Source organism: Carnobacterium maltaromaticum DSM 20342, assembly GCF_000744945.1.
Classification (GTDB): Bacteria; Bacillota; Bacilli; order Lactobacillales; family Carnobacteriaceae; genus Carnobacterium; species Carnobacterium maltaromaticum.
This window is the reverse complement of the sequence record NZ_JQMX01000001.1, coordinates 1,845,486-2,306,858: the sequence shown is the minus strand read 5'-3', so window position 1 is coordinate 2,306,858 and position 461,373 is coordinate 1,845,486. Positions and strand designations below refer to the sequence as shown.

Below are 461,373 nucleotides of genomic sequence, written 5' to 3'. Positions count from 1 at the left end.
CCGGATGCTTTGTGCGGAAGGCAATATTGATGCGAGTCATTTACGAACTGGGAATTTGAACGAAGAAGAATGGCAAAATCTAATTGTGGCAATGGGGAGCTTATCTAAAGCTAGTATCTATATTGATGATACAGCTGGGATTCGAATTGCTGAAATTCGAGCAAAATGTCGACGTTTAGCGCAAGAAAAAGGCGGAATTGGCCTAATTTTAATTGATTATTTACAATTAATTGAAGGTAGCGGAAAAGAAAGTCGTCAACAAGAAGTATCAGAAATATCGCGCCAATTAAAGAAATTAGCTAAGGAATTAAAAGTACCTGTGATTGCACTGTCTCAGTTATCACGGGGTGTTGAGCAACGCCAAGATAAACGTCCTGTAATGAGTGATATTCGTGAATCAGGTTCGATTGAGCAAGATGCGGATATAGTTGCTTTTCTTTATCGTGATGATTATTATGATCGTGGAGAAGACGGGGATGATGATGACCGCGATAGTGACCGTGATGAAGCTGGGGAAGATAACATTATAGAAGTTATTATCGAAAAAAACCGGAGTGGTGCTCGTGGGACAGTTAAATTGTTATTTGTGAAAGAATACAATAAATTTACTTCGATTTCGTACCGACCAGAACCGATGTAAAAGGATATCAAAAGCTTTTCTTCTGAAATTAAGAAGAAAGGCTTTTTTTGAGAAACAGATTTCAATGTTCGTGTTTTTACCTTTAAAAAAATGATAAATAAAATAATGTTCGTGAATTTATGAAAAAATTATGATAAAAAAAAGAAATATTCGTTTTTAAGTTGAAACCCATTAGATAAACTGCTAAAATTAGATGGTATTTGTTATTGATACTAAAAAAAATTAATGAGGTGTTCATATGTCTTCAGTAGTAGTTGTGGGTACACAATGGGGCGATGAAGGAAAAGGCAAGATTACAGATTTTTTAAGTGAAAACGCAGAAGTGATTGCGCGTTATCAAGGTGGCGACAATGCCGGTCACACAATCAAATTTGATGGCGTAACGTACAAATTGCATTTAATTCCATCTGGTATTTTCTATAAAGAAAAAATCAGTGTTATCGGAAATGGTGTAGTTGTAAATCCAAAATCATTAATTACTGAATTGGCTTATTTGAAAGATAAAGAAATCAATACGGATAATTTACGAATTTCTGATCGTGCACATGTGATTTTACCATATCATATTAAATTAGATCAATTACAAGAGGATTCCAAAGGTGATCAAAAAATTGGAACAACTATTAAAGGGATTGGTCCAGCTTATATGGACAAAGCCGCTCGTGTAGGAATTCGAATCGCTGATCTATTAGATAAAGAAATTTTCGAAGAACGTTTACGCATTAACTTAGAAGAAAAAAATCGCCAATTTGTTAAAATGTTTGATTCTACAGAACTTAAATTTGACGATATTTTCGAAGAATATTATCAATATGGCCAAGAATTAAAACAATATGTCTGCGATACTTCAGTTATCTTAAATGATGCATTAGATGCTGGTAAACGTGTTTTATTTGAAGGCGCTCAAGGCGTGATGTTAGATATCGATCAAGGTACGTATCCATTTGTAACGTCATCAAACCCTGTCGCTGGTGGAGTGACTATCGGTAGTGGTGTTGGCCCATCTAAAATCGATAAAGTTGTTGGTGTGTGTAAGGCTTATACTAGTCGTGTTGGAGATGGTCCTTTCCCAACTGAATTATTTGATGAAGTTGGAAATCAAATTCGCGAAGTTGGTAAAGAATACGGTACAACAACAGGTCGCCCACGTCGTGTTGGTTGGTTTGATACTGTAGTTATGCGCCATGCAAAACGTGTATCTGGAATTACAAACTTATCTCTAAACTCAATTGATGTCCTAAGCGGTTTAGAAACTGTTAAAATTTGTACATCTTATGAGCGAAATGGTGAGAAAATTTTCCATTATCCAGCAAGCTTGAAAGAATTGGCAGAATGTACACCAATTTACGAAGAATTGCCAGGTTGGAGTGAAGATATCACTGGTTGCCGTACGTTAGAAGACTTGCCGCAAAATGCTCGTAACTATGTGCACCGTGTTTCTGAACTAGTTGGCGTTCGTATCTCAACATTCTCTGTTGGTCCTGATCGTAATCAAACCAACGTTTTAGAAAGTGTTTGGGCACAAATTTAACTTAAAAAAGTATGACTAAATTTTTACATTTAGTCATACTTTTTTTATTTATCAAAATTTTCTATTAAATAGTAGACACTCGTTGGTCGCCCTACAGTTCCATATTCTAAACGCATTTCTATTTGCTGCGTACTTTCCAAATAATGTAAGTATTTTCGAACAGAAACATGGGAAAGTTCCGTGGCTTGGGTAATATCTGAAACAGTAAATCCAGCTTTTTGTTGCTGAATCAAGCTGACAATTAAGTCTAAAGTTGTTTGAGTTAAGCCTTTTTCTAATTTATTTTCCATCTCTATTTCAGAAATACTTAAAGGGTCAGAATGATGAAGAGAATCAATTTCTTTTTGTGTCAGCACGGAATTTGACGACAGAAGTAGCTGATTTTGCTGAAATAATTCGATACTCTGCTTAAAGCGCTTAAATTGAAACGGTTTTAAGATATAATCCGTTACCCCATAATGCTTACTAATACGAAGCGCTTCTTGCTGACTCGCAGCCGTAATCATAATAATTTCAGCCGGATACTCACGCTTACGCCAAGTCTTTAATAAGTCCAATCCATTTCCACTTTTTAAATGAATATCAACTAAAATTAGATCATAGAAATATTGACTCGTTAACTGAATAGCGTGTTCGTAACTATCCGCCGTACCCGCGACCATAAAATTCGGTATTTTTTGTAGGTAGCGTTGATTAATAGATAGCACCATTGGATCATCCTCCACAATTAAAACACGAAACATAATTATAACAACTCCTCCGAATAGGCAATACTAAATGTGATTTTCAGCCAATTTTTATTTTTCTCAATGTTCATCTGACCATTAGCCCTCAACAATATTTTTTTGAAATAAGCCCCTTCAATTTCATTTAGAAGGTTGGATTGAAGCAGCGTATCTAACTCTAGTTCATAAGTTGTTTGCAAGTGTTGATTCCAAAAACCGAAGCGAATTTGTAATTTTTCAGCCAATTCATGTTCTAAGATAAACTGGTTCAAGACTCTAATTAAACTCATCCAGTAGTGAGCTGCATTTTGTTGGTCGGTAACTGGGATATCCGGGTAGACTTCAATCATAAATGGGCTGTTTTTTTCAGAAAACTTACTGCGCTCCCCAATTAAAAAACCAGCAATGACAGGATTATGCACGAGATAAACCATACGCTGAGCAAATTCTTGCTCTGGCTCAAGAATTTTTTCTAAATATTCCATCAGTTGCTCATAGTCTTCCAAATCGGTTAGTCCATAAATGACATGTAGCTTATTTAAAAAATTATGAGATTGTGCTTGTAAGGTTGTGGCGTAAGCTGTTGTATTAAATAGACGATCTGTTAATAAATGTAATTCAGTGGCATCACGGATGATGAAAATCTGACCGATAATTTTTTTTCGAACAATAATAGGAGCACTTGAAACTAGATAATCAAGTCCATTTGTATGATAGAGTTTATCAATAGATTCATCAGAGATTGCTGTAGTGTTGGGTAAAAAATCTTGAATTGAGCTACCAACGATGATTTCTTTTTCAGAAATTAAGCTAAATATTCTCTGAGCTTCAAAGTTAGCTAAACTAATTGTATTTTCTTTATCTGTCACGACAATGGCATCTTTCGTATAATCTAGCATAGCGTTTCGTTCTTCTAATAAACGGGCAATTTCTTTTGGTTCTAAATCATACATTTGTTTCTTTAAGGTATAAGCTGTGAAAATCGCTGCACCTAATCCAAAGCTAAAGGCGATAATTAAGCTAAGGGTGAGAGGTTTCATTGTTTCTTGTGAAATCAATTTAATTGTTGCTGTTTTTACACCTAAAGCAATGACCCCAATTTCAGTATTGTCAGTAGAAAAAACAGGTACAAAAGCTCTTAGAGATGGGCCTAAAGTTCCTTCTGCAATTGAGGTAGATTCTACACCTTTTAAAGCTGATTCTTCATCGCCACCTTGGAAAGCTTGATTAATTTTAGTTGGATCAGGGTGTGTCAGCCGAATATGATCCATTGTCATAACGACAACAAAATCTAAATCATAATTTGTTTTCATTTGATTGGCGTATTCTTGTAACTCAGAAGAAGTCTTTTTTTGCTCTAAGGATTGATGAACAAGAGGATATTCTGAGATAGTTCGGGCCACTTTAAGTAAATGGATTTCTTCATTTTTTTTAACAGATTTAGTAATTTGTTGATTGAGTAAGATATATGACGTAATTAAGGTGACGATAACTGTCATTAAAACCATTAGAGTTAATTTCATCCAAAGTCGCTGACCTTTTCGCGGTGTCTTCATTATTTGTGAAACTCCTTCGAATTAATATAGAGAAAAGTGCCGTTTTTATAAGGAATAAATGCAAATATAAGTTCTGATTTTATTATAACATAGCTTGGTTTAACGCTTTCAATTTAAAGTAATTAAACAACACTTAAATTAGTTAAATAATCTATTTATCTTTCTTCACAAACTTTATACTAAAAGCAGTTAAAGAAAGCGCTTTATATAAAAGGAGGAAGATGATGAGAGTTGCAAACGAAGAGGTAAAAAAAGTTAGTGAAGTTCCAAAAACATGGATAGAAAAAATCAAGACAGCAAAGGTGGGAGCCATACCTCTACCCGCCTACTTGGGAATGGCATTTGTCATTTTATTATCTGCCTATTTTGAGGAGTTACCCGTTAATATGCTTGGTGGTTTTGCTATTATTTTAAGTTTAGGTTGGTTATTAGGTGGAATTGGTGGCAGTATTCCTGGATTAAAAAACTTTGGAGGAGCAGCCATTTTTTCATTGATGATTCCATCTATACTCGTTTTTTTCAATTTTTTTAATACGAATACATTGGAAGCAACGGATATGTTAATGAAACAGGCTAATTTTCTTTACTTTTATATTGCCTGCTTAGTTTGTGGGAGTATTCTAGGAATGCATCGCAAAATCTTAGTTCAGGGGTTAATGCGCATGATAATTCCGATGGCTTGTGGTATGATTTTAGCATTAGTAGTAGGTACTGCAATTGGAACGTTACTAGGTTTAGGTTTTGAGCATACATTATTTTACATTGTGACCCCAGTTATCTCAGGAGGGATTGGTGAAGGTATTTTACCTCTTTCTTTAGGATATAGCGCTATTACGGGGATTCCCAGTGAACAACTTGTGGGTCAATTGATTCCAGCGACAATTATTGGAAATTTCTTTGCGATTATTAGTTCAGGTTTTTTAAACCGTTTGGGTGAAAAGAAACCAGATAAATGTGGGCAAGGGCAATTAGTAAAATTAAATGCGGATGATGATGATATGGCTGACGCGATGAAGGAAGATAAGAGTCCATTAGATGTTAAATTAATGGGTGCAGGTGTTTTAGTAGCGTGTACTTTATTTATAGCTGGTGGTTTATTGCAAAAATTCACAGGTTTCCCAGGCCCAGTTTTAATGATTTTGGTGGCAGCTTTGCTTAAATATTTAAGTATATTACCAGGAGATATTGAAAAAGGTTCAAAACAATTATACAAATTTGTTTCTGCTAACTTTACATTCCCACTAATGGTTGGTTTAGGAATGTTATATATCCCTTTGAAGGATGTTGTGGGTATGTTATCTTGGCAATATTTTGTTGTTGTGATTTCAGTTGTTTTAACGGTAGTCTTAACAGGTTACTTTGTTGGTGGTAAAATGAACATGTATCCAATTGAAGCAGCAATTATAACTGCTTGTCAAAGTGGAATGGGTGGAACTGGGGATGTAGCTATTTTATCAGCCTCTAATCGCATGAACTTAATGCCTTTTGCCCAAGTTGCGACACGTTTAGGCGGAGCGATAACCGTTATTTCAATGACAGCTTTGATGCGATTTTTCTTTTAGAAATTAGAAATAATCATAAAAAATGATAAATGGAGAGCGAGAGTGTAGAAGATGACAGATGTAAAAGCAAAAGCATTAGCGATTAGTAAAGAAAAAGGCGGAAAATTAGAAGTGGTTCCAACAGTTCCGATTGAAACAATGGAAGATTTGAGTATCGCGTATACTCCAGGTGTGGCAGCTGTTTGTACAGCTATTGCTGAAAATCCAGAAAAAGTATTTGATTATACGACTAAACGCAATATGGTTGCGGTTGTGACAGATGGCTCAGCTGTTTTAGGTTTAGGAAATATCGGACCTGAAGCTGCTATTCCGGTAATGGAAGGGAAAGCAGCCTTGTTCAAACGGTTTGGAAATGTAAATGCCGTTCCTATTTCTTTAGCAACTCAAGATGTAGAAGAAATTATTTCTCATATTGTAGCCATTTCGCCTTCTTTTGGTGGGATTAATTTAGAAGATATTAGCGCACCACGCTGTTTTGAAATTGAGCGTCGTTTAAAAGAGCAATTAGATATTCCCGTTTTCCATGATGATCAGCATGGAACAGCGATTATTGTTTTAGCTGCACTTTATAATGGTTTACGTTTGACAGGGAAGAAAATCGATGAGATTCATGCAGTTATTAATGGTGGTGGAGCAGCAGGAATTGCGATTAGTAAGATGTTTTTGGCTGCTGGAGTAAAAAATTTAATGATTGTTGATAAGACTGGAATTATCTCGGCAACGGATGAAAATTTACCGACGCATCATGCTGAGATGGCAAAAATCACCAATTTAGAACACCGGACAGGGAGTTTAGAAGAAGCCTTAAAAGGAGCAGATGTTTTCGTTGGTGTATCAGCTCCGGGGGCCTTAAAACAAGAATGGGTTCGTCATATGAATGACAAAGCAATGGTTTTTGCAATGGCAAATCCAACTCCTGAGATTTTCCCAGATGAAGCGAAAGCTGGAGGCGCCTATATCGTTGGGACAGGCCGGAGCGATTTTCCTAATCAAATTAATAATGTATTGGCTTTTCCTGGGATTTTCCGTGGAGCATTGGATGCTCGCGCGAGTGATATCACAATTGAGATGCAGATTGCGGCGGCTCAAGGGATTGCAAGTGTCGTAACGGATGAACAATTAGCGCCAGATTACATTATGCCAGATGTATTTACACCGGGTGTAGCAGATATTGTAGCGAATAGTGTGCGTAAGGCTGTAAAATAGCAGTAACTTTTTGATAAGAGGCTAGTAGAATAGTTTGTTCTGCTAGTTTTTTTAATTGGAAAATTTATTTTACCATTCGTTAGAAATAATGATAGCGTTCAATATTTTATTGCATAATCAACCCATAAGTGGTAAACTAATTCCTGTAATGAGTTTTTATTCATGCATGGGTTGTTAGCTCAGTTGGTAGAGCAGCAGACTCTTAATCTGCGGGTCGTGGGTTCGATCCCCCCACAACCCATTAACTAAATTGTAGGCATATCAAGGACTTAGAGGTTTATTGATATGCTTATTTTTTTTGGAAAAAATTTGAGATTGCAGAAAACCTAAAAATCGGTATCAAATTTATCACTCGTTTCTTGTTGTTTATTTGTGTATACATGCCCATATGTGTCTATTGTGGTAGTTATTGAAGCATGTCCTAGTCGGTTCTTTTATAAGAACGGGTTCTTCTCCCTTATCAATAATATAAGCGACATGAGAATGTCTAAAATCATGGAGTCTAGTATCATCCATAGGTTTAGCACCTCTGTTACATATCTTCTCAAGACATATAACGAAATCTATAGTAGTAGAAATTAATCTTGAAGAAGAGATTAAAAAAAATACTGAATTGTTTTGAAAATGTAGGGAGTATTTACCAATTAATTATGTACTTGCTAAATGGTTGCCTGTATATACCTGTATAAAGAGTTTGTGATTGATGTAGATAGTAAATTATGATAACATAAATGCAGATGCATGCATATTGATCATAACGAACTACTAATTGTGGTTTCATTTTTGGAGGAATTAAGATGTCTAATTTAACACAAGAATGGCTAAATCGTACAAGAGAACAAAAAAAAAATTTAGAACTATTAGAAACTAGGTTAATAGAAGAAAGTAATATCACCTTAAATGAATATTATGTATTGTACTTTCTTAACATATCTGAAGAAAAAGAAATGCGGCTAAATGATTTACAATTGGAAATTGGACTTAGCCAAAGTGCAATGTCTCGTATGATTTCTCGCATGGAAAATAAAAATTGTAGTCTGATTGAACGCCATTGTTGTATGACGGATAGACGTGGAATATATATCGGTATAACAAAAAGTGGATTTCTAAAACTTAAAAGTAGTCAGAAGATAGTAGATTCTATCGTAAGAAAATTTCTCAATTAACTTTCTTACAGTTATATACATGCATGCGCAAGCATTTTAAAGAAGGAGGAAGATTAATTATGAAAATTTTTATTGTAGGTGCAAGTGGACGTGTTGGAACTAAATTAGCTTCTATTCTTGCAAAAATGGGTCATCAAGTTTATGCAGGTACAAGGCATATTGAAAAAGATTCTGGGCATGAAAATATTATTCCAACTTATATTGATTTACATTCAAGCCAAGAGGAATTAATTGAACCCTTAAAAGGTATGGATGTGATCTATTTTGTAGCGGGTTCTAAAGGAAAAGATTTACTTCAATCTGACTTATTTGGTGCCGTTAAAGTTATGCAAGCAGCTGAGTCAAATGGTACTAAAAGATTTATACACTTAAGCTCCATTTTTGCTTTAGAACCTAATCGTTGGAATGAATCATTGTTAAAAAATCTGGAAGACTATAATATTGCAAAATTCTTTTCAGATCATTGGCTCGTTCACAATACTAATTTAGATTACACTATTCTACAACCAGGAGCATTAACAGAAGATTTAGGAACTGGTAAAATAGATGTGAATGTAACAGATCTTGGAAGCAACTCTATAGAAGATGTAGTAGATGTTTTAGTCACTATATTGGACTATCCCAATACAATTAAAAAAGTTATAAAAATGCATGAGGGAACATCCCCAATTAAGGAAGCAATTAAAACTATATAACACTATCAAGGGAGAAAATTAATGACTACTTTAACAGAAACATTCAAATTTAAACGAGGATTAGAAATAAAAAATCGAATCGTAATGGCACCTATGACAACTAAAATGAGTTTTTTTGATGGGGTTATTACAACAGATGAACTTAATTACTATGGATTAAGAACGGGTGAAGTAGGAGCAATTATTACTGCTGCGGCTAATGTACAAGCTAATGGTAAAGGCTGGGAAGGAGAATTGGGCGTATATGATGACAAATTCATTCCTGGTTTGAGTAAGTTAGCTGCAACGATTAAACAAAACGGTACAAAAGCAATTTTACAAATTTTTCATGGTGGTAGAATGACGGATTCCAAGGTTCTCAGAGGAGAACAAGTTGTTTCAGCTAGTGCTATTGCTGCTGAGCGTGAGGGTGCTGAGGTACCTAAAGAATTAACTGAAATAGAAATTTTGGAAATAATAGAATCTTTTAAAAATGCTACTAAGCGTGCTATTCAAGCAGGATTTGATGGAGTTGAAATACATGGTGCAAATACGTATTTGATTCAACAATTCTTTTCGCCACATTCAAACCGTAGAGAAGACAAATGGGGAGGAACACTTGAAAAAAGGTTTAATTTTATTAATGAACTTGTAAATGGGGTGACAGATGTCGTTGATCAATCTGGCATTCAAGGGTTCATTGTTGGGTATCGATTCTCTCCTGAAGAATACGAAGTACCTGGTATTTCATTTTCTGATACGCTCTATCTAGTAGATAAACTTTCTGAGAAATCACTTGATTATTTGCATATTTCTCTTAATCAATATGATCGCATTTCGTTAAACCATTCGTTTGTAGAAAAAACAATACTCGCTCATGTTCATGAAAAAATTAATAATAGAGTACCTTTAATAGGTGTTGGAAATATTCAAACTTTAGCGGATGTAAATGAAACTTTATTGTATTCAGAATTTGTTGCTGTAGGTCGTGCTCTTTTAATAGATCCTCATTGGACGAACAAAATTATAAATGGTCAAGAACATTTAATCAGAAGAACACTTTCACACTATGATCAAGAAGAATTAATCATTGGAAATGGTGTCTGGGGATTTTTAGAGCAAATGATGCCTGAACGACTAATTAAGTAATTTATGTTTATTTATGTACCATCATTAAAGTGCGCAATAATAAAAGTGAATGAATAAATTTAATGTAGACCTATCAAAGACCTTAAGGTTAATTGATAGGTCTATTTTTGGGGGATTTGAGTTATAGAAGGTCCGCGTTTTTATTTGGGTATAGAGATGCCCGTGGATATCGATATTATTATTTAATTGTAGAACCGTACTAAAAACGAATTAAGCTAGCATAGAATATAAGTTTCTATACATAAACTCCCCCATTAAATAAAAGAATTAAGAGTTAAAAATTAGAAGCTATAAATTTTTATAGCTTCTAATTTTTTTAGTTAAACTTGAAGTTTTCATTTATTTTTTATTGACCACGCAGTATCATAAAAATCAATTGATTCAACAACAACGGAATGATTAAAAGTTTCTGTAAAAAAATTTTCTATTACACTTTTATCCCAATCATCAGTCAATGAAATCAAGCGTTGGTGCCTGTACTGAGTATCTAGAGATATAAATACAATGGAGTAAATATATCGATCGTTGAAGCAGTTGTCAATAATTCCCATAACTTACCTTGTATATTCATGTTAATATACATTTTCCTTTCCTAAAATAGTTTTTAAAAATGGTAATAAGCTGAAACAGAAGTTAAAAATATTTTTATTGGGGATAGTTTTTGTGAATAGATTTTTTAAGAAAAAAGTCTTTTTATGGCAAGAAAGTTTACGCCATATATCTTTCTGAAAGAAGTCTGTTTTGGACTGATTTCTTATTTTTAAGTAACCGTTTGAAAAAATGTTAGATACACTAAAGAGTAAATTATTTAGTTAAAAAGAAAAGGAGCTCATACTTTAAACATCATCTAAGCTTGAAATTTTAAATAAGGAGTTATTTATTGTATTGAATCGAGTGCTTTTTTCAGATATAGTTAAGTCGGATATAGTTGAATTCTCACTCTGTAATTATATTATAGTCTTTATCAGGACCGTATATATATATTCTTTAATATATTACAAAGTGAGGTTAAGTTATGAGTACAAAATTGCAAAATGATGGGCATGAAGTATACGGTGAGTTAATCAGAAAAATTAGATTAGACAAAAGACAGAGTCTAGAGGAAATTTCTGAGGGAATTATGTCTTATTCGTTGTTATCTAAGTTTGAGCGCGGTGAAACGATGTTAACAATTGATAAATTTTTCAAGATTTTAGATAAACTTAATATAGGCTTTGATGAATTTGAATTAATGTTAAATGGTTATCAAGACAACCCTGTAAAAATGTTCTTTAGTATTATTAAATATTATTACAAAAATAAAGATGTTTGTAAATTGAAAGAAAAAATGACAGATGAAATGAAAGAATTTAAATTGAGTGGAGACAAAAAAAATAAACTGAACTATATCGTTATTTATATATTATTAGATAGCTTAGAGGAAGAGGAAGAAGTTCCTCAAGCTTATTTGACTGAATTGAGCGATTACTTATTTTCTATTGAAGATTGGACTCAATATGAACTTTTGTTGTATAGTCATGCAATTGAAAAACTAAATATACAGATTGTATTGTTATTTTCTAAAGAATTATTGGGTAAATTAGAAATATATACAGAAAATATTGAGTTGAAGAAAATTGTGATTAAGGCCATTTTAAATACAATTTTAAAGTGTTTGAAATATGGTTTTTTAGAAGATGCTCACTTTTTTATGGAGGCGATTGAAAAAGTTTTGACAGATGATTTTTTGTGGGAAAAGAGTATTTTATATTATATCAAAGGACGTTATTATATGTTGATTGGGGACGAATCAACAGGAAAATTCATGATGGATGAAGCTTTAAATATAATGAAGCATTTTGATGATACACAAATTGAAGACTATGTGAAAGGTTTTTTTATCATATAATACAAAGATCATGATTCGAGGACAATTATTATAAAATTAAAGTTATTAATCCTCGATAAGGTGGTTTTTTGTGAACTATAGAGCTAATTATCCAGCTCAAGAAAAATTGTCAGGAGTTATATTGATTAACGAGGCCAGTTACAAAATTATATAAGTGAAAGATTTCTTTAATTCTATGTTAAAGTAAAAATTAAAAACTCAATTCAGACAAAGTAGGGTAAACATACTTAACTTGAATTGAGTTTTTTTAATTAGAATAAGAATGAATTCGTGATACAAGTAAACTAGATTATAAATTAGTTAACGATTAATTGATCGTGAAATTCGGTTCATTGTGTGACGCATACCACGAATAGCGAGCGACATAGCATAGATATTTTCAGCAGGTGCTAAACCACCGTAACCAGCATCGCCAATATGTTGAATATCAACACCAGCAACTTTATTGCGAATCGCAATTTGTTTAATGGTTTCTTTATCTGCACTTTCTTGGCTAGTTCCAATTGCAGACATGGTTAAAGCGCCTTTAGATTTAGCGTATTTAACAGCTTCAATCAATTCGCTATCGGTGAATCCAGGAACAGTTCCAACTGCAGGTAGCAAAATAATATCTGCTCCAGCTTCAATAAATTCGTGAATCGCTTCTGTCGATGCTACAGGCTCAGCAACTCCCGCGCCATGCATTTTCCCAGCAATAACCAAACCAGAGAAGTGTTTTTTAGCTAGTATCACAGCTTTGGCAATTTGACGATTTGTTACACCGGTACCAGGGTTTCCTGTTAGGCAAATAAAATCAAAGCCCAGTTCATCAGCGCGTTTTAAAGTTGCTTCTGAACAAATTCGGCCTTCAGAAATGATTAACAAATCTTCGGCCATATCAGCTTCTAGATCAACAGGTTCTAAATTTACGCCAACGGGTCTACCAACTAATTTTTTGACTTCTGCAACGGGATTCCGCGTGTTTTTACTGGTATCTTGCATTGCAGCAACAATCTCGTTGAAATTAGAAAAGCCTGGTAGTCCTAAAATAATCGGATTTAAGCAATCAAATGCATTTAGCAAAATTAAATCGGCTCCATAAGCGCTAGCCACTTCAGCGTTGGTAATATCCCCTGCAACTGGCGGTGCCATTACAACGTTTTCGGAACAAATTGTACGTCCTTCAGAAGCTAGAATCGCTTGCTTTAATTCAGATGAACTCATTTTAGCAACATCACTTGCACTACTACTTAGTAATCGTTTGACCATTTAAATCACCCATTTCTATTTTATTAACGCATCTCTATAGAAAGCGTTTGTTTTTCTTTTTGATGAAGATTTCGGAAAAATTTGTAAAAACAATCTAGTTATAGCGTAGCATTTTAAAAAATAACTGTAAACCCTTTCTTTCTATTTAGACTATTTTATTTATAAAAACGGCCTCTAGAAAAGGAACGATACTTGTACCACAATCAACAATTGAAAAAAATTCGTTTTTATAGTGGAAATTTAGGGTTTTAGCTCCAAATCTTTGGGTTAAGGTAACTTTTTCTATTTCAGCAATTGGCAACTCTCGCTGGATTTTTTTGATTTTAGAGTGTGTATTTTTGATTTCCAATTTATCATGATTGAGTGTTAAGGTTACAAAATAATAATCTAGACCAATCTTATCTGTAATCTCGATAATTGTATTCATTTCCATCATCCTCTCTTGTTTTTACTAGTGTAACTTGTGAAACGCGTATCAGGTCAAGAGTTTCTGTTTACTTGTTTTTGTGCTTAAAAGGTTGCTAAATAAGGTTTTATTGGGTATATTGAAGAAAGAAAATAAAAGGGGACTCCTATAAATATGAAAACTAAAATAAAAAAAGGGCTAGTAAATGTCCCAAAGCGAAAAAAATTATCTTTGCAGTCCACTATTATTGTGGTTGTAACGGCGGCAACATTAGTGTCCTTAGTGGTTTCAGCTGTTTTAATTCGAAATTATGTTATTGCTAAGGAATTTGAAAATACAAAAGAAAAGATTGCCAATATAGCTAATTTAGCAGCGGAAAGTAGTATTGTTAAAGATGGCTTGCTAGGTTTGGTCGAGCAAGATGAGGTCCAAAATTATGCACAAATGGTTGTTGATACGACAAATGTAGATTTTGTTGTAGTGTTAGACACGAATATGATTCGTTTATCCCATCCCGATGAAACAGTGATTGGTGAAACATTCTCAAATGTTAAAGATGCTAAAAAAGCGCTCTCTGGTAAAAGTCATTATTCCGAGCAAATAGGTGTTCTAGGCGATGGCTATCGTTATTTTACTCCGGTATTTAATAGTAGTGGAGAGGTGATTGGTGTTGTTTGTGTGGGATTAACGATGGATACCATTAATCGTGATGTCAGTGATGCACAGTGGAAGATTTTAGTAGGATTAGGTTTGGGTCTAATTGTTGGTGTTATTGGAGCTATTTTCTTAGCACAAAAAATTAAATCAATTTTATTTGGTTTAGAGCCTAGTGAAATTGCTACTCGATTAAGTGAAAAAGAAATTATTGAGAATGAAGTCAGTGAAGGTATTTTAGCAATTTCTAGCAATCAAGAAATTGTTTTGGTGAATCGTGAAGCGATTAAAATGTTTGCTCAATCTGATATTCAACAAGAAATTAAATTAGGTGTCCATTTAGACGAAGTTTTATATTCAGTTTTGTTTGAGCAAGTTTTTGAAACAAAAGAAAAACTGAAAGACCAAGCCTTATATTTGAGTGGGATAGAAGTTATTGCTAGTGTAGCCCCGATTTTTATCGAGGGAGATTTTGCGGGTGCAGTAGCGACTTTTAGGGATCAATCTGAAATGCAAAATTTAATTCATGAGTTGAGTGGAACGGAACAATACATTGATTCAATGCGGGCTCAGACCCATGAATTTATGAATAAAATGCATGTCATTTTAGGGTTGATAGAGTTAGAAAAATATTCGGAAGTAACAAGCTTTATTAGACAGTTGAATAATGATTATCAAGAAGAAGTTGGTTATATTACGGAGAAAATAAAAGTTCCGGCGATTGCAGGTTTCTTGTTAGGCAAAATTAATGAAGCGAAAGAACAAGGGGTTGAAATCATTTTAGAGGAGCAGTCCTTTTTACCAGAATTAAAAACAGGAGAGAGCATCCACTTGTTATTGCAAATTATGGGTAATTTATTAGATAATGCAAAAGAGGCAGTTGCTCATACTCTTGATAAGCGCGTAACTTTGTTAGTCAGTTATGATCTTGAGGGTCAGATTTTGATCATCAAAGTTACAGATTCTGGTCAGGGAATAGCTGCAGATATTCAGGCGAAAATGTTTGAGCGAGGCTTCTCAACTAAAGGAGAGCATCGTGGTTATGGATTGAATTTGATTCAAACGATTGTCACGAATCATCAAGGTTTTATTGAGGTTAAAAGTCAACAAAACCAAGGGACAACCTTTTATATTGAACTCCCATATGAAATGGAGGAAGCAACATGACAAACGTTTTAATTATTGAAGATGACCCAATGGTTGCCATGCTGAATCAACAGTTTATAGAAAAAATTGCGGATGTTCATATTGTTGGAAATGTACGGAATATACCAGATGCACGTGAATTACTTGCTGAAGAATCAGTCGATTTGCTACTACTGGATGTCTATTTACCAGGTATGACAGGGATCGAATTTTTGGCAGAGCTACATGATAAAAAAATAAACGTTGCTGTTATTCTAATTACTGCGGCGAATGATGTTTCGACAGTCAAGGAAGCTATTTATTATGGTGTGGTAGATTACTTAATCAAGCCATTTACCTTTGAGCGTTTTAAACTAGCTTTTGAGAAATTTGAAAAATTAACTGATGTAATGCAAGAGTTACAGTCAACTGATCAGAGCCAACTGGATAAATACTTTAATAGCGGAACGATACCAACAGCTCCTGTTAGTTCGGGAAAAGTCGAGGATTTACCTAAGGGTTTGTCTAAGTTAACTTTAAAGAAGGTTTATCGTCAGATTCAGAAAATAAAAGGTAGTTTTTCAACGGAGCAATTAGCCGGAGAGATTGGTTTGTCACGCATTTCAACTAAGAAGTATTTATTATTTCTGGTAGATATTCAGATTTTGCATGAGGAAATGGAATATTTAGAAATTGGACGACCTTTGACACTGTATTCGTTAAGAGACACCCATCAAAATGAGATTGAAAAGTATTTGAAAAATTAATAGGGCTAATGGAGGTCAGATTGTGGGATTGGATTATCAGGAAATTGAAAAAATAATTAATAATGAAACGAATGCAGGTGGATTTGCAGAATTAATTAAAAATTTTAAAGAAATTGGAGTCTCTCATTATGAGTACAGGGTCGCTGCGGGCATGTATCGCTACTATGATGAAGATAGTTCAATTGACATTCAATTTAACGGTATTCCCAAACCAGTAGTACCCATTGAATCTGCTGAAAAAATCAAGCAGGCTGTCAAGCGTGCACAAGCTGGTGAAATCACTTTTGAACAGTTTACTGAATTAGCTGGAGAAGCTGGTATTGCATACTGGGCAACAGATATTTCTAAAATGGTTGTCAATTATTATGGAATTCAGGGTAGTCTGTTATTATCAGAACCAATTTCAGAAGTTTAATAAGCAGAAAAAAAGTGCTCTACACATGATGGTAGGAGCACTTTTTTTCTGTTTATTTAATTTAAGCTAAGACTGGTAATTCAACAGCATTAGCAGTTTTTCCGGTAGTTAGAATTTCATTGAAATTCTCGAAGCTGGTTTCGACCATATTCGCTAAGGCTTCATCCGTATTTGAACCAATATGAGGTGTTACTAAAACTCTTGGGTATAGATCAACTAATTTTTGGACAGTTGGATCTGGTAATGCTTGCCAAGGTGAAAATTTCTTGAAGAATAAATCTTTTTCGTTTGCAAAAACATCTGTCCCAAAGGCACCAATTTGATTGGTTTCTAAAGCTTCAAGGATGGCTTCGTTGTCTTGTAATTCACCACGAGCAGTATTGATTAAAATAGCGTCTTCTTTCATTTTAGATAAGAATTCTGCATTAATCATTTTGTCATTTTTTCCAGGGAAGTAAGGAACATGGATACTAACAATGTCACTTTCTGCTAAAAGAGCATCTAAGCTTTTAAATTCAAGTACTTCTTTGGCTGCGTCAGATTCGAAAACGTCATAGCCAATAACTTTAGCGCCTAAGCCTTTAAATAATTTAGCTTCAGTTAAACCAATTTTACCTGTTCCAATTACTCCAACGGTACAGTTACGGATTTCACGACTGAACATTTGGCTATCAACGATGAAATTTTTAAAAGAAGTTCTGTTTGTTGTGTAAGCAGTATTGCGTAACAACATCATTGCTAGTGTTAAAGAAAGCTCTGCAATTGCATTTGGTGAGTATGAAGGAACGCGAGCAACTTCCATTTTGTATTCAGCAGCAGCTTCTAAGTCAATATGATTAAAGCCGACAGTTCTTGTGAAGACATATTTTATGCCATATTCGGCCATTTTACTTAAATTTTGACGGTCCGCAATACAATTTCCTCTTAATAAAACAGCATCATGATGTTGAGCCGTTTGAATATTTTGGTGAGTTAGTAATTCTTCTACTAAAGTTAATTCATAGTTGTATTTATTTAGTGATTGAAAGAAAGGTACTTCATTTGGTCGAACTCCGTAACAAGCGATTTTAAACATAATTGTTTCCTCCTAAGATTTAATAGATAGAGTGAGTATGAATTTTTAGAATAATCCTGTTTTGCTAATGACTTCTAGAATGATAATCCAGACAGGAGTCATGATGACGGCCATAACAGTTGATAAGAGTGAGGCGTTGGAAGCCAGTAAAGCATCTTTATCAAAACTAATGGCATAAGCTGCAGCAACGGTTGCGGTTGGTGTAGCCATCATAATTACGATGGTAGCAAGTGCTACAAAGCTAACTGGTAAAATGTTTGTAACTGTTAGAATAGCTAGGAAAACAATGTTGATAGCTGGAACTAAGATAACTTTAACAACACTGTAGTACCAAGAAGTTTTGTCTGAAGCAGCTTTTTTGAAACTGATTTCGCCTAAAGTTGAACCGATAGATAACCAAGCAAGTGGTGAAGCAAGTCCAGCAAGGTAAGTCATTGGTTTGAATAACCAGAGAGCTGTTTGATCGATACGTAAGAAAGCTACTTGATGAGCCGCAGCACCATCAATTCCAGCAACAGTAACTTGTGGCATTGAACCTTGGAAAATCCAAATGAATAATCCTGCAAAGGTTGCGATAACGATAGGGTTTAAAAACATTGTTTTGATATTTTTAAGTTCCATTTTTAAACCACTCATTTTGATGTAACCATATGAGTAAAGGAAGATACGGTATCCAATGTTAAAGATAGAGCTGAACATAACTCCGACAGGTCCATAGATAGCACTAACAATTGGTGTTCCGAAGAATGTTGTTGATCCAAAAATAGTTAAGACACGTAATGTATCTTGCTTGTCTCCTTTATAACTAAGGAAGAAAGGTTTTGAAATGAAGATCAAAATGATGTAAATAGCGATTCCCCAAATTAAAACGTTCATCCCTTGTTTCAATGTGTCAGGATCAATATCTTGCATAAACGCGTTGAAAGCTAAGGCTGGTAATGCAACTGTTAAGACTACTTTTGATAATATTTTTCCAACTTCAGCTGAAAAGATTCCTTTTTTTCGGCAAAAGAAGCCAAGCATAATAATGAAAACCGTTGATGTAATTGCACTAATAATTGTCATATCTGTTACGGTCGTTTGAATAATTTCTAAGATGTCCATGAGTGTTCCTCCAGTAATGTGTTTTTAATCACAAATAATAAGTAGCTTTTTTATATATTTGATACGGCCATATCTTGTTTACATACCTATCATAATGCTTATTTGTGAAAAAGTTAACAATATGTAATTAAACTAAACTTATGTAACTAATGTAAGTGAAAATATTCACTAACAAAGTCTTGTTTTATTTGTGTACTTGTTAAAGGAGAGTGAAACATGAGTCGGATACACAAAAAAACATTTATATTTTTCAGAAGGTACAAGAATAAGTTTGTGAATTTAAATTCATTTTATTTAGTGTAGCCCACTCAGCTAGAATTTTAGATTGAAGGAGGCCAACTGAGTATGATATACTAAAATTGAAAAAGGAACCATGCGTCAACATGATCCCTTTTAAAGTAGAACCGTTCAAAAGACGGTAGCTAGTAAATAAATTGATGAATAACTATCTATTCACTCTCTTAAGTGTATATAGTAGATGGTTATTTTTTGTTTTTATGATCGTAAATTTTTAAAGCGAACATCAGGGCTTCAAAAACAGACATGTTTAATCCTTTCTAGGAGTAAAACTATCATTTAACATAGATATACACCCCTTTTTACTGAGATTTAGCCAACCATCTATTGCGCTTCCCGCATCTAAATTATAGTATAATAAATTTATAGATATTGGTTAAACGACGATAGTTCTTCTGTTGTTAGAATCATTTTAAAGAGTTACAACAAAGCTGTAAAAAAATGATTGTATTTGTAAATATTCTTAGATTGATAAGTATAATTTTATTAAGGCTAGCTCTTGTGGGCCGGCTTCTCGAGAAAAAGCTAAAGATTCGAGATGGCAAAAAACACCATATCAATTTTCCCTATTTTCTTACCGGAGCTAACCGTCTCAACGAGCTTTTTATTAAGGAGGAACTTAAATGATTCGTTTGGCAACAGTAATAGACATACCAGCAATTTTAGCAATATATAATCAAGCTATTTTAAAAACAACTGCAACTTATGATGAAGAAATTCATACGATTGAGGAACAGTTAGCCTGGTTTAATGAAAAGCGACAAAAGGAGATTCCGCTGATTGTTTTTGAAGAAGATGGAATTGTTGCAGGATATGGGACTTATGGTCCGTTTAGAGAGAAAAGTGCTTTTCGTTATACAATTGAACATTCTATCTATGTTGGCGAAGCACATCAAGGTAAGGGCATCGGTGAAAAACTGTTAATCGAACTCATTAAATTAGCTAAAGTAGCTGATTATTGGGTGATGATTGGTGGAATCGATCATGGGAATCCTGGTAGTATTCATTTGCATAAAAAATTAGGTTTTACTTATTGTGGTACGTTGAAAGCAGTCGGCTATAAGTTCAATCAATTTTTGGATTTAGATTACTATCAATTGGATTTACGTGCGGATGCTTAAAGAGTAATGAGTTTATAATCAAAATTGTGTATCTTAAGCAAAACTGCTAAAATATAAGTGAACGTTTTTTAACGAAGAAAGCTTGAAATTCAAAGGAGATTTAACTAAATGATACAAAATGATATTCTAAAGGTTCTTTATTCAAAGGAAGAACTAGCTCAAAGAACGACTGAACTTGGTAAAGAATTAACTGAGGATTATCGCAATAAAAAACCTTTATTGGTTGGCATTTTAAAAGGAGCTATCTTTTTTACGACGGATTTAGCTAAAGCAATGGATATTAATGTAGAAATTGACTTTATGGATGTGTCGAGTTATGGCAATTCAACTATTTCATCAGGAGAAGTCAAAATTATTAAAGATTTAAGTGCAAGTGCAGCCGATCGTGATATTATTATTGTTGAAGATATCATTGATAGTGGTCGAACTTTAGAGTACCTAGTGAGTTTATTTAAGCGACGTGGAGCCAATACGGTTAAACTTGTTACGTTGTTAGATAAACCAGAAGGACGAGTTGTCGACATCAAAGCTGATTATGTAGGTTTTTTAGTTCCCAATGAATTTGTTGTTGGGTACGGAATTGATTTTGCGGAACGCTACCGTAATTTACCTTATGTAGCTGTTTTAAAACCAGAAATGTATCAATAGTACGAAGTCATATTTCAATAACATAAAGGCATCTCTACTATAAGAGATGCCTTTTTTAACCATTTTTTTATAAGAATAAAATAAATTAAGTAGGTAATGATTGACCAAAATAAATCATTCTGCTATGTTTCAAGTAGAGTGTGAAGGAGGAGTTTTATGAAAATCGTTATTGTCGGTGGTTCTTTTGCTGGAGTGACAGCAGCTGTAACAGCGCGAAAAAAATTCCCAAAAGCAGAAATTGTGTTACTTGAAAAGAAAAATACTATTGGATTCATCCCTAGTGCGCTCCATTTGATTTTAAATGGCGAGATTGAAAGTCTTCAACAGGCCTACTTTATTTCTGAGGCAGAAATCGAGGAACATAATATTCACTTGATTCTAGCTGCAGAAGTTAAAAAAATGGATATAGAAAATCAAATAATTAGTTATGAGAACCAAAATATACTTAAAAATATAGCCTATGATAAATTGATTTTAGCAACAGGCTCTACTCAAAATTCTTATCGAATTAAAGGAATTGATTCCGAAAGAATTTTGAAATATAAATCAATAGAAAAAGCCCAAGAAGCACTAGCTTTAGTTAACGAAAATCAGACATTTACAATTGTTGGTGGTGGACAAGTCGGTGTTGAAATGGCAGATTGCCTAGTCAGACAAAATAAGAAAGTTCAGTTAATTGAAAGTATGAGCGGAATTTTAGTGAAATATTTTGATCAAGAAATGTTAGCTCCCTTACTGCTGGAAATGAAAAATAAAGGGGTTATTTCTTACTTTAATGAAACCGTCCAAGAGATTAAAGAAATAGAAAATCGTGTTATATTGACTACGAATAATCAGGAAATAGAAAGCGAGTGTGCGGTTTTTGCACTAAGTGTGAAACCTAATCTTCCTTATTTAGATCCAACAATCCGATGTCATGAAGATGGCAGCATTTTTGTGGATGAGTATTTGAAAACTTCGGTGGAAAATATTTTTGCTATTGGGGATTGCATCCAAATTCCTTCAAGTTTATCAAGTGAAACTTTTTATGTATCGTTGACGAATAATGCTGTGCGAGCGGGGGTTGTGGTAGTTGATAATTTAGTAGAGCCTCAAACTGTTTTTATTGGCAGTGCTCGAACAATTGGGACTAAAGTTTTTGATTATTTTATAGCTAGTACTGGAATGACCGAGGCGGAAAGTATTTTCTTTGATGAAGAAATTTCAACAACATATGTGACTCAATCAAGTTCTCTATTTAATCAAGAGCCCATCAAAGGGAAATTACTTTATAATAAAGCGACTCGAAAAATATTAGGTGCACAATTCATTTCTAAATCAAATATTTTAGAAAAAATTAACACGCTATCCTTGGGAATTCAGATGGGGATTACTGTCGAAGAACTTGCTCAAAAAGATTATTATTTTCATCCGGCTTGGAGTCCGGTGTATGATGTAACGAATCAGCTAGGCTTAATGAAAGATTAGGTGAAAGTAGATGAGGATTGAGGATTTTTTAGAGAAAAAAGAAGGATTACAAATTGCTATTTTGAAAAAATTAGTTCTGGAGAATGGCAAGATTTCTTATGAGGATCTACGTAACTATTTAGGAATTTCGAAAGCATCATTAGAGAGTTATTTGGAAGAATTAGAGTCGTATTTGTCTGAATATCAAGGCGATTGTCGTGTGAAATCAGATGGTTCTAAAATTGAACTATTTGTGAGCAATCATTTTTCTATCGTGACGGTCTATACTGATTATGTAAAACGATCACTTAAATTCCAATTAATAGATTATGCTTTTAAACATCAAAAATTTACGGCTGTTAAAATTACCAATGATTTATCGATTAGTGAATCTTCTTTGTTTCGAAAAATAAAAGAGAGCAATGACCTACTTAAAGAATTCAATATTCAAATCAAGAATGGAAGCCTTCATGGAGAGGAATTGCAAATACGTTATTTTTATTTCCAGCTGTATTGGCTCGTGACACCTAATGAAAAATTTCAAGAAACGGTATTACCTGCCCAAATCCATAATTTAATCAATGGCTTTGAAAAAGAATTAGACATAAAAATTAGTGATTTTAGCCGAATTAGAGTTCATTTGTGGTTTGCAATTAGTAAAAAACGAGCGAATATATCTGAAAAAATCTATAAAAATAGTCAGAAAAAATTAAAGCTTTATGAAAATGATCGGCTTTATAAGCAAGTAAGACAGTTGATTTTACTTTACTTTAGTCGTTATTCTATTGAAGTGGGAGAAGAAGAGAGCATGCTCCATTTTATCTTTTTAACAACCCAATCAATTTTATCTGAGAAGGATTTTATTAATTATGATTTAATTCGGAGTCGTCGAACTCCGACGGCTTTAGTCGATACACTTTTGAGAGAGACGGTGCTCCACTACTATTTACCCGTTAAGCCTAGTCTCGCATTGGAAAGAAAAATTAGTTATTATCTCTCGCAAATTAATGGTACTTTGTATTTTTTTGAGGGAGCACTTGAAATTTATGACCGAGAAGATTTTTTGGCGCAAGAAAGTAAAGTTTGGAGAAAAAATTTAAAAAACCTGTCGGAAGAGTTATTAACGACAGCTTTGGCTAATTTCAATCAGAAAGCCACCAGTTTGAATACACTACAGGGATTGACGTTACTAGAATACTCCAGTGTGCTATCAATTGTGGATTTTAAGATCTCAAAAGAATTGCATATTGGCATTGATTTAAATTTAATGGAGATGCACACGGAGATTTTAACACAGATGCTAGAATTGAATTTAAAAAATGTAACGGGGATTACGGTAGAAGAATATAAAAAACAACGTAATTATGATTTAGTAATTACAAATAATTTAGCTTTTTCGGAGTATCCGAAAGGGACAGAAATTTATGTCACCTCGGACTTCTTTTCTAGTTATGATTTGAAGCAAATCAAGTCTCGAATTAATGAGTTGAAAATCTGAAAAAGTGAGAATGATTAAATAAATACTGTTAAATCAAGAATTTAACTCTTGATTCTAATAGTATTTTTTTAGTCCCAGTTGTATGTATAATAGGATTTCTAGCGAAAACTTTCAAAAAATGATTCTCTTTTAAAAAAAATTGGGAGTTTTGTTGGGGAAAAATTGATTATGATAGTCATGTAAAGAAAACGGTTTCAAATAATGGGAGGTAATTTAAAATGACAGAAGCTAAGTACATTATGTCGATTGACCAAGGGACTACAAGTTCGAGAGCGATTATATTTGATAAGCACGGTAAAAATGTGGGAAATTCCCAAAAAGAATTTACTCAATATTTTCCAAATGATGGTTGGGTAGAGCACAATGCCAATGAAATCTGGAATTCTGTACAGTCAGTAATTGCTGGAGCATTTATCGAGTCAGGTATTCGACCAGAACAAATTGCAGGTATCGGGATTACAAATCAACGTGAAACTACTGTCATTTGGGATAAAAAAACCGGCCTACCGATTCATAACGCTGTGGTTTGGCAATCTCGTCAATCTTCTCCGATTGCAGATCAACTAAAAGCAGATGGATATGCAGATTTCTTCCACAAAAAAACAGGATTAATTATAGATGCTTATTTTTCAGCTACGAAGATTCGCTGGATTTTGGACCATGTTGAAGGCGCACAAGAACGTGCTGAAAAAGGCGAATTACTTTTTGGAACAATAGATACATGGCTGGTTTGGAAACTAACAGATGGAGGATCACATGTAACAGATTACTCGAATGCTAGTAGAACCATGATGTTTAACATTCATGATTTAGAGTGGGATCAAGAGATACTAGACTTATTAAATATTCCAAAAGTCATGTTACCAAAAGCTTGTTCAAATTCTGAGATATACGGGTATACGAAAAACTTTCATTTTTATGGAAGTGAAGTTCCAATTTCAGGTATGGCAGGAGATCAACAAGCTGCATTATTTGGTCAAATGGCTTTTGAACCTGGAATGGTTAAAAATACGTATGGCACAGGTTCATTTATTGTTATGAATACTGGTGAAGTACCAACCCTTTCTAAAAATAATTTATTAACTACAATTGGGTATGGAATTAATGGAAAAGTGTATTACGCAATTGAAGGAAGTATATTTGTAACTGGTTCGGCAATTCAATGGTTGCGAGATGGATTGAAGATGATTCAAAGTGCAGCTGATACTGAGAAAATTGCAATGGAATCAACAAGTGCAGATGATATTTTCGTGGTACCTGCTTTCACTGGTTTAGGTGCTCCATATTGGGATTCTGCTGCTCGTGGAGCAATCTTTGGTATCACTCGTGGTACAACTCGAGAAGATTTTGTTAAAGCGACATTACAGTCGATTGCCTATCAAGCTAGAGATGTTATTTCTACGATGCAACATGATACAGGCATTGATATTCCACTATTAAAAGTGGATGGGGGTGCAGCGAATAATAATTATTTAATGCAATTCCAAGCAGATATTTTAGATACAGCTGTACAAAGAGCAAGCAATCTAGAAACAACAGCTTTAGGTGCAGCATTCTTAGCTGGTTTAGCCGTTGGTTTTTGGAAAGATTTAGATGAACTAAAAGAATTTTATGAAGAAGGCGAAATCTTTGAACCAACAATGCCAGCTGAAAAACGTGAAAATTTATATGAAGGTTGGCAACAAGCAGTCGCAGCTACTCAAATGTTTAAGCATACCTCAAAATAGACGTATGCTGATGAAAGGGTGAACTCATCATTATGGCTTTTTCTAATGAAACACGACAAAAGATAGTTAAAGATTTAAAAACGAAACAGTTAGATGTATTGATTATCGGAGGAGGAATCACTGGCGCGGGTGTCGCAGTCCAAGCCAGTGCATCCGGTATGCAGACAGGTTTAATTGAAATGCAAGATTTTGCGGAAGGAACTTCTTCTAGATCAACTAAGTTGGTGCATGGAGGCATTCGCTATTTGAAGAACTTTGATGTTGAAGTTGTTTCAGATACAGTGACGGAGCGGGCAGTTGTCCAAGGCATTGCACCACACATTCCTAAACCAGCACCGATGTTATTGCCTATCTATAATGAAGCAAGCTCAACCTTCAATATGTTTTCAGTCAAGATTGCCATGGATCTATATGATCAACTAGCTAACGTTACGGGTAGTAAATATGCGAACTATACCCTAACGGCAGATGAAGTTTTGGAAAGAGAACCTTATTTGAAAAAAGAAGGTTTACTCGGTGGTGGTGTCTATTTAGATTTTAAAAATAATGATGCTCGATTGGTTATTGAAAATATTAAGCAAGCTGCTGCAGATGGCGGTGCAATGCTTAGTCGAGTTAAAGCTATTGGATTTCTATATAATGAATCAGGTAATGTTAATGGGGTTAAAGCACAAGATTTATTAACGGATGAGATTTTTGATATACATGCTAACTTGGTGATTAATACCAGTGGTCCTTGGGTGGATAAAGTCCGTGAATTAGATCAATCGAAAAAAATCACTCCACAAATTCGACCAACAAAAGGGGTTCATTTAGTTATTGATAGCAGTAGATTAACTGTACCTCAACCAACTTATCTAGATACTGGAAAAAATGATGGTCGGATGTTCTTTGTTGTTCCAAGAGAAAATAAAACTTATTTTGGAACAACAGATACAGATTACCAAGGAGATTATGCACAACCAACTGTTGAGCAAGCGGATGTGGATTATTTACTGGAATGTATAAATTATCGTTATCCATCTGCAAAAATAACATTAGCTGATATTGAATCAAGCTGGGTTGGTTTGCGCCCGTTAATTTCAACAAATGGCGGATCGGATTATAATGGTGGGGACAATGGCAAGCTTTCAGATAACAGTTTTTCTCAAGTGATTGATGTAGTCACAAAATATCAAAATAAAGAAGTTGACCGTTTTGCTGTGGAAGATGTTTTAAATAACTTAGAAAGTAGCTTGGCAGAAAGTGCTACAACGCCTTCAACCGTTTCTCGTGGTAGTGATTTAACAAGGGAAGAAGATGGTTTGATTACACTTTCAGGTGGGAAAATTACAGATTATCGAAAAATGGCAGAAGGTGCGATGCAGCTCATTCAAAAAACATTAGAAGCAGAATTCCACAAAGTATTTACACTGATTGATTCTAAAACCTATCAAATTTCAGGAGGAAAAATGGATCCTGGGAAGGTTGAAGAGACGTTAGAGACTTTAGCTAAAGAAGGAATAGAAAAAGGTTTATCGAAAGAAGAGGCAATTTATTTAGCTGACTTGTATGGCAGCAATGTAACGGCATTATTTGCAAATATCGATAAATTGAAAGCCTTTCCAGGTATGGGCTTAGGTGAAAGCTTGAGTCTGGACTATGCTCTCAACGAAGAAATGACCTTGACACCAGCTGATTTCTTAGTGCGTCGGACGAATCATATGCTCTTTATGCGTGATAGTTTGGATGAAATTAAACAACCAGTTGTTGATGTAATGGCAGAAAGACTAAATTGGTCTGAAGAAGAAAAATCAAACTATATCAATGAATTGGCTCAAGTCATCAATGAATCAGATTTAATTGAATTGAAAAAAGGCTAGTTCTTATGAGCCAACTCTTCGAGAAAAAGATAAAAATTCGAGAGGACAAAAAGCGTCCTATCAATTTTTCCTATTTTCTTGCCAGAGCTAACCGGCTCAACAAACTTTTTATCAAGGCTAGTTCTTGTGAGCCAGTCCTTCGGAAAAAAGATAAATTCCCAAAAAAGTAAAGAGCCACTTTTCTTGGAATTTTCTATTTTTCTGCCAGGCCTAACCGGTTCAACAAACTTTTTATATAAGGAGCGATAGAGATGAGTGGAGATACATTACAGATTTTTAGTGAGTTTTTAGGTACGTTGATCTTGGTTTTATTAGGTGATGGTGTTTGCGCGGCGGTTAACTTGAAGAAAAGTAAAGCGGAAGCTTCAGGTTGGATTGTTATTGCATTAGGTTGGGGTGCGGCAGTTACGATTGCTGTTTATGTTGCAGGTTTTATGGGACCAGCTCATTTAAATCCAGCTGTTACAATTGCGATGGCGATTGCTGGTAACTTTAGTTGGAGTTTGGTCGTACCGTTTATTCTAGCTCAGGTAGCTGGTGGGGTTATAGGCGCTACGTTAGTTTGGTTAACGTACTTGGATCATTGGCAAGCGACAGAAGATAAAGGTGCTATTTTAGGAACTTTTGCAACGGGTCCAGCGATTAGAAATTATCCTGCAAATGTTCTTACAGAAATGATCGGCACAATTGTCCTGGTTTTAGGCTTGTTGTCATTCTCTCAACATACATTTGCCGATGGAATGAATCCTTTAGTAGTCGGTGTCTTAATTATTTCCATTGGTTTATCTTTAGGTGGCGCAACAGGGTATGCTATCAATCCTGCTCGTGACTTAGGACCAAGAATTGCACATCAAATTCTACCAATTGCTAATAAAGGCGATTCTGATTGGAGCTATTCATGGGTACCCGTTGTTGGCCCAGTGTTAGGTGCGATCATAGCAGCAGGAATCTTTTTAGTTATTATGTAAAAATGATTGATAAATAAAAAAGCGAGCCTAGAACTAAGTAGATAAATGTATCTACTTGATATCCTAGGCTCTTTTTTATTTTTTAAAAGACTTCTGACCATTCATCGCGTTTAGCTAAAAATTCAGTTGCTAATTGCTGAGCACCTTCGAGAGTATGACTAGCAGCCCAACCGCATTGAACCTCATTACTTGCAGGAACTTCAGTTGCTACTAAAACATCTTTCATAGTCGCTTCTAAAACAGATAAGATATCATCATAGTTATCATGATTAATCACTGTTAAATAAAAACCAGTTTGGCAACCCATTGGACTCCAATCCACTACATAATCTGCATGGTTACGAATCAGTTCAGCTGTTAAATGCTCTAAAGAATGGAGACTTTTCATTTCCATATGCTCTTTATTCGGTTGTTTAAAACGAACATCATATTTTAAAATGACATCGCCATTTTCACCATCTTTACGACCAGCTAAGCGAACATAAGGTGCTTTTACTTTCGTGTGATCTAAATTAAAACTTTCAACGTTCATTTTTTCCACGTTTCGAACCTCCAATAATTAAATTTTAGTTGCTTCAACGATCCAGACATAATCATTCATTTGGATAAAGTTTGCTGTGAATCCAGCAGTACGAAAAGCCTCTTCCATGGTCGGAATTAGCGGGTAATATTCACGAACTAAATCAGCGGCTAAATCAGCATAATTTTTTTCAAGAGCATATTGAACTTTTTCGTCTAAAGCTTTTTTCGTCTGGAACATGGTATCTGCAAATACAAGTTTACCATTTTTTGGCAAGAGTGTGGCATAATCTTTTAAAGCCTCGGCCTTTTCAACATCTGTTAAATGATGAAAGACATATGAGCTGACAATCGTATCGATCGGCATGGCTGGACGAGGATAGGTTTCAAGATCCCCATCGTAAACAACAATTTCTGCTGGCAGTTTAGCTTTGGCTAATTGGCGCATCTCAGGAGAGGGTTCAATTGGAAAAACCGACTTACCAGCTGCTAGCAAACGCAAAGTTAAGTTAGCTGTCCCAATACCAAATTCTAAAACAGAAGAGCCACTTTTAGTGACAATAGTATCTAAAATAAGTGAATAGTCTTTGAAAACAGGTTGATAGGCGGGGTCTTGCCCTTCGACAAATGTATCGTAGTCATTCGCCCATTCTGAAAACACATCTAAAAATTCTCTACCCATAGTCTTGACCTACTTACTAGCAAGCAAAAGAGCTTGCTCTAAATCAGCAATTAGATCTTCACTATCTTCTAAACCAACAGATAAACGAATCAGTTCGTCTTTAATTCCAGCTTTTAGACGAAGATCGGCTGGGATAGAAGCATGGGTCATTAAAGCTGGAATCTCAGCTAAACTTTCAACAGCACCTAGGCTTTCGGCAAGAGTGAAAAGTTGGAGACTTTCAACAAAGGTCTCAGCTGAAAGTCCAGGATTTAATTCAAAGGAAACAATTCCGCTGTACCCAGTCATTTGTTTCTTGGCAATTTCATACCCTTTATGAGTAGGCAAACCATGATAATAAACCCTTGCTACACTAGGATGTTTTTCTAAGAGTTGCGCAACTAATAAGGCATTTGCAGCTAATTCTTCCATCCGAATACCAAGTGTTTTAATACCACGTTGGAGCAACCAGCTATCTTGAGGTCCTAGGACACCGCCAATTGCATTTTGCAAGAAACCAATCTCATCTGCTATAGCCTCATTATTTGTTGTCACTAATCCAGCCACAACATCGCTATGACCACCTAAATATTTTGTTCCACTGTGAACGACGATATCGGCACCTAGAACTAAAGGTTGTTGGAAGTACGGAGTAGCAAAAGTATTGTCTACAATTGTTAATAGGTTATTTTCTTTAGCTAGACGGGCAATCAAGGCGATATCTGAAATCTTTAATAGCGGATTACTAGGTGATTCCAAATAAACGGCTTTTGTAGTAGGTTTAATAGCAGCAATAATTTCTTCTGGATTGCTGGTATCAACAATTGTGAATGTTAGGCCTTGTTTTTTCATAACGGAATTTAATAAGCGGTATGTTCCACCATAAACATCATCACCTAAAATCACATGGTCTCCTTGTCCAAATAAAGAAAACACTGTATGAATGGCAGCTAATCCAGAGCCAAAAGCAAAGCCGCGTGTTCCTTCCTCTAAGTCAGCAATTAGTTCCTCCAAAGCAAAACGGGTTGGATTGCCTGAGCGAGAATACTCATAGCCTTTATGCTTACCTACCTTTTCTTGTGCGTAGGTTGAGACTTGGTAAATTGGAACACTTAACGCTCCTGTATGACTGTCACGGCTAATTCCACCGTGGATTAACTTGGTTTTCATTTTCATGAGAAACCCTCCTATCGATATATTTTTTGACTCATATAACGCTCGCTGCTATCTGGAAAAATGGTCACAATGTGACTTCCGGCAGGCAATAAAGCCGCCTCTTTCAGACAGGCTGCGAACGCAGCTCCACTGGAGCTACCGATAAAAAGCCCTGTACGTTTGGCAAGTTCTTTTACATAATAAAAAGCATCATCATCAGAGATGGTATAAATTTCATCAAATAGAGTTGTATCAAGAAATTTTGGTATAAATTCCATTCCAATCCCCTCCGTATCATGTCCATGAGCAGGTCCACCATTTAAAATAGAGCCCTCAGGTTCCACAATACACGTTCGGATTGTGGGTTGTTGTTCTTTCAAATAACGAGCTGTTCCAGCAAATGTTCCACCACTACCTGCCCCAGCCACAAATGAAGTGAAGGGTTCTGGGTGATCTTGCAGCAACTCTGGCCCCAATGTTTCATAATAAGTTAAGGGGTTATTTGGATTTTCAAATTGCATTGGCACAAAACTGTTGGGTATTGTCTGAGCTAATTCCCGAGCTTTTTCAATCGCACCAGTAATCCCAGCTTCAGTGGGTGTGTGAACTAGTGTCGCACCTAAAGCCTGCATTAAAACTTGTTTTTCTAAACTAAATTTTTCAGGAACAACAAAAATGACTTTTAGGCCATATTGTTGAGCCGCTAGAGCTAAACCAATCCCAGTATTGCCAGCAGTTGGTTCAATGATAGTTGAATCTCCATTGATAGCTCCTTCTGCAAAGGCCGTTTCTAGTAATTTTACTCCGAGTCGATCTTTAACGCTACCACCTGGATTGCACAATTCAAGCTTGGCAAAAATTTTTGTTCCCTGAGGAAAAGTAAAGCCTTGGATTTCAAGCAATGGTGTTTGTCCAATTAGTTCGTGGATAGTGTGAAAAAGCATTCGGTCTCGCTCCTTTAAATTAAAATAGTCACTATTCTGTGAAAATAGTTAAAATGATTATAGTTTACTTTCTTTAAATAAGCAATGGTTAATTTGTTATTTTTAGATAATGGTATAGGTAACTTGTTTTATTTTAGGTAAATACAGCTCCGATTGATAGATGTCTTGTTTATGTTATTTATAAATAAACAATATTGTTTTAAAGCATCGTATTTTTTAAATTTATGCTATGATAGATAGACAAAATAGTGAATAAAAGGAGAATGTAAAATGGTGCTAGATAATTGGAAAGTTTATATGGCAAAAATTGATGGTTTTTCAACATTGGTGCGCATAAATATGACTGCAAAAGAGCAAGGATGGGCAAATGAATTTCCTTTGTGTGTTGTATTAACGTTGCAAGTTTTAGCTAAAGAGGAGAATGGGTTTCCAACAGAAGCTGAGTTAGCACGTCTAGAAACAATTGAACAAGCAATTTTACCAGTAATTGACAAGCATGGTAAATTAGCCGTAAGTTTACTTAGCCAAGAAGGCACACAAGACTTAATTATGTTTACAGATAAACCAACTGAATTATCTTCTGCAGTGGATAAAAAATTAATTTCTTTAGATATTCCAGAAGCAGAATTTCAGTTAGGGTCACCAGATGGCGATGATCAATGGGCTTGGTATGATTTTGTTTATCCTAAAGACTAAATTTTAGGAGGAATTGATAGATATTTTGATAACAGGGCTTCCGCCATTTAGATTATATCTAGTGTTAACTATTTAGAGAGTGTACTAATTATAAGTTTTTTGCTTAATTAGTTCTAGACAATACAAAAAGCGAAAAGAATACTAGTTTCTTTTCGCTTTTTACATACATTAGGTTCGATTTTATTCTTTAATGGCTTCAATTTCCTTTGTTAAGAAGTAGGAAATGGCTGTTCGAATCACTACAATAGAAGCAAGCACTATCAAATCTTGGAAAGATGGGTTTAAAATAGATTCAATAATATCAGCGGCTATCAAGATTTCAAGTCCAAATAGAATATAAGACCCAAGGTGATTTTTGATAATATTGTTATTTCGAATGATATCTTGGCGTGATTTATGGCTAAATTCAGACTTAATCAGATCTTTTGAAGCTAGTAAAACACCCCAAACAATAATTAAAATAGAGGCAGCATCAAGCGCGAAAATTAGAATTTCTAATAGATGTTTATATGACATTTTTTCACATCCTGTCTAAGTAAAATAGTAGTTATCTTCATTCTACTATGGAACTACTTGAAAGTACAAAGTTTACGTAAAGTTGAGACTGAATTTCCAAATTTGGGCTAGACAGATGAGTGTACTCGTTTATACTAAAAGTATCAGATTGGCAAGGGAGATGATGAAAAATGGAGATTACTGAATTTCAAGACTGGGTTCGTGACTATTATTTAGCTAGAGGGTGGAGTGATTTAAATATATTTATTCGGATAGGTTTTTTATCTGAAGAGACTGGTGAAGTAGCCAGAGCCATTCGTGCGATTGAAATTGGTCGAGATCGTCCAGATGAAGCTGACCAAAATGATGTTGAACTGAAAGAAAATTTGAAAGAAGAGTTAGGCGATGTGTTAGGAAATTTATTAGTTATAGCGAATAAATATGAGATATCTTTAGAAGATATTTTAATTTCACATAAAGAAAAATTAAGTAAACGTTTTGCTGATGAATAAAGAGACTATCTGTATTCAGTAAATTAATGATTGAGCTAAACACCACATCTCATGCTATAGAAGCAAGATGTGGTTTCTGTTTTTTTTAGTGATGGTAAGGTATGAAATTTTCAGAATAATAAGCCAAACAAATGGAATATTTTTATGATAAAAATGGAATTGCTTCACATGAAACATTTTTCAAAGTGCTAAAAAACCAATGAAATCAGTTGTTTTCAACAGATAAAATAATTTTTCCGGCTTGTTTTTTTGTTTCAATCGCTTGATGAGCTTTAGAGGCTCCAACTGCAGTTAAAGGAAATTCAAGAGCTGTTTCCATAATAATTTCTTTGCGTTGGTAAAGGTCACTCAAATACGTTAATGCTTTTCCAGTGGTCATGTCTTTCGTTCTTTGGATGCTGACAATAGTAACATTTTTATCTGGTTGAGCCCCGGGAACTGCAGTTAATGAAAGGTAGTAGCCGCCATCTTTTACTAAATCTAAACCAGAAGGGGCACCTTTCCCACCAAAAGAAGCATCTAATACAATATCTGCCCTATTTGCTAACGAACTAGTACTGTGTTCTTCATTATAAGCCACGAACTCATCTGCACCTAAACTCAGTACATACTCTTTATTTCGGCTATTGCCGATGCCGATGACATACAAGCCATTATCTTTAGCAATTTGGACAGCGACACCTCCTACAGCACCAGAGGCACCTTGAATGATAATAGTTGCCCCTTTTTTTACTGGAGCAAATCCCATAATTGCCCAATAAGCTGTTACGCTAACAGAAGCAAATCCTGCCGCAATTGACAGGCTCATTTTTTCTGGTTTTTTCATGATTCTCTTATGGGAAATAGCAATATACTGACTGTATCCTCCAATCGACGGATTAGCAATAACGATATCTCCAATTGAAAAATCAGTGACGTCATTACCAACAGCGATAATTTCTCCCACGACATCTGTACCGGGGATGATAGGAAACGCTAAAGGTCTAAATTTAGCCATTTCTCCACTTCTGAGAAGGGCATCATAGGGATTCACGCCAGCTTTTAGAGTTTTAATTAGAACTTGATTTTCTTTGTACGTAGGCAATTCTTTCGTCGTGATTTCTTCAAAAACTTCTGGACCACCGAAATGTGTAAAACCAATTGATTTCATATAAATTTCCTCCTTGTCTAAGATTGTATCGGAAAAGTACCTATTTTATGACCTCATCATAGCAAAAGTAAGAGAAAAAAACGAATAAAAGCAATTCGAGCTATTTTAAATAGAAAAAGGACAAATTAGAAGGAACTTTTAGTGAACCATGCTATACTACTTTTAGTTAAAATAACGTGTTAATTGGTTTAAAGTTTATGACGTTTTATTAAGAAATCTAAAAATAGATTGATTTTTCCTCTCCCAAAGCATAAAATAAAGCCATAAATCAGAATTAAGCAGGATAACTGCTTAATGAGTTTCATGTGACTAAGTAAATTAGGCATGATAAGAGCGTTCCCTATGGTGAGTGGAAAATCATTCAAAATAGTGAATCCTTTTGTCATGTTTTTTTAGGGTCAAAAATTTGAGGGGAGTTTTTAGAATGGGTTTATTTTTTAATAAGAAGAAAAAAGAAGAAGCAGTGGCAAGTCTTTATGAGGAATTAGTAGCAGTTGCGGATGGTAAAGTTTTACCAATTTCAGAAGTACCAGATCCTGTGTTTGCAGAAAAAATGATGGGCGAAGGTTTTGCCATCGATCCGACTTCAGATGTGATTGTTTCACCAATTAGTGGGACATTAGTTCAAGTAGCAGATACGTTACACGCATACGGGATTCAATCGGATTCAGGTGTTGAGGTTTTAGTCCATGTAGGGTTGGATACAGTTAATTTACAAGGCAAAGGCTTTGAAGCTAAAGTTAAAATTGGTGATGCAGTGAAAAAAGGCGATCCATTAGTGAAAATTGATCGTGAGTATTTAATCGCTAATGCACCAAGCATTGTTATCCCAGTGATCGTTACAAATGGAAATATGGAAGCATACAACTATGATTTTAAGGGTAGTAGAAATGCTGTAGCTGGTGAAACAGTGGCAATGGTTGTTTCAAAAGCTTAATCAATTTGTCCCCCTTGAATGGTAAGGAGCAGATGAAAAATTGAAAATAAAAAAAGTATTTAATCAGAATGCTGTTCTCGTTGTCGATGGAACTACTGAAAAAGTAGCCATCGGCAAAGGGATTGGTTTTAATAAGAAGAAAAATGATTTGGTATTTGATTATGATATTGAGCAACTATTTATTATGGAAAATGAGCAAGAAAATTTTCAACAGTTATTGTCACAAATTGATGAGTCGTATTTCTTTGCTTCAGAGCGCATTATTGAGCATGCAGAACACGCGTTGAAGGAAAAATTAAATGAACATATTCATATCGCTTTAGCGGATCATATTGCCTTTGCGATGGACCGTTTAAAAAATGGTATTGTTGTACGTAATAAACTCAGAAAAGAAATTGAAGTTTTATATGCTGAAGAATTTTTAATTGCTGAATGGGCCATTGAATATCTATCGACTCAGTTTGGTAGTGTTTTTACATTGGATGAAGCAGCTTATATTGCAATCCATATTCATAGCGCTCGAACAGGAGAGTATGGCAATTCAAAAAGTATTCGTGAGATCACAATGGTCTCTGAAATGGCACGAGTAGTTGGTGAAGAACTAGTTTTGGATTTTAACCAAGCTGACTTGAGTTTGTCTTATTCACGTTTAGTCACTCATTTGCGCTTTGTGCTGGAACGTTTTTATACGAAAAAATACCACACAATGGATTTAGAAGTTTTGGCCATTATAAAAAAGAATTACCATGCTAGTTATCAAATTGCTCTAAAAGTAGCAGAAATGATGAAACAAGATTTCAATGTAGTCCTACCAGATGATGAGTTAGGCTATATCACGATTCATATCGAGCGTCTAAGCGGATTAAAAAATATATGACTAAAAGCCGTGCAACTTGTGCGGTTTTTTTATTTAGATTATAACCTGGGAAATACTTTTTCCATCTATTAGGATTTCTTTTTAAACAGAGTTGAGAAAATGAGTTCTTTTGAATCTTTATATTTTTGTGACCGATGATAAACTGAAATTGCCAAGAGATTAGGGATAATTAGACACATGAGAGCTAAACATAAAAAGGCACTAAATGGGGCTAAAGACCAAGAATAAATGAACTGTTTCGTTAGGAAGATTAAGAGTCCACTGACTAGTATAACGGATCCATATCCAAAAAACTCTTGGTAAAAGACTCGAGCACTTTTTTTGAAAATTCCGCGATATACAATTATCGGCAAAACAATTAGATCCTTGATTAGATAACAAATTGTTGTTGCTAAAAAAATCCCAATTAAACCCAAATACTGATTAAGTAGTAAAGAGAAGGCAATCTTTAACAATGCATAGAAGATGTGAAGATACTTATCAGGTTTGAATAGTCCAGCAGCTCCTCGAATTGAGCCGTTAATTGTCGTTAAACTAGCAATTGTGAAATTTAAAACCAAAATGAAAACAATTGAGTTATCAAAGAGGAATTTATCGCCTAACCAGAGTTGCATAAAGGGGTTAAACAGAGCCAATAATGTAACGGCTGAAAAATTAACAATCATAAAGTTGATAAAGTTTGCCATCCGATACGTTTCAAAAAGCCGTTTCAGTTTTCCTTCAGCAAGCAACAGACCAAAACTGGCACTAATTCCAGTCGAAAACTGCGTAACTAAATTGAGTAAAGTTGAACTAATGAGCGTGTAGTTTGAGAAAATACTGACCGTTCCTAAGTTATAAAAAGCATTAATCAAAATACTATCCAAACCAGTCATGATAAAGGTTCCGATTCGATGGAAAGCTAAAGATTTAGTATTATCAATAATAGTTTCTTTTAAGGCCGGTTCTAAGCGACTATTTTTGAGCGTTTTTAAATAGGCATACTTTTTTTGGATAAAGAGTGATAATACATAATTCTCAATTAAGCGTAAAAAGATATCAACGACTAAAAATAAAATGAAGTTTTGTGTTTTCATAATAATGAAAATTTGCAAGAGAGCTCTGATAATGGAGTAAATAATATCTGCGAGTGTGGCATAATAACCATCTTGATTGGCAGTCAGTAATAACCGTTTGTATGTAAATAAATAAGTAGTCATAGTACTCAAAATAAAAAGACTAAAAACGGCGATAATGTAAGAGTTGCTAAAGCCAGAGTCAGAACCAATTAATGTCGGCATAAAACTAGCTAAAATAATGCCTAAAAAACCAATAATGGCGATAATCCAATAATAGATTTTTTTGTAGACGCTTAACAGCCGATTAATCAAGTCATGATTTTTTTCGGCTAGTGGTTTGTAGAGACTAAACAATAAACTATTTCCGAGTCCTAGTTCAACTAAACTAAGCATGGCTACAATATTGGTGAAATAGTTATTTAACCCGTTTGCATCGTTGCCTAAATAATCAATAAAGACTTTTCTCGTCACAAATCCGAGTAATACAATGATAATTTGTGCCAGAATGCCTACTGTAATATTTATAGCTGATTTTTGTGATTTCATTTATTCTACGCTCCTAAAAAGTTTATTGTTTAGCGTACCAAAAAGACTTAAAGAAAGCATTAAATTATTAGAAGCTTATGCGATTCTTTAGAAGTGTTTAGTGCATTGGGCTTGTAACGAGCCACCAATATAAAGAGCTATGTTAAAAGTTTTGCACTTATGCCACTCGTTAGGTATAATGGAGGTTAGCATGGAGTTAGTATATCCATCAAAAGGAAGAAATGTTTTATTGAATCCAAGGAGGGTTACAATATGAAAAAAATATTAGTCGTAGACGATGAAAAACCAATCTCAGACATTGTGAAATTTAACTTAACTAAAGAAGGTTACGAAGTAAGTACAGCATATGATGGCGAAGAAGCCTTAAAAATGGTTCCAGAAGTAGAACCGGATTTAATTATATTAGATTTAATGTTACCGAAAATTGATGGCTTAGAAGTTTGCCGCGAGGTTCGTAAAAATTATGACATGCCGATTATTATGGTGACTGCTAAAGATTCTGAAATCGATAAGGTTTTAGGCTTAGAATTAGGAGCTGATGATTATGTCACGAAACCTTTTTCAAATCGTGAATTAGTAGCCCGTGTAAAAGCTAATTTAAGACGTCATGGAAATGCTGCAACACCAGTTGTTGAAGAAGATGACAATAATGAAATTGAAGTTGGAGCTTTGACAGTCCATCCAGATGCTTATATTGTCTCAAAACGAGGCGAAAAGATTGAATTAACGCATCGTGAATTTGAATTGCTACATTATTTGGCGAGACACTTAGGTCAAGTTATGACCCGTGAGCATTTGCTACAAACAGTTTGGGGTTATGATTATTTTGGAGATGTTAGAACAGTTGATGTAACCGTTCGTCGTTTAAGAGAAAAAATAGAAGACAACCCAAGTCATCCTGGTTGGTTAGTGACTAGACGTGGTGTTGGGTATTATTTGAGAAATCCTGAACAGGAGTAAGCTTTTATGAATAAGCGAATCAAAATTTTTCAATCCATTCATTTCAAGATTGTGATTGTATTTGTGTTCTTGTTAATAGTTGTTTTAGAAATTATTGGGGCTTATTTTGTTGGGCAGTTAGAGACAAAAATGGTCAATGTTTTTAAAGATGATATTTCAGAGCGTGTTAATTTTCTAGGAACAAATCTGCAGCCTATCTTAAAAAATCCTGATTCTAAAACGTATCATGAGGATATCAATCGTTTAGTTAGTGATTTCTCTCGTAGAAATATCTCGAAAACCGAGATTATTGATGTTGATCATTATATAGTTGGGACAAATTCAAATCCAAACACAATTGGACGTATTTCTAAAGACAATGACGTGAAGCAAGCCTTAGTCATTGGTAAACAAAGCGAAAGACCATACCCTGACGAAAACAACGATCGGGTATGGAAAGTCGTTATGCCCATTATTTCAGATGATAACAAAATTTTAGGGGTAATCAGTGTTGAAAGTAATATTGAATCGGTCTATAAACAAATCAGCAGTATTACTGAAATCTTTTTTAAAGCATCTATGATTGCTGCAGGAGTTACAGTAGTTTTAGCCCTATTTATTTCCCGGGCAATAACGAAGCCAATCTCGGAAATGAAAAAGCAAGCAACACAGATGGCTGAAGGGGATTATTCTGGACAAGTAAAGATTTATGGACAAGATGAACTTGGACAGCTTTCTTTAGCGATTAATGATTTATCAACAAAAGTCGAAGAGGCTCAAGAATCAACGGAAGCTGAACGGCGCCGTTTGGATAGTGTCTTGGAGCATATGGCGGATGGAGTTATTGCGACAGATCGGCGAGGTAAAGTTGTGATTATTAACGAGACGGCTTTAGAGTTGTTGAATTTAACGCAAGATAAGGCGGTCGGCTATTCGATTCTAGAAATCCTTAAAATACAAGAACATTTCACGTTACGCCATCTTTTAGAGACACAAGAAGAATTGATTTTAGATTTTTCTACAGAAGATAATGAAGTGACTTTGCGTGGTGAGTTTTCTTTAATTCAAAGAGAAACTGGCTTTATTAGTGGTTTAGTTTGCGTATTACACGATATCACTGAACAAGAAAAAATCGAGCGAGAACGTCGTGACTTTGTTTCGAATGTATCTCATGAGTTAAGAACGCCTTTAACGAGTATGAGAAGCTACTTAGAGGCGCTGAATGACGGGGCTTGGAAAGATCCAGATATTGCCCCACGCTTTTTAGCTGTCACTCAAGAAGAAACAGACCGTATGATTCGTATGATTACAGATTTATTAAATCTGTCTCGAATGGATGCTGGAAAAGATACGTTTGAATTAGAATATGTCAATATCAACGAATTATTCAGCCATGTGTTGAATCGATTTGATATGATGCTACAATCTGCTGATAAACCAGTGAAGCCATTTGTTATTAAGCGTGATTTTACTAAGCGTGATCTGTGGGTTGAAGTGGATGCAGATAAAATGATTCAAGTACTAGATAATATTATGAATAATGCAATTAAGTATTCGCCTTCTGGTGGTACAATTACTTGTCGTTTAATGGAAACCCACAATAATATCGTTATCAGTATCGCTGATGAAGGACTTGGTGTACCTAAAAAAGACATTCCGCATGTTTTTGATCGATTCTTTCGAGTTGATAAAGCTCGTGCACGCTCAATGGGAGGTACTGGTTTAGGCTTGGCTATTTCTAAGGAAGTTGTGCAAAAGCATGGCGGCAAGATCTGGCTAGAGAGTATCGAGAACAAAGGCTCAACCTTCTTTATTTCATTGCCTTATGTTCCTTATGAGGAGGACGAGTGGATATGAAAATAAGATATTTTGTTCGAATTGCCTTGGTTTTTCTAGTCGCACTAAGTCTAGTTTTAACGTGGGCGATATGGACAATGCCAAATAAAATAGAGAATAGTAGTGACTCTAACAGTAAGAAAACAGGTATTAATTCTACACTGCAAGAAAATGAAATTTTTTCGGCGAACCGTGTTGTTTTCCATACGGATAATAATCCAAAATTGGCTTCAAATCCTGATTTAATGGCTCGTTTAGATAAGGAATTTTATGAGTGGAAGTTTTCTAACATTAAAGATGCCAAAACATATAATGATGAAGATTATACAAGTAAGCTAGGCGAGGGAAACTCGTTAGAATTTATTTATCCAACAGCAAGACCTTTTAGTACATTAACCAAATCTTTTTCAAAATTAGCTAGTAATTATCGGAATCAAACCTTTCAAAGAATCGTGATTCCTTTAAATGAATCAGGTGAAATTCACTTTTTTGACGACAACTCAAGAACCGTTTATAGTGCTGAAATTGAAGGTTTCAATAAATCAACGCTATCAGATGTATTAACAAGCAATGAAAAATATTTTGTTGACGTTTCTATACAAAAACTAGCAACGCGATTTGTTTATCTACCAAAAGAGGAAGTCGAGTTGTCGAGTCCTTCCTATATTGCTGAACTTAAACCTAGCTTAGAGATTAGAAATCGTTTGTTTGAAGATTTATCTGAAATTACGAACTCTACTACTGCTGATAAACGTTTTGAACAGTATTATGATAATGTTAGTAAAGTAACCGTTGATAAAGAAACCAATATTTTGACGTATAACCGGAGTAGCACCAGCGTTAAATTGGATTTACAAGATGTATTAAAATATAGCATCAGTGAATTAAAAGATTTTGAAGTTTGGCCTGGGAAAATTCGTTTCTTCCAATATAATAATACGAAACAACAAGTTGTTTATCGTCGATATATTGAAGGTTTTCCTGTATTTGGTCGCGGTGGAATGGAAAATGATTTTGGCGGCACTTATCTAACGATTGCTAAAGATGGTGTATTATCAAGAATGCAAATGTCATTGGTCATTGCTCAAACACCAGTATTTGATGAAATGGCAGAAAAACGACTATTAAATGGATCTGAATTGATTGCACATTTAGATTCAATTGGGTATCCAATTAATACGATTGACAACATTGAACTTGGTTACTGTTGGACAAAAAATCTAGAATCCGATGGTTTAGAGTCGGAAGAATCTGGCGCTAATACAATTGTAGATTTTGAACCAAGTTGGTATATTTTTACAAATGGTATTTGGTACAATATTGACGAACTATCAGATAACCAAGATGGGGAGGCAAAGTGAAATGGATTTTAAAAGAATTGAGCTAATCTTCCTACTAACTTTCCTCTCGCTAAATATTTTTCTCTTATATTCTTATTTTGGTAAAGCTACAACATTAACTTATGAATCTGCTGAGACGTCGACAGTTGTTCCTTTTGATGAAATGAAAAAAGACGGAATTAAATTTGATGCGAAGCAGTTTTCAGATGAGAAATTGCTAGTGCCATATGTAAAGGCAAAAAATGATAATTTATTGAAACAAAAAGTGGATCAATTGCCAAAAGATACAACAATCTCAATGGAAGACAAGCATACAATTTATCGACCGCTAACGGAACCATTAGAATTATTTCCTGTTGGGGAAAAGTTTAACAGCAAAGATATAAAAAAATATGCTGAGAAAATTGATGCTTTTATTGCTAAGGAACATATATTTTTTGGTGAAAGTTATAATTTCTTTAAATATTCAGCTACCCAAAATGCGATTATCTATACGCAAAAAGCAGAAGGTTTTCGAATATTAGATGGTACCGGACGAATTACCTTTCATATGGATGGTGGGAAAATTATTTCCTACATTCAAACATATGCTGGGAAAATAGAAGTGACTGGAAAAAGTCGCCCATTAATTTCAGAAAAAAATGCCATTGAATCTCTGTATCAAAACAATGAGATTCCAGCAGATAGTGTGATTAATGGACGCCCTAAACTAGGTTATTATCGGACTTTATGGTTACCTAAAGATAATTTAAGTATTTATGGACCGGTTTGGTATGTTTCACTTAAAATTGGAAATGAAGAAAAAATTAAACTAGTGAGTGGAGTAGATGGGACAATTATTAAACATACATCCTCTACAACAAATGATTCTGATTCTAGCTCAGATGGGGCCGCAACGGAAGAAGAGTTAGCACCACTAGAATAATCGGAATATGATTGGGGTTGGGAGCAGAGATGCTCTCAACCCTTTTATTTGTAGTTAGAAAGCTTAAATTCAAAGTAGTTGGGCTTTTATTCCACTAGGATTTGTTGTAAAATAAGTAGGATGATAGAGGAGGCACTACTATTTATGATTACTGAAGAAACAGATGCGTTAAAAGTTAGTATTCTTGCTAGCGGTAGTTCTGGGAACGTGACGTATATTGAATCAGGCAAAAAGAAACTGTTAGTAGACAGTGGTTTAAGTGGGAAAAAAGTAACGGAATTATTAAAACAAATTAACCGTGATATTGCGGATATAGATGGTATCTTAGTCACTCACGAGCATCGCGATCACATCCATGGTGTGGGAGTCTTAGCTCGTAAATATAAAATGGATGTCTATGCCAATGAAAAAACATGGCAAGCGATGTCGCCAATTATAGGCGAAGTCAAAACGGAGCAAAAGCATATTTTTGAAATGGGCACAACTTTATCTATTGGAGATATCGATATTGAAAGCTTTGGCGTTTCTCATGATGCTGTTGCTCCACAATTTTATTGCTTCCACAAAAATAATAAGCGCTTCGCAATGATTACAGATACAGGTTATGTAAATGATCGAATGCGCGGTGTTGTTGAAAATGCAAATGCGTACCTATTTGAAAGCAATCATGATTTAGAAATGTTACGCATGGGCGCATATCCTTGGTCGTTAAAACAAAGAATTCTTGGAGATAAAGGTCATTTATCTAATGAAGATGGCGCAATTGCTATGGCTGAAGTTCTAGGAGATGCGACGAAACGGATTTACCTTGGACATTTAAGCCGCGAAAATAATTTAAAAGAATTAGCTCATATGACAGCAGTCAGTGTTTTACGTGAAAAAGGAACAGGCGTCGAAGAACAATTTAAAATCTACGATACTGACCCAGATAAAGCTGCACCACTATTTATTGTCTAGTTTGGTGATATAAAATAGAGACCTAGGAATTTTTCCAGTCTCTATTTTTTTACTTCTGAGTATAAAAAAGTAGCTATTTGCTAAAAATAAATACGAGATACTGCATAATCATTCATTCATAGAATTCATAAAAATTTCAAAATAGTGATTTAATAAGGCTATTGCTAACATAAATAATTCAAATTATGTTAGACTAATAAAGAAAAGATAAGAATTTAGTCCTATTATTTTCATATAAAATTCAAATTTAAATTGTAAACTAAGAGTATAGAAAAATACTTAAACTAAATAACGAGGTGAATTGGAAAATGAGATACGATGAAAATGGAAATTTAATTTCAAGTGAAGAAAATCATGCTGTCGACCAAGAACTTTCTTCTGAAGATGTAATGGGAACTGGTATGACCAATGAAACTTTTGATGAATATACAAATGAAAACCAAGAACGCTTTCCAGAAGAAGAAATTTTGGCAGATAGAAAAGCTTTAGATGATGCAATCGCTGCAGATAAGAGGGAAGAAAAACCACAACCAACGGTAGCGCCAACACCAAGTGAGCCGATTGTTGAAAAAACAGTTGAGCCGCGTAGAAAAACACAAAAGCAGCCAGTTGAAGCAAGCGCTGGAAATGGTGGAAGCGGCGGCGTAAGACCACCCAAAAATGAAAAGAAAGACCCACAACCACCAACACCTAAAAAAGGCGGTTTTAAAAGTGGTCTAGTTGGTGGTTTAGTCGGTGGATTAGTTATGGTTGTTTTAGGCGGTGGTGCTTTGTATGGGTACACGCAATCCCAAGACACAAACGTTGGGTCAACGAACAACAATACAGCCAAAAATGTGCAAACATCAAATATTTCAGCAAATGTAACGACGGATACAACTGAAGCTGTAGCTAAAGTTGAAGATGCTGTAGTTTCTGTTGTGAATATGGCGAACTCTCAAGGAAACTTCTTGCAAGGTGGCGGAAATTCAAGCCAAAGTAGTGATAGCTCTGACCTACAAACCCAAAGTGAAGGTAGTGGGGTTATCTACAAAAAAGATGGCAAGACAGCTTACATCGTAACAAATAATCATGTTATTGATGGATCTGATGCTATTGAAGTTATTCTAAAAGATGGCACAAAAGTAGAAGCCAAACTAATTGGAGCAGATCAATGGACAGATTTAGCAGTACTTTCTATTCCTGCTGATAAAGTGAAAACAGTTGCTACATTTGGAAACTCTGATGATATTAAAGTTGGAGAACCAGCAATTGCGATTGGTTCACCACTAGGAACAAACTTTGCAACTTCTGTCACACAAGGAATTGTCTCAGCAAAAGATAGATCCGTAGCAATGGATATTGATGGCGATGGCGTTGAAGATTGGGATATGACAGCAATCCAAACAGATGCTGCAATTAACCCAGGAAATTCAGGTGGAGCCTTAATCAATTTAGCCGGTCAAGTTATCGGAATCAACTCCATGAAAATTTCACAAGATACTGTTGAAGGAATGGGTTTTGCGATTCCAAGTAACGATGTTGTGAAAATTATCAATGAATTACAACAAAATGGTAAAATTGTTCGTCCAGTGTTAGGTGTAGTCTTAAGAGACCTATCACAAATTTCTGAACAACAACAACAAAGTGTGCTTAAATTACCAGAAGATGTTACTGAAGGTGTTGTGATTACAAATGTACAAAAAGATTCCGCAGCAGCTAAAGGCGGTCTAGAACAATATGATACAATTACTGAGATTGATGGCCAAAAAATTACGGATAGTGTCTCACTTCGTAAAGTTATCTACAACTTAAAAGTTGGGGATACAGTCGAAGTTAAGTTCTATCGTGATGGAAAATTAGAAACAGCCAAAGTAACAATGGAAGCAGCAAATAGCATATAAACACAAAAGACTGTTGGGATTTTAATCCCAGCAGTCTTTTTTATCATGGTTCTTGTTGCTTAAGCAACTTAGAAACATGATACACATCCATCAAAGATGGACTGTGATCCTTAAAGGTAGGTTTACTATTATAAATGTTTACTTAGCCAGTCTAAAATATCAGAATAAACCAATAAATGATTCGTTTCCATCAAAATTTCATGGCGCATAGTCGGATAACTGCAGAACGTGACATCCACAAAATCCAACTCCTCAAGCTCGCGGAAAACTTTACGAATCCCCACTCCCATTTGTCCTACTGGATCGTCCTCACCCGAAATAATTAATAGAGGCAATTCCCGGGGAATCGGATTAGCCCACCCAGGTTTTGTAGCATCTTGCAACAACGTAAAGAGCGTTAAAAAACCATTATTTGTAAAAATAAAACCAGTTTGCGGATGATCCATATAACGTTGAACATTTTCTTGATTTTCACTGAGCCAAGCAAATTCGGCGACATCCTCAGGAAAGTAATTGTTAAAACTACCGAAAGCCAATTGATCAACCCACTTATTTTGCTTACGAGGTTGTAACTTATTTAAAACCTCTAGAATTGGTAAAATCAGTGCTGTTTCTAACTTAGGTCCACTAGTCCCCATGATAATTGCGCCATCTACTGAAGCTCCATATTTCTGCAAATAATTACGAACAATAAAAGAGCCCATACTGTGACCCATTAAAAAATAAGGCAATGTTGGATAATCTTGCTTTACTAATTGATACAAAGTATAGATGTCTTCAATCACATAATCTTTACTGTTTTTCTTAGAAAAATACCCAAAATCAGAGCTAGCAGCGACAGAGCGGCCATGACCTAAATGATCATTGCCAACAACTAAAAAGCCATGACCAGTTAAAAATTCAGCAAAATCAGTATAGCGATCAATAAATTCTGCCATTCCGTGACTGATTTGTAGGACTGCAATGGGCTCAATTTCTGGTTTCCAACAACTAGCAAAAATTTGATTGACCCCATTACTTGATGGGAACTGTAATTCTACTTTAATAATAAGAAAAACCTCCTTAATAATGATAAAATCTATGAGTAAAGTGTACCATAGTTAGTGTAGAAAAGATAAAAATAGTTAGGATTTAACTTTTCCACAGAGGCTGACTAGTACACAAAATCAATCTGTTTTTTACTAAGATGTGGATAATAATTAAAAAAAAAGATGAAGATTGGGGATAAGTACTGTAAAATGATAAATAGGTGGATTATTAGTGGGATAACTTATCCACAAAATGAGAAAGGTGTTGTGGATGAAACCAATATACGCGTGTTTAGAACATATAGAAGAAGCGCTTGATGACGCTGTTTACGGCGGTTTTGAGTTGCCTGTTATGGAACAGTTTAAAGCTGTGGATAACAAAATAATAAAATGCGATTACTGCGAATGTCAACCCATATATATGGTGGTGAACAAGTGTACGCCTACCAAATCATGATTTTAAATTGTGGACATGTGGATAACTTTTGTGGATAACTTGTGATTAACGGAGGAAAACTGTGAATATCAAAATTATAACTGTGGGAAAACTAAAAGAGAAGTATTTAAAAATGGGTATCGATGAGTACACAAAACGACTTGGAGCTTATTGCAAAATCGAACTTATTGAAGTGCCCGATGAGAAAGCGCCTGAAAAATTAAGTGAAGCAGAGATGCTGCAAGTGAAAGAAAAAGAAGGCGAGCGAATTTTAGCCAAAATTCCTGAAAATGCCTATGTTTTTGCCTTAGCAATTGAGGGAAAGCAACGAACATCTGAAGAATTCTCAAAAGAAATTGAACAATTGGGGATTCAAGGAAAAAGTAATTTGGTATTTGTTATTGGTGGATCATTAGGATTGAGTCAAGCAGTGATGAAACGCAGCAACACACCAATTTCCTTTGGCAAGATGACATTGCCCCATCAACTGATGCGTCTGGTATTGGTGGAGCAAGTTTATCGAGGTTTTCGGATTATGAAAGGCGAACCATATCACAAGTAGTGAGGTTTTTTAGTGGGGAATGCTTTTATATAGGGGTTAAGGAAGGAAATGGAAAGTACGTGATGTGCTTTCTATTGTTTAGAAATAAAGTTATTTTTGATAGTAATTAACTTTTAAAGTCTTGATGAAATTTAGATATAAAGAGGTATCGGCTGCTTGAACTCCTGAACTTAAAATTGATGTGCTTACTAGACTTAATTTTACTATTTCCCTTATTGTTTATCTATATCCTTCGTTTAATTAGTGTACAGAGACTTGAATGATATCTTCATAGAGACCATTTGCTAAAAATAGACTAAAAAAATTGACACAAAAAATATGCTTTTCTGTGTCAATTTTCCTTGATTAATTTAAAAGGGTATATTTTTTTAGTATGTTTAGAATGAACATCTTATTTTTAGGAGTTATCATTTTCAGATGAATTTTGTCTTATCTTTAAATTTTGCAACAGAACTATTTAATTTAAAGGTTCTGGTGCGTCAGGTAAAACAGGTCTAGGTGGTGCTGGAACATCACTTAATGTCCATGTTAGGGTCGTTTTGTATTGACCAGCATCTTTGGGTGTTTGTCCTGGAATAGATAGTCGTACAGCTGTACTAGGAGTCTGACCTCCTCCGTAATTATCACCAAAGCTCCTCAACCAAGTCATGCTCCCGGCTCCTTCTGAAGCAAGGAAAACATTAACGTTACCTCCTCCAGGAACTAAAGGACCATTTCTACTATATGGAACATTACTAGCATAATCTATATTTGATTGTGTTCCTGAAACATCCCCCCCTGATCCAAAATGAAGTTCTGCACCTGTTAATTCTGAATTCGTTAGTTCCTCATTTTCAAACTGTTCCTCTTGTCTGACAAAAAGAGACCACCCACTATTTGTTCCTCGTAAATCACTCACTTGTACATAAGGGGCAACACTTCGTCCATCTTTTAATGGAATTAATTTAGCATAATAAACTTCATCTTTTGTGCTAATTTTTTGTTTTCCAAAATCCCAAATAGAAGCATAATCTAAACTCAATGGCCCTGCAGTCCCTGGATTTGGAGGGGTTGGCTCAATAGGTTCCACAGGGTTATTCGCATCTGGATCAACCGGATATAAAGGAGGTGTTCCTCCTGTTCCAGGAATCATATCTAGTATCCCGTTACTTACATAAGGTGTGTCCGCTGCGTGAGCTACTAAACTTTCTACCCCTAAACTTAAAATAAACGCGCTCACTAGACTTATCTTTACTAATGTTTTCATTTTTTCCATCTCCTTTTTTAATTAGTTTACAGTAACCTGAAGGGTATCTTCATATAAACCATCTGCGGTGAATACTGTAATTGTAGCGACTCCTTTTTTTAAAGCAACCAATTCCCCACTATCTCTATTAAGAACCTTAACAATTGTGGGATCATCTGAACGGTAGCGTCTATACGTATTGCTTGCATTTGTAGGTGAAACAGTTGAAGTGAGAGACCACGTTGACCCCTCGATTCCTGTTAAATTAGATTGATTGAACTGAACCCCGGATACCGGAATGGGTGTGAGTGGTGTACCACCTAAATAAACAGGAAAGCCCGTAGCTGTCATCCAGTGTCCAGAACCGACTGAAATGCTCACATTTTTTTCTCTTGCGCCTCCGTCAGCTGACATAATTTCAAGGTAGTACATACCGGTTTTTATTCCAGTGACCAACCCTGTTTCAGAAACAGTTATTTTCCCTTCGTCTTTTGGTTGAATTTTGTATATGACTTCTTTATTAGAAACATTGTAGGGTGCTTCAACATATCCATTGATTTGAAGTGTACCTCCGACAGGGATATTGCCATAGTTACTTAATAAATAGCCTATTCTTTCTGCTTTAATAGGAGCAATCGTTAAAATTAAACTTTGAGTGGCATTTCCAGATAAAGATTGACTGCTAATAGTAACAGAACCTTCGGAAATGGCTGTAACCTTTCCTTCTTGATCGACTGTTGCAATAGACTCATCTGAAGTAGACCATCTCAGACTTTTATCCGTAGCTTCTTCGGGTAAAATAGTCGCATTTATTGAAGCTGTTTCTCCTATTTTTAAATCGATTTTATCTGTGGAAAGAGCGATTGAATCAATCTCGATATCAGGTAACTTCTCCATAATATCAAACAAGCGAACATCATAGGTATAAGAAGTTGCTGCACCTGTAATCCCTTCAATTTGAACAGAAAAAATATCTCCTACATCATACGTAAAAGGTTTAGCTTCTGTTCCTGGTTGGAACATGATATTTGTATGTCCTCCTGCTTTGTTGGGGCTGATTAAAAACGCTCCCTCTGAACTATTTTTGGAGAAAGACCACGTTTCTTTCGTCTCTTTATGGGTTATTTTTACGGTCGTCTCATCCGACACTTGGTAGCCACGCGTGTCTAGATGAGCTGACCAACGAAGGGATTCCTCAGGACGATCTTCATTTTTCATTAAATCAATGGGAAATACTCCCTCTGAAGGCCAAGTCGTTATAGTCTCTTTTGGGATAGTTTTATTTGTTGTATCATAAATATACATAGCATTGTAATAGTTTGCCTGCTTAGTAGACGTTGGATTTTCAGCAGGTGCATATCCAAATCCGATTTCTCCAATCTCATGACTTAACAGCCATGAACGATGACCTACTTGCTTATTTCCACTGCCGTAATCTGCTAAATAAGCTTCTGTATGGTCATTTAAACTACGTTCTTGATAAGATGAATGTAATAAACTTTTATTACTATAATTAACTGCTTTTTCCCAGAATTTTTTCTCCATGTATTCCGGTTTAGTAGAATTAATAAGTCCATGACTTTGATCTCGGGTAGCCGCCATTCCTACAGCCGCATACTGACTCCATTCTAAAGGGTCAGATGTAGTTACTACATCTGATAACCGAGCAATTTGGCGATAATAATTCAGATTTTTTGTTGCATTTTCTATCGTTTCTGAATTTAATACTCCCAGTTTATACCCTGAACTTCCAACAAGAGGTTGTTCCAAATATTTTGTTTGAGGCAATTGCTCACTTTGTAATGAGTTATATGTTTGTTGTAAAGCTATTATTTCTTTTTTTTCTCCTGCAGTATATAAATGTCCATTACTCTCTTTTACTTTTTTTACACCATTTTCTATACGTTGAGTATTCTCAAATGGTGGTAATACCCCTTCTTGATCCATTGCATTCACTGTCATTATATTGATACCACTTACTACAAAACAAGTAATCATTAATGTAATGGCTCTTTTTTTTAAGCTCATTTTTTTTCCTCCTCCATTTTAGTTATTTCAACTACTATCTTGATTATAATTTAAAAGTAACATTGGTATTATTTTTTTTTGTTTTTTAAAGACAAAAAAAAAATAATGTTGTATTTAGTAACATTGGACCAATTGATAATCCAATTATTTTAGAAAGTAGAGAAGATTTTGAGTGGCTAATGAAAAACAATAAATAAGGTTACTTTGATGAGGCGGTATTAACAGATTCTGCAATTGAACTTATGGAACAAAGAGAGGATAATGACTTTATTAATGAGTTGGTATGGGGTATATCCAAAGATGAATTACCTGAAGTTATACAACACCGTCTAAATCTGATGAAACAGATGAAATATCTTATTTTATTTCGGATGAATATGAACAAGTTGAATTTGTAATAGGGTACGGCGGAGTCCACCTTAATAGTCATCGCCTCATAAATTAATCAAAAAAAGCCACCTGATGGAGAGTCAGGTGGCAAAAAGGAGTTATCATGGCTGTAGATTTTATAAATCGTACAGACATGATACAAATCAGTTCAAAGAACTGACTTTGATCAATTGGTCCATTACACTTTGGAGGAGTTGTAATGAAAAAATGAAAATAAAAAGTTAGTTTGGTTGTTGTTTAGCTTTAGGTAAGAATGTCTGTCATCCTTACTACTCTTTTAGTATACTCATAAAATGTGAAGAAAGTATGTTAAAAAGAATAAAGAAGTTTGATGAATATAAGAAGTAAATAGATAAAAATACAATAAATATATCGAATTTAATACATAGTTACTTATCTACATATCACTATATAATGATTTTTTTGAATTTTAATTTATATATTTAATTGATTTTTATAGCCAGTTCAATGTATACTAATTTTATAGGAGATTTTTTTAGAAATAAATAGTTTTGGAGGGAGAAGTTTATGTTGAAAAAAGTGTTGTTAGTTATACTTGTATTAAGTGGAATGATATTCGGCGGTTTGAAAGCGCTTGCTGTTTCGGGGGGAGAAATTGTTCCCCCATCTGAAGAGGTTGATTTGGTTAAGAAACCAGAAATAGGGCCTAACTACTATGATCAAAGGGCAAGTCTAGCTAGCCCAGATAACCAAAATGATTTGACTCGGTCTCCAGCAACTTTATTGCCAAGAATTAAATCAGGTGCAATTGAAGGATGGAAGAAATATAAAATATTGCCTTCCATTTCTGCTGCTCAAGCAGCACTAGAGAGTACATGGGGAGAATCTGGACTAGCTATTCAAGGTAATAATTTATTTGGAATTAAAGGTTCTTATAATGGGCAATCAATTAAATTTCCAACACAAGAATATGTTAATGGAAAATGGATAACTATAATGGCTGATTTTAGAAAATATCCTAGTTGGAACGAAAGCATAGAAGACCACGGTAAATTTTTAACTGAGAATTCTAGATATGCTAACTTAGTTGGCATCACAGATTATAGAACTGTGGCCCAGTTGCTTCAGCAAGATGGGTATGCTACAGATCCACAGTATGCTAATAAATTAATTTCAATAATTCAGGGTAATAATTTACAAACATGGGATCAAGAAGCTTTGAATGTAACTCAAAAAGCAGTAGTAATCAGTCCCTTTAATGAAGGAGAAGCACTTGGTAAACTGGCAGAGTTTAGACAGAAAGCGCCAAACTATCAAGCCTTTTTACGCCGCTTACCAAATGAAACGCAATACGAACTAGTTATTCAACCTTTTAATGTAAAGGAAGTAGATAGTAAACTTGCAGAATTAAATAGTAAATTTCCAAATTGGAGTAAAAAAGTTGATGACTTAAGAAATGTATCACAACGCAAAGGTGTATTAATAACGCCTTTTAATGGAATGGAAGTAGCAGAGAGATACTTGGAAATCAAAGAAAAAACTGGATATAGTATGCAAATTACTGGAGAATCATCTGGTCAAGTCAATCAAACAAAAAAAGCAGTAGTTATTAGTCCTTTTAATGAGAAAGAAGCTTTAGAACGCTTGAAAGAATTTAGAGCAGCTTTTCCAAGTTACCAATCATTCTTAATGAAATTGCCAAATAAAACACACTATCAACTAGTTGTTCAACCATTTACCCCAGCCGAAGCTAATTTGAAATTAAATGAAATGAAAGCTAAGTTTCCTAACTGGTCAATGAAAGTGGATAATTTACAAGATGTGATTAATAGGAAGAATATTTTAATTGCGCCATTTAATGGAATGGAAGCGTGGGAACGTTATTTAGAGATTAAGGTGAAAACTGGATATTCTATGCAATTAGTAGATGTTTAAATACTAGTTTATCAGAATGAAAATTTTGAATTTATGAGTAAAGTACAAAAAGTAATGTATTTATAGGATGGAGAGATAATATAATGAAAAAGATTAGTATATATTTGTTAGCTTTACTTGTTATTTTTTGCGGTGGAACAGCAGCATCTGCAGAAAATTCTGAAGAATTTATTCAGCAAAAAATAGAAGAAATGCCTGTTTTTCCAGATGATGAACCAGTAATCGGTATTGACAATAATTTGATTACTTCATTTTCAATTACACAACAACAATCAATTGTAAATTTAGCGTTGAGCTTTAGAGGAGTTCCATATGTTTATGGTGGGAATACTCCTAGTGGTTTTGACTGTTCTGGTCTAGTACAGTATGTATATAAAAATGCTGTCGGAATTAGTTTGCCAAGAGTAACTACACAACAAGAAAATATGGGAAGTGAAGTAAGTTTAAACTCATTACAGATTGGCGATATCTTATTCTGGGGTTCAAAAGGTAATTCCTATCATAATGCTATTTATATTGGTAATAATCAATTTGTTCATGCCCCAACAACCGGAGATGTTGTTAAAGTAACGAATATGGCTTATTATTATCCTAGTTTTGCAAGAAGAATTGTAAATGGAAACCCGGTAGAAGCAACTCAAAAAGCAGTAGTAATCAGTCCCTTTAATGAAGGAGAAGCGCTTGGTAAACTAGCGGAGTTTAGACAGAAAGCGCCAAACTATCAAGCCTTTTTACGCCGCTTACCAAATGAAACGCAATACGAACTAGTTATTCAACCTTTTAATGTAAAGGAAGTAGATAGTAAACTTGCAGAATTAAATAGTAAATTTCCAAATTGGAGTAAAAAAGTTGATGACTTAAGAAATGTATCACAACGCAAAGGTGTATTAATAACGCCTTTTAATGGAATGGAAGTAGCAGAGAGATACTTGGAAATCAAAGAAAAAACTGGATATAGTATGCAAATTACTGGAGAATCATCTGGTCAAGTCAATCAAACAAAAAAAGCAGTAGTTATTAGTCCTTTTAATGAGAAAGAAGCTTTAGAACGCTTGAAAGAATTTAGAGCAGCTTTTCCAAGTTACCAATCATTCTTAATGCAATTGCCAAATAAAACACACTATCAACTAGTTGTTCAACCATTTACCCCAGCCGAAGCTAATTTGAAATTAAATGAAATGAAAGCTAAGTTTCCTAACTGGTCAATGAAAGTGGATAATTTACAAGATGTGATTAATAGGAAGAATATTCTAATTGCGCCATTTAATGGAATGGAAGCATGGGAACGTTATTTAGAGATTAAGGTGAAAACCGGATATTCTATGCACTTAGTAGATATTTAAACTATTAAAAAAAGCCACCTGATGGAGAGTCAGGTGACAAAAAGGAGTTGTAACGAAAAATAAAAAGTTAGTTTGCTTGTTGTTTAGCTGTAGGTAAGAATGTGCATCATCCTCACTACTCTTTTAGTATACTCACAAAATGTGAAGAAAGTATGTTAAAAAGGATAAAGAAGTTTGATGAATAGAAGAAGTAAATAGGGAAATAGCTCTTAAAGCGGCTCTATGTCAAATGATGTTTATGGGTCTTTTTCAAGAGAATAGAAGCCAGGTTTAATCAGGCAGTTTGAGGGAAATACTCAAGCTGCTTTTTGTGTTGTACGACAGGCCAATAAAATTCTTCTTTTAAAGCTAGAAAAGCTTCTGTAACCAAAAGCAATCCGATTCAATACTTTAATTTTAGTGATGGTTCCTTCAATTGGTCCGTTTAAATGGGGAGACTGAAAGGTATTGGCAATGTGGTTTTTGTGTTTTTTTAGGGTATTCACGCTTTTCTTCATTTCGTTAGAAATCTTTGGTGGAACAGTATTTAATACATTTTCAAAGGACGCATAATCCGCTGTTTTAAAGGCATAAAACAAGTCTTGGTAGTACAAGTAGGTTGCTTTTAATTCCTCATCTAGTGCTAGAAGATAGTCCACGACATCTGTCGTTGCCAGATAACTTTTAAACAGAGACTGACAGGAATAATGTTTAAAATCTAACGTATTAGAATTCTGTAAAATCAAGCGCTAGTAACGTTTCAACTTCGTATAATCTTTTTGGTCATAAGTAGCGAAGTGATTGAATTTCTTCATGATTCGAATCCGAATTTGATTTAACAAACGCGTCATTAATTGGACACTATGAAATCGGTCAATAATCATTTTGGCATCCATAAAAATAAAAATCATTTTCCCTTGAACTTTCTTAACTGATTTGAACTCGTCAAAACAAAGGTGTTTAGATAAGTGAAGTCGATTGATCTGTAAAGAAGTGTCTAGTTTTTTCAAGATACGATTCACGGTTGTTGGTGAGACAAAATGGCGTTAGGCTAGGTCGTTCACTGAGATTTTATCCCCTATTCTAAAGAAGAAAGCTTTGAAACAATACTAATCACAAATATATATTATCCTTATGAACCAATCCTGAGATCGTTTAGGATTGGTTCTTTTTAATCATACAAAAATAAATTTTCCGTATTTCAAAGAAACATATATAACTATCTTTGAAATACAAATACAGTAAATCTTTGATAAATTTTAGTAATAGAGATATAGTAGATAAGACTGAAGAATTTTTGATGTGGAGGAAATTACAATGATAAAGGCAATCAGAAAATTTAACATAAGGCTCCCTTTTTTTACGAGCATTCTTATAAAGAGTTTTCATCCTTTTGTTATACTTATGTTGACTCATCTTTTTATTAACCATCGATCAAAATCTTTTTTACTACCTCTTATATTTTATTATAGTATTAAATCTTCTGTACTGTTTATTTTTCGTTCAAATCCAGTACAGGTAACTAAACTATTCAAATATAGTGTGTTTATAGGGATAATAGGCTGTTTGATGGCTTTCATAAGTAACGAATCAATTTTTATTTACAGTATAGCAGGAATTCTTATGGGAATATGTAGTGGTATATTGATACCAAGTTATGCAACATTAAAAAGAACTAGTCTAACACAATCAATTAATTCCCCTTCTTTGAAATGGAAAATAGGAGGGATTTTATGCTCTATACTGTATTTAATTTCTTTAGCTAAATTGATTCAATTAAATTCAGCTATTGTATTTATTGTATTAGGTATTGCGTTAATTTGGTTGTATCAGCATCAATCAGAAAATTTAGTTTTTGATGTTAAAAATAAAAATGACTATCCTGAATATGCTATTTTTGAATCTTTGTTTTTATTCATTGTTATATTTGCCTCTGTTTTTGTGCTAAAAGAAGACAAAAAGGAAGGAATAACTAATCTATTACCAGGATTAATTTGTACCATTTTTATAATTATGATTTTTTATAGTATATATCGCTATAAAAAGCATCCTGAAAGAAGGATATCTTTCAAGTTATCGTCTGTTATAATTTACAAAGGAATGCTAACTAATTTTATTTTGGCTTTTTTAACATTTTACCAAGTTATCAAAAACGGTGAGAGTGAACTAATGGTAATCTATTATATTTATCTAGTGGGTATGTTAGTCAAAGGTGCTTTTATTTCGTTCTTAAAAAAAATCTTTTATGGTATTTCAGAACAACAGTTGATTATGACAGGTTTGTTAGTTAGTTTTATTTTCTTATTGTTTCAGCCTACTTTTTATGTGGGGATTTTATGTCTTTCATTATTTGTAAGCGAGCTGAATAGTGAGTTGGATCAATATGTATACAATCATGTAGATTTACCAAAAGATTTTAGATTAATTGCAAAAGCACGGTTAACCAATATTGGTAGTGTGATAAATCAACTAATCATGTTCACTACGTTATATATAGCGGCTCTATATACCAATACAACAGTACTAAATGTGTTGAAGGCATACCATAGTCAAAAAGAATCCCTTGATTTTTTATCAGTTTTAAATGTCACTAAAAATAGTATGTTGGTTGTTTTTGTTATTTATCTATATGGATTACAGAAGATATTGAGAAAGGTGACGACTATTAATAATGAATAGTTGGTGAAATATTTGTACGTGATATATTTTCGTATTTAAATACAAAAATAGATGAATGAAAAAAATTTATATATAATTCAAGAAGAAAATATCATGCGTCATGCGTCATGTGGATTTTTTATATAGTTCGTGTTGTTTAGGGATTTATCATAAGTAATATGGTTTTAAATTGGTAAATACTTTTATACAGGGGTTTATAAGCTGATAGAAGATTATAAAAATAAACATTCGACACTACTTTTGAAAGGAGATGAATAGCTATGGCAATATATAAGACTCATTTAGGCGTATATGGAGTTTGTATAAGAGAGAAAAAGCTCTTGTGCATAGATAAAAATAGTGGTCCTTATAAAAATAGATATGATTTACCAGGAGGCAGTCAAAAAGAATTTGAAAGTCTCATAGATATATTGAAAAGAGAAGTAGCGGAAGAAACTATTTTTTCTGTAACCCAATATTCTAACGTTAGATGTTATGATTCTTTTGTACAATGTGAAGATACAATCGTACATCATATTTTTGTGTTATATAATATTGATATAAAATTAGAAGAAAATAACCATTTAGAGTTAGCAGATGAGAAAAATGATTCATTAGGTAGTTCGTGGATAGAGATAAAAAGCTTGAATTTAGATAATTCATCTCCAATAATATTGAAGTTGTTAGAAGAAATTGAAAATAAATTCTCACAAACTTTGTTGGATGTTACTAGTTATAAAAACTGGAACGTAAGAGAGCACTAGTTTAAATATTTTTAAGAGGAACAATACAGACGTGTTATTTATTGATGGCATAATCTTGAAAAATAAAGAAATAAAAAAAACCACCTGATGGAGAGTCAGGTGGCAAAAAGGAGTTGTCATGGCTGTAGATTTTACAAATCGTACAGACATGAATTTGACCCGAAGGCCTCATTACACTTTGGAGGAGTTGTAATGAAAAAATGAAAATAAAAAGTTAGTTTGGTTATTGTTTAGCTTTAGGTAAGAATGCTTGTCATCCTTACTACTCTTTTAGTATACTCAGAAAATGTGAAGAAAGTATGCTGAAATGGGTAAAGAAGTTTGATGATTTTAAGAAGTAAATACGAAAAAGTTCTTAAAGCCGATATGGTTTTTAAGAGCTTTTTTTAGTCTGTTTTAATCAAGCATCAACGGGAAGCGGAAGGATTTTTGGAATTTTTCTTTTAGAATTAGAAGCATCAAATTTTGCCACATTTCTGGTCGGGAAATTTCAGCAATTAAAAATAGGATTTGACCTTGGTTCTCATTTTCAAAACAATCAGAAATAATAATTTTAGCCTCGTTAATATCATCCACAATAATAATATTTTCTTTGCCAAACATAGTATATAGTTTACTTTTTATAATGTTCTTTCCAGCGATGTGTTTTGAATACTGAATGTATATTTTTAAAAACATTGGATCAACATAATCAATGATGGAGGCAATTAAAAAATAATAGCCATTTAGATACTTTTCATCGACTTTAATATTGTGCTCAGTCGTTATTGAGTCAAAGAAATGGACAATGTTTTTTTCAATTAATTTAAATTGTTCAGACTTAGTTGAGAAACGTTTTAGGCTGACTGGATTCGTAAATAATACAGACAAGTCTATGCCAAAATAATGAATGTAGATATGGAAAATAAAAATATAGTAAAAAGTAACAGCACGGTCTTCAATTGAAATAAAAATATCCGGGAAAAAATGAGTGAAAATAGATTCTGTTATTTTAATAGAATGTGTGACGATTGGAGAGTCTGAGGAAAGAACTCGTTGATAAATAACGACTTTTTCTTCTTCGTTATCTAAATCAGCCATAGAAATTCTAGACAGTAAATTTATAAATAAGCGCTCATCTTCATGTGTTACATAGTTATGAGAATAAGTAGAGACATCATTGATATCTTTGAAAATAATTGCTATTTCTTTGATATCTTCTGATAACTCAAAAGGCGGATTCACTTTATCTAAATAAGATAATAAAAATAAAACTTCCAATTTTTTTGTCTTAGAGGGGATGTGAGAGGGATCTGTAAATGCGAGTTGAAATGTTTCGTTGAATTTTTTTAATGGAAAAAATTCTTCGAAAGGCCATGCGATACCTTGTGAAATTCCCCAGTAAAAAAAGTAATAAAATGTTTTTAAATGTTTTGGAGAACCAACAAAATTTGTTTTCTTTTTCGCTTCTGTGAAAATAATATCGATTTTAAAACCAGCTAAGAAACGTTTTATTTCGGGCATTTGTCTATATAAATGAGGAGTACTGATGTATAAATATTCAGATAATTGTGTCATTGAATCAAAGTACTTCGTTAAGAGTGAGTAAATAATATTAAATTGGATTGAATTTTTTAAATAAAACAGCTGTAAACTAACTATAAAATATTCGTTATTCATAAGAGAATTATTCATTATTGAATATGAATATTTATTTTTTTTGATTTCCATATCTTCAAAATCTTTTTCTAAATCATGGGCTAATTCTTCAACTGTCCTCAGTGTTGAGCGTTTAGAGATGTTAAGCAATTCTGAAAAGTAGTCAAGTGATAATTCTTTTGGTTGGTTGTATACAAGTTCTCGAAATAATGTTAGTTTAGCTAAATCTTTTTTCATAAGTAATGTGTCCACAATGAAATCTCCTTTTTATGGTTAGCAAGTGATATGTAGGTTTAGTTATCTAGATTTAATATTATATAGAAAATTAGATTATAGTCAAATGTGTCAGATAAAGTCATTTTAAATTCATTTCCAGAAAACGGCTACAATTAGCATTAAATCACGCGGTTATCATGAAATGTCCGATTCCATACTAAATTAAGATAACATGAGAAAATATAAATGTTCTACACTGAATAGTATAAGTAAGTAATTTTTACTCTTACTAAAAAAGCAATGGAGTGACAAATATGATCATTGATGACAATTGGACCGACGTTTTTATTTATAATGTAGAGTTTTAGGTTTTAGTTAAAAGAGGAACTCATGAATTCGAAAAAAGTATTTCGAAGAGCTTAGTTTTTAATAGCGAGTTAGGTGAAAGTAAAGTAGCGACTATCATCAAGGAAAAATTTAAAAATGTCGTGAAAGTAAGCTATGTTGATTATTTTGGAGAATCTTTAGAATTAAAAAATAAAAATTAATTGGAAAGGAGGTGAGCAGATGCCTGTGCAAAAGCAAGTTCTGCTTTTGTTTCCCCTAATATTGCTGTTTTTTTGTTTCCCAGTAGTGTCTTTAGCAAGTACAACAACAAGTCAGGCCGGGATAGTTTTTACTGAAAGTGATGAATCAGCAAAGAAAAAAGAATTAGATGAAAAAAAAATTCCCAGTACAGGGAGTGAGGAAGTTAAAAAAGATAGATATTTGCCTCAAACTGGTGAAAAGCATCAAACAAGTGTACTTATAGTGGGGAGTTTGTTGTTAGTTGGTTCAGTAGTAAAAATAAATAGAGTAAAACGGAGGTAGTAAAAAATGAATTCAAAAAAATTGCTCGTTACAGGGTTAATCAGTACAAGTTTTTTATTTAATATAGGAACTGTAGCTTTTGCAGCACCAGGAGATACGATCAAGGGGAGTGAAAATGGGAAAAGTGGAACTTCTCATGGATATATCAAGCTAACGCCGGGAGACAATACAGGAGGTCCAACCGTGCCAACCAAACCAACAGTACCACCAGGGGGAACGGACAATACAGGCTCTTTGACAGTTGATAACGTAGCACCATTATTATTTGATACACATAAATTAGAGGGTAAAGAACAAATTTACACATCAGTAGTAACAGATTCTAACGTGCAAGTAACAGACAATCGTGGAGAAGAAGCAGGGTGGAATCTACAAGTTTCACAAACAGCATTTACGGACAGTACGGATGCAACGAAAATATTGAAGGGTGCAAAATTGATATTACCAGTGGGAGTAATTGAAACGGCTGGTACGAACGTTTCTCTTTCACCAATAGTATCAGAAGTGGAATTAAATGAAAAACCAACTGTTTTAATGCATGCTCTTGCGGGTTCTGGAGCAGGAACTTGGACGAGTGTATTTGATAAAGATGAAATCAAGTTAATTGTACCAGCAGGAAATAAAAATGGAGAGTACCTCTCTACAGTAACTTGGTCGTTGCTGGATGCACCAAAATAAAAAGTCAGAGAAAAGGAGTAATAAAAATGAAAATGAAAAATAAATTAATAGGTCTATCACTAAATACAGGGATTTTAGTCAGCGTTGTATTACTAGGAACCACCCAAGTAAATGCTGCAGAAGTCAGTAAAGGTTCCTCAACAGCAAATTTTGAACTGCAAGCCGGGGACTCAACAACAGTTCCAGAGATTATTGATCCAGGAATTGAACCAGGATTAGATAATAAAGGACCGTTAAGTTTAGATGCTGTTTCAAGTTTTAATTTTCCAACGAAAAAATTAGGTGCTGAATCAAAATTGCCTCTTGAAGCGTCACCTGTTTTAGGCACTAAGTTAGGTCTTCAAGTGACAGATGAGCGTGGGGAAGATTTAGGTTGGAATTTAAAAGTAAGTGCAACTAATTTTAAAACAGCGGATGATAAATTAGAGCTAAAAGGCGCTGTAATGACTATACCAGAAGGCACATTGACTACAAAAGAAGGTGTGGATCCACTTTTAACACCGACAGCCTTTAAAGTAAATCTATCAACAACTCCAACAAGTATTATGAAGGCTAGTACAACACAAGGACGTTCAACGTGGGTAAACTCCTTTGAGGGAAAAGGTGAAAAAGTAACGTTAGCTGTTCCATCAGGGAATAAAGTCGCTACTTACTCATCGACGATTACTTGGTCGTTAGAAGATGCGCCGTAATCATTAATAAAGGGGAATAAAAATGAAAAAAAGAATTATTCTTATAGCACTGACAATTGTAATACCATTAACTGGAGGATTCAAAGTAAAGGCTACGTCGAATGGAATATCGGAAAGCAAAATTGATTTTATTGCGGGAGATGGTGTGGTCACGCCACCTGTTAATCCAAAAGATCCAGACAATCCTATAATCCCAACGCCGATAGATAGTTCAGATCCAGAAAATAAAGGCACGGGTCAAATTGGGCCTCTATCGGTCGACTATGTTTCAAATTTAAAATTTGGACAACAGAAAATATCAGGGAGAACGATTGCATATAAAGCCTTGAATGCAGATCCATTTGTGCAAGTAACTGATTTACGTGGGTCAGGAGATGGCTGGAGTTTATCAGCGAAAATGAGCCCTTTTACTAATAAAAACAAGCAAGAGCTAAAAGGTGCTACTTTGTCTATGAAGAATAGTGTGGTAAAGGCTGGAAGCACTAGTAATATTTCATTAGCTCCAGTTAAATCAGATCTTTTATTTGATAATCAAGAAAGCAAACTGGTTATGAATGCCAGCAATAAAGGCGGTCGGGGTACTTGGCTCAATGTTTGGTCTGGTACGGAGGAAGCAAATGAATCTATTCAGTTAAATGTCTTAGCAGGAACACCTGAAGCGAATACTGAATATACTTCTTCAATTACATGGGAGCTGGAAGATGCACCTAAATAAGTAAAAATTGCAGACAAGGATCACTTTGATAAAGGAGGTCCTTGTTGTTTCATTCAGAAAAGGGGAATCAATCAAGATGAGAAAACTATATTCATTAATCGTTATATTACTAATAGGGGGCTTAATTTCACCAATTATAGGGCGAGCAGAAGGAAGCATGGCCTATTCTGCCAAAGCCAACATACCAGAAAACCAAATCAACAAAACTCTTACTTATTTTGACCTGAAAATGGAGCCAGGACAAGAACAAGAAATTACCCTAACTGTTAGCAATTCTAGCGATAAGCAGACTACTATCATCCTGTCTCCTAACATTGCTACAACCAATCAAAATGGCGTAATTGACTATAGCCAAACGAAAGGAAAGCTAGATTCAACATTAAAAACTCCGTTAAGCTCAGTTATTTCAAAGGAACAAGAAGTGACTTTGGCTCCTAACGAAACTAAGCAAGTTCCATTCACACTTAAAATGCCAGATAAATCTTTTAACGGTCTTTTACTCGGTGGATTTTATGTGACAAAAAAAGAGGAAGCCGAGGATTCAAAAGAAGCCGAAAAAAATGTGCAAATTAAAAATAATTATTCTTATGTAATTGGCATTCAGCTGCGAGAATCATTGGAGGAAGTTAAGCCACAGTTGAAAATGAATCAAATCAAACCAGCCTTATTAAATTATCGAACGGCTGTAACTGTGAACTTACAAAATACAGAAGCAACTATAATAAAAGAATTTGATGTTCATGCAAAAGTAAGGAAAAAAGGGAACGGTACTGTTCTACATGAAGCTACAAAAACAGATATGTCAATGGCCCCCAACTCTAACTTTGATTTTCCTATTAGTTGGGACAATCAAAGCTTAGAGCCAGGAACCTATACACTAGATATGACGGCTAAATCGGGTGAAAATCAATGGACCTTTGAAGAAGATTTTACAATTTCAGCAAAGGAATCTAAGACGTTAAACACAGATGCTGTAGAATTAGAAAAAAAAGCCCCAAATTGGACTCTGATTATTTTGTCAGTAATAGCAGCAGCCATGACACTACTGATTGGTGGAATGCTTTATTTAATTTACAAACATAAAAAGAAAAAAGAAGCAGCACGAAAAGCACGAATAAGAATGCAAAAAAGACGGAAAAAGCTTAATAAAAAGAAGCCAGAAGTGGGGAAATAAAAAATCCGACTAAACTAAATCGTTTTTGGAAAGGAGGAAATTCAAGTGAAAAAAAGTATTGGTTGGTTAGTTGTCACAATTTTTGGATTTGGAGCACCAGTTTTTGCTGATTCAACAGGAGTTATTACTTTCGAAGACGATACGAATGTAGTCAGACCGGTTAACCCGATGGACCCATCAAAACTAGGCGTCGAAGACCCTAATAATCCGGCTACTAACAATCCAGGTCCTCTATCACTAAATGTAGCACCACTTCAATTTGATTTTGGAAAACAAACTACGAAAGATGCTATTTTAAGCTATTCAGCTAAGGATATCGGAACTCAATTTATTCAAGTAACTGATAATCGAACGGATGCAGATGGCTGGGCGCTGACCATTCAACGAAATGAACTAGTTTCAAAAGGAAATGCTGAAATAAGAGGAGCTAAATTAACAATACCGAAAGGAGTTATTCGAAATTCTTTACATGTTCCAGCGACAGATAGTGCTGAAAATAAGCATTTGAAAACTCAAGCTGTAGACGTATATGGCGACAACACACCTGTCACAATTTTGTCTGCAGATCAACTGAATAATAACGGAAAAGCTACGACAATTAGCGTTTGGGAAAGCTCTAAGGTTCGCTTAACATTTAAAACGCTAGTTACTAAAAAAGGTGCTTATATTTCCACTGTTAACTGGAGTTTAGTAACAGGACCTACTAGCTGAGCCAAGAACTCAATTTTCTTATAGATTGATACAGTAAAGGAATTTTATAATGAAAAAAATAATTAGTATAATGATTTTAGCTTTGTTATTGCTTGGAAGCAATGTTTATGCTGAAAATTCTGAAGCAACTATACAACAAAAAGCTGAGGTGAGCTATAGCGTAAAAAAAATAAAAGCTGCTAATGAAATCAATGAGACAAGCTCTTTCTATGATTTAGGGGTAACTAAGGGTGAAAATAAAGAAATTCAAGCAATAATAGCAAATTCATCCAATCAACCCATTTATGTAAAGTCTCAAATTTTTACGGCTTTTACAAATGAAAATGGGACAATTACTTATAATGCCAAACCAAAATCTATATCTAAGAGCTTAAAATTTAAGCTAAGTGATTTCGCAACGATTGAGGCTTCGGATAAACGTATTGAAGTGCCACCACATTCAGAAAAAACTGTCACGGCATTTATTGATGTGCCAAAGGATGTACCAGATGGTGTGATGCTAGGTGCTTGGTATTTTGAAAAAGAAAATCAAGTCGTAGAAAATAAAGAAGAACAGGGGATCGGAATTGCGAATAAATATAGTTATTCCTTGGCAATAAAAGTCACGGTAAATCAAGAAATTGAAAAACCTGAATTAAAATTAAAGGGTGTTACAACAGGACTAAGTAACTATCGAAAAGCGGTTCAAGCTACTATCGAAAATGAATCCCCAGGTATTATTTCAAAGCTAACTGTGAATGCCCAAATTTTAAATGAAAAAAATGGTGAGCTTCTATACGAACGAAAGCAAGAAGACATGATTATGGCTCCTAATTCCAACTTTTCTTATCCGATTTTTTTAAAGGATCAGGAAATGAAATCAGGAGACTATGTATTAAATGTAGAAGCGTCAACTAATGATCCAAAATGGCCGAGCCAAAACTGGAATTGGAGTCAAAAGTTTAGTATTACCAAAGAAAAAGCGCAACAAATCAATCAAGATGCATTGAATGACAACGTTTCTTCTGAAAATAATAATAATTTAGTTCTTATTGGTGTTCTTTTTCTTATTGTAAGTGGTCTAGTGACTCTTTTCGTACTAATAAGGAATAATCAAAAAAAGAAAAGAAAAAAATTAAAGATGATGGCTAAAAGAAAAAAAAGAGAAGAAACTAAACTGAAACAAAAACGATTAAGCAAAAGACAAGATAAGTGAGAGTCAAATATGAAGGTAGGTGGAAAATATGAAATCCTTTTTTAAAAGATTAAGTTTATTTGCCAGTCTTTCTTTAATTTTATGTATCTGGAATCCGTTGCATGCCTCTGCTGAAATTGAGCAAGTATCTTTGATTGGTCGGCCTTATCCAACTGCGAGCAAAGTAACAGATACAACTACGTTAACTAAGTATAATCTATTGCAAGGAAAACAAGCTCAACCATATACTGGCTATACTAGTTGGTCATTAGCAACGTTAAATCAATATGGAGATATATTATATAATAATAATAGAATAGGTACTACTAGGTTTTCTGACATGTCATTTTATCAATCCTTGAATGGAAGTGTGAGCAATCTATTAACGCAACGTGCTTTTGAAGTTGTTAAAGGTCATCAATACCAAGTCAGTTATCAACTGAAGAATTCATCATACGGAACAGCTGTTCCGCAATTCAAAATGAGTATCAGACAAGGAAGCGGATTTGATGGGGAAATTATTAAACAGTTGTCAGTACCTTTGGATAGTATGACTTATCAAAATTTTAAGACAGTGGATTTTTCTGGTGCGGTCTCATTTCAAACGCGACTTTATTCAGAGCAAGTGTTTGTAGTGATGAGTGGAAGTAATCTTTCGATCATTGATTTAGATCAAAATATCATTGAAGCTAGAAGAGATGTTGAACAATTATTTACTGATACAAGCTATACGAAACTCAATGAATTTGTGACTCAGAAGGAACTGGATAACGTGAAAAAAACAGTTGATTTGGTGGTGAATTCAACTGAAAGAGCATTTTTACTGCAATACACAAATTTAGCACAAGAATTTTTAGATGCGATTCAAATGAGCTTAATAACAACGGAGTTAGGCGATAATAGAGAAAATCTAAACAGTATGATGATTAAAGGAACCACCTATCCACGTGCTTATGTCAGGGTTACAGGGAATTCCAATTTACCTGCAACTAGCTTAGTTTCTCCTTTTAAAGATGAACCTGAAAATTTTACTTTACAGGCAGATGAAAATGGAGATTATACAGTGAATTTAGAAAATGCTGGGCATTTTATTGCGGGTGAAAAAGTTGTTGTTGTCGCCAACAGACATGGAAAACGATTGAGTGAAACTGTAACAGTTAAAGATCAGACGATTCCAACAGGAAAAGCTAAAACAGTTCATAGTATTTTAAAGGATGCGATTCCAATACCAGATAAATTTGTCAATGACTTAAATGATTCTAACCCTACTAATAAAAAGATTACAGTTGAGTATTCCATGAAAAATAATAGTGAGAAAATAATAGAAATGTTACAAAAAAGTGGAAAGTATCTTGTTTATGTGACGATTAAAGATGATGCCTTTAACAGTACTGAAATACAGTCAGAGTTAATCGTTTATGATTCAAATTCCCTATTAGAAAGTACCAATTTTCAAATAGACCAAGAAGAATTGATAAGTTTGTCTAATGCGGAAATGTTAGACCGGTTTTTAAAAGATAGTCAAACGCAAGCGTATTTAATCTCGGATACTAACAAGATTGACTTAGTCAATAAATTACAGATTCGTGGTTTAGACTCTCTTAAAAAAGAGGTAGGAACGTATTCCTTATCTTATTTTCTCGCTAAAGAGGATAGCGGTTTAACCAAAGATTTAACAAGTGAATTTACAGTAACAGTTACTCAGCCAGGTGCAAGTAAACCAATAGATCCAACGAACCCTCAACCAGGAAATGAGACGGATGCAGAGAATGAAGGAACAGGAAATATAGGCTATCTTCGAGTGGATTATGCACCTTCGAATTTTGATTTTGGAAAAGTGACGACATCTTTTTTAAACAAGACTTATCAAGCGAACCAGCCTTTATCGGTTTCTGGGAAAACCCTAACGCAACAATGGATACAAGTATCAGATACAAGGTTAAGTGATAATGGCTGGACTTTAAGTGTGAGTCAAAGTACTCCGTTTATAGGATCAGACGGGTCAACTCTTGAAGGCGCACAATTGAAAATTCCGAAGGGAAAGATTTACAATACAGCCTCTAATTCAGAACCAATCATTGATAACAGCATAATAAGCCGAGGAGTTAGTCTTAGTGAAACTCCAACAGCTATTTTAACAACGCCAAAAGTGAATGCTAGTGGTAAAAATATCACAACCAATGTTTGGGATCCTACGCAAGTATCCTTATATGTACCAGGTGGTAGTGCCAAAAACAAAGTTCGTTATCAAACTACAATTAACTGGTCACTGGTTACAGAAGTCCCTAATTAAACTGAATATACGATTAAATTCCGATTAGGTTGGTGTAAGCTTTCAAGATTCAGTTCTCTATAGAGATGAGAATGTCTTGATGGCTTGCGCTTTTTTAGTGATTTTGAAGAATAACAAAAGAAAAATGCACGATTGAATGGATTTCCATAACATGGAAAGTCAAGATGAGTTAAATGAATGGATGCTATTTTTGATATCAAAATAATGTATAAAACATCATAAATAAAAAAGCCACCTGATGGAGAGTCAGGTAGCAAAAAGGAGTTGTCATGGCTGTAGATTTTTTAAATCGTACAGCCATGATCAAAGTCAGTTCAAAGAACTGACTTTGATCAATTGGTCCATTACACTTTGGAGGAGTTGTAATGAAAAATGAAAATAAAAAGTTAGTTTGGTTGTTGTTTAGCTTAGGTAAGAATGTTGTCATCCTTACTACTCTTTTAGTATACCCATAAAATGTGAAGAAAGTATGCCGAAAAGGGTAAATAAGTTTGACGAATATAAGAATTAAATCTGTAAAATGACATTAAATTGTATGAACTAGATGTCAGTAGTGTAGGAGCAAAATGTAAAAATGAATATATATTATCCATACGAACCAATCCTGAGATCGCTTAGGATTGGTTCTTTTTATCTGTCACAAAGAGGAAAACAGTATGAAAGAATCCGTTGATAAACTGCTTCAAGAGGAATTTTTTTCTAAGATACCACCCGATTTCTATCATTATATTAGATGCGCCCTTTTTCATACAAAAAAGTGTTGATGATTTTACTCATCAACACCATAATTTATACAGCTTAGATTGTTAATCTAATTTTTTTACGTTACGTTTTTTTACTAAAACCAGTCCACCTAATGAAACTGACACAATCAACAAACCAATAAATCCTAAAGATGGATTTGCTTGTTCCCCTGTTTGAGGGAAATCTTTCGATTGATTTTGAACAGGTTTTTCGTTTACCCCTTGATTTGGTTTAGAAGTATGAACCTGAGTATCCTCATTTTTTGATTGATCGCCAGGAGTGGGTTCTTCCGGTGTAACTGGACTTTCTTTTTCAAGAACGTTAATTGTAGCGGTATTTGTTAAAGTCTTCTGGTTTTCTTGAAGAACTTTTGCAATGAATAAACTAGGTTCATTTTCAGTTTCGATGGAATATGAAACTTTATATTCCCCTTTTATTTTTGTATCAACTAGACCTGCAACTTTGACTTTATCAAAGGGAATGGAGTTTCCATCTCGATCAGTAGCAGAAATAAAGTTATCTTTTGCTGCCCAATTGTCTCCAATATATAGTGTGGAATCTTTTACTACAACTGTAGATTGGTCCGCTTTTACTGTGATTGTCGCAACTTCATTTTGGCTACCATGACTGTAAGTTACTTGGTAAATACCGGCTTTATTTGTGTCTACAACCCCTGTAACTGTTACTTTATCAAGGGGAAGAGGCTTGCCATCTTGGTCAGTTGCTGAAATGAAATTATCAGCTGCTTGCCAATCATCACCTACATATAATGTAGAGTCTTTAACTATCAGCGAGTCTTGTTTTTCTACGACCGTAATAATCGCTTTTTTTTCTATAGCATTATTTTCATAAGAAACCTCATATATGCCAGGTTTTGTCGTATCAACTATGCCACTAACAGTTAGTTGACTAAGATCAAGCGATTTTCCATTCTTATCCGTTGCTGAAATGAAATTATCAGAATCTTGCCAGCTATCTCCGACATAAATGGTAGAATCTTTAACGTTGACACTTGTTAAATCTAAGTTAAATGGAACTTCAATGAGATTACTACCTTTAGTTAAACGAATCAATTTTCCAACTAGATAATCATCATTAATGACATAGCCCTTAGGGGCCTCCGTTACACGTAACGTATACTCGCCAGACATAATGGCATCAATAGTATATTCGCCTGTACTATCAGTTACAAATTCACTAGTCGTTCCGCTAAGATTATCGACCAATTCAAAATGAACACCAGGTATAGTTAGTGTTTTATCTGTTCCATCAAAGGTGCGGAATTGTGCTTTTCCTAGATAAACAATTCCTTCAGCTTCACCATCTGAAAACTTCAATATAACGACATTGCTAGCTACTGTTTTTCGGTCTGCGTTCATTAATTCTAAACTATCAGAACTAATCGTTGTTTCAGTAAAAATACGTCCAGGATTTTCTGAAACCGTATTGTAACGAATGGTGATATTTTTGGTCAGTGTGTAGTTATTAAAAGTAATTTTTACACCTGTGGGAGTTTGCTTAACGGTATAAGCATCTTTTGGAACCCCATCAATAATAAGTGAATTTAAATCAATTCCCCCATTGGATACTCCTTTTATAGCAATATCAACTACTGGATTGATTACTTTGTGCGTTTTATCATCAATATTTTTGGTTGTCACACTGTTGCTTGTAACATTTTTAAGTGTTTCATGTTCTGTTTGGTTAGCAGATAAAATATCTACTGGGGTATTGCTGACAGTAACAGTAGCAGACATTTCTTGGTTATTATACAGTGGTTCTGCTGTTGTTCCAGTCACTTTAATTGGATTTATATCTACCCAACCATTTGCTAATTTATATTCAATAATGTAACGTTTCGATGTTTTTCCAAAATCAAACTTGTAGCTGTTTGTCGCTTCATCAAATGTAATAGTAGGATAGCCCGGAGTATCTTTTTTCATTGGATTATCAAAGTAATAGCCACGGTCCCAATATTGAGGATAAATTGATTCTACGTTATCATTAGAGACATCATAAATATCAAAAATGACATCCGATCCTACAGGCACTTTAGTTGAAACTACTAGCGAGTCAAAGGAATCGTTTCGAGCGTTCACTAAAAACTGATTTCCGCTGGCTTGCAATGTACGTTCAGATCCTTGTTTGCTTCCAGTTTTGACGGTAGAATCTATTGTTTCATAGCTATCTGCACTCATTGTAATCGGAATTGTATCAACGGGAATGCTTTTATTTTGTGCCAAGCTATCTGGTACATAATTAAATCCAATTGGAATTGTGATTGAATTTGTGATAGGTGTTGTAAACTTAATCACAGCCCCTGTCGGCGTATTGGTAACGGTATAATCTTTATTCAAACTATAAGACGAAACTTTTTTGACCTCTCGCAAGGTTAAATAATTAGGATTACTCACCTTGATGACTAAATTTTTAATTGGAGCTTCACGACTGCCTTCTACATTAACCGATGTTCGGTTAAAATAAGCCCCATTTTGATCGTAATTTCCCCAAGCTGTTTCAGCATTGTTAGGATTAATCACTGAAATGGGTTGAATATATTGATCTGAAATCAAAATGAATTCTTTATCCATCCCAATAACGGGTGTAGCTATTGATAAAATAATATCTTTCTCATTAAGCTTCATTTTTAAATTGTTCATAGAAATTCGCAAGTCACTATCTTTTGTTGCGGTTAAAACGAGCGTATTTCCCTCTGCACGAACATCAAAATAATCTGTTAATTGAACAACTTGATTTTCTGAATTATACGTATTAAATGTGTAACTATCAAAGGTTTGATCGTTTTTACTTGTAAGAACAATCTTTTCTCCTTGCTTAGTATGTGTTGTATTGCCATAAATTGTTAAATAATAGTCCCCTTTATTTTGAAAACTTCCTCCGTGAATTGTCGAAATCCCTTTTTTACTAATAATTGATTGATTTTCCTTAGTTTTGGCAGTAAATTCCAATGCTCGATTAGAAGCTAGAGTGTCATCTAAAGTGACACTACCTAATTTTGTGGTAGGAAAATTTTGTTGAAGGGAATAGCTATATTTTGAAGTATTTTCCATAACAAGGGCGCGATTAAGCGATACTACATAAGCTTTTTGTTGGTTCATTTCTGAAATAGAAATGGCTGTTCTAGTAACAGTATCTTCAGCGATAGTATAATCACTATCTTTTACCAATAATTGTTTTGTTGCTGGAAGAATTGTTCCATTAATATCGACATCGTAGGAATTTACTTCGAAAGTTTGATCAATCTTATTGAATGTTGTGTTTGGTGTTTCAGTCATCAGTAATTCTAATAGTTGATTTCCTGATAGTGTTCGGTTTAAGTTGTAGTAAATATCTCCATTTACCCCAAAATTAAATTTTGTTTCTATATATTTAATGGGTTCGATGTCTTCATACAAATCAAACTTATATTGATTTGTTGTTTGTCCAGGTGTATTAATGGTTAAGAGAGGGTCTTTATCTGTAGCAATGTAGCTTTTCAAATTTAATGTAAATGCTGTATCCCTTACTCTTTGGTTAAATGTAATCGTCACAGTTTTACTAGCGGCATCCACTGACCATGATGCGTCAACACCACTTACTTCTCCACTTGCATCGGAATAACCCAGTTGTTCTGGCAGACTCATTGTGTACACAGAGCCCGGTAAGTAATCTTTATCTTCCACTAAAAAGTTTAATTTTGCAGTTACAGGTGATGAATTTAATAATCGATTAACTGCTGATTGATCGTACTCAACACCATTCATATCCGTAACAGTCATTGTCGATAGAATTTCGTCTGTGATGGTCGAAGCTGTCTGTGGAATCTCTGCTTGAATGGCTGGAACAGATTCTTCTTTAGCTGGAATATCTACAGCTTTGTCTGCACTAAAAGGAGCTGCTTCTTGTGTGGGTTCACTTGCTGGTAAAGTTGATTCTGGTTGGTTCATTTTTGTTTCTAGGTTATTTGTGTCTTCACTACTTATAGCTTCTTCTGTTGGCTTCTCGCCTGTTGTTACAGCGAATGCATTGACCGAAAAACTCATATTTTGTGCGATTAATAATGCCAACATTAGCAATCCAATTTTTTTCTTTTTCATTTAGAGCACTCCTCTTCTTATATCCTCAATTTGATAACGTAGTGTTTTAAAATTCTGAAAAATAAATAACGATGTATAATATTTTTGTATACACCATAGTACACTGGGGAATTTTTATAGTGTGTCATTTAAAAATAAGTTTACCATTTAAAGAAGAAAAATCAAGGTTCTTACAGCGTTGAAAGTGGATTTCACCTTATAAAATAAAATAACAACTAATTATTTGTTCACATTTGCATATTATTCATTTTTAAAACTAATAAATAACTTTTTTGTTTATTTGTGGAGGTTTATTATGTTTTGGACTAGTCTTTCAATTTGTTTATATTTTTAAAATAACTAAAAAAATATTTTCGCAGTATGGTTTGAAACGAAGCAGGCCATTTGAAGTAGGGTTAGGTGTCTAAAAGGAGTTATAGAGAAAAACTAAAAACAAAAAATTAGTTTGGTTGTTTCTAAAATTAAGATAACGAAGTATACCGTATTCTATAACGTATGAATAACTTATAAAATGGATTTAAGGTAGTTTTTGCCCTTTTTTTAGTCGTTAATCCAACTTAATAATGTTATTATTATATGTTATAATTTTAACGTATAAAATTTGCATCTTGAGGAGGCGTTTTTTTGGAGAAACATAAAGTCAGTTGGCTGGAATTATTTTATGATTTAGTTTTTGTTGTTGCAATTTCATCAACTAGTCATTTGTTGACCACAGTTAATCAACAACCACGTCATTTTTTTGCTATTACTGGTGAATATTTATTAATGATTGTTCCTATGTGGTGGGCTTGGGCAGGTCAAACAATGTTTTTAAACCGTTATAGATTAATTTTAAAAAACCCTCATTACTATACATTTATTCAAATGTTTTTTGTGATGTTGATGACAGCCAGCTTCAATCTAAATTTTAATGAAACTTATTTTACTTTTTTGCTTGGATTTGTCGGAATCCGCGTGCTAACTATTGTCCAGTACCATTCTGTAAAACGTTGCATTGATAATCCAGCAGATAAAAAAATCATTCAACTACTTACAAATTATTTTACATTTTCATTGGTTTTATCTAGCACTTCTTTGTTTTTTACTGGATTTCCGCGTTATTTTATTTTATTTTTTGGAATCTTTTTGGATATTGTGATGCCATTGATTAACCGAAAAACATTACGGGATTCACCTGTTGACGTTAGTCATTTAGCTGAACGTTTAGGTTTATTCACTTTAATTTGTTTTGGAGAGACAGTGGTAGCGTTAATCGCAATTTTAAATGGTCAAACAATGGACGTCTCGACACTTTTATATGTCATTGTTGCTTTTGTGGCAATTAGTTTAATGTGGAGTTCGTACTATGCTCATTTAGATTGGATAATTGATAAAAAACAACTAACGAATGGGCAATTATTGTTGTACAGTAATTTATTTATGTTAATTTCGATTACACTTTTTGCGGCAGCTTTGCATTTAGGTCATCATCCAGTCCTGCCTTTTCGCTTAATAAATCTCTTATTTATCTTTTCTTTTTTATTGTTTTATAGTACGAAACATTTTATTTTTATCTATCATCCTAGAAAAAAAGTTGCTAAAAAAACAGTGAGGAAAATTATCGGATTAGGTGTTTTCGTTATTTTGTTTGGTAGCACTGCCTTTGTAATAAGTGTTACACCTATTTGGATCTTAGCTGTTCTCGTTGTTATATCTTCTTTAGATAATCTCATTTCATATGAATTTGAATTAGAAAAGTAGTGTTCTTAAGACGATTGAGATTATGTGAAAATTTAGTTTATATGTTAGAGTATTTTTATCGTAGCGTGTAATTTGAGGGAGGTCGAAAAATGAAAATAACACAGGAGGAAGTAGTAAGAGAGCTTTATAATCTTATATTAAACTCAGGTACGCGTGAGTGGGAAAGAACATTATTAATGACTACAAGGAATGCATTGGAAAACCAGGCTAATTTTGAGGATCAGTTAGCGAAGCTTGAAAGTGAATTACGTCCACTTGCTAGTAGAAATAATTTGACTCCAGATGTTACTGATTTTTATTTGAAACTGACAGGTGACCCAGTAGGTGAAATGAAATTTGATATGTCTCATCATCGTGGTAAAGATTTAGCGTATCAGGAGCGTGCTATCTTTGGCGGTGGTTGTTTTTGGTGCATGGTTGAGCCTTTTGAAACAAAACCTGGAATTATTTCGGTACTGTCTGGTTATACAGGTGGTCATGTTGAACATCCAACTTATGATCAAGTTAGTGGAGGATATACAGGCCATGTAGAAGGTGTGGAAATTATCTTTGATACCCGAATTGTGAGCTATGAAGAGTTGGTTGAACTATACTGGCAACTTACAGATCCAACAGATGCACTTGGTCAATTTCAAGACCGCGGTACACAATATCGACCAATTATTTTTGTACAAAATACTAAACAAAAAAAGATTGCAGAAACTTCGAAGCAACAGTTAATTGAGTCTGGGAAGTATAAACGACCAATCGTAACTGAAATTCAACAGGCTAGTATTTTTTGGCCAGCAGAAAATTATCACCAACAATTTTATAAAAAACAACCTAAAAGATATAAAAGTATTAAACGTGCTCGACATCAATTATTGAATTATTTACGTTTGAAGGATAAAATTCGCTCGCCTTTCAATAAAGATACTAAATAAAAAAGCCACCTGATGGAGAGTCAGGTGGCAAAAAGGAGTTGTCGTGGCTGTAGATTCTACAAATCGTACAGTCACGAATTTGACCCGAAGGTCTCATTACACTTTGGAGGAGTTGTAATGAAAAATGAAAATAAAAAGTTAGTTTGGTTGTTGTTTAGCTTAGATAAGAATGCTTGTCATCCTTACTACTCTTTTAGTATACCCACAAAATGTGAAGAAAGTATGCCGAAAAGGGTAAAGAAGTTTGACGAATTTAAGAAGTAATTCGTATTTTTAAGGTTATTTCCTATATAAAGTGAACTATTTTAAGCTTAGAAGATTTGAAACTAAATCTAGTGTCGTTTAAACTTGCTCTTCTGAGCTACAATATTTTCGATTTTTTCAAGTAAAAATAAGATCCAGTGATTATGGCAAGTAAAACACCAAGTAACACAAAATAGCCATATTCAAATTTCAATTCAGGAATATTGACGAAATTCATGCCATAAATTCCAGAAAAAATAGCTATTGGTGTTGTGAAAACGGTTATAATAGTTAGTTTATTTAAAAATCCATTGGATTTTTCACTAACCGAAGTGTTGTAGAGCTCTAATAAGTGATCAGCTTTTTCATGTAAACTTGAACCAAACTCATATAGACGACTCATTTTTGTGGAAATATTTTTAAAATATTTTAAATTTTCTTCGCTAATCAAATTATTGTCGTTACTCAAAATTTGATCTCCAATATAAGTCAGTAATCTTAAGTGGCGTTTTGCTTCAAAGGACATTGATTTTAACTGCATAATCGTTTCAAAGTTACCTTCCTCCATTTGTTCTAATAAACGCATTTCTAAATCAGCAATGGTTTGTTCGCTATTTTCTAGAGAAACAAACATTTTCGCTAAAATATGGTCCAAACTTTTATAGTAAGAGTAGGTCAAAGTATCAATGCCATTGGGTTGAATTTCTTTGTCAATTTCGATGTCTGCTACGATTTCATTAAATAAGGTCTCGTTTTGGTTACAGACAAAAATCAAATAATCTTTACTAAAATAGAGATAAACTTTCTCAAATTCTAATTTATTTTCTTGCCATTCAAAAAATGAAAAAGAGGTCACATCATAATCAAAATGACTCTCGAAGTGAATGGTATCTAAATTTTTTTCATTGGCTTCTTCTTTACGTTTCATGATATTAAAACTTTCATAAATATGTTTAAATTTTTCTTGGTCACATAAAATAAAACTACGCTCATTTTGATCAAGGTTGAGCAAATCCTGATCGGTTTTTACATGATAAAATTTCATTTCCTCGCCCCCTATCCTTACTACTATGGTAGCCAATAATTGAACTTTAGTCAATGAAAGCCATCAAATAAAATTAAGAAGTTAATAGCTAACAATATCTTGTTTATGTAAAGCAATACAAGAAAAAAATTGCAATGAATGGTTGCGCTTAGCTCAATTTATTTCCTATAAAAAAACAATTACTAATGATCTTTTCCTACCAAACACCAATTAGTAGGGGAATTTGTATCAAATCATTTCAAAAGAGCCCGAAATTGTGATAGGATAGGGGTTATAATAATCAAGTTGATGGAGATAAACAGAAGCACCCATAACTGAAGGCGGGGTAGAGATGAAGCGAATAGAGAAAATCTATTTATTTGTGAGTAAGCAATCAAAAGCATTAAGTAGAGAAGAAGTGGCTTCTGGAGCGGGAATTACCACAAAAGAAGTAGCAGAAGCTTTTGGGATACAACGTACTAATGCTAGCAAAGATTTAAATGAACTCGTGAAAGATGGTCTATTAGCTAAAATCGATGGTAGACCGGTTCGTTATTTAGAGTGCGGTTTAGTTTCTCAAACCAAACAGAGTCAATTAAAAAAGACTCCTATCCCTACTCGTAGCAAAAAAGAATATGTAGATATTTTTCAAAAAGTGATTGGTGGAAATGGTAGTATGAAAGTGCCGATTGAACAGGCAAAAGCTGCCATTTTATATCCTCCTCGCGGTTTAAATTGCTTGATAACGGGTGCGACGGGTTCTGGTAAAACCCATTTTGCGCATATTATGTTTGAATTTGCTAAGGATAGAGGACTAATTAATGGACATGAAGAATTAGTCGTCTTTAATTGTGCAGATTACGCTCATAACTCTGAATTGTTAATGAGCCATCTTTTTGGTTATGCGGCAGGGGCTTTCACAGGTGCGAACAAAGAGAAAGAAGGATTGATTGCTAAAGCGGATGGCGGGATGCTTTTCCTTGATGAGATTCACAGATTGCCGCCAGAAGGTCAAGAAATGATTTTCTATTTTATGGACAATGGAAAGTACAATAGATTGGGTGAAACAGCCAAGGAACGGCAAGCAGATGTACGGATTATTTGTGCAACGACAGAAGATGCAACTTCCTATTTATTAAGCACATTTATTCGTCGGATTCCAATTAGCATCCAACTTCCTAGTTTTAACCAACGCCAAACGAAAGAGAAAATCGATTTAGTAAAATTAATGGTTGGGATTGAAGCTGAACGCATTCAACGTAAAATATCATTGACTGAAGATGTAGTTAAAGCCCTAATTGGAAGTGTAACGTATGGCAATGTTGGACAACTAAAATCAAATATTCAGCTGATTTGTGCACGCAGTTTTTTAAGCCATATGGACAAAGAAGAAATTGTGATTACATTGGAAGATTTAACCGAAGAAGTTAAAATCGGACTCAGTTTATTAGCCAATAATCGCCAATTTTTAGCAGAATTAGCCCAAGATTTGGAGCCTATTATGGAAGTCTCACCAGATCAAAATCTAATGTTGCCGCTAGTTGATTCTTACGAGCTACCTTACAATTTATATGAAATTATTGATGAAAAAGCAGCATTGCTAAAAGATGATGGTGTGGATCAAGATTCGATTAACCAATTTATTATGACAGATATTAATGTTCATTTAAAATCGTTTTACAAGGATCATCGCCTAACGTTCGATATTGAAAAAAAATTAGCCGAAATTGTCGAGCAAAAAGTCATTGATTTAACGAAGAAAATCTATGATGTGGCTAAGGCTAAACTTAATGATAGTTTTCAGGTCAATTTCATCTATGCTATGAGCCTGCATATCAGCTCTTTCTTAAAACGTCATCAATTAGACAATCAAGGTGAAATGAATAGCAATGACAGTATTCGGAAAATGGTGAAGGAATATCCGGCTGAGTATGAAGTCGCATTAGACATCAAAGCCTTAATTTTAGACGCTTATCAGATTGAAATTCCCCTTGAAGAAGTCGAATACTTGACCGTTTTATTAGTTTCCCTTAAGAAAGAAAAGCCAACGGGACGGATTGGAATTGTGGTGGCGGCTCATGGGAACAGCACCGCAACAAGTATGGTCCAAGTTGTAAAGCAGTTATTTGGTAGCGATAATCTAGTTGCCGTTGATATGCCCGTTGAAATGAAACCTCGAGTTGCTTTAGAAGAAATTATTAATGCTGTAGAGCAGGTTAACAATGGTAGCGGAGTGATTTTACTAGTGGACATGGGTTCATTAGGAACCTTTAGCGAAGAAATTCATCGTCGCACGGGAATTCTAGTACGTACGGTGGATATGGTTACGACGGCATTAGTTTTAGAGGTAGCTAGAAAAACGGAGTTACTAGACACAGATTTAGATCGACTATTTCATTCATTGAAAAACTTCAGTGGGTACGGAAATAATTTAAATCAAGAACCCGAACAAGAAGTCCCACAAGCAAATCAAAGCTTGAAGAAAGCAATTGTCGCAATCTGTGCTTCTGGCCAAGGAACTGCCCAAAGAATGAAAGATATTATTGAAAAGTACCTGGCAGAAGTTGGGGAAAAAGAGCTAGAGGTTTTACCGATATCCATCGTTGAAATGGCTGCTGTATTAAAGAAACTGCAAACAAACTATCAATTAATTGCGGTGACTGGAATTGTGGATCCAAAAATCGGGGTCCGTTATATTCCAATGGAACTCTTATTTTCAGGAGAAGCCAAGAGTATTCTGCAAGAATTAGTGCTAGATGCAGAAGATATTTTTGAACCGGTTGTTTTAGATGATCAACAATCGTGGGAAATTTGTCAAGATTACCTGCGAACAAACTTCACCTTTATCAATGCAGAAAAAGTAATGGAACCTTTTTGGGCATTTACACAAAAATTAACAGAAGTCTTCCTAGGCGGACTAACCAATCAGGCCTTTACAATTAATATGATTATGCACTTAGGTGGAATGGTTGAACGGATAGTCAGACAAGACTGTTTGACAGTACCAGAAGACCAACGCTCTGATTATAACTTGGAACGTTTTCAACAAGTAAAAGAAATTGCAAAAATAGTAGAAGAAGCTTTATTAATTAAAATTCCGCCAGAAGAACTGTATTATCTTGTGCAGATTTTAAACAATACACTAGAAACAGAAGTGAAATAGAGTATCATTAGAAAACAATACACTGTGTAGTGTATTGTTTTTTTGTATTGATGCTTTTTTATTGTTATTTTAACAACGTTTAGCAACGATACACTAAAGTTGGCACGGAACTTGCTTATATATTTAGTGGATAGTAAATAAGAAAGAGGGGATTGTTTTGGCGATTGATATCCGCTTAGTAAGAATTGATGATCGACTAATCCATGGGCAAGTTGCCACGGTTTGGGCTAAACGGCTAGATATCCAGCGTATGATCGTGGTTAGTGACGCTGTTACCAAAGATAATCTGCGAAAAACATTGCTTCAACAAGCAGCTCCGCCTGGCATTAAAGTTAATGTCATTACGGTAGCTAAAATGATTGAAGTGTATTCAAATAAATTATTTGATAATGTTCGAGTGATCTTATTGTTTACCAATCCAGTTGAAGTAGCAAAAATGGTTCAAGCAGGTATTTATTTTCCAACAGTAAATATTGGAGCAATGGGCTATACTACAGGAAAGAAAATGATTTCGAATACAATTGCGATTGATGATGATGATTTGAAGGCTTTTACGTATTTAGATAGCCGGGGAATTGAATTAGAGATTCGCAAAGTTATTACCGATAGTCAACAAAACTTGATGGATGTTTTAAAAAAAGCTAAACTTTAGTAGCTTTGAATTAATGACAGAACTTGAGAGGGTGTGGTGGTGTTAACTATATTCAAGTCACAGGTCAAAAATAAAGATAAATTATTTAGGAGGTAGAGAGATGGTAGGAATTATCCTAGCAAGTCATGGCGAATTCGCTGAAGGTATCTTGCAATCTGGCGCAATGATTTTTGGCGAACAAGAAAACGTTAAGGCCGTTACGTTGATGCCTAGCGAAGGTCCTGATGACGTCAAAGCAAAAATGCAAGAAGCAATTGCATCTTTTGACAATCAAGACGAAGTTTTATTCTTAGTTGATTTATGGGGCGGTACTCCATTTAATCAAGCGAGCAGCTTGTTTGAAGAACATAAAGATAAGTGGGCAATTGTTGCTGGTATGAGTTTACCAATGGTAATTGAAGCTTACGCGTCTCGTTTTTCAATGACTTCTGCACAAGAAATTGCAACCCATATCATTGGAACTGCAAAAGAAGGTGTTCGAGTGAAACCTGAAGAATTGGAGCCAGAAGAAGCAACTTCTGCTGCAGTTACTGAAGATGCACTTCCAAAAGGAGCACTTGCTCCAGGAACTGTTGTTGGCGATGGCAAATTAAAAATGGTTTTAGTACGTGTCGATTCTCGTTTATTGCATGGTCAAGTAGCTACTGCATGGACAAAATCAACTCAACCAAACCGTATTATTGTTGTTTCAGATGCAGTATCTAAAGATGATTTACGTAAAAAATTAATTGAACAAGCAGCTCCACCTGGAGTAAAAGCAAATGTTATTCCAGTTGAGAAAATGATTGAAATTGCAAAAGATCCTCGTTTTGGGAATACAAAAGCATTATTGTTATTTGAAAACCCACAAGATGTTCTTAGAGCAGTTGAAGGCGGAGTAGATATCGAAGAAGTTAACGTTGGTTCTATGGCTCATTCAGTTGGAAAAGTCGTTGTTAGTAAAGTACTTTCTATGGGACAAGCAGATGTTGATGCTTTCGAAAATCTAAAAGCAAAAGGTGTTAAATTTGATGTACGTAAAGTACCAAATGATTCTAGCGCAAACATGGAAGATATCTTGAAAAAAGCAAAATCTGAATTAGCAAACGCATAGTCACACAATAAATTAAAAATAGGAGGCGTATTATGTCTATTATATCAATGGTTTTAGTAATTCTTATCGCTTTTCTAGCTGGTATGGAAGGAATTTTAGATGAATTTCAATTTCACCAACCACTAGTAGCATGTACCTTAATCGGTTTGGTAACAGGTAATTTAACGGCCGGTATTATTCTTGGTGGTACACTTCAAATGATCGCGCTTGGATGGGCAAATATCGGAGCAGCGGTAGCACCAGATGCAGCCTTGGCATCAGTAGCATCAGCAATTATTTTAGTATTAGGTGGTCAAGGTGAAAAAGGTATTCCTTCAGCAATCGCGATTGCAGTACCTCTTGCAGTAGCAGGTCTTTTCTTAACAATGGTTGTTCGTACAGCCGCTGTACCGATTGTTCACATGATGGACACGGCTGCAGAAGAAGGAAACTTCAAAAAAATCGAAGCATTACACATTTTTGCCGTATGTTTACAAGGGATTCGTATTGCGATTCCTGCAGCAGCACTTTTATTTATCCCAGCAGAAACAGTTCAATCTTTCTTAGAATCAATGCCTGCATGGTTAACTGAAGGTATGGCAATTGGTGGTGGTATGGTCGTTGCTGTTGGTTACGCATTAGTTATCAACATGATGGCAACAAAAGAAGTATGGCCATTCTTCATTATTGGTTTCGTTGTAGCAGCAATTTCTCAATTAACATTAATCGCACTTGGTGCATTAGGTCTTGCTTTAGCCTTCATCTACTTGAACCTTTCTAAAATGGGTGGTTCTTCAAATGGCGGCGGTGGCGGTAACTCCGGTGATCCGTTAGGCGATATCTTGAACGACTATTAATTTAAAAAGAAAGCGAGGGAAAGAGAAATGGCAGAAAAAATGGCAGAGAAAATTGTATTAACTAAAAAAGATCGTTTAGCCGTTGCATGGCGTTCAACATTTATTCAAGGTTCTTGGAACTATGAACGTATGCAAAATGGTGGTTGGGCATTTTCAATGATCCCAGCAATTAAAAAATTATATTCAACAAAAGAAGATCGTGCAGCAGCACTGAAACGTCACTTAGAGTTCTTTAATACTCACCCGTATATTGCTTCACCAATTCTAGGAGTTACTTTAGCACTTGAGGAAGAACGTGCAAATGGAGCACCAGTTGATGATGTAGCGATTCAAGGGGTTAAAGTCGGTATGATGGGTCCTTTAGCTGGTGTTGGTGATCCAGTCTTCTGGTTTACTGTTCGTCCAATGTTAGGTGCTCTAGGAGCATCATTAGCAATGGGTGGAAATATCTTAGGTCCAATCATTTTCTTCGTAGCTTGGAACTTAATTCGTTGGGGATTCATGTGGTATACACAAGAATTTGGTTATAAAGCCGGTTCTAAAATCACAGATGATCTTTCAGGTGGATTATTACAAGATATTACTAAAGGAGCATCAATCCTCGGTATGTTTGTTCTGGCAGCTTTAGTACAGCGGTGGGTATCGATTAAATTCTTGCCAACTGTTTCTGAAGTTAAGTTAGACAAAGGTGCATATATTGAATGGGGTAACCTACCTGGTGGCGGCGAAGGCATGCAAAAAGCCTTTGAACAAGTTAACTCTGGTATGGCACTTTCACCTATAAAAGTTACAACATTACAAGATAACTTAGATCAATTAATTCCTGGTCTAGCTGCTTTAATGTTAACATTCTTCTGTATGTGGTTGCTTAAGAAAAAAGTTAGCCCAATCGTTATTATCCTTGGTTTATTCGTAGTCGGTGTACTTGGCCACGTAATCGGACTTTTATAATATGATTAGATCGCTCGGGCTTTGCCCGAGCTTTTTTATTTCAATTGGTTAGAGTGAATTTTGGAAGTAGTGTTATTTTTGTAACGCTAAGTACTTAAAAAATGGTATACTAAATAAAATAAGTTAGATGAAATGGAGCAGAGATTATGGTTGAGTCAATTAATACAAAAGTCGATTTGGTAATAGACGCTACTGCTTTTACAGGATTAACTGATTATGGGAAAATTATGATTGGCGATAAAGGCTTTGAATTTTACAATGCCAGAGATGCTCGCAAGTTTATTCAAATTCCTTGGGAAGAAGTAAATCATGTTATTGCCTCGGTTATGTTTAAAGGCAAATGGATTCCGCGTTATGCGATTGAAACGAAAAAAAATGGTACGTACACATTTTCTTCTAAGAAACCGAAAACAGTTTTACGGGCCATGCGAGAGTATGTTGATCCCGCTGATATGATCCAATCTTTAAGTTTCTTTGATGTCATGAAGCGTGCTGTGAAATCGATTAGTTGGAAGAAGAAGAAATAGTGGTTTAATTTTTAAGTATTTGGATTAAAATTAGGCAGAGTATGGAGGGAGTTACAAATTCCTACGTACTCTTATTTTTTTAGCAAATTGAAAAAATAAATTTTAAATAGTCGGAAAAGTTGTTTTCCTTAAATTAAAGAAAGAGATCAATTAATCAATGAATGATTAGTTGACCTCTTATTTTTTTAGTTTAGGAATGTTTATTCTTGCCTTGACCAAGCTTGTAGTTGACGTACTAAAAAAAGACAAAAAAAATAACCGTCTACTTTAGCGAGTGATTCGGTTATTTTTTAACTAATTAAACTAAGCTACCGTCTTAAACGGTTCTACATCAAAGGGACGTGTTACTAGCACGTTTTCTTTTTTATTATAGCATGTTTGTATTTATCCAGTCAATTTCAGCTTAAATCGGCCCCATTGGTGGCAATGACTTTTTGATACCAATAGAAAGAATCTTTCTTACTACGACTTAATGTACCGTTGCCGTCGTCATCTTGATCGACATAAATAAAGCCGTAACGTTTAGACATTTCGGAAGTACCTGACGAGACAATGTCTAGAGAAGACCACATGGTATAGCCAATTAACTCAACGCCATCAACAATTGCTTCGCGCATTTGTTCAATATGTTTTTGTAAATAATCAATCCGATACGTGTCGTGGATTTTTCCGTCTGTAGTTACATAATCTTCGGCACCAATTCCATTTTCAACGATAAAGAGTGGAACTTGGTAACGGTCATATAAATTATTCAATGTATAACGTAGGCCTTTTGGATCGATTTGCCAGCCCCATGCAGAGCTTTCCAAGTAAGGATTTTTTAATCCTTTTTTCAAATTAGCATCGGTTTGGTCCAGCTCATTAGGATTGGCGCTAGAGATGTTCGACATATAATAACTAAAGGCTAGATAATCGGCTGTGTGGGTCGCCAACAATTCTTTGTCACCATCTGCCCATTGAATCGCTACATCATTGTCCTTAAAGAAGCGGTTCATATAACCAGGATATGCCCCACGGATCATGACATCTGTGTAAAAGAAATTATCATATTGGTCGTCGTGCATCATTTGCAAAACGTCATCTGGATTACAGGTTGCCGGATAGGTAGTAAAGCGTGCAATCATGCAGCCCATCTGCGCTTTTGGATTAATTTCGTGGAGTCGTTTCGTAATTAAAGCTGCCGCTACAAATTGATGATGCACGGCTTGGTAACAATCTTGGACATACTGATCGGTTTTATCTGCCACTACACCGGTTGATTTAAAGGTCGAGAACCTGCCTGCGTTGATTTCGTTAAAGGAGATCCAGTAAGTTACTCGTTGACCAAAATGAGTAAATAAAGTTTCTGCGAAACGTGTGAATAATTGAATCACTTTACGGTCAGTCCACCCACAGTAGTTCGTAACTAAGGCTACAGGCATTTCGAAATGAGAGATTGTCACAAGTGGTTCCATCCCGTATTTTTCAATTTCAGTTAGAACAGCATCGTAAAAAGCTAAGCCTTCTTGGTTGGGAGTTAACTCGTCACCAGTTGGGAAAATTCGACTCCAAGCCATGGAAAAGCGAAAGACTTTAAAGCCCATTTCGGCACATAAAGCAATATCTTCTTTGTAATGATGATAAAAATCAATGCCATGACGTTTTGGATAGCGCTTTGTATCGGGATCTGTTATCGCTGCCTCAATTTTTTCGGTTGTTATATTTCGGTGTTTAGCCAAATCTTGACGATCAATCTGGCTATCATAAAAAGAAATATCGGAAACAGCCATGCCACGACCGTTTTTACCGTATCCTCCTTCAGTTTGGCAGGCGGCTATGGCACCGCCCCATAAGAAATTCTTTGGAAAAATGGATGTTGAATTTGTCATAATAAATGGCTCCTTTTTATAGTAAAGTAATCAGACGATCGCCCATTTGGGTTTCTTGTTTTTCAGTTGGGATCACGTCTTCGTAATTGGTTGAGTTGGTAATAATGATGGGTGTTGTCACATCAAAACCTGCTGTGACAATGGCATCTAAATCAAAGGCAACTAATAGATCCCCTTTTTTGACATGCTGGTTTTGTTCTACTTTTAAATCAAAGTATTGGCCATCTAATTGTACAGTATCTAATCCAATATGGATGAGGATTTCTGCACCTTCATCAGATAGAAGTCCAATGGCGTGTCCAGTTTTGAAGGCAACTGTTACGAAGCCATCTACTGGTGAAACGATTTCGCCAGTAGATGGAACGACGGCAATCCCGTTACCTAAAATGCCAGAAGCAAATGCTTTATCTTTTACATCAGACAAAGGTAGAAGTACACCATTTACTGGGCTAGCAATCGTTTCGGATTGAACACTTGTTGTTGGCTGAATGGTGTCCTTGTTGTTTGTTTCTGTTGTTGTTTCACTAGGAATATCTTCAAAGCCAATCAGGTAAGTTAAAACTGCGGCTAAAGTAAAAGATACAGCAATAGCGATTAAAAATCCTACAAAACCCTCTCCATTTGGCCCATAAAAGGCTGGTATCATTAATATACTAGAAGGACCAGATGCGTATCCAGCACTACCTGCATATCCGGCAATCCCCCCACCGACAGCGGCAGAAAGAATACCAATCAGAAATGGACGTTTTAAGCGTAAAGTAACTCCATAAACAGCTGGCTCAGTAATTCCGAATAGAGCTGTCAAAGCAGCAGAAGCAGAAAGAGCCTTAAATTCTTTGTTTTTTGTTTTAAGCATGACACCAAGTGAGGCACCAGCTTGAGCAAAAACAGAAATGGCAGTACTAGGTTTTAATGGATCTTTTCCCATCGTTGCAATGTTATTAATCATCACAGGAACGATGCCCCAATGTAAACCGAATATTACTAAAATTTGCCAAGAAGCTGCAATGACAGCACCAGCAATAATTGGATTAAAAGCAATGATTGCTGTTAAAATTGAAGCAATCCCATTCCCAACATAAACACCAAAAGGTCCAAAAAACATCAGTGTTAAAGGTACAATTGTGACAAGTAAAATAGCTGGAGTGATAAAGTTTTTAATACTTTGATGCAATCGTTTATTTAAGAATTTTTCTACGATACTCATTACATAAATCGCTAAAATGATTGGAATCACTGTTGATGTGTATTTCACCATGACAATTGGAATTCCGAAAAAATGAACAGCCTTAGGGCTAGCCGCTAATTCGATAATTGTAGGATAAATTAACGCACCAGCAATGGCTACGGCGACATAAATATTGGCTTTAAATTTGCGAGCAGCTGTAATAGCTAGCAGCATTGGTAAGAAATAAAACAGACTATCGGCAATTGCATTTAAGATAATATGCGTTGAAGAATCCGGCATAACCAGTTTAAAATTTAGTGCTAGCGACAACAAACCTTTTAAAATACCTGCGCCAGCCATAACCCCTAAGAGTGGAGTGAAAATAGTGGAAATTAAATCGATAAATTTACCGAAAATCGTTTCATCTTTATTTGTCGTTGTTTCAGTAGAATCATCATTTGTTAAATTAGAAATTGCTCCAATCGCCTCATAGACTTCAGGGACCATATTTCCGATGACAACTTGAAATTGTCCGCCGCTTTCCATCACTGTTACAACACCAGGGATAGCTTCAACTTGAGTTTTATCAACGAGGTCTCTATTTTTTAATTTAAAGCGTAGACGAGTAGCACAATGAACCAGTGAAGTTACATTTTTTTCACCGCCAACGTTTTCTAAGATTGTTTGAGCTAATTGATTTGTATCCATTTTAAAATCCTCCTATGATAAAAAGTTTGTTGATCCGTTTATTTTCAAGTTAAGGGACAGACATGTTTCAACAGTCAAATAAGTTCCGGACCCTATTTTTGGCAAAAGAAAAACCTAAACCCTTACTAAAAAAGTATACAGTTTGCCTGTAAATCTTCTTTAGTAAAAGTTTAGGTGTCGCCTGCCGAACAGTCACAATCCTCTAACCTGTTACATTCGTATATGAACTTATCCAAATGATAGCACTTCCAAAAAGGGTTGTCAATCTTTATTTGTAAGTGCTTTATCTCTTATTTTTAAACGTTTTAAGTGAATGAGCAAATACAACATCTCTTCAGAGGTCAAATCAATGTGAAAAGTTGCATAGATATATTCTGCAATTTTTGTGGTACAAGTATATGCTTGCGGATATTTTTTTTTCATCATTAAATAGAGTTCTGGATCTTCATTTTCGAGTAAATGATTTTTACTAACACGTTGAACAAAAAATCTAAGATGCGTTAAAAAGCGGTAGAAATTTAAGGATTCCTCATCAAATTCTGCGCCTAAATGGTACTTAACAATCTTTAAAATTGCTGCGACTTCCTTTGTACTGGCAACAGTAGCGTTCATCTCTTCATTCATTTCGGCATTGATCAAGTGCATAGCGATAAAACCAGCTTCATCAATAGGGAGTTCGATTGCAATTTCAGTTTGAATCATAGTCAAAAATTCTTTGGCTAGTCCAAACTCGGCAGGATAAAGCCGGTTGATTTCCCATACTAATGAGTTGCTAATAGTTTGTTCATTTTCGTGTCGCTTTAGGGCATGATAAATATGGTCAACTAAAGAAACATGTAAACTTTCGTTGAGTTTTTGCTTTAGTCGCTGTTTGGAAATATCAATAAATTCTTCAGTAACCTTTAAAATTGGATAAGGTACTTCATCAATTAGCGAATTAAAATGTTGTTTTAATCCGTTATTTTCTAAATGGAAAATCTTATCAGCTCGTGTAATGTCTACAGGGTCACCAGCATTTTGTTTGAATCCAATGCCTTTTCCCATCATAACTTGTTCGATTCCGTTATCGTCAATAGCGATTAAAACGTTGTTATTCAAAATTTTATGTATGTTCATTTTTATCCTCCTAAATTTCAGTGACCTATTTGAGTTGATTCTACTCTATACAAGTCAAAAAGAAAAGGGTTTCTTTTTTAGCTGGAATTTAAAAAGAAGTTCTCTTAGATAACTTTTTTTGTTACGTAAGTGATATAGTAAAAAAGAGAAGTTTATTTGCAAAGTACTATTAGAAAATTAATTGCTTGTTTTTATGATAGGGATGCTGATGAGGATGGATAGCCAATAAGGCGGAGGCGCTTGTAAGAGGGCAGTCTCAAAAAAGAGAAATCAATTATTGGTTTCCCTTTTTTAGTTTTCCATCTTCTCAATAATACTAAAACAAAAATAACAAACAAATGCCCCAACTAAAATTAGAATTGCCATATCAAGACCTCCATTCTTTATAAATTCATATGTATTTCTGATGACTTTAGTTTATCAAGACAATCTGGAGTATGTATGGAGTTTATCTAGAAATTACCTGTTTTTTTGCATATTAAAAAAATATTGTAGAACTGTTTAAATAACTCAGTTCTACGCTATAAGGTTACACTAAAACTATTTATTAAACATCTTAAAAGAGAAGGAGAAAGTGAATAAAAAAAATTTTCATTTTTTAACTAGAATTTTCTCATAATTTAAAATAAATAGTGAAAAAAGTGGTATAATAGTAATACAAGTAAATACAAAAAAACTAGGTTGGGCGCAAGCTTTCAAGACATAGTTCTCCAAGGGTGAGGAGAACATCTTGATTGCTTGCGCTCTTTTTTGTGTTTAATTTGAAAGAAACATAAATGGAGGGAATGTTTGGATGAAGTATTATACAAAGGAAAAACACGAGGTGTTGAAAGAATTTGATGTCACGATTGAGTCAGGTTTAACTGATGCATCAAGTGCAGCAAATAGAGAAAAATTTGGCGAGAATAAACTTAAAGAAGAAAAAGCAGATCCGTATTGGAGAATTTTTCTTCGTAGTTTTAAGGAGCCAATCGTCATTGTATTAATGGGTGCGATTGTCTTATCTTTTTTTAGTGCTTACTATGATTTGCAAATTAAGGGCGATATCAAACATGGAACTGAAGCTATCTATGAAGGTACAGCGATTCTAATTTTGATTTTAATTAATGCAACACTCTCTTTTTGGCAAGAAATCAGTGCTAAAAAAAGTTTAGATGCTCTAAAACAACTATCTAATCGAAAAGTGTCTGTTATGCGCAATGGAAATTGGGGACATTATGATTCGGTGGATCTAGTTCCAGGAGACATTGTGAAAGTCAATGTCGGCGATTTTATTGAAGCAGATATCCGTTGGTTAGAGACGTCAGAACTGCAAATCATTGAATCGCATTTAACTGGCGAAGCAGATGCTATCCAAAAACAAATTGACGCTTTAGAAGGTGACGTTGGAGTTGGAGATCAAACCAATATGGGCTTTTCAGGTTCAACTGTCTCAAATGGTAGTGGAATTGGGATTGTTGTGGCAACAGGACAACAAACAGAGTTAGGTAAAATTGCGGAGTTGCTTCAAAATGTTGAGTCAAAACCTTCGCCTTTGCAAATGACGGTTGGAAAATTAACCAGATCATTGATGCTTATTTCAGGTGTAGTGGTTGTCTTTACGTTAGTGGTTGGTTTGTTCCAATCCTACCAAGCAACCGGAGTCTTAACTTTTTCGGCTGTCGGTAGTGTCTTATCAACGGCAATTGCTTTAGCGGTAGCTTCAATACCAGATGCTTTGCCAGCTGTTTTATCTATTGTATTAACAATTGGAGCTAGCAAAATGGCTAAAAATAAAGGCTTAATCAAATCCCTAAGCAGTGTTGAAACATTAGGTGCAACATCATATGTATGTTCAGATAAAACAGGAACATTAACAAAAAATGAAATGACAGTCATCAAATTTTTCGCAAATGGTACAATTTATTCTGTTTCTGGTAAAGGCTATGGACCAGAGGGCGAAATTACAAGTACAGATTCAAATGCACCAAGTTATCATGATTTTGTTAAAGGTGCGGTATTGTGTAATGAAGCTGAAGTGAAGTTTATTGATGGGAAATATAAACCGTTTGGTAATCCAACAGAAGTAGCATTGACTATTTTAGGTGAAAAAGCCCAACTTAAGAAAGAATCTTTACTTGAGCAAGGAATTGAAATCTACCGTGTATTGCCTTTTACAAGTAGTCGTAAGATGATGAGTGTCATTGTAAAAGAAAATAATGAGTATAAATTATATACAAAAGGTGCTCCAGATATTTTAATTGAAAAAAGTCGCTTTACGTTACAAAATGGCAATCTTGTTGACACGAGTGATGTAAAAGAACTTTTAGATACAACAACATTATCTTTTGCTAACGAAGCATTGCGTACGTTGGCAGTAGCAGAAAAAGTGATTTCAAAAGAAGAAGCTGAAACAGGTTCTGTAGAAGAACTTGAAACTGGATTTACCATGACGGGAATTGCAGGGATCATTGATCCGCCAAGAGACGAAGTTAGAGCTTCAGTTGAATTGTTGAAAGAAGCCTCTGTCAAAGTTGTGATGATTACTGGAGATCATGAAGCAACAGCGAAGGCAATTGCTTATGATTTAAAGATTATTGATTCAGTGGATGCACCATCAATCAAAGGTGCGGAAATCGAAAAAATGTCTGATGAAGAGTTGTTCCAACGTGTGAAAGATACACAAGTTTATGCGCGTGTTTCACCAGAGCACAAACAAAGAATTGTTGAACAATTACAAAAGCATGGTGAAATTGTTGCTATGACTGGTGATGGTGTCAACGATGCTCCGGCTTTAAGAGCAGCAGATATCGGGATAGCAATGGGAATTGCTGGAACTGAAGTGACAAAAGATTCAGCTGATTTAATTTTATTAGATGATAAGTTTACGACTATTGAAAAAACTGTTGAGAGCGGTCGAACGATTTATGCGAATATAAAAAACTTTATTCGTCATGAGTTAACAACCAATGTTGCTGAAGTTCTTTCTTTATTAATTGGTTTACTATTCTTTACAACTGGTATCGGACAAGTTTCAGCTTCAACACCAACGTTGACAGCCTTAATGATTCTTTGGGTCAATATGGTAAGTGATGCCATCCCATCATTTTCATTAGGATATGATGTAGCTGAGTCGGATATTATGAATGAGAAACCACGCGATCCAAAGGAATCTGTTTTGGCAAATTATACGTGGTCACGTGTATTAATTCGTGGAACGGTCATGGGTTTAACAGTCTTTTTAGCCTTTGTTTGGGCAGCGAAAAGTGGCTTATCAGGTAACCAAGCACAAACAGTGGCTTTCTTAACACTGGTATATGGCCAATTATGGCATGTATTTGATGCACGTAGTTCAAAAACACTATTTAGAAGAAATCCGTTTCAAAATAAGCATTTGATAGCTGCAGTCTTATTTGCGGGGATTAGTTCTTATTTAGTGACGATTATCCCATTCTTTAATACAGTGATGGGAACAGCACCTTTATCGTTAAACATTTATTTACTCGTATTATTTGTTCCTGCGATTCCAACCTTAGTTTTATCAGGCTTAAAAGAAATTTTTGGCATAAAAATCTGGTAGAAATAGATAGGATTGCTATTCTTTTTCCTTAGAGATATACTAGTTTAAACTAGTAGAGCATGTTTAGGGGAGTGGAGAAGAATGAAAAAGTTTTGGTTTTTAGGAGGATTATTGGTTGCACCATTTATTGTTGGATGGATAGCAAACCAAGTATGGCAGTTTCCGACATTATTGGTTTCAGGATTTGTATACATTTTTTTGTTTCTTTGCTTAACCCCATCTGGTGATTTTCTATCGGCCAGTGCTAATTATGAGACGAAAAAAATAAATCCTAACCATTCAGTTGAGACCGTGTCAAAAAGAAGCATGGATCGTTTGGAGATTTTGAGATTAATCTTACTTTTCTTGTTGGGAGCCGCCTGTTTTTACTATTCTTTTAATTGAAAAAGAGTTTTATAACCCTCAATCTGAGTTGAATGAAGATTGAGGGTTATTTTTTAATAGATTTTTCTAGCTAATCTAGCTACAATTAGGGTATAAAGGAAAGTAAAAACTAGAATTTAGGAGGAGAATAGACATGATAAAAGAATTAATTGAAGGATGGAGTATTCAAATGAATGCGAACACAATTTGTTATGAAGATCATGAGGCTAATTATGTAGTACTACCTAAAATGGAGGAAGCTCCTTTTGGTGATTTAATTCCTGTTATTTTTAAAATTAGTCAAGGTGAATTAGTCATTCAGCAAATGAGTCATTTGGTAAAATCGTTGACCATCAACCAGCAGAAACAGTTAGTGATTTGTTGGCGTGATGAATTTATTGGGCAACACGATGAGGTGCTTGCAACAACTGTTCCTTTTGTAATAGAAGATACTGAGTAACGTAACAAATCTACCTGTACTATATGGGTAGTTTTTTTGCTATCTGCTAAGTTTAAAATTGCTTTGAGGGAGAAAATAAAAATGAGTATTGACAAATTAAATTCTATAAGTTATTATTATATTCGAATTATAATTCAATTAAATTTTAAAAAATAATACTTTTTTAGAAGGTGAATCTATTTCAAAGAAAAAGAGGAAAATTGTGAAAAAAAGAATTTTAATAATTTTTTGTTTCTTCTTAACTTGTTTTATTACGATTTCAAACTATAGTCAACCTAAAACAAGTTTGAGTAAGTTAGAAAAAAATGAGATTAATTTGAATGATTTAGATAGAAAAGAATATTTTATTGCTGATGTCATTGAAGATGAAAATTCATATTTTTTATTGCTGTCGAAGGATATGCCTAAAAGTAAACTAGAGATGACTATTGACTCAAGCTATGCCTTGAAAAAAAATCAATTAAAAAATCAAATTCCTAATAAAGGTGAAGTTATTTATCTTTATTTTAAAAAAGGAACATTTATTGAGCAAAAAACTGATCCGACAACTATATTTGGAGATATAGTTAAAGTTGATTTATTTTATGATACAAAAAAAAGAGAATAATATGAATAAATTAAAAGTAAATTTAATAGGAATTTTTATTTTAGCAACATTTATGATAGTTCCTACTGTTGTTTTTGCTAATTCGGTTGAAATAATGGAACCCGAAGTAATACCTGTATCGAATAACATGTTGCGTGGAAGCAATAGTATTGATATTCAGAATGAACCTTTGGAGTTGATAGGAGACGACTTAACGGATTATTATGTTCCTATGTATGCATCTTATATGGACTTTTTTAGGAATTAATGAAATGTTTAAAATAAGTAAATATGTAAAAGAGAGGTCGGATAATAACGACCTCTCTTTTTTGAAATGAATTTTAAGTACTTTTTTTCAGGTGTTAGTGTTAGTAAGTTTTTAATTTTCAACAAAAACAGCTTCAAATTCAAAGTCGTTATAAAGATGTCGGGTAATAGAATGTTCAAAAGGCATACCAGAATCTAGATAAACAATCTTTTCAACTTCAATAATAAATTGCTCAGGTTTAATTTCAAGTACAAGAGCATCGAATTCATTAGCTTTGTCGCCGCGAATACGGATATGCGATGTTTTAATGGTTAACTTTAATTCGTTTTCGATGTATTTATAAATAGAAGCTTTCAAATGCTTGGGCTGTAAATGTGGAATCAAATCTAAAGGCATAATAATTTCCTCAATGGAATAAGGATTGGAATCAATGTAGCGACTTCTCACAATGTGATACACATAGTCAGAGGTTGAAATTTTCAAAGTCTCTGCTATTTTTTTCGAAGGTTGTTCAATGGCAAAACTATGAATTTTAGAATCAACATGCTCTTCCCCTAAAACATTTAGTAAGCCAATATTGGGTCCAGAAACTAACGAACGCTCAATCGGTTTTCTTAAAACTTCTGTACCAAATCCACTTCGTCTACGTAAAACGCCTTCTTTAACTAACATATCTAGCCCTTTTTTTACAGTTAAATTACTGCAACCATAGCGAATAGCAAGCTCACTCCCAGAGGGGATTTTTTGACCAATTACATATTCATTACAAGCAATTTTAGTTTTGATGTCTTGATACACTTCGATATATTTATATGTTTTGTCCATAAGGAGGCCTCCTGTTTAAATGTATAGCTATAAGTATATGTTTTTTGCGATTATATAACGGATTCTTACTACTAGTATAGCATAAACAGTTGTCCTGAAAACAAAGATATATCCTTTTGGAAGAGATTTTAGCTAAATTAGAAATAAGGATAGATTCAATTTGAAAGCGGTGTTATGATGACGGTGATTAGGATTTCTTTAATTTAATTTTTTAACTTAATTTTGTAACTATAGGAGGACGAGTAAATGGAAAATAAAAGAATACAATTTCCCGATGGTTTTTGGTGGGGATCCGCTTGGTCTGCAGAACAAGCTGAAGGTCGTGGGGAAACAGGTAAAGCTGAGACAATTTGGGAGCGCTGGTTCAAAGAAGAACCCAATCGTTTTTATAATCGCGTGAGTTCAGAAATTGCAACAGATCATATTCACCGTTATAAAGAGGATGTTCAATTAATGAAAGAAACGGGTCACAACTCATTTAGAGTTTCAATATCTTGGGCTAGAATGTTTCCAGATGACGGTGTAGGTCTGGTTAATCCGTTAGCAATTGAATTTTATCGGTCGCTATTTACTGAGATGAATCAAAACGGTATCGCTGTCTTTGCGAATTTGTATCATTTCGATATGCCCGCAGCTTTACAAGATCAAGGGGGCTGGGAATCGCGAGAAGTAGTGGAAGCCTATGTTCGATTTGCCAAGACTTGTTTTGAAGAATTTGGTGATTTAGTTAGTCAGTGGTTTACCTTTAATGAACCTTTGGGACCAATTCTAGGCACCTATTTAGAATGTTTTCATTATCCAAATATTGTTGACTTTAAAAGAGGCGCTCAAGCGGCCTTTAATACAATTTTTGCTCATGCACGGGCGATAGAAGAGTTTAAAAAGCTAGGCTTATCAAGTAAAATTGGAGTCATTTTAAATTTGAGTCCAACTTATCCTAGAAGTCAGCACCCCGCTGATGTTGAAGCTGCTGAGATTGCGGATCAATTTTATACGCGAAGTTTTCTAGATCCAATGGTATTAGGTCATTTTCCAAAAAAATTAGTTGCTTTGTTGAAGGAGCACGATCAGCTTCCAGTTTATTCAGCATCTGATTTGGAAATTATTCAAAATAATACTGCGCAATTATTAGGGCTAAATTATTACGAGCCAAGAAGGGTGAAGGCACGTTTAACAAGTATTAATCCAGCAGGACCATTTTTACCTGATTGGTTTTTTGAACCCTACATTATGCCAGGTAGAAAGATGAATCATTATCGAGGATGGGAAATCTATGAGCGTGGTATCTATGAATTATGTATGGATATCAAAGATAATTATGGCAACATCGAATCATTTATTTCTGAAAATGGTATGGGAGTCGCAGATGAGGAACGCTTTATGGATGAAAATGGCTATGTTGAGGATGACTATAGAATTGAGTATATTCAAAATCATTTGGCTTTTGTTTGGAAAGCGATAGAAGAGGGTGCGAATATTAAAGGCTATCACCTTTGGACGTTTATCGATTGTTGGTCTTGGATTAATGCTTATAAAAATCGATATGGTTTAGTTTCTTTGAACCTAGCCACACAAGAAAGAACTATTAAGAAAAGCGGTGAAATGTATAAAAAAATGAGTGATGAAAATGGCTTTGAATTTGATTTATCACAACTTTACTAGGGGGATGATTGAAAATGGAAAATAAAATGAGCTTTTTTGATCGATTTGGCATGGTGGCTCAAAAAATGGGCAACCAGATTCATTTACGGACATTACGAGATGCGTTTGCTACTTTTATGCCTTTTATGATGTTGGCAGGTTTTGTAACACTCTTTAACTATGTAATTTTTGACCCAGCAGGATTTTTAAGTTCCGTTATTTCTTCCGGTATTTTGGAGAAGATTCAGTCAATCGGAACACCGATTGCTTCGGCAACTTTGAGCATCACAAGTCTTTTAATTGTTGCGGCAATTTCCTATCATATGTGTCAAAATCGGAATTACGAGAATACAATTGCAGCGATTCTAGTTTCAATCTCATCTTTGATGGTATTAACTCCAATGATGACTACTTTTACTCCAGAAGGTGCTAAAAATGCTCTAGAAATACCTAATGTAATTCCATTGGATTACATTGGAGCATCGGGTATGTTTGTTGGGATTTTTGTTGGGTTAATAGCAACGGAATTATTTATTAAATTATCTAAAAATAAAAAATTGCAAATTAATTTATCAGGAAATATTCCACCGGCAGTCATGAAATCATTTAACGTAATGATTCCAATTATGATTACAATCGTGTCAATCTCGATTGTTGGCTTCTTAGTCAAAGAACTTTTCCATAGCGATGTAAATACGCTGATTACTACGCTCGTTACAGCACCTTTAAGTAAAGTGACGACAGGCTTACCAGGCTTCTTATTGATTACTTCGGTTGCCAATCTATTCTTTGGATTTGGTATCCATCAAGCTGTGATTTCAGGTTCATTATTAGATCCATTTTTGATTCAAAATATGCAAGAAAACATGGCGGCTTATGCCAATCATGAAGAAATTCCTCATATTATTAATATGGCTTTTAAGGATACCTTTGCCGTAATGGGTGGTTCAGGAAATACAATTGCGTTATTGATTGCAATTTTTATTTTTAGTAGACGGCAAGACTATAAAGATTTTGCCAAATTGTCTGTCACACCAGCTGTCTTTAATATCAGTGAGCCGATTATTTTTGGCTTACCGATTGTCTTTAATATTAGTTTAATCATTCCCTTTATTTTAGCTCCAATTTTTTCTTTAACAATTGCTTACTTTGCAACGGCAATGGGTTTCATTAACCATGTTGTAGTACAGATTCCTTGGACAACGCCACCTGTTATATCAGGATTTTTAGCGACAGCCGGTGATTGGCGTGCTGCATTTTTACAAATTATCATTATTGCAGTTTCGGTTTTCATCTACCTGCCATTTTTACGAATTGACGAAAAAGTTACGGCTACTAAACAATAGTCGAATATCATGAAGTGTTTAAATCTTTTGCATACAGAAAATCCCTCCTAGTATAGTTGGAGGGATTTTTTAATCTGTTAGAAATTAGTCAATTGTTGCCTACATCGTCGCCAATTTTTTAGCCTTGGTTCCAATCAGGGCATAGATAACGGCACCACTCATAAAGATGAGCATTGGCAATAATTGAATCAAAACAAAAAAGGTTTGCATAACAATCATTCCAACCAACTGTAAACCACTGTATTCCCAAATAGTTGGAGCTAAATACCAAGAGGATATATTTTCAAAGGATGGTTGAAGAAGAATAAAATAAACAATCATCAAAGCTACCCAGAGTGTTGCTTGATTGTACAATCGTTTGTAGCGCGCCCGACTCGACTGACTATCTGAAAATATATCTAAATCTTGATTATTGTCATTCTCAGGTAAAAAGAAATGAAACCCGCTACTTTGACTGCCGCTGATATGTTTCCAACCGCTATCCTCAAATAAAGTCAGATAATCAGTGTAATCGCCTTTTTTCTTAAACATTTGATAATCAATTCTATAACTCAAAGATTCTGGATGTATTTTTTCAAAGGTATATCGGTTATACGCGCTATACTTAACTAATCCCCAACCTTTTTCTGCCATTTCTTTTAAATACTGTTCTTCTTTTTTCATATCAATGAATAGTTTGAATTTTTTCATATGGACCTCCTATAATAACTCATCAGCAATTAGTAGCAGTTGTTTCAGTCGCTCGACTTCAAGTTTTAGGACCTCTTTCCCAGCATCAGTTAATAGGTAGACTCGGCGACGTTTATCTTCGTTAGGGCTAGGTACTTCATGAATTAACTTCTGTTTTAATAAATTTTCTGTTGCGCCATACATTGTGCCAGCAGCAATCCGGACTCGCCCATTGCTTAACTCTTCGACTCTCTGCATAATTGCATATCCATGAGAGGGTTCAAGCAGTGAAATCATAATATAGAATGTCGTTTCAGTCAGTGGTAGAATCTTATTAACGTTCATATAATGCACATCTTTTCTATGTCTTTATTTTTTTATATCGCGTAACTGTATAGATAGATTGTATATCGTTCGACTGTATATGTCAATTGTTTAATTTAGGCTTATTAAGCTGCTCCTATAGTATGGGGTGAAAATAAAAATTAATTTTAGCGCTTTAAGGGGAGTATTTAAGGTATACTTGATAGAAGCTACTGAACTAAATAGTCAGCTTTATTTTTAATTAAGAATGAATAGATTCAACAATAGATAGAGGATTCATAAATTGATGTGAAGGAAAGTGAAAAATATGGCTAAGATTATTTTAACAACTGAAAGTTGCTCAGATTTATCAAAAGAGTTACTGGAGGAAAAACAGATTTTATCTGTTCCATTTAGTGTGAATTTTCCTGATCGAACGGTTTATGATGGAGAAATTCCGATTCAAGAAATTTATGATTATTATCAAGAAACAAAAAAAATTCCTAAAACAAATGCGGTTAGTCCTCATCAGTATACTGAGTTTTTTGAAGAAGCTGCCGGTGAAAATCCAACGAGTGAAATTATTCATATCGGTTATTCATCAGCGTGTTCGTGTTCATTTCAAAATGCCATGATTGGTGTGGAAGAATGTGAAAAAGCTAAGGTTCATTTAATTGATTCAAAAAATGTTTCAGGTGGGCTAGGTAATTTAACACTAAAAGCTGCTGAGATTATCGCAAATAATCCGCAAGATTCAGTAGCAGAATTAGTTCTGAAAATAGAAAATTTTGTTCAAAAAACTCACACTTCTTTTGTGGCGGATACGTTAGATTTTTTATTAGCAGGTGGTAGAGTTTCAAATGCTGCGGCCATTGGAGCGGCTATTTTACGGTTGAAACCTAGAATTGATATTGTGGAGGGCAAACTAATAGCCTCTAAAAAATATCGTGGACGGATGAAAAAAATAGCGCCACAATTTGTGAAGGATTTTGTCGAAAGCCAGGATTTCAACCGTGATAATGTCTATCTTTTTTATGCTTTAGGCACTGATACTGAAGTTATTGAACTTTTGAAAACTTCTTTGGAAAAACAGGGTTTTAGGCAGATTCATGTTGATATGATTGGTTCTGTAATGACGGTTCATGGAGGTAAAGGTGCGATTGGGCTTTCAGCTACAACGTACTGAATTAGATTTTAGATGGAGTTACCTATTTTAAAATAGGTAATTTTTTTTATTTATAAAGGGGTTTGGGTCAGTCTTTCACAAATAGGTAGTATCGAAATTTCGAGAGTTATAAATATTGTCTTATTAATTTTATTTATTTCATATGTTTATTAGTATCTGTCGTGAAGTTAACTGAAATATTTTTTTGATAGTAAGAGGTAAATTTAAATATAGATTTAACAGTTTTTTTCTTGCGTTATTTTAATTGAAAACCAATCGAGGAATTCGATCGTTTTTGAGGGAGTGTGTAAAGGTAGGCAGATAATATTTATGTATTGTTGTTAGTTAAAAAATAAAGGGTATTTAGATTGAAAATTAAAAGATAAATAAGTAAACCAATTTCTAAATTCAATAATAAATAGTGAATATACCAATTTGTTCTAATGTTATTTTAATCATTTTTTTCCTGACATTTCTTATTTTATAAGGCATGCGTGAACGTATTAAAATTATGATACTGAAAGAATATGTGAAACTGAAAAAGTCAGTTGACTATTCGTTCATTTTTTGCGAAAATTAATAGTCCGATCAAATAAAAGACAGCATTAATGTGAATGGATAGTAAAACTTACATAGCCAGCAAAATATTTAGTAATTGACTAATTGAGGGTTTCTCAAATAGTCAGTTCTTTTTTTGTGTATGAACAGTCTGTAAGTTTAGATTAAAAAATAAACGTGGAAAAGGAAGTGTTTGTGTGTTCAAGGTAACAAATAAAATTGTTTCATTTTTTCTTATTTTTTCGATGGTATTTCCTACACTTATAGGGGGGCTTTTTTCAACAGGTACCCAAGTTTTTGCTGCTGAATTAGGCGGTGGTGCAATTATTGATTCAGTAAAAATGGATAAAACTGATTTATATAATGGTGAAAGAGTTGGAATTTCGGTTACATTTTCTGAAAAAGAAGGAATAGGAATTAAGAATGGTGACACTATTACCATGTCCCTTCCCCCGGAACTAATTGGGATTGTTTCTTCTGCTGAATTGAAAGATCCGGCAACAGGGAAAGTCTTAGGTGAAGCGAAAATAGTAAATGACCAAGTTATTTGTACCTTTAATAGCACAGCTGAAGAATTAATCAATGTTAAGGGTTATTTCTACTTTAAAGTTAGAGTCGACAGTCAAACAGAAGGCACAATTTCTAAGACAACTGATTTTGGCGTAAATATTCCAGATATTGACTATACAGTTACTTATGAAAAAGGCGAAGCGGGAAATGATGATGATTATCCATTTTTCAGCAAGTATGGCCATATGTCTGAAGATGGTAGTAATAAAATTACTTGGCAGGTGATTATCAATCAACCAAAGAAAGAATTGGTTCACAATGGAACTAATCAAAAATTAATTGAAGTTGATGATACTTCGGCAGCCGACCAAACCTTGTTAGCAAATAGCTTTAGATATTTTATTGAAGATAAAGATAAGAACTTTACTTGGCTTAGTCAAGCAGAATTCAGTCAATATGGAACACTTGAAATTGACCCCGCTAACGGCAATCATTTTAATGTAAAGTTGTTTGCTAAGGAAATTTCTAATCACAAGTTTGGCCTTGTTTATGATACGCATATAAATGATTTAAGTAAAAAAGAATTTGCCAATGATTATACAGCGAATTATCAAATTACTGGTGAAGAGCAAACGATTGAAAAAAATACATCGTACACTGAAAATAATAGTGCTGGTGGTGGCGGAAGTGGTGATTTACCAGAAAAAGGCAGCGCCCGCTTAGTTAAATCACTAGAAAATAAAGCAGATGTCTTGCTTCCAGGCATTACATTTGAATTGTTTAATGCCGCTAATCAGTCTTTAGGCAGTTATCAAACAGATGACCAAGGTCAAATTAATGTGAAAAATATGGAGCTAGGACAGTATTATTTTAAAGAAGTAAGTGCACCAGAACAGTTTGATGTTGATCAAACTAAGCAATATCCTTTTGAAATTAAAGAAAATAGTACAACAGGAGAACTCATCCCAGTCACGAATAAAATCAAGAAAACCAGTTTGAATTTAACCAAAGTTTGGGTTGGGCCTGAAACAACCAGTATTGATGTGCGTATTTATGCAGATGGCCAAGATATTAATCGCCAAGTTACCATTGAAAAAGCTTCAAATTGGCAATTGTTAGTTACCAATTTGGATAAATACAATGTAGATGGTTCGTTGATTAACTACACGGTGCAAGAAGTTAATGTCCCAGCGGGTTATGAATCTGTCGTGACGGGAAATAATGATACAGGTTTAACTATCACAAATACGAATATTGAAAAACTAAGTATTCCAGTTATCAAAAAATGGCAAGGTAAGGCGACAGACTCTGTTGAAGTTTCCTTAAAAAGAAATAATAAAATTACAGATAAAACGATTCAATTATCACCGGCTAATAATTGGCGTGCTGAATTTACCGATTTAGCTAAATATGATAGTAAGGGAAAAGAGGTTAGTTATTCAGTTGTTGAGGCAGAATTAGCCGGTTACGTCGCAACTTATACCGGAAATGCCCAAGATGGATTTACGATTACAAATACCAGAAGCACGTCAATTACGATTCCAGTCACTAAAAAATGGGTTGGACCAGTTGGCAAACCAGTTACTGTTGAACTGTTTTCTAATGGTGTAACAACTGGACGTTCAGTAAAATTAACCGCTAATCAAAACTGGACAAGTGCCTTTACAAATTTACCAGAGTACGATGAAAATGGACAAGAAATTAATTATACACTTAAAGAAATCCAGCAAGATAATTATGATGCGATAATTACAGGAAGTGCTAAAGAGGGCTTTACTGTTACGAATACAAATAATGAAAAAGTGACGATTCCAGTTAAGAAAGAATGGTTTGGACCTGTCGGTGAAAAAGTAATCATTCGTTTACTTGCAGAAGGAGTCGATACATCAAAATCTTTAGAGCTGACAAGTCAGAAAAATTGGCAAGGTGCTTTTACCGATTTGCCTAAATACACTGAAACTGGAGAAGAAATTAGTTATACGATTAAAGAAGATAAACTTGAGAATTATTTTTCTTTGATAGATGGCAATGCTAAAGAAGGTTTCCTAGTAACGAATATAACTAGCGAGCAAGTGGATTTGCCAGTTAAGAAAAAATGGCAAGGTGAGAAGAAAGATTCAGTTAAAATTTACGCTCAAGTAAACGGACTTTTGTTACCCGATGTATTCATTGTTCTGTCTGAAGAAAACAATTGGGAAGGAACGATAGACTATTTACCTAAGTATGATTCAGCAGGGGAGCTCTTTCGCTATACTGTGGTAGAAGAAGAGTTATCGGGCTACGTCACAACCTATGCAGGTGATCAGGATACGGGTTATACGGTTACCAACACGCGAGCGGACTCAACAAGTATCCCAGTGACGAAAAAGTGGGTAGGTCCAGTTGGTGGAGATGTAGTTGTTAAGTTGTTTGCTAATGGAAAAGATACAGCTATTTCACTGACTTTGCAAGCGAATCAAAACTGGGAAGGTAAATTTACAAACTTGCCTACTTATGATGATAAAGGTATTGAAATCAAGTATACCGTAGAAGAAATTGCTCAAGAAAATTATGAATCAAGTATCAAAGGGAATTCCACAGAAGGTTTTGTTATTACCAATACAAACAAGGAAGAAATCAGTATCCCTGTGAAAAAAGTATGGAATGGACCTGAAAAAGACGCCATTACCGTTTTTCTGTATAATGATAAAAACGTAAAAATAAAAGAAATGACGATAAATGAAGCGATGAATTGGCAAGCTTCTTTTGATCACTTACCTAAGTATAATAGCGATGGTAAGGCCATTAATTATTTCATTCGCGAAGAAAACATGGAGAACTATCGCCCGTTAATCCAAGGCAGTAAAGAAGCGGGCTACACGATTAACAATATTAACACTGAAAAAGTAGCCGTTTCTGTGACTAAAAAATGGGTTGGTCCAATTGCTGGACGGGTTCAAGTCAACTTAGTTAAAAATGGTCAAATGTTAAGCAATTACCTGACACTCGATCAGACGACAAACTGGCAAGGGACTTTTTCTGAATTAGAAAAATATCAGGCAGATGGTACTGAAAATAAGTATACGATTGTTGAAATAGTCGGCTATAAAAACTATGATGCATCAATTAGTGGTACTGCTGAAACAGGTTATACGGTTACGAATACGAATAGCGAAACAATTACGATTCCTGTGGCTAAAGAATGGGTTGGGCCAATCGGTGAATCAGCGACAATTGAGCTGTTTCGTGATTCTGAAACAACACCGCTTAAATTAGTTTTAAATGCAGATAATGACTGGAAAGGTGAATTCGCAGATTTACCTAAATATGATGACGCTGGAAATGAATACACCTATCAAATCAAAGAAGTGACTGTCGCAAATTACGAAGGTGAAGTAACTGGAGACAGTGAGACTGGTTTTGTTGTCACTAATACCAATATTGAAAAAATTCAAATTCCAGTCACTAAAAAATGGGTTGGACCTGCAGCTGAAAATGTCACGATTCAATTGAAACAAAATAATGTCTTGATGAATTCAGAATTGTTATTGAATGCTGAAAATAATTGGCAAGGGACCTTTGTTGATTTACCAAAATATGATGAATTTGGTGAAGAGTATCAATACACGTTAACAGAAAAAGACTTGGAAAATTATCGCTCAGAAATTACAGGAACACCTGAAACAGGTTTTGTTGTCACGAACACGAACTGTGAAAAAATCCAATTACCAGTTAAGAAAAAATGGATTGGAAAAAGGCGGATGAAGTGCAAATTAAGCTAATGAAAAATGGCGTTCCTATTGAAGAGATGTTATCTTTAAATGAAGAGAATCAGTGGCAAGGTAAATTTACAGACTTGCCAAAATACGATGATGCAGGAGTAGAGAATCAGTACACAGTTATTGAAGAAGAGCTGCCAGGCTATCAATCGGAGATAACTGGGGATGTTTCTACTGGTTTTATCGTAACGAATCGTTATTTAGGAACAGAGGAGAATCCGCTGAATCCTTCACGACCAGAATTGCCTAATACTGGCGATTTAAGTGGGAAACCAGAGTTGGTACGTGAACTGGGTAATCAAATGTCTGTTGGGAATCAAGATCACCAACTTCCAAAAACGAATAGTAAACAAGAAAATTATCTATGGCTAGGAGTCTTGAGTGTTTCACTTGGAATGCTTAGCTACGGTATGTGTTATAGAAAAATGGGTAGTAAAACAAAGTAGTTACCAACTTATAATTTAAAAGGCTGATAAATCTAATTTTTCGGCGTTTTTTATTTAATCAAGAATATGAATTATAAATAATCAACTAATAGGGCATAATCCGTTGGTTGATTTAGCTTAAGTGATTTATGTAGGTTTGTGTGCCACCACTAAAGAGCGCCATAATAAAATTGCTAGCAACAGTAAAAAAGAGTAGTAACCAACTTATAAATTGGTTACTACTCTTTCTTTTTACTACTTTACAAATTATAAAAATTTCAGATGTGATATAATTTATATAAGTTAGAAATAAATAAATTGTATAGTATATTATATAGGGGGAGTATGATGGAAGACTACTTATTAAACTTACGTAAAGAAGTTGGCAACAGGCCTTTAGTTGTGGCTGGTGTTTCTATAATTGTACTAAAAAAAAGAGAAATTCTACTTATTAAACGCAGTGATAACGGACTTTGGGGATTATCAGCTGGATCAATCGAACTTAATGAAGATCCTAAAAATGCTATTTGTAGAGAATTAGTAGAAGAAACAGGTCTAATTACTAAAAAAATAGACTTAAGGTTGCTTAATGTTTTTGGAGGGAAAGATTTTCTCTACACGTACCCTAATGGAGATGTTTGCTCATTTGTTATTTCAAGTTTCTTAACTGAATGTTTCACTGGAACAATATTAAAACAAACAGACGAAAGTACAGATTGTCGTTTTTTTTCTTTAACTAGTTTACCTACAAATATTTTAAAACATGAAAAATTAATAATAGATGACTTTAAAAAAATACTACTTGTTAAATGAAGGTTAATTATGAAGAATAAAATAATAATAATGAGTTTTACAATTATTGTAGCTGTCTTTATTTCTGTTCTCATGACAAATTTTTTAATGTATCTATATTTTTAATTATAGGCATTTGCTATTCGATACTTTGCTTCCTTTTAATTCCATCTGAAGATTTTATCGCAACAAGTTCAAATTACGAAACAAAAAAATCAATCCACATTAGTAATGATTTTATTGTTTGTCGGTTGGGATCGACTAGCTTTGTCTTTACACCAAAAGAGCTAGAAGAAATTCTTTTTTGTAGTATACTAGATATGTAAAGAGAGACATGCAATAACATACCCCTCGATCGTTGAGTGTAGATTGACTAGGCTCAACGATTCTAAATGTTAATTATATAACTTTAAGACCACATCTTGCCTGCACAGCAAAGGATGTGGTCGTTTTTTATTCTGTTGGTTTATTTAATTCAGTTACTAATTTGGGAAAGGCCTCTTTTTCACTTGTATTTAACAAAAGCAAAACCAGTTATTTTATTAAGTTTAAGAAATAAGAAGAATTATTAAATCATAAGGCTTCTAAAATAGAGCTGGTTTGATTACCAACTCCTTTTTGTTTTAATGATTTTTGTGCTGAAAATTAAAGTAAGAATAACGAATGTAGTGAATATAGTCATTATTAAACCACCTTCCAGACCAAAATCACCTCCACTAAGCAAACTTTTGTATGGAGTAGAACTTGTTCGGAATAAACTATTTTCTATGACCTGACCACTAATCTCTGTTCCAAGAATCACACCAAGGGTTATGTTCCAAGCAGCATGAGCGAATCCAGTTAGCCACATATCGTTTGTTATGTAGTAGATCAAGGAAAACATTATACCGAATAAAAATAAATTAAAGAACGATAAGGCTGTTACACCAGGAGCTGAGAGGTGTAAAAGAGAAAATAATAACGAGTTAGTTAATATGGCAATTGCAGCGTTACTCTTGTTGCAAATTTCGTTCATAATGATTGATCTCATCAAGATCTCTTCTACCATTCCTTGAATGAAAAATCCTATGACGAATAGAAACATGATTAGGAAATTGAATTTTTTATTTGTAATACTATACAATGCTAAAAAAATCAAAGACAATAGATACAATCCTACAACTAATCCTATCCCTAATCCAATACCTTTTAAAATGCGTACATATTTTCTTTTTGAGGAAAAACCAAACTTACTCAGGTCTCCGTCGTACAATTTACTATTTATGATAATCAGCAAATACAATATTATTGGATAACCCAACATGCTGATAATCATATTGTAGGGGGTGGTAGTGATTAATTCATTCAGTCCCAATTTCATGTTTAGGATAGTTGTAATCCCGAAAACCAGAAAGAGTGAAATGACTGGTCCGAAAATGAAAGCGACTAAAGAAAAGTCGATGGCAGAAATGGATCGATTAGAATTATTGCCTTTTTTATTTCGAAATATATTTCGTTGTCGGTTCATTTGTTACACTCCTTTTTTGATAATAGGTAAACTATACCCTAATAACTCTCTTTAATTCAACATGTTATTGACAATTTGTAGAAATATAAATTTAAGCTACCGATTGTTACGTCTAGGATGTTAATTGTTACCAATCAAAATTATTTATGATTATTAAAGGTATTATAAGTACATCGAAAGAGAATCTAAATTTCTTTTTCGCAGAAAAGACTTTATAAAAGGATTAGGAATGGAGGGGAAATGTGATGGAAAAAGTTAATGTACGTAAAGCAGACACTGTTGATGCAACAGCATGGTGGATTGTTATCTAATTTGATAGTTAAATAATTATTAGGCGAGATGGAGATATCTCGCCACTTTTTTAATAAGGAGAGAAAAAATGAAGTATAAACACCCAAGAATAAAACCGATTTATCCGTTATACCAATTAAACAAAAAGCAATTTAGAGTAGGTGCACAACTTGGGATTACTACTGAATTTGATGATGAAGAAGGTCAGTTCTGGACACTAGCAAATCTGCTTGATGGCGTTAGATCTTTCAGTGAAGTTGTAGTTGAAATGAAATTAAAATATCCAGAGCTTACATTTAAAGATATAGAAAAAGGAATTGATTTTTTAAACGAAGAAGGATTGATTGAAGAGACTTTTCCAAGAAAATCGGTTGAAGATAGATATATTGCAAACGTAAACTATTTTAGTAGATATTGTAAAGCGGAAGATGATAGGTTTGAAATACAAGACAAAATCAATAATTTAAACATTTTATTACTTGGTCTTGGTGGCGGTGGTTCTAACATCGTAACATTACTCGCAGGTCTTGGACCTAAGATGATTCGAATGGTAGATTATGATCGAGTAGAGTCAAGTAACCTTGGTCGTCAACTACTGTATAGAGAAGCAGATGTAGGAGAGAAAAAAACAGCAGTGGCTAAAAGAGCGATTAATGAGATGAACTCAGGTATAAAGGTTGAGATAGTTGACAAGAAAATAGTTGACGTTAACGACGTTGTAGAGTTGACAGAAGGAATTGATATTGTAATTTGTGCGATAGATGAGCCACCTTTCATAATTCATAGAATTGTAAATGAAGCCATTGTAAAAGTAGGGTTGCCTTGTGTTTTTGGTGCTTCCCAAGTTAGTAGGGGAAGAGTGTATACAGTTATTCCTCAGAAAACCGGATGTTTTGATTGTATGAATTTGAATTTTAGCAAGAATGATCCAAAATTCATCGAACAATTTGTAGGTTTTAGAAATATTCAGTTTAATCCTCCATCAATAGCATATGGTCCTGGTATTTTTCAACTAACAGCATCCATTGTAGACGAGTTGATAAGAGTAGTGACTGGCTATACTGAACCGAAAAGTCTGGGAACTCAATATGAAATCAACTATGAAGATGGAAATTCATTTACTCATAAAACTTGGCCAAGATTTGAGGATGATTGTCCAACTTGTGGTAAAGGAGATGTCTCCCAATGGGAAATATTCCAATACTATCAAGAAAAGAAATAGAACGTGGATATGTAGTAGCTCGTTCATTAAGACGTAAACTAAATGGTGGTAATTGGGTGTATGTTTCAGAAGGAAATCAACTTTTGATGTTAAGTAATGAAATTGTAAGCCAACTTGACTCACCTCAACTAATGACCAAAGAGTCTCTCAAAGAATTAATCGATAGTGGCATTATGGTGGAAAAATCTTATCAGAGAAGTGAAAGGGTTTCGCTCGTTGAAGAACCTGATAATAATCTGTTTAAATTTTTTTCTGTGTTGATAGATATTTGCGGAATTACAGCGTTTACGATTTGCATCATTATATTGTTTACCACGGAACTTCCTTTTGAAAATGCAGTAAATGTTCTCTTTACAAATCCTTTAATCTTCTTTCTAATCGCGATTCCTGTTTCCATTATTTCAACAGCTCTTCATGAGCTTATGCATATAATATTTTCAGGGAATTCAAAGAAGGTTAGTTTAAACATAGCTAAAGCTGTTGCCACGGTTCCAATGACTCATGTATGGACATGGAGTAAGTTGGGAAGAGTTACATCTATTATTTCTGGAATGTCATTGGATGCTATTTTATTGTTAGTAACACTAGAAATGTTGAACAATAGAATCGAATTTACGTCGATTGCTGCTTCAATACTTATAACAAGGATTTTTTGGCAATTTCTCATCATTAAAAAAACTGATATTAACATCTTAGTTTCATTTATTGCAGACAATCCATTTTACTTTGAAGATGCAAATTTGGAAATTTCGATCATTTTTAAAATAATAAGTTTTAGCATATTGCTAATGATGATTTGGCTATGGTTACAGCCTATTATAAATCAGTTTATTTAAGTCTAAATACAGGAGGTCTGTTTTGAATAAACAATTGGAGCTACATTCATTAAGTAAAAAATACAAAAAATCAAATAATTATGCGAACGAGAATATAAATATAATCTTTAATCAAGGTGAAATTTCAGCAATTACAGGTCATAACGGTGCTGGAAAAACCACGATGTTAAACCAGATTATTGGCACTACGAAACCTTCAAAGGGTTCAATTACATATGATGGATTTTCTTTTGCGACGGACAGTAAATCTGCAAGAGAACATGTATCTATGATGCCACAATTACATGCTCCTTTATCTGGAGTAACGATGTCCCAGTCGGTAGAATCTATTTTAAGAATTAGAGGTCTTAGCCAGAAAGTTGCTAAAGAAGAGTGTATTAAAATATTGAAAGAATTAAAAATAGAGGAATGGAAAGACACACCAGGACAAAAACTTTCTGGTGGACTTAAAAGACTTACATCATTTGCAATGGCTGTTGCCTATCCATCTCCAATTATTGTACTTGATGAACCAACTAATGATGTAGACCCAATTAGACGACAAATAGTATGGAAGCATTTAAAAAAACTATCTAACGAAGGACACATAATAATTGTGGTAACACACAATATATTGGAAGTTGAGAAATATGCTGATAGATATATATTGATGAATAAAGGTAAGGTTCTGGAAGATAAGAACTTAAAAGAACAATATATAGAAATCAAAGAGCTCAACTACATGACTGTTAACTTTATTAATCTAAATGACTTGAAAGATATACTTCCCCCAAATGCAGCGATGCTAAATGTTAATGATGAAGAACTCATGATTGAGATGGAGCTAACAAACAGTCAAGTTCCTGAAGCGGTTAGTTGGGTTATGGATTTAGTAATAGAAAGAAAGGTTCAAAACTATAAGGTTTCACCAAAATCCTTAAATGAAACGTATGGAGAGATGATAGATGGAGACGATAAAAACTCACGAAAAAAATTCAATGCTTAAAGAATTACTTGCTTTAATAAAATGGAGTTTGTTAAGACATAAATCTTTACTACCAGTTTTCACCTTAACTCAGGCATTTTTGTCAGTGGCAATCGTTTACGGGTTGGCACTTTTAATACCCAATGTAGATGAAAAAACAGCCATCTACTTGTCATCTGGAGCGACTGCCCTTGGAATTATCGCTGTAGGATGTGTTCTTGCTGCTCAAATAGTAAGTACTGCGAAGCAAGACGGAATTGTGAGTTATCAAAGGACACTTCCAGTCTTGAGATTAAACATTTTAGTGGCCGATTTTATAATTTGGGGAATGGCTTCGCTGCCAGGAGTATTTATGTCATTCTTGGCTGCATATTTGAGGTTTGGGGTAAAGATTAATTTCTCTTTTAAAGGAATAATTATTCTTATCTTAATTCAGTTATGTATGATATCTATAGGATTTACATTGGCTTACTGGCTGTCACCAAACGTAGTAGGCCTGTCTACTCAAGTCATTATGATAGGAGGGCTTTTGTTTTCCCCTATCACATATCCTACAGACAGATTGCCTTCATTGTTAGTGAGATTCTTCGAAATTCTACCTTTTGTTCCATCCAGTAATTTAATAAGGTCAATGTTTTATGATCAAGGTATTGTTAATATATATAACATTATCGTAATATGTTTTTGGTTGGTGTTAAATATGTTGTTATCGCTTGTTTCATTGTCAAGAAGGGATTGAGTGACAAATTGCAAAAAATTAAAATTAATAATTTATATAAAAATATAAACAACTCGTTTAATTTGAATGTGGGGAGTTTAGCCTTGGAGGCAGGTAAAATTTACGGATTGGTTGGCCCTAATGGGGCTGGTAAAACGACTTTGATGAAATGTCTTTGTGGATTACTTAGACCTGATGGTGGTGTGCTGGAAATAGATAACCAACAAGTAGAAGTAGCAAATTCTGAAATATTGTCACAAGTAGGGACTAACTTCATTAACTCGGATAGTTTAAAAGGATTTAGCTTGGAGTATATATATAATGATCACGTTTTTTACCATAGGTTAAAAAAATCATTTAGCTTAGAAAATTTGTTGGATGAAGTGGGTTTGGACGTTAACAAAAAGATGAAATTTGATGCTATGTCTTTAGGAATGAAGCAAAGGTTCTTATTAGGACTTTCAACAATACACAAACCTTCTTTAGTTCTCTTAGATGAACCTTTTAATGGATTGGACCCAGACGGTGTTGACTTGTTTATAGAGAATGTAAAAAGTTTATCTAAGGATAGAGCTCTGATTATTAGTAGTCACGTCTTGAGAGATATGGAAACATTTCTTGATTATGTGATATTTATCGAAGGCGGGAGTATATTAAAGATGAAATCTATGTTTGAAATTAGAAAAGAATATAAAGAGGGGTTAAAAGATTATTATGATGAACAAAAACAGAAATGTAATTGATGCTAATGAAATAAATATTTTTAAATATGAATTATCCAAGATTAAAAATGCTTGGTTAAAAGTTTTTTTAATCACAATGGTGATTCAATTATTATCTTTTATGTTTTTCTCGGTAGTAGGCAAGTTAGAAGGTAGTGCGGATACTATTTCGTCCTTCCAAGGAATAATTGCATTGTCGACTACAGTATCGATGTGTGGTATATCAATTTATGGCGCAGTATTAATGAGGAAGGAACTTGTAATGTTTTATGTTGGCGATCAGAGAAACAGAACTTTTCTATTTCCTGTTGATAGAAAAGTTCTACTTGTAAAAAAAACCAGCTCCTTTTTCACTATTATTCTAACAGGTTTTGGAAGCGCCTTGTTTGTATCATTTTTCTCCGAGATAGTATTGAATTTATTTTTGAAATTTGAGAGTTCAAATTGGTTTTTTGAAATGTATATTGGATTTTTCATGATAGCCATAAACTGTAGTTTAGTTTATCTAATTTTAATACTATCTGAGATAATATCTATTTGGAAGCAATCAGAAATCTCTACCATAATAACCGCAGTAGTGCTCATGTTGATGTTTTCTAATTTCTCTGCCATGGGGCTGATGAATTTCCCTGAACTAACACTTGTTTCGTCTGTAATTATGGGGTTGATAGTTACTTGGTTATTTTTAGAATTTTCAAAGAACTTAAAAAGAATGGAAGTATACTAAAAAAATTCAAGAAAATCTATTTAATTAGATTTTTTTGAATTTTTTTAATAAACATTAAATATAACTACGGTTACAAAGTGTTTGCTTTCCTCCGTCCAGTGGCGATAGATGCCGCCAATTTGCTGTAAGAGACCGTCAATATTTTTCATACCAAAACCTTCATTTTTTCTATGGTGCCTTGTTGAAAGTTCTTCGGGATTGAAGTTGTTTGATACTTCAACAAGTAGATCGTTATTGAACTGCTTAATCACAATGTTGATATGTCTATCTTCAGGACATATTCTGATGGACGCTTGAATAGCGTTATCAATAACATTCCCAATGACAATAGCCAGTATATCATTGTTTATTTTAACATTTTTTGAGATGAATATTTGATGATCTACCTTAATCTGATTCTTATCGGCCTCAGCAAGTTTTTGGTTTAATAAATAGTTTAAAACTCCATCTGATGCATAAGTCTTAGTCGGTGGCTCCAAAATTTCAAAGGTACTTTTGATATAATCAACTGCTTCATTTAACTCATCATTTTCAATAAGTCCAAGTATTGTAAGGTACTGATTTTTCAAGTCATGCTTCAGTTTTAATACAGTTGTTCTATTTTTTTTAATTTCGTTTAGAATTCTATATTCTGCTTCAATATTTTTTTTGTTGAGAGAAATATCGTATTGCTCTTTTTGATGCTCTATAGTTATTTTGTAAAGAAATATGACACAAACATTTAGTATTATAACACTACTGGTTATAGCAGCCTCAGATATTTGATTGCTTCCTGACTGGTCATTCCTCATTAGAAGTCCAAAAAGAATGATGATAGAGAGGACTGGGATAGAGATTAAGAACAATGTAGAGGTTAAACTTGTAGATAGCTTCGATTCATTTCCTTTAACGATTGAAAATTTTATTATGATGATTCCAATCAACTCAATTAGGGTTGTAAATGTGATAGAGACTATGGCAAATTTAGGGTTGTCATAAGACGTTGAACTTGTATTAATGATTAGTCTCGTAATGTTTAATGACAAGACTTCGCAAATTAAATTCATTGAAATTAGTGTTATAGTCCATACTATAGAATCTAAGTAGGGGACAGAATGTAAAATTGCTACTGAGTAGATTAGTATAACGCTTAATAATAAGTTAACGTAAGGCAGATTAGTATTTGGTATGTAAACACTTGATATAGTGCTTGCCAAAACGACTAATAAAATTGTGCTAATCCAAGTAGCTTTGTAAAATCTACTCTTTTTTATATTTATGGTTGACCAATTAGAAAAAAAATAGGAGACAAGAAACAGGTAGGTCAGCAAACTTAAATTTCGTAATGCTATACTTAACATTAAATCTTTCCTCTCATGGACATCACAATATTTTCATGTGACGAGGCTTTGAATCGTCTACTGATAGGGATTTCAACAAACTCATCTTTAAAATTTAGTATGAGAAAATTATTTCCTAACTCTTTTATAAAGGAGCAGTTTATTATGAATGAGGAATGGATTTGAACGAAATCAACATTCAGCTGTTCCTTCATTTGATTTGTAGACATGTAAGGCTTATACGTCTCTTCGATGGTATGTATCAAGACTTGCCTTTTTTCTTTTTCGAAATACACGATATCTTTAGTTGGGATTTTATGAGTCACTTTATTTATTGAAAATATGAAGTGATTTTCGGACATACCAATATGTTGATTTAGCTTATCCAAGACTTGTTTCATTCTATCTTTTGTAGGTGGCTTTAATAAATAGTCGAATGTTTGCACCTGGAAAACTTCTTCCATATACTCTTTATAACTTGTTAAGAAAACGATAGGAGATAAAATACCTCGTTCTCGTATGTTTTTTGCCAAATCGATTCCGCTCATTTCGTCCATTTCAATGTCCAAGATAAAAAAATCGAATTTCTCGATATCGAGTTGATTAATAAGATTGTGAGGATTATAGAACGTAAATGTTTCAAACATATTTGGGTCATAGTCAGTCAACATGGTATTTATTACCTCGGTTAATGATGGGTTATCATCACATATAGCAACTTTCAATAATCAAACCTCCATTTTTTTAGAATCTATATATACATTATGAATTAATCTATCTTCAAATACAATCCCTTGTAAGATATTGCTTAAATAGATATCAAAATCACCCGTGAGAATGGGTGGTCAGATTGTAGACAAAATCCATTTAATCAATAATGTGAATCGTCATTTAGTATCAGCCAATCCAGGTGAAGGTACTGACAAGTGGTCCAACGACTCCTCCGATTGTGCCAGAAAATCCAGCGACTAACGAAATAGATATAGCCCAAGTTCAGGGCAATTTACCAACAACTGGCGAACAAAAAATGAATGGATTAGTTATGCTGGGATTACTTTTAATGGTGGTCAATTTTACCCTTTTCATGAAGATGAAAGAAAGGCAACCATACAATGAAAACTAAATAGAGGTAGTCAACAACGGATTTTCTGCGTTGTTGACTACCTCTATTTTAGTTTCTAGCTGGAAAGAGAAATAGTTTCCAAAAATGTCGTTAAACGAGAAAGATTATCCACTAAATTTCCATCATTCCATAGAAAATAAGGTGTAAGAGTGAGATTTTTTTCAAAATAGCTATAACTATGTTCTTATTAAGTTAATACGAGTAAATTAGTAAGTAAAATCAGAATCACTTAAACTAATAAATGTTGGTTTTTCTATTTTTAGTGATAAAATTAGTTTAGCTATAACTACATGACTGGAGGATGAGTATGAATACACTTTATGAAGTATCGAGTTTTACTGTAGCAGGAGAAGGAGGGAATCTTGCTGGAGTTAAGTTACTAAAAGAAGATGAAAACCTTTCTACTAATGAAATGCAGGTGATTGCCAAAGCTTTGAATTATTCTGAGACTGCATTTGTTAAACCACTAAACAAAGGTGAATTCCAATTAAGATATTTTACACCGCTAGCAGAGGTGCCTTTATGTGGACATGCTACAATTGCAGCTTTTAGTTTGATGAGTCAATTAAATCAATTGGCTATGGGAAACTATATCATGCATACTAAAGCAGGCCGATTATCAATTTCTGTATTAGCAGAGGCTACAATTTTTATGGAACAATCTTTACCAATTTTTTATGATGAAAAGCCTGACAGAGGGTTGATTGCTCATTCTTTAGGGATAGAAACGAGCGACATCCCTAGTGATTATCCAATTGAAATTGTCTCAACTGGCTTAAAAGATTTAATTATTCCGGTGAAAAATACAACTATATTGCAAAATCTTAAGCCTAATATGAACAAAATTCGTGAAATTTCAGATCAACTCGATATAATCGGCTATCATGTCTTTGCTTTAGATGATGAGAATCAGCATTTAATCCATTGCCGTAATTTTGCCCCGCTTGTAGGGATTGACGAAGAATATGCTACGGGGACTTCTAATGGAGCTTTGGCTTGTTATCTATTTAAACATGATACTCTCCAAGGCAATGTTGAATATACATTTTCACAAGGTCGACAATCTATCCAGCAAAAGGGGAAAGTTTTAGTTGAGTTAAAAGCAACAGGAGCAAAAATTGAACAGGTTTTTGTGGGTGGACAGGCAGTCGTGAAACGAGCACTAGATAATCTTTAGTGACGATACCTAATTTTAGTAGGGGAATATAAGAGGAGGAGAAAAGATGCAGAAAGAGTTTAGAAAAATGGTCTATAATGATCTTCCGGCAATCAAAAAATACAAAGAAGAATTTATAAAAAGCGAAGAAAATATGGATGGAACTGGCGGACTTTCCGCAGCAGTAAACATTGAAGAATGGTTTTGCCGTTCAGTCGAAAATGAGAATGAAAACAGCATCTCTGATAAACTAGTGCCAGCAATTCAGTACATTTATATAGATCATTCAACAAATAAAATAATAGGGATGCTACAACTGCGTTTAAAATTAAATCAGTACTTAACTAGTATCGGTGGGCATATTGGTTATTCTATTAATCCCACAGAACGAAAAAAAGGCTACGGAAAACAAATGTTGAAACAAGCTTTGATTGAGGCAAAGAAGCAAGGTTTAGAAAAAGTTTTGCTCACTTGCGATAGTGACAATCAGGGGAGCCGTAAGATTATTGAAAGCAACCGTGGAATATTAGAAGAGACTATTTTTAATGAAGAAAGAGCGAAAACTATAAATCGATATTGGATTTATTTAGAATAAGATTTCGCCAAAGTAGTTAAAGGTGCTAAATCGCAAAACAGCCAGGTCACATAAAAAAGTAGCTAAAATGTTGATTGCTGGATAAATCCGTAGCCTGTTCGATGGAAAATGATATTGTTAGTTTATATAATTAATTATTTTTTCTTTAATTAAAGGGGACAAACAACTATTCTTACGTATTGATTGATATAATAAAGTTGAAATTATTTTTAAGAATCATAACTTGGGAAGAGGAGCGATTGTGATGAAAAAATTTGGAGTAGGCATTCTATTAATGGCAAGTTTGTTCTTGGTAACAGCATGTGGTAATGGAGGAAATACGAAAGAAACCAAAAAAGAGGACACTAGCACTTCGGCAAAGAGCGCTAAAGATAAAAAAGCAAAAACATCAGATAAAACGAGTTCAGAGGCAAGCACTTCAAAAGAAAGCGAAGTTGTAACACCGACAAAAAATGAACTGTCTATTGCTGGGTTTTGGTTGGCCACTGGAAAAGAGGATCAAAAAGGCAGCTCCTGGAAATTTGAAAATAATGTATTAACAGTAAATGGGCAAGAAAATTGGACTTACAGTGTTGCAGACAATCTGGATAAAAACGGGTATACGGTTATTACGATTACCAACGATCAGTCTGAAAATCATGCTTTACTAGTCAAAAAAACAGCAAACGGCTTTGAAGGAATCACGGTAGAAGGGGATGCGTATCAAAGTTATTTAAATGATGAAAATGCTCCCGTTGGAAATCAAGTCATTACTTTTGTGCCTCAAGCAGAGATAGATAATTTAACTTGGAGCGGTATCGATAATGCAATTGATTTTTATGAAGGCGTTTATAAAAATACAGCGAATGAAGAGAGTAAAGATATAAACTGGGACAATTATCGTAGAGATTTATGGACCATCGTTCCAGATGGAACTCAAGGGAATACTATTACACTTCACTGGACAAATATTGGCGGCGCAGGCGGAAGTTACGTCCAACTAATCAAAGGGCAAGACACAACTGAAATGATTCAATATGATGGAAATGCAGCCTATCCAGATAGCCCTAGCAAGAAAATGACAATTAGAAATTCTGATTTCAAAGTCCTATAATTTAAGCTGAGAATGCAAAATAACCAGAAAACTATCCTTTATAAGATAGTTTTCTGGTTATTTTTAGTTATTTCTTTAACGTAATGGTAAAGCTACTGCCATTTCCTAGGCTGCTCTTCAAACCAATCTCTCCGTCACAAATCCGAAGAATATTTTTTACTAAAGACATACCTAACCCGTTTCCTTCTTTGGAGTGGGAGGCATCGCCTTGATAAAATTTATCAAAGAGACGTTGCTGTGTTTCGCTGGACATTCCGCTACCTTGATCCGTAATTTTAACTATTACTGTATCCGTTAGGTTCATTAGTTTAACCTTAACAACGCCATTTTCAGGCGAAAATTTAATGGCATTATCTAATAAGTTAATCCACATTTGTTGCAACAAGTCTTCGTCTGAATTGAGAATGGAGTCATCTAACTCTAACTCCCATATAATTCTTTTTTTCTGCCATTTTGGTTCTAATAAAAGGATAGTCTGGCGAAGTTGCTCATCTAACTGAATAGCGCGTTTTTCAGAAATAATTTCATGATTTTCTACTTTTGATAAATGTAAAATAGTACTGGATAAAGTCGTTAAGCGACCCGATTCCTGAATAATAATAGCAACGTATTTTTGGCGCTCTTCTTCACTTAAATTAGGATTTTCTAGAAGCTTAGCAAACCCTTGTATTGACACAATCGGCGTCTTAAATTCATGTGAAAAATGATTAATAAAATCACTACGAAGCGTTTCAATTCCGCTTAATTCTTTTGTCATCCGATTAAAACTCTTGGTTAGTTCTTCAAGCTCATAAGGGACATGTTTAAATTTTAATTCGACTGTAAAATCTCCAGATGCCACACGGTTAAATGCTTCAATCGCCATTTTGTATGGACGTGTTGCTCGTTTGCTGGAGATACCAGTTAACATTGTTCCAGTTAAAATACTAATAAAAAGCAAAAGAAGAATTGGACCAAAAAGACGGTATTTTTCAGGAAAACGTGGGAAATATTGCAGCATCCCAGTTTTAAATAGTAGTAAAATAATCAAAGCTACAATAACAGTTGAGCAGAGCATCATTAAAAAAACAAATAGAACAAGGCTCATCGTTAAACTAAACCGACTAAATAGTTTTTTCATATATTTTTCACCGCTTTGTATCCTAATCCTCGGACAGTGACAATTGTAAACTCTGGATACTCAACAAATCGCTCACGCAATCGATTGATGTGAACGTTGACTGTTCGCTCATCAGTTTCCGTTTCATAGCCCCAAATTTCATCCATTAACTGCAAACGCGTAAAGATTTTATCGGGATAGGCTAATAATTTAAAAAGGAGATAAAATTCTTTTTTGGGTAAAGTTTGTTGTAGAGTTCCTCTAGAAACAGTCAGTGAGTCTGAATCCAACGTAACTTCTCCAAGAACAATTTTATGTTCAATCGCAATTTTTGAGCGGCGCAGTAATGCGAGAATGCGTAGAATCATCTCTTCTTCATCAACAGGTTTGGTCATATAATCATCAGTTCCAACTAAAAAGCCTTTTTTCTTTTCGCTAGGGGTTTCTTTAGCTGTGACCATTAAAATCGGCAATTGAAAATCAGCTTCTCTTAAGTTTTGTGTCAACTGGTACCCATCCATTTCAGGTATCATAATATCTAAGATAATTAGGCTAATCATTCTTTTATCAAGCACATCTAAGGCTTCAATGCCATTAGTAGCAGTAACGGTTTGAAAGCCATTATTTTTTAGAATAATCTCCATTAAATTTCGAGTATGTGGATCATCTTCAACGATTAAAATTGTTTCCATTATGCGAATCCCTCCCTTGATAGTCATTGGTATGTTCATTTTACCAAATAAGTTTGAAAATAACAGCACACTTCTTTATTTTGAAGTTGTTAATCTTCAGTTTACATTAGTCAGATAAACTAAAGGTGAACAAGAAGGGGAGAGTGAATCAAATGCTACAACTAAAAAATATTTTTAAAAAATATACAACTGGAGAATTTACGCAAATTGCCTTAGACGGAGTTAGTTTGAATTTTAGAAAAAATGAATTTGCTGCGATCTTAGGACCAAGTGGTTCAGGTAAAACGACTTTATTAAATATTATTGGTGGTTTGGATCAGTACGATGAAGGGGATTTGCTGATTAATGGACAATCAACGAAGAAGTATAAAGATGGAGATTGGGATGCGTATCGTAATAATAGCGTAGGTTTTATTTTTCAAAGCTATAATCTAATTGGTCATCTAACCGTTCTTGATAATGTTAAAATGGGAATGACATTAAGTGGTGTACCAAAAGCAGAACAAAATCAGCGTGCTCTGGATGTTCTTGAAAGAGTGGGCTTGAAAGAGCACACGCATAAGAAACCTAATCAACTTTCTGGCGGACAAATGCAGCGAGTGGCCATTGCCAGATCGTTAGTGAATGATCCTGATATTATTTTAGCAGATGAACCAACTGGAGCTTTAGACACACAAACGAGTCAACAAATTATGGACTTAATCGCTGAAATTGCAAAAGATAAATTAGTTATTATGGTGACGCATAATCCAGACTTAGCAGAAGAATTTGCAGATCGTATTATTGAGTTTCGTGATGGGGAAGTTATGTCTGATTCAAATCCCATGACAGCCTCAGAGCCCTCTAAAAATTATCAATTAAAGAAAACGAGTATGAGTTTTTGGAATGCCTTGACTCTTTCTGGGAAAAATATCTGGACTAAAAAATGGCGAACGGCTTTAATTGCCTTTGCATCTAGTATCGGTATTATTGGTATTGCCTTAGTTTTGTCACTATCTAACGGTTTTAGTAAGCAAATAGATTCAATCGAAAATGATACATTGTCAGGTTTTCCGATTACGATTACCGAAACAGCTAATGACATGACATTTGGTCCAAGCAATCGACTAGCCACAGAAGAAGACGACAAGGCCAATGAAAAACAACGTAAAACGGAAGCTGTGTTTCCGGAACAGCCAGCAGAAGAAGAAACAGTCCATGAAAATAGCTTGTCAAAGGAGTATATTGCCTATTTAGCGGATATGGATTCGAACTTAATTTCAGGGATGTCCTTTACGCGTAATGTGAATATGAATTTAATCCATCAAAACGATGGTGAAGTAGCCGCGGTTCAGACAGATAGTTTAAATTTAACTAGCTATCCAACAAATGGCGAGGCCAAAGGTTCTTCTTTCTTAGAACAAAATTATGATTTATTAGCAGGTAGCTACCCGACAGGTAAAAATGATTTAATCTTAGTTGTAGGGGAAAATAATCAACTAGCAAGTGGTATGGTGGATGCCTTAGGTTTAGACAGCAGTCAAAAAGAAATTAATTTTGATCAGTTTATAGGACAAGAAATGACCTCTATTTTCAATGATGATTTCTACACTGAAACGAATGGATTTTTTAAGCTTAATCCTGATTTGACTAGTTTATATGAAGGTGAATCTGGTACGGACTTAAAAATTGTCGGCGTCATTCGCGGCAAAGAAGACCTTTCTATTGCTGGATTGAGTGAAGGTGTTAAATACTCAGATACATTAGCGCAGGAATTTATTGGAAATGCACAAAAATCAGCTATTGTACTCGCACAAGAAGCTGCAGATTTCAATGTTATGACTGGAGAAGTTTTCAGTACAAACACAGGTGGCGCAGTAGATCCACGGAGCTTTAGCCCAGAAAACAATCCATTAACTGCGACAGTTAGTACCGTCACAAAAGATCAGTTATTAACTCGCTTTGGTGCAATTGAAAAACCAAGTGGAATAACGATTTATCCAGCTGATTTTGAGAAAAAAGAGCAAGTTTTGGAGCATTTAGATCAATGGAATAAAGACCAATCTGAAGAAAAACAAGTAGTTTATACAGATATGGCAGCTACAGTGACGTCCTTAATGGGGAATACATTAGATGCGATTACAGTAGTCTTGGTCGCATTTGCAGCAATTTCATTAGTCGTTTCTTTAATCATGATTGGAATTATCACTTATATTTCAGTTATGGAAAGAACGAAAGAAATCGGTGTTTTACGTGCATTAGGAGCGCGTAAAAAAGATATTACTCGTGTCTTTAATGCTGAAACCTTTATTATTGGTACTTTTTCGGGATTATTAGGAATCGGAATTGCCTATCTAGTCACAATTCCAGCGAATATTGTGATGGAAAACGTGACAGGATTAGCCGATGTTGCACAATTAAACCCACTTCATGCCCTTGCTTTAATTATAGTCAGTGTTTTATTAACGATGTTAGGCGGTTTAATTCCAGCAAGATTAGCAGCGAAAAAAGATCCAGTCGAAGCGTTGAGAAGTGAGTAAATGGGGAGCAGGGGAACTCAGTTTTTAGCTGAGATAAAACAGATGCTACATTTGATAGATGAAAAATATCCAACTCATATATTAGATGATCCGGAACACTTTATCGCATGTTTTAAAAAACAAGAGCAGGCTATCGAAGAAATTAGTTTAATGCTTACAAACTTTAGAAATAGCCATGAACTGATGGATATAAAAGAGCAAAAGTTAGTAGGGGAATTAAAAAAAATCATGAAAGAGCAGGAAGAAATGCGCCTGGTTTTTCATGACTGGGGGAATCCCTTAGCTATTTTTTCTCAACAACAAGCTGTTCTCAAAGAGATAAAAACGACTTTAAGTTTTGAAACGTGAAACAAACAATCAAAGCTCGGAAAACGGTGTTAAGGCTAATAGTTATCAGCCTTAACACCGTTTTATGAGTTTTTTTATTCTTCAATAATATGTTGGACACGCCCAACTTGGTCAGATTCAACCAGCATGACTTTAATACCATGAGGATGACTGCTACTATTCGTTAGGATACGTTTAATATGCCCTCTAGTTAACGTTCCAGTTCGTTGATCTTTTTTTAAAACGATATCAACAAGCTGCCCAACTTTTAAATTACTGCGATTTTTCCCGTTCATTTTTTCACCTACTATTCTTAGCTGCTATCCGTTTATTTACTTGTTTAGTATAGCAGAATTTGGTTATAAATAGGCAAGGATGAATAAATTAATGCAATAGCGAGCATAAAGTATTATACTGATACTAGATGGATAATAGATAAATGTTGGAGGATCAAAATGACGAATAATGATATATTAATTAGATTGAGATATGCTTTAAATATTAAAGATGCTGATATGGTTGAAATTTTTCGAATGGGTGGCATTGAATTAACTAAGGCGGAAGTTCAAAAAATGTTGATTAACCCTAAAAAAAATACGACAACAGAAGTTGAAAAAAGTGAACCGATTGTTAATGAAGAGCTTAAAGTATGTGATAATTTTATGTTGGAATCCTTTTTAAATGGTTTAATCATTTCACAAAGAGGTCGCAAAGAGACAACTGGCGATGATACTCAAAAACCTGAATTAATGATTAAAAATGATCGAAGCGTCAATAATGTTTTGTTGAAAAAAGTCAAAATTGCTCTTTCTTTAACGAGTGACGATATTCTTGATATGCTAGATGAAGCCGGAGTTCGTATTTCCAATAGCGAATTGAGTGCCGTTCTTCGTAAAGAGGGACATCGGAATTATAAAGAATGTGGGGATCGTTACGCTCGCAACTTCTTAAAAGGACTTGCATTAAGGTACCGTGGATAACAAGCAAATAAAACGAAAAGATGGCTATCTGACTCCAATCAATGGGCGCAGATAGCCATCTTCTTTCATTTTAGGATCAATCGGAAGAAGATGAGTAGCAAAAAAGCTAGGAAATTCCTTTCTTGACATGAGAAGCATTACATACTGTATGCTAAAGTTAGATAAAAGAATGATACAGGGAGGCATAAAAATGAAAATCGTTTTTTCAGATATAGATGGTACATTTCATCAAATGGGTGCGGAGATTCCACAAATAAATTTAGATGCAATTGATGCAATGCATCAACAAGGGGATCGATTTGTATTTGTCAGTGGTCGTAGTTGTACGCAAATTGAAAAGATGCAAGAGGAACTTGGCAAAGAAGGAGATATTATTTTTGGAAATGGGGCTGGTTTTAAATTAGTGGGACAGCCAGCTCAATATGAAAACTGTCTTTCTTTAGAAACATGCGTAAATATCATGAAATTTTTGGATCAAGAAAATATTTTTTACCATATTCATACGAGTGAAGAGGTCTATTTAAAACCTGTTCAATACTTTACTAAACATTTCAAAGAGTTGCGTAAAACCTTTCTGCCGATGGGTGAGCAAGGCCAACAGATTATGGATTTTAAAGAAAATTATTTTACAAATGACTGTGTGCATCATGAAGATTTAGGAACTTTTTTCAAAGAAAATCCCCAAATTAAATTATTGAAAATAGAAGTCATGGAAAGTGATGAAGCTAAAACAATTAAAATTGTGGAAATGTTAGCCAACGAAAATGTGTATGCTTTTTCGTCATTTTTCACAGGGCTAGAAATTGTCAATCCGAGTAGCAATAAAGGTTCTGCTATCAACCAATATATGAAGCTTTTTCCTGACGCAACTTCTTATGGAATTGGAGATGCCGAGAATGATTTACCGATGTTAGAAGTTGTTGATATCGCTGTTGCAGTAGACAATGCAACCGAAATAGTGAAAGAAGCTTGCCAAGAATTTACATTAGACTGCCTTAATGGTGGCGTAGGACACTACATCTATGAGAAAATAATCGTATAAAGAAAATTTTGATTGGAGGAAATGATGGATATTACAGTTGATTTAGCCAAAAAATTGATTTTTAAACAATTTCCTCAGTGGTCACATTTAGAAATAAAGCCAGTTAAAAATAGCGGACATGATAATCGAACCTTCCATTTCGGTGATGATTTGACGATTCGCTTGCCTAGTGGAAAAGAATACGAACCACAAATTCAAAAAGAAGCTAAATGGCTACCTGTTTTAGCCCAGCACCTTTCTTTGCCAATCACTGCTCCAGTCGCTAAAGGAAAACCAACACCAGAATATCCTTTAGCTTGGTCAATTAACCGCTGGTTAGTAGGAGAAACAGTTACACATACAAACGTTGATTTACAAAAATTTGCAATTGAATTAGCTCGTTTTTTAAAAGAATTAGAAGCAATAAATGCTGAAAATGGACCTCAAGCTGGCGCGCATAACTTCTACCGTGGAGGGGATTTAGCAGTATACACAGCAGAATTTGAACAAGCATTAACTCAATTACCAGCAGGACCTCAGCGCAACCACTACCAAGATATTTGGACAACGGCTCTTGCAACAAAGTGGGAGAAAAAACCAGTGTGGGTTCATGGTGATATTGCTGTAGGCAACCTTTTAGTAAATGACGGGCATTTATCAGGTGTAATAGATTTTGGTATCCTTGGAACGGGAGATCCTGCCTGTGATTTAGTGATGGCTTGGACCTTTTTTGATTCAAAGAGTCGCAAAGCTTTTAAGGAAGAGATGGGACTTGATGACACTACATGGCAGCGAGGAAAAGCCTGGGCTTTATGGAAAGCGCTCATTACCCCTGATGATGCCGTATCGAAAAAAGTTTTGGTGGATATGCTAGCAGTAGACTAAAGGCAACTAATAAGGATTAGGTGAGCAGATGGATAACCAAGAAATAAGGACGTTAAGACTGGCTAACCAGCAGATTTCAAGTACCAATTTTAAGAAGCCAGAAGAGCTTGTTCAGTATCTAGGCGCGATGCAGGCGCAGGAATACGCAATGGCAAAATGGGCGATTGGATTGCGCATCCCAAATTTAACAGTGCAAGATGTTGATGCCGCAATTGATGCCGGGAAAATTATTCGGATGCATTTATTACGTCCAACCTGGCATTTTATTGTACCAGAGGATAGTCGGTGGATGTTGGCATTAACGGCACCGCAGATTCATAAAAAAATCAAAAGCTTCTATAGTAAATTCGATTTAACGCCAAAAAAAATGCATCAAGCTTGTAGTATTATTGAAGAGGCATTAGTAGAGAAGGAGTTAACTCGGAAAGAATTAGCTACAATAGTCGCTGAAAAAGGCATTCAAACAACGAGCCAAAGTTTTTCCTTTATTATTCTTTTTGGAGAATTAGAGGGGCTACTTTGTAGTGGCAAGATGAGGGGAAATCAAGCTGTTTACACATTGCTCAGTAAATTTATTGCACCCTTAACTTCGTTTATTCGAGAAGAAGCATTGACCAAATTAGCCCTTCGTTACTTTACTAGCCGTGGACCTGCAACAGTACAAGATTTTGCTTATTGGTCAGGTTTATCAATTAAAGATGCACGATTAGGAACACAATTCTTATCGAATGATTTTAGTTCGTTTCTTAATGATGGAAAAGAGTATTGGTATTTGCCAAAGAATAATGCTTATGTTCCAAATGACTGCGGAACTTTTTTATTTCCTGATTTTGATGAATATGGTATTAGTTATAAAAATCGAAATATTTTTTTAAACAAAGAATATCCAATCAGCCCCTTTATGGAGCACAAGCATTGGTTGATGGTGGAAGGTATGATTGAAGGAACTTGGCAATCGGATAAAAGTGATTTATCAGAGGTGAGAATTGACTTATTTAATCCGAAAAAAAGAGTAAATCAACATGCTATCCATAAGGCGGTAGCTAACTATCAGCAGTTTCATTTAAAATAAAAAAATAACCTACCTAGAGAAATAATCAAAATGATTAGGTTCTAGTAAGGTTATTTTTTTACCGATCAATAATAGTATCGTGAACAAGTCCGCTAGCTTTCATAAACATGTAGGTCACAATTGGACCTACAAATTTGAAGCCTTTTTTCTTCAGCTCTTTAGCAACTTTTTCAGACAAAGGGGATGAAGTTGGGACTTCCGAAGCCTCTGTATACTCATATTCAATCGTTTGATTGTCGACGAATTGCCAAAGGTAAGCAGCAAAACTGCCATACTCTTTTTGAATTCCAATAATTGCACGAGCATTTGTGATGGTTGCATTTATTTTCCTAGGATTACGAATCATGGCTGGGTCTTCCATAATTCGTTCGACATCATCAGGCATCATCGCCGCAACTTTTAAAATATCCATTTGCTGAAAATTACGTAAAAAAACATCGCGTTTATTGACAACCATTTTCCACCCAAGTCCAACTTGAAAGGTTCCAACTGTCAATAATTCAAATAGTAATTGGTCGTCGTGGGTTGGCGTTCCCCATTGATTTTGATAAAACTGAATCCCAGTACTAGCAGTTGAATTTTTTTTCATGATAAAACCTCCCAATCTAAAAGTTAAACTTGTCCGCTAGTTTAATTGACTAATTAGCCTTTTAATTGTTGTTCTAATGCCAGTCTTTGAATTTTCATAGTAGCTGTTCTTGGCAATTCATCAAAGGTCATCATAATCGGTTCATTTAAATGAGGTAGATCAGAAACACTTGCCCACCAACGATTCCAGTCCATTTCGTGTGTTGGATAAACGGCTAAAACAGGCTGAGGGCTCCCGTTTTTACCACGAATAATGACAACTTCTTCTAAGAATGTTAACTCATCTAATAATTTGTCTTCAATTGCCAAAGTGCTAGCAATTGTATCAACTAAATCAACTTGTCGATCTTGCAAGTGTAATTTTCCATGAGTATCTTTAAATCCGTAATCCCCACTGTCCCACCAATTGCCATAAAGATTATCTTCAAAGCGCGTTTCTTCTTTATAATACGTTAATGCGCGGCCTTTTGAAAGCATTTGGATGTTTCCACTAATGTTAGCTGCAACAGGATTCCCTGCTTGATCGACAATCCGAACTTCAGTTAAACCAGGCATCCCAACACCCATATCACGAGCATTAATTTTTTTAATGGAAGATAAATTATGAACACGCATAATCATTGGACCGCATTCACTTTGACCATATACTTGTAAGAAAACGGGTTTCTTAAACGTTGAACAACGTAAAAATGTAGCTAATGTTTCTTTATTAATGGCATCAAAAGTTGAATGGTAATATTTAATGCTACTGAAGACTTCAGGTTTTTCTCTAGCTAGAGAAGCCCATTGCACAAAATGATTCGGATGGGTTTCTAAGACACCCGGTTGGTAGTCGCCTAAGACTTTAGTTACATTTTCCGCTGACGAATCAGCAATAGCTAATAATGGAAAGCCTTTTGCCATTAGAGATGAAATTCCAATATTAAAACGTGAATGAACTGGTGAAATATGGAATGCAACCAATTCTTTTTCTTTAATAAAATCAAAAATATTTTTTTGCCATTTTGTTCTCCAGCCCATCGAATTTGCAGAATGAGCAATCAATTTAGGAATTCCAGTTGTTCCAGATGTATGGGTCATGTATGAAATAACGTCTTTTTCCAACTCCTCTTGCTGACAAATTTCGTCAATTTCAACAGCTAGTAATTCATCTACTGCAATTAATTTGTTCTTTGGTAAATTTTGTAATTGGGCGCACTTGCTCGAAGTTTCACTATCGAAAAGTACCCAAGGTTGATCTAAGCGATTTACAAAGACATCGATCGTTTCAGCTGGTAAATGTGCTGAGACCATGATAGGAACAGCGCCCAAATAAGAAATTGCCACTGCAGCAAGATAGGTATCAAATTTAGCTGATTTATAAACAATTACTTTGTCGGCTTTTTTTACACCGATTTTTTTAAGTTGGGTAGCTTTTTTTAAAATAGCAGCAGTACATTCTGAATAGGTAGTTTGTAGATTTAATTCTGGGAAAGCCAATAAAGGTTCGTCAAAATAGATTGGGGTTTCTGGAAATTCTTTCGCCGCATTTGCAAAATTTGTATACAAATTAAGGGGTTCATATTTATTATACATAGATTATTCACACGCTCCTTTTTATTTAGTTCAAATAATTATAGCATTTGACCAAATAAAGTCTAGCAGTTCTTTGTGTTATTTTAAGCGGATTTATTTTTCTTAATTGATTCATTTAAAAGAGAGTGAAATAAGAAATTAAAATTAAGTGTAAATTAGGTCCTATTGAAAGGCAAAAAGTGGTAAGATAGGAAAAGGAATTATTTCAAAGGAAGTTTTAAAAATATAAATAGTCGAGGTTAGCAAATGAAAAAAATCGGGTTTGATCCACAACAGTATATTGAAGAGCAGTCAAAATATATTCTTGAGCGAGTTCATGATTACGACAAATTGTATCTTGAATTTGGTGGGAAATTAATTGGGGACAAGCATGCTAAACGTGTTTTGCCAGGTTTTGATGAAGATTCAAAGATTAAATTGTTACAAAAGCTAAAAGATCAAGCAGAAATCTTAATTTGTGTGTACGCAGGCGATATTGAACGCAATAAGATTCGTGGCGACTATGGTATTACTTATGATATGGATATTTTACGCTTGATTGATGAATTAAGAGGCTATGGTTTAGAAATTAATAGCGTAGTGATCACTCGTTATAATGGACAACCAGCAACGAAACTTTTTATTAACAAGTTAGAAAGACGAAATATCAAGGTCTATAAACATACAGCAATTGAAGATTACCCAACCAATATCGATAAGATTGTGAGTGAAGAGGGATTTGGTAAAAACAGTTATATTCCAACAACCAAACCAATTGTAGTCGTGACTGCACCAGGTCCAGGCAGTGGGAAATTAGCTACTTGTTTAAGCCAACTTTATCATGAAAGTCGTCATGGCAAAGCTGCAGGATATTCTAAATTTGAAACATTCCCAGTTTGGAATGTGCCTTTAAAACATCCATTGAACATTGCTTATGAAGCGGCAACGGTGGATCTTAAAGACGTTAATATGATTGATTCGTTCCACTTTGATAAGTATCAAACTGTTGCAGTCAACTACAATCGCGATGTTGAGACATTCCCTGTTATTAAGCGTATTATTGAGCGGATTACAGGAAAAGAGTCCGTTTATCAATCTCCAACAGACATGGGAGTTAACCGCGTTGGTTTTGGTATTACAGACGATGATGTTGTCCAAGAAGCAGCAAAACAGGAAATTATTCGTCGCTGTTTTGCAACAGAATGTGACTTTAAAAAAGGGCTAGTTGATGAAGAAACAGTTAATCGAATTAAGTTAATTATGGAAGAAGTAGAACTGAAAAAAGAAGATCGTGGACCTGTTAAACGAGCGCGCCATTATTCTGAAAAGCTTAAAGAGCAGAATGAAACCAACGAAACTCCGGGAGTCATTGCTTTTGAGTTACAAGATGGCCGAATTGTTACTGGTAAAACCACTTCATTGATGGATTCTTGTTCAGCAGCAATCTTAAATTCACTTAAAATACTTGCTAATATTTCAGATGAAATTTTCTTGCTATCGCCATTAGTCTTAGAAACGATTCAAAATATGAAGACAAACGATTTACACAGTAAAATCACTTCTCTAAATGCTAATGAAATTCTGATTGCTTTAGCCATTAGTGCGGTTACGAATCCGACTGCCCAATTAGCTTATGATAAGCTAGCTGAGTTAGCGGATGTCCAAGCCCACTCAACAGTTATGTTAAGTAAAAATGATGAGCAAATTTTACGAGAATTAGGCATAGATATTACGTGTGATCCCATTTATTCTTCTGAGAATTTGTATTACATCTAAAAAATATAAGGGCTAAGACTAAACTAAAAGTCTTAGTCTCTTTTTATTTACTTAAGAATCAACAAGTTGTACTATGTAAAGTAAGAATGAGGGTATTTAGTGAAAGGAAGTTTCAAATGAAAATAAGTGTTCGTCACCGATTTATCAAGAAAATACCAGTCTTAGAAGTGGTCATGGATGAGTTGAAATTAGCTCCATTACCTCTAGTTATTTATTACCATGGCTGGCAATCTTCGAAAGAATTAGTTTTAACTCAAGCTAGAAAATTAGCAAAGAAAGGCATCCGCGTTTTATTACCTGATGCGATGAACCATGGAGAACGTCGCGTGGGAGCCATTTCTACAATTCCAGCGATGACTTTTTGGTCAAGTGTTCAATTTAATCTCGCTGAATTTTCTCAGTTAACCCATTTTTATCAAAAACAAGGCTTAATTCAAAATGAAAAAATTGGTGTAGGTGGTGTTTCTATGGGTGGGATTACTACTTGTGCGCTTTTAACGCAACATCCAGAAATTCAAGTAGCTGCATGTATCATGGGAACGCCGGCTCCAACTAGCTATTTACAACTAGTCTTACGTACTGTAGCTGAACGAGATATCTTTGTACCACAGGATCTACCACTCTTATTAAATTGGCTAGATAATTATGATTTAGCTCTTAATCCTAGTAAATTAGCCAAGCGTCCATTATTATTTTGGCATGGTAAAGAAGACGAAAAAATCCCATTTGAATCCGCTTATGATTTTTATGAAGAAATCAAGGAACATGAATATGCAGAAAATGTTCTTTTTCTAGTTGATGAAAAAGAGCGCCATTTGGTGCGCAGTGAAGTAATGGATCAAGTTACAGAATTTTTTACAGAGGAATTAATTGGAATAAATGAATGAGTTTTCTGAACTAGTCAGTTTAGGAAAGAGGCTATACATTAGTTATAGAGTATGCGAAAATAAAGAGGCGTTATTTTAATTATATAGGGTGAACTTATTAAGCTTTTATGGAGCTAAGCGGCTCAACAAACATACTATTAGGCTAGTTCTTATGAGCCAACTCCTCGAGAAAAAGATAAAAATTCGAGAGGACAAAAAGCGTCCTATCAATTTTTCCTATTTTCTTGCCGGAGCTAAACGCCTCAACAAACTTTTTATATAAGGAGAGATAAAATGACTTTTGAAGAAATTCTACCGCATTTAAAAAATGGGAAAAAAATAATTAGATCGGGCTGGGGTGGTTTTGAGTTATACGTATTTTTAGAACCAACTTCAACTCACAAGGGCTCAACGCTAAATCCTTATTTTCTAATTAAAACTGCAGATGAAGGTTACACGATGTTTTCACCAACAGTCTGTGATATTTTAGCAGAAGACTGGGAAATAGTTCAATAATTTAACTAAAAAGTTCATGTGGAAGCGTGAACTTTTTTGGTGTTTTAAAGCAACTGGAAATGAGGGGAATCGATGATCATTGATGAATTTAAGGAAAAAGTAGTGTTTATAACAGGGATTTCTTCTGGTATTGGATTGGCTCAGGCTGAGGCCTTTTTAAAGCAAGGTGCGACTGTTTTTGGAATGGATATTGTCGAACCGGATGTCTTAACTAATGCTGTATTCCAAAATAGTATAGGCCAGAATTTTGCCTATTTAACTGGAGACGTCGCTCAACAAAAAGATGTTAAAGAAGCTGTGAAAACGGCACTATCTACTTTTGGGAAAATTGATATTCTATTAAATACAGCTGGGATATTAGATAACTATACTCCAACTTTAGAAACGGATGAAGCTCTGTGGGATCGTGTCCTAAATACAAACTTAAAAGGAATGTATTTTGTCGCTAATGCAATTTTACCGGGGATGTTAGAGCAAAAGTATGGCGTAATTGTGAATATGGCTTCCATTGCGGGATTAGTTGCAGGAGGCGGCGGAGCGGCATACACCACAGCGAAACATGGTATTATTGGCTACACGAAACAGCTAGACTATGACTATGCTAAACATGGGATTCGCTGTAATGCAATTGCTCCAGGTGCAATCGAAACCCCCATGAACAAAGCTGATTTTGCAGGAACAGGTGAAATGGCAAAATGGGTGGCGAAGGAAACACCAGCTGGAAGATGGGCTCAACCTAAAGAAGTAGCAGATCTAACGCTGTTTTTAGCTAGCAGTTTGGCAGATTATATCCATGGTACAGTGCTACCTATTGATGGTGGCTGGTTAGAAAAATAAAATTTTTAAAAATCGAGAGAAATAAGGTATACTAAATAAAGTTAGATACTTTCTAATTAGCACGACACTACGACACTTTGTTGGCGCACAATCTGAACTCAGACTCGTGTTTCACTTCCTTTGGTCGTAGTTAACACTAAATTCCAAGGCGGGTTCTTAGAATACTGCAGGAATTTACAAAGGAGAAATAAAATGAATAAATTTGAGAAAAACCAATCTGCAAAATGGTCTGCAGCATCCTTAACGAAGATGGCTTTAGTAACAGCTTTGTATGTAACCGTCACTTTAGTTTTTTCGGTGATTAGCTTTGGCGCTATTCAATTTAGATTAGCTGAAATGTTTAATTATTTAGCTGTATTTAATAAGCGTTATATTATCGCTGTCACATTAGGTGTTATGTTAGCCAATTTAGCGTCACCACTGGGGATGATTGATGTCATTGTGGGGGGCCTATCGACTTTTTGTGTCTTAGTATTGGTTTATTTTGTGACCCGAAAAATAAAAAATCAGTTCGTTAAGTTAGCTGTGACAGCATTGATTTGTAGCTTTTCAATGTTTACAATTGCAGCTCAATTGACTCTATTATTAGGTATTCCATTTTGGTTCAGTTGGTTAACAATCGGATTAGGCGAATTCGTCTCAATGACGATTGGCGGAGTGTTGATTCATTGGATCAGTAAAAAAATAGATTTAACTAAATAATTTAACTAAACAGCTTGTTATCACCATTTAGCGAGAGGAAATAAACAGAAATGGCTGTTTATTTCCTCTTTTTATGGTACAGTAACAAGAGAATAAAAAATACAGTTGGAGGGTATCATGACAACATCTTATAAAGATCCATCATTGAAAATTTTTAGTTTAAACGCTAATCAACCATTGGCAGAAAAAATAGCCGAGGTGGTGGGAATTGAGCTAGGTAAAAGTAGTGTGCGTCACTTTAGCGATGGAGAAATTCAAATTAATATTGAAGAAAGTATTCGTGGGGACCATGTTTATATTATTCAATCAACGAATAACCCTGTGAATGACCATTTGCTAGAATTATTAATTATGATTGATGCATTGAAACGAGCTAGTGCTAAGACAATTAATGTAGTCATGCCTTATTTTGGTTATGCAAGACAAGACCGGACAGCGAAACCTAGAGAACCAATTACAGCAAAATTAGTTGCAAATATGATTCAAAAAGCTGGTGCAACTAGAATATTGACGTTAGATTTACACACAGTTCAGTTACAAGGATTTTTTGACATTCCAGTGGACAATTTATTTACTTTGCCATTATTAGCTCGTTATTATCATGAATGTGGCTTAAATAATGAAGAAGTAGTGGTGGTGTCACCTAAAAATAGTGGTGTTGGTAGAGCTAGAACGCTATCTGAATATCTAGATACTACTTTAGCAATCGTTGATCAACATGTTGATGAAAACGGAGAAGAGTCCGGTTATGTAATTGGAAATATCACTGGGAAAACGTGTATCATGATCGATGATATGATTAATACTGGCGAAACATTAGCTAAGGCGGCCAATGTTTTAATGGACAGTGGTGCCAAAGAAGTTTATGCTTGCGCTTCACACGGTTTGTTTTCAGCTAATGCGACAGAAATATTAGAGAATGCTCCGATTAAAAAAATCTGCGTCACGGATTCAATTGATTTAACGGAAAAGAGAACGCCAGAAAACTTAGAAATTATTACGTGTTCTCAGTTAATGGGTGAGGGTATTAAACGGATTCATGAAAATGTACCTATGAGTTCCTTGTTCAAATTTTAATTGAAATTCAAATTATTTTCTTGACTTTTATTTTACCGCTGTGCTAAACTAATGATTATTAAAAAGAGATTAAAAAATAATGTGAAAAAACGATGAAAAGAAGAGTAAACTTGAAATGAAGCGCAAAGAGAGCCTGGCTAGGTGGGAACAGGTGGTGGATAGTAGAGTTGAACATGGTCTTGGAGTTGAATGGCTAAACTGGAGAGAACTCCTTTAGGTCATTCCGGATGCAGCCGTTATATTGCCACAGTTTGACAAGCTTTTTTCAGCTTAAGTACTGGTAGAGACAGATGTAGTGATGCACCTGTAAAAAAAGGTGGTAACGCGAAAATTTCGCCCTTTTATTAAGAATACTCAAAGAGAGTTTCTTGGTAAAAGGGTTTTTTTGTTGTCCTTTTGACTACCTAATTCTTCAGAAAGGGAAGGCAAGACTTGATGAATAGATATGCAATGAAATGAGAATAGATAGAAAAGGGGAGATTGAGTATGAAAAAGAGAATTGGATTAATAACATTGGCAGCAGCATTTATTTTTATTTTAGGGGCATGTGGCGCTAAAGGGACCGGAGATAAAGCAGATAAAGTTGAAAAAGTAAAAATCGGGGTAGTTAGTGAGTCTGCAATCGAAATTTGGAAAGATGTTGCTAAACGCTTAAAAGATCAAAACATTGACTTGGAAGTTGTCGAATTTACGGATTATAATCAGCCCAATATTGCATTGAAAAACGGGGATATTGACTTAAATGCCTTTCAGCATGTGGCCTTTTTAGAAGATTTTAATAAAAATAATGATGCAGATTTAACGCCGATTGGCTTTACTTTTGTTTCGCCATTAGGTATTTACTCTGAAAAAATCAAAGATATAAAAGAGCTTAAAGATGGCGATTCTATCGCGATTCCAAATGACGTTACAAACGGTGGACGTGCTTTACTACTCTTGCAAGCGTTAGATTTGATTAAGTTGGATACAAAGGCTGCTTCTCCAACTGTTAATGATATTACAGAAAATACAAAAAATATTCAGATTAAAGAATTAGATGCTGCCCAAACAGCGCGCTCTTTACAAGATGTAGCAGCAGCAGTTGTCAATACAAACTATGCAGTAGATGCAGGTTTTAGTCCTAAGAAAGATGCACTGTATTTAGACACAGATAATATTTCGGAAGTAAAAGATATATACAAAAATGTAATCGCAGCACGCAAAGCGGACAAAGACAATAAAGTCTATAAAAAGGTAGTTGCAGAATATCAAACAGAAGCAACAAAAAAATTAATTGATTCAACAACAAATGGTACGGATATTCCAATTTGGGATGCAAAATAAGGAAATTTTTTATAAATAGAAAGCTTCTAGTGAAATTCGGTTAATCAAATTTCGCTAGAAGTTTTTTTGTCTATTTATAGTGTTTATTTTGAAAATAGTGTCAGACAAGCGAAGTACATAGGAGTCAATAAAATTTTAAGGGATTCTAAATGCTTAATTCCTAAAAATTGGTTAGATAAGTTTATTTTTTCCTTGAGTTAGGAAAAAATAAACTTATTTTAAATATAACATAATTAAATAAATAGAAGCTATATTTTAAAATTTTAAGATAATAATGTTTGTACGAATTTTCGTAGTAAACATTAATGATACGAGCGTTTTTTGTTAATCTATTTAATAACGTTAAACAAATATAAACAATAAAAATTATTTTTTTTCGCTTAAATAGGGAGAAAAAAACAAAATAATCAATGGATATGGTGCTATAATAACTAGGTGTATTATTTGTTTGTTTATATTAATTATAAAATATGGAGGAGGATAAAACAAAATGAAAAGAAATGATATTTTAAAGACTCTAGCAGTCTGTTCGGTGACCTTAAGTATGTTAACTACAGAAATAGGATCGACTGCGTTGGCTGTAGAACCAATCGTCAATACAGAAGACACTACTGAAAAAAATGAAAAAGTAAAAATAAGTGAAGAAAACAGTATTGCAGAAGAAGAGACGGTTATAGAAGAAGACCAGGTTGTTGAAGAAAATACTACTGAAGAATTCACTGAACCAGTACAAGTAAAACAACAAGAAAGTGCAGTAATTTCTAATTTAGCAGAAACAATTATTCCACCTATTTCCAGAGCTGGAGAGACTGATTGGGAAATTGAGATGGACGGCTTCTATGTTGGCTTTGACGGTGACGAAGAGGCTTTTACATTTGATTTATTAACCAATATAGCAGTTAAATACATTGGTTCTCGTGTTGTTACAGGCCAAGTGATGTTTAATATTGAAGATGAAAATGGCCAAATAGTTGTACCAGATACAAATTATGAACCCGGTACCGTTGTAAAATTTGCAGATTACGGTTTAACAACAGGTGAGTATTACGTTCGTTTTATTTTTCCGACAGGGAAAAATAGTATTAGTGCTGGAGCATATATAAATATGCAAAAATTAGAAGTTCAGAGTATTGTTGATAAGCCAATTAATCCTGAATCTATTCTAAATACTAGCAACAGTGACACCTCAAATGAAACTTGGGTTATTCGTCACACAGATGGACGAGAATGGACGGGTTCTGGAAATCCAACAAAAGACTTTTTAGAAAGCCTGCCAAATGGGGACTATACAAATACAGTAAGTTCTACAAGTCAAACTAAATACGGCAATCCTTTAGCGGATGAGACAACAAATACCTTTAGCATCCGCCGTCCAGATCCTGTAGTAGCTGTTGAAAAACCATTTAATCCTAAAGAAATTACAGCAGGATTGGAACTACCAAACTCGACTGGTAGCTGGGAAATTTTTGATGAATCAGGCACAGTAGTTGCATCAGGAACGGATATAACAACGATTCCAGTCCCTACTTTAGAAGGGAAATATACAGTTAAAGTCAGAGAAACAAGTGTTGAAGGATTGTTTAAAGATGCAGAAACTAATTTTGAGATTCGCTATCCAAAAGCAACTGTAACAGTAGACAAGCCTTTTAATCCTGAGAAGATTACGGCAACAAATAAAATCCCAGATTCAACAGTAACATGGGAGATCAAAGATGAAAATGGAAAAGTCATTAACAGTGGAACGGGATTAGACATTCCAGTACCAGTTGAAGAAGGAAAATATACAGTAACGGTAACTGAAACAAGTCCAGAAGGCGAAATCAGTATTGCTAAGACTAACTTTCAAATTCGTCATCCAGAAGCAACGGTGACAGTTGATAAGCCTTTTAATCCAGAAAAAATTACGGCAACAAATAAAATCCCAGATTCAACAGTAACGTGGGAAATGAAAGATGAAACTGGAAAAGTCATTAATAGTGGAACAGGCTTAGATATTCCCGTACCAGACGAAGAAGGAAAATATACAGTAGCAGTAACTGAAACAAGTCCAGAAGGCGAGACTAGTATTGCAGTGGCTAAATTTGAGATTCGCCACCCAGAAGCAACAGTAGCTGTCGACAAGCACTTTAACCCAGAGAAGATTACGGCAACAAATAAAATTCCAGATTCAACAGTAACATGGGAGATCAAAGATGAAAATGGAAAAGTCGTTAACAGTGGAACGGGCTTAGATATTCCCGTACCAACCGAAGAAGGAAAATATAAAGTAATTGTAGTCGAAACAAGTCCAGAAGGGGAACGTAGCAATGCTGAGACTAACTTTGAAATTCGTCATCCAGAAGCAACAGTGACAGTTGATAAGTCTTTTAATCCAGAAAAAATAACAGCAACAAATAAAATCTCAGACTCAACGGTGACATGGGAAATGAAAGATGAAACTGGAACGGTTATTAGTAGTGGCACAGGTTTAGATATTCCTGTACCAGACGAAGAAGGAAAATATCAAGTAGCAGTAACTGAAATCAGCCCAGAAGGAGAAAGCAGCATTGCAAATGTTGACTTTGAAATCCGTCATCCAAAAGCGGAAGTTATAGTAGATAAAGCAATCAATCCTGAAAAAATTACTGGAACCCATAAAATTCCAGATTCAGAAGTTTATTGGGTAATTACAGATGAGGACGGAAAAGCTATTGCAAGTGGAGTAGGCACTGAAATTCCTGTTCCAGAAGATGAGGGGAAATACCAAGTTACACTTGTAGAAAAAAGCCCAGAAGGCGAAATTAGTTCAGATAGGAAGAAATTTGAAGTTCGTCATCCAGAAGCAACAGTAGCTGTGGACCAACCTTTTAATCCAGAAAAAATTACAGCAACAAATAAGATTTCAGATTCAACAGTAACATGGGAAATTGTTGACGAAAATGGAGTAGTGATCAGTAATGGCACAGGTTTAGATATTCCAGTACCAATTGAAGAAGGAAAATATAAAGTTTTAGTGACCGAAACCAGTCCCGAAAACGAAATTAGTGTTGCAGAGACTAGTTTTGAAATCCGCCATCCACAAGCGGAAGTTGAAGTAGATAAAGCAGTCAATCCAGAAAAAATTACTGGAAGCCAAAAAATTCTGGATTCAACATTGACATGGGAAATTACAGATCAAGATGGAACGGTAATTAGTAGTGGTACAGGTTCAGATATTCCAGTTCCTACAGACAATGGTCACTATACTGTAACAGTAACAGAAACGAGTCCTGAAAATGAAACTAGTGTCAGTTCATCGGACTTTGAGATTCGTCATCCCAAGGCTACAGCAGAAGTAGATAAACCTGTGAATCCAGGTAAACTTACAGCAGGTCAAGAATTACCAGATTCGACTTTAACTTGGGAAGTGAGAGATTTAGCAGGAAATCTTATTAGCACAGGCAGTGGTACTGATGCGGAGGTACCAAAATTAGAAGGGCACTATCAGTTAATAACTACAGAAACAAGTCTAGAAGGTGAAGCTCATACAGCTTCAGTTAACTTTGAAGTCCGTTATCCAAAAGCGGAAGTTGAAGTTTCTAAACCAATCAATCCAGAGACAATTACAGGAGGTCAAAAAATCCCTGATTCTGAGTTAACCTGGGAAATTACAGATGAATCCGGGACTGTAATTAGCAGTGGTTCTGGTAAGGATATTCCTGTTCCAACAGAGAATGGTACGTATACAGTTAAAATTACAGAAACGAGCCCAGAAGGTGAAATAAGTATCGTAAATGATACATTTGTTATTCGCCATCCAGATGCTACTATTGAAATTGAAAAGCCGCTCAACCCAGATAAAATTACAGCAGGTCAAAAATTACCAGATTCAACATTAACGTGGGTAATTAAGGATAAGGATGGAAATATTATCAGTACTGGAACAGGACCAGATATTCCTGTTCCAACAGAAGATGGTTCGTATACGGTGACAGTTACAGAAACTTCAACTGAGGGTGAGATTTCTATAACGACAGATACTTTTGAAATCAAAAAGAATCCAGTTATACCACCAGTAACACCTGAAAAACCAGGAAATAATCAGTTGCCAAATACTGGTGGACCAACAACAACATTAACAAAAGAATCAAACCCAACAAAAGTAATAAAAGAGAAATTGCCGCAAACCTCAGAAACAGCAAATCAAAGTTTAATGATGGGAAGCCTGTTAAGTTTAGCAGGTATTGCATTCCTATTAAATAAACGAAATAAAGATCGTCAAAAAGAATAAAAAATAGAAGGATTGAGTTGTTATTTTTAACAGCTCAATCCTTTTTACACGAATAAATAAGCAAATAACGAAATTTTTTAAGTTGTATTTGGGGAAAAACGACTCTATTTAATATAGTTAAGGTTATAAAAATAATAATTTTGCTTTGGTAAGCATTTAACGAAAGTTGTTATTTATAGATGAGTGGGACGAAAATAGACCAATAAATCGCTTTTTTGATTAAATTTACCAATAATTTACTGATTTTATGACCTAATCGGGACAAAAATGTGATTTTTTTAAAATTATTTGCCATCTTTATGGAAATTTTCCCATTATATTGATACAATATGATAGTAGATTCCTGAATTCTTCGATGGCTGAAATTAATTGCAAAATTAATGGACTTCAAGGTTGAATTTAAGTAATACGGAATAAAAAATTTCATTAGGAGGAATTAATTTATGGCATTAGTATCAGCAGCAGAAATGACAAAAAAAGCGCGTGAAGGTAAATACGCGATTGGCGCATTTAACACAAACAACTTAGAGTGGACAAAAGCGATTTTAGAGGGAGCACAAGCTTCTAACGCACCTGTCATGATTCAAACATCAATGGGCGCAGCAAAATATATGGGTGGCTATGAAGTTTGTTACAATCTAGTTAAAAACTTGATTGACTCTATGGGGATTACTGTTCCTGTTGCTCTTCATTTAGATCATGGTGACTATGAAGATGCTCTAGAATGTATCCGTGTTGGTTATACTTCAGTTATGTTTGATGGTTCTCATTTACCATTCGAAGAAAACCTTGAAAAAGCGAAAGAGGTTGTTAAACAAGCTCATGCTAAAGGCGTTTCTGTTGAATGTGAAGTTGGAAGCATCGGCGGAGAAGAAGACGGAATTATCGGTACTGGTGAATTAGCTTCTCCAGAAGAATGTAAAATTATTGCTGATTTAGGAATTGATTTCTTAGCAGCAGGTATTGGTAACATTCATGGTTCTTACCCATCTAACTGGACTGGTTTAAGCTTTGAAACATTATCAGCAATCGCTGATATTACTGATGGTATGCCATTAGTATTACACGGTGGATCTGGAATTCCAGTTGAACAAGTTAAAAAAGCTATTTCATTAGGCGTTTCAAAAATTAACGTTAACACTGAGTGTCAAGAAGTATTTGCAGCAGCAACACGCAAATATATCGAAGAAGGTAAAGATTTAGAAGGTAAAGGTTTTGACCCTCGTAAATTATTAGCTCCTGGTACAACAGCTGTTAAAGAGTTAGTTGAACAAAGAATTGAATGGTTTGGTTCAAACGGAAAAGCTTAATTAAACCTAAGTTTTCTGTAATGCTCCATGTTCCATACGAATAGAAGAGGCTAGGATGAAAATTCCTAGCCTCTTCGTTTTTATTTTCCAATACATAGTTCAATGTTAAGGCTAATGAATAACAAGTTAGAAGGAGAGTTTTTATGCGATTAGATAAATTATTATCAGAAACTGGTTATGGATCAAGACGGCAAGTCAAAAAGCTAATCAAGGGAAAACAAGTTCGCATTGATGGTGAGCTTATTTTAACAGATAATTATAATGCAGACTCACAGTTACAAGAAATTTTAGTTGCAGGAAAAAAGGTCACACATAATACTCATGTATATTATATGTTGAATAAGCCAAATGGTGTGGTAAGTGCTGTTAGAGACGAAGAAAATCAAACGGTACTTGATTTATTAGCACCTGAGGATATTCGAGCGGGATTATTTCCTGTTGGTCGCTTAGATAAAGATACAGAAGGATTATTGCTGATTACCGATAATGGTCAGCTAGCGCATCAATTATTAGTGCCTCACAAAGAAATTTTTAAAACCTATGAAGTTAAGGTTAATGGCCTAGCAACTACTGAGGATCAAGAAGCATTTGATAAAGGCATTATTTTTCATGGTGATATCCAGTGTAAACCGGCTAAACTAACTATCTTAGCTCAAAGTCCAATCGAAAGTCATGTTCTCCTTTCAATTAGTGAAGGTAAATTTCATCAAGTTAAAAAAATGTTTTTATCAGTTGGAAAAAAAGTAACTTACTTGAAGCGGCTAACCATGGGACCTTTAACTTTGGATGAAGATTTAGCAGTAGGAACGTATCGTCCATTAAATCAGAGAGAATTGGATTTATTGAAACCTTATTTTAAATAAAGCTTTACAAGTTTGATAGTTAATGGTAATATAATGAAAAAATAATGAGAATACAGTGAAGAGAAAAGTACAGTAATAAAAAGCTTTTAGAGAGTCTCGGTTGGTGAAAAGAGACAGTGGCTTATTAGTGGAAAATGGTCTTGGAGTATTAATGATTGAACTAGAAAATTTCTTTTAAATCATTACGGGAGCACCTGTTATAGTGCTAAGATATGCGAATCAATAAAGATTCAAGTATTGGAGAGATAGCGTTTATTTAGCGCTATAAAAAAGGTGGTACCGCGGAAACTTCCGTCCTTTGTATGTTTATTCATGCATTGGATGGGAGTTTTTTTATTTTACAAAAATAAATTAGTTTTTTAGGCTAGCTTTTATATTATACGAGGGGGAAAAAATATGACAACGACAAATCAAAAGACCTTAAAGAATTTTATTGAAACAAGAAAGGACACGTATCAAGCCTTAGCTTTAGACATTCATGATCATCCAGAAGTGAGTAACTATGAGTATTACTCTTCAAATGCGTTGGTTCAACAACTTAAAGCGGAAGGCTTTGATGTTAAAGTAGATGTCGCTGGACATCGGACTGGTTTTGATGCTCGTTACCAAGCCAAAAAAAGTGGGCCGACGATTGTTTTTTTAGCTGAGTATGATGCTTTACCAGGAATTGGCCATGCATGTGGACATAATTTATTTGGAACAACTTCAGTTTTAGCTGCCAGTGCACTAAAACAAATAATTGATGAAGTTGGTGGAGAAATTAGAGTCTATGGAACACCAGGTGAAGAAGGTGGAGAAAACGGCTCAGCTAAAGGTAGCTTTGTCAGAGAAGGTTTCTTTAAAGATGTTGATGTAGCTTTATGTGTTCACCCTAGCTATGAAAATGGCTTAACAGCTCATTCGTTAGCGAATGATCCTGTTGATATTGAGTTCTTCGGTAAGGCTTCTCATGCAGCCGCAGCTCCAGAAAAGGGCATCAATGCGCTAGATGCTGTTTTGCAAGTCTACAATTCCATCAATGCATTACGTCAACATTTATCAGATGACGTACGCATCCATGGTATTATTACCCACGGTGGTGATGTAGCAAACGTTGTGCCAGAATATGCTTCGGCTCGCTTTTATCTGCGTGCAGCAGCTAGAAGTACCTTAAATGATGTGTATCAAAAAGTTGAGAATATTGTCAAAGGTGCTGCTTTAGCAACAGGGACAACGTATAAATTTGGTCTATTTCAAAATTCCGTGGATGATACGGTTCCGACGTATCGTTTTGATGAAATTTATCTAAAACATTTAAACGAAGCAGGATTTGATGTAGCTGAAAAATTTTCACCAGCTGGAGGAGGTTCAACGGATGTTGGGAACGTCAGTCAAGTGATTCCAACAATTCAACCAACAATCTCAATTTCTGATGAGTATATTGCTGGCCATAGTATTGAATTTAAAGCTGCTGCTCGTAGCCAAAAAGGGCTAGACTCTATTTTATTGGGAGCAGATCTTTTAGCTAACACAGCTCTAGACTTGATTTTAGATGATGCACTATTGGCCGAAGTAAAAGCGAAGCATCAAGAAAGCTTGGCGCAACAACCAAAATAAATTTTGATCGTTTTATTGCTTAAATTTTAATAAAATCCTGAGAAAGTAAGGGCTAACATTTGCTAAAAGATTCCGACTCATTTATGATTAATCTAGGGAAAAATTAATTGTTTTTAAGAGCGGATTTCTCTTGAGAACTACCCGTCTCAACAAGCTTTTTATCAAGGCCAGCTCTTATGAGCCAACTCTTCGGAAAAAAGATAAAATCCCCGCAAAGTAAAAAGATACTTTGAGTGTATTTTCCTATTTTTCTACAGAGTTACCCGTCTCAACAAGCTTTTTATCAAGGCCAGCTCTTATGAGCCAACTCTTCGAAAAGAAGATAAAATCCCTACAAAGTAAAAAGATACTTTGCATGTATTTTCCTATCTTTCTGCCAGAGTTACCCGTCTCAACAAGCTTTTTATTTTAAAGGAGGAACGATATGGACTACTCAGAATTAAAGAAAATTAGCGATTTTACCCATGATCCAGCGGTGACGATTTCTTTACGAACCCATAGAACATCACCTAAGAATCAGAAAGATGCGATTGTTTTAAAAAATTTAATCAATGAAACGGAAGAAAGATTGTTAGAGTTGTATGATAAGCGCAAAGTTTGGGGAGTGATGGATAATTTAAGGGCTTTAGAGACTGAATTAAATCATCAGCAATACCTAGATACCTTAATTTTATTTGCTTCTGAAGATTTTAAAGAAGCGATTAAGTTGCCAATTGAAATTGAAAAAGATACTGTTAAAATAGATAAAAAATTCTCGACACGTAATTTGATTCGAGCAGTGAAACAAACAGAGCATTATTACGTGCTCACTCTTAGTCAACAGGAAGTTAGAGTTCTTGAGTTCTTTAATGATACGTTTGTTCAAGAATTTGAAACAGATGATTTTCCTTTTAAAAATACGGAATTTTATGAAACTGATCCAACTCAAAATTCAATTGGGGCAGTTCAAAATAATTTGATTAAAGAGTTCTTCAACCGAGCTGATAATGCTTTCTACAAAATTTATCGTGAAAATCCACTTCCAGTAATATTGGCAGGTGTCCAACGTAATATTGAATATTACCATGAAATTGCTAACCAAGATGAGTGGTTTATTGGGAGTATTCATGGAAGCTTTGATCGAACAAAAATTACCAATCATGAAATTGTAGAGTTGGCTTATCCTGTTATTGAAGCCTATGTTTCAGATCAATTAGATCAATCTTTAGCAGATTTAGAAACTGCAGAGAATGAAAATAAGCTTGTTAATGAATTGAGCAATATTTATAAAGCGGTGACGGAAGGTCGCGGGAAGAAACTGTATGTCGAAAAAGACTTTTTCCAATCAGCTGTGATTGAAGAAGGAACATTGATTGTCACAGAGGATACGTCACAGGCAGAAGTAGTCGATGATATTGTGAATGAGATTATCCATACAGTTACTGAATTTGGTGGAGAAGTTGTTTTTGTCCCAAATGATTATTTAGCTAAGTATCATCATATTGCGTTGATTTTACGTTATTAATATAAAGTAAACTAATGTTTTGAAAAGAGAATAAAATGACTCTATTATTTGAAAAAATAGTAGAGTTATTTTTTTTGAGAACCGCTTTCTGTTTACCCACCAAAGGGTAGGGCTACTTGATAATTCCCAGAACCCTCACAGAGCATTGAAATATATTTTGAATCGTATATAATGAATAAGTATGGATAGAAATAATAAAAAGCGAATGGAGGAATGTGAGAATGGAAAATTTACCAAATTGCCCCGAATGTAATTCAGAATATACTTATGAAGATGGCAATCTTTTAGTTTGTCCAGAATGTGCCCACGAATGGTCAGCGGATGCTGCTGAAAAAGCAGAAGAGGCTAACGCTATAAGAGATTCAAATGGAAATATTTTAACTGACGGGGATACTGTCACAGTGATTAAAGACTTGAAAGTCAAAGGCTACTTAACAGCAATTAAATTAGGTACAAAGGTAAAAAATATACGTTTAATCGATGGTGATTTAAACGCAGGTCATGATATTGATTGTAAAATTGATGGATTTGGCGCTATGAAATTGAAATCAGAGTTTGTTAAAAAGATTTAAGTGTAAAGTGAGAGGCTAATTTTTTAGCAACTCACTTTTTTATCATGGTTCTTGTTGCTTTAGCAACTTAGAAACATGATACACATCCATCGAAGATGGACTGTGATCCTTTTATAGAACTCTTTTATAGAACTATACATCAATCAGAAGAAGCCGATGTAATCCAGAAACATTGATTTGCATTATGAGAAAAGGCTTACATTTTATCGGTAAATTAGTATTTTTTATGGACTTTTTCATCCAATCTGCTAAAATAAATAAAGACACTTATTTTTTAAAATTAACTCATTTGCTACGGGAGAGGTAGCTGCTAATTTTTATAAAAGAGTGTGAATAAAAAATTGGAGGAAGAAAAATGAAGCAAAAGAAACACATTCAGCGTCATCTTTTTAAATCGATTAATGTTGTTGCGGTTTTATTTTTGTTGTTTGGAGGAGTAGCTCCAGCTGCTTTGGCCGTGGAGAGTCTCAATCAAACTGATGCGAATCAAGAGCAAGTCGTGTTAGAAGAGAACATCGAACAAACAGAAATGAAAGCGGATACCGAAACTCCGGTTGTCGAATCACCTGTGATTGAAGAACCACCCGAAAAAGCCTCAGATGTTACTAAAATAGAAGAAACAAGTGTACCAGAAGAAGTGGCGCCCGTTGAAAAAGAGCAAGCTCCTCTAACTTCAGAAGCAGATCCAGTACCAACAGCGCCAGAACCCGAAGAGCGTAAATTGACGATTTTAGGTACAACAGATGTACATGGCAGTTTGTGGGATTGGTCTTATGAAGATTCTGCGCCTAAAGATGGCGGTTTGGCTAAAATTAGCACGATTGTGAACGAAACACGTGCCATAGATCCAGATACGATTTTAGTGGATGCTGGTGACAATATTCAAGGGACATTATTGACAGACGATTTATATAATGTGAAGCCTGAATTGTTAGCTCAGACTCATCCGATGATTAAAGCGATGAACTATATGCAGTATGATTCAATGTCATTAGGAAATCACGAATTTAATTTTGGCTTAGGTTTAATTGAAAAAATTAGAAATGATGCCAATTTCCCATTACTATCAGCGAATACTTATAAAAAAGCCGATGGAACAAACCTAGTAGATGCCTATAAAATTAAAGAAGTAAAGGGCGTAAAAGTTGGTGTTTTAGGCTTAACAATTCCCCATGTTCCCATGTGGGATGGCGCTAAAGTTGAAAGTTTAGAATTTCGTTCCTTACGTGAGGAAGCTAAAAAGCAAGTACGCATCTTAAAAGATGTTGAACAAGTCGATGTAATTGTTGCAGCCATTCATGCAGGCTTGAAAAATAGTGATCCAGAAGCTGCCGCAGAAAATGTAATTAAAGAAGTTCCTGAAATTGATGCCTTTGTGATTGGTCACGATCATAAAGAAGTTGCTCAAAAAATGGCGGATTATACAGGTAAAGAAAAACCAGTTGGAGCGGCTAAAGATACAGGTACTGGTGTCGTTAAAATTGAGCTTGAGCTGAACAAACCTGATACGAAATGGGAAGTGACTGGGAGCAGTGTTGAAGTTCTACAAACAGCTAATAAAATCGCTGATCCAGCTGTCAAAGAGTTGACTCAAGATGCTCATGAAACTGTAGTCGAATTTATCCAAGATCCTATTGGAACAGCTAAAGCAGACTTCTTACCAGAAGCTGAAATTCCTGGGATTCCAGAGGCACAATTGCAACCAACAGCTATGATTTCTTTAATTAATAATGTGCAAATGAAAGTGACTGGAGCAGATATCGCAGCGGGTGCTTTATTTAAAGCAAATAGCCATCTAGATGCTGGCCCAATTACCTTTGCGGATGTCTTTGATATTTACAAATACCCAAATACTTTGATTGGTGTTGAAATTAAAGGCGATCAGCTGAAACGTTACATGGAAAGCCAAGCGAATTATTACAATCAATATAAAAAAGGCGATGTCACAATTGGTTTTAATGAAAAAATTCGCGTATATAACTATGATATGTTTACAGGTGTGAATTACAAAATTGATATTTCGAAGCCAACAGGCTCAAGAATTGTTGATTTGACTTATCAAGGTAAGCCAGTTGCAGATTCAGATACCTTTAAATTAGCCATTAACAATTATCGTTATGAAGGTTTGGTTTTAGATGGAATTATTACAGCAGAGCCTTACTACGTATCTGATCCAATCACCTTGAGAAGCTCGATTGTGGACTATATTGCTGAAAAAGGCGAAATTGATCCCGAAGTAGAGAATGGAAAAAATTGGGAGATTATTGGTGCTGATTTAGAGCATCCACTCCGTTCTTATATCATTGAACAAATTAAATTAGGTACAAATGATCAAATTAAAATTGTGGATTCAGATACAGGCAGAACACCAAATGTTAAAACGTTAAATGCAGATGAACTAATTGCAGCCGGAGCAATTCCAGATGACGTATTAGCAAGTCTAGAAAAATTAACCATTATGCATACAAATGATATGCATGGGCGCATGTTGCCAGATAGTAAAAATAATGCACTTGGTTTGGCAAAACTTAAAACCTATAAAAAACAAGTCAATCCAACCTTAATGGTTGATTCTGGTGATGCCTTCCAAGGCTTGCCGATTTCAAACTATAGTAAAGGGTTTGATATGGCAAAAGCCATGAATGAAGTTGGCTACGATGCTATGACCGTTGGGAATCATGAATTTGATTTTGGCTATGATGTTGCGATGCAATATAAAGAAAAGTTGAATTTCCCAATTGTTTCAGCGAATATTTATAAAGATGGGGTTCGTTCTTTTGATCCATATACAATTGTTGAAAAAAATGGCAAAAAATATGCGATTATTGGCTTAACAACGCCAGAGACAGCGACAAAAACTCATCCGAATAATGTCAAAGGTGTAACCTTTAAAGACCCGATACCAGAAGCTAAAGCTGTTTTAGCTGAGCTTAAAGGTCAAGCTGATGCCTATGTTTTCTTAACACATTTAGGGATTGATGAAACAACACCAACCCAATGGCGTGGCGATACCTTGGCAAAAACGTTATCAGAAGACCCTGATTTTGCTGATGCTAATATCGTTGTCCTTGATGGTCATTCCCATTCAGAATTACCAGCAGGTAAACAATTTGGTAAAGTTATGTTGGCTCAAACGGGAAATCATTTGAATAATGTTGGGTTAATTGAAGCGAAATTTAGTGATCCAGTTGCTATTAAAGCTTCCCTTGCTTCTGCAAGTAGTTTAGCAGACTTAGAAGAAGATGCTGCTGTGAAAGCTATCGTTGATCAAGCTGAAGCCAATTTTAAAGAAGGTACTTCCGAAGTCATCATGGAGAATAATCCTTATTTATTAAATGGTGAGCGAGACAATGTGCGAGCGCGTGAAACCAACTTAGGTAATTTAATCAGTGATGCTTTATCTGATTATGGACAAACTGGCTTTGCAAATAAATCTGACTTTGCTGTGATTAACGGAGGCGGGATTCGCGCCAATATTCCAGCTGGAAAAGTGACGAAAGGCGACGTTATTTCTGTGTTACCATTTGGGAATATTATTTCTCAAGTTGCGGCAACAGGTGACCAAGTCTATGCCATGTTTGAACATTCATTACGTTCATTACCAAAAATGGATGAAGCCGGTCAGGTGATTTTAGATGAGAATGGCTTACCAGCATTAGGTGCAAATGGTGGCTTCTTACAAACTTCAGAGTCCATTAAAGTCTACTACGATTCCAATAAAAAAGGAGCTAATCCAGAAGCAAGTACAGCTGGAGAACGTATTTTACGTGTGAAAATATTAAATGAAACTACTGGAAAATATGAAGACTTAAAACGCGATAAAACGTATTATGTAACAACCAATGATTTCTTGGCGGCAGGTGGAGATGGTTTCACAATGCTTGGTGGCAGCCGTGAAGAAGGTCCATCAATGGATGAAATTGTGATTGACTACTTGCGTGAGGCTAGTCAACTAAGACTTGTTCGTGCAGCTGAAAAAGTCGTTGATCTATCGAAGTATGCGAAAGAATTACCAGGAGAACGAATTATTTCAATGACTGAAGCTGATTTCAATAAAATGGAAAAACCTGTTGAACCTGGTAAACCTGTCGAACCAGGTAAGCCTGGCGAAGGCAATGGCGGAGTTGGCGAAGAAGGTCAAGGTAGCGGAAATGGGTCAGGTGGAACTGGAACGGGTTCAGGAAATGTTGGGACCAATACAGGAACAAATACTGGAACAGGCGGTAGTCAGGCTACTAATGGCAAGAAACCTACGACGAATTTCCCAGCAACTGGTGAATCAGAGTTTTCATGGTTCTTTAGTGGATTTGTGCTGATTGTTGTTGGTGGTGCAGCTAGCTATGTTACACGAAGAAAAAAAGTAAGCTGAAAAAGTCTTGAAGATTAGTTTTGCAAGGTATGTATAGAGATTAAACCAGTTCTGTATGGAGCTGGTTTTTTTCTTCCACTAATACGTTGGATTAAGCACATCATAATAAAAAAAGAATAGTTGCTAGCTTATAAAGTTGGTGACGATTATTTTATATATAAGCTATAGTAGATAGATGGTTTTAAGGCTATAATAACAAAGTAAGGATGTTTCAATCAAAAGGAACACCTTTTTTTGGAGGAATGTAATGATGATTAAAGAAATTATAGCAAATTTAGCAATTATAATTAGTGCCATTTATTTATCTTCTAAAGGCTATGGCCTACCAAATGAAAAAAATCCATCAGTCCTCATAAGACTGTTGTATGGTTTATTTGCTGCAAGTATTGGGGTTATTTTAATGAATTTTTCAATTCGGCTTTTAGGAGATGTGATTATTGATCTTAGAACCGTTCCTATTATTATAGTAACGACTTTCTTGGGAGGGCTTCCAGGTCTTGTAGCCTCAGTATTGATTGGAGTTGCAAGGCTCTTTATCTCTGTTTCACAAGTAGCCCAAAATACTGCAGCTACGTATTTTATTTTAGGAATAGTGTTATATTTTGTTGATTTAACAATAAAAAATAAGTCAATTCAAAATAGATTATGGGTTATTTATGGGATAGTAATGAGTCTAATATCTGTTAATTTTTATATAAATGTGATTGAAAAAAACCGAGTATTTATTTTGTTATTAGTTTGGGTATATACGGCACTTGGAACCATTATAGCCTACGGTTTTGCGAAAGAGATTCAAAAAAATAAAAATAACGCTCAAATGTTAGAAGAATTATCAAAAATTGATCATTTAACGAACATATCGAATCGGTACTCTTTCGATAAAATAATCATGGACTATCATGAAAAAAAAGAAGAATATATTTTACTACTTTTAGACATTGATAAATTTAAGAATGTGAATGATACATTTGGACACGATGTTGGCGACCGAGTTTTGAGGCAAGTAGCAACTACATTATCGAATACTACAATTCAACATGCTATTCCATACCGAATAGGCGGTGATGAGTTTGCTATTCTAATTAAAGGGAGCTATGCAAGGCAAGAAATAGCTGATTTAATTAAAATAGTTAAGCAAGATATTCTATTTAATGAGGTGAAAGTAAACGAAACTGAGTCAACTAAAATAAGAGTTTCTATTGGATCCAGTCATACGATGAAAAATAAAAAATTTCTTTCAATTGAGGAAATGTATAAAGAAGCAGATGTGAATTTATACGAAGACAAGCATAGTAAGATTTCAGGCTAAAATAGTAGATATTTTAATTTCATTCTATACTGAAAAGTCGAAGGATTAATTTTTTTCGGCTTTTTTTAATCTGTTTTAAAGCAGTTTCATGTTATCTTAAATTCTAGTATACTAGAAAAGAATCAGGGGGTATAAAGAATAATCAATTTTACTGGGGGACTGAGAATATGTTTAACTATGAGCAAATTAAAAAATTAAGTGGGTTAGAACTGACTGTCTATCACTACATTATTGAAAATGTTAAAGCTGTCCAAAAAATGACTATCCGTGAATTATCTGAAAAAAGCCATGTCTCAACATCAACTATTTTACGTTTTTGTTCCAAAATGAATTGTGAGGGTTTTTCAGAGTTGAAGTATAAATTAAAAGAAGAAACAGGCGATTCAGTGATTGAGCAACTGTATGATCCGAGTTTTCAAGTAGCTTCTTTTTTTAAGAAAATTACAGAAGCTAGCTTTGAAGAAGCCTTAAAACAAGCAACAAAATTAATTTGTGATGCTGAAAGAGTTGTATTTCTAGGGATTGGTACGAGTGGTATTTTAGGGGCTTATGGGCAACGTTATTTTTCGAATGTTGCGATTAATTCTTATTCTATTAATGATCCTTTTTTGCCAGCTCCGAGTAAAGGCGTTGAAAATAGTTTAATTATTGCACTTTCTGTATCAGGAGAGACAACAGAAGTAGTGGGGCAAGTCATTGATCTGAAAAAATCAGGTGCAAAAATACTCAGTATTACAAATGCAGAATCCTCTACTTTGGCTAAAATCGCAGACTTGAATATTTCTTATTATATGCCAGATGAGCACGCTCGTCAGTATGATTCAGCAGTGAATTTAACCACACAAATTCCTGTAGTCAGCTTAATTGAAATTTTAGCACATAGAGCTGAGCAAGAACTATTAGTGCGCTAAAAATTTAATTTTTGTTATTTTAACAAGTTTTTTCTGGGGATTTTATCCAAAAAGAAGAAACTTGTTTTTTTTGATGAAACATTTCTCTTTAAGCGTTGAAAGGGTTTTCTTTAAGCTTGTTTTAAGTTATATTTTACTTGTAAGAAGGAACTTATTACGATCATGAGCGTAATAGGTTAGCATAAAAAAACTTAGTTTACATGAAAATGGAAACGTTTTACTAAAAGTGGTTATTGAAACCACAAAATAGCACTTATTAAGAATCAATCGGATCTCAAGAAGGGAAGTTTTATTAATGGGAAATTGGGTCAATACGAAATTAATACCTCAAATTTTAAAATTTGTAAATGTTAAACCAATTGTGGCTTTGAAAAACGGGATGCTTTACACAATGCCCTTTACAATTGTCGGATCAGTCTTTCTTTTGCTAGCTAACTTACCAGTGGAATCATGGGCAAAATGGGTGACAGATTCAGGGTATGGAGCTTATTTTAACCAAGCTTATGGAGCATCATTTGCGATTATGGCTATTTTTGCAGTAATAGGCATTGCCTATTCTTATGTAAAAAGTGAAGGATATGAAGGCATGGCCGCCGGAATGATTGCCTTAGTAATCTTTATTTTAACGATGTCTTCAAGTATTACCGATCCAGAAACTAGCGTAACAATCGGCAATATTATTAATAAAGATTGGACTGGCGGTAAAGGTATGATCAGTGCCATTCTTATTGGATTAGTTGTTGGTTCTGTATATTCTTGGTTTATGAAACGTGATATTCGAATTAAATTACCAGAAAGTGTCCCTGAAAACGTAGCGAACTCATTCACAGCCTTAATTCCAGCAGCTGTTTTAATTACAGGCTCATTACTTGTTTATATCTTCTTTGATAAAGTCTTTAGCTTAACGATGATTGAATGGATTTATCAAGTCATTCAAACACCATTACAAGGAATTACCGATTCATTTGGTGGAGCTTTAATGATTGCCTTCTTAGTGCCTTTCTTATGGTTCTTTGGGATTCATGGTTCAACAATTGTCAGTGGAATTATGGGTTCATTATTATTAACAAACTCTTTAGAAAATCAAGAAATTATTGATTCTGGTAAAGAGTTGACTTTAGCAAATGGTGGACATATTGTGACACAACAATTTATGGATCAATTTTTAACTGTAACAGGTGCAGGAATGACAATTGGAATTGTTGTCTTCATGGTGTTTTTTGCCAAATCAGCTCAATTTAAAGAACTCGGTAAAATGTCATTAGCACCAGCTATTTTTAATATCAACGAACCGATTATCTTTGCAACACCAATTGTGATGAATCCTTTAATGGTTATTCCTTTTATCGCCACACCGGTAGTTTCAGCAACAATAACTTATTTTGCTCTGTATAGTGGTTTAGTTCCATTGTTTACTGCAGTTCAAGTTCCTTGGACTACTCCACCAATTATTTCAGGTTTATTAATTGGCGGTTGGCGTGCAGCTGTTTTACAATTAGTTGTTTTAGTCATCGGATTCTTCATCTATCTACCATTCATTCGTAAAGTTGATTCAATGAATATCGATGTAGAAGAAGGAAAACCAATTGTCTAGTTTAACTTCATTAGTTTCTCAAAAAAAGTAAAGGATTTGATAGCATGAGTAGTTTACGCAAAGATTTTTTATGGGGTGGTGCAGTTGCTGCTCATCAATTAGAAGGTGGCTGGAATAAAGGTGGGAAAGGTGTTAGTGTCGCTGATGTAATGACAGTTGGCGCTAATGGAGTTCCTCGTGAAATTACAAATGGTGTTCTGCAGGGGAAAAACTATCCAAATCATGAAGGTATCGATTTTTATACGCACTATAAAGAAGACATTAAGTTATTTGCTGAAATGGGATTTAAATGTTTTCGTACTTCAATCGCCTGGACACGAATTTTTCCTCAGGGCGATGAAAGTGAACCTAATGAATTAGGATTGAAATTTTATGATGAGTTATTTGACGAATGTTTAAAATATGGGATTGAACCAGTTATTACATTGTCGCATTTTGAAATGCCCTATCATCTAGTAACAGAATATGGTGGTTGGCGCAATCGGGAAATGATTGACTTCTTCGTTCGGTTTGCTGAAGTTTGTTTTACTCGCTACAAAGATAAAGTAAAATATTGGATGACATTTAATGAAATCAATAATCAAGCCAATTATAACGAAGATTTTGCCCCTTTTACAAATTCAGGAATCGCCTATCAACCCGGTGAAAACCGTGAAAAAATTATGTATCAAGCAGCGCATTATGAATTAGTGGCCAGTGCACTAGCGGTGAAAATTGGACATGAGATCAACCCAGATTTTCAAATAGGTTGTATGATTGCCATGTGTCCGATTTATCCGTTATCTTGCAAACCAGAAGATATGATGATGTCTGTTAGTGCCATGCATAAACGTTATTGGTTTACGGATGTTCACGTTCGAGGCTATTATCCAGGGTATTTGGAAAAGTATTTTCAACGTAAAGGATTTAACTTAGACATTACCGTTGAAGACAAATTGCTTCTATTAGAAGGCTGTGTTGATTATATAGGTTTTAGTTACTACATGTCCTTTACGACGGAGTCAAAATCTGATAATCCGCAATATGACTACGATGAGTCAAAAGATTTAGTTCGAAATCCCTATGTAAAAGCTTCAGATTGGGGTTGGCAAATTGACCCAGTTGGTTTGCGTTATGCGATGAACTGGTTCTATGACCGCTATCAGTTACCGTTATTCATTGTCGAAAATGGTTTTGGAGCAATTGATCAATTAAATTCTGATGGAACAATTGATGATGACTATCGGATTGATTATTTAAAAGCGCATATAGAAGCGATGAAAACTGCCGTGGAAGAAGATGGCATTGACTTATTAGGCTATACTCCATGGGGTTGTATAGATTTAGTTTCAGCTGGAACAGGCGAAATGAAAAAACGTTATGGATTTATTTATGTCGATAAAGATAACGAAGGTCAAGGGACCTTAAAGCGTAGTAAAAAGAAATCTTTTGACTGGTACAAACAAGTCATTGCAACAAACGGAGAACAATTGTAGTCTCTATTAAATGAATTGGAGTGAACGATATGGAAAAGAAAACCATTATGTTAGCCTGTGCGGCAGGAATGAGTACAAGTTTACTAGTTAAAAAAATGCTAGAAGCTGCTAAAAACCAAGGCATTGATGCAGATATATTTGCCGTATCTGCAACAGAAGTTGATGATAATATCAGTAAGAAGCCCATTGATGTTGTGATGCTAGGACCCCAAGTTCGTTTTTTGAAAGATGATATGACGAAAAAATTAGAGCCCAAAGGCATTCCTGTGGCAGTCATTGATATGGCAGATTATGGCATGATGAAAGGTGATAAAGTTTTAGCAACGGCATTGGCAATGTTAGGATAAAAAAATAAGACTAAGTAGAATAATTTCTCTACTTAGTCTTACTTTTTATTTTAGAATGAACTCTCCTGGATGCGCTTCTGTCACACCAGTTTCTTGACTATAAATAGAAATACCTCGTAAAATTGTTTGAGCTACTTGAGCCCCAATTTCACGACCGATGTAAGGACTAATTTTATTTTTGTATTCTAAATCTTCAGCTTTTAACGTGTAAGGTGCATTGGGTTTGATTAACACGAAATCAGCATCTTTCCCAATTGAAATACTACCTTTAGCATCTAAATCATAGCGTTTAGCGGGAGCTGTAGCAATGATATCAGCGAATTGAGTTAAGGACATCCCACGTTTTTGAACGCCTTCATCAAATAAAACATCCACATTGTTTTGGACACCAGAGATACCTCCCCAAGCTTCAAAAGCATTATCTGTCGCTTTTAAATCAGGTGTACAAGGAGAATGATCAGAAGTTACAAATGCAATTTCACCTGCTAAAACTTTTTCCCACATGCCATTTTGATTTTCTTTGTCACGAATTGGCGGAGAACATTTTACAACTGGTCCAATGGCATCTAACTCGGAAGTATCAAAGTATAAATAATGGGTACAAGTTTCGCAGGTCACATCTACACCTTCATTCCGTGCTTTGGTAATTTCATCCACGCCTTCTGGACAAGCCACATGACAAATATGAATACGGCAACCCGTTTCTTTAGCAAATAAAATCGCTCGTTTAATTGGTTCAACTTCTGTAAAGACGGGACGAGTAGCAACGTATGCTGCCAAAGTCGTTTCCCCATTTTTATAGGCTAATTCCCCTAATTTATCTGTAATCGCAGCATTCTCTGCATGGATTGCAAGAACTTTTCCAGTTTTAGCTATATGTTTCATGCCTTCATAGAGAGAGTAATCGTCGACATTCATAAAGTCACCATCAATGCTACGATCTCCACAAGTTGCCATAAAGCATTTATAGGCTGCGACGCCTCCATCATTTAGCTCTTCAATGCCATACTCTAAATTAAAAGGAACAAGACCACCAAATGAGCCAACATCTGAAGTTAATTTATTCTTACCAGCATCGTATTTAATTTGTAAAGATTTCCCATCAACTGTTGCAGGGACTTGATTCAAAGGCATTTCCATAAATGAAGTTACGCCACCTTTGGCACAAGCTTTTGTACCTGTTAAATACCCTTCCCATTGGTCGCGATAGCCGCCACCAGGATCTGTAATATGCACATGAGCATCGACCATTCCGGGACTAACAATTAATCCTGTCGCATCAATTGTTTCCGAAGCTGCACTTAAATCATTTCCAATTGCTGCAATCTTCCCATCTTTGATAGCTACATCCGTTTCAATAGCCTCATTTTCTAAAATTACTAGGCCATTCTTGATTAATAAATCATAACTCATTTGTTTTCCTCCTAAAAATTTTTATTTTAGCAAAGCTAATTTATACTTTTTCGGGTATGAATTTTTTAAGCACTAAATAAAGAATAAAGGCTAAACCAAAGCCAATCAGCCAAGATAAACTTGAGATAACTTGTAGTGCTGGAATAAATTGACCGCTAATCGAAACAAGTAATGCGACAATAGTTGCCACATAGGCTCCTTTATTGATACCACGGTAAGGATTTTGACTATTGTCAGCTTTTGTATCCATATATAACGCATTTAAATCAATTTTTTGCTTTTTAACAAAATAGAAATGAGCTAACATGACACCCGCAACTGGCCCTAAAACAGCTCCAATGATATTTAAGAAAGCGAAAATGCTATTCGCATTTTCCATTAATTTCCAAGGCATAATCAAATAACTAATGACAGAAGCAATAATGACGCCTTTCTTGTAATTAATCGTTTTAGGGAAGAGTGCTGATAATTGGTAAGCTGCTGGAATAATATTTCCTGTCGCATTTGTTGAAATAGTCGTTAATAAGAAGACTAACATAGCTAAGCAAATAGCTGGTAAACTATCCCATTTTTCAACTATTTCCAAGACGTTCCACTCTTGGACACCGTAATGAATCGAACCACCAATTAAAATCGCTACACTAGAGAAAGCAAAAATGATATAGGCGACTAGAAAACTAGCTGTTTGTCCAATTGTTTGAGCTCGTGTTGATGTCGCATTTTGCGTAAAGTCAGAGACACTAGCACCAGGAGCTGCCCATACGGATAAAACTGACGTGATAATAATTAAATAAACGAAGAGTGGGGCATTATTCTGAACATCAGCGCCACTTGGTGTAAAGGCAAGAATCGGTCCAATACCACCACCAACCTTGATTGCCCAAATCGCCATACCACCAAAAACAACATAAATTAAAGGATTTAAAATAGCTGTAAACTTATTTAACGCTCCGCCGCCACCAATTCCAATTAATAAATTTGCTGCCCAGAAAATGGTAAAAGCAATCAAACCAGGTAAGCTTAAACCGAAAAAGTTGAAATCTCCACCTAATGTTAGAAAACTAGGCCAAATTTTTCCAATAAGAATTAATAATGCCAATGAACCTGCATAATTTTGTAAGCCAAACCAAGCAATAGCGGCGACACATCCTCTTAGGAAACCAGGTAGTTTAGCCCCTAAATCACCATATGTTGAACGTAAATGCATGGCAAAGGGAATTCCGTACTTAGAACCAGCGCGACCGTTATAAACCATAAAAGCCGCAACCGCCATTGAGCTAATAATCAAAGCTAGGATCACGTTGATGGGTGATAATCCAAGAAATAGAAAGCCTCCAACAGCTGTGTAGTTAGGAATATTATGCACCGAACCCATCCACAAAGTAAAATAATTTTTTGCATTCATATTACGCCGGTCTTTTGTTTTAGGTAAAAGATCGTCGTTATAGCCTCTCTCTTTGTACTTTTCGATATCTGCCTCGTGGGCAAAAACATCTTTTTCTGCCATTTTTGACTGTACCTCCTAATAGTAAGATTTTAGTTATCTTTATAAAGTCTGTGAAAATCAAAGGGTTTAAACAAGATGTGTTAAGAATCAGTAATTTCAATTACGCGCTCAAGATATTCACGAACAAAAGCGCTTACAATATTTAATAAAACCATAATTTTTTTATTATAATTAGAAAATGGGAGAAGCTTTTTTAAAGAAGCAATTGAAAAACTCACTATTCTCAAATGTTAATTTAATTTTATCGGGTCTAGCACGAGAATTCTTTATACAATGTGGCTAAAGTAAGTTTTCTTTTTTAGTTATAATAGATAAAAACCAAGCTGTTTATCCTTTTTTAGGATGATAAGGACAATTTTTTAATGATGAAAAAAATCAGCTAATAGAGTTAAGAAGTAATCCTTTAAAAAACTAGCAAGGTAACCACCATTTTTGTTCCATAAATTTGTAAAGGATTAGTTCCTATTTTCCATGTAAAAAATAGAAGTCAGAAATTTATCAACCAAAGAAAATTTCTTTAAACTAATAAAATTAAGAAGCTAAAAATTAACCTGGCCAGTATTTTTAATACTATAGTAGAAATAGTTTTTTCTCATTGTTTTTTCATAAAAAAGACATAAATTAGCCTTCTTTTCAGTTTTTTTCAATTGTAAGAGAATTCATAAGCGTATAGGCTTGACGGATGGCTAATTCTCTGTTAATTTTGTAATTAAAATCTTATTCAAATTAATGAAAAAAACTGAAGGAGTGGTTGTGAGAAATGTCTAACTGGGAAACGAAATTTGCTAAAGAGGGCTACACTTTTGATGATGTTTTATTGGTCCCTGCTGAAAGTCATGTGCTACCAAACGATGTTGACATGAGTGTCAAATTGGCTAAAAATATTACACTAAATATTCCCTTGATGAGTGCGAGTATGGATACAGTCACAGATTCAAAAATGGCGATTGCAATGGCGCGTCAAGGTGGTTTAGGTGTTATTCATAAAAATATGAGTACAAAACAACAAGCTGACGAAGTTAGAAAAGTAAAACGTTCTGAAAGTGGCGTTATTATTGATCCATTCTTTTTAACTCCTGATCATTTAGTTTCAGATGCAGAAGAATTGATGGGCCGTTACCGTATTAGTGGAGTTCCAATTGTCAATAATATGGAAGATCGAATTCTAGTAGGTATTTTAACCAACCGCGATTTACGCTTTGTAACAGATTACAGTATTAAAATTGATGAAGTTATGACTAAAGATCAACTTGTGACAGCTCCAGTTGGAACATCTTTAAAAGATGCTGAAAAAACATTACAAAAACATAAAATTGAAAAATTACCAATTGTTGACGCTGAAGGACGTTTAAGTGGTCTGATTACAATTAAAGATATTGAAAAAGTTATCGAGTTCCCTAATGCCGCTAAAGATGAGCATGGTCGCTTGTTAGTTGCTGCAGCTGTTGGAGTAACAACAGATACCTTTGAACGCGCAGAAGCGCTATTAGACGCTGGTGCAGATGCAATTATCATTGATACTGCTCATGGACATAGTGCAGGTGTGATTCGTAAAATCAAAGAAATTCGTGAACATTTCCCAGAAGCAACATTAATCGCTGGAAACGTAGCAACAGGCGAAGCAACTCGTGCTCTTTATGATGTTGGTGTAGATGTGGTTAAAGTTGGAATTGGGCCTGGTTCAATTTGTACGACTCGGGTTGTTGCCGGAGTTGGGGTTCCTCAACTAACAGCTATTTATGATGCTGCTGAAGTGGCTCGTGAATATGGACGTACGATTATTGCAGATGGTGGAATTAAATATTCTGGTGATATCGTTAAGGCAATTGCTGCCGGTGGACATGCTGTTATGTTAGGTAGTATGTTGGCTGGAACAGACGAATCACCAGGCGAATTTGAAATTTTCCAAGGCCGTCGTTTCAAAACATACCGTGGTATGGGTAGTTTAGGCGCAATGGAAAAAGGCTCAAGCGATCGTTATTTCCAAGGTGGCACAAATGAAGCTAACAAATTAGTCCCAGAAGGAATTGAAGGTCGAGTTGCCTATAAAGGTGGCGTTAGTGACATTATTTTCCAAATGATCGGTGGTCTAAAAGCCGGAATGGGCTATGTTGGAGCAGCTGATTTGAAATATCTACGTGATGATGCACAATTTATCCGTATGAGTGGTGCAGGTTTACGTGAATCTCACCCACATGATGTACAAATTACTAAAGAAGCACCAAACTATTCATTACAATAAAATAGTAAAAGCTAAAAGCAGTTCACTAAATCGTTAAGATTTAGCGAACTGTTTTTTTATTTTGTTTAAATTTTAGAATGAAAACTGGACGAGTTCAAATAAAAGCCATATTTAGTTCACAAATTAGAGTGGAAAAATTAGATTTAGTTTCTAAAAACAGGTGAATTTTAAAGTGCGATACCTAAAAATGATTATTCACTAAGCATTTTTCGGTTAGCAGATTTAAAGTAAGTTATTCTTTTATGTGTACTTTTATAACCAACACTAACTAGAATTCCAATTAATGCAATATATATATAGTAAAAAATTAAAAATAGTTATCAGAATCAAGAAGGGGAAAATTAGTCCTTGGTGATGTTAACCGACATAGTTAACCAGTAAAATTAGATGAAAAACCAGAGATTTAACAAAAAAAAATTAAATATTTATGTAAAAAAAGACAGTAATTATAGTATGAGGTTAATTTTATTTCAAAAAATGAGGAAGTGCTAATCAATTTTTGGGATGAGGGAGCTTTGTCAAGTAGATTAGAATAGATTATGTAAAAGTAATAATTATTTCAATAGAATCATTCTTTTATAGATCTGATTTAACTTCATAGCGAGTTAAAAGTTAAGTAAGGGGGCTAAACAATGAAGATAGAAGATTTTTGGATGGATATGTATTCATTTTATGTCATTTTTATAACAAATGAGGATGTCCAAATAAGAAAATTACTGTTCTTACAAGAGAATCATATAGAACATGATCAGATTTGTGCGATTATTAAAAGTAAATTTCACAATGTAAATCGAGTTTTATCAATTGAAGAGTGGGATGCTGGGTTAGCTTTGAAGCAATCTAGATAAAATATATGTTCCTTGATCGGAGAGGGGGTGACGAAGATGAAGACAATAAAGCACGTTCTATTGTGGGGGGTTAGTTTATTTTGTTTTTTTTCTTTTACAGTAACAAGTTTTGCCAATACAGCTACTAGTCAAGCAGGTATTTCTTTTACTGAAAAAGAAGATATGGAAGCAGGAAATACTTCTCTTCCAAAAAATAAAGATTTGCCTAATACGGGGGTCGATAGAACGAGCTCAAAATTGCCACAAACGGGAGAAACTGCAGATGGAAATTTACTTATAACAGGGTTGGTTTTTTTAGGAGCTGCAATAGCAGTTGAAAAATTAAGGACAAAACGAGGAGGAAGAAAAATGAAATTAAAAACAATGACAATGTTAGGTTTGATTGGGAGCGGTATGTTGCTAGGAGCAAGTACGTCAACTGCTGCACCACAAGATGTGGTTACAGGTAGTGAAGATGGTAAAGGCGGTACATCTCATGGATACATTAATTTAACTCCAGGAGATTCGGACACAGGAAAGACAGACCCAACAGACCCAACAGATCCATCAGGCGAGACTGGAAATGAAGGGATTTTAACGATTGATCATGTTGTTCCGTTGCTATTTAGCTCACATAAGTTAGAAGGGAAAGAACAAGTTTACACTTCTGTTGTAGATAAACCCAATGTTCAAGTAACGGATAAGCGTGGAGAAGAAGCGGGGTGGAATGTTCAAGTATCTCAAACGGCTTTTGTAGACCAAACTGATGCAACTAAAACATTAAAAGGCGCAAAATTAGTATTGCCAGTAGGTACATTAAAAGATGTAGGAAATGTTTCACTAGCACCAGAATTGTATGCGGTCGAAGTTAATGATGCGCCTGCTACTTTCATGAATGCAAAAACTGGCAGCGGTGCTGGAACATGGACAAACTTTTTTGATAAAGATGAAATCAAGCTAACTGTTCCTGCTGGAAACAAAAAAGGCGAATATATGTCGACAGTTACATGGACATTAATGGATGCGCCTAAATAAAAAATAACAATCAAAGGGGAAATAAAAATGAAAATAAATAAGTATTCTATACTAGGTTTGAGTGTGTTAATGAGTGTTGCCATTTTAGGAAGTCAATCTGTTGAGGCAGCTGAGGCAAGTGCAGGTTCTTCGAAAGCAAATTTTGAATTACAAGCAGGCGACGATACAACGGTTCCGGAGCTGTTAGATCCAGAAATTCAACCTCCAACATTAAATAAAGGCCCATTAAGTTTAGATTCGGTTTCTAGCTTTAATTTTCCAACTAAAAAATTAGGCTCTGAAGCAAAAGCTCCACTTGAAGCAACACCAGTTGAAGGCACGAAGCTAGGTTTACAAGTAACGGATTCTCGTGGACAAGATTTAGGTTGGAATTTAAAAGTTAGTGCAACAGCTTTTGAAACGGCAGATAAATCATTAACCTTAAAAGGTGCTGTTATGACGATTCCAGAAGGTAAATTAACAACAGCACAAGGTGTGGACCCTCTTTTAACTCCATCTGCATTTAAAGTGAATTTATCGCCAACAGCAACGAGCATCATGAGCGCGACAACCACACAGGGTCGTTCAAGTTGGAGTAATGCCTTTGAAGGAAATGGAGAAAAAGTTACTTTAGCAGTTCCTGCAGGGAATAAAGTAGCGAGTTATGTTTCGACCATAACGTGGTCATTGGAAGATGCACCTTAAATAGATCAGAGAAATGAAAAGGATGGTAGAGAAAAATGAAAAAAAGCTCATTAATAATTACAACATTCGCTTTGGCTTCATTCGCTTTTGGAGGAGCAAAAGTCCAAGCAGAAGTATCAAGTACACATACATCAGAGAACAAAATTAATTTTACTGCTGGTGAGGGGGTAGTAACTCCACCAGTTGATCCAACCAATCCAGATAATCCTAATGTGCCAAACCCAATTGACGAAACAGATCCAGAAAATGCAGGTACGGGACAAACAGGCCCATTATCAATTGATTATGTTTCTAATATCAAATTTGGTGAACATAAAATTACAGGGAAAGACATTGCTTATAAAGCGAAGAATGCCAACCCATTTATCCAAGTAACGGATTTACGAGGAGCAGGAGAAGGCTGGCACTTATCAGCTAAAATGAGCGAATTTAAAAGCGGAAATAAAGTGTTGAGAGGTGCAACGTTAGCCTTTAAAGATGGTGTTGTCAAAGCAGGAAGTTCAAGCAATATTTCTGTAGCCCCAACTAAATCAGATGTTTTATTTGATAATACAGATAGTAAACCATTTATGAATGCGATGGATAAAGGTGGACGTGGGACATGGGTAACTGTCTGGTCAGGAACAGATCAAGCCAATGAAGCAGTTCAATTAAATGTGGTTGCTGGCACACCAGAAGCGAATACAGAATATACGTCTTCTATTACATGGGAATTAGCAGACGCACCAAAATAAAGTAGTAAATTTAAAATTCGATAGGGAGGACCGATTGTTCAATGGTCCTTTCTATTCTAGTTAGGAAAAGGGGAACACAATAAGATGAAAAAAATAATTTCGATACTCGTTGTCTGTCTAATCGGGCTCCAACATATGCCAATGATAGGAGAAGCTGCAGAAACGATGGCTTATTCTGTTAAAGCAAACATACCAGAAAACCAAATCAACAAAACACTTACTTATTTCGATTTAAAAATGGAGCCAAATCAAAGACAAGACATTACTTTAACTGTCAGTAATTCTAGCGATGAGAAAGCCACGATTCTTATTTCTCCAAATGTAGCGATGACCAACCAAAATGGGGTGATTGATTATAGTAAGGCAGATGAAAAAGTGGATTCCACGCTGAAAAATCCGGTGACATCTATTATTTCGAAAGCACAGGAAGTGACATTAGAACCGAAAGAAACGAAAGAAGTGCCGTTCACTATTCAAATGCCCGAAAAAGAATTTGACGGGTTGATTTTAGGTGGATTTTATATTTCTAAAAAAGAAGACGACTCAAATACCAAAGATAAAGAAAAAGATGTGCAAATCAAAAATAAATATTCTTATGTCATTGGACTTCAACTACGTGAAAACACCAATGAAGTCAAGCCAGTCATGGAATTAAATGATATTAAACCAGTATTATTAAATTACCGAACAGCGGTTACAGCAAATCTACAAAATACAGAAGCAACGATTATGAAAGACGTATCTATCAATGCAAAAGTGATGAAAAAGGGTAGTGAAAAAGTGCTTCATGAAACCGATAAAAAAGGTCTTTCAATGGCACCTAATTCGAATTTTGATTTCCCTATAAATTGGGATAATCAAAGCTTAGATGCAGGTACCTATAGGTTGAAACTCATTGCCCAATCTGGAGAAGACAAATGGGAGTTTGATAAAGAGTTTACTATATCTGCAAAAGATTCAACCGACTTAAACAAAGAAGCTGTTGAATTAGAAAAAACAGAACCGAACTGGATTTTGATTATTTCAGTGGTTGCAGGAATAACGATCTTTCTTATTCTAGTAATCGGATTCTTTATTTACCGTCATCAAAAGAAAAAAGCGGCAGAAAAGCGTGCACGTTTAATGAAGCAAAGAAAGCGTAAAAAGTAACAGGAATTAAGAAAAAGAAAAAGTAGTTCAGAACCGACAAGCAGACCAAGTAATAAAACTAGAAGAGAATAGAATGAGTCATATTTACCCTATAAGAAAGGAGAATCAAAATGCTGAAAAAAAATAAAAAAATAGTAGTGCTTCTTTTTTCACTCATTTTAATTTGTGGGACTGTTTATGCAAATTACGAGTTTTTAAAAGGACGTATATTTGCAGAGATGGATGAAGAAACTAGTGAAGGTATTAGTACTAGTAGTTCTGAAATCAATACCCACGAAGTAAACTTAGATAGCAGTAGTGAAGAAAATAGTAGTGAAGAAAATAGTAGTGAAGAAAATAGCATAGAAACCAACTCACTTACTGAGTCACAAGAGGAACTACTACAGCCCCAACAAGCAGAAAATATACTCAGAGGAATGAGCGATAGTGGTTGGGAAGTTGGTGCTGCAACGAATACTATTGAAAAAAATGGCAATAAAATCAGTTGGAATAATGGTGGATCTTGGTGGTATACCTATAATAATAATAGCTGGCTATATGGTACATCCATAGAAGCTGCTTTGATTGTAAATGGAAGTTTTTTAGCTGGAACATCTGAAAATAAAAATTCGGGTTTCTTGTGGGGAAGTAAAAATGAATCTGTTTACTCTATTCATGTATCAGCGAATATGTTGAAGAGAAGCTTCCCATATAAAACGTATCAGATTGATATTATTCAACAATTATTGGACGATGGATCAGTGGAAATCAGTTACCAAGTCACAAATAAAAATAGTGAGACTCAAAAAATTGGTATTAGTCAATATGTCGATATTTTAGATTCCTCTCCAATACGAGTGCTTATTGATTTCAAAGGATTGAATGTGACAGAGACAAATTCATTAGCTATGATGCCAGATGCAGAAACAATGCCAAACTGGTCAACAGGAAGATACGGTGGTTTGAAAAGTTTCAATGGATATAGTCCAAAAACGGTAGCTGGGATTGGCTGGGAAACTGGAAAAAGACAACCCGATTCATCTATTGAGTTAAAAGAAAATCAACCCATGGATATAGGTGATTCAGAAGCAGTTATGAAAAATCCAGGGGTTCTAGTTGCACCTGGTGAATCCACTATCTTTAAGCAAATTATAAAGTTTGGTGGAATGGTTCCACCGGCTCTCACGGTAGATCAAAAAATGGGTTCTATGTATACTAGCGAAAGTTTTGATATCACGGGAACCATTTCCGATGTCAATAACCATAACTATCGCTTGTATCTAGAAATGGATGATACGGATAAAACATTAATTCCATTAAAAGACTTTACAAATGTACCTTATCAAAAAACACAAGATTATCAAGTAGCAATTGAAGGGAAACATTTTACGAAAGGCAGTCATACAGTATCTATTGTTGGGATTGACGAGTATGGTGCTCGATCAGAAGCTAAAACGATGTCTTTTACAATCAAGGAAGTAAGTGGAGTACCATTAATTCAAAAAGTAAAAATTGGTGGAAAGATTCAAACAGATATAACAAAATTATTTAAAAATATTGTCGGAAATGGAACCAAACTTAAATCGGTTTCTGAGGTAGATTCTACTACAGTTGGATTCAAGTGGGTAGAGGCAATCTTGATAGATTCGAATTTAAAAGAAGAGGTATATAAAGTACCTGTAGCGGTTTATGATGATAAAACGACGATATTTAATGATGTAGATAAGATTGTTTTGGACGTAAAAAATATAGGACTTACATCAGAAGAGATAACTAAAGCGAACCAAGAAAATCGTTTAACGGAATTGATTCTACAACAAAGTGAAGCCAAAGCTTGGCAAACTGAAAATGGGGAAGAATCTATTGTAACAGTCTTCTCGCATGATGTGAAGCCGAAATTTGGAAGTTATAGTGCAACGATTCGAGCAACAAGGAAAGATACAAATAAAATTCTTGAAAAAAAAATTGTTGTTTACACCACAGATGAACCATTAAAAGATGGCTGGGAATATGGAACAAAAAGCGATGTGATTTCAAATAACGGCTATAAGATTGAATGGAACAATGGGGCATGGTGGTACACCTATGATGGGAGTAAATGGATGTTTAGTACTTCTATTGAAGCGAATTTAATTATAAATGGTGTATTCCCAGTCAGTACATCAGATATAGTTGGCTCAGGTTTTTTATGGAAGAACGTGGTAGAATCTGCTTATAGCATTCATAAAGAAACCAATTCTCTAAGACGTACATTTTATTATTTAGGTCGGTATAAAATTAATCTAATTCAACGATTGTTAGGGAATAATGCTGTTGAAATAACATATGAAGTGCAGAATATGGGAGTAGATACGCAAAAAATTGGGATTAGTCAATATGTTGATACCTTTGTTGGATCAGATTCAGTACCCGTTACACCGATTAATAATTTTGAAGGTATTAATCTAACGTATGGTCAATCTTCTTTGGCTATTATACCTGACACAAAAACAATGCCAAACTGGGCAGCTGGATATTACAACTCAACTCAAAATTTTGGACAATACAGTACGCAAAACGCTGATGGTCTTGGTTGGGAAACAGGGAAACGATATCGTGATGCTGGAGGTAGTTCGTATCCTTCACCGGTGGAGTTAAAAGAAAACCAGCCCGTTGATTTAGGCGATTCAGGTGTTTCAATGAAAAATCCAGGTGTAAATGTTGGGAGTAATGAGAGTGTTTCATTCAAACAAATTTTAAAATACGGTGTACTTGCAGCACCTCAAGTGACATTGAATCAAAAAAAAGCTTCCATGTATCAAGATGAAAAAATAGTCATTGATGGAACTATTTCAGATGCAGATAATATGAATTACCGTGTGTATTTGGAAATGGATGACAAGGATAAAACGTTAATCCAATTAGCTGATTACACGAATATTCCTTATAATGTCGTCCAAAATTACCAAGGAACGATTGAAGGAAAAGACTTTTCTCCAGGAATTCATACAGTTTCTATTATTGGCATTGATGAGTATGGGACTCGTTCAGTCGCCCAAAAATTTGAATTAACCATTACTGAACTAAGTGGTGAACCAAACATTCAAAAGGTTAAAATTGGTGAAGCGATTAGCAATGATATAAACACCTTATTTAAAGAGGTTAAAGGTACGGACGTTACCTTAAAAAAACCTTTATCACTAGATTCCTCCGTAATAGGTTTTCAATGGATAGAGGCAACGTTAACTGATGGAAAGCAAAAAGAAATTACAGAAAGAATTCCAGTGAATGTTTATAATCCCGAAAGTACTGTATTTAATGAGGTAGATAACCTCATATTGGATGCCAAGAATACCTCTTTTGAGTTAGTTGATGTTCGCCAAAGTGCTGAAGAGGGAACTTTAGATGATTTGGTCTATCAAAAGGTCGAACCTAAAGCATGGAATATGGAAGATGGTACTGAAATTCCAGTTGAACTCATTACAAATGGGATTGAACCAGTATTTGGAAATTATAGTGCTACTTTTAAAGGAACACGAGTGGACTCAGGAGCTAGTTTACAAAAAGCTAGCCAGTTAGCTGTTGGTGGTGAACTTAAATTTAAAGAGTTACCGAAAAAGTTGGATTACAAAACAACGAAGTTAAGTCAAAAAACGCCCTATGTGGAGCGTATGCACTCTGATTGGAAAATTGAAATAGAGAATACAATTGGTTCAAATTGGTCGCTGTTTGCCAGTGCTAATCCATTTGAAGATCAGACAAAAGAAAAATTAAGAAGTGCATTGGTTTTGAAAAAGAGCCAAACACAAGATGTTGTTATTAATGGAACAAGTCAAAAAATCGCAACAGGAAGCGAAACTTTCCCAACGATTCAATGGGCAGAAACAGCAGGACTTTTATTAAAAGTCAGCCCAGATGCCAAAGTTGGAAGCTATCAAGGTGAGGTTACCTGGTTGTTATCTGATGCACCGTAACTATAACTAGTAAGAAAGAAACTTAGCAAGTAGCGTTGCTAAGTTTTCTTTCTTTTTTTAGTTGAAATTACAAATGAAAAGGAGTTACCTATAATCGACAGCCATATTTAGGTCACAATTGTTTGATTTATTATTAAATGAGACTAGTTGTCTACTTGGGTAGCAGATTTTTGATAAATCGTCTATACCTAAAAATGAACAGGTAACCTACATATTTTGGATATTAAAAGAAACGATAGTAATGTTTTTTAAATCTCTAGAAATCAATGGATTTAAGACAGTTATTAGTCTTTATTTCAAAGAATAGACTAATTTAAGTTGAACCTATTGACCTAAACTAGCAAATGAAACCAAGTTAAAACAACAGTTAATCGATTATTTTTCCAGAAAACTAAAATATCTATAAAAATAAGTGGAAAATAGTGATGTTAATCCAAAAAAAGTCGGCTAGGTAACCATTTTTTGGGATGAAAGGGAAACGAAATTAGGTTTAAATAGATTATGTCTATTTAAATACTCTATTTCAGTTTAAGCTATAACCTAAAAATACTTTTATAACAAGTTTGTATAAGGAGGTTAGTTCTATGAGGACAACCTATTTTTAGCAAATAAATAAATCAATTAAACAAAAGAAGTTAACATGTATAGACATAGAGAGAAGGAAATTGAAAATAATGAGCAAACATAAAATAAAAATAATTTTCATTTTTATATTGAGTTTAGCTGGTGTGACTTTATATGGGAATTATGAAGTTTTTAGGGGACATATTTTTGCAGAAACAAATGAAAATATTACAAGAAGCGAAGCAGAAAATAGTCTAATAGAAGCTAGTGGAGCAACAAATGTTGAAAAAAAAGAAGAACAACCAGCCAATCAAGAAATAGGGACAGAGTTAGATACTGACTGGGAAATTGGAACAGCTGCTGATTATTTTGAAAAAAAAGGCAATAAAATCAGCTGGGAAAAGGGAGCATGGTGGTATACCTACGACAAAGGAAGTTGGGTATTTAGAGATTCAATCGAAGCGACTTTGATTGTTAACGGGAATTTTTTAAGTGGCACCTCAGAAAATACAAATGGGGGCTTTTTATGGGCGAATACAAGTGAGTCAATTTATCTGGTGAATCATGAGAAGAGTATGCTAAAGCGTAGTTTTCCTTATAAAACGTACAACATTGAGATTATTCAACAGTTATTAGAAGATGGATCTGTAGAAATAAGTTATCAAGTTACAAATAATAATTTAGAAGCTCAAAAAATTGGCATTAGTCAATATGTTGATATTGGTGATAATTCGCCAATTAGAGTTTTAAACGATTTTAAAGGGCTGAATGTAAGCAATGTGAAGTCTTTGGCAATGATTCCTGACCCAGAAACTATGCCTAATTGGGCCGCATCTAGTTATGGATCTTCTTTGATGAATTTTACGCCATATAGCTCAAATACAGCTGATGGATTGGGTTGGGAGTCTGGAAAACGGTATCGAAATATTCTGGCAGTTTTAACTCCTCCAGTTAAGTTAAAAGAAAATCAACCGATGGATCTAAGTGACTCTGGTGCAGCTATGAAAAATCCAGGAATCAATGTTTTACCTAAAGAAACTGCTGTGTTTAAACAACGGTTAAAGTATGGAAAATTCATTCCACCAGCGCTGACAGTAAATCAAAAAAGTGGGGATCTATATACAAGTGAAAGTTTTGAGATAACAGGAACTGTTTCTGCTGTAAGTAGCTCAAATTATCGTTTATATGCGGAATTGGATGATGCATGGAAAACCTTAGTACCATTAAAGGACTTCAAAGATATTCCTTTGCAAGAAGTCCAAAGTTATAAAGCAAGTATTGAAGGTGGGAAAATTTCTGCAGGAAACCATACTGTTTCAATTGTAGCGATAGATGAATATGGTGCTCGATCCGATGTTCAAAAAATCAATTTTCTAATCCGTGAGGTAAGTGGAACCCCGATAATTCAAAAGGTAAAATTAGGTGAGGAACTTACCCAGGATTTAACTAAATTATTTAAAGATGTTAAAGGAACAGGGACTAAACTAAAACAACTAGCACCATTTGATTCCACAAAAATAGGTTTCCAATGGGTTGATGCCACATTGATTGATGATAATCTAAAAGAAGAAATTGTTAAAGTTCCTGTGACAATCTATGATTCTCAAAGCACAATTTTTAATGATTCAGATAATCTAATTCTTAACGTAAAAAATGCTAAATTGACCATAGCAGAAATAAATACGGCAATTGAAAGAAATAGTTTAGATCAGTTGATTTTGGAAAAAAGTGATGCCAATGCTTGGCAAATGGAAGATGGAAAAGAAACTAATTTATCCATCACCACCCAAAATTCTAAACCACAACTAGGAAGATACGAAGCCACGATTAGAGCAACAAAAAAAGGTACAGCTAAATTTGTTGAAAAGAAAATATCTGTAATTGTAACGAAGGAGCCGCTAGAATCGGGCTGGGAATTAGGTGCGTCAACTGATTTTGTTGAAAAAAATGGCAACAAGATTAATTGGAATAAAGGGAATTGGTGGTACACCTATAACGGCTCTCCTTGGGTCTATACGACTCCAACTATGAGTACAATTGAAGCTACCTTGATTATTAATGGGAGCTTTTTACCTGGGACTAGTGAGGAGAGAACGAAAGGTTTTTTATGGGGGAATCAAGTTGAATCCCTTTATACTCGGAACACATCAACGAATACTTTAAAACGTAGCTTTATTTATCAAACATACCAAATTGATCTTATTCAGCAACTATTAGAGGATGGAACAGCAGAAGTCACATACCAAGTGACGAATAATAACCCTGAAGCTCAAAGAATTGGGGTCAGTCAGTTTGTTGATTTAGTGGATGCCTCACCTCCAGTTGTAAGTGTACTAAAGGATTTTAAGGGATTCCATATGTTACATTATGTACAACCAGTAGTCGTAATGCCAGATCCAGAAACGATGCCAAATTGGGTCGTTTCTGCTCAATCAACCTTGAAAAATTTCCAACAATATAATTCACAAACCGTTGATGGCGTTGGTTGGGAATCAAAAAAACATTATTGGAATGGCTCTAAGCCACTAAATCCACCGTTAGAATTACAAGAAGGACAAGCAGTCAATAATTTAGGCGATTTAGGGATGGCCATGAAAAACCCAGGGGTAACTGTTCTTCCAGGCGAAGCAACGACTTTCAAGCAAAGAATTAAATTTGGAGGAATGGTTGCGCCAGAGATTACATTGGATCAAAAAATTGAATCGTTATATAAAAATGAAAGCATTGATATAACAGGAACTATTTCTGATATCAATAATAAAAGTTATCGTTTATATCTTGAAATGGACAATAAAAATAAAAGCATGATTCCTTTGCTAGATTATGCGGATGTTCCTTTCAATGAAGTTCAAAACTATCAAGCTAAAATTGAAGGTAAGCTATTCTCAGCAGGAAAACATATAGTTTCGATTGTGGGCATCGATGAGTACGGTTCACGCTCTGTGGCTAAGCCAATAGAATTGACAATTAATGAATTAAGCGGCGAGCCCAAAATTCAAAAGGTTAAACAAGGTGAAGCAATTAGCAACGATCTGAAAAACTTATTTAAGGTAGTCAAAGGGACGAATGTAACCCTAAAAAATCCGCTGTCTATTGATTCATCAGTAATCGGTTTTCAGTGGGTTGAGGCAACATTAATCGATAATCAGCAAAAAGAAGTGACTGAAAAAATTCCTGTTAATGTTTATAACTCAGAAAGTACAGTATTTGATGACGTAACTAATAGTGCCTTAGATGCTAAGAACACTTCGTTTGATCTCGTGGATGTTCGTCAAAGTGATCAAGAAGGAACTTTAGATGAGTTGGTTTACAAAAAAGTTGCACCTAAAGCCTGGAATATAGCAGATGGTACGGAGCTACCTATAGAGCTTATTGCAAACGAAATTAAACCCATTCTTGGCAGTTATGTTGCTACTTTTAAAGCAACTAGAGAAGACTCTAGCACGAACATACAAAAAAATAGTGATATAGTAGTTGGCGGAGTACTTAAGTTTAAGGAAGTTCCCGAAAATTTAGATTATAAATCAGCTAAAATAAACCAAAAAATACAATATATAGAAAGAAAACAACCAAATTGGAATATGTCATTAGAAAATACAATTGGTTCAAACTGGTCATTATTTGCTAGTGTAACGCCTTTTGAAAATCAGTCCAAAGATAAGTTAAATAGTTCTTTGGTTTATAAAAATGAGAAAATGGAAGAAGTAGCTATCAATGACACAAGTCAAAAAATAGCAACTGGGAATGAGACCTACTCAACAATTCAATGGGCAGAATCAGCTGGGATGTTATTAAAAGTTAATCCAGATGCTAAAATTGGACGTTATCAAGGTGAAATTAATTGGGTGTTATCTGATGCCCCATAAAATCAAAATAAGACTTAGCATACTACGCTGAGTCTTATTTTTTCACGAGTTAATTTAATTTAGTATAATAAATCTCTTCCAATTTTTTCAACAAAGATCTCCATTCCTTTGGACTAGGAAAAGTCAGCCACAGAAACAGTTTATCAAGAGAGACGGAAATTAAATCTGGAGGTAATGGGAAGTCTGAAATAATTAAATCTAAGTCTGGAGAAGTAGAAGAATAAAATTCAACTGGAACAGAACTTATTTTTTTAATTAAACTTTGAATCCAATCGGTTTCTTCTTGCCCTACTTTTGAACAAACTAAAAGACGAAGTGGCGGAGCTCCGTTGATTAATAATCTACGAATCAACAGCGTAAAGCTTAGTACTTGGAAAGGAGCGATATGGAATTCTTCTTCTTGTGTGGAAAGGTAACTAAAAAATTGCATTGAATATCTTAAAACATCTGGGTTTTCTTCTCTGAGAACTTCAGTAACTGAATTAACTCCAAAAGAGCTAGTACCGCCGTGGAAAGTCTTATTTTTTTCATAAATTAGGGATAAGTTTAAGTATAAATATACATAATCTTCATTACTTAAAATTGTGTCAAAGTAATTTGTATAATAAAGAATCCATTGTTGTGCAAATTTAAGTTCAGGTATTTTCTGAATAGGAATTAAGTTTGTTACTTTTTTAGGATAAATTGTTGAAGTGACGCATAAGAAATAAAGACTGTGAATTTCTAGACTCTGTTGGGCAGGCATTAATTTATTAAAATAAGGTGCAGTTAAGTTTTTAAACTGAGCATAAGAATAATTAATTTCTTTGATAGGATAAGGAATTACTTCGGATACTAGGTAGCCTTGAGAAATTCGAGTTAAAGAAATATTTAAATAGAGTTGGAAATAAAGAAAATGTGGAATGGATAAATTTAAATCTTGTTTTATTCTGTTAAGGTATTCAGTATCTTTCAAATCAGGATGTTTGTATTCCCCTGTTGAACGAAAAATTTCCCAAAAGAAAACCGAAAAAAAATAACGAATTTGCTTTTCTTCACCAATAAGGAATTGTTTTTTTGTGAAATCTAGTTCTAAATCAAACTCAGCAAGTACTTCTTTTAAAGGTGTAATCCGACGATAGAAGGTTGTTCTACTGACAAAAAAGTTTTCTATAATTTGATCTAAAGAAATCTCAGCTTCTTTAAAAATGGATTGTACGAGTTCAACACATAAACTTCTTTCCATATAGTAACGATAAAAATTTTCTAAAGAAAAATTTGTGGAAAACGTAGCAATGATTTTTGTTTCTGTAACTTCTAGCGTAAGCTGATTTTCCCACTGACAATCAGCAATATCTCGTTCAAGATCTGTGATAATTTTTAAAATAGTTCTGCGATCGACATTTAAAAAATCTGAGTAATAATTAATTGTTTCTTGAGGTGTTTTTTTATAAAAATGCTCAAGTAATTTTAAAATTAGATGGAAGGGTTTATCTAATAATTTTTTCAAATGAATGTACCTACTTTCTGGTGTTATCTAAAGGGGAAGGAGAGACGTTATTTTGATAAAATAAACAAATTTTCATTCTTAAATTATACACTAAAAACGTTATTAAATAAAGGTTATGAGCATTTTTTTGCAAAAAAAATAAGTTTTAAATTATTGTTTATAGTAGTTTTTCTTGTGAAAAATAACACGAGTAGATATCTTTATTTGGTATATAAAAAAGGATAGATAAATACGTTAAAAGAATTAATATAATGGATTCCTTAAACTAGAATTATATTTAAATGAGAATTAGATTATTGTTAGAAATGAATTGACGAAAGAAAACGCTTCCTATATAATTAGAAGCGTACAGATATCTGTTTGTTGAAGCAACGAGGCTTCTAATTAACATACGCAGAACTAGCGATGAAGCTAGGGAGAGCAGTTATTTAGGGGACTCTTTTTGTCCCGCTTTAGAAAAACATAAAGAGGGGAAGGAAGCAAAATGAATAGAAATCAAAAAATAAGTAGAGGTGTATTTATTCTTTTGGGAACGATGATTGTATTAGGCGGGTGTGGAGCCAATAATAATAAAAATGAAACAAAAAAAGAAGTGCCCTCAGAAAGTTCAGTTGCAAAAAAAGAAGTCGAATTAAAAGTAGGCAATTGGGAAAAGACAAATTACGCAGCCTTAAAAACGGCCATATCAGAGCACGGTACATTGAGTGAAGATTATCAAAAAAGTCCAAAACCCTATGCTGTTTTTGACTGGGACAATACGACAATCATCAATGATATTGGAGAAGCAGTTTTAACGTATCAATTAATGAATTTGCGTTTTAAAATGAATCCGACAGAATTAGAAACAGCACTGAAAACCAATATTCCTGCAGATGATTTTAAAGAAGAATGGAACAATAAAGCTGGGGGAGCCGTTAATATTGAAAAAATTGCAGCTGACATTGGTTCGAGTTATCAAGCTTTATATCAAAATTATGAAGGTTTAGCTGGTAATCAGTCATTGGAAGAAGTTAAGAAATTCCCAGAATATGTAGATTTTAGTAGCAAATTGCGCTACTTATATGAAGCCATTGGCAGTTCCTTTAGTTCAGATATAAGTTATCCCTGGGTCACTTATTTAGTGAGTGGGATGACCTCGAAGGAAGTTCAAGATTTAAGTCAAGAGGCAGCAGATTATTGGCTGGAGCAAGATTTGGGTGAAGAAACATGGACAAGTCCTGCAGATTTAAAAGGACAAGCTGGGGAACTAGCAGTCACCTTTAAAACCGGAATTCGTACTGTCCCAGAAATGCAAGATTTATACCAAACATTGATGGCGAATGGGATTGATGTTTATGTCTGTTCAGCTTCATTTATTGATGTGATTGTTCCTTTTGCTACCCATGCTAAATATGGATACCAAGTACCTAAAGAGCAAGTCTATGCGATGCAATTAAAGAAAAATGCAGAAGGAGTCATCCAAGCTGAGATGGATCCAGACTATGATCAAACGCAGGGAAAAGGCAAAACGGATACGATTATCAAGTTCATTGCACCTAAACATGAAAATGTTACGCCTATTTTAGTTGCTGGTGATAGCAATGGCGACGTAGCGATGCTTTCAGATTTCCCAGATTTACAAGTTGGATTAATTTTTAATCGAGTGAAGGACGGTGGGATTGGAAAGCTAGCTAAAGAAGCTACCGAATCTGCGGGAAATAAAGATCAGCGTTACTTTTTACAAGGTCGAGATGAAAATAAAGGCCAGCTTATCCCAAGTTCAAAATCAATTTTATTAGGTGAAACTGAAGAAAAATTACTGAATGTTGCAAAATAAAAATAGTGTGATGGAACTCTCTTTCTGAAAGGAAGGAGAGTTCTTTTCAAATTTAAGGCAAAAGTATGTAGAAAGTCATAATTTTTTTAAATAAGGACTTATTTTACCAATATTTAATTGAAATTCGATTAAGATATCGCTATCATTAAGACATGCTTATGCAATTAATAATATTTACCAATAAATAGTGATGAAGAGAAGTGATGAAAAAATGACAAAAAGTATTTCAATGAAGGAAATCATTCAGTTACTAAAACAATACAATCAATTTTTAGGATTCATGGCAAACAATGAAATGAATCATTCAAAGTTAATGACTAGTGTGTTTGAACAAATCCATTTTGATTCTAGAAAAGTTGTCGAAAATACTTTATTTATTTGTAAAGGAATCAACTTTCAATCTGACTATTTAATTCAAGCAATTCATGCCGGAGCAACTGGGTTTGTAATGGAAGAAAAACAACGAAAAGAACTTGATATGACTCTGGAAATCCCTGGAATACTTGTTAAACATAGTCAAAAATCTATGGCATTAATAGCCATGCATTTTTATGATTATCCACAAAAGAAACTAAGAATTATCGGGGTTACAGGTACAAAAGGCAAAACAACCACTTCTTTTTTTATTAAGCGTATTTTGGATCAGCAAAATGGCAATAAAACGGCCCTTTTTTCTACTGTATTTACAGATGTTGGATTAGGCCAAACACCAGCTGAATTAACCACACCAGAATCATTAGATTTATATCGATTAATGGATCAAGCCGTTGGGAAAGGTTATCAAGACTTGGTTATGGAGGTTTCGTCTCAGGCTTATTTAATGCAGAGAGTCTATCAATTAGAGTATGATTTAGGTATCTTTTTAAATATTTCACCTGATCATATTGGTGAAAATGAACATGTAGATTTTGCAGACTATTTAAAGCATAAATTAAAGATATTTAAGCACAGTAAAGCCGTTGTGATACATACCGATACGCTGGCTTTATCTGAAATTAAGAAAACTGCTGAAGAAAGTACGCCAAACGTTATTTGGGCAGGTGAAGCAGAGGGAGTAGCTGGAACAAACTATTCACTAGCCAAGGTGGAGCATCAAGCTGAATCTGTCCAATTTCAAATTGTAGAAAAGAAACTTTTTGAAGCAGAACAAAGGAGACTTGCTACACGTTTTTGCTTAAACATAGTCGGAGCTGTTAATCTAGAAAACGCTTTGGTTGCGATTGCAGCTACCCGCTATTTAGGTTGTAGTGAGGCAGAAATTAAAGCTGGCTTAGCCTCTGCAAAAGTCCCAGGTAGAATGGAAATTATCCCTCATAAAGAGGCAATGATTATTGTGGATTATGCGCATAATGCGATTAGTTTACAAAAGTTGTTAATGTGGACAAAGGCACGCTATCCTGATGGGCAACAAATTGTTGTTTTTGGTTGCCCAGGTAACAAAGGTTTTTCTAGGCGTCAAGATTTAGGTGAAACCGCAGCGCAATTAGCTGATTATGTTATTTTGACGGAGGATGACCCCGGGTTTGAGGATCCGCGAGCTATTTGTGAGGAGATTGGGTCTCATTTAAACGGATTTGTATCGTATGAATTTATCTTGAATCGGGAAGCTGCAATCACTAAGGCTTTAAAACGGGTTCAAGCGGGTGATGTTTTGTTGGTGGTTGGCAAAGGGAGCGATGCTTTTCAGTTACGAAATGGGGTTAGGGAATCTTATGTGACAGATAGCCAAGTGATTAAAGATCAATTACAGTTTGTTTTATAAGAAAAGGTTAAGAAAGCCGATGGTAGCAATCTTTCTAATGGTGTTTAAGGAAAACTTTAGCAATATCTGTTATGATTAGTTTATAATTTAAAAAAATAATACCTAATAATAAGGAGAACACTTATGAAAATTTTAGTAGTAGATGATGATAAAGAAATTGTAGAACTATTAAGTATTTATATAAAAAATGAAGGTTACGAAGTTGAGAAAGCCTATAATGGGAAAGAAGCGATGACGAAAATTGTCACAAATCCTGATATTGATTTAATGGTGTTAGATGTTATGATGCCTAAAATGGACGGAATTGAGGTTGTTAAAGAGTTGCGTAAAGAATCTCAGATGCCTGTTTTAATGTTAAGTGCTAAAACAACGGATATGGATAAGATTCAAGGGTTAATAACGGGAGCGGATGATTATGTTGCGAAGCCGTTTAATCCACTTGAAGTCATGGCCCGTATTAAATCATTGTTGCGCAGAAGCAATTATCAAGTAACGAATGATGAGCCTGATATTTTAGAGATTGGTCCATTAGTTATTCAAAAGGATTCACATGAAGTGACGACTATTTCTGGAAAATCAATCCAGTTAACAGCGTTAGAATTTGGGATTTTGTACTTGTTAGCAAGTCATCCTAATCGTGTTTTTAGTGCAGATGAGATTTTTGAACGTGTTTGGCAACAAGAAAGTTTAGTTTCAGCTAAGACTGTAATGGTTCATGTGAGTCATTTACGTGACAAAATTGAAGAAGCAACTGGTGGAGAAAAAGTGGTTCAAACCGTTTGGGGCGTTGGTTATAAAATCGAAGCGCGCTAAAACTAAAAAAAGTAACTTTCAAGCAAGATGAATAGGAGATGTAAATAAGATTTGAAGTTAACAGGTAAAGAAAAAAGTGAATTGATATTTGAAGGATTTATTACAGCGGGCTTAATTTACTTGCTTTATTTAGCTGTCCTGATTATTTTCGATCAACTAATTGTTGTTTCACCAGATGTCAGAGATTCTATTTGGATTTTTAAAACATCAGTCACAATTGGAAATACACAGATTCTTTCATACAAAATTATTTTTATTGCGTTTCTTGTCATCACTGGGATTATTACTATTTTTTGGCGTTTAAAACGTCGCTATAAACAAATGCAGCTTCGTCATGTTATTAGTGAGCTGCATTATATTGCTGAGGGTCATTACGATCATCGAATTCCTTTTGAATTACCAGGGGATATGAACAAAGTAGTCGACAGCATTAATGTTTTAGTTGATAGTACTGTGACTGCGATGGAAGAGGAACGTAAAATTGAACAATCTAAAGATGAGCTCATTACGAATGTGAGCCATGATATTCGTACGCCTTTAACTTCAATTATTGGTTATTTGGGTTTAATTGAAGATCAGCAATATCAAAGCCAAGAAGAGTTGCTAAAATATACGCATACAGCTTATATTAAAGCGAAACAAATGAAAATTTTAGTAGAAGATTTATTTGAATATACGAAGGTTCGGCAACATACAACACCTTTAAATTTAACTGAATTTGACATGTTAAAATTGTTGGATCAATTGGCAGCTGATTTTGAATTGGATGCTGAGAAAAAGGGAATGACAATTGAGGTCGAACCTGGATCAGCAGCGATTCCAATTGAAGCTGACGCAGAGAAATTAGTTCGTGTTTTTAACAATTTAATTTCGAATGCATTGAAATATGGTGTTGGTGGGAAAAAAATTACGATTGAAGCTCAAAAAGTGGGTAAGGAAGTCATTATTGCAGTTAATAATGATGGCCCTATTATTCCAGAGGAAGCCCTAAATCAATTATTTGATCGCTTTTATCGAGTAGAAGAGTCGCGTTCGCAAGAAACAGGCGGAACAGGCTTAGGTTTGGCAATCGCTCAAAGTATCGTCACCTTACATGGAGGGTATATTTATGCCCGCTCAAGTCAAGAGTTAACAAGCTTTGTATTGCATTTACCAATTCGACAACAGCCATATGAAAAAGGCTAAACTGGAATATCGGATGAACGACTTATTTAGGGCGTAAAATTAAGAAAAAAAGAACTTAATTTTCCTTGTTTTTTGCTAGCAATTTCGCTACCATAGAATAAGAAATAAAAAACATTGAGGAGAATTGACTAGATGAAAAAAAATAACAAATTAACACTCGTTTTCGCGCTTATTTTAGCGGTGGGAACTGTTTTTCCAAGCCTATTAATCGGTGGAAAAGAAGCTTTTGCAGCTGAAGCACCAACTATTAATGCGGCAGCAGCATTTGCAATTGAGCCTAAGACTGGTAAAGTTCTATTAAACCAAAATGGGGATGCTCAATTGGGAATTGCTTCAATGACTAAAATGATTACAGAATATTTGGTTTTAGAAGCGATTAAAGAAGGTAAATTAACTTGGGATCAAAAACTGTCAATTGATGACTACTCTTACAATGTTAGTCAAAATAATGAATTATCTAATGTTCCATTGCGTAAAGATTCGCAATATACGGTAAAAGAATTGTTTGAAGCTATGGCTATCTATTCAGCAAATGCAGCAGCAATTACATTGGCTACGGCTGTTTCGGGTAGTGAGCCAGCTTTTGTTGATGCAATGCGTGAAAAAGTTAAATCGTGGGGCGCTAAAGATTTTTATTTAGTGAATGCAACTGGTTTAACAAATAGTGATTTACATGGCAATATTTACCCTGGAAGTGCAGATACAGATGAAAATACGATGACTGCTCGGGATATGGCGATTGTTGCTCAACATTTGTTGAACGATTTTCCAGAAGTTCTAGATACTGCCAAAATTCCAACAATGGATTTTAGAAAAGGTACAGAAGACGAAATCCACATGGAAAACTGGAACTGGATGTTACCTGGTTTGATTTATGGTCGTGATAATGTCGATGGCTTAAAGACTGGAACGACTGATATTGCTGGAGCTTGTTTTACTGGAACTGCTGAAGAAAATGGAATGCGTGTTATCACTGTTGTTATGAACGCTGGTGATGGCGAAACGAATAAAGGTGCTCGTTTTGAAGCAACCTCTCAAATCATGGATTATGCATTTGCTAATTGGGAAATGAAAGATATCGTGAAAAAAGGCGATTCAAACAAAGCTTTAAAACCTTTAACAGTTGATAAAGGTAAAGAAGATAGTGTGAAATTGATTATCGATGAAGATTTAAAAATGTTAGTCCAAAAAGATACAGACGTTAAAAATTTAAATGTTACGTTTACAATGAAAGACGGTCTTTTAACAAGCGACAATAAAATTGAAGCACCTGTTAAAAAAGGTCTAGAAGTGGGTACTGCACAAATTGTACCTGCTAACGATACTCTAGGCTACGTTGACGGTTCACAAGGGAAAACAGTTAAAGTTGTGACTGAAAATGCAGTTGAAAAAGCTGGGTTCTTCTCATTAATGGGACGTAACATCAGCGAATTCTTCAGCAATTTATTTTAATCTAACAAAAATAAGAATTTAATTTCTCTACTAATTTTTATTGACTTTAGTTAAGATAGTGTGTAGTATATGAATCACTGTAACAAAACAATTGAAAAAGGCTCAGAAAATCTTTCGCCGGAAAGATTTTCTATTAGGCCAGATAAATCAACCCAAGGCTTTAAGGTTGATTTGTCTGGCCTTTTTATTTTTTTATAGAAAGCAGGAAAAGACAATGGAACAGACAAAGAATAGTATTTACAGTAGCGATATAAGCAAAAAATTAGAGGTGAACGTGAACCGAGGACTTTCAAATGAGGATGTCCAGCAACGTTTGTTGAAGTATGGAAAAAATGAATTAGTCGGCATCAAGGAAAAAACGCTTTGGGATCATCTTCTACATTCCTTAAAAGATATCACCATCATCATTCTGTTGGTAGCTACAGGAATATCCACATATGTGGCATTTACTTCACATCCAGATGATTTTACTGAACCTGTCGTGATTTTTTTGATTGTTCTTTTGAATATTTTCTTAGGAATTAGAGAACAAGTAAAAGCTGAAAAATCAACAAAAGCGTTAAAAAGTTTTCATGTCCAAGAAGCTAAGGTAGTCCGTGATGGTAAATTAGGACTTTATGAAACGGGCGAATTGGTGCCAGGAGATATTATTCAGCTAGAGACTGGTGATAAAGTCCCCGCAGATGCAGTCATTCTTGACGAGATGAATTTGTTTGTAGATGAATCATTATTAACGGGGGAAAGTGAGCCAGCCGCAAAGGATAGTAGCTATCAACCAAGTGGAAATGAAGGCATTGGCGATCGGAAAGATAAGCTGTTTTCTGGATCGTTAGTTGTTAGTGGGAAAGCGACGGCTATTGTGGTGGAAACCGGTATGACTACCGAAATCGGGAAAATATCAAGTCTTTTAGAAACGGAAACCACCTTAGCACCGATTCAAATTAGAATGCAAAAATTAGGAAAAGTATTGAGTATTGTTGCGTTGTTAGCAGCGTTAAGTGCAGTTGGGATTGGTTGGGTACGCGGGGAAACGGTCCCAGAATTGTTAATGATTGCAATTTCTCTGGCAGTTGCGGCAATTCCAGAAGTATTACCAGTAGTTGTGACAATTTCACTGTCTTATGGAATTAGTACCATGGCTAAAAAGAATGCGATTATCCGAACGCCAACAGCAGTTGAAACTATTGGACATGTTTCTGTGATTTGTTCAGATAAGACCGGTACATTAACGCAAAATAAGATGGAAGTCGAAAAAATTTGGGCTGGGTCGGAAGCCGCTAAATCTGTTAAGCATGAATTAAATCAAACAGAAAAAGAATTAATTAAGTATTTTTATTTAGCCAGTTCAGCCAATCAAAACCAAAAAATAGGGAACCCGACTGAATTAGCTATCTTAGATTTAGCATTACAAGAAATAGAAGATAAACAAGCTTTAGAACAAAACTACCAGAAAATTCATGAAATTCCTTTTGATTCTTCTAGGAAACGAATGACCGTTGTTTATCAAACGGTCGAAGGCTATCTTTCTTTGACAAAAGGAGCTTTTGACCGCTTGGATCTGGCATTAAAGAATAAGGAGGAAGACGAAAAAATAAAAGCCGTTCACGATGAATTTGCGAATCAAGCGTTAAGGGTCTTAGGTTTAGGAGTGAAAAAATTCAAGCAACTGCCAGCCGATTTATCAGATGAGTTTCTTGAAAGCAACTTGGAATTTGCCGGTTTTGTCGGCATCATTGATCCCCCAAGAAAAGAAAGCTATGCTGCAGTCAAAAAAGCTTCTGAAGCTGGGATTAAGACGATTATGATTACAGGTGACCATTTGATTACGGCTAAAAGAATTGCCGAAGATATTGGGATTTTAAAGGCTGGTTTGAAAGTCATGGACGGAACGGAATTAGCAAGCTTAACGGACCAACAATTAGAGCAGGTAATTGATGAGTATCGCGTATTTGCCAGAACGTCTCCAGAAGACAAAATTAGAATTGTAAAAGCTTTGCAAAATAAAAATGAAATTGTCGCTATGACAGGTGATGGCGTCAATGATGCACCTGCCTTAAAAGCTGCAGATGTTGGGATTGCCATGGGAAGTGGTACTGATGTAGCCAAAGAAGCTGCTGATATGATTTTAGTAGATGATAACTTTTCAACGATTGTAGCAGCGGTCCAAGAAGGCAGACGTGTCTATAGCAATATTCGGAAATCAATCTATGCCATGTTAGGCTGCAACCTTTCTGCTGTTATGATTGTGTTGATTTCGTTGCTAATGGGTTGGGGCGCGCCAGTAACCGCTATTCAGTTATTGATTATCAAAGTGGTTGCAGATGGAATTCCAGGGTTCAGTCTATGTGTTGAAAAATCTGAGTCTGAAAGCATGAAGCAACCACCTGTTGTAAATGGTACGAGTATTTTTCATGATGGATTGCTTAAAAAAATTGGTACGATTTCGCTTGTATTTACAGTCGTCACTCTGATTGCTATTTATATTGGAAAATTCGTGAGTTTTAATGGGAGAGTGACCCCTAGTCTAGAAATAGCTCAGTCCATGACTTTCGTTGTTTTAGGATTAACGACCATTGTGCATATGTATAACTGTAGAAGCAGACATTCGGTTTTTAAGACGAATTTTTTCAGCAATAAACTTTTAGTCACTACGACGATTAGTGGAGCGATGATCATTATTCTATTGCCGATGATTCCATTTACAGCTACTATTTTTGGATTAGTTCCACTTAGTAGCTATCATTGGCTGGTAATAGGTATCTTATCAATGATTCCTTTAATCTTTATTGAAATCCAAAAAGGCATGAATCGTTTTGGGCGTTTATAATAGAGAAGGAAAATTGCGGAGACCCCTAACTTAATTTTTGTAGCTTGATTTTTCAAGTTAATTTAGGTATGATAAGAACAACAAGTAAATAATTTGAACGTTAGTAGCATGGCCTAGTAAATCAAATAAATACCTGAAAGAGAGTCAGTGGTTGGTGGAAACTGATGGTTTATTTTTTTGAATCCCTCATGTGAAGTGAATAATGAACCTTGCTTTTAAAGCAACTTAAATTATTTCGGCTACAGACCGTTATCTGTCTTTGAGTGTAGATAGAACGAGAACGTTGTATCTAAATTTGGGTGGTACCGCGAATGTTATAAGTCCTTTCGTCCCTTTTATAGGGAGGAGAGGGCTTTTTTATTTTTTTTCCTATCGGATAGGTAAAGGACAACTAAAAAAGAGGAGCTGGATAAGTATGTTAGATATCAAAAAATTAAGAAGCGATTTTGCAACAGTAGAAGCTAAATTAGCTACTCGTGGAGTGAAAAAAGAACTTTTAGAAAATTTTGTTGAATTAGATGAAAAACGTCGAGAGTTAATTGTAAAAGCTGAAAAGTTGAAAAAATACCGAAATACGGTTTCTGGAGATATTGCTTTATTAAAGCGTAACAAAGAAAATGCCGATGATAAAATTAAAGAAATGCGTGAAGTTGGAGATGAAATCAAAGTCTTAGATGATGAATTAGTTGCAATTGATACAGCTTTATCAGAAATTGCCGCAACATTACCTAATCTTCCACATGATTCAGTTCCGGTTGGAGCAGATGAAGACGAGAATGTTGAATTACGCCGTTGGAGTACGCCTAAAACCTTCGATTTTGAACCTAAAGCGCATTGGGATATTGCTGAAGAACTAGATATTTTAGACTTTGAACGTGGCGCGAAAGTTGCCGGCAGTCGTTTCGTTTATTATAAAGGTCTAGGTGCTCGTTTAGAACGTGCAATCTATAACTTTATGCTAGATTTACACACAGGAGAACATGGCTACCAAGAAATGATTACTCCTTATATGGCAAATGCAAAATCTATGTACGGAACAGGTCAATTCCCTAAATTTAAAGAAGATGTTTTCCAAATTGAAAACGAAGATTTAACGATGATTTCAACTGCTGAAATTACCTTAACGAACTACTATCGTGATGAAATCTTAGCAGATGAACAATTGCCGATTTATTTCACGGCATTAAGTCCATCATTTAGATCAGAAGCTGGGAGTGCAGGACGAGATACTCGTGGGTTGATTCGCTTGCATCAATTTAACAAAGTTGAAATGGTTAAATTTAGTAAACCAGAAAATTCATATGATGAGTTAGAAAAAATGACGGCTAATGCTGAAGCTGTTTTACAAAAACTAGACTTACCTTATCGTGTTTTATCACTATGTACAGGAGATATGGGCTTTTCAGCAGCCAAAACCTATGATTTAGAAGTTTGGATTCCAGCCCAAGATGTCTATCGTGAAATCAGTTCATGTTCAAATTGTGAAGATTTCCAAGCACGTCGCGCCATGATTCGTTACCGCAATGAAGAAACAGGTAAACCAGAACATGTTCATACTTTAAATGGTTCAGGTTTAGCAGTTGGGCGGACATTTGCAGCTATTTTAGAAAATTACCAACAAGCAGATGGTTCTGTAAAAATTCCAGACGTTTTAATTCCATACATGGGTGGCGTTACTGAAATCACAAAAGCAAAATAAAAAGTTGTAAATAGGAGATTAAGATGAAAATCTTAGTCTCTTTTTCTATATATTAGAAGCAGACTATTTTTTATCTAAAGGGTAGAATGCTATACTCACTATATATCATTTAATTCTTAGTTAGGAGAGTGACAGAAATGACAGAAAATCATGAAGAAAAAGCCATTTTTGCAGGAGGCTGTTTTTGGTGTATGGTGAAACCATTTGATACACAACCAGGAATAAAATCTGTTGTTGCCGGTTATACAGGCGGACATACAGTAAATCCAACATACGAAGAAGTTTGTAGCGAAACAACGGGTCACACAGAAGCTGTTGAAATCACATTTGATCCAACGATTTTCAGCTATCAAAAATTAGTAGAAATTTATTGGCAACAAACCGATCCAACAGATGCTAGTGGACAATTTGCCGATCGAGGTTCATCTTATCGTCCTGCGATTTTTTATTTAACAGAAGAGCAACGTGAAATAGCCGAAGCCTCTAAAAAAACATTAGCTGAAAGTGGCCGTTTCAAACAACCGATTGTCACTGAAATTGTGCCAGCAATGCCTTTTTATCCTGCCGAAACGTACCATCAAGATTATTACCAAAAAAATCCGATGCACTACAATCGCTATCGTCAGGGATCAGGTAGAGCTGGGTTTATTGAAAAAGCATGGAAATAATAATAGTAGATATATGACAAAAAAACATAGTAAAACTCAGATATAAATGGGTTTTCTATGTTTTTTTATTTATATAGAATGAAAATTATAATTAGCTAACTTAATGATAAAAAGCATATATGCATATCAGATTAAGATAGGTTTTTGAAGTATATTTTCAATAATTTTTTGACTAGCGGGACCCATTCTGTGAAGTTAGGAAAGTCTAACCATGGGAAGTAAATATCTGGGTTATCTGAGATGAATTTTTTAGGTAAAGGGAAATCAGAAATGATTAAGTCTAAGTTAGGATTCCATCCTTGATGAAATTGAATTGGAATTGGGCATATTTCTGCAATTCGTTTTTCTACCCAAGAGTTTTCTTCCGTGCTTATTTTTGAACAAACAAGAACGTTAACAGGTGGTAAAGCCTGTAAAATAACCCTTCGAAGTAAAAGAGTAAAATAGAATTTTTGGGATTTATCTACATGTAATTCGGGCTCTTTTTGACTGAGAAAATGAAAAAATGGGTTGACTTGGTCTAACAAGTAACCATCATCGGAATACATAGCTTCTTCCAAAGAGTTGAATCCAACTGAAAGACTGCCACCTGTATAAAAATTTTTTTTTAAATACAATACATATAGATTAAGAACTAAATAAACGTAGTCTTTATTTGCAAAACTTACCTGGAAATATTCGGAAGCATAGGAAATAAATTTTTGAACTGTCGTCATAATAGGGGAAGACCAAGGCATGCTACTTAATGAAAGTTCTTTACTTATATTTGGTGAATAGATATTACATGTCGTAAAACTAAAGTAAAGAGTATCCATCTCAGCTTCAAGCTCAGATGGAGCAAGAGAATAATCAGAAAAATCAGGAGAGACCAGTTTTTTAAAGTCCGAATAAGAAAAGTTGAAAATGGCTGCTTCAGGAAGACTATAGTCCGGACTAGAACTAAGTACGTATCCTTGCTCAATTCTGGTTAAAGCAATTTGAAGCTGTAATTCTATAGCCAAAATAAAAGGGATTGTTAAGTTTTTTCCAGAGGTTAGAAATTTAAGTTCTTTTTTTTCTTTATTGCTAGAACTTGTTTCAGAATAAGGAAATGAACGGAACACTTCCCAAAAAAGAGTGGAGAAGAAATAACGAATTTGTGTTTCTGATCCAACTAATTTATTTTTAGAATCAGTGAAATCTAGGCTTAAATTAAAATCATCTAGTACTTCTTTTGAGTATTTAATCCGACGATAGAAAGTGGCTTTGCTAACATAAAGGTATTCACATATTTCATCAATACTATCAGAAGGATATTTAAACAAGCTAAGGAAAAGTCTAACAGCAAAACTTTCTGACATATAATGAGAGAAAAAAACTTCAATAGAAAAAAAGGGGCTAATTGTTGTATATACACTTTTATCAATGATTTCAATAGTAAGCATATTTTCCCAATGGTTGCGTGAAATATCCAGTTGTAAAGTATGAATTGTTTTTAAAATAGTTCTACGATCTAGTTTAAGCTGTTCTGAAAAAAAGGTAATTGACCTTGATGGATAGTCTTTATTTAGTTGTTTTAACAAAGATAAAATAGGAATAAAATTGGGGTCTAGTAATCTTTTCATAGATAAAGGCTCCTTTTAATTTTAGATCTTATATATTTTTAAAGTATAGAAAAAAAACAATAAAAAAACAAGGAAATACTATTGATTACAATAGGAATATAATTAAAATCTTATCTTTTGTACATATTTAAGCACACAGTGATAGAGTTTTAAAAAAAATGCACAGATTTAAAATAAATAAAGTAAATAACATTAAAATTACTGTTCTGAATCTCACAGCATGTTTTTTTTTTTGCAGTAAAAGGAATCGCCTAATTAAACAATAGACTGTAAGATGGATTTTGTGTTTGAGAAAAAATCTTAACTATATCTATTTAATAATCATTATAGGTGGAAAATAAGTCGATTTATCAGACTAGTATGTAATGAAGATTGCTGAGAATAATCTAGTATAAAATCAGTATATTTAAAAAAAATTATAAAAAAGTAGTAATTTAATAGAATTGTGAACGCCTGAAAACTATATGTATAGAAAGTTTTTAGATTGTGAACAGTAATAGAGTGATGTTTTTTTATATTCTAAATATAACTAGACATTATTCTTATTGCTAATATAAACATGTAGTCTAGAAAGGAAGAGAAAAATGGAAAGTTTTTTTGAAAATGACTTTTATTTTAAGGAGAAATTTCAAGACAAATATAAAGAACGTAAATATGAAAAAAATGATGTTATTAGTTATCGAATAGGAAAAGAAGTTTCCAATAAATTGTTTATTGTATCATCAGGTGTCGTTTTAGTAGAGACTCAACTTGATCAAAATATAACGCCTTTTTATTCTTTTGTTGGGCAAAATAACATATTTGGATGGGAAGACATGGATACAAATAATGCAGTTGTAGTTACGGTAACTGCTCAAGAAACAACTTCAATAGTTGAAGTTGACCGAGAGTTCTTTTTTGATCATGTGTATATTAATCCGGATCTTAGTCGTAGATTTTTAAAAAAAATTAGACAAGAATTTTATTTGTTAGTTGAAAGTTATCAATACGTAAATAAACCTCCTAAAGTGAAGTTATTGAATAGTTTATTAAACTTATCAACTAAACTAGATTTAAAGCAAAATGAAAGTGGGGAGTTAGAGCTTCCTAAATACATTACTCCAACCTTTATTAGTAAGTATGTTCGATCATCAGAACCCAATATATCTAAGGCTGGGACTTACTTGGAGAGAAAAAAAATAATTAAACGGAACCCTTATCGCATTATAGACCAAGAAAGAGCTAGAGTTTTATTACAAGAATGGTCAGGAGGAGAGGCACGTTCCTTTGAAAAGGAGAAGTTAAAATGATTGAGGAATACTGGCAAGATAGTTTTATTTATTATGTAACTTTTACAAGTGATTACTCTAAAACTAAATATACACGGGCATTAATATTTAAAGCTGAAAAATCTGTAGATGAAATAAAAAATATCGTGTTAACCAAGTTTAAAAATGTATTAGAGGTAAATAGAATTGAAGAATTTGAGGATGGACTTCTTTTGAAAAAAGAGTTTTTAACTAGTTAATGAATGATTTAATGAAGGGAGGTGATTAGATGAAAAAAGTGGGCTTGTTTGTTATTTTCATAGCGTGTATTGGTTTTTTTTACATCGGAATAAATGAATACGTCTATGCTGCCGAATCAACAAACAGTCAGGTGGGAATTAGGTTTATCGAAGGAGATCCAGAGGACTCTTTTGATAAAGAAGATAATGGTGGTTCAGCTAATAATGATTTTTCTGGTCACTCAGATAACAATGATTTTAGTTCTAATTTGCCAGATACATCAGGTAAGACAGAAAATAATTTACCGCAAACAGGTGAAGTGAACGGAAATCTATCATTATTAGTAGCGGGATTTTCAAGTCTGTTATTGGGAATAGTTATGATTTATATAAAAAAAAGAAAAGAGGAAAAGAAAATGAAAACATCAAAATTAGTTTTAGCAAGTGTAGCAACAACATTATTGTTTAGCGTATCAATGATCGCTTCAGCAGCAACTGATCAAAACGAGGTAACGGGGACACCTGATGGTAAAGGAGCGACATCACATGGTTATGTTAAATTAACGTCAGGGGACCAAGAAACTGGTCCAACAGAACCAATTGAACCATCTGTTCCAGGAGGAGCAACAGGGAATACAGGATCTTTAACGATTGATAATGCAAGTCCGCTATTATTTGGAGAAAATAAAATTGAGGGTAGCAAAATGGTATTTGCTACAACTACTCAAAACCCAAATGTTCAAGTGACTGACAAACGTGGGGAAGGCCAAGGTTGGAACTTACAAGTCACAACAGCTGATTTTGTTGATCAAAAAGATGCTAAAAAAATATTAAAAGGTGCTGAACTAAGCTTGCCAGTAGGTACTGCAACACCAGCAATAGGAAATATCTCAGTTGCACCAAGTGTAAACGCAGTTGTATTAAGTTCAACAAATGCAAAAGCTCAAACTATTATGGCAGCTAATAAAAATAACGGATTAGGTACTTGGATGGATAAATTTAATGCTTCAGAAGTTAAATTAACCGTACCTGCAGGTAATTTAGCTGGAGAGTATGTATCAACACTAACTTGGAGTTTATTAGATGCACCAAAATAGTTTTATAAAAATAAAACAATACAATACAAAAGGAGAGTAATCATCATGAAATTATCTAAAATAACAACAGCCAGTTTGGTTGCACTAACAGGTTTATCACTAGCTTCTACTAGTGCTTATGCAGCAGAAGTTGGAACACAAAAAACACAAGCAGATTTTGAGTTAAAAGCAGGTGAAGGTGGAACAGGTCCAGTTGACCCAATTGACCCAATTGACCCAATTGAGCCACCTATGATGGGGCCTTTAACACTTGACGCAGCTTCTAATTTTAACTTTGGGAGCATCAAATTAGGTGAAGGTGATGGTATTTATACCGCTATTAAAGAAGATAATTCTGTTTTAGGTATTCAAGTGACGGATAGTCGTGGTACAGGTGCTGGTTGGAATGTTGATGTTAGTATGACTGATTTTAAGGGACAAGGTATCAATATTTTAAAAGGTGCAACATTAACAATCCCTAATGGATCTGTCAATACAACTAGTGCAGATAAAGTTAAAGCACCTGTCACAAAAGAAGTAAAACTAAATGCAAGTCCAATTTCAATTTTTACAGCAACTAAAGATAATGGAATGGGAACATGGACGAATTTATTTGAAGGAAAAGATAAAAAAGTTACATTAAATGTTCCAGAAGGTAACTATGTGGATCAATACACAGCAAAAATTACATGGTCACTACAAAATGCACCTAAATAATTAAATAGAAAAGGATGTTTAAAATGAAACTAACAAAAATAAATATGTTCAGTTTAGTGGCTCTAGCTGGATTAGCTTTAAGTTCAACTTCAGTATTGGCTGCAGAAGCAGGGAGCACTAGCACTCCTACTAATATTACTCTTGAAAAAGGGGACGATACTGGTGGTGAAACAGATCCGATTATTCCGATTGACCCACTTGATCCTCCAACTGGAGGTTCATTACGTATTGATGCAGCCTCAGCATTTGATTTCGGCTCATTAAAATTAGGTTCAGCAGTTTCAAAAGATGTGGTTGTTCCTAAAGATCAATCTATTGGTGTACAGGTAACTGATTTTCGCGGATCAGGAGATGGTTGGGCACTGACTGCAAAAATTGATGATTTGAAAGGAAAGAAAGTGCCAACTAATATTTTAAAAGCATCTATCTCTATTCCAAAAGGAAAAATTTCTACAACAGCTGATGGCGATATGCAGGCTCCAGCAGTAGCATTACCCTTAACTTTAAGTAAGGCTGCAGCACCAGTTATGACTGCTAAGAAAAATAATGGTTTAGGTATTTGGGCAAATGATTTCAATGGATTAGCTGGGACTGTAACTATCAAAGTTCCTACCAATGCGTATATTGACCAATATAGTGCGAATATTACATGGTCATTGCAAGATGCCCCAATGTAATTGAATAGATTATTTACTATAAAAAAGATAAGAGGAGAATAATAATGAAAAAATTAGAAGTATTAATGATGGTAGCAGCAGTATCAGGTTCTATGTTAGTAACATCTAGCTCAGCTTTTGCGGCAGTTGCAGATACAACAACTTCAAAAAACTCAGTAAACTTTGTAGCTGGTGGTTCAGAAGGTGAAGACCCAATGGGACCGCTTGATCCACTAAATCCAGATAATCCAAATCCACCTTCACCAGTTGATCCAATGGATCCAGAAAATCCAGGAACAGGACATGTTGGTCCATTAACAATTAATTATGTATCTAATATTAAATTTGGAGAACAAAAAATTTCAGGTAAAGATATTACGTATAACGGATTAAATGCAGATCCATTTATTCAAGTTACAGATATTCGTGGTACAGGTGCTGGATGGAGTTTATCAGCTAAATCAAATGGTTTTGCTAACGCAGATGGTAAAAAAGTATTAAAAGGCGCTGAATTATCTTTTAAAAATAGTCAAGTAAAAGCCGGAAGTAAAAATAATATTTCTTTAGCACCAGTTGCTTCATCTATTGTGTTCAATAATACAGCTAGTCAACCAGTTATGAGTGCTAAAAAAGAAGCAGGTAAAGGAACATGGCTTAATGTTTGGTCAGGAACAGATCAAAGTAATGAAAATGTTCAATTGAAAGTTCTAGCAGGTACTGCAGAAGCAGATACAGAATATACTTCAACAATTAATTGGGAATTAGCAGACGCTCCTAAATAGAAGTTAGTTTCTTTATACAAAAAATGAAATGAGGTTATGGGGGAATTACCCCCAGCCTTGTTTTATTAATAGAGAAATAAAGCAATGTCTATACTTAGTTCTAGGCTCTAGAAGAGCTGAATGTAATTATACTGATGGGTTGAATAGATTTTGGAAGACACTACTTGACTAGAAGTTAAATAAAAAGTAGCTTGGCTACGAAACTGTTGTTCTAACGAATACCTTACCGAACTAGATAAACGATCTAGTTCGGTAAGGTATTCGTAAATAAACTGAAAATAAGTTGGAGGTACTATACAATGAAAAAAAAATTCCTGATAGTTTTATCTATAATCTTTATATGCATCATTAGTTTTCCAAAAGAAAGTCAAGCTGATTCAATGGCTTATTCAGTAAAAGCGGATATTCCAGAAAATCAAATTGATAAAGCGAAAACCTATTTTGATTTAAAAATGGCCCCGGGTCAAAGGCAAGAAATTAGTTTAACTGTATCAAATAGTGGAGATGAAGAAACGAGTATTTTTATCACTCCTAATAATGCCACAACAAATCAAAATGGTGTTATTGATTATAGCGAAGAAAAAGCAAAACTAGATTCTACCTTAAAAATACCATTAACATCCATTATTTCTGGTAAGCAAGAAGTGAAATTAAACCCAAAAGAAACAAAGCAAGTTACTTTTGTGATTCAAATGCCTGAAAAGGAATATAGTGGAGACATTTTGGGTGGCTTTTATATTCAAAAAAAAGTAGATGATACGAAAGCCAAAAAGGATGAGAGTGTTCAGATAAAGAATCAATACTCCTATGTTATCGGAATACGATTAAATGAAACAGATACTATGGTTTCTCCAAAAATAAAATTAAATAAAGTTAAACCAGCATTAGAGAATTACCGTACAGCTATAACTGCAAATATACAAAATACGGAATCAAAAATTATCAATGATTTAGATATAAATGCATCTGTAACTAAGCAAGATTCAACAACTGTTTTGCATGAAACTAATAAAAAAGGATTATCAATGGCACCAAATTCAAATTTTGATTATCCGATTAGTTGGGACAATGAACAACTAAATCCTGGTAAATATACTGTGCATATCAAAGCAAAATCAGGCGATGCAGATTGGAATTTTGATAAAAATTTTGAAATTAAATCAGATGTATCTACTAAACTAAATAAAGAAGCTGTGGAAGTTGTAAAACCTGAACCAAATTGGATAATGATTATTTCGATTATTGTAGGTATCGTGATTCTAATTGGGGCACTTCTTATTTTTATGATTATAAAAAATGAAAAGAAAAAACGTTTGGAGTTAGAACGCAGAGCGCGACTAATCAGAAAAAAACGTAAACAACAAGCAAAAAAAAGAGAAGAAACTAAAAGTAAAAATAGTTCAACCAAATCAAAAGTGAAAAAAATACAAACTAAACAAAAAAAGGAAAAAAATAGAACAAATAAAAACTAAATGAAGATTAAGAGAATTAGCTAATCTAAATATATGTTATTTGGATTAACTAGTTTTCTTTATTTCAACTAATAGTCAACATAAGGAAGTGATTAAAATGGATTTATTATTAGACGCCATGCAAATGAGAAAGTATAAATTGCTTTCCTATTTATATTACAATCAAGGAGCAGATTTATCAGTTGCTACCCTTAGTAATGTGTTTCAAGTTAGCAAAAAAACAATTGTAGCAGATTTAATAGAAATGGAGAAAAAGAGTACTACTATAGCAAATAAAGCAGTGATTAGAATTAAAATTGATAAGGGAAATATTCAATTTATAATTTCTAAAAAGACGTCAATTTTAGAAATTCGACAATATTTTTTGGAAGAATCAATCGCTTTTAAATTGTTAATTAATCTTTACCAAAAGCAATTTATTAAATTGAAAAATTTTAGTTTAACCTACTATTATAGTCCGTCAGTTGTCTATAAAAAGGTTAATGAATTAAAAGTAAAGCTAAAAGGTTATGGATTAACAATTAAATCGGAACATGGAAGTATATACTTAGGTGGGGAAGAAGAGAAAAAACGTTATTTCTATAGTGAAATTTTTTATTATGTGTACGGAGATAGAAGTTCCCTGTTAGATACTGAAAAAAAGGTTGCTGAAAATTATTTAAAAAAATCTAAAATAAGAAGTAATCTTATTCAGGAAAGTAAGCAAGTCAGAATATGTATTTTTATCGCTGTTTCTCTCCAAAGGATGAAAGATTTTCCTTTAGTAAAAAGTAGGCTTCCTTTCTTTAGAGATAGTATAGCTATGGAAAAAAATTTTTATTTATGTTTAGAAGACAGCTATCCTCAATATAGTAAGATACAATTGAAAATAGAGAGTCAATGGATGATTACATTCATTTATGAAGAAATAAATCCAAATGTGTCAGAAATGGATAATCCTTTATTTTTTGAAGGATTGAAAAGAGTTTCAAACCTCTTTAACTTTTCTTTAACTAGTCAGGAAGGAAAAGAGTTTAAACAATTAATGACTATGTACTGCAGAAGTAAAAAAAATAATTTGAAAAATACTGTATTTTCGCAATTATCATTTCTAAATGAATCTGTTTTAGATATCTCTCCGGAAATATTTTTGCAGGTATTAATAAAAGAAAATTATAAAAATGAATTTGAAACACTTTTGTATCCACTTAATTTAGAAGAATGCTCATATATTTTAAAAATTAGTGGCGTAGGAATTAAAAAACTAAAGTTGACCTTTGTTAGCGAATATCCAAAAGTATGGGAAAAATTTTTATATCGAAAAATTTTAACGCTAGAAATTGAACAATTTTACAAGTGGTCAGATGATTTTACTAATGCAGATATTGTTATAACGGACAATGTATACTCTTTTATAGACGATAAGCAGCTACTTTTAATATCTCCATTTCCCTCAGACAGAGAAATAAAAAAAGTTCAAAATCAGCTTATTTCATATATAAATAGTAGTTCAATAAATCTAAACCCTCCATTAAAGAGAGAAAAGGTATGATACAATGATAGGTACAATATCTTATGAGGAGGAGCAAAAGAGATGGCAAAACTATATTTTGTAAGACATGGAAAGACTGAATGGAATTTAGAAGGTCGCTTCCAAGGTGGGTATGGAGACTCCGCATTATTGGAGGAAGCAATTGAAGCCGCAAAAGAAACGGGGAAAAGGTTAAGTGAGATTTCCTTTGCCCATGTGTATACAAGTCCACAAAAAAGAGCAAAAGATACAGCAGAGTATATTATAGAAGAAAGTCGTTTAAATTTACCATTAACAGAGGTCGATGGTTTACGGGAAATAGGCTTCGGAGATTGGGAAGGTCAGCCTTTTTCCTATGCAGAAGAGAACCATTTAGAAGCCTATATTAATTTGAAGGCACACCCTGAAAAATATGATCCAAGTGCTTTTAATGGAGAAACATATGAAGAGCTAATTGAACGTAGTCAAAAAGCTGTGGAAAAAGCAGTTTCCAATCATCCGGGCGAAGATTTATTATTTGTGGCTCATGGAGTGACGCTATTAACAATCATGCACACACTGATTGGTAAAGAGACAGGCGATATTCGTTCTAAAGGACTTCTCAGTAATACGAGTATCAGTATCTTAGAAATAGACGAAAAAGCCGGATATTCTATTGTTAGTTGGAATGATACAACTCATTTAGAGGTTAAGTAAGCAGAAAAAAGAGTGGGTGGTTTGATTACATCTACTCTTTTTTTGTACAAAATAGAATTTTATTCAATAGATAATGCTTCAAATGTAGCTTAAATAGTCAATTTTGCATAAAAATGAATAATAAAATGGAACAATTTATAATTATGCAAAAGATTAATAAAAAGAGCTAGAGGATTTTAAGCGAATTATTTTGTTTTTTGAAGCTTCTTTGTTCGGTAATTTTATCTTTAATAGTAGTTTTGTATCTTTTGGAAAACGCATTGTTCATATTTGTGAATTAATTTAATTTATTTACCAAAAAGTGTTGACGAAACTTGCTGTAGCTGTTATATTTATACATGTCGCCGGGACGTAACAACGTCTCGACGGAAAACGAAATTAAAAAAAGTTTTAAAAAGTATTGACAACAAATTAACCATGTGTTAATATTTAGAAGTTGTCAAAACGACAAACGAAACAACTTAGACCTTTGAAAACTGAACAAAGTAAGACGAACCAAATGTGTAGGATGACTCAACAAGGTTGAGTCAAACAAGCAAGAAAGTGAATAATTATTCGCTAGCAAAACTAATGAGCTTCAAGCATCATTTTATATGAGAGTTTGATCCTGGCTCAGGACGAACGCTGGCGGCGTGCCTAATACATGCAAGTCGAACGCACGAAGTTGAAGAGCTTGCTCTTTAACCAAGTGAGTGGCGGACGGGTGAGTAACACGTGGGTAACCTGCCCATTAGAGGGGGATAACATTCGGAAACGGATGCTAATACCGCATAGTTTCAGGAATCGCATGATTCTTGAAGGAAAGGTGGCTTCGGCTACCACTAATGGATGGACCCGCGGCGTATTAGCTAGTTGGTGAGGTAATGGCTCACCAAGGCAATGATACGTAGCCGACCTGAGAGGGTGATCGGCCACACTGGGACTGAGACACGGCCCAGACTCCTACGGGAGGCAGCAGTAGGGAATCTTCCGCAATGGACGAAAGTCTGACGGAGCAACGCCGCGTGAGTGAAGAAGGTTTTCGGATCGTAAAACTCTGTTGTTAAAGAAGAACAAGGATGAGAGTAACTGCTCATCCCCTGACGGTATTTAACCAGAAAGCCACGGCTAACTACGTGCCAGCAGCCGCGGTAATACGTAGGTGGCAAGCGTTGTCCGGATTTATTGGGCGTAAAGCGAGCGCAGGCGGTTCTTTAAGTCTGATGTGAAAGCCCCCGGCTCAACCGGGGAGGGTCATTGGAAACTGGAGAACTTGAGTGCAGAAGAGGAGAGTGGAATTCCACGTGTAGCGGTGAAATGCGTAGATATGTGGAGGAACACCAGTGGCGAAGGCGACTCTCTGGTCTGTAACTGACGCTGAGGCTCGAAAGCGTGGGGAGCAAACAGGATTAGATACCCTGGTAGTCCACGCCGTAAACGATGAGTGCTAAGTGTTGGAGGGTTTCCGCCCTTCAGTGCTGCAGCTAACGCATTAAGCACTCCGCCTGGGGAGTACGGCCGCAAGGCTGAAACTCAAAGGAATTGACGGGGACCCGCACAAGCGGTGGAGCATGTGGTTTAATTCGAAGCAACGCGAAGAACCTTACCAGGTCTTGACATCCTTTGACCACTCTAGAGATAGAGCTTTCCCTTCGGGGACAAAGTGACAGGTGGTGCATGGTTGTCGTCAGCTCGTGTCGTGAGATGTTGGGTTAAGTCCCGCAACGAGCGCAACCCTTATTACTAGTTGCCAGCATTTAGTTGGGCACTCTAGTGAGACTGCCGGTGACAAACCGGAGGAAGGTGGGGATGACGTCAAATCATCATGCCCCTTATGACCTGGGCTACACACGTGCTACAATGGATGGTACAACGAGTCGCAAGGTCGCGAGGCCAAGCTAATCTCTTAAAGCCATTCTCAGTTCGGATTGTAGGCTGCAACTCGCCTACATGAAGCCGGAATCGCTAGTAATCGCGGATCAGAACGCCGCGGTGAATACGTTCCCGGGTCTTGTACACACCGCCCGTCACACCACGAGAGTTTGTAACACCCGAAGCCGGTGAGGTAACCTTTTAGGAGCCAGCCGTCTAAGGTGGGATAGATAATTGGGGTGAAGTCGTAACAAGGTAGCCGTATCGGAAGGTGCGGCTGGATCACCTCCTTTCTAAGGAATATTACGGAAATCCCACACATTCGTTTTTACTTTGTTCAGTTTTGAGAGGTCTAACTCTCAAAACGATTCATCTCTATTCATTAGAGGTCAATCACATTTTGTTCTTTGAAAACTGGATACTGTTTAAAAAGTAATTAAAGTAAGAAACCGAGAAAACACCGCGTTTTAAATGAGTTTTTTAATTAGTTCTTATCGTAAGATAATGAATAAAATCATTGACTAACATCATGAGATTCCTTCGGGAATACCATCGATAAAAATTTAGTTGTAGTGGTTTCTAATTCGAGGACATGAAGGGTTTGAGAAGCAGAGCGTACTAGCGTACGTGAGCATCGCAGAACACTAAATGGACGAAGAAGTAGGAAGCAATACAGATAAATTAGGTTAAGTTAATAAGGGCGCACGGTGGATGCCTTGGCACTAAGAGCCGATGAAGGACGGGACTAACTCCGATATGCTTTGGGGAGCTGTAAGTAAGCTTTGATCCAAAGATTTCCGAATGGGGGAACCCAGCATTTTTTATAGAATGTTACTGCTAGCTGAATACATAGGCTAGTAGAGGTAGACGCAGAGAACTGAAACATCTAAGTACCTGCAGGAAGAGAAAGAAAATTCGATTCCCTGAGTAGCGGCGAGCGAAACGGGAAGAGCCCAAACCAAAGAGCTTGCTCTTTGGGGTTGTAGGACACGACATTAAGAGTCATAAATGAGTTTTGTAGAAGAAGCGATCTGGAAAGGTCCGCCGAAGAGGGTAAAAGCCCCGTAATCGAAACAAAGTTCACTCTGTTGTGTATCCTGAGTACGGCGGAACACGAGAAATTCCGTCGGAATCCGCGGGGACCATCCCGCAAGGCTAAATACTCCTTAGTGACCGATAGTGAACCAGTACCGTGAGGGAAAGGTGAAAAGAACCCCGGAAGGGGAGTGAAAGAGCTCCTGAAACCGTGTGCTTACAAATAGTTAGAGCCCGTTAATGGGTGATAGCGTGCCTTTTGTAGAATGAACCGGCGAGTTACGATTACATGCGAGGTTAAGTTGATAAGACGGAGCCGTAGCGAAAGCGAGTCTGAATAGGGCGAATGAGTATGTGGTCGTAGACCCGAAACCAAGTGACCTACCCATGTCCAGGTTGAAGGTGCGGTAATACGCACTGGAGGACCGAACCCACGTATGTTGAAAAATGCGGGGATGAGGTGTGGGTAGCGGAGAAATTCCAATCGAACTTGGAGATAGCTGGTTCTCTCCGAAATAGCTTTAGGGCTAGCCTCGGAATTAAGAATCATGGAGGTAGAGCCACTGTTTGGACTAGGGGCCCTTCTAGGGTTACCGAATTCAGATAAACTCCGAATGCCATTGATTTATATCCGGGAGTCAGACTGCGAGTGATAAGATCCGTAGTCGAAAGGGAAACAGCCCAGACCACCAGCTAAGGTCCCAAAGTTACTATTAAGTGGAAAAGGATGTGGGGTTGCTTAGACAACTAGGATGTTGGCTCAGAAGCAGCCATCATTTAAAGAGTGCGTAATAGCTCACTAGTCGAGTGACCCTGCGCCGAAAATTTACCGGGGCTAAATAGTACACCGAAGCTGTGGATAGAACCTTAGGGTTCTATGGTAGGAGAGCGTTCTAAGGGCGTCGAAGCTAGACCGTGAGGACTAGTGGAGCGCTTAGAAGTGAGAATGCCGGTATGAGTAGCGAAAGACGGGTGAGAATCCCGTCCACCGTATGACTAAGGTTTCCTGGGGAAGGCTCGTCCTCCCAGGGTTAGTCGGGACCTAAGCCGAGGCCGATAGGCGTAGGCGATGGACAACAGGTTGATATTCCTGTACCAGTTTCTTTTGTTTGAACAATGGAGGGACGCAGGAGGCTAAGAAATGCGCACTGTTGGATATGTGCGTCTAAGCAATGAGTCTTGAGGTGAGTTAAATGCTTGCTTCTGTACGGACAAGTTGTGATGGGGAGGGAAATTACAGTACCGAAGTTTCTGATGTCACACTGCCAAGAAAAGCTTCTAGTTAGAAAGAAATTGCCCGTACCGCAAACCGACACAGGTAGTCGAGGAGAGTATCCTAAGGTGTGCGAGAGAACTCTCGTTAAGGAACTCGGCAAAATGACCCCGTAACTTCGGGAGAAGGGGTGCTGATCGAAAGATCAGCCGCAGTGAATAGGCCCAAGCGACTGTTTATCAAAAACACAGGTCTCTGCAAAATCGAAAGATGACGTATAGGGGCTGACGCCTGCCCGGTGCTGGAAGGTTAAGAGGATTGGTTAGCTTCGGCGAAGCTAAGAATTGAAGCCCCAGTAAACGGCGGCCGTAACTATAACGGTCCTAAGGTAGCGAAATTCCTTGTCGGGTAAGTTCCGACCCGCACGAAAGGCGTAACGATTTGGGCACTGTCTCAACGAGAGACTCGGTGAAATTATAGTACCTGTGAAGATGCAGGTTACCCGCGACAGGACGGAAAGACCCCATGGAGCTTTACTGCAGTTTGATATTGAGTGTTTGTACAGCTTGTACAGGATAGGTAGGAGCCATAGAAGTCAGGACGCCAGTCTTGATGGAGGCATTGGTGGGATACTACCCTTGCTGTATGACCACTCTAACCCTAGCCACTAATCGTGGCTGGAGACAGTGTCAGACGGGCAGTTTGACTGGGGCGGTCGCCTCCTAAAGAGTAACGGAGGCGCCCAAAGGTTCCCTCAGAATGGTTGGAAATCATTCGTAGAGTGTAAAGGCAGAAGGGAGCTTGACTGCGAGACCTACAAGTCGAGCAGGGACGAAAGTCGGGCTTAGTGATCCGGTGGTTCCGCATGGAAGGGCCATCGCTCAACGGATAAAAGCTACCCTGGGGATAACAGGCTTATCTCCCCCAAGAGTCCACATCGACGGGGAGGTTTGGCACCTCGATGTCGGCTCATCGCATCCTGGGGCTGTAGTCGGTCCCAAGGGTTGGGCTGTTCGCCCATTAAAGCGGTACGCGAGCTGGGTTCAGAACGTCGTGAGACAGTTCGGTCCCTATCCGTCGCGGGCGCAGGAAATTTGAGAGGAGCTGTCCTTAGTACGAGAGGACCGGGATGGACACACCGCTGGTGTACCAGTTGTTCTGCCAAGAGCATCGCTGGGTAGCTATGTGTGGAAGGGATAAACGCTGAAAGCATCTAAGCGTGAAGCCCCCCTCGAGATGAGATTTCCCATCACGTAAGTGAGTAAGACCCCTGAGAGATGATCAGGTAGATAGGTTGGAAGTGGAAGTACAGCGATGTATGGAGCGGACCAATACTAATCGGTCGAGGACTTAACCAAGAAATAAACGGTGAAGAACGTTTCCAAAACAATTACTTTTTAAACAGTTCCAGTTTTGAGAGATCAAACTCTCTACAACTAAATAATTGAATCGCAGTTTAGTGTCGATGTAACCATCAACCTAAACAAGCATTTTTTAACAAATTGCAAGTTAATCAAGGATGTAACTGAGCGAACCCCGGAATGCACTAGTGTGCATGAGGAGTGGAGTAAAGGAAACAGACGCAGAGTAGCGCCGCAAGTTGTAAAAAAATTGTGTGGTGGCGATAGCGAAAAGGATACACCTGTTCCCATGCCGAACACAGCAGTTAAGCTTTTCAGCGCCGAGAGTAGTTGGGGGTTTCCCCCTGTGAGGGTAGGACGTTGCCACGCAAAAGATTCAATCGAAAAAAAGGACTATTGAAAAATAGTTCTTTTTTTGTTTATTCAAGGCAAATAATTAGATAGAATCTTCATTATTTAGTAAAATAAATGAAGGAATATATATTGTCGAGTTAAGTAATAAGTAAGCTACGATAAGAATTATGAAGAAATTCTTAAATAAGTTAAAATAAGATGGGTAATGTAATATATTTGTTTATTATTTGTCATGAAAATGATACACTATAAGAAGGCTAACTAAAAATTAGTGAAAGCTAAAATAAAGCAATAAGATTGCTAAAAAGGACTGAGATTTATGAGCCAAAAGAAAACAATTATTGGGCTAATTGCAGCAATTGTTGTGGTGATAGCTGGTATTTATATTTTTAAAAGTATCGGATACCAAAATAAATTTTTACCAAATACAGTAGTAGATGGCCTTGCCATTGAAAATAAAACTGTTTCTGAAGCCAATAATGAATTGAAAAACCACTACCAAAATAAAGAATTTAGTGCAACAGAAAATGGTAAAGAACTTTTTACTTTTAAAGGCGTAGATATTGGGATTACAGATGATTTTACAAAAGATTTAACTAAGTTGAAAAATGACCAAAATGGCTGGAGCTGGCCAGTACGTATGCTTAAAAAAACAAGTACAAAGAGTGAATTGAAAGATGTAACTTATGATCAAGCTACGTTTGATCAATTTGTTGAAAATTTACCATTGACGAATGAGTCTCGCGTCAAACCTGAAAATGCAAAAGTTGAAAAGACTGCAGCTGGTTTTACTATTGAAAAAGAAGTAATGGGAGATACCTTTGATTTAGACAAAGTAAAAAAAGTATTAGCAGAAAGTATTAATTCTGGGAATACGAAAATAAAACTAGAAACTAGTTACCAAAAACCAACAGTTATGTCGGATGATGCTGGTTTGAAGGAACGTTTGGCAAAACTAGAGTCTTTAAGTAAGTTGACTATCACGTATAATATTAGTGGTCAAAAAGAGACCGTACCTCCAGCAACATTACTAAGCTGGTTAAGTGAAAGTCCTGAAGGTGAAGTAACTGTTGATCAAGCAGGTGTGAAAGTTTATTTACAAGGCTTAAGTGATAAACATAGCACCTATGAAAAAACAAGAACTTTTAAAAGTTCTAGACGTGGTGAAGTTCAAGTGCCAGCTGGGACCTATGGTTGGACACTACAAGTTGATAAAGAAGCACCTGCTCTTGCTGCTGATATCTTAACTAAAACAGATTTACAAGATCGTAAACCAATTGTTGCCGGTTCTGGATATGGCGTAGATGTGGGAAATACCTATATTGAAGTTGATTTAGTGAATCAGCATATGTGGTATTATCGTGAAGGTGCACTTGTTTTAGAAACAGATGTTGTAACCGGAAAACCTGCCACTCCAACTCCTGCTGGTGTATTCTCAGTTTGGAATAAGGAACGAAATGCAACCTTAAAAGGAGAAGATTATGCAACACCAGTTGATCATTGGATGCCAATTGATTGGAATGGTGTCGGTATTCATGATTCACCATGGCAACCTGCGTACGGTGGAACACTGTATCAAACAGTTGGTTCTCATGGATGTATTAACACTCCACCAGCTGTAATGGTGCAATTGTATGAAAAAGCTGATTTAGGAACACCCGTGTTAGTCTTTTAATCAATAATTATATAAACAATGTTTGCTATGGTGAAATTTAACCTAAGCAAACATTGTTTTTTTTCTTGACCTGTAATGCATTACATATGGTATGATACAAAAGTAAAGCGTTATCAGAAAATGAATCCAGGGGGAATTGAACTTATGACAAACGAATCAAATTTTCCAAAAAACTTTTTATGGGGTGGCGCAATTGCTGCTAACCAAGCTGAAGGAGCTTATTTAACCGATGGAAAGGGCTTATCACCAGTAGATATTTTACCTGATGCGGCTCATGGACGTTGGGAAGCGTTATCTAATCCTAAAAAAGCAATCGAAACAAAATACGACTTCTATCCAAGTCATGAATCAATTGATTTTTATAATCGCTACAAAGAAGATTTGAAAATGCTACATGAAATGGGCTTTAAAACATTTAGAACGTCTATTTGTTGGGCACGTATTTTTCCAAAAGGTGATGAAAAAGAACCGAATGAAGCAGGACTAAAATTTTATGATGATTTATTTGATGAATGTCATAAATATGGGATTGAACCATTAGTAACAATTAATCATTTTGACACGCCGGTAGCTTTATTTGAAAATTATGGTGGATGGAAAAATCGTCAACTAGTTGATTTTTATTTGAATTACTGCGATGTGATTTTCAAACGTTATAAAGGGAAAGTTAAATATTGGATGACTTTTAATGAAATTAATATGATTTTGCATATCCCATTCTTTGGTGGTGGCATGGATGTTAGTGAAGAAGAAAATCCAGCACAAGTGAAATACCAAGCAGCGCATCACCAATTAGTAGCTTCTGCAATGGCAACTAAATTAGGGCATGAAATTGATCCTGATAATCAAATTGGATGTATGTTAGCAGCAGGTGCAACGTATCCAAATACGTGTAATCCAAATGATGTTTGGGCTGCTTTAGAAGCAGATCGTGAAGGGTACTTCTTTATTGACGTCCAAGCACGCGGGTATTATCCAAGCTACAGCAAACGTTTCTTTAAAGAAAACAATATTAAACTTGAAATTGCTGATGGCGATTTAGAGGTATTGAAAGAAAATACAGTTGATTATGTTTCATTTAGCTACTATTCTTCACGCCTAACAAGTGCGGATCCAGAAGTAAATGCTGAAACAGAAGGCAATGTTTTTGCCACTCTTAAAAATCCTTACTTGAAAGCTAGTGAGTGGGGTTGGCAGATTGATCCACTTGGTTTACGCGTAACAATGAACCAAATCTATGATCGTTATCAAAAACCATTATTTGTTGTTGAAAATGGCTTAGGTGCAGTTGATACTGTTGAAGCAGATGGATCAATCAATGATGATTATCGTATTGATTATTTGCGCGAACATGTTAGAGAAATGGGTGAAGCCATTGCTGACGGAGTAGAATGTTGGGGGTATACACCATGGGGCTGTATTGATTTAGTGAGTGCGGGAACTGGTGAAATGAAAAAACGTTATGGTTTCATCTATGTTGATAAAGATAATGATGGAAATGGAACGCTTGATCGTAAGAAGAAAAAATCATTTGACTGGTATAAACAAGTTATTGCCAGCAATGGTGTTACATTAGATTAATCCTCTTAGAGTGCTGAAATTCAGCACTCTTTTTTAATGGGAAATTAAAAATAAACTCACGAAAAAACCGAACTAATTTCTCAGTTCGGTTTTTCTATATAGCATTATAAGGGATAGGAATTAGAAAAATTAATGAGCTTAATTTAGGTGAAGTGTTCAATTAAAACGCTCATAATTATTGATATAGGGGGAACTATTCAATAATTGTTAATTTACTAATTCCCATGGTCCCCATTGCTCTGTACCAGGGATATTATTTTGAGTCCACCATTTAGCTTTATACGTTTTACCGCCATAAGTGACTGAATCGCCAGCATTATAGGCTTTTGCTGCATCCCAAGCAGGTGCAGTACCTGGATCTGGGACAGTTGTGTCAGCTGTAGTAGTTGCAGCTAGAGCGTCACTTTTAGCTGAACTATTGCCACTAGCATCAAAGGCAGTTACTTGATAACTGTATTTAGTTGAAGCTGTTAGTTTTGTATCGCTAAATTTAGTTTCAACCGTTGTACCTACTTCAACACCATCACGATAAATTTTATAACCGGCTACTTTAACATTATCTGTAGAGGCAGTCCAAGTTAAATCGATTTGATTTCCTGTAATAGTACCTGTTTTTAAACCAGTCGGAATGCTCGGTGCTTCTTTATCACTAGGATCTGGTTGAGGCGTTGTTTGGTCATTCTTAAAAATAAGTTGTTTGCCTAACTCACCACTATTTTTTGCCATTCTTTGTGCTAAATTAATTTCGCTAATGCGTGAAACATCGGCTGTTGCTGCACTAGATTTCAAACGGAAGGTATAGCTAGAACCTTGTGGAATTTGTTGAGCATCGTAAACGCCACTTAAATCAACCACAGTGTTGCCATTTGCAACACTCACTTGGCCAGCTTTGTAGTCTCCAGCAGATAACACTTCATTGCTGTTTGTTGGAATAGTAAATTTAGGCAATTTAATTGTTTCAAAGGAAAGCTCAGTTGCTTTTAAGACTTCATTGCTTTCATTTGCTTTTTCGTTATTTTTTACTGTGATTTCATATCCAACACCGTTTTCGCTATAAGGTGTTACGGTTACAGCGATATCTAAAGGTGCATAAATTGTTGTAGAAGTTGGCAATGTTGCATCTCCGAATAAGCCTTTTTTAATACCGGTAGTTAGTTCATCACGTTTTGTTGAAGTAGTTGCTTTATCTTGTGATTGCATCCAAGAGATGACCCCACCTAGTTTTTGGTCTTTTACATATTTTGTTTTAAAATCAATTGAGCGTAGATTGTCATAGCTGTAAAATTCACCTGTTTTTTTGCTATAAAGATAAGGCGCTTTTGCAACATCATCCCAATATTCAGTTAAGCCATCAGATTTAGTCAATAAAGTTGAAATACTGCGGTAAGCCCAAACTCCACCAGCACGGCCGCCATCACCAGTTGCTAAGGCTTTTTCATTTGGAGCGCCATATGTTGGGCTCAAATCAGCATCTTTATTATTTTTTTCAGCTGCTTGGAATAAACCTGGTTGTGCTGTATTTGTTCCCGGAGCAACTTTGTTCCACCCACGAGTATAGAAGGCTGAACCAATAACGATTTTGCTTGAATCAACACCTTGTTTTGTTAAATAGTTAACGGTTTGATCAACCGATAAGCCTTGTGCATAATCCGGATCTGCAGGATTGCCGTATAATGAAGTATGATGTCCACTTGTTGGACTCCAAGCACCACGCATGTCATAAGTCATCATATTAGCAAAATCAACAATTTTAAATAATGCTGGAATATCGACCCCATTAGCTAACGTATTTTGTGAAGCGGGAAGAGCTACGGTTAATTCATAGCGTTTTCCAATGTCTGTTCCTTGCTTATCTAAGGCTGTTCTTAAATCTTGTAGCAGAGTGATATAGTTTGCTTTGTCAGCAGGTGTCGCATTAGGTGTTCCTTCGTCGTTTTTATTGTCGACTTTATCAGGCTCTCTAACAGAAGCTGGATATTCCCAATCTAAATCAACAAAATCCATATTAGTATATTTAATAAATTTCATGACGTTTGCCACAAAGTTAGCTCTGGCAGTAGGATTGGCAGCAACAGGAGCAAAATTAGCTGATTTTGACCAGCCACCAATAGAAACTCCTAGTTTTAAGTTAGGATTTGCGACTCTTAAATCTTGCAGTGCATTGATAACACCAGCATTAGCTCCGCCCCATTGAACCCCTTCTTGACCAACAGGTGCTCCAACTGCAGCATCTTTATCAGTGAATTTTAAATTGCCACTACTATCAAAGTCCAGAAAAGCAAAATTTAAATGAGTTAATTGGCTAGCAGGAATATCTTTTGGATAAAAGTTACCTTCGCCACCCCAAATCGACCAATCACCGTAATACATCACATTACGATAAGGGGCAGTTGTGGCAGTAGCTTCCGCAGCTTTTGCTGGTAATGGTGCGGCTAAACTACCAATTGTAGTTGTTGCTAATGTTAAAGTAAGTGCTAAAGCGGAGACAGTTCCAAATAATTTACGGGTATTCTTTTTCATTTTTCCACCTCATCTATTTTTTTAGAAAGACTATGATTGATTACTAGATTAGTTTCCATACTTGTGCAGTCCCTGGAGTTTCTCCTTGAGTCCACCACTGTGCTTGATACGTTTTACCTTGATAGATTACTTTATCGCCACCAACATAAATGGCTGTAGCACTCCAAGTTGTTTGTGGTTCTGCGGCTGTTGTTACTTTAAGTGGAGCACTGATAGTTGATTTATTACCAGCAGCATCTACAGCTTGAACAGTGAAATCATAGGCAGTGTTCGCTTTTAAGCTAGTTGCTAGATAATTTGCGCTACGAGTATCTCCTACTAATTGTCCATTTGCAAAAACTAAATATTTGGCAACGCGAACATTATCGGTTGAAGCTGTCCAACTCAGTGACACTTGATTGAATTCAACTTTATCTGCTTTTAATGCAGTCGGTTGCGTAGGTGGTGTTGTATCAGGAATTGGAGTAGTTGATCCAGTTCCAATTAAGTCTGCATATGAGTTAGCAAACCCACCATTATAGCCAACACCAGCACTATTTTTACCTTGATCCCAGTTAACAGACCAAGTCATTAATCCTTTAACAGGGTTTCCATCTGTTTTCAGTTTATCAAAGGCTTGGTAAACTGCTTGTGGATCTTTAACAAAACCAGTAGCTGCGGCATCGTTGTTGGCTGGAATACCTAAAACTAATTTATTAGCAGGAATTTGGATATAACCACGAGTACCATGAATTAGTGAGTCTGCCATATAATAAAGGAATTCAAATTTTTTGCTATCATTATTTTGTGCAATCCAATCACTACCAACAGAAACGCCATCGCCACCTTGATTGTATAGTTGAGGCGCAATGAAATCGTAATAGCCTTCTAATGAAGAAATATATTTTGCATAAGGAGCATTAGGTTTTAGATATGGGAATTCTGGTGCCATTGAGACGATAAAATTTTTACCTTCAGCACGATAATGATCTTTAACTAATTTTAGTGCTGCTGGAATCACAGTTTGATTATCTCCGGCAGTGATTGCTAGTTGTTCTAAGTCGATGTCTAATCCATCAAATCCATAAACTTCAACTAATCGAATGATTTCATTGGCAAATGCTTGTTCCATACCAGAACGCAATTCAATGTGAGCGTCAGCTCCACCAAGGGAAATTAAGACGGGACGACCTTGTTTATTTAATTCACCAACTTGAGCTCTAAACTCTGCATCAGTTGGACCATCAGGTTTAAAAGTTGGGATGCCAGTACCTTTCATAAATGCGACTGCTACTACGTTGTAAGCTTCGGGTACTTCTCTTAAATCAAGATCTTTAGATGTGCCACGTTGATAGCCATCATTGCCTTTAGATTGCCAACTGTGATAGAAGCCCATTAAGATTTGTTTATTAGAAATATCGGGCATTACGGAAGCGTCATCTGTTGCAGCATGGCTCTTAATTCCATTGAAAGATAAACCTGCTAATATTACTGCACCAGCTAAAAAACCTTTTAAATAAATTCTTTTCTCCATCTTGAAATTCCTCCTACGTTATATTTAAATATGAACAAGCTTTTTAAAACTTATTTTAAAGGCTTGCATAAGTGTTAATTGCAAATAGCATGCCAAGTTTTGTAGTTATGTAAAACGCTTTCTTAAAGCTTTGCGGGTAACACACTCTTTTTTACACACTAAAAAAACAATTACAATCATTACACAAATATGAAAATGAAGATTTCTTTTTTATTTCCATTTTAATAATAGAAATCGGATAATATTGCTTTTTAGTCAATGGTAGATTTATGGAATTTTACCCTGTTAAACTGGTAAAATTCATTTTAAGAAGAGCACAAAGCTAAAGTAAATAGAGTCTAACAATTAGGGCTAAATAAAGATGTTAAAAGTAAGCGTTTTATCGTAAGGTTAAAGCTATAAAGAAGGAGTAAAAAAATGCTAACAAATGAATCTATTTTTTTAATTAATTCTTTGACAGAACAAAATGGTAAATCGGTAAAAGAACTTGCTAGGCGCTATCAAATTTCACAAAAAAAGCTCTGGTATGAAATTGACCAGATTAATATTGAATTGGCTTTTCTGCAGTTGCCAAAAATCCAATTGGAAACTGGTAGGTTAGCTATTTCAAATCAACTGAAAGAAGGGTGGAAGGCAGAAAGAGAACGTTTGAAGCGTCGTGATATTCAGTTTCAAGAGGAACGGATTTATTTAATTATTTTATATACTTTTATCGCTCAAGAAGCTATTTCAAATAGTCATTATCAAGACTTGTTGCAGGTTAGCAAAAATTCAGTCTTATTGGATTTGAAAAAGGTTAAGAGGTTATGTAGTAGCTATCATTTAGAGTTTAGTTATAGTCGAAAAATGGGGTATCATTTTATCGGTTCAGAACAGAATATTCGTAAGTTAGCGGAATATGCAATTAGTAAACTACTCGCTCTTTCAATTGGTGAATGGACATTGACGCTAATTTTTCAACTTTGGCAGATTATTCCTAGTCAACATGAAATTAGTCAAGAACTATTAGCCTTGTCAAAAAAATATCAAGTCACTTTTGTGCAAGAACGTTTAACAGAATTTATTTGGTTACTCTGTTTATTAAAAGTTAGAAAACAAAGGAAAGTCATTTTATTTAATGCAAAAGAATTAGTATTTATCAAAAAGCAGCCTTTGCATAATTTGGGTCAAGAAGTAGCAAAACAATTATTAGATTCCGATTCAGAAATGGAAGGAGCTTTTGTAACAACGCGACTATTAAGCGCCTTACAGGGGACGAAACAATTTCACCAAGACAAAAAATTTAAAGAGTTAACTACAGCGATTATTGAACGTGTTCAAGTACTAACAGGCACTATTTACCCTGATAAAAATAGTTTGAGTCGCAGTTTATTTGAACATTTAGTGCCTGCTTACTTCAGAATTTTTTTTGAGATACCTTTAGAAAATCCATACGGTAGTCAGATTAAAAGAGATTATAGTGAACTGTATTATTTGGTAGAGAAAGGGCTGAAACCATTGGCTGAAAGCTTGGGTAAAGCTATTCCTAGTCATGAAATTGCGTATTTTACAATTCATTTTGGTGGACAGTTACCGGTTATAAAACGCCTAGTACCAAGTTTAAGAGCATTAACAATTTGTCCAAATGGAATCAGTTCCTCTTTAATGATGAATGCGCAGTTGAAAGAATTGTTTCCTCAGATTAAATTCCATCCAGTTCATAGTCTTGATCAAGCTAAGTTAATTCCAGAAATAGAGTATGATTTAGTATTTGCGACAACGTATTTTCCAACGACAAAAAAAGTGTATTTGGCTAAACCAATGCTAAATCCTGTTGAAAAAGAGATGTTAAAACGTACGGTTTTAGATGATTTTGAAAACCAAACTGGTTCTCAAGCTGTGGATGTTGCGGCATTAATGAAAATTGTAAAGAAACACACAGAAATAAAAAATGAAAAAGCCTTATATGAATCATTATCTAGCGCGCTTTATGGTATCGATTCAGAGCAACCCCAAGGAGGAAGAACATTGACCGAGTTATTAGAGAAACGTTTTATTCAATTTAGTGATGCAAGTTTAGATTGGCAATCAGCTATTGCTCTTGCAACGGAACCTTTATTAAAAGCAAATTTTGTAACTGAAGCGTATGTTGCTGCAATGATTGAAAATGTGAAAGAAATGGGAGCTTATATTGTGTTGGCTCCTAAAGTAGCCGTGCCGCATGCGAGGCCTGAGGATGGAGTTCAACAATTAGGCATTAGTTTATTACATTTAAGCCAGCCTGTGAATTTTAATTTGACTCAGGAATATGATGAAGAGCGAGAGGTACAGTTGATATTTGTGTTGGCAGCCATTGACAATGTCGGTCATCTTACTGCTCTGAAGCAACTTTCTCAGATTTTAGAGGATGATGAAAAGATTGCTGCTTTAATCGCCACAAAAGATCAAGATCAGCTGTATCAAAAGTTAAAAGATGAGGGAACAGCCAATTGAAAGGGGAGATTTATAATGATTAAAGTTGTAACGGTATGTGGGAATGGGATTGGGAGTAGCTTGATGCTGAAATTAAAATTAGAAGAAATTGCTAAAGAAAATCAAATTGAAATTGATGCAGAATCGATTGACTCCAATGCAGCAGCAGGGAAAGTCGCGGATTTATTTGTAACAGTCAAAGAGTTTGCCGATGTTTTTAAAGACAATCAAAAAGTTGTATTTACAAGAAGTTATATGAATAAGAAAAAAATTAAAGAAGATGTATTACCAACATTGTTAGAGTTAACGGAAACAAAAAAATAGGGGGCTAAGTAAATGGGGATATTAGAATTTTTAAAAGACGTACTCAGTGAACCGGCGATTTTAATGGGATTGATGGCCATGGTTGGATTAATTGCATTAAAATCACCACTTCATAAAGTGTTGACAGGGACATTAGGTCCAATTCTAGGGTATTTAATGTTGGCGGCTGGTGCTGGAGTTATTTCATCTAATTTAGAGCCGTTGTCTAAAATGATTGAAGTTGGGTTTAAAATCAAGGGAGTAGTGCCAAATAATGAGGCAATTACTTCAGTAGCGCAAGATTTATTAGGTGTCGAGACAATGACAATCTTGATCTTTGGCTTAATTTTCAATCTACTCATTGCTCGCTTTACACGCTATAAATATGTTTTTTTAACTGGTCATCATAGCTTTTTCATGGCGTGTTTATTATCAGCAGTTTTAGGAGCTGTAGGATTTAGCGGTTGGCAAATGATTTTAGTGGGAGGTTTCTTCCTAGGTGCATGGAGCTCAATTTCACCAGCAATTACACAGAAGTTTACTTTGAAGGTGACGGATGGCGATGAAGTAGCGATGGGACATTTTGGTAGTTTAGGCTATTTTGTTGCTGGGGCAATTGGTCAAGCTGTTGGAAAAGGGAGTGCTAGTACCGAAGATATCAAAGTTCCAGAAAAATGGAGTTTTTTAAGAAATACAACCATTTCAACAGCTTTAACAATGGTCGTTTTCTATTTAGTAGCTGCAATTGCAGCAGGACCTGAATTTGTTGCGACTTTATCAAACGGAAAATCGCCTTTTCTTTATGCTATTTTATGCGGCTTGCAGTTTGCCGTTGGTGTAGCGATTGTTTACGCAGGAGTCCGCATGATTTTAGCCGATTTAATTCCAGCTTTCCAAGGGATTGCGACAAAAGTAATTCCGAATGCTGTTCCTGCTGTTGACTGTGCTGTTTTCTTCCCTTATGCACCAACTGCTGTAATCCTAGGTTTTGTTAGTAGCTTTATTGGTGGTTTGCTAGGTATGTTCATTTTAGGGTATGCAGGAAGTGTACTCATTATTCCAGGTTTAGTTCCGCATTTCTTCTGTGGCGCAACTGCAGGTGTTTATGGAAATGCAATGGGTGGTAGACGAGGTGCAATTATTGGCGCGTTTGTGAATGGCCTTGGTTTAGCGTTCTTACCGGCATTACTTTTACCAGTGCTAGGAAGTTTAGGATTTAGTAATACGACGTTTGGCGATATTGATTTTGGTGTTATTGGGATTGTATTAGGTAAAGTGGGTGAATGGATGGGTGCTGTTGGTATCTATGGATTGGTAGCAATCCTACTGATTGTACTAATCTTACCAACAATTATACGTCCATCTAAAATAGCGATTAACAATGGCGAAATGGATGTTGATTAATTAGTTTTATGAAATGAAATGGAGGAATTAAAATGACACAAGAATTAACGATTAAGATTTATGCGGATGGAGCCGAAATTGATAAAATGGTGGAAGCCTATCAATCTGGGAAAATAACTGGTTTTACAACGAATCCTTCCCTGATGAAAAAAGCTGGGATTACTAGTTATACGGAATTCGCGGAAAAAGCAGTCGCAGCAATTCCTGATTTACCTATTTCCTTTGAAGTGTTTGCCGATGATTTTGTGACGATGGAGCAAGAAGCTGAAAAAATAGCTAGCTTTGGGAAAAATGTATATGTGAAAATTCCTATTTCAACAACTAACGGTGAATCTTCAATTCCATTAATTAAAAAACTTTCTGAAAAAGGTCTCTCATTAAATGTGACAGCTATCTTAACAATTGAACAAGTGACAGAAACAGTTGCAGCCTTTAAAGAAGGAACAGAGAATATTGTCTCAGTTTTTGCTGGACGTGCTGCGGATACGGGCGTTGATCCGATGCCGTTAATGCGGAAAGCTGCTGAGATATGTCATAGTAAGCAAGGTACAGAACTTTTATGGGCCAGTTCTCGTGAAGTCTTAAATATTTTTCAGGCGCAAGAAGCAAAAGCGGATATTATCACATGTACACCCGAAATTTTGGCAAAACTACCGATGATTGGGATGGATTTAAAAGAATTGTCCTTAGATACAGTTAAACTATTTAATCGGGATATACGTGCTCTAGGATATTCTATGCTTTAATAGATAGTTAGCTAAAAACTCTACTTAAACGAGATGAAAAAATCGTTTAGGTGGAGTTTTTACATAGTGAAACTTAAAGGATTTAAAAAGTTAGATAAAGAGAGTTTTTGTGTTTAGTTAGGAATTAAAACTAAATTAAGTTGAAAATGAAATCTTAATAATTCATAAATGAAGCTCGAAAGATGATAGGTACAACACCTTGACTAGCTAGTAATGATTTGACACTTGTTTGTAACCAAAAAGAAAATTATAAAGTTGGAAAACTATGCTATACTACAAAAAGTAAGTATAATTGCTAGATAAGATAGTAGCGAAGGAATGTACAGGGGGAAATAAATTTGACTAAAAAAGTTATCCAAACAGCTTTGTTGATTGCGTTATTTGCAACGCCAATTGTCACAACTACAACTGTTTTTGCTGAAGATTTTGATACAAAAATTCAAGAGCAAGATAAAAAAATTAATGAACTTAAAAATGAATCACAAAATACAAAAACCGACTTAGAAAAAATAACAACAAACGTGACTCAAAATGAAGAAAAATCCAAACAAATTTTAGTCGATATGCAAGCGACTCAAAATAAGATGGATACATTGCAACAAGAGAATCAAGAATTGACGGTAAAAATTGATCAACGTGAAGACCAGCTAGAAAAACAAGCTCGTGTTGTTCAAGTAAATGGAGATACGCAAAATTACATAGATTTTGTGTTAGAGGCAAAGTCAATGTCGGATATCATTGGACGGGTAGATGTTGTCGCACAGATGGTTTCAGCTAACCGAGCAATGGTTAAACAACAGGCAGATGACAAAGCGCAAGTCGTAAAACAAGAAAAAGAAGTAGCGAAAAAGAGTGATGAACAAAAGGTTTTAGCAGCAGATTTAGCTAAAACTCAAGAGAAATTGCAAACACAAAAACTAGAAAAAGAATCAATTGTCGCTCAAATAGCAGCAGATACTGCGACCGCAGAAGGCGATAAGAATAAATTTTTAGCCCAAAAAGCAGCAGCAGAAAAAGAAGCTGAAGACTTGAGAATTGCCAAAGTTGCAGCTGACAAAAAAGCGTCTGAAGATGCTGAAGCTGCACGTGTTGTCCAATTAGCTAATGCTAAAGCAGCAGAAGCGGCTAAGAATACAACAGTTGCAGCAGCTCCACCAGCTGAAAATCCACAAGGTGGAGGAACGCCACCTGTTAGTACGGGGGCATACGGGAGACCGACTAATGCTCCAGTGTCTTCTTCTTATGGACCTCGCTCTGGATATGATGCCAATGGATTCCACAAGGGAATTGATTTTGGTGGTGCGGTAGGTACGCCTATTTATGCTTCAATGTCTGGCCGAGTAGTGATTGCCCAATATGACGGGATGCCTGTTTCTGGCTACGGAATTGCAACAGTCATCCAACATGACAATGGAACATGGACTCTCTATGCTCATCAATCATCACAGTCTGTTAAGGTTGGGGATGTTGTGACTAAAGGTCAACAGATTGGTGCAATAGGTGCTACAGGCCAAGTTGATGGCGCACATTTACATTTTGAAATTAGAACGGCTCAAGATGGCGGAATGGGTAATGTTGTTGATCCTGCTCCTTTATTAGGCTTATAAGAGTTGTCCAAAATAAATGTAGCGAAGTAAGAAAAAGTTTTGATTAAAATATAATGAGTTTTAGAAGTATGAATGCCATGCTACTCTAAGGTTTTGGAAGAGAAGCTTGGCATTTATGCTGAAGTAGTTAGATAAAAAAATAAAAAAACAATTGACAGATGCCCAAAAGTTTTCTATACTAGGGTCAATTCAAAAATTTAGTTATGGAGTGAACGGACATGAATCTTTCTAAAAATAATAAACGACAATTGAATAATCGTTACTTTAGCTATTTTAGGTAGGTTTGTAGTCATGTTACTCATGGATGCAAACACAAACACTGTTTGTATCTATGATGGCTAGGGAATTTTAAGTTGACCAAATTCGCCACATAGATTCGTAAGAAAATCTATTGTGGCTTTTATATTTTTTACAAGAGGCGTAGTACCCTTTCGTAAGAGGAGCATCCACTTTAGATTTTTGATAAATCTGAATGGGATGCTTTTTTTGTTAGCTAGGTTCTACTTGTAACGTCACTAAGTTTTATGAAAGTCTGTATTGAGGCTAGTTTTTTTGAATAAGCGAGGAGGAAGTTTAATATGTCAGAAAGAATTACTGGACACACGGAGTTAATTGGTTTATTTGCAACACCGATTCGACATAGCATTTCACCACAAATGCACAATGAATCTTTTGCAAGATTAGGATTAGATTATGCTTATCTAGCATTTGAAGTTGGGAAAGAAGAACTTCCAGCAGCGATTCAATCGATTAAAACATTAGGTATGCGTGGCGCCAATTTATCGATGCCAAACAAACAGCTAGCTTGTCAGTATATGGATCATTTATCACCAGCCGCTAAAATGGCAGGAGCTATTAATACAATCGTCAATGATGATGGAGTTTTAACTGGACATATCACAGATGGTACAGGTTTTATGAGTAGCTTAGAAATGAATGGTATTTCAATTATTGGCAAACAAATGACTATTCTGGGTGCCGGCGGAGCAGCAACTGCGATTCTAATTCAAGCAGTACTTGATGGCGTTGGAAAAATTTCTGTTTTTAATGCGAAAGATGCATTCTTTGCAACAGCAGCTGATAAAATTGCTAGTATTAAAGCGGAAACGGGTTGCGATATTCAGCTACATGATCTAGCGGATGAAGACTTATTACGTCAAGAAATAGCTGCTAGTGCTATACTTGTAAATGCAACAGGAGTAGGAATGAAACCTTTAGAAGGGCAGTCGTTAATTACTGATGCGAGTCTGTTACGTTCAGATTTAGTTGTAGCAGATGTGATTTATACACCTAGTGAAACAGCACTTTTAAAATTAGCGAAGGCACAAGGCTGTCAAACTTTAAATGGTTTAGGCATGCTAATTGGCCAAGGAGCAGCTGCTTTTAAACTATGGACAGGCAAAGAAATGCCAGTAGCAGAAATTAAAGAATTACTATTTTAATTAGATAGATTAAAAATAAAACGGACTAGAAAGCATAGCTTTCTTAAAACAGGAGGAATTATCAATGATTATTATTATGAAATCAGGAGCAACTTTAGAAGAAATTAATGCGGTTGTGTCACGCGTGAAAGAAGAAGGCTTAAATGTACAAATGAACGATGGCGAAGAAAGAATGGTTATTGGCGTCATTGGGGATACAAGTAGAGCACATGATTTACCATTTGCTAGCTACGATGGTGTAGATCGTACAGTTCAAATATCCTCTACCTACAAATTAACCAGTCGTGAATTCCATCCAAGCCCAACGGTTATTGATGTTGGTGGCGTTAAAATTGGTGATGGTAATTTAGTTGTGATGGCAGGACCTTGTTCAGTTGAATCAAGAGAACAAATTATCGAAACAGCTAAAATTGTAAAAGCAGGTGGAGCACAATTCTTGCGTGGTGGAGCATTTAAACCTAGAACGTCCCCTTACGCTTTCCAAGGTTTGAAAGAAGAAGGACTAAAATACATGCGTGAAGCAGCTGATTTAACTGGTTTGAAAGTTATTACTGAAGTCATGGATGTTGAAAACTTGCCATTAGTATGTAAGTACGCAGATATGTTACAAGTTGGAGCACGAAATATGCAAAATTTCCAATTACTTCAAGCGATTGGAAAAACTGGTATGCCTGTAGCTTTAAAACGTGGTATTTCAGGAACGATTGATGAGTGGATTCATGCAGCAGAATACATTGCTAATGAAGGCAACTTTAATATTCTTTTCGTAGAACGTGGAATTCGTTCATACGAACCATACACTCGTAATACATTTGATTTAAGTGCTGTACCGGCAATTAAAAAATTAAGTCACTTCCCAATCATGGTTGATCCAAGTCATGGAACAGGCAGATGGGATATGGTAACACCGATGGCGATGGCAGGAGTTGCTGCTGGGGCGGATGCATTAATGGTTGAGATTCACCCTGAACCAGAAAAAGCATTATCTGATGGACCTCAATCATTAACTCCTGAAAACTACATGGATATGATGAATAAAGTCACAAAACTATCTGCAATGCTGAAAGAAATTTAAATCTAAACAAGTTAGGAGCTGAAAATCAATGGAAATCAAAGTAACATTACCACATCATAGTTATCTTTTACAGATCCAAGCTGGCTTATTAGAGCAATGCGGGGATTGGGTTAAAAGCTTATGGGCACCACAAAGGATTGTAATTGTAACAGACGAAAATGTTCAGAAGCTATATGGTCAGAAAGTTTTAGAAAGTGTGAACGCAGCAGGTTTTGAAGCTAGTTTGGCTGTTGTTCCTGCTGGAGAAACGAGTAAAAACTTGGCTGTAGCAGAAGAACTGTATGAGGCATTTTTAACAGCCGGTTTGACAAGAAGCGATGGTGTGATTGCTTTGGGTGGTGGTGTTATCGGCGATTTAGCTGGATTTGTTGCTTCTACTTACTTGCGAGGATTGCATTTTCTACAAATTCCAACAACGTTGTTAGCGCAAGTTGACAGCAGCATTGGCGGAAAAACCGCAGTTAATTTGAAACAAGGAAAAAATATGGTTGGAACTTTTTCTCAACCAGATGGAGTTTTGATTGATCCTTTAACGCTAAATACGCTAGAGCCAAGACGAGTTCGAGAAGGAATTGCTGAAATTGTAAAATCAGCGGCAATTGCCGATTTAGGTTTGTGGAACTTATTAGCTAGCTTTAAAGATGAAACTGAATTGTTAGAGCATGCTGAAACGGTTATTGCTGCATGTTGTGAAGTTAAGCGTAAGGTTGTAGAAGAAGATGAATTAGACACGGGAAATCGTTTGAAATTAAATTTTGGTCATACTATTGGTCACGGCTTAGAGCAAGTAGCAGGCTACGGAGTTTGTACACATGGTGAGGCAGTTGCAATAGGGATGATTCAAATGAATCAAGTGGCAGAAATGAAGGGCTTAACTGCAGCTGGAACGACAGAAAAGTTAAAACAAATGCTACAAAAATTTCATTTACCAATTGAATGGACACCGTGGGAACCAGAAAAATTAATGGCAGCGATGGTTCATGATAAAAAAGCCAGTGGAGATACAGTTCGAATTATTCAATTAAAAGACATTGGAGAAGCGACTATCGTAAAAATTCCTTTGTCCGAACTAGGTGAGTACGTAAATAAGGTGTGAAAAAAAGTTGTTCGGCTTGGGTAGCAAGTGAAAAGCAGAGGAGGATATAGATTATGAGATATTTAACAGCAGGGGAATCGCATGGTCCTGGATTAACAGCAATTATTGAAGGACTTCCGGCGGGAACGCCGTTATTAACGGAAGATATTAATAAAGAACTAGCTCGTCGTCAAGCAGGATATGGGCGTGGTGGTCGTATGAAAATTGAAAAAGATCAAGCTATTATTACTGCTGGAATTAGACACGGTGAAGCACTAGGCTCTCCGATTGCTTTAACGGTTGAAAATAAAGATTGGAAAAATTGGAAAACAGTGATGAGTATCGAACCAATTGAGGAAGAGAAGGTTGGTCAACGTCGTGTATCTAAACCACGTCCAGGTCATGCTGACTTAGTTGGTGGAATTAAATACGGTCATCGTGATCTAAGAAATATTTTAGAACGCTCAAGTGCTAGAGAAACAACGGTACGTGTGGCTGTTGGCGCGATTGCTAAAAAATTATTACATGAATTAGGTATTGAAGTAGTGGGACATGTTGTTGAAATTGGTGGAGTTCAAGCCAATTTGAAAAATAAATATACCATTGATGAAATACGTGAAGGCTCTGAAAACTCACCTGTTCGTTGCTTAGATCCTGAGGTTGAACAAGAAATGATGGATAAGATTGATGAAGCGAAGAAAAAAGGCGATACAATTGGTGGAGTTGTAGAAGTCGTTGTTGGTGGTGTGCCAGCTGGACTGGGTAGTTATGTTCAATGGGATAAAAAATTAGATGCTAAGATTGCACGAGCAATTGTGAGTATTAATGCTTTTAAAGGCGCTGAATTTGGTGTTGGGTTTGATATGGCTCGTAAACCAGGTAGTGAAGTTATGGATGAAATTCTTTGGGATGAAAATACAGGCTACACGCGTGGGAGCAATAACCTAGGTGGTTTTGAAGGTGGAATGACAAACGGAATGCCGATTGTAGTTCGTGGCGTGATGAAACCCATTCCAACATTATACAAACCGTTAATGAGTGTGGATATTGATACAAAAGAAGAATATAAAGCGAGTATTGAACGCTCAGATAGTTGTGCTGTTCCAGCTGCAAGTGTGGTTGCCGAAGCTGTTGTTGCTTGGGAAGTAGCTGAAGCGGTGTTAGATAAATTTGATGGGGATTCTTTTGAACGGTTGAAAGCTGAAGTTGCTGAATACCGCCGCTATGCGAATAACTTTTAAAGGATAGAATTACTAGGTATCAAGGCTAGTTTTTATGAGCCAGCCCTTCGGAAAAAAGATAAAATCCCCACAAAGTAAAAAGATACTTTGAGTGTATTTTTCTATTTTTCTGCCAGGCCTAAACGGCTCAACAAACTTTTTATCAAGGCTAGTTTTTATGAGCCAACTCTTCGAGAAAAAGATAAAAATTCGAGAGGACAAAAAACGTCCTATCAATTTTTTCTATTTTCTTGCCAGAGCTAAACGGCTCAACAAACTTTTTAGCAAGGGGGTGGAATTGTTGGAAAAGCAGCAAGTTTTGATTGTGGGATTAGGTCTAATAGGGGGCTCAATCGCCTTAGATATAAAAAAGGAACATCCAAATACTGAAATTATTGGTTTAGATATTCAAACAGACTCACTCGTTATGGGGCATAAACTAGGTATAATTGACACAATTGGCACAGATTTGGCTAACGAAGCACCTAAAGCTGATTTAATTATTTTCTGTTGTCCAGTGAAACAAACGGAGCTTCTAATTAAAGAATTAGTTAGGCTCCCTTTAAAAGCATCTGTTTTGGTTACGGATACGGGAAGCACGAAAAGTAGCATTGTTGAAACTGCAGAAATATTGGGGGCTGCCGGGATTGCTTTTATTGGTGGTCATCCAATGGCTGGATCGCATAAGTCAGGTGTAATTGCCGCTAAAATTGACCTTTTTGAAAATGCGTATTATTTATTAACGCCAGCGTCAATGGATGAGCAAAATAAATTAGCTGTTGCCCAACTACAAGAGTGGCTGAAAGGTACAAATGCTAAGTTTATGGTTTTATCTCCACTAGAACATGATGAAATTACAGGTATGTTAAGTCATTTGCCTCATATTATTGCTGCAGGGTTAGTCAATCAAACAACGGAATTTTCTGATATTCATCCTCAAGCACGGCGTTTAGCTGCAGGTGGTTTTAGAGATATGACTAGAATTGCTTCATCCGATCCAGTGATGTGGACGGATATCTTATTAACGAATAAAACTGTGTTGTTAGAGCTTTTAGATGACTGGAAAAGTTCAATTGGAGAAATGATGGGGTATCTTAAAGATGAAAATCATACGGCTATCTACCGCTTTTTTGATGAAGCTAAAGAGACTCGTGATGCGATGCCAATTCATAAAGATGGAGCATTGCCAGCCTTTTTCGATTTATTTGTAGATGTACCTGATTATCCTGGAATTATTTCTGAGGTTACTGGGTATTTAGCCGAGGAAGAAATTAGTGTTATTAATTTGAAAATTTTGGAAACTCGAGAAGATATTAATGGTATCTTACAATTAACGTTCCAAAATCAATCAGATTTAGAGCGTGGTAAAGCTTGTCTAAAAAATAAAAGTAGCTATCGATGCTATGAAAAATAAGTAGGGATTAAATGAAACTAGTAACGAATAAGAACAATTTGAAAGGGACAATAAAAGTTCCTGGCGACAAATCAATGTCTCATCGCAGCATTATGTTTGGTTCAATTGCAGAAGGAACGACACGGATTAAGCATTTCTTACGAGCAGATGACTGTATGAGTACGATTGCTGCTTTTAGAGCACTTGGTGTGGAAATCGAAGAAACTCCAGAAGAAATTATTGTTTATGGTAAAGGTTGGGATGCATTAAAAGCTCCAACCGAAGCTATTGACATTGGAAATTCAGGAACAACGATTCGATTACTGATGGGAATTCTAGCGGGGCGGGATTTTGAAAGCACGCTATTTGGAGACGAATCCATAGCGAAACGTCCGATGAATCGTGTCATGCTTCCATTAAATCAAATGGGTGCTCATTGTGTTGGTAGTCATGAAACTGAATTTCCGCCAGTGACTGTTCGGGGCACAACGTCTTTACATCCAATCAGCTATCAAATGCCAGTCTCCAGTGCGCAAGTGAAAAGTGCCATTTTATTTGCTGCGTTACAAGCCGATGGAGAAACAACCATTATTGAGAAAAAGAAAACACGAGATCATTCAGAGCATATGATTCGTCAATTTGGTGGAGAGATTTTTGTAGATGACTTGACAATTAAAGTTAAAGGGAAGCAAAAATTCACAGGGCAAACGATGACAGTACCTGGCGATATTTCATCCGCAGCGTTCTTTATAGTTGCCGGTTTAATCGCTTCTAATAGCCAGATTTGTTTAACAAATGTGGGCTTAAATCCAACTAGAACCGGAATTATCGACGTCGTTGAGCAAATGGGTGGTAAGTTAACCATTAGCGATGCTAGTCGTGATACAGGGAAACTAGCAGGCACAATCACAGTTGAAACTAGCCAGTTAAAAGGTGTTGAAATTGGTGGAGACTTGATTCCTCGTTTAATTGATGAATTACCTGTAATAGCTTTATTAGCGACTCAAGCAGAAGGCATCACGATTATTAAAGATGCAGCTGAATTAAAAGTGAAAGAAACCAATCGGATTGATGCAGTAGTTCGTGAGTTAACCACATTAGGGGCTAAGATAGAAGCGACTGATGATGGTATGATTATCTATGGAAAAACAAAATTACATGGTGGGAAAGTAACCAGCTATGGTGATCATCGAATCGGAATGATGCTTCAAGTAGCGGCTTTAATTATAGATGATGGTGAAGTTGAATTGGAAAAAGCTGAGGCTGTTTCTGTTTCTTATCCGGAATTCTTTAAGGATATCGTCTCATTGTGTAACTAAAATAGGATCGGGGCTGAATACAAATGGATCAGATTATATTAACGGGTTTTATGGGAGCTGGAAAAACAACCGTTGGAGAGATTCTCTCAGAGTTGACAGCTCTTCCTCAAATTGACATTGATAGTGAAATTATTGCAGAGCAAGGTTGTCCAGTATCGGATATATTTGAACAAAAGGGCGAGCAAGGATTTCGTGATTTAGAGCACCAAAAATTAAAAGAAGTACTTCAAAAAAAAGCGATTATTTCTACCGGTGGTGGAATTGTTTTACGACCTGAGAATCGTGAGGTGCTTAAGAGTTTCTCACCTGTAATCTATTTAAAAACAGATCCAGCAATTTTTTTAGAGCGTTTAGAAGGAGATACTACGAGGCCCTTAGTGCAAGAAAAAACACCTGCTGAAATTCGTGCTATTTTTGAACCACGAATTCAGCTCTATGAGGAGACGGCCGATTTTATCATTGAAACAGATGAGCTAAATCAAGCAGAAGTCGCAGCGGCTATTTTAAAAGTATTAGCTGAGCAATAAAAAGTATATGAACAAGTTGTATCATTAGTGAGGAGGAAAAAGATGAAAGTTGCATATTTAGGTCCAGCTGCTTCGTTTACCCATATGGCTTCTGAAAAAGCCTTTCCTAATGCAGAATTAATTCCAAGTGTAACGATTCCTGATTGCATTAAAGCATTAGAAGACGGAACTGTTGAGAGCGCGATTGTCCCAATTGAAAATACAATTGAAGGAACCGTAAATGTAACCTTAGATTATCTTTTTCACCAAGCAAATATTCCGATTCAAGCAGAGCTCGTTTTACCAATAGCGCAACATTTAATGGTACATCCAGATAATGTTAGTAAATGGCGAGAAGCTGAAAAGGTTCTATCACACCCGCAAGCTTTGGCTCAGTGTGAAACGTATTTGAGTGATGAATTAGACAAGGCAATTCGCGAGGCAACTCCGTCAACAGCCTATGCTGCAAGGCGCGTTGGAGAGCAAGTAGAACCTGTTTTAGCTGCGATTGCTCCGAGGTTATCAGCTAAGGAGTATGGGTTGACGATTGTCGCGGAAGACATTCAAGAACTTGAGCTTAATCAAACGCGTTTTTTAGTGTTAAGCCATCAACCCGTTAAAATAGAGTTGCCTTCGACTAAAGAAAAAATTTCGATAAGCGTTACCTTACCGAATAATATGCCAGGAGCCTTACATAAGGTTTTAGCTGCTTTTAGTTGGCGTCAAATTGACCTTTGTAAAATAGAATCTCGGCCTTTAAAAACGACCCTGGGCGAGTATTTTTTCTTAATTGATTTGTATGTAGGAGATCAAGAAAAACTGATTGATAACGCGATTGAAGAAATTCAGCTAACTGGGTGTAAAACGAAAATATTTGGATGTTATTCCGTCCATACAATCCCAATTAGTTAAAAATAACGATAGATGAAAAGCTCTATTTTAAATACCTTATGGTGTTGACAGGGCTTTTTAATCTGTATGTAAAGTTAAATAACGACTTAATATGCGTTAGTAATTTTTAAATTGTCAGAAAATTCATAATTTTGTTGCATTTTAAAGTTGAACCCTGTATATTAGATACAAGTTCTTTTTTTGATAAGTTAAACATGACAAGAACTTAAGGAATAAAAAAGGGGTCGGGGACAATGAAAGTAAATAAAAAATGGTTTGGTATTGGGCTACTAACGTGTTCAGTTATTTTGGCAGTTGGTTGCTCAAATAATAAGACAGATGACAAAGGTACTACAGCAAGTAGCGACACATCTGAGGGGAAATTAGCTAAAGAGCAAGTATTAAATTTAACAGAAGTTGCGGAATTGCCAACTGGGGATACGGCATTATCAACTGATACTGTTGGGTTTACCGTTTTTAATCAAGTCTTAGAAGGTTTGTATCGCTTAGATAAGGACAGCAAACCAGTTCCAGCATTAGCTAAAGAAGAAGCAACCGTTAGCGAAGACGGATTAACGTATACATTTAAATTACGCGAAGACTCAACATGGTCTAATGGCGATAAAGTTACAGCAAATGATTTTGTTTTTGCTTGGCAACGTGTGGCAAATCCAGAAACAGGTTCACAATATGCCTACTTGCTTGAAGGTGTTGAAAATGCCGAAGCAATTATATCTGGTGAAAAAACTCCCGATACATTGGGGGTTAAAGCAGTTACTGATTATGAATTTGAAGTGAAGATGGAAAAACCAGTGCCTTATTTTATTTCATTAATGGCCTTTCCAACGTTTTTCCCACAAAATGAAAAATTTGTGACAGAGAAAAAAGACAAATATGGTACTTCGGCAGATACTATGATTTTTAATGGTCCATTCATTTTTAAAGATTGGGATGGAACTAATTTATCTTGGAAGTATGAAAAAAATCCTAATTATTGGGATGCTGAAAATGTGAAATTAACTGAAATCAATGTAGATGTTGTGAAAGAAACAGCGACTGCTTTGAATTTATATGATGCAGGCAATTTAGATCGTGTACTATTAACTGGTGAATACGCGAAGCAATTCCGTGATACTCCAGAGTATAAGATTACAACGGAAGCTCGTTCTGCTTATATGCAATATAACCAATTACGCGAGGGCAAGAAAACTATTTTTGCCAATGAGAATATGCGTAAGGCTGTAGCTTATTCCTATGATCAAGATTTATTAGCAAATGAAATTCTGGCAAATGGTTCACAAATCTTAACTGGTTTAGTTCCTGCTGATTTAGCAGCAAATCCAAAAACAGGTGAAGATTTCCGCAAAGAATCAGGAGATTATTTACAGTTTAATCAAAAAGAAGCTAAAAAATATTGGGAATTAGCTAAAAAAGATTTAGGCGTTGATAAGGTTGAATTTGACTTAATTGCAGATGATGATGAATCCAATAAGAAAATTAGTGCTTTCTTGAAGGATCAAATTGAAACTAGCCTGCCAGGAACAACAGTAAATGTTCGTTCATTGCCATTTAAAGTTCGTTTAGAGGTAGCAACAAATCAAGAATACGATTTACAACAAGGTGGATGGGGCGCAGATTTTGCTGATCCTGTGAACTTTATTGACTTACTACAAACAGATGGTGCTTATAATCGTTCAGGGTATAGTAATAAGGAGTATGACGCTTTATTGGCAGATTCAAAAGGCAAAAATGCGAATAACCCAGAAGCTCGTTGGGAAAACTTATTAGATGCTGAGAAAATTTTGTTAGATGATGCAGGTGTGTCTCCAATGTTCCAAAGAGCAGCAGCTAGCTTACAAAAACCGTATGTAAAAGGTATTTACTCTCATCAAGTTGGAGCACAGTTTACGTACAAAAATGCTTATATTGAAGAACATGAGTAAGAAGATAATTTAAGAATACAAAAGACCGGCTTTGTATATAGCGGTCTTTTTGTATTAGGATCTTTTTATACTGCCAGTTCTTATGAGCCAACTTTTTGAAGTAAAAAGCTACTTTGTGTATATTTTCTTATCTTTTTATCAGAGCTAACCGGTTCAACAAACTTTTTATACAGGAGGCAACGAATATGCGTTTAATTAACATTGAAACTTATACACCAGGAACAAATACTGTTCCAACTGACTTGATTTATCCGCTGGATCATACACAGGCGACAAAAACAGAATTAGAAGAAATTTCGCTAGCGACTGTTGCTTTTTATCAAAAAATAGCGACTGAACTTGGCTTAACAGATTTTGCTTCTTTGCAGGGGGTTGCAGTCTTTCCAAAAACGATAACGGACCCACGAGCAGATATCCATTTACATTTTATTCGAGGAGGGACTCGGGTGGCACCTGTTCTTCAACCGGAACAACAAGCAACGAACTTAGATGAAGAAAAAGGTTGGTTAATAGAAAAAATGGGTGATAAAGAACTTACTATTTATTTAACGATACCAACAAATAATATTTATCGACAATTACGTTATCTGTCACTAACTGAATGTCTTTATTTTTTTAAGGCTAATATAATAAAGCAACTTCAACAATAAAAAAGCTCAAAAGTAAGGATGGGTTGTTAACCGCAACATTACTTTTGAGAACTTAATTATCTAAAAAATTCCCACTTTTCTATAAAGGAAAAGTGGGGATTTTGTTTAGCCGCCAATTAAGAAGTCTAAGACGTTCCACCCATCAGAAGTTTGGGCTTTGTATAGTTCAGTAAAGCCACAATCATGGCAACTAATTGTAATAAATTTTTTATTTTGTACATCGAATATTTTAGCAAAATTGCCACCTGTTGCTTGAAATTGATCATGTTCATAAGAGTGGCAGCCACATTTTTCGCAAATATATTGTTTTTTATCCATTGTTCAGTAAACTCCTTTATTTGTTTTTCTAAAATTAGTTTACCATAGTAAAGGTTTCTTGTTATCCGTCTAAAGGTTGATGTTTTTCTCCGTACTAAGATGGTTTTTAGTTCTTTTTATTTTTATGATGAATTATGAAGTTTCATGTGTTGCTTAATGGACTAGAAATAGCATACTATGAAAGGGATAAGTTAATTATTTCTTAGTGTATTCGAAAGGTTATTCATAGTTGTTTGATTTTTTTAGTTGGAGTGTTACCAGGGGGAGTGAGTTATGTTAAAGAAAACAAATAAAATTAGATTTCAATTGCAACAAGTTGGTAGTTACTTAAGTGGGATGATTATGCCAAACATTGGTGCTTTTATTGCGTGGGGACTTATTACGGCGCTATTTATACCGGCAGGCTGGTTTCCTAATGTAAAGATTGCAGCGCTTATTGAACCCATAATGGTTTATTTATTGCCTATTTTGATTGGATATACAGGAGGAAAGCTGGTTTTTGGGACACGAGGTGCGGTTGTGGCCACACTAGCAACGACAGGCTTAATTGTAGGAGCAGAGATGCCAATGTTGATGGGGGCTATGGTAATGGGGCCAGTCGCAGCTTGGTTATTAAAGTCTTTTGATAAGCTCATCACTGGAAAAGTTCCAACAGGTTTTGAAATGTTAGTGAACAATTTTTCCGCCGGAGTTATGGGAATGTTGCTAGCGATAACCTCGTTATTTGCTGTCGGACCAGCAATGGAATACTTGAATGGGTTGATGGTCAACGGAATTAATTACTTGGTTCACCATCAATTATTATCATTGATCAGTCTGTTAGTAGAACCAGGGAAAGTTCTATTTTTAAATAATGCAATTAATCACGTTGCACTAGGACCATTGGGAATCGAGCAAGCGACTGAAACAGGAAAGTCAATTTTATTTTTAATTGAGGCTAATCCAGGACCAGGATTAGGAATTTTGTTGGCCTATACTTTTTTTGGAGTGGGAAGTATGAAACAAACAGCTCCTGGAGCAGTCATTATTCAACTTTTTGGAGGAATACATGAAATCTATTTTCCTTATATATTAATGAAACCAGCACTAATCCTAAGTGCCATTTCAGGGGGAATAGTCGGAATTCTGACTTTTTCATTGTTTAATGTGGGATTAGTAGGACCGGTATCACCAGGTAGTATTCTAGCTATTTTAACATTGACGCCTCGCGGTGATTATTTAGGCATTATAGCAGGAATACTGACAGCAGCTACCGTTTCATTTAGCATTTCTGTTTTGATAATTAAGTTTTCAAAAGTGAGTCTAGAAATTGCTGTAAGTACTAAAAAGCAAATGGGTGAATTAAAAAGAGTCAGCAAACCCTCAAAAAGTGAAACTGAAACAACAAATGAGGTGAAGAAGCTCAAGCAAACAAGTGAGTTTCCTGAAATAGTAAATAAAATTATTTTTGCCTATGATGTTGAAATTGGAACAAGTGCAATGGGGGCGTCTATTTTAAGGAAAAAGATGCAGGAAGCAGGGATGAAAATTGAGATTAATCATGCCTTAATTGATCAAATTTCAAAAGATAGTGGAACTATTATAATCACGCAACAAGAATTAACGTTACAAGCACTCAAAAAATTTCCCGAAAGCTACCATATATCAGTGGTAAGTTTTATGAAAAATATGGAGTATGATGCATTGATAAAAAAATTAAGCTAATTCGATAAAATAGGAGGGAAAAGATGTATTTATCAGCTAGAGCACGTTTGATTTTAGAATTTTTGTTAATGAATAAGGCTAATGTAACTAATGCTGTATTGGCATCTGAATTAGATGTTAGCGAACGAACGGTACGACGAGACTTACATGAAGTTGAAGCAATACTTGATACGTTCCAACTAAAGTTAAGCAAGGAAAATAGTCAATTAAGTATTATCGGGACAGAAATAAATCGTCAGAATTTTAAATGGCAGCTATTAGATCTTGCTCATAATGAGTTTACACCTTTAGAACGTCAAAACTTTATTTTAAAAACATTGTTGCGTGAAACAGAGCCACTTAAGTTAATGGCATTAGCTACTGATTTGAGTGTCACGATTTCAACTATTAGTAGTGATTTAGTGAAGTTGGAGGAAGTTTTAGGGAAGGATGTTAGTATCGAACGTAAACGAGGTTCAGGTATACGTTTAAAAGCTAGTGAAAATAAAAAGCGTGAAATGATGAGTGATTTATTTGGATCAGCACTTCCCAAAAATACTCTTTACCACTACTTCAATCAGCAAATGGAGGAAGCCGAAGTACAAAGTATGATCGAAGATAAGTTGCTTAACTTACTAGATGCAAATTTGTTAAATCGGGTTGAACAAGTCGTACGTGAATGGCGCACGGGTCTAAAGAATAGTGTGACAGATGATGCTTACTTAACTCTAATCGTGCATATTACAATTTCAATTGAACGTTTGTTAAACGGACAACATTTAGTGACGGTACCAGCGAATCTAGTTGAAGCGATTGATTACCCAGAGTATCAGATAGCCAAAGCCTTATTGGCAGAATGTCTTGAAATGGAAGAAAGTGTGGTACCACTTGGGGAAGTAGCCTATGTAACTATGCATTTACGTGGCGTTAAGTTTCAAACTGAAAAAATTGATTTAGCTGGAATTGAAGGAATCCAAGCTGTTACGCTTGCGAATCACTTAATAACAAGAATAGCAGATGAAATACATTATCCTTTAACAGATCCAGCTCTATTCAAGGGCTTAGTGGCACATTTACGTTCGGCATTAAGGCGTTTAGATCAAGATATGCGGATTCAAAACCCGTTGATAGATTCGATAAAAAAAGATTATCCTGATTTGTTTCAACTTGTACGAAATGCATTCGATGAGGGGTATCCTCGTAAAAATGCACCAGATGAAGAAATCGGCTATTTAGTTTTGCATTTTGGGTCAGCAATTCTACAAGTGAAAAAACAAGAGGTTTTCAGTGGCTTGGTGGTTTGCTCTAGCGGAATCGGAACATCAAAAATGCTTATGACACGTTTGCAACAAGCATTACCACAGTTGAAAAAGTTAAAGAGTACATCACTTTTTGAAATGCTCCATCATGAAGTCGCAAGTTCCTATGATGTGATTGTGTCAACAATTGATCTAGGGAAGGTTGATTTCGATTATTTTTTAGTCAGTCCGATTTTATCCGAGGCTGAAATTATCCAAATTGATGTTTATTTGCAAAAAAAACAAGGTGTTTTACCGAAATATCCAATTAAAGAAGCTGAAAAATTTAATTTACAAGGATCGATTCATCATTTTGAAAAATTAGAAGAGCAGGTTGGAACAGTATTAGCTCTTTTAAAGACATTTCAAGTTTTCCCAATTCAGCAAGTTGTCAAAAATATTGAAGAAGTTAGCGAAGTGATTACTAAGGTGATTTACCAAAACCAGCCAAAATCAAGAATGGACTATTTAATCAATGCTTTGACTGTAGAAGAGCAGCAAGGTGGAGTCGGTATTCCAGGGACTACTTTGGCCTTATTCTTTATTCGTAATGAAATGATTTCCCGGCCTTTATTTCAAATTTTTACACTAAGAAACCATGTGAGGCTTCAGGCAACAGATAAAACTGAAATTGAAATTTCAACAGTATTGGTTTTGTTAGCACCAGAAAAATTAGCTACTGGTAGCATTGATATTTTAAGTAGACTTAGCACTTTAATGATTGAAAGTGATGAGGTGATTCAAAGTTTTGAATCAGGGGATAGAAATAAAATTACCTCTTTAGTGATTCAAAAACTACACCAATTTATCGATAGTTAATCATATTATTTTATTATAAAAAAAGCATTAAGATTTGATCCGACTCCGAAAAACTAGATTTTTGGGGTCGGATTAAAAAAAACTGTTTTTTATTTAGAGGAATCCGAAACTAAGGACATAAGTACATCAAAAATCATTATCACCGCTGAGTCGTAAGCATCATGATTTAAGCTTTGCGAATGATCATCCCTAATTTCGAATTGAGCATCAAGCAATTGTCTATAGTTAACAGATTGCTTTGATCCAAGAAAGCCAATCATTATTACTTTTTTTTCTTTAACATAGTCTATTTTTTTTAATAAAGATTCAGTTGCGGAGTGTCTATTAAATACAAGAATTAACATTGTTTCATTTAAATTTTTTTCAAAATTCAATAGGGTATCTTTGCTACTTGAAACAAGTACTCGAAAACCTTTTGATTGTAATTTAGCAGCGATATAAGTGATGAATGCATCTGATTCATCGCCAATTATTTGAACGACGTGACTTGTTGTTAAGGACTGTGTAAATACAGTTACATCTCGAATAGACAGCGCATCTAATGTATCTTGGTAGTCCTTCATGTACATAGTAAAATGGTTATTTAAATTAGCACTCAATAGTTGTGTTGCTTCAGTTGGGGAATGGTCAGTATACTCTATGCGTAACTTTTCTGTAAAGGCAGTATAGCCACTAAAACCTAATTTTTTACATAAACGAATAATAGTTGCTGTCGAAGTTGTTAATTCTTTGGCAACCATGCGAATGCTACAAGGTTGTTCATTTTGGCTATCAGATAGTAAAAAAGCTAAAATTTCATGTTCAATTTGGCTTAGATTTTGCCCTTTAGAGTAGTCAAAATAATGTTGGTGTGTCAGAAAAATCACTTCTTTCTCCTTTTATCTTATAGGGATAGTATACCATAGCAAATCGAAGGGATAACAATCGAAATAGGAGTTGGTTTGAATTGCTCTAAAAAAGGAACTTTTTGTTAAAGATCAATTTAAAAGAGCTATTTTGATAAAAGTTCCTTTTTTTAGTTCGTTATAAAATATAGGGTATAATCAAGAATGAGATTTTTAAAGAGTCGACTAATAAATAGATTTAAAGGAGTTAGATAATAATGGCAATGAAAGAACAAGACGTTTTGAATCACTTAGAAAAATATGGGTTTAAAGGAGAATTTGGCAAGTCCATTTGGGCAATGCCCTCTTCTTTACTGAATGGATTTAATTATATCAATGTTAATTTTAGGTACCAAATTTTAAACTTCTCTGAGGACGGGGTATATGTAATCGATGTTGGTCAAGCAACAAATAAAATAGTTGATGTAGTGCCACAATTGATTCCAGCTAGTGCACTTGTGAGTGTTACTCTAAAAAAAGGCTTTTTAACAAATAAAGCTTATATTTCAACAATCTATGGAGATATAAGCTTTAAAGTAATGAAAAATATTATGAATAAAAAATGGCACAAACAAAATTATGAAAATTTGCAGGAAAAATACCCTGGATAAGCATGACAAAAATAAAGAAAAGGCTGAGAATTTTTTTCTCAGCCTTTTTTTCAAAGATTTTCATAGTCGAAAGACTGACTATGCGTGGATAAAAGCTTTGAAAGGATGGTGTTATAGTTAGTTTAACAAGTTAAACTTAAATAGAACTTAAAAAATTATTCCTTTGTTCCGAAACGCATTTAGTCGCTTATTCAGAATCTTTAGTAGAGGTAGTTGTGGTTTCATCTGTAGAAGAATCACTCGTAACAGCACTACTAGAGGTTGTAGTTGGAGTTAAATAAGCAGAAAGAGCATTTTCAAGATCACTGTCTTTGATTTGAACATTTGCAGCTTTAAGCAAAGTAGTCAATATCTCTGTTGTGAAAGTTGAATCGGCTAAGTTCGCCGTTACAGCCATTTCCGTTAGTTCAGATTGATAATCTTGCCATGTTTTTGAAGTTGAAGTTGGATTGACAACCATATTAACAACATAGAAACCTGCATCAGTGCTAATTGCTGTTTTTGTGAAGTCTCCGTCATTTAATTTGGCTGCGGCATCCGTCACTGTAGTATCGTAGGTTGTTCCTGTAGAGATATTATAAAAGCCTGCATCACCGCCATTTTCACTAGTTGTTGTATCGGTAGAATACTCAGCGGCTAAATCTTTAAATTTTTCACCAGCATCTAATTTAGTAATGACTTCCTTAGCAGTATCCTCATCTGCAACTAAAATAGTTTGGAAGTACAAACTGTTCTCCCACAATTCTTTATAGTCAGCATCGGTTAAATTTGTTTTATCTTTAACCGCAGCCTCGATTAATAAATTTTGTTTAATTGTAGCTTTATAGGCTGCCCCATTAGCATAGCCATATTGAACCAAGATTGATTCAAAAGCCTCAGTACCGCCATACATTTCAGCGACTTCATTAAATTTAGCATTTACTTTTTTTGTGGTAGCACTATCCCCATATTTTTTAGCTAAAACTTGCTCAATCAGCATAGTTTGTAAGGTAGATTCACCATAGTTAGCTTTCATTTCTTGATAAAGTTCTTCTTGAGTGACTTTCCCTGCAGTTGTTGATGCGACTGTCGCACTTGAGTTCGTACACCCCGCTGTCAATAACCCTAAAAATACGGCTCCACTTATGATTAATTTCTTTTTCACACGAACACATCCATTTCTATTCATTTAAGCTATGTTTTTAAGTTTAGTTGTTGAAACTTAAAAGAACCTTAAATTTAAATAGAAAAAGGAAACGTGTTACGAGTTAAAATAGCAAAGCTACTTAATCGGTATTCGTGGCGCTTCGTCAAGTATTGAAATATTTCCAAACTCACCAGAAAAGAGTTTTTCTTCTAGTTTTTTTTCAAAAAAGATTCCAAAACTACTGTATAAGTCATTTACATTTTGCTTACTTAAAGCATGATTGATACTAATTATTTTTGTGGTAGTAGATAATTCATGCAAAGGAAATGTTGTTAAAATAATGTCTAATTTTTTGTTATCTATCCGTTCAGTCGTTATATCTGGAATGAGCATAGCATCAAGATTGAAGGGGTAATAGTAGGCAAGTTTATTTTTCAAATAAAGCGCATGTTCAAGATCTGTTTCCACGACAATTCCAACATGGATGATGGGAGCTTTTTTTAACATATTTGGAATGAAGGTATCCCAGTGGGTAATAATGATATAAATAAAATAGTTCGCCATCCATTCATCCTCATGAGGAAAATATTTTTTAAAGGTGCGTTGAATGATTTCAGGAAGTCGATTAATGATAAATAGAGTTCGCTGCTTAAATTGTAAAGGAACATCATTTAAGAGTCCGCCCTTAAAAATTAGTTTTTGATAGAAAGTAAAGCCATTCATTAATTTTAACTGCATATTTGTTTTAGCTGACTCAGTCATAGATATAGTGAAAATCTCTTCAAGTTCTAATAAAATATAAGAGATTTTTTGATAATTGTCCCCTAAATCAGGGTATTTTTCTATTAATTGGTTGAGACCGTCATTAGAAAAAAGAAAACCAGTTTCTATGAAAAAAGTTAAAGCTTCAGCAAAAGACCGACTTGTAAGGTTGTGCTCTAATTTTAATTTTTGGTTATGTTGTTCTTTTAAAAGAGCATCAAAAAAATGTGTGAATTGTGTTAAATATTCTGAATTGTTATTTATGGGCAAAGAATGATTTCTTTCTATTCGTTTCAAACCAACACCGACCCAAAAAATAAAACGATTTTTAGTGGGGAAATTTGTAGGAAAGTTTAAAAATTTAGTGAAATCAGAATAGATATAATCCAAGAATTGAACTAAACTATTTCCTAACTTAATATCTTGAAAAGTATATTTTTCCTGAAAATACGACACAAAAAACTGAATAATGTTTTTTTCGTCTCCGATAATGTTAAAATTTTTCGTATCTATTATGATATCAAATGGAGCGAGTCTTTGATTAATGAAAGAAATTGTTCTTCTTAGCGTACTTTCACTTAAGAAAAAATGTTCTTCTAACGTTTCTAGCGTATTATTTTCTTCTAAAAAAAGTAGTTCTAAAAGGGAGTAGTTCAAATTATTCACATAGATAGATTTATAGATATGTTGATAGTTTAGTGAATCAGGATAATGGATATTAACAGAATTTGTATCTATAAAATAGATACTTATGGGATGGATTAAGACATTTAAATCGTCAATGTATTTTTTTAAGTTGCGAACGGACATAAATAATTCATCTGCAAGTGTATAGATATCAATGGGTTCCCCTAACAAGGCGGAGGTAATGTCTAGATATACCTTTTCCTTAGTTGAAAGAAGCTCTTTCATATTGTATCCCTCCTTAATTTTGAAAATTCGGCTAATTATACCATCATAAAAAAAAGTATACTAGTAAAAAGTATTCTAGTATATTTTTTAACCAACGAGTAATTTATTTGTGAATTTAGTAACGATTAAATTGTCAAAAGTAAGTAATTCTCTCCCTCATTTTGACAGGAAATTCCATGAAAACTATTTTATACTAATCAGTGTCTTAAACGAAAGGAGTAAATTCGTGAATTTGAAAAAATTAGTTTTATCCAGCCTAATAGCTATAATTATGCCAATTTCAGCCTTCTCAGAAAGTAGAACGGCATTAGACGAGGCACCTCTTGGACTACAATTAGATGATATTTTCACTCCGACAGAGATGCAAAATAATAGTGCCAAAGTTTACCGTAATGGGAATGGAACAGATGTAGTTATAATAACAGACGACGGAGGGCAACAAGGCGGCTTATGGTCAACAGAAGCGATGAAATTAGACTTATCTCAAGATTTTCATGCATCTATGAAAATATATTTTGATGATGTAGGCTCAAATTCAGCTGACGGTGCCGCATTTGTTATGCATAGTGATCCTAAAGGACTTAGTGCATTTAGTTTTGATGGTGGACAAACATTAGGTGTATATGGTTATAAATCAGATAGTAATCCCGAAAGAGGGGCTGTTCAAAATAGTTTTGCCATTGAATTTGATACGTATCGCAATGATAGTGGTGAGAATCAGTTTGATAATGTCGATGGATTAGGGGACAATCATGTTGCCAGTTCTTACCCTGGACTTTCTTCAAGCTATGAGAGAGTAGGGTCGCCAAAGAGAAATAAGATTTATCATGATAAATACTCGGAAAGCATTAATTTAGAAAAAGGAGCTCTTTCTAATGGAAAGTGGCATGATTTTTCCTTTAATTATAGTGCTGAAACTCATGAATTTACGTACATTTTTGATGGTATTGAACGTCAACTTTATGATGGATTAGACACGAGTGTTTTTGGAACGAATTCTGTTTACTGGGGATTCACAGGTTCCACAGGTAAAAAAGAATCCAAGCAAGCCGTAATTTTTGAAAATATACCCGGCCTAGTAGATGCTAAGGTGACTGAACAAGTTTTAAATAAGAAAAATGAATCTCTTTTAGAAACTGAAGTGACAGAAGGCGAAACAGTTTCTTATCAGACTGATATTGCCTATATAAAAGGAAAGCAATCATGGCGAAATTTGAAAGTGACATCAAATGGCAATCAGCAGGTAACCCCAATTGCAGAATCTATTAACATTTTATTACCAGATGGAAGTAAGTATACTCCAAAAGAAAACCCATTTACAGAAGAAGGCAATTTGAACCTTGATTTAACAGGTGTTGAACTATCAGATCCTAATCAACATATTCAGATATCGTATGATGCCGTTATAAAAAAAGGGAATGAATCCAAAACAAGAGTGCTAGATTCTATTCAAGTAGCGGGAAGTAATAATACAATCAAAAGTCAGGAAATTGGTTACTGGTCAATCCCAACTAAATATGAATTTGTGTTTGATGAGGTTGCAGATATTAGTACGGAAATAACAGGTAAATTACTAAATACGGGTGATTTTGAACAAGTAGACTTACAACTTTCGAATGCCTATCTATCAGATGGAAACCAAATTAATTCGAAAGCAGAGTTTGATCCAGCTACTCAACTATTTAAGCTTGTTTTAGAAGAAGGAGTTCACTTACTAGCAGAGGAAGAACTTGTGGCTCAGCTAACGGTAGACAATGAAGTTATTCCGATAACGAAGACTCAAGTAGTTGATAAAATGCCTCCAACAGCAGAAGGTCGAGAAGTTTATATGAGTATAAATGAAGACTTTCCTTCAAGTTCTAAATTTGTAAGAAATTTAATGGACACAAATAAGCATTTGCAACCAGAGGATTTCAACTATGAATTTAATACGAACCTAAATGAAATTGATGTATCTAAAGCAGGTGAGCATCCAATTGAGCTTACCGTGGCAGATAAGGCAGGTAATAAAAGCGAAATGATTCATTCAACGTTGAAAATTTTAGAGGCGAATAAGCAGCTTGAGTCAAAAAAGCAACTTGAATTAAAATCAAAGGACTTAATTCAAAAAACAACGATAGAAAAAAATGAGTTTTTATTAAAACAACTAGCAGCTACTGCTTGGGAAATCAATGCTGAAGCTGAAAAAATAGATTTGACAGAGCAGATTATTATTCAAAATAGTGATGAAATAACTGAAAATCCTGGGGAATACACAATTAAATTAGCTGTTCCGAATAAAAATTTGTACAGAGAAGTTCCTTTAATTGTAACGGATGGCGAGTTGAAACTAGAAGTAGATGAATTTCCAGAGATGGATGCTCAAATTGTAAGTCGTTCTAAAAAATATAGTTTTCCAACGACGACAAAATTTTCTATCACAGATGAACGGGTAACAGAGTCAGGTTGGAAAGTTAGTGTGTCGCAAAGTGGCTTTACTATTCCTAAGGGCTATACGGGAAGCCAGCAAGCATTGAACTATCTATCATTGGAAATGAATAATCAAGAGTCTACTAGCATTGCTAGTCAAGGTTCAAAAGAAATTGTATTAAACGATGCAGATAGTGATTTATATTTTTCTTTCATAGTTAAAAAAGGTGCAAATAACTATCTAAGTAAGAATGATAAATACTCTAATGAAATAACATGGACGATGATGAAAGATAATACCTTGCAGTTAAGTAAGTTAAATGTAACAACCCCTTTAAAAAAATAAAATGTATAGGAGAGAAAAAAATGAAAAATACAATTAAAATGTTAATGACATCAACAGTTATCTTAGGAGGGTTTGGGTCAACGGTGGCAATTGCTGATCAAGCAACAGAGTTGAATTCTACTAGTTCTATTAAGTTTGAAGCTCCGATTAATGAAGAAGGAACAAAGCCAGTAGATCCAACAGACCCTGAACAAGAATTACCTGAGGGTGGGGGAGAAAATGGAGAAAAGCCAGGCGAAGAAAATACAGCAAGTGGACCATTGAGAATTGATTATGCCTCGAATTTTAATTTTGGAAAACAAAAAATTTCTTCTAAGCAAGAAACCTATTTGTCTAACTTGAGTATCAAAAATCAAGAACAAAACTACCTACCAAACTTTGTTCAAGTAACAGATAATCGTGGTTTGCATGATGGTTGGAAGTTATCGGTAGTCGCAAGTGAGTTGAAAGACGAGAAAGGCCATAGCTTAAAAGGATCAATCATTGATTTATCTAATATTTCTGCAAATCATAGTGTATTTAAAAATGATTTAACGATAGATAAGTCCAATGAAGTTTCTTTAGATGGAAAAACACCAACTGTGATTGTAGAAGATGCGCATGGTAGTGGTACAAATAATCATGGTGAAGGAACTTGGGCGATTGCATTTGGTGAAAAAGCTACTGAAAGTCAAGATGACGACGTAACATTAACTGTTCCAAAAGAAGTTGGTGTGTTAGCAAATGCAAGCACAAATTATCAGTCTGTTTTGACATGGTCTGTTGAGCCGGCAACTGTTTCAAATACAAAGGCAATGTTACCAAGTATTTAAGTGTTAAAATATGGAAGGATGGGAAAACTAGGATGACGAGTTTAAAAAGATGGTTGATAGGTATGATGAGTACACTACTATTGATTTTTATAGCACCAGTGGCACAAGCAGGAGGTATGAATTTTACTGTTGAACCTCTATTTAACGAGCATCAAATAGCAGAAAATCAGTCGCATTTTGAGATGAAGGTAGAACCAAATAGCAGTGAAAAAGTGAGTGTTCAAATAACAAATGGATCTGATAAAGACAAAAAGTTTAGTTTGCAAATAAATAATGCAACGACTTCAAAGAATGGTGAAATATCTTATGAGAAAAAGCTGAATGTTCCAGATGATAGTGCCCAAGTTGACTTACAAACGATAGCAACTCTTCCCCACGAGTTAAGTCTAAAGGCTGGGGAGAGTCGTATTGTGGATATTTCATTTGAGGTACCAGAACAAGCTTTTGAAGGAGTACTACTTGGCGGTTTGCAAGTTGTGGAACAAAATGAAGCTACAGAACAAGCAGACGAAAAAATTTCTTTTAAAAATAAGTATTCATTTATTGTTCCAATTGTAATGTACGAGACTGATGCTCAATTAAAAGCAGATGTAAAGCTCAAAAAAGTTTTTCCAACATTAACTAATGCGTATCCTTCCTTAGAAATACAATTGCAAAATCCTGTTGCTACAACATTACCAACTAAGGATGTTACGGTAAAAATTACCCCAAAAAATAAAAAAGAAGTTTTAAAAGAGCAACAACTAAAAGAAGTAACCTTTGCTCCAAATTCAACTTGGAACAATCAACTTGATTGGGAAAAAGAAGAATTTAAAGCTGGTGACTATACAGCACATATAAAGATAAAATCAGAATATGGCGACTGGAAGTGGGATCAAGATTTTACTATTGCTGGAACAAAGGCAAAAGAATTAAATAAAAAAGCTGTAGGGATAAAATCAGAAAATCCTTCTACCTTTTTAATTGTTGGCATCTTACTCTTATTTTTAGTAACGGTCGTATTAATTTATATGTTAACAAAAGAAAAACGAAAAAATCAATTGGAAAAATAGTTAAATAAGCTATCAAATAGCGTGAGACAAGTAGTATGAAATAATCAAAATCGTCTGAAATCCATTGCTTAAATGTTGATTTCAGGCTTTTTTTTGATAGTGATAGTTTATTTTTATAAAAAAATGTTTTTTCAGTAGCTAAAATAGGTTAAATACTGGATAATAGAAAGTAAGAATTTATACTTTACGATTATTGGGGGCGTTACCATGAAAAGTGAAAAAGAAAAAATGATTGCTGGAGAAATGTATCGAGCAGGAGATGCCGAGTTAAGAGCTGGTAGAGAAAATGCACGCAAATTAATTCGTCAATTTAATCAGTCAGAAGACAAAGTTGAACGCTTTAATTTAATTAAAAATCTTTTTGGAAACTTTGAAGAAGGTAGCTTTATTGAACCGAATTTAAGAGTAGACTATGGATATAATATTCATGTTGGTGCTAATTTTTATGCGAATTTTGATTGCACATTCTTAGATGTTTGTCCGATTACGATTGGGGATAATGTAATGTTTGCTCCTGGTGTTCAATTATATACAGCGACTCATCCTATCGATCCTGTGGAACGAAATAGTGGGTTAGAGTACGCTAAGCCAATTACAATTGGGAATAATGTTTGGATTGGTGGCTCAGCAATTGTGGTTCCAGGTGTAACATTAGGTAATAATGTGGTAGTTGCAGCAGGTGCTGTCGTTACAAAATCATTTCCTGATAATGTTGTAATCGGTGGTAATCCGGCAAGAGTCATTAAAGAAATAGGCTAGTTCTTATGAGCCAACTCTTCGGAAAAAAGATGAAATTTCGAGGCGGCAAAAAGCGCCACATCAAATTTCCCTATTTTTCTGCCAGAGCTAACCGGCTCAACAAACTTTTTATCAAGGCTAGTTCTTATGAGCCAACTCTTCGAAAAAAAGATGAAATTTCGAGGTGGCAAAAAGCGCCACATCAAATTCCCCTATTTTTCTGCCAGAGCTAACCGGCTCAACAAACTTTTTAACAGGAGGGTAAATAATGAAAATAGAACATGTTGCTATCTGGGTGAAAGATCTTGAAACAACGCGGAAATTTTATCAAAAATACTTTAAAGCATCAGTCAATGATTTATACCATAATGCTACTAAGGGCTTTACTTCTTATTTTTTAACTTTTGAAAGCGGAGCACGGTTAGAAATTATGCAACGAACAGATATTGTGATAGGACACGAAGCTGATTCACTAGGTTGGGCTCATATTGCGTTTTCTGTTGGTTCAAAAGAACAGGTCGTTGCTCTAACCGAAAGACTTGTTGCGGATGGTTATGCTTGTTTGAACGGACCACGATTAACTGGAGATGGGTATTTTGAAAGTGTAGTCGAGGATCCAGAAAAAAACTTAATTGAGATTACAGAATAGTCTTTTAGAGAAATAGGGGAGTGGGATATGTTAGACAAACAAAGAGCAGAGATTGATCAAATTGATCGCGAATTAGTGGCTTTATTTGAACGTAGAATGGCAATTGTGACAGAAATAGGGGAAATAAAAAAAGCGAATAGTTTGCCAATATTTGATGAAGCACGGGAAATTAATGTGATGGAACGCGCAGAAGAGCGATTGGCTAATTCTGATTATGCACCTTATGTAGGGCAACTATTTAAAGACTTAATGAATGTAACAAAAGAGTACCAAAAAAATATAGTAAAAAAACGAGAACTATAAATTACGTTCTCGTTTTTTTTCGGTTGATGTATTGGGTCTTTTTTTGACACGTTTTTTTCTGTGTTTAGTCAATTGATACAATTGTTTTTTTAGAAGTTCATTTTCTTCTTTAGTATCGATATAGGCTAGATAAATTAATGAAATTAAATAGATAACGCAAAGATAAAGGTAAGTGATAACGAATGTTTCATTACTAAAGGTAATTAAATATGAAAAAAAAGCAATTATAGTAATAACTAAGACCTGTTTTTTTGTTGGAATGCCATAATAAATCAGTTTAGCTCCTGTTTTTTTTATAGAAAATAGGATTCTTTCTAAAGGCGTTTTAGGCTTAGGAGGAAGTTTTTTAGGAACTTTTCTTTTCTTTTTTGAAGTTGTAGTCTGGCTCGTTTTACTAGAACTCTTTTTTTTAGGAGAATTTCGTTCTCTAGTAGTAGAAAATAACATAAAAGTAGTTAAATTCGGCAGAAAACTAGCTGGAAATAGTACACGAAATGAGACTATAGTGGTATAATAAAGTATAATAGCATAGAATACAATAAGGTAGTTAGTCTGCATGTGAATTAGTTCTCCTTTCATTTAAAGAATTTAAATCTTTGACCTTGAAAATACTAGTTCTATTTTACCATATTGTGTCAACTATAGGGTAACTTTAAAGCAAATATAAGTTTTGAAAACGAATTTAATTTAGAAGGATCTAAACCTGATTATAAGTAAAATATCTTTTAATTTAAAATAGTATTGGAGGAGCCTAAATGTTAGCATTTGCATGGTTTAAAAAGAAAAAAGACAAATACGATGAGTTCGATGATGAAGAGTACGACGAAGATTATGATGAAGACTACGATGACGAGGATTATGACGACGAAGACTACGATGATGAAGAAGATGACGAAGACGAAGACGATGAAGATACAAGCAAGTATGATTATGAAGCGATTGCTGGTAATTTTGAACGTGAAAATACGCGTCTCTTCAAAGACAACGAGCGTCTAAAACGTAAGTTAGCAATGGCTGAAGAAGAGTTGAAAATGACTGCTCTTGAAAAAAATCAGCTGTTGGATAAAGCTGAATTGGCTGAAAAAGACAATCAATTAGATAATCAAAGTACTAAAAAGCAGTTAAGTGATACAATTGCTCTTTACACAAAAATTAGTGAAGAGAATAAGTCGTTAAAGAACCAACTAGAAAAATTAAATACGTATGGTTTTGATGTCATTGAAACAGAGAAAAAATTAGCTAAATATCATGTGATTGAGCGTGAAAATACTGAGCTTAAAGCGCAGCTTATGAATGTGAAGGTTGATTTAGCAGATGCTGTTTTAAATGCGAAAGAAATGGCGAAGGATATTGTGAATGCAGCTAGTGAAGAAGCGAATAACTACCAAATTGGGATTGAAACGAAGCGTGTAGCTGTGACGGAAGAAATTAATGATATTTATCATGAATTAGATCATTCGCGCTTGAAGTTAAATAATTTATTTAATGAAGTTCGTTCTCAAGTCGATTTATTAAAAGATATGGCTGAAGGTAAAGAACGAAGATAATAAAAAAGACGTTTAAAAGATGATAAAACTTCTAAAAAAAGTTTTATCATCTTTTTTTATCATTAATGAAAATAAAATAAGAAGAATCTAATTTTATAATTACTTTATTATAAAGATACATTTAAATGAAATAGTTAAGCGTGATATTGTATAAATATGATTTAGTGTGTATAAAAATACTGTATGATTTTCTCATTATTGAGTAAATTTAGTTTTTTGATCTCTTTGTATTCGTAAAAAAGTGAAAAAAATTCTGTATAAACAAGTCGTTTATACATTTTAGACCTGTTTATTTGATGGGAAAAACAGTTTGGAAATGAATATTTATAACTAGTTTTGATGGAATGATAAATCCTTTGCATTTGCTTCGTCGTATATTTGGAGAAAGCAATTTTTGTAAGCGTTATGATTTAAGTGTAATCAAAAATAATTTTTTGAGGAGGCAGTAAAATGGAGAACCCAATTCATATTATGTCCGAAATAGGTAAGTTAAAAACAGTCTTGTTAAAAAGACCTGGAGAAGAGGTTGAGAATTTAACGCCCGATATTATGGGGCGATTATTATTCGACGATATTCCCTATTTGCCAATTATTCAAGAAGAGCACGATTATTTTGCTAAAGCTTTAACTGACAATGGAACCGAGGTCCTATATTTAGAAAAATTAACCGCTGAGGCGATTGATGCGGGAGGGATTCGAGAAGTATTTATTGATCGAATGTTAAGCGAATCTGAAATCAGTTCACCTAAAATAGCAAGCGCTCTAAGAGAGTACTTACTCAGCATGGAAACATTTCCAATGGTAACTAAAATAATGGCCGGTGTTAGAACGCGGGATATAGATGTTACAACAAGTAATTTAGTCGATATTTCAAATAAGGAACATTATCCATTTTTTATGGACCCAATGCCAAATCTATATTTTACTAGAGATCCAGCAGCTTCTTTAGGTAATGGATTAACGATTAATTCTATGCACTATACAGCTAGACGACGAGAATCGATGTTTATGGAAATTATTATTCAATACCATCCTCGTTTTGCTAATAAAGGGGTTGAAGTTTGGCTTGATCGTGACCATCCAGAAAGTATTGAAGGTGGCGATGAACTCGTTTTAAATGAGCGTGTTGTAGCGATTGGAATTTCACAACGGACATCAGCAAAAGCTATAGAGGCTTTGGCAAAAGCTTTATTTAGTCGGAATAGTAATTTTGAAAAAGTTGTAGCTATTAAAATTCCCAATGTCCGCGCAATGATGCATTTGGATACAGTCTTTACTATGGTTGATTATGATAAATTCACGATTCACCCTGGAATTCAAGCAGATGGCGGAAAAGTTGATACCTATATTATTGAACCGAGCACAGTTCCTGGAGAAATTCGGATGACAGAACGAAATGATTTACAAGAGGTATTAAGGGAAGTCTTAAATGTACCAGAATTGATTTTGATTCCTTGTGGCAATGGCGATGAGATTGTTGCACCTCGTGAACAATGGAATGATGGTTCGAATACTTTAGCGATTGCACCAGGTGTGGTCGTCACTTATAACCGGAATTATGTCTCTAATGAATTACTGAGAAGTTATGGAGTTAAAGTGATTGAAGTCATTTCAAGTGAGTTGTCCCGTGGTCGTGGCGGCCCTCGTTGTATGAGCATGCCATTAATTCGTGAAGATTTAAAAAAATAAATTAAAATTAGAAAGGATGAAGAATGATGAATGAATCAGTATTTGAAGGACGTAGCTTATTGGCCGAAAAGGATTTTACAAAAGAGGAATTAACTTATTTAGTTGATTTTTCTGCTCATTTAAAAAAATTGAAAAAAGCTGGCGTTCCACATCATTATTTAGAAGGAAAAAATATTGCGCTATTATTTGAAAAGACTTCAACTCGGACACGTTCAGCCTTTACTACAGCCGCGATTGATTTAGGTGCACACCCAGAGTATTTAGGTAAAAACGATATTCAATTAGGGAAAAAAGAATCTGTAGAAGATACTGCAAAAGTTTTAGGTAGTATGTTTGATGGGATTGAATTCCGTGGCTTTAGCCAAAAAGTTGTGGAGCAATTAGCTGAATTTTCTGGTGTTCCGGTTTGGAATGGATTGACAGATGAATGGCATCCTACGCAAATGATTGCCGATTTTTTAACGGTTAAAGAAAATTTTGGTTATTTAGAAGGTATTAACTTAGTCTATGTTGGCGATGGTCGAAACAATATGGCGAATAGCTTATTAGTTACAGGGGCTATTTTAGGTGTAAATGTACGTATTTGCACACCTAAATCACTTTATACAGATGCGAAAATTGTTGAATTAGCAGAAGGATTTGCTAAGAAATCAGGAAGTCAGCTTGTAATTTCTGATAATGTAGCTGAAACCGTTTCTGGCGCAGATGTGTTATATACGGACGTCTGGGTATCAATGGGTGAGGAAGATAAATTTGCTGAACGAGTGGAACTTTTACAACCGTATCAAATTAATATGGAAATGATCAAACAAACAGGAAACGACAATATGATTATCCTTCATTGTTTACCTGCTTTTCATGATACTGAGACAGAGTATGGAAGAGATATTGCAGCACGATTTGGTATTTCTGAAATGGAAATTACAGACGAAGCATTCCGTAGTAAGTATGGTCGTCAATTTGAACAAGCTGAAAATCGTATGCACTCAATCAAAGCCATTATGGCAGCTACTTTAGGAAACCTATTTATTCCAAGAGTTTAATTTATCGAGAAATAAGCTGATTCTATTTTGAATTAGCTTATTTCGCAAACAAAAATCAACCGCATTCGTAAAAAGTAAAGAGCTTGACTCTATTCGTTAATCTAAGGATATAAAGTGAAGCTCTTAATTTTTTTAGTATCCATTTAACGAATTGGAGGAAATAATAATGAGTGAACAAACACAAGAAAAAAAATTAGGTATTATACCGTTAAGTGCTTTAGTAGTTGGTGCAATTGTTGGTGGCGGTGTTTTTAATTTAATGTCGGATATGGCTAGAGAGGCTTCGCTAGGCGCAATAATTATTGGTTGGTTGATTGCAGGACTGGGGATGGCAATGCTGGCCTTTAGTTTTCAAAATTTAATTGAAAAAAGACCAGATTTAGATGCTGGGATTTATAGTTATGCTAAAGAAGGATTTGGAAATTACATGGGCTTTAATGCTGCATGGGGTTACTGGTTGTCAGCCTTATTAGGCAATGTAGCTTATGCAACGTTGGTATTTAGCTCCTTAGGTTACTTTTTTAAACTATTCGGTAATGGACAGAATCTAGCTTCAGTAGTTGCCGCATCGATTTTACTTTGGCTTGTGCACTATTTAATTTTACAAGGAGTAGAGTCTGCTACATTTATTAATACAATCATTACTGCTGCAAAGCTCATTCCTCTAGCAATTTTCTTTGTAGCGATGATTGTAGCTTTCAAATTGGGCATTTTTACAACAGATTTTTGGGGAACACTTTCAGGAAACTTTGAATTAGGTGAAGTGATGAGTCAGGTCAAAGGAACAATGTTAATCACTGTTTGGGTTTTTATCGGTATTGAAGGAGCCGTCGTCTTTTCTGGTCGTGCTGCTAAGAAATCAGATGTTGGAAAAGCAACTATTCTTGGCTTAGTTACAGTTATTGCTATCTATTTATTAACAACTATTTTGTCTTTAGGAGTCATGACTAGACCAGAACTAGCAGACTTAAAACAACCTGCTATGGCTTATTTATTAGAAAGTGTAGTTGGAAAATGGGGTGCTATTTTAATTAATATCGGTGTAGTTATATCTGTACTAGGAGCATGGTTGTCATGGACAATGTTCGCTGCAGAATTACCGTATCAAGCTGCAAAATCTGGTGCTTTTCCTAAGCGGTTCGCAAAAGAAAATCGGAATGGTGCACCCGTAAATTCTCTAATTTTTACGAATGTCTTGATTCAAGTATTTATTTTTTCATTCTTAATTAGTGATCGCGCGTATAATTTTGCATTTTCGTTAGCATCTTCTGCGATTTTAATTCCATATGCGTTTACAGCTTTTTATCAGTTAAAAATTTCTATTCAAGAAAAAGCAGATACGCCTCATCGGACACGTAACCTTATTATTGGTGTACTTGCTAGCCTTTATGGGGTCTGGTTAATATATGCGGGTGGAATTCAATTTTTCTTATTGACAATGCTTTTATATGGGCCAGGAATTATCATTTATGCCTGGGTTCAGAAGGAAAATAAAAAGAAACTCTTTAGTAAAGGTGAATGGATTTGTGCTGGAGTTGTTATTTTATTATTTATTGTGTGTGTCATTCAGTTAATTAACGGTTCAATTAAAATTGGTTAATAAAAAAGTGAAAAGTGAGGGAATAGATATGAGTAAACGCAAAATTGTAGTAGCATTAGGTGGAAATGCTATTTTATCAACCGACGCTAGTGATAAAGCACAAAAAGAGGCATTAAAAGCAACGGCTGCTTATTTGGTTGAAATTATCAAGCAAGGCAACGAATTAATTATTTCTCATGGAAATGGTCCTCAAGTTGGAAACTTGGTTTTACAACAGCAAGCTGCAGCATCTAAAAGCAATCCAGCAATGCCATTAGATACATGTGTGGCAATGACACAAGGGAGTATCGGCTATTGGCTTCAAAATGCGTTAGAGAATGCATTTAAAAAAGAAGGAATTGAAAAATCAGTGATTTCAGTTGTTAGCCAAGTTGTTGTGGATCAAAATGATGTAGCTTTTATTCATCCAACAAAACCAATTGGTCCATTTTTAACCCAATCAGAGGCCCACGAACAAATGCTTTTAAGTGATGACACTTATCAAGAAGATGCGGGCCGTGGGTGGCGAAAAGTAGTACCTTCACCAAAACCAGTTAGTATTTTAGAATACCCAATTATTAATCAATTGGTTGAAAATGGAGTTGTGACTATTTCAGTTGGTGGTGGTGGTATCCCAGTTATTGAAGCCGAAAATGAATTTGTCGGAGTAGAAGCAGTAATCGACAAAGATTTTGCTTCTCAGAAATTAGCTGAGTTAGTTGAAGCAGATTTACTAGTTATTTTAACCGGTGTAGAACAAGTTTATATAAACTATAACCAACCTAATCAAAAAGCCTTAACGACAGTTACAACCAAAGAGCTCTATCAATACATTCAAGAAAATCAATTTGCGCCAGGTAGTATGTTGCCCAAAATTGAAGCCGCAATTTCCTTTGTAGAGCATAATCCAAAAGGGAAGGCAGTTATTACTTCATTGGAAAATTTAGGCAATTTTAATACAGAAAATGCGGGTACAACGATTGTGAGAGGATAACAATTTATCAGCACAGGAGGGAATTGAAATGGAAAGTCAGTGGTTCTGCATCTAAATTTAGCCAGAGTCATGTTATACTAAAGTATAGCAACACATCAAAGTGGACACAAACTGACTTCGTTTAAGTAAATTGTGTATTGGAAAATTGATTCTCACATTTTTTTCACTAGATCCGCTCTAGATATCATGATTATTTTTCCAAAATATCTATAGGAGTTGAAGTACAGTGCAAAAAAATGAAGTCCAGCTAGAAGAACTAGGCAGCATTCGTAATAACCAAGTTTTTAGTGGGTTTACAGATGACGAATTTGAAAAAATACAAGATCATATGTATTTGCGCCAATATAAAAAGGGTCAAGTTTTATTTGATAATGGTGATTATCGCAATCGAATTTATTTTTTAATTGAAGGTTTAGTTCGAGTAGAACGTTATGATTCCAGTGGAACATTTTGTTATTTAGACTATGTAAAAAAAGAACATTTATTTCCTTATGGTGGTATGTTTTTTGATGAGTTTTATCATTTTTCAGCATATGCAGTCACAGATATTGAAGTCTATTATATTCCCACCGATATTTTTGAAAAAATTAGCAAAGGGAATACAGCACAACTTTTATATTTTTATCAAGCATTATCTACTAATTTAGAAAGCCATGAACTAAAAATTCAATACTGTTTAGCATCCAGTGCTACTGTACGAGTTGTTGAAACCCTAGCTATTTTAATGAAACACCTAGGAGAAAACTATTTTTCAGGAACCATTAGAATTCCTTATCCAATCATATTGAAAGAAATTGCGATTAATAGTGGAACGACACGAGAGACAGCTAGTAATGTGATTAAAACATTAAAAAAAGAAAAGAAGTTAGACTACTGTCAAAAACATTTAATTTTTCAAGATGTCGGCTTTTTTTTAGAAAATGGAGAAATAACATGAATGGTCAGCTCAACCTTTAGTTCAAAATCTAGCTGCTATGATGGTGATTATTTTAAGACTAAAAGAGTAAATAGACTATTAAAGTAGCGTAAGTAAAAGGCTTACGCTACTTTTTGTCATCAAAAAAGGAAGGCACTTAAAGCCTTCCTAAAAAATTATCTTTTTTTATTTTTTTTTCTAAATATGCTTTTTTTAGCAGGTTTTTCATCAAACTCATCATCGTCGTCGAAGTCGTCATCATCAAACTCATCGTCATCGTCGTCGAAGTCGTCATCATCAAACTCATCGTCGTCGTCGTCGAAGTCGTCATCATCAAACTCATCATCAAACTCATCATCGTCGTCGTCGAAGTCGTCATCATCAAACTCATCATCGTCGTCGTCGTCGAAGTCGTCATCATCAAACTCATCATCGTCGTCGTCGAAGTCGTCATCATCAAACTCATCATCATCGTCGTCGAAGTCGTCATCATCAAATTCATCATCGTCGTCAGAACCTAACTGTGCCATCTCCTCATCAACATTACGATGGTTTAATAGAGAAGCTAAGAACAGATAAAGACTCGCAACAACGGCAACAAAGGCTAAGCCTATGCTAACATAAGATGCTTGAGTTAAGATTGCCATCACGAAGAAAGCAATTGTTACAATACTTATCGTTAGCGAAGCCCATTTAACTAAACTAAATTGTTTTTCGGCCAACGTTGAACGTAAGTCTAGTTTATTATCAAGTTCAATCGCTTTATTTTCCAAATAAGCAATATCTTCTTGTGTTTTAGTTGCTAAAATATGTTCTTTTCTAGCTAAGTTTTCTTCGATACCCGTTTTGAACTTTTGGAACTCTTCTTTATAAACTAAGAAAGCTTCACGTTCAGTTTTTAGTTGGTAACGTTCATCAGCCATTTCATTTTCATGCTTTGCTTTTTCAAGAATAATGTCCTTTTCGGCAGCATCTTTAGCTGAAAATACATTTGCTTTTGCAATTTTTAACATGTTTTCAGCTTCATTTTTAGTATTCTCAATCAGTAATTGGGAATCACTACGTGCACTTTCTAAGGCAGTTTTAGCCTGCAATTCAGCTTTTTCCAATTTCTTCTTAGCTTCGCCATTCGCACTATTAATAATATTGCTAGCCATTTTTTTAGCATCTTCAATAGCTTTACTATTTTTTTCTTCAGTTTCAATTGTTGAATGTTCTAAATTTTGCTGTTGCAAGGCCACTTTGGCTTTGATTTCAGATAAAAGTTGTTCAGCTTCACGAGCAGCGCGATCTAATTTTTCTTCAGCAAGAGTTTCAGCATTACGGATAATTTCTTTTTCTTTTTCAGCGATATCTTTTTCTAAAACAGTTTGGCGTTCTTTATAGAATAAATCTAATTTTTCGATTTTTTCTAAATATTTGCGCTCGTACTCTTCATCTTGTTTTCTTTTTTGAGCTTCAATTTCAGCAATTTTTGCTTGCTGTTGTTTATCAAACTGAGCTTGCTTATCTTGATAAGCTTTCTCTAAGTTTGCTTCTTTCTCAGCATATTTAGCCTCAGAAAGATCTTGTTGCTCAGCGTAGATGCCTTCTAGCATTTTTAATTTTTCTTGATATTTTGTTTCAATTTCAATTCTTTTTTCTAATGAAAGATGCTCAATTTCAGCAATTTGTTCATTAAATTGTTTTTGCAGTTGTTCACGATTTTGTTCTTTTTCTTCCTTAATCGTTGCAACTTGCTCGTTGTATTGTTGCTCTAGTTTTTCTTTTAAATTGCGCTCCAAATCTTGTCTATTTTGTTGCGCTTCTTTTTCTTTTTCAAGCATTTCTTGTTCAAAATGTAATTGTTTTTCTTTAAAGTTCGTTTCAAGCTCTTGCAATCGAGCTTTGTACTCAGACTCGGCAGTTTGAGATGGGTTAGGATTTGTTTTTTGAGTGACTTGGAATGGTGTAACAGCCCGTCTAGAAATAGGTTCACGTACAGTTTTTGGTGCACGTTTAATTTCTGAAATAGGCTCAATTACACGTTCTTCAGATTTTATTTGATTAAAAACTAAATCACTTTTAAACGAATCATCATTTTTAGAAGAAATGGTTGTAGGATTTTCAGCCGAATCTTCAGATTGCAAAGCATCCATCAACGCATTTTTTTTGTCTAAAAAATTATGAAGTTTCATTGGGTATGGTTCTCCTTTTCTAATGTATTTGATTGGTATGTTGGTAAGATAAATTACTCCAAATAGTGAACAAAGATACACCCAAAATTGGCTGTATCTTCACTCGGTTTGTGCATACTAGTTTACAGGATACGATTGAAGTCCATTGTATCGTCTTGTTCTTGAGAAGCTCCTTGATTCACACCTTTGTAAAAGTCTGCAAAGTTATTTCTCATTAACTCACTATAAATTGGTTTGATGAAACCTGTGAATTGTTCATTTGAGGTAAATTGATCTTGAAATGCTTTTATTGTATAAGATAAACAGTTGTCCCATTTAGCCGATTTTGAGAAAATTAGATTTGTTTTATTACCTTTTAACAAGTCTTCAATATATGGTTGTAACAGTAAGCTTCCGCCACCAGTGAAAATGATGTGTTGTCCACGAGCATTGATATTGTAGCCGCGTACTGAAAGTTCATCCATAATTTCTTTTTTAACAAAATTTTGTACAACATGAGTAATGAAGCTAGTTGAATCTGAAAATCCTTCAATTGCTCCAATATCCGTAATTTTTCCTTCTAAAATAGCTTGATTGTAGTCAATTCCACGGAAGTTGACGTTTGGATTTTCGATTGCTCTTCTTAATTCAGCTTCAAGAGCGCGCTCTAAGAAGTTAACACCAGCAACGTCAATAGAAAAAGCATTTTTAGCATTTCCTTTATTGTCAAATTCACGGAAGTTCACATTTTGTCCGCCGATGTCTAAAACATAAAGTGAGTAGTAGTCATCAACTTCAGTCATTCTTGGTAACATTGCTTGACCTTCAGGCAACACAATCACATTCGCAAGTTGGAATGAAACTGGCTCCCCGTTTTGTACAAATTCAATGAAACCATCTTTATCGCCATAAATTAGGCGTTGGTAATCTTCTCTACGAAAATTATTTTGGAAATCCGTTGATGGATAACCCAACACTAACAAAATTTCTTCGTCAGGCTCGGTCACAAAATCAGCGATAGTTGCGTAAATACATAATTTGTGGTGTAACGTATTTTTAGTCAATTCAGTGTTATAAGTAGTATCAACACCTTCACCGACCATGTAATAGTGGCCATTTAATTCAAGACGGTATTGACGTAGCGAACTATCTTCTTCTAAAAAGCGTTCTTCAATAATTTCTTCCGTTTTGATGGGAAAGAATTGACCAATTCTAAGGTTCCGTTATTTGAAAAACAAAAACTCTTTACTTCATTTTTTCCCGGATCAACTACAACTATTTTCATATTAATCTCCCTCTTTTATTTAGATTTTATAATAAATATAATAGCATGGATTCTCTATTTTTACTATTGTAAGGAAAATTTGCCCTTATACTTAATGGTCGCATTTTAATTACTTGAAGTCAATGGGTTTATGTAGAAAAAAGCGAATTATAAGTGTTCATTTTTGCCATTATAAAGGAATAAAAAAAAACAAAGACAAAATAACAGCTTAAAAGCCTTTGTTTTTAGCATTACATATCATCTTTTTCAAATATGTCTTTTTTTTGACTAAAAATGAAAATTTTTAATTATTGTACCCAAAAGGTTTATACCGTTAATTTTTAAACGAAAAAAATTAATAATACAGAAAATTATATAAATTTACTTGTTTTTTTATTCAGGTTAAAAGAACTTTTTTGGAGAAAAATCAGCGATAAAAAATAGGAACCCAATAAGGTGCTGTAAAGCAATTTTTTAGAAGGTAAAAGGATGTATTATAAAAATAAAAATTAATAGAATTTAAAATTGAAAAATTTCTGAAAAATCAGATAGTTAATTATGGTGGTGTTAAGAATCTAGCAAACGAAAAAAAGCTGAGAACGTATTGTCTCAGCCTGATAGTTTAGTTAGTTTACATTTACATCAATTGCTTGATAAAATGCATTTGTTGTATCATAGACATTCCAGACAGCGTAAATGACATGGTAGCCAGTTCTGTCATTTGGAATTGAAACTGTGTGTTTAAGCGTTTTTGGCGGAACAGTTCCATTATCATTAACGGATCCAATTTTGTCGAAATTTTTAATATCTAGAGGTTGGCTTTGATTCCAGCCTTGTTTAGTCATATAGTAATCCCAAGTTGCAGTTTTATGATTAGCAGTAAGTGTCCAAGTTAAATCTAAATTTCCTTTAGAAATCGCTGTTTTATACCAACGAGTTGGACTTTGTTGATCTAATGGAGCAAAACCTGCCAAGCCAGCACTAGCTAGTTTACCTGGAATAAATGTGTTTTTTGGAGCTTCGATACTTTGAGGTTCCCATTGAGCTTGCCCTACATTGGTGTTTAAATTCCCACCAGCTGAACTACCTAAAAATGCTCTACTACCGGGAGAAGAAATATACCCATGAGCAAAACTTGGAGTAGCAAAAGCAGTTAACCCTCCGACTAACAAACCAACAACTAAAATAGCTTTAAAGAATCTTTTCTTCATAACGACATAACACTCCTCTTCTTTTTTTGTTTTTTATAGCGCTTACTTACGCTACGATGTAAGTGTAACATGATATAACGTTATAACGAAATGATAACTCGTGTGTTTTAAGAATATTATCAAAAAGATATTGTGAATGATTTATTATAGCACTAAAGAAGAAGCTATTAGTACGTTTTAAAAGGTCTATGGCTAGGACTTGTTTCGATATTTTTAGTTTATAGATGACTATTTATTTAGAAATGAAATAAATTAGCAACTGAATTAAATCGGATATAAATAATGTGAATCTCAAAATATTGTTAATTTTAGTCTAGTAAACAAGAAATATAAAAAGAAATGCAATAACGTATAGCTTGTTGTCATTACCGTTTCTTTATATTTTGTGAATGGACCCATTAAAATGAGTTTCTTGCTCATAAACTCTACTTAAACTTCACCAGCTGACACTAATATAGCTTGATCAGCTGTTATCTCCACACAGTTAAGGCTAGTTGGAGCAATATCTCCAGTTTTCCATAATTCAGCAAGTGGCTGATTTAATAAATAGGCAAGCATGACTTTGATTGTAATTCGATGGGAAACAATTAAGATCGTTGCACCTGGATGCTGATGGATAATCTCGTTTAAAGCGTGTACAGATCGAGTTTGCAAATCAGCAAATGTCTCACCATTTCCATTAGGCTGATAAAGATGAGGGTGATGCCAAAAATTAGTCCAACTTTCAGGGTAACGAGATTGAATGGTCGTTTTATTTTCCCCTTCCCATAGTCCCATATTGATTTCTCTTAAACCTACTTCTGCTTTGATGGGAAGATTTAATTCTGAAGTCAGAAGATCAGTTGTTTGTTGGGTTCGTGGGCTATCACTGGTGTAACAGTGAGTCAGTCCCATATCTGCTAGTCCTTTAGCTAAGTTTAACGTCTGTTGAATGCCGTGGGCAGTTAAATCTGAGTTTAAATGGCCTTGCATACGCTCATCAAGATTCCATTCAGTCTGTCCATGACGTACAAAATATAAAGTCGTAGTTGTCATTTTATAGCTCCTTTTTAAGTATTCCTTGCTTATCTAATGTACAATGAATCGCAAGCTCTGTATAATACAAATTAAAGATTGATTGATAACTTTTATTTATGAGAGGTGAACGAATGAACTTACATGGGTTGCGTCTGTTTTATGAAGTGGCTAAACAAAAAAGTGTCACACAAGCTGCCAAGAAATTAGCTATTAGTCAGCCGGCTGTTACTGCACAGATTAAAAAATTTCAGGAAGAAGAAAATGTAATGTTACTTATTCCAGATGGTCGAGGGATCCAATTGACATCAATCGGTCAAGAAGTCTACCAAGAAGCCCAAAAATTATTTGCGATTGAAAAAACAATCGAAAATCGAATACAAGCATTTACTTTGGATGAGCAATCTTTAATCAAACTTTCAGGAAATTATGTCACGATAAATTATTTGGTACCGCAATGGTTAGCTGAATTTAAAAACCAATATAAGGCTGCTGTTATTCAAGTCGACATGTTAAATACTGCAGATGCAGTTGGAAAATTAGTAAGTAACCAAGTGGATTTTGCCTTTATTGGCGAAGAAGGCGAAAAGTATGCAGAGTTTGTCGAATTGAGAAAAATTGGAATAGACGAGTTTTACTTTGTTGTTGCGCCAGAACACAAATACGCAAATAAAACTATTTCATTAGTGGAATTGGCGAAGGAATCTTTTATTGGTCGAGAAGCAGGAAGTTATACGAGGACCGAGTTAGCGAGCCTCTTTGAAGAAGCTGGGGTAGACGAGCCAATACCTACGCTTCATTATAATGGTGTTCATGAAGCCGTAACTGCGGCAGCATTAGGGTATGGGATTCATTTTTGTTCAGGACTCGTTGTTGCTAAGCAAATTAAAAATGGTGAGCTAGCACGTATTTATACTGAAGAACCAACCAAAAAAAGGGCACTCTATTTATGTACGCGTAAAAAAGATAAATTAAACGGAATGGAGCAATTATTTTTAGATTTTTTAATTGAAAAGCTCCCAAATGACTAGCTTTTCAATTCAATTTGGCAGATTAGTAAAAAAACTTATCAAAACTAAAAGAATATTTAAGTTTTTTTTGGTATACTTTAGAAGTTATGTCTAAATCTATCGATCGTATCAAGAGATTAGGAGGAAATAAATCACAATGAAACAATCTGAAGAAATACTAGGTCTTTCAGTAAATGAAGTGAAAGAGCGTCAGAATAATGGACAACAAAATGACTATCAAGAAAATGTTGCTAAATCAACTAAAATGATTATTAAAGATAATGTTTGGACCCTTTTCAACTTTTTGAATCTGGCTATTGGTGTTTGTTTGGCCGCAGTCGGAGCATTTAGTAACATGGTTTTCCTAGTTATTATTTTAGTTAATATTTTAATTGGTATTTATCAAGAAATTCACGCACGAAATTTAGTTGCTAAGTTGGCGATTATTTCAGAAAGTCGAGTAACGGTTATTCGTTCAGGAAAAAAAGTAGAAATAGCTGCTACGGAGCTAGTTATGGATGATATCGTTTTATTGGCAGCTGGTGAACAAGTTCCTTCTGATATGAAAGTTGTTCAAGGACGTGCAGAAGTAAATGAAGCTTTGTTAACTGGTGAGTCAGAATTGATTGAAAAAACTGCGTCAGATGAACTTCTTTCTGGTAGTTTTCTGTCAAGCGGGCAATGTTACGCTCAAGTCATTCATGTTGGAAAAGATAACTATGCAACACGGATTGCAGAAGAGGCCAAAGTGCATAAGCCACTCCAATCAGAATTAATGAACTCTGTTGCAAAAGTTGCTAAGTTTACTAGTTTCGTGATTATTCCATTAGGATTCGTTCTTTTCTTTGAAGCCTTTTTTATGCGTAGTGATTCGACTCAAGTTGCTGTTGTTTCATCGGCAGCTGCTTTATTAGGAATGTTACCAAAAGGTTTAGTACTCTTAATCAGTATTTCGTTAGCTACAGCCGTAACTAAATTAGCGAATAAACGTATTTTAGTGCAAGATATGTATTCTGTTGAAGTGTTAGCTCATGTAGATACACTTTGTTTAGATAAAACTGGAACGATTACAGAAGGTAAAATGAAAGTCCAAAAAGTAGAAATGTTAAATGATGTGACCGTGACAGACTTTGAAACAATTATGGGAAGTTATTTAGCAGCAAGCCAAGACAATAACATTACGATGCAAGCCATTCGTGATTATTATCAAGAAAATAACCAATATACAGCTACTGATATTTTAGCTTTTTCATCAGAACGTAAATGGGGAGCCATGTATTTAGAAAATATCGGAACTGTTGTACTAGGTGCACCAGAGCGACTTGTGAATGCAGAAAACCTGCCTACTGAGGTCTTAGGAGCACAAGAACAAGGCTACCGAGTATTAATGTTGGCAGTGGCTAAAAATCAAAAAATGGTAGATGCTATTCTTCCAGAACTAGAGCCACTAGCTGTTTTTGAAATTGATGATCCTATTCGTCCTAAAGCCAATGAAACATTAGCTTATTTAAAAGCAGAAGGTGTTGACTTAAAGGTTATCTCTGGTGATAATCCCGTGACAGTTTCAAATATCGCAAGACGTGCAGGTTTAGAAGACTATGCAAATTATATTGATTTATCAAAAGGCTTTAATGATGATGAGGTACGTGAAAGTGCTAGCCGTTACTCAGTCTTTGGACGAGTATCTCCGCAACAAAAGAAAATCTTAGTTAAAGCTTTAAAAGATGATGGACATGTAGTAGCTATGACTGGTGACGGAGTCAATGATGTATTGGCTTTACGTGAAGCCGATTGTAGTATTGCAATGGCAGAGGGAGATAGCGCGACACGTCAAATTGCAAACTTAGTCTTATTAGATTCAGATTTCACAAGTTTACCAGATGTTTTATTTGAAGGACGTCGTGTAGTTAATAATCTTACTAAAGTTGCCAGTATTTTCTTCATTAAAACTATTTATTCTTTCTTATTAGCGTTGATTTGTATTGTAACAAATCTAGCTTTCCCATTTATTCCAATTCAAATTACGTTAATCGATTTAGCCATTGAAGGATATCCATCTTTCTTCCTTTCATTTGAGGGAGATAAAACAAAAGTTCGTAAGGGCTTTTTGAAAACAGTTCTAACCAATGCGTTACCAAATGCTTTGTTAGTAATCCTAAATATTGTCGTTGTTTATTTATATAGTCAATCAGCTAATCTAAGTGCTATAGAAACGACAACAGTCATGTATTATCTATTAGTAGGAGTTAGTTTACTAGCAGTTATTCGCGCATGTATGCCGTTTAACCCATTGCGTATTTTCTTGGCGGTAACGACAACAGTAGGAGTTTATGTAGCAGCCTTTTTATTCCAATCGTTGTTGCACATTGACACATTGACAAGTAATACACTGCCTTTATTTTTAATCATGATTACAATTTCAGCAATTATTCGTATAATTGTTGAATTAGTTAAAAAACGTAAAGTAGTGCCACAATTAAATTAAAAATAAAGCACCTATTTAAGAGTTTTTTCTTAAATAGGTGCTTCTTTTAATATTAGACTCTCGTGGAAATGATTGGCGTGCTTCTTTTGGTCTATAGTTGTAATAATCGTAGCAATGTTTTCCCAATCCCTTTTCATTGGAGGATAGCTCCAAAAGTAATATTGTGAGCTAAAATCATCTACTGAAACAGAGCTGAGCAAATCAGTAATGATTAGATCATAGTGTAGAGCAGCTGTTTGATGGTTAAATTCAGCACTTGTTGTAATGGATATTTTTTCTGGAAAATGGCGTAACAATTCATTTCTTAGCAGCGACTCACTAATTCGATCATGGGAGCTAATCAAGCGAACATGGATCTCGTTACAATAACCAAGGACATCTACATAACTACTAAGTAAAATGATTGTGCTATGAATATAAAAATTAGGCTGAAGTAGGATTCTTTTAAATGGCTCTTCTTGACAAATAGTTGCTAAAGCATGTTTGGTATTTAAATAAAAGCAAGTGTGTGTCTGTTTTAGCAGGGTTGATAATTTTAAAAATTCACTGGTTTTAGAAAAGGAAGCTTGGAAATAAGTAGCATAAATCGAAATACATAAGAGTTGGTAAAATAATTTTTTATTCGTTAATAAATTTTGAGTTGGATAAATAGTAGAAAGTGAAGATAATAATTTATCAGTTAGTTGGTAAGGAATGGTGTTATTGATTGAATGCCAACTAACAATACCACAGAAATTTAAATCCGATTTATCAAGGTAAGGATAAGTACAAAAAATAAGGGATAAGTAGTCTTTTTCATTTTTTTGATAGTTGCTGGGAACTGTTTTCATTAAATTAAGTGTGATAAATTCAAAATATTCTTCTTTAAATGGATCAATAAAACTATCTCCAATCGAATGAGTAATAAAATTTTTTTGTTGAACTCTAATAAAGCTGATTGCCATCCGATAAGTCAATTTTAATTTTTCAATAGTTGAAAAGTAACTATTTTGACTGCTAATTATATTTTCAACTCGATGAGTGAGCACATGTTTTGGAACGCTCTCAAATGGCCAAAAGCCGCTGTCGCTAGTTGACCAATAGACTAAATAAAAAAATTCGCGAATCCAAACTTCATTTCCGGTTAATTGCAATGTACTAATATTTAGGTGGATACCATTTTTTCTTAATAAAATCGCAATTTTTTTAAGTTTTCGATATAAGGTACTTTTGGAGATAAATAAATGATCAGCAAGTTTTTCAGTAGTTAAATAGGTTGAGTGAAAAAGTTCTGATAATAATTTGAAATCGATTGTTTCTTCTATGTAGATGCTTTCGTATTTTGATAGAGAAGCATGTTCAGTCTTTTTGAGTAAAACACCTTTTGTTTTTTTGCTAATTAATTCAAATTCATTGCCGTGATCATAAAAGATTTGCTTGATTCGATCTATATAACGATAACAAGTATCGATAGAACATTGTAGGTAGTTTGCTAGTTGTTCAACTGTCCATAATTTTTCCTCTTGGTAAAGCAAATGGATTATTTTAAGTTCTCGTTGTTCTGAGCTACTTAATAACTCTTCCATAAATTGGTATCTCCTTTCATAATAAACGTAAAAAAATAGACTTCTTTTAATCAACTTGACTAACAGTAAGCACTAGTAGTTGAAAAGAAGTCTATTTTACCTAGTCTTTTAAATGTAAGATCGCTTTCACAGTTTCTTCCATATCTGCTGATTCAATTACTGTATCATGTAAGATTGGAGCCGTGAATAACTCTGTAACAGAAGCTGGAATTGGAACTTTTGAAATTGTATTAAGTTGTTGTACAGTACTAAAATCACTAGTTTCTGATGAAATTTCCTTAAATGCAGCCATAACATGTTGTGGAAATTTATATGGACTGGCAGTTGAAACAATTACAGTGGGTGTAGAATCTTTTTCTTGGGCTAAATATTTTTGATAAGCCACAGTAGCTACCCCAGTGTGAGTATCAATTAAATAATCGTGTTCTGAAAAAATAGCTGCAATAGTTTCTTTAACTTCATGTTCAGAAGCTTCTGCTCCATAAAATTCGCTAAGTTGCTCGCGCATGGAATCAGTAATTGTATACTCGCCAGATGTTGCCAAATCAGACATACGATTCTTGGTTTCCAGTGTTTCGTTTCCAGCAATATGATAAATTAAGCGTTCAAGATTACTTGAAATTAAAATATCCATTGATGGAGAAGTAGTCACATGGAAAGGTCTATTACGATTGTAAATTCCCGTCGTAAAGAAATCAGTTAAAACGTTATTTTCGTTAGAAGCACAAATCAATTTGTTGATAGGAACTCCAATTTGTTTAGCGTAGTAACCAGCTAAAATATTGCCAAAATTTCCAGTTGGAACAACAAAATTAATTTTATCACCAAGTTTAATTTCTTGGCGCTTAATAAGTTGAGCATATGAATACACATAATAAACAATTTGAGGTACTAAGCGACCAATATTAATTGAGTTCGCTGAAGAAAATTGATAGCCATTTTCAGCTAATTGTGCTTTCAATTCGGAATTATTAAAAATATTTTTTACATTTGTTTGAGCATCATCAAAATTCCCTTTAATTCCAACAACAAACGTGTTGTCGCCTTTTTGTGTGACCATCTGTTTTTCTTGGATTGGACTAACTCCAGATTTTGGATAAAAAACAATTATTTTAGTTCCTGGAACATCAGAAAAACCTGCCATAGCAGCTTTTCCTGTGTCGCCAGATGTTGCTGTTAAAATGACTATTTCTCGATCAACATTATTTTTTTTGGCAGCAACTGTCATAAAATATGGCAAGATAGAGAGTGCAATATCTTTAAAGGCTAAAGTTGCTCCATGAGATAATTCTAAATAATGGGTATCCCCAACTTTTTTTAAAGGCGCAATTGCAGAATCATCAAATTTAGCATCATAGGCGCCGTTAATACAGCTCATTAACTCTTCATCTGTGAAATCGGTTAGAAAAGCTTTTAAGACAATAAAAGCGACCTCTTGGTAGCTTTTAGTAGCTAAGTCTTGGAAATCAAGATTTAGTGTTGGTAGTTCAGTCGGAACATATAATCCTCCGTCAACAGCCAAGCCTTGTAGAATTGCTTGTGAGGCTGTCACCACATTTTCTGCATCTCGTGTACTTCTATAGTTTAAACTCAATTTTTTTCCCCCTGACTTTTTATAAGCAAATAACGGCATCCAGCAATTAACAATATATAGTTATCAACTAGGCAAAATTGTTTCCCCTTAACTACAAGTAATGTGCATGTAGCTTTATTCAACTACCTAATTTATTGTTAAAAGTGTGTGTTGTAGTTTAACTCAAAATAAATGATTTCCTTATATTCTAACAGACTTTGAAAGAATTTAGTATGAAAAATTAACAATGTCTTTTTAATTAGCCTGTATAACAAAATATTGTTCATATTAAATTAAAATAATTCGATTTGTATAATACCTATTGTTAACAATTTCTTTGAATTAAGATAAATAAATCTGAATAAAAATATTATCGTTATGTTATGGTGATCTTAACTTTTAAGTTTAAGCTAGGGAGGAAAGAGCATGAATAAAAGTAGTTTTCAGATGATAACAGATTTTTTTAGTCATGATCGTAAAGAGTTTATTGAGTATTATTTGCTAGCAGAGTGTCGTTTAAGAGAATCGAATCCAAATTATATTGATAATATACGCAGAACTTCGTTTTTCAATGGGAACCAGTTTTAATGAAAAGAATAGGATGCATACAAGATATTATCAATCTCTATTGGTTTTCATTCGCGAGCTTAAACTTAAGGGGATGTTAGAAGTTAGTAATGCTCAAATAATAGATTATGCGATAGATTTATTCGAGTCTGCAGCGCATCATTTTTACTATAGTACAAAGTTTTATTTGAATTGTGCCCATGATATATATTTTACTGGAGAAGAGGAAGCTTGGGAAAGTAATTAGCTCTTAATAAGTATATGTTGAAAAAGAAGAAGCACATAATACTTCTTCTTTTTGCTTTAAATTAATGGAATCCTACAATTAATCGAGCCATTATCATAAAAACTGCTAATTTTTATTTTTAGCATGTCAAATTTTTGAAAGTTATTTGTGTCAAAGTTCAATTTTTTTGAAAAAATAGTAAGTAGTGATGACTATTTTTCATAATTTTCAATACATAGCTAAAGAAAGCCTCTAAAAATTAAAAAAAAAATTAAATTAAATGTGTCGTTATTTATAATTTTAATAATAGATTACTTTGAAAGTCCAGGGTGCTAAATTTTAAGTATCTTTCGTTATTTTTCCGAAAAAAGTATCTTTAGAGAATTATTAATTTTTTTGATACAACTATAGTGGTTTAAGAGAGGATTTCAATTATACAAGTTATTAACTCTTAAAAAAAAATTCAGAGCATCCTCGTATTTCGATATCATTAATTTTATAAACTAATGAGTCGTGAAAGGTGGGGAATTAATGTCCAGTAATATTTTAGATTATTCTTTGTATGTCAGCGGGAATTTTAAAGAGCATTATGCAAAAAAACAAGTGAAAAAAAATGAAATTATCATTGATCAAAAAAATCCATTCAATACACCAGAAAATAACCTATATATTGTCATTAGTGGACAAGTATTAGTTGAAGTCAGTAATAGTTTTGGGAAAAACTGTTACTATGACTTAGTTTCCAATAATCAATTATTTGGTACAGAAAGCATCTTAGAGACGCACCCATACCCTCGAGGGATTAGTTATCAAGCTAGAGCTATGACAGACGTTGTTTACTTAGAAATCAATAGCCAGTTTTTTTTGGATCATATGTATATAAACCCTAAGCTGTATCACTATATTCTTGAGGACGTGACTAAGCGCTATTTTTCAGTGACACAAAGCTATCAACTTATGAATGAGACACCAGTCGTTAGAGTCTCTAATGCGCTACTTAACTTAGCTCGTGTTTTGGATTTGAAAGCAGATAGTTCCAAGCGAAAAAAACTTCCTCTTTATATCAATCAAACATTCATTACAAAATATATTCATTCATCTAAATCTCGTGTTTCAGAGGCTTTTTCCTACCTTGAAGAAGTTGGAACAATTGAACGCAAACCAATTACTATTATTAACGAAGAAAAATTAAATCAAGTTTTATTGGAAAAATTACACGCTTAGTGTTTATAAAGAATATGAGAAGGCAAGCGTAATTTGGTGGATAATTTTAAAGAATGAAGCAACGAAAGGGTAATTTAATCATGCAAACAGACGGAAATTGGAATGATGTATGCGTTTATGCCGTTAATTTCAGTACATTAGATGGTAGACATATTGAGAAAATACTTATTTTTCCAGAAAAATTCACAAAAGAAATTATTGAAAAAGCAGTCTTAAAAAGATTTAGACAGATAGATAAGGTTGAAAGAATTGAGGCATGGTGTGGAGCACTGTCTTTAAAATAAAGTGTAGATACAAAAGAAGTGATTGGATAGACAAGATGAGAATTTTTACTATATAGATTTATTAGAATAAAACCCAAAAAAATTAGTTAATAAATTAGCTTGGTTAATCCATTACCAACGGAATATGAAGCGCAACATATACTGTTTTTTGAGAACAGTGAGAATAACTATTGCTAAACGTGTCTATCGAGATACTTGGTGGGGGTGGGAAAATATCTCTTACAGGAGTTTTAAAATAAATCGTAGATGTGTTAAATCCATTCTCTAAAATTGTTGATATATAAATTAGGACTAAAGATAGTCAAAAGGGGTAGTGATACAATGGAAAAAAGAAAAGAAAAATCAGCAGGATGGATTCCTAAAATTTTGAAAAAAGAGGATGAGTACGACGAATATGACGACTATGACGAAGAATACGACGATGAGTATGAAGACGATTATGAAGAATTGGAAGAAAAAATAGAATTATTAACTAAAGAAAATGCAACTGTGAAAGCAAAATTAATGGATTGTGTCAAAGCATTACGAGAAATATCTAGCCAAAAAGATCAACTAGAATCACAATTAGGTCAGGAAAAAGCACTGCCACAGCATTATCAAACTTTAGAAAAAAAAGTAATTGACTACCGTAGTAAAATATTGGAAAGCAATCAAATAATCGAACAATTAAAAGTTCAGCTAGAAGAAGAGCGTACAGCGAAAAAGGCAGAAGCTCCACTACTTGAAAAACATTTAGCACAGTCAAAAGAGCAGTTATCTCAATTGACTACTTTGAATACACAATTAGAAAAAAGAGTTCAAAATTTAACAGAAGAAGTCCTTGGAACTAGTCAGGAAGTAAGTAAAAATAAAGAACTAACAGCACTAGTTACACAGTTAAAGGAAGAAAAAATGGTCAAAGAAGAAGAATATGAGATTCAAATTAAACACTTAAGAAGCGAATTAGCTGAATGGAAAACAGAATTGAGCCAAAAACAACATGAGAATGAACAATTAACAAACCAACTGTTTGATGAGCAAACAACTCATTATCGCGGAAAAGAATTTGAAAATCAATTAATACAAGCTAAAGAACGAATTCAAAAGTTGGTGTTGGAGAATGAACAATTGCGTTCCTCTATGGAAGGTTCGAAAAGCGAAATTGCTGATGTCATGATTGAAGCAAAAATCCAATCAAAACAAATGTTGGATCAAGCCCATGTAGAGGCTGCAAGAATTCATAATAAAACCAAATTAGAATTGCAACAACATAATAGAGAAGCTAAAGTTTTAGTGAATCAAGTTGATAGAATCCAAATGGAATCAGAAATTTTATTTACTCAATTAAAAGAGCGTTTAACATCAGTAACAGCAGCAGATACGACTCAACTTTAAGAAATAATAGAGCCGAAAAAAGTGCTGATTAAAGTCTATTACTTAACGTAGTGGAATTACTATGTCAAAGCTAAAAAATAAATCAATTAAAGGGTAGTATTTTAAAGCATAGCGATTCGGAGTAATAGTATTTAAAGAATTAGAATATAAGTAGAGAAACCAAAGAACGAATTATTTTCTTTGGTTTTTTTAATAAACTGCGCAAGACAAAGTATTGAAAGTAATGGCAAAGTGAGGGATAAGATGAAAAGTCAAACTATATACTATCCAAAAGAAAGTATAAAGATGGAGCGTAAATCTGCTTTTTTCGCTGTCTATAAAAATGAATCGATTGAAGAAGTTTTTTTTCGCGCATTTACTCAACTGAGTTATTTAGAAAAAAGAAACTATGAAGAAAAACATATTGAAAATATATTGAATACTCTTCCTCGTTATTCTTTAACACGTCAACTTGTGATTGAATTATCAGATATTTCGGTTGAACGTGACTCTATTAGCTGGGAAGTTTTTGGTAAAGAATTTGAGCGAGCCAACAAACAAATGCTTTTGTACCAATTTTTTCACCAAACACAAGAGGGAATAGAACACCTCGTTTTCAATTTTCTTCCAGTGTATAAAAGTAACGAAGGCTTTCCTTTACAAATAGGTATGGATAAAGCTTTAATCGATCAAAACATTACAGGAACTATGAATGAAGAGGAACGAGTAAAAAAATGGGAAGAAATAGAACAAATTCGAATTGAGGAAAGTGGTCTTCCAATTATTCTAACGTTACAGATGGAAAAAGAAATTGAAAAATTAAAAATGGTTGACGATGCAGAATATAGTGAAGAATTCCCAATCGATGTAAACGCAGAATTAATGGATCTAGAGATTACTGAAATTAAAACGAAGAAAAATAAATTGGATAAAGTATATCAAGCATTTGAGCCAAAGGCTGTCGAACTTCAGCAAAATTTATCTGAAGTTACGCAATTTATCCAACTATTACAAGAGCAGATTAAAATAGAAGAACAAGATATAACTATTCAAAAAAAGCGGATGGATGAAGCGGTTAAACAAGTGAACTATTTACGAGAACAAACACTAGCCGTGACAGAGGAGCAAGAATCAGTTAAAGAAAGACTTCAATTACTAACAAATCAAAGTGAGGAAATTGTTAAAGAAAGCCAGGAATATTATGCTGAATTAAAAAGTCATAGCCAAAGTCAATTAAATAAAGCTACAGAAGTTTTGGAAGAAATACAGGGATTAGTGCAGGCGAAAAAATCTGTCGATGGATATCGTAAAGAGTATGAACAAATTCTTAATGAAGTTCATGAAAAAGAGAAAAGTATTGAAGAACGAATTAAGCTAGTCGAAACAACAACTATTGAGAAATTTAAAGCTAAGTTATTGCTTACACGTGACGAGAAGGAGCAATTAGAAATAAGTCAACAGAAGAAAGAATTAATGATTCGCGATTTAGAAGAAAAATTAGCTCGTGCTGAAAGCTATTTATTAGAGGATATAAAAGTTGAAAAAGAAGCTAAACGTAATGGCGAGTACGTTAAAAATAGAAAAATAAAGATTGCACTAGAGGAATACGATGCATTGTATAGCAAAGTTAAGTATTTAGAACATACTTGGAGAGTGAACCAAGAGTTGGTTGTTCGAAAAGAAAAACTGACAATTACAGATAGCGAATTACGTTATGAAAAAGAAGAGATTATTCAGATTAAACAAACGGCTAAAGAGGTTGAACTATTTGTAATTATGGATGAGTGTCGTACGATTAACGAACGAGTAATTATTAGAAAATGGCCATTTATACGTCCAAAAGCAGTATTACTGACAAAAGATTATGATGCTTTAAAGGAAAAATCAACTTATTTTGATTTAATTGAACGAGAAAACCGCAGTTTAGAGCGTTGGTTTTCGGAGTCTGTTTTAAATAAAAAGCAAGTTTCACATAAAAATCTAACGAATAAAATAGAAGAATAATTTTAACTGTCTAGAAAGTTATTTACCTCGGAGTCAACCTACTGCATTTGTTTACAACTGACTAATTGTCTTTATGTGTCATTTTATTAATTTAATGGAATTTGAGTGAGATAAAAGACAAACGTTTGAACAACGACTTGATTTTTTCATAAATAGATATTAAGGGGATTTTTTATCTAAGAGGAGGAGTAAAATGCAAAAATTATTAAAAAAGCAGGATCAGTTAGCATTGGAGTTATTAGCTCTTCTGTACTTATATAATGGTGAGTCGTTGTCTATCGTTTGGTGCATGGATACTTTAGGGGAAACGAACCGCCGATTATTAGTTGCTATTATTGAAAATTTATCCAACAAAAGAAATATGAATTTCCACATTCAATATTCTAAGAAAAATGTCAAAGCTATCTTTTTTGATGAGTTTTCATTGGATGATATTTACCACGATTATTATAAGAATTCAGTTGAAATTATACTATTAGATCGGATATTTGAAGGGAAAGTAAAAAATTTAGTTGAATATTCTACGACTCATTTTTATAGTTATTCAACTTTATACCGTAAAATCCAAAAATTAAATCTTTATTTTTCTTCAGATTTTAAAATTACAGTTGGAAAGAATAAAAATATACCCGGTAAGGAACATAGTATACGTTGTTATTATGCTAGTCTTTACAACGTTCTTTACGGAAATCGAAAGATGAAATTTCAAAAAGAAATAAAAAAATCGGAAAAATATTTAAAAAGTATTCAAATAAACTCTGAGTATCTCTACTCAAAATTAACTTTTTCTGAACAAATCAGTGTCATTTATTATTTTACAATTAGTCGATTAAGAATGGAAGAGTATCCAATTAAATTAAGGCCTTCATCTTTAAAGAATAGTATGTTTGAAGAAATAGTAGACAATTTTGACTGTTTTACTGAAGGACTAGAAGTGACAAAAAAACAAAAGAAAATTGAGCGTAATTGGTTGTTGTTTTATTTCTTGACAATTATGCAATTAAATCAAAAGGACAACTTATCGGGTTATTTTAATCAAAAAATATTTGAAAGTTTATACAAAAATGAGTCGAAGCCAGCAGAGTGGTTAACCCATTTTAATCAATGCGTAGGCAGCAATTTTAGCGAATCCGAACAAACAGTAATGGAATTTCGATTGTATCAAAAAATATATCAACACGTATACTTTTCGAAAGTAGTTGAAAGTCTATATCAAAATCCAGAAAAAAGAGAAGCAAGTGGCAGGGTTAAAAGTGTGACTTATAAGGTTCAATCTTGGTATGAGAACGCACCTTTTAAAAAACAATTGATTCACCATGGGATTACGATTGATGTAATTGTCGATTTAGTATTAGAACATACAGATTTTTTGAAAAGAAGTAAAAAAATCTATATTGGTACAAAAAAAGGCCGACATTGGGATCAGTATTTGGCTAAACAATTACTTACAACTGAATTAGCTGAGCAAATTACAGTAGTTGAAAATTGGGGAAAAACAACAGATTTTGTAATAGTCGATCAGAAAATACCTGTATTACCAGCCTATAAAACGTTCATTATTTCAAAAAATCCTTCTCTTAAAGAACTGGAAAACATTCAAAAAGAGCTTCAAAAACTATTAGCGTAAATCTTAGAGGGAAGTGGAATTAGTAGAAGGGAGATAAGTTAGTGGAGTTAAAGTTACTATATTTTATTATGATTGTCATTATTATTATTGAGTTAGTCATTTTAGTAGACCTTTTAAGGCTAAGGTATCAATTTAATAACTTTAAAAAAATGACTTTGGAGAAAAAGAATGTTCGCAAAAAAGAAGTTCATTCGAAACCAAAGAGAGTCAAAGAAAAAAGTAAAGTAGAAGATTATTTTGATGAAAATGATGACTTCAGTTCGTATTTATAGAGAAAGACTGCAACTTTAAATATAGGAGGATAATCTATGAGTAAGAAAAAAGTAGTTTCAAGAAAAAAATTCCGCATTGAAAAATCAAAAACTAAAAAAAATATTTCGCCTGTTTTGATGTCTTTGTGTATTTTTTTATTGTTATTAATTATCTTACCAATTGCAACAATCATGTGGTATTCAGGAGGAACTGAAATTGATGTTGAATATGGCATAGAAAAAGATAGTGTTAGCATAGAAAAAGAAGAAAATTATGTTGACACAAGTTCAATGAATTCCAGGGATGCGATGAAAAGTCCAGCGATTTATAAAAGTCGACAGTCAAGCTCTTCAATAAATCAAGAAGATCTTGCTGCAAACGAAGCAGCCATTCCCGAGGAGGAGACTACAAAGGAAGATCAAGAAGTTCCGATAGAAACTACGCAAGATACTAATGAAATGAATCCAGTTCCCATAAAATCAGTACCGGAGTACCATACTGTGGAAGAAGGCGAGGGCTTATGGCGGATTGCTAAAAATAATAATTTGACGTTAGAAGAAATCAAAACGTTAAACAACTTAACTTCAGATGTTATACAGGTTGGTCAAATGTTACTAGTGAAAAATTAAATTATTGTACCTGATTTTCAAGTTAAGAAGGGATGAGTACATGAAAAAATCCTACTTTTTATCTGTATAGTAGGAATGCTAATTTTGTCAGTACTTTTATTTAGTTATGCTACGCAAAAAATTAGGGAGTCCATTACTTTTAGCAAAACATTGAATGTGTATCAAAAAACGAGCTGCCAGATAGTTAGTGGCAACTCGTTTTTAGTGTAAGACCTATTTTTTCTTAATGAAAAAAGAAAGAGTGAATCCAATCCCAGCTAAGATAAATAAAAGAATAAAACTATTATGAACGCCTGCAGTTGTCAACTCGGCTTTAGATAATGTGTTAGAAGGGTTATTTATTTTAATTTGGCTCGTAGTAACAATACCTGCAACTAATGAAGTACCAACAGCTCCAGCGACTTGTTGCAGTGTACTAATAGTGGCTGTACCATCAGAACTCATTTTTTCAGGAAGTTGATTTAAGCCATTTGTTTGAGATGGAATGAACGTTAAGGATGCTCCTAAAAGTAAAAGCATGTGTAACAATATGACAGTTAATGGGACTAGATTCGACGTGAAAAATAAAAATCCAGTAATGGCCATTAATGAAATAAACGTTCCGATAGTGATTAGCTTTTTTGGACCGTTAATATCTAATATTCTACCAGCAATAGGAGCCATAATAGCACTTAAAACGGAGGCTGGCAACATCATCATACCTGCAGTTGTTGCATTTACTCCAAAAACACTTTCAGTGTAGATTGGAAGTAAGAAAGAGCAAGATAAGATGATCATCATTACTAAGAAAACATTTGATAATCCGACAACAAACATTGGAAATTTAAAAACTTTTAAATCAACCAAAGGTTTTTCAATAGTTAATTGGCGCCAACTGAAAATAACTAGAGAGACGAATCCAGTAGCCAAAGATCCAATGACGACAGGAGCTTGCCAACCGATTTCACCAGCTGTGCTAAATCCGTAGATGATGCCTGAAAAGGCTAAGGCTGATAATCCAATAGAAATAAAATCAAAAGGTATTTTTTTCAATTCGTTAATAGTTGTAATGTTGAAACTACCTAAAGTAATAGCGACTATTGCAATTGGTAATAACAAAATAAAAATCCATTGCCAACCAAACGTAGTTACAATGATTCCGCCATATGTTGGACCTAGAGCGGGAGCGAAACTTGTCACTAAACCGGCCATCCCCATTACGACACCACGTTTGTTCATTGGTACTAAGGCTAGAATAATATTGAACATTAGGGGTAATGAAATTCCTGTGCCAGTAGCTTGGATTAAACGTCCAACTAAAAGTAACGGGAAGCTTGTGGCAAGACCACAAAAAATAGTTCCAATTGTAAAAATACAAGCAGCTGTTTGAAAGAGCCTTTTTGTTGGGAAACGTTTGACTAGCATTGGGGAAATAGGAACTAAAATGGCAACAATCAGTAAATATCCAGTTGTTAGCCATTGAATGGTAGCTCCAACAACATTAAATTCTTTCATTAAGATTGGAAATGCGACATTTAAAGCTGTTTCTGAAACGATACCCATGAAAGTTAACATCGCAATTGAGACAATAGCTAATAAAACTTTTTTTTCTAATTTAGTTGTTTCTGTGTTCATTGTTTACCTCCAAATAATTTTTATACATATTGCTATACTCGTCTTTTTTTAATTCTGTTACAGGGAAGTCAGGCTCTAAATTATGAATCATACGATCCATTAGTTTATTAAGTAGCTTAATTTCAGTTGGATCAAAATCAGAAGTCATAGTCTGATCAATGTCCTCAATAGTTGTAATAATGGTTTTAGCTGTAGCCATTCCATCTGCTGTTAAGGTGATAGAATTGTAACGTAGGTCAGTAGAAGATTGCTTTTTTTGAATCAAGTTCTTTTCCTCTAAGCGTTTAATCGGATTGGTAATAGATGAGGTAGAAATTTGTAAATAAGCCGCAATTTCTTTTTGAGTACAGGCTTCTTTAGCTAAAAGGACCTCTAAAATAAGTGACTGTCCAATATGGATTCCTAAACTAGCTAATGCTTGGTCGGCATGTTTTTTATGCAAACGATTCAGGCGTTTTGTTTTCATATTGATTTGACTAATATCAGATAACTTCATTATTCTTTCTCACTTTCTGTTATTGGATTAATAATACATAGGTATATAATACGCTAGCTTATTATATGCTCAAAGTAGAAAAAAAGCAATGAAAAATGAGAATTCATAGTTATTTAAAATAAAAAATGTCCCCTAGATTAGTAGGGGACATTTTTTATTATTTTTAAGCTTTAATTACGAGCTGTGTTTCAGTATCAAAGAAGTGACCTTTATTCAAATCAAAAGCTAAGTCAACAAATTCTTCTGGACGATGGAAATCACGAGCATCAACTTTAGAGATAAACTCAGTATCATCAACACGAGTATAGAGCATTGTTTCGGCACCTAGTAGTTCAGAAACAACGACTTCAGCATGAACGACACTGTTCGGATTAGAGTCTAAAGCTATTTGCTCACTGTGAATGTCTTCTGGTCGAATACCAAAGATTAATTTTTTACCATCGTAGCCTTTTTCAGCTAACATTTTGCGTTTGCCTTCAGGAATAGTTAATTTTAAGCCTAAACCATTTGAAATAACATCCCCATTAAGAGTAACATTAAAGAAATTCATCGCTGGTGAACCGATAAAACCAGCAACAAAAACGTTAATTGGTGTATCGTACACTTCTTTTGGTGAACCGATTTGTTGAACGAAACCATCTTTCATGATGACGATGCGATCAGCCATTGTCATCGCTTCTGTTTGGTCATGTGTTACGTAAATAGTAGTTGTTTCAAGTCGTCTGTGTAATTTAGCAATTTCAGCACGCATAGCTACACGTAATTTTGCATCTAAGTTTGAAAGTGGTTCATCCATTAAGAAGACTTTGGCATCCCGAACAATGGCACGACCTAAGGCAACACGTTGACGTTGTCCACCTGATAATGCTGCTGGTTTACGTTTTAGATATTCTGTTAAACCTAGGATTTCGCCTGCTTCTTCAACACGTTTTTTGATTTCAGCTTTATCGTATTTACGTAATTTTAAACCAAAAGCCATATTATCGTAAACAGTCATATGTGGATATAGAGCGTAGTTTTGGAAAACCATCGCAATATCACGATCTTTAGGTGCGACATCATTCATTAACGTGTCTCCAATGAATAATTCACCTTCAGTAATATCTTCTAGACCCGCAATCATCCGTAATGTTGTTGATTTTCCGCAACCAGAAGGACCAACGAAAACAATGAATTCACGATCTTTAATTTGTAAATTAAAATCTGTAACTGAATAACTTTCAGCGTTGTCGTATTTTTTATGAATATGATTTAAAGCGATTTCTACCATGATGGATTCACCTAACCAATCTATTTATTTGATATACTTAGTATAAATGAAAGCGATTCCTCTTTGCCACGTTTAGGTGCACAATATTTGAGCTCCTCTTTTGTGCAAGTTGCCTAGTTTGCTAAATCAATCTTTTCAATTCAAGATTCAACAAGTGTATCTGTGCTACAATGAAAGAAAAATACAAGTTTAAGTATTAAACGCTAGGGGGATTTATGTTGAGTAAAAGAATTTATTTATTTGATTTTGATGGAACATTGGGTGATTCTGAGGAATGTAGTATTGTCGCAACCCAAGGCGCTTTCAAAGAAGTTAACCTACCTATTCCAAATAAAAATCAGATTAAAAAAGCAATGGGAATTCCTATTGAAAAATCATTTAAATTAATGGGCGCGGATAGATTAACAGCGAATCAATTTGAATCGCTACTTGATATTTTTAGGGAGCGTTATAAAGAAAATGAAGTAGATCATCTAAGGCTGTTTCCGTATGTAGAAGAAACGTTAAGCAAATTAGAAGAAAGGTCAGTTGTCATGTATGTACTATCAAGTAAGAAGTCCGATGTTTTACAAAGGAATTTAGAAGAATTAGGTATTGACGCTTACTTTAAAGATTATTATGGGTCAGACAAGGTTGAACATTATAAACCGCATCCAGATGGTATTTACAAAATTCTTGAAAAATATCAACATTTAAAATCAGAAACGTTAATGATTGGGGATGCAAGTTATGATTTACAGATGGCTCGAAGAGCAGGTGTCTCTAATTGCGGGGTTACGTGGGGTTCTTTTTCTGAAGCGGATTTATGTACAGAGAAGCCAGATTTTATTGTTCATGATTTTCGTGACTTGCTTGATTTGACAGAGTAGAGGGAAGTAATGAGTTTTTCAAGGATAGGTAAGAAAAAGCTAGTTGAATTAGACTATTATTATCGTGGAAAGATGGACTCATTGGCAGTTTTAAAAGGACCTCAATGGTAATTAGTTGTCACAGTTAGTCCCAATAAAGTATAATTAAATTGTTATTATATTAAATGAAGGAGGAATGTTCTTATGTCTCGAGTGAAAACACGCGCCGAGTTAAAAGCTGAAGCAAAAGATTTATTACGTGGCAGATGGGGCGATGGTATTTTATTGAATTTGGTACCGACACTTTTACAAATCGCTTTGTTTGTTTTTATTGCTTTTATTTCAGCTGCTGCAATTGCATTAGCAGTTATCTTTTTTAGAGATACTGATTTTATGTCTCAAACAAGCACTTATACAGATGGGTATCAAGGGAATTCAGGAGGTGGCTATGGTGGTGGCGGAATATTTGGTCTATTTATTTCGTTGATTACTATCGGAATTTCTTTTACTTTTTTAGACTGGTTACGTCAACCGACTAAAAAGATTCAACCTTTTAAGGATGCATTTCAAGTTTATACAAGCAAAAACTTTTTAACAGTTTTAGTTATTAGTATTTTAAGTTCTATTTTCACTTTCTTGTGGTCACTTTTATTTGTTATCCCAGGTATTATTAAGGCTTTAGCCTATTCACAATCGTATTTTATTTACAAAGATTTATCTTCACATGGTGGTAATGAGGGAATGCGTTACACGAATTATATTACAGAAAGTAGACAGTTAATGGACGGCCATAAAGGTCGCTATTTCCTACTACAATTAAGTTTTATAGGGTGGCACATTTTAGCTTTGCTTACATTAGGTATCGGTTATTTATGGTTAAATCCTTATATGTCAGCTACGTATGCAGCTTTTTATAAAGATTTAGCACAGGATCGTTATTTAAGTGGCGCTAAAGTATATGAAGATGTAGAAGATACAACCAATGAATGGACGAACGATTAATCAACTAAATAGAAGAGCTGTAGCAATTTATCGTGATTGCTACAGCTCTTTTTTATTGACTAGCAAATATAATTTCCCGTTCTTTAGCAAGTTTATAATCAAATAGGAACCAATACGTCCAATCAATGACCTGCTGATTACTTAATAAGCTAAGATGGTCACTGGGCCCTTCTGTTGTTATTTTTTCAAAATATGTATGGACATATTCAGGGAAAATAAAACGTGATGAGAGCGCACTTCGTAAAGGTACAATTCCATCCGTATAGGTTTCAGTTTCATCGTCACCAGCAATGGATAAAACAGCTAAATCTTTTGAAAGATGTTGTTTAATAGCTAGATAGTTTCCCAATTCAGGTGATTGGCCTACGAGTTCTTCAAAATTAGCGTTACCAGCATTTTCTTCTTCATCCAAATCATTAAAAGGTGCTCCGATTAAAACTAAGCGGCGTAAAGTTGGCACGTTGCTATCGTGACCAATAGTTTCTGCATAATAGGTTGCTGCTAGACCGCCATTTGAATAGCCGATAATATCTGCTTGTTGAAAGCCATAGTGTTTTTTTAAATCAATCATTAAAATTTTTAACCAAGCGCTCCAGTCTTCAATCGGTGCGTTATTTTCTGTGAAGCCTAGTGAAATTAAGGGACGATTTGTATCTGAATTTAATGATCCTTGATAGTCTAAGAGCCCGTCTTCATTAATTGTCACCGGTAAGACCTCTGAAGAGCTATCTTCTTTTTGAATGAGTTCCTCTGAAAAAGGCGAGAAAGAGTATTCATCGCCGCCACTGCCATGTAATAAAATAATTGGAATTTGATTTTTTAAATCCTTTTTTGATTGCTCAATTGAGCTTTCTTTTTTTGATTGGGCTAGATAGAAAGAGCCGATAATGGCTAAAAAAACTAAACATAGTAATGGAACCCACTTTTTCATCACACTCACTCCGTTTCTACTGCCTATTATAACAAAAAATTTGATGATAGAGGTAATTTACTTATTCGATTGTCATTTGTAAAAAAAGGTTTCTATTTAGACGTTGATGACGTATAATTGCTTTAAATATTGGCTATTTATACAAATTAAGGCGACTACGAGTGAGAATAAGGGGGAGTTAGTATGCAAAACACCTTGATTGTGCGGGGAGCACCACAGGAATACATTTGCGAAGTTGGTTGTTGGAATCAATTGGAAGAAAGGTTGATTCAAAGAGGTTTAACTCATGTTTTGATTGTACATGGTGAATTATCTTGGCAAGTAGCTCAAGCCAAATTTCCTAAACTAACACATGTGAAAGCTAGTTTTGATGTGTATCATAAAGAATGTACATATGCAGAACGAGATCGTTTAATGGCATTAGTAACAGAAATTGGAGCAGATGGTATTATTGCGGTTGGCGGTGGAAAAGTTACAGATGTAGTGAAGGCAACTGCTGCGCAACTAGTATTACCCGCAATTATTTTGCCAACCTTGGCTTCAACTTGCGCTGCTTACACACCTCTAAGTGTGATGTACAATGAGCAAAGTGAAATGGTGGGGCTTGATATTTTTCCAACAAGCAATAGTTTAGTTCTTGTTGATCCCGCAATTATTATCGGTTCGCCAAAAAGATATATGGTAGCTGGAATTGGGGATACTTTGGCCAAATGGTATGAAGCAAAGGTAATTATTGAACAACTAGAAGACCCTCCTGTTGAGGTGGAAATTGCTTATTTTGCGGCTAATTTATGCCAGAAAAATTTAATGCGCTATAGTACAGATGCTCTGAAAGCCATGGATGAGAAAAAAATAAATACGGCATTCGTTAAAGTTATTGAAACGACAATTTTAGTGGCAGGAATGGTTGGTGGCTTTGGTGACGAATATGGACGGACTTCAGGTGCTCACTCAATTCATGATGCGCTAACGCTTATTCCAGAAGCCCATAATCAGTTGCACGGAAACAAAGTGGCATATAGTATTTTTGTACAATTAGCAATAGAGAATAAGTGGACTGAAATAGATGAATTAGTCCCTTTTTATCAGGAATTAGGTTTGCCGATTTCTTTAGCTGATATGAAACTTTCTAAAATTTCAAAGGATATATTTTATAAAGTAGCAGAAGCAGCTACTCAGGAAAATGAAAATATTCATTTATTGCCAGGAGATATTACGGCTGAAAAAGTATTTAATGCTTTTTTTGAATTAGAAAAGTATAGCAAAACTAAATAAAGATAGAAAGCCCAGCTTGAGTTGTTGGGCTTTTTTTATTCAATTAAAATGAGAATAAAAAAACGTGAATATACATTTTTACACCTGTTTTAATGTATAAAACATCTTTTAATGAGTAAAATAGAACTTTAAGTTGAATAAATAATCATTTTGATGTATGATGGTTAAAATTAAAAGAAAAAACAATTAGAAAAGGTACGGATAAATAATGATAAGCATGAAAAGAAGAGAGGTTGGTTTAGTTAATGGTCAAAAAAAGTTGGGTAAAAAAGAAGTTAAACAGTCTATTGGCGTTAGTTATTTTCTGTTCGATAGTGATTCCGGTGACTCAAGTTTCAGCAGAAACAACAGATACAAAATTAAAAGCAGTTCAAGATAAAGGTTTTTTAGTAGTGGGTCTTTCGGCTGATTATCCACCTTATGAATTTCATCAAACAGTTGATGGGGAGGATACAATAGTCGGTTTTGATATTGATATAGCGAACAAAATTGCTGAAGATATGGGCGTTAAATTGGCCATTACAGAAATGAACTTTGATAGTTTATTAGGTGCTTTGCAAACGGGTAAAATAGATATGATTATCTCAGGAATTGCACCTACACCAGAACGGTTAAAGCAAGTTGATTTTTCGGATCCATACATGGATGTTAATCAAAAGGTAGTTGTCCGTAAAGGTGACGCTGATAAATATAAAAAAGTAACGGATTTTAAAGGTGTAAAAGTCGGTGTTCAAAAACAAACAACACAAGAAGCTTTGGCTAAAAATGAGTTGTATGGATCAAAACCCGTGTCTCTGCAAAAGGTTCCTGATTTGATTTTAAATTTACAAGAAAAAAAGGTTGATGCATTGGTTTTAGAAGGTCCTGTTGCTGATGCTTACTTAAGTCAAAATGAGGATATGGCCTATGCTGATGTTAAGTTTACTGATGGGGCAAAGCAAACGGCTGTTGCAATCGAGAAAAACAATCCAGCTTTTAAAGCTCAAATTAATGCATCAATTGATGAAATTAAAACAAAAGGTCTTTTAGCGGACTATCAGAAAAAAGCTACAGAATTGATGTTTCATGAAGCGAGTTTTTTTGAACAATATGGAAGCTATTTTGCAAAAGGAACAATGTATACTGTCTTGCTGGCACTAATTGGGGTGATATTTGGCTCTGTATTGGGTTCGTTATTGTCATTAATGAAATTAGCTAAGACTAAATTACTTCGTTGGCCTGCAGCTATTTATATCGAGTATGTTAGAGGAACACCTTTGCTTGTACAAACGTTTATTGTCTTTTTTGGAGGGACAGCGTTATTTGGTTTAGAGCTATCGGCTTTTGTCTCTAGTTGTATTGCTTTGTCATTAAACAGTGCAGCATATGTAGCTGAGATTATCCGAGCGGGTATTATGGCTGTTAATAAAGGCCAGATGGAATCAGCTCGTTCTCTTGGAATGAGCCAAGGACAAAGTATGCGATTTATTATTTTACCTCAAGCAATTAAAAATATTTTGCCGGCTTTAGGAAATGAATTTGTAACAGTTATTAAAGAATCATCTGTTGTTTCAGTGATTGGTGTAACAGAGTTGATGTTTCAAACAGGAGTCGTTCAGGGCGCTAGCTTTAAGCCATTCTTACCATTAATTATAACGTCATTGATCTATTTTGCACTTACATTTACACTTTCAAGATTATTAGGCGTGGCGGAACGTCGTATGCAAGCTAGTGACTAAAATATGTATAGAAATAGCTCTGATTCAGGAATTTTTTATTTCTGTGGTCAGAGCTGTTAGTTGTTCATTAGTCAACACTTTACAGAAAGTAGGATGAGAAATTGGATAGTAAAAAATTAGCGAAGAAACATCAAGTAATACCTAATAATATTTTAGCAGATATTGGAACATTGGCGAAAACAACACCTAATTTAATTGATTTGTCGATCGGTGATCCGGACTTGATTACAGATGATCGTATTATTCAACAAGCTTTTTTAGATGTGAAAAAGGGACATACTAAATACACCGAATCAGGCGGAAGTTCTGATTTAATTGAGGCTATTCAAGATTTTTATCAACGGTTTTATCAACTGGACTTTGCTAAGAATCAAATTAGAGCAACGGTTGGGGCTTTACATGGTATGTATTTGACCCTGCAAACAATTCTTGATCCAGGGGATGAAGTGATTATTCATGAACCTTATTTTTCTCCATACAAAGATCAAGTCATTCATTCTGGCGGAGTTCCTGTTTTGGTTCCAACGTATGAAAAAGATGGTTTTATGCTGGATGTTACATTGCTAGAAGCTGCTATTACTAGCCGAACCAAGGCCTTAATTTTAAATTCGCCTAATAATCCTACAGGAGCTGTTTTTTCGCCAGAGACGTTCAAGAAAATTGCTGAGCTAGCTAAAAAATATGATTTCTTTATTTTATCAGATGAAGTCTATGACGGATTTAGCTTTTATGCGCCCTTTGTTCCTATGGCAACTTATGCGCCTGATCATACAGTGACTTTTGGTAGTTTATCGAAAAATTTTGCTATGACAGGCTGGCGAATTGGCTATATGGTCGCACCTAGTTACTTAAATAATGCTGCTAAGTTACTTAATGAGGGGATTACGTACTCAGCGCCGACTCCTTCACAACGGGCAGCTATTTATGCCTTAAATCATGCCGAAGAGTTAATTCCTAAGGTGAGCACAGTTTTTAAAGAGCGCCTAGAATATATTGAAAAAAGAGTTGCTGAAATTGAGTATTTATCTCTTCACCCCGTGAAAGGAAGTATGTACGCATTTATAAATATTCAAAAAAGTGGTTTGGATTCTCTGGAATTTAGTCAGTACGTTTTAAAAGAAACTAGTGTGCTAGTTATACCTGGTTTGGCTTTTGGAGAAAGTGGCAAAGACTATGTGCGACTAGCAGCTACTCAGAATTTAATGGTATTGAAGGAAGCTTTTGATCGCTTAGCAAAGCTACGTTTTAACTAGATGATAGAGAATTAGTAGAGAAAAGAGAGTGGAATAGTGAAAATAGAAAGTAGTCCGTTTTGATATGTGCTGATTTTTGCTAGGTTAAATGTTGATATAGTGATAGTAAACAGATTGCTTTGTTTGATTAAGTTTTATCTAGTGAGTGGATTTAATTTTGTTAAAGAGGGAGAATTAAATAACGACTAGAAAATCATTTTTTTAAAATTGCTAATAAGTTGATATTAAAAAAGAAAAAATCATAGAATTGTCTATTTCAGTCTGAGTAAAGGTGTGTTATATTTTAGGTGAATGAACCAAAATTAATACTTAGATAAATTTAGTGTTGGGTTATAAAAAGCTAGGTTAGAGTATTGACAGACTGAAATAAGGGGGATGAGTGTATGTCATCAATTGATAAGTATTGGAGTGATCGTCTAATCTATCATATTGGTTTTATTGCAAATGTGAGTAAAACGAATTCATTAGTTGAAAAAAAAGAGTTTCATCGGACATTTATTTTTCCATCAAGTTTAACTGAAATAGAAATAAAAAAAATGATATTTCACAAACTGGATAATGTGATAGAAATCACATATATTGAAGAATTTGTAGAAGCTTTAGAGCTGAGAACCGGAAATGAACCACATGGTATTGCTCCTGGTGATTATAATATAAATTAAAATTTCATACCAACGAGATGGCTATTACTATAAAAGTAATAGCTTTTTTTTTTTTTTTGAAATTAAGTATAAAAGTGAAAAAGTCGATTTAAACGGAGTGGAAGCGCTTGTTTAATTCTGTTTAATTTTTATGAAAAGTAATGATCAAAGATATTTAATTATATAAATAGTAAGTGATTAAATAGTCAGGGAATGTTTATAGAATAATCAGTTTATAATATAGTAAACAAGATCGTCTTTTTTTTATATTACAATGAATGGTTTTAAATGTATTATTATTGTAATAAAAAACAAGGGTTAACATTAGCTTTTAAAATCATAATGGAGTACTATAGTGGTGTCAGAAACAAAAACAGGTTATTTTAATTTGAATGAAGGGAGAATACCTAATGAAAAATGGGGTAAGATTTATAGTCGCTTTGTTTTTAGTATTCTCTATGGTTGCTCATTTACCAATTAATTTAACTATTGCCATGAACGAAGATGTTGTTCCTTTAGAAACTAAAGGAAAAGACGGATGTTCTTTAACCTCAGAATCTGCAGAAAATGAAGAAAGTCTACCACCTGCAATAGAAAACACTGAATCTCCAATACCAATTGCAACAGAAAACAAAGAAGAAGTAAGTCGCACACATGAAACGAATGAGGAAGAGGGCGTGATCTCCACAGAAGACGTTGATGTTACATCAGAATTAGCAACAGAAAGCCAAGCAGGGGAAATAGCTCCTAGAACAGTGGTTTTAGGTAACAGTGTCTTGACGGCAGACTACCAAACAGGTGCTTGTGGACAAGGTGTTGGGCATATTGCTTTTACTTATACGGCAGTTTTGGGGTTAACAATTAATGATAACCCACTAATTATACTAGGCCTGCCAGCAGAATTAGCAAGTCAATTAAACCCAAGTCCAACTAAGCAAGCCGCTTTTCTTGCAAGTTTAACTGGAACTGTAACCTATCCCTCGTCTGTACTTTCAAATACTACAATTGACTTGCATGCTGCTACAACTGAATTTACGTTAAGTTACGATGTTACTAATAGTGCAGTAGTTCTTACGTTTAAAAAAAATACGCTTTCGTTAGGTATAGCCAGTAAATGGGCTACTGATGTGAAATTTGATACGGTAGCTCTTTATAAAAAGGGTATTTCTATTCCACCAGCTAGTAATGGGACAAGTTACGCGGTTAAAGGTAATTTTACTGATTTAGGTGGAGGGATTAATTTACTTCCTGGTAACCAACTTAAAAGTGGAGTGATCAGTTCAGCTACAATGCCCTTAGGAACTTGTCCAATTTTGCCAATTCAGGCTCCAATTATCAGCTCGTTGGTAAATAATCAAAGCTCTGTGAGTGGCTCGGTAAATCAAACGCAAGATTCAAATTATGTCTATACAGTTAATTTGAATTTTGGTCGGGTTGATGGGACGGCGATACCAGTAGCAATTAATGGAGTCGCTGTTGCAGCAAATGGAACTTTTACCACTGCGATCCCAGCCGCGCTAGAATACTTGGATACGGTATCAGCTGTTGTGATTGCTACTGCCAAAGTTGGGACAGATTTATACCAAAGCACCAGTTCAACCGCAACAGTCAGTTGGCCAATTAGTCCTCCAGTTTTATCGAATTTAGCGGCTGGAGCGAATCAAGTTGTGGGAACGGCGATTCAAGCAGTCGGTGGGAATTATAAAATGCAACTTCAAATAAATAATGATCCAACACGAACGCAAAGTAGTCCATTACCTGGAAATGGTAGTTTTAACTTTTCTTTAAGCCAAGTGCTTCAAGGAGGAGATAGCGTTACAGTCAAAACTCAAGGATACAGTAATCGAACGGGATTACTTTTAGTGGAAAGTTCAGCAATTTCGCAAACAGTTGCGTATACGAAACCAAGTTTAACAATTGTGCAAGTTATCGAAAAAATGAATAGCCAAGGTACGTGGGAAACTGCTACGGCAGCTGTTACTGGTCAAACTATTCGATACACGATTACGACAACTTTAACGAATACAAATGCAAAATGGAATCAATCTAGTGTTCGAAATTGGATTCCGGCAGGGCTTAGTAATTTAACAAGTGCCGAGATGTCTAAAAAAGATAGTGTTGGCACGATTACAAGTTTGGGAGCACCGCAATTGGTAACAGATGGCGCGAGTCCTTCAACCCAAGCTTGGAATTATCAAGGAGCACCGGCGAGTTACTTGCAGCAATCAGGTGAGTCACTGATTTTACAATATGTTGCTACAATCAGTGGGAGCGCTTTAAATACATCGTTACTAAATTCAACTTTTATTAATGGAACGGATGGTGGTGGAACTGCTATTCCACAACAAAGTTCGCAAAGTTCATTGCCAGTAGGGAATGGCACATTACGTTTTATTCAAGCACCGGCAACAATTGAGTTTCAAAATTTAAAAGTTCCGGCAAAGCAAACAATTTATAATGCTACAACAGTGCCAAATCCGCTCATCGTAGCAGATGGTCGCGTGATTAAAAGTCAATGGAGAGTTTATGTAAAAGAAGCTAAAGCTTTAACTTCAGCAAGTGGGAAAGTTTTAACTGGAGCTTTTATATATAGTAAAAATGGTGGAAATCAATCCGTCAACCAAGATAATTTAGAGATTTTTAGCTATACTTCCTTAAATGATAATAATGTCCCTGTGAATTGGCAAGCAAATGAGGGGATTCGGCTTAATTTAACTCCGAGTCCTAATTTGAATGTGAATGAAAGCTATCAGGGAAAGTTAGACTGGGTATTGAGCGATGGTCCAATTTGAGAGCAATAGCAGTTGGATCAATTGAAAAAAGTTAGGTAGTTGTTGGATAGTTTTCTAATTCCTTAAACAAGGGTGGAAATAAATAAAAAAGAGAGAAGGAGATTTTATGACTAGGGGAGATGTAATGAAAGTTGGAACGCTGTGCCTTTTAGCACCGTTGGTTTTAGTTAGCCTAGGAGGAGCAGTAGTAGACGCAGCAACAGCAGGTACCATGAATTCTATTTCAGATGTTACATTTACGACAAACACAGATCCAACTAATCCAGTGAACCCAACAGATCCGACTAAACCTGTGTTACCAGTGGATCCTTTAGATCCAGCAGATCCGCATGAACCAGGTACGGCAGGACCACTTAGTATTGATTATGTATCTAATTTTCATTTTGGAAACAAAGTGATTCAAGTAACAGATGCAACGTATTATGCTTCAATGGATTCGGTGAAAGATGTGACAACAGATCAAGTTGTAGCTGTACCGAATTATCTTCAAGTGACGGATAAACGTGGCTCAAACGTGGGTTGGAAAGTCACAGTTACCCAAAACGGTCAATTTAAAACAGCTAATACAACGCCAGATGTTTTGGACAACGCGCAATTAAAATTAACGAATGCAACGTCTAATTCGACAATGAATCCTATTTTGGCACCAACAGCTTCAGCGCTTGTCACGATAGATCCTTTGGGAGCCTCTTCTTCTTTAGTAGTAAGCGCAGCTGAAGATAAAGGGATGGGAACGTGGACAACAGCTTTTGGAGATGCAGTATCAGGCGGGCAATCAATTAGCTTAAGTGTACCAGGTACAACAGATAAAGTTAAAAATGTGCAATATAAAGCTTCCCTAACTTGGAATTTAGAAGATGGGCCGCTTTAAAAAATAGTTTGAGTTAGTGAGGGGAAGCTGATGGGACGGCTATTAAAATGGATAGGTATAATTGGATTTATGATAGGTTTGTTGTTTTCCGGAGCAGGGTATGTATTTGCGAATGAAATGAATTTTTCAGTTCAAGCTATTTTACCTGAAAATCAACGTGATAAAAAACAAAGCTATTTTGATTTGAAAATGGAACCCAAGCAAGAACAGGTTATCCAAATAGAATTAAAAAATGATACCGAAGAAGATATTATTGTTGAAACAACAGCGAATACAGCCGTCACTAATGACAACGGATTAGCCGATTATACAAAATCAGCAGGGAAAAAAGATTCTAGCCTAAAGATTTCATTTGCTGAAATAGCCAATGTTCCAATGGAAACCCTTGTGCCTAAACAATCTAGTACGTTATTAGATGTTCAATTAAAGATGCCAGATGAAGTCTATGATGGAGTTCTTTTAGGTGGACTTTATTTTAAAGAAAAAGAGGTAGAATCTGAAAAAACAGAAAAAGAAGAAGGCGCAGTAGCTATTGAAAATCGATTTGCTTATTCAGTGGGCGTTTTGTTAACAGAAACAGATGTCGTTGTTCAACCAAAATTAGCTTTAAATGAAGTTAAAGCAGACCAGAAAACAGGGCATAACATTATTTCATTGAATCTTCAGAATCAACATGCGGCCTTAGTCAAAAAGTTGAAAGTCGATGCTAAGATCTATGAACAGGGAAATAAAACCATTTTATATGAAAAAAAACAAGATGATTTGAGAATGGCACCTAATTCTAATTTTAATTACGCGATTGATGTAGTTGATACGGAACTTAAACCGGGCACTTATGAAGCAGAAGTTGTTGCTAACGACGGTTATCGAGATTGGAAAATGAAAAAGACTTTTGTGATTGAGTCTGCCGAAGCTGAAAAACTAAACAAATCCTCAATTGATGATCCACCAAAGACATTTGATTCGCGCTGGTATATTTTAATCGGTGGTATTGCGGTAATTTTTGTAGGAGGAATAGCTTATTGGTTAGGTAAGAACGGTAAGAAAACATAAATTGAGAGGAGTTGAGGAAAAGTTAAGGGATAAATAAAATAAAATGGTTAGTGTTTTTAAATGTTGTGCAGAGGTCAGCGTTTATTTTTTTATATCTTTTTTTACTAAAAAGCACTAAAGGAGTGCCTAAAACTTGTTTAACTAAGGAGGAATCGTACTATGAGCAGTCAAAGTCGAGATGGAGAGAAGAAGAGATTTATTTTTAACAGAGGTACGCTAAAAAAAGCATTTATCATTTCAGCCGCATCGGTTTTATTATTTTCACCAGCAGCACCTATTTTTCAAAATGGTCAATTCTTAGGCTTTCAAGATCAAACAGCTAGCGCAGCAGGTTTAGCTGAAGTTAGTATTTTAGGTTCTAGTACGTTAGTGTCTAACACTGGAACGCCAACTAGTAATGGAACTATTTTGAGTCCTAATCTTGACGGCAACTATGATGTTGATCTAACTTTTGAAGGACAAGCTTTAGCCAATGTCGGCCTAGCAGATCCCAAAGTTGTCGTGTTTAGCTTACCCCCTGAGTTGGAAGGGAAAGTAGTTGGTGGAGCAACGATTGATATTGATGCCAAATTACTTCCAATTACACCGGGGGATTTACCAGCGGTTAGTGTATTGATTGGAGCAGTAGATACAGCGCTTAATACGTTAAAGGCTGCTGCAACTCCACTAGGGGTAGATTTAACTTCTTTAACAACAGCGTTTGGAGCCATTCGAAATGCCCAAGATTTAGGCTCTTACCAAGCATCTTTACCAGGTGTTGTCTCTGCCGATGGGAAGTCAATTAGTGTAGATTTTACAGATGGTTTAGGTTTGTTTGTCAGACAAGCTTTTGTTGATACATTCCAACCTTTACGCGATGCTGTTAATCAATTAAGTTTCCCATTCCCTGCTAGTATCACTTTAAATCCTTTGTTGGCCGCTTTAAAACTAGCGCTCAATCCTGTTTTTAATTTAGTGGATACTCTTGTGGAAGATTCCAGTGGACTTCTAACTAATTTTTTAAGTGTTAATTTATTAGCAGGAACTAGTTATGATGTGAAATTTGCTGTTTCAAAACCAGATGCAGCGCAAGCTACGATTCATGCAGCAGCAGTTAAGAACCCAATTATTGATGCAAGTTTATTAGGCGCAATCAATAGTGAAGGTGCCAATGCAACGTTAATTTTTGCGAATCCAATTTGGGATAATTATGTGATTCCAGCCCCTTCAGTGAATCAAGTTTATGTTGGAGATGCAGCGATTACAGGTACTGTTGCTTTAACTAATCCGATTCCACCGGGCTCAACATTTGAAGCGATTGTAACGTTAGCAGATGGTTCAACGGTAACAGCACCTGTTAATGCTGTCGATGGTAGTTTTTCAATAGATGTTAGTGGCAAAACATTAACTGCCAATGATGTTCTTTCTACAATTATTCAAGGAACGAATAGCGGTGTTCCGAAAGATAGTCTATCAACAGAAACAACGGTTTTAGCGGTTCCGAACCCAGAATGGGATGCCTATGTGGTAAAAGAACCAACAATTAGTCCAGTTCATGTTGGCGATACAAATGTAACAGGAACTGTCACATTAAATACACCGATTCCAGCCGGTACAACTTTCACAGCAGTGGTTACTTTACCAGATGGAAGTAAAGTGAATGCCCCTGTCGGAGTTGATGGTGTAATCACAGTGCCATTAAATGGTTATGTATTACAAGCTGGTGATACTCTTTCTACAATTATTCAAGCAACAAACAATGGAGCGACTAAAGATAGTACTCCAACAGTAAGTACAGTTTTACCTGAAGTTAATACTGAATGGGAAAATTATGTGGTAACTCCACCAGTTATTTCTGATGTTACAGTTGGTGATACAAATGTGACAGGGACGGTTAGTTTAGCCACTCCAATCCCAGCGGGTACAACTTTTGAAGCAATCGTAACCTTGCCAAATGGCAGTCAAGTAACGGCGCCAGTCGGAATTGATGGCGTGATTACAGTGCCGTTAAATGGTTATGTTTTAGCAGCAGATGATGTGTTGAATACGATTATTCAAGCAACGAATGCTGGCGAAACAAAGGATAGTACTAATGTTGCAACAACAGTTAAAGCTGTAACTTGGGGCACTTATACAGTCGCAGCGCCAAGCTTACAACCTATTTTTACAACAGCAACAGCAATTGATGGAACAGTAACATTAGCTACACCAATTCCATTAGGTGCAACATTTGAAGCTATTGCAACTTTACCGAATGGCAGTACGGTTAGTGTTCCAGTTAATGGGGATGGTAGTTTCTCATTGCCATTAGGTGGTGTTCAATTAGCAGCCGGTGAACAAGTTTCGGTTATTGTTCAAGGTACACTAAATGGTGAAACACGAGATAGTCAAGTCATTACAGCAACTGTTCAAGCAGTCAGCAATCCGGAGTGGGACAATTATGTGGTGGCAGCACCGGTTCTTGATCCATTGCGTGTAAATGATGCTTCTTTAACTGGAAATGTAACCCTAAATACACCAATTCCAGCCGGTACAACCTTTACAGCGCAAGTTACGTTGCCAGACGGCAGTACAATTAGTGGTATTGTTGCACCAAATGGAGCTATTTCGCTTAACTTAAATGGTTACCCATTAGTTGTAGGGGATACCTTATCTGTAATTGTTCAAGCTAAAAATGGCAGCCAAGGTAAAAATAGTCCAGCGGTATCCGTAACAGTTTTACCAGTTCTTGTTGATCCAGAATGGACGAATTATGTCGTCGCAACGCCAACGATTAATCCAGTTCGTGTTGGAGATACAACAGCGACAGGAGCAGTTACGTTAAATACACCGATTCCAGCAGGTACAACCTTTACAGCAGAGATTACATTACCTGGTGGAACTGTTGTGACAGCACCAGTGAATCCAGATGGTGTGATTTCAGTCGATTTAGGTGGTGCTAATTTAGTAGTAGGTGACACATTAACAACGGTCATTAAAGCTAAAAATGGTACAGATGGGAAAGTTAGTCAGAGTGTAACGACAACGGTTATCGCAGCAGCAGTTGATCCAGAATGGACCAATTATGTGGTGGCAACTCCAGTGATTACACCGGTTTATGATGATGCAACAAGTGTGACTGGAATGGTTACGTTAAATACACCAATTCCAGTGGGTACAACCTTTACAGCAGCAGTTACCTTACCAAATGGTTCGGTTGTGACAGCACCAGTCAACCCAGATGGGGCCATTACAGTTGATTTAGGTGGCTATACTTTAGTAGCCGGGGATACTTTGACAACCGTGTTGCAAGCTAAAAATGGCGTCGATGGGAAAAATAGTCCAACCGTAACAACGACTGTTTTAGCTAGAGATACTAATCCAGAATGGACCAATTATGCAATTGTGGCTCCAGTGATTGATCCAACCTATGATGGTGCGACAGTGATTAACGGAAAAGTTACGTTAACAACGCCAATTCCAGTAGGAAGCACATTTGTAGCGATTGTAACCTTGCCAAATGGCACGACAGCAACAACAGATGTTCAACCAGATGGAACCATTTCAGTAACAAATTTAGGTGGATATGTCTTGCAAGAAGGGGACTCATTTACAACGTTAGTTCAAGGTACGAATAATGGTGTAATTAAAAATAGTCCAACTGTAACAACAGTGGTTCAGGCTGAACCTGGAAATACGGAGTGGGAAAATTATGTTGTAGCAGCTCCAGTGATTGATCCAGTTCATGTAGGCGATGCTACAGTTACAGGTACAGTAACATTAGCAACACCGATTCCAGTAGGTACAACCTTTGAAGCGCTTGTTACGTTACCAGATGGTAGTGTTGTCAGCGCACCAGTTAATGGGGATGGCAACATCAGTGTTCCATTGAATGGTTATGTATTACAAGTAGGAGATACACTATCCACTCTTGTTCAAGCAACAAATAACGGGGAAACAAAAAATAGTAATGCGATTACAACAACGGTATTAGGACCAATTGTTGATCCTGAGTGGACGAATTATGTTGTGGCGAATCCAGTGATTGCACCTGTTTACGATGATGCAACTACTGTAACAGGAACAGTGACTTTAGCAACACCGATTCCAGTTGGAACAACATTCTCAGCAATTGTAACCTTACCAAATGGCACAAAAGTTAGTGCTGCAGTTCAACCAGATGGTGTGATTACAGTTGATTTAAATGGCTATGTATTAGTAGCTGGGGATCAATTATCTACAGTTGTAGAAGCTAAAAATGGTACAGATGTTAAAACAAGTTCTAGTGTTGGTACAACTGTCTTAGCTAGAGATACGAATCCAGAATGGACCAACTATGTAGTAACAGCTCCAACAGTGAATCCAATTCATGTAGGAGATGTAGCTTTAACGGGAACAGTAGCATTAGCACAACCAATTCCAGCAGGAACAACTTTTACAGCTTATACCATTTTACCAGATGGTTCTAAAGTCAGTGCGCCAGTGAATCCAGACGGTAGCATTTCAATTGATCTTACTGGTAAGACATTAGTAGCCGGGGATGATTTGAAAACGTATATCGAAGCAACAAATGGCGGACAAACAAAAGACAGTGCGCAAATTACAACGACTGTTTTGGCTAAAGAAGGCAACCCAGAATGGGATAATTATGTAGTAGCAGCTCCAGTAGTTGATCCAATTCGCGCAGGTGCGACAGAAATTACTGGCACAGTTACACTTAATACACCAATTCCAGCCGGTACAACCTTTACAGCAATTGTGACTTTACCAGATGGTAGTAAACTAACAGCTCCAGTGAATCCAGATGGCAGTATCACAGTTGATTTAGGTGGTAAAACGCTAGTTGCAGGTGATACAGTTGTCACGTATGTCGAAGCAGCAAATGCAGGACAAACAAAAGACAGTGCTCAAATTACGTCAACTGTCTTACCAGCAGATGGAGACACAGAGTGGACCAACTATATCGTTGCAACTCCAACGGTTAACCCAGTTTACGAAGGGGATACAACTGTAACTGGAACGGTTGTATTAAATACACCAATCCCAGCAGGAACAACATTTGTAGCGATTGTGACATTACCAGATGGTAGCACAGTCAGCGCTCCAGTGAATCCAGATGGCACCATTTCAGTTGATTTAGGTGGAAAAACATTAGTTGCTGGCGATACAATCAGTACGTTAGTCGAAGCAACTCATGGTGGAGAAACGAAAGATAGCTCAACAGTGACATCAACAGTGTTACCAAAAGTTGTTGATCCTTGGGAAAGTTACGTTGTAGCAGATCCAACAATTAATCCTGTTCACGCAGATGATGTTGCAGTTACTGGAACAGTTACTTTAACTCAACCAATTCCTGATGGCACTACCTTTGTCGCTATTGTGACATTACCAGATGGAACTAAGTTGACAGGAACAGTAGCAGCTGATGGAACAATTACAGTTCCTTTAAATGGTGCAACTTTGGAACCAGGCGATGTCATTTCAACAATTGTACAAGCACAAAATGATGGGAAAACAAAAGATAGTAATCCAGTTGATTCAACAATTTTAGATCCAACAGGCGAGTCTGATTGGGATAAATATATTGTTGCAACGCCAGTACTTGATCCAATTTATGTTGGAGCAACGCAAATTACTGGTAAGGTAACATTAATTCAACCAATTCCAGACGGAACAACATTTAAAGCAACATTAGTGTTACCGAATGGAACTAAATTAACTGGAACTATTGAAGCTGACGGTACGATCACAGTTGATTTAGATGGAAATATCTTAACAGCAGGTGATACGATTACTGAATATATTGAAGCAACAAATGAAAACAGAGTCAAAGAAGGTCCTTCTGCTTCAGGTCAAGTTCAACCTAGAGAAGTCGATCCTTGGGAAAATTATGTTGTCAAAGAACCAACTATTAATCCTGTTCATGCAGGGGATAAAACAGTTACAGGATCAGTAACATTGAATCAACCAATTCCAGCAGGAGTAACCTTTACTGCTGTTGTAACCTTACCAGATGGTAGTCAAGTTTCTGGAACAGTTGCAGAAGATGGTACAATTACAGTTGATTTAGGTGATGTAGTTCTTAAAGAAGGGGATACAATTTCGACAGTAGTAGTGGCTCATCGTGGTGATGAAACGAAAGAAAGCACACCAGTTGAATCAACTATTTTACCAGGAGAAATAGATCCAGCTTGGGCTAATTATGCAATTACTTTACCGTCTATTGATGATGTTTATGTAAGCGACACTAAAGTAACAGGTAAAGTTCAATTAAACACTCCAATTCCAAATGGAACGACCTTTAAAGCATTAATTACTTTTGCAGATGGTCGAACTGAAACAGTTGATTTAGCAGATGATGGAACCTTCAAAATTGATTGGACCCTTTTAAGAGCGGCTCATGCATTAACTGAAGGTGATAGTATTACTGCAACGATTCAAGGTACAAATGCAGAAAATCTTAAAACAGGACCTACTGCAACTACAATTGTTTTAGCAGATAAAGTCCCAACTAGCGAATGGGATAGTTATGTTGTAGCACCACCAACAATTGATCCTGTTCATGCAGGAGATCAAACAATTACTGGTAAAGTTACGTTTAATACTCCAATTCCAGCAGGCACAACATTTGTAGCCAATGTAACCTTACCAAATGGAACGGTTATTGAAGCACCGATTGCCGTTGATGGAAGTTATAAAGTTAAAGTTACAGGACCACAGTTGAAAGTTGGCGAAAAAGTTTCAGCAACCGTTCAAGCTAAAAATGGAACTGAAACAAAAGATAGTTCAGCTGTATCAACAACTGTTCTAGCTAAAACTGGTGGTTCAAATGGAGGTAATAACGGAAACTCTGGAAATGGTGGAAACACAGGCAACACAGGAAATACAGGAAACAGTGGAACCGGAGCAACAACTACGAATTATGGTAACAAAACGTATAGTAAATCAGACACATTCCCACAAGCAGGGGAAACACAAAATTCAGTGTTTGGCTTACTAGGTGTACTAGCAATTGGTCTTGCTGGACTATTCTTATTCAGTAAAAAGAATAGAAAAATGACTAAATAAAAGAAATAGAAAACTCTCCTGACCTTTTGTTAGGGGAGTTTTTTTTTGTGCTGAAGGTGTGTTAAAATTAGGAGTATCCTTAAGATAGTTTGATAGGTTGAGAATCAAAGAGATATCGCCTAATAATCGGTGATTTATTTGCCAAAGAAGGGAAGTTTTTCTATGATTAAAAATTATGTTGAAAGTGAATTTGCACCTTTAAAACGTGTTATATTAGCTCAGTCGCAGTTTTATATCCCTAAGGAAAAAGAAAATGCAGAAACAAATTTTCTATCAGAAAATTTACCCAAACTTGAAGAAAATGGAAAAGAAGTTTTTGGTGATGTAGCAGAGTTGTATCCAGATTTACAAAAGCAGTGGGAGCAAGAAAAGAATGAAATGAATCGGTTATTGGTTTCCTATGGTATAGAAGTAGTGCGTCCGAGATTGCTGACAGACTATGAAAAAGAGTTAAGCATTCAAACAGGCGATGGTTATGCTAATTTCTTTTCACGTGATCCTTTTTTTACAGTAGGAAATTTGATTATAGAGGGATGTTTAAGATTTCCTCATCGTCGTTTAGAAATACTAGCGATGAGAAATTTATTAATTGCGGAATCACAATCAAAAGAGAGTCTTTATTTTGCTACCCCACAACCAGATATTTCAGATGGAGAAACAAGTGAAGCAGGACCGTTTTTAGAGGGTGGCGATATACTTGTCTATGGAAAAACAATTTTTGTTGGTTATTCTGGTTTGGCTAGTAATATAGTGGGTATCAAGTGGTTAGAATCTGTTTTAGTTCATTGGGATTATAAAGTCGTTCCTGTCAGGCTTCATAAAGATATCTTACATTTGGACTGTGCATTAAGCTTGGTTAAAGAGGGCTTAATGATTTGTTGTGAAGAAGCATTTTTAGATGGAATTCCTAAAGAATTAAAAAGCTGGTTGAGTATTAAGATTTCATTGAAAGAAGCTTCTTTATTGATGGCGAACGGTTTGCCAATTAATGAGTCGGTCTATATTACAGATAGTTCCTTCACACGAATCATTAAGGAGTTAGAAAGTTATGGGATTAAAGTAGAAACGCTGGATTATCAAGTTTCAAGAAGATTTGGTGGTTCGTTCCGTTGCACAACGCAGGCGTTACTAAGAAATAATAATGAATAATAGGGTTAAAAAAACTCGTCCGGTTGTTTGAATGGACGAGTTTTTTAAAATTTTTCTTTTTTCTCACGGAAGTTTCGAATGTTATGATTGAAGACTTCTGACAAAACAAGCCCTGCAGCAATAGCACCAGCAATCATCAATGCTCGAACAGCAAATGAAACGGCCTCGACATAATCACCTAACACCAGATTTCGAACGGATTGATAAGCCAAGCTACCAGGAACTAACGGCACAATCCCAGGAATGTTAAAAATAGTAACGGGTAACCTTTTATGTTTCGAAAAATAGTAACTAGCGAGTGCCACGGTAAAAGCACCTAAAAAAGTTGCAAAAACATCCCCACTACCGAAACTATCAGCACTCCAATAAACCATCCACCCCAGCATTCCAGTTAGACCACAGGCAATTAATGAACGTTTTGGAACATTGGTAATAATGGCAAAAGCGGCTGTCGTTAAAAAACTAAATGAAAATTGAACAATTAAAGTAAAAATCAAGCGATGACCTCCTTAGTAAAAAGTTTGTTGAGCCGCTTAGGTCTGGCAGAAAAATAGGAAATTCCAATAAAAGTGTCTTTTACTTTTTTGGGAATTTATCTTTTTTCCGAAGAACTGGCCATAATAAAAAGTTTGTTGAGTCGAAAGCCGTTATCAGTAAAACAATTGAAAAACAACCGCAATCCCAACACCGATCATGCAAGCTGTAATCAAAGCTTCTGTTCCGCGAGCCATGCCTGAAAGTAAATGACCGGCTAATAGATCTCGTACAGCGTTAGTAATTGGAACTCCAGGAACTAAGGGCATTACGCACCCAATGATAATCGTATCAAGGTTGATTCCTAAGCCAAACCTAACTGTAAATATGGCTAAAATCCCAATAATAAAGGATGCAAAAAATTCAGCTAAAAATTTAATTTTTAAGAAATCCGCACTGTAAAAAAAGACTAGAAAACCGATAGCACCAATTAAACAAGTGGCTGCTAAATCAGGCCAAGAACCGCCAAAAAGAATCATCAAAGTTCCGCTAACGACAGCTGCAGAAATTGTTTGAAGCCAAATTGGAAAAAAATTGGTATCTTTTTCTAAATGTTTTAATTTTATGGATAATTCAGTTAAATCTATTTTTTTAGCAGCAAAATCACGGGATAAGTCGTTGACCTTAGAAACTTTTTCCAAGTTAATGGTTCGACTGGGTATTTGTTGCATTTTTAAACCAGTTTCGCCTTCTAATCCCATAAAAATACCTGTGGGAGTTACAAAACTGATACCTGTATGCCCATTCAAATTAGCCGCAATACGGTTCATCGTATCCTCAACACGGTACATTTCTGCACCACTTTCCATCATGATTTTTCCAGCTAGTAGACAGGTATCTAACAGTAAATCAATTGTTTTGTTTGTCATGGGCTTTGTTGTCCTCCTAACGTGATCTCTTTATTTCTAATAATAGCGCAAAAAAAAGTTTTGTGCTAGTTTAAAAACAACATAGGTTAAACAATAAAAAATGAAGTCAATTTTATTTTGTGGTGGCTACTAGAAAATTTTATTGAAAGCACAATAGTGAATAAAGTCAAACAATGATATACTAATAGAAAGTTTATTTATACATACTAAATGGAAGAGGTGAGTGAGATGATGAATACGTATAAATTAATTTTAATTATGCTCCCGCCGCTTCCCGGCGTAAGATGTTTTTTTTCAACCTTTTAATTTAGTTTTATAAAAGCTCTTAAGAGCTTTTAATATAGGAGGAAGTATTTTGAAAAAAAGCATCGAAACGAAAGTGAAAGCACCCGCTTTATTATTATTAATCGTGTTGGTTGGATTTCCGCAAATTAGTGAGACAATCTTTACTCCTTCACTACCAGATATTGCACTGGCTTTTCAGACAACAATGGGAAGCGTTCAGTTAACTTTAAGTATTTATTTTTTTGCCTTTGCTCTAGGAGTCTTTTTTTGGGGGCTTATTTCGGATTATATTGGGCGTCGTCCAGCGATTCTTTATGGTGTAGTGCTCTATGGAGTTGGAAGTTGTCTTTGTTTGTGGGCAGATTCAATTGAATTTCTATTGTTTGCTCGTTTTGTCCAAGCTTTTGGGGCTAGTACAGGTTCAGTCGTGACTCAAACCATTCTGCGTGAGAGTACTACTGGAAACCAGCGTCATGCTCTATTTGCTCAAATTTCAGCCGCGTTAGCATTTACACCAGCAATTGGTCCATTAATTGGCGGATTTGTCGACCAGTATTGGGGATTCTCAGCCGTTTTTCTAGTTTTAGTCGTTATGAGTATTGGCGTATTTGGTTATGCTTACTTTGGATTGGCTGAGACTTTGGACGCTAGCAGTCGTTCGTCGGTTGCCTTAAGGCCTATTTTTAAACGGTTCCTGAAAAATAAGAAAGTCTTGACCTATGGTTTTTTAATTGGAGCTATTAATGGCGTATTGTTTAGTTATTACGCTGAGGCACCTTTTATCTTTATGGAATACTTCCACTTGTCGGCAGCTATCTATGGTCTTTTAGGAATTGTGATCGCATTAGCCTTAATTATTGGTTCGATGCTATCGAAACGTTGGTTGGCTATTTGGCAACCAGAAAAAATTATTTTCAAAGGCATTCAAATTATGCTTGTGGGAGCAGTCATTCTATTAACCCTTAGTTTTTTTAATTTCATACCAGGGGTAATCCAATTTTCGTGTTATCTTATTGGAATATTTATAACACTGATTGGAACTGGAACAGCGTTACCAAATTGTTTAAGTTTAGCCTTAGTTGATTTTCAAGATGTAATTGGGTCGGCAGGAGGGATTTTCAGCTTATACTATTATTTATTGGTTAGTTTGATAACTTTAGGTATGAGTGTCTTGCATAATGGCACATTATGGGCAATGCCGCTTTATTTTATTGGGATAGGCATATTCATGCTCATTTTAACTAAGAGATTTATCTATTTATTGAAGGAATAAATTAAGTTTTGGCAAGTTTTATCTGATGAAAGTTAGATAAAACTTGCTATTTTTACGTTGAAGTAGTCTATTTTTGTTTACTTTGGCAAATCGCTTTCTTTTTAGCTGTAAATCCTGTATCATCAGATAAATATAAAAATATAATTTGCAAGGAAAGGGTTGAATGTGTTGGAACAAAAAGTCGTTGAAAAATTACCAAAAGTTGAACTACATTGTCATTTAGATGGATCAGTTAGTCGCAAAACTATTCGGAAAATTGCTGAGGCGCAAGATTATTCATTGCCTGAAAGTGAAGCTGAATTAAGAAAACTTGTTCAAGCAGGGGATGAATGCCAAAGCTTGTTAGAGTATATTGGGAAATTTGATACGGTTTTAGATTGTTTACAAGTTGAAGAAGCCATCACAGAAGCTGCTTATGATTTAATTGGTGACGTTAAAAAGGAAAATGTCACTTATATAGAAGTTCGTTTTGCACCGATGCTTTCTACGCATAAAGGATTATCTGCAGATCAAGTCGTTCAAGCAACTTTGAATGGATTGAAAAAAGGCGAAGCAGATTTTGGTGTCACAAGCCGTGCAATTTTATGTATGATGCGTCATCATGATGATCAAAAAAATCATGAAATAATTGAGTTAACCAAAGAGTATCTAGGTCAAGGTGTTGTGGGTATTGATTTGGCAGGAGATGAAGCTAAGTATCCTGCAGGGGACTACAAATCGTTACTAAAAGTAGCTTTAGAGTACAATTTACCAATTACTTTACATGCAGGTGAGTGTGGTTGTGCTGGAAATGTCCGTGAGTCTATTGATATGGGAGCAACACGTATCGGTCATGGGATTGCTTTAAAGGATGATCCAGAGATTCTAGCCTATTGTATTGAAAATGGAATTACTGTTGAAATGTGCCCTAATAGTAACTTGCAAACTAAAACAGTCACTGAATGGAGTGACTATCCTTATTTGAAATTCAAAGATGCTGGTTTGAAAATTTCGTTAAATACTGATAATCGGACGATTACAGACACGAATTTAACCAAAGAGTTTATGACGTTAGACAATCTTTATCAGATTGGATATGCTGGTATGCAAGAGCTGACAGAAAATGGTATTAAGGCTAGTTTTGTTGATGAACAAACGAAAAAGGCTTTATTACAAACAGTTAAAACAGCTTATCAAGAAGTGCGTTAACAAAGTAAAAAGACTAAGCAATTAGTCTTTTTATTTTTTGTTAACGCAAGGTTTTTCTTAAATGGGGCAAATTTGTGACGAAAGTTGTTGGAAATCAATAAGATTATAAAATAAATATCTCTTTATCTAGTTTAAATGAACACTAAATGTTACGCTAAAATTGGAGTATATTTTAGTAACATAGAATAAAATTAGGAGGAGTTTTAATGGAAAGTAACTACACGAGTTTGGGAAAAGTAAAAACAGGATTGACAACAGTTCAAGGTATTTTTATTGTAGGAAGCATCTATTCTTTGCTAAATATTATTGTACAGTTTATGATGTCTACTCAGTCGATGGTGATGTCTGAAGGTGGAGAGTACACCCCTAGCATGTGGGATCAGTTTAGTGGGATTTTTAACCAAATTACAAGTTATATTGGTGTGCCAGGTAGTTTATTATTTTCTATTTTAGCAGTTATGATTGCGACCTTTGGAAAAGAAATTATTACGCGATTAGATCAGCAAGAGCCTTTATATTCAACTGAAAATGCAGCTACAATCAAAAAAATGTCACTTGTAACTATCATTATTGGCGCGGTAGCAAGCATCTTAGTGTTAGTTGGTATAGTAGCAACTTTTTTACAACAACAAGCAGTTATGAATATGGATATGGAAGCTGCCTCTTCAGGTATGTATGAAATGAAATGGTATGATAGTTACCAATGGGTATTTGGAAGTGAAATAGCTGGTGGATTTGTATTAATTATTGGCTATATAGGCTTGTATTTAGCATTGGTTGGTTTGGCAAACTTTTTCACAGATAAAATTACTAAAGAAGCATAGTCACTAAGTCTTTTCTTTGTTATACTAAATAGGAAGAACGGGAATAAATGTTGTTCTTCCTTACATAGAGTTTAGTCAAAAACTCATGATAAAAAGTTCTAGTGAGGGATCTGCCCTACTAGAACTTTTATCATGAGGAGAATGTCCTTTATATAGAAGCTATGTAAAAAAAAATGAGCATAGGATTGGAGTCTAGCTCAAATTAAAGGAATGGGGAACAAACAAATGTCAAAAAAACGTGGATTTGAAGTAATCGAAAAATACAATCAAGCAGGAATTAATTTGCCAACACGAGCAACAAAGCAAGCGGCTGGCTATGATTTCGAAGCGGCAGAGGATATTGTGATTCCAACTTTTTGGAAAACGTTGTTTAAGACAGTTATCTGGGAAGTAACTGGAGCGTTTAAGGAAGTTCAAGTAGCAGAGGTAGATCAACGCTTTTTAAAACCTATTTTAGTTCCAACTGGAATTAAATCATATATGGGCGCTGATGAATATTTACAATTAGCAAATCGCTCAGGGAATCCTTTGAAAAGTTTTTTAATTTTAGCTAATGGTGTTGGGGTTATTGATGCGGATTATTATAACAATGAGGCCAATGAAGGGCATATCATGTTTCAATTTTTAAATTTTGGTTTAACAGATAAGGTAATTAAAAAGGGCGAACGTATTGGTCAAGGAATTTTCTTACCTTTTTTAAAGGCAGATAATGAGACTGATATTGTTGGAGAGCGAACTGGCGGATTTGGTTCCTCTGGGAAATAGTCTTTATATAGAAGAATTTGAAAAGAAGATTAGAATAGTTATTCTAATCTTCTTTTTGTTTTAGTAAATCTGGATTCCATTGCTTAGCAATGAGAGTCCATTTTTTTGAAGCTGAGTTTGACAAAAACACCAAAAATGTACTTTCCAAACGACAAAATTGAGTAGTTTAGCTAAGTTATAAAAGTATAAAATTGTAGTTAAATGCAAGTGTTGAAAGAAATTAGTTAAAATAAATTTTTAAAATTGTATATAAATAAATTCGTTTGATTATTTCTATAAAGAAAAGTAAAATTCAGCATGGTTAGGAGGTTTAAACGAATTAATTCAATTTAAATTAGGATAATTAAATAGAAGGAAGACCAAGTATCATGATGTAAAAGATAGATTTAAATAAATAAAACATTGTTAAAAAAAGTGTTTTTTGTATATGTTTATAAAATTTAACTGTATAGTAGAAGCATAGAATAGTGGAAATTACTACGTGACGTGGTGAAAGTAAAAAAGCATTTCTTTTTATTAGGTGTTATTATAATTAGTATAAAGTATAAAATATGAAGAGGGCTAACTTTTGCCTTGTAGGCCTTAAAAATAATAGGATGACTGAACTAAATAGATTATATAGTCCCTAATTCAACTAACAACATACCACAAACTCGCAGAGATTCTTACTATTCTAAAAAATTGAAGGGAGGAAAATAAAATGGTAAGTAATGGAATAGAAGCTTATTGGCAAGATGCAGTTATTTATGTGGTTTGTTTCCAAGTAAGGAACTCCAACGGAAATTATCGAGATATAAAAAAGAATTTGATTTTTAAAGAAGAACTCTCTGAACAAGAAGTAGCAGACATTATTACACGAAAATTTAGCAATGTTCAAAAAGTCAAATACGTGGACTGCTGGTCGGAAGCTTTACAGCTAAAGTAGATATGACTACAAAGAATTTTGCTGGAGGAGAGGGCCTATTAATGATGTCTTTTTATCAAAAATATCTAAAAGAAAAATAGAAATAATCAAGATATTAAATTCTGAAAAACGTTTTTGGACCTTAGAAGAAATATCAAAAATGATCGGCACATCGAAAAAAACCACACATATTCAACTGAACCAAATCAAACAATTAGTTCAAACAAAGTATCAAGGCAATCTTGAAATAAAAAGTGATCGACAAGGTTTTAGCTTAGAACGGAATATTGGATTTAATATTCAAGAATTCACGATTCAGATTTTAAAAGAAGAAATTTTGTTTGTTTTAATTAATACTGCATTAAAAAATGAAACGCAAGATGTGCAATTATTTTTGGAAAAAAATTATATTAGCTTAAGCTTGTATTATTCTTACCAAAAGCGATTAAATCAATTTTTAAAAAAGTACAGTATTCAATTAATTGCAAATCCATACATTCATTTTGAAGGTGAAGAACATAAAATTAGGTTATTTTTATATCAATTTTATTGGGAATTTTTTCAAGGAAACGAGTGGCCTTTTGAAAAAGTTTCGAAACTAGATACCCATAAATTAACAGATAAAATTCAAAATGATATGCAAGATGGGATGGGAGTTACTCAAAAAATACAACTCTCCTATGCTGTAGCAATATGTGCTTCAAGGATAAAAAGTGGATGTTATATTGAAAAAGAGCACAGCCTACCCTTTAAAATAACTAATGTTCTTTTAAATATTTTTAATTTTTATGGAAATGTCATTAAGACTTGGTCGCATAAAGTTCCAAATATAGAAAATGAAATTGTATGTCTCTGGTATTTAAGTGGTATGTTTGCCACTGTTTCTTTGAAGGATTGGGAAACTGCAGACGAATCTGATGCTAACCAACAAGCAGTTCAATTAATCAATAATTTAGTTCAGAATTTGGATTTTATATTTAAGGAAAAAAATAAAGAGCAAGAACTTGTTTGTCAGTTATTATTTTCAATTTACCAAGAACAAAATTATTTTGAATTAGTTTTTGAGACTAATAGTAAGGAACTTCAAAAGCAAGTTCCTTCGTCTATTTTTAAGAGAATAAATAATTGCGTGGAGCACTTAGCTTGTTTAATGAAAAAAGACAAAGACAACGCACAATCTGACAGATTGCTCAAAAGATTTTTTGATCTATTATTACCAATGATTCAAGAATCACTAAACAAAGTTAAAGTGAAGCTGTATACAGTTGGAACACCCTATGATTATTTTTTGCAAAAAAAAGAGTTGGAAATGCGCGATAAAAGTTTGATGGTTGTTGAAAATAGTGCAAATGAAGAATTGGATTTAATTATTAGTGATTTCTATTTAGAGGAAGAGTATCAAGTTCCGGTTTTTATAAGATCTTTTCCGAGTACAGATAATGATTGGGAATTATTAAGCAATTTAGTCAGTAAAATAAAACTAAATTTGAAAGGGGTGATTTGAGAATGAAGGGCTATAGTTTGGCTAAAATTTAAGTAAAGGAGGGAAAAATGGATTATTATGAAAAATACTAGAAATAAAATAATCATTTTAGCAGGTATGTTGGTTCTATTAATAGGGAGTGGAGTTTTTGCAATCAATCAATTTTTTACTGCAGGTATTAATGCTAGTGAAGCATTGTCAATAAGAGCAAATAAAGAAACTGTTTTGGTTGATGAGAAATTTGACATCACTTTAAATGAGCAAGGGACACTACAAACAGATAGTGAACAATTGGATTCAAGTGAACCAGCAGCAGATACAGATAGTCAAGCAGATAAAAAAGTATTGGAAAAGGAAATAGCCAGTACAAAAATTCAATTGCCGATAGGTCTTGAATTTGATGCTGAAAAAACAAAACAATTGAATGAGCAATCAGATAAATTCACAGCGACTTGGGATTCAGATACACGTACAATTGAAATCAAGTGGTTAGAGTATCAAACAAAAAATGAACTTATTTTGGCACTTGAAGCTAAAACTCCTGGAACTTATGAATTAGAAGCTATTCGTCAATTTAACGATGAAAAAGAAACCTCTGAGAAGCTAATGATTCAGGTTAAGGAGCTTTTACAAGATTCTACAGCTCCAGTAGTAGAAGAATCAATAGTAAATAAATCTACTGATTCTCTAGTCCAACCAGTGATTACGAGACAGACACGAGCTGTTGGAGTAGATGAGCCACCAGTTGCTAGTGAAGGAACTGTAGCAAATGTAACTGATCAAGCAACTTTTATAGCAGCTATGAAAGATACTAATGTTACTCAAATTAATCTTATGAATGACATATTGATTACAAGTGGTCTTACAAATCAACTTCCAGGCTATGCGTTAGGTCCAGCTATGCGAAATGGGAAAACATTGGTTGTTGAAGGTGATTATGATGGAAGTGGCGTAAAGAGACTTGATTTCCAAGGTCTATCTATGCAATTTTATTTTGCTTCAGCAAATCAAAGCATGAATTTAGTGATGCGTAATTTGAAACTAAATGGAACTAATTATTACGGTCCTTTCAGTAATTACACGAATAATGTCAATCAAAACAATTTTAATATGTATTATCATAATGTCGATTACACAGGTTCTCAATTAACAGCTTCTTATGCATCAAAAGCTTATTTCTCAGGCGATGTAAAAGTGGATACTGCTCCTAGTTATGTTTCGTTAAGTGGAGCAACGATGACAACTCAGGATAGAGGGAACTTATACAAACCAGATGGAACGACTGCTGCAGTGACCAATCAGCAAAATATGGAAGCTGGAAATGTAACATTTATGGAAAATGCTCATTTTTGGGGAAGAACAACAGGTTCAGCGAATTTCCATGTTTATGGTGGTGGAAATTTTGATGTTGGGAAAAATGCAGTCATTGATTTAGAGGTAGGTGGACCAAATCAATGGGGGGAATCAGGTAGTACCAATGGTTGGCCAGCTGTTTACCTATTAGCTGGAGCTGAGTTCCGGGTAAGAGATGGTGCAAAAGTAAATATTACAACCAATAAAACCACCGGAATTCAATCAACCGGACGTGGCGGAATTGGAATGGAAAACAACGCTAAACTAATTGTTGAAAGTGGCGCTGAATTGAATATCGATTTAGATAAGATACTTCATAGAAACTACAATGGAGCTTATGGGGATGCCATTCGAATGGGAACTGGTGGTTCAGTATTAGTTCAATCAGGTGGTAAATTAAATCTAGCAATGTCAAATATTTCAAATGGATATGCAAATGCAAGTTATCTAAGTATGATTAATATGACAGGTAGCGGAAGTTTCAATGTTGAGGATGGCGGTTCATTAACGATGAAAAGAACTGGAACAACTTCAACAATTCCGTACAACGGTATTAATGTACAGGGTGCTGGCGGTTCAGTATTAATTGGTCGAAGAGCAACTCTTGATGCAGAATTAGATGGAGCAGGGATATCCAATGTTATCAACATGGCATCAGGTTCTACTTTTAACTTCTCAGATGCTGAATCGGTTGATTTGAGACTTACGAATACGAATACAGCTAGTCGATTAATATCTATGAATGGTACGTTAAATGTAGATATTCAAAATATTATGGCTTGGAATCGTGGGCAAGATATTTTAAATGAGACTGCAGCGAGACAATGGAATCCAATGTATGGCATAAAAACGGTCTATAGTGGTGGAAATGTAACGAGTACAACAGGGAATTCAATTACAAGCTCAGTTACAACAGATTTTCAAGCTAATTTCAGAACACAAAACTTTACGCGCTTGAAATTTGCCTTTATTCCAGATGTTGATTTAGTAATTAATCGTCCTTTAACAGATAACAAAACAAATACAAGTAGCCATGTTATTACAGGTATTGCTTACCCAGGAGCTTTTATTCGGCTAAGTTTGGTTGATGCTAGTGGCAATCCAGTAGCGAATCAGTCACTATTACCAACAGCCACAATCCCTTCACAAATAGAATCAGAACAAGGCAACGTAGCTAATAATTTCCATACGAATGCAGATTCTGAAGGCAATTGGTCTGTTTCACTACCAGCAGGAAGTTATTTAGAAGCTGGTATGAGAATTAAAGGGTATGGCTTTTTAAATGGAAAAGATGCATCTGATACAGCGCTTGTTTTAGATCGTACGGCGCCAGACGCTCCTGTTTTAAATCCAATTAAAGATCAAGATACAACCATTACCGGAACAGCTGAAGTTGGCTCAACAGTTAGAGCCTACAGCGTAGTAGGGGATATCCAACTGGGTAGTGACGTGATTGCAGATAGTACTGGGAAATATACAATTACGATACCAGCAGATAAACGTCCTTTAGTTCCATATTTGGAATACTATACGACGTCTAGTGATCATGCAACGGATGAAGAGGGAAATGCAACCCCAAATACAAGTGCTAAGTCAAATTTACAAGCAGTTGTCGATACCACTCCGCCAACCGCTGATCCAAATCCTAAGGAATTTAATTTAGCAGATGGACCAGTCATTTTAGATCAAAATCCACAAAATTACGTTAAAAATATTTTAGATAATCAGGATCCAATTCCTGGCAAAACATTCTCTTTTGAGTTTGTAGCAGGTAAAGGACCAGACCAAATTGACACAACTAAAATTGGTGGACATTCCGTTGTAGTTCGCGTATTTGATCAGGCTAAAAATTATATTGATGTAACGGTAGGGATTAGTATTATTGATGATTCTGTTGTATCTGGTGTAAATATTTTCTTAAAAGCAACAGATTTTAGCATGATTGTTCCAGAATTTAATGATTTAACTACAACTGAGCTATTACATGCTGAATTAATAAAACGAAGTCAAGCTGTTGCATGGAATAAAGTAACAGGAGCACCTGTTCAGACTGAAATCGGGACAGATGGAGGTATTTCAGGTGTAGTAGGAAGTTACAACCTCTCAGTTCGTGCATTAGATGTTACACCAGCAACCTATTTAAGTAAATCAGTCGTTGGAACAGTAACTGGTGGGACAATTGAATTTTTCCAAGCACCGAAAGATGTTGATTTTGGATCGAAAGAAATTTCTTCTCGTAAAAAAGTTTACACTCCGACAGAGGATGTTTCAATGATTATTGAAGATTCTCGTGGGAAAACGGCTAATTGGGAATTGTATTTAAAGGTTGGGAAAGATTTAACCTTAGACAGTAATGAGGCCATTTCTCTACCAGGTGCGTTACGTTTTGTAAATTCTTCTAATGAGGAAGTAGAGATTAATGACCAATCTGGTTTAGTTCATAGCCAAACGGGTTCATTATCACCTATGAAGACAACCGTTAGTTGGAATCGTTCTTTAAATCAAGGTTTGTTGCTTCGCGTTAATCCAGGTCAAGCGACCAAAGGTTCATACACTGGAGAATTAGTGTGGACTTTAATGGATACTGCAGAAAATGAAAAAAGTTCTAGCGCAACAACACCAGATTAAATGGATGAAACAAAATGTAGGGGAGAGGAGCAGTAAAAAATGAAAATAAAAATAGGATTTCTTCTACTACTTTTAGGACTTTCCTTTAATTTTCTAGCTGTCTCAACGAATGTGTATGCAGATGGCGCAGAATCAGATGTAGGGATTTTCTTTAGTGATATAGAAGAAGTGCCAAGTAAACCTGATTTACCCAATTTAAAACCGAATCCGACGCCAGAAAAACCGAATACAGGTGGGACAACATTTCCACAAACGGGTGAAAAGGCTGGATTCAGTAGCTATATTAGTGGTCTTGGAGTAGTAGCAGTTGCCATTTTCTTAGTAAATAAAAATAAAAAAAGAAGTCAGAATGGAGAATCATAACATGAAAGTAACAAAATTAGTTTTAGGGAGTTCATTAATTTTAGGAAGTTTAGTAATTGGACAAATAGGAGCTTTTGCAGGAGAAACAGGGGATTCTGCTCGCTCAACGGCAGATGTTGAATATACAGTCAATACAAATCCGATTAATCCAACCGATCCAACCGATCCAGGCAATGAAATTAAACCAGATCCAGAAAATCCTGGTACTGGAAATGCTGGTCCGTTAAGTATTGACTATATTTCAAACATTACTTTTGGACAAAAAGTGGCTTCTGGGAACGCAGCAACTTATAATGCGGCTTTAAGTCGTGTCATCAATAAAGATGATTCTGCTAAGCCTGTTCCAAATTATGTTCAGGTAACAGATAACCGTGGAACAATTTCTGGTTGGAATCTTGCGGTTAAACAAGAAGGGCAATTTAAGAACACAAAAGGTTCATTATTAGGTGCAGCAGAATTAAGTTTGTTAAATGGAACAGCAAACTCAGCGAATGCTGTAGTTGGAGCAATCCCATCAACGAACAAAAATATTGCTTTGAAATTAAATGCGTCAGGTAACGGTGTAAATTCAACGGTTATGACTGCAACTTCTGGACAAGGTTCTGGAACGTGGACAACAATGTTTGGAAAAGATACTACTGAAGGAGCAGAATCAGTTCAATTACATGTGCCTGCTAATACAAAAATTGAAAAAGGTGCCTATTCAACGACTTTAGTTTGGACACTTTCAACAGACGCAGCTCAATAAAAGAGAATCGAGGAGAGTAGCCCATGAAAAATTGGAAACTATCTTTAGTGGGACTAGCAAGTATTTCTGGTTTTCTTTTAAGTGGAGTTGAGGTAGAGGCAGCAACGACAGCCACTCTTAATGGAAGTGGAGAGATTAGTTATCTAGAAAATACTACGCATCCACCATTAGTTGACCCAGAAAATCCAGGTGAACCTGGCGGTGAGATTGTTACAGTCCCTCCTAAAGAAGGTACAGCAGGTCCGTTAAGTATTGACTATGTTTCAGATTTTCAATTTGATACGCAACTGATTTCAGGGAATGATGAGCGTTACTATAGTAAGTTAACAACAATTACAGATAAAGATGGCAGTAATCAACGTGAAGTGCCTAATTTTATTCAAATTACAGATAACCGTGGAAATAACATGGGCTGGTCGTTGTCTGTGAGACAGAATGGACAACTAACTTCCCAAACAACGAATGCGGAATTAACAGGAGCTGCGATTACGATTCACAATTTGACATCAGATGCTAAAAATAATGATGGGAGCAATGGTCCAGTTTTAGCCAGCTCAGCAATGAATAATCAGTTTACGCTAAATCCAAACGGTGCAGTTACACCTTTATTAGTCGCATCAGAAAATCAAGGTTTTGGTACATGGGTCACATTGTTTGGAGAACGTGATAACCCGTTAATTCCCGCTGATACAGCGATAGAGTTAACTGTACCAGGATCAGCAAAAAAAGAAAAAGCACATTATACAACAGAATTATCTTGGATTCTTTCGGACGAACCAAGCAATTAAAAGGAGAATGAAAATGAAATTAACTAAATTAGCAGTAGGAACAATCTTATTAAGTTCAAGTATTTTTGTATCAACGACACCAGCTTTTGCAGCGTTAGAAGATGGACAAGCAGCAAAGGTTGAATCCAACGGTTCTATTACGCTAAGAGAAAAGCCTGTTGACCCAGAAAATCCTGATAACAGTGGTCCTTTGAGAATTAAAAGTATTACAAATATTGAATTTGGAGAGCAGTTTATTTCTGGTGATGACCAAGTTTATAGCGCAAAATATAAAACGGATCTTAATGAAGAAGGCAATGCTTTACCAGATAGCTTAACGGTAATTGATGACCGTGGAACAAATAATGGTTGGGAATTGCAAGTCAAAAATGATGGTTTTCATTCAGCTGACAAATCAATAACACTTGCGAATGCTGAATTGGTTATTGCAACAAAATCAGCACTAAACCTTTCTGCAAATACATTACCAAGCCAATTGAAAACCGTAACGTTAGCAAATGATGGTTTCCATTCAGTTGTTGATGCTAGTCAAAATGAAGGAGTTGGAACAACTACTCATTTATTTGGAACAGCTAAAGCAGATGCTGCTGGAAAAACGGAAAACACAGACGTTCAATTAAAAATTCCAGGGCGTTCAACAAAAGTAAAAGATACGACTTATGAAACAACTTTAACATGGGTATTATTAGATGACCCATCAGCTAACACAAATCCGTAAAAATAAAATCTAGGGGGATATAAAATGAAAACAACAAAATTAGTCGCATTGACAATCTTAGCAAGTACAGGGGTAGCGTTATTTTCTCAAACAGCTTTCGCAGCAGAAACGAATCAAGCTTCTGAGCTGAAATCAAATGGTGTCATTCAATTTAAACAAGATCGTGATCCAGATCCAGAGGGGAACAAAGGTCCATTAAGAATTGAGTCAATTGCTCCAATTAACTTTGGTATTCAAGATATTAGTGGAGATACGAAAACATACAACTCGATTTATACAGAAGATGTAAAAGAAGCTGGCGGACAATATTTGCCATTAAATGTTGTGACAGTAGATGATCGTGGAACAAATGAAGGATGGCAGTTACAAGTAAAAGAAACGCGTCCGTTTTCAGAACTTGATACAGATGGTACGACAGTTAAGCCTGATGGTTCTGTTTTAACAGGTTCAGTTATTACGTTGAAATCGGCAACTGTAGAACGTCCATTGGATAAAATTACAGAACCTATTACTTCTCGCCCGGGAAATGCTACAGCAACAACTGCTGTTAACAGTACTGGTTTCCAAACATTAGTGAGTGCAGATGCAAACCAAGGAATGGGAACTTGGCAAACACTTTTTGGAGAGAAAGTCGATGCAGCAACGGATGCAGGCAAAGCTGTTGAAAATTCTGCTGTAACATTAACAATACCAGGGGATACTGCTAAAGTGAAAGATGCTTTATACCAAGCTGAATTAACTTGGATTTTGTTAAGCACACCAGAATAAAAAACAGTATAGGGGAGTTTTGAAAAAATGAATCAAACAAAAAAAGTACTAGTAGCTCTAACTTTAACTACTGGATTTTTCGTAGCACCAGCGGCATTAGCTGCTGATGTTCCTTCGAAAGGTTATGTAGATTTTAAAAATGAGGACGAACAATTAGGTGGTTCTCTAAGAATTGACCGTGTTTCAGCTATTAATTTTGGAACAGTTGGATTAAAAGGAGATACAGCTGTTTATTCTGCAATCTATACAGCAGATGAAACAGGAACGCCAGGTACATTTTTGCCATTGAACGTTCAAACAACAGATAATCGTGGTACGAATGCTGGTTGGCAATTACAAGTAAAACACTCTCGTCAGTTTAGTGAAATTGATGCAGAAGGTAATCTTGTTCCCGATGGCTCTGTTTTAACAAATTCTACATTAGAGTTTACCTCAACATCTGCAGTGGACAACGCTGCGATTAGTGAAGTGGGTAAACTTGGACCTAGTGGATTCAAAAGTGAAACAGTTCTAAATGATAGTTTTAAAACAGTTGTAAATGCAGGTGCAGGTGAAGGTGTAGGAAGTTGGAAATTACTTTTTGGTGCAGTATCAGATACAGCCTCAACAGAAAGTACGCCCGTTCATTCCGATACTGTTAAGCTAACAGTGCCAGGTTCTACTCAAAAGAAAGAAAATGTGAATTATGAAGCAGAATTAACATGGACGCTACTTGCAACACCAGAAATTTAATGAGATAAGCTTAAAATAACTGAAAATAAAAGGAGAAAAAATAAAATGAAATTAACTAAATTAACTTTAATTAGTGTTGTAACAGCAGGGGCAATTTTAGGAGCAGCATCTCCAGCATTAGCAGATGTAACATACCCTCAAACAGTAGATACAAATGGGGTTGTTCAATTTAAAGATAGTGATGGAAAACCTGCGCCAGTCGATCCTACAGATCCAGATCCAAACCCAGTTGAACCAGAAATTCCAGCTGGAACATCAGGTTTAGTTCGTTTAGATCAAGTTCCAACATTAGATTTTGGAACTGCAACGATTCGTGGAACCAAAGAAACACAAGGAGCGAAATATGTCCGTTTAAATAATGTTGGTGGAGAATTACGTTATTTTGTGCCGGCTTATGTTCAAGTTACAGATGAGCGTGGAACGAATGCTGGTTGGAACGTAAAAGTCAAAGCTTCTGAATTCAAAGCTTACGACGGAGATACTTTGTCAGAAGATCAAGCTGGTTTAGTTGGGGCAACAATCAGTTTTAAAAATGCACATGTAAATAATCACTCTGGAATGACTGCACCAGAAATTACTCAATATAGCCCAGTAGCGAATGAAGTTATTGTGGATGCAAGTGCTACATCAACAGATAAAGTCTTATTAGATGCGGCAGCAACTAAAGGAATGGGAATTTGGAGCACATCATTCTTCGATGCTCCAGCAGGAACAGCTATTCCAACATCTACTGATATTGCCAATGTTCCACAAGATGCGTCAATTGAATTGGCAATTCCAGGTACAGCTCAAAAATCAAAAGATTTCCGTTATGAGTCAACATTAACATGGACAATTAGTGATACACCAGCTTAAATTCATATAGGGACAAGCTTTTCTGAGTTTGTTTCTCAGAAGAAATGTGGAATTTGATGTGGCAAACCTGTTACATCAAATTCACCTATTCTTCTATTGAGGAGCTTGAATAAAGTCAATAAAGTTGTTAGTAAAATTATGGAGGAATAAAAATGAAATTAACTAAAAAAAGTATCATTGGATTTGTTACTGTAGCAACATTATTAGCAGGGAGTGCTCCAGCAGTTTTTGCTGACGAAGTGGGAACAGCTGGACCAAAAGGGAAGGTTAACTTTGTTGAAGGTGAAATTGATACAAATCCACCAACTGTTATCTCACCAGAAACAGAACCACCAGAAGAAATTAAGCCAGAAGAACCAAACTTTACTACGGGACTATTAAGAATTGTTGATGCTCCAGTATTTGATTTTGGTGATGTTGCAATTTCAAGCTCAAATGCTTTATATTCTGTAAAAACAAATAAATACTCAAAAGTTGTTGATGGGGTTGTTACAGCTACTCCAGTCTACAAAGCACCAATGGTTCAAATCGAAGATAAACGCGGAGAAACTACTACTCAAACGTGGTCATTAGCTGTTTCAGCAACAGAATTTAAAACAGCAGATGATGAAACTTTAACAGGTGCTGAAATTCGTGTTAAAGATAAAGGCATTGTGTTTAATAATACTCGTACGCCAGATAGAGTCGCTCCTGGAAGTGGAATTAACACAACAGCAGCTGGATTTACAATTGGTTCAACAGCAAAAGTTGTATTATCATCTGAAGCTGGAAAAGGAAATGCTCTCACTTCTCTTGCTTTAGATCCGCAATATAAAGAAGGTGGATTTGATAGTGGTTCAGGCACTGTGCAAGCCTATACTGCAGATACCAAAGTGGATAATGTGCAACTTTTCGTACCAGTAACAGCTACAAAAATCACCAATGCTTTATATACTTCAACAATTAGTTGGACATTATCAGATACTCCAGACGCAATAACTAATTAGAAAAAATGATTTAGTGTAAAGGATGAGTTCAATTGAATTCATTCTTTACTTCTATTAAAAATGAAGGAGAACTTAATTTGAAAAAAATGAAAAAAAATATAGTCTTAACTTTATTAGCTACAATCACGCTTTTTATCCCAATAATGAAACCAGTAATGGCTGAAGAAGGCGATAATGGAGCAAATAATGTCTCTGTATCAACCAATATACCAGATAATCAAATTGATAAAAATCAAAACTATTTTGACTTGTTAATGGAGCCAGGAAAAGAACAAGAATTAGAAGTCGTTTTGCGAAATAATACCGACAAAGAAGTGACTATGTTGGCAGATGTGAATACCGCCATTACAAATGATAATGGGGTTGTTGATTATAGTTGGAATGTTGCTTCTGGATTGGAACAGGCAAAAATAAATAATAAAGATGAAGCTAATACAAAAATTGATTTAAAATCAATTGGCTATGATTCAACTTTGAAGCAGCCCCTGTCTGAAATGGCAAGTATTGATAAAGAGATTAAGATTCCTGCAAAATCACAAGTTATAGCAAAAGTGAAAGTAAAGATGCCTGATGAACAAATTGACGGAGTCATTGCTGGTGGTATTTATTTGACTCAAAAAGAAGATACATCTAGTGATGAAGGAAAATCTCAAGGAGTGCAAATTAAAAATAAGTTTGTTTATGTTGTAGGAATTCAAATCAGACAAAATGCTGATATTTCAGCTCTTGTACCAGATATGAAATTAGACCCTAAAAAAATTGTACCGACTCAAATTAATCATAGAAACTATTTAGGAATTAATTTACAAAATATCGAACCAGTATTCATCCGTAAATTAACTGTAGATGCAAAAGTTTACAAAAAAGGGAGCGCTGAAGTTCTTCACGAAGCCACTCAAGAGGGCATGAAGATGGCTCCAAACTCAAACTTTAATTTTGGAGTGAACTGGGAGAATCAAGAATTTAAAGCTGGAGATTACCGTGTGAAAGTAACGGCTAAAGCTGAAGACTACAATAAAGAATGGTCTTGGGATGAAGAATTTACTATTACAAAAGATAAAGCTGATGAAATGAACGCAAAAGCTATTGAATTAGAAAAATCAGAAATAGCTTGGTGGGTTTATGCGTTGATTGGAATTGGTTTGCTTCTTTTAGTACTTCTAATTGCCTATTTGATTAAACGTCACATAGATAAAAAGAAAAAAGAAGAAGAATTAAAAAGAAAAAGAGCACTTGCGCGGAAAAGAAAGAAAAAAAATGCAGCAGCAAGTCATAAAAAAAATGAACAAACAAGAAAAAAAGATTAGACTAGGTGGGGAGGAGTAAAGGTAAGATGGATAAAATAATAAATAGGAAAATTAAACTTATTCAGCTCCTTTATTCTTACACTACCTATACTGGATTACAAGAAATAGCTGATTCGGTGGGACTAACCATTAAAACCATTCAGTTAGAATTATCAAAAATAGTAGAACAGCTGAACCTAAATAATTATGGTATTAAATTAGTTAATGAAGGTACTACTTATTATTTAGAAAGAGAAGCTATCAATCATATAGATTTACTCTATTTTAGTATAGAAAAAGAGTCACTCTTTTTTTTCTTTACTAATAAGTTGTTTTACAATCAATTAAATCCTAAAAAATTATATGAAAGTTATCATTATAGCTACAGCCATTTTCATAAACGAAAAATTGAGTATGGCAACCATTTACTTAAGTATGAGTTGTCTTTTTCTTCAAAACCATTAAGCATAGTTGGAAGTGAAACGATGATTCGTTTTTATTTCTTCTCATTTTATTGGGAGAAGTATGGAAAAATCGAATGGCCATTTTCTCATGTGGAAAAAGAATGGGTACTGTCTTTAGTCAGAAAAATTGAAAAAGATATCAAACTTATTTTAAGTGAGATTGAACAGTTAAAGTTAGCCTATTGGGTTGCAGTTATTCTTAATCGAACATTGAACGGCCATTTTATAGCAGATAGTCAATTTGTAGAAAAGGAAAGTAATTTTATTGCTCATCAAAAAAATGTAGCTTGGAGAGAGCTCTTTTTTGATGATATAAATAAAGTAGATTCTAATACAATCAATCAAGAGCTGACCTATCTTATGTCTATCGTGCTACTGGTATTAGATGGAAAAAAAATAAGGGGGTTAATTGCTCAAAACCAAGTCGATTACAAGGTTGGTGATGTGATGGATTTATCGCTAAAGTTTTGCCAGAGTGTTCAAGAAGCCTTTAAATTGAAAATTGAATGGGAATTGATGTTAAATTCAGTCTATCTTGTATTTTACAGTGAGATGAAATTGTCAGGAAAAGTATGCAGCCAGAAAGAAAAATACAATGTAAATAAAAATGCAAGTACTTATAAATTATTCATTGAAAAGTATCAAAAATTTAGTTTAGATTTAATAGAAACAACTGAACAATTCAGGTCTTTTATAAACGTTTCTGAACTTTGGGAAGAATTAATGCTAATTGTGTTTCACGTAGCAGATATGGATAGCTATCGACCACGTTTGACAGCACAAATAAAGTTAGCGGCTGGTAATCTAGAGGAAAGATTGTTAATGAACTGTTTGAATCAATTAGACTACAAGATTAAGTATGAAACTGAGGGGAAAAGTCCAGTTGACTTAGTGATAACAGATATTTATTTTGAACAGAGCGATGATGTTACAACCTATTTCCCTTGGAATAGGACAAGTATCCAAGATAATTTTAAACGCTTAAGTCATTTTCTGAAAGAGTTTAAATTCACGAGATAAATAATAGTTTAAGAGTTAATTTAACAAGCCACGACAATGGTACTAATTTTCTAGTGTTATCTAGAAAGTATGGTAGCTTGTTTTTTTAGTTTAATCGGGTGCGTATTTTTCTTTACCTTACAAACGTTCTTACTTGACTATTACACTGTGTCAGACCTTATACTATAAATAAAGACTAAAGTTTCGATTTTATGAGTTAGGCTTTCAAAAGGAAGAAAAATTTCTAGGAGATAAAAAATATCACATCAAATTTCCTTATTCTTTGTTCGAATCTAAGCGAACTCAAAAAAATTTATTAGAGGGGGATTCACATGGCACGTCCACAAAGTAAAAGCGAGTTAATTCAGTTAAGTACAGAAAATTATCAAAAGCTAAAAAAATTGATTTCTTCATTTTCAGATGCAGAAAGAATTGGGAAGTTTCCATTTGAAGATCGCGATAAAACGATTCGTGATGTACTAGCTCATTTATATGAGTGGCAACTCATGATGGAAGAGTGGTATAAAGTTGGTATGGAAGGTGGAACTCCTGATGTTCCAGCTAAAGGATACACGTGGAGGACGACCCCAGAATTGAATCAACTGATTTGGAAGAAGTATCAAAAAATGAATTTAGTTGAAGTGGAGGAAAGGTTAGAGACTAGCCATAAACGGATGCTAGTTCTAATCAACGCTCATACGAATGATGAATTGTTTATGCGTAACTGCTATTCATGGACAAAAACAACGACGCTAGGTGCTTATTTTATTTCGGCGACTTCAAGCCATTATGAATGGGCAATGAAAAAAATTAGAAAGTATCAACGCATGATCAAAAAGTAAAAGTGAAAAAAGGGGAGAAAAAGCCATCTAGAGCTAAATCGGGTGGCTTTTTTTGTAATATTCCCTAATAATAAGAACTAATGTAAAAAAATTAGTTTTTTTAAGATAACATACAACTGATTCTTTTATTGAGTGTAGAATATAGAATAATAGGCTAAGAAAGTTATTAAAATCAAGAATAGAACCGATGAAAGGCGCTTTCATTTCGTGTCATTTTTGTTATATTTTTGTAATAAATAAACATACCATCTTAAAAATAAGAAATAAAAAGAATTTTCTAATCTAAATATGGCTTTTTTTAATGTCAAATATTACAGTGAAAAAAATAGCTAGAAAACGAACGTACGTTTCTAAGGAATTATCGGGATAAAATCATATTCATTGATTTGATTGGTTTGTAATCGTTTTTTTGGTGTTAGATAACTTGTTTTTTAATTATCAGAAAATTCAGTATTATGATAATTATGTATATAAACAATCGTTATTAAAAGTGGATGTGTTCAAGTTGTAATGTTTTGTTAACCTTTCTTCGATTTGAATACTGTAATCTTATTGGAGTCGAGAAACGTACAAGTGTTCTTGGCATTTGGAAAATAAACATCATGGAGGAATTTACGAAATGAATTTCAATAAATCAGCCCTTTCAACATTAATGATTTTTTCAATGGTTTTCTTAAGTTTGTTTGGGTTACGTGCAAGCAGCGTAAAAGCAGACAAGTTGCCTAATGGTAACTGGGAAATCAAAGATGGAGATACATTATCTGAAATAGGCTTACAAACAGGATTATCTGTTGATATAATTCGTCTACTTAACCCGACGACAGATCCATTCTTTTTACAAATTGGTTATGAACTTAAATTACAAGAAAGTGCGGATGAATTAGCACAAAAACAAGCAGAACAAGTTAAACTTGCTGAGGGAGCTTCAGAAGAAGCTGTAGTAGCTGTTGAAGCTGCGACAGAAGTTGTTATACCTGCTCCTGAACCAGAAGTGGTCGCTGAAGTAGCACCAACAAATGAAACAGCTCTTGGAACTTTTGAAGCAACATACTATACTGCTTTTGATGGAACGCAAATTGGAATTACAGCAAATGGAACAGATGTCCGTAATGGTCAAACAACGACAGCAGAAGGCTATCGTATTATTGCTGCAGATCCATCTGTATTACCTTTAAACACCGTTGTCCGTGTGACAACAGGTAATGGAGAGAGTTTCTTAGCTCAAGTCTGTGATACAGGTGGAGCAATTATTGGCGGACGAATCGATATTTTAGTTGGTTCGGTTTCAGAAGCTACAGCATTAGGTCGAACAGTTGCAGATTTAACAATCATTTAATCAAATAAAAAATAAAAAAGAGAAACCCAACGCTATTGTTGAGTTTCTCTTTCTACATAGTCTTTGTGTTTAAAAAAAAATCAATTTATTTTTGCCAGTTTGTTTTGCTTCATACAATGCTTGGTCTGCTCTTGTATAAACTGCATTGCTGCCTTCGTAATTATCAACATCGACTTCACTATTAAATTCAGTCATACCAATTGATGCTGAAATGAAAAGTTTATTCGTGTTGTGATTGTACGGGGTTTGAATGAGGCGTTCACGGAACTCTTGAAGAGTAGCATAGGCTTCCTCTCTAGGTAAGTAGGTTAGGAATGCAAATTCTTCTCCACCAATACGATAGAGTTCACCTTTGGTTTGTGGGAGATTCTCTTTTAAAATGGTTGAAAAATGTTTTAATACTTGATCGCCAATATGATGGCCATAGGTATCGTTAATTTGTTTAAAGTCATCAATATCAATAATGGCTAAACAAAAAGTGCTACTACTATTTTGGCTACCGTGAAAAGAATCATTTAAATCCAATGTAAACATCCTACGATTGTAAAGGTTTGTAAGATGGTCCGTAATAGAGCCAGTTCGGTATAGGTTCATTGTTGAAGCAACTGAAACAGCCATATTCACAATAATGATGGTAATTAAAAAAATGGAAGTAAAAATACTGAAATAAATCGCCATAGAAATCAATTTTGGTAGCTCTAGGATTGGTTTAAAGTAAATTGAGAAGATAATTATGCGCGTTGAAATAAAAACAAGTATAAAGTAACTAACAGATTTTTTTAACGATAGTTTGTATTTTTTGATGATAATGCTCACAATTAGGAGAAATACAGTTAAAACAAGGTTATTAAAATAATTTAAGGCGTTGTTTTCTGGTGCAAGAATATATTCAATTGTTTTTCCAAATATTAAAATTCCTGTAGCGATTTCTCCAAGCCGTCGATTTCCATATATAACAGAGAAAAAAACAAAAACATAACGCATATCTATTTTCATTATTTGAGAAACAACAATTTGGTTACTTGATAAAACTAGACTAGAGCATCCAATAAAAATACCAAATAAAATAATCAATAAAGGTGGAGTTGTTGAAAAGTCAGAAGAATATTCTTTGAATCGCTGATTAGATGATATCTTCAACCCTAGAAAATAACAAGTTAAGACTGTACTTACAATCAGAGCTAAATTAATAATAATTTGATTAAGTATCAACACCATTCTTTCTTCCTCCTATATCGCCTATTTCATTTTATTTTAGTAGTTAATCCAAAAATAGTATAACATACTAGAAGGGTTAATTTCTTTTTAAATAACAACTATGAATGTTTTTTTTAGTTTATTTCATAAAAGATTACTTTAAATTAACTAAATAGGTTAATTCTATAGTACAATAAGAGCAAGAAAAATTATTTTGGAGGTGTGGGTTTTTACCCAGTATGGTATTATTTATACGGTTTTTAGTCATTGTTTTATTAATCGGAGCAACGGCTCTTTTTGTAGCGGCTGAGTTTGCTTTAGTAAAAGTTAGAACAAGTCGTTTAGAACAGATGGTTGTTGAAGGTGTAAAGAATGCACCTTTAGCTAAGCTTGTTCATGAACATTTAGATGCGTATTTATCAGCTTGTCAATTAGGAATTACGTTGACTTCGTTGGCTTTAGGTTGGATTGGTGAGTCGACAGTTGAAGCAGCGATTCATCCTATCTTTGTTTGGTTAAATATTCCAGAGGCAGTTACTAAAATTGTAGCCTTTGCAATTGCATTTTCAATTATAACCTTTTTTCATGTTGTTGTAGGTGAATTAGTACCGAAGTCATTTGCTATTTCAAAGACAGAGAACGTGGTTTTAGCAGTTGTGAAGCCTTTGCATGTTTTCTATAAAACGATGTATCCATTTATTTGGGTCTTAAATAGTTCTGCGGCAGGTATTTCAAGAATGCTAGGTTTTGAATTTGCTGGTGAAGGCGATGAAGCTCATAGTGAAGAAGAATTGCGTTTGATTGCTTCAGAAAGTTTTAAACATGGCGATATTAATCAATCTGAGTTGCTTTATTTAAACCGCATTTTTGATTTTGATAATCGTTTAGCGAATGAGGTTATGATTCCAAGACAAGAAATGGCGGTTATGACAACGGATATGACGGTTGAAGAAGCGGCTAAATTATCGTTAGATGAACAATTCACTAGATACCCTGTAATGAAAGATTCTAAAGATGATATTGTTGGTGTAATTAATTCTCGTGATTTATTTAATGTTTTTGTCAAAAAAACATTGGCTCCAACGGATTCGATTGAATCCTTAATTCAGCCTATTTTACAAGTAATGGAAACTACACCAATTAGTGATTTATTAGAAAAAATGAAAAAAGAGCAGCGTCATATTGCTATTTTACTTGATGAATATGGTGGTACAGAAGGTTTAGTTACTGCGGAAGATATATTGGAAGAAATTGTTGGTGAGATGCGAGATGAATTCGATGCAGATGAAGTGCCTGATATTCGTAAAATCGATGTAGGAAAATATTTGATTTCGGGTAAGGTATTACTAGAGACAGTTGAAAAATTACTTCATATTAAATTTGAAGAAGATAGTGCTGTTAGTACTATTGGTGGTTGGATATTGAATCGAAAATATGATGTTGAACAAGGCGATACGTTTAGTTACAAAAATCTAGAATTTACAGTAGTAGAATTAGAAAATCACACTATTCAAATGGTGGAAGTTGCAGTTATAGAAAGCTAATAAAAAGAGAATTCAATTTATTAATTGGATTCTCTTTTTCACTTTCTGTTTAGTAAAGTAAGCGCCATAAATAAAAAGTAGCATAGGATTCCCAGTTTTTCCAGGCTTTAGCATAATTTAGTACAACTTCCTTAGTTGGTTTTTGTTCTAAGCTTTGACTAAATTGAATCGCACGAAGTAACCCGACATCCGTAACCGGAAATGCTTCAGGATAGCGTAGACAGCGCATTAAAACATAGTTGGCAGTCCAAGGTCCAATTCCGTATAGATCAGTTAAGGTTTTTTCAGAAGCTGCAAAATTATCCATAGCCAAAAGTTTTTCTTTTGATAATTTTTTTGACGCAATTAGTTGAGCAATACCAATAAGATAGTCACCTTTTTTTTGTGATAATTGCAAGCTTGTTAAATCAGAAGCTGCCAAACTTGCAATCAGATCTGGTTTTGGAAAACTCCAGTATTTTACACCTTCGTAATCAATAGATTCTCCGTAAGCTTCAATCAATCTTCTTTTTAATGTATAGGCAAAACTCAAATTAATTTGTTGACCGATAATTCCCCATGCCAATGCTTCGAATAAATCAGGTATTCCGATTAATCGAAGACCATAAAATTTAGAAACACTTTGTTTCAAGACACTATCTTTTTGGGCAAGTGAATAAAATTGAGTGAGATCTCGGTGTAAATCAAACCAATCATAAATGTAGTTGATAATTTTAAGGCGCTCTTCTAGTTGAGTTGGACGTGTATTTTGTAGAAATATGCAAATCAAAAAATGGTCTGGATGATAAGAAATTTCAATAAGCGTATCAACTTGCTCTACTTGAATGATACGACGAATTTTTTTTTCATGAATCGTATACAAACTTTCATTTTTTTCTCTAGATAAATAATCTAGGTTAAGTTCATAATTAAAATCTGGGGGCAAAGGAATGTGTATTTGTTGTTCAATTGTTTCACTATAATTGAGTGGTTTCATTAATGTTCTCCTTTAATAAAAAGTTTGTTGGACCGGTTAGCTCTGTCAGAAAAATAGGGAAATTTGTTGTGACGTTTTTTGTCACCACGAAAGTTCATCTTTTTTCCGAAGAGTTGGTTTAAAAGAACTAACTTAAGTATATCCTAGTTTGAAAAAAAATAATTTTTAAATCTTGCTATTATAATAGAAGAATCGTATTTTTTTGGGTGAATTAGAGTATACTGATGGTAGAAAAATGAAATGGAGGACACCAAGATGGGAAGGAAAATAACAGATGCTCAATGGCAAGCTATTGTAACAAATGATAGTCAATTTGATGATGTTTTTTTCTATGGAGTTAAAACAACAAAAATATTTTGTCGTCCATCTTGTAAGTCTAGAATTCCAAATCGTGAAAATGTGGAATTTTTTCTAGACAAGGAAGAGGCTTTGAAAGCAGGTTATCGCTCTTGTAAGCGATGTAAGTCTGGTGGGGAACGTGTCCCAGATGATGAATGGACGGATCAAATTAAAGATTTTATCGAAAAATTTTACCGAGAACATTTAACTTTAGATATCATTGCTTCGGAATGTCATGGTAGTCCCTATCATCTTCATCGTGTCTTTAAGAAACAAATGGGCATAACGCCACTGAGTTATTTGCATCAAATTAGAATTGAAAAAGCACAAGAACTTTTGGTACATCACCAACTGGATATTCAAAAAATTGGTGAAGCTGTTGGGATTCCAAATAGTGCTCAATTTTCGACTTTATTTAAAAAGATAACTAAAATGACGCCATCTGAATATCGCCGATTAAAAGTGGAAAGGAATGAGTAATATGAGCGAAATAAAACACATTTATTGGAGTCAATTGAATTTTTTAGAGTGGCAGATGATTGTCGCAAAGACTGAGAAAGGACTTTGTTTTATTGGAAGTAATCAAGGGACTGCGAAGGAATTAGAAAAGTGGATGAGAAAAAGATACTCTGACTTTAAATTGATTCAAGATGATGATAAATTAGCAGCTTCGATTGAAGCTTTGACAAACTATTTAAAAGGGAAGCAGAGAGATTTCAAGATAGAATTAGATATAATTGGAACGGATTTTCAAAAAGATGTCTGGGAATCCTTAAAAGCTATCCCTTATGGAGAAACAAGAAACTATTCAATGATTGCTGATTCTATTAAGCGACCAAAAGCAGTTAGAGCTGTTGGAACTGCGATTGGGGCAAATCCGCTTTTAATTATCGTACCTTGTCATCGGGTTTTAGGGAAAAATAAACGATTAACAGGCTACCGAGGTGGTTTAGCAATGAAGGAACGATTAATTGCATTGGAAAGTGCTAAATAGGTAGAAGCTGGGAGCGAAGGATAAGCGCACTCAGCTTTTTTGTCATGGTTTTTGTTGCTTTGTCATGGTTCTTGTTGCTTTAGCAACTTAGAACCATGATACACATCCATCGAAGATGGACTGTGATCCTAAGCTATTGGTTTACAGAGGTTCTTGTTGCTTTAGCAACTTAGAACCATGACACACATCCATCGAAGATGGACTGTGATCCTAAGCTATTGGTTTACAGAGGTTCTTGTTGCTTTAGCAACTTAGAACCATGATACACATCCATCAAAGATGGACTGTGATCCTAAGCTATTGGTTTATTTAGATCTTATTAATTTGAACTTTTGTCACAAAAACAATAGAAACATTCTTTTTATAAGAAAACAGTTGGCATGAAAGCAATAGTATGATAGGATTTTTAAGGTATGTATCTTTGTGAAAAAAATAGTTTTTTAAGAGAAAGGAAGGTTTGAATGATTGAACTGATTGCAACAGCTGAATCAATTGAACAGGCACAAGCATTAATTGAAGCAGGTGTTGATACGTTGTATATTGGTGAGGATTTCTATGGCTTGCGTTTGCCAACCTCATTTAATTTGGAAGAAATTGAAAAAATAACGAAAATAGCTCACGGAGGAAAGACGCAGATTTGTGTTGCAGTTAATGCTATTATGCATAATGATCGCATTGATTTTGTGGGACCATATTTAAAAAAATTAGCTGAAATTGGTGTGGATCGGGTTGCGATAGGTGATCCAGGAGTTATTCACATTTTAAAAACAGAAAAAATCCCGTTACCTTTTGTCTATGATGCTCAGATTATGGTAACAAGTAGTAAACAAATTAACTTTTGGGTAAAACGTGGTGCTACTGGAGCTGTTTTAGCTCGAGAATTGCCATATGATGAATTGAAAATTTTAGCACCGAAAATCGATGTTCCAGCGGAATTATTGGTATACGGAGCAACATGTATTCATCAATCCAAGCGTCCTTTAGTTGAAAATTATTTTAACTTTATCGAGAAACCAGAGGATACATCTAAAGATAGAGGTTTATTTATTTCAGAACCGAAAAAGCCAGAAACTCATTACTCGATTTATGAAGATATCAATGGTACACATATTTTTGCAACAAATGATTTAAACTTAGTTTCTGGATTAGAAAAATTAGTTGAAATAGGCTTAACTCAATGGAAGCTCGAGGGTATTTTTACACCAGGACAAGATTTTGTTGAAATTGTGAAGCTGTTTGTGGTGGCGAAGGAAGCTTTACTAGCAGGCATTTGGAATGAGTCATTGCTGGAGGAATTAAATCAAAAAATTGTAGCACTGCATCCAGAAAAACGTGAATTAGATGAAGGGTTTTTTATAAAAGATCCTGATGAAGTTAAATAAGGAGAAAAAAATGAGAAAAATACTAAAAAAACCAGAAGTTTTGGCTCCGGCTGGAACGTTAGAAAAATTAAAAACAGCGATATATTATGGTGCTGATGCCGTTTATATCGGTGGAGATGCCTATGGTTTAAGAAGTAGAGCAGGCAATTTCACTTATGACGAGATGCGCGAAGGTGTCGAATTTGCTAAAAAGTACAATGCAAAAGTTTACGTTGCTGCCAATATGGTTACTCATGAAGGCGATGAAATTGGTGCGGGAGAATTTTTTAGAACGTTACGTGATATAGGTATTAGCGCGGTGATTGTGTCTGATCCAGCATTAATTGAAAGCTGTGCGATGGAAGCGCCGGGATTACCCATTCATTTATCTACTCAAGCGTCAGCAACAAATTATCAAACATTAGAGTTTTGGCGCAATGAAGGATTAGAACGTGTGGTACTAGCCAGAGAAGTTGGAATGGCGGAGATTAAAGAGATTCGTGAGCAAACGGAAGTTGAAATCGAAGCGTTCATTCATGGAGCTATGTGTATTTCCTATTCAGGACGTTGTGTGCTTTCTAATCACATGTCACAAAGAGATGCGAATCGAGGTGGTTGTTCTCAATCTTGTCGTTGGAAGTATGATTTATTCGACTTGCCTATTTCTGGTGAGCGCGAATCATTAGTCGGTGGTCAACCTTTAGAGGAATTTTCAATGAGTGCAGTGGATATGTCTATGATTCATCATATACCTGAGCTTGTGGAAAACGGTGTAGATAGTTTGAAAATCGAAGGTCGGATGAAATCAATTCATTATGTTTCGACTGTTTCTAATGTTTATCGCCAAGCGGTAGATACTTATTGTGCTGATCCTGATAATTATGTCTTTAAGCAAGAGTGGGAAGACGAGCTTTGGAAAGTTGCACAAAGAGAACTGTCAACTGGATTTTATTATGGTGTGCCAACTGAAGATGAGCAACTTTTTGGCAAACGCCGTAAAATTCCAGCATATGGCTTTATTGGTCAAGTTTTAGATTACGATCCACTAACTCAGATTGCCACAATTCAACAACGGAATAATTTTGGTGTTGGGGATGACGTTGAGTTTTATGGACCAGGCTTTACTCATTCTCATCAAGTGATTGAGACTTTATGGAATGAAGAAGATGAAGCGATTGATCGTGCACCTAATGCAATGATGACAGTTAAAACAAAAGTAACAACACCTGTAAAACGGTATGATATGATTCGTAAATTACGTTAAAAATAGCCTATCTAAATAACCTATCGAGATTTTTCGATAGGTTATTTTTTTTCGATTATTTAGGTTTAGCAACTTGAAATGGCCAAATTCATTTTCAAAATCAATATGTAGATAAGAATAGTTGCAAAAATAGACACTTCAAACGACAAAATCAAGCCGTTCTTATGAGTCTATATTTTATATAATTGCATTTGTAAGAGAGAGAGACCTACAAAAAATGAATTTATTTAGAATGAATAGGCTAAATAAGAGGAGGAAAAAAAGATGTGCACAAGTATTGTGTTAAGAACGATGGATCATAAAAATCTTCTATCGAGAACAATGGATTTTGCATTTGATTTAGATGCAAGACCAACAATTTGTCCTAGAAATTATCAATGGATATCAGGAGTCGATGAATTGTCTTATACTGGGAAATATGCTTTTGTCGGGGCAGGAAAGGACGTTGAGCATTTATTATTTGCAGACGGGGTCAATGAACATGGATTAAGTTGTGCTGCTCTTTATTTACCTGGAGAAGCAGTATATGGACCAGCTGCAAAACCTAATAAGGTAAATTTAGCTCCTCATGATTTTTTACTTTGGATTTTATCAAACTGTAAAAGTATAGCTGATCTACAAAAAAAATTAGGAACAATTAATTTAGTCGATGTAGAGGTTCCTTTGTTAGGAATTACAACACCTCTTCATTGGATTATGACAGATTCAACTGGGCAATGCATGGTGATAGAACCAAGAGATTCTTTATTAAAAATGCAAGAAAACCCAGTCAGCGTCTTAACCAATACGCCTAAATTAGAATGGCATATTTCCAACTTGAGAAATTATATTGGAATTAAGCCTGAACCATTCACGTCGAAAATGTTTGGTGAGTTTGAGGCAAAACCATTCTCTCAAGCATCAGGGACCTCTATTTTACCAGGTGGTTATACTCCACCAGAAAGATTTGTTCGTGTTGCCTATTTAAAAGAATACATTAAAAAATCTAAAAACGAAGAAGAAGCGATTACAAATATTTGGCATATTTTGAATAGTGTCTGTATTCCGAATGGTGTGGTAATTCAGGAGAACGGAAGTCCAGATTATACACAATATGTAGCATCTATGTGTTCTGAAAGCCAGACTTATTATTTTTCAACATGTAAAAACAACCAAATTAATAGTGTCAAGTTAACGAAGGAATTGATAAGTACATTAACAGAGCCAAAGACGTTTGATATTAAAGAGAATCAAAAATTTAATAGTTTAAATTAAAAATTAGGAGGAATAAATATGTTTAACAGAAAAATAGAAAAAGAAATTATGGAAGAAACGAATTGTCCAATTTTTGGATCATTAGAAGCAGGTCAAATTTTACCAAATTATAAAATAGGTAAAGAATCAGTAGATCCAAGAGTTGCCTATCAATTAGTGAAAGATCAGCTAGTAGATGAAGGAAATGCTAGGCAAAATTTGGCAACATTTTGTCAAACATATATGGAACCAGAAGCTGAGCAATTGATGGCTGAGACATTTGAAAAAAATGCGATTGATAAGTCTGAGTATCCACAAACAGCAAAATTAGAAAGCTCTTGTGTCAATATGATTGCTGATTTATGGAATGCATCTGAAGATGAAAAATTCATGGGAACTTCTACTGTTGGATCTAGTGAAGGCTGTATGTTAGGTGGAATGGCTATGAAATTCAGATGGCGTAATCTTGCTGAAAAATGTGGCTTAGATATACAAGCCCAAAAACCTAATCTTGTTATCTCATCAGGATTTCAAGTTTGTTGGGAAAAATTCTGTGTGTACTGGGATATTGAAATGCGTGAAGTTCCAATGGATGAAGAGCATTTAAGTATTAACTTAGATAAGGTTATGGATTATGTCGATGAATATACAATCGGAATTGTAGGTATTCTAGGTATTACTTACACTGGTAAATTTGATGACATTGCAGCTCTAGATACATTAGTAGAAAGCTATAACCAAATTAATGAGCATCAGCTAGTTATTCATGTGGATGCGGCTAGTGGTGGAATGTTTGTTCCTTTTGTTAATCCTGAATTAGCTTGGGATTTTCGATTGAAAAATGTTGTATCTATTAATACATCTGGTCATAAATATGGATTGGTTTATCCAGGAGTAGGTTGGATTTTGTGGCGGGATGAAGAATATTTACCAAAAGAATTAGTCTTTGACGTTAGTTATTTAGGCGGTCATATGCCAACGATGGCTATTAATTTTTCCCGTAGTGCAAGCCAAATTATCGGACAGTATTATAATTTCTTGCGATTTGGTTTTGAAGGGTATCGAAAAATTCATACTCGAACGAAAGAAGCAGCACTTTATCTAGCAAAAGTTGTAGAAGAAACGGGACTTTTTGAAATTTATAACGACGGTGGGAATTTACCGATTGTGTGTTACAAATTAAAAGAAAAAGCATCAGTCGAATGGAATCTGTACGACTTAGCAGATCGTTTACAAATGAAAGGTTGGCAAGTTCCTGCATACCCGCTACCAGAAGAAATGAATAATGTGATTATTCAGCGTTATGTATGTCGTGCTGATTTTGGACAAAGTATGGCTGAAGAGTTTGCTAGTGATTTAAATGAAAGTATTCACGATTTAAATAATGCTCATATTCTTTTCCATAAAGAAGAAGCAAATAAAACACAAGGGTTTACACATTAAAAAAGGATAAATAAGTTTTATAGCTATGGTTTGTTATCCGATTTTTGCAGAACATTAAAATCGAGCAGCAAATCATGGCTATTTAAAAATAGCTAGTGATTGATTGGATTAGTTTATGGGTATTTGAAAAACAACTTACCTTAAAGGTGAATTAAACCAACTTTTGATAAAGCAAAGCGGTTCAAGAAACTTTTTATCAAGGCTAGTTCTTATGAGCCAACTCCTAGAGAAAAAGATAAAAATTCGAGATGGAGAAATCACCATATCAATTTTCCCTATTTTCTTGCCGGAGCTAAGAAACTCAACAAATTTTTTATCAAGGAGGAAAAAAGAAAATGGACAACGAGAAAAGCGGAAAAAGCGCTAAGTCACTAACATTATTTGGTTTTTTCGCAATTACAGCATCATTATTTATTACAGTATATGAATATCCAACGTTTGCAACATCGGGATTACAATTAGTATTCTTTTTATTATTGTGTGGATTTTGTTGGTTTTTACCAGTTGCGCTTTGCTCTGCAGAAATGGCAACAGTAGAAGGATGGCAAGAAGGTGGAATTTTTGCTTGGGTAGGTAATACTCTAGGCAAAAGATTCGGCTTTGCTGCAATTTTCTTCCAGTGGTTTCAAGTTACAGTAGGATTTGTGACGATGATTTACTTTATTTTAGGCTCTTTATCTTATATTTTTAATTTTAAAGCGCTAGATAATAATCCAATGGTTAAGTTCATTGGTGTATTAGTTATTTTTTGGCTATTAACATTTAGCCAATTTAAAGGAACTAAATTCACTGCAAATGTTGCTAAAATAGGTTTTGTATTTGGTATTACAATACCTGTACTAACGTTATTCGGATTAAGTATAGCCTATATTGCATCTGGAAATCCACTTCAACTGCATGTATCAGCAGGAAGTTTTATTCCTAAGTTAAAAGATATGTCTGCATTAGTTGTATTTATGCTAGCATATATGGGAGTTGAAGCATCGGCTCCTCATATTAATGAAATGAAAAATCCAAAAAAAGATTACCCACTAGCGATGATTATGTTGATTCTTGTGGGAATTGTTTTAAATACAATTGGTGGAGCATCAGTAGCTGCTGTTGTACCACTTAAAGAGTTATCGCTTAGTTCAGGTGTTATTCAAACTTTTGAGGTTTTAATTTTAAAATATGGTAGCGGATTAGGTTGGTTAGTAAAACTTATTGCTGGTTTAATTGCTTTTGGAGTTATGGCACAGGTTTGTTCATGGATTGTTGGGCCAACGCGGGGGCTATTGACAGTTGCTGAAGAAGGTATTTTACCTGCAAAATTTAAAGAAGTAAATAAAAACCTGAATAATTCATACTTTTAATTAAAACCATGTGAAACTGCCTCACGGCAGCTTACAATTACTTTTTCATCTTCACCCGTTAAGTGATGAAAAAAGAACCCCTTTCTGCTATGGTTAAAGTGACTAAACCAACCAAAAGAAAGGAGTTCTTCTAATGACTAGCTTACACAAAAACCAAGTAAAATTCAATTCAAATATCACTATTTCTCATACAGGTGGTCAATTATCGAGTGATTCGGGTCTCGTCCTAGTGAAAGAGCTGATGAACACCTTCGGTTTTTCTGAACTGGCTAAGCAACACATTCACATTGAAGACGAACGAGCATATTTTACTCATGACAACTTATCCATACTTGAGCAGTTCATTATGCAATTAATTGCTGGTTACTCAGCTGATTCTGCAGCTAATCTCCTGAGACAAGATCCTGTGTTTAAAGCTGTTTTAGATAGGAAAGAACTCGCTTCTCAATCTTCACTTTCTCGATTTTTAGATCGACTATCTGAGGAGAATATCCATGAACTTCAAGCTTTGAACCAAGAACTTATTGATAAAGCACGCCTCATCCGTAATGATACGGAATTAATCATTGATTTAGATTCGACCCATTCAGATACATTTGGTCACCAAGAACAAACGGATTATAATACCCACTACCAAACCTATGGTTATCATCCATTGGTAGCTTTTGACGGATTGACTGGTGACTTCTTAAAAGCTGAACTACGTTCAGGAAATCAATATACATCAAAAGGCGTAAAGGAGTTTCTCACACCTTTATTAGAGCACTATAATCACTCTCTACCAAACACTGACATCTTGGTTCGTGGAGACAGCGGGTTCGCTACACCTGGTGTGTATGATTCGTGTGAATCAAAAAAGAGTCATTATGTTATTCGACTGAAGAATAATCGTAGACTAGGTCAAATAGCTGAGAAATCAGTACTTTATGGCGATAATCAAAAGTGGGAAGAACGAGAAGTTCAGTACTTCTCCACCACTTATCAAGCACAATCCTGGTCACAAAGTCGTCGCGTGTGTATACGCTCAACACGTGAAGCGGGCGAACTACTCTTTCGACATGAGTTTATCGTGACGAATCTATCAGAAAATGTTTCTCCTGATACCATCTTTTCTCTCTATGCCAAACGTGGCACAATGGAGAACTTCATTAAAGAAGCGAAAGCTGGCTTTTACTTTGACAAGACAGACAGTCCTCGCTTTTTGGAGAATCATGTCCGAATGATGCTCAGCTTGATAGCTTACAACTTAGTCAACTTCTTAAGAACGATTGGCTTTGAGGAAGTCCAAAAGGGAATGACCATTCATTCTATTCGATTGAAGTTTCTGAAAGTTGCTGGGAAATTAGTCCAAACGGGTAGACGAGTCTATCTCAAATTATCTAGTTATCATGTGTATCAGAATGAATTCTACAGGGTCTTTGCTCGCCTGAGGCGAGCCAGTCAATGGATCTAATCCAACAATCTAACGATTTTTTTACTGGGAAGTTATCCAGGGAGAAGTATGCTCAAAATGCCTTACACCCAAAATTTATTCCTCAATATTTTTGAACAGTGAATGTTTGAAGTAACTTTTTAGTCAAAATCAGTTGATAGGGATATTAGTGATACATATTTCAATAAAATGTACCAAAGAATTAAAGCTATGAATTATTCAGGTAAAAATAATGTTCCCGTACCACTTATTTTAGTTCAAGGATTGATTGTATCTATTTGGGCAGCAGTTCTAACTTTTGGTGGTGGTGGAAATAATGTATCTTTCTTAACGGCTATTTCATTGACCGTCGTAATCTATTTAATTGGTTATGTTTTGTTCTTTATTGCGTATTTTGTTTTAGTATTGAAAAAAGATAATCTAGACAGAACCTATCATGTGCCTGGCGGAAAAGGAGTCAAACTTACGATTGCTGCAATTGGTTTAATTATGTCTATTCTAGCAATTCTAACAGCTTTCATTCCACCTGCATCTTTAACAGGTCACAGTGCGCATTCATATGAATTGATTTTAGCAATTAGCTTTATCGTCACTCTACTGTTGCCTTTTATTATTTATATGTTCCGAAATAAGAGCGAAGTAGGGAAGAAAGAAGACATCAAAGGTTTAGTAGCTAAAATAGAATCTGATGAAGCCAGTAATGTAATTTAAACCTTTATAAAAAAGTAAGCCATTCAATCGCATAATCCGATTGAATGGCTTACTTTTTAATTTTTCTCTTTGATAGTATCAGCGACAATTGTTTCAATATTGATAAAATCTCTAGGCGATAATTGAGATCCAATATAAAGAACTTTACCATCTAAATATTGATTGATTAAAAGAGGTGTTGGTGTAGTTGTTAGAAAAAGATCAGCCTCTTCAGCATTGTTCTTATCTAAAAAAACAATTGTATAACGATATTTTAAAGTGTCGAGAATTTGATTTTTTAAATTAATTTCTGCTAGTTTTGGCAAATCTGTATCTAAAACAATTTGAATTTCTTTTTCAAAATAAGTTAGAGGTTTCAATAGTGAAAATAATAAAGCATATCGAGTCAATAAAAATTCTTTTTCCAAGAAAATCTTATTTTTTGTTTCAGCATATAGTTCATCAATTAAAGAATCTAATTTTGTATTTAAAATTGGATAAAATTTTTCATGGTTATCTAGATATTCGTAGCCATTAATATCCAATGAAAAGTTATCAAACAAATCACAAAATAGATGAGCACAAAAACTGTTCGTAATAAAAATACTTCTTTGGTCTTCCGGTATTTCTAAAAAGTTTTCAGAAAATCTAATCAAAAAAAGTTCAGTTGCAAGCCAAATAGAAGAATTTTGCTTTTTATGGTAATTCATAATTCGGTCACTAATTTCTTTGACTTCATAAATTTTGGGGCGTGTTTCCATAATTAAATAAAAAAATGAAATTTCCCCATCACTGCCCATGTTCATGTCTTCAAAGATAGCTTTGAATTTTTTATAGCCAGAATAATCCTCTTCTATATTAATATAATGATCCCAACGGTCTTCCTTCTCGATAAAATGCTTTTTTCTAACGCGAATGATATTAATTGCTAAGATATAAGCAATTTGCTGTTTGTGTATGGCTGTCAAATTTAGTTTCAATATAGTTGCAACTTTGTCAACATGGCTATTAATTAGCTTTCTATTGATTGTTTCAAAGGGCCAAGTAGCCCCACGATATACTTTCCAAAAAATAATATAAATGAATAAACGTATTTGACTTTCTTTACCTTCAATAATAAATGTTTCTCTTGTCAAGTGGATTTGATAAGGTTCTACTATCTCTTGAAACATTTTTAATAAACGTCGAATAGTTGTCTCACTCATGAAATTATCATAGGCAAATTTTTTAACGGAATGAAAATTTTCAAAAAACAGACTTTTTAAAAGGTCGATGGTTATATTATCTTCTAATAGGAAAAGAGAGAATCCACTTAAATCTGCACCGGGGTGTAGTTCTAAAAATACGCCTTTGTTTTTTGTCACTAACAATTGAATATTATCATCATTAAAGTTTCTAATTCTTGCATCTAATTCATGGATATATCTTTGAACAGTTCTTGTAATCATATCTGAGCGTTCACTGATTTCTAAAATAGTGTACCATCTTTTTTCTTCTGAAATGATTGCTAGAATTTGTTTAATATTTCGTGTTGCTTGACCGACAATATCATATTTTTCATCAATCATAAAATGAACATCACCTTTCTATTCATAAGTATATGTTACCTCAGAAAAGTAAAAGATGCATCTAATTTGATTATCTTATTTTCTTATATATAGCTGAAACTAACAAAAAAGTACGGTTGGAACGACAAAAGTAAAAGGTTAGTAGAAGTTAATTCTTTTATAATAAGTTGAGTAAGGAACAGTAACATTCTTGTTACAAATCAAATGAATAGTGAAGACGAGAATACGCAACAAAGATGAAGTTGTGGCTCAAACTTTACTTAAAATTTAGGAGGAATAAAGTATGTGTACAAGTATTGTAATGGAATCACTAGATGGAAAACATTTTTTATCAAGAACAATGGATTTTGGTTTTGATTTAGAAGCAACACCTAGCCTATGTCCAAGAAAATATCATTGGAAATCAGCAACAGATGGTTCTGAATTTATCGGTGATTATTCTTTAGTAGGTGCGGGAAGAAATTTAGGTCAAATGTTATTTACTGATGGTGTAAATGAGCATGGCCTTAGTTGTGCAGCGCTGTATTTACCCGGTGAATCGACGTATGAACCAACTACCAAAGCAGGGAAAATTAATCTAGCACCCCACGAATTTTTATTATGGATTTTAACTTCTTGTAAAAGTATTGAGGACTTGTCAGATAAATTGGATTCGATTAATTTAGTAGATACGAAAGTACCTTTATTAGGAATTGTAACACCATTGCATTGGATCATGACAGATAATACTGGGAAATGTGTTGTAATAGAACCTCATGGATCTCCGCTAGAAATAATCACAAATCCAGTCAAAGTACTAACCAATACACCTAAATTAGAATGGCATATTTCTAATTTAAGAAATTTTATCGGGATCAAGCCAGAACAATTTGCATCAAGAAAATTTGGCGATTTTGAAGCAACACCTTTTTCGCAAGCATCTGGAACTTCACTTCTTCAAGGCGGTTTTACCCCTCCAGAGCGTTTTGTTCGTGCAGCTTATTTGAAAGAATATATCGACGAAGCGAAAAATGAAGAAGAAGCAATTACAAATATTTGGCATGTTTTAAATAGTGTTCGAATTCCTAGAGGGGTTGTGATGAAAAATGATGGCAATCCTGATATTACACAATATGTAGCATCTATGTGCTCAGAATCTAAAACGTACTATTTTACTCCTTACCAAAATAGTCAAATTAACTGTGTCACTTTAACCCAAGATTATATTGAAAATGGAACAGCTCCAATATCATGTGGGATTTCTAAAAATCAGGAGTTTAAATGGTTAAACAAGAGTTAATCAAAAAAAGGAGTTTTAAATTATGAATATGGTAAAAAAAGAATGGAAAAATATTTTTACAAACAAAGTATTGCTTATTTCTGTTATCGCGATTACGTTCATACCAATTTTATATGCTGGTTTTTTTAGTAAATCAGTATGGGATCCATATGGTCGAGCGAAAAATTTGCCAGTTGCAGTAGTCAATGAAGATCGCAACGTTATGATGGCAGGTCAAAAAGTTAATGTGGGGGAACAATTAGTATATAATCTAAAAAGTAATCACGATTTAGATTGGAAATTTGTTTCTGCAAAAGAAGCCGAAAAAGGGATGGAAAACTTAGATTATTATATGATTGTCACTATTCCAGAAGATTTTTCTAAAAATGCGACAACGCTTTTAGACGAAAAGCCTCAAAAAATGGATATCATTTATAAAACAAATGGATCTTTAAATTACATCGGTGAAGAAATAAGTACAATTGGTGCAACGACTCTTGAGTCGCAAGTTCGAGAAAATGTTACTGAGTCCTATGTTGAGGTTGCAGGGAAAGTTGGAAAACAACTAGTTTCAGGTATAACGCAAGCATCTGATGGTGCCAAAGAACTAGCTGATGGAGGACTTCAACTGCAAACTGGCTTAGGGCAATACACATCAGGAGTAACGCAAGCAGATTCTGGAGCTAATCAATTAGCAGATGGAACTAACCAATTAAGTAGTAGTATAGCACCTTTGTCTTCTGGAGTAACTGAACTATACACAGGATCACAACAATTAGATACAGGGATTAACGAATTGAATAGTAAGATTCCTGAACTTCAATCTGGCGTGAGCCAACTAGATTCTGGTTTGCAACAACTTTCGACTGGTAGTGGGCAATTAACAGATGGATTAGCACAAATGAGTGCTCAGTTAAATGACCCAACAACTGCTGCTCAATTGAATCAGTTAACATCAGGTTTAGCAGAATTCAGAGGAATAATGGATGAAATTGATTTTTCTGCCCATTCTAAAATTGCCTTAGATGCTGCAAAACGTGCAGATGAAATTTCAAACAAAGCAGCAGAGTTACAAACAAAACTAGATACAATTGCAGCAGAGTTAAATCCAGAGCAATTGAAATTAGAAATCACAGAAAAAATCAATCAATCAAGCTTACCGAGTGAAGAGAAAAATAGTCTAATTAATAACATTAATCCTCTCATTGAAGAGCATACAAAACGTCAACAAGAAACCATTAATACATTATTAAAAGAAGTTTCAGGTGGTCTTGTTGAAATCGGCAATGATTTACATGAACTTTCAATAGCCGCTAAAAGTGTTAGTGAGCTACCAAATGATGCCTCTCAGTTAGATCAAGGATTCATCCAAATTCAAGATGGAACAATTCAATTAATGAATTCTATGAATCAAATCAAGCAGGGAGTGGGTACAGCAAATAATCCAGCATCATTGTATGGTGGAGCAGTAGCTTTAAATTCAGGTGTTGATGCTGCATATGCAGGTGGTCAAGAAATGAATAGTCAAATCCCGACTTTAGCTTCAGGTGTCAGTCAATTAAGTGTCGGCGGAGATCAATTAGCTACGGGATTAGGCCAAATGTATGGTCAAATGCCTGCACTTGCTTCAGGTGTGAATCAATTAGATGATGGTGCGATTCAGTTATCCTCAGGGTTAGATTTACTATCAAGTAATTCACCACAACTATTAGATGGAATCAATCAATTAGACGCAGGCTCCAACGAATTAGCTGATAAATTAGGTAGTGGAGCTGCAGAAGGAAATAACATTAAATTAAATAAAGCCACTGTTTCAATGTTTGCTGCTCCAAGTAAGTTAAAACATGAAGAATACAGTAACGTATCTAATTATGGAGAAGCTTTATCTCCTTATATTATGTCGCTGGCTTTATTTGTAGGATGTTTAGTATTCAACTTTGTTTTCCCTATCCGAAAAGTTTCGATGGCGGGACAATCTAGTAAAAATTGGTGGTTAAGTAAGCTTTCAATTGGAGTTGGTGTTGCACTTGCAATGGCAATCATTGAAGCAACCGTCATGTTAATGTTAGGATTAACAGTCGAATTTATTCCACAATTTTATTTAATCGCGATTGTGAGTTCATTGTCCTACATGTTTATTGTCATGTTTTTCGCAATGACATTCGATAATCCAGGTCGGTTTATTGCGATGGTGTTACTAGTTCTACAACTTGGTGGAGCAGGTGGAACATTCCCAATGCCGCTAACAAATGGATTCTTTAATGCAATTCATCCATATCTACCAATGTCGTATTCAATTTATGGATTCAGACAAGCAATTTCAGGCGGAATTGGAACAGATTTATATACGAAGAGTGTTGTAATATTAGCGATTGCTTTTGTTGTATTTGTTGCATTACTACGTTTGTCAATGGACCACCTACAAAAGAAACATCTAAATGGAATTTCTCAATTAGATAACAATCAAGAATTACAAGCTGTAGAAGCACAATAATTTCATAGAGAAGCCTGATAAATTAAGGCTTCACTATGTTAAATCAAAAAGAATAAAGGAGTTTTTTACATGACGAATTATGATATGAAGAAAGACCATACGTTAGAAAAAATTGCGGAAACATTAGAAAAATTAGATACTCAGTTAGCAAAAATTTCAGAAGAGACAGAATCGGAAAGCAAGTTTAAAAATATTAAACTTTGGACGGAAGAAAAAAAAGCTGTTCATGAAATCAAAAAAATCCTTCACGAAGTTGGAAAATATGAAAAATATAACGAAAAAGAATGTGATCAAGAAAGAAAAGCATTAGCTAAATCTGAAGGGGTATAAAATTTTATTAAAAAGAACGACAGTCGAAGAAATTTATCGTTTTTCGGCTGTTTTTCTTTTTTTAGTAGAGAAGGAGTAGATTAATGTGTTGGAAATGTGGGGAAATATGTTACAAAGGAAAAGATTTAGACAGGTACTTATTTTTTGTGGAATAGCGTTAATTTTATACTTATCAAAAGGGATCTTTACTTTAATTGTACTAACTTATATATTTTCATTTTTGCTATCACGAGGTGTAAAGAAAATTAAAAAAATTGTGCCAATCAGTCATACTATTATTACATTGACTATATATGCTGGAATAGCTGGTTTAATTTGCCTTTTTTTCATGAAATCAGTTCCTATTTTAGCGAATCAAATTAGTAATTTATATGATTTGGCTACTTCATTTTATCAGACGAAAGATTTTAGCAATGTCCCTTTAGCAAAGGAATTAGAGGGCTATGTCCAAAATTTTGATGTGATAAGTAAGGTGGAAAGTAATATTTCAACATGTAGTCATTTTGTTAAAAGTATTAGTGAATTAAGTGTGAATATGGCTTGTGCCTTCGTATTAAGCCTTTTTTATGTATTAGAAATAAAACAAATAAAGCATTTTTTTGCTTTATTTAAAAAAGAGCCCTTTACAATTCTTTATAATGATTTAAGCGAGATGTTTAGCCGCTTTAATCGTATTTTTAGCTCAGTAATGACTGGTCAATTTAAAATTGTTCTTTTCAATACGCTACTAACTATAACGAGTTTGATTTTTTTAGGTTTCCCACATATTATTAGTCTGTCTATTATGCTATTTATATTAAGTTGGATTCCTGTTTTTGGAGTGATGCTTTCTTTTATTCCGCTATCTATTATTGCCTATATGCAAAGTGGATTGAATCAAGTCATCTATATACTTGTAATTACAATATGTATTCATCTAGCCGAAACGTATATTTTGCGATCTAAATTAATGTCCAGTCAAACAGAACTTCCTACTTTTTTCATTTTTGTGATTTTATTGCTGAGTCCTGAGGTTATAGGGATGTGGGGATTACTATTAGGTATTCCTATCTTTCTATTTATTTTGGATATTCTTGGAATCAAGAAGATTGAAAAAGACAACTTGAAAGAACGTACTCAAGTTGTCTAAGTATTCAAATAAAAGTATGTGGTTCAAGTGACAAATATAATTTAGATTTTTACAAGCAATAGTTTCACGCTCTGTAGCAAAAATAGTTAGAGAGTAGAAAGTAATCACTATTCTCGCATTTTAAATAAACGTGCTTGTTCAAATTCTAATCCAATCTCTAAAAGCCATTCTTCCCGATTCTTTGGCGCTGTGAAATGGATTCCTAATGGTAGACCATTTTCAGCAATATGAGTGGGTAAACTAATTGCGGGTTGACCGGTTAAATTTGCTTGTTGCGTAAAGGGAGACAAAGCTAAACTTTTCTCAAACATATCCCAAATTAATTGCATTTGTTCCTTACTAGATAACTTTTCTACTTGTTTCATTTGTTGGATTTGCTCTGGGGTTTGCAATTCTGCCGCTATTTTTGGTGCCGTTGTAGCGGTAGTCGGTGTTAAATATAAATCATATTCTTGATTGAATGCTGCCATTTTTTCGGCAGCCTGATCCCAAAGTGCTAGGCTATTGGAATAATCAGCAGCTGAAATATGCTTACCAGCATTGAATAAAGTCCAAGTCATCAGTTCCATATCTTCAATTGTCAGAGAGCGGGCAAGTTGTTTTTCTAAATTTTTAAACATTGCCGCTGTTTCACCAGCATTCATTACATAGTAACTTTCCATTAAGGCAATCCCATCAATATCAGGTTCTTTTTCAACAACGTGATGTCCTTGTGCTTTAAGAAAAGTCACAGCATCTAACACTGCGTTTTTGGCGGCAGTGCTCACTGGAGTGTGAACTGGGGAAGCTAAAGAATAGGCGATTCTGAATTTTTTTTTCGCCAGAGTTCCCAAACTTGTCAAATATCCAGGTTCATATAAGCTTGCTTGGAATGCAGCACTCGGTTCAATCACTTGTAGAGCATCTAACATCGCCGCCGTATCACGAATAGACGTCGTCAAAGCAAAGCTAATCGCCGCTCCTTGCCAATTACGACCAGTACCTGGTCCAACTGGTGTTTTTCCACGAGTTGGTTTTAAACCGACTAAACCGCTAAAAGATGCTGGAATACGAATCGATCCGCCACCATCACTAGCGGCAGCAATTGGCAAGGTGCCACTAGCTACTGCGGCCGCTGCTCCACCGCTAGACCCACCTGCAGAATAGGCTGGGTTCCAAGGATTACTTGTCGGTCCATAGAGTTCAGGATCGGTAATATTCTTAAAGCCAAATTCAGGTGTGTTGGTTTGACCAATCACGATAAATCCAGCTTTTTCCAAAGCTGAAACAAAATGGCTTGTTGTGAGTGCACTGTTATTTCGAAGTAGCTTAGCCCCAGCAGTACTAGGTTCACCAGCTAAATCTTGTCCTAAACCTTTAATTAATATCGGAACTCCACCAAAGGGTAAAGTTGAAAAATCTCGAACTTGGGCTTCTTCTATCGCTTTTGAAAAACGTGTGGAAGTGACAAAATTAAGTGTCGGATTTTCTGACTTAATTTTTTTAAAGGCTTCTTCAATTAATTTTGTCGGTGTTACTTCGCTGTTTCTAATTTTTTCGGCTAAAGCTAATCCATCCAAATGACTCATTGTTTGCACTCCCTTAGTTTTAAACTTTTTCTTTAGTCTAACATTTCAAGAGATGGAAACCAATCAAACTTATAAAAGAGATCTAAATAGAAGGTTTAAATGGAAATTTCTCTTCTATTTAACACAATTTTGTATTTAAGGTTTCTTTAAGCTTAGAAGGATAAGATAGTAAAAGTTAAAATAAAAATTATAGGAGATGAATGATATGACAGAAGAAAAAAACTCAAGTCAAAAAGAAGAGCAAGCTAAAAATTCAGGTTGGAAAAAAATCAATAAAAAGTTTGTCTTGCTTAGCTTCTTTTTTTTATTTATTGGTTTTATTAGTGGATATCAAGTTTCTGGAATGAACAACCAAGCTGGTACAAGGCAGCCAAGAGCCAACCAAGTAGAAAATTCTGATGATCAGAATAATACTATGGAAAATGGTAGACCTGATCAAAGAGGACTACCATCTGATAGGTCTAATGGTGAGGAGTCAGATGCTATTAGCGGGGCGACTGAAAGTGAAGAAGATCAATTGGAAAGTGGCTCAACAACAAATCAAAGCAACAACACTTCGGCTACTGAAGATATAATTTGATAAGAGTTTGAATCTCCTCTAAAGGTATGTGTTGCAACCTTTAGAGGTTTTTTTGCAAGGAAATCTAATCGAATCTATTCGGTATAATAATTAAAATGAGTATTTCCTCATTTATCTAGAAAAAAGACTTTATTTAAAGCGGATTATGTTATAATTGTAGCGTTGTTTGCCTATGTAAAATGGAGGACTGTCACATGTTAAAGAAAAATCAAGCGATCTGGCGCGAAACGTTAAAAGTTGCGATGCCACTTTGTCTAAGCTATATTCCTGTTGGACTGGCTTGCGGTGTTTTGTTGCAGAAGGTCGGTTTTAATGGTTTTTACACTGCACTTATTTCCTTTTTAGTGTTTTCTGGTGGGGCACAGTTTTTAGCCGCCGCGATGTTAGTTGATGCTGCTCCGATAGCTTCAATTATTCTAATGACTTTATTTTTAGAATTACGTTATATTTTATTAAGTTCCAGCCTTTCCACCTTTATAAAACAAGAAAAGAAAGGTTTTATTGCACTGTTTACTAGAACTATTAATGATGAAAATTACGCTGTGAATTACTTGAAATTTTCAACAGATAAAAATTGGACAAGTAAAAAAGCTTTAATGGTCAATCGCTATTCATTAGCTTCTTGGCTAATTAGTAATGTAATTGGGTCAATGCTTGGTTCAACGATTCCATTGGATACACATATTGTCGATTTTGCCTTAACAGCGATGTTTATCTATATGTTTACGATGCAATTACAAAATAAACTAATTATTTTTGTTGGGTTGTTGTCGGGTGTCCTTTCTGTGGTGACGATGTTAGTATTCCAAAGTACGATCGGATTAATTATAGCTACAGTAATCGCTTCTTTGACAGGTTACTTTATTGAGAAGAAACTGAAGGTTACTAAAGTCGTTGATAAACCTATGTTAATGGATCGGAAACCGATTGAAACGGAGGTCACAGCCAGCAATGAATAATCAGCTTATTTTATTAATATTAGGAATGGCTTTTGTATCGTACTTGCCTCGTGTGATTCCGATGATGTATTTTTCCAAACGAGAAATTCCCCAGTGGTTCCATGATTGGATGAAATATGTACCGGCAGCGTTATTCGCAGCATTATTTTTTAAAGATGTTTTTATTGTGGATCACAGTTTTAGCCTCATAACAAATATAAAAGTTTTAGCTGCAGTGCTTGTTATGATTGTTGCTTATAAAACCAAATCAATGGGTCTTTCAGTAGTTGCTGGCTTAGGGTCGCTTCTTTTACTAAATTATTTGATGTAAATAAAAAAGTTAATCCTAGTTCGAATTGGGATTAGCTTTATTTTTATGCGGTTAGATAGTCTAAAATTATATGGCTAGAAATATAAAAATACAAACAAAAACCACTATAGCTAACCAAAGCTAAAGTGGAAAATTTTTACTTTGTTTTCATGTTTATATCCATCAGTGTCAAGTTCAGTTTCACATGTGTAATGGTCCTAGTATTTAGTGAAAGTTGCTCATACCTTGTGTTCTTTAGGTATACATTTAGTATAGCCAAGAAATATGAAGAAAGTATGATGACAGGGATAAGAAAGCATGAAGACAAAGTTAAGTTTAAGTAAATGACTATATGAAAAATTAAGAAGACGATAGGTACGATTTATTTAGTGTTATCCTCAAGGCTGTATTCCATTACAAAATCATCCATAATATATCCGCCACCGATATCTACAACTTGTTCTTTTACAGTTACGAATCCCATTTTTTTATATGCAGCAATGGATTTGTCATTATATTTATTGACTGTTAATTGGATTTTAAGTAGGTCGTTTTCACGAGCGATATTCTGAATTTGTTGAAAGACCTTTTTCCCAATGCCATGTTGTCTAGCTGTAGATTTTACATAGAGTTTACTTAAAAATAAATAGTCGTTTTCTAACTGGAAGCCAGTATAGCCGACTGTTTTCCCATCGAAATTTATCAAAAAATAGTTCATGCCATTGACAATATCTTGATAAATTTTTTCAGTAGATTGCAAGTTCGTTAGCATATACTCTACTTGTTCAGCACCAATAATGGCTGTATAATACTCTTCCCAAATTTCTCTAGCTAGTTTGTTGAGTAAGATAGCATCTTCTTTATTCGTGGCTTTTTTTAATCCAATCATTTATGTTCCTCCATTCAATTGATAATGAAAGAAAATGTGCCAGATAGACTGCCACATTTTCTTCTAATTTCGATTAAACTAATTTAACTAACGAGTAATTTTTCTTCCCTTTACGGATTAAGATAAAGCGTTCGTCAAAAGAATTGCTTGGTGAAGCGATAGCTTCTAAACTTAAAACTTTTTCGCCATTCATTGAAATTGCACCATTTGTAATATCTTCACGTGCTTGGCGTTTAGAGGGTTCAATTCCTAATTCAACTAGCCAATCAACGATGTTTTTTTCTTCTTTAGGTGCTTCAAATGTAGGCATGTTTTTAAAGCCTTCCTCAATTTCATCAGCAGTTAGATTTTTCACATCACCTGTAAATAAAGCAGACGTGATTTTTTCGGCTTCATCTAATGCTTTTTGACCATGAACAAAATGGGTCATCTCACGAGCTAATGTTTTTTGTGCTTCACGTTTATGTGGTTCAGTTGCTACTTTTTCTGCTAAAGCTGAAATCTCATCTTGTGTTAAGAAAGTAAAGAATTTCAAGTATTTGATCACATCACGGTCATCTTGATTTAACCAGAATTGGAAGAACTCAAAAGGTGTTGTTTTCTTTGGGTCCAACCAAATAGCGCCACCAGCAGTTTTACCAAATTTAGTACCATCAGCTTTTAACATTAATGGAATTGTTAAACCAAAGGCTTTGGCTTCAGAGCCTTCTTTTTTGCGAATTAAATCTAATCCGGCCGTAATATTTCCCCACTGATCTGCACCACCAATTTGTAATTGCACATCATGGTGTTTAAATAGATGTAGGTAATCCATTGATTGTAGAATTTGGTACGTAAATTCAGTAAAAGAAATACCCGTATCTAAACGACTTGAAACAATATCTTTTGCTAACATTGTATTAATATTGAAGTTTTTACCGTAATCTCTTAAAAAATCTAGTAAGGTTAAATCATGTGTCCAATCGTAATTGTTAACCATTGTGACATCATCATTGCCACCAAAATCAAAAAGATTTTGCATTTGAGCTGTTAAAGCATCCACATTTTGTTGAACTTGTTCCATTGTTTGCAGTTGACGTTCAGAAGTTCTACCACTTGGATCACCAATAGTACCTGTTGCTCCACCAATTAAAATATAAGGATGGTGACCAGCTAGTTGGAAACGTTTCATCATCATAAACGGAATTAAATGACCAATATGCATGCTATCTCCAGTTGGATCCACACCACAATAGAGAGAAATTTTCTTTTCCGTCACCAATTCTTTTAATCCTTCAGCATCTGTTTGTTGATTAATGGCATCGCGCCACTCTAATTCTTCAATAATATTCATCTGTTCCACACTCCTTATAGTTAATTAGAAAATCAAAAAAGTCCCTATAAAATCAACTATTGCTGATTTTACAGGGACGAATGAACCGTGTTACCACCCAAATTGTATTCCATCTTTAAGATTAGAATACCTCTCAAAACTAAATATCGCTAGTTAGACGCTTGAGGTTAGTCAAGAAACTCCAGAGTGTATTTCGCTAATGTTGTATATGCTAGATTTCACCACCCTCTAGCTCTCTTGAATAGGGACAACACGCTACTGCGCTCTTTCTTAGTCATGTATTTTATAGATTGACCACAGTATAATCCACTACTAAATAAAAGTCAACTAGTAAAAAGAATAATTGAGCAAGTAATGAAATAAAATGAATTGAAAACAGTGGGGTTATGCAATAAATTTGTTAAAAACCCCTCTATATTGTAAAAGCCAGTAAAAAATAAGCTACAATATAGAGGGGTCGTTCATTTATTAAATTACAGCAATCGCTTCAACTTCAACGCGAACATTTAAAGGCAATTCTTTAACAGCTACACATGAACGTGCTGGTTTGTGATCGCCAAAATAAGAGCCATAGACTTCATTAAAAGCTGCGAAATCAGCCATATCTGTTAAGAAACAAGTTGTTTTAATAACAGAATTTAAGTTAGATCCACCTTCTTCTAAAACGGCTTGCAAATTTTTCATTACTTGCTGAGCTTGTTCGGTAATTTCGGTTGAAATGACTTTTCCATTTGTTGGATCAACGGGAATTTGGCCAGAAGTGTAAAGAGTGTTTTCTATTTTTATTGCTTGTGAGTACGGTCCAATTGCGGCAGGTGCTTGATCAGTATAAATTTTTTCTAACATGTAAATTCCTCCTGTGATTTAAGTTGATTAACAGCTAACTTTAAGCGTTGTAAACCATCTATTAATTTTTCTCTAGGACAGCCGACATTCATGCGAATAAAATTCTCACCAGCTGTGCCATAGGTATTTCCAGGCATAATTGCTACTTTGCCATAATGAATCAAGGCATCTTGAAGCTGTTTACTCGTATAAGGTAGCCGTGAAACATCCAACCAAGCCAAGTAAGTTGCTTCAGGTTTGACCAATTGAATTTCTGGTAGTTCTGTTGTTAGAAACTCTTGTAACAGAACCAAATTGTTTGTCACATATAGATTTAGTTCATCGACCCAAGGTGCGCACTCATGATAAGCAGAAATCGTACTAAGCATTCCAAAAATACTAGTAGAAGAAAGACCATCACGATTTTTTAGAGTAACAAGAAATTCTTCGCGTAATTTATCATCGGGGATCAATAAATACGAACAAATTAACCCTGGAGTATTAAAGGTCTTACTAGCAGAGCTACAAATGGCAATGTTTTTTAAATCTGTTGTGCAACTAGTCAGTGGGAGATAAGTGAAATCAGATCTGACAATATCCATATGAATATCGTCAGAAATCATAAACACATCATACTTCTGGCACAACGCAATTATTTTTAGCAATTCGACTTTTGTCCAAACTCGCCCTGTAGGATTATGCGGGCTACATAATAAGAAAATTTTTGTTTTAGGATGAGAAAGTCGTTTCTCTAAATCTATAAAATCAATTGTATAATGTCCGTCATTAAAAAGCAAAGGATTCTCATGAATTATACGTCGATTGTCTGTGATTGTTTTAAAAAAAGCGTCATAAGCAGGGGTTTGCATCACAATATAATCGCCCCTTTCAGATTTTAATTCAATTAATTTAGCCACGGAGTAAATAACAGAAGGACTATATAGTACCCAATCTGTTTCGATAGTAGACTGAAATCGATTTTGATACCACTGCTGAATCGCACCTTTAAAAGAAAGATGATTCCAGCGAGTATAGCCGAAAATTTCATGATCCATTCGTTTTTTTAGTGTGTCAATAATCGCCGTGGGTACCTTAAAATCTGTATCAGAGACAGAGAATGGCAATAAATTTTTTTCACCAAAGCGATCTTCGATATAATCCCATTGTGTGCAGTAAGTGCCTGTTCGATCAGTTACTTCATCAAAATTTGTTTGCTTCATTTATTATCAATCCTTACTTACAATATTTTTTCAATTTGATTTTTTACGGAAGCAACTTGTGTTCCGATAATCACTTGAAGATTGGTATCATTTAATTTCATTACACCTAAAGCTCCACAGGCTGTTAATTCAGCATCATCAATCAAGGTCATATCTTTCACTACTAAACGTAATCGTGTAATACAATTATCTAATGAATCAATGTTTTGACTACCACCTAAAGCTGCTAAAATTCTAGCGCCGTCATACTTTCCTTTTTTCTTATGAGTGAGTTCGGCTTCAGAGAAGTCTTCTTGTAGAACTTCACGACCAGGTGTTTTTAAATTGAATTTTAAAATGACATATTTAAAAACAGAATAATAAATAACAAACCAGATTATGCCAGCTACTACTACTAGATACCATTTTGTATAATTTCCTTGAAGCACTCCAAAAATAATGAAGTCTAAAATTCCACCATCTGTATTGCCAATTACAACACCAAGCAAAGCCATTAGCATAAAGCCTAAGCCAGTCATAATAACATGGAATCCATATAAAGCCGGAGCAATAAATAAGAAGAGAAACTCAATAGGCTCAGTAATTCCAGTTACAAATGTAGCAATAACCCCTGAAATTAAGAGTCCTTTAACTTTATGTCGATTTTCAGGCAAGGCAGTTTGATACATGGCCAAAGCTGCTGCGGGTAAACCAAACATAAAGGTTGGCATCTTACCTTGCGACAAAAAGGCTGTAGCAGCAGGACTGATTGGGGTGCCACTTTGTAGTTGTGCATAGAAAATATTTAAGGCTCCCGAAATGGATTGTCCATTTACAATTTCTGTCCCACCAGCTTCAGTAAAGCGGATCATTGAAACTAAAATGTGATGCAAACCAAATGGAAGTAAAAGTCGCTCACCAGCACCAAATAAAAATGGACCAAAGATGCCTGATTTTTGAATTAATGTTCCAATTCCAGTAATGGCCATCGCAAAAATTGGCCAAATCATGGGAATTAAAATCCCAACAATAGCTAAAACTAATGAAGTAATGATTGGAATAAAGCGTGCCCCACCAAAAAAGGCGAAAGCATCTGGCAATTGAATATCATAAAAATTGCTATGCAATAAATAAACAATAATTCCAACAATAATTCCACCTAAAACACCCATTTCAACTGTTTGGATGCCCATAACCATACCCTGACCAGCTTCTCTTAAATTGTCTAAGTCAGCTAATCTTCCAGTCTCAGTTAAATAAAAATTGATAGACAAATTCATGATCACATAGCCAACAAAACCAGATAAAGCTGCAACACCTTTTTCATAACGTGCTAAACCTAGTGGTATCGCCATAGCGAATAATAGCGGCAAATAAGTAAAAGCAAAGCCGCCAATCGTCGACATAAATTTAAAAATAATTTGCAACCAAGGTTGATTTAAAAATGGCAATGTCTCGAGAGTTGAGGGGCTAGAAAAAGAACTTCCAATCCCTAATAGCAATCCCATAAAAGCCAATAACGCAACAGGTAACATAAAGGTTTTACCTAACCCTTGAAAAAATTCCCAAAAATTAAACTTCTTCTTTTCCATATTCAGAATACTCCTTCTCAATTCATAATTGGTTTAAGCTAGCTACAAGTAGCATACTTTTTAAAACCGTTTTCAGCAATCGGTTTCATTGCTAATGGAATGGCATACATAAAATGTATAGGTATACAGAAGTCGCTAGAAAAATAGTGTTAAGAAATCGATATTTGGAAGGGTGTTATTGTCAGATGCCCCATAAGTAGTGAAAAGCAAGGTTAGACAGCTTGAGAATAAAGGTGCTCAAGCTGCCGTTTAGGTTGCAATGGAATTAATTTTTAACTCTCTAACTTTACTATAAATACATCAATCCGTTAGCAATGTGGAGATATTTAAGTAATGGATAATTAGAAATTCAAGAACTAGATTGAGAGGGATTCGCGAACTCATATCGACGTCGCCATAATAACAATTTGTAATTTTGGCTTGGTAAGTTAAGCTAGCCAACTGCTCTAATTGACTATTATCAGTCCCGATAATTCCGATAATCGGGACGTTCCGTTCCTTTAAAATAGTAGCAAATTCAATAATATGAATGGTTTCGCCGCTATAAGAAACTAGTATAGCAACATCATCAGGTGTCAAGCTATGGGCGACAGCACGCAACTCATCCCAATCTTCCCGAGCATTGGCGATGCGACCAGAAAAAGTTAATTTTCGAGCCGCATCTAAGCAACTAGGTAAAGAGGCACCAACACCAAAAAATTCAACTCGATTACTTTTGATTAAATAATCAGCACCTTTACTTAGATTTTCTTTATTTAGATGAGACAAAGTTTGATCAACTTCAACACGAATACGTTCAGCCATCTCTTCAATTCCTGTTATAGAAGAAAAACTTAATGGTAGTTGTTGTTTTTCAGTCTTAACATATTGGCTAAGAGTATATTTTAATTCTTGAAAACCTGCATAGCCAAGCTGTTTGCAGGTTCGACTAATCGTTGCAGTAGAAACAAAAGTCTCTTTAGAAACCTGGCTCAAATTCATCTGGATAATTTTTTCAGGATGACTTAAAATATATTCTAAAACCTGTTTTTCTAATAGACTAAGAGTTTCGCGTTTTTGCAGCAGACGTTTGTAAAATGTTTGCATAAGGTACCATCCTTTTTAATGTATTTATAACTAATTTTATTTTATCATAGAGAGAATTCTATAGAAAGAAAGTATCAATTAATTTTTTCAAAATACGTGAACAAGACTGGTTTCACTGTCTATCATTTCTTTGCTATGTTATACTAATCCCGTTGTTAAAATCCTATCTATAAGCAAGTGGATTGGGTATAGAAAAAGAACAAAAAATGCAATTTGAAAGGTGATTAAAAAATGAAATCTCGCGCAGCAGTGGCTTTTGGTCCAGGCCAACCACTTAAAATAGTAGAAATTGATGTAGAAGCTCCAAAAAAAGGAGAAGTACTGGTGAAAATTACCGATACAGCAATTTGTCATACAGATGCTTTTACCCTATCAGGAGATGATCCAGAGGGCGTTTTTCCAGCCGTTTTAGGTCATGAAGGTGGTGGGATTGTTATCGAAGTTGGCGAAGGAGTTACTTCTGTCGATGTAGGAGATCACGTAATTCCACTTTATACAGCAGAATGCGGCAAATGTAAATTCTGTCTATCAGGCAAAACGAATTTATGCCAAGCCGTTCGTGAAACCCAAGGGAAAGGTCTAATGCCTGATGGCACAACGCGTTTTTCTTATCAAGGTGAACCAATTTATCACTATATGGGTACAAGTACGTTTAGTGAATATACCGTGATACCGGAAATTTCATTAGCAAAAATTAATCCAGAAGCACCCTTAGAAAAAGCCTGCTTATTAGGTTGTGGGGTGACAACAGGAATCGGTGCGGTTCATAACACAGCCAAGGTTCAAGCAGGAGATACGGTCGCTATTTTTGGGATTGGAGCAATCGGGTTAGCTGTCATTCAAGGTGCAGTACAAGCAAAAGCCAAACGAATTCTAGTAATTGATACGAATCCAGATAAATTTGAACTAGCAAAAGAGATGGGTGCAACAGACTTCATTAATCCAAATGACTATCCTCAACCAATCCAAGAAGTAATTGTTGAAATGACAGATGGTGGAGTCGATTTTAGTTTTGAATGTATCGGAAATACAAACGTGATGCGTTCAGCCTTAGAATGTTGCCACAAAGGATGGGGACAAAGTATTATTATCGGAGTTGCCGGAGCTGGTCAAGAAATTAGTACTCGTCCGTTTCAATTAGTCACTGGTCGTGTTTGGAAAGGTTCAGCATTTGGTGGAGTGAAGGGCAGAAGCGAATTGCCAGCCATGGTTGAACAAGCTATGCGTGGCGAAATTCAACTGGATCCATTTATTACCCACACCTTGCCATTTGACCAAATCAATGAAGCCTTTGACTTATTACATGCCGGAAAATCAATCCGAACCGTCTTATCTTACGATTAATCAAAAGGAGCGATTAAATTATGGGAAATGTACAAATAGAAACCATCGAAGAGCATAAAGTATTTGATGGAACACAATATAAATTCCGTCATTATTCAACCCTCTTAAACTGTTCAATGACCTTTAGCCTATTTTTACCAAACAAAGAAGTCTTTGCCAATCCCCCCCTACTTTGGTGGTTATCAGGCTTGACTTGTACAGATGATAACTTTACCCATAAAGCAGGGGCCCAAAAGGTAGCCGCCAAAAAAGGGTTAGCATTAATTATGCCAGATACTAGTCCTAGAGGCGCAGATGTTCCAAACGATGACGCGTGGGATTTAGGACAAGGTGCAGGTTTTTATCTGAATGCTACCGAAGAACCTTGGCAAACTCATTACAAAATGTATGACTATATAACTGAAGAATTAACCGGGATTTTACGAGATAAATTCAATTTAACAGGTCCAGAAGCAATAGCCGGCCATTCAATGGGCGGACACGGTGCTTTAGTTATCGGTTTGCGTAATCCGAAGCGCTTTAGTTCGATTTCAGCCTTTGCTCCTATTGTAAATCCAAGTGAAGTTCCATGGGGAATCAAGGCCTTTTCTACTTACTTAGGCCAAGATAAAACCACATGGAGCCAATGGGATGCTGTTGAGTTGCTAGCTGCAGCCCCAACTGGAGAGACTAGCCCGATTTTAATTTCTCAAGGGGAAAGTGATCCTTTTTACAAAGAACAATTACAACCTGAAAAACTTCAAACAGTTGCTCAGCGCAAAAAAATACCTTTGACACTCAAATTAGAGCCAGAGTTTGACCATAGTTATTACTTTGTGTCGACTTATATCGAAGAGCATATTGAGTTTCATCTGCAGCATTTAGAAAAATAAAAACAGGGATCAAAAAAGTCGAAAAACTTTTTTGATCCCTATTTTTATTTATTCTTTACTCGTGAAGGCTTCTTTTACTTTCTCAGGTAAATCCTCTTGAGAAACTTCTTCCCAATCATTTATATAGACACCTTTAGCATCCAGTTTTAAATAGGCTCCTTCTCTTAATTCATCACCTGCATAAAACGAAACTTCGTAATGATTACCGTCAGATTTATAAGCATCTTGAGAATAAATATACCCACCTGGACTTTGTTTTGTACCGTGTTCGCTACTTGTAAGGACATAAACATCTTCTTTGGAAACAAATGGGTTGAAGCGGTCCAGTTGTTGACTCAAATCATCATTTTTTGTTTGTTGTTGCTTAGGGAGTAAGAAACTAGCAAGGCTAAGTAAAAGGACCCCAGATACAAGAATAGTTAAAGCAATTTTGATTGTTTTTTTCATTTTATTTTTCCTCCAATAAGTTGATAAGCTTATTATGTAACAGTTAGGTTTTTCTTTCATCAAGCTATGGGCGTAGTGAAAAATTGACCTAGCGATGTAGAGCACAACAGTATCAACTATTTTAAGCAATAAGAAGGGATAACCTTACATTATTGTTAGGTTATCAGGAAATAAAAAACTAGCATATCCTCAAACTAAAAGAGGGATTATGCTAGCTAAATCAATTCATTAAATTGTACAAGAATCGTCTTTACAATTTGCACCATCTTCTGTAACCAATGTTTGTTGACTCGTTGCATTTTTAGCATCAACTTGTGCTAAAATATTTTCAAAAGCTGAAACTGGTTGTGCACCACTAACGGCATATTGATCATCAATTAAAAAGAAGGGCACGCCCTGAATGCCTAATTCCATGGCTTTTGTTTCATCAACACGTACAGGAGCTAAATATTCTTGAGAGTGAATAATTTCTCGTGTTCGTTTTTCATCCAGGTCAACAGAAGTTGCAATTGCAACTAAGGTTTCCTCATCATTTAAAAAAGCCCCATCTGTAAAGTAGGCATGCATACCAGCTTCAACAAATTCATTGCCTTTGCCGACCTCTTTAGCAAATTGAGCTAAACGATGAATCGTAAAGCTATTTGTATTTTTCATATTATCAAAATCATAAGTTAAACCAGCTGCTGCTGCCGTTTGCCCAATAGAATCATTATTCGCTTTTGATTGTTCATAACTAATCCCATATTTTGTGGCAATCAATTGATGAATATCTTCATCATGTTTAATCGCTCCATTAGGATCCAGCTCAAAACTATGGAAAATCACTTCAACATCCTCACGATCGCCTAGAGCTTCTTCTAAGTGTCGTTTGCCAATATAACAAAATGGGCAGACAAAATCAGACCAAATATCAATTTTCATGTTCATGTACCTCTTTCTATAAATCGTTTTATGCTTACTAATTGTAAGCTTTATTCTATAGGTAATGTTCTCAACTGTCAACTATTTGAACTGATATCTACTAACTTGACAAAATAGTAAGCATATCTTTTCATCTATCAGATGATAAATGATATAATTGTTTATCAGATGATAAACGAAAGGGTGGAGAGAATGAATTATTTTGTAAAACTATTTATAGCGAGTGCACTAATTTTTCTTGTTATTGATTTAATTTGGTTGATTGTGATAGCTAGACAAACCTATCAAAATCAGATAGGTAGCTTATTAGGTCCAACCAAGGTTGTTCCAGCAGCTATTTTTTATGTGTTGTATATAATTGGAATTATCTTCTTTGTTCTTCAACCGGCTTTGGATAAAGGCAGTTTATCTTATGCACTAATAGCGGGTGGATTTTTAGGCTTACTTTGTTATGGCACCTATGACTTAACTAATTTAGCGACATTAAAAAATTGGTCGACAGTTGTTACCGTAATTGATTTAGCATGGGGAGCTTTTATTACTGCAACTACCTCAGGTTTAGTTTATGGATTAGCGAAGTATTTTAACTGGTAATAAAAGGGGATAGGGAGACAAGATGATGAGAGAAAGAGGCGGAGATCTAACTAGTGATCATTTAGTAGTGGCCTTTCAAGCGGGCGCCCAGCGAGTTATTCAGCAAAAAAATCATTTAAATGGGATTAATGTTTTTCCTGTTGAAGATGGTGATACAGGTAGTAACTTAGCCTCCTTAATGAGTTCACTGTTAGAAGAGGCGTTACGACAAATGCAGACAACTCAAGAAGTTTTTACGAATATGGCAGATGCAGCCTTAATTGGAGCTCGGGGGAATTCAGGTATTATTTTTGCTCAGTATTTAAATGGATTAGCATCTCGTTTAACAGATTCAACAGAGAAATTTTCTACCAGTGCATTTGCAACCAGTGCAAAATTTGCCGTTGAAGATGCCTATCAAGCTATTGAGAAACCTGTTGAAGGAACGATGATAACGGTTATTCGTGAATGGGCTGAAACCTTGTTCATGCACAAAGAAACTGAAAGAGATATTGAACCGTTACTAGAAAAAGGTCTGGAAGCAGCAAAAAAAGCTTTAAGTGAGACACCTAAGCAATTAAAAATATTAAAAAAGAAATCAGTTGTAGATGCTGGAGCTAAAGGCTTTGTTCTTTTTATAGAAGGATTTACAGAAGCTATTTGTAATTCAAACTTTCAATTGGAAAATAAAGAAGAGGGCACAGAATATGTGACATTAATGCAAAGAGATGGCACCCAACATGAAAGTGATGAAGAACCGATTTTTCGCTACTGTACAGAAGTTTTATTAGCGAAGACCACAGCAACATCAACTGCGATTAAAGAGCAACTTGCAGGTTTAGGTGATTCTTTGATTGTGGCAAATAGTCCGTCAAGAACACGGATTCACATTCATACAAATCAACCGGAAGAAGTCGTACATCGTTTGAGACAAGTGGGTGAAATTCAACAACAAAAAGCGGATGATATGTTGATGCAGTATCAATTGAAAAAGGGACCAAAACATGCTATCGCGTTGGTTACTGATTCGATTGCTGATTTGCCACAAGAATTTATTTTTAACAATCAAATTCAAGTTTTGCCCATGAATTTATTAATTGATTCAGTTAGTTATTTAGATAAAGTAACATTGCAGCCTAGCTATTTTTATAAATTAAATCGATTAGCTAAAGAAAATCCGACGTCAGCACAACCTAATAGCAAAACAGTCGAAAATTTATTCTCATTTTTAGGGAGCCATTATCAAGAAATTATCGTCGTTACTGTCGCTGGTAAATTAAGCGGAACCTATCAGATGATTAAGGAAGTTGCTAAAAAATTTCAAACAAAGAATTTGAAAATTTCAGTGATTGATTCGAAGCAAAACTCAGCGGCAGAAGGATTAGTTGTCATGAATGCAGCAGAATGGATTGCTGAAGGGTTACCGTTCAATCAAGTCGTTGAGAATGTTGAACTAGCAACTCAAACAACAGAAATCCTTGTCAGTGTCAACGAACTAGATGCAATGGTACGCTCTGGACGTTTACCTGGAATTGCAGGCAAAATAGCTAAGTTCATTAATTTAAAACCAATTGTTGGACTAGATCAAGCAGGTGGTGGCAAAATAAATGGCGTCGCTTTTAGTACAGCTGGCAACGAAAAAAAAATAATGAATAAGATTAAAAAAAGAAGAAAAGCGGGAGAAATTTTACGGTATGCCGTGATTCACGCGAATGATCTAGAACGAGCTACAAAACTTAGTCAAGAATTCACTAAAGAAATTGGTTTTCCACCCACGTATCTGATGGAAATATCGACAGTGGTGGCGATGAGTGCTGGTGAGGGGTGTGTAGCGATCGCTTTATCTTGGACTGAAGGAAGAGGGGGAAAAGGATGAATACGACTTATCTAATTGTAGCAGGTTTGCTACTGTGTTACTTTACATTATTATTTATTATTGCTCAAGTCATTGAAAATAACTCAATTGTTGATTTAGCATGGGGGCCGGGTTTTATTATTGTTGCAGTCTCAAGTTATTGGTTGATGTCAGAAAAAAGTTTGGCTGCTACTTGGGTAACGATTTTAGTTACTATTTGGGGAACGCGCTTATTTATTCATTTAGCTAAGCGAAATATTGGCAAGCCAGAAGATTATCGCTATGTAAATATGCGCAAGCGCTGGGGCACAAAATTGCCACGTTTAAAAGCTTTTTTAAATGTTTTTGTCTTACAAGGTGTCTTACTGTATATTGTTTCATTGCCAATTTTAATGATTAATACTTCAAATGTAATGAATTTTTATTGGTGGAATTATATTGGAATAGCAGTTTGGCTAATCGGCTTTTTCTTTGAAGTTATCGGTGATTGGCAATTAACAGCTTTTAAAAAAGATAAATCCAATCATGGAAAACTGTTAACAACGGGTCTGTGGTCTTTAACAAGGCATCCTAATTATTTTGGTGAAGCGACAAGTTGGTGGGGGATTTATTTGATTACGTTGACATCACTCTCTGCACTAGCCGGAATCGTTGGTCCCTTAGTTATTACTTTGTTACTTTTGTTTGTTTCAGGTGTCCCATTGTTAGAAAAAAAATATAAAGATCGTCCAGATTTTATTCACTATGCTGAAAAAACAGCTAAATTTTTCCCATTATTAGGGAAAAAAGGTTTGTAATAAAAATATGACAAAATGATTTCATTTTGTCATATTTTTATTTAATTTGCTTGGAAATTTTCACAATCTTTTGATGGTTGAAATTTAAATAACAGAACTTCTTTCATAACAAGCGGACGTATTTTTTTATTGCGATGGTTATTTATTTTTACATTAAGATGGGGAATAATAAGGATGATATAATCATTAAAATGAAGGGCGAATAGTATGTTTTTCTTAACGATTATGATAAACTAACCGTCTACTAATTTATAGTAGAAAATCTTTATAATAATTTAGTATAGGAGGAATGAAGTTTGTTGAAAAAAGGAATTGCAGAATTTATCGGAACCTTTGTATTAGTTTTATTTGGTACTGGTGCAGCTGTTTTAGGTGGCGGTATTGAAGGAATTGGTACATTAGGGATTGCCATGGCATTTGGTTTATCAATTGTGGCGATGGCTTATAGTATTGGTACAATATCAGGTTGTCATGTGAACCCAGCTGTATCAATCGCGATGTATGTCAATAAACGTTTATCATTCAGTGAGCTAGCTTACTATATTGTTGGACAAGTATTAGGAGCAGTAGTAGCAACAGGTGTATTAAAAATTATTTTATCAACTTCAGATATGGCCGTTACAAACTTAGGTCAAAATAGTTTTGGAGCATTGGGTGCAGGTGGTGCCTTTTTAGTAGAAGCAATTTTAACATTTATATTTATTTTAGTCATTATTGTCGTAACTGGCAAACATGGTTCACCTGAATTTGCAGGTTTAGTTATTGGCTTAACATTGGTATTAATCCATTTATTAGGTATTCCTTTAACTGGAACATCTGTTAATCCAGCTAGAAGTTTTTCACCAGCAATCTTTGCTGGCGGAGAAGCATTAAGTCAGCTTTGGGTCTTTATTGTAGCTCCAATTGTTGGTGGAATTTTAGCAGCTATTACAAGTAAATTATTACTAGATAGCGAAGCTTAATAAGGAGTCTAAAATCCATTTATGGGTTTTAGGCTTTTTCTATATAAATAACAAAAAAATAAGCTTTTTAAATAAAATTTCAACTGTTGTTACATGTTGTTTAGCTGTAGAAAGTTAGTGAAATAAAAAAATAGGACTAAAGTCTGATGTATTCAATATTACAGTTGTGAGTCATCTGTTTAAAATTGGTAGTTTTAGCTTAAATGGTTATGATACAATGTTGTCAGTGCAAAAAATGAAATTGATTATTAAACTTAAATTTGACATATAAACTATTAAACAACTACGGAGGAATTTAGAGTGAAAAAACGTATACTTACTTTAGTACTTGCAGGAACATTATCAATGACCGCTTTAGCAACGCCACTTACAGCATTGGCAGATGACTATTCAGATAAAATTAACTCACAAAATGAAAAAATTAAAGAGATTGAAACACAAGAAAAAGATGTTACAACTAAATTAGAAGGCGTAACAAAAGAAATTGTTGTAGCAGAAGAAAAAGCTCGTGTTTTAGTTGAACAAAGCCAAGCGACTCACGCTGAAATGGAAAAATTAACTAAAGAAGTAGATAGCTTAAATGCTAAAATTGAAAAAAGAACAGCTCAATTAGAAAAACAAGCTCGTGCAGTTCAAGTAAGTGCAAGTAGTGAAGGCTACGTTGATTTCATTTTATCAGCTGATTCTTTATCAGACGTTGTTGGGCGTGTCGATGTAGTTGCTCAAATGGTTTCAGCTAACCGTGAATTAGTAAAAGCACAAGCAGAAGACAAAGCAACAGTTGAAAGTAACAAGAAAAAAACAGAAACAAAATTAACTGAGCAACATGAAGTTGCTGGACAATTAGAGAAATTAAAAGGTGAACTTGAAGGCAAGAAACTTGAACAAGAATCAGTTGTGGCAACATTAGCAGCATCAAAAGCGTCTGCTGAAGGTGAACGTGATGGCTTTATTGCTCAAAAAGAAGAAGCAGATCGTAAAGCGGCTGATTTAAAAGCAGCAGAAGAAGCAGCTAAAAAAGCTCCTGTTCTACAAACTTCAACAGAAGATAAAAAAGCACCAGTAACAACAACAAATCAAGAGAGTAATCCTCCAGCTCCTATCGGTGGTGGAACAAGTGGAACTGTAACAGCAGCAGAAGGTCAAGCAATTGTTGCAGAAGCAGCAAACTATTTAGGCACACCATATGTATGGGGCGGAAAATCACCAGGTGGTTTTGATTGTTCAGGTTTTACTGGTTATGTTTATAGCCGTGTCTTAGGTAAGTCAATCGGTGGCTATACTGTTCCTCAAGAATCAGCAGGTGTTGAAGTGTCAATGGGTGCTTTACAAGCGGGAGACTTATTATTCTGGGGTGCTCGTGGAAATACCTATCATGTAGCTATTTATGTTGGCGGAGGAACTTATATCCATGCTCCAACAGAAGGCGACGTTGTTAAATATCAAAGTATGGGTGGATACGCTCCATCATTTGCAGTTCGTGTTGTAAAATAAACGAATGAACTAAGAAGCAGCTTGCAAGGTTATCTTGCAAGCTGCTTTTTTCTAAATTGAAATTTAGTAGTTAATGATAAATAAGTCCATAATAGAATGATATAAATTCAATACATATTTAGTTTAAAATTTAATAAAATTTTTTGAATTAAACAACTGTAGATTTATAAAAGTAAATTCTATTTTGGGTATTAAATTGAGTTTTACTCGAATGGGGAAATTGAATAAAAAGGTAGAATTTCAAGAAAAAAGCAAAAAAGATTTAATTAGGGTGTTTTTTGATAAAAAGTAAAAAATAGGAAAAAAAGCATATTTTTATTTTATAAATCATTTATTAGTGGCTCTAAAATGTAATGTATATATAGTGGAAGCCTTTGTTAAAAGGTTGGTAAGTGTTTTTTTGATAGTATTGAAAAAATACATCTGTATACCTTCAAATTAATACGATTATATATGAGATAGATATAAATTAAATTGCTAATTTTTACGAAAAAAAAGAAATATCACTATCTTAATAAAGAAAAATGCGTTACAATAGGTGAATAGGAATAGGGAAAGGAAGTCGACATATGAAAAAATTAGGGGAAAAAATCAAGAATATTAGACGCTCTAAAGGTCTGACACAAAATGAATTAGCTGAGGGAATTTGTACTCAAGCGACAGTCAGTAATTTAGAAAACGGTGCAAGTTTACCATCAGTTACAACATTATTAGCAATTGCTGATCGTTTGAAAATCAATTTTAGTGAGATTTCAGATTATATGCCAACAAATGATAATAGTTTTATTGAAATATTCAATCAAGTTAAAGCTTTATGTAACAAAGGCGAATATAAAAAAGCTCAAACATTATTGAAAAAATCAATCAAACTTGATAAATTAGAACGCGATTATGAAATTAAAGAATATTACTATTATTTAGGTTTAACTAGTTTAGTTGGAGAGGGTAACTATTCTGATGCTCATTATAACTTCAATTTAGCTTTATTCTCAGAAACTGGTAAAAAATTAGATATCATTGATGTTTTAACAACAAATGGAATTGCGGTTGCTTATTTCTTAAATGATGAATTAGATAAAGCACACGTTTATTTCACAAAATCAATTGCACAATTAGAAGAACTTAGAAGTGCTGGAGATCATCTTTTAGATAGTATGGAAGTGATTAAAATTTACTTTAATACGGCTAAATATTATTCAGCAACTGAGAACTATAAAAAAGCAATTGAGTTTTGTACAATTGGTATCAAACTACAACAAAAAGAAGATAAAATGCATGGTTTAGAAAACTTGCTTTACGAAAAAGCGCATAATTTATTTAAACTTGAAAATGTTAAAGAAGCTGAAGATTATTACTTCCACGCTTTGTCTGTTTCAATGCTAAATAAAAATGATGAATTAACTGAAACTTTGAAAAAAGAGTTAGCTAAAAATAAAATTAATTCATATAGCTACAAATAATAAGGAATAAGAAGACAAGCTGAAATCAATATCAGAGGCTCTGATAATTGATTTTAGCTTGTTTTTTTTGTTAAAAAGGGTTAAGGGACTGATTCAAATCAGAAGTTATACTCACCCATATGAACGTTTTAAAACTAAAAAACAATAAAGTTCGCTTTTTTATTCAAAAATGGTGTTTTATCTGGATAATTTAATTGACTATTGAAGAAAAGAAAACTAAAATGAGAATTAGTTAAGAAAATAATGAATACAAGAAAAAGTGTTCCATTCATTTAAGAGGAATAGCTAGTTCTAAGCAATTATTTGTTTGATAGGTTTTATAGACAATTTATAGGAGGATGTTATGGGAAAATATTTAGTATTACAGACGGATTTTGGTTTAGGGGACGGTGCAGTGAGTGCTATGTATGGTGTGGCTCACATGGTTAGTGATGAAGTTGTTGTTGAAGATTTGACACATGATATTCCGCCGTATGATATTTGGGTTGCGTCATATCGTTTATTGCAAACAGTCAAGTATTGGCCTAAAGGAACAGTTTTTGTCTCAGTTGTGGATCCAGGAGTAGGCAGTGATCGTAGAAGTATTGTTTGTGAAACTGAATCAGGGCATTATATTTTAACGCCTGATAATGGCTCGCTAACACATATTAGACATTATCAAGGGATTCGTGAAGTTAGAGCGATTGATGAGGTTGTAAGCCGCTTACCACATTCTGAAGAAAGTCATACATTCCATGGTCGTGATATTTATGCTTATAATGGTGCTCGTTTAGCGAGTGGTGAAATTAATTTTTCTGAGTTGGGAGATGTCGTTTCACAAGATAGTTTAACCTATTTAGATTTAATTGATGCAAAAGAGGAAAATGGTATTTTAACAGGGAGTATCGATGTATTAGATATTCGCTTCGGTTCATTATGGAGCAACATTCCATTGGCTTTATTTAAACAAGCTGGAATTGTGCATGGTGACAGTATTCAAGTGACGATTTTCCACCAAGGAAAAAAAGTCTATCAAAATATCATGATGTTTGCCAAATCATTTGCAGATGTTAATATTGGCGAGCCTTTAGTTTATGTGAATTCTCTTGTCAATGTTGGGGTGGCTGTAAATCAGGACTCATTTTCGCGTTTGTATCATATAGGTACTGGGACGGCGTGGACGATTCAGCTACGCAAAGCACCAAAGGTTATTTTTGAGTAAAATGTCTAGAATATAAAAGGAGGAATTTTATGAAGAAGGATTTTTCAGTTAAAACAATTTTCGCTATCGGGATTGGTTCAGCAGTTTTTGTTATTTTAGGACGGTTTGCAGTTATACCAATCGGGATTCCAAATACAAATTTAGAAACTGCTTACCCATTTTTAGCTTTAATGGGTGTCTTATACGGTCCTTTTGCCGGAGCATTAATTGGCTTGATTGGGCACACACTTAAAGATTTAACCACTTATGGACCATGGTGGAGTTGGATTATTTGTTCTGGAATTATTGGCGCAGTTTATGGTTTTATTGGGAGTAAAATTAATTTATCTGCAGGTGAATTTGGAAAGAAAGCTATTATTCGTTTTAATCTTTATCAAGTCTTAGGTAATGTGATTGTTTGGGGGCTGATTGCTCCTACCTTGGATGTTCTAATTTATAGTGAGCCAGCTTCTAAAGTCTATACACAGGGTGTTGGAGCTGTTATAACGAATAGTTTATCAGTCGGAATACTTGGTACTTTATTAATGGTGGCCTATGCAGCAACACGAACGAAAAAAGGAAGTTTGAAAAAAGACTAGTTTAAATGATAGAATAGAGGAACGGCACTTAGGTATTTTGTCCTAGGTGCCGTGTATGTATCAGAGGAATAACACAATACATACTAGTAAGCAGACTAAATGAAAGGGGCTTGTTCATGAAAAAGCCGCTAATTATATTTGATAATTTTTCATTTCAATACCACAGTCAAGCAGAAACGACTTTATATGATTTGAATTTGACTATTTATGAAGGTGAAAAAATTCTTATTTTAGGTCCAAGTGGGTCTGGTAAATCAACTTTTGCTCAATGTATTAATGGACTGATTCCTCACTCGTTTGAAGGCGAAATTACAGGATCTGTTATAGTTAATGGGAAAAATTTACAAGAGACTAGCTTATTTGAGCTATCTTTCGATGTCGGAACGGTTTTACAAGATCCAGATGGTCAATTTATTGGATTGACTGTGGCAGAGGATATTGCTTTTTCATTGGAAAATGATTGCATCCCGCAAAATGAGATGATTCCTGCAGTTGAAAAATGGGCTAAGGTTGTTGATATTGCCCATCAATTAAGTCAACGTCCACAAGATTTATCTGGTGGTCAAAAACAACGTGTCTCAATGGCGGGTGTTTTAATTGATGAAGTGCCGATTCTGTTATTTGATGAACCGTTAGCTAATTTAGATCCAGCTGCAGGTAAACAAACAATCGAATTGATTGATCAGATTCATCAACAATCTGAAACGACAGTTTTGATTATTGAACATCGTTTAGAGGATGTTTTACATCGTGAAGTCGACCGTATTTTGGTTTTTGATGAAGGAAGAATTATTTCAGATAGTACGCCTGATGAGTTATTAAAAACAGAAATTTTAAGTGAAACAGGGATTCGTGAACCACTTTATCTAACTGCGATGAAATATGCTGGAGTAGATTTAGAAGAATTAGCTGATTTAGCAGATATTCATAAGGTTGCTGGCCCACAATTGAAAGAAGCAATGGAGCAGTGGTTAGCTGCCATACCAGAATTCAATACCGTGACTCATAATGAAGAGTTTTTTAAGGTTGAAAATTTAGTCTATCGTTATAATAAAGATCGTCCATTAGTGCTAAACCAAGTTTCAGCTCGTTTTCATAAAGGTGAAATGTTGAGTATTGTAGGGAAAAATGGAGCAGGTAAATCAACGTTGTCTAAAGCAATCTGTGGTTTTATTCAACCACAATCTGGCACGATGGAGTGGCAAGGAATGGATTTTAGTACACTGTCTATTAAAGAACGGGCAGACAAAATCGGCTATGTCATGCAAAATCCAAATCAAATGATTTCGAAAACACTCTTATTTGATGAAGTTGCTTTAGGTTTGGTTTTAAGAGGTGTTGAAGAAGCTGAAATTAAACAGCGTGTTGAGCATGTTTTAAAAATTTGTGGGTTATACACATTTCGAAACTGGCCAATTTCTGCATTGAGTTTTGGACAGAAAAAACGTGTGACAATCGCATCTATTTTAGTTTTAAATCCTGCTATGATTATTCTAGATGAACCGACAGCAGGACAAGATTTCAAACATTATACTGAAATGATGAGTTTCTTAGAGGAGTTAAATCGTGGCGGTGTGACAGTAGCAATGATTACGCATGATATGCACTTGATGCTAGAATACACAAATCGGGCGTTGGTGATTGCCGATGGTGAAATTTTAGCAGATACGGAGTCTGTTAAAGTCTTAACCAATCAAGAACTAATTAAAGAAGCTTCACTAAAAGAAACATCATTATTTACATTTGCCAAAGCGCTAGGAATGCAAGATCCATTTGCTTTTACCCGGAAATTTATCGCCTATGATCGAGAGGTGCGTTTACGATGAGCCAACAACAACTTTTAGGCTATATACCGAATACAACACCGATTCACCGACTAAATGGAGCCTCGAAATTGATTTGCTTAATTTTACTGTCAGTTGCCTGCATGACGACGTACGATACTCGTTTTTTACTTTTTATGTGTGCTTTTTCAGTCTTATTATTTGCTCTGTCAAAAATTCGTTGGCGTCAAATTTCCTTTGTCGTTAAATTCATTTTAATTTTTTCATTGTTAAATATCCTTGCTGTTTATATATTTGCGCCAGAGTATGGTGTTGAATTATATGGCTCAAGAACAGTTTTGTGGGAGGGGATTGGGCGTTATACAATTACTAGTGAACAGTTATTTTATGAATTTAATCTTATTTTGAAATATATTTGTACAATCCCGCTTGCCTTAGTCTTTTTATTAACTACAAATCCTAGTGAATTTGCTTCTAGTCTAAATCGAATTGGCGTGAGCTACAAGATTAGTTATTCGGTGGCCTTAGCGCTACGCTATATTCCCGACATTCAAGAAGACTTTTTCAATATTTCTCAAGCTCAACAAGCAAGAGGGTATGAGATGTCAAAAAAAGGTAAGCTATTTTCACGTTTAAAGGGTACGGCCAGAATTGTCTTGCCATTAATATTTTCTAGTTTAGAGCGGATTGAAGTCATTAGTACTGCTATGGAACTTAGACGTTTTGGGAAAAGTAAAAAACGCACATGGTATGCTGAAAAGCCTTATCACACGAGTGACTATTTTGCAGTAGCTATTGCTTTAATCTTAACGATAATCAGCTTCACATTGATCTATTTAAATGGAAGCCGTTTTTACAATCCCTTTTAAAGGAAAAAGACTCTAAATTTGCATATCTTGCGAATTTAGAGTCTTTTTTATGCAGTTTTTAATTGCTGATTTTGATACATACCTAAAATTTTTCTGGCTAAAGGACCAACAATTAACCATTGTAAGGGCAAGGCCATTACTATATTATTGCGTACCACTACTAAATAATTCATAAAAATATTACCTGAAAAATTGCCTTCAGTCACTAAACCAAAAATTGACATAAATAGGACCATTCCACAAACCATACAACCAGAAATCGCCAAAATTATTTGCCAAGGTTTTTCTTTATTAATCGGTAATTTAAAAGCTAATTTTTTAGCTACAGGTGAAACAATAGCTACATCAATAATTAGAGCTACGATAAAACCAGGAAAAAAACCAAAAGCAACGAGCTTTATTAATTCTGTGCTAATCCCTTCTACCAACGCAATGTTGTAAATTGTCATACCTAAGACCATCATACTACACATGACTACTGTAAAAAATATTCCTTCTTTTTTGTTTGTGGGCATCTATATACCGCTCCATTCCTTTTTAGTTTTTGTACACAAGCCATCGTAACATAACAAAAAAAATTTCGTAAGTAAAATTTTCGGAAATTAATCCCACTTGTTTTATAGATGCTTTCGATGAAAAATTATCCTAGGATTGAGTTAGTATTTTTTTAGGTTGAATTACATAAATTCTACAAGGTGACAAGTCTGCTAAAAAATAGTAGGCTTTGTTAGGGTAGATTATATCAAATAGGTTGATTTTCTGTAAGTACAAATTAAAAAAAGAGTACTTATTATCTAAGCACTCTTATTTTATTAAGTTTAGTACTAATAAATTCCATGGCAGAAGAAAATAAATGATTATAGCTACTATTAAAATAATAAAAAGAGTCAACTGCTTATTCCTTTTTATCTTTTGGTACAAAGGAAATTATCTAGTCACAATTCCATTTTCCATCTTCGAGATTACAAGATTCACCACCAATATCTTGCAGAACGACTTTAGTGTTTTCTTTCTCTTGAATAATTTTCAAATAATCTTTAATTTTAGCCAACGGTTGTGCTCCGCTTATTTCATATTTTCCATTGACGATTAACGTTGGAATGCTTTTAATGGAGTAGTTATTTGCTAAATTGAAGTCTTCTTCGACTTGTGTTTTAGTAGAAGTAGCCTGAAATGCTTCTTCCCACGTATTTAAATCTAGTCCAAGTTTGACGACTTCTTGCTTGATAATATCTGGTGATTCAATATTTTTATTCTCAACAAAAAATGCTTTTTGTAAAGCATCAAAAAGATCCCAGCCAGCATTGCTTCCTTCAATAATTTCAGCAGCTTTGACTGCAGTTAGTCCATTCATTGAAGTGGGAAACAGAAAAGATTCTTTTTTCATTCCTTCAATATTAAAACGATGCAAATCATCATTTTGATTGGCATGCTTCCAATGACTCATGATTTCTGCTTTAGCTTGTTCTCTTGAACCAAACATCGCAATAAAATCAGTTGGCGTTTTGACTAAAGCGAAGGAACGATGGACAATTTCAAGCTCAGGCATATCTGCTTTCAATTGTCTTATTCTGTAAGACATTGGGAAACAAAAACTACATATTACGTCATGGAAAAATTCGATTTTCATTGAGTCCTCACCTGTTTCTAAGTTATTTCCTTCATTATACTTATTTTTAGTAAGTAAGTAAAGCAAATTTAATTTGTTACGGCCTCTAAGTAGAAATTATAATTCTGGCCTCCTTATTTAAAGATAACATTCAGCATAAAAAGAGAATAAAAAAAATTTTTAGTGATTTTTATGCTATAATTTAATGTAGGTTTTAAATAAATGTATAAAAAGGAAGTGAATACGCTTTTGCCAATTTTAGAAGGTGCGATAATTTTATTCGTCATGGTTGTTCTATCGAACATCATTAGTCATTATATTGTCTCCATCCCCACGGCTTTAATTCAAATCGGCTTAGGCTTAATTGTTGCGCTAGTCTTCGGCACGCAGATTGAATTAGAGACTAGCTGGTTTATGTTACTTTTTGTGGCTCCCTTACTTTATAATGATGGGCGTCACTATCCAAAACGGGATTTATGGAATTTACGAATTCCGATTTTTGGTAATTCAATCTTATTAGTTTTTTTAACCACTGTCATTGGTGGTTATATCATGTATTTTGTGACAGATGGAAAAATGCCATTGCCAGCAGCTTTAGCCTTAGCTGCGATCTTATCTCCAACCGATCCAGTTGCTGTAAATGGGATTGCGGAGCGAGTAAAGCTTCCAACAGGCGTTTTACGTTTAGTTCGAGGCGAAAGTTTAGTCAATGATGCAAGTGGACTAATTGCATTTAAATATGCAATAGCCGCAACTGTAACGGGAGTATTTTCATTAAAAACAGCGACCATTGATTTCTTTTATATGGCAATTGTCGGAGTGTTATTAGGTATTGTTTTACAGCTAGTTTTACTGGCTATCAAAGAATGGTTAAGTGCTCAAGGAATTAAAGATGTGGTCTTGCATACGTTAATCCAAATATTAACACCGTTTATTATCTACATTATTGTTGAGGAACTTTTTCATGCCTCTGGAGTTATCGCGGTTGTAGCCGCAGGTGTTGTAGCGAATAATAAGAAAACAGTCACTGAAAATCGAATGGCTGAAGTTCGAATCGTTACAGAACGAACATGGGATGTCATTATTTATCTATTAAATGGAATGATGTTTTTAATCTTAGGAATTGAATTGCCATTTGCTATGCGAACAGCTTTAGAAAATCCTTTAATGTCTAACTACTTATTATTTGGTTATGTTATCTTATTATGGTTAGTTATTTTAGTATCGCGGATACTATGGACCTATAGCTACATGTGGTTTGGTTTCTCATTTGGTAAAAATAAATCCGGTGTAAAACCTGATTTCAAAATTGCTTTGATGTCTGGTTTAACGGGAGTTCGTGGAGCTGTAACGATGGCGGGGATTCTATCCGTTCCGTATCTCTTAGAATCTGGTGCAGCCTTTCCACAGCGTTCAGTCATGTTATTTGTGGCATCAGGTGTTATTGTAGCAACCTTGATTGCCGCTACAATTGCATTGCCAATTTTAACAGATTCCAAAAAACGTTTTGAAACATCTGGCGATGAATTGATTGATTTTCCGGAAAATTCTGTTTTAGAAGATCCAAAAGAAGAGGAGCTGAAAGAAGCCCAAGCACGAATTCGGATTATGCAAATTGCCATTCGAACTATTGAGCAAGAAAGCCGACCAGAAAATCGGATGGCCTCTTACGACTTGATCCATGAATACAATCATATGATTCGTCGTTTGCAAATGGAGTATAATAGCAAAGAAAGCATTGCTCAATTTTTAAAAGAAGAGATTGCAATTCGTTTAGTTGCATTGGATGCTGAAGTTGCAAGAGTCAAAGAAATGCGAGATAACGGGGAAGTTGAACGAGAGATAGCTGAGCAATATCTAAAAGCTTTGGCGCGTCGCCGAAATGCGTTAACTAGTGATTGGTCCTCTAAATTCAAACGTTTATGGATTCTAGCACGTCGTTTTTACCGTCGTAATTTAGGCTTGTTTTTCACTCTAGGTACAAGAGAAGCTTACCAAGAAGAATACCGCAAACGTTTGGCTTTGGAAAAAGAAGCAGCAAAGAGTGCTATTCGCAGTGTATCTGCCTTTATGAAGAAAGATCGAAAAAAAGGCTCACGAACAGATAAGGCTGTTGCGTATCATTTAATTGTTGAATACCGTAATAAGATTGAACGAATTAAACGTTATGGCGAAGATTATGCTGAAGAGTATGATCAACAGTTACAGGAATTGCGCTTAAAGGCTTTAAATGCTGAGCGAACAGATATTCAAAAAATGTTTGAAAATGGAGATATCAGTCGTGATTTAGCGACACAGTTACGTCGTTTTGTAAATTACACTGAAAGTTCCGTCATGGATATTGGTGAAGAAGAATAAGTAAAAAAAGCTGAACTTGTTGAAAAATAAGTTCAGCTTTTTTTGTTTCTATGTTATTAAATGAGATAGAAACTTTTAAAAAAATAACAGTTTTTGATTGTTTTTTTAGAAAAAAACTGTATAATTAAAAAAGGTTTGAGTAAACTTAATACTTAGTATAAGTAAACAATAGTTGTTTCAAGTTTACCCACAGTAAACTCAAGAAAAGGCGGTGACAAAGTGGAAATTGGCAATCGAATTAAAAATTTGCGCATTCAAAAGAATTTAACGCAAGAAGAGTTGGGAGAACGCACCGATTTGAGTAAAGGATACATATCTCAATTAGAACGTGACTTAAGTTCCCCTTCGTTAGAGACTTTTTTTGATTTACTTGAAGTCTTAGGTTGTAGTCCAAAAGATTTTTTTGACGAAGGACAAGAAGAACAACGTGTTGTTTATACAGAAAATGAAATGACCAATTTTGAAGATGAAGAAAAAGGTTATAAAATTCAATGGTTGGTGCCAGAATCAAATGAAAATGAAATGGAACCAATCCAATTAACATTTAAAGAAAAAGGTGAATTCAAAGAATTTCCCCCTTCCTTAGCCGAAACTTTTGCGTATGTAACAGAAGGTGCTGTTTGTATCGAAATTGGGTTGAAACGTTATTTTGCAAAAAAAGGTGAATCAATCTATTTTCATGCGACCGATCACCATCAAATAAAAAATGAATTTAATGGAATAAGTAATTTGCTAGTAGTCGTGACGAATTCATATTTGTAGAATTGGAGTGGAAAATAAATGACAAAGAACACAATTATAACCTTTGAAAATATCATTAAACAATACGATGATGACGAACCAGTCTTAAAAAGTATTGATTTTGAAATTGAACGTGGCAAATTTTATACCTTGTTAGGACCATCAGGTTGTGGTAAAACCACGATCTTACGTTTAATTGCTGGTTTTACGGAAGCGACATCTGGGACAATTATGTTAGATGGTCAGCGAGTTAATGATATCCCTGCCAATAAACGCAAAGTAAACACAGTGTTTCAAGATTACGCGCTCTTTCCCCATATGAATGTTTTCGACAATATTGCTTTTGGGTTAACTATCAAAAAAATGAATAAAAAAGTGATTGAAGAAAAAGTCAAAGATGTCCTTAAAATGGTGCAATTGCCTGGCTTTGAAGAAAGAGATATTAGTGAAATGTCTGGTGGTCAACGACAACGTGTTGCAATTGCTAGAGCACTTGTTAACGAGCCAGAAGTGCTTTTATTAGATGAACCTTTATCGGCACTAGATTTAAAATTACGGACAGAAATGCAGTATGAATTGCGTGAGTTACAACGTCGTTTAGGTATTACTTTTGTCTTTGTGACTCATGATCAAGAAGAAGCTTTGGCTATGAGCGATGAAATTTTTGTTATGAATAAAGGCGAAATCGTGCAAAGTGGATCGCCTGTTGATATTTACGATGAGCCAATAGACCGCTTTGTAGCAAACTTCATTGGAGAGAGTAACATTGTAGAAGGCCAAATGGTTGCTGATTATGAAGTCCGCTTTGTGAATCATACCTTTGAATGTGTTGATGCAGGCATGCGTCAAAATGAAAAAGTTGAAATTGTGATTCGTCCAGAAGATCTAACCATCACAACAGTAGAAAAAGGTAAATTAAGTGCAACCGTGGCGACGCAATTATTCCGTGGTGTCCATTATGAAATTGTTTGTAAGGACATGGACGAGAACATCTGGGTAATCCACTCCACTAAAAAAGCTACTGTTGGTGCAGAAGTTGGTATTTTCTTTGAAGCAGAAGACATTCATGTTATGCGTTTTGGTGAAACAGAAGAAGAATTTGATGCACGCTTAGACAGTTATGATGAGGATTAAGGAGGGATATTCGTGGCAAAACAAACAAAACTATTTTACTTTATCCCTTACGTGATGTGGTTAGCATTATTTGTGGTAGCTCCATTAATTTTAATTATTTACCAATCATTTTTTGATGTAAATGGTCAGTTTACATTAGAAAATTATAAAATTTATTTCACATCGGGAACTTATTTAAAAATGACCTTTAATTCCATTTGGTATGCGTCATTGATTACATTTTTCACACTCTTAATCAGCTACCCAACAGCCTACTTTTTAAATAAAACCAAACACAAACAACTATGGTTAATGCTGATTATTTTGCCAACTTGGATTAATTTGTTATTAAAAGCCTATGCATTTATTGGGATTTTCAGTATGAACGGTAGCATTAACCATTTCTTAGAATTTATTGGCATCGGAAAACAGCAAATTTTATTTACGGATTTTAGTTTTATGTTTGTTGCAGCCTATATTGAATTGCCTTTTATGATTTTACCGATTTTTAATGCGATTCAAGAACTGAATCCTTCTTATATTAGCGCTAGTCGTGATTTAGGAGCAAATAACGTCGAAACCTTTCGTCGTGTCATTTTTCCACTGACTTTAAATGGCGTTAAAAGCGGTGTGCAAGCCGTCTTTATTCCTTCACTTTCACTCTTTATGCTAACACGTTTAATTGGTGGAAATCGAGTAATAACACTAGGTACAGCCATTGAAGAACATTTTCTAGTCACACAAAATTGGGGCATGGGTTCAACCATTGGAGTCGTCCTGATTGTTGCGATGATTATCATTATGTTGGTTACAGGAGAAAAGAAACGGAAAGGAGCGAAACATAAATGAAAAATTTTAAATGGTCAACTATTTATTTAACCTTCGTTTTTCTTTTGCTTTACATTCCAATCTTTTATCTAATTTTCTACTCCTTCAACGCCGGTGGAAATATGAATGAATTTACCGGTTTTACCTGGGAACATTACGCAGAAGTTTTTGCTGATACACGGTTGATTACAATCGTCCTAAATACGTTATTAGTTGCTTTTTTATCCGCTTTAATTGCCACATTAATTGGAACTTTTGGAGCGATGGGGATTTACTATACCAAGCGCCGCCAAGCACGGAATGCCTTGTTGAGTTTCAATAACATTTTGATGGTTTCGCCAGATGTTATTATCGGAGCTAGTTTCCTGATCTTCTTTACCTTCTTAGGACTTGGCTTAGGATTCGGTTCCGTGTTGCTTTCGCACATTGCCTTCAGCATTCCAATTGTGGTTCTAATGGTCTTACCTAAATTACAAGAAATGAATGACTCCATGAGCATGGCAGCCCGTGACTTAGGAGCAAATACATTTCAGGTAATCAGTAAAATTGTTTTACCAAGTATTACACCAGGAATTTTAGCAGGCTTTTTCATGGCATTCACATACTCGTTAGACGATTTTGCCGTAACCTTTTTTGTAACAGGAAATGGATTTACAACTCTGTCTGTTGAAATCTATTCAAGAGCAAGACAGGGAGTTAGTTTGGAAATTAACGCCTTGAGCGCATTGATGTTTGTCTTTTCATTAATTTTAGTTGCTGGCTATTATTTTATCCAACAACACAGCCAAACTAAAAAACAAAAAAATCGGCATAAACGTCATTTAGAGGCGGTGGAAATTAAATGAAAAAGTTAGTAACCTTCACAGCGTTAATTTTAATCTTAAGTAGTGGTTTGTACTTTATGACCAAGCAATTAGAAAAGGCCCAAGGCTTTGCTGGAAATAACGTTCTAACTCTATATAATTGGGGCGACTATATTGATCCAGATTTAATTAAAAAGTTTGAAAAAGAAACGAACTATAAGGTTTCCTACGAGACTTTTGATTCCAATGAAGCGATGTTTACCAAGATAAAGCAAGGTGGAACAGCTTACGATTTAACCATTCCTAGTGAATATATGATTCAAAAAATGATTAAAGAAGAGATGCTAATTCCGCTAGATAAATCAAAAATTAAAGGCTTAGAAAATATAGATTCAAGCTTTTTAGACTTAGATTTTGATTTAAATAACAAATTTTCAATCCCTTATTTTTGGGGAACGCTAGGCATTATTTATAACGATAAATTTGTCAAAGAAGAAGAAATGCAGCACTGGGATGACTTATGGAATCCTAAGTTAGCGAATAATGTGATGTTAATTGATGGAGCTAGAGAAGTGATAGGCTTATCCCTAAACAGTTTAGGCTATTCATTAAATAGTAAGAATATGCAGCAATTGACAGCAGCTTCAGACAAATTAAGCACCCTGACACCAAATGTAAAAGCGATTGTTGCAGATGAAATAAAAATGTACATGGTTCAAGAAGAAAGTGCAGTAGCGGTAACCTTTTCTGGTGAAGCTTCTGAAATGCTTGATAATAATGAGCATTTACATTACGTTATTCCAAGCGAAGGGTCGAATCTATGGTTTGATAATTTTGTCATACCTAAAACAGCAAAAAATAAAGAAGCAGCCTATGCCTTTATCAATTTTATGTTAGAGCCAAAAAACGCAGCCCAAAATGCTGAATACATTGGGTATTCAACACCAAATAAGGCAGCGATGGCTTATTTACCAAAAGAGCTTGTTGAAGACGAACAGTTCTATCCGTCAGATGAAACAATGTCACATTTAGAAGTCTATGAAGATTTAGGTGCTAAATATTTAGCTATCTATAATGATTTATTTTTAGAGTTTAAGATGTACCGCAAGTAGTGATGAAGCTTATTAGAAAAAGTGATTTAATCAAAAAGAGCAAATATTAATACTATAAAGCCAACAATGTATCAATTATTGTTGGCTTTTTTCTATTTATTTTTAAGATTTGCAAGCAAAGAGTTTCCCTAAAATCAGAACGTTGTTGCATAAATGCATGTAAAAAGATGTATTTTGTTAAAAAATTCCTTAGGAAGGGAAATAAAAGTATTTAAAAGGGTTGAGGAAAAGGGAATAGAATGCTATGATTTTAGATGAATAACTATAGTTACAGCTAAAGTTATATGAAAATATAATGATTGGTTTGTTCATTATTAATGGATATAAAAATAGAATTTAAACATTTAGCTAAATGAGATTAATAAAAAATATACTCAAGGTTTAGGATTGAATTTGAAGGAGTGGAGCGTTAATGGAGGAGTTGGAATACTATTCATCAAACCAAGTAGCTCGTGAATTAGATATTGAGTTGGCGTTATTGCAAAGACTATCTGGTTTAATCGAAAAAACATTGATGAATACAGATTATTTTTATCGTGATAAACGTAATAGAAGATTATACACACATGCCAATATTAATGAGTTGGAAGCGATCCTAACTATAAAAAAGAAAAATAAATTAACTTATGCCGCCGCGATATTTGGGAATTATGCGAATACTCAACATAATCTAAGCTCTGAAGAGGTAAAAAAAGAGGAACTTTCAGATGTTTTAAAAAAATTGCAAAACCAAGAAGTCGTCTTAAAACAACAGAGTGAAAAAATAGATGTGCTAACGAATACGATTGAAAAATTATTGAATTTAGAAAACCAAAATTACGAAGCCTTGTTAGGCTTAAGTGAAAAAATAGACACATACACAAGTCAGAAAAAAACTCGCCCAACAGCAAGTAAAGTTAATGTGAAAGAAAAGGTCGATTCATCATTTGTAAGTGAGAACGAAAGAAATACAAAAAAACAAACACTACAAACAACTACAGCCACAATGGAAATTGCGATTCAAAATCCATCCAACACTAAGACAGGTACAACCATGATTAAAAAAGCTGAATTTTTAGAGTTAAGAAAAAAACTGAAATATCTACCTTTTAAATGGAGTGAGTCTCGCAAAAGTCTAAATTTAAGCAAAAAAGATGCCAAACATTATAGTCAGTATGTGAATGATTCTAAGCAATTTTTAGAAGAAGTCATGAATCCTCGTAAGCTTGGCAATTATTATTTTATCAAAAGAGAACAAAAAGAGTTGTTGAACTCCTATGGAAATTTTTATGATACATTAGAGCTAACAGCTTTTCCAGAAAAAAAATAAGTGCAGGGTGCTGCGCTTATTTTTTTAGTATTATTAAATAAAATCGTGTACTTTATGACAAGAACAGGTATAATCAAAAGGCATGAAAGGAAGTGTTTTTTTGAATCAAGAACAAGTTCAAAATCAAAAAAAAGGGTTGATTTCAGGCTTAATAGCCTATATTTTATGGGGTGTCTTGCCACTTTATTGGAAAAGTGTCGGTGAGGTATCGGCTTTGTCGATTTTATGTTACCGTATTTTTTGGTCATTTATTTTTATGGTGGTTGTTTTAGTTATTTCTGGTAAAACAAAAGCCTTTATAGCGGAAACAAAAGCCTTACTCCAAGATCATAAACGAGTGATTGCCATTATCTTAGCCGCATTACTAGTGAGTGCGAATTGGTTTATCTTTATTTTTTCAATTGGTAGTGGACATGTGGTTGAAGCGAGTCTGGGATATTATATTAATCCGTTAGTTAATGTGGTTTTAGCCACTGTCTTTTTAAAAGAACGCTTAGGTCGTGCTGAATTTATTGCCTGTTTATTGGCGGCAACTGGCGTTTTAGTTTTAGCTATTGAAAGTGGAACGATTCCTTGGGCATCGTTAGCAATGGCCTTAACTTTTAGTTTATATGGATTAATCAAGAAAATAGCTCAAGTTAGTTCTTTTACAGGTCTAACGCTAGAAACATTAGTAATGACACCATTTGCAATCATTTATTTACTTTTCTTTTCTAAAGAAGGCTTTATGACGTTTGATTTACCAATTAATCTATTGCTAATTGGTTCGGGGATTGTTACAGCGATTCCGTTGTTTTTATTTGCTGAAGCAGCTAAAAACATTTCATATATCTTATTAGGTTTCTTACAATACATTGCACCAACATTAATGCTAATTTCGGCTGTTTTTTTGTTTAACGAAAGCTTTGAATTGCCACAACTTTTAGCATTTGGTAGTATTTGGATTGGAATTGCAATTTTTACAACGAGCAATATTCTTGCATTAAAACGAAATCGGATGAGAAATTAACTATTATTTTTAGGTTAAAAAATAGCAAAGACTCTTCCCAAACCTTGTAAATTAAGCTACTATATCCTAAGAGTATAAACAAGAGGAAGGGATTGGAGATAAGATGGAAATTATAGAAAAAGCTCCAGCCAAAATTAATTTATCGCTAGATGTTTTATATAAGCGCGAAGATGGATTTCATGAATTAGAAATGGTAATGACAACCGTCGATTTAGCTGACAGAATTGCACTTAAAAGCTTGCCAGAAGATCAAATCGTCATTCGAACGACAAATGGTGTCTTGCCACTGGATCGTCGTAATCATGCCTTTCAAGCAGCTAAGTTAATTAAAGAAACCTTCGCTATTGAGACAGGCGTGGAAATCACGATTGAAAAAAAGATTCCAATTGCAGCCGGATTAGCAGGTGGGAGTAGTGATGCAGCTGCTACCTTACGTGGTTTAAATCGGCTATGGGACTTGAATTTAACACTGGAGGAAGTTGCAGAACTTGGATCCAAAGTTGGTTCGGATGTACCTTATTGTGTTCATGGAGGTACGGCTTTTGTATCTGGCAGAGGTGAAAAAGTTGAACCGATTGGAGAGATGCCGCAGTGTTGGGTGGTTTTAGTCAAACCACGAGTAGGTGTTTCAACGGGTTCTGTGTTTAGTGTTCTTTCTTTCGATACAGTAACTCATCCAGATACAGCTGGAATGGTAGCCGCAATTAAAGCCAAAGATTATGCTAAAATGACACAAAAAGTTGGAAACTTATTAGAAGAAGTTACGATAGCACGTCATCCTGATATTGAACGTGTAAAAGAAAAAATGCTTAAATTTGGTGCAGATGCAGCTTTAATGAGTGGTAGCGGACCGACAATTTTTGCTTTATGTGATAAATACTCCAGAGCTCAACGAGTCTATAATGGACTAAAAGGCTTTTGTGATGAAGTTTATTTAGTTAGAACGTTAAAATAAATAAAACCGACTATGTTGTTCTATTAAAAGAGCAACATAGTCGTTTTTTTCTCTCTAGCTTACTTTACATATGTTACCTTTAATAAATGTTTTGACTACATCAAATTCACCATCTAATAATACCAAGTCAGCATCATAACCAGGCGCAATTTTTCCAAGTTGAGTTAGATTTAAAATAGTTGCAGGAGTAGTTGATGCCATAGCAATACTATCCGTTAAAGGAATTCCAAAATTAACACTGTGTTGCAAGGATTTATTCATTGTAACAGTACTAGAAGCTAGCGTACCGTCCTTCAATCGAGCAATGCCATCTGTTACGGTGACATGATGACCGCCAAATAGATATGAACCATCCCCAACTCCCATAGCTTGCAGAGCATCAGTGGTTAAAACAATTTTATCTGGACCTTTTATTTTATGCATCAAACGAACAATTCCAGGATGTAAATGAACGCCATCAACGATTGCTTGTAGGCTCACTTCATCCTCTTCCAATGCAGCAGTTACTAATCCAGGGGAACGATGATGAATAGTTGGCATCGCATTAAAACAATGAGTAATATGCGATGCTCCGGCTTTAAAAGCTGTTTGAGCTTCTTCATAAGTCGCATTAGAGTGGGCAATTGCAACGACAACCCCTTTTTGTTTTAAATAGGCAATTAATTCAATCCCACCAGGCAGTTCAGGTGCAATTGTCATCATTTTAATTAAATCTCCCGCTTCTGCAAAAATTCGATCTAATTCATCGAAGTCAGCGTGTCGAAGGAACTTCGGATTTTGCATCCCCTTTTTTTCTACATTTAAATAAGGACCTTCAAGGTGTAGCCCAACAATTTTAGCACCTTCTTCATGCCCGATAACTTTTTTTACACTGTGAATCATTGCTAATAAATCTTCTAAAGAAGAGCTAACTGATGTCACTAAAAAACTTGTACAACCAGTCTCAGCACATTTTTTTGAAACTTCTTGAATACTTTTTGTGGTACCATCCATCATGTCATAATTATTTGCGCCATGAATATGAACATCAATCATACCTGGTATCAGTAGATGACCATGACCATTAATGATGTTATAAGTTGTTTGAGCTTCTTCTTTTAGGGAGTCAAAAGGAGCAATGGCAGTGATTTTTTGATTCTCAATATAGACACTACTTGTTGTTTTATCTCTTTCTTCACCTAAGCGAACATTTGAAATAATGGTTTTCATTTCATTCCACCTTCTTTCTCATAAATAACTTCAATATTGTGTGTGCTAAGAACTTTTTCAATTTCATTAGGAAAAGGAGTTGTCGTAATAATGTAGTCAATACCGGTAAAATCTAATTTAAATGAAGACGTTTGATTGACCTTTGAGCTATCCACGAGTAAACAAACCTTTCTAGCATTTTGAATCATTCTTTTTTTCATATAAAGGTCATCTAGTTCAGAATAGAAAATACCTGTTGAACTGATTCCCAGCGCTCCAATAAAGGCGACATCAAATTCAAATTGATCTAATTGTTCAACAATAGAAGGACCAGCTAGCATATGTGAGGCTGGATTAAAAAAGCCACCTAAAAGAAAAATACGATTTTTTTCATTAGTTTGCGAACACGCAAGAGCATTATCAATTGAATGAGTGACAAGTAAGATGTGTTCTTGGCGGATATGTTGTGCAATAAAATTGACAGTTGTTGAAACATCTAACATAATTGTCATGTTATTTTTCATAAAGCGAGTGATTGCTAATTTAGCTAAGCGCTCCTTCTCTGGGGCATGGGTAATTAAACGTTCTGTATATTTTTCTATTTTGGCTTTTGTATAAGGTAGGGTAATCCCACCACGATAACGTTCAACTAAATTACTTTCAGCTAACAACAGAATGTCTCTTCTGGCAGTGTCTTTAGAAATTGAAAAAAATTCGGCAATTTCTATTTGTGATAATTTTTTTTTCTCTTCTAGCAATTCTAAAATTTTAGCTAGTCGTTGTTTTTGATCCATAACCATCACCTCAATACAAATTGTAACATTGTTTAAGTTTTTGTGCAATATTTAGGTTTTATTGTAATTTTTTACAAGTTTTTATATGTATTAGATTTTTATTAAAGAAAGGTTTGAAGGTAACGAAAGCTTTTTAATTGTGCTAAAATAGAGATAGTCAATTAAAAACGATAAAGAAAGATGTGAGCAAAGTGAAACAAGAGAAAAATGAAACAAGAAAAGCGTTGCGCTATGTTGCTCCTTTTTTATTTGCAGCAATAGCGATTCCGACTGTAGTGATGCAGTTTACGCCAACCCCAGTCTCACGATTATTGCGTCGACGTTTTAGCAAAGAGAAAAGTCAGTATATTCCTCAAAATGTTGCTGAAATAGTGGCTAAAACAAAATCAATTAATGATTTAAATTATGAATCAAGCTTAGCTAATGGTTTTTTAGATGTGATTATGCCAAAAGAAGCAGAGAAAAAAAGTCCGTTAATTATTTGGATTCATGGGGGAGCCTATGTTGGTGGTGATAAACGGGATGTGACACATTACGCAGCAACCATTGCGAGTTTTGGTTATGTTGTTGCCAATATTAATTATGCTTTAGCACCAGAGCAACCCTATCCAGGTCCGCTGATTCAATTAACCGAAAGCTATTTATATTTAAAAGAACATGCAGAAGAATTTCATATTGATTTAACTCAAGTGTTTTTTGCTGGTGATTCAGCAGGTGCTCAAATAGTTAGTCAATTTTTTGCCATTCAAACAAATCCTAAGTTAGCAGATGCGGTATCTATTCAAGCCGTTGTTCCAAAAGAGACATTAAAAGGTGGGTTATTATTTTGTGGTCCATTTGATATTCCAAAACTAGGAACAGATAGCAAATCTACCTTGATGAATATTTTAATGAATCAAGTTGCTTGGGCCTATGTAGGCGAAAAAAAATGGCTTTTAGATGAACGTTTAGAACAAGTGTCAATTCAAAATCATATTACAAGTGATTATCCGCCCTGTTTAGTTGCAGATGGAAATACAAATTCTTTTGAAGATCATGGACGTGATTTTGTGGCTTTACTAGAAGCCAATGGGATTGAAGTTGAAGGTATCTTCTTTTCAACAGATGAAAATCGAACAGAGCATGAATACCAATTTATTTTAGATAGCGAAGCAGGTAGGTACACCTTTGAGCGAATGATGGAATTTATTGAAAAGCATGTAACAAAAATTGACTAAAGAGCACGAATAATTTCTGAATACAAATAAGACATAGAAAAAATCGCATAAAATCCATTTTTGCAAATGCTGATTTTATACGATTTTTTATTTTTATTTTTGTAAAACAGCCTCAAGTTTGGGGTGTTGTGAAATATAATCAGCTACATAAGCTTCATATGAACGCCAAGTGGGCATAGGAATCATTAAATCCTCACCAGCTTTTAGTACTTCTTGATAGCCATAAATCCATTCACTTAATCCATTTTGCATATAGTATTCAATTAATTTTGTTGTTTCATTATTTTGGAATAAATGTTTCATAAAAGGAGTAACAATCGCTTTTGGATAATAAAAAATACGTGCTGGTAATAATTTTTTAGTTGCAACACCAGATGCTTCACAGACTTTTAATCCTTCGCGACAAGCGACAATCATTTCTGAAATGGCTTTTGAATTTGTTGAAAAAGCTTCAAATCCCCCAGCTTTTAAAATTGCACCAGCTCTAATTGCAAGTTGCAGATAGTGAACTTTTAACCAATCAACTAAATGTTCTTGAATCGTTACATGTAAATCAGCTGCTTCAAATTCTTCCTTATAGTCATAGATAAGTTTTTTTGTTCAGGTGTTTGAATCCCTAAAATAGTTCCTTCAGTAAATACAACGATATCGAGTTTGTCATCTTGCTTTCCACCACCAACTTGAGATGGAAAGCCTAATAAATACTCTTCTTTAGTAAAATATTTTTCAATTTCAGTCGTGATATCCCAATGATTGAGCATAAATAGTATATTCGCATTTTTTTTATTTGTTTTTAAAATCGGTAAGCTTTTTAAAAGCTGACAGCGATTGACTGTTACAATAATTAAATCATACTCAGCAGTTAAATCAGTTACTAAATTAGGACTGAATTTAAAAGCATAACTTTTTTCTTTTCTTAGATCCTGTGCTGAAATAGAATAGGTTTCGTAAGCGTTTTCTTGTTTTTCTGGTCGAACATAAACTGAAACGTCATGTTTGTCGGATAAAAGCCAGGCATAAGATAGCCCAATAGTACCGGCACCAAAGATTAAAATGCGCATGGTAAGACTCCTTTTTTTTAATAGGTTAAGTGTAAATCACTTGCTCTAGTGTACCACTTTTAGGGAATAAATCCAGTACTTGTTAAAAAAAAATTAAAAAAGAAAATAAACGGCTTTGATTTGTTATTTAACCAGGTGTTTATATAGAAAAATAAATAAAAATAGTGAGAGATAATCGTGAGTTTTATAGGAATTTTTTAGAAGAAATGGTATGATTCAAACAGAATGACTTGGGGGAGTGATGAAGAGTGTTGAAAAAGAGTTTGGCACGACGATTAACGATTCAATATGGGCTCTTGCAAAGCATGTATTGGATGGGTTTTTGTGTTATTATGGGATTTGCAACCGTTTTTCTATTGTACAAAGACTTTGAAGGACAACAAATCGGCGTTATTTTAGCTGTGTCAAATATCTGTGCAGCATTATTGCAACCCGTTATTGCAAGTTTTGCGGATCGTTCAAAGCACGTTACGTTAAAAACAATTATTAGTTTTTTAGCATTTATTGTTATTTTATTAACCATCTTATTAGTATTGATTCCTGTAAACAAAGTAATTATTGCCTTATTATTTATTTTGATTGGAACAGTTGTCTTAACGATTCAGCCTTTATTAAATTCGCTTATTTTTGAGTACATTAATCGGGGAATCAAGATCAATTATGGCTTAGCTAGGGGGCTAGGTTCGTTATCTTTTGCTGCAATATCCTTTGTTTTAGGTTTTATTGTTAATCGGTTTAGTCCAGCAGTTTTACCTTATTTATATATACTTTTCTACTCGTTTATTTTATTGATTGCTTATAGCTTTAAAATGCCAAGGGTTTTGAAAGAGGAACCAGATCTGAGTATTTGCAGCTCGCCTAGTAAAAAAACGTTTAAATTAGCTGAACTCACTACTTTTTTTAAACGGTACCATAATTTATATCTGCTTTTAATTTCCGTTTGTTGTTTATTTATTTTTCATAATATTATTAGCACTTATTTGATTCAAATTATGCAAAATGTCGGAGGAAGCGACACTGATTTTGGAATCTCCTTAGCTTTAGCTGCTAGTGTTGAATTGCCAACTATGATGGGTTTTGCTTATTTAGTTCGGAAAATAAAAGGAAGCACATTGTTAAAAGTATCGGCAATTTTTTTTACAGTCAAAGCCTTGGTTTTTCTATTAGCTCCTAGTGTTGGTGTTATCTATTTGGGACAAATTTTACAAGCACTATCCTTTGCATTGTATATTCCTGCATCCGTTTATTATATGAATGAGCTAATGGAACCTACTGACCGAATTAAAGGACAAGCTATTATAATGGTGGCAATGACGCTTGGTGGTGTTTTTGGGAATTTAATTGGTGGGATATTATTAGATAACTTTACTATTTTTGTAATGTTAGTAGCGGGAGTAATTTTTTCATTGATAGGAACGTTATTGCTATGTTACTCGGTGAAAGAAATTTAATCTAGCGAAACTGCATTAAATTGATGAATGAAATAAACAAAGTTTGGTATACTCAGCATGAAAAAGAAACCATGCTTCCTTTTAAATTAGAGCTCTTCAAAAGACGGTAGCTAGTAAATATAATGAGAAATAACCATCTATTCACTGGGTAAATGATTTATGCTAATTTTATTGATATAAAAATCGAAGGTTGACAGCCACGATTCCTTACTGTAAACTTCAAGATATAATTGAATACAACCTCACTTTATTGTGAGGTAGAGGCGCACTTATTTATTAGTCCTATGTTGAGTTTGAGGAAACGATGAAACTGGGAGAAGGAAATAGTGCCGAAATGAATAATAACCTCATTATTATTTGTTGGGTCTGTAGCGAATAACTGCAGAACTGTCTTAATAAGCTACCCAGTTTATTAAGTTGTGCTATCTCGAATGAGAGAAGGGGTTACGTAACGATATTTCAGCGGCCTAAGCTCAAAACTTAGGGCGTTTTTTGTTTTTTTCTGGAGTATTTAAACTGTATTTTGAATGGTAAATAAAGAATCTAATGAAGGAAAGAGGAGATTAAAATGAAAAAAAGAGGTATGTTTGGTTGGTCTATTTTGCTTGTTGCATTAGTAATTATGACAGGTTGTGGCTCAAAAGATAAAGCAGCCGGGGGGAAAGAATCAGAAACTTTTACTGTTGGAATGGAAGCTGGTTATGCACCTTTTAACTGGACTCAAAGTGATGATGCAAATGGTGGCGTGAAAATTGATGGAACGAAAGAATATGCTGGTGGATATGATGTGGCAATTGCGCAAAAAGTCGCAGATGGACTTGGAAAAAAATTAGTGATTGTTAAAACAGAGTGGGATGGTTTAATTCCAGCGTTAACATCAGGTAAAATTGATGCCGTGATGGCAGGAATGTCGCCAACTGAAGAACGTAAAAAATCAATTGATTTTTCAGATAGTTACTATAAATCAAATTTAGTTATGGTGGTGAAAAATGGCAGTAAATTTCAGTCTGCAACTTCGATTCAAGATTTTGAAGGAGCAAAAGTTACTGGTCAGTTAAATACATTCCACTATAGTGTAATTGACCAAATCAAAGGTGTTAAAAAAGAAACAGCAATGGATAATTTTTCTGCCATGCGTGTGGCTTTACAATCAGGTGTGATTGATGGTTACGTTTCAGAATTACCAGAAGGAATCAGCGCTCAGTCAGCTAATTCTGATTTCAAATTAGTTGAATTTAAAGATGGGTTTAAAACTTCAGATGAGGATACTGCAATTGCCGTAGGTTTAGTCCAAGGTAGCCCTTTAACTGCTAAAATCAATAAAATTCTGACTGAAATTTCACCAGAAGAGCAAGCTGAAATTATGGAAGCTGCAATTAAAAATCAACCAGCAGCTAATTTGAAAGACTAGTTCTATAACTAATGGAGGTTTAACATGAGTTTTGAGTGGATTGTAAAAATAATATCAGAAAATGGTCCTATGTTTTTAAGAGGAGCAGGCGTCACCTTACTAATCGCTTTGATTGGAACCGTGCTAGGATCAATTATTGGTTTACTAATTGGGGTAGTTCGGACAATTCCTAAACCAGATCTAAAAATTAACCGGATTATTCTAAAGATTGTTAATGGTATTTTATCTGTTTATATTGAAATATTCCGTGGAACACCAATGATTGTACAAGCGATGGTTATCTATTATGGATCTGCACTGGCTTTCGGAATTGATATCGACCGCATTGTGGCAGCTATCTTTATCGTGTCTATTAATACCGGCGCCTATATGTCTGAGATTGTTCGCGGTGGAATCGTATCTATCGATAAAGGACAATTTGAAGCGGCACAAGCAATTGGGATGAATCATATCCAAACAATGACCAATGTAGTTTTGCCGCAAGTATTTCGTAACATCTTGCCTGCTACAGGTAACGAGTTTGTGATTAACATCAAAGATACCTCTGTTTTAAATGTTATTTCTGTAACAGAGCTCTTCTTCCAAACAAAATCAATTGCCGGAAATAATTTCCGTTACTTTGAATCGTTTTTTGTAGCCTGCGTGATTTATTTTGTCATGACTTTTACCGTGACAAGAATATTACGTTACGTGGAACGACGTTTAGATGGACCAGATAATTACATTATGTATGCGAACCAAATGCAAGTAGCTAAAATTGAAAATGACATTCAAAATAACTAACAACAAAGGACGAATCTAATGGAAAAAGTAATAGAAGTACAACATTTAATGAAATCCTTTGGGAATCACGAAGTCTTAAAGGATATTGATTTTACAGTCAACAAAGGGGAAGTTGTATGTGTGATTGGATCATCTGGTTCAGGCAAATCAACCTTGCTACGTTGCATAAACTTACTAGAAAAACTAAGCGGCGGAGACATACTTTATAAAGGGAAAAATATCATGCAAGACACCCATGATATCAACGAATACCGTAAACATTTAGGGATGGTCTTCCAACAATTTAATTTATTTAACAACCATAATGTGCTGAACAACTGTATGGTCGGACAAATAAAAGTACTGAAACGGACCAAAGAACAAGCTGAAACCGTCGCTCGTAAAAATCTACAACTTGTAGGAATGGAAGAATACATCAACGCAAAACCTAGTCAACTTTCAGGTGGTCAAAAGCAGCGTGTTGCGATTGCTAGAGCTTTATCCATGGATCCAGACGTTTTACTTTTTGATGAACCAACGTCTGCTTTGGATCCAGAAATGGTTGGAGAAGTACTTAAAGTCATGAAAGAGCTAGCAGGATTAGGATTAACAATGTTAGTTGTAACCCATGAAATGGATTTTGCTAAAGATGTAGCCGATCGCGTAGTTTTTATGGATAAAGGCGTGATTGTTGAAGAAGGTCCACCAGCAGAAATTTTTAATCATCCAAAAGAAGAACGTACAAAAGAATTTTTAAAACGGACACTAAATTAAGTTTGTTTTACTAATATAAACCGTAAAATAGCAAGGAGTTTTTCTCTTATGCTATTTTGCGGTTTTTTATCTTGACGTAAGTTTCAGATAATGATAAGCTACTTAATGCGAGTCAAATAGTAATCGTTCCGATTTGAAGTTCAAATTAAATTTTACTATTCAAATCTTTCTTTATAGAAGGAACAAAATAATAAGTCTCACCATACTCAAGGAGGTAAGTATGAAATCTTTAAAAAAAGGCAGTTTACTCATTGCGAGTTTAGCCATTCTATTTATAATGGTTGGTTGTGGAAATCAGGAAGCAACTAAAGATAGCACTAAATTACAAATTGTTACAAGTTTTTACCCAATGTATGATTTTACTCAGAATGTAGCTGGTGATAATGCTGAAGTGTCGGTCTTAATGAAGGCTGGTACTGAGCCACATGACTATGAACCGAGTGCAAAAGATATTGCCAAAATTGCAGATTCTGATGTTTTTGTTTACAATAGTAAAGAAATGGAAACTTGGGTCAGCAGTGTGTTAACGAATATTGATACGAAAAAAACTGTAGTCGTGGATGCTAGTCAAGGAATTGATCTTTTAGAGGGAAATCACAGTGATGATGAAACAGAAGCTGAACATGAAGGACATTCTCATGCCCATGATCCACATATTTGGCTAGATCCTGTCTTAGCACAAAAACAAGTTGATACAATCAAAGAGGGTATCATCAAAGCCGATACAAAAAATAAAGAAACCTATGAAAAAAATGCTTTAGCCTATAAAGAAAAATTAGCTGCTTTAAATGAAAAATTTGAAATGGGCTTGAAAAATGCTGAAAATAGAACTTTTGTCACTCAACATGCAGCATTTGCTTATTTGGCTAATCGATACGATTTAGAACAAGTAGCAATAGCAGGCTTATCACCAGATCAAGAGCCTAGCCCAGCTAAATTAGCTGAATTAAACGATTTTATTAAAGAAAACAATATTAAAATTATTTATTTTGCTGAAACGGCATCGCCAAAAATTGCTAAAACCGTAGCCAATGAAACAGGAGCCAAGCTAGAAGTATTAAGCCCGATTGAAGGTATCACGCAAGAAGAGCAGGAAAAAGGTGTGGATTACATCAAGGTAATGGAAAAAAACTTAGAAGCTTTAGAAAAAGCGATTAAATAGAGCAGTGTACCAAAGATGAAAGAAGGGATATATACGTGCATTATATAGAAGTAAAAGACTTAACTTTTTATTATGAACAAGAGCCCGTGCTAGAAAATATTTCTTTTCATGTAGATCCTGGTGAATTTGTGATGTTAACGGGTGAAAATGGAGCGGCAAAATCAACCTTATTACGAAATGTTTTAGGTTTATTAAAGCCAGCTAAGGGAACAGCTACGATTTCTCCAGTTAATGTGAATGGAGAAAAATTAAGTATTGGTTATATTCCCCAACAAATAGCCTCTTTTAATGCAGGTTTTCCAAGTACTGTTTTGGAATTGGTTCGTTCAGGACGTTACCAACAAGGCCGCTGGTTTAAACGCCTAACCCCTGAGGATCATGAACATGTGCGACGAGCTTTGTTATCAGTAGGTATGTGGGAAATGCGTGATAGAAAAGTGGGAGAATTATCTGGTGGTCAAAAGCAACGTATTTGTTTAGCGCGCATTTTTGCGACAGATCCTGATTTATTTGTACTAGATGAACCAACAACAGGAATGGATATTGAAGCCAGAGCAGATTTTTACAAATTATTGCGTCATAATAGTGAAGTTCATGGAAAAGGAATTCTGATGGTAACCCATGACCACGACGATATTAAAGACTATGCTGATCGTCATATTCAGTTAGTGCGAAAGGAGGATTCGCCATGGAGATGTTTCGCCATGAATTCATGCAACATGCCTTCCAAGCCTCATTCTTAATTGCTGTTATTGCGCCTTTATTGGGACTCTTTTTAGTTTTAAGAAGACAGTCGCTAATGGCAGATACCTTATCGCATATTTCATTAGCTGGGGTAGCGCTAGGTATGTTTGTTAATATTAATCCAACAGTGACAACTTTGATTGTTGTTGTCATTGCAGCAGTTGCGATTGAATATGTTCGTAGTCTATACAAAACGTATTCAGAAGTGTCTATTGCTGTCCTAATGTCAGCAGGTTTATCGATTGCGTTAGTGTTGATGAGTTTAGACCAAGGAAGTGGAACGGCAAGTGTTCAGCAGTATTTATTTGGATCAATTGTAACAATTAGTCGTGAACAAGTTTATTTGTTAGCTGTATTGTTTGCAATTGTTGTGACGCTCTTTTTCTTATTTAGAAAACCAATGTATGTTCTAACATTTGATGAAGATACAGCCTTCACAGCAGGTTTGCCAACTCGTTTAATGTCACTATTATTTAATGTTATTACAGGAGTAACAATTGCTGTGATTATGCCAATTGCTGGTGCTTTATTAGTTTCTGCAATTATGATTTTGCCAGCTGCTATCGCGATGCGACTATCAAAAAGTTTTAACTGGGTTATGTTGATGGGTGTAGTTGTAGGTTTAATTGGTATGTTTGGTGGACTAACCACTTCTTATGAATTTGGAACACCACCTGGGGCTACGATTACACTGATATTTATTGTTATTTTTATTTTCAGTGGTGTGATTGGAAAATTAATAGCGAAGTTTAAGAAAAAAAATACTTCAAACTAAACTTAAAAAGCAAAAAAAGAAGTGAATACGAAAATTCGCTTCTTTTTTTATGAGAAAAAGATAATAAAAACGAACAATTTAGCAAAAATTAAAAGAAATAACTACCTTTTTTCGGTAAAAACCCTTATAATAAGGAAAGTGAAAAATTGCAGATAAAATAGGATAAAGAGGTGACAATTTTGAAGGTAAAAAGAAGTGAGCGTCTAATCGACATGACTCGTTATTTATTAGAAAGACCCCATAAATTAGTTTCTTTGACATACTTTGCGAATCGCTTTGATTCAGCAAAATCTTCTATCAGTGAAGATTTAACAATTGTCAAAAAAACATTTAAAGAGCGTGGTACGGGGACCTTAGAGACTGTTCCTGGAGCGGCAGGCGGAGTTAAATTTATTCCTGAAATTGCTAAAACAGAAGCAGATGAATTCGTCAATGAAATGTGTATCCGTCTATCAGAACCAGATCGTTTATTACCAGGAGGCTACGTCTACCTATCAGATTTATTGGGTGAGCCTAGTATCTTGCGTCAAGTTGGTAAAATTATTGCGACCCAATATTTGGATCAAAAAATTGATGCGGTGATGACTGTTGCTACAAAAGGTGTGCCAATTGCCCAAGCCGTTTCTAGTTACTTAAATGTGCCTTTTGTTATTGTTCGTCGTGATTCAAAAATCACAGAAGGTTCAACTGTTAGCATTAATTATGTTTCTGGGTCTTCTGAGCGTGTTGAGAAAATGGAACTATCAAAACGTAGCTTAAAACGTGGTTCTCGTGTCTTAATCGTGGATGATTTCATGAAAGGTGGCGGAACTGTTAACGGAATGAAGAGCCTGATTGAAGAATTTGAAGCTGAATTAGTCGGTATTACTGTTTTTGCAGAGTCAACTTTTAGTGGCAATCGGATGATCGATGATTACTCTTCTTTACTTTGCGTTGACGAAGTTGATATCCGTGATAAAACGATTCATGTTAGTCCAGGGAATTACTATAAAACAAAATAGAAATTTTAGAAATTAGGATACACTCGGAACTAGAGTGTATCCTAATTTTTTTCGTAAAAATTCGAAACTTTGTCACAATTAGAATTTGAAATTTAAGTATCTCAATTATTAATCTAATGAGGAGATTTGCTAGATTTTGTAAGGAATACTGGATAAATATAATTCCTATTACATATCCGATATGGGGAGATTTTTTGAATATGCATGAACGATTATTTGTATTTGAAATATCATTTTATGTGTTACGTTACGTTAAAATGATAGTAGTTGAACAGTAAGCAGTAGAAAATACTTTGGGGAAGTGAGTAAAAAGCATAATTTAGATAGTATAAAAATTAGATATAAAAACAAGATTACTACTAAACAATAGACAAATCTAAGAAAGTTCTATTTACTGTTTAATGATCAATCTAGAATATAAAGGAGTGGATACTATGAAAAAAAAGCAGATTTTATTAGCCTCTTGGAGTATTATTTTATTGGTATTTTTTTTAAACCCAACAGTAAAAGCAAGCTCATTGCCCCCAAGCAGTGTACCAATCACAAATGTATTTAGGGTACCTTCCGGAGCGAATAGTTATACTGACGGAAATATAACAGTTGTAACTGATGGTGATAACTATAAAGTCGGTTCTATTTTTTCAACAGAAACGAATAAAATAGATATGACCAAATCATTCTCCGCAGAGATGTATGTTTATTTAGGCAATAAAACTTCTTTGGCAGCAGATGGTATGGCATTTGTTATGCATGCGGATAAAGGAATTACCGAAAGATTTCAAGCAGGTAAAGGTGATCAACTAGGCGTTTATGCTAAGTATGATAGTCTTATGACCGAGCAAATTAAAAATAGTTTTGCTATAGAATTTGATACGTATTACAATGGGTCTACTTTAGACAAGAATGTTCTTGGGAATCAAAATAAGGGTCATGTTGCCTATTCTTTTCCAGGTAATAGGTCTTCATATGGTACTACAACTATTGGGAAAATTGGTTACTTGGTTCATCAGGGACTTTATTATCCAAGTGATTACCTTTCTAATGGTACGTGGCATCCATTTAGTGTAGATTGGGATCCACAAGGTAAGAGATTAACCTACAATTTTGATAATGCATCAACGGTAAGCGTTCCAATGGATCCTATAAGTGTATTTGGAACCAATTCGGTTTATTGGGGATTTACAGGATCAACAGGAGCACAGTCTCAAGAATCAAAAGTTGCTTTTAAAAAAATTCCAGGTTTAGTAAATATTGACTCAAGTATGAAGATTACTAAAGATGGAAAAGATATTACAAATACAGGAGCGTCTGCTGCAGATGGCAATGTTAAAGTAGAGTATGAAACAACTTATAATGGCGGAAAACAAGATCTTATAAATCCAGTTTTTAGTTTAGAATTAGACGATTATTTATCGTACAATAAAGGATCTTTAGTTATAAATGGTCAATCAGTAGATGATATCATTTCAGGAGGCAAATTAACTTATAAATTACCGCAAAATCTAACAAATCAAAATAATAAATTTATTGTTTCTTTTGAAGTAAGTCCAAAAGTTGTGACCAGTCAAAATGTGAAATCTAAAATTAAGTATTCACTAAATGCTGATAACTATATTGACAATAGTGAAGTGGAAATGTCGATTCAGAAGGTCAAGCTTGTAACGAATGAAGATTTTGAAAACCAATCATGGATAATTGATGCAATCAATAGTAAATTAGCTCCTAAAAAAATTGGAATAGATCTGTTTGAATCTGATTTAAAAGATATATGGGTATTAAATTCTTACGGAAAAAATTATCCAGCAGAGCATATTCCAGCTTCAATTAATAAATTAAAAAATTTAAGAGGCCTTGTTATCGGAAATGTGCAGTTGAAAGGCAGCTTACCAACAGAGTTAGGAGATTTATCCCAACTACGGACGATAAGCATTTTCGGGAACAATTTTGAAGGAGGTATTCCATCCTCATTAGGCAATTTAACTAATTTAGAGGCATTAGTACTTGTTGATAATCAGTTAACTGGATCGATACCTACAAGTCTTGGATTACTAAATAACTTAAAAGACATTAGGGTAAATCAAAATAAATTAAGCGGAAGCTTACCTGATTTTCCTTTGAATATGGATAATATTAGTTTTAATGATAACCAAATAACATATAATTCATCAGATATTCCTGAGTTTTTACAAAATGCAAAAATTAAGTCTTATGATAATACTTTTATTCAGGGGTTGGAATTAACTGGTAATACGAAAATAGCGAGTACTAGCAACGTGATAAAACCATTTAATCCATTGAATAGTGGATATTTCAATTTAAAGGTTCTTCAAGGAAATACAACTCAAGAACTTTATGATGAACATCTATATACAATTAAAAATAGTATTGATGGAACAGTTCTATACAAAGGTAAGAGAGACATACAATTACAGATTCCTTACTACAAAGGAATTTTATATACGGTCAGTGTAGACGATGCCGAAAAAAATCCAAACAGTGTGTTGATTATTTCGGGCAAAGTAGATGAATTTAAATTTGAAGAAACGCCAAAATCAATGTCAATTAAAGCTAAAATAGGTGCTGAAGCACAACCTGTTACACTAGACGGTCAATTGGCCATCTTTGATAATAGAGAAAATGCCAATTGGAAATTGAGCATCACACCTAGTGACTTAAAGCAAGGTACTAAAATTTTACAAGGTGAATATACCTATACAGATAAAGGTGGAGAAATACATTCAATTATGAATGGGCAGAAATATTTACTTGAAAAAGGAAAAAGCGATAGTATAAATGAAGTTATCAATCTATCAAATTCTTGGGGAAACAAACAAGGATTACATTATAAGATGAATAAATCCAATTATGTGGGTGAGTATAAAGGCAGCGTGAACTGGACCTTAGAAGACGCTCCATAATTCCATAAGAAACATTAATAAAAACACATGAAATCATAATTAAAAATGATTTCGTGTGTTTTTTTATAAAGTGGGAAAATAAGATTGTCTTGTTAAATTTTATTTTTTTAAAGAGTCGGAAGGACTTCATAAGCCAATTTCTCAATAATCTCTTGATGATCAGGATAATCTAAAAGAAGCTCTGCCTGAGTAAATAATTCAAAATCTTTAAAATCGAATCCTGGTGAAACCATACAACTAACTACTGCAAAATCACCATTTCCTTCAATACTTGAGCCGAAAATAACATTCTTAGGAACAACAGCTTGTAAAACTTCTCCGTTTGCTAAATCAAGGCCAAGTTTAATTTTTTCATAGTGCCCATCAGGATGCAACAAATGAACAGTTAAAGGCGATCCTGTGTGATAATACCAAATTTCATCAGATTTAAGACGATGAAAATGAGAGGGACTTGCTTGGTTTAATAAAAAATAAATACTAGAATAATGATGGCGTACCCGTTTATCTGTAGTTTCAAATAGTTCTTTTGATTCGAACATTCGCTTGTAGTATCCACCTTCTGGATGGGCTTCAAGCTCCAATTGTTTAATCCAATAAGTCGCATCTTGATTTGTCATGATAAAACATCCTTTCATTTGTTCATACTCTACTCTATCAAAAGTATAACTTTTCTAACCTAAAAAGTACAGATAGAAATAGAGAGGTTGATTAAAAGAAGATACCAGTCTCAATAACCATAGAAACGTTTCTAGTAAGCGTTTTATAAATTAAGTTTAGTTTGATACATAGTATTCTAGATAGTGAAAAAACGAACTAATGTAGGTGTTTTTAAAAAATAAAATAAATAGCTTGCAAACGATTGCAAAAAAATATATAATAAATCCATCGAAACGTTTCTATAAACTAAAAATTATTTGGAGGTAGGAAGAAATGAAGATGAAGAATAAAATTATTCTTTTAAGTTCTATTGCACTTGTATCAATTGGATTATTAGCTGGTTGTTCCTCAGGTAAAGAAGATAGCAAAAAAGATTCAGCTGAAAAAGTTACTTTTTGGTATATGGGTGATGGTAGTAAAGAAATCCAACCAATTATTGATGACTTTGAAAAAGAAAGCGGTGTAAAAGTTGATCTTCAAAGTATTCCATGGTCTGCTTCACATGATAAATTACTGACAGCAGTAGCTTCTGGCGATGGTCCAGATGTCGTTCAAATGGGAACAACATGGATGGCAGAATTTGTTGATGCAGGTGCCTTAAAAGATATTTCGTCTTACATTGATTCTGAAGATACATTGAAATCAGATAATTTCTTCGATGGTTCAGTTACAACAACAAAATTTGATGATAAATACTATGCAGTTCCTTGGTATACAGAAACCCGTGCATTATACTATCGTACAGATTTATTAAAAGAAGTTGGTTATGATAAAGCACCAGCGACATGGGAAGAGTTACAAGATGCTGCTACAAAATTAGCCGCTCGTGGTAAAGACATGTATGGATTTGGAGCAGATTTAGCTGAACCAACATCTGCATTTATGTTTGCTCGTCAAAACGGTTCTGAGTTATTTGATAAAAGTGGCAAACCATTATTTGATAAGAAACCATTTGTTGAAGCAGTTGATTATTTAGATAGCTTTATTCAAAATGGCAGTGCACCAAAAGCTGATTTAGGTTTAGATGTATCGCAAACATTTGGTAGTACAGGAATTGTGCCGATGTTCATTAGTGGACCATGGATGATTACAGCTATTACAAAAGATGCACCCGATATTGAAGGCAAATGGGCAACAGCAGTGTTACCTAAAAAAGAAAATAATATGTCTAGTACAGGTGGAGCTAACTTAGCCATGTTTGAAAGCAGTAAAAACGAAAAAAATGGCATGAAATTAATTGAGTTTTTAGCTCGTCCAGAAAATCAATTAACGTTCTTCAAAAATTCAAATTCATTACCAACATCACATAAAGCTTGGGAAGATCCAATTTTAGCAGAAGACGAAAAAATTGCTGTCTTCGGAGAACAATTGAAAAATTCTGAACCAATGCCAATGATGAAAGAATGGGAAGAAATTAGCCAAGCTTATTTAAAAGTTTGGGAACAAATTTATGCAAATGGAGCAGACACTCAAAAAGAAATGACAGAATTCAATAAACAAACAGAAACAATTCTAGGTAAATAATTCAAGATGTGAAGAAAGCTATTTTCCTCAGACGACACAGAAGATAAGTACAATCAATTGGGTTTATGGTTGAGGGTAGTTATTGAAGTGAAGTATAGGAAAAAGCAAGCTTTCGGAACAAAATTAGAAAAGGTGTGCTAAATGTGAACTCACATTTAGCAGAACCTTTTCATAATACTTATTTCTAAATTGAAAAGGATTTAAACACTTTTCAACGAATATTTTAAAAGAAGGGGAAAAGCTATGAAAGCATTCTTGAATAAAAAAATACCTTATTTATTTGTAGGTCCATCATTGATATTATTGGCATTATTTTCATTGATTCCAATTGTAATTGCACTATTTATTAGCTTTACAGATATTAATTTAGCGGGTCTTGCCAACTGGTCTCGAATTAGTTTTATTGGCTTTGATAATTATAAAAACATTGTCAGTGATCCGATTTTTCTGAAATCCATTTTTAATACAGCCTTTTATGTAGTTCTCGGCGTGCCATTAGTGATTGTGTGTTCTTTAGCAATCGCCTTATTAATTAATTTTGGGCAAAACCGATTTTTTTCTTTTATGCGGTTAGTTTTTTACACACCATCAATTACCAACGTAGTAGCAGTGGCAGTTGTATGGACTTATTTATTCAATCCCAGCATTGGATTAATTAACCATATGTTAGCTTACATTAATATTGGCCCTATTCCGTGGTTACAAGATCCAGTTATCGCAAAAGTGTCATTAGTTATCTTGGCTCTATGGCGCTCAATCGGGATTAATATGATTATTTTCCTAGCAGCATTGCAAGGAATTCCGAAAGAATATTATGAAGCTGCTCAGTTAGATGGAGCAAGCTCTTGGAATCAATTACGATTCATAACTGTTCCTATGTTGCGCTTTTCAATCTTTTTCGTAACCATTACAACCATGATTGGTTGGTTGCAATTCTTCGAGGAACCGTTTGTTATGACCAAAGGTGGACCATTAGATAGTACAACCAGTGTTGCACTATTTATTTATCGCAACGGTTTCCAATTAAGCAAATTTGGTTATGCAGCTGCCGGTTCATTTATTCTATTTCTTGCGATTATTGTTATTACACTATTGCAGTTTAGATTACAGAAAAAAGACGCAGATAATCAAATGTAAATTTTTAGATTGGAGAGAAAACTATGGGAAATTTTCAAGCAAGACAAAAAAGACAAAAATTGATTGTTGGATTGTTCTTAGCGGTTTGGGGCTTCATCACGTTTGTGCCGTTTATTTGGATGATTTTATCTTCCTTTAAAACAAATCCAGAAATTATGCAATTAAATCCAAGTATTTTACCGAAAAATTTTACGTTTGACAATTTTATCAAGTTATTCCGTGATATGAATTTTGCGGTTTATCTAAAAAATACGTTAATTATTACTGGCTTTTCTTTCTTTGGACTTTTTTTAAATGCGATGGCAGGGTATGGTTTTGCTAAGTTTAAATTTAAAGGTAAAGAAAAATATTTTATGCTCGTTTTAGCAACAATGATGATTCCAGGACAAGTAACGATGATACCTGTTTACCTATTACTAAATGTAGCAGGGTTAACTAATACTATGGCTGGGATTATCTTACCTGGTTTAGTCGGTGCTTTCGGGATATTCTTATTCCGTCAATTTATGTCTACCATCTCAGATGAAATTATTGAAGCTGCTCGTTTAGATGGAGCCAGTGAGTTTTATATTTTCACCCGAATTATTTTGCCAATTTCTAAACCAATTCTAGCTGTTCAAGGAATTTTAACCTTTATTGGTGGCTGGAACTCATTTATGTGGCCATTAATTATTGCAAATGATGAAAAATTCTATACCCTATCTGTTGGTTTATCATTATTAAAAGGTCAACACGGCAACGATTATGCCTTACAAATGGCGGGATCAACCTTCATGGTTATTCCAATCATTATTATCTTTATGATGTTCCAAAAGTATATTTTACAAGGCTTTAATGTTTCAGGATTGAAATAAGTTTATAATCAGTTAGTTTTTAGTATCAGCATCCTTTTCTATGTCAAAGTTGGGGGAACTAACTCTTTCTTTACAAGAAGAGGGTGCTTTTAAAAATCAAAATTTGGAGGAACCACCCATGCAAACAGCAGAATTAGAAGGTTTATTAAGTCAGATGACTCGAGAAGAAAAAGTGACTCAGTTGTTGCAATTAGCAGCTGGTTTTTATATTGATTTAGATGCAGTGACTGGGCCGATTGAAGAAATGGGCTTAACTGAAGAGATGATTGAAAATGCTGGAACCGTTTTAGGGATTTCTGGCGCAGAAGATGTTATTCGGACGCAAAAAAGTTATTTAGAAAAAAATCGCTTAGGCATTCCGTTAATTTTTATGGCTGATGTGATTCATGGCTATAAAACTATTTTCCCGATTCCGCTAGCTTTAGGGAGTTCTTGGAATACTGAATTAGCAGAAGAAACGGCTCGAATTGCTGCTTTAGAATCAGCAGTATCAGGTTTGCATGTTACTTTTTCACCAATGGTTGATCTAGTACGTGATCCGCGTTGGGGTCGTGTTATGGAGTCCACTGGAGAGGATGCTTTTCTAAATGCTGAATTAGCAAAAGCTTTTGTGCGCGGCTATCAAGGAACGGATTTGAAAAATGATTTTGAACGAGTTGCTGCCTGTGTGAAGCATTTTGCTGCTTATGGCGCACCTATTGCTGGTCGAGAGTACAATACAGTGAATATGTCAGAAAGACAATTGAGAGAATCCTATTTGCCAGGCTACAAAGCCGCTTTAGATGAAGGTGCTAAGTTAGTGATGACGGCATTTAATACAGTGGATGGTGTTCCTGCAACAGCAAATAAATGGTTGATGCGTGATTTATTACGCAACGAGTGGGATTTCAATGGTGTTTTGATTTCTGATTGGGGTGCAGTGAAAGAATTAGTTCCTCATGGAGTCGCAGCAGATGAAAAAGAAGCGGCTATTTTAGCTTTAAATGCCAGTGTTGATATTGAGATGATGACAATGTGTTATATGGATACTTTGGAAGCCTCTATTGAGGCTGGAGAAATTGAAGAAGCTTTAGTCGATGAAGCCGTACTTCGCATTTTGAATTTGAAAAATGATTTAGGATTGTTTGAAAATCCTTATCGTGGGGCAGATGCAGAGAAAGAGAAAGCAGTAGTCTTGAGCGAAGAGCATCGTTCACTTGCTAGAAAAGCAGCTGAAGAATCGATTGTTCTTTTAAAAAATGAAGGGGTTCTACCTTTAAAACAAAATCAAAAAATTGCTTTAATCGGTCCGGGAGCAGAGTCAAAAGATATTTTAGGAGCATGGGCTTGGCAAGGAGAGTCTGAAAAGGCTATTTCATTAGCTGAAGGACTAGCTCAACATGTACCTGCTGAACAACTATTGATTGCAAAAGGCTGCGATATTTTAAGTGGTACTCAAGCCGAAATAGATGCTGCAGTTGCAGTCGCTAAAGAAGCAGATGTAATCGTCTTAGCTTTAGGTGAAAATTCAGATATGAGTGGTGAAGCGGCTAGCCGAAGTGATATCCGTTTACCAAAAATTCAATTAGAACTATTGGCACAACTGAAATCAGTAGGTAAACCGATTATTGTAACGTTATTTAATGGTCGTCCATTAGATATTCATGAATTAGAAGTTGCTGGGATTGTTGAAGCATGGTTCCCGGGAACAGAGGGCGGAGCAGCTTTAGCCAATATCTTAATGGGAGCAGTCAATCCATCGGCTAAACTAAGTATGTCGTTTCCTTACAATGTTGGTCAAGTTCCAGTTTATTATAATCCAGATAATACAGGACGCCCAGAATTAGGTCGATCAGTAGATGAAAAATATGTTTCTAAATATTTAGATAGTCCAAATGAAGCTCTCTATCCATTTGGCTTTGGACTAAGTTATACATCATTTTCATATTCAGATATGACCTTATCAGCTACTGAATTAAAAGATTCTGAGACATTAACAGTTGAAGTAACAGTCAAAAATAGCGGTAAATATGCAGGCAAAGAAATTGTGCAACTGTATTTACGAGATATTGTTGGAGAAGTCGTTCGTCCAGTTAAAGAGTTAAAAGGATATCAAAAAATTGAATTGGCTGCAGGTGCTGAAAAAACAGTGAGCTTTACAGTGACAGAAGAACAGTTACGTTATGTACATCAAGACTGCTCATTCAGTAGTGATAGCGGAGTATTTGAAGTAATGGTTGGCCCAAGTAGTGCTGAAGTTCAAAGTGCAAGATTTAAGTTAATCAAGTAATTTAAAAAAGGAGTCCATCATGACAACAACACAAAATTTAATCCAGTTTCAAGCTGGAAAAACAACAGTTCAATTTTTAAAAAGTGGCGATATTTATGAAATTAACCACGCAGGAACAATGTATAATCAGGTCCATACAAATATGATTGATGGCTCACTGAACAATATCTATTTACGAAAATTAGAGAATGGAAAAATTAAGTTCTTTCCTTTAGTCGGTGTTCAATCTCAAAGTGCTCTTTATCAAGGGGATAATCAATTAAAATGGACTGGCATAGCCGGTGGAGTTGAGTATGAAGTTATTTTTAGCTTAACTGAAGATGATTGTTGGTTTTGGGAAGTTCATTTACAAGGAAATCAAGTCGAAGTAGATGTGATTTATGGTCAAGATGTTGGGTTAGCAGGCATTGGAGCTTTGCAATCTAATGAGGCCTATGTTGGTCAGTATATTGATCATGCCGTTTTTAAAGATGAAGAGACTGGTTTTACCGTTTGTTCAAGACAAAATCAACCTCAATCAGATAACCAATTTCCTTATTTCCAACAAGGAAGCTTAACAAAAAATAACGGATACTCTACTGATGGCTTCCAATTTTATGGTTTGTCCTATAAAGAAACCAACAGCCCATTTGCTTTAACGCAAGAAAATCTAGCAAATGAAATCTATCAATATGAAATGGCTTATACAGCTTTGCAATCAGAACAAGTGGAGCTTAATGGGAAAGCGACATTTGTGTTTTATGGATTTGCTGCGGAAAATCATCCTGTAGCTATCACAAAGGTTGAATATCAAGAAAAAATTCAACAAGCTTGGCAAGAGTTGAAAGAAAAAGATTCTAGCGATTTTATTTTACAGGAAACAGTTAAAAGAGCAGTTAATTTTGGTGAACCCGTTCAAACAGAATCCTTAACAAAAACTGAGATTATGCATCTTTTTCCGAGTCGTCAAGCAGAGGAATATGATGGGGAACAGCTTTTATCATTCTTTACAGATCGCGAAGCGCATATTGTTCTAAAAGAAAAAGAATTACAAATGGAACGGGCCCATGGTCATATTTTATTAAGCGGAGAGCATTTAACAATCTCTGATGAAATTATTACGACGACTTCCTATATGTATGGTTTATTTAACGCTCAAGTAGTTTTAGGAAATACTTCTATGAATAAATTAATGAGTAATGCTCGAAATGCACTGAATGTTATGAAAACATCTGGGCAGAGGATTTATATTGAATTAAATGGAAGCTATCATTTGTTAACCATGCCTTCTGCATTTGAAATGAGTTTCAATTATGCAAAATGGTATTATAAATTGGCAGATGACATGCTAATTATCACAAATTATACAACCGTAGCAGATGCGGAACTTAAATTAGAAGTAAGAAGTCAGTCAGGTCATGCATATAAATTTATTGTGACGAATCAAATTACAATGAATGAAAATGAATATAATGTGCCTTTTAATATGGAAAAAGATGGAAATACGTTAACTTTTACACCAGATAATCAATCAACAATGGCAAAGAATTATCCTAATTTAGCTTATTATATGCAAATAGACAAGGCTGATTTTATTGTAGCAGATGACCATTTGTTAGTGGAAAGCCAGTTAGATAGCGCATATCCACTTGTCGTAATTGCGCTAGCAGAAACAGCAGAGTTTGATTTAACGATACAAGGGAAAACACAAGGAAATGGGTTTCAATTCGCTCAGCGTGACTTTGCAACAGAAGTGAACAAATATAACCGACATTTTGAAAAAATCATGAATCAATTTAAATTAACTCATGAAAATAAAGACATTCAAACAGAAATGAGTCGCTTAAACACTTTAGCATGGTGGTATACACACAATATGTTAGTTCATTATTTGATGCCTCATGGGTTAGAGCAATACGGTGGAGCAGCTTGGGGGACCAGGGATGTTTCTCAAGGTCCTGTTGAATATTTCTTTGCTACGGATAAGGCCGAAATTGTTCGAGATATTATTCAAACATTATTTGCCAATCAATTTGAAAATGACGGGAATTGGCCACAATGGTTTATGTTTGATAAATATGATCAAATTAAGGCCGAAGAAAGCCACGGTGATGTGATTGTCTGGCCGTTAAAAGTAGTTGGAGATTATTTGAAACGTACGGGTGATTATTCATTACTAGAAAGCCAAATTCCTTATACAGATCGAAATACTTTTAAAAAGACTACTAAGACAGTTTCATTACTAGAGCATTTAAGAAAAGAAATCGACTATATTAAAGGCAATTTCTTGGCGGGAACTTATTTATCTTGCTATGGCGATGGTGATTGGGATGATACGCTGCAACCTTACGATAGTCGCTTGAAAAAGAATATGGCAAGTAGCTGGACAGTAGCCTTAACTTATCAAACATTAAAACAATTAACTGAAGTTTTGGCTGGAAAAGCACCAGAATTTTCACTGGAAATTGCTGAATTAGTTACTGGAATTGAAAAAGATTTCAAAAAATATATGCTTCAAACAGACGTAATTCCTGGCTTTGTCTATATGGAAGATCCAGAGCATGTGGAACTAATGATTCATCCAACTGATACGAAAACTGGAATCCAATATCGTTTATTGCCAATGACTCGAAGCATGATTGGTGAGTTGTTAACGCCAGAAGAAGCAGAAGCTCATTATCAATTGATTCGCCAAGAGCTTTATCATCCAGATGGCGTGCGTTTGATGAACCGTCCTGCAACCTATCAAGGTGGTGTAAGCACGAACTTTAAGCGAGCAGAACAAGCTGCAAACTTTGGGCGCGAAGTGGGATTACAATACGTGCATGCGCATATTCGTTTTACTGAAGCGATGGCAAAAGTAGGGAAAGCAGATGAAGTTTGGCGTGGCTTTTCTGTTATTAATCCGGTTCAAATTACGGATGTGGTAGCCAATGCTGAAAGACGTCAAAGTAACGCTTATTTCAGTAGTTCTGATGGAAACTTTAAAACGCGTTATGCAGCTCAAGAACACTTTTCGGAATTGAAGACAGGTGATGTCACGGTTAAAGGTGGCTGGAGAATTTATTCTAGTGGACCAGGAATATATATGAATCAATTGATATCAAATGGTTTAGGAATTCGTAAGGAGTCTGACCATCTAATCTTTGATCCTATTCTAACGAAGGAACTAGATGGATTGATCTTTAAGTATGAGTGTTTAGGTGTTCCTGTTGAAATTCACTACCATGTGGGACAACAAGAAGTAAAAGGAATTAAAGTTAATGGTGAGTTGTTACCAAGTGAAATAGAAACGAACCGCTATCGAGATGGTGGGATTAAGGTAGCTAATGATGTGCTTAAAGCTGCTTTGCTGAAAAGTCAAAAAATCGATATTTATTGCTAAGCTAAATAAAGGTCTTTCAGAAAAAGAAACGTTTCGATATTGATTGTTTGATAGTAAAACGGATGGTATAATTGAGTTAAATTAGCCAATAGAAGGTAGGGAACATAGTGGTAGGTATTAAAGATATTGCAAAAAAAGCAGGAGTATCTATTTCAACGGTCTCGTACGCTTTAAATGGCAGTCCGAAGGTTACAGAGGCAACTAGAAATCGTATTAGGGCTATTGCAGATGAGCTGCATTATGTGCCAAATATGGCAGCACGTACGTTAAAGCGTCAACAAACAAATATTATTGGTGTCTATTTAACTAATTATGGTGGGTCTTTTTATGGACAACTATTAGAAGGGGTAATGGATACACTATTTGCTAAAGGTTATGAAATGATTGTTTGCTGTGGCGATAAATCACATTTATTTTTACCAGAGCGGATGATTGATGGCGCAATTATTTTAGATGCTACTTTTTCAGATGAAGAAATAATGCGTTATGCAAAAAGAGGACATCAGATTGTTGTTTTAGATCGTGAGTTGGAGCATCAAAATATTAGACAGGTATTGTTAGATAATAAAGCAGGTGCTACATTGGCGATTGATTGCTTAAAGTATAAAAGTGAGCGTCCATTTTATATTGTGACTGGACCCGTAGATTCCCAAGATAGTCGAGAACGCCTGAAAGCGTGTCAAATTGAATTAGATCGTTCTGCTACACCTTATCAGCTTATTGAAGGTGACTTTACTGAGAAATCCGGTCGTCTAGCAGCTGAACAAATTCACCGAGAGTACCAAGAGCCAGTAGCGGTCTTTTCTTTAAATGATGAAATGGCAATTGGCATGTACAAATATTTTGCTAAAACTGAATTGAACATTGGCAAGGAAATTGATTTAGTTGGATTTGATAATACAACAGTTAGTGAATATTTGGTTCCTAGTCTAACGACTATTGAATATTCTAAACATAAATGGGGAGCTGTCGCAGCTAGCAAGTTACTTGAACTTATTCAAGGTGAGAAGACTGAAAATGAGTTGATTTATACTAGTTTAATCCGAGGAAATTCTGTCGGAGAAAAATCAGATTTATAAAGGAGCGAATGGGAATGGCGGTTCTTTCTAGTCGCTTTACGTCCAAAACGTTAGATTTAGCTATGTCTTTTCAAGTTATAATACCGCAAGAATTTAAGGAACCCTTACCAGTTCTTTACCTACTCCATGGACTATCAGATGACGATCACTCGTGGTTAGATAATACAGCTCTAGTGCGTTATGCATCAGATATGCAGTTAGTTATTGTTATGCCACAAGTCCATAGGAGTTTTTATACAGATATGGTTGAAGGTGGGGCTTATTGGACTTTTCTGACGGAAGAGCTTCCTGATTTAGTTGCAAGATGGTTGCCAATTTCTCTCGAAAAAAACAAGACATTTGTTGCTGGTTTATCTATGGGTGGTTATGGTGCTTTGAAATGGGGCTTAAATTATTCTGATAAATTTGCTGGTATCGCATCTTTGTCTGGTGCAACAGATTTAGTCACAATGTGGAAAGATGATGCAAATCGTGATTTGGAATTCAAACGATTATTTGGTTCGATAGAAAAATTAGAAGGTAGTACAAATGATTTGTCTTATTTAATTACCCAGGTTAAAGGACAAACTAATGTTCCTGAGATTCTTCAAATTTGTGGGACAGAGGATTTTTTATATGATTATAATCTTAATTTCTCAAAGAAATTACTGGAGTTAGGTTTTAATTATAGTTGGGTTGAAGAAAAAGGTACGCATGACTGGGTCTTTTGGGACCAACAGATTCAAACAGTTTTAGAATGGATATCTAAGAAAATAACGAATTAAAAAATAACTATCTAGTTAAATACTAGGTAGTTATTTTTTTGTAGGAATTTTTATTCTTGCCTTGATGAAGCTAGTGATTGACGTACTAAAAAAGACAAAAAAATAACCGTTCATTAACTTTTAGCAGAGTTAAACGGTTATATTCTCTAATTTAATTTCGCTACCGTCTTAAACAGATTTACATTGAGGACGTGTTAACCGCACGTCTTCCTTTTGTATTTTTAAGTATAACATGGTTCCTATTATTCAGTCGATCTAAGGTGTTCTTCCTTTGTCTAAATCGTAATTAAAATAGTTTATGCAACTAATTAGATATTATGAGTATGCTTCGTTTATTTTTGGATTTTGCAACATTCTGTATACTCTAGCTACGGTAAATATACTTATTTGTGGCATCATTAAATTAAGCTTTTTGGAATAGTTGCATATTCAATCACTTTATTCTCAGTAAAAAATTTTTTAGTTATTTTAAAATTTATTAGTAGGTACTTCTTCCTTAATATAAATAGTGCTTCCTACTAAGTCTAAGCTAGGAAGCGATTCTACTATCTTTATTTTACTTCTTCAAAAAGGCTATTTGGTATGCCGGGAGCCCAAGTCAAGTCGCCATAATTTACATGTGTGTTTAGAACTTTATAATTTTTTCCTTGGTAAGAAACTAATTCATTGGCAGTGTAACTTACAGGGTTACTGAATGACCCTACTTTCCATTCTCTATGCTCATTCATTTCTTTTGCGGTTGTAACTTTGAATGAATCACTCTTATCTGAAATATTTCCACCAATACTAACTGCTTTGACAGTATAGACATAGTTTGTTTCAGCATTTAATCCTGTATCTAAAAATCTATTTGTTTTAGTCGTTCCAACTTTTTTTCCATCGCGATAAACCGTGTACTCTTTAACTGCAATCGGATGTGTTGATTCTGTCCACATTAAATCGACAGAATTTGAAGTAGTTTTCATTGAATGAACTTTACTTGGAACAGATGGTTTTTCTGTATCCTCTGCTGGTATTTCTTTTGTTTCTACAAAGACAACTGAACTTTTTTCTGATACTTTACCGTCAAATCCAACAGCCTCTACTTGGTAACCATAAGTAGTTTTTTCTTGCAAATCTATATCAGTAAAAGTTGTTCCGCCGACAGTTCCTACTTTAATAGTATCACGGTAGATATTGTATTCTTTAACATCTGTATTAGTTGGAGCTGTCCATGACAATTTAATAGACTTGTTTGTAACTTCATCTGATTTTAAATTTTGTGGTTGGTTAGGAGTTTCGCCTTCTTCTCCGGAACCATCATTTTTTAAGTTAACATCAATAACATTATAAAAGGCATTTGGCGTATCAGCAACATCCCAAACTGCAAGAATCACATAATAACCAGTGCGGTCTGTTGGAACATTAATTTTATGCACAGGATTATTTGATGGCATTGAACCATCATGATTAACAGTGCCAATCAATTCGAATTCAGAACGTGTTAAAGGCGCATTAGGGTTCCAACCTTTTTTGGTAATATAATAATGCCATTTTGTTGTTTTATGTTCGGCAGTATATTTCCAAACGAAAGAATTAACTCCACCAGTCATTTCTTGTTTATCCCAACGATTAAGTGATTGTTGATCTAAAACAAAATCGCCTATTTGTCCTAAACCTCCATCAGCTGAAGCTATTTTACCGTCAGCCGGTCCAGCTTCTGGAAAACCTTTTGGAGATTCTAGCGATTGTGGATTTGTGATAACATTTCCATATTTTTCAAGAGCAGGGCCCCAACCGATAGAATTTTTTGCTAACTCGCCTGCATAACCTCGACTAACAGGCTGCTCTACATAACCATGCGCCGAAGCGAAATTTGTAGAAAAGAAAAGAGCTCCTCCTAAAATTGCTGATGATAAACCTAATTTCATTGCTTTTGATGCTGTCAATTTTTTCATCATAAAACTCCTTTATTAGTTAATAGGTTTTCATCTTAGCATAAGTAATTCATGTATTTATGCATATTTTTTTACATGAATGTAAAGAAAAAAGTTGGTATTTATAACTAAAATATGAAAAAAAGAACTTATTGTTTATGTGATTTAAAAGTGTAAGTTGTTTTTTAAAAATTTGTTTTAAAAATGAAAGTTGTATCAATTTTTTCATATTTAGGTGTAGATTTATCAAAATTAAATACTAAATTCATAAAAAAAGAAGAGCATTATATCTGAGAGAGAAAGAACAAACTATCAGAAGTGAACACATGAATTATATGTGCAATTTAAAAATTAACTCCTTAACACATTTTTGCTTGATGGTATTTTTCTAGTTGTATTCCATTAAATAGTTCTCTATAATCAAGATGAAACAAAATAAGGAATTTTCCTTATGCTCTATACTCCATGTGAAATAGGAATAAAAATTGATTTGGGGAAATTTTTATGCACTTATTATGGAGTAGAAAGTAATTAAAAGCGGAATATTTTAGTTGGAGGGAATCTTGTGAATAAACGCAAAATTCAAATAGCAGTCATTTCAATCATTGCGGTACTAACATTGGGTGGTGCTTTTTTAAATAATAAATATGCTCACGTGGCAACACCTCAACAGAATAAAACACAAGTAGTCAAAAAAGAAACAAAAAAAGATACAGTGGCTAATTCTAAAAAAACAGCGAAAGAAAAAAAGGAATCGCTTGAATCAGAAAAAAAGAACGAAAGTAGTAAAGAAAGTTCTAAAGATAGTTCTAAAGAAGCAGATACAGAGAAAAAAATAGCAGATAAGAATGTTGAGAAAGCAACTTCAACGGTCATAGAATCAGCTGATGATGTGCAAGAAGAAGTTGCTAATAGTACGACCAATAACGAAACTAAAAATCCTGTTGTAGAACATAAAGAAGAGCCGAATGCTCCTCCGACAACGCCAAGTCAACCAGAACCAACGCAGCCAACTCCTGAAAATAAACCAACACCAGAACCGAAAAAAGAAGTAACTTTTTCTATTAAAGGAACGGCTACTAACTCAAGTTCTTACTTTATTAGTCCACAAAAAGTTGAAATGAAAGAGGGGCAAAGCGTGATGGATGTCCTTTCAGACTATTGCCGAAATAATGGGATTCAAGTAGGTATTCGTGGGGGCACGTATGTCGCAGGCATTAACAACTTATATGAATTTGCTAAAGGTGCGGAAAGCGGTTGGCTTTACCGAGTGAATGGAGTATTTCCTAGTTATGGTGCTGCTCAATATGCAGTACAAGTTGGGGATACAATTGAATGGATGTATACGGAAAACATGGGGAAAGATGTAGGTGCTCCACAAGTATAGAAAAAAGTAGCACATTTTTGGCATTTACTAAACATGAATAAAAATTGAAACTAGCGATAATGAGCCGTTAGCAGACTAAACGATTTCAATTTTAAGTGGTTTGATTTGCCTTAAATTGTTTAGTTCGCTACAACTAGTTGTAGTGGTGCTCTGGCTTCTTTATACTAATAGCAAGTTTAACAATAAAAATGGAGGTTTTTTTATGAAAAAAATAATACGTTTAGTTTTATCTATAGGGGTTATTGCTTTAATCGTTGGGTGTGGCAATGCAGCTGTTACCAAAGAAGATTCATCTAGTTCTAAGACTAAAGATGTGACAGTAACAGTCATATTAAAAGAAAATCACAAAGAGTTTGATCAGAAAAAAATTGAAGTAGCTGAAAAGACAGACTTACAAACAGCTATGGAAAAGAATTTTGACGTAGTAACAGATAAAGGTTTTATCAAAAGTATAGAGGGTAAAGAACAAGATAACGCAGAACAAAATACAAAAGGTAGTTACTGGATGTATGATATCAATGGAGCTCCAGCAACTGTGGGAGCGAGTGACACGAAGCTTAAAGATGGCGATGAAATTGTGTGGGATTTAAGTGGACAATAACACTATTTCATCTAGATTTACTGTTCGTAGGATTGCCTTTTTAGCTTTGATGGTGGCATTGTGCCAAGTTAGTCGTATGATTTTCCAATTTTTACCTAATGTTCAACCTGTAACTGTAATTTTAATTTTGTTGACCTTACATTTAGGTATTTGGGATGGAATTGTTGTAGCAACACTATCTATTTTGACGTCTAATTTGATGTTAGGAATGGGTGTTTGGACGATTGCCCAGATTGTATCTTTTGTTATGATTGTTTTATTAACGGGTCTAGTGATTCGTCCTTACATTCATAAAATTCCCTTTTTAGTAATGGTTTTTTATTGCGGGTTGATGGGATTTTTTTATGGCTTTATTATCTCTTTAGTTCAAGCCCCATTCTTTGGTATTCAAGCTTTTTGGCCCTATTTTTTAGCTGGGGTTCCTTTTGACGCAATGCATGCAATTGGCAATAGTGGCTTCTATTTTATACTTGCTCCAATTTTAACACCACTATTGAAAAAATTTGTTGCTGTTAATTAAATAGAGTGTTTTAAAAAGGTTAGAATTTTTTCTAGCCTTTTTATAGTTGATAAAGTAAATAGCATTATTTTGTTGTGTACGAAAAGATAATCGGAACTGAAAGAGGAATGAAAACGGTATAAACAAAGCTAAACGGTAATTTTTATAAGAACTAAAAAAGAGTAAAAATTTGTGCTTCGCTAAAATTGAACTTGTAACTAGTAAAAAATTTACCTATAATGAGTGCTAGAAAGCACAAAACCGACATGTATTAGGAAGTAGGGAAAGAGGTGTAAATCCTCTACAGCCCCAATCTACTGTAAAAATGACGAAATCTCAAATACCACTGAATAGATTTTTATTCGGGAAGGTGAGAAAGTAGGATGAATTTGAGTCAGGATACCTCTCTTAATACCCATAGTTACTACAATTCTTATTGGATGAATTGTCTAGTACAATTCATCAGATAAAGCAAAGTTTAACCGCTTCTTTGTGTATCTATTTTTTAGCATGAGTCTGTCTCTAGGCATCCTTTTATAAACATTGGATGTCTATTTTTGTGTTTCTAAATAGAAATTGGAGGAGAAAAAATTGAAAAATATGAAACAAAGATTGATTACGCTGTTGGCAACATTTACTTTAATGATTGGGTTTGTGGCAGTACCAGTAAGTTCGGCTTATGCTGCGGTAACCGTAGACGAAGCAATTGATGGCGCAACGGCTAAAATGTTGGCTGATGGGTTTATATCAAGTGATTGGGAAGCATTAGCTATAGCAAGATCGAATACACCAGCGAGTAAAGAACTACGCCAAGACTATTATGATTCTATTGTTTCTTCTATTAGTCATTCATCTTATTTTTCGGCAACTGACTATGAGCGCACAATTATCGGTTTAGTGTCTATTGGGGCTGATCCGACAAATATTTCTGAAGCAACACAACGTAATAATTTAATTGATGATTTATATCATATGGATGTAGCTAATTCTGGAACGAACGGCATAATCTATGGGATTTTAGCTTTACAAACAAAAGACTATGAAGTGCCAGCAGATGCAGTCTTTTCAATTCAAGATTTGATTGATAAATTAATTAGTTTACAAAAAGTTAGCGGTGGTTGGGCGCTTTTTGGTTCAGCTAGTGATATTGATATTACAGGAATGGCAATGACTGCTTTAGCTAAATATAAAGATATGCCTGAAGTAGCAGCAGCTTTAGACCGAAGTGTCGATTATTTATCGACAGTTCAATTGGAATCAGGTGGGTTTAAAGGATGGTCAAATGAAAATTCAAATTCCCTTTCACAAGCTATAATGGGTCTTACAATGACTGGAAATGACCCTACTGGACCTAGATTTACCAAAAACTTCAATGCCATTGATGCTTTAATGACTTATAGAACAGATGATGGAGGATTTAAATGGTTGTTAACTGATGCCGGAAGCAATTCGATGGCTTTAGATCAAGCAGCTTACACTTTAGCTCAGTATAAAGCCTTTTTAAATGGTGGAGCATCAATTTACGATTTTGTGAACAATCCTGTACCTCAATTAATTGAAACACCTGTTGATCCAGATCCAGAGGTAACAGACCCAGAAGTAACGGATCCAGAAACAACTGATCCAGAAGTAACCGATCCAGAAACAACAGAACCAGAAGTCACAAATCCAGATCCAGGAGTAACAGAGCCAGAAACAACTAATCCAGAAAAAGAGAAGACACCAGATCCTACACCAACAGAGAAACCGACTGTTGTTGAGCCTGTTGCTGTAAAAGAGGCTGATAAACCAGCAAATTTAATCAAAGCACCGATTTCAAATACAGCTGAAAATACGAAATCAGATGAGACAAATAATTTTCCGAAAACAGGTGAATCAAGCGAATTCGGCATATTTACTGCGTTATTAGGAACGAGTATTGTGCTTATTGGTTTAATCGTTTGGTATGAAAATAAAAAGAAACAAACCGCTAAAGCTTAATTCAATACGCTTATAAATAATGTATATGCTCTGTGCATCAAATAAAATAGATACCTATTTTATTTGATGCTTTTCTATGATAATGAGTCAAGTAGAACAAAGTAAAGGAGTGAAAAAGTGCGCACTGTCTTAAATTCAGTTCATCCATTTACAAGTTTTTGTTATTATATTGGTGTCATTCTTTTAAGTATGATGTTTTTACATCCTATTTTTTTAATTGGGGAATTAATCGTACTAATTATGTTTAATCTTTATCAAAATAATGGCGCAAAAATGAAAAAAATGATTCAAGGCTCGTGGATTTTTATCTTAGCAATTGCTGTTATTAATCCATTACTAAATCATCGAGGAAGTCATTTTTTATTCTATATTGGCCCTAATCCAATTACGTTAGAAGCTGTAGTCTATGGTATTCTGATGGCATTATCCTTTAGTTGTTTACTTATTATTTTTATTTCTTACAATAGCGTTATTTCTAGTCATAAATTCCTCTATTTATTTTCGCGAATATCGCCTCAATTGGCTTTACTAACGATGATAACGATGCGCTTTGTTCCGCTTTTTATTCGTCGATTAACAACAATAACAGCGATTCAAAAAACACGAGGAATTCAAATGGAAACTGGGAAAATAAAAACACGCGCGTATAATGGCATGCATTTAGTTCAAATTTTATTAGTGTGTTCCTTGGAAGAAGCTTTACAGACAGCTGATTCCATGGAAGCACGAGGATATGGAGTGAAAAAACGGACTACTTATCTAAGTTATCAATTAGAAATGCGAGATATTCTTAGTTTGATTTTTGGCGCTTTAATTTTAATTAGTTGTATATATGGTAAGTTAAATGGTTTTGGAAATTTACAAATTTATCCTGAGTTAGGAACCTTGGGTTTATCTATTATTCAGAACCAAGTCTTATTAGTTTTAACTTTGTTATTTGTAAGCTATCCGTTGATTTTGGAAGGGAGGGAATTGTTATGGTGGCGTTGGCAGAAATAAGGAATTTAAGTTTTACCTACCCAGAGGAAAAAAAAGAAGCTTTGGTTATGAATTCTTTAGTCATTGAAGAAGGTGATTTTTTAGTTTTAGCAGGTTCTTCTGGAAGTGGAAAAACGACATTATTACGTCATTTTAAAAAAGAATTATGGCCAATTGGTACACGAACTGGAGCCTTATTTTATAAAAATGAAAACTATCAAGAGTTGTCGGATATTCGGTCAGCAACCGAAATCGGTATGGTTTTTCAAAATCCAGAAAACCAAATTGTGATGGATAATGTCATGGGGGAGTTAGCTTTTGCGCTAGAAAATATTGGTTGTCCACCTAAAATTATTGAGAAACGAATTGCTGAATTAATCAGCTTTTTAGGCTTCCAAGATTTACTTGAGCAGTCGATTCATACTCTTTCTGGTGGTCAAAAACAATTAGTAAATTTAGCATCGGTTCTGATTTTACAACCCAAATTACTAGTTTTAGATGAACCAACAGCACAGCTTGATCCGATTGCTACACGTGATTTTTTAGGATTATTAAAAAGAATCCATGAAGAATTAGGTATTACAATCATTATGAGTGAACATCGACTAGACGAAGTTATCCCTTTAGCTACAAAATTAGTAATGATGGATGCGGGGGAAATTATTGAAAACAGTCCACCGATGATTGCTATTCAAAACTTATGGAAAATAGCTGAAAAGCAGTTATTTATTCCGCAAGTTCCACGTTTATTTTTAGAGATGGGATCCTCCTCGTTACCTTTTTCAGTATTGTCAGGCCAACGAGCATTGCCACCTTTATCTACACCGGAAAATGAACAAAAAAATGAATCAGAAAAAAGGGATGAGAATCGTTTTTTAGTTGCTAAATCAATTGCTTTTCAATACGAAAAAAATGGGCGTTTCATTTTGCGAGAATTAAATTTTTCAATCAAAAAAGGTGAATGGATCGGTATTGTTGGGAAAAATGGAACGGGAAAGTCAACGTTTTTAATGGTTTTAGCAGGTTTATTAAATTGCCGTAGAGGTAAGGTTACGCTAGAAGGGAAAAGACTGAATAAAATTGATTTACAGGAGCGCTATGAACGAATTGGCTATGTTTCTCAAAATCCTGCTTATCATTTTGCTTATGATACTGTATTTGATGAATTTTATCAGCGTAGTATCCAAATCAAGTTGAATAATCCCGATTTGGCGGCAAAAGAAATGCTAATGGAACTAGAAATTGAACATATTTCTGCTAGAAACCCATTAGACTGTAGTGGTGGAGAACAGCAACTCGTTTCTTTAGGATTGGCATTGCTATCTAATCCAGAAATCCTGTTATTAGATGAACCAACGAAAGGGTTAGATCCAGTTAGGAAGCATCATTTAGGTACGCTTCTAAAAAAACTAAAAGAAGAAGGTACCACTATCGTAATGGCGACACATGATATGGAGTTTGCGGCAGCATATGGCACAAGAGCTGCATTGTTATTTGATGGTAAAATTATTTCTGAAGGATTTGTCCAAGATTTCTTTAGTGATAATTTCTTTTATACAACAGCAATTAATCGTTTGGTCCGTAAACAATTACCAAGGGCTTTAACATGGGAGGATGTGATTCCATATGTTAAGAGCTAAAAAGAATTTATGGGGATTGATTCTTTTTTTAATCTTTATGCTAGTACTTTCCGTAGCGATTAGTGATAAGTATTATTTATTAGTCAGTTTTTTATTTTTAATTGCGACAATGGTACCGTTGTATCGTCGCTTTGAAACGAAGAAAATTCATTCGCGAGAAATTGTTTTTATTGCAGTGCTAGGAGCGATAGCTGCAACGAGTCGTGTGCCGTTTGCTATGATTCCAAGTGTTCAGCCAACGACGTTCGTCATTATCGTTTCAGCAATGGTGTTAGGTAGTGAAAGTGGGTTTGTAGTTGGAGCTACAGCAGCTTTGGTTTCGAATATGTTTTTAGGACAGGGACCATGGACTCCATGGCAAATGTTTTGCTGGGGAATGGTAGGATTTACAGCGGGTTTATTAAAAGATTCTCCCATCCTAAAAGATATGTGGAGTCGCTTGGTTTTTGGCTTCATTTGGGGATTTCTCTTTGGCTGGATTATGAATTTATGGTATGTGGTGGCTTATATTAATCCGTTGAGTTGGATTGCATTTGTCCAAGCCTATGCCGCAAGTTTTTATTTTGATTTAGCCCACGCGTTATCGAATGTTTTTTTCCTGTGGCTATTCAGCCCATCATGGCTAAAAATTATTCGACGTTTTCAAAAAAAATACGGACTGATAAATTTAGAATAAAGCCATGCAAAAAATCAAAGCTTGTGTTTTTCTTTTATTTAGCTTAAATTATAGCCAAGCTATAAAAAATAAAAAAGCTAGCTCTTATGAGCCAACTCCTCGAGAAAAAGATGTAAATCCGAGATGGCAAAAAGCGCCATATCGATTTCCTCTATTTTCTTACCGGAGTTTAACGTCTCAACGAGCTTTTTATTAAGGAGGAGACAACTTATGAAAAAAGTTATGTTTATTGGCTCAATTGGTTGTGGGAAAACAACCTTGTGTCAAAGAATTAAGGGTGTTGAGTTATCTTATCATAAAACACAAGCTGTTCAATTTCATGCAGATATGATTGATACACCAGGTGAGTTTATTCAACATCGTCAATATTATAGCGCCCTAACAGTTACTGCAGCTGAAGCTGAGGTAGTGGCATTACTAGCCAGTGTTAGTGAAAAAGAACAAGTTTTTGCGCCACTTTTTGCTACCCTTTTTGCAAAACCAACGATTGGGATTGTGACAAAAATTGATTTAGCAGAAAATGAGGCCGATATTCTAGCTGCCGAAAAAAGACTTTATTTGGCAGGTGCTAAAGTGGTATTTAGAGTTTCATCTTATGAAGATGCTGGGATTAAAGAATTAGTCGATTATTTACAATAGAGAGGGGTTCATTCTATCATGAAAATTTATACAAAAACTGGGGACAAAGGTATGACTCGTTTAGTAGGTGGAGCGCAAGTCAGCAAAGACTCAGCACGAGTAACAGCATATGGAACATTGGATGAATTGAATTCGTTACTTGGCTATATTGTCAGTCAAATGAATGATAGTGAAAATCCAGATATTAAAGCTGAATTAGCAGAAATTCAACAATATTTATTCGATTGTGGAACAGATTTAGCTACACCAGAAGGTATTCGTGATTATCGTATGACAAAAGAGCCAACAAAATGGTTAGAGTCACGCATTGATTTCTATACAGAGTTACCTCCTCAAATTGAGGAATTTATTATTCCTGGTGGTACACCAGTTGCGAGCCAATTGCACATGGCGAGAACGGTTGCTAGGCGAGGAGAACGACATATCGTTAGTGTTGCTTGGACAGCCGAAATAAATAGCCATGTATTGAAATTTACGAATCGCTTATCAGATTACTTTTTTGCAGTTGCTCGAGTCGTAAACTTTCGTGCTAATTGCCCAGATGTTAGCTACAAGCGTAGTGGAAAAGTTTTTCATAATGGTCCGACAAAATAAAGTCTAACGATTGCAAAGAAATTCAAATATGTTATAATAAAGCAGATAAAATATAGCTTGTTCATGCTATTTTAGAAAAATGGAAGTTTGGTGAAAATCCAACGCGGTCCCGCCACTGTAATAAGCAATGATTGCTTTAAGTCAGGTCTTTTCTTCTAAGATACTCTGGTACTATTGTTTCGAGGCAAAACAATAGGCTTTTGTTCCAGTGCGCACTTGTCTCTGGGACTTTTTTTATTTGTCACACAAAATTGTGTGTAACCAAATTGTCCATTGCTTTTAGTAGGTGCCTTCAAGTGAACAAGTTGTTCTATGTAAAAGTAGAAATTTTATCGAGTTTCCTGTCTTAACTTGCAGGAAACAGCGCCAATTGCACAATGTTGTGCATAAAAAGACAGTGGGCAATAACCTTCTCAACGATGCTGAAGGAATAAGTACAACGACGTGCTTCGATTGCCTATCTTACTATGTAATTTCTAGATTGGTATTGACAGGGTTCTTCAAAAGTAGTAAATTATAAATGAATTGAATAGTTTCTCACAATGGTGTGGGGATAATCTAATATAGCAAAGAAGCTTTAGAAAGATGTGCAGGATGACTGCCTTTTTTCTAAAGCTTCTTTTTTTATTAAATTAAACAAAAATACCTGTAAAAAGGATTGAAAGGGATGTTGATAGATATGGAAAAAATAAGTTTTAAAACGGATTTATTTATTGGAGAAAATGCGTTAGATCGCTTGAAAGAGTATGAGAACAAGAAAATATTTATTGTAACCGATCCATTTATTGTTAGTTCAGGCATGATAGATGCTGTAACTTCAAGAATTAGTGCTAAAAATGAATTTGCAATTTTTAGTGACATTATTCCAGATCCGCCAATTGAAAATGTTGTGGCAGGGATCAGTGCATTAAATGAGTTTGATGGTGATATGATGGTAGCAATTGGTGGTGGATCAGCAATTGATGCAGCCAAAGCTATGAAATTTTTTGGTCAAAAATTAGGAACAGTCAAAGCAATGCCTTTTGTTGTGATTCCTACAACTAGCGGCACAGGTTCAGAAGTAACCAATTTCTCAGTCATTACCAACCAAGAAAAAGCGATGAAATATCCGATTGTAACAGATGCAATTTTGCCAGACGAAGCCATTTTAGATGCAGAATTAGTTCGAACAGTTCCACCAGCAATTACAGCTGATACAGGAATGGATGTTTTAACCCATGCTCTAGAAGCTTACGTGTCAACTAAAGCCAATGATTATTCGGATGCTTTATGTGAAAAAGTCGTGATGCTTGTTTTTGATTATTTAGAACGAGCTTATCGCAATGGAGACGATATGGAAGCACGGGAAAAAATGCACAATGCTTCATGTTTAGCTGGGATGGCTTTTAACATTACGTCATTAGGTTTGAACCATGGAATTGCTCATACCGCTGGTGCGAAATTCCATATTCCACACGGTCGTATGAATACATTACTTTTGCAACATGTTATTCGTTATAACGCTGGAATCACAGACTTCCAAAGTATTCCAACAAGTGAAGCTGCTAAGCGATACACGGCGCTAGCTAAGCTTTTAGGTTTACCGGCTAGTAATACACGCATAGGTGTCCGTAGTTTAATTAATGAAATTAAACAATTACAAAAAAAATTAAATATGCCAACAACGTTAAGTGAATGTGGCATAACTAAAGAAGTGTTCACAAAAGAAAAGCATGCTATTGCTGTTGGAGCACTAAAAGATGGATGTACGGCAACAAATCCAAGAATACCAAAAGAATTAGAGATTGAAGAGATTTTAGAGACAATGTTAGTTTAGAGGATTGACATCGCTTTCCAGCTAGAATATAATAATGACGAGCACAAAGGCGTGCGTAATAAACAATTACTGAGCAATGATGCTCCTTAAAAGAGATTCTGTCTTTTTTTAAGGGGCTTTTTATGTTCTTTTTTCTAACATAAGTATGATATCAACAAGTAATTTTAGGTCAGATTTTCCAATAACATGTAGAAAATAGGTGGAAAAATGGAAGAGAAACAAAGAATGATTCAAGAGTATGTACCAGGAAAACAAGTCACATTAGCGCACATTATCGCTAGTCCAGATCAAACAATCTATGAAAAATTAGGTTTATTGGAAAGTAACTATAATGCGATTGGCATTTTAACAATCACACCTAGTGAAGCAGCCATCATTGCTGTTGATATTGCAACGAAAGCGGCAAACGTTCAGATTGGATTTATTGATCGCTTTAGCGGATCAGTTGTAATTACAGGAGATGTTGCTTCAGTCGAGTCAGCATTATCTGAAGTATTAAGTGGACTTGAAACAATTTTAGGTTTCACAGGTACTAGAATTACAAAAACATAAGTGTCTAACTGTGTAGTGATTGTTTGGATAAGAAGCTTTGAAATTTTCTTAAATGCCTTTGTTAACGTTTTATTTGAATAAAAAAGAATAGGAAGTGACAGAATGAATGGAAGAATTGTAATAGTCGATGATGAACCTATTACAAGGATGGATATTCGTGATATTTTAGAAGCAGGCGGCTACGATGTTGTAGGCGAAGCTTCAGACGGGTTTGAAGCAATAGAACTTTGTAAAAGTCAACATCCCGATTTAGTCATTATGGATATTCAAATGCCTTTATTAGACGGTTTAAAAGCAGGAAAGAAAATTGCTTCTGAGAATTTAGCAGGCGGCATTATTCTATTATCAGCATTTAGCGATCCTACAAATACTGAACGAGCAAAAAATTTCGGTGCTTTAGGCTACTTAGTGAAACCTTTAGATGAGAAATCATTGATTCCGACGGTTGAAATGAGTATTGCTAAAGGCAAAGAAACACAAAAATTAGAAGAACAATTAAACAAGTTAACTAAAAAACTAGAAGAACGAAAAATTATTGAGCGTGCTAAAGGCATCTTAATGATTGAAAACAAAATTACTGAAGAAGATGCTTATCAGATGATTCGAACTCTCAGTATGGATAAACGTTCACCAATGATTGAAATCGCTGAAATGATTGTGATGACAGATGATTAAAGCTCAGATTGCTGAACTATGTCAAAAATATTCTGATTTAACTGAAGAAGATATTGCTGAAATTAGTTTTCAAGCTAGCAAAATAGAAATGAGTCCTATGTATTCTGAGCAAGATGCGTTCATTGATATTATTAACATATATACTAGTGAAGCGGTGGTTATTTATCATAAACCTCCATTAACTATTCCTTCGTTATATAAAGAGACAGTTGTAGGAAAAGCAGCGAAGCGTGAAAATGAACCTGGCGTTTTACGCACTTTTGAAACAGCTCTTAATTCAGAAGGCTTGCTTGCACGTAATCAAGAAGACAAGTTAATCAGACAAAAAGTCTATCCAATTCGAAATCATAAAAGAAATATTGCCGTTTTAATTGTTGAAGAAGATGTTAGTCAAACAATTAAAGAAAGCTTTGAAGTTAGCAATAAATACCAGGATTTTGTTGAAGTTTCCTCCGTTTTGCAGGCGATAGACTCATTTAATGAATCTATTGTTGATAATCTAAATGATGGAATTTTAATTTTTGATGAAGCTGGTTACTTATTACAAAAAAATAAAGCAGCAGATTCTTACTATGAAGCATTTGGCTATATTGGGAATATAATCGGTTTACATTATGATAATCTATCCCTAGACTTATCTACATTTGAACAATTAGTCTACTTGAGATCAATTGGGAAATGGTCAAATTCAGAAATCAAAGAAATTAAATTTGATACTTATTATTTTGCAATGAAGCAAATTTTTGTTGATAAGGAAAATGTTTTTATTATGATGTTACAAGACAAGACTGAAATTAAAAATAAAGAAGCTGAAATTATTTCTAAGTCGGTTGCGATTAGAGAGATTCACCACAGAGTAAAAAATAATTTGCAATCCGTTGTTTCTTTATTACGTATTCAAGCTAGGCGTTGTGAGAGCCAAGAAGCAAAAACAGCTTTGAATGAGAGTGTCAGTCGCATTTTAGCCATTTCAGCTACGCATGAATTACTATCAAAACAAGTTGAAGACGGAATTCAATTAAAAACTGTTTTAGAATCAGTTGTCTATAATATCCAGCGCTGTTTTTTGGATCGAAACCACATTACAGTTGTCAGTGATGTTAGCCCGGATATTGTGATAGATAGTGACCGAACAGTTGCGATTGCCTTAATAGTTAATGAATTACTTCAAAATAGTTATGACCACGCCTTTGGAAATGAACAAGTAGGGTTGATTAAATTAACAGCCCAAGCAGAAGAAAAAGTTATTACGATCTCAGTAATAGATGATGGTACTGGATTTGATGTTAAAAAAGTATCCACAACAAGTTTAGGTTTACAAATTGTAAATAGCTATGTAAAAGATAAATTACGTGGCAAAATAAAAATTAAATCAAAAGAAGAAACTGGTACAAGTACGCGTTTCTTCTTTAAAAACTAAGACTGACAACGATGTCAGTTTCATTAAGCAATGACGCTTTTCCTTGCCTCTTGACGCTTTAGCGCCTTAGAGACAAGGTATGCAGCGGCTCAAAAGCCGACTGTCGTCCTTGCTTTTTATTATGCTTTTTTTAGAAAGTCAGCTTAGTTTTTAAGGGTTAAATTGAATTTTGTATTGTTTTAAATTAGTCACGAAGCCAGTTCATTAGCAAAGGAGGAGCTCAGTACAATGACAGAAAAAATTCTAAGTGTTGGGATTGATTTAGGCACATCCACTACCCAGCTAGTTTTATCCGAACTATTCATTGAAAATATGGCCTCAGCCTTTTCGATTCCACGCATTGTGATTTCTGATAAAAAAGTTATCTATAAAAGTGATATTCGTTTTACACCAATTTTAGCCGATAATTTAATTGACGTTGAAGAAATTAAACAATTTGTTGAGGAACAATATCGAAAAGCGGGTATCCAAAAAGAAGAAATTCAAATGGGTGCAGTCATTATAACTGGCGAAACGGCCCGTAAAGAAAATGCGAGTAAAGTTTTAACGGCTTTAAGTGGATTTGCTGGTGATTTTGTTGTTGCGACTGCAGGTCCTGATTTGGAAAGTATTATTGCTGGTAAAGGTGCTGGTGCTCACACATACTCAAAGGAAAATCGGATGTCCGTTGTGAATTTAGATATTGGTGGTGGAACAACCAACTTAGCTTTGTTTGAAGACGGTGAAGTTAGTGATACAGGTTGTTTGGATATTGGTGGACGCTTAATTAAAGTTGATTCGACAACTAAGAAAATTACGTATATTGCACCAAAATTGCAAGAAATCATTGCCAAGCAAAACCTGCCAATCCAATTAAACCAACCAACAAGTGTTGAACAACTCCAACCAATTATTAAAGAAATGGTGCGCTTGCTAGAAAATAGTGTTGGCTTAGGCATGCAAAGTAATTTTTATGAACGAATTCTAACAAATAAAGGCTTGCGCTTAGATCAACGCATCAAAGGTATCTCCTTTTCAGGCGGAGTTGCGGATTGTATTGCTAAAAACTTACCGGAAAATCCATTTAAATATGGTGACATTGGTTTACTCTTAGGGCAAGGAATTGCGAACTCAAGATTAGTCGAAGAGAAAGAAGTCATTCCATCTGTTGAAACAATTCGTGCAACGGTTGTAGGTGCTGGTTCTCATACTGCTGAAGTTAGTGGGAGTACGATTACGTATACAAAGGAAATTTTACCAATTCAAAATATTCCAATCTTAAAATTAGCACTAGCTGATGAAGTTGGAACGAGTCAGGAAATTGCTTCTAAAATTAGTGAAAAGTTGCAATGGTATCAACTGGAAAATGAATTTCAAATGATTGCCCTCGGGCTATCTGGTGAGAAGAGTCCCAGTTTTCAAACTGTTTTAAATTTAGCTGAAGCAATTGTCAAAGGGTTAGATACTTTAATTCAGCGCAAAGATCCATTAATTGTTATGGTGCAAGAAGATATGGCGAAAGCTTTGGGACAAAGCATTCATAGTCTTTTACCAAAAGATTATCCATTTGTCTGTTTAGACAGTGTCCGTGTTGAAAATGGAGATTATATTGATATTGGGAATCCGATTGCCAATGGAACAGTGCTACCCGTAGTTGTGAAGACGTTGGTTTTTAATTAGGTAGTATCTGAAAACGATGGTTGCAGCTAAAGTTTTCAGAAGCAATTTAATTAAACCACTGATTAATAAATGTTAGAGAAGGACAAGGAGGATTTAGTAATGATTTTAAAAACAATACTATTTGGCAAGACGTATCAATTTAAAACGGTCATGGAAGTCATGGCAAAAGCCAATGAAGTTAAATCTGGTGATAGTTTAGCCGGAATCAGCGCAACATCGGCAGAGGAAAGGGTTGCAGCTAAAGTTGTTTTAGCACAGTTGAAATTGTCAGATTTATTCAACAACCCAGCAGTACCTTATGAAGAGGATGAAGTGACACGAATCATCGTTGATGGTGTCAATAAAAGAACTTATGAGCAAATTAAAAACTGGACAGTTGAAGAATTAAGAGAGTGGTTATTAGACTTAAGAACAACCGATCACGATATCAAAATTCTTGGCCGTGGCTTAACTTCTGAAATGGTTGCTGCGGTAGCTAAATTAATGTCTAATATGGATTTAATTTATGCAGCGAAAAAAATGGTTGTCATGAAGACGGCAAATACAACAATTGGGATGCCCGGTCATTTTTCAGCGCGTCTCCAACCAAATCACCCAACAGATAATATTGATGGTATTATGGCTTCGTTAATGGAAGGTTTATCTTACGGAATTGGTGATGCAGTTATTGGATTAAATCCTGTGGATGATTCAACTGAAAGTGTGAAACGTATCTTACATCGTTTTGAAGACTTCCGTCAAGAGTGGGAAATCCCAACTCAAACTTGTGTCTTAGCTCATGTTAAAACACAAATGGAAGCGATGCGTCAAGGTGCTCCTACTGGATTAGTATTCCAATCAATTGCAGGTTCTGAAAAAGGAAATACAGCCTTTGGTTTCAATGCGACTGACATTGCTGAAGCGAAAAAATTAGCTTTAGAAGTTGGTGCAGCAGCTGGACCAAACGTTATGTACTTTGAAACGGGCCAAGGATCTGAATTATCTTCTGACGCACATTATGGTGTCGATCAAGTTACGATGGAAGCTCGTTGTTATGGATTTGCTAAAAAATTCGATCCATATCTAGTGAATACTGTTGTTGGTTTTATTGGACCTGAATATTTATATGATTCAAAACAAGTTATCCGTGCTGGTTTAGAAGATCACTTTATGGGTAAATTATCAGGTATTTCAATGGGTTGTGATGTTTGTTATACAAACCATATGAAAGCTGATCAAAATGATGCTGAAAACTTAGCAGTGCTTTTAGCAACAGCAGGCTGTAACTTTATTATGGGAATTCCTCATGCAGATGATGTTATGTTAAATTATCAAACAACTGGATACCATGAAACGGCTACATTACGCGATATGTTCAATTTACGTCCAACAACTGAATTTGACCAATGGATGGAAAAAATGGGCTTTAGTATCAATGGTAAATTAACTGAACGTGCTGGCGATGCATCTGTATTTTTGAAAAAGTAAAGGAGGGAGTAGCATAAAATGGTAGATGAAAAAAACTTAAAAACAATTATTGAAAATATTTTGAGTGAAATGGCAGATGGAAACGTTGATTTAAGCAATGATGTTCAATCAGCAATTGCTGTAAAAGTTACTGAAACTGTAGCTCAAAATGACGTTGAAGATGGGTGTATTCCAGATATTACAGAAGTAGATATCAAAAAACAATTTTTAGTTCCACATGCAGAAGACCCAGAAGGTTATCAAAAAATGAAGCAATTCACACCAGCTAGGTTAGGCTTATGGCGCGCGGGGACCCGTTATAAAACTCAATCAACATTACGTTTTAGAGCCGATCATGCCGCTGCTCAAGATGCAGTTTTCTCTTATGTAGATGAAGCATTAGTCAAAGAGATGAATTTTGTTTCGGTTGAAACCCTATGTCACGATAAAGATGAGTATGTAACTAGACCAGATTTAGGTCGTCAGTTTTCTCCAGAAATGTGTGAAATTATTAAAGATAATACAACTCATGGAGCAAAAGTTCAAGTGGTTGTTGGAGATGGATTAAGTTCAGCAGCAATCGGAGCGAACATTAAAGATATTATTCCTTCTATTAAACAAGGGCTAAAAATGTTTAATTTAGACTTTGATTCAGTTGTTTTTGTGAAGCATGCTCGAGTTCCGGCAATGGATAAAATTGGTGAGTTAACAGATGCTGATGTTGTGTGTCTTTTGATTGGTGAACGTCCAGGTTTAGTTACAGCAGAATCAATGAGTGCGTATATTGCTTATAAACCAACAGTTGGAATGCCAGAAGCAAGAAGAACAGTTATTTCAAATATTCACAGTGGTGGAACACCAGCCGTTGAAGCAGGTGCCTATATTGCTGAATTAATTAAAAATATGCTTGATAAGAAGAAATCAGGAATTGATTTAAAAGAAGCTGAATAAGGGAGGAAAATTTGAATGAAAAATGATCGTTTAGGTGCAAGTGTATTAAGCGTTAAAGTCATTTCTAATGTCGATGCGGCAATGGCTAAATCATTAAATTTAGGACCAAATCAACGCAGCTTAGGTTTAATTACTTCTGATTGTGATGATGTGACTTATGTAGCATTAGATGAAGCAACAAAAGCGGCAGAAGTTGATGTTGTGTATGCAAAAAGTTTATATGCTGGAGCAGCCAACGCCTCAACCAAATTAGCTGGAGAAGTGATTGGGATTATTGCTGGTCCAAGTCCAGCTGAGGTTAAAAGTGGTCTAGAAGTTGCAATTCAAGAAATTGAATCGGGTGCTAGCTTTATCAGTAGTAATGAAGATGACTCCATTCCTTATTTTGCTCACTGCGTTTCTAGAACGGGTTCATTTTTATCAAAAGAAGCTAATGTTACAGAAGGTGAAGCTTTAGCTTATCTAATTGCCCCACCGTTAGAAGCAATGTACGCATTAGATGCAGCATTAAAAGCAGCAGATGTTGATATTGCAGCTTTTTATGGCCCACCATCAGAAACAAACTTTGGTGGAGCACTACTAACAGGAAGCCAATCAGCCTGTAAAGCAGCTTGCGATGCTTTTGCTCAAGCTGTTGAAGTTGTAGCTAGCAATCCAATCGCATATTAGAGTTAAGGAGGCATAAGCTATTGAAATATGAAGCATTAGGTATGATTGAAGTAACAGGATTTTTAGGCGCCATTGAAGCTGCGGATACAGCCTTAAAAGCTGCAAATGTAGAGCTTTTACAGGCAGAAGTTATCAGTGGCGGGTTAACAACAGTTCAAGTAGTTGGAGACGTTGGAGCGGTTCAAGCAGCCGTTGAAGCAGCAGTGTCTGTAACAGAAAAATTAGGTTGTCTAGTTGGAAGCCATGTGATTCCAAGAATGGATGCAGCAACTGCCGAAATGGTCTTTTCCGCAATAGCTAAACAAGATGTTGCAGAACCAGTTGAAAATGTTGTAAAACAGGCTGAAAACTCAATAGTAAAAGAAGTAAAAGAGAGCTTGAAAAAAGAAATTCAAGAAGTCATTGAAGAAAGCTTAGAGCAAGAATTAGCCCAAATGAAAGTTGTTGATTTACGAAAACTAGCTTATCAAATGGAACTGACATCCCTTTCTAAAAAAGAGATTAAATTTGCGAATAAAAAAGCCTTAATCGATGCGATTCAAGCAGAAAAAGAAAGGAATGATAAATAGTGACAATCCAAGATAAAGATTTAGTCTCCATTCAAGAAGTTCGCGATTTAATTGGACATGCTAAAAAAGCGCAAAAAGAATTAGCGAATATGTCGCAACAACAAATTGATACCATTTGTGAAGCCATCGCAAAAGCGGGTTATGATAATCGCGTTAAATTAGCTAAAATGGCTCACGAAGAAACTGGATTTGGTATCTGGCAAGATAAAGTGGTTAAAAATGCTTTTGGTTCTAAAGGTGTTTTTGAAGCTATCAAAGATATGAAAACAGTTGGCGTTTTAAGTGATGATGAACAAACAAAAGTCATGGAAGTTGCAGTGCCAGTGGGCGTTGTTGCAGGGTTAATTCCTTCAACAAATCCAACTTCAACGGTCATTTATAAAGCGTTGATTTCAATTAAAGCGGGTAATAGTATTGTTTTCTCACCACATCCTAATGCAATTAACAGCATCTTGGAGACAGTTAAAGTGATTGAAGAAGCAGCAGTAGCAGCAGGTTGTCCTGTTGGAGCGATTAGTTCAATGCAAGTTCCAACGATTCAAGGAACGGATCAATTAATGAAACATAAAGATACGTCGTTAATTTTAGCGACAGGTGGTTCTGCAATGGTCAAAGCAGCATACTCATCAGGTACGCCAGCAATCGGAGTTGGTCCAGGAAATGGTCCAGCATTTATCGAAAGAACAGCCAACATTCCAATGGCCGTTAAACGCATTCTAGATTCTAAGACATTTGATAACGGTACAATTTGTGCATCAGAACAGTCGATCATTGTTGAAGAAATCAATCGAGAAAAAGTCATTAACGAGTTAGAAAAACAAGGGGCTTATTTCTTAAATGCGAAAGAAGCTGAACAGCTTGAGAAGTTCATTATGCGTGCGAATGGTTCAATGAATCCGCAAATCGTTGGGAAATCTGTGCAACGTATTGCTTCATTAACAGGCTTATCGATTCCAGAAGGCGCACGAGTTTTAATTGCTGAAGAGAGTCGTGTTGGTTCTAAAGTTCCTTATTCTCGTGAGAAGTTAGCTCCAATCTTGGCCTTTTATACAGCGCCAAACTGGTCAGCAGCTTGTGAGTTAAGTATGGATATTTTAAATCATGAAGGTGCCGGTCACACAATGATTATTCATTCAGAAGACAAAGCTGTTATTCGCGAGTTTGCTTTGAAAAAACCTGTTTCAAGATTGTTAGTAAATACAGGTGGTTCTTTGGGTGGAATTGGTGCTTCAACCAATTTAATGCCAGCTTTAAATTTAGGCTGTGGTGCAGTTGGTGGCAGCTCAACTTCTGATAATATTGGTCCAGCAAACTTATTCAATATTCGTCGTGTTGCTTATGGCGTGCGCGAATTAGAAGAATTAAGAGGATCAGATGCACCATGTACAACAAGTGTTGGAATGGATGCAAGTAAGGAAGATTTAATTGATGTTTTAGTAGAGAAAGTCTTAGCACAGTTACAATAATATTTGTAATGAATATTAATAAAAATAAATTAAAAACATACTAGGAGGAACAATATTATGGCAAACGCAAATGCATTAGGAATGATCGAAACAAAAGGTTTAGTAGCAGCGGTGGAAGCAGCAGACGCAATGGTGAAAGCAGCAAACGTAACATTAATTGGTAAAGAACAAGTCGGTGGCGGATTAGTAACAGTTATGGTTCGTGGCGATGTTGGAGCTGTAAAAGCAGCAACTGATGCAGGGGCTGCAGCGGCAGAACGTGTTGGACAATTATTATCAGTACACGTTATTCCACGTCCACACTCAGAGGTAGATGCAATTTTACCAAAGGGCGCTTTATAAGATCATTATAAAACCTGAAGATACTTTTTAGGGGAATCTTAGAAAAAAAGGAGCACTCTTATTGCAAGGTGCTCCTTTAATTCTCAAATAGTTCGAGTAAGAGGAACTAGCGGGATAGGAGAAGTGAGTAGATGGCTATTTTAACAGAAGAAACTGTTAGAAGGTTGATTAAAACAACTGAAATACAAGAAACTAAAGTGGTTGAAGTTGAAAAGGGCACGATTATTACTCCTTCTGCACGCAGTTTTTTGTCGGATCATCAAATTAAGCTACAAGAAATTCCTAGCTGTGAGACTAACCGGGAAGATAATCAAAAAAATAAAGCCGAATTAACTGGAAATCAAGAAGTAAAAATTGTCCAAAATCCTTTTTTATATAAAACATTAGATGGTGGCCAATTCGTTGAAAAACCTGTTCATATGAGTGTTTTAAAAGGAAATATAATTGTACCAAATGATCATCCTGAAATTAAATTGCGTGGACAACTGGACATGTTGCATGGCGAAGTTTTAAAGGTCCAACTGCTAGCAAGTGAAGCAGGTTTTTCTGATCTAATAGAAGAGCTAGAATTAATTGCTAGGTGCAGTCAATTTATGCAGGAAAGTCGTTTACCAAGTAAGCTAGCTTATCCAAGCGAAACAGAAGTCGTTACATTTTCGATTGATTATCAAATGGGTGCTTTAGTTATTGCTTTAAACCAATTGAGATTGATGATTGAACAAACCAGTTTAATGGCTTATGAAAGCTTAAAAGAGGCTGATGGAACAATCAAAGAAGTTGAGTTATTAGAAGTACTAACTAAGTTAGCTCGTTTTTGTTGGAAATTAATGGATAATGTCAACAAAGGAAAATACAAGAAAAGATAGGAGGCTGAGTATGAATCAGGAAGATTTAAACCGCCTAATTGATGAAGTTGTAAAACGTGTGGAAAATCAAAATGGAGTCGAAGTTGAAGCGAGTGGACGCCATATTCATTTAGATCGAGCAACGATAGATGCTCTGTTTGGCCAAGGCTATGAATTGAAAGTAGCTAAGTATTTGTCTCAACCGGGCCAATTTGCTAGTAAAGAACGTGTAACATTGATTGGGCCTAAAGGCGTATTGCATAATGTGATCGTTTTAGGACCAGAAAGAAATCAAGCGCAAGCTGAAATTTCAGCAACGGATGCTTTAGCGATTGGTGTAAAAGTCCCTGTTCGTGAAAGTGGAGATATCGCTGGAACACCAGGAATTTTAGTGATGAATGGCTCTAAATCTGTCCAACTATCGGAAGGTTTAATTGTAGCGAAAAGACACATTCATATGACAGTTGAAGATGCAGTTAAAGCGAATCTTCAACAAGGAGAAATTGTTCAAGTTAAAATTAACGCTGGTAGACCACTGATTTTTGATGATGTTGTTATTCGTGTTAGTTCAAAATTTGCGACAGTTATGCACATTGATTATGATGAAGCGAATGCTTGTGGTTGGAGTAAAGGCACCCGCGCTCAAATTATTAAGAAGAGTAAATCATTATGAGTGGCGTAGATGAGCTTGTTCAAAAAGTGATGGAAGCTGTTTTAGTTAAATTAACTAATGAAACGCAGCCTAAACTGAAACTAATTGGAACTAGTGATTCTAATGTTCTCAATTTAATCGCGAGGCTCCCAAAAGTCTCCATAGCTGACTGCTCGATTGAAGAAGCAGATATTTTATTTATTAGTCAATTATCTGTGGATCAAATGGGTAGAATTGCGAATGCTTGTCCACAAACACTAGAAGAGAGTAGTATTTTAAAACATTTTCTTAAAGGGAAGAAAGTCTTGCTTTTACAAGAAGGAATTGAGTTTTATGCGTATCGCCAATCTGCATCCTACGGCTTACGTCAAAAACTTGAAGAATTTGAGTTGCAATGGCGTCGTTATGGTGCAGAGATAGTCAGTGAAGAAGAAAAAACGTGGCAACTTCCTAGAAGTCAAAACGAGCAACTTGATCAAGGTATGGTTACGAAAAAAGTTTGGACTGAAGCAAAAATCAAAGAATTGAATTTAGTTTCAGGGACAAGCTTTAAACTTGAAAATAATGCATTACTTACAGCGTTAGCAAAAGACTATTTACGAGAAAAAAACATTCACTGGCGCTAGGGAACGACGGAAAAAACCTAGTCAAGTGAAGTGAAATGAGGCCGAGTAGATGATAATTGGAAAAGTTACAGGAAGTCTTTGGGCAACACGAAAAGATGAAAAATTAAACGGATTGAAATTTTTAATTGTTGAAACTGAGACCGATGAACATCAATCTGCGCCTCAATCACTTGTTGCTGCAGACAATGCTGGAGCAGGTTTTGGTGACTTAGTTTTAGTAACGACTGGAGGCGCAGCGCGGTTATCTTTGGATAAAGAAGGCGTTCCAGTTGATGCGGTTATCGTTGGAATTATTGATTCTGTTGAACGAGAAGGATAGAAATAAAAAAAGTACGAGAGTCATTCAAGATGCAAAACGGCATATAGAAAGACTCTCGCCATTTTTCTATTAAAAAATAGGAGGGATTACATTTGAGTATTAATGAAATTATTATGTATATCATGGTTTTCTTTATGATTTTAGGAGCGATTGATAAATGTATTGGCAATAAGTTTGGTTTGGGAGAACAATTTGAAGAAGGTATCATGGCTATGGGTGCTTTGGCGCTATCAATGATCGGAATTATCACCTTAGCTCCAGTTTTAGCAAAGGTACTTAGCCCGGTAGTTGTACCGCTTTATAGTGCACTCGGAGCAGATCCAGCGATGTTTGCGACAACTTTACTAGCAAACGATATGGGTGGTTTTGCATTAGCTCAACAATTAGCAATCGATCCTCAAGCGGGTCTATTTGCTGGGACAATACTAGGTGCAATGATGGGACCAACTTTAGTCTTTACTATTCCAGTAGCATTAGGAATTATTGATAAAAATGACCATAAATTTTTAGCGACAGGTGTTTTATCAGGAATTATTACCATTCCAATCGGTTGTTTAGCCGGTGGTTTAGTAGCTGGTTTCCCAATTCAAATGATTTTAATGAATTTAATTCCAATCGTATTAGTGGCAGCAATCATTATGCTAGGCTTATGGTTTAAGCCAGAAGCGATGATTAAAGGCTTTACTGTTTTCGGGAAATTTGTAGTGATTGTAGCGATTATTGGTTTAGTTGTTGGAGCGATTCAACTATTAGTAGGAGTAACCTTAATTCCAGGAATCGAACCAATTACAAGTGGGATTGAAGTCGTTGGTGGTATTGCTTTAACCTTAGCAGGAGCATTCTGTTTTGTTTTTGTTATTACAAAGGTTTTCAAAACACCATTAATGAAATTAGGTAAAGTGTTAGGTATGAATGAAATTGCTGCAGCAGGTTTAGTTGCAACATTAGCTAATAGTATTCCAATGTTCCAAATGATGAAAGACATGGATGACCGTGGCAAGATTATCAACGTAGCGTTTGCTGTTTCAGCAGCCTTTGTATTAGGCGATCACTTAGGCTTTACAGCTGGTGTAGCGAAAGAAATGATCTTCCCAATGATGGTAGGTAAACTAATCGGTGGAGTCACAGCTATTTTAGTTGCAGTCTTTATGGCTAACCGCATGTTAGGCAAGAAAACAACAGAGGGAGCGAAATAAACGATGGCTGATATAGACAAAAATATGTTAGAGCGCATAGTTCGTGAAGTGATTATGGAACAAATGACCAAAGGAAAAGCTGACACAAAAACAGTGGACCCAAGTGGTGTATTATCGATCAAATTGCCTCAATTAGACGTATCAGAAGAAGATCGTTTAGATACGGGTAAAGCAGGAGACGTTGTGTACTGTAAAGATTTAGTCAATTTATCAGAAAGCCCACGATTAGGTTGTGGGTTAATGGTGATGAAAAATACAACCTTTGATTGGACCTTAGAATATGATGAAGTTGATTACATTATTGAAGGACAATTAGATGTGTTAGTTGGAGGTCGTAAAATCTCTGCTGGACCTGGAGAAATTATTTTAATTCCTAAAGGTAGTGGCATTCAATTCTCAGTTACAGGTGAAGCGAGATTTATTTATGTGACCTACCCAGCTGATTGGCAATCACAGTAATATCAAGGTTTTGGAACCAAATTAAATAAGGTGTGAAAAAAGCTGTTCTGATTTAGTTTAATTAAATTCAAATAGAGAATGGGAGACGATTGTTATTATCGTCTCCCATTCTCTATTTTTTATTAAGGCAAATAAAAAATCAATCGTACCTACCTAATACTTAAAATACAAAAGCCAAGTTGGCAGAATGCTACACAAAAAAGATACATTCAAATAGAGGTTTAGCTATTTTCTTGTCTACTAATACTCCATGCCCCTATTAGAATTATCAAGGAAATAAAGATAGCAACTAAACCACAATGCTCTATAAAAAAACAACTAATATAAAAACGGTTGTGTTTGATTTTATTTGTTGTTAAAATAATTATAAAGAGAAAATTATTTTTTATAAAAAGATATCAAGTGGGGCAGTTTTTGTATGAATTTATAAAATAGAAAAAGGGAGAATGAAATGAAAAAAATAATTATTGCTTGTAGTTTAGTTCTTTTAATGGCCAGTGGATGTAGTTTAACACAGAAAGATGAATCAAAAAAAATTAAAGAGACTGATTCAGAGCTTGTCCACTCTAGCAAGAAAAAGCGAGATAGAAAAAAGAAATCTACTACTAATGAGAGTGAAAAAAAAGATTCCTCTTTTCAAAATCAAAAAGAAGCAGACTCTACACAAATTAGTGAAGTGTTGGGGAATACATTTAGGCCAAATCCTGCAGAGGCTGACGAAGAAGTGATGTATGAATCCGACGGAGAAGGACAAATAAGTGCTATAATTCCTGACTACTCTCATTATACAAAAGAACAAGTTATTGAGTTATTAGGAGAACCAAGTAGGGTTGTGACAGATAGTTCCGAGATACAAAGTCGGTTAGAAGACAATGAGTGGCAACTAATTAAAGCCGAATTTGAAAAAGGAAAGCTAACAGAAGGCCAAGCAAAAGCCTTTATATTTGCTAGCGCTGATTTAGGGATTGCAGTAGGCTTTAATCGATATATTGAATTATTAGTCTATGAAGATCAAAATAAACCCAATGTTTATCTAACAAACGGTCAAGTTGATTTTATAACTCCATTAACAGATTATATTGAGTTTAACGGAAAATTACAAATGGATTAAGGTAATTTCATTTAGTTTTAGATTCAAGATTACAGTGCGTTTCTCTATTATCTTAGCTTCAGTTCTATTATAATGTTTAAAAATAGTTTATAATCAAGTGAACAGAAAGTATGACGAGTTTAATTGGAGGAATCACTATGTTAACCATTGCCTATATAGCTAACGGGAAAAGCACAAACCGTTACCATTTGCCTTTTTCTACGAAATTACCGAATCAAATTAAGGTCAAAACTATTTATTCACGGACAGATAAAAATGAATGGGATAAGATTGAAGGAGTGCACTATACAACCAATATTGATGATATCTTTAATGATCCTGAAATTCAATTGGTTGTTGTTACCACACCAAGCTCGCTTCATTATAACTATGGAAAAATGATTTTAGAGCATGGTAAAAATGCTCTAATTGAAAAACCATTTACTGAAACATCCGCTGAAGCCAAGGAGCTATTTGCTTTAGCTAAAGAAAAAAACTTACTGGTACAATGTTACCAAAATCGTCGTTTTGATTCTGATTTTCTAACCGTTCAAAAGGTGATTGAAAGTGGTGTGTTAGGAGAAATTTTAGAGGTAGAAATGCACTACGACTATTTCAGACCAGAAGTGCCTGAAAGTGTAACTAACTATTCTAAGGATACTAGTTATCTGTATGGTCATGGGTGCCACACGATTGATCAAGTATTGTCTTATTTTGGCAATCCAGAAAAAATTCATTATGATGTTCGCCAGCTACTTGGTAAAGGTCGAATGAATGATTATTTCGATTTAGATTTTTATTATGGTGCAATGAAAGTATCTGTCAAATCTAGTTATTTCCGTTTAAAAGAACGTCCTAGTTTTGTGGTTTATGGAAAAAAAGGTAGCTTTGTAAAACAGACAAAAGACCGTCAAGAAGAGCATTTAAAGATGTTTTATATGCCTAACCATGCTGATTTTGGTATTGATTTGCCAGAACATTATGGTACATTAACCTATATTGACGATGAAGGAATCTATCATGAAGAAAAAGTTGTTTCTGAAGTAGGAGATTACAGCCGTGTATACGAAGGTCTGTATGAAACAATCATTAACGGCAAAGAGAAAAGTGTTAAGGACGAAGAAACGATTCGTCAATTAGAAATACTAGAAGAAGGTACTCAATCAATTAGCAACTAAATGAGCAAGAATTTATCGAACTAAAAAAAGGAAAGAATCGTCTATTTAGTAGCTGATTCTTTCCTTTTTTAACGTTTTGAAAAACTTCTAAATTCTTTTGGCGTCATGGCATATTCTTTCTTAAAAATTCTTGAAAAATAGCTTGTTTGATTAAAGCCTAAACTTTTAGCAATCTGACTAATACTTAAATCAGAATGACGTAATAATTCTGTTGCTTGCACCATTTTTTGTTGACTGACATAGGCTACAAAAGTAATTCCTGTTTCAGCTTTAAAAAGCTTACTAAAGTAATAAGGACTTAAAAAGACTTTTTTTGCTGTTTCATCTAATGTGATGGTACGATGCAAATTCATTTTAATGTAGTATTTTGCATCTGTAATTTCTTTTTTCTCAATTAGTTGTGGGACTTCATTTATAGAGTCAATCGGGTCAGCCGATTGATGATTTAGGTAGTAACTGCTAAGTACGCTTAAAGGGTCAACTTGATTGAAGGCAAAGTCTTCTAATTCTTGTGTGATTGGATTTTTTTTGATGGTAGAGCTTTCATTTGATTTTTCTTTTTTTAATTGATAAGTAATTTTAGGTATCTTCGTCATTCCAATTCACCTCTTTAATCAATTTCATACTCTACCTATAGTTTAGCATATTTAGTATGAAATAAGTATTTGATTTTGATGAATAAAATTAAAATTTACTGATTTTATAAAATTGGTCTATTTCATAAAACAGAAATTAAGGACACCTTTATTCGAAGTGCAAAAACAATATTAAAATTGTAAGAGTTAACGAATAAATAGATGATAAAAGCGAAAGTTTTCTTGAAAATAAGCCGTTTTTACGCTATCATATAAGAGTTGAGGTTGTTGACTTTTTAAAAATCGTAAGTTGAATTTTTATAAGCAATCAAGCGTTTAAGTAGTTCTTTACTTTTAAGAGATAGACACTTTAAGAGAAAGACTTTTCCATAGTTAAATAAAATAAAACGAATAGAAATGGAGTTTACTATTATGACACAACGTTATGCGATTATTTTGGCAGCCGGTCAAGGTTCTCGAATGAAATCAAAGTTATACAAAGTCCTTCATCCAGTAGCAGGAAAACCAATGGTAGAACATGTTGTTGGGCAAGTTGAAGCAGCTGGGTCAGATAGAATTGTTACAATTGTTGGTTTTGGTGCTGAGCAAGTCAAAGAACATTTAGGTGACCGTTCAGAATATGCTTTGCAAGCGGAGCAATTAGGTACAGGTCATGCTGTTTTACAAGCTGAAAGTTTGTTAAAAGATAAAGATGGAATCACATTGGTCATTTGTGGGGATACACCACTTCTGACAGCAGAGACGCTAAATGATTTATTTGATTACCATCAAGAAAAAGGTGCTAAGGCCACTATTTTAACGGCTGTTGCGGAAGACCCAACCGGATATGGTCGCGTATTACGTGATGATCTAGGGATTGTGACACGTATCGTTGAACAAAAAGATGCTACTCAAGAAGAAGCTCGTGTACAAGAAATCAATACAGGAACCTATTGTTTTGACAATAAGATGTTGTTTGATGCACTTACAAAAGTTGGTACAGCAAATGCGCAAGGCGAATACTATTTACCAGACGTGATTGAAATTATGAAATCCAAAGGTCAAATTGTAGCGGCTTATCGTATGAAAAAATTAGAAGAAGCACTAGGTGTTAATGATAGAATTGCTTTAGCAGAAGCTGCTGAAACGATGCGTAATCGAATTAACCGTAAGCATATGGAAAATGGAGTAACGTTACTTGATCCAAAAAACACTTATATTGATGTAGATGTTGAAATTGGTCGAGATACAATTATTGAAGCTGGAGTGTCATTAAAAGGCAAAACAGTTATCGGTGAAGATTGTTATATTGGTAGCAACTCAGAAATTTCAGACAGCATTTTAGGGGATCGTATTAAAGTAACTAGCTCAAATATTGAGTCTTCAGAAATGGCAAGTGATAGCAATATTGGACCCTATAGTCACTTACGTCCAGCGAGTAAGATTGGTGAGCGTGTGCACTTAGGTAATTTTGTCGAAGTGAAAAATTCAACAATTGCGAATGATACAAAAGTTGGGCACTTAACTTATGTTGGTGATGCTGATTTAGGCGAAAATATCAATGTTGGTTGTGGGACAATTTTTGTGAATTATGATGGAAAAAATAAACATCGTGCAACTGTTGGAGACAACGTCTTTATTGGTTGTAATGCGAATTTAGTAGCACCAGTAGCGATTGAAAAGGATAGCTATATTGCTGCTGGATCAACCATTACAAGCGATGTTCCAACTGGAAGCTTGGCAATTGCTAGAGCTAGACAAGAGAATAAACCTGATTATTTTGATCGGTTACCTCATTAAAAATATTGCTAAAATAAGTCAAAAAAATTAAATTTTAAATATTATGATTATATGAATGATTTAGCTTGATTTCTTAGTGAAAAATGCATAGTATTAATAGTGAAGAAACAACAACCAAGTTAAAAACAGAAAGTGGAGGCTATTATGTCAGAACATTATTTTGATCCAAAGCTCAAGATTTTTGCATTAAACTCAAACAGACCGTTAGCGGAGAAAATTGCTAACGAGGTGGGGGTAGAATTAGGAAAATTATCTGTGGATCAATTCAGCGATGGAGAAATTCGAATCAACATTGAAGAAAGTATTCGAGGGGACCATGTTTATATTGTTCAATCAACTTCTAGTCCTGTCAATGATAACTTAATGGAGTTATTGATTATGATTGATGCTTTAAAACGAGCAAGTGCTAAAACAATCAATTTAGTTATTCCATATTATGGATATGCTAGACAAGATCGTAAAGCTCGTTCGAGAGAGCCAATCACAGCAAAATTAGTTGCCAACATGATTACAGCTGCTGGAGCAGATCGTATTTTGACATTGGATTTACATGCTTCACAAATTCAAGGATTCTTTGATTTACCAGTCGATCATTTGATGGGCGCACCTTTATTAGCGAACTATTTCTTAAATCATGATATTGCTAATGATGATGTAGTCGTTGTTTCACCTGACCATGGTGGAGTAACTCGTGCTCGTAAGTTAGCAGAATTTTTAAAAGCGCCAATTGCGATTATTGATAAACGTCGTCCAAAAGCCAACGTTGCAGAAGTGATGAATATCATTGGGAATGTTGAAGGTAAAAAATGTATTCTGATTGATGATATGATTGATACTGCCGGTACGATCACATTAGCAGCAGGTGCATTAGCAGAAGCAGGTGCAACAGAGGTTTATGCTTGTTGTACTCATCCAGTGTTATCTGGCCCAGCTTTACAACGCATTCAAGATTCAGCAATTAAACAATTAATTGTTACAGATTCTATCTATTTACCAGAAGATCGTAAATGTGAGAAAATCGTTGAAATTAGCGTGGGTGTTTTAATGGGAGATGCAATCAAACGTATCCATGAAAACAAATCTGTAAGTCCGTTATTTGAAAAGAAATTTAAACGCGACAAAAACTAAATCATTCATTTAGAAGCTAAAAAAGGCATCTAGAACAATTTGTTCTAGATGCCTTTTTTGTCTTATCCATCCTTTTAGAAGTGTTGAAGATTAATTATAAAAAATAAAATGTATAAAAATAGTTGGAAATAAGAAAAATTTGTAAGTTGAAATCAACCTCGTAAATATAAAGTGGATAACATCAGCGATTGATTGAAAAAAATCACTCATAAATAAAATACATATAATATACATTTTTTATGTATAATCAAATGGAAGGTTTTTCTTTTATGAAAGTACTTGTAATCGTTGTGATTGTTGTGTATGATGGTTTAAATAATAAAAAGATTACCTGATAAAGCAATGTTTAATTTTTTTAGGGGGGAATATAAAAATGAAAAAAATGGTTTTTGTTGTATTTTTATCCATTTTAAGTATAACTATGTTAACTGCATGTGGAGGAAATGATAAGGATAACAGTCAATCAAGTAGTAGTGCAGATGAAAAATTAGAAGTATTGAATTTAAGTGTGCCAGCGGAGTTGCCAACAGTGGATCCAGCCTTGGTTCAAGATGCAATCAGTTTTAATGCACTTAATCAAGTTATGGAAGGACTTTATCGACTTGATCAGAAAGGCAATCCAATTCCGGCAGCAGCAGATGGGGAAGCTGAAGTAAGTGAAGATGGGTTAACCTATACATTTAAATTAAAACCTAATTTAGTTTGGTCAAATGGAGATGCTGTTACTGCAGCTGACTTTGAATTTGGATGGAAGAGAGTTATCGACCCAAAGACAGCAGCCAACTATGCCTTTATTATGAAAGATGTTAAAAATGCACAAAAAATTATGGATGGTACTGTTGCTAGCGAAGAATTAGGAATAAAGGCAATGGATGAGTTAACATTAGAAGTTAAGGTAGAAAAACCTACAGAAAACTTTTTGACAACGATTACTCGAGGAACTTTCTTTCCGCAAAATGAAAAATTTGTAAAAAAAGAAGGTGAACAATTTGGTACGAATAGCGAACGAGCTATTTATAATGGACCTTTTGTGTTGACTGAATGGGATGGCACAGGCTTATCTTGGAATTATGAAAAAAATCCAAGTTATTGGGATAAGAAAAATGTTTCCTTGGATAAAGTGACTAATCAAGTGATTAAAGAAGCAACAACTGGAATTAATTTATATGAAAATGATACGATTGATTTAGTTCGTTTGACTGGGGAACAAGCAAAACAATATATCGATAATCCAGAATTTAAAGCGCCATTGGAAGCTAGATCTGTCTATTTGGAATTGAACCAGATTGATCACCCAGCGTTGAAAAATCAAAAAGTTAGAGAAGCAATTGCCCTAACAATCAATCGTGAGGATTTAGTTAAAATGATTATAGCCAATGGTTCCGAGGCTCTAGGTGGTTTAGTCACGAATGATTTAGCTAAAAATACTGAAACAAAGGAAGACTTCCGAAAAGCATCAGGTTCATATTTAGATTATGATGCAAAAAAAGCAAAAGCATTATGGACTGAAGCTCAAAAAGAGTTAGGTAGTTCAACAGCAGAAATCGAATTAGTCACCGATGATGATGAAACAAGTAAGAAAGTTAGTCAGTTTATTCAAAGCTCAATAGAAGCAGAGTTAGAAGGAATAAAAGTGAAAATAAGAAATGTACCTTTTAAAAATCGAATTGAGTTAGGAGATACCGGGCAATTTGGTTTGCTTTTATCCGGATGGGGAGCGGATTCCAACGATCCAGATGCCTTTTTAAATCTATTTTTATCAGATTCTGTTTTTAATGGTGGGAAGTATAAAAATCAAGAATACGACAAGCTTGTCATAGCTGCAACGGGAGAAGATAGTAGTGATCCTAATAAGAAATGGGCTGACGATTTGGCTGCAGAGAAATTGCTGATGCAAGATGTTGGTATTGTTCCATTGTATCAAAAAGCTGATTCGATGTTACTGAAAAGTAAGGTAAAAGATTATATTCAGTATCAAATTGGCTCACCCAACTTAAAATATGTCTCTATTCAAGAAGATTAGAGTAAGTATATTATCTACGTTAACCGACTCAACAAACTTTTTATCAAGGCCAGTTCTTATGAGCCAGCTATTCGAGAAAAAGATAAAAATTCGAGAGGACAAAAAACGTCCTATCAATTTTTCCTATTTTCTTGCCAGAGCTAACCGACTCAACAAACTTTTTATCAAGGCCAGTTCTTATGAGCCAGCTCTTCGGAAAAAAGATGAAATTTCGAGGTGGCAAAAAGCGCCACATCAAATTTCCCTATTTTTCTGCCAGAGCTAACAGGCTCAACAAACTTTTTATTTAGGAGTGAACAATAAATGTCGATTCAATTAACTGAAGAGCAAAAAGAAGCAAGTGTGAAGTCCCTAACTCGTTTAATTAACTGTCCTTCTTTCAATACATCTGATGGGCTGACAAATCCGCCTTTTGGTGCTGGTGTGCAGCTATGTTTGGAAGAGGCGCTAGCTATTTGTGAAGAGCTTGGAATGACAACGTATCTTGACCCAAATGGGTTTTATGCCTATGCAGATTATGGAACAGGAACGGATTTGATTGGTGTTTTGTGTCATTTAGATGTTGTACCTGCGGGAGATTTAACTTTATGGAATACAGATCCTTTTTCAGCAGTTGTCAAAGATGGGATTATATATGGTCGAGGTTCTCAAGATGATAAAGGGCCGACAATTGCTGCTTTATCAGCATTTAAAGCGGTTGTTGATGCAGGTTATACATTTAAGCAAAGAATTCGTTTTGTTTTTGGAGCGGATGAGGAAACCTTATGGCGGTGTATGGCGCAGTACAATAAAAATGAAGAAGCGCCAACAATGGGTTTTGTTCCTGACGGGGCATTTCCTTTGATTTACGCAGAAAAAGGCTTATTACAAGTGACTTTAACGGGTCCAGGTAGCGAAGAATTAGACTTGGATTGTGGCGATGCATTTAATGTGGTTCCTGGAAATGCATCCTATACTGGTAGTGATAGTAAAGCGTTGCTTCCTCATTTTATGAAACTAGGATTACCTGTTAAGGAATTAGCTGGGACATTAACTGTTGAAGGCAAAGCCGTTCATACTAGTTTAGCAGGGAGTGGAGTTAACGCCATTAACTTGTTGGCTCAAGGCTTAGTAGCTAACTACCCTCATCCAATGATTCATTTTTTAGCTGAACAGGTTGGTAGTCAGACCAATGGTGCCACTATTTTTGGGGAAGTTAAGGATGATGTAAGTGGGGAACTAACTTTTAATGTGGGGATGTTAACCATAAATAAGAACCAATCAGAAATAAAAATTGATATGCGTATACCAGTCACGGCTGATAAAAAACAACTTGTAGATAAGTTACAAGCTACTGCCAAGGAATATAATTTAAAGTATCATGAATTTGATTATGTTCCTTCATTGTATGTACCAAAAGATAGTCAGTTGGTTGAGACTTTACTGGGGGTTTACCGCGAAGCTACAAACGATCTTACTGAACCGATAACGTCTGGTGGAGCAACGTATGCACGAACTATGAAAAATATGGTCGCTTTTGGAGCTCATTTTCCGACATCTGTCGGGTTAGCGCACCAAGCAAATGAAGGTTTAGTTCTTGAAGAATTATATAAAGCTACTGAAATTTATGCTGCAGCAATAAAAAAATTATGTTGTGAGTAAAATTGATAGTGTTAGTTGTAAATAAAATAGAAAAGACCTGTTTAAAGTCGAAAAAACTTTAAATGGGTCTTTTAAAAGTATATTCATTTTTTGTGAAATTTGTTATGGTAATTTTGATGAGAGACAAGGTCTTTTTAGTAACAAAATGATATTACTCAACAATACTAATCGTAAACCCATCATAGCCCTTAACACCAACAGTCTCAATAGCCGTTGAAGTCAGTTTTTGGTTAGTGGCGAGTTCCTCAACAAATTGTCTTACTCCTAAAATACGTCCATCATTACTCTCAGTGCTAAGGACTTCACCATTTCGAACAACATTATCCCCGATAGTAATAGTTCCAGATTTTGCTAATTGTTGTGCATATTTCAAGTAAAGAGGATTATTTTCTTTATCAGCATCAATAAAAATTAAGTCAAAAGGCAACGAATTTTCATTAACCAACTGTGCTAATGATTCAGAAGCAGGACCGACTATAATATCAATTTTATCTGAAAAACCAGCTAATTTAGTGTTTTCTTGAGCGACTTTCGCATGAGTTTGATCAAATTCTAGTGAAATAATTTTACCATTCTGAGGAATAGCCTTAGCAAACCAAATCGTGCTATATCCGCCTAGAGTACCAATTTCTAGAATTCTTTGGGCCTTAGCAATTTTAGATAATAAGTAAAGAAATTTCCCTTGAGAAGGTGAAACATCATGAGGTGGTAATCCGTGTTTTTGATTGTTTGCTAGAACTTGGTCAAAAATAGCCTCTTTCTCAATGAGCTTATCAATAAAATAAGCATCAACAGCTGAAAATAATTCTTCCATTGAAATCACTCCTTTTATATTTTTAGTATATAGAAGTAAGGGGAGTTATTCAATTAAATCAGCCTCCAATCTTAATCGTGAATCCCAACGAATTCAGCTAAGAAATGTTCAGCTACTTTAGTTAAGGTTCGATTTTTCGACCAAATAAGCCCGTAAGAGGAATTAAATAGAGGATCATCTAATAAATGTGCTTCTATTTTTCGACCAGCGTGGAGCTGTAAAACCGATTTTGGTACGATGCTTGTACAAAAACCACTTTCAACTAAATTAAAAAGTAAAGATAAATCAGAACAAGTTGAAATAGAGGTAGGATTTAATTGGAATTTAGCTAAATATTCAATGATTGAATGATAAACTCCAAGGCCTTCTGTGCTAGGCAATAAAAGTTTACTGTTGGCAATACCATAATAATCATTAGGATTTGGCCCAGGTTGAAGCGCGTCTTTTTTGCCATCACAAATAAAGTAAAAAGGTTCCACATTTAAATAGGTGATGTCAAAGCCATGCAATTCCAGAGGGAAGCGGACTAAAGCTAATTCAATGGTATGATTCCGAACCATTTCGGCAAGCAACTTAGATTCATTTTGATGAATTGCATAAGTAACCTCCGGAAATTTATTCTGAAAACTTTGCAAACTCGGAGCTAATTCTTCTGCAGACAAGGTATTAACGCCTAAACGTAATTGACCTTTTAATCCTAAACTTGTTTCTTTGACTAATTGTTCCGTTTCTTCCAATTGTTGTAAAATTTTTACGGCTTCTTGATATAAAACTTCTCCAGCTGTCGTTAAATGAGTTTTCCGTGATGTTCGCTCGATTAGAATTGTACCTAATTTTTCCTCCATTTGCTTAAGTTGTTGACTTAGAGGAGGTTGTGCCATATGCAAGCGGGCTGCAGCTTGAGTAATGTTTTTTTCTTCAGCGATTGCAATAAAATAACGTAATTGACGAATATCCATATTTTCCTCCTAACTATATCTATTTCGTATAGTTTAACAATTATATGGATATTTTTCATCTATAACAGCTCGTGGTATGCTTTAATTAGTCTTATAAATACGGAGGTGCTTCAGATGAAAAAAAATTATGTTCTATTTTTTAGTTTAATCGGAATTGTCTTAATCAGTATTGGTATTTTTAGTGTCACTTTATTGAAAGATTCTTCAACAAGATCTAAAGATCAGTCAACTTCAGAAAAACAGCCAACTAGTCAAGCTAGTGATTCCAAGCAAATTGAATCAAGCCAAGAACTAGAATCAAAGGAGAAAGAAGTCATGAAAATAGATAATCCTCAATTGAATCAAGAGTTAATCACAGCAACCGCTAATCAGAATCTATCAGAGATAAAACGATTATTAACAGTTGGCGCAAATGTTGATGCTATGGACGAAAAACAACAAACTGGTTTACTAGTCGCTACACATAAAAATAATTTAGAGATGGCTGAAATTTTTTTGCTAAATGGTGCGAATGTCAACCAACAAGATGCCATTCAGGATAGTCCTTTTTTATATGCTGGGGCAGAAGGCAGAACGGAGATTTTACAAATGATGTTAGCTTACAATCCAGATACCACATTAACAAATCGTTTTGGTGGAACGGCTTTAATTCCTGCAGCAGAAAAAGGACATTTAGATAATGTGCGCTTATTATTAGAACAAACAGATATTGATGTAAATCATGTAAATCAGCCAGGTTGGACAGCCTTGTTAGAAGCAATCGTATTAACGAATGGTGATACGACTCAACAACAGATTGTTCAAGTCTTGTTAGAACATGGTGCTGACCCAAACTTAGCTGATGCTAATGGAATCAGACCATTAAGGCACGCCAATCAAATGGGATATGGTAAAATAGCCGAAGAATTACGTAATGCTGGTGCATATGAGTAGAGAGGAGCAAGTTGGTATGACTAGAAAGAAATGGTTACAAAATGTTCGAGTAGAAACAGGATATGAGTACGAAGGAGAAACTATTGTAGGAACAAAAACAGAGTTAGTTGATTTATTGATCCAAGAAGGTTTGATTAAGCAAATTTTACCGAGTAATTCAGTTATAAGGGAAGATGCTGAGTATTATGACGCTAAAGGCTTATTGGCATTACCTGGCTTTATTGAAAAGCACAGTCATTTGGATAAATCACGTTTAGGAACGAATTGGCAAGCAGTCACTAAAGTTCCTTCCATTATTCAACGCTTTGAATCGGAAATGGTAGAGCTTGAGAAGTTACCTTTGTCCGTTTCTCAACGAGCAGAAGTTCTGTTAAACCGTTATTTAACCAATGGCATTACAAAAATAAGAAGCCATGTAGACGTACATCCAACAGCGGGATTACATTATTTTTCAAGTGTTAAAGAAGTAGTAGACAATTATCAAGAAAAGCTTTCTTCTGAAATTGTAGCTTTTCCACAGCATGGATTGTTACGAAGTAATAGTATCGAACTAATGCAAGAAGCACTTACAAAGGGAGCGACAATTGTTGGAGGTGTGGATCCAACAGCAGTTGATGGCGATATGAAAAAGTCTTTAGAGGCAACTTTTTCTTTAGCTAATCAAAATGAGGCTGGAATTGATATCCATTTGCATGAACGCGGAGAAATGGGTTTGAAAACGGTTGAGTATTTTTTGAGTTTGGTTGAAAATCATAAGTTTCAGGGAAAAGTTGCTATCAGTCATGCTTTTGCTTTAGGTGATGTTAGTGGCAGTCAAAAAGCAGAACTGTTTCAGCGCTTGGCAGAAAATCAAGTTGAAATCATGACTAGCGTTCCAATTACTGGTGTGATACCACCAGTGATGGATTTAAAAGCAGCGGGTGTAAAAGTATCCGTTGGTTGCGACAATATATTTGATAATTGGTCTCCCTATGGAAATGGAGATATTTTAGAGCGAGTTGGACGTTTAGGTGAAGTTTTTGGTCAAGTTACAGAGCAAGAACTTAGTCAAACGCTGGGATTTATTACAGATGGCGTTACCCCTCTTAATCCAAATGGGAAACAAGTCTGGCCTGTAGTAGGTGACAAGGCTGATTTTGTTTTTGTAGAAGCTAGTTGTTCTGCAGAAGCCGTGGCCCGGAACAGTAAAAAAGTCATAGTTATGCATCAAGGGGAACAAACACATGGTTCTTTTTAACGAGTACATGTTATTAAATATTGCGCTCTTTTTATAGATATGCTAAAGTTTAACTTATCGAGTAAGCAATACAGCATAGCAATTAAATGGAGGTATAAATGGCCTATTGGAGAGCGTTAAGTCTAAAAAATAAGTGTTTGTTTGTAGGTAGTCCGGTGTTTTTAATTAGTGTCTGGTATTTACTGTTCAATCAAGCAAAAATTGTGACCGATATTATTACAGCACCTTTTAATTTATCATGGGTTAACCTCTTTAAATTCTTTTTGAATGAGCAGTGGTTAGATGTATTAATCAAGAATTTTAAAACGATTTTGATTAACTTAAGCATCGTAATTAGCGCTCAATTGTTATTCTTTAGTATTGGAATTGTTCTTATTTTAGTCCTACAGTGGAAAAGCTCTAAAGCTACAAAGTGGTACTTTGGTAACAAGTTGATTTTTGTTGGGTATCTTTTCATGCTAGTTAGTACGATTTCTTTAGCAGGAATACTAGGAAATGTTTCTTATCAGCTAGTGGATACGATTAATAGTTCTTTGCAAAAATTAAGTGTGGCAGAATTAACGAAGCTATCAGATGAAGTGACAGGAGTAGTTAGTCAATTTACATGGTCATTAGACAGTATCATTAGTGATGCGACAACTTTAATGAACACAGTAAAGCACATTATTGCTACAACGAAAGAAATAGCCAATATTCCAGACTTAATTACAGTTTGGTTTGATAATCTAACGATTTATCGTAACTATTTACGGGGATTTGTTGGTGCAAGTACCGTTGTGATTATTAGTGGACATCTAGTTGAGCTGTATAGAATTTTTGAATTAAACAAGCATTTAATCAGAAAAAATAAAAAAGTTTCAGTAGATGAACGAATTATTACGCTCTTAGAACAACAACAAAAGTTGTTAGAAAAGCTAAGTGAAAAAGAAGAAAGCTAGTTAAATGTTGCTGTAGTCAAGAAACTTTATCTTGAGTACAGCTTTTTTCAATAGAATGAGCTAAATTTTTAACTAGAAAATCTGTAGGAATCTCTAAAATAAGGATATAATCTAGCATTTAGCATAGGAACATGGTAGAATAAAAATGAAAAAGGAACCATGCGTTAACATGATTCCTTTTAGGTAGATCGTTCAAAAGACGATGACAACTGTTGTTCGTTAAAAAAAATAACTACTTAAACCGGTCAAAGTTTAGGAGTAGTTATTTTTTGTTTTTATGATCATAAATTTTTAAAGCCAGAGTTGTGAACGTAAGTGCGAACATCAACGCTTCAAAAACTGACACGTTTAATCCTTTCTAGGAGCAAACACTAAAAACATAGGCATCGCCCCCTTTTTACAACGAGCTAGCCACCATCCATTTAACTTTCTACAAGATAATTATAGCATGTTGCAGAAAAAGGAACTGTTCTTTAATAGAAGAATTAAGTTCCTTATTTGAAAAATAAATCTAATGTTTTAGATATTTTAGTCTAATGCATCAAAAGCATCGTTTAAAATTTGCTTCAAGGTCGAAGCGGAATGAATCATTTTGTCCATTTCTGCATCTGTCAAAGGAATTTCAATTACATGTTGAATACCTTGGCGATTAATCACCGCAGGAGCTCCAATAAAGATATCCTCTTGACCATATTCACCATCTAAATAAACAGATAAAGGTAAAATAGAACTCTCATCATTTAAAATCGCCTTGGTAATACGAGCTAAAGCCACAGCAATTCCATAGAAAGTCGCGCCTTTCTTCTCGATGATTTCATAAGCGGCATCTCTCACTTTGAAAAAGACTTTAACTAAAGCTTCTTCGTCAACTTCTGGATTGTCTTTCACCCACTCATAAATTTGAAGACCGCCAATATTGGCGTGTGACCAAACAGGAAATTCTGTGTCGCCGTGTTCTCCTAAAATATAACCATGAACATTTCGGGCATCAACATGAACTAGGTCAGCAATAGCTTGACGGAAGCGAGCGCTATCTAATGAAGTTCCACTACCGATTACACGACTTTTAGGTAAACCAGAAAATTTCCAAGTAGCGTAAGTTAGGATATCAACGGGATTACTTGCTACCAATAAAATACCGTCAAAGCCACTAGCCATAATATCAGCAATAATTGCTTTGAAAATCTTAAGATTCTTATTGACTAGGTCTAAACGTGTTTCTCCAGGTTTTTGAGCTGCTCCAGCAGTTATCACGATCAAATCAGCATCGTGGCAATCTTGATAGGTTGCACTGTATATTTTTTTAGGAGAAGTAAAAGCTAGCGCATGAGATAAATCAATCGCGTCTCCTTCTGTTTTATCTTTATCAATATCAATGATGCCAATTTCTTGCGCAATATTTTGAGTCACTAGTGCAAAAGCATAGCTAGAACCAACCGCTCCATCACCAACAACAATGACTTTTTGATGATCTTTAATTTCAGTTTGTTTCATAAATAGTTCCCCCTTAACTTATTTTCATAGGACAAGAACAGTATATCATGTTTATTTCAGAATGTTGGGTAAAAAGTCTCATTATTCAATGTAGTTTTTCAAGGCAGTAAAATTTACGAAGAAAAAAATGCATATCCTCCTTATCAGATCTAAAATATGGTATACTAATAAAATATGACTATCTGTACATCCGTAAAATAAATGCGCTATTGCAGACCTACACAATAAAAAAAGTAAAGAAACCAGAAATAAGCAGACTATCTGTTGATTTTTGGGTTTTTAGGCATTGTAAAAATAACAATCGTAAAATAAGGAGCTAGAAAATGAAGATAATCGTCGGTTTAGGGAATCCCGGTGCAAAATATACCGCAACAAAACATAATATTGGCTTTATCACTATGGATGAAATGGCTTTCCAACATAAGTTGCAGTTTAACAAAAGTAAGTTTGATGCAGTTTATGCAGAAGCTTTTATTGGAACTGAGAAAGTGCTATTAGTCAAACCACAGACCTTTATGAATGATTCAGGACAAGCAGTTAGACCATTAATGGATTATTATGATTTAGGTATTGAAGATTTAGTTGTGGTGTATGACGATTTAGATTTACCAGTTGGGAAAATTAGATTACGCCAAAAAGGTAGTGCAGGTGGGCATAATGGGATTAAAAGTTTAATCCAACATCTAGGTACTTCCGACTTTAATCGAATCAGAATAGGCATTGACAGACCTTTCCCAGGTCAGACAGTTATTAACCATGTGTTAGGTGCGTTTCCAAAAGAGCATCATGAAGACATACTTTTTGCGGTTAAAGATGCTGCCGAGGCTTTAAATTACTGGATTGAAGGCCACACATTTTTAGAAACAATGAATCAGTTTAACCGTAAAAGCTAAATAAATTAAGAATCAAAAAATATAAAAGAGGCACAGAGTAATCTGCGCTTCTTTTACCATTCAAATAAAAAAGTACTTAAAAAACAAACATGCTCGTTGAGGCGCTTAACTCTGGCAGAAAAATAGGGAAATACACCCAAAGTATCTTTTAACTTTGAGGGGATTTCATCTTTTTTCTGAAGAGTTGTCCGAAAAGAACGATTAAATTGAATTAAGGAGTAAAAACATGGTAGATATCAAACAGTTATTAGCAGATACATCTGACATAGAAAATTTATTAGAATCTCTTGAAGAGAATCAAACACAATTAGTTACAGGTTTATCAGGTTCTGCACGAACATTAGTCATCAGTACGATTTTAGAAAAAAAGAAGAAACCAATCATTTTAGTTGCGCATAATTTATTTCATGCTAGTCAATTAATTGAGGATTTTTCTGGTTTTGTTCCTGAGGATCAGTTGCATTTGTTTCCTGTTGATGAAATGATTCAGGCAGAAATGTCTATTTCTTCACCTGAATACCGAGCAGAGCGAGTAGCTGCGTTGGATTTTTTACTAAGTGGTAAAAAAGGTATTGTGATTATTCCTCTCTCCGGTGTTCGTAAACTAATTACACCAAAAGAAGTTTGGAAAAAAGCACGCTTTAAAATTACCAAAGGTGGCGAACTTGATCCAACTAATTTAGCTCAAGATTTAGTTGATATGGGATATACAAGAGAACACCTGGTTGGAAAACCAGGTGAATTTAGTATGCGTGGTGGGATAGTTGATATTTATCCATTAACGGAAGAATACCCTATTCGTGTTGAACTATTTGATACTGAAGTGGATTCTCTACGTTATTTTGAAGCAGATACACAGCGTTCGATAGCTTCTATTGATAAGATTACGATACTTCCGGCAACGGATACGATTTATACATCAAGCATGTTAAAAGCTGGTGCGCAAGATTTTAGTGAAGCTGTGGAAAGAAATAGCGATTTGATTCTTGATGCGGCTACAAAAGGCCTATTTATAAAAAATCTGACCCCTATTATTGATGCTTTTGATAAAGGTGAACCAATGGATAGTTTAGCTCTGTATACAGATTTTATTTATCCACAACATACGAGTGTCTTAGATTACATGCATAAAAATAGCTTATTAATTATGGATGAATATCCACGGATTATGGAAACGGAGCGCCGTTTAATTGAAGAAGAAGCAGAGTGGATTACGAGTAAGCTGGAAGAACGTAAAATTCTACAGCACCAAACATTTGCTAACGATTTGAGAGGCGTGCTTAAAGATGTTCAACAAGGAACACTTTATTTTTCTTTATTCCAAAAAGGGATGGGAAATATTCGTTTTAAACAAATTCATGCGTTTCAGTACCGTAATATGCAGCAATTTTTTGGACAAATGCCCTTATTGAAAACGGAAATGGATCGTTGGGTGAAACAGAAAAATACTGTATTAGTGATTGTATCTGATGAAGATCGAGCGAAAAAAGTCAATCAAACCTTTAAAGACTTTGAAATCCAAAGTAAAATTGTAAAACCTAAGAAAATCGAAACAGGAAAAGTTCAAATCATGATGGGAGCAATTCATAATGGATTTGAGCTTCCAAAAGAAAAAATTGTTATCATTAATGAACGCGAAATGTTCAATAAAGTCACAAAAAAAGTAGCTAGGCGTCAAACTTTATCCAATGCAGAACGTTTAAAAAGTTACACAGAGTTAAACCCAGGTGATTTTGTCGTGCATGTAAATCACGGAATCGGAAAATACACTGGAATGGAAACTTTAGAAATAGGTGGAGTCCATCAAGATTACATGTCCGTTCTCTATAAGGACGATGCAAAACTATTTATTCCTGTGACACAAATCAATTTACTCCAAAAATATGTATCGTCAGATGCCAAAACACCAAAAATAAATAAATTAGGCGGAACAGAGTGGGCTAAAACTAAGAAAAAAGTAGCGGCTAAAATTGAAGATATTGCCGATGATTTAATTGAGCTTTATGCAGCTCGTGAAGCAGAAGTTGGCTTTGCATTTTCACCAGATAGCCCTTACCAACAAGAGTTTGAGAATGCCTTTCCTTATACTGAAACAGATGATCAATTGCGTAGTACTGCTGAAATTAAACATGATATGGAAAGTAAAAAACCTATGGATCGTTTATTGGTTGGAGATGTTGGATACGGGAAAACAGAAGTAGCGATGCGTGCTATTTTCAAGGCAGTTCAAGATGGAAAGCAAGCTGCTTTCTTAGTACCGACAACAATATTAGCCCAACAGCATTACGAAAGTTTAGTGCAGCGTTTCGAAGATTTTCCAGTTGAAATCGGTTTGTTAAGTCGTTTTAGAACAAAAAAACAACAAAATGAAACAATGGACGGATTAAAAAAAGGGTTAGTTGACGTTGTGATTGGAACGCACCGAATTTTATCTAAAGACATTGAGTTTTTAGATTTAGGCTTACTGATTGTTGATGAAGAGCAACGATTTGGTGTGAAGCATAAAGAAAAACTAAAACAATTAAAAGCTCAAGTAGATGTGTTAACATTGACTGCTACTCCGATTCCAAGAACCTTGCATATGTCTATGTTAGGTGTTCGTGACTTATCGGTTATTGAAACACCACCAGCAAATCGTTATCCAGTTCAAACCTATGTTATGGAGCAAAATCCCGGCGCAATTCGAGAAGCAATTGAACGAGAATTAACCCGTGGCGGACAAGTTTTTTATTTATATAACCGTGTTGAAACAATCGGTAAAAAAGTAGAAGAGCTGCAAATGCTTGTACCAGATGCTAAAATAGCTTATGCACATGGCCAAATGACCGAAGCGCAATTAGAAAGCATCTTATATCAATTTGTGGAAGGTGAGTATGATGTTCTGGTGACAACAACCATTATTGAAACTGGGGTAGATATTCCTAATGTAAATACTTTATTTGTTGAAAATGCCGATCATATGGGTTTATCACAATTGTATCAATTGCGAGGACGGGTTGGACGAAGCAACCGCGTAGCTTATGCTTACTTTATGTATCAGCCAGACAAAGTATTGACTGAGGTCAGTGAAAAGAGATTACAAGCAATTAAAGATTTCACTGAATTGGGTTCTGGTTTTAAAATAGCGATGCGAGATCTATCCATTCGTGGTGCAGGTAATTTATTAGGAGCCCAACAACATGGCTTTATTGATTCAGTCGGATTTGATTTATACTCTGAAATGTTAAGTGAGGCAGTCGTACGCAAACGTGGACTTGAGAAGAAAGACGAGAAAACAGTTGTTGAAATCGATTTAGGAATCAATGCTTATTTACCAAGCACCTATATAGAAGATGAACGTCAAAAAATTGAAATTTATAAACGCATTCGTGAGTTAACGGATCGTGATGAGTACACTACTTTACAAGATGACTTAATTGACCGTTTTGGTGTATTCCCAGATGAAGTTGCAGATTTACTAGCCATTGGTGCAATCAAAATGGAAAGCGAGCGGGCTTTATTTGAAACGATTCGTCGTGTAGATGACTGTGTGCATTTAACCTTATCTACATCTGGAACAGCAAGTTTGCCAGCGGAAGAAATTATGAAAGCACTAGGAGATATTCCGTTGCAAGCAACGATGTCTGTGAAAAAAGAAAAATTAGTTGTGACAATGCATCTTAAAGATATCAATGCAAGTTTTGAGTGGTTAGGTTATATAGAGAAATTTGTAGCTAATATAGCTAAATACCGTTCTAAATTGGTCGCAGGCCAACTGTAAGCTACACGAGTCAAAAAGAGCCAAAACAAGTGTAGTTCGACAGAATCTGGAGGTGAATCATGGGAAATAAACAAATGAAGCAAATGATGAAAGGGGCAGTTGTTCTATCTGTTGCCTCTTTGATTGCCAAAGTTCTCAGTGCTGTTTACCGGGTTCCATTCCAAAATATGGTTGGAAATACTGGATTTTATGTTTATCAGCAAGTGTACCCTATTTATGGAATTGGAATGACCTTTGCCTTGTCTGGTTTTCCAATTTTTCTATCTAAATTAATAGCCGAAACAAAACACAATGGAGAACGAAAAATTATTCTCAAACGTGCGTCGCTAATCCTAACTCTTTTCGCCATTGTATTATTTTTGGGAATCTATACCTTTTCAGATGTGATTGCCAATGGTATGGGAGACAGCCAGTTAGCCCCGATTGTTAAAGCCGTATCATGGATGTTTCTCCTTATGCCGGGATTAGTAGTCTGGCGTGGTTATTTTCAAGGAACTGAAAATATGATTCCCACAGCTATTTCACAAGTAGTGGAACAAATTGTTCGGGTTGCGGTTATCCTTATTGCAGCAGCTTTATTTTTAAAATCAGATTGGTCTGAGTATCGTATGGGGACCTATGCCATGAGTAGCGCTTGGATTGCCGGAATTGCAGCCCTATTTGTGATGATGTATTACTACTATTTAAAAGGCGGGAATCAAGCGTTGAAAGAAGTTCCTTCTTTGAATTATGGAGAGGTCACTAATGCGCCTAGCTACTCTAAGTTGTTTCTTCGTTTTCTAACCGAAGGCTCGGCTATTTGTATTTTAAGTGCCTTACTTATTTTGTTACAATTAATTGACTCCTTTACCTTATTTAATGGGCTAATGGATTCAGGTGTACTTGCAGATGAAGCAAAAAATTTAAAGGGAATTTATGATCGTGGTCAACCATTAGTTCAGCTAGGAATGGTTGTTGGGACAGGGTTTGCGTCAAGCCTAATCCCAATGTTAACCAAACATTTTGTGCACCGCCAAGAAGGTGAGTTTTATCGGACTGCGGTTTCCTTATTGCGTATTACAACAGCATTTGCAATGGTAGCTACAGCTGGAATGCTAACACTTATGCCTTTTATCAATGATTTACTCTTTGGTGATCGAGATGGGAATGCTGTGTTAAGCGTCTATATTTTAGCAATTATTGTTGCTTCCTTAATTGGTGCATATAACACAATCTTGCAAAGCCGTAATCAACATCGAATGGCTATGCTAGCTTTAGTTTTTGGACTTCTTTTAAAATGGGGCTTTAATCAATTCCTAATTGGACCTTTTGGAACTATGGGTGCAAGTATTGCTACAGTCTTTAGTTTAGGTGGAATTTTATTGGTACTTTGGCTCGCTATGCCAACCCGTTTAAAAGGAAGTTTGCTAAAAGGTAGCTTTCTATTAAAATTAGTTATTTGTTGTTGGATTATGACATTTGTCATTACAATAGTCTTCTTATTTTTAGGCCAATGGGCATTTATTGCGACCAGATCAGGTTCCTTAGTAGCAATTATCATTGGTATAAGTATTGGTGTTCCACTGTTTGTGTGGTTGATTTTTAAATTCAAGTTATTTACTATAAGAGAATGGCTTTATATGCCTTTCGGAAAAAGAATAGTACGAATTAGGAATAGAAAGTAGGAAATTCAAATGGGAAAAATTTTAGTTGTCGGTTTAGGACCAGGAGATTTAGCACAGTTGCCATTTGGTGTATATCAACTCCTTAAAAAAGGGTTGCCTATTTATTTAAGAACGAAATTGCATCCTGTTGTAGAAAATTTAAAATCAGAAGGGTTAATGTTTGAAGATTTTGATGAAGTCTATGAAGCGAATGAACAATTTGAAACGGTTTATGAAAAAATTGTCGGTGATTTATTAAAAGAAGCTACGATAAGTAAAGAAGACATTATTTATGCTGTGCCTGGTCACCCGATGGTTGCTGAAAAATCTGTTCAGCTCTTGTTAGAAAACACAGCTGGAATTGTCGTTGAAATTAAGGGCGGACAAAGCTTTTTAGACGATTTTTTTACTGCTGTAAAAGTTGATCCCGTGGAAGGATTTCAATTGTTAGATGGTCTAGATTTAGATCAAAATGCTGTTCAAATGGGACAACATGTCATTGTAATGCAGATTTTTAATGAATATATTGCAAGCGATGTGAAATTAACACTTCAAGAAATCTACCCAGATGATCATCAAGTTGCGCTAGTTCATAGTGCCGGTAGTGAGGCTGAGCAAATTGACTGGTTGCCTTTATATGAAATGGACCGTATGGAAGGGGTTCATAATTTGACCTCGCTTTATGTGCCGCCACTGGCTTTGGACGATCGGGCAAAGTCTTTTCAAACAGTGCAAACTTATATGGATGAGATTGGTGGAGAGAATGGGGATATTTGGTTGTTAGAGCAAACCCATGAAACGTTGATTCCTTATTTAAAAGAAGAAACAGCTGAGTTGATTTCAGCTATTGAAAATGAAGATATTGACAATATAATTGAAGAATTAGGCGATGTTCTGATGCAAGTTATGTATCAAACGAATTATGGTGAGCGAACAGGCTACTTTAATTTAGAAGATGTTCTTGAAACTCTAAATCATAAATTACGTCGCCGCCATCCGCATGTTTTCGATGGAGTTAAAGTAGAAACAGTAGAAGAATTAGATGCCTTATGGCAAAAAATAAAAGCAGAAGAAAAGAGGAATTTAACATGAGACTAGATAAATTTTTGAAAGTATCTCGAATTATTAAACGTCGAACAATTGCTAAAGAAGTTGCAGATAAAGGCCGAATTGAAGTGAATGGAATCACAGCTAAGTCTTCAACAGATGTAAAAATAGGCGATGAATTATCAATTGCTTTTGGAAACAAGACATTGGTTGTTAAGATTGATCGGATTATTGAAACAACTAAAAAAGATGAAGCTGCTCATATGTATACCATCATTAGCGAAACATATAAAAATGATCCTGAAATGAAAGCATAAAAAAGTACACTATGGAAATTAAAGTTAGGTCTAACCGACCTAGCTTTAATTTTTTTTAAAATTCACGAGAATAACCGGAAATAGCCGTTTTTGACTACTATAAATATTGGACAAATAAAGCGGAATCTTGTATTATAAAGATGCTGAATAAAAAAATTTTAGATAACAAATTACTTTTCAGATAAAATTAAAAATAGTAAGAATTATGAGGCTATTTAGCCAGTTCTGATGATTCAGGCCTACCCGTCTCAACAAACTTTTTAGATAGGAGTGATTGAATGAATAAGAAGCGTGGAGCAATGAATGTCACGAGTTTAGGAAATGAGTATACTCAAGAGAAAAACTTACAGTCACATCGGGAAAAAAAGCATAAACGTCAAACACGTCGTCGCTTATTTGCAATTCTGTTCGTAGGACTCCTAATAATTGGTGGACTGGGATTTAAAATAATGGCAAATCAACAAGCGCTTGCTAAAATGAAATCTGAAGAAGTTCAAGTGGCGAAAGAATTAAAGAAAGCCAATCTTGATCAACGCTTGTTAAATAATCAAATTAAACAATTAAAAGACGATAGCTATATTGAAAAATTAGCTCGAGCTAAGTATGATTTATCTAAAGATAATGAAATTATATTTAATTTATCTGGTGAAGCAACAACGAAATCATTAGAAGAGTCGAAGAAAAAAATTGATGCAGATAAAAAAGCCGAAACACAAGAATCAGGTAAAGAAAATGAAGCTCCAGAGCCAAATAGTTGATTTATCTGACAAGGGAAAGTGCTTAAATAAAAATTATTTGCAAAATTAGTTGAATTTAGACAAATAGTCGTTTTAAGTCTCAGCACAACATGCTATAATAGGCATACAAGTTTTAAGGAGGAACATATTTTTTATGTCAATTGAAGTAGGAAGTAAAATTTCAGGTAAAGTATCAGGTATTACAAATTTTGGTGCGTTTATTGATTTAGGTGAAGGAAAAACAGGATTGGTTCACATTAGTGAAGTATCCGATACCTTCATTAAAGACATTAAAGATGTTTTAAAAGTTGGCGATGAAGTTTTAGTTAAGGTAATGTCAATTGGAGATGATGGAAAGATTGGTCTTTCAATTCGTCGTGCAGTCGATAAACCAGCTTCAGAAACAACACCTCGCCGTGAAAGTACTGGCGGATATCAAGGACGTCGTGAAGGCGGAAGTGGTGGCGGACGCGATAGCAATCGTAGTGGTGGTTACCAAAATCAAAGAAATACACGTAATACTCGTAATGAACCACCTAAAAAAGAGGATTTTGATTCATTAATGAGCTCGTTTATAAAAGATAGTGATGACCGTTTAACTTCATTAAAACGTAATACTGAAGGAAAACGTGGTGGACGCGGCGGACGCCGTAGCTAAAATCAGATGATAAGGATAAGGAAACTTATCCTTTTTTATTGTTTATGGAATTGAAGTTTGATAGCAGGAGGTGATGACAAGTGAGTGTAAAACAAACCTTTCTAAAGGCTTGTCAAAAGGATTGCTATTGGTCGCCTGAATCACGAATTTTATTAGCTGTCTCAGGTGGAGTTGACTCAATGGTTCTATTAGATTTAGTCAGTCATTTACCACCTTCAATTAAACCATGGTTTGCTGTTGTTCATTTCAACCATCAATTACGAGAAGTTTCTGATATAGAAGAACAATTTTTACAGAGCTATTGTCTTGAACGGGAGATTCCTTTCTATAGTAAACGGTGGGAATCAGTAGATCTTCCTCAAAATGGGGTGGAAGCTGCGGCTCGGTCAGCGCGATATACCTATTTTCAATTAATAATGGAACAAGTTGGAGCGACTCACATAGTCACTGCTCACCATGGTGATGATCAAGTTGAAACGATTTTAATGCGTTTAGTTCGAGGGAGTCATTTAATTGGTATTAGTGGCATTAAAACCAAGCGTCCTTTTGCAAAAGGCATATTGGTTCGACCTTTGTTAAGTTCAACTAAAAAGGAGCTCGTAAGTTATAGCCAGCAGTATGCTGTTCCTTATTACGAAGATGAAAGTAACCAGAATTTAATGTATACACGTAATCGTTATCGAAACGAAATTGTCCCTTTATTAAGAAAGGAAAATACGAATCTTGTTGAACATTTCATGGATTTTTCAGATGACCTAAGCGATATAATAAGTTTAGTTCAACCCTTGATTAATGAAGTTTTTAAGCAAGTGGTAAAAATTAGAAGTCCAGAATACTATGAAGTTGATTTTCCCGAATTAATTACGCATCCTAAAGAAATGCAGCGACAAGTTGTTAGCCAGTTGCTAAGTCAGCTAGCAGACCAGAATCCATTTGAGTATAAAAGAGAGCATATCAATCAAATTGTCGATTTGGCCAATGATTCTAAATCAAATAGTTATTTAACTTTACCAGAAGGATTTATCTGTAGAAAAGGTTATCAGCTCATTGTTATTAGTAAAGAATTAAATGAGCCGAAAAAAGCTATAGATTTCACAGTCATTCTAGAAATGAATCAATGGCAAAATTTACCAAATGGTGATCGAATAGGTTTATTCAACTCTCATATGCTAGAAGATTCTGTGCCCGGTTTGAAAATTTATCTAGACTGTCACTCAGTTCAACTACCATTGACTGTTCGTCACAGGCAAGATGGTGATCGAATGAGTATAAAAGGACTGAATGGCGGTACGAAAAAAATTAAAGATATTTTAATTGATCAAAAAATTCCAATAGAAGAGCGTAATAGCGCCTATTTGGTGACAGATTTGACAAAAAAAATTATTTGGCTTGTAAAATATAAGGAATCTCAATTGTCTATTGGGAAAGAAACTGATAAAATACAATACATACTCGTTTATCAAAATCATGAGTTGTATTGAAAAGGAGAAAATTAGATTATGCAAAATGATATCGAACGCGTTCTGTTTTCAAGAGAAGATTTAGCAGAAAAAACAGTTGAATTAGGAAAAATTTTGACGGAAGAATATGAAGGTAAGAATCCTTTGGTTATTGGTGTTTTAAAAGGTGCAACTTTCTTTATGTCAGATCTTGTCAAAGAAATTGACACATACTTAGAGATGGATTTTATGGATGTTTCTAGCTATGGTAATGAAATGGTTTCCTCTGGTGAAGTGAAAATCATCAAAGATTTAGATACAAACGTTGCTGGACGCGATCTCTTAATCGTGGAAGATATTATTGATAGTGGTCGAACACTAGCTTATTTGGTTGATTTATTCAAATACCGCCAAGCTAAATCAGTGAAAATTGTGACGTTGCTGGATAAACCAGAAGGACGTGCAGTTAAAATGGAAGCTGATTATGTTGGATATTTAGTTCCAAATGAATTTGTAGTAGGCTATGGTTTAGACTATGCAGAAAGATATCGTAATCTACCTTACATCGGCATTTTAAAACCTGAAATTTATCAAGAGAAATAAATGGTCAATGATGGTCAAATGTGTTATGATTATTGGGAATTAAAAATAATTTAAAGTAACGAGACAAAAAAATACCTTACAATGAGATCACTCATTAGTAGAAGGAGGGCGAATATGAAGAAGAACGGACTCTTTAAAAACGGCATCTTCTATGCAATTGTTTTCTTAGGGATTATTGGGATCGTGTCATGGGCAGGAAATGGCGCGTCAAGCGGACAAAGCAGTGAGATCTCAGCAAGTAAATTCGTAAAACAATTAAAAGAAGATGAAGTTAAAGAATTTAGCATTCAACCAAGTGGTGGGGTATATAAAATCACTGGGGAATATCGTAAAGCACAAAAAGTAGAAGGTAGTACAGGTGGAACAGGATTTAGTTTATTTGGCTCAAATAAAGAGGCAGAATCTAAAAACTTTACAACAGCTGTCTTATCAAATGATTCAACTATCAATCAAATTAATGAAATTGCACAAGAAAATAAAGTGACAATGACTCCTCTTGAGGAAGCAACAATGGGATTCTGGTTAAGTTTATTAATTTCATTTGCTCCAATTCTAATTTTGGTTTTATTATTCTATCTAATGATGGGACAAAGCCAAGGTGGACAAGGTGGCGGCGGACGTGGTGTGATGAACTTTGGTAAATCAAAAGCCAAAGAATCAGACAATAAAGCCAATAAGGTCCGTTTTTCTGATGTAGCCGGTGCTGAAGAAGAAAAACAAGAATTAGTTGAAGTTGTAGAATTCTTAAAAGATCCAAGACGTTTTATCGCTTTAGGTGCTAGAATTCCAGCAGGTGTTCTATTAGAAGGACCTCCTGGTACTGGTAAAACATTATTAGCTAAAGCTGTAGCTGGTGAAGCTGGCGTACCGTTCTATTCTATTTCCGGTTCTGATTTTGTGGAAATGTTTGTCGGTGTTGGTGCAAGCCGTGTACGTGATTTATTTGAAACAGCGAAGAAAAATGCTCCTGCGATTATCTTTATCGATGAAATCGATGCAGTTGGTCGTCAACGTGGTGCTGGAATGGGTGGCGGACACGACGAACGTGAACAAACCTTGAACCAGTTACTTGTTGAAATGGATGGATTTAGTGGAAACGAAGGCGTAATTATTATTGCTGCGACTAACCGTTCTGACGTTTTAGATCCAGCATTACTTCGTCCAGGTCGTTTTGACCGCCAAATCTTAGTTGGTCGTCCAGATGTTAGAGGACGTGAAGCAATTCTTAAAGTTCATGCTAAAAATAAACCATTAGCTGACGATGTTGATTTAAAAGTTGTAGCACAACAAACACCAGGATTTGCTGGTGCTGATTTAGAGAATGTCTTAAACGAAGCAGCTTTAGTTGCTGCTCGTCGAAATAAAAAGAAAATTGATGCATTAGATGTTGATGAAGCGCAAGATCGTGTGATTGCAGGACCTGCTAAGAAAGATCGTGTAATCAGCAAACGTGAACGTGAAATGGTTGCATACCATGAAGCAGGACATACGATTGTTGGAATGGTCTTAAATGATGCACGTGTTGTTCACAAAGTAACGATTGTACCTCGTGGTAAAGCTGGTGGATATGCCATCATGCTTCCTAAAGAAGATCGCTTCTTAATGACAAAAACTGAAATGTTTGAACAAATTGTTGGACTTTTAGGTGGACGTACAGCTGAGGAAATGATTTTTGATGTTCAATCAACAGGAGCAAGTAATGACTTTGAACAAGCGACTGGTTTAGCTCGTAGTATGGTAACTGAATATGGAATGAGCGATGCATTAGGACCTGTTCAATATGAAGGAAATCACCAAGTCTTTGTTGGTCGTGACTACGGTCAAACAAAAGCTTATTCAGAACAAGTTGCTTACGAAATTGATCAAGAAGTTCGCAAGATTTTAACTGATGCACATAAAGAAGCTCGTCGTATCTTAGAAGAGCACAGAGCTGAGCATAAATTAATTGCTGAAAAACTTCTTGAATTAGAAACATTAGATGAGAAGACAATCAAGAGTCTATTTGAAACTGGCGAAATGCCTCGTGGAAAAGAAGCAAAAGAAGAATATCCACGTGAAGATGGCGCAAGTTTTGAAGAAGCTAAAAAAGCCTTAGAAGCTAAAGAAGCGGAAAAAATGAAAGAAGAAAAAGCAGAATTGGAAGCTCGTAAAAAAGCTGAAGAAGAAGCTACCGTTGAAGAGGAAAAAGGCGCTGAAGAAGCAAGTAAAGAAATTAAATTAGAAAAAAAGGAAGAAGATAGCCACGAATAAAAGTGGTTACTGATTCCAAATAGAAACAAGAAGGGATACAACACTTGCTGTTGTATCCCTTCTTTATCAAAAAACAAATGATGAAAAAGTAAAAAAGAGGTGCTTAAAATGTCAGATTATTTATTGAAAAGTGTTTGTTACGATGGTCAAATTAGAGCTTACGCTGTTTGTGCAACTGAAACAGTTGGTGAAGCACAAAAAAGACATGATACATGGAGTGCATCTTCAGCGGCATTAGGTCGGACTATGATTGGTGCTCTTTTATTAGGTGCAACTATGAAAGGTCAAGACAAAATGACCGTTAAAGTTGAAGGGGATGGCCCTGCAGGCACGATTATTGTCGATAGTAACGGAGCTGGCGAAACAAAAGGTTATATTTCCAATCCAAAAGTACACTTGCCGCCAAATGAAGCAGGTAAAATAGATGTTCGTGGTGCAGTTGGAACAGAAGGTACATTAACAGTTATTAAAGATATGGGAATGAAAGAAACTTTCTCAGGTCAAGTACCATTAGTAAGCGGTGAGCTTGGCGAGGATTTCACTTATTATATGGCAAACTCAGAGCAAGTACCATCAGCGATTGGTTTAAGTGTTTTAGTTGATACAGATAATTCAATTAAAGCGGCTGGAGGTTTCATGATTCAAGTCATGCCTGGAGCAACAGATGCAACCTTAGACGCTATTGAAAAAAATATCGCTGAAATTCCTCTAGTTTCAAAACTAATGGACGAAGGTGAAAGTCCAGAAGAAATTCTCTTTCGACTACTAGGTGGGGAAGAAAACGTTAAAATTCTAGAAAAAATGCCAGTAACATTTAAATGTGATTGTTCAAAAGAACGTTTTGCTAATGCGATTATCACATTAGGTCCAACAGAAATTCAAGATATGATCGATGAAGATCATGGCGCAGAAGCAAATTGTAATTTCTGTGGAAATAGCTACCATTATTCAGAAGAAGATTTAGCTGAACTAAAAATAGAAGCGGCTGGCCTGTAATCAGGACTCGGCTCTAAAATTAAACTAGCTATAAAGGTACGGCTTATTAATGGTTTTTACTTGACAAAAGTAAGTAAGATTTCTAGAATGAGTTTAAGAGTAAACAGGTGTAGGAAAGTCGTGTCTGTTTTTTACTAGGCCTAACCAGCTCAACAAACTTTTTATTCGATAGGAGGAAAAATAATGGTAAAAATTGTATCGTCAGTAACACAGTTAATTGGGGAAACGCCAATTGTTAAATTAAATCGCGTGGTTCCAGAGGATGCAGCGGATGTTTATGTAAAGCTTGAATTTTTTAATGCTGGAGGTAGTGTTAAAGATCGGATTGCTTTAAACATGATTGAAGTTGCTGAAGAGGAAGGTATTTTGAAACCAGGTGATACTATTGTCGAGCCTACTAGTGGAAATACAGGTATCGGTTTAGCCATGGTTGCTGCAGCTAAGGGCTACCAGGCTATTTTAGTAATGACGGATACAATGAGTATTGAAAGACGTAAGATATTACGTGCTTACGGTGCGACCCT

Annotated in this window: 371 protein-coding genes, 1 tRNA gene, 3 rRNA genes, 7 pseudogenes, 3 riboswitches and 5 other annotated features (2 of these 390 running past the window's edge); of the genes and pseudogenes, 300 read left to right on the top strand and 82 right to left on the bottom strand. The window is 34.9% G+C overall.

The features are described from left to right. Positions 1 to 640 carry the 3' portion of a replicative DNA helicase gene (gene dnaB, locus BR77_RS10715; protein ID WP_010052379.1) on the top strand. The gene continues 749 nt to the left of window position 1, outside the view, so only the last 640 of its 1,389 coding nucleotides appear in the window; its start codon lies off the left edge, out of view; the stop codon is at positions 638 to 640. Positions 641 to 878: 238 nt separating this feature from the next. After that, positions 879 to 2,171 carry an adenylosuccinate synthase gene (locus BR77_RS10710; RefSeq protein WP_010052381.1) on the top strand — a complete coding sequence of 431 codons (1,293 nt, stop codon included), beginning with the start codon at positions 879 to 881 and terminating at the stop codon, positions 2,169 to 2,171. Positions 2,172 to 2,215: 44 nt separating this feature from the next. Here the strand turns inward: BR77_RS10710 and BR77_RS10705 are convergent, their stop codons facing one another. Both BR77_RS10705 and BR77_RS10700 read right to left on the bottom strand, forming a co-directional pair. Continuing rightward, complete coding sequence (locus tag BR77_RS10705; RefSeq protein WP_010052382.1) at positions 2,216 to 2,914, bottom strand: response regulator; 699 nt, start codon at positions 2,912 to 2,914, stop codon at positions 2,216 to 2,218. A 2-nt stretch (positions 2,915 to 2,916) separates the two neighbouring features. Beyond that, positions 2,917 to 4,452: a Spo0B domain-containing protein gene (locus tag BR77_RS10700; RefSeq protein ID WP_035064912.1), complete on the bottom strand. Its 1,536-nt coding sequence runs from the start codon at positions 4,450 to 4,452 to the stop codon at positions 2,917 to 2,919. A 224-nt stretch (positions 4,453 to 4,676) separates the two neighbouring features. On the opposite strand from BR77_RS10700, the gene BR77_RS10695 reads away from it, so the two are divergent. From BR77_RS10695 to BR77_RS10685, 3 genes are all read left to right on the top strand, one after another. Then, the gene (locus tag BR77_RS10695) at positions 4,677 to 6,014 is read left to right on the top strand and encodes a 2-hydroxycarboxylate transporter family protein (RefSeq protein WP_035064910.1); all 1,338 of its coding nucleotides are present in this window, start codon (positions 4,677 to 4,679) and stop codon (positions 6,012 to 6,014) included. Between the two features lie 51 nt (positions 6,015 to 6,065). Beyond that, complete coding sequence (locus BR77_RS10690; protein WP_035064908.1) at positions 6,066 to 7,220, top strand: NAD(P)-dependent malic enzyme; 1,155 nt, start codon at positions 6,066 to 6,068, stop codon at positions 7,218 to 7,220. A 168-nt stretch (positions 7,221 to 7,388) separates the two neighbouring features. Then, a tRNA-Lys gene (locus BR77_RS10685) sits at positions 7,389 to 7,461 on the top strand. A gap of 85 nt (positions 7,462 to 7,546) precedes the next feature. Here the strand turns inward: BR77_RS10685 and BR77_RS19475 are convergent. Next, positions 7,547 to 7,724 (bottom strand): annotated as a pseudogene (locus BR77_RS19475) (tyrosine-type recombinase/integrase); the annotation flags it as partial. A gap of 293 nt (positions 7,725 to 8,017) precedes the next feature. On the opposite strand from BR77_RS19475, the gene BR77_RS10680 reads away from it, so the two are divergent. From BR77_RS10680 to BR77_RS10665, 4 genes are all read left to right on the top strand, one after another. Beyond that, entirely contained in the window at positions 8,018 to 8,386 is a 369-nt protein-coding gene (locus BR77_RS10680; RefSeq protein ID WP_010052404.1) for a MarR family winged helix-turn-helix transcriptional regulator, read from the top strand. A gap of 59 nt (positions 8,387 to 8,445) precedes the next feature. Continuing rightward, positions 8,446 to 9,081: an NAD(P)H-binding protein gene (locus BR77_RS10675; protein WP_010052405.1), complete on the top strand. Its 636-nt coding sequence runs from the start codon at positions 8,446 to 8,448 to the stop codon at positions 9,079 to 9,081. 21 nt (positions 9,082 to 9,102) lie between these two features. Beyond that, complete coding sequence (locus tag BR77_RS10670; RefSeq protein ID WP_035064906.1) at positions 9,103 to 10,209, top strand: NADH-dependent flavin oxidoreductase; 1,107 nt, start codon at positions 9,103 to 9,105, stop codon at positions 10,207 to 10,209. 1,015 nt (positions 10,210 to 11,224) lie between these two features. Next, positions 11,225 to 12,097 (top strand): Rgg/GadR/MutR family transcriptional regulator, encoded by an 873-nt coding sequence (locus BR77_RS10665; RefSeq protein ID WP_010052407.1) that lies wholly within the window; start codon positions 11,225 to 11,227, stop codon positions 12,095 to 12,097. Positions 12,098 to 12,397: 300 nt separating this feature from the next. Here the strand turns inward: BR77_RS10665 and BR77_RS10660 are convergent, their stop codons facing one another. Both BR77_RS10660 and BR77_RS10655 read right to left on the bottom strand, forming a co-directional pair. After that, a complete protein-coding gene (locus BR77_RS10660) occupies positions 12,398 to 13,345 on the bottom strand; it encodes a DUF7916 family protein (protein ID WP_015075113.1) in 948 nt (315 codons plus the stop codon). A 145-nt stretch (positions 13,346 to 13,490) separates the two neighbouring features. Further along, a complete protein-coding gene (locus BR77_RS10655) occupies positions 13,491 to 13,772 on the bottom strand; it encodes a hypothetical protein (RefSeq protein WP_035066120.1) in 282 nt (93 codons plus the stop codon). A gap of 153 nt (positions 13,773 to 13,925) precedes the next feature. Here BR77_RS10655 and BR77_RS10650 point away from each other — a divergent pair, with 153 nt between their 5' ends. From BR77_RS10650 to BR77_RS10640, 3 genes are read left to right on the top strand one after another with little or no spacing between them, the layout of a single operon-like run. Then, on the top strand, positions 13,926 to 15,572 hold the full coding sequence (locus BR77_RS10650) for an ATP-binding protein (RefSeq protein ID WP_035064903.1): 1,647 nt from the start codon (positions 13,926 to 13,928) through the stop codon (positions 15,570 to 15,572). Beyond that, positions 15,569 to 16,297 carry a response regulator gene (locus BR77_RS10645; RefSeq protein ID WP_035064901.1) on the top strand — a complete coding sequence of 243 codons (729 nt, stop codon included), beginning with the start codon at positions 15,569 to 15,571 and terminating at the stop codon, positions 16,295 to 16,297. The genes BR77_RS10650 and BR77_RS10645 overlap by 4 nt, the downstream gene beginning before the upstream one ends. 22 nt (positions 16,298 to 16,319) lie before the next feature. After that, the gene (locus BR77_RS10640) at positions 16,320 to 16,712 is read left to right on the top strand and encodes a DUF1398 family protein (protein ID WP_010052417.1); all 393 of its coding nucleotides are present in this window, start codon (positions 16,320 to 16,322) and stop codon (positions 16,710 to 16,712) included. Between the two features lie 61 nt (positions 16,713 to 16,773). Here the strand turns inward: BR77_RS10640 and BR77_RS10635 are convergent, their stop codons facing one another. Next, entirely contained in the window at positions 16,774 to 17,787 is a 1,014-nt protein-coding gene (locus tag BR77_RS10635) for a 2-hydroxyacid dehydrogenase (RefSeq protein WP_015075117.1), read from the bottom strand. Between the two features lie 45 nt (positions 17,788 to 17,832). After that, positions 17,833 to 18,891: an AEC family transporter gene (locus BR77_RS10630; RefSeq protein ID WP_015075118.1), complete on the bottom strand. Its 1,059-nt coding sequence runs from the start codon at positions 18,889 to 18,891 to the stop codon at positions 17,833 to 17,835. A 920-nt stretch (positions 18,892 to 19,811) separates the two neighbouring features. Between BR77_RS10630 and BR77_RS10620 the strand changes: the two genes are divergently transcribed. The 7 genes from BR77_RS10620 (at position 19,812) to BR77_RS10590 (ending at position 28,458) form a co-directional block, all read left to right on the top strand. After that, entirely contained in the window at positions 19,812 to 20,309 is a 498-nt protein-coding gene (locus tag BR77_RS10620) for a GNAT family N-acetyltransferase (protein WP_035064897.1), read from the top strand. A gap of 108 nt (positions 20,310 to 20,417) precedes the next feature. Next, the gene (gene hpt, locus BR77_RS10615) at positions 20,418 to 20,957 is read left to right on the top strand and encodes a hypoxanthine phosphoribosyltransferase (RefSeq protein WP_010052427.1); all 540 of its coding nucleotides are present in this window, start codon (positions 20,418 to 20,420) and stop codon (positions 20,955 to 20,957) included. 156 nt (positions 20,958 to 21,113) lie between these two features. Beyond that, on the top strand, positions 21,114 to 22,424 hold the full coding sequence (locus BR77_RS10610) for an FAD-dependent oxidoreductase (RefSeq protein ID WP_010052428.1): 1,311 nt from the start codon (positions 21,114 to 21,116) through the stop codon (positions 22,422 to 22,424). Between the two features lie 10 nt (positions 22,425 to 22,434). Continuing rightward, positions 22,435 to 23,901 carry an AcpB/EbpR/MafR family transcriptional regulator gene (locus BR77_RS10605; protein ID WP_015075121.1) on the top strand — a complete coding sequence of 489 codons (1,467 nt, stop codon included), beginning with the start codon at positions 22,435 to 22,437 and terminating at the stop codon, positions 23,899 to 23,901. Between the two features lie 218 nt (positions 23,902 to 24,119). Next, complete coding sequence (gene glpK / locus BR77_RS10600) at positions 24,120 to 25,628, top strand: glycerol kinase GlpK (protein WP_010052430.1); 1,509 nt, start codon at positions 24,120 to 24,122, stop codon at positions 25,626 to 25,628. Between the two features lie 32 nt (positions 25,629 to 25,660). Next, positions 25,661 to 27,490: a type 1 glycerol-3-phosphate oxidase gene (gene glpO, locus BR77_RS10595; RefSeq protein ID WP_035064894.1), complete on the top strand. Its 1,830-nt coding sequence runs from the start codon at positions 25,661 to 25,663 to the stop codon at positions 27,488 to 27,490. A 251-nt stretch (positions 27,491 to 27,741) separates the two neighbouring features. After that, complete coding sequence (locus tag BR77_RS10590) at positions 27,742 to 28,458, top strand: MIP/aquaporin family protein (protein WP_035064891.1); 717 nt, start codon at positions 27,742 to 27,744, stop codon at positions 28,456 to 28,458. 82 nt (positions 28,459 to 28,540) lie between these two features. Here the strand turns inward: BR77_RS10590 and BR77_RS10585 are convergent, their stop codons facing one another. Genes BR77_RS10585 through BR77_RS10570 form a run of 4 tightly spaced genes read right to left on the bottom strand, consistent with a single transcriptional unit; the run spans position 28,541 to position 31,737 of the window. Beyond that, on the bottom strand, positions 28,541 to 28,990 hold the full coding sequence (locus BR77_RS10585; RefSeq protein WP_033257385.1) for an S-ribosylhomocysteine lyase: 450 nt from the start codon (positions 28,988 to 28,990) through the stop codon (positions 28,541 to 28,543). Between the two features lie 27 nt (positions 28,991 to 29,017). Continuing rightward, a complete protein-coding gene (locus BR77_RS10580; protein WP_035064888.1) occupies positions 29,018 to 29,659 on the bottom strand; it encodes a class I SAM-dependent methyltransferase in 642 nt (213 codons plus the stop codon). Between the two features lie 9 nt (positions 29,660 to 29,668). Further along, positions 29,669 to 30,814, bottom strand: coding sequence for a cystathionine gamma-synthase (locus tag BR77_RS10575; RefSeq protein ID WP_035064884.1), 1,146 nt, complete (start codon positions 30,812 to 30,814; stop codon positions 29,669 to 29,671). Positions 30,815 to 30,825: 11 nt separating this feature from the next. Next, positions 30,826 to 31,737 carry a PLP-dependent cysteine synthase family protein gene (locus BR77_RS10570; protein WP_035064882.1) on the bottom strand — a complete coding sequence of 304 codons (912 nt, stop codon included), beginning with the start codon at positions 31,735 to 31,737 and terminating at the stop codon, positions 30,826 to 30,828. A 270-nt stretch (positions 31,738 to 32,007) separates the two neighbouring features. On the opposite strand from BR77_RS10570, the gene BR77_RS10565 reads away from it, so the two are divergent. Then, positions 32,008 to 32,433 carry a DUF695 domain-containing protein gene (locus tag BR77_RS10565; RefSeq protein WP_015075125.1) on the top strand — a complete coding sequence of 142 codons (426 nt, stop codon included), beginning with the start codon at positions 32,008 to 32,010 and terminating at the stop codon, positions 32,431 to 32,433. A gap of 180 nt (positions 32,434 to 32,613) precedes the next feature. On the opposite strand, the gene BR77_RS10560 is transcribed toward BR77_RS10565, so the two are convergent. Continuing rightward, positions 32,614 to 32,949: a DUF1622 domain-containing protein gene (locus BR77_RS10560; protein WP_010052444.1), complete on the bottom strand. Its 336-nt coding sequence runs from the start codon at positions 32,947 to 32,949 to the stop codon at positions 32,614 to 32,616. A gap of 170 nt (positions 32,950 to 33,119) precedes the next feature. Here BR77_RS10560 and BR77_RS10555 point away from each other — a divergent pair, with 170 nt between their 5' ends. Then, positions 33,120 to 33,440, top strand: a complete 321-nt coding sequence (locus BR77_RS10555; protein ID WP_010052445.1) for a MazG nucleotide pyrophosphohydrolase domain-containing protein — start codon at positions 33,120 to 33,122, stop codon at positions 33,438 to 33,440. A 205-nt stretch (positions 33,441 to 33,645) separates the two neighbouring features. Here BR77_RS10555 and BR77_RS10550 read toward each other — a convergent pair whose 3' ends face one another. Next, entirely contained in the window at positions 33,646 to 34,590 is a 945-nt protein-coding gene (locus BR77_RS10550) for an NADP-dependent oxidoreductase (protein ID WP_035064879.1), read from the bottom strand. A 424-nt stretch (positions 34,591 to 35,014) separates the two neighbouring features. Here BR77_RS10550 and BR77_RS10545 point away from each other — a divergent pair, with 424 nt between their 5' ends. After that, positions 35,015 to 35,527, top strand: coding sequence for a PTS sugar transporter subunit IIA (locus tag BR77_RS10545; RefSeq protein ID WP_010052448.1), 513 nt, complete (start codon positions 35,015 to 35,017; stop codon positions 35,525 to 35,527). A 40-nt stretch (positions 35,528 to 35,567) separates the two neighbouring features. Next, complete coding sequence (locus tag BR77_RS10540) at positions 35,568 to 36,404, top strand: PRD domain-containing protein (RefSeq protein ID WP_010052451.1); 837 nt, start codon at positions 35,568 to 35,570, stop codon at positions 36,402 to 36,404. A 68-nt stretch (positions 36,405 to 36,472) separates the two neighbouring features. On the opposite strand, the gene BR77_RS10535 is transcribed toward BR77_RS10540, so the two are convergent. Beyond that, positions 36,473 to 38,008, bottom strand: coding sequence for a lipopolysaccharide biosynthesis protein (locus BR77_RS10535; RefSeq protein ID WP_035064876.1), 1,536 nt, complete (start codon positions 38,006 to 38,008; stop codon positions 36,473 to 36,475). A 252-nt stretch (positions 38,009 to 38,260) separates the two neighbouring features. On the opposite strand from BR77_RS10535, the gene yycF reads away from it, so the two are divergent. The 6 genes from yycF (at position 38,261) to BR77_RS10505 (ending at position 45,888) form a co-directional block, all read left to right on the top strand. Further along, the gene (gene yycF / locus BR77_RS10530; protein ID WP_010052454.1) at positions 38,261 to 38,968 is read left to right on the top strand and encodes a response regulator YycF; all 708 of its coding nucleotides are present in this window, start codon (positions 38,261 to 38,263) and stop codon (positions 38,966 to 38,968) included. Positions 38,969 to 38,974: 6 nt separating this feature from the next. Next, positions 38,975 to 40,804 carry a cell wall metabolism sensor histidine kinase WalK gene (gene walK / locus BR77_RS10525; RefSeq protein ID WP_035064873.1) on the top strand — a complete coding sequence of 610 codons (1,830 nt, stop codon included), beginning with the start codon at positions 38,975 to 38,977 and terminating at the stop codon, positions 40,802 to 40,804. After that, positions 40,801 to 42,144: a YycH family regulatory protein gene (locus tag BR77_RS10520; protein WP_035064870.1), complete on the top strand. Its 1,344-nt coding sequence runs from the start codon at positions 40,801 to 40,803 to the stop codon at positions 42,142 to 42,144. Before walK ends, BR77_RS10520 begins: the two co-directional genes overlap by 4 nt. Before the next feature lies 1 nt (position 42,145). Further along, positions 42,146 to 43,048 carry a two-component system regulatory protein YycI gene (locus BR77_RS10515; protein ID WP_015075132.1) on the top strand — a complete coding sequence of 301 codons (903 nt, stop codon included), beginning with the start codon at positions 42,146 to 42,148 and terminating at the stop codon, positions 43,046 to 43,048. A 144-nt stretch (positions 43,049 to 43,192) separates the two neighbouring features. Then, the gene (locus tag BR77_RS10510) at positions 43,193 to 44,005 is read left to right on the top strand and encodes an MBL fold metallo-hydrolase (protein WP_010052462.1); all 813 of its coding nucleotides are present in this window, start codon (positions 43,193 to 43,195) and stop codon (positions 44,003 to 44,005) included. A 560-nt stretch (positions 44,006 to 44,565) separates the two neighbouring features. Further along, the gene (locus tag BR77_RS10505) at positions 44,566 to 45,888 is read left to right on the top strand and encodes a S1C family serine protease (RefSeq protein ID WP_410369087.1); all 1,323 of its coding nucleotides are present in this window, start codon (positions 44,566 to 44,568) and stop codon (positions 45,886 to 45,888) included. A gap of 128 nt (positions 45,889 to 46,016) precedes the next feature. On the opposite strand, the gene BR77_RS10500 is transcribed toward BR77_RS10505, so the two are convergent. After that, the gene (locus BR77_RS10500; RefSeq protein ID WP_080732550.1) at positions 46,017 to 46,889 is read right to left on the bottom strand and encodes an alpha/beta fold hydrolase; all 873 of its coding nucleotides are present in this window, start codon (positions 46,887 to 46,889) and stop codon (positions 46,017 to 46,019) included. Positions 46,890 to 47,169: 280 nt separating this feature from the next. Here BR77_RS10500 and BR77_RS19470 point away from each other — a divergent pair. Next, a pseudogene (locus BR77_RS19470) lies at positions 47,170 to 47,286 on the top strand (hypothetical protein); the annotation flags it as partial. 148 nt (positions 47,287 to 47,434) lie between these two features. Continuing rightward, the gene (rlmH, locus tag BR77_RS10490) at positions 47,435 to 47,914 is read left to right on the top strand and encodes a 23S rRNA (pseudouridine(1915)-N(3))-methyltransferase RlmH (RefSeq protein WP_015075134.1); all 480 of its coding nucleotides are present in this window, start codon (positions 47,435 to 47,437) and stop codon (positions 47,912 to 47,914) included. 457 nt (positions 47,915 to 48,371) lie between these two features. On the opposite strand, the gene BR77_RS10485 is transcribed toward rlmH, so the two are convergent. Together BR77_RS10485 and BR77_RS10480 are read right to left on the bottom strand one after the other, a co-directional pair. Next, complete coding sequence (locus tag BR77_RS10485; RefSeq protein WP_051926708.1) at positions 48,372 to 49,160, bottom strand: WxL domain-containing protein; 789 nt, start codon at positions 49,158 to 49,160, stop codon at positions 48,372 to 48,374. Positions 49,161 to 49,181: 21 nt separating this feature from the next. Then, the gene (locus tag BR77_RS10480; protein WP_035064859.1) at positions 49,182 to 51,167 is read right to left on the bottom strand and encodes an Ig-like domain-containing protein; all 1,986 of its coding nucleotides are present in this window, start codon (positions 51,165 to 51,167) and stop codon (positions 49,182 to 49,184) included. Between the two features lie 918 nt (positions 51,168 to 52,085). Between BR77_RS10480 and BR77_RS19690 the strand changes: the two genes are divergently transcribed. Beyond that, positions 52,086 to 53,453, top strand: a complete 1,368-nt coding sequence (locus BR77_RS19690) for a glycoside hydrolase family 73 protein (RefSeq protein WP_051926706.1) — start codon at positions 52,086 to 52,088, stop codon at positions 53,451 to 53,453. An 83-nt stretch (positions 53,454 to 53,536) separates the two neighbouring features. Continuing rightward, a complete protein-coding gene (locus BR77_RS18315; protein ID WP_051926705.1) occupies positions 53,537 to 54,796 on the top strand; it encodes a C40 family peptidase in 1,260 nt (419 codons plus the stop codon). Between the two features lie 296 nt (positions 54,797 to 55,092). Here BR77_RS18315 and BR77_RS19460 read toward each other — a convergent pair. Continuing rightward, positions 55,093 to 55,785, bottom strand: a pseudogene (locus BR77_RS19460) (transposase). Between the two features lie 613 nt (positions 55,786 to 56,398). Between BR77_RS19460 and BR77_RS10460 the strand changes: the two are divergent. Next, the gene (locus BR77_RS10460; RefSeq protein ID WP_155520295.1) at positions 56,399 to 57,454 is read left to right on the top strand and encodes a hypothetical protein; all 1,056 of its coding nucleotides are present in this window, start codon (positions 56,399 to 56,401) and stop codon (positions 57,452 to 57,454) included. Positions 57,455 to 57,714: 260 nt separating this feature from the next. Beyond that, complete coding sequence (locus BR77_RS10455) at positions 57,715 to 58,197, top strand: NUDIX hydrolase (protein WP_035064854.1); 483 nt, start codon at positions 57,715 to 57,717, stop codon at positions 58,195 to 58,197. A 396-nt stretch (positions 58,198 to 58,593) separates the two neighbouring features. Here BR77_RS10455 and BR77_RS10450 read toward each other — a convergent pair whose 3' ends face one another. After that, positions 58,594 to 60,087: a helix-turn-helix domain-containing protein gene (locus BR77_RS10450; protein ID WP_035064851.1), complete on the bottom strand. Its 1,494-nt coding sequence runs from the start codon at positions 60,085 to 60,087 to the stop codon at positions 58,594 to 58,596. Between the two features lie 531 nt (positions 60,088 to 60,618). On the opposite strand from BR77_RS10450, the gene BR77_RS19455 reads away from it, so the two are divergent. From BR77_RS19455 to BR77_RS10415, 8 genes are all read left to right on the top strand, one after another. Continuing rightward, positions 60,619 to 60,921 carry an LPXTG cell wall anchor domain-containing protein gene (locus BR77_RS19455; protein WP_015075179.1) on the top strand — a complete coding sequence of 101 codons (303 nt, stop codon included), beginning with the start codon at positions 60,619 to 60,621 and terminating at the stop codon, positions 60,919 to 60,921. A 6-nt stretch (positions 60,922 to 60,927) separates the two neighbouring features. After that, entirely contained in the window at positions 60,928 to 61,599 is a 672-nt protein-coding gene (locus BR77_RS10445) for a WxL domain-containing protein (RefSeq protein ID WP_015075180.1), read from the top strand. A 26-nt stretch (positions 61,600 to 61,625) separates the two neighbouring features. Then, the gene (locus BR77_RS10440) at positions 61,626 to 62,291 is read left to right on the top strand and encodes a WxL domain-containing protein (RefSeq protein ID WP_015075181.1); all 666 of its coding nucleotides are present in this window, start codon (positions 61,626 to 61,628) and stop codon (positions 62,289 to 62,291) included. Positions 62,292 to 62,313: 22 nt separating this feature from the next. Beyond that, complete coding sequence (locus tag BR77_RS10435) at positions 62,314 to 63,006, top strand: WxL domain-containing protein (protein ID WP_035064848.1); 693 nt, start codon at positions 62,314 to 62,316, stop codon at positions 63,004 to 63,006. A 76-nt stretch (positions 63,007 to 63,082) separates the two neighbouring features. Next, the gene (locus BR77_RS10430) at positions 63,083 to 64,180 is read left to right on the top strand and encodes a WxLIP family cell surface protein (RefSeq protein ID WP_035064845.1); all 1,098 of its coding nucleotides are present in this window, start codon (positions 63,083 to 63,085) and stop codon (positions 64,178 to 64,180) included. 45 nt (positions 64,181 to 64,225) lie between these two features. Continuing rightward, positions 64,226 to 64,891, top strand: coding sequence for a WxL domain-containing protein (locus BR77_RS10425; RefSeq protein ID WP_015075184.1), 666 nt, complete (start codon positions 64,226 to 64,228; stop codon positions 64,889 to 64,891). A gap of 49 nt (positions 64,892 to 64,940) precedes the next feature. Further along, complete coding sequence (locus BR77_RS10420) at positions 64,941 to 66,086, top strand: WxLIP family cell surface protein (RefSeq protein WP_016356284.1); 1,146 nt, start codon at positions 64,941 to 64,943, stop codon at positions 66,084 to 66,086. Positions 66,087 to 66,114: 28 nt separating this feature from the next. Next, positions 66,115 to 68,358, top strand: a complete 2,244-nt coding sequence (locus BR77_RS10415; RefSeq protein ID WP_015075186.1) for a WxL domain-containing protein — start codon at positions 66,115 to 66,117, stop codon at positions 68,356 to 68,358. Between the two features lie 806 nt (positions 68,359 to 69,164). Here the strand turns inward: BR77_RS10415 and BR77_RS10410 are convergent. After that, entirely contained in the window at positions 69,165 to 73,199 is a 4,035-nt protein-coding gene (locus BR77_RS10410; protein ID WP_015075187.1) for a bacterial Ig-like domain-containing protein, read from the bottom strand. A 624-nt stretch (positions 73,200 to 73,823) separates the two neighbouring features. Here BR77_RS10410 and BR77_RS10405 point away from each other — a divergent pair. The 3 genes from BR77_RS10405 (at position 73,824) to BR77_RS19110 (ending at position 76,126) form a co-directional block, all read left to right on the top strand. Further along, the gene (locus BR77_RS10405; protein WP_015075188.1) at positions 73,824 to 74,939 is read left to right on the top strand and encodes a low temperature requirement protein A; all 1,116 of its coding nucleotides are present in this window, start codon (positions 73,824 to 73,826) and stop codon (positions 74,937 to 74,939) included. Positions 74,940 to 75,028: 89 nt separating this feature from the next. Then, a complete protein-coding gene (gene msrA / locus BR77_RS10400) occupies positions 75,029 to 75,862 on the top strand; it encodes a peptide-methionine (S)-S-oxide reductase MsrA (RefSeq protein WP_015075189.1) in 834 nt (277 codons plus the stop codon). A gap of 117 nt (positions 75,863 to 75,979) precedes the next feature. After that, complete coding sequence (locus tag BR77_RS19110; protein ID WP_158380494.1) at positions 75,980 to 76,126, top strand: hypothetical protein; 147 nt, start codon at positions 75,980 to 75,982, stop codon at positions 76,124 to 76,126. Between the two features lie 97 nt (positions 76,127 to 76,223). On the opposite strand, the gene BR77_RS10395 is transcribed toward BR77_RS19110, so the two are convergent. Further along, the gene (locus BR77_RS10395; protein ID WP_016356285.1) at positions 76,224 to 77,150 is read right to left on the bottom strand and encodes a magnesium transporter CorA family protein; all 927 of its coding nucleotides are present in this window, start codon (positions 77,148 to 77,150) and stop codon (positions 76,224 to 76,226) included. A 331-nt stretch (positions 77,151 to 77,481) separates the two neighbouring features. On the opposite strand from BR77_RS10395, the gene BR77_RS10390 reads away from it, so the two are divergent. The 6 genes from BR77_RS10390 to BR77_RS10365 all read left to right on the top strand — a co-directional run bounded on the left by BR77_RS10390 (position 77,482) and on the right by BR77_RS10365 (position 84,351). Further along, on the top strand, positions 77,482 to 80,292 hold the full coding sequence (locus BR77_RS10390) for a sigma-54-dependent transcriptional regulator (protein WP_035064841.1): 2,811 nt from the start codon (positions 77,482 to 77,484) through the stop codon (positions 80,290 to 80,292). A 157-nt stretch (positions 80,293 to 80,449) separates the two neighbouring features. Then, positions 80,450 to 80,944 (top strand): PTS sugar transporter subunit IIB, encoded by a 495-nt coding sequence (locus tag BR77_RS10385; RefSeq protein ID WP_010052497.1) that lies wholly within the window; start codon positions 80,450 to 80,452, stop codon positions 80,942 to 80,944. Positions 80,945 to 81,044: 100 nt separating this feature from the next. Further along, positions 81,045 to 82,037: a mannose/fructose/sorbose PTS transporter subunit IIA gene (locus BR77_RS10380; RefSeq protein ID WP_010052499.1), complete on the top strand. Its 993-nt coding sequence runs from the start codon at positions 81,045 to 81,047 to the stop codon at positions 82,035 to 82,037. Positions 82,038 to 82,069: 32 nt separating this feature from the next. Next, positions 82,070 to 82,873, top strand: coding sequence for a PTS mannose/fructose/sorbose transporter subunit IIC (locus tag BR77_RS10375; RefSeq protein ID WP_010052501.1), 804 nt, complete (start codon positions 82,070 to 82,072; stop codon positions 82,871 to 82,873). A 39-nt stretch (positions 82,874 to 82,912) separates the two neighbouring features. Beyond that, a complete protein-coding gene (locus tag BR77_RS10370; protein WP_010052503.1) occupies positions 82,913 to 83,824 on the top strand; it encodes a PTS system mannose/fructose/sorbose family transporter subunit IID in 912 nt (303 codons plus the stop codon). Between the two features lie 146 nt (positions 83,825 to 83,970). Continuing rightward, on the top strand, positions 83,971 to 84,351 hold the full coding sequence (locus BR77_RS10365; protein WP_010052505.1) for a DUF956 family protein: 381 nt from the start codon (positions 83,971 to 83,973) through the stop codon (positions 84,349 to 84,351). A 398-nt stretch (positions 84,352 to 84,749) separates the two neighbouring features. On the opposite strand, the gene BR77_RS10360 is transcribed toward BR77_RS10365, so the two are convergent. The 3 genes from BR77_RS10360 to licT all read right to left on the bottom strand — a co-directional run bounded on the left by BR77_RS10360 (position 84,750) and on the right by licT (position 89,211). Continuing rightward, the gene (locus BR77_RS10360) at positions 84,750 to 86,219 is read right to left on the bottom strand and encodes a glycoside hydrolase family 1 protein (RefSeq protein ID WP_015075195.1); all 1,470 of its coding nucleotides are present in this window, start codon (positions 86,217 to 86,219) and stop codon (positions 84,750 to 84,752) included. A gap of 16 nt (positions 86,220 to 86,235) precedes the next feature. Continuing rightward, on the bottom strand, positions 86,236 to 88,095 hold the full coding sequence (locus BR77_RS10355; protein ID WP_035064838.1) for a beta-glucoside-specific PTS transporter subunit IIABC: 1,860 nt from the start codon (positions 88,093 to 88,095) through the stop codon (positions 86,236 to 86,238). A gap of 261 nt (positions 88,096 to 88,356) precedes the next feature. Then, the gene (licT, locus tag BR77_RS10350) at positions 88,357 to 89,211 is read right to left on the bottom strand and encodes a BglG family transcription antiterminator LicT (RefSeq protein ID WP_016356286.1); all 855 of its coding nucleotides are present in this window, start codon (positions 89,209 to 89,211) and stop codon (positions 88,357 to 88,359) included. A gap of 679 nt (positions 89,212 to 89,890) precedes the next feature. After that, positions 89,891 to 89,937, top strand: a sequence feature (sodium ion sensor (DUF1646 type); this cis-regulatory element may regulate processes involved in with the transportation of sodium ions). Positions 89,938 to 90,004: 67 nt separating this feature from the next. On the opposite strand from licT, the gene BR77_RS10345 reads away from it, so the two are divergent. The 5 genes from BR77_RS10345 (at position 90,005) to BR77_RS19105 (ending at position 94,447) form a co-directional block, all read left to right on the top strand. Beyond that, positions 90,005 to 92,770: a cation-translocating P-type ATPase gene (locus BR77_RS10345; RefSeq protein WP_035064835.1), complete on the top strand. Its 2,766-nt coding sequence runs from the start codon at positions 90,005 to 90,007 to the stop codon at positions 92,768 to 92,770. Between the two features lie 81 nt (positions 92,771 to 92,851). Continuing rightward, on the top strand, positions 92,852 to 93,154 hold the full coding sequence (locus BR77_RS10340; protein ID WP_010052511.1) for a hypothetical protein: 303 nt from the start codon (positions 92,852 to 92,854) through the stop codon (positions 93,152 to 93,154). 133 nt (positions 93,155 to 93,287) lie between these two features. Beyond that, positions 93,288 to 93,593 (top strand): hypothetical protein, encoded by a 306-nt coding sequence (locus BR77_RS10335; RefSeq protein ID WP_015075199.1) that lies wholly within the window; start codon positions 93,288 to 93,290, stop codon positions 93,591 to 93,593. 202 nt (positions 93,594 to 93,795) lie between these two features. Next, entirely contained in the window at positions 93,796 to 94,200 is a 405-nt protein-coding gene (locus BR77_RS10330) for a hypothetical protein (RefSeq protein WP_015075200.1), read from the top strand. Between the two features lie 94 nt (positions 94,201 to 94,294). Further along, positions 94,295 to 94,447 (top strand): hypothetical protein, encoded by a 153-nt coding sequence (locus BR77_RS19105; protein ID WP_185751413.1) that lies wholly within the window; start codon positions 94,295 to 94,297, stop codon positions 94,445 to 94,447. A gap of 111 nt (positions 94,448 to 94,558) precedes the next feature. On the opposite strand, the gene BR77_RS10320 is transcribed toward BR77_RS19105, so the two are convergent. Further along, positions 94,559 to 95,272, bottom strand: a complete 714-nt coding sequence (locus BR77_RS10320; protein ID WP_015075202.1) for a GntR family transcriptional regulator — start codon at positions 95,270 to 95,272, stop codon at positions 94,559 to 94,561. A gap of 246 nt (positions 95,273 to 95,518) precedes the next feature. Between BR77_RS10320 and BR77_RS10315 the strand changes: the two genes are divergently transcribed. Then, positions 95,519 to 96,934: a glycoside hydrolase family 1 protein gene (locus tag BR77_RS10315; protein WP_015075203.1), complete on the top strand. Its 1,416-nt coding sequence runs from the start codon at positions 95,519 to 95,521 to the stop codon at positions 96,932 to 96,934. Between the two features lie 14 nt (positions 96,935 to 96,948). Continuing rightward, positions 96,949 to 98,259 carry a PTS sugar transporter subunit IIC gene (locus tag BR77_RS10310; RefSeq protein WP_015075204.1) on the top strand — a complete coding sequence of 437 codons (1,311 nt, stop codon included), beginning with the start codon at positions 96,949 to 96,951 and terminating at the stop codon, positions 98,257 to 98,259. Positions 98,260 to 98,358: 99 nt separating this feature from the next. Here BR77_RS10310 and BR77_RS10305 read toward each other — a convergent pair whose 3' ends face one another. Continuing rightward, positions 98,359 to 98,949 (bottom strand): DUF2812 domain-containing protein, encoded by a 591-nt coding sequence (locus tag BR77_RS10305; protein WP_010052523.1) that lies wholly within the window; start codon positions 98,947 to 98,949, stop codon positions 98,359 to 98,361. Between the two features lie 9 nt (positions 98,950 to 98,958). Then, positions 98,959 to 99,273, bottom strand: coding sequence for a PadR family transcriptional regulator (locus BR77_RS10300; RefSeq protein ID WP_010052524.1), 315 nt, complete (start codon positions 99,271 to 99,273; stop codon positions 98,959 to 98,961). A 286-nt stretch (positions 99,274 to 99,559) separates the two neighbouring features. Here BR77_RS10300 and BR77_RS10295 point away from each other — a divergent pair, with 286 nt between their 5' ends. From BR77_RS10295 to BR77_RS10280, 4 genes are all read left to right on the top strand, one after another. After that, a complete protein-coding gene (locus BR77_RS10295) occupies positions 99,560 to 100,417 on the top strand; it encodes a DegV family protein (protein ID WP_015075207.1) in 858 nt (285 codons plus the stop codon). Positions 100,418 to 101,199: 782 nt separating this feature from the next. Beyond that, positions 101,200 to 105,225 carry a Cna B-type domain-containing protein gene (locus BR77_RS18305; protein ID WP_185751412.1) on the top strand — a complete coding sequence of 1,342 codons (4,026 nt, stop codon included), beginning with the start codon at positions 101,200 to 101,202 and terminating at the stop codon, positions 105,223 to 105,225. Further along, on the top strand, positions 105,186 to 105,668 hold the full coding sequence (locus BR77_RS10285; RefSeq protein WP_080639120.1) for a Cna B-type domain-containing protein: 483 nt from the start codon (positions 105,186 to 105,188) through the stop codon (positions 105,666 to 105,668). The genes BR77_RS18305 and BR77_RS10285 overlap by 40 nt, the downstream gene beginning before the upstream one ends. A 327-nt stretch (positions 105,669 to 105,995) precedes the next feature. Then, positions 105,996 to 106,460 carry an NUDIX domain-containing protein gene (locus tag BR77_RS10280; RefSeq protein ID WP_016356287.1) on the top strand — a complete coding sequence of 155 codons (465 nt, stop codon included), beginning with the start codon at positions 105,996 to 105,998 and terminating at the stop codon, positions 106,458 to 106,460. A gap of 583 nt (positions 106,461 to 107,043) precedes the next feature. On the opposite strand, the gene BR77_RS10275 is transcribed toward BR77_RS10280, so the two are convergent. Then, entirely contained in the window at positions 107,044 to 107,946 is a 903-nt protein-coding gene (locus tag BR77_RS10275; RefSeq protein WP_015075212.1) for a CPBP family intramembrane glutamic endopeptidase, read from the bottom strand. 379 nt (positions 107,947 to 108,325) lie between these two features. Here BR77_RS10275 and BR77_RS10270 point away from each other — a divergent pair, with 379 nt between their 5' ends. The 6 genes from BR77_RS10270 to BR77_RS10245 are packed head-to-tail and all read left to right on the top strand — an operon-like array spanning position 108,326 to position 113,426. Further along, positions 108,326 to 109,459 (top strand): ThiF family adenylyltransferase, encoded by a 1,134-nt coding sequence (locus BR77_RS10270; RefSeq protein WP_015075213.1) that lies wholly within the window; start codon positions 108,326 to 108,328, stop codon positions 109,457 to 109,459. Further along, positions 109,423 to 110,295 carry a hypothetical protein gene (locus tag BR77_RS10265; protein ID WP_016356288.1) on the top strand — a complete coding sequence of 291 codons (873 nt, stop codon included), beginning with the start codon at positions 109,423 to 109,425 and terminating at the stop codon, positions 110,293 to 110,295. Before BR77_RS10270 ends, BR77_RS10265 begins: the two co-directional genes overlap by 37 nt. Positions 110,296 to 110,317: 22 nt before the next feature. After that, positions 110,318 to 111,280 (top strand): ABC transporter ATP-binding protein, encoded by a 963-nt coding sequence (locus tag BR77_RS10260; protein WP_035064830.1) that lies wholly within the window; start codon positions 110,318 to 110,320, stop codon positions 111,278 to 111,280. Then, positions 111,240 to 111,998 carry an ABC transporter permease gene (locus BR77_RS10255; protein WP_035064827.1) on the top strand — a complete coding sequence of 253 codons (759 nt, stop codon included), beginning with the start codon at positions 111,240 to 111,242 and terminating at the stop codon, positions 111,996 to 111,998. The genes BR77_RS10260 and BR77_RS10255 overlap by 41 nt, the downstream gene beginning before the upstream one ends. A gap of 8 nt (positions 111,999 to 112,006) precedes the next feature. Continuing rightward, positions 112,007 to 112,720 (top strand): ATP-binding cassette domain-containing protein, encoded by a 714-nt coding sequence (locus BR77_RS10250; RefSeq protein ID WP_016356289.1) that lies wholly within the window; start codon positions 112,007 to 112,009, stop codon positions 112,718 to 112,720. Then, positions 112,692 to 113,426: a hypothetical protein gene (locus BR77_RS10245; RefSeq protein WP_015075219.1), complete on the top strand. Its 735-nt coding sequence runs from the start codon at positions 112,692 to 112,694 to the stop codon at positions 113,424 to 113,426. The genes BR77_RS10250 and BR77_RS10245 overlap by 29 nt, the downstream gene beginning before the upstream one ends. A gap of 44 nt (positions 113,427 to 113,470) precedes the next feature. Here the strand turns inward: BR77_RS10245 and BR77_RS10240 are convergent, their stop codons facing one another. After that, positions 113,471 to 114,766: a GHKL domain-containing protein gene (locus BR77_RS10240; protein WP_016356290.1), complete on the bottom strand. Its 1,296-nt coding sequence runs from the start codon at positions 114,764 to 114,766 to the stop codon at positions 113,471 to 113,473. Next, complete coding sequence (locus tag BR77_RS10235) at positions 114,766 to 115,470, bottom strand: LytR/AlgR family response regulator transcription factor (protein WP_015075222.1); 705 nt, start codon at positions 115,468 to 115,470, stop codon at positions 114,766 to 114,768. Before BR77_RS10235 ends, BR77_RS10240 begins: the two co-directional genes overlap by 1 nt. A 185-nt stretch (positions 115,471 to 115,655) precedes the next feature. Here BR77_RS10235 and BR77_RS10230 point away from each other — a divergent pair, with 185 nt between their 5' ends. From BR77_RS10230 to BR77_RS10215, 4 genes are all read left to right on the top strand, one after another. Continuing rightward, entirely contained in the window at positions 115,656 to 115,868 is a 213-nt protein-coding gene (locus tag BR77_RS10230) for an LPXTG cell wall anchor domain-containing protein (RefSeq protein WP_015075223.1), read from the top strand. A gap of 307 nt (positions 115,869 to 116,175) precedes the next feature. Then, the gene (locus tag BR77_RS10225) at positions 116,176 to 117,045 is read left to right on the top strand and encodes a PhzF family phenazine biosynthesis protein (protein ID WP_015075224.1); all 870 of its coding nucleotides are present in this window, start codon (positions 116,176 to 116,178) and stop codon (positions 117,043 to 117,045) included. 46 nt (positions 117,046 to 117,091) lie between these two features. Beyond that, positions 117,092 to 117,619, top strand: a complete 528-nt coding sequence (locus BR77_RS10220) for a GNAT family N-acetyltransferase (RefSeq protein ID WP_015075225.1) — start codon at positions 117,092 to 117,094, stop codon at positions 117,617 to 117,619. 244 nt (positions 117,620 to 117,863) lie between these two features. Then, positions 117,864 to 118,712 carry a hypothetical protein gene (locus BR77_RS10215; RefSeq protein ID WP_015075226.1) on the top strand — a complete coding sequence of 283 codons (849 nt, stop codon included), beginning with the start codon at positions 117,864 to 117,866 and terminating at the stop codon, positions 118,710 to 118,712. A 67-nt stretch (positions 118,713 to 118,779) separates the two neighbouring features. Here BR77_RS10215 and BR77_RS10210 read toward each other — a convergent pair whose 3' ends face one another. Further along, on the bottom strand, positions 118,780 to 119,832 hold the full coding sequence (locus BR77_RS10210; RefSeq protein ID WP_015075227.1) for a HAMP domain-containing sensor histidine kinase: 1,053 nt from the start codon (positions 119,830 to 119,832) through the stop codon (positions 118,780 to 118,782). Beyond that, positions 119,829 to 120,503 carry a response regulator transcription factor gene (locus BR77_RS10205; RefSeq protein WP_015075228.1) on the bottom strand — a complete coding sequence of 225 codons (675 nt, stop codon included), beginning with the start codon at positions 120,501 to 120,503 and terminating at the stop codon, positions 119,829 to 119,831. The genes BR77_RS10210 and BR77_RS10205 overlap by 4 nt, the downstream gene beginning before the upstream one ends. 152 nt (positions 120,504 to 120,655) lie before the next feature. On the opposite strand from BR77_RS10205, the gene BR77_RS10200 reads away from it, so the two are divergent. Further along, positions 120,656 to 123,022 carry an ABC transporter ATP-binding protein/permease gene (locus tag BR77_RS10200; RefSeq protein WP_016356291.1) on the top strand — a complete coding sequence of 789 codons (2,367 nt, stop codon included), beginning with the start codon at positions 120,656 to 120,658 and terminating at the stop codon, positions 123,020 to 123,022. Between the two features lie 42 nt (positions 123,023 to 123,064). Beyond that, positions 123,065 to 123,370, top strand: a complete 306-nt coding sequence (locus BR77_RS10195) for a hypothetical protein (protein WP_231857784.1) — start codon at positions 123,065 to 123,067, stop codon at positions 123,368 to 123,370. Between the two features lie 74 nt (positions 123,371 to 123,444). Here the strand turns inward: BR77_RS10195 and BR77_RS10190 are convergent, their stop codons facing one another. Next, entirely contained in the window at positions 123,445 to 123,645 is a 201-nt protein-coding gene (locus BR77_RS10190) for a YwbE family protein (protein ID WP_015075231.1), read from the bottom strand. Between the two features lie 159 nt (positions 123,646 to 123,804). Between BR77_RS10190 and BR77_RS10185 the strand changes: the two genes are divergently transcribed. The 4 genes from BR77_RS10185 (at position 123,805) to BR77_RS10170 (ending at position 127,307) form a co-directional block, all read left to right on the top strand. After that, entirely contained in the window at positions 123,805 to 124,329 is a 525-nt protein-coding gene (locus BR77_RS10185) for a YehS family protein (RefSeq protein WP_015075232.1), read from the top strand. Between the two features lie 190 nt (positions 124,330 to 124,519). After that, the gene (locus BR77_RS10180; protein ID WP_035064821.1) at positions 124,520 to 125,371 is read left to right on the top strand and encodes an HAD-IIB family hydrolase; all 852 of its coding nucleotides are present in this window, start codon (positions 124,520 to 124,522) and stop codon (positions 125,369 to 125,371) included. A gap of 24 nt (positions 125,372 to 125,395) precedes the next feature. Next, a complete protein-coding gene (locus BR77_RS10175; RefSeq protein ID WP_015075235.1) occupies positions 125,396 to 126,235 on the top strand; it encodes an aminoglycoside phosphotransferase family protein in 840 nt (279 codons plus the stop codon). A 28-nt stretch (positions 126,236 to 126,263) separates the two neighbouring features. Next, on the top strand, positions 126,264 to 127,307 hold the full coding sequence (locus tag BR77_RS10170) for a winged helix DNA-binding domain-containing protein (protein WP_015075236.1): 1,044 nt from the start codon (positions 126,264 to 126,266) through the stop codon (positions 127,305 to 127,307). A 58-nt stretch (positions 127,308 to 127,365) separates the two neighbouring features. Here BR77_RS10170 and BR77_RS10165 read toward each other — a convergent pair whose 3' ends face one another. After that, positions 127,366 to 127,896: a DNA-3-methyladenine glycosylase I gene (locus BR77_RS10165; protein ID WP_015075237.1), complete on the bottom strand. Its 531-nt coding sequence runs from the start codon at positions 127,894 to 127,896 to the stop codon at positions 127,366 to 127,368. A gap of 53 nt (positions 127,897 to 127,949) precedes the next feature. Then, entirely contained in the window at positions 127,950 to 129,470 is a 1,521-nt protein-coding gene (locus BR77_RS10160) for an AMP-binding protein (RefSeq protein ID WP_016356292.1), read from the bottom strand. 246 nt (positions 129,471 to 129,716) lie between these two features. Between BR77_RS10160 and BR77_RS10155 the strand changes: the two genes are divergently transcribed. The 19 genes from BR77_RS10155 (at position 129,717) to BR77_RS10065 (ending at position 156,645) form a co-directional block, all read left to right on the top strand. Next, the gene (locus BR77_RS10155) at positions 129,717 to 131,225 is read left to right on the top strand and encodes a DUF1846 domain-containing protein (RefSeq protein WP_010052576.1); all 1,509 of its coding nucleotides are present in this window, start codon (positions 129,717 to 129,719) and stop codon (positions 131,223 to 131,225) included. Positions 131,226 to 131,341: 116 nt separating this feature from the next. Further along, entirely contained in the window at positions 131,342 to 132,112 is a 771-nt protein-coding gene (locus BR77_RS10150; RefSeq protein ID WP_015075241.1) for an alpha/beta fold hydrolase, read from the top strand. 273 nt (positions 132,113 to 132,385) lie between these two features. Then, positions 132,386 to 132,607 (top strand): DUF2829 domain-containing protein, encoded by a 222-nt coding sequence (locus BR77_RS10145; protein WP_010052580.1) that lies wholly within the window; start codon positions 132,386 to 132,388, stop codon positions 132,605 to 132,607. A gap of 72 nt (positions 132,608 to 132,679) precedes the next feature. Then, positions 132,680 to 133,444: a 3-oxoacyl-ACP reductase gene (locus BR77_RS10140; RefSeq protein WP_015075243.1), complete on the top strand. Its 765-nt coding sequence runs from the start codon at positions 132,680 to 132,682 to the stop codon at positions 133,442 to 133,444. 192 nt (positions 133,445 to 133,636) lie between these two features. Then, positions 133,637 to 134,146 (top strand): QueT transporter family protein, encoded by a 510-nt coding sequence (locus BR77_RS10135; protein ID WP_010052582.1) that lies wholly within the window; start codon positions 133,637 to 133,639, stop codon positions 134,144 to 134,146. Positions 134,147 to 134,263: 117 nt separating this feature from the next. Then, positions 134,264 to 135,223: a ribose-phosphate diphosphokinase gene (locus BR77_RS10130; protein ID WP_015075244.1), complete on the top strand. Its 960-nt coding sequence runs from the start codon at positions 134,264 to 134,266 to the stop codon at positions 135,221 to 135,223. Between the two features lie 83 nt (positions 135,224 to 135,306). Then, positions 135,307 to 135,567 (top strand) — a binding site (T-box leader). Positions 135,568 to 135,709: 142 nt separating this feature from the next. Beyond that, positions 135,710 to 136,546 (top strand): MetQ/NlpA family ABC transporter substrate-binding protein, encoded by an 837-nt coding sequence (locus BR77_RS10125; protein WP_010052585.1) that lies wholly within the window; start codon positions 135,710 to 135,712, stop codon positions 136,544 to 136,546. Between the two features lie 490 nt (positions 136,547 to 137,036). Then, positions 137,037 to 140,795 (top strand): LPXTG cell wall anchor domain-containing protein, encoded by a 3,759-nt coding sequence (locus BR77_RS10120; RefSeq protein ID WP_015075245.1) that lies wholly within the window; start codon positions 137,037 to 137,039, stop codon positions 140,793 to 140,795. Between the two features lie 443 nt (positions 140,796 to 141,238). Continuing rightward, entirely contained in the window at positions 141,239 to 142,105 is an 867-nt protein-coding gene (locus tag BR77_RS10115; protein WP_010049980.1) for a class II fructose-bisphosphate aldolase, read from the top strand. A 143-nt stretch (positions 142,106 to 142,248) separates the two neighbouring features. Continuing rightward, on the top strand, positions 142,249 to 142,968 hold the full coding sequence (locus tag BR77_RS10110) for a pseudouridine synthase (RefSeq protein WP_015075246.1): 720 nt from the start codon (positions 142,249 to 142,251) through the stop codon (positions 142,966 to 142,968). 46 nt (positions 142,969 to 143,014) lie between these two features. After that, positions 143,015 to 143,270 (top strand) — a binding site (T-box leader). A 94-nt stretch (positions 143,271 to 143,364) separates the two neighbouring features. Further along, complete coding sequence (locus BR77_RS10105; RefSeq protein WP_010049984.1) at positions 143,365 to 144,564, top strand: M20 family metallopeptidase; 1,200 nt, start codon at positions 143,365 to 143,367, stop codon at positions 144,562 to 144,564. A 424-nt stretch (positions 144,565 to 144,988) separates the two neighbouring features. Next, positions 144,989 to 146,068 carry an AOC03_06830 family ribosome hibernation factor gene (locus tag BR77_RS10100; protein ID WP_015075247.1) on the top strand — a complete coding sequence of 360 codons (1,080 nt, stop codon included), beginning with the start codon at positions 144,989 to 144,991 and terminating at the stop codon, positions 146,066 to 146,068. A gap of 221 nt (positions 146,069 to 146,289) precedes the next feature. Beyond that, positions 146,290 to 146,640: a zinc ribbon domain-containing protein YjdM gene (locus BR77_RS10095; protein WP_035064812.1), complete on the top strand. Its 351-nt coding sequence runs from the start codon at positions 146,290 to 146,292 to the stop codon at positions 146,638 to 146,640. Positions 146,641 to 146,995: 355 nt separating this feature from the next. After that, positions 146,996 to 151,009: a 5'-nucleotidase C-terminal domain-containing protein gene (locus BR77_RS10090; RefSeq protein WP_015075249.1), complete on the top strand. Its 4,014-nt coding sequence runs from the start codon at positions 146,996 to 146,998 to the stop codon at positions 151,007 to 151,009. A gap of 247 nt (positions 151,010 to 151,256) precedes the next feature. Continuing rightward, positions 151,257 to 152,318, top strand: coding sequence for a GGDEF domain-containing protein (locus BR77_RS10085; RefSeq protein ID WP_015075250.1), 1,062 nt, complete (start codon positions 151,257 to 151,259; stop codon positions 152,316 to 152,318). A gap of 167 nt (positions 152,319 to 152,485) precedes the next feature. After that, positions 152,486 to 153,229, top strand: coding sequence for a MurR/RpiR family transcriptional regulator (locus BR77_RS10080; protein WP_015075251.1), 744 nt, complete (start codon positions 152,486 to 152,488; stop codon positions 153,227 to 153,229). A gap of 295 nt (positions 153,230 to 153,524) precedes the next feature. Then, positions 153,525 to 154,823, top strand: a complete 1,299-nt coding sequence (locus BR77_RS10075) for a PTS sugar transporter subunit IIC (RefSeq protein ID WP_015075252.1) — start codon at positions 153,525 to 153,527, stop codon at positions 154,821 to 154,823. A gap of 44 nt (positions 154,824 to 154,867) precedes the next feature. Continuing rightward, positions 154,868 to 156,298: a 6-phospho-beta-glucosidase gene (locus BR77_RS10070; protein WP_035064809.1), complete on the top strand. Its 1,431-nt coding sequence runs from the start codon at positions 154,868 to 154,870 to the stop codon at positions 156,296 to 156,298. 29 nt (positions 156,299 to 156,327) lie between these two features. Then, positions 156,328 to 156,645 carry a PTS sugar transporter subunit IIB gene (locus tag BR77_RS10065; protein ID WP_015075254.1) on the top strand — a complete coding sequence of 106 codons (318 nt, stop codon included), beginning with the start codon at positions 156,328 to 156,330 and terminating at the stop codon, positions 156,643 to 156,645. A gap of 45 nt (positions 156,646 to 156,690) precedes the next feature. Here BR77_RS10065 and allB read toward each other — a convergent pair whose 3' ends face one another. After that, complete coding sequence (allB, locus tag BR77_RS10060; RefSeq protein ID WP_015075255.1) at positions 156,691 to 158,058, bottom strand: allantoinase AllB; 1,368 nt, start codon at positions 158,056 to 158,058, stop codon at positions 156,691 to 156,693. Between the two features lie 40 nt (positions 158,059 to 158,098). Next, positions 158,099 to 159,565 carry an allantoin permease gene (allW, locus tag BR77_RS10055; protein WP_010050000.1) on the bottom strand — a complete coding sequence of 489 codons (1,467 nt, stop codon included), beginning with the start codon at positions 159,563 to 159,565 and terminating at the stop codon, positions 158,099 to 158,101. A 760-nt stretch (positions 159,566 to 160,325) separates the two neighbouring features. Here allW and guaB point away from each other — a divergent pair. From guaB to BR77_RS10015, 8 genes are all read left to right on the top strand, one after another. Continuing rightward, positions 160,326 to 161,807, top strand: coding sequence for an IMP dehydrogenase (guaB, locus tag BR77_RS10050; RefSeq protein WP_010050001.1), 1,482 nt, complete (start codon positions 160,326 to 160,328; stop codon positions 161,805 to 161,807). A gap of 632 nt (positions 161,808 to 162,439) precedes the next feature. Then, on the top strand, positions 162,440 to 162,655 hold the full coding sequence (locus BR77_RS10045) for a hypothetical protein (protein WP_010050003.1): 216 nt from the start codon (positions 162,440 to 162,442) through the stop codon (positions 162,653 to 162,655). Between the two features lie 36 nt (positions 162,656 to 162,691). Then, on the top strand, positions 162,692 to 163,669 hold the full coding sequence (locus BR77_RS10040) for a WxL domain-containing protein (protein ID WP_016356295.1): 978 nt from the start codon (positions 162,692 to 162,694) through the stop codon (positions 163,667 to 163,669). Positions 163,670 to 163,696: 27 nt separating this feature from the next. Next, complete coding sequence (locus tag BR77_RS10035) at positions 163,697 to 164,353, top strand: WxL domain-containing protein (protein WP_035064803.1); 657 nt, start codon at positions 163,697 to 163,699, stop codon at positions 164,351 to 164,353. 35 nt (positions 164,354 to 164,388) lie between these two features. Further along, positions 164,389 to 165,087: a WxL domain-containing protein gene (locus tag BR77_RS10030; RefSeq protein WP_015075259.1), complete on the top strand. Its 699-nt coding sequence runs from the start codon at positions 164,389 to 164,391 to the stop codon at positions 165,085 to 165,087. 84 nt (positions 165,088 to 165,171) lie between these two features. Further along, positions 165,172 to 166,236 (top strand): WxLIP family cell surface protein, encoded by a 1,065-nt coding sequence (locus tag BR77_RS10025; RefSeq protein ID WP_015075260.1) that lies wholly within the window; start codon positions 165,172 to 165,174, stop codon positions 166,234 to 166,236. Positions 166,237 to 166,346: 110 nt separating this feature from the next. Further along, the gene (locus BR77_RS10020) at positions 166,347 to 170,168 is read left to right on the top strand and encodes a hypothetical protein (RefSeq protein ID WP_080732547.1); all 3,822 of its coding nucleotides are present in this window, start codon (positions 166,347 to 166,349) and stop codon (positions 170,166 to 170,168) included. A gap of 674 nt (positions 170,169 to 170,842) precedes the next feature. Further along, the gene (locus BR77_RS10015) at positions 170,843 to 174,598 is read left to right on the top strand and encodes a hypothetical protein (protein WP_015075264.1); all 3,756 of its coding nucleotides are present in this window, start codon (positions 170,843 to 170,845) and stop codon (positions 174,596 to 174,598) included. A gap of 49 nt (positions 174,599 to 174,647) precedes the next feature. Here BR77_RS10015 and BR77_RS10010 read toward each other — a convergent pair whose 3' ends face one another. Beyond that, positions 174,648 to 176,087, bottom strand: a complete 1,440-nt coding sequence (locus BR77_RS10010) for a helix-turn-helix domain-containing protein (protein ID WP_016356297.1) — start codon at positions 176,085 to 176,087, stop codon at positions 174,648 to 174,650. Between the two features lie 484 nt (positions 176,088 to 176,571). Between BR77_RS10010 and BR77_RS10000 the strand changes: the two genes are divergently transcribed. The 8 genes from BR77_RS10000 to msrA (BR77_RS09965) all read left to right on the top strand — a co-directional run bounded on the left by BR77_RS10000 (position 176,572) and on the right by msrA (BR77_RS09965) (position 188,309). Further along, a complete protein-coding gene (locus tag BR77_RS10000) occupies positions 176,572 to 177,903 on the top strand; it encodes an HAD family hydrolase (RefSeq protein ID WP_016356298.1) in 1,332 nt (443 codons plus the stop codon). A 211-nt stretch (positions 177,904 to 178,114) separates the two neighbouring features. Next, entirely contained in the window at positions 178,115 to 179,665 is a 1,551-nt protein-coding gene (locus tag BR77_RS09995) for a Mur ligase family protein (protein ID WP_016356299.1), read from the top strand. Positions 179,666 to 179,788: 123 nt separating this feature from the next. Beyond that, entirely contained in the window at positions 179,789 to 180,478 is a 690-nt protein-coding gene (gene croR / locus BR77_RS09990) for a response regulator transcription factor CroR (RefSeq protein ID WP_010050017.1), read from the top strand. A gap of 51 nt (positions 180,479 to 180,529) precedes the next feature. Further along, positions 180,530 to 181,663, top strand: a complete 1,134-nt coding sequence (locus tag BR77_RS09985) for a sensor histidine kinase (protein WP_035064796.1) — start codon at positions 180,530 to 180,532, stop codon at positions 181,661 to 181,663. 132 nt (positions 181,664 to 181,795) lie between these two features. Further along, on the top strand, positions 181,796 to 183,115 hold the full coding sequence (locus BR77_RS09980) for a serine hydrolase (protein ID WP_035064794.1): 1,320 nt from the start codon (positions 181,796 to 181,798) through the stop codon (positions 183,113 to 183,115). A gap of 214 nt (positions 183,116 to 183,329) precedes the next feature. After that, positions 183,330 to 185,942 carry a cation-translocating P-type ATPase gene (locus tag BR77_RS09975; protein ID WP_015075272.1) on the top strand — a complete coding sequence of 871 codons (2,613 nt, stop codon included), beginning with the start codon at positions 183,330 to 183,332 and terminating at the stop codon, positions 185,940 to 185,942. Positions 185,943 to 186,035: 93 nt separating this feature from the next. Then, positions 186,036 to 186,279, top strand: a binding site (T-box leader). A 78-nt stretch (positions 186,280 to 186,357) separates the two neighbouring features. Further along, positions 186,358 to 187,641, top strand: coding sequence for a serine--tRNA ligase (gene serS / locus BR77_RS09970; RefSeq protein WP_015075273.1), 1,284 nt, complete (start codon positions 186,358 to 186,360; stop codon positions 187,639 to 187,641). A gap of 137 nt (positions 187,642 to 187,778) precedes the next feature. Next, a complete protein-coding gene (gene msrA, locus BR77_RS09965) occupies positions 187,779 to 188,309 on the top strand; it encodes a peptide-methionine (S)-S-oxide reductase MsrA (RefSeq protein WP_010050027.1) in 531 nt (176 codons plus the stop codon). Positions 188,310 to 188,440: 131 nt separating this feature from the next. On the opposite strand, the gene BR77_RS09960 is transcribed toward msrA (BR77_RS09965), so the two are convergent. Further along, positions 188,441 to 189,913: a helix-turn-helix domain-containing protein gene (locus BR77_RS09960; protein WP_035064791.1), complete on the bottom strand. Its 1,473-nt coding sequence runs from the start codon at positions 189,911 to 189,913 to the stop codon at positions 188,441 to 188,443. Positions 189,914 to 190,497: 584 nt separating this feature from the next. On the opposite strand from BR77_RS09960, the gene BR77_RS09955 reads away from it, so the two are divergent. From BR77_RS09955 to BR77_RS09890, 14 genes are all read left to right on the top strand, one after another. Beyond that, complete coding sequence (locus BR77_RS09955; RefSeq protein ID WP_016356301.1) at positions 190,498 to 191,202, top strand: Crp/Fnr family transcriptional regulator; 705 nt, start codon at positions 190,498 to 190,500, stop codon at positions 191,200 to 191,202. Further along, entirely contained in the window at positions 191,199 to 191,420 is a 222-nt protein-coding gene (locus tag BR77_RS09950) for a hypothetical protein (protein WP_015075277.1), read from the top strand. The genes BR77_RS09955 and BR77_RS09950 overlap by 4 nt, the downstream gene beginning before the upstream one ends. 29 nt (positions 191,421 to 191,449) lie before the next feature. Then, positions 191,450 to 192,496: a WxL domain-containing protein gene (locus BR77_RS09945; RefSeq protein WP_016356302.1), complete on the top strand. Its 1,047-nt coding sequence runs from the start codon at positions 191,450 to 191,452 to the stop codon at positions 192,494 to 192,496. A gap of 45 nt (positions 192,497 to 192,541) precedes the next feature. After that, complete coding sequence (locus BR77_RS09940) at positions 192,542 to 193,192, top strand: WxL domain-containing protein (RefSeq protein ID WP_015075280.1); 651 nt, start codon at positions 192,542 to 192,544, stop codon at positions 193,190 to 193,192. Positions 193,193 to 193,215: 23 nt separating this feature from the next. Beyond that, the gene (locus tag BR77_RS09935; RefSeq protein ID WP_015075281.1) at positions 193,216 to 193,869 is read left to right on the top strand and encodes a WxL domain-containing protein; all 654 of its coding nucleotides are present in this window, start codon (positions 193,216 to 193,218) and stop codon (positions 193,867 to 193,869) included. A 44-nt stretch (positions 193,870 to 193,913) separates the two neighbouring features. Next, positions 193,914 to 194,630 carry a WxL domain-containing protein gene (locus tag BR77_RS09930; RefSeq protein ID WP_015075282.1) on the top strand — a complete coding sequence of 239 codons (717 nt, stop codon included), beginning with the start codon at positions 193,914 to 193,916 and terminating at the stop codon, positions 194,628 to 194,630. A gap of 299 nt (positions 194,631 to 194,929) precedes the next feature. Next, complete coding sequence (locus tag BR77_RS09925) at positions 194,930 to 196,102, top strand: WxLIP family cell surface protein (protein ID WP_051926701.1); 1,173 nt, start codon at positions 194,930 to 194,932, stop codon at positions 196,100 to 196,102. Between the two features lie 97 nt (positions 196,103 to 196,199). Further along, positions 196,200 to 197,633: a helix-turn-helix domain-containing protein gene (locus BR77_RS09920; RefSeq protein WP_016356303.1), complete on the top strand. Its 1,434-nt coding sequence runs from the start codon at positions 196,200 to 196,202 to the stop codon at positions 197,631 to 197,633. Positions 197,634 to 197,675: 42 nt separating this feature from the next. Further along, the gene (locus BR77_RS09915; protein ID WP_015075287.1) at positions 197,676 to 198,308 is read left to right on the top strand and encodes a histidine phosphatase family protein; all 633 of its coding nucleotides are present in this window, start codon (positions 197,676 to 197,678) and stop codon (positions 198,306 to 198,308) included. A 589-nt stretch (positions 198,309 to 198,897) separates the two neighbouring features. After that, a 16S ribosomal RNA gene (locus BR77_RS09910) occupies positions 198,898 to 200,452 on the top strand. A gap of 391 nt (positions 200,453 to 200,843) precedes the next feature. Continuing rightward, positions 200,844 to 203,765 (top strand): 23S ribosomal RNA (locus BR77_RS09905). Between the two features lie 256 nt (positions 203,766 to 204,021). Further along, positions 204,022 to 204,137, top strand: a 5S ribosomal RNA gene (gene rrf / locus BR77_RS09900). Together the 16S, 23S and 5S rRNA genes form the textbook arrangement of a ribosomal RNA operon. Positions 204,138 to 204,441: 304 nt before the next feature. Then, positions 204,442 to 205,797, top strand: coding sequence for a L,D-transpeptidase family protein (locus BR77_RS09895; protein WP_035064788.1), 1,356 nt, complete (start codon positions 204,442 to 204,444; stop codon positions 205,795 to 205,797). A gap of 144 nt (positions 205,798 to 205,941) precedes the next feature. Next, positions 205,942 to 207,378, top strand: coding sequence for a 6-phospho-beta-glucosidase (locus tag BR77_RS09890; RefSeq protein WP_015075290.1), 1,437 nt, complete (start codon positions 205,942 to 205,944; stop codon positions 207,376 to 207,378). Between the two features lie 207 nt (positions 207,379 to 207,585). Here BR77_RS09890 and BR77_RS09885 read toward each other — a convergent pair whose 3' ends face one another. Then, on the bottom strand, positions 207,586 to 209,898 hold the full coding sequence (locus BR77_RS09885; protein WP_035064785.1) for a glycosyl hydrolase family 18 protein: 2,313 nt from the start codon (positions 209,896 to 209,898) through the stop codon (positions 207,586 to 207,588). Between the two features lie 43 nt (positions 209,899 to 209,941). Then, entirely contained in the window at positions 209,942 to 211,411 is a 1,470-nt protein-coding gene (locus BR77_RS09880) for a glycosyl hydrolase family 18 protein (RefSeq protein ID WP_015075292.1), read from the bottom strand. Between the two features lie 417 nt (positions 211,412 to 211,828). On the opposite strand from BR77_RS09880, the gene BR77_RS09875 reads away from it, so the two are divergent. From BR77_RS09875 to BR77_RS09805, 15 genes are all read left to right on the top strand, one after another. Then, positions 211,829 to 213,883, top strand: coding sequence for a BglG family transcription antiterminator (locus BR77_RS09875; RefSeq protein WP_010053630.1), 2,055 nt, complete (start codon positions 211,829 to 211,831; stop codon positions 213,881 to 213,883). A gap of 15 nt (positions 213,884 to 213,898) precedes the next feature. Further along, complete coding sequence (locus tag BR77_RS09870; protein ID WP_010053631.1) at positions 213,899 to 214,186, top strand: PTS sugar transporter subunit IIB; 288 nt, start codon at positions 213,899 to 213,901, stop codon at positions 214,184 to 214,186. A gap of 12 nt (positions 214,187 to 214,198) precedes the next feature. Then, positions 214,199 to 215,569, top strand: coding sequence for a PTS ascorbate transporter subunit IIC (locus tag BR77_RS09865; RefSeq protein WP_015075294.1), 1,371 nt, complete (start codon positions 214,199 to 214,201; stop codon positions 215,567 to 215,569). A 32-nt stretch (positions 215,570 to 215,601) separates the two neighbouring features. Continuing rightward, entirely contained in the window at positions 215,602 to 216,315 is a 714-nt protein-coding gene (locus BR77_RS09860) for a transaldolase (protein WP_035064782.1), read from the top strand. A 338-nt stretch (positions 216,316 to 216,653) separates the two neighbouring features. Next, complete coding sequence (locus BR77_RS09855; protein ID WP_015075295.1) at positions 216,654 to 217,922, top strand: murein hydrolase activator EnvC family protein; 1,269 nt, start codon at positions 216,654 to 216,656, stop codon at positions 217,920 to 217,922. 578 nt (positions 217,923 to 218,500) lie between these two features. Further along, positions 218,501 to 219,364, top strand: a complete 864-nt coding sequence (locus tag BR77_RS09850) for a shikimate dehydrogenase (RefSeq protein ID WP_015075296.1) — start codon at positions 218,501 to 218,503, stop codon at positions 219,362 to 219,364. A gap of 64 nt (positions 219,365 to 219,428) precedes the next feature. Next, the gene (gene aroF / locus BR77_RS09845) at positions 219,429 to 220,439 is read left to right on the top strand and encodes a 3-deoxy-7-phosphoheptulonate synthase (protein WP_015075297.1); all 1,011 of its coding nucleotides are present in this window, start codon (positions 219,429 to 219,431) and stop codon (positions 220,437 to 220,439) included. Positions 220,440 to 220,467: 28 nt separating this feature from the next. Further along, positions 220,468 to 221,535, top strand: a complete 1,068-nt coding sequence (gene aroB / locus BR77_RS09840; protein ID WP_015075298.1) for a 3-dehydroquinate synthase — start codon at positions 220,468 to 220,470, stop codon at positions 221,533 to 221,535. Between the two features lie 53 nt (positions 221,536 to 221,588). Beyond that, positions 221,589 to 222,755 carry a chorismate synthase gene (aroC, locus tag BR77_RS09835; RefSeq protein WP_010053641.1) on the top strand — a complete coding sequence of 389 codons (1,167 nt, stop codon included), beginning with the start codon at positions 221,589 to 221,591 and terminating at the stop codon, positions 222,753 to 222,755. Between the two features lie 277 nt (positions 222,756 to 223,032). Beyond that, positions 223,033 to 224,148 carry a prephenate dehydrogenase gene (locus BR77_RS09830; protein WP_016356307.1) on the top strand — a complete coding sequence of 372 codons (1,116 nt, stop codon included), beginning with the start codon at positions 223,033 to 223,035 and terminating at the stop codon, positions 224,146 to 224,148. A gap of 11 nt (positions 224,149 to 224,159) precedes the next feature. After that, positions 224,160 to 225,446 (top strand): 3-phosphoshikimate 1-carboxyvinyltransferase, encoded by a 1,287-nt coding sequence (gene aroA, locus BR77_RS09825; protein ID WP_010053644.1) that lies wholly within the window; start codon positions 224,160 to 224,162, stop codon positions 225,444 to 225,446. 23 nt (positions 225,447 to 225,469) lie between these two features. Beyond that, positions 225,470 to 225,973, top strand: a complete 504-nt coding sequence (locus tag BR77_RS09820) for a shikimate kinase (RefSeq protein WP_015075300.1) — start codon at positions 225,470 to 225,472, stop codon at positions 225,971 to 225,973. A gap of 42 nt (positions 225,974 to 226,015) precedes the next feature. Next, complete coding sequence (gene pheA / locus BR77_RS09815) at positions 226,016 to 226,864, top strand: prephenate dehydratase (protein ID WP_015075301.1); 849 nt, start codon at positions 226,016 to 226,018, stop codon at positions 226,862 to 226,864. A 233-nt stretch (positions 226,865 to 227,097) separates the two neighbouring features. Continuing rightward, positions 227,098 to 228,786 (top strand): peptide ABC transporter substrate-binding protein, encoded by a 1,689-nt coding sequence (locus BR77_RS09810; RefSeq protein ID WP_010053647.1) that lies wholly within the window; start codon positions 227,098 to 227,100, stop codon positions 228,784 to 228,786. 185 nt (positions 228,787 to 228,971) lie between these two features. Then, the gene (locus BR77_RS09805; protein ID WP_015075302.1) at positions 228,972 to 229,436 is read left to right on the top strand and encodes a hypothetical protein; all 465 of its coding nucleotides are present in this window, start codon (positions 228,972 to 228,974) and stop codon (positions 229,434 to 229,436) included. Positions 229,437 to 229,541: 105 nt separating this feature from the next. Here the strand turns inward: BR77_RS09805 and BR77_RS09800 are convergent, their stop codons facing one another. Continuing rightward, complete coding sequence (locus BR77_RS09800) at positions 229,542 to 229,754, bottom strand: zinc ribbon domain-containing protein (RefSeq protein WP_015075303.1); 213 nt, start codon at positions 229,752 to 229,754, stop codon at positions 229,542 to 229,544. Positions 229,755 to 230,027: 273 nt separating this feature from the next. On the opposite strand from BR77_RS09800, the gene BR77_RS09795 reads away from it, so the two are divergent. Together BR77_RS09795 and BR77_RS09790 are read left to right on the top strand one after the other, a co-directional pair. Beyond that, a complete protein-coding gene (locus BR77_RS09795; RefSeq protein ID WP_015075304.1) occupies positions 230,028 to 231,458 on the top strand; it encodes a PTS mannitol transporter subunit IIBC in 1,431 nt (476 codons plus the stop codon). A 23-nt stretch (positions 231,459 to 231,481) separates the two neighbouring features. Continuing rightward, positions 231,482 to 233,554, top strand: a complete 2,073-nt coding sequence (locus BR77_RS09790) for a BglG family transcription antiterminator (protein WP_010053655.1) — start codon at positions 231,482 to 231,484, stop codon at positions 233,552 to 233,554. A gap of 89 nt (positions 233,555 to 233,643) precedes the next feature. Here BR77_RS09790 and BR77_RS09785 read toward each other — a convergent pair whose 3' ends face one another. Continuing rightward, entirely contained in the window at positions 233,644 to 234,420 is a 777-nt protein-coding gene (locus tag BR77_RS09785; RefSeq protein ID WP_035064778.1) for a MurR/RpiR family transcriptional regulator, read from the bottom strand. A 236-nt stretch (positions 234,421 to 234,656) separates the two neighbouring features. On the opposite strand from BR77_RS09785, the gene BR77_RS09780 reads away from it, so the two are divergent. Further along, positions 234,657 to 235,049: a hypothetical protein gene (locus BR77_RS09780; protein WP_010053658.1), complete on the top strand. Its 393-nt coding sequence runs from the start codon at positions 234,657 to 234,659 to the stop codon at positions 235,047 to 235,049. Between the two features lie 187 nt (positions 235,050 to 235,236). Here BR77_RS09780 and BR77_RS09775 read toward each other — a convergent pair whose 3' ends face one another. Both BR77_RS09775 and BR77_RS09770 read right to left on the bottom strand, forming a co-directional pair. Beyond that, entirely contained in the window at positions 235,237 to 236,193 is a 957-nt protein-coding gene (locus tag BR77_RS09775) for a peptidylprolyl isomerase (RefSeq protein ID WP_015075308.1), read from the bottom strand. A gap of 117 nt (positions 236,194 to 236,310) precedes the next feature. Beyond that, entirely contained in the window at positions 236,311 to 237,849 is a 1,539-nt protein-coding gene (locus tag BR77_RS09770) for an AcpB/EbpR/MafR family transcriptional regulator (protein ID WP_035064775.1), read from the bottom strand. Positions 237,850 to 238,075: 226 nt separating this feature from the next. Here BR77_RS09770 and BR77_RS09765 point away from each other — a divergent pair, with 226 nt between their 5' ends. From BR77_RS09765 to BR77_RS09735, 6 genes and pseudogenes are all read left to right on the top strand, one after another. Continuing rightward, positions 238,076 to 240,604, top strand: a complete 2,529-nt coding sequence (locus tag BR77_RS09765; RefSeq protein WP_015075311.1) for an L-type lectin-domain containing protein — start codon at positions 238,076 to 238,078, stop codon at positions 240,602 to 240,604. 20 nt (positions 240,605 to 240,624) lie between these two features. Beyond that, positions 240,625 to 241,416 (top strand): WxL domain-containing protein, encoded by a 792-nt coding sequence (locus tag BR77_RS09760; protein ID WP_010053664.1) that lies wholly within the window; start codon positions 240,625 to 240,627, stop codon positions 241,414 to 241,416. Positions 241,417 to 241,481: 65 nt separating this feature from the next. Beyond that, positions 241,482 to 242,468: a WxLIP family cell surface protein gene (locus BR77_RS09755; protein WP_185751411.1), complete on the top strand. Its 987-nt coding sequence runs from the start codon at positions 241,482 to 241,484 to the stop codon at positions 242,466 to 242,468. 207 nt (positions 242,469 to 242,675) lie between these two features. Further along, a pseudogene (locus tag BR77_RS09750) lies at positions 242,676 to 243,221 on the top strand (sugar O-acetyltransferase); the annotation flags it as partial. Positions 243,222 to 243,474: 253 nt separating this feature from the next. Further along, on the top strand, positions 243,475 to 243,855 hold the full coding sequence (locus BR77_RS09740; protein WP_015075315.1) for a VOC family protein: 381 nt from the start codon (positions 243,475 to 243,477) through the stop codon (positions 243,853 to 243,855). Positions 243,856 to 243,882: 27 nt separating this feature from the next. After that, positions 243,883 to 244,158: a chorismate mutase gene (locus BR77_RS09735; protein WP_015075316.1), complete on the top strand. Its 276-nt coding sequence runs from the start codon at positions 243,883 to 243,885 to the stop codon at positions 244,156 to 244,158. Here BR77_RS09735 and BR77_RS09730 read toward each other — a convergent pair. Continuing rightward, complete coding sequence (locus BR77_RS09730) at positions 244,153 to 244,716, bottom strand: hypothetical protein (RefSeq protein ID WP_035064764.1); 564 nt, start codon at positions 244,714 to 244,716, stop codon at positions 244,153 to 244,155. The genes BR77_RS09735 and BR77_RS09730 overlap by 6 nt on opposite strands. A gap of 197 nt (positions 244,717 to 244,913) precedes the next feature. Between BR77_RS09730 and BR77_RS09725 the strand changes: the two genes are divergently transcribed. The 6 genes from BR77_RS09725 (at position 244,914) to BR77_RS09700 (ending at position 251,947) form a co-directional block, all read left to right on the top strand. Beyond that, positions 244,914 to 245,705, top strand: coding sequence for a hypothetical protein (locus tag BR77_RS09725; RefSeq protein WP_015075318.1), 792 nt, complete (start codon positions 244,914 to 244,916; stop codon positions 245,703 to 245,705). Between the two features lie 450 nt (positions 245,706 to 246,155). Next, positions 246,156 to 247,394: an arginine deiminase gene (gene arcA / locus BR77_RS09720; RefSeq protein ID WP_010054411.1), complete on the top strand. Its 1,239-nt coding sequence runs from the start codon at positions 246,156 to 246,158 to the stop codon at positions 247,392 to 247,394. 26 nt (positions 247,395 to 247,420) lie between these two features. Beyond that, positions 247,421 to 248,437, top strand: coding sequence for an ornithine carbamoyltransferase (gene argF / locus BR77_RS09715; RefSeq protein ID WP_035064762.1), 1,017 nt, complete (start codon positions 247,421 to 247,423; stop codon positions 248,435 to 248,437). Between the two features lie 166 nt (positions 248,438 to 248,603). Next, positions 248,604 to 250,037, top strand: a complete 1,434-nt coding sequence (gene arcD, locus BR77_RS09710; RefSeq protein WP_015075321.1) for an arginine-ornithine antiporter — start codon at positions 248,604 to 248,606, stop codon at positions 250,035 to 250,037. 28 nt (positions 250,038 to 250,065) lie between these two features. Next, positions 250,066 to 251,010: a carbamate kinase gene (gene arcC / locus BR77_RS09705; protein ID WP_010054418.1), complete on the top strand. Its 945-nt coding sequence runs from the start codon at positions 250,066 to 250,068 to the stop codon at positions 251,008 to 251,010. A gap of 226 nt (positions 251,011 to 251,236) precedes the next feature. Continuing rightward, complete coding sequence (locus tag BR77_RS09700) at positions 251,237 to 251,947, top strand: Crp/Fnr family transcriptional regulator (protein ID WP_035064759.1); 711 nt, start codon at positions 251,237 to 251,239, stop codon at positions 251,945 to 251,947. Between the two features lie 155 nt (positions 251,948 to 252,102). On the opposite strand, the gene BR77_RS19100 is transcribed toward BR77_RS09700, so the two are convergent. From BR77_RS19100 to BR77_RS09680, 4 genes are all read right to left on the bottom strand, one after another. Continuing rightward, a complete protein-coding gene (locus BR77_RS19100; RefSeq protein WP_155520276.1) occupies positions 252,103 to 254,103 on the bottom strand; it encodes a coiled-coil domain-containing protein in 2,001 nt (666 codons plus the stop codon). Between the two features lie 122 nt (positions 254,104 to 254,225). Then, a complete protein-coding gene (locus tag BR77_RS09690; RefSeq protein WP_257613356.1) occupies positions 254,226 to 255,257 on the bottom strand; it encodes a ParM/StbA family protein in 1,032 nt (343 codons plus the stop codon). A gap of 715 nt (positions 255,258 to 255,972) precedes the next feature. Continuing rightward, on the bottom strand, positions 255,973 to 256,557 hold the full coding sequence (locus BR77_RS09685; RefSeq protein ID WP_015075325.1) for a lytic polysaccharide monooxygenase: 585 nt from the start codon (positions 256,555 to 256,557) through the stop codon (positions 255,973 to 255,975). 429 nt (positions 256,558 to 256,986) lie between these two features. Beyond that, complete coding sequence (locus BR77_RS09680; RefSeq protein WP_015075326.1) at positions 256,987 to 257,592, bottom strand: histidine phosphatase family protein; 606 nt, start codon at positions 257,590 to 257,592, stop codon at positions 256,987 to 256,989. 113 nt (positions 257,593 to 257,705) lie between these two features. Between BR77_RS09680 and BR77_RS09675 the strand changes: the two genes are divergently transcribed. Together BR77_RS09675 and BR77_RS09670 are read left to right on the top strand one after the other, a co-directional pair. Further along, positions 257,706 to 258,602, top strand: a complete 897-nt coding sequence (locus BR77_RS09675; protein WP_015075327.1) for a LysR family transcriptional regulator — start codon at positions 257,706 to 257,708, stop codon at positions 258,600 to 258,602. A gap of 136 nt (positions 258,603 to 258,738) precedes the next feature. Next, a complete protein-coding gene (locus tag BR77_RS09670) occupies positions 258,739 to 261,066 on the top strand; it encodes a cation-translocating P-type ATPase (RefSeq protein ID WP_035064753.1) in 2,328 nt (775 codons plus the stop codon). 29 nt (positions 261,067 to 261,095) lie between these two features. Here BR77_RS09670 and BR77_RS09665 read toward each other — a convergent pair whose 3' ends face one another. Together BR77_RS09665 and thrC are read right to left on the bottom strand one after the other, a co-directional pair. Further along, entirely contained in the window at positions 261,096 to 262,631 is a 1,536-nt protein-coding gene (locus BR77_RS09665) for an AcpB/EbpR/MafR family transcriptional regulator (RefSeq protein WP_010054815.1), read from the bottom strand. A gap of 100 nt (positions 262,632 to 262,731) precedes the next feature. Continuing rightward, complete coding sequence (gene thrC / locus BR77_RS09660) at positions 262,732 to 264,225, bottom strand: threonine synthase (RefSeq protein ID WP_015075329.1); 1,494 nt, start codon at positions 264,223 to 264,225, stop codon at positions 262,732 to 262,734. Between the two features lie 405 nt (positions 264,226 to 264,630). On the opposite strand from thrC, the gene BR77_RS19095 reads away from it, so the two are divergent. From BR77_RS19095 to BR77_RS09620, 8 genes are all read left to right on the top strand, one after another. Next, positions 264,631 to 264,792 (top strand): hypothetical protein, encoded by a 162-nt coding sequence (locus tag BR77_RS19095; protein ID WP_015075330.1) that lies wholly within the window; start codon positions 264,631 to 264,633, stop codon positions 264,790 to 264,792. Between the two features lie 736 nt (positions 264,793 to 265,528). Next, a complete protein-coding gene (locus tag BR77_RS09650) occupies positions 265,529 to 266,221 on the top strand; it encodes a Crp/Fnr family transcriptional regulator (RefSeq protein WP_010054818.1) in 693 nt (230 codons plus the stop codon). A 53-nt stretch (positions 266,222 to 266,274) separates the two neighbouring features. Continuing rightward, positions 266,275 to 266,505, top strand: coding sequence for a hypothetical protein (locus tag BR77_RS09645; protein WP_010054819.1), 231 nt, complete (start codon positions 266,275 to 266,277; stop codon positions 266,503 to 266,505). 321 nt (positions 266,506 to 266,826) lie between these two features. Next, positions 266,827 to 267,879: a coiled-coil domain-containing protein gene (locus BR77_RS09640; RefSeq protein ID WP_035064744.1), complete on the top strand. Its 1,053-nt coding sequence runs from the start codon at positions 266,827 to 266,829 to the stop codon at positions 267,877 to 267,879. Between the two features lie 243 nt (positions 267,880 to 268,122). After that, positions 268,123 to 269,862 carry a coiled-coil domain-containing protein gene (locus tag BR77_RS09635; protein ID WP_035064741.1) on the top strand — a complete coding sequence of 580 codons (1,740 nt, stop codon included), beginning with the start codon at positions 268,123 to 268,125 and terminating at the stop codon, positions 269,860 to 269,862. A gap of 193 nt (positions 269,863 to 270,055) precedes the next feature. Next, a complete protein-coding gene (locus BR77_RS09630) occupies positions 270,056 to 271,489 on the top strand; it encodes a helix-turn-helix domain-containing protein (RefSeq protein WP_015075334.1) in 1,434 nt (477 codons plus the stop codon). 41 nt (positions 271,490 to 271,530) lie between these two features. Beyond that, entirely contained in the window at positions 271,531 to 271,761 is a 231-nt protein-coding gene (locus BR77_RS09625) for a hypothetical protein (RefSeq protein ID WP_010054826.1), read from the top strand. A 36-nt stretch (positions 271,762 to 271,797) separates the two neighbouring features. Then, a complete protein-coding gene (locus BR77_RS09620) occupies positions 271,798 to 272,370 on the top strand; it encodes a LysM peptidoglycan-binding domain-containing protein (RefSeq protein WP_035064738.1) in 573 nt (190 codons plus the stop codon). A 213-nt stretch (positions 272,371 to 272,583) separates the two neighbouring features. Here BR77_RS09620 and BR77_RS09615 read toward each other — a convergent pair whose 3' ends face one another. The 3 genes from BR77_RS09615 to BR77_RS09605 all read right to left on the bottom strand — a co-directional run bounded on the left by BR77_RS09615 (position 272,584) and on the right by BR77_RS09605 (position 275,750). Then, positions 272,584 to 273,984, bottom strand: a complete 1,401-nt coding sequence (locus tag BR77_RS09615) for an MDR family MFS transporter (RefSeq protein WP_010054828.1) — start codon at positions 273,982 to 273,984, stop codon at positions 272,584 to 272,586. After that, positions 273,965 to 274,480, bottom strand: coding sequence for a MarR family winged helix-turn-helix transcriptional regulator (locus tag BR77_RS09610; RefSeq protein WP_010054829.1), 516 nt, complete (start codon positions 274,478 to 274,480; stop codon positions 273,965 to 273,967). Before BR77_RS09610 ends, BR77_RS09615 begins: the two co-directional genes overlap by 20 nt. Positions 274,481 to 274,643: 163 nt before the next feature. Then, complete coding sequence (locus BR77_RS09605) at positions 274,644 to 275,750, bottom strand: ABC transporter ATP-binding protein (RefSeq protein ID WP_010054830.1); 1,107 nt, start codon at positions 275,748 to 275,750, stop codon at positions 274,644 to 274,646. Between the two features lie 215 nt (positions 275,751 to 275,965). Between BR77_RS09605 and BR77_RS09600 the strand changes: the two genes are divergently transcribed. Together BR77_RS09600 and BR77_RS09595 are read left to right on the top strand one after the other, a co-directional pair. After that, entirely contained in the window at positions 275,966 to 276,619 is a 654-nt protein-coding gene (locus tag BR77_RS09600; RefSeq protein WP_015075337.1) for an HAD family hydrolase, read from the top strand. A 183-nt stretch (positions 276,620 to 276,802) separates the two neighbouring features. Next, complete coding sequence (locus BR77_RS09595) at positions 276,803 to 277,600, top strand: DUF975 family protein (protein ID WP_010054833.1); 798 nt, start codon at positions 276,803 to 276,805, stop codon at positions 277,598 to 277,600. A 52-nt stretch (positions 277,601 to 277,652) separates the two neighbouring features. Here the strand turns inward: BR77_RS09595 and BR77_RS09590 are convergent, their stop codons facing one another. Continuing rightward, positions 277,653 to 278,531, bottom strand: coding sequence for an alpha/beta fold hydrolase (locus tag BR77_RS09590; protein ID WP_015075338.1), 879 nt, complete (start codon positions 278,529 to 278,531; stop codon positions 277,653 to 277,655). 183 nt (positions 278,532 to 278,714) lie between these two features. Here BR77_RS09590 and BR77_RS09585 point away from each other — a divergent pair, with 183 nt between their 5' ends. The 9 genes from BR77_RS09585 (at position 278,715) to BR77_RS09545 (ending at position 296,309) form a co-directional block, all read left to right on the top strand. Continuing rightward, positions 278,715 to 279,806, top strand: coding sequence for an iron-containing alcohol dehydrogenase family protein (locus tag BR77_RS09585; protein ID WP_015075339.1), 1,092 nt, complete (start codon positions 278,715 to 278,717; stop codon positions 279,804 to 279,806). 245 nt (positions 279,807 to 280,051) lie between these two features. Next, complete coding sequence (locus tag BR77_RS09580; protein WP_010054838.1) at positions 280,052 to 281,524, top strand: ABC transporter substrate-binding protein/permease; 1,473 nt, start codon at positions 280,052 to 280,054, stop codon at positions 281,522 to 281,524. A 101-nt stretch (positions 281,525 to 281,625) separates the two neighbouring features. After that, positions 281,626 to 282,777, top strand: coding sequence for a pyridoxal phosphate-dependent aminotransferase (locus tag BR77_RS09575; protein WP_015075342.1), 1,152 nt, complete (start codon positions 281,626 to 281,628; stop codon positions 282,775 to 282,777). Between the two features lie 383 nt (positions 282,778 to 283,160). After that, entirely contained in the window at positions 283,161 to 283,439 is a 279-nt protein-coding gene (locus BR77_RS09570; protein WP_010054841.1) for a hypothetical protein, read from the top strand. 389 nt (positions 283,440 to 283,828) lie between these two features. Then, entirely contained in the window at positions 283,829 to 286,210 is a 2,382-nt protein-coding gene (locus BR77_RS09565; protein WP_051926699.1) for a WxL domain-containing protein, read from the top strand. A 106-nt stretch (positions 286,211 to 286,316) separates the two neighbouring features. Further along, positions 286,317 to 287,081, top strand: a complete 765-nt coding sequence (locus BR77_RS09560; protein WP_015075347.1) for a WxL domain-containing protein — start codon at positions 286,317 to 286,319, stop codon at positions 287,079 to 287,081. Between the two features lie 30 nt (positions 287,082 to 287,111). Then, entirely contained in the window at positions 287,112 to 288,134 is a 1,023-nt protein-coding gene (locus BR77_RS09555; protein ID WP_015075348.1) for a WxLIP family cell surface protein, read from the top strand. Between the two features lie 159 nt (positions 288,135 to 288,293). Continuing rightward, positions 288,294 to 295,160: an LPXTG cell wall anchor domain-containing protein gene (locus BR77_RS09550; RefSeq protein ID WP_035064733.1), complete on the top strand. Its 6,867-nt coding sequence runs from the start codon at positions 288,294 to 288,296 to the stop codon at positions 295,158 to 295,160. Between the two features lie 162 nt (positions 295,161 to 295,322). Then, positions 295,323 to 296,309: a dimethylarginine dimethylaminohydrolase family protein gene (locus tag BR77_RS09545; protein ID WP_015075350.1), complete on the top strand. Its 987-nt coding sequence runs from the start codon at positions 295,323 to 295,325 to the stop codon at positions 296,307 to 296,309. Between the two features lie 44 nt (positions 296,310 to 296,353). Here the strand turns inward: BR77_RS09545 and BR77_RS09540 are convergent, their stop codons facing one another. Further along, the gene (locus BR77_RS09540; RefSeq protein WP_015075351.1) at positions 296,354 to 296,806 is read right to left on the bottom strand and encodes a threonine/serine exporter family protein; all 453 of its coding nucleotides are present in this window, start codon (positions 296,804 to 296,806) and stop codon (positions 296,354 to 296,356) included. A 153-nt stretch (positions 296,807 to 296,959) separates the two neighbouring features. Further along, the gene (locus BR77_RS09535) at positions 296,960 to 297,712 is read right to left on the bottom strand and encodes a threonine/serine exporter family protein (RefSeq protein ID WP_010054852.1); all 753 of its coding nucleotides are present in this window, start codon (positions 297,710 to 297,712) and stop codon (positions 296,960 to 296,962) included. Positions 297,713 to 298,067: 355 nt separating this feature from the next. On the opposite strand from BR77_RS09535, the gene BR77_RS09530 reads away from it, so the two are divergent. The 19 genes from BR77_RS09530 (at position 298,068) to BR77_RS09440 (ending at position 319,300) form a co-directional block, all read left to right on the top strand. Then, the gene (locus tag BR77_RS09530) at positions 298,068 to 299,270 is read left to right on the top strand and encodes a multidrug effflux MFS transporter (protein WP_015075352.1); all 1,203 of its coding nucleotides are present in this window, start codon (positions 298,068 to 298,070) and stop codon (positions 299,268 to 299,270) included. A 165-nt stretch (positions 299,271 to 299,435) separates the two neighbouring features. Beyond that, positions 299,436 to 300,458, top strand: a complete 1,023-nt coding sequence (add, locus tag BR77_RS09525) for an adenosine deaminase (protein ID WP_010054854.1) — start codon at positions 299,436 to 299,438, stop codon at positions 300,456 to 300,458. A 206-nt stretch (positions 300,459 to 300,664) separates the two neighbouring features. Further along, positions 300,665 to 301,282 carry a hypothetical protein gene (locus tag BR77_RS09520; RefSeq protein ID WP_035064729.1) on the top strand — a complete coding sequence of 206 codons (618 nt, stop codon included), beginning with the start codon at positions 300,665 to 300,667 and terminating at the stop codon, positions 301,280 to 301,282. 225 nt (positions 301,283 to 301,507) lie between these two features. Then, positions 301,508 to 302,047, top strand: coding sequence for a dCTP deaminase/dUTPase family protein (locus BR77_RS09515; RefSeq protein ID WP_010054857.1), 540 nt, complete (start codon positions 301,508 to 301,510; stop codon positions 302,045 to 302,047). Positions 302,048 to 302,747: 700 nt separating this feature from the next. Then, positions 302,748 to 302,972 (top strand): hypothetical protein, encoded by a 225-nt coding sequence (locus BR77_RS09510; RefSeq protein ID WP_010054859.1) that lies wholly within the window; start codon positions 302,748 to 302,750, stop codon positions 302,970 to 302,972. 139 nt (positions 302,973 to 303,111) lie between these two features. After that, positions 303,112 to 304,455, top strand: coding sequence for an AcpB/EbpR/MafR family transcriptional regulator (locus BR77_RS09505; protein WP_119907023.1), 1,344 nt, complete (start codon positions 303,112 to 303,114; stop codon positions 304,453 to 304,455). A gap of 57 nt (positions 304,456 to 304,512) precedes the next feature. Next, the gene (locus BR77_RS09500; protein WP_015075357.1) at positions 304,513 to 308,415 is read left to right on the top strand and encodes an adhesive domain-containing protein; all 3,903 of its coding nucleotides are present in this window, start codon (positions 304,513 to 304,515) and stop codon (positions 308,413 to 308,415) included. A 39-nt stretch (positions 308,416 to 308,454) separates the two neighbouring features. Then, entirely contained in the window at positions 308,455 to 308,778 is a 324-nt protein-coding gene (locus tag BR77_RS09495; protein ID WP_010054865.1) for an EF2685/EF0750 family sortase-dependent surface protein, read from the top strand. Position 308,779: 1 nt separating this feature from the next. Next, complete coding sequence (locus tag BR77_RS09490) at positions 308,780 to 309,526, top strand: WxL domain-containing protein (RefSeq protein ID WP_035064725.1); 747 nt, start codon at positions 308,780 to 308,782, stop codon at positions 309,524 to 309,526. Positions 309,527 to 309,549: 23 nt separating this feature from the next. Further along, on the top strand, positions 309,550 to 310,314 hold the full coding sequence (locus tag BR77_RS09485; protein WP_035064721.1) for a WxL domain-containing protein: 765 nt from the start codon (positions 309,550 to 309,552) through the stop codon (positions 310,312 to 310,314). Positions 310,315 to 310,327: 13 nt separating this feature from the next. Then, complete coding sequence (locus tag BR77_RS09480) at positions 310,328 to 311,032, top strand: WxL domain-containing protein (RefSeq protein ID WP_051926697.1); 705 nt, start codon at positions 310,328 to 310,330, stop codon at positions 311,030 to 311,032. Positions 311,033 to 311,056: 24 nt separating this feature from the next. After that, positions 311,057 to 311,800: a WxL domain-containing protein gene (locus BR77_RS09475; RefSeq protein ID WP_010054870.1), complete on the top strand. Its 744-nt coding sequence runs from the start codon at positions 311,057 to 311,059 to the stop codon at positions 311,798 to 311,800. A 27-nt stretch (positions 311,801 to 311,827) separates the two neighbouring features. Then, positions 311,828 to 312,532, top strand: a complete 705-nt coding sequence (locus BR77_RS09470) for a WxL domain-containing protein (protein WP_015075360.1) — start codon at positions 311,828 to 311,830, stop codon at positions 312,530 to 312,532. Between the two features lie 45 nt (positions 312,533 to 312,577). Continuing rightward, on the top strand, positions 312,578 to 313,387 hold the full coding sequence (locus BR77_RS09465) for a WxL domain-containing protein (RefSeq protein WP_035064718.1): 810 nt from the start codon (positions 312,578 to 312,580) through the stop codon (positions 313,385 to 313,387). A gap of 152 nt (positions 313,388 to 313,539) precedes the next feature. Then, positions 313,540 to 314,373, top strand: coding sequence for a WxL domain-containing protein (locus tag BR77_RS09460; RefSeq protein ID WP_010054874.1), 834 nt, complete (start codon positions 313,540 to 313,542; stop codon positions 314,371 to 314,373). Positions 314,374 to 314,459: 86 nt separating this feature from the next. Continuing rightward, the gene (locus BR77_RS09455; RefSeq protein ID WP_035066078.1) at positions 314,460 to 315,680 is read left to right on the top strand and encodes a WxLIP family cell surface protein; all 1,221 of its coding nucleotides are present in this window, start codon (positions 314,460 to 314,462) and stop codon (positions 315,678 to 315,680) included. Positions 315,681 to 315,706: 26 nt separating this feature from the next. Next, entirely contained in the window at positions 315,707 to 317,143 is a 1,437-nt protein-coding gene (locus tag BR77_RS09450) for a helix-turn-helix domain-containing protein (RefSeq protein ID WP_035064715.1), read from the top strand. A 311-nt stretch (positions 317,144 to 317,454) separates the two neighbouring features. Beyond that, complete coding sequence (locus BR77_RS09445) at positions 317,455 to 317,964, top strand: ClbS/DfsB family four-helix bundle protein (protein ID WP_010054880.1); 510 nt, start codon at positions 317,455 to 317,457, stop codon at positions 317,962 to 317,964. 619 nt (positions 317,965 to 318,583) lie between these two features. After that, complete coding sequence (locus tag BR77_RS09440; protein ID WP_035064712.1) at positions 318,584 to 319,300, top strand: 3D domain-containing protein; 717 nt, start codon at positions 318,584 to 318,586, stop codon at positions 319,298 to 319,300. Positions 319,301 to 319,369: 69 nt separating this feature from the next. Here the strand turns inward: BR77_RS09440 and BR77_RS18300 are convergent, their stop codons facing one another. After that, positions 319,370 to 320,518, bottom strand: a complete 1,149-nt coding sequence (locus BR77_RS18300; protein ID WP_051926695.1) for a GGDEF domain-containing protein — start codon at positions 320,516 to 320,518, stop codon at positions 319,370 to 319,372. Between the two features lie 218 nt (positions 320,519 to 320,736). Between BR77_RS18300 and BR77_RS09430 the strand changes: the two genes are divergently transcribed. Continuing rightward, positions 320,737 to 322,041, top strand: a complete 1,305-nt coding sequence (locus BR77_RS09430) for a hemolysin family protein (protein ID WP_015075367.1) — start codon at positions 320,737 to 320,739, stop codon at positions 322,039 to 322,041. A 49-nt stretch (positions 322,042 to 322,090) separates the two neighbouring features. Here BR77_RS09430 and BR77_RS09425 read toward each other — a convergent pair whose 3' ends face one another. Next, positions 322,091 to 323,017 (bottom strand): DNA-3-methyladenine glycosylase family protein, encoded by a 927-nt coding sequence (locus BR77_RS09425; RefSeq protein ID WP_010054884.1) that lies wholly within the window; start codon positions 323,015 to 323,017, stop codon positions 322,091 to 322,093. Positions 323,018 to 323,272: 255 nt separating this feature from the next. Here BR77_RS09425 and BR77_RS09420 point away from each other — a divergent pair, with 255 nt between their 5' ends. The 9 genes and pseudogenes from BR77_RS09420 to BR77_RS09380 form a co-directional block, all read left to right on the top strand. Then, the gene (locus BR77_RS09420; RefSeq protein ID WP_010054885.1) at positions 323,273 to 323,836 is read left to right on the top strand and encodes a bifunctional transcriptional activator/DNA repair enzyme AdaA; all 564 of its coding nucleotides are present in this window, start codon (positions 323,273 to 323,275) and stop codon (positions 323,834 to 323,836) included. A gap of 1 nt (position 323,837) precedes the next feature. Beyond that, complete coding sequence (locus BR77_RS09415; RefSeq protein ID WP_029452160.1) at positions 323,838 to 324,350, top strand: methylated-DNA--[protein]-cysteine S-methyltransferase; 513 nt, start codon at positions 323,838 to 323,840, stop codon at positions 324,348 to 324,350. Between the two features lie 461 nt (positions 324,351 to 324,811). Further along, positions 324,812 to 325,732, top strand: a complete 921-nt coding sequence (locus BR77_RS09410) for a peptidase U32 family protein (RefSeq protein WP_015075369.1) — start codon at positions 324,812 to 324,814, stop codon at positions 325,730 to 325,732. A 10-nt stretch (positions 325,733 to 325,742) separates the two neighbouring features. Then, positions 325,743 to 326,975, top strand: a complete 1,233-nt coding sequence (locus BR77_RS09405; RefSeq protein WP_015075370.1) for a peptidase U32 family protein — start codon at positions 325,743 to 325,745, stop codon at positions 326,973 to 326,975. Between the two features lie 264 nt (positions 326,976 to 327,239). Then, positions 327,240 to 328,229, top strand: coding sequence for a choloylglycine hydrolase family protein (locus BR77_RS09400; RefSeq protein WP_015075371.1), 990 nt, complete (start codon positions 327,240 to 327,242; stop codon positions 328,227 to 328,229). Between the two features lie 18 nt (positions 328,230 to 328,247). Continuing rightward, complete coding sequence (gene gad, locus BR77_RS09395) at positions 328,248 to 329,651, top strand: glutamate decarboxylase (protein WP_035064703.1); 1,404 nt, start codon at positions 328,248 to 328,250, stop codon at positions 329,649 to 329,651. A 335-nt stretch (positions 329,652 to 329,986) separates the two neighbouring features. Then, positions 329,987 to 330,976, top strand: a pseudogene (locus BR77_RS09390) (amino acid permease); the annotation flags it as partial. Between the two features lie 160 nt (positions 330,977 to 331,136). Continuing rightward, positions 331,137 to 332,456: an IS1380-like element IS1678 family transposase gene (locus BR77_RS09385; RefSeq protein WP_015075518.1), complete on the top strand. Its 1,320-nt coding sequence runs from the start codon at positions 331,137 to 331,139 to the stop codon at positions 332,454 to 332,456. Positions 332,457 to 332,660: 204 nt separating this feature from the next. Continuing rightward, a pseudogene (locus BR77_RS09380) lies at positions 332,661 to 333,146 on the top strand (amino acid permease); the annotation flags it as partial. A gap of 56 nt (positions 333,147 to 333,202) precedes the next feature. Here BR77_RS09380 and BR77_RS09375 read toward each other — a convergent pair. Beyond that, complete coding sequence (locus BR77_RS09375) at positions 333,203 to 334,693, bottom strand: AcpB/EbpR/MafR family transcriptional regulator (protein ID WP_010054895.1); 1,491 nt, start codon at positions 334,691 to 334,693, stop codon at positions 333,203 to 333,205. Positions 334,694 to 334,976: 283 nt separating this feature from the next. Here BR77_RS09375 and BR77_RS09370 point away from each other — a divergent pair, with 283 nt between their 5' ends. The 4 genes from BR77_RS09370 (at position 334,977) to BR77_RS09355 (ending at position 339,904) form a co-directional block, all read left to right on the top strand. Next, a complete protein-coding gene (locus tag BR77_RS09370) occupies positions 334,977 to 335,972 on the top strand; it encodes a choloylglycine hydrolase family protein (RefSeq protein ID WP_015075374.1) in 996 nt (331 codons plus the stop codon). 22 nt (positions 335,973 to 335,994) lie between these two features. Beyond that, positions 335,995 to 338,445, top strand: coding sequence for a YhgE/Pip domain-containing protein (locus BR77_RS09365; protein WP_015075375.1), 2,451 nt, complete (start codon positions 335,995 to 335,997; stop codon positions 338,443 to 338,445). Positions 338,446 to 338,514: 69 nt separating this feature from the next. Further along, positions 338,515 to 338,775, top strand: a complete 261-nt coding sequence (locus tag BR77_RS09360) for a hypothetical protein (RefSeq protein WP_015075376.1) — start codon at positions 338,515 to 338,517, stop codon at positions 338,773 to 338,775. A 94-nt stretch (positions 338,776 to 338,869) separates the two neighbouring features. Then, positions 338,870 to 339,904: an AI-2E family transporter gene (locus tag BR77_RS09355; protein ID WP_231857790.1), complete on the top strand. Its 1,035-nt coding sequence runs from the start codon at positions 338,870 to 338,872 to the stop codon at positions 339,902 to 339,904. 107 nt (positions 339,905 to 340,011) lie between these two features. Here the strand turns inward: BR77_RS09355 and BR77_RS09350 are convergent, their stop codons facing one another. Next, positions 340,012 to 341,472, bottom strand: a complete 1,461-nt coding sequence (locus BR77_RS09350; RefSeq protein ID WP_035064697.1) for an amidase — start codon at positions 341,470 to 341,472, stop codon at positions 340,012 to 340,014. 205 nt (positions 341,473 to 341,677) lie between these two features. Between BR77_RS09350 and BR77_RS09345 the strand changes: the two genes are divergently transcribed. From BR77_RS09345 to BR77_RS09335, 3 genes are all read left to right on the top strand, one after another. Then, the gene (locus BR77_RS09345; RefSeq protein ID WP_035064694.1) at positions 341,678 to 342,052 is read left to right on the top strand and encodes a hypothetical protein; all 375 of its coding nucleotides are present in this window, start codon (positions 341,678 to 341,680) and stop codon (positions 342,050 to 342,052) included. A 194-nt stretch (positions 342,053 to 342,246) separates the two neighbouring features. Further along, positions 342,247 to 343,011 carry an AzlC family ABC transporter permease gene (locus BR77_RS09340; RefSeq protein ID WP_010054905.1) on the top strand — a complete coding sequence of 255 codons (765 nt, stop codon included), beginning with the start codon at positions 342,247 to 342,249 and terminating at the stop codon, positions 343,009 to 343,011. Further along, complete coding sequence (locus tag BR77_RS09335; protein WP_010054906.1) at positions 343,004 to 343,321, top strand: AzlD domain-containing protein; 318 nt, start codon at positions 343,004 to 343,006, stop codon at positions 343,319 to 343,321. Before BR77_RS09340 ends, BR77_RS09335 begins: the two co-directional genes overlap by 8 nt. A 361-nt stretch (positions 343,322 to 343,682) precedes the next feature. On the opposite strand, the gene BR77_RS09330 is transcribed toward BR77_RS09335, so the two are convergent. The 6 genes from BR77_RS09330 to BR77_RS09305 all read right to left on the bottom strand — a co-directional run bounded on the left by BR77_RS09330 (position 343,683) and on the right by BR77_RS09305 (position 350,224). Continuing rightward, positions 343,683 to 344,189: a GNAT family N-acetyltransferase gene (locus BR77_RS09330; protein ID WP_015075382.1), complete on the bottom strand. Its 507-nt coding sequence runs from the start codon at positions 344,187 to 344,189 to the stop codon at positions 343,683 to 343,685. Between the two features lie 73 nt (positions 344,190 to 344,262). Beyond that, positions 344,263 to 345,522: a tyrosine--tRNA ligase gene (gene tyrS / locus BR77_RS09325; RefSeq protein WP_010054908.1), complete on the bottom strand. Its 1,260-nt coding sequence runs from the start codon at positions 345,520 to 345,522 to the stop codon at positions 344,263 to 344,265. 69 nt (positions 345,523 to 345,591) lie between these two features. Then, positions 345,592 to 345,803, bottom strand: a binding site (T-box leader). A 187-nt stretch (positions 345,804 to 345,990) separates the two neighbouring features. Further along, positions 345,991 to 346,368 carry a RidA family protein gene (locus tag BR77_RS09320; RefSeq protein WP_010054910.1) on the bottom strand — a complete coding sequence of 126 codons (378 nt, stop codon included), beginning with the start codon at positions 346,366 to 346,368 and terminating at the stop codon, positions 345,991 to 345,993. Further along, complete coding sequence (locus tag BR77_RS09315) at positions 346,362 to 347,567, bottom strand: MalY/PatB family protein (RefSeq protein ID WP_015075385.1); 1,206 nt, start codon at positions 347,565 to 347,567, stop codon at positions 346,362 to 346,364. Before BR77_RS09315 ends, BR77_RS09320 begins: the two co-directional genes overlap by 7 nt. A gap of 17 nt (positions 347,568 to 347,584) precedes the next feature. Then, on the bottom strand, positions 347,585 to 349,144 hold the full coding sequence (gene malX, locus BR77_RS09310) for a maltose/glucose-specific PTS transporter subunit IIBC (RefSeq protein WP_390882077.1): 1,560 nt from the start codon (positions 349,142 to 349,144) through the stop codon (positions 347,585 to 347,587). Positions 349,145 to 349,438: 294 nt separating this feature from the next. Next, positions 349,439 to 350,224, bottom strand: coding sequence for a MurR/RpiR family transcriptional regulator (locus tag BR77_RS09305; protein WP_010054915.1), 786 nt, complete (start codon positions 350,222 to 350,224; stop codon positions 349,439 to 349,441). Between the two features lie 231 nt (positions 350,225 to 350,455). Here BR77_RS09305 and BR77_RS09300 point away from each other — a divergent pair, with 231 nt between their 5' ends. Further along, positions 350,456 to 351,568 carry an S-(hydroxymethyl)glutathione dehydrogenase/class III alcohol dehydrogenase gene (locus BR77_RS09300; RefSeq protein WP_015075387.1) on the top strand — a complete coding sequence of 371 codons (1,113 nt, stop codon included), beginning with the start codon at positions 350,456 to 350,458 and terminating at the stop codon, positions 351,566 to 351,568. Positions 351,569 to 351,603: 35 nt separating this feature from the next. Beyond that, on the top strand, positions 351,604 to 352,440 hold the full coding sequence (fghA, locus tag BR77_RS09295) for an S-formylglutathione hydrolase (protein ID WP_035066073.1): 837 nt from the start codon (positions 351,604 to 351,606) through the stop codon (positions 352,438 to 352,440). 48 nt (positions 352,441 to 352,488) lie between these two features. Here fghA and BR77_RS09290 read toward each other — a convergent pair whose 3' ends face one another. After that, complete coding sequence (locus BR77_RS09290) at positions 352,489 to 352,887, bottom strand: YxeA family protein (protein WP_010054920.1); 399 nt, start codon at positions 352,885 to 352,887, stop codon at positions 352,489 to 352,491. Positions 352,888 to 353,115: 228 nt separating this feature from the next. After that, positions 353,116 to 353,808 (bottom strand): DsbA family oxidoreductase, encoded by a 693-nt coding sequence (locus BR77_RS09285; protein ID WP_015075389.1) that lies wholly within the window; start codon positions 353,806 to 353,808, stop codon positions 353,116 to 353,118. 192 nt (positions 353,809 to 354,000) lie between these two features. Between BR77_RS09285 and BR77_RS09280 the strand changes: the two genes are divergently transcribed. The 10 genes from BR77_RS09280 (at position 354,001) to BR77_RS09235 (ending at position 365,381) form a co-directional block, all read left to right on the top strand. Beyond that, positions 354,001 to 354,402 (top strand): DUF2177 family protein, encoded by a 402-nt coding sequence (locus BR77_RS09280; protein WP_010054923.1) that lies wholly within the window; start codon positions 354,001 to 354,003, stop codon positions 354,400 to 354,402. Positions 354,403 to 354,424: 22 nt separating this feature from the next. Next, the gene (locus BR77_RS09275) at positions 354,425 to 356,257 is read left to right on the top strand and encodes a DAK2 domain-containing protein (protein ID WP_035064689.1); all 1,833 of its coding nucleotides are present in this window, start codon (positions 354,425 to 354,427) and stop codon (positions 356,255 to 356,257) included. Beyond that, the gene (locus BR77_RS09270) at positions 356,254 to 357,033 is read left to right on the top strand and encodes a DUF1295 domain-containing protein (protein ID WP_010054732.1); all 780 of its coding nucleotides are present in this window, start codon (positions 356,254 to 356,256) and stop codon (positions 357,031 to 357,033) included. The genes BR77_RS09275 and BR77_RS09270 overlap by 4 nt, the downstream gene beginning before the upstream one ends. A 299-nt stretch (positions 357,034 to 357,332) precedes the next feature. Next, entirely contained in the window at positions 357,333 to 357,995 is a 663-nt protein-coding gene (locus BR77_RS09265) for an aquaporin (protein WP_197537113.1), read from the top strand. A gap of 300 nt (positions 357,996 to 358,295) precedes the next feature. Next, positions 358,296 to 359,489, top strand: coding sequence for a C40 family peptidase (locus tag BR77_RS09260; RefSeq protein ID WP_015075393.1), 1,194 nt, complete (start codon positions 358,296 to 358,298; stop codon positions 359,487 to 359,489). 569 nt (positions 359,490 to 360,058) lie between these two features. Continuing rightward, positions 360,059 to 360,949: a helix-turn-helix domain-containing protein gene (locus BR77_RS09255; protein ID WP_010054735.1), complete on the top strand. Its 891-nt coding sequence runs from the start codon at positions 360,059 to 360,061 to the stop codon at positions 360,947 to 360,949. Between the two features lie 343 nt (positions 360,950 to 361,292). Next, positions 361,293 to 362,150 (top strand): SAM hydrolase/SAM-dependent halogenase family protein, encoded by an 858-nt coding sequence (locus BR77_RS09250; protein WP_010054737.1) that lies wholly within the window; start codon positions 361,293 to 361,295, stop codon positions 362,148 to 362,150. 29 nt (positions 362,151 to 362,179) lie between these two features. Further along, on the top strand, positions 362,180 to 362,728 hold the full coding sequence (locus tag BR77_RS09245) for an ECF-type riboflavin transporter substrate-binding protein (protein ID WP_035064686.1): 549 nt from the start codon (positions 362,180 to 362,182) through the stop codon (positions 362,726 to 362,728). 116 nt (positions 362,729 to 362,844) lie between these two features. Beyond that, on the top strand, positions 362,845 to 364,554 hold the full coding sequence (locus BR77_RS09240; RefSeq protein ID WP_015075399.1) for an ABC transporter ATP-binding protein: 1,710 nt from the start codon (positions 362,845 to 362,847) through the stop codon (positions 364,552 to 364,554). Further along, positions 364,551 to 365,381 carry an energy-coupling factor transporter transmembrane component T family protein gene (locus tag BR77_RS09235; protein WP_015075400.1) on the top strand — a complete coding sequence of 277 codons (831 nt, stop codon included), beginning with the start codon at positions 364,551 to 364,553 and terminating at the stop codon, positions 365,379 to 365,381. Before BR77_RS09240 ends, BR77_RS09235 begins: the two co-directional genes overlap by 4 nt. Before the next feature lie 47 nt (positions 365,382 to 365,428). Here BR77_RS09235 and BR77_RS09230 read toward each other — a convergent pair whose 3' ends face one another. After that, the gene (locus tag BR77_RS09230) at positions 365,429 to 365,896 is read right to left on the bottom strand and encodes a DUF2798 domain-containing protein (RefSeq protein WP_010054742.1); all 468 of its coding nucleotides are present in this window, start codon (positions 365,894 to 365,896) and stop codon (positions 365,429 to 365,431) included. Positions 365,897 to 366,312: 416 nt separating this feature from the next. Beyond that, a complete protein-coding gene (locus BR77_RS09225; protein ID WP_035064668.1) occupies positions 366,313 to 367,011 on the bottom strand; it encodes a DsbA family oxidoreductase in 699 nt (232 codons plus the stop codon). A gap of 201 nt (positions 367,012 to 367,212) precedes the next feature. Between BR77_RS09225 and BR77_RS09220 the strand changes: the two genes are divergently transcribed. The 9 genes from BR77_RS09220 (at position 367,213) to ispE (ending at position 377,218) form a co-directional block, all read left to right on the top strand. Further along, entirely contained in the window at positions 367,213 to 369,348 is a 2,136-nt protein-coding gene (locus BR77_RS09220; RefSeq protein WP_015075403.1) for a cation:proton antiporter domain-containing protein, read from the top strand. A 219-nt stretch (positions 369,349 to 369,567) separates the two neighbouring features. Then, positions 369,568 to 370,110 (top strand): helix-turn-helix domain-containing protein, encoded by a 543-nt coding sequence (locus tag BR77_RS09215; protein WP_010053910.1) that lies wholly within the window; start codon positions 369,568 to 369,570, stop codon positions 370,108 to 370,110. Between the two features lie 18 nt (positions 370,111 to 370,128). Next, positions 370,129 to 371,223, top strand: coding sequence for an ABC transporter ATP-binding protein (locus BR77_RS09210; protein ID WP_010053911.1), 1,095 nt, complete (start codon positions 370,129 to 370,131; stop codon positions 371,221 to 371,223). A gap of 54 nt (positions 371,224 to 371,277) precedes the next feature. Next, positions 371,278 to 372,051 carry an ABC transporter permease gene (locus BR77_RS09205; protein ID WP_050815411.1) on the top strand — a complete coding sequence of 258 codons (774 nt, stop codon included), beginning with the start codon at positions 371,278 to 371,280 and terminating at the stop codon, positions 372,049 to 372,051. Beyond that, on the top strand, positions 372,048 to 372,875 hold the full coding sequence (locus BR77_RS09200) for an ABC transporter permease (RefSeq protein ID WP_010053913.1): 828 nt from the start codon (positions 372,048 to 372,050) through the stop codon (positions 372,873 to 372,875). Before BR77_RS09205 ends, BR77_RS09200 begins: the two co-directional genes overlap by 4 nt. Further along, complete coding sequence (locus BR77_RS09195; RefSeq protein WP_015075404.1) at positions 372,872 to 373,945, top strand: ABC transporter substrate-binding protein; 1,074 nt, start codon at positions 372,872 to 372,874, stop codon at positions 373,943 to 373,945. Before BR77_RS09200 ends, BR77_RS09195 begins: the two co-directional genes overlap by 4 nt. A gap of 412 nt (positions 373,946 to 374,357) precedes the next feature. Then, positions 374,358 to 375,254, top strand: a complete 897-nt coding sequence (locus tag BR77_RS09190) for a hypothetical protein (protein ID WP_010053916.1) — start codon at positions 374,358 to 374,360, stop codon at positions 375,252 to 375,254. Positions 375,255 to 375,354: 100 nt separating this feature from the next. Beyond that, positions 375,355 to 376,263, top strand: coding sequence for an EamA family transporter RarD (gene rarD / locus BR77_RS09185; RefSeq protein WP_015075405.1), 909 nt, complete (start codon positions 375,355 to 375,357; stop codon positions 376,261 to 376,263). Positions 376,264 to 376,366: 103 nt separating this feature from the next. Beyond that, the gene (gene ispE, locus BR77_RS09180; protein ID WP_010053918.1) at positions 376,367 to 377,218 is read left to right on the top strand and encodes a 4-(cytidine 5'-diphospho)-2-C-methyl-D-erythritol kinase; all 852 of its coding nucleotides are present in this window, start codon (positions 376,367 to 376,369) and stop codon (positions 377,216 to 377,218) included. 54 nt (positions 377,219 to 377,272) lie between these two features. Here the strand turns inward: ispE and nagA are convergent, their stop codons facing one another. Then, complete coding sequence (gene nagA / locus BR77_RS09175; protein WP_015075406.1) at positions 377,273 to 378,427, bottom strand: N-acetylglucosamine-6-phosphate deacetylase; 1,155 nt, start codon at positions 378,425 to 378,427, stop codon at positions 377,273 to 377,275. After that, positions 378,424 to 379,200, bottom strand: coding sequence for a DeoR/GlpR family DNA-binding transcription regulator (locus BR77_RS09170; RefSeq protein WP_035064664.1), 777 nt, complete (start codon positions 379,198 to 379,200; stop codon positions 378,424 to 378,426). Before BR77_RS09170 ends, nagA begins: the two co-directional genes overlap by 4 nt. Before the next feature lie 182 nt (positions 379,201 to 379,382). Between BR77_RS09170 and BR77_RS09165 the strand changes: the two genes are divergently transcribed. After that, entirely contained in the window at positions 379,383 to 380,417 is a 1,035-nt protein-coding gene (locus tag BR77_RS09165) for an alpha/beta hydrolase (protein ID WP_257613199.1), read from the top strand. Between the two features lie 93 nt (positions 380,418 to 380,510). On the opposite strand, the gene BR77_RS18295 is transcribed toward BR77_RS09165, so the two are convergent. Then, positions 380,511 to 380,834, bottom strand: coding sequence for a hypothetical protein (locus tag BR77_RS18295; RefSeq protein ID WP_015075410.1), 324 nt, complete (start codon positions 380,832 to 380,834; stop codon positions 380,511 to 380,513). Between the two features lie 125 nt (positions 380,835 to 380,959). Continuing rightward, positions 380,960 to 381,478, bottom strand: coding sequence for a ketopantoate reductase family protein (locus BR77_RS18290; protein WP_051926693.1), 519 nt, complete (start codon positions 381,476 to 381,478; stop codon positions 380,960 to 380,962). 248 nt (positions 381,479 to 381,726) lie between these two features. Here BR77_RS18290 and BR77_RS09155 point away from each other — a divergent pair, with 248 nt between their 5' ends. From BR77_RS09155 to BR77_RS09115, 8 genes and pseudogenes are all read left to right on the top strand, one after another. Continuing rightward, positions 381,727 to 382,929, top strand: coding sequence for an MFS transporter (locus tag BR77_RS09155; RefSeq protein WP_015075413.1), 1,203 nt, complete (start codon positions 381,727 to 381,729; stop codon positions 382,927 to 382,929). A gap of 250 nt (positions 382,930 to 383,179) precedes the next feature. After that, a riboswitch (Lysine riboswitch) is annotated at positions 383,180 to 383,362 on the top strand. A gap of 135 nt (positions 383,363 to 383,497) precedes the next feature. Further along, a pseudogene (locus BR77_RS19320) lies at positions 383,498 to 385,123 on the top strand (ABC transporter permease subunit). A gap of 18 nt (positions 385,124 to 385,141) precedes the next feature. After that, the gene (locus BR77_RS09140) at positions 385,142 to 385,876 is read left to right on the top strand and encodes an amino acid ABC transporter ATP-binding protein (RefSeq protein WP_010053926.1); all 735 of its coding nucleotides are present in this window, start codon (positions 385,142 to 385,144) and stop codon (positions 385,874 to 385,876) included. Between the two features lie 220 nt (positions 385,877 to 386,096). Next, on the top strand, positions 386,097 to 387,038 hold the full coding sequence (locus BR77_RS09135) for a metal ABC transporter substrate-binding protein (protein WP_015075416.1): 942 nt from the start codon (positions 386,097 to 386,099) through the stop codon (positions 387,036 to 387,038). A 35-nt stretch (positions 387,039 to 387,073) separates the two neighbouring features. Further along, positions 387,074 to 387,781 (top strand): metal ABC transporter ATP-binding protein, encoded by a 708-nt coding sequence (locus BR77_RS09130; protein WP_010053928.1) that lies wholly within the window; start codon positions 387,074 to 387,076, stop codon positions 387,779 to 387,781. After that, on the top strand, positions 387,727 to 388,557 hold the full coding sequence (locus BR77_RS09125; RefSeq protein WP_035064660.1) for a metal ABC transporter permease: 831 nt from the start codon (positions 387,727 to 387,729) through the stop codon (positions 388,555 to 388,557). The genes BR77_RS09130 and BR77_RS09125 overlap by 55 nt, the downstream gene beginning before the upstream one ends. A gap of 179 nt (positions 388,558 to 388,736) precedes the next feature. Next, positions 388,737 to 389,558 (top strand): pur operon repressor, encoded by an 822-nt coding sequence (purR, locus tag BR77_RS09120; RefSeq protein ID WP_010053930.1) that lies wholly within the window; start codon positions 388,737 to 388,739, stop codon positions 389,556 to 389,558. A gap of 434 nt (positions 389,559 to 389,992) precedes the next feature. Continuing rightward, positions 389,993 to 392,476, top strand: a complete 2,484-nt coding sequence (locus BR77_RS09115; RefSeq protein WP_035064657.1) for an L-type lectin-domain containing protein — start codon at positions 389,993 to 389,995, stop codon at positions 392,474 to 392,476. Between the two features lie 107 nt (positions 392,477 to 392,583). Here BR77_RS09115 and BR77_RS09110 read toward each other — a convergent pair whose 3' ends face one another. Then, the gene (locus tag BR77_RS09110) at positions 392,584 to 393,093 is read right to left on the bottom strand and encodes a cupin domain-containing protein (RefSeq protein WP_010053932.1); all 510 of its coding nucleotides are present in this window, start codon (positions 393,091 to 393,093) and stop codon (positions 392,584 to 392,586) included. Positions 393,094 to 393,406: 313 nt separating this feature from the next. Between BR77_RS09110 and BR77_RS09105 the strand changes: the two genes are divergently transcribed. The 7 genes from BR77_RS09105 (at position 393,407) to BR77_RS09075 (ending at position 404,124) form a co-directional block, all read left to right on the top strand. Then, positions 393,407 to 394,657, top strand: coding sequence for a sugar ABC transporter substrate-binding protein (locus tag BR77_RS09105; RefSeq protein ID WP_010053933.1), 1,251 nt, complete (start codon positions 393,407 to 393,409; stop codon positions 394,655 to 394,657). 243 nt (positions 394,658 to 394,900) lie between these two features. Continuing rightward, positions 394,901 to 395,794, top strand: a complete 894-nt coding sequence (locus BR77_RS09100) for a carbohydrate ABC transporter permease (RefSeq protein ID WP_010053934.1) — start codon at positions 394,901 to 394,903, stop codon at positions 395,792 to 395,794. Positions 395,795 to 395,817: 23 nt separating this feature from the next. Beyond that, on the top strand, positions 395,818 to 396,648 hold the full coding sequence (locus tag BR77_RS09095) for a carbohydrate ABC transporter permease (RefSeq protein ID WP_015075419.1): 831 nt from the start codon (positions 395,818 to 395,820) through the stop codon (positions 396,646 to 396,648). A 118-nt stretch (positions 396,649 to 396,766) separates the two neighbouring features. Further along, positions 396,767 to 398,917, top strand: coding sequence for a glycoside hydrolase family 3 N-terminal domain-containing protein (locus tag BR77_RS09090; RefSeq protein WP_035064654.1), 2,151 nt, complete (start codon positions 396,767 to 396,769; stop codon positions 398,915 to 398,917). A 19-nt stretch (positions 398,918 to 398,936) separates the two neighbouring features. Next, a complete protein-coding gene (locus BR77_RS09085; protein ID WP_015075421.1) occupies positions 398,937 to 402,281 on the top strand; it encodes a GH36-type glycosyl hydrolase domain-containing protein in 3,345 nt (1,114 codons plus the stop codon). Positions 402,282 to 402,388: 107 nt separating this feature from the next. Beyond that, positions 402,389 to 403,360: a LacI family DNA-binding transcriptional regulator gene (locus BR77_RS09080; protein ID WP_015075422.1), complete on the top strand. Its 972-nt coding sequence runs from the start codon at positions 402,389 to 402,391 to the stop codon at positions 403,358 to 403,360. Positions 403,361 to 403,374: 14 nt separating this feature from the next. Beyond that, positions 403,375 to 404,124 carry an alpha/beta hydrolase gene (locus BR77_RS09075; RefSeq protein ID WP_015075423.1) on the top strand — a complete coding sequence of 250 codons (750 nt, stop codon included), beginning with the start codon at positions 403,375 to 403,377 and terminating at the stop codon, positions 404,122 to 404,124. A 551-nt stretch (positions 404,125 to 404,675) separates the two neighbouring features. On the opposite strand, the gene BR77_RS09070 is transcribed toward BR77_RS09075, so the two are convergent. Beyond that, positions 404,676 to 406,061, bottom strand: a complete 1,386-nt coding sequence (locus BR77_RS09070; RefSeq protein ID WP_010053940.1) for a lytic polysaccharide monooxygenase — start codon at positions 406,059 to 406,061, stop codon at positions 404,676 to 404,678. A gap of 544 nt (positions 406,062 to 406,605) precedes the next feature. Here BR77_RS09070 and BR77_RS09065 point away from each other — a divergent pair. From BR77_RS09065 to BR77_RS08930, 29 genes are all read left to right on the top strand, one after another. Continuing rightward, positions 406,606 to 407,427, top strand: coding sequence for a DUF4430 domain-containing protein (locus BR77_RS09065; protein ID WP_015075424.1), 822 nt, complete (start codon positions 406,606 to 406,608; stop codon positions 407,425 to 407,427). Between the two features lie 202 nt (positions 407,428 to 407,629). Then, on the top strand, positions 407,630 to 408,028 hold the full coding sequence (locus tag BR77_RS09060; RefSeq protein ID WP_015075425.1) for a DUF4430 domain-containing protein: 399 nt from the start codon (positions 407,630 to 407,632) through the stop codon (positions 408,026 to 408,028). Next, the gene (locus BR77_RS09055) at positions 408,018 to 408,548 is read left to right on the top strand and encodes an ECF transporter S component (RefSeq protein WP_010053946.1); all 531 of its coding nucleotides are present in this window, start codon (positions 408,018 to 408,020) and stop codon (positions 408,546 to 408,548) included. Before BR77_RS09060 ends, BR77_RS09055 begins: the two co-directional genes overlap by 11 nt. A 202-nt stretch (positions 408,549 to 408,750) precedes the next feature. After that, positions 408,751 to 408,952, top strand: a riboswitch (cobalamin riboswitch). A 175-nt stretch (positions 408,953 to 409,127) separates the two neighbouring features. Further along, the gene (locus tag BR77_RS09050; protein ID WP_231857792.1) at positions 409,128 to 410,507 is read left to right on the top strand and encodes a prenyltransferase/squalene oxidase repeat-containing protein; all 1,380 of its coding nucleotides are present in this window, start codon (positions 409,128 to 409,130) and stop codon (positions 410,505 to 410,507) included. Between the two features lie 117 nt (positions 410,508 to 410,624). After that, positions 410,625 to 411,506, top strand: a complete 882-nt coding sequence (locus BR77_RS09045; RefSeq protein ID WP_015075428.1) for an energy-coupling factor transporter transmembrane component T — start codon at positions 410,625 to 410,627, stop codon at positions 411,504 to 411,506. Then, on the top strand, positions 411,485 to 413,125 hold the full coding sequence (locus BR77_RS09040; protein ID WP_035064650.1) for an ABC transporter ATP-binding protein: 1,641 nt from the start codon (positions 411,485 to 411,487) through the stop codon (positions 413,123 to 413,125). The genes BR77_RS09045 and BR77_RS09040 overlap by 22 nt, the downstream gene beginning before the upstream one ends. Further along, complete coding sequence (locus BR77_RS09035) at positions 413,112 to 413,801, top strand: ECF transporter S component (RefSeq protein ID WP_015075431.1); 690 nt, start codon at positions 413,112 to 413,114, stop codon at positions 413,799 to 413,801. Before BR77_RS09040 ends, BR77_RS09035 begins: the two co-directional genes overlap by 14 nt. A 4-nt stretch (positions 413,802 to 413,805) precedes the next feature. Beyond that, positions 413,806 to 413,997: a hypothetical protein gene (locus BR77_RS19090; protein ID WP_015075432.1), complete on the top strand. Its 192-nt coding sequence runs from the start codon at positions 413,806 to 413,808 to the stop codon at positions 413,995 to 413,997. A 14-nt stretch (positions 413,998 to 414,011) separates the two neighbouring features. After that, complete coding sequence (locus BR77_RS09030; protein WP_015075433.1) at positions 414,012 to 414,440, top strand: EutP/PduV family microcompartment system protein; 429 nt, start codon at positions 414,012 to 414,014, stop codon at positions 414,438 to 414,440. 18 nt (positions 414,441 to 414,458) lie between these two features. Next, positions 414,459 to 415,034 carry a cob(I)yrinic acid a,c-diamide adenosyltransferase gene (locus BR77_RS09025; RefSeq protein WP_010053954.1) on the top strand — a complete coding sequence of 192 codons (576 nt, stop codon included), beginning with the start codon at positions 414,459 to 414,461 and terminating at the stop codon, positions 415,032 to 415,034. Positions 415,035 to 415,089: 55 nt separating this feature from the next. After that, a riboswitch (adenosylcobalamin (AdoCbl) riboswitch) is annotated at positions 415,090 to 415,237 on the top strand. Positions 415,238 to 415,713: 476 nt separating this feature from the next. Then, positions 415,714 to 416,850, top strand: a complete 1,137-nt coding sequence (locus tag BR77_RS09020) for a 1-propanol dehydrogenase PduQ (RefSeq protein ID WP_010053955.1) — start codon at positions 415,714 to 415,716, stop codon at positions 416,848 to 416,850. Between the two features lie 207 nt (positions 416,851 to 417,057). Continuing rightward, a complete protein-coding gene (gene eutS, locus BR77_RS09015; protein ID WP_010053956.1) occupies positions 417,058 to 417,402 on the top strand; it encodes an ethanolamine utilization microcompartment protein EutS in 345 nt (114 codons plus the stop codon). A 102-nt stretch (positions 417,403 to 417,504) separates the two neighbouring features. Further along, positions 417,505 to 418,077 (top strand): ANTAR domain-containing response regulator, encoded by a 573-nt coding sequence (locus tag BR77_RS09010; RefSeq protein ID WP_010053958.1) that lies wholly within the window; start codon positions 417,505 to 417,507, stop codon positions 418,075 to 418,077. After that, positions 418,070 to 419,497, top strand: a complete 1,428-nt coding sequence (locus BR77_RS09005; RefSeq protein WP_015075436.1) for a sensor histidine kinase — start codon at positions 418,070 to 418,072, stop codon at positions 419,495 to 419,497. The genes BR77_RS09010 and BR77_RS09005 overlap by 8 nt, the downstream gene beginning before the upstream one ends. A 228-nt stretch (positions 419,498 to 419,725) precedes the next feature. Further along, on the top strand, positions 419,726 to 421,156 hold the full coding sequence (gene eutA, locus BR77_RS09000) for an ethanolamine ammonia-lyase reactivating factor EutA (protein WP_015075437.1): 1,431 nt from the start codon (positions 419,726 to 419,728) through the stop codon (positions 421,154 to 421,156). A 99-nt stretch (positions 421,157 to 421,255) separates the two neighbouring features. Then, positions 421,256 to 422,623: an ethanolamine ammonia-lyase subunit EutB gene (locus BR77_RS08995; RefSeq protein WP_010053962.1), complete on the top strand. Its 1,368-nt coding sequence runs from the start codon at positions 421,256 to 421,258 to the stop codon at positions 422,621 to 422,623. A gap of 18 nt (positions 422,624 to 422,641) precedes the next feature. Next, positions 422,642 to 423,553, top strand: a complete 912-nt coding sequence (gene eutC / locus BR77_RS08990; RefSeq protein WP_035064645.1) for an ethanolamine ammonia-lyase subunit EutC — start codon at positions 422,642 to 422,644, stop codon at positions 423,551 to 423,553. Between the two features lie 15 nt (positions 423,554 to 423,568). Beyond that, entirely contained in the window at positions 423,569 to 424,222 is a 654-nt protein-coding gene (gene eutL / locus BR77_RS08985; RefSeq protein WP_015075439.1) for an ethanolamine utilization microcompartment protein EutL, read from the top strand. Positions 424,223 to 424,242: 20 nt separating this feature from the next. Continuing rightward, positions 424,243 to 424,791: a BMC domain-containing protein gene (locus BR77_RS08980; protein WP_010053969.1), complete on the top strand. Its 549-nt coding sequence runs from the start codon at positions 424,243 to 424,245 to the stop codon at positions 424,789 to 424,791. Then, a complete protein-coding gene (locus BR77_RS08975) occupies positions 424,791 to 426,257 on the top strand; it encodes an acetaldehyde dehydrogenase (acetylating) (protein ID WP_051926691.1) in 1,467 nt (488 codons plus the stop codon). Before BR77_RS08980 ends, BR77_RS08975 begins: the two co-directional genes overlap by 1 nt. A gap of 57 nt (positions 426,258 to 426,314) precedes the next feature. Next, positions 426,315 to 426,599, top strand: a complete 285-nt coding sequence (locus BR77_RS08970; RefSeq protein ID WP_010053972.1) for a BMC domain-containing protein — start codon at positions 426,315 to 426,317, stop codon at positions 426,597 to 426,599. Between the two features lie 131 nt (positions 426,600 to 426,730). Continuing rightward, positions 426,731 to 427,465, top strand: coding sequence for a eutT protein (locus tag BR77_RS08965; RefSeq protein WP_015075441.1), 735 nt, complete (start codon positions 426,731 to 426,733; stop codon positions 427,463 to 427,465). Between the two features lie 10 nt (positions 427,466 to 427,475). Beyond that, on the top strand, positions 427,476 to 428,117 hold the full coding sequence (gene eutD / locus BR77_RS08960; protein ID WP_010053974.1) for an ethanolamine utilization phosphate acetyltransferase EutD: 642 nt from the start codon (positions 427,476 to 427,478) through the stop codon (positions 428,115 to 428,117). Beyond that, the gene (locus tag BR77_RS08955; RefSeq protein ID WP_015075442.1) at positions 428,114 to 428,722 is read left to right on the top strand and encodes a hypothetical protein; all 609 of its coding nucleotides are present in this window, start codon (positions 428,114 to 428,116) and stop codon (positions 428,720 to 428,722) included. The genes eutD and BR77_RS08955 overlap by 4 nt, the downstream gene beginning before the upstream one ends. Before the next feature lie 49 nt (positions 428,723 to 428,771). Then, positions 428,772 to 429,041: a EutN/CcmL family microcompartment protein gene (locus BR77_RS08950; RefSeq protein ID WP_010053976.1), complete on the top strand. Its 270-nt coding sequence runs from the start codon at positions 428,772 to 428,774 to the stop codon at positions 429,039 to 429,041. 92 nt (positions 429,042 to 429,133) lie between these two features. Beyond that, positions 429,134 to 430,237: an ethanolamine utilization protein EutH gene (gene eutH, locus BR77_RS08945; RefSeq protein ID WP_010053977.1), complete on the top strand. Its 1,104-nt coding sequence runs from the start codon at positions 429,134 to 429,136 to the stop codon at positions 430,235 to 430,237. A 24-nt stretch (positions 430,238 to 430,261) separates the two neighbouring features. Next, a complete protein-coding gene (locus BR77_RS08940) occupies positions 430,262 to 430,696 on the top strand; it encodes a cupin domain-containing protein (RefSeq protein WP_409196929.1) in 435 nt (144 codons plus the stop codon). Positions 430,697 to 431,147: 451 nt separating this feature from the next. Further along, positions 431,148 to 431,807 (top strand): DUF4947 domain-containing protein, encoded by a 660-nt coding sequence (locus BR77_RS08935; protein WP_015075444.1) that lies wholly within the window; start codon positions 431,148 to 431,150, stop codon positions 431,805 to 431,807. A 137-nt stretch (positions 431,808 to 431,944) separates the two neighbouring features. Continuing rightward, complete coding sequence (locus tag BR77_RS08930; RefSeq protein ID WP_015075445.1) at positions 431,945 to 432,964, top strand: Gfo/Idh/MocA family oxidoreductase; 1,020 nt, start codon at positions 431,945 to 431,947, stop codon at positions 432,962 to 432,964. Positions 432,965 to 433,032: 68 nt separating this feature from the next. Here BR77_RS08930 and BR77_RS08925 read toward each other — a convergent pair whose 3' ends face one another. Then, on the bottom strand, positions 433,033 to 433,560 hold the full coding sequence (locus BR77_RS08925) for a helix-turn-helix domain-containing protein (RefSeq protein WP_035064639.1): 528 nt from the start codon (positions 433,558 to 433,560) through the stop codon (positions 433,033 to 433,035). Positions 433,561 to 433,971: 411 nt separating this feature from the next. Here BR77_RS08925 and glmU point away from each other — a divergent pair, with 411 nt between their 5' ends. The 4 genes from glmU to BR77_RS08905 all read left to right on the top strand — a co-directional run bounded on the left by glmU (position 433,972) and on the right by BR77_RS08905 (position 440,131). Further along, entirely contained in the window at positions 433,972 to 435,339 is a 1,368-nt protein-coding gene (glmU, locus tag BR77_RS08920) for a bifunctional UDP-N-acetylglucosamine diphosphorylase/glucosamine-1-phosphate N-acetyltransferase GlmU (RefSeq protein WP_010053987.1), read from the top strand. Positions 435,340 to 435,483: 144 nt separating this feature from the next. Beyond that, a complete protein-coding gene (locus BR77_RS08915) occupies positions 435,484 to 436,467 on the top strand; it encodes a ribose-phosphate diphosphokinase (protein ID WP_010053989.1) in 984 nt (327 codons plus the stop codon). A gap of 373 nt (positions 436,468 to 436,840) precedes the next feature. Continuing rightward, on the top strand, positions 436,841 to 438,490 hold the full coding sequence (locus tag BR77_RS08910; RefSeq protein ID WP_015075447.1) for a peptide ABC transporter substrate-binding protein: 1,650 nt from the start codon (positions 436,841 to 436,843) through the stop codon (positions 438,488 to 438,490). 303 nt (positions 438,491 to 438,793) lie between these two features. Beyond that, positions 438,794 to 440,131 (top strand): M20 family metallopeptidase, encoded by a 1,338-nt coding sequence (locus BR77_RS08905; RefSeq protein ID WP_015075449.1) that lies wholly within the window; start codon positions 438,794 to 438,796, stop codon positions 440,129 to 440,131. 151 nt (positions 440,132 to 440,282) lie between these two features. Here the strand turns inward: BR77_RS08905 and BR77_RS08900 are convergent, their stop codons facing one another. Further along, on the bottom strand, positions 440,283 to 440,945 hold the full coding sequence (locus tag BR77_RS08900) for an O-methyltransferase (protein WP_015075450.1): 663 nt from the start codon (positions 440,943 to 440,945) through the stop codon (positions 440,283 to 440,285). Positions 440,946 to 441,016: 71 nt separating this feature from the next. Then, positions 441,017 to 441,904 carry a LysR family transcriptional regulator gene (locus BR77_RS08895; RefSeq protein WP_035064635.1) on the bottom strand — a complete coding sequence of 296 codons (888 nt, stop codon included), beginning with the start codon at positions 441,902 to 441,904 and terminating at the stop codon, positions 441,017 to 441,019. A gap of 114 nt (positions 441,905 to 442,018) precedes the next feature. Here BR77_RS08895 and BR77_RS08890 point away from each other — a divergent pair, with 114 nt between their 5' ends. The 3 genes from BR77_RS08890 to BR77_RS08880 all read left to right on the top strand — a co-directional run bounded on the left by BR77_RS08890 (position 442,019) and on the right by BR77_RS08880 (position 445,012). Beyond that, the gene (locus BR77_RS08890) at positions 442,019 to 442,837 is read left to right on the top strand and encodes an ankyrin repeat domain-containing protein (protein ID WP_035064632.1); all 819 of its coding nucleotides are present in this window, start codon (positions 442,019 to 442,021) and stop codon (positions 442,835 to 442,837) included. A 16-nt stretch (positions 442,838 to 442,853) separates the two neighbouring features. Continuing rightward, positions 442,854 to 444,074, top strand: coding sequence for an amidohydrolase (locus tag BR77_RS08885; RefSeq protein ID WP_015075453.1), 1,221 nt, complete (start codon positions 442,854 to 442,856; stop codon positions 444,072 to 444,074). A 98-nt stretch (positions 444,075 to 444,172) separates the two neighbouring features. Continuing rightward, entirely contained in the window at positions 444,173 to 445,012 is an 840-nt protein-coding gene (locus BR77_RS08880) for a hypothetical protein (RefSeq protein WP_015075454.1), read from the top strand. 528 nt (positions 445,013 to 445,540) lie between these two features. On the opposite strand, the gene BR77_RS08875 is transcribed toward BR77_RS08880, so the two are convergent. Next, positions 445,541 to 446,506, bottom strand: a complete 966-nt coding sequence (locus tag BR77_RS08875; RefSeq protein ID WP_015075455.1) for an L-lactate dehydrogenase — start codon at positions 446,504 to 446,506, stop codon at positions 445,541 to 445,543. A 323-nt stretch (positions 446,507 to 446,829) separates the two neighbouring features. Here BR77_RS08875 and pth point away from each other — a divergent pair, with 323 nt between their 5' ends. From pth to cysK, 12 genes are all read left to right on the top strand, one after another. After that, the gene (gene pth, locus BR77_RS08870) at positions 446,830 to 447,399 is read left to right on the top strand and encodes an aminoacyl-tRNA hydrolase (RefSeq protein ID WP_010054010.1); all 570 of its coding nucleotides are present in this window, start codon (positions 446,830 to 446,832) and stop codon (positions 447,397 to 447,399) included. 226 nt (positions 447,400 to 447,625) lie between these two features. Next, positions 447,626 to 451,159 carry a transcription-repair coupling factor gene (gene mfd, locus BR77_RS08865; protein WP_015075456.1) on the top strand — a complete coding sequence of 1,178 codons (3,534 nt, stop codon included), beginning with the start codon at positions 447,626 to 447,628 and terminating at the stop codon, positions 451,157 to 451,159. A 59-nt stretch (positions 451,160 to 451,218) separates the two neighbouring features. Next, entirely contained in the window at positions 451,219 to 452,823 is a 1,605-nt protein-coding gene (locus BR77_RS08860; RefSeq protein ID WP_010054014.1) for a putative polysaccharide biosynthesis protein, read from the top strand. 9 nt (positions 452,824 to 452,832) lie between these two features. Beyond that, on the top strand, positions 452,833 to 453,894 hold the full coding sequence (locus tag BR77_RS08855) for a MazG nucleotide pyrophosphohydrolase domain-containing protein (protein ID WP_015075457.1): 1,062 nt from the start codon (positions 452,833 to 452,835) through the stop codon (positions 453,892 to 453,894). Further along, positions 453,891 to 454,166, top strand: coding sequence for an RNA-binding S4 domain-containing protein (locus BR77_RS08850; protein WP_015075458.1), 276 nt, complete (start codon positions 453,891 to 453,893; stop codon positions 454,164 to 454,166). The genes BR77_RS08855 and BR77_RS08850 overlap by 4 nt, the downstream gene beginning before the upstream one ends. Before the next feature lie 278 nt (positions 454,167 to 454,444). Further along, complete coding sequence (locus tag BR77_RS08845; RefSeq protein WP_010054017.1) at positions 454,445 to 454,924, top strand: FtsB family cell division protein; 480 nt, start codon at positions 454,445 to 454,447, stop codon at positions 454,922 to 454,924. Between the two features lie 133 nt (positions 454,925 to 455,057). Then, on the top strand, positions 455,058 to 455,561 hold the full coding sequence (locus tag BR77_RS08840; protein WP_010054018.1) for a S1 domain-containing RNA-binding protein: 504 nt from the start codon (positions 455,058 to 455,060) through the stop codon (positions 455,559 to 455,561). An 80-nt stretch (positions 455,562 to 455,641) separates the two neighbouring features. Beyond that, the gene (tilS, locus tag BR77_RS08835) at positions 455,642 to 457,042 is read left to right on the top strand and encodes a tRNA lysidine(34) synthetase TilS (RefSeq protein ID WP_015075459.1); all 1,401 of its coding nucleotides are present in this window, start codon (positions 455,642 to 455,644) and stop codon (positions 457,040 to 457,042) included. Positions 457,043 to 457,057: 15 nt separating this feature from the next. Continuing rightward, positions 457,058 to 457,603, top strand: coding sequence for a hypoxanthine phosphoribosyltransferase (gene hpt, locus BR77_RS08830; RefSeq protein WP_029451846.1), 546 nt, complete (start codon positions 457,058 to 457,060; stop codon positions 457,601 to 457,603). A 114-nt stretch (positions 457,604 to 457,717) separates the two neighbouring features. Next, entirely contained in the window at positions 457,718 to 459,853 is a 2,136-nt protein-coding gene (ftsH, locus tag BR77_RS08825; RefSeq protein ID WP_010054023.1) for an ATP-dependent zinc metalloprotease FtsH, read from the top strand. 108 nt (positions 459,854 to 459,961) lie between these two features. Next, positions 459,962 to 460,849: an Hsp33 family molecular chaperone HslO gene (gene hslO / locus BR77_RS08820; protein ID WP_015075460.1), complete on the top strand. Its 888-nt coding sequence runs from the start codon at positions 459,962 to 459,964 to the stop codon at positions 460,847 to 460,849. 183 nt (positions 460,850 to 461,032) lie between these two features. Beyond that, a protein-coding gene (gene cysK, locus BR77_RS08815) for a cysteine synthase A (RefSeq protein WP_010054025.1) crosses the window boundary here: on the top strand, positions 461,033 to 461,373 show its beginning. It continues 595 nt past the right edge of the window; 341 of the gene's 936 nt are visible here — the first part of the coding sequence; the start codon lies at positions 461,033 to 461,035; the stop codon falls past the right edge of the window.

What these genes read in the sequence shown, in the direction of transcription:
- BR77_RS10110 (WP_015075246.1), top strand. Translation starts at nt 142,249, where the DNA reads ATGCGATTAGATAAATTATTATCAGAAACTGGTTATGGATCAAGACGG.
- BR77_RS10030 (WP_015075259.1), top strand. Translation starts at nt 164,389, where the DNA reads ATGAAAAAAAGCTCATTAATAATTACAACATTCGCTTTGGCTTCATTC.
- BR77_RS10315 (WP_015075203.1), top strand. Translation starts at nt 95,519, where the DNA reads ATGGAAAATAAAAGAATACAATTTCCCGATGGTTTTTGGTGGGGATCC.
- BR77_RS08955 (WP_015075442.1), top strand. Translation starts at nt 428,114, where the DNA reads ATGAGTGGCGTAGATGAGCTTGTTCAAAAAGTGATGGAAGCTGTTTTA.
- BR77_RS10020 (WP_080732547.1), top strand. Translation starts at nt 166,347, where the DNA reads ATGCTGAAAAAAAATAAAAAAATAGTAGTGCTTCTTTTTTCACTCATT.
- BR77_RS09545 (WP_015075350.1), top strand. Translation starts at nt 295,323, where the DNA reads ATGATTAAAAATTATGTTGAAAGTGAATTTGCACCTTTAAAACGTGTT.
- BR77_RS10160 (WP_016356292.1), bottom strand. Translation starts at nt 129,470, where the DNA reads ATGTATAATAAATATGAACCCCTTAATTTGTATACAAATTTTGCAAAT.
- BR77_RS09090 (WP_035064654.1), top strand. Translation starts at nt 396,767, where the DNA reads ATGCAAACAGCAGAATTAGAAGGTTTATTAAGTCAGATGACTCGAGAA.
- BR77_RS19455 (WP_015075179.1), top strand. Translation starts at nt 60,619, where the DNA reads ATGCCTGTGCAAAAGCAAGTTCTGCTTTTGTTTCCCCTAATATTGCTG.
- BR77_RS09285 (WP_015075389.1), bottom strand. Translation starts at nt 353,808, where the DNA reads ATGAAAATTGATATTTGGTCTGATTTTGTCTGCCCATTTTGTTATATT.
- BR77_RS10355 (WP_035064838.1), bottom strand. Translation starts at nt 88,095, where the DNA reads ATGGATACAAATCAATTAGCTCAAACAATCTTAGAAAACGTTGGCGGT.
- BR77_RS10240 (WP_016356290.1), bottom strand. Translation starts at nt 114,766, where the DNA reads ATGTTAAGTATAGCATTACGAAATTTAAGTTTGCTGACCTACCTGTTT.
- BR77_RS09635 (WP_035064741.1), top strand. Translation starts at nt 268,123, where the DNA reads ATGAAAAGTCAAACTATATACTATCCAAAAGAAAGTATAAAGATGGAG.
- hslO (WP_015075460.1), top strand. Translation starts at nt 459,962, where the DNA reads ATGTCAGATTATTTATTGAAAAGTGTTTGTTACGATGGTCAAATTAGA.
- BR77_RS09415 (WP_029452160.1), top strand. Translation starts at nt 323,838, where the DNA reads ATGAGCGAAATAAAACACATTTATTGGAGTCAATTGAATTTTTTAGAG.
- BR77_RS10070 (WP_035064809.1), top strand. Translation starts at nt 154,868, where the DNA reads ATGAGTAGTTTACGCAAAGATTTTTTATGGGGTGGTGCAGTTGCTGCT.
- BR77_RS18315 (WP_051926705.1), top strand. Translation starts at nt 53,537, where the DNA reads ATGAAAAAGATTAGTATATATTTGTTAGCTTTACTTGTTATTTTTTGC.
- BR77_RS10125 (WP_010052585.1), top strand. Translation starts at nt 135,710, where the DNA reads ATGAAAAAGAGAATTGGATTAATAACATTGGCAGCAGCATTTATTTTT.
- BR77_RS09425 (WP_010054884.1), bottom strand. Translation starts at nt 323,017, where the DNA reads ATGAAACCACTCAATTATAGTGAAACAATTGAACAACAAATACACATT.
- BR77_RS08950 (WP_010053976.1), top strand. Translation starts at nt 428,772, where the DNA reads ATGATAATTGGAAAAGTTACAGGAAGTCTTTGGGCAACACGAAAAGAT.
- BR77_RS10585 (WP_033257385.1), bottom strand. Translation starts at nt 28,990, where the DNA reads ATGAACGTTGAAAGTTTTAATTTAGATCACACGAAAGTAAAAGCACCT.
- BR77_RS10365 (WP_010052505.1), top strand. Translation starts at nt 83,971, where the DNA reads ATGGTTGAGTCAATTAATACAAAAGTCGATTTGGTAATAGACGCTACT.
- BR77_RS08875 (WP_015075455.1), bottom strand. Translation starts at nt 446,506, where the DNA reads ATGAAACAAACTGAAATTAAAGATCATCAAAAAGTCATTGTTGTTGGT.
- BR77_RS09800 (WP_015075303.1), bottom strand. Translation starts at nt 229,754, where the DNA reads ATGGATAAAAAACAATATATTTGCGAAAAATGTGGCTGCCACTCTTAT.
- BR77_RS09480 (WP_051926697.1), top strand. Translation starts at nt 310,328, where the DNA reads ATGAAATTAACTAAATTAGCAGTAGGAACAATCTTATTAAGTTCAAGT.
- BR77_RS10045 (WP_010050003.1), top strand. Translation starts at nt 162,440, where the DNA reads ATGAAGATAGAAGATTTTTGGATGGATATGTATTCATTTTATGTCATT.
- BR77_RS10220 (WP_015075225.1), top strand. Translation starts at nt 117,092, where the DNA reads ATGCAGAAAGAGTTTAGAAAAATGGTCTATAATGATCTTCCGGCAATC.
- BR77_RS10610 (WP_010052428.1), top strand. Translation starts at nt 21,114, where the DNA reads ATGAAAATCGTTATTGTCGGTGGTTCTTTTGCTGGAGTGACAGCAGCT.
- BR77_RS10565 (WP_015075125.1), top strand. Translation starts at nt 32,008, where the DNA reads ATGGTGCTAGATAATTGGAAAGTTTATATGGCAAAAATTGATGGTTTT.
- BR77_RS08840 (WP_010054018.1), top strand. Translation starts at nt 455,058, where the DNA reads ATGTCAATTGAAGTAGGAAGTAAAATTTCAGGTAAAGTATCAGGTATT.
- BR77_RS10445 (WP_015075180.1), top strand. Translation starts at nt 60,928, where the DNA reads ATGAATTCAAAAAAATTGCTCGTTACAGGGTTAATCAGTACAAGTTTT.
- BR77_RS09270 (WP_010054732.1), top strand. Translation starts at nt 356,254, where the DNA reads ATGAATACGACTTATCTAATTGTAGCAGGTTTGCTACTGTGTTACTTT.
- BR77_RS10440 (WP_015075181.1), top strand. Translation starts at nt 61,626, where the DNA reads ATGAAAATGAAAAATAAATTAATAGGTCTATCACTAAATACAGGGATT.
- BR77_RS09340 (WP_010054905.1), top strand. Translation starts at nt 342,247, where the DNA reads ATGTTAAAGAAAAATCAAGCGATCTGGCGCGAAACGTTAAAAGTTGCG.
- BR77_RS10335 (WP_015075199.1), top strand. Translation starts at nt 93,288, where the DNA reads ATGATAAAAGAATTAATTGAAGGATGGAGTATTCAAATGAATGCGAAC.
- BR77_RS09020 (WP_010053955.1), top strand. Translation starts at nt 415,714, where the DNA reads ATGGAAAAAATAAGTTTTAAAACGGATTTATTTATTGGAGAAAATGCG.
- BR77_RS09400 (WP_015075371.1), top strand. Translation starts at nt 327,240, where the DNA reads ATGTGCACAAGTATTGTGTTAAGAACGATGGATCATAAAAATCTTCTA.
- BR77_RS09495 (WP_010054865.1), top strand. Translation starts at nt 308,455, where the DNA reads ATGAAAATAAAAATAGGATTTCTTCTACTACTTTTAGGACTTTCCTTT.
- BR77_RS09360 (WP_015075376.1), top strand. Translation starts at nt 338,515, where the DNA reads ATGACGAATTATGATATGAAGAAAGACCATACGTTAGAAAAAATTGCG.
- eutS (WP_010053956.1), top strand. Translation starts at nt 417,058, where the DNA reads ATGGAAGAGAAACAAAGAATGATTCAAGAGTATGTACCAGGAAAACAA.
- croR (WP_010050017.1), top strand. Translation starts at nt 179,789, where the DNA reads ATGAAAATTTTAGTAGTAGATGATGATAAAGAAATTGTAGAACTATTA.
- BR77_RS10650 (WP_035064903.1), top strand. Translation starts at nt 13,926, where the DNA reads ATGAAAACTAAAATAAAAAAAGGGCTAGTAAATGTCCCAAAGCGAAAA.
- BR77_RS10590 (WP_035064891.1), top strand. Translation starts at nt 27,742, where the DNA reads ATGAGTGGAGATACATTACAGATTTTTAGTGAGTTTTTAGGTACGTTG.
- BR77_RS09820 (WP_015075300.1), top strand. Translation starts at nt 225,470, where the DNA reads ATGGATCAGATTATATTAACGGGTTTTATGGGAGCTGGAAAAACAACC.
- BR77_RS09955 (WP_016356301.1), top strand. Translation starts at nt 190,498, where the DNA reads ATGGAAAGTTTTTTTGAAAATGACTTTTATTTTAAGGAGAAATTTCAA.
- eutL (WP_015075439.1), top strand. Translation starts at nt 423,569, where the DNA reads ATGAAAAATGATCGTTTAGGTGCAAGTGTATTAAGCGTTAAAGTCATT.
- BR77_RS09030 (WP_015075433.1), top strand. Translation starts at nt 414,012, where the DNA reads ATGAAAAAAGTTATGTTTATTGGCTCAATTGGTTGTGGGAAAACAACC.
- BR77_RS09975 (WP_015075272.1), top strand. Translation starts at nt 183,330, where the DNA reads ATGGAACAGACAAAGAATAGTATTTACAGTAGCGATATAAGCAAAAAA.
- BR77_RS10580 (WP_035064888.1), bottom strand. Translation starts at nt 29,659, where the DNA reads ATGGGTAGAGAATTTTTAGATGTGTTTTCAGAATGGGCGAATGACTAC.
- BR77_RS09520 (WP_035064729.1), top strand. Translation starts at nt 300,665, where the DNA reads ATGGAAAGTAACTACACGAGTTTGGGAAAAGTAAAAACAGGATTGACA.
- BR77_RS09605 (WP_010054830.1), bottom strand. Translation starts at nt 275,750, where the DNA reads ATGGTAGAAATCGCTTTAAATCATATTCATAAAAAATACGACAACGCT.
- BR77_RS10285 (WP_080639120.1), top strand. Translation starts at nt 105,186, where the DNA reads ATGGATTGGAAAAAGGCGGATGAAGTGCAAATTAAGCTAATGAAAAAT.
- BR77_RS09640 (WP_035064744.1), top strand. Translation starts at nt 266,827, where the DNA reads ATGGAAAAAAGAAAAGAAAAATCAGCAGGATGGATTCCTAAAATTTTG.
- BR77_RS09585 (WP_015075339.1), top strand. Translation starts at nt 278,715, where the DNA reads ATGCAAAACACCTTGATTGTGCGGGGAGCACCACAGGAATACATTTGC.
- hpt (WP_010052427.1), top strand. Translation starts at nt 20,418, where the DNA reads ATGATACAAAATGATATTCTAAAGGTTCTTTATTCAAAGGAAGAACTA.
- BR77_RS09025 (WP_010053954.1), top strand. Translation starts at nt 414,459, where the DNA reads ATGAAAATTTATACAAAAACTGGGGACAAAGGTATGACTCGTTTAGTA.
- BR77_RS09220 (WP_015075403.1), top strand. Translation starts at nt 367,213, where the DNA reads ATGTATAAAAAGGAAGTGAATACGCTTTTGCCAATTTTAGAAGGTGCG.
- BR77_RS19090 (WP_015075432.1), top strand. Translation starts at nt 413,806, where the DNA reads ATGCAAAAAATCAAAGCTTGTGTTTTTCTTTTATTTAGCTTAAATTAT.
- BR77_RS10155 (WP_010052576.1), top strand. Translation starts at nt 129,717, where the DNA reads ATGAAAAAAATCGGGTTTGATCCACAACAGTATATTGAAGAGCAGTCA.
- BR77_RS09770 (WP_035064775.1), bottom strand. Translation starts at nt 237,849, where the DNA reads ATGAAAGAGCTTCTTTCAACTAAGGAAAAGGTATATCTAGACATTACC.
- BR77_RS08995 (WP_010053962.1), top strand. Translation starts at nt 421,256, where the DNA reads ATGATTTTAAAAACAATACTATTTGGCAAGACGTATCAATTTAAAACG.
- BR77_RS10215 (WP_015075226.1), top strand. Translation starts at nt 117,864, where the DNA reads ATGAAAAAATTTGGAGTAGGCATTCTATTAATGGCAAGTTTGTTCTTG.
- BR77_RS09300 (WP_015075387.1), top strand. Translation starts at nt 350,456, where the DNA reads ATGAAATCTCGCGCAGCAGTGGCTTTTGGTCCAGGCCAACCACTTAAA.
- BR77_RS08970 (WP_010053972.1), top strand. Translation starts at nt 426,315, where the DNA reads ATGGCAAACGCAAATGCATTAGGAATGATCGAAACAAAAGGTTTAGTA.
- BR77_RS08890 (WP_035064632.1), top strand. Translation starts at nt 442,019, where the DNA reads ATGAAAAAAAATTATGTTCTATTTTTTAGTTTAATCGGAATTGTCTTA.
- BR77_RS10040 (WP_016356295.1), top strand. Translation starts at nt 162,692, where the DNA reads ATGAAGACAATAAAGCACGTTCTATTGTGGGGGGTTAGTTTATTTTGT.
- BR77_RS09870 (WP_010053631.1), top strand. Translation starts at nt 213,899, where the DNA reads ATGATTAAAGTTGTAACGGTATGTGGGAATGGGATTGGGAGTAGCTTG.
- BR77_RS09980 (WP_035064794.1), top strand. Translation starts at nt 181,796, where the DNA reads ATGAAAAAAAATAACAAATTAACACTCGTTTTCGCGCTTATTTTAGCG.
- BR77_RS08845 (WP_010054017.1), top strand. Translation starts at nt 454,445, where the DNA reads ATGAATAAGAAGCGTGGAGCAATGAATGTCACGAGTTTAGGAAATGAG.
- BR77_RS09085 (WP_015075421.1), top strand. Translation starts at nt 398,937, where the DNA reads ATGACAACAACACAAAATTTAATCCAGTTTCAAGCTGGAAAAACAACA.
- BR77_RS09950 (WP_015075277.1), top strand. Translation starts at nt 191,199, where the DNA reads ATGATTGAGGAATACTGGCAAGATAGTTTTATTTATTATGTAACTTTT.
- BR77_RS10245 (WP_015075219.1), top strand. Translation starts at nt 112,692, where the DNA reads ATGATGAACAAAAACAGAAATGTAATTGATGCTAATGAAATAAATATT.
- BR77_RS18305 (WP_185751412.1), top strand. Translation starts at nt 101,200, where the DNA reads ATGGTATTTCCTACACTTATAGGGGGGCTTTTTTCAACAGGTACCCAA.
- BR77_RS10320 (WP_015075202.1), bottom strand. Translation starts at nt 95,272, where the DNA reads ATGGACAAAACATATAAATATATCGAAGTGTATCAAGACATCAAAACT.
- BR77_RS09850 (WP_015075296.1), top strand. Translation starts at nt 218,501, where the DNA reads ATGTCAGAAAGAATTACTGGACACACGGAGTTAATTGGTTTATTTGCA.
- BR77_RS10000 (WP_016356298.1), top strand. Translation starts at nt 176,572, where the DNA reads ATGAATAGAAATCAAAAAATAAGTAGAGGTGTATTTATTCTTTTGGGA.
- glmU (WP_010053987.1), top strand. Translation starts at nt 433,972, where the DNA reads ATGACACAACGTTATGCGATTATTTTGGCAGCCGGTCAAGGTTCTCGA.
- BR77_RS10305 (WP_010052523.1), bottom strand. Translation starts at nt 98,949, where the DNA reads ATGAAAAAATTCAAACTATTCATTGATATGAAAAAAGAAGAACAGTAT.
- BR77_RS10550 (WP_035064879.1), bottom strand. Translation starts at nt 34,590, where the DNA reads ATGAAATCAATTGGTTTTACACATTTCGGTGGTCCAGAAGTTTTTGAA.
- BR77_RS09595 (WP_010054833.1), top strand. Translation starts at nt 276,803, where the DNA reads ATGTCTCGAGTGAAAACACGCGCCGAGTTAAAAGCTGAAGCAAAAGAT.
- BR77_RS08855 (WP_015075457.1), top strand. Translation starts at nt 452,833, where the DNA reads ATGGGAAAAATTTTAGTTGTCGGTTTAGGACCAGGAGATTTAGCACAG.
- BR77_RS10370 (WP_010052503.1), top strand. Translation starts at nt 82,913, where the DNA reads ATGGCAGAGAAAATTGTATTAACTAAAAAAGATCGTTTAGCCGTTGCA.
- BR77_RS09170 (WP_035064664.1), bottom strand. Translation starts at nt 379,200, where the DNA reads ATGGATCAAAAACAACGACTAGCTAAAATTTTAGAATTGCTAGAAGAG.
- BR77_RS10145 (WP_010052580.1), top strand. Translation starts at nt 132,386, where the DNA reads ATGACTTTTGAAGAAATTCTACCGCATTTAAAAAATGGGAAAAAAATA.
- BR77_RS10675 (WP_010052405.1), top strand. Translation starts at nt 8,446, where the DNA reads ATGAAAATTTTTATTGTAGGTGCAAGTGGACGTGTTGGAACTAAATTA.
- BR77_RS09470 (WP_015075360.1), top strand. Translation starts at nt 311,828, where the DNA reads ATGAATCAAACAAAAAAAGTACTAGTAGCTCTAACTTTAACTACTGGA.
- BR77_RS09445 (WP_010054880.1), top strand. Translation starts at nt 317,455, where the DNA reads ATGGCACGTCCACAAAGTAAAAGCGAGTTAATTCAGTTAAGTACAGAA.
- serS (WP_015075273.1), top strand. Translation starts at nt 186,358, where the DNA reads ATGTTAGATATCAAAAAATTAAGAAGCGATTTTGCAACAGTAGAAGCT.
- BR77_RS10100 (WP_015075247.1), top strand. Translation starts at nt 144,989, where the DNA reads ATGGACTACTCAGAATTAAAGAAAATTAGCGATTTTACCCATGATCCA.
- ispE (WP_010053918.1), top strand. Translation starts at nt 376,367, where the DNA reads ATGGAAATTATAGAAAAAGCTCCAGCCAAAATTAATTTATCGCTAGAT.
- BR77_RS10415 (WP_015075186.1), top strand. Translation starts at nt 66,115, where the DNA reads ATGAAATCCTTTTTTAAAAGATTAAGTTTATTTGCCAGTCTTTCTTTA.
- aroB (WP_015075298.1), top strand. Translation starts at nt 220,468, where the DNA reads ATGGAAATCAAAGTAACATTACCACATCATAGTTATCTTTTACAGATC.
- BR77_RS10090 (WP_015075249.1), top strand. Translation starts at nt 146,996, where the DNA reads ATGAAGCAAAAGAAACACATTCAGCGTCATCTTTTTAAATCGATTAAT.
- BR77_RS09915 (WP_015075287.1), top strand. Translation starts at nt 197,676, where the DNA reads ATGGCAAAACTATATTTTGTAAGACATGGAAAGACTGAATGGAATTTA.
- BR77_RS09255 (WP_010054735.1), top strand. Translation starts at nt 360,059, where the DNA reads ATGAAAAAATTAGGGGAAAAAATCAAGAATATTAGACGCTCTAAAGGT.
- BR77_RS10275 (WP_015075212.1), bottom strand. Translation starts at nt 107,946, where the DNA reads ATGAACCGACAACGAAATATATTTCGAAATAAAAAAGGCAATAATTCT.
- BR77_RS09195 (WP_015075404.1), top strand. Translation starts at nt 372,872, where the DNA reads ATGAAAAAGTTAGTAACCTTCACAGCGTTAATTTTAATCTTAAGTAGT.
- BR77_RS09895 (WP_035064788.1), top strand. Translation starts at nt 204,442, where the DNA reads ATGAGCCAAAAGAAAACAATTATTGGGCTAATTGCAGCAATTGTTGTG.
- BR77_RS09305 (WP_010054915.1), bottom strand. Translation starts at nt 350,224, where the DNA reads ATGCAAACATTTTACAAACGTCTGCTGCAAAAACGCGAAACTCTTAGT.
- BR77_RS10300 (WP_010052524.1), bottom strand. Translation starts at nt 99,273, where the DNA reads ATGAACGTTAATAAGATTCTACCACTGACTGAAACGACATTCTATATT.
- BR77_RS10080 (WP_015075251.1), top strand. Translation starts at nt 152,486, where the DNA reads ATGTTTAACTATGAGCAAATTAAAAAATTAAGTGGGTTAGAACTGACT.
- BR77_RS09370 (WP_015075374.1), top strand. Translation starts at nt 334,977, where the DNA reads ATGTGTACAAGTATTGTAATGGAATCACTAGATGGAAAACATTTTTTA.
- BR77_RS09205 (WP_050815411.1), top strand. Translation starts at nt 371,278, where the DNA reads ATGTGGTTAGCATTATTTGTGGTAGCTCCATTAATTTTAATTATTTAC.
- BR77_RS10535 (WP_035064876.1), bottom strand. Translation starts at nt 38,008, where the DNA reads ATGAAATCACAAAAATCAGCTATAAATATTACAGTAGGCATTCTGGCA.
- BR77_RS09600 (WP_015075337.1), top strand. Translation starts at nt 275,966, where the DNA reads ATGTTGAGTAAAAGAATTTATTTATTTGATTTTGATGGAACATTGGGT.
- BR77_RS09610 (WP_010054829.1), bottom strand. Translation starts at nt 274,480, where the DNA reads ATGAAGTTATCTGATATTAGTCAAATCAATATGAAAACAAAACGCCTG.
- BR77_RS08910 (WP_015075447.1), top strand. Translation starts at nt 436,841, where the DNA reads ATGAAAAAAATGGTTTTTGTTGTATTTTTATCCATTTTAAGTATAACT.
- BR77_RS10480 (WP_035064859.1), bottom strand. Translation starts at nt 51,167, where the DNA reads ATGAGCTTAAAAAAAAGAGCCATTACATTAATGATTACTTGTTTTGTA.
- BR77_RS09790 (WP_010053655.1), top strand. Translation starts at nt 231,482, where the DNA reads ATGTATTTATCAGCTAGAGCACGTTTGATTTTAGAATTTTTGTTAATG.
- eutC (WP_035064645.1), top strand. Translation starts at nt 422,642, where the DNA reads ATGGTAGATGAAAAAAACTTAAAAACAATTATTGAAAATATTTTGAGT.
- BR77_RS19110 (WP_158380494.1), top strand. Translation starts at nt 75,980, where the DNA reads ATGAAAAATGAAAATAAAAAGTTAGTTTGGTTGTTGTTTAGCTTAGAT.
- pth (WP_010054010.1), top strand. Translation starts at nt 446,830, where the DNA reads ATGAAGATAATCGTCGGTTTAGGGAATCCCGGTGCAAAATATACCGCA.
- BR77_RS09450 (WP_035064715.1), top strand. Translation starts at nt 315,707, where the DNA reads ATGGATAAAATAATAAATAGGAAAATTAAACTTATTCAGCTCCTTTAT.
- BR77_RS10665 (WP_010052407.1), top strand. Translation starts at nt 11,225, where the DNA reads ATGAGTACAAAATTGCAAAATGATGGGCATGAAGTATACGGTGAGTTA.
- BR77_RS09245 (WP_035064686.1), top strand. Translation starts at nt 362,180, where the DNA reads ATGAAGAAGGATTTTTCAGTTAAAACAATTTTCGCTATCGGGATTGGT.
- BR77_RS19095 (WP_015075330.1), top strand. Translation starts at nt 264,631, where the DNA reads ATGAATAAAAGTAGTTTTCAGATGATAACAGATTTTTTTAGTCATGAT.
- BR77_RS10700 (WP_035064912.1), bottom strand. Translation starts at nt 4,452, where the DNA reads ATGAAGACACCGCGAAAAGGTCAGCGACTTTGGATGAAATTAACTCTA.
- BR77_RS09345 (WP_035064694.1), top strand. Translation starts at nt 341,678, where the DNA reads ATGACAGAAGAAAAAAACTCAAGTCAAAAAGAAGAGCAAGCTAAAAAT.
- msrA (WP_015075189.1), top strand. Translation starts at nt 75,029, where the DNA reads ATGAAAATAACACAGGAGGAAGTAGTAAGAGAGCTTTATAATCTTATA.
- BR77_RS09490 (WP_035064725.1), top strand. Translation starts at nt 308,780, where the DNA reads ATGAAAGTAACAAAATTAGTTTTAGGGAGTTCATTAATTTTAGGAAGT.
- BR77_RS10195 (WP_231857784.1), top strand. Translation starts at nt 123,065, where the DNA reads ATGCTACATTTGATAGATGAAAAATATCCAACTCATATATTAGATGAT.
- BR77_RS10635 (WP_015075117.1), bottom strand. Translation starts at nt 17,787, where the DNA reads ATGTTTAAAATCGCTTGTTACGGAGTTCGACCAAATGAAGTACCTTTC.
- BR77_RS09590 (WP_015075338.1), bottom strand. Translation starts at nt 278,531, where the DNA reads ATGAAAAAGTGGGTTCCATTACTATGTTTAGTTTTTTTAGCCATTATC.
- BR77_RS08925 (WP_035064639.1), bottom strand. Translation starts at nt 433,560, where the DNA reads ATGACGAAGATACCTAAAATTACTTATCAATTAAAAAAAGAAAAATCA.
- BR77_RS08885 (WP_015075453.1), top strand. Translation starts at nt 442,854, where the DNA reads ATGACTAGAAAGAAATGGTTACAAAATGTTCGAGTAGAAACAGGATAT.
- BR77_RS09095 (WP_015075419.1), top strand. Translation starts at nt 395,818, where the DNA reads ATGGGAAATTTTCAAGCAAGACAAAAAAGACAAAAATTGATTGTTGGA.
- BR77_RS10310 (WP_015075204.1), top strand. Translation starts at nt 96,949, where the DNA reads ATGGAAAATAAAATGAGCTTTTTTGATCGATTTGGCATGGTGGCTCAA.
- BR77_RS09500 (WP_015075357.1), top strand. Translation starts at nt 304,513, where the DNA reads ATGAAAAATACTAGAAATAAAATAATCATTTTAGCAGGTATGTTGGTT.
- argF (WP_035064762.1), top strand. Translation starts at nt 247,421, where the DNA reads ATGAATGAATCAGTATTTGAAGGACGTAGCTTATTGGCCGAAAAGGAT.
- BR77_RS09330 (WP_015075382.1), bottom strand. Translation starts at nt 344,189, where the DNA reads ATGATTGGATTAAAAAAAGCCACGAATAAAGAAGATGCTATCTTACTC.
- BR77_RS09860 (WP_035064782.1), top strand. Translation starts at nt 215,602, where the DNA reads ATGACACAAGAATTAACGATTAAGATTTATGCGGATGGAGCCGAAATT.
- BR77_RS09455 (WP_035066078.1), top strand. Translation starts at nt 314,460, where the DNA reads ATGAAAAAAAATATAGTCTTAACTTTATTAGCTACAATCACGCTTTTT.
- BR77_RS09035 (WP_015075431.1), top strand. Translation starts at nt 413,112, where the DNA reads ATGTTAAGAGCTAAAAAGAATTTATGGGGATTGATTCTTTTTTTAATC.
- BR77_RS10015 (WP_015075264.1), top strand. Translation starts at nt 170,843, where the DNA reads ATGAGCAAACATAAAATAAAAATAATTTTCATTTTTATATTGAGTTTA.
- BR77_RS09920 (WP_016356303.1), top strand. Translation starts at nt 196,200, where the DNA reads ATGGATTTATTATTAGACGCCATGCAAATGAGAAAGTATAAATTGCTT.
- BR77_RS09805 (WP_015075302.1), top strand. Translation starts at nt 228,972, where the DNA reads ATGCGTTTAATTAACATTGAAACTTATACACCAGGAACAAATACTGTT.
- BR77_RS10645 (WP_035064901.1), top strand. Translation starts at nt 15,569, where the DNA reads ATGACAAACGTTTTAATTATTGAAGATGACCCAATGGTTGCCATGCTG.
- BR77_RS19105 (WP_185751413.1), top strand. Translation starts at nt 94,295, where the DNA reads ATGGAACCCGAAGTAATACCTGTATCGAATAACATGTTGCGTGGAAGC.
- arcC (WP_010054418.1), top strand. Translation starts at nt 250,066, where the DNA reads ATGAGTAAACGCAAAATTGTAGTAGCATTAGGTGGAAATGCTATTTTA.
- BR77_RS08880 (WP_015075454.1), top strand. Translation starts at nt 444,173, where the DNA reads ATGGCCTATTGGAGAGCGTTAAGTCTAAAAAATAAGTGTTTGTTTGTA.
- BR77_RS09075 (WP_015075423.1), top strand. Translation starts at nt 403,375, where the DNA reads ATGGCGGTTCTTTCTAGTCGCTTTACGTCCAAAACGTTAGATTTAGCT.
- BR77_RS10710 (WP_010052381.1), top strand. Translation starts at nt 879, where the DNA reads ATGTCTTCAGTAGTAGTTGTGGGTACACAATGGGGCGATGAAGGAAAA.
- BR77_RS10680 (WP_010052404.1), top strand. Translation starts at nt 8,018, where the DNA reads ATGTCTAATTTAACACAAGAATGGCTAAATCGTACAAGAGAACAAAAA.
- BR77_RS10165 (WP_015075237.1), bottom strand. Translation starts at nt 127,896, where the DNA reads ATGAAAAAAAATTCAACTGCTAGTACTGGGATTCAGTTTTATCAAAAT.
- BR77_RS09005 (WP_015075436.1), top strand. Translation starts at nt 418,070, where the DNA reads ATGATTAAAGCTCAGATTGCTGAACTATGTCAAAAATATTCTGATTTA.
- BR77_RS09485 (WP_035064721.1), top strand. Translation starts at nt 309,550, where the DNA reads ATGAAAAATTGGAAACTATCTTTAGTGGGACTAGCAAGTATTTCTGGT.
- BR77_RS09730 (WP_035064764.1), bottom strand. Translation starts at nt 244,716, where the DNA reads ATGCAGACTAACTACCTTATTGTATTCTATGCTATTATACTTTATTAT.
- BR77_RS09225 (WP_035064668.1), bottom strand. Translation starts at nt 367,011, where the DNA reads ATGAAAATCGAATTTTTCCATGACGTAATATGTAGTTTTTGTTTCCCA.
- BR77_RS10255 (WP_035064827.1), top strand. Translation starts at nt 111,240, where the DNA reads ATGGAGACGATAAAAACTCACGAAAAAAATTCAATGCTTAAAGAATTA.
- BR77_RS09680 (WP_015075326.1), bottom strand. Translation starts at nt 257,592, where the DNA reads ATGACAACTACGACTTTATATTTTGTACGTCATGGACAGACTGAATGG.
- BR77_RS10035 (WP_035064803.1), top strand. Translation starts at nt 163,697, where the DNA reads ATGAAAATAAATAAGTATTCTATACTAGGTTTGAGTGTGTTAATGAGT.
- BR77_RS10095 (WP_035064812.1), top strand. Translation starts at nt 146,290, where the DNA reads ATGGAAAATTTACCAAATTGCCCCGAATGTAATTCAGAATATACTTAT.
- BR77_RS09200 (WP_010053913.1), top strand. Translation starts at nt 372,048, where the DNA reads ATGAAAAATTTTAAATGGTCAACTATTTATTTAACCTTCGTTTTTCTT.
- BR77_RS18290 (WP_051926693.1), bottom strand. Translation starts at nt 381,478, where the DNA reads ATGCGCATTTTAATCTTTGGTGCCGGTACTATTGGGCTATCTTATGCC.
- BR77_RS09135 (WP_015075416.1), top strand. Translation starts at nt 386,097, where the DNA reads ATGAAATCTTTAAAAAAAGGCAGTTTACTCATTGCGAGTTTAGCCATT.
- BR77_RS09190 (WP_010053916.1), top strand. Translation starts at nt 374,358, where the DNA reads ATGGAGGAGTTGGAATACTATTCATCAAACCAAGTAGCTCGTGAATTA.
- BR77_RS09925 (WP_051926701.1), top strand. Translation starts at nt 194,930, where the DNA reads ATGAAAAAAAAATTCCTGATAGTTTTATCTATAATCTTTATATGCATC.
- BR77_RS09670 (WP_035064753.1), top strand. Translation starts at nt 258,739, where the DNA reads ATGAAACAATCTGAAGAAATACTAGGTCTTTCAGTAAATGAAGTGAAA.
- pheA (WP_015075301.1), top strand. Translation starts at nt 226,016, where the DNA reads ATGAAAGTTGCATATTTAGGTCCAGCTGCTTCGTTTACCCATATGGCT.
- BR77_RS09735 (WP_015075316.1), top strand. Translation starts at nt 243,883, where the DNA reads ATGTTAGACAAACAAAGAGCAGAGATTGATCAAATTGATCGCGAATTA.
- BR77_RS09275 (WP_035064689.1), top strand. Translation starts at nt 354,425, where the DNA reads ATGATGAGAGAAAGAGGCGGAGATCTAACTAGTGATCATTTAGTAGTG.
- BR77_RS09010 (WP_010053958.1), top strand. Translation starts at nt 417,505, where the DNA reads ATGAATGGAAGAATTGTAATAGTCGATGATGAACCTATTACAAGGATG.
- BR77_RS09375 (WP_010054895.1), bottom strand. Translation starts at nt 334,693, where the DNA reads ATGATTGATGAAAAATATGATATTGTCGGTCAAGCAACACGAAATATT.
- BR77_RS08895 (WP_035064635.1), bottom strand. Translation starts at nt 441,904, where the DNA reads ATGGATATTCGTCAATTACGTTATTTTATTGCAATCGCTGAAGAAAAA.
- BR77_RS08930 (WP_015075445.1), top strand. Translation starts at nt 431,945, where the DNA reads ATGTTAACCATTGCCTATATAGCTAACGGGAAAAGCACAAACCGTTAC.
- BR77_RS10660 (WP_015075113.1), bottom strand. Translation starts at nt 13,345, where the DNA reads ATGGTCAAACGATTACTAAGTAGTAGTGCAAGTGATGTTGCTAAAATG.
- BR77_RS09755 (WP_185751411.1), top strand. Translation starts at nt 241,482, where the DNA reads ATGAGTACACTACTATTGATTTTTATAGCACCAGTGGCACAAGCAGGA.
- BR77_RS10190 (WP_015075231.1), bottom strand. Translation starts at nt 123,645, where the DNA reads ATGAACGGGAAAAATCGCAGTAATTTAAAAGTTGGGCAGCTTGTTGAT.
- BR77_RS09865 (WP_015075294.1), top strand. Translation starts at nt 214,199, where the DNA reads ATGGGGATATTAGAATTTTTAAAAGACGTACTCAGTGAACCGGCGATT.
- BR77_RS09240 (WP_015075399.1), top strand. Translation starts at nt 362,845, where the DNA reads ATGAAAAAGCCGCTAATTATATTTGATAATTTTTCATTTCAATACCAC.
- BR77_RS10455 (WP_035064854.1), top strand. Translation starts at nt 57,715, where the DNA reads ATGGCAATATATAAGACTCATTTAGGCGTATATGGAGTTTGTATAAGA.
- BR77_RS09880 (WP_015075292.1), bottom strand. Translation starts at nt 211,411, where the DNA reads ATGGAGAAAAGAATTTATTTAAAAGGTTTTTTAGCTGGTGCAGTAATA.
- BR77_RS09350 (WP_035064697.1), bottom strand. Translation starts at nt 341,472, where the DNA reads ATGAGTCATTTGGATGGATTAGCTTTAGCCGAAAAAATTAGAAACAGC.
- BR77_RS09290 (WP_010054920.1), bottom strand. Translation starts at nt 352,887, where the DNA reads ATGAAAAAAACAATCAAAATTGCTTTAACTATTCTTGTATCTGGGGTC.
- BR77_RS10225 (WP_015075224.1), top strand. Translation starts at nt 116,176, where the DNA reads ATGAATACACTTTATGAAGTATCGAGTTTTACTGTAGCAGGAGAAGGA.
- BR77_RS09620 (WP_035064738.1), top strand. Translation starts at nt 271,798, where the DNA reads ATGAGTAAGAAAAAAGTAGTTTCAAGAAAAAAATTCCGCATTGAAAAA.
- BR77_RS10115 (WP_010049980.1), top strand. Translation starts at nt 141,239, where the DNA reads ATGGCATTAGTATCAGCAGCAGAAATGACAAAAAAAGCGCGTGAAGGT.
- walK (WP_035064873.1), top strand. Translation starts at nt 38,975, where the DNA reads ATGAATAAGCGAATCAAAATTTTTCAATCCATTCATTTCAAGATTGTG.
- aroC (WP_010053641.1), top strand. Translation starts at nt 221,589, where the DNA reads ATGAGATATTTAACAGCAGGGGAATCGCATGGTCCTGGATTAACAGCA.
- BR77_RS09535 (WP_010054852.1), bottom strand. Translation starts at nt 297,712, where the DNA reads ATGACAAACAAAACAATTGATTTACTGTTAGATACCTGTCTACTAGCT.
- BR77_RS10065 (WP_015075254.1), top strand. Translation starts at nt 156,328, where the DNA reads ATGGAAAAGAAAACCATTATGTTAGCCTGTGCGGCAGGAATGAGTACA.
- BR77_RS10025 (WP_015075260.1), top strand. Translation starts at nt 165,172, where the DNA reads ATGAAAAAAATAATTTCGATACTCGTTGTCTGTCTAATCGGGCTCCAA.
- BR77_RS09665 (WP_010054815.1), bottom strand. Translation starts at nt 262,631, where the DNA reads ATGGAAGAGTTATTAAGTAGCTCAGAACAACGAGAACTTAAAATAATC.
- BR77_RS10575 (WP_035064884.1), bottom strand. Translation starts at nt 30,814, where the DNA reads ATGAAAATGAAAACCAAGTTAATCCACGGTGGAATTAGCCGTGACAGT.
- tyrS (WP_010054908.1), bottom strand. Translation starts at nt 345,522, where the DNA reads ATGAATATTATTGAAGAATTAGAGTGGCGCGATGCCATTAATCAACAA.
- aroA (WP_010053644.1), top strand. Translation starts at nt 224,160, where the DNA reads ATGAAACTAGTAACGAATAAGAACAATTTGAAAGGGACAATAAAAGTT.
- glpO (WP_035064894.1), top strand. Translation starts at nt 25,661, where the DNA reads ATGGCTTTTTCTAATGAAACACGACAAAAGATAGTTAAAGATTTAAAA.
- glpK (WP_010052430.1), top strand. Translation starts at nt 24,120, where the DNA reads ATGACAGAAGCTAAGTACATTATGTCGATTGACCAAGGGACTACAAGT.
- BR77_RS09875 (WP_010053630.1), top strand. Translation starts at nt 211,829, where the DNA reads ATGCTAACAAATGAATCTATTTTTTTAATTAATTCTTTGACAGAACAA.
- BR77_RS09675 (WP_015075327.1), top strand. Translation starts at nt 257,706, where the DNA reads ATGAACTTACATGGGTTGCGTCTGTTTTATGAAGTGGCTAAACAAAAA.
- BR77_RS09645 (WP_010054819.1), top strand. Translation starts at nt 266,275, where the DNA reads ATGAAGCAACGAAAGGGTAATTTAATCATGCAAACAGACGGAAATTGG.
- BR77_RS09795 (WP_015075304.1), top strand. Translation starts at nt 230,028, where the DNA reads ATGTTAAAGAAAACAAATAAAATTAGATTTCAATTGCAACAAGTTGGT.
- BR77_RS10075 (WP_015075252.1), top strand. Translation starts at nt 153,525, where the DNA reads ATGGGAAATTGGGTCAATACGAAATTAATACCTCAAATTTTAAAATTT.
- BR77_RS09335 (WP_010054906.1), top strand. Translation starts at nt 343,004, where the DNA reads ATGAATAATCAGCTTATTTTATTAATATTAGGAATGGCTTTTGTATCG.
- BR77_RS09780 (WP_010053658.1), top strand. Translation starts at nt 234,657, where the DNA reads ATGGCAATGAAAGAACAAGACGTTTTGAATCACTTAGAAAAATATGGG.
- BR77_RS09510 (WP_010054859.1), top strand. Translation starts at nt 302,748, where the DNA reads ATGGTAAGTAATGGAATAGAAGCTTATTGGCAAGATGCAGTTATTTAT.
- BR77_RS09630 (WP_015075334.1), top strand. Translation starts at nt 270,056, where the DNA reads ATGCAAAAATTATTAAAAAAGCAGGATCAGTTAGCATTGGAGTTATTA.
- BR77_RS10430 (WP_035064845.1), top strand. Translation starts at nt 63,083, where the DNA reads ATGAGAAAACTATATTCATTAATCGTTATATTACTAATAGGGGGCTTA.
- gad (WP_035064703.1), top strand. Translation starts at nt 328,248, where the DNA reads ATGTTTAACAGAAAAATAGAAAAAGAAATTATGGAAGAAACGAATTGT.
- BR77_RS10520 (WP_035064870.1), top strand. Translation starts at nt 40,801, where the DNA reads ATGAAAATAAGATATTTTGTTCGAATTGCCTTGGTTTTTCTAGTCGCA.
- BR77_RS09280 (WP_010054923.1), top strand. Translation starts at nt 354,001, where the DNA reads ATGAATTATTTTGTAAAACTATTTATAGCGAGTGCACTAATTTTTCTT.
- BR77_RS10280 (WP_016356287.1), top strand. Translation starts at nt 105,996, where the DNA reads ATGGAAGACTACTTATTAAACTTACGTAAAGAAGTTGGCAACAGGCCT.
- BR77_RS10340 (WP_010052511.1), top strand. Translation starts at nt 92,852, where the DNA reads ATGAAAAAGTTTTGGTTTTTAGGAGGATTATTGGTTGCACCATTTATT.
- BR77_RS09115 (WP_035064657.1), top strand. Translation starts at nt 389,993, where the DNA reads ATGAAAAAAAAGCAGATTTTATTAGCCTCTTGGAGTATTATTTTATTG.
- BR77_RS10485 (WP_051926708.1), bottom strand. Translation starts at nt 49,160, where the DNA reads ATGAAAACATTAGTAAAGATAAGTCTAGTGAGCGCGTTTATTTTAAGT.
- BR77_RS10105 (WP_010049984.1), top strand. Translation starts at nt 143,365, where the DNA reads ATGACAACGACAAATCAAAAGACCTTAAAGAATTTTATTGAAACAAGA.
- BR77_RS10510 (WP_010052462.1), top strand. Translation starts at nt 43,193, where the DNA reads ATGATTACTGAAGAAACAGATGCGTTAAAAGTTAGTATTCTTGCTAGC.
- BR77_RS09100 (WP_010053934.1), top strand. Translation starts at nt 394,901, where the DNA reads ATGAAAGCATTCTTGAATAAAAAAATACCTTATTTATTTGTAGGTCCA.
- BR77_RS09365 (WP_015075375.1), top strand. Translation starts at nt 335,995, where the DNA reads ATGAATATGGTAAAAAAAGAATGGAAAAATATTTTTACAAACAAAGTA.
- BR77_RS09420 (WP_010054885.1), top strand. Translation starts at nt 323,273, where the DNA reads ATGGGAAGGAAAATAACAGATGCTCAATGGCAAGCTATTGTAACAAAT.
- BR77_RS10435 (WP_035064848.1), top strand. Translation starts at nt 62,314, where the DNA reads ATGAAAAAAAGAATTATTCTTATAGCACTGACAATTGTAATACCATTA.
- BR77_RS10360 (WP_015075195.1), bottom strand. Translation starts at nt 86,219, where the DNA reads ATGACAAATTCAACATCCATTTTTCCAAAGAATTTCTTATGGGGCGGT.
- BR77_RS08860 (WP_010054014.1), top strand. Translation starts at nt 451,219, where the DNA reads ATGGGAAATAAACAAATGAAGCAAATGATGAAAGGGGCAGTTGTTCTA.
- BR77_RS09550 (WP_035064733.1), top strand. Translation starts at nt 288,294, where the DNA reads ATGAGCAGTCAAAGTCGAGATGGAGAGAAGAAGAGATTTATTTTTAAC.
- BR77_RS10545 (WP_010052448.1), top strand. Translation starts at nt 35,015, where the DNA reads ATGGGTTTATTTTTTAATAAGAAGAAAAAAGAAGAAGCAGTGGCAAGT.
- BR77_RS09960 (WP_035064791.1), bottom strand. Translation starts at nt 189,913, where the DNA reads ATGAAAAGATTACTAGACCCCAATTTTATTCCTATTTTATCTTTGTTA.
- BR77_RS09940 (WP_015075280.1), top strand. Translation starts at nt 192,542, where the DNA reads ATGAAATTATCTAAAATAACAACAGCCAGTTTGGTTGCACTAACAGGT.
- BR77_RS10655 (WP_035066120.1), bottom strand. Translation starts at nt 13,772, where the DNA reads ATGAATACAATTATCGAGATTACAGATAAGATTGGTCTAGATTATTAT.
- BR77_RS09140 (WP_010053926.1), top strand. Translation starts at nt 385,142, where the DNA reads ATGGAAAAAGTAATAGAAGTACAACATTTAATGAAATCCTTTGGGAAT.
- BR77_RS18300 (WP_051926695.1), bottom strand. Translation starts at nt 320,518, where the DNA reads ATGGTGTTGATACTTAATCAAATTATTATTAATTTAGCTCTGATTGTA.
- BR77_RS09070 (WP_010053940.1), bottom strand. Translation starts at nt 406,061, where the DNA reads ATGAAAAAATTGACAGCATCAAAAGCAATGAAATTAGGTTTATCATCA.
- eutD (WP_010053974.1), top strand. Translation starts at nt 427,476, where the DNA reads ATGAATCAGGAAGATTTAAACCGCCTAATTGATGAAGTTGTAAAACGT.
- BR77_RS10130 (WP_015075244.1), top strand. Translation starts at nt 134,264, where the DNA reads ATGACAACATCTTATAAAGATCCATCATTGAAAATTTTTAGTTTAAAC.
- BR77_RS09685 (WP_015075325.1), bottom strand. Translation starts at nt 256,557, where the DNA reads ATGAAGAAAAGATTCTTTAAAGCTATTTTAGTTGTTGGTTTGTTAGTC.
- BR77_RS09570 (WP_010054841.1), top strand. Translation starts at nt 283,161, where the DNA reads ATGTCATCAATTGATAAGTATTGGAGTGATCGTCTAATCTATCATATT.
- licT (WP_016356286.1), bottom strand. Translation starts at nt 89,211, where the DNA reads ATGAACATACATAAAATTTTGAATAACAACGTTTTAATCGCTATTGAC.
- BR77_RS09405 (WP_015075370.1), top strand. Translation starts at nt 325,743, where the DNA reads ATGAGAAAAATACTAAAAAAACCAGAAGTTTTGGCTCCGGCTGGAACG.
- BR77_RS09580 (WP_010054838.1), top strand. Translation starts at nt 280,052, where the DNA reads ATGGTCAAAAAAAGTTGGGTAAAAAAGAAGTTAAACAGTCTATTGGCG.
- BR77_RS10265 (WP_016356288.1), top strand. Translation starts at nt 109,423, where the DNA reads ATGGGAAATATTCCAATACTATCAAGAAAAGAAATAGAACGTGGATAT.
- BR77_RS09410 (WP_015075369.1), top strand. Translation starts at nt 324,812, where the DNA reads ATGATTGAACTGATTGCAACAGCTGAATCAATTGAACAGGCACAAGCA.
- BR77_RS10695 (WP_035064910.1), top strand. Translation starts at nt 4,677, where the DNA reads ATGAGAGTTGCAAACGAAGAGGTAAAAAAAGTTAGTGAAGTTCCAAAA.
- BR77_RS10555 (WP_010052445.1), top strand. Translation starts at nt 33,120, where the DNA reads ATGGAGATTACTGAATTTCAAGACTGGGTTCGTGACTATTATTTAGCT.
- BR77_RS19100 (WP_155520276.1), bottom strand. Translation starts at nt 254,103, where the DNA reads ATGAAACTTCATAATTTTTTAGACAAAAAAAATGCGTTGATGGATGCT.
- nagA (WP_015075406.1), bottom strand. Translation starts at nt 378,427, where the DNA reads ATGAAAACCATTATTTCAAATGTTCGCTTAGGTGAAGAAAGAGATAAA.
- BR77_RS10295 (WP_015075207.1), top strand. Translation starts at nt 99,560, where the DNA reads ATGGCTAAGATTATTTTAACAACTGAAAGTTGCTCAGATTTATCAAAA.
- BR77_RS09465 (WP_035064718.1), top strand. Translation starts at nt 312,578, where the DNA reads ATGAAATTAACTAAATTAACTTTAATTAGTGTTGTAACAGCAGGGGCA.
- BR77_RS10085 (WP_015075250.1), top strand. Translation starts at nt 151,257, where the DNA reads ATGATGATTAAAGAAATTATAGCAAATTTAGCAATTATAATTAGTGCC.
- BR77_RS10380 (WP_010052499.1), top strand. Translation starts at nt 81,045, where the DNA reads ATGGTAGGAATTATCCTAGCAAGTCATGGCGAATTCGCTGAAGGTATC.
- BR77_RS10515 (WP_015075132.1), top strand. Translation starts at nt 42,146, where the DNA reads ATGGATTTTAAAAGAATTGAGCTAATCTTCCTACTAACTTTCCTCTCG.
- BR77_RS19690 (WP_051926706.1), top strand. Translation starts at nt 52,086, where the DNA reads ATGTTGAAAAAAGTGTTGTTAGTTATACTTGTATTAAGTGGAATGATA.
- allB (WP_015075255.1), bottom strand. Translation starts at nt 158,058, where the DNA reads ATGAGTTATGATTTATTAATCAAGAATGGCCTAGTAATTTTAGAAAAT.
- BR77_RS10200 (WP_016356291.1), top strand. Translation starts at nt 120,656, where the DNA reads ATGCTACAACTAAAAAATATTTTTAAAAAATATACAACTGGAGAATTT.
- yycF (WP_010052454.1), top strand. Translation starts at nt 38,261, where the DNA reads ATGAAAAAAATATTAGTCGTAGACGATGAAAAACCAATCTCAGACATT.
- BR77_RS08850 (WP_015075458.1), top strand. Translation starts at nt 453,891, where the DNA reads ATGAGACTAGATAAATTTTTGAAAGTATCTCGAATTATTAAACGTCGA.
- BR77_RS09125 (WP_035064660.1), top strand. Translation starts at nt 387,727, where the DNA reads ATGGAGATGTTTCGCCATGAATTCATGCAACATGCCTTCCAAGCCTCA.
- BR77_RS09105 (WP_010053933.1), top strand. Translation starts at nt 393,407, where the DNA reads ATGAAGATGAAGAATAAAATTATTCTTTTAAGTTCTATTGCACTTGTA.
- BR77_RS09230 (WP_010054742.1), bottom strand. Translation starts at nt 365,896, where the DNA reads ATGCCCACAAACAAAAAAGAAGGAATATTTTTTACAGTAGTCATGTGT.
- BR77_RS10460 (WP_155520295.1), top strand. Translation starts at nt 56,399, where the DNA reads ATGGGAATATGTAGTGGTATATTGATACCAAGTTATGCAACATTAAAA.
- BR77_RS09995 (WP_016356299.1), top strand. Translation starts at nt 178,115, where the DNA reads ATGACAAAAAGTATTTCAATGAAGGAAATCATTCAGTTACTAAAACAA.
- BR77_RS10375 (WP_010052501.1), top strand. Translation starts at nt 82,070, where the DNA reads ATGTCTATTATATCAATGGTTTTAGTAATTCTTATCGCTTTTCTAGCT.
- BR77_RS10410 (WP_015075187.1), bottom strand. Translation starts at nt 73,199, where the DNA reads ATGAAAAAGAAAAAAATTGGATTGCTAATGTTGGCATTATTAATCGCA.
- BR77_RS09885 (WP_035064785.1), bottom strand. Translation starts at nt 209,898, where the DNA reads ATGAAAAAGAATACCCGTAAATTATTTGGAACTGTCTCCGCTTTAGCA.
- BR77_RS09890 (WP_015075290.1), top strand. Translation starts at nt 205,942, where the DNA reads ATGACAAACGAATCAAATTTTCCAAAAAACTTTTTATGGGGTGGCGCA.
- eutA (WP_015075437.1), top strand. Translation starts at nt 419,726, where the DNA reads ATGACAGAAAAAATTCTAAGTGTTGGGATTGATTTAGGCACATCCACT.
- BR77_RS10570 (WP_035064882.1), bottom strand. Translation starts at nt 31,737, where the DNA reads ATGCTTTTTCACACTATCCACGAACTAATTGGACAAACACCATTGCTT.
- aroF (WP_015075297.1), top strand. Translation starts at nt 219,429, where the DNA reads ATGATTATTATTATGAAATCAGGAGCAACTTTAGAAGAAATTAATGCG.
- BR77_RS09385 (WP_015075518.1), top strand. Translation starts at nt 331,137, where the DNA reads ATGACTAGCTTACACAAAAACCAAGTAAAATTCAATTCAAATATCACT.
- BR77_RS09615 (WP_010054828.1), bottom strand. Translation starts at nt 273,984, where the DNA reads ATGAACACAGAAACAACTAAATTAGAAAAAAAAGTTTTATTAGCTATT.
- BR77_RS09935 (WP_015075281.1), top strand. Translation starts at nt 193,216, where the DNA reads ATGAAACTAACAAAAATAAATATGTTCAGTTTAGTGGCTCTAGCTGGA.
- BR77_RS08965 (WP_015075441.1), top strand. Translation starts at nt 426,731, where the DNA reads ATGGCTATTTTAACAGAAGAAACTGTTAGAAGGTTGATTAAAACAACT.
- BR77_RS10135 (WP_010052582.1), top strand. Translation starts at nt 133,637, where the DNA reads ATGAATAAATTTGAGAAAAACCAATCTGCAAAATGGTCTGCAGCATCC.
- BR77_RS09515 (WP_010054857.1), top strand. Translation starts at nt 301,508, where the DNA reads ATGTCAAAAAAACGTGGATTTGAAGTAATCGAAAAATACAATCAAGCA.
- BR77_RS09930 (WP_015075282.1), top strand. Translation starts at nt 193,914, where the DNA reads ATGAAAAAATTAGAAGTATTAATGATGGTAGCAGCAGTATCAGGTTCT.
- BR77_RS09355 (WP_231857790.1), top strand. Translation starts at nt 338,870, where the DNA reads ATGTGGGGAAATATGTTACAAAGGAAAAGATTTAGACAGGTACTTATT.
- BR77_RS08940 (WP_409196929.1), top strand. Translation starts at nt 430,262, where the DNA reads ATGTTAGAGCGCATAGTTCGTGAAGTGATTATGGAACAAATGACCAAA.
- BR77_RS09315 (WP_015075385.1), bottom strand. Translation starts at nt 347,567, where the DNA reads ATGAAGCAAACAAATTTTGATGAAGTAACTGATCGAACAGGCACTTAC.
- BR77_RS09060 (WP_015075425.1), top strand. Translation starts at nt 407,630, where the DNA reads ATGAAAAAAATAATACGTTTAGTTTTATCTATAGGGGTTATTGCTTTA.
- BR77_RS10180 (WP_035064821.1), top strand. Translation starts at nt 124,520, where the DNA reads ATGAAAATCGTTTTTTCAGATATAGATGGTACATTTCATCAAATGGGT.
- BR77_RS08900 (WP_015075450.1), bottom strand. Translation starts at nt 440,945, where the DNA reads ATGGAAGAATTATTTTCAGCTGTTGATGCTTATTTTATTGATAAGCTC.
- BR77_RS09250 (WP_010054737.1), top strand. Translation starts at nt 361,293, where the DNA reads ATGGGAAAATATTTAGTATTACAGACGGATTTTGGTTTAGGGGACGGT.
- BR77_RS09440 (WP_035064712.1), top strand. Translation starts at nt 318,584, where the DNA reads ATGAATTTCAATAAATCAGCCCTTTCAACATTAATGATTTTTTCAATG.
- BR77_RS10620 (WP_035064897.1), top strand. Translation starts at nt 19,812, where the DNA reads ATGATTCGTTTGGCAACAGTAATAGACATACCAGCAATTTTAGCAATA.
- BR77_RS10395 (WP_016356285.1), bottom strand. Translation starts at nt 77,150, where the DNA reads ATGAAATTTTATCATGTAAAAACCGATCAGGATTTGCTCAACCTTGAT.
- BR77_RS08935 (WP_015075444.1), top strand. Translation starts at nt 431,148, where the DNA reads ATGAAAAAAATAATTATTGCTTGTAGTTTAGTTCTTTTAATGGCCAGT.
- BR77_RS09505 (WP_119907023.1), top strand. Translation starts at nt 303,112, where the DNA reads ATGATCGGCACATCGAAAAAAACCACACATATTCAACTGAACCAAATC.
- BR77_RS10175 (WP_015075235.1), top strand. Translation starts at nt 125,396, where the DNA reads ATGGATATTACAGTTGATTTAGCCAAAAAATTGATTTTTAAACAATTT.
- BR77_RS10120 (WP_015075245.1), top strand. Translation starts at nt 137,037, where the DNA reads ATGAAAAGAAATGATATTTTAAAGACTCTAGCAGTCTGTTCGGTGACC.
- allW (WP_010050000.1), bottom strand. Translation starts at nt 159,565, where the DNA reads ATGGCAGAAAAAGATGTTTTTGCCCACGAGGCAGATATCGAAAAGTAC.
- BR77_RS18295 (WP_015075410.1), bottom strand. Translation starts at nt 380,834, where the DNA reads ATGATTGTCGCTTGTCGCGAAGGATTAAAAGTCTGTGAAGCATCTGGT.
- BR77_RS09460 (WP_010054874.1), top strand. Translation starts at nt 313,540, where the DNA reads ATGAAATTAACTAAAAAAAGTATCATTGGATTTGTTACTGTAGCAACA.
- BR77_RS09235 (WP_015075400.1), top strand. Translation starts at nt 364,551, where the DNA reads ATGAGCCAACAACAACTTTTAGGCTATATACCGAATACAACACCGATT.
- BR77_RS09430 (WP_015075367.1), top strand. Translation starts at nt 320,737, where the DNA reads ATGGTATTATTTATACGGTTTTTAGTCATTGTTTTATTAATCGGAGCA.
- BR77_RS10605 (WP_015075121.1), top strand. Translation starts at nt 22,435, where the DNA reads ATGAGGATTGAGGATTTTTTAGAGAAAAAAGAAGGATTACAAATTGCT.
- msrA (WP_010050027.1), top strand. Translation starts at nt 187,779, where the DNA reads ATGACAGAAAATCATGAAGAAAAAGCCATTTTTGCAGGAGGCTGTTTT.
- BR77_RS09945 (WP_016356302.1), top strand. Translation starts at nt 191,450, where the DNA reads ATGAAAAAAGTGGGCTTGTTTGTTATTTTCATAGCGTGTATTGGTTTT.
- BR77_RS10210 (WP_015075227.1), bottom strand. Translation starts at nt 119,832, where the DNA reads ATGAAAAAACTATTTAGTCGGTTTAGTTTAACGATGAGCCTTGTTCTA.
- ftsH (WP_010054023.1), top strand. Translation starts at nt 457,718, where the DNA reads ATGAAGAAGAACGGACTCTTTAAAAACGGCATCTTCTATGCAATTGTT.
- BR77_RS10390 (WP_035064841.1), top strand. Translation starts at nt 77,482, where the DNA reads ATGAAGCGAATAGAGAAAATCTATTTATTTGTGAGTAAGCAATCAAAA.
- BR77_RS10170 (WP_015075236.1), top strand. Translation starts at nt 126,264, where the DNA reads ATGGATAACCAAGAAATAAGGACGTTAAGACTGGCTAACCAGCAGATT.
- BR77_RS09210 (WP_010053911.1), top strand. Translation starts at nt 370,129, where the DNA reads ATGACAAAGAACACAATTATAACCTTTGAAAATATCATTAAACAATAC.
- BR77_RS10630 (WP_015075118.1), bottom strand. Translation starts at nt 18,891, where the DNA reads ATGGACATCTTAGAAATTATTCAAACGACCGTAACAGATATGACAATT.
- BR77_RS09110 (WP_010053932.1), bottom strand. Translation starts at nt 393,093, where the DNA reads ATGACAAATCAAGATGCGACTTATTGGATTAAACAATTGGAGCTTGAA.
- BR77_RS09050 (WP_231857792.1), top strand. Translation starts at nt 409,128, where the DNA reads ATGAAACAAAGATTGATTACGCTGTTGGCAACATTTACTTTAATGATT.
- BR77_RS10705 (WP_010052382.1), bottom strand. Translation starts at nt 2,914, where the DNA reads ATGTTTCGTGTTTTAATTGTGGAGGATGATCCAATGGTGCTATCTATT.
- BR77_RS09555 (WP_015075348.1), top strand. Translation starts at nt 287,112, where the DNA reads ATGGGACGGCTATTAAAATGGATAGGTATAATTGGATTTATGATAGGT.
- BR77_RS10270 (WP_015075213.1), top strand. Translation starts at nt 108,326, where the DNA reads ATGAAGTATAAACACCCAAGAATAAAACCGATTTATCCGTTATACCAA.
- mfd (WP_015075456.1), top strand. Translation starts at nt 447,626, where the DNA reads ATGGTAGATATCAAACAGTTATTAGCAGATACATCTGACATAGAAAAT.
- BR77_RS09475 (WP_010054870.1), top strand. Translation starts at nt 311,057, where the DNA reads ATGAAAACAACAAAATTAGTCGCATTGACAATCTTAGCAAGTACAGGG.
- guaB (WP_010050001.1), top strand. Translation starts at nt 160,326, where the DNA reads ATGTCTAACTGGGAAACGAAATTTGCTAAAGAGGGCTACACTTTTGAT.
- BR77_RS09810 (WP_010053647.1), top strand. Translation starts at nt 227,098, where the DNA reads ATGAAAGTAAATAAAAAATGGTTTGGTATTGGGCTACTAACGTGTTCA.
- arcA (WP_010054411.1), top strand. Translation starts at nt 246,156, where the DNA reads ATGGAGAACCCAATTCATATTATGTCCGAAATAGGTAAGTTAAAAACA.
- BR77_RS10345 (WP_035064835.1), top strand. Translation starts at nt 90,005, where the DNA reads ATGAAGTATTATACAAAGGAAAAACACGAGGTGTTGAAAGAATTTGAT.
- BR77_RS10690 (WP_035064908.1), top strand. Translation starts at nt 6,066, where the DNA reads ATGACAGATGTAAAAGCAAAAGCATTAGCGATTAGTAAAGAAAAAGGC.
- BR77_RS10150 (WP_015075241.1), top strand. Translation starts at nt 131,342, where the DNA reads ATGAAAATAAGTGTTCGTCACCGATTTATCAAGAAAATACCAGTCTTA.
- BR77_RS09565 (WP_051926699.1), top strand. Translation starts at nt 283,829, where the DNA reads ATGAAAAATGGGGTAAGATTTATAGTCGCTTTGTTTTTAGTATTCTCT.
- BR77_RS09040 (WP_035064650.1), top strand. Translation starts at nt 411,485, where the DNA reads ATGGTGGCGTTGGCAGAAATAAGGAATTTAAGTTTTACCTACCCAGAG.
- BR77_RS09740 (WP_015075315.1), top strand. Translation starts at nt 243,475, where the DNA reads ATGAAAATAGAACATGTTGCTATCTGGGTGAAAGATCTTGAAACAACG.
- BR77_RS09760 (WP_010053664.1), top strand. Translation starts at nt 240,625, where the DNA reads ATGAAAAATACAATTAAAATGTTAATGACATCAACAGTTATCTTAGGA.
- BR77_RS08905 (WP_015075449.1), top strand. Translation starts at nt 438,794, where the DNA reads ATGTCGATTCAATTAACTGAAGAGCAAAAAGAAGCAAGTGTGAAGTCC.
- BR77_RS10670 (WP_035064906.1), top strand. Translation starts at nt 9,103, where the DNA reads ATGACTACTTTAACAGAAACATTCAAATTTAAACGAGGATTAGAAATA.
- BR77_RS09560 (WP_015075347.1), top strand. Translation starts at nt 286,317, where the DNA reads ATGACTAGGGGAGATGTAATGAAAGTTGGAACGCTGTGCCTTTTAGCA.
- BR77_RS10420 (WP_016356284.1), top strand. Translation starts at nt 64,941, where the DNA reads ATGAAAAAAATAATTAGTATAATGATTTTAGCTTTGTTATTGCTTGGA.
- BR77_RS09320 (WP_010054910.1), bottom strand. Translation starts at nt 346,368, where the DNA reads ATGTTAGAAAAAATTTATACTGATCAAGCACCTGCCGCAATTGGACCG.
- BR77_RS09650 (WP_010054818.1), top strand. Translation starts at nt 265,529, where the DNA reads ATGTCCAGTAATATTTTAGATTATTCTTTGTATGTCAGCGGGAATTTT.
- BR77_RS09725 (WP_015075318.1), top strand. Translation starts at nt 244,914, where the DNA reads ATGTTAGCATTTGCATGGTTTAAAAAGAAAAAAGACAAATACGATGAG.
- BR77_RS10185 (WP_015075232.1), top strand. Translation starts at nt 123,805, where the DNA reads ATGACGAATAATGATATATTAATTAGATTGAGATATGCTTTAAATATT.
- arcD (WP_015075321.1), top strand. Translation starts at nt 248,604, where the DNA reads ATGAGTGAACAAACACAAGAAAAAAAATTAGGTATTATACCGTTAAGT.
- BR77_RS10205 (WP_015075228.1), bottom strand. Translation starts at nt 120,503, where the DNA reads ATGGAAACAATTTTAATCGTTGAAGATGATCCACATACTCGAAATTTA.
- BR77_RS10560 (WP_010052444.1), bottom strand. Translation starts at nt 32,949, where the DNA reads ATGTCATATAAACATCTATTAGAAATTCTAATTTTCGCGCTTGATGCT.
- BR77_RS10140 (WP_015075243.1), top strand. Translation starts at nt 132,680, where the DNA reads ATGATCATTGATGAATTTAAGGAAAAAGTAGTGTTTATAACAGGGATT.
- BR77_RS08915 (WP_010053989.1), top strand. Translation starts at nt 435,484, where the DNA reads ATGTCAGAACATTATTTTGATCCAAAGCTCAAGATTTTTGCATTAAAC.